Origin of the sequence: Polaribacter haliotis (genome assembly GCF_014784055.1) — a bacterium.
Taxonomy (GTDB): Bacteria; Bacteroidota; Bacteroidia; order Flavobacteriales; family Flavobacteriaceae; genus Polaribacter; species Polaribacter haliotis.
In genome coordinates, this window is record NZ_CP061813.1 from 606,545 (window position 1) to 1,067,917 (window position 461,373).

At 29.1% G+C, this 461,373-nt stretch carries 428 protein-coding genes, 4 tRNA genes, 1 other RNA gene and 2 pseudogenes (2 of these 435 only partly in view); 202 read left to right on the top strand and 233 right to left on the bottom strand.

The features are described 5' to 3' along the window. The 6 genes from H9I45_RS02355 to H9I45_RS02380 all read left to right on the top strand — a co-directional run. Positions 1 to 645: the 3' portion of an asparagine synthetase B gene (locus H9I45_RS02355; protein WP_228455020.1), read on the top strand. 615 nt of this gene lie to the left of the window's left edge; only the last 645 of its 1,260 coding nucleotides appear in the window; its start codon lies beyond the left edge, outside the window; it ends in the stop codon at positions 643 to 645. A 225-nt stretch (positions 646 to 870) separates the two neighbouring features. After that, positions 871 to 1,716, top strand: a complete 846-nt coding sequence (locus H9I45_RS02360; protein WP_088353542.1) for a transketolase — start codon at positions 871 to 873, stop codon at positions 1,714 to 1,716. A gap of 153 nt (positions 1,717 to 1,869) precedes the next feature. Further along, positions 1,870 to 3,000, top strand: a complete 1,131-nt coding sequence (gene bshA, locus H9I45_RS02365) for an N-acetyl-alpha-D-glucosaminyl L-malate synthase BshA (RefSeq protein ID WP_088353541.1) — start codon at positions 1,870 to 1,872, stop codon at positions 2,998 to 3,000. Between the two features lie 86 nt (positions 3,001 to 3,086). After that, on the top strand, positions 3,087 to 5,993 hold the full coding sequence (locus H9I45_RS02370) for a sensor histidine kinase (protein WP_088353540.1): 2,907 nt from the start codon (positions 3,087 to 3,089) through the stop codon (positions 5,991 to 5,993). Between the two features lie 2 nt (positions 5,994 to 5,995). After that, positions 5,996 to 6,751 (top strand): LytR/AlgR family response regulator transcription factor, encoded by a 756-nt coding sequence (locus H9I45_RS02375; protein WP_088353539.1) that lies wholly within the window; start codon positions 5,996 to 5,998, stop codon positions 6,749 to 6,751. A gap of 98 nt (positions 6,752 to 6,849) precedes the next feature. Next, positions 6,850 to 9,411: a T9SS type A sorting domain-containing protein gene (locus H9I45_RS02380; RefSeq protein ID WP_088353538.1), complete on the top strand. Its 2,562-nt coding sequence runs from the start codon at positions 6,850 to 6,852 to the stop codon at positions 9,409 to 9,411. Between the two features lie 103 nt (positions 9,412 to 9,514). Here the strand turns inward: H9I45_RS02380 and H9I45_RS02385 are convergent, their stop codons facing one another. Next, the gene (locus tag H9I45_RS02385) at positions 9,515 to 10,153 is read right to left on the bottom strand and encodes a DUF937 domain-containing protein (protein ID WP_088353537.1); all 639 of its coding nucleotides are present in this window, start codon (positions 10,151 to 10,153) and stop codon (positions 9,515 to 9,517) included. A gap of 124 nt (positions 10,154 to 10,277) precedes the next feature. Here H9I45_RS02385 and H9I45_RS02390 point away from each other — a divergent pair, with 124 nt between their 5' ends. The 3 genes from H9I45_RS02390 to H9I45_RS02400 all read left to right on the top strand — a co-directional run bounded on the left by H9I45_RS02390 (position 10,278) and on the right by H9I45_RS02400 (position 12,965). Further along, positions 10,278 to 11,606: a dicarboxylate/amino acid:cation symporter gene (locus tag H9I45_RS02390; RefSeq protein ID WP_088353536.1), complete on the top strand. Its 1,329-nt coding sequence runs from the start codon at positions 10,278 to 10,280 to the stop codon at positions 11,604 to 11,606. Between the two features lie 189 nt (positions 11,607 to 11,795). Then, positions 11,796 to 12,635: a sulfurtransferase gene (locus H9I45_RS02395; protein ID WP_088353535.1), complete on the top strand. Its 840-nt coding sequence runs from the start codon at positions 11,796 to 11,798 to the stop codon at positions 12,633 to 12,635. Positions 12,636 to 12,638: 3 nt separating this feature from the next. Then, on the top strand, positions 12,639 to 12,965 hold the full coding sequence (locus H9I45_RS02400; protein WP_088353534.1) for a hypothetical protein: 327 nt from the start codon (positions 12,639 to 12,641) through the stop codon (positions 12,963 to 12,965). Between the two features lie 165 nt (positions 12,966 to 13,130). Here H9I45_RS02400 and H9I45_RS02405 read toward each other — a convergent pair whose 3' ends face one another. Both H9I45_RS02405 and fahA read right to left on the bottom strand, forming a co-directional pair. Continuing rightward, a complete protein-coding gene (locus H9I45_RS02405; RefSeq protein WP_088353533.1) occupies positions 13,131 to 13,784 on the bottom strand; it encodes a DNA alkylation repair protein in 654 nt (217 codons plus the stop codon). Between the two features lie 117 nt (positions 13,785 to 13,901). Beyond that, positions 13,902 to 15,179 (bottom strand): fumarylacetoacetase, encoded by a 1,278-nt coding sequence (fahA, locus tag H9I45_RS02410; RefSeq protein ID WP_088353532.1) that lies wholly within the window; start codon positions 15,177 to 15,179, stop codon positions 13,902 to 13,904. A gap of 196 nt (positions 15,180 to 15,375) precedes the next feature. Between fahA and glyA the strand changes: the two genes are divergently transcribed. Continuing rightward, complete coding sequence (glyA, locus tag H9I45_RS02415; protein WP_088353531.1) at positions 15,376 to 16,650, top strand: serine hydroxymethyltransferase; 1,275 nt, start codon at positions 15,376 to 15,378, stop codon at positions 16,648 to 16,650. A 210-nt stretch (positions 16,651 to 16,860) separates the two neighbouring features. Here glyA and H9I45_RS02420 read toward each other — a convergent pair whose 3' ends face one another. The 3 genes from H9I45_RS02420 to H9I45_RS02430 all read right to left on the bottom strand — a co-directional run bounded on the left by H9I45_RS02420 (position 16,861) and on the right by H9I45_RS02430 (position 18,833). Next, complete coding sequence (locus H9I45_RS02420) at positions 16,861 to 17,046, bottom strand: CsbD family protein (RefSeq protein ID WP_088353743.1); 186 nt, start codon at positions 17,044 to 17,046, stop codon at positions 16,861 to 16,863. A 116-nt stretch (positions 17,047 to 17,162) separates the two neighbouring features. Further along, positions 17,163 to 17,402: a hypothetical protein gene (locus H9I45_RS02425; RefSeq protein ID WP_088353530.1), complete on the bottom strand. Its 240-nt coding sequence runs from the start codon at positions 17,400 to 17,402 to the stop codon at positions 17,163 to 17,165. Between the two features lie 87 nt (positions 17,403 to 17,489). After that, positions 17,490 to 18,833 carry a DNA recombination protein RmuC gene (locus H9I45_RS02430; protein WP_088353529.1) on the bottom strand — a complete coding sequence of 448 codons (1,344 nt, stop codon included), beginning with the start codon at positions 18,831 to 18,833 and terminating at the stop codon, positions 17,490 to 17,492. 92 nt (positions 18,834 to 18,925) lie between these two features. Between H9I45_RS02430 and H9I45_RS02435 the strand changes: the two genes are divergently transcribed. Continuing rightward, on the top strand, positions 18,926 to 19,465 hold the full coding sequence (locus H9I45_RS02435; RefSeq protein WP_088353528.1) for a 1-acyl-sn-glycerol-3-phosphate acyltransferase: 540 nt from the start codon (positions 18,926 to 18,928) through the stop codon (positions 19,463 to 19,465). A gap of 144 nt (positions 19,466 to 19,609) precedes the next feature. Here the strand turns inward: H9I45_RS02435 and pepT are convergent, their stop codons facing one another. Genes pepT through H9I45_RS02450 form a run of 3 tightly spaced genes read right to left on the bottom strand, consistent with a single transcriptional unit; the run spans position 19,610 to position 22,456 of the window. After that, a complete protein-coding gene (pepT, locus tag H9I45_RS02440; RefSeq protein WP_088353527.1) occupies positions 19,610 to 20,851 on the bottom strand; it encodes a peptidase T in 1,242 nt (413 codons plus the stop codon). 2 nt (positions 20,852 to 20,853) lie between these two features. After that, a complete protein-coding gene (locus H9I45_RS02445; protein WP_088353526.1) occupies positions 20,854 to 21,408 on the bottom strand; it encodes a hypothetical protein in 555 nt (184 codons plus the stop codon). 4 nt (positions 21,409 to 21,412) lie between these two features. Then, positions 21,413 to 22,456, bottom strand: a complete 1,044-nt coding sequence (locus H9I45_RS02450; RefSeq protein ID WP_088353525.1) for a WD40/YVTN/BNR-like repeat-containing protein — start codon at positions 22,454 to 22,456, stop codon at positions 21,413 to 21,415. Between the two features lie 205 nt (positions 22,457 to 22,661). Between H9I45_RS02450 and H9I45_RS02455 the strand changes: the two genes are divergently transcribed. Next, positions 22,662 to 23,630 (top strand): patatin-like phospholipase family protein, encoded by a 969-nt coding sequence (locus tag H9I45_RS02455; RefSeq protein ID WP_088353524.1) that lies wholly within the window; start codon positions 22,662 to 22,664, stop codon positions 23,628 to 23,630. A gap of 157 nt (positions 23,631 to 23,787) precedes the next feature. On the opposite strand, the gene H9I45_RS02460 is transcribed toward H9I45_RS02455, so the two are convergent. Beyond that, entirely contained in the window at positions 23,788 to 25,272 is a 1,485-nt protein-coding gene (locus H9I45_RS02460) for a GFO_1087 family putative carboxy terminal peptidase (RefSeq protein ID WP_088353523.1), read from the bottom strand. A gap of 6 nt (positions 25,273 to 25,278) precedes the next feature. Beyond that, positions 25,279 to 26,736 carry a S41 family peptidase gene (locus tag H9I45_RS02465; protein ID WP_088353522.1) on the bottom strand — a complete coding sequence of 486 codons (1,458 nt, stop codon included), beginning with the start codon at positions 26,734 to 26,736 and terminating at the stop codon, positions 25,279 to 25,281. Between the two features lie 166 nt (positions 26,737 to 26,902). On the opposite strand from H9I45_RS02465, the gene H9I45_RS02470 reads away from it, so the two are divergent. The 5 genes from H9I45_RS02470 to H9I45_RS02490 all read left to right on the top strand — a co-directional run bounded on the left by H9I45_RS02470 (position 26,903) and on the right by H9I45_RS02490 (position 31,745). Beyond that, positions 26,903 to 27,412, top strand: coding sequence for a GFO_1088 family ECF-type sigma factor (locus H9I45_RS02470; RefSeq protein ID WP_088353521.1), 510 nt, complete (start codon positions 26,903 to 26,905; stop codon positions 27,410 to 27,412). Further along, positions 27,399 to 27,833: a PG0215 family putative anti-sigma factor gene (locus tag H9I45_RS02475; RefSeq protein ID WP_088353520.1), complete on the top strand. Its 435-nt coding sequence runs from the start codon at positions 27,399 to 27,401 to the stop codon at positions 27,831 to 27,833. Before H9I45_RS02470 ends, H9I45_RS02475 begins: the two co-directional genes overlap by 14 nt. Before the next feature lie 41 nt (positions 27,834 to 27,874). Next, entirely contained in the window at positions 27,875 to 28,393 is a 519-nt protein-coding gene (locus tag H9I45_RS02480) for a GFO_1090 family protein (RefSeq protein WP_088353519.1), read from the top strand. Between the two features lie 78 nt (positions 28,394 to 28,471). Further along, complete coding sequence (locus tag H9I45_RS02485; RefSeq protein WP_088353518.1) at positions 28,472 to 29,014, top strand: GFO_1091 family lipoprotein; 543 nt, start codon at positions 28,472 to 28,474, stop codon at positions 29,012 to 29,014. Between the two features lie 286 nt (positions 29,015 to 29,300). Beyond that, entirely contained in the window at positions 29,301 to 31,745 is a 2,445-nt protein-coding gene (locus H9I45_RS02490; protein WP_088353517.1) for a M1 family aminopeptidase, read from the top strand. A gap of 93 nt (positions 31,746 to 31,838) precedes the next feature. Here the strand turns inward: H9I45_RS02490 and H9I45_RS02495 are convergent, their stop codons facing one another. Next, positions 31,839 to 32,189, bottom strand: a complete 351-nt coding sequence (locus H9I45_RS02495) for a helix-turn-helix domain-containing protein (RefSeq protein ID WP_088353516.1) — start codon at positions 32,187 to 32,189, stop codon at positions 31,839 to 31,841. 349 nt (positions 32,190 to 32,538) lie between these two features. Here H9I45_RS02495 and H9I45_RS02500 point away from each other — a divergent pair, with 349 nt between their 5' ends. From H9I45_RS02500 to H9I45_RS02520, 5 genes are all read left to right on the top strand, one after another. After that, a complete protein-coding gene (locus H9I45_RS02500) occupies positions 32,539 to 33,597 on the top strand; it encodes a M14 family zinc carboxypeptidase (RefSeq protein WP_088353515.1) in 1,059 nt (352 codons plus the stop codon). 76 nt (positions 33,598 to 33,673) lie between these two features. Beyond that, positions 33,674 to 34,153, top strand: a complete 480-nt coding sequence (locus H9I45_RS02505) for an Lrp/AsnC family transcriptional regulator (protein WP_088353514.1) — start codon at positions 33,674 to 33,676, stop codon at positions 34,151 to 34,153. A gap of 116 nt (positions 34,154 to 34,269) precedes the next feature. After that, positions 34,270 to 36,255, top strand: coding sequence for an alpha-ketoacid dehydrogenase subunit alpha/beta (locus tag H9I45_RS02510; RefSeq protein ID WP_088353513.1), 1,986 nt, complete (start codon positions 34,270 to 34,272; stop codon positions 36,253 to 36,255). Positions 36,256 to 36,419: 164 nt separating this feature from the next. After that, positions 36,420 to 37,424: an NADP-dependent oxidoreductase gene (locus H9I45_RS02515; protein ID WP_088353512.1), complete on the top strand. Its 1,005-nt coding sequence runs from the start codon at positions 36,420 to 36,422 to the stop codon at positions 37,422 to 37,424. After that, a complete protein-coding gene (locus H9I45_RS02520; protein WP_228455023.1) occupies positions 37,424 to 37,609 on the top strand; it encodes a CPXCG motif-containing cysteine-rich protein in 186 nt (61 codons plus the stop codon). Before H9I45_RS02515 ends, H9I45_RS02520 begins: the two co-directional genes overlap by 1 nt. Before the next feature lie 118 nt (positions 37,610 to 37,727). Here H9I45_RS02520 and H9I45_RS02525 read toward each other — a convergent pair whose 3' ends face one another. Beyond that, on the bottom strand, positions 37,728 to 38,435 hold the full coding sequence (locus H9I45_RS02525; RefSeq protein WP_088353510.1) for a pseudouridine synthase: 708 nt from the start codon (positions 38,433 to 38,435) through the stop codon (positions 37,728 to 37,730). 108 nt (positions 38,436 to 38,543) lie between these two features. Between H9I45_RS02525 and H9I45_RS02530 the strand changes: the two genes are divergently transcribed. Further along, on the top strand, positions 38,544 to 39,086 hold the full coding sequence (locus tag H9I45_RS02530; RefSeq protein ID WP_088353509.1) for a DUF4251 domain-containing protein: 543 nt from the start codon (positions 38,544 to 38,546) through the stop codon (positions 39,084 to 39,086). A gap of 235 nt (positions 39,087 to 39,321) precedes the next feature. On the opposite strand, the gene H9I45_RS02535 is transcribed toward H9I45_RS02530, so the two are convergent. The 5 genes from H9I45_RS02535 to H9I45_RS02555 all read right to left on the bottom strand — a co-directional run bounded on the left by H9I45_RS02535 (position 39,322) and on the right by H9I45_RS02555 (position 44,773). Beyond that, positions 39,322 to 40,656, bottom strand: coding sequence for a DUF58 domain-containing protein (locus tag H9I45_RS02535; protein WP_088353508.1), 1,335 nt, complete (start codon positions 40,654 to 40,656; stop codon positions 39,322 to 39,324). 186 nt (positions 40,657 to 40,842) lie between these two features. Further along, positions 40,843 to 41,847 (bottom strand): AAA family ATPase, encoded by a 1,005-nt coding sequence (locus H9I45_RS02540; protein WP_088353507.1) that lies wholly within the window; start codon positions 41,845 to 41,847, stop codon positions 40,843 to 40,845. Between the two features lie 3 nt (positions 41,848 to 41,850). Continuing rightward, positions 41,851 to 43,062 (bottom strand): DUF4350 domain-containing protein, encoded by a 1,212-nt coding sequence (locus tag H9I45_RS02545; RefSeq protein WP_088353506.1) that lies wholly within the window; start codon positions 43,060 to 43,062, stop codon positions 41,851 to 41,853. Next, complete coding sequence (locus tag H9I45_RS02550; RefSeq protein WP_088353505.1) at positions 43,059 to 43,808, bottom strand: DUF4129 domain-containing protein; 750 nt, start codon at positions 43,806 to 43,808, stop codon at positions 43,059 to 43,061. The genes H9I45_RS02545 and H9I45_RS02550 overlap by 4 nt, the downstream gene beginning before the upstream one ends. After that, positions 43,808 to 44,773 (bottom strand): stage II sporulation protein M, encoded by a 966-nt coding sequence (locus H9I45_RS02555; RefSeq protein ID WP_088353742.1) that lies wholly within the window; start codon positions 44,771 to 44,773, stop codon positions 43,808 to 43,810. Before H9I45_RS02555 ends, H9I45_RS02550 begins: the two co-directional genes overlap by 1 nt. Positions 44,774 to 44,795: 22 nt before the next feature. On the opposite strand from H9I45_RS02555, the gene H9I45_RS02560 reads away from it, so the two are divergent. Then, positions 44,796 to 45,608, top strand: a complete 813-nt coding sequence (locus H9I45_RS02560) for an RDD family protein (RefSeq protein ID WP_088353504.1) — start codon at positions 44,796 to 44,798, stop codon at positions 45,606 to 45,608. 408 nt (positions 45,609 to 46,016) lie between these two features. Here the strand turns inward: H9I45_RS02560 and H9I45_RS02565 are convergent, their stop codons facing one another. The 8 genes from H9I45_RS02565 to H9I45_RS02600 form a co-directional block, all read right to left on the bottom strand. Beyond that, the gene (locus H9I45_RS02565; protein WP_088353503.1) at positions 46,017 to 47,162 is read right to left on the bottom strand and encodes an MFS transporter; all 1,146 of its coding nucleotides are present in this window, start codon (positions 47,160 to 47,162) and stop codon (positions 46,017 to 46,019) included. A gap of 203 nt (positions 47,163 to 47,365) precedes the next feature. After that, positions 47,366 to 50,239, bottom strand: a complete 2,874-nt coding sequence (locus H9I45_RS02570; protein WP_088353502.1) for a type I restriction endonuclease subunit R — start codon at positions 50,237 to 50,239, stop codon at positions 47,366 to 47,368. Positions 50,240 to 50,508: 269 nt separating this feature from the next. Further along, positions 50,509 to 50,796, bottom strand: a complete 288-nt coding sequence (locus tag H9I45_RS02575) for a GIY-YIG nuclease family protein (RefSeq protein ID WP_088353501.1) — start codon at positions 50,794 to 50,796, stop codon at positions 50,509 to 50,511. Between the two features lie 134 nt (positions 50,797 to 50,930). Continuing rightward, on the bottom strand, positions 50,931 to 52,271 hold the full coding sequence (locus H9I45_RS02580; RefSeq protein ID WP_088353500.1) for a restriction endonuclease subunit S: 1,341 nt from the start codon (positions 52,269 to 52,271) through the stop codon (positions 50,931 to 50,933). Further along, positions 52,271 to 53,830: a type I restriction-modification system subunit M gene (locus H9I45_RS02585; protein ID WP_088353499.1), complete on the bottom strand. Its 1,560-nt coding sequence runs from the start codon at positions 53,828 to 53,830 to the stop codon at positions 52,271 to 52,273. Before H9I45_RS02585 ends, H9I45_RS02580 begins: the two co-directional genes overlap by 1 nt. 319 nt (positions 53,831 to 54,149) lie before the next feature. Then, positions 54,150 to 54,359, bottom strand: a complete 210-nt coding sequence (locus H9I45_RS02590) for a hypothetical protein (protein ID WP_088353498.1) — start codon at positions 54,357 to 54,359, stop codon at positions 54,150 to 54,152. Between the two features lie 3 nt (positions 54,360 to 54,362). After that, positions 54,363 to 55,118 carry a hypothetical protein gene (locus tag H9I45_RS02595; RefSeq protein ID WP_140422741.1) on the bottom strand — a complete coding sequence of 252 codons (756 nt, stop codon included), beginning with the start codon at positions 55,116 to 55,118 and terminating at the stop codon, positions 54,363 to 54,365. A 1-nt stretch (position 55,119) separates the two neighbouring features. Then, positions 55,120 to 56,940 carry a hypothetical protein gene (locus tag H9I45_RS02600; protein WP_140422740.1) on the bottom strand — a complete coding sequence of 607 codons (1,821 nt, stop codon included), beginning with the start codon at positions 56,938 to 56,940 and terminating at the stop codon, positions 55,120 to 55,122. Between the two features lie 599 nt (positions 56,941 to 57,539). Here H9I45_RS02600 and H9I45_RS02605 point away from each other — a divergent pair. Continuing rightward, the gene (locus tag H9I45_RS02605; protein ID WP_088353495.1) at positions 57,540 to 58,181 is read left to right on the top strand and encodes a DUF6266 family protein; all 642 of its coding nucleotides are present in this window, start codon (positions 57,540 to 57,542) and stop codon (positions 58,179 to 58,181) included. Positions 58,182 to 58,256: 75 nt separating this feature from the next. On the opposite strand, the gene H9I45_RS02610 is transcribed toward H9I45_RS02605, so the two are convergent. Together H9I45_RS02610 and H9I45_RS02615 are read right to left on the bottom strand one after the other, a co-directional pair. After that, on the bottom strand, positions 58,257 to 58,565 hold the full coding sequence (locus H9I45_RS02610; protein ID WP_088353494.1) for a helix-turn-helix domain-containing protein: 309 nt from the start codon (positions 58,563 to 58,565) through the stop codon (positions 58,257 to 58,259). Between the two features lie 233 nt (positions 58,566 to 58,798). Beyond that, positions 58,799 to 58,880 (bottom strand) — tRNA-Tyr (locus H9I45_RS02615). A 266-nt stretch (positions 58,881 to 59,146) separates the two neighbouring features. Here H9I45_RS02615 and H9I45_RS02620 point away from each other — a divergent pair. The 12 genes from H9I45_RS02620 to H9I45_RS02675 all read left to right on the top strand — a co-directional run bounded on the left by H9I45_RS02620 (position 59,147) and on the right by H9I45_RS02675 (position 71,731). Continuing rightward, on the top strand, positions 59,147 to 61,411 hold the full coding sequence (locus H9I45_RS02620; protein WP_088353493.1) for an acyl-CoA dehydrogenase family protein: 2,265 nt from the start codon (positions 59,147 to 59,149) through the stop codon (positions 61,409 to 61,411). Positions 61,412 to 61,491: 80 nt separating this feature from the next. Continuing rightward, a complete protein-coding gene (locus H9I45_RS02625; RefSeq protein ID WP_088353492.1) occupies positions 61,492 to 63,816 on the top strand; it encodes a patatin-like phospholipase family protein in 2,325 nt (774 codons plus the stop codon). A 158-nt stretch (positions 63,817 to 63,974) separates the two neighbouring features. After that, positions 63,975 to 64,586, top strand: coding sequence for a DEAD/DEAH box helicase (locus H9I45_RS02630; protein ID WP_088353491.1), 612 nt, complete (start codon positions 63,975 to 63,977; stop codon positions 64,584 to 64,586). 26 nt (positions 64,587 to 64,612) lie between these two features. Beyond that, positions 64,613 to 65,254 (top strand): thiamine phosphate synthase, encoded by a 642-nt coding sequence (locus H9I45_RS02635; RefSeq protein ID WP_088353490.1) that lies wholly within the window; start codon positions 64,613 to 64,615, stop codon positions 65,252 to 65,254. A gap of 24 nt (positions 65,255 to 65,278) precedes the next feature. Beyond that, complete coding sequence (locus H9I45_RS02640) at positions 65,279 to 66,232, top strand: hypothetical protein (RefSeq protein ID WP_140422739.1); 954 nt, start codon at positions 65,279 to 65,281, stop codon at positions 66,230 to 66,232. Further along, complete coding sequence (locus H9I45_RS02645; RefSeq protein ID WP_176397535.1) at positions 66,225 to 67,160, top strand: leucine-rich repeat domain-containing protein; 936 nt, start codon at positions 66,225 to 66,227, stop codon at positions 67,158 to 67,160. The genes H9I45_RS02640 and H9I45_RS02645 overlap by 8 nt, the downstream gene beginning before the upstream one ends. Positions 67,161 to 67,202: 42 nt before the next feature. Continuing rightward, positions 67,203 to 68,102, top strand: a complete 900-nt coding sequence (locus tag H9I45_RS02650) for an EamA family transporter (RefSeq protein WP_088353487.1) — start codon at positions 67,203 to 67,205, stop codon at positions 68,100 to 68,102. Between the two features lie 148 nt (positions 68,103 to 68,250). Beyond that, a complete protein-coding gene (locus tag H9I45_RS02655; RefSeq protein ID WP_088353486.1) occupies positions 68,251 to 68,823 on the top strand; it encodes a Crp/Fnr family transcriptional regulator in 573 nt (190 codons plus the stop codon). Positions 68,824 to 68,899: 76 nt separating this feature from the next. Then, entirely contained in the window at positions 68,900 to 69,634 is a 735-nt protein-coding gene (locus H9I45_RS02660) for an acyl-CoA desaturase (protein ID WP_088353485.1), read from the top strand. 152 nt (positions 69,635 to 69,786) lie between these two features. Next, complete coding sequence (locus tag H9I45_RS02665; protein ID WP_088353484.1) at positions 69,787 to 70,371, top strand: TetR/AcrR family transcriptional regulator; 585 nt, start codon at positions 69,787 to 69,789, stop codon at positions 70,369 to 70,371. A 12-nt stretch (positions 70,372 to 70,383) separates the two neighbouring features. Then, entirely contained in the window at positions 70,384 to 71,016 is a 633-nt protein-coding gene (locus tag H9I45_RS02670; RefSeq protein WP_088353483.1) for an NAD(P)H-dependent oxidoreductase, read from the top strand. Between the two features lie 34 nt (positions 71,017 to 71,050). Further along, positions 71,051 to 71,731: a type 1 glutamine amidotransferase domain-containing protein gene (locus H9I45_RS02675; RefSeq protein ID WP_088353482.1), complete on the top strand. Its 681-nt coding sequence runs from the start codon at positions 71,051 to 71,053 to the stop codon at positions 71,729 to 71,731. A gap of 71 nt (positions 71,732 to 71,802) precedes the next feature. Here H9I45_RS02675 and H9I45_RS02680 read toward each other — a convergent pair whose 3' ends face one another. The 3 genes from H9I45_RS02680 to H9I45_RS02690 all read right to left on the bottom strand — a co-directional run bounded on the left by H9I45_RS02680 (position 71,803) and on the right by H9I45_RS02690 (position 76,546). Further along, positions 71,803 to 73,116 (bottom strand): DEAD/DEAH box helicase, encoded by a 1,314-nt coding sequence (locus tag H9I45_RS02680; RefSeq protein WP_088353481.1) that lies wholly within the window; start codon positions 73,114 to 73,116, stop codon positions 71,803 to 71,805. Positions 73,117 to 73,313: 197 nt separating this feature from the next. Next, complete coding sequence (locus H9I45_RS02685) at positions 73,314 to 75,809, bottom strand: ABC transporter permease (protein ID WP_088353480.1); 2,496 nt, start codon at positions 75,807 to 75,809, stop codon at positions 73,314 to 73,316. A gap of 47 nt (positions 75,810 to 75,856) precedes the next feature. After that, the gene (locus H9I45_RS02690) at positions 75,857 to 76,546 is read right to left on the bottom strand and encodes an ABC transporter ATP-binding protein (RefSeq protein WP_088353479.1); all 690 of its coding nucleotides are present in this window, start codon (positions 76,544 to 76,546) and stop codon (positions 75,857 to 75,859) included. A gap of 29 nt (positions 76,547 to 76,575) precedes the next feature. Here H9I45_RS02690 and H9I45_RS02695 point away from each other — a divergent pair, with 29 nt between their 5' ends. After that, complete coding sequence (locus H9I45_RS02695; protein ID WP_088353478.1) at positions 76,576 to 77,325, top strand: arylesterase; 750 nt, start codon at positions 76,576 to 76,578, stop codon at positions 77,323 to 77,325. Between the two features lie 235 nt (positions 77,326 to 77,560). On the opposite strand, the gene H9I45_RS02700 is transcribed toward H9I45_RS02695, so the two are convergent. The 6 genes from H9I45_RS02700 to H9I45_RS02725 form a co-directional block, all read right to left on the bottom strand. Next, complete coding sequence (locus tag H9I45_RS02700; RefSeq protein WP_088353477.1) at positions 77,561 to 79,096, bottom strand: SDR family NAD(P)-dependent oxidoreductase; 1,536 nt, start codon at positions 79,094 to 79,096, stop codon at positions 77,561 to 77,563. A gap of 173 nt (positions 79,097 to 79,269) precedes the next feature. Further along, positions 79,270 to 80,610 (bottom strand): DEAD/DEAH box helicase, encoded by a 1,341-nt coding sequence (locus H9I45_RS02705; RefSeq protein WP_088353476.1) that lies wholly within the window; start codon positions 80,608 to 80,610, stop codon positions 79,270 to 79,272. 139 nt (positions 80,611 to 80,749) lie between these two features. Beyond that, complete coding sequence (locus H9I45_RS02710; protein WP_088353475.1) at positions 80,750 to 80,941, bottom strand: cold-shock protein; 192 nt, start codon at positions 80,939 to 80,941, stop codon at positions 80,750 to 80,752. Between the two features lie 223 nt (positions 80,942 to 81,164). Further along, on the bottom strand, positions 81,165 to 81,467 hold the full coding sequence (gene hpf / locus H9I45_RS02715; RefSeq protein WP_088353474.1) for a ribosome hibernation-promoting factor, HPF/YfiA family: 303 nt from the start codon (positions 81,465 to 81,467) through the stop codon (positions 81,165 to 81,167). Between the two features lie 25 nt (positions 81,468 to 81,492). Continuing rightward, complete coding sequence (locus H9I45_RS02720) at positions 81,493 to 81,999, bottom strand: peroxiredoxin-like family protein (protein WP_088353473.1); 507 nt, start codon at positions 81,997 to 81,999, stop codon at positions 81,493 to 81,495. Between the two features lie 37 nt (positions 82,000 to 82,036). After that, positions 82,037 to 83,092, bottom strand: coding sequence for an NAD(P)-dependent alcohol dehydrogenase (locus H9I45_RS02725; protein WP_088353472.1), 1,056 nt, complete (start codon positions 83,090 to 83,092; stop codon positions 82,037 to 82,039). 225 nt (positions 83,093 to 83,317) lie between these two features. On the opposite strand from H9I45_RS02725, the gene H9I45_RS02730 reads away from it, so the two are divergent. After that, a complete protein-coding gene (locus H9I45_RS02730; protein WP_088353471.1) occupies positions 83,318 to 84,967 on the top strand; it encodes an acetolactate synthase large subunit in 1,650 nt (549 codons plus the stop codon). Positions 84,968 to 84,971: 4 nt separating this feature from the next. Beyond that, positions 84,972 to 86,339, top strand: coding sequence for an NAD-dependent succinate-semialdehyde dehydrogenase (locus H9I45_RS02735; protein ID WP_088353470.1), 1,368 nt, complete (start codon positions 84,972 to 84,974; stop codon positions 86,337 to 86,339). Positions 86,340 to 86,498: 159 nt separating this feature from the next. Here H9I45_RS02735 and H9I45_RS02740 read toward each other — a convergent pair whose 3' ends face one another. The 3 genes from H9I45_RS02740 to H9I45_RS02750 all read right to left on the bottom strand — a co-directional run bounded on the left by H9I45_RS02740 (position 86,499) and on the right by H9I45_RS02750 (position 89,900). Continuing rightward, positions 86,499 to 87,383, bottom strand: coding sequence for a YihY/virulence factor BrkB family protein (locus tag H9I45_RS02740; RefSeq protein WP_088353469.1), 885 nt, complete (start codon positions 87,381 to 87,383; stop codon positions 86,499 to 86,501). Between the two features lie 131 nt (positions 87,384 to 87,514). Continuing rightward, positions 87,515 to 88,438 carry an EamA family transporter gene (locus H9I45_RS02745; RefSeq protein WP_088353468.1) on the bottom strand — a complete coding sequence of 308 codons (924 nt, stop codon included), beginning with the start codon at positions 88,436 to 88,438 and terminating at the stop codon, positions 87,515 to 87,517. Between the two features lie 157 nt (positions 88,439 to 88,595). Continuing rightward, the gene (locus H9I45_RS02750; RefSeq protein WP_088353467.1) at positions 88,596 to 89,900 is read right to left on the bottom strand and encodes an autotransporter outer membrane beta-barrel domain-containing protein; all 1,305 of its coding nucleotides are present in this window, start codon (positions 89,898 to 89,900) and stop codon (positions 88,596 to 88,598) included. A 257-nt stretch (positions 89,901 to 90,157) separates the two neighbouring features. Here H9I45_RS02750 and H9I45_RS02755 point away from each other — a divergent pair, with 257 nt between their 5' ends. Continuing rightward, complete coding sequence (locus tag H9I45_RS02755; protein ID WP_088353466.1) at positions 90,158 to 91,696, top strand: T9SS type A sorting domain-containing protein; 1,539 nt, start codon at positions 90,158 to 90,160, stop codon at positions 91,694 to 91,696. Between the two features lie 11 nt (positions 91,697 to 91,707). Here the strand turns inward: H9I45_RS02755 and hisIE are convergent, their stop codons facing one another. The 9 genes from hisIE to H9I45_RS02800 all read right to left on the bottom strand — a co-directional run bounded on the left by hisIE (position 91,708) and on the right by H9I45_RS02800 (position 100,466). Then, on the bottom strand, positions 91,708 to 92,307 hold the full coding sequence (hisIE, locus tag H9I45_RS02760; RefSeq protein ID WP_088353465.1) for a bifunctional phosphoribosyl-AMP cyclohydrolase/phosphoribosyl-ATP diphosphatase HisIE: 600 nt from the start codon (positions 92,305 to 92,307) through the stop codon (positions 91,708 to 91,710). 2 nt (positions 92,308 to 92,309) lie between these two features. Then, positions 92,310 to 93,065, bottom strand: coding sequence for an imidazole glycerol phosphate synthase subunit HisF (hisF, locus tag H9I45_RS02765; RefSeq protein ID WP_088353464.1), 756 nt, complete (start codon positions 93,063 to 93,065; stop codon positions 92,310 to 92,312). Between the two features lies 1 nt (position 93,066). Further along, the gene (gene hisA, locus H9I45_RS02770; RefSeq protein WP_088353463.1) at positions 93,067 to 93,804 is read right to left on the bottom strand and encodes a 1-(5-phosphoribosyl)-5-[(5-phosphoribosylamino)methylideneamino]imidazole-4-carboxamide isomerase; all 738 of its coding nucleotides are present in this window, start codon (positions 93,802 to 93,804) and stop codon (positions 93,067 to 93,069) included. 130 nt (positions 93,805 to 93,934) lie between these two features. Next, positions 93,935 to 94,516 (bottom strand): imidazole glycerol phosphate synthase subunit HisH, encoded by a 582-nt coding sequence (hisH, locus tag H9I45_RS02775; RefSeq protein ID WP_088353462.1) that lies wholly within the window; start codon positions 94,514 to 94,516, stop codon positions 93,935 to 93,937. Positions 94,517 to 94,590: 74 nt separating this feature from the next. Beyond that, complete coding sequence (gene hisB, locus H9I45_RS02780) at positions 94,591 to 95,727, bottom strand: bifunctional histidinol-phosphatase/imidazoleglycerol-phosphate dehydratase HisB (RefSeq protein WP_088353461.1); 1,137 nt, start codon at positions 95,725 to 95,727, stop codon at positions 94,591 to 94,593. Between the two features lie 50 nt (positions 95,728 to 95,777). Further along, entirely contained in the window at positions 95,778 to 96,833 is a 1,056-nt protein-coding gene (gene hisC, locus H9I45_RS02785) for a histidinol-phosphate transaminase (protein WP_088353460.1), read from the bottom strand. A gap of 34 nt (positions 96,834 to 96,867) precedes the next feature. Beyond that, complete coding sequence (gene hisD, locus H9I45_RS02790; protein ID WP_088353459.1) at positions 96,868 to 98,154, bottom strand: histidinol dehydrogenase; 1,287 nt, start codon at positions 98,152 to 98,154, stop codon at positions 96,868 to 96,870. 137 nt (positions 98,155 to 98,291) lie between these two features. Continuing rightward, positions 98,292 to 99,149, bottom strand: coding sequence for an ATP phosphoribosyltransferase (hisG, locus tag H9I45_RS02795; RefSeq protein ID WP_088353458.1), 858 nt, complete (start codon positions 99,147 to 99,149; stop codon positions 98,292 to 98,294). Between the two features lie 282 nt (positions 99,150 to 99,431). Next, positions 99,432 to 100,466, bottom strand: coding sequence for an endonuclease/exonuclease/phosphatase family protein (locus H9I45_RS02800; RefSeq protein ID WP_088353457.1), 1,035 nt, complete (start codon positions 100,464 to 100,466; stop codon positions 99,432 to 99,434). Positions 100,467 to 100,604: 138 nt separating this feature from the next. On the opposite strand from H9I45_RS02800, the gene H9I45_RS02805 reads away from it, so the two are divergent. Beyond that, complete coding sequence (locus H9I45_RS02805; RefSeq protein ID WP_088353456.1) at positions 100,605 to 101,129, top strand: thioredoxin family protein; 525 nt, start codon at positions 100,605 to 100,607, stop codon at positions 101,127 to 101,129. Between the two features lie 2 nt (positions 101,130 to 101,131). On the opposite strand, the gene H9I45_RS02810 is transcribed toward H9I45_RS02805, so the two are convergent. The 4 genes from H9I45_RS02810 to H9I45_RS02825 all read right to left on the bottom strand — a co-directional run bounded on the left by H9I45_RS02810 (position 101,132) and on the right by H9I45_RS02825 (position 105,073). Next, entirely contained in the window at positions 101,132 to 101,512 is a 381-nt protein-coding gene (locus tag H9I45_RS02810) for a hypothetical protein (protein ID WP_088353455.1), read from the bottom strand. Between the two features lie 68 nt (positions 101,513 to 101,580). After that, positions 101,581 to 103,350 carry a translational GTPase TypA gene (gene typA, locus H9I45_RS02815; protein WP_088353454.1) on the bottom strand — a complete coding sequence of 590 codons (1,770 nt, stop codon included), beginning with the start codon at positions 103,348 to 103,350 and terminating at the stop codon, positions 101,581 to 101,583. Between the two features lie 269 nt (positions 103,351 to 103,619). Then, a complete protein-coding gene (locus tag H9I45_RS02820) occupies positions 103,620 to 103,910 on the bottom strand; it encodes an LETM1 domain-containing protein (RefSeq protein WP_088353453.1) in 291 nt (96 codons plus the stop codon). Next, complete coding sequence (locus tag H9I45_RS02825) at positions 103,910 to 105,073, bottom strand: proline dehydrogenase family protein (RefSeq protein ID WP_088353452.1); 1,164 nt, start codon at positions 105,071 to 105,073, stop codon at positions 103,910 to 103,912. The genes H9I45_RS02820 and H9I45_RS02825 overlap by 1 nt, the downstream gene beginning before the upstream one ends. Positions 105,074 to 105,163: 90 nt before the next feature. Between H9I45_RS02825 and aroB the strand changes: the two genes are divergently transcribed. Further along, on the top strand, positions 105,164 to 106,222 hold the full coding sequence (gene aroB / locus H9I45_RS02830; RefSeq protein ID WP_088353451.1) for a 3-dehydroquinate synthase: 1,059 nt from the start codon (positions 105,164 to 105,166) through the stop codon (positions 106,220 to 106,222). Positions 106,223 to 106,441: 219 nt separating this feature from the next. Here aroB and H9I45_RS02835 read toward each other — a convergent pair whose 3' ends face one another. Both H9I45_RS02835 and H9I45_RS02840 read right to left on the bottom strand, forming a co-directional pair. Continuing rightward, on the bottom strand, positions 106,442 to 108,958 hold the full coding sequence (locus H9I45_RS02835; RefSeq protein WP_088353450.1) for a TonB-dependent receptor: 2,517 nt from the start codon (positions 108,956 to 108,958) through the stop codon (positions 106,442 to 106,444). A 191-nt stretch (positions 108,959 to 109,149) separates the two neighbouring features. Continuing rightward, positions 109,150 to 109,602 carry a cold-shock protein gene (locus H9I45_RS02840; RefSeq protein ID WP_088353449.1) on the bottom strand — a complete coding sequence of 151 codons (453 nt, stop codon included), beginning with the start codon at positions 109,600 to 109,602 and terminating at the stop codon, positions 109,150 to 109,152. A 262-nt stretch (positions 109,603 to 109,864) separates the two neighbouring features. Between H9I45_RS02840 and H9I45_RS02845 the strand changes: the two genes are divergently transcribed. The 5 genes from H9I45_RS02845 (at position 109,865) to H9I45_RS02865 (ending at position 116,156) form a co-directional block, all read left to right on the top strand. Next, positions 109,865 to 110,887 carry a hypothetical protein gene (locus H9I45_RS02845; protein ID WP_088353448.1) on the top strand — a complete coding sequence of 341 codons (1,023 nt, stop codon included), beginning with the start codon at positions 109,865 to 109,867 and terminating at the stop codon, positions 110,885 to 110,887. Between the two features lie 163 nt (positions 110,888 to 111,050). Beyond that, positions 111,051 to 111,722, top strand: coding sequence for a TetR/AcrR family transcriptional regulator (locus H9I45_RS02850; protein WP_088353447.1), 672 nt, complete (start codon positions 111,051 to 111,053; stop codon positions 111,720 to 111,722). Positions 111,723 to 111,724: 2 nt separating this feature from the next. Next, on the top strand, positions 111,725 to 113,392 hold the full coding sequence (locus tag H9I45_RS02855) for a peptidase domain-containing ABC transporter (RefSeq protein ID WP_088353446.1): 1,668 nt from the start codon (positions 111,725 to 111,727) through the stop codon (positions 113,390 to 113,392). 2 nt (positions 113,393 to 113,394) lie between these two features. Next, positions 113,395 to 114,753 carry an HlyD family secretion protein gene (locus tag H9I45_RS02860; RefSeq protein ID WP_088353445.1) on the top strand — a complete coding sequence of 453 codons (1,359 nt, stop codon included), beginning with the start codon at positions 113,395 to 113,397 and terminating at the stop codon, positions 114,751 to 114,753. 5 nt (positions 114,754 to 114,758) lie between these two features. Continuing rightward, positions 114,759 to 116,156, top strand: coding sequence for a TolC family protein (locus tag H9I45_RS02865; RefSeq protein WP_088353444.1), 1,398 nt, complete (start codon positions 114,759 to 114,761; stop codon positions 116,154 to 116,156). A gap of 248 nt (positions 116,157 to 116,404) precedes the next feature. On the opposite strand, the gene H9I45_RS02870 is transcribed toward H9I45_RS02865, so the two are convergent. Both H9I45_RS02870 and H9I45_RS02875 read right to left on the bottom strand, forming a co-directional pair. After that, positions 116,405 to 116,605 carry a helix-turn-helix transcriptional regulator gene (locus H9I45_RS02870; RefSeq protein WP_088353443.1) on the bottom strand — a complete coding sequence of 67 codons (201 nt, stop codon included), beginning with the start codon at positions 116,603 to 116,605 and terminating at the stop codon, positions 116,405 to 116,407. 1 nt (position 116,606) lies between these two features. Beyond that, on the bottom strand, positions 116,607 to 117,050 hold the full coding sequence (locus tag H9I45_RS02875; RefSeq protein ID WP_088353442.1) for a hypothetical protein: 444 nt from the start codon (positions 117,048 to 117,050) through the stop codon (positions 116,607 to 116,609). A gap of 120 nt (positions 117,051 to 117,170) precedes the next feature. On the opposite strand from H9I45_RS02875, the gene H9I45_RS02880 reads away from it, so the two are divergent. Beyond that, entirely contained in the window at positions 117,171 to 117,590 is a 420-nt protein-coding gene (locus tag H9I45_RS02880) for a hypothetical protein (RefSeq protein WP_088353441.1), read from the top strand. Positions 117,591 to 117,673: 83 nt separating this feature from the next. On the opposite strand, the gene H9I45_RS02885 is transcribed toward H9I45_RS02880, so the two are convergent. From H9I45_RS02885 to H9I45_RS02900, 4 genes are all read right to left on the bottom strand, one after another. Beyond that, the gene (locus H9I45_RS02885; protein WP_088353440.1) at positions 117,674 to 118,138 is read right to left on the bottom strand and encodes a MaoC family dehydratase; all 465 of its coding nucleotides are present in this window, start codon (positions 118,136 to 118,138) and stop codon (positions 117,674 to 117,676) included. A 3-nt stretch (positions 118,139 to 118,141) separates the two neighbouring features. Next, on the bottom strand, positions 118,142 to 118,765 hold the full coding sequence (locus tag H9I45_RS02890) for a trimeric intracellular cation channel family protein (RefSeq protein ID WP_088353439.1): 624 nt from the start codon (positions 118,763 to 118,765) through the stop codon (positions 118,142 to 118,144). A 1-nt stretch (position 118,766) separates the two neighbouring features. Continuing rightward, complete coding sequence (locus H9I45_RS02895) at positions 118,767 to 119,885, bottom strand: DEAD/DEAH box helicase (RefSeq protein ID WP_088353438.1); 1,119 nt, start codon at positions 119,883 to 119,885, stop codon at positions 118,767 to 118,769. A gap of 199 nt (positions 119,886 to 120,084) precedes the next feature. Beyond that, entirely contained in the window at positions 120,085 to 120,480 is a 396-nt protein-coding gene (locus tag H9I45_RS02900) for an acyl-CoA thioesterase (protein ID WP_088353437.1), read from the bottom strand. A gap of 103 nt (positions 120,481 to 120,583) precedes the next feature. Between H9I45_RS02900 and H9I45_RS02905 the strand changes: the two genes are divergently transcribed. Together H9I45_RS02905 and H9I45_RS02910 are read left to right on the top strand one after the other, a co-directional pair. Next, a complete protein-coding gene (locus H9I45_RS02905) occupies positions 120,584 to 121,921 on the top strand; it encodes an MATE family efflux transporter (RefSeq protein WP_088353436.1) in 1,338 nt (445 codons plus the stop codon). A 122-nt stretch (positions 121,922 to 122,043) separates the two neighbouring features. Continuing rightward, positions 122,044 to 122,610 carry a TetR/AcrR family transcriptional regulator gene (locus H9I45_RS02910; RefSeq protein ID WP_088353435.1) on the top strand — a complete coding sequence of 189 codons (567 nt, stop codon included), beginning with the start codon at positions 122,044 to 122,046 and terminating at the stop codon, positions 122,608 to 122,610. A gap of 49 nt (positions 122,611 to 122,659) precedes the next feature. Here the strand turns inward: H9I45_RS02910 and H9I45_RS02915 are convergent, their stop codons facing one another. Continuing rightward, on the bottom strand, positions 122,660 to 123,334 hold the full coding sequence (locus tag H9I45_RS02915; RefSeq protein ID WP_088353434.1) for a DUF2461 domain-containing protein: 675 nt from the start codon (positions 123,332 to 123,334) through the stop codon (positions 122,660 to 122,662). 57 nt (positions 123,335 to 123,391) lie between these two features. Here H9I45_RS02915 and H9I45_RS02920 point away from each other — a divergent pair, with 57 nt between their 5' ends. Next, entirely contained in the window at positions 123,392 to 124,216 is an 825-nt protein-coding gene (locus tag H9I45_RS02920) for a DUF1853 family protein (protein WP_088353433.1), read from the top strand. Positions 124,217 to 124,303: 87 nt separating this feature from the next. Here the strand turns inward: H9I45_RS02920 and H9I45_RS02925 are convergent, their stop codons facing one another. Genes H9I45_RS02925 through H9I45_RS02940 form a run of 4 tightly spaced genes read right to left on the bottom strand, consistent with a single transcriptional unit; the run spans position 124,304 to position 128,609 of the window. After that, on the bottom strand, positions 124,304 to 125,416 hold the full coding sequence (locus H9I45_RS02925; protein WP_088353432.1) for an efflux RND transporter periplasmic adaptor subunit: 1,113 nt from the start codon (positions 125,414 to 125,416) through the stop codon (positions 124,304 to 124,306). A 19-nt stretch (positions 125,417 to 125,435) separates the two neighbouring features. Next, positions 125,436 to 126,680 carry an ABC transporter permease gene (locus tag H9I45_RS02930; RefSeq protein ID WP_088353431.1) on the bottom strand — a complete coding sequence of 415 codons (1,245 nt, stop codon included), beginning with the start codon at positions 126,678 to 126,680 and terminating at the stop codon, positions 125,436 to 125,438. A 2-nt stretch (positions 126,681 to 126,682) separates the two neighbouring features. Continuing rightward, positions 126,683 to 127,915: an ABC transporter permease gene (locus tag H9I45_RS02935; protein WP_088353430.1), complete on the bottom strand. Its 1,233-nt coding sequence runs from the start codon at positions 127,913 to 127,915 to the stop codon at positions 126,683 to 126,685. 1 nt (position 127,916) lies between these two features. Then, positions 127,917 to 128,609 carry an ABC transporter ATP-binding protein gene (locus H9I45_RS02940; protein WP_088353429.1) on the bottom strand — a complete coding sequence of 231 codons (693 nt, stop codon included), beginning with the start codon at positions 128,607 to 128,609 and terminating at the stop codon, positions 127,917 to 127,919. 181 nt (positions 128,610 to 128,790) lie between these two features. Here H9I45_RS02940 and H9I45_RS02945 point away from each other — a divergent pair, with 181 nt between their 5' ends. From H9I45_RS02945 to H9I45_RS02955, 3 genes are all read left to right on the top strand, one after another. Then, positions 128,791 to 129,207, top strand: coding sequence for a thiol-disulfide oxidoreductase DCC family protein (locus H9I45_RS02945; RefSeq protein WP_088353428.1), 417 nt, complete (start codon positions 128,791 to 128,793; stop codon positions 129,205 to 129,207). Positions 129,208 to 129,254: 47 nt separating this feature from the next. Beyond that, complete coding sequence (locus H9I45_RS02950) at positions 129,255 to 129,914, top strand: HAD family hydrolase (protein WP_088353427.1); 660 nt, start codon at positions 129,255 to 129,257, stop codon at positions 129,912 to 129,914. 76 nt (positions 129,915 to 129,990) lie between these two features. Continuing rightward, the gene (locus H9I45_RS02955) at positions 129,991 to 130,512 is read left to right on the top strand and encodes a hypothetical protein (protein WP_140422738.1); all 522 of its coding nucleotides are present in this window, start codon (positions 129,991 to 129,993) and stop codon (positions 130,510 to 130,512) included. Positions 130,513 to 130,677: 165 nt separating this feature from the next. On the opposite strand, the gene H9I45_RS02960 is transcribed toward H9I45_RS02955, so the two are convergent. The 8 genes from H9I45_RS02960 to H9I45_RS02995 all read right to left on the bottom strand — a co-directional run bounded on the left by H9I45_RS02960 (position 130,678) and on the right by H9I45_RS02995 (position 140,279). Beyond that, positions 130,678 to 130,956 carry a hypothetical protein gene (locus H9I45_RS02960; RefSeq protein ID WP_088353425.1) on the bottom strand — a complete coding sequence of 93 codons (279 nt, stop codon included), beginning with the start codon at positions 130,954 to 130,956 and terminating at the stop codon, positions 130,678 to 130,680. Between the two features lie 86 nt (positions 130,957 to 131,042). Further along, positions 131,043 to 132,011, bottom strand: coding sequence for a deoxyhypusine synthase family protein (locus H9I45_RS02965; RefSeq protein ID WP_088353424.1), 969 nt, complete (start codon positions 132,009 to 132,011; stop codon positions 131,043 to 131,045). Positions 132,012 to 132,140: 129 nt separating this feature from the next. Beyond that, a complete protein-coding gene (locus H9I45_RS02970; RefSeq protein WP_088353423.1) occupies positions 132,141 to 133,676 on the bottom strand; it encodes a carbon-nitrogen hydrolase family protein in 1,536 nt (511 codons plus the stop codon). Between the two features lie 6 nt (positions 133,677 to 133,682). Further along, on the bottom strand, positions 133,683 to 134,627 hold the full coding sequence (gene speB, locus H9I45_RS02975) for an agmatinase (protein ID WP_088353422.1): 945 nt from the start codon (positions 134,625 to 134,627) through the stop codon (positions 133,683 to 133,685). Positions 134,628 to 134,672: 45 nt separating this feature from the next. Then, positions 134,673 to 136,064, bottom strand: coding sequence for a type III PLP-dependent enzyme domain-containing protein (locus H9I45_RS02980; RefSeq protein ID WP_088353421.1), 1,392 nt, complete (start codon positions 136,062 to 136,064; stop codon positions 134,673 to 134,675). Positions 136,065 to 136,617: 553 nt separating this feature from the next. After that, positions 136,618 to 138,168 carry a DEAD/DEAH box helicase gene (locus H9I45_RS02985; RefSeq protein ID WP_088353420.1) on the bottom strand — a complete coding sequence of 517 codons (1,551 nt, stop codon included), beginning with the start codon at positions 138,166 to 138,168 and terminating at the stop codon, positions 136,618 to 136,620. A 60-nt stretch (positions 138,169 to 138,228) separates the two neighbouring features. Then, positions 138,229 to 138,630, bottom strand: a complete 402-nt coding sequence (gene ytxJ, locus H9I45_RS02990) for a bacillithiol system redox-active protein YtxJ (RefSeq protein WP_088353419.1) — start codon at positions 138,628 to 138,630, stop codon at positions 138,229 to 138,231. Positions 138,631 to 138,683: 53 nt separating this feature from the next. Continuing rightward, a complete protein-coding gene (locus tag H9I45_RS02995) occupies positions 138,684 to 140,279 on the bottom strand; it encodes a family 16 glycosylhydrolase (RefSeq protein WP_088353418.1) in 1,596 nt (531 codons plus the stop codon). Positions 140,280 to 140,545: 266 nt separating this feature from the next. Between H9I45_RS02995 and clpB the strand changes: the two genes are divergently transcribed. Next, positions 140,546 to 143,155 carry an ATP-dependent chaperone ClpB gene (gene clpB / locus H9I45_RS03000; protein WP_088353417.1) on the top strand — a complete coding sequence of 870 codons (2,610 nt, stop codon included), beginning with the start codon at positions 140,546 to 140,548 and terminating at the stop codon, positions 143,153 to 143,155. Between the two features lie 89 nt (positions 143,156 to 143,244). Then, entirely contained in the window at positions 143,245 to 143,742 is a 498-nt protein-coding gene (locus H9I45_RS03005; protein ID WP_088353416.1) for a SixA phosphatase family protein, read from the top strand. Positions 143,743 to 143,744: 2 nt separating this feature from the next. On the opposite strand, the gene H9I45_RS03010 is transcribed toward H9I45_RS03005, so the two are convergent. Together H9I45_RS03010 and H9I45_RS03015 are read right to left on the bottom strand one after the other, a co-directional pair. Beyond that, positions 143,745 to 144,566 (bottom strand): class I SAM-dependent methyltransferase, encoded by an 822-nt coding sequence (locus tag H9I45_RS03010; RefSeq protein WP_088353415.1) that lies wholly within the window; start codon positions 144,564 to 144,566, stop codon positions 143,745 to 143,747. A gap of 130 nt (positions 144,567 to 144,696) precedes the next feature. Beyond that, entirely contained in the window at positions 144,697 to 145,437 is a 741-nt protein-coding gene (locus tag H9I45_RS03015; RefSeq protein WP_088353414.1) for a DUF6503 family protein, read from the bottom strand. A gap of 97 nt (positions 145,438 to 145,534) precedes the next feature. Between H9I45_RS03015 and smpB the strand changes: the two genes are divergently transcribed. The 5 genes from smpB (at position 145,535) to H9I45_RS03040 (ending at position 149,265) form a co-directional block, all read left to right on the top strand. Then, positions 145,535 to 145,999 (top strand): SsrA-binding protein SmpB, encoded by a 465-nt coding sequence (smpB, locus tag H9I45_RS03020; RefSeq protein ID WP_088353413.1) that lies wholly within the window; start codon positions 145,535 to 145,537, stop codon positions 145,997 to 145,999. Positions 146,000 to 146,008: 9 nt separating this feature from the next. Continuing rightward, on the top strand, positions 146,009 to 146,920 hold the full coding sequence (locus H9I45_RS03025; protein WP_088353412.1) for a geranylgeranylglycerol-phosphate geranylgeranyltransferase: 912 nt from the start codon (positions 146,009 to 146,011) through the stop codon (positions 146,918 to 146,920). After that, positions 146,921 to 147,499: a Maf family nucleotide pyrophosphatase gene (locus H9I45_RS03030; protein ID WP_088353411.1), complete on the top strand. Its 579-nt coding sequence runs from the start codon at positions 146,921 to 146,923 to the stop codon at positions 147,497 to 147,499. It begins immediately after the preceding gene. A gap of 158 nt (positions 147,500 to 147,657) precedes the next feature. Next, positions 147,658 to 148,611, top strand: a complete 954-nt coding sequence (locus tag H9I45_RS03035; RefSeq protein ID WP_088353410.1) for a transketolase family protein — start codon at positions 147,658 to 147,660, stop codon at positions 148,609 to 148,611. A 45-nt stretch (positions 148,612 to 148,656) separates the two neighbouring features. Beyond that, positions 148,657 to 149,265 carry a porin family protein gene (locus H9I45_RS03040; protein WP_088353409.1) on the top strand — a complete coding sequence of 203 codons (609 nt, stop codon included), beginning with the start codon at positions 148,657 to 148,659 and terminating at the stop codon, positions 149,263 to 149,265. Positions 149,266 to 149,590: 325 nt separating this feature from the next. Here H9I45_RS03040 and H9I45_RS03045 read toward each other — a convergent pair whose 3' ends face one another. Next, a complete protein-coding gene (locus H9I45_RS03045) occupies positions 149,591 to 150,403 on the bottom strand; it encodes an FKBP-type peptidyl-prolyl cis-trans isomerase (protein ID WP_088353408.1) in 813 nt (270 codons plus the stop codon). A gap of 81 nt (positions 150,404 to 150,484) precedes the next feature. Between H9I45_RS03045 and H9I45_RS03050 the strand changes: the two genes are divergently transcribed. After that, positions 150,485 to 150,865, top strand: a complete 381-nt coding sequence (locus tag H9I45_RS03050; RefSeq protein WP_088353407.1) for an RNA-binding S4 domain-containing protein — start codon at positions 150,485 to 150,487, stop codon at positions 150,863 to 150,865. Further along, positions 150,862 to 151,365 (top strand): phosphoribosyltransferase family protein, encoded by a 504-nt coding sequence (locus tag H9I45_RS03055; RefSeq protein WP_088353406.1) that lies wholly within the window; start codon positions 150,862 to 150,864, stop codon positions 151,363 to 151,365. The genes H9I45_RS03050 and H9I45_RS03055 overlap by 4 nt, the downstream gene beginning before the upstream one ends. On the opposite strand, the gene H9I45_RS03060 is transcribed toward H9I45_RS03055, so the two are convergent. Beyond that, positions 151,357 to 151,872, bottom strand: coding sequence for a shikimate kinase (locus tag H9I45_RS03060; RefSeq protein WP_088353405.1), 516 nt, complete (start codon positions 151,870 to 151,872; stop codon positions 151,357 to 151,359). The genes H9I45_RS03055 and H9I45_RS03060 overlap by 9 nt on opposite strands. Positions 151,873 to 151,968: 96 nt before the next feature. Between H9I45_RS03060 and H9I45_RS03065 the strand changes: the two genes are divergently transcribed. The 3 genes from H9I45_RS03065 to H9I45_RS03075 all read left to right on the top strand — a co-directional run bounded on the left by H9I45_RS03065 (position 151,969) and on the right by H9I45_RS03075 (position 153,064). Continuing rightward, positions 151,969 to 152,041 (top strand) — tRNA-Lys (locus H9I45_RS03065). A gap of 47 nt (positions 152,042 to 152,088) precedes the next feature. Continuing rightward, positions 152,089 to 152,172, top strand: a tRNA-Leu gene (locus H9I45_RS03070). Positions 152,173 to 152,260: 88 nt separating this feature from the next. After that, positions 152,261 to 153,064, top strand: coding sequence for a carboxypeptidase-like regulatory domain-containing protein (locus tag H9I45_RS03075; RefSeq protein WP_088353404.1), 804 nt, complete (start codon positions 152,261 to 152,263; stop codon positions 153,062 to 153,064). Between the two features lie 141 nt (positions 153,065 to 153,205). Here the strand turns inward: H9I45_RS03075 and H9I45_RS16410 are convergent, their stop codons facing one another. The 14 genes from H9I45_RS16410 to H9I45_RS03140 form a co-directional block, all read right to left on the bottom strand. Beyond that, positions 153,206 to 153,334 (bottom strand): hypothetical protein, encoded by a 129-nt coding sequence (locus H9I45_RS16410; protein ID WP_254917173.1) that lies wholly within the window; start codon positions 153,332 to 153,334, stop codon positions 153,206 to 153,208. A 180-nt stretch (positions 153,335 to 153,514) separates the two neighbouring features. After that, complete coding sequence (locus H9I45_RS03080) at positions 153,515 to 154,345, bottom strand: prohibitin family protein (RefSeq protein WP_088353403.1); 831 nt, start codon at positions 154,343 to 154,345, stop codon at positions 153,515 to 153,517. 48 nt (positions 154,346 to 154,393) lie between these two features. Beyond that, positions 154,394 to 155,281 (bottom strand): cation diffusion facilitator family transporter, encoded by an 888-nt coding sequence (locus H9I45_RS03085; RefSeq protein ID WP_088353402.1) that lies wholly within the window; start codon positions 155,279 to 155,281, stop codon positions 154,394 to 154,396. A gap of 59 nt (positions 155,282 to 155,340) precedes the next feature. Beyond that, positions 155,341 to 157,497, bottom strand: a complete 2,157-nt coding sequence (locus H9I45_RS03090; RefSeq protein ID WP_088353401.1) for a TonB-dependent receptor — start codon at positions 157,495 to 157,497, stop codon at positions 155,341 to 155,343. 71 nt (positions 157,498 to 157,568) lie between these two features. Continuing rightward, positions 157,569 to 157,913 carry a hypothetical protein gene (locus H9I45_RS03095; protein ID WP_140422737.1) on the bottom strand — a complete coding sequence of 115 codons (345 nt, stop codon included), beginning with the start codon at positions 157,911 to 157,913 and terminating at the stop codon, positions 157,569 to 157,571. Between the two features lie 93 nt (positions 157,914 to 158,006). Next, positions 158,007 to 159,905 (bottom strand): VWA domain-containing protein, encoded by a 1,899-nt coding sequence (locus H9I45_RS03100; RefSeq protein ID WP_228455027.1) that lies wholly within the window; start codon positions 159,903 to 159,905, stop codon positions 158,007 to 158,009. Between the two features lie 242 nt (positions 159,906 to 160,147). Then, entirely contained in the window at positions 160,148 to 160,888 is a 741-nt protein-coding gene (gene fabG, locus H9I45_RS03105; protein WP_088353399.1) for a 3-oxoacyl-[acyl-carrier-protein] reductase, read from the bottom strand. A gap of 107 nt (positions 160,889 to 160,995) precedes the next feature. Next, the gene (gene sucD / locus H9I45_RS03110; RefSeq protein WP_088353398.1) at positions 160,996 to 161,868 is read right to left on the bottom strand and encodes a succinate--CoA ligase subunit alpha; all 873 of its coding nucleotides are present in this window, start codon (positions 161,866 to 161,868) and stop codon (positions 160,996 to 160,998) included. Between the two features lie 63 nt (positions 161,869 to 161,931). Further along, entirely contained in the window at positions 161,932 to 162,858 is a 927-nt protein-coding gene (locus H9I45_RS03115; protein ID WP_088353397.1) for a UDP-3-O-(3-hydroxymyristoyl)glucosamine N-acyltransferase, read from the bottom strand. Positions 162,859 to 162,949: 91 nt separating this feature from the next. Continuing rightward, positions 162,950 to 163,516: an elongation factor P gene (gene efp / locus H9I45_RS03120; protein WP_088353396.1), complete on the bottom strand. Its 567-nt coding sequence runs from the start codon at positions 163,514 to 163,516 to the stop codon at positions 162,950 to 162,952. Between the two features lie 74 nt (positions 163,517 to 163,590). Next, positions 163,591 to 164,376, bottom strand: a complete 786-nt coding sequence (gene lpxA / locus H9I45_RS03125; RefSeq protein ID WP_088353395.1) for an acyl-ACP--UDP-N-acetylglucosamine O-acyltransferase — start codon at positions 164,374 to 164,376, stop codon at positions 163,591 to 163,593. A gap of 3 nt (positions 164,377 to 164,379) precedes the next feature. Continuing rightward, positions 164,380 to 165,771, bottom strand: a complete 1,392-nt coding sequence (locus H9I45_RS03130; RefSeq protein WP_088353394.1) for a bifunctional UDP-3-O-[3-hydroxymyristoyl] N-acetylglucosamine deacetylase/3-hydroxyacyl-ACP dehydratase — start codon at positions 165,769 to 165,771, stop codon at positions 164,380 to 164,382. Further along, positions 165,771 to 166,808 (bottom strand): UDP-3-O-(3-hydroxymyristoyl)glucosamine N-acyltransferase, encoded by a 1,038-nt coding sequence (gene lpxD / locus H9I45_RS03135; protein ID WP_088353393.1) that lies wholly within the window; start codon positions 166,806 to 166,808, stop codon positions 165,771 to 165,773. Before lpxD ends, H9I45_RS03130 begins: the two co-directional genes overlap by 1 nt. A 45-nt stretch (positions 166,809 to 166,853) precedes the next feature. Continuing rightward, positions 166,854 to 168,077, bottom strand: coding sequence for an HD domain-containing protein (locus H9I45_RS03140; protein WP_088353392.1), 1,224 nt, complete (start codon positions 168,075 to 168,077; stop codon positions 166,854 to 166,856). Between the two features lie 167 nt (positions 168,078 to 168,244). Between H9I45_RS03140 and porX the strand changes: the two genes are divergently transcribed. Further along, positions 168,245 to 169,792 (top strand): T9SS response regulator signal transducer PorX, encoded by a 1,548-nt coding sequence (gene porX / locus H9I45_RS03145; RefSeq protein ID WP_088353391.1) that lies wholly within the window; start codon positions 168,245 to 168,247, stop codon positions 169,790 to 169,792. Positions 169,793 to 170,055: 263 nt separating this feature from the next. Here porX and H9I45_RS03150 read toward each other — a convergent pair whose 3' ends face one another. Both H9I45_RS03150 and H9I45_RS03155 read right to left on the bottom strand, forming a co-directional pair. Beyond that, entirely contained in the window at positions 170,056 to 170,748 is a 693-nt protein-coding gene (locus H9I45_RS03150) for a LuxR C-terminal-related transcriptional regulator (RefSeq protein ID WP_088353390.1), read from the bottom strand. Continuing rightward, positions 170,745 to 171,521: an alpha/beta fold hydrolase gene (locus H9I45_RS03155; RefSeq protein ID WP_088353389.1), complete on the bottom strand. Its 777-nt coding sequence runs from the start codon at positions 171,519 to 171,521 to the stop codon at positions 170,745 to 170,747. The genes H9I45_RS03150 and H9I45_RS03155 overlap by 4 nt, the downstream gene beginning before the upstream one ends. A 124-nt stretch (positions 171,522 to 171,645) precedes the next feature. Here H9I45_RS03155 and tsaE point away from each other — a divergent pair, with 124 nt between their 5' ends. From tsaE to H9I45_RS03170, 3 genes are read left to right on the top strand one after another with little or no spacing between them, the layout of a single operon-like run. Next, positions 171,646 to 172,053 carry a tRNA (adenosine(37)-N6)-threonylcarbamoyltransferase complex ATPase subunit type 1 TsaE gene (tsaE, locus tag H9I45_RS03160; RefSeq protein ID WP_088353388.1) on the top strand — a complete coding sequence of 136 codons (408 nt, stop codon included), beginning with the start codon at positions 171,646 to 171,648 and terminating at the stop codon, positions 172,051 to 172,053. Positions 172,054 to 172,060: 7 nt separating this feature from the next. Then, entirely contained in the window at positions 172,061 to 173,257 is a 1,197-nt protein-coding gene (locus tag H9I45_RS03165) for an alanine dehydrogenase (RefSeq protein WP_088353387.1), read from the top strand. A gap of 48 nt (positions 173,258 to 173,305) precedes the next feature. Further along, the gene (locus H9I45_RS03170) at positions 173,306 to 173,674 is read left to right on the top strand and encodes a DUF4258 domain-containing protein (RefSeq protein WP_088353386.1); all 369 of its coding nucleotides are present in this window, start codon (positions 173,306 to 173,308) and stop codon (positions 173,672 to 173,674) included. A 218-nt stretch (positions 173,675 to 173,892) separates the two neighbouring features. Here H9I45_RS03170 and H9I45_RS03175 read toward each other — a convergent pair whose 3' ends face one another. From H9I45_RS03175 to H9I45_RS03185, 3 genes are read right to left on the bottom strand one after another with little or no spacing between them, the layout of a single operon-like run. Further along, positions 173,893 to 174,486, bottom strand: a complete 594-nt coding sequence (locus tag H9I45_RS03175; protein ID WP_088353385.1) for a YdeI/OmpD-associated family protein — start codon at positions 174,484 to 174,486, stop codon at positions 173,893 to 173,895. Positions 174,487 to 174,489: 3 nt separating this feature from the next. Then, entirely contained in the window at positions 174,490 to 174,903 is a 414-nt protein-coding gene (locus H9I45_RS03180; RefSeq protein WP_088353384.1) for a VOC family protein, read from the bottom strand. 36 nt (positions 174,904 to 174,939) lie between these two features. After that, positions 174,940 to 175,605 carry a TrmH family RNA methyltransferase gene (locus tag H9I45_RS03185; protein WP_088353383.1) on the bottom strand — a complete coding sequence of 222 codons (666 nt, stop codon included), beginning with the start codon at positions 175,603 to 175,605 and terminating at the stop codon, positions 174,940 to 174,942. 60 nt (positions 175,606 to 175,665) lie between these two features. On the opposite strand from H9I45_RS03185, the gene H9I45_RS03190 reads away from it, so the two are divergent. Continuing rightward, on the top strand, positions 175,666 to 176,352 hold the full coding sequence (locus tag H9I45_RS03190) for an SIR2 family NAD-dependent protein deacylase (RefSeq protein WP_088353382.1): 687 nt from the start codon (positions 175,666 to 175,668) through the stop codon (positions 176,350 to 176,352). A 172-nt stretch (positions 176,353 to 176,524) separates the two neighbouring features. Here the strand turns inward: H9I45_RS03190 and H9I45_RS03195 are convergent, their stop codons facing one another. From H9I45_RS03195 to mqo, 8 genes are all read right to left on the bottom strand, one after another. Continuing rightward, positions 176,525 to 176,992, bottom strand: a complete 468-nt coding sequence (locus H9I45_RS03195; protein WP_088353381.1) for a DUF6495 family protein — start codon at positions 176,990 to 176,992, stop codon at positions 176,525 to 176,527. A 117-nt stretch (positions 176,993 to 177,109) separates the two neighbouring features. Further along, entirely contained in the window at positions 177,110 to 177,556 is a 447-nt protein-coding gene (gene rplI / locus H9I45_RS03200) for a 50S ribosomal protein L9 (RefSeq protein WP_088353380.1), read from the bottom strand. 14 nt (positions 177,557 to 177,570) lie between these two features. Next, positions 177,571 to 177,867, bottom strand: a complete 297-nt coding sequence (gene rpsR, locus H9I45_RS03205) for a 30S ribosomal protein S18 (RefSeq protein ID WP_088353379.1) — start codon at positions 177,865 to 177,867, stop codon at positions 177,571 to 177,573. Positions 177,868 to 177,870: 3 nt separating this feature from the next. Beyond that, positions 177,871 to 178,212, bottom strand: coding sequence for a 30S ribosomal protein S6 (rpsF, locus tag H9I45_RS03210; protein WP_088353378.1), 342 nt, complete (start codon positions 178,210 to 178,212; stop codon positions 177,871 to 177,873). A gap of 171 nt (positions 178,213 to 178,383) precedes the next feature. Beyond that, a complete protein-coding gene (locus tag H9I45_RS03215; RefSeq protein ID WP_088353377.1) occupies positions 178,384 to 179,481 on the bottom strand; it encodes a hypothetical protein in 1,098 nt (365 codons plus the stop codon). 21 nt (positions 179,482 to 179,502) lie between these two features. Next, complete coding sequence (locus H9I45_RS03220) at positions 179,503 to 180,354, bottom strand: hypothetical protein (RefSeq protein WP_088353376.1); 852 nt, start codon at positions 180,352 to 180,354, stop codon at positions 179,503 to 179,505. Beyond that, positions 180,341 to 180,898 carry an RNA polymerase sigma factor gene (locus H9I45_RS03225; RefSeq protein ID WP_088353375.1) on the bottom strand — a complete coding sequence of 186 codons (558 nt, stop codon included), beginning with the start codon at positions 180,896 to 180,898 and terminating at the stop codon, positions 180,341 to 180,343. The genes H9I45_RS03220 and H9I45_RS03225 overlap by 14 nt, the downstream gene beginning before the upstream one ends. Positions 180,899 to 181,117: 219 nt before the next feature. After that, positions 181,118 to 182,590: a malate dehydrogenase (quinone) gene (gene mqo / locus H9I45_RS03230; protein WP_088353374.1), complete on the bottom strand. Its 1,473-nt coding sequence runs from the start codon at positions 182,588 to 182,590 to the stop codon at positions 181,118 to 181,120. A gap of 102 nt (positions 182,591 to 182,692) precedes the next feature. On the opposite strand from mqo, the gene H9I45_RS03235 reads away from it, so the two are divergent. After that, a complete protein-coding gene (locus H9I45_RS03235) occupies positions 182,693 to 184,327 on the top strand; it encodes a DUF2135 domain-containing protein (protein ID WP_088353373.1) in 1,635 nt (544 codons plus the stop codon). Positions 184,328 to 184,375: 48 nt separating this feature from the next. Here the strand turns inward: H9I45_RS03235 and priA are convergent, their stop codons facing one another. Then, positions 184,376 to 186,820 (bottom strand): replication restart helicase PriA, encoded by a 2,445-nt coding sequence (gene priA / locus H9I45_RS03240; protein ID WP_176397546.1) that lies wholly within the window; start codon positions 186,818 to 186,820, stop codon positions 184,376 to 184,378. Positions 186,821 to 187,052: 232 nt separating this feature from the next. Between priA and H9I45_RS03245 the strand changes: the two genes are divergently transcribed. Then, a complete protein-coding gene (locus H9I45_RS03245) occupies positions 187,053 to 187,826 on the top strand; it encodes a cupin domain-containing protein (RefSeq protein ID WP_217896855.1) in 774 nt (257 codons plus the stop codon). Positions 187,827 to 188,076: 250 nt separating this feature from the next. Here H9I45_RS03245 and H9I45_RS03250 read toward each other — a convergent pair whose 3' ends face one another. Next, a complete protein-coding gene (locus tag H9I45_RS03250) occupies positions 188,077 to 189,252 on the bottom strand; it encodes a THUMP domain-containing class I SAM-dependent RNA methyltransferase (protein WP_088353371.1) in 1,176 nt (391 codons plus the stop codon). Between the two features lie 236 nt (positions 189,253 to 189,488). Here H9I45_RS03250 and H9I45_RS03255 point away from each other — a divergent pair, with 236 nt between their 5' ends. The 9 genes from H9I45_RS03255 (at position 189,489) to H9I45_RS03295 (ending at position 198,212) form a co-directional block, all read left to right on the top strand. Next, positions 189,489 to 190,214, top strand: a complete 726-nt coding sequence (locus H9I45_RS03255) for a class I SAM-dependent DNA methyltransferase (protein ID WP_088353370.1) — start codon at positions 189,489 to 189,491, stop codon at positions 190,212 to 190,214. Further along, positions 190,214 to 190,891 (top strand): ZIP family metal transporter, encoded by a 678-nt coding sequence (locus tag H9I45_RS03260; protein ID WP_088353369.1) that lies wholly within the window; start codon positions 190,214 to 190,216, stop codon positions 190,889 to 190,891. The genes H9I45_RS03255 and H9I45_RS03260 overlap by 1 nt, the downstream gene beginning before the upstream one ends. A 103-nt stretch (positions 190,892 to 190,994) precedes the next feature. Further along, positions 190,995 to 191,591, top strand: a complete 597-nt coding sequence (locus H9I45_RS03265) for a hypothetical protein (protein ID WP_088353368.1) — start codon at positions 190,995 to 190,997, stop codon at positions 191,589 to 191,591. Beyond that, positions 191,584 to 193,500: an ATP-binding protein gene (locus tag H9I45_RS03270; RefSeq protein WP_088353367.1), complete on the top strand. Its 1,917-nt coding sequence runs from the start codon at positions 191,584 to 191,586 to the stop codon at positions 193,498 to 193,500. The genes H9I45_RS03265 and H9I45_RS03270 overlap by 8 nt, the downstream gene beginning before the upstream one ends. A gap of 91 nt (positions 193,501 to 193,591) precedes the next feature. Then, a complete protein-coding gene (locus H9I45_RS03275; protein ID WP_088353366.1) occupies positions 193,592 to 193,930 on the top strand; it encodes a hypothetical protein in 339 nt (112 codons plus the stop codon). Between the two features lie 178 nt (positions 193,931 to 194,108). After that, the gene (locus tag H9I45_RS03280) at positions 194,109 to 195,059 is read left to right on the top strand and encodes a C39 family peptidase (protein WP_088353365.1); all 951 of its coding nucleotides are present in this window, start codon (positions 194,109 to 194,111) and stop codon (positions 195,057 to 195,059) included. Positions 195,060 to 195,062: 3 nt separating this feature from the next. Further along, positions 195,063 to 195,662 (top strand): hypothetical protein, encoded by a 600-nt coding sequence (locus tag H9I45_RS03285; RefSeq protein WP_088353364.1) that lies wholly within the window; start codon positions 195,063 to 195,065, stop codon positions 195,660 to 195,662. Between the two features lie 2 nt (positions 195,663 to 195,664). Next, a complete protein-coding gene (locus tag H9I45_RS03290) occupies positions 195,665 to 197,506 on the top strand; it encodes a sensor histidine kinase (protein ID WP_088353363.1) in 1,842 nt (613 codons plus the stop codon). A gap of 64 nt (positions 197,507 to 197,570) precedes the next feature. Continuing rightward, the gene (locus H9I45_RS03295; RefSeq protein WP_176397534.1) at positions 197,571 to 198,212 is read left to right on the top strand and encodes a response regulator; all 642 of its coding nucleotides are present in this window, start codon (positions 197,571 to 197,573) and stop codon (positions 198,210 to 198,212) included. Here H9I45_RS03295 and H9I45_RS03300 read toward each other — a convergent pair. Next, the gene (locus H9I45_RS03300; protein WP_088353361.1) at positions 198,209 to 200,392 is read right to left on the bottom strand and encodes an ATP-dependent DNA helicase RecQ; all 2,184 of its coding nucleotides are present in this window, start codon (positions 200,390 to 200,392) and stop codon (positions 198,209 to 198,211) included. The two genes, H9I45_RS03295 and H9I45_RS03300, sit on opposite strands and share 4 nt — an antisense overlap. 149 nt (positions 200,393 to 200,541) lie before the next feature. On the opposite strand from H9I45_RS03300, the gene H9I45_RS03305 reads away from it, so the two are divergent. The 3 genes from H9I45_RS03305 to lptB all read left to right on the top strand — a co-directional run bounded on the left by H9I45_RS03305 (position 200,542) and on the right by lptB (position 203,653). Next, positions 200,542 to 201,510, top strand: coding sequence for a KpsF/GutQ family sugar-phosphate isomerase (locus H9I45_RS03305; protein WP_088353360.1), 969 nt, complete (start codon positions 200,542 to 200,544; stop codon positions 201,508 to 201,510). Continuing rightward, positions 201,510 to 202,652: a twin-arginine translocase subunit TatC gene (gene tatC, locus H9I45_RS03310; RefSeq protein ID WP_191141245.1), complete on the top strand. Its 1,143-nt coding sequence runs from the start codon at positions 201,510 to 201,512 to the stop codon at positions 202,650 to 202,652. The genes H9I45_RS03305 and tatC overlap by 1 nt, the downstream gene beginning before the upstream one ends. A gap of 257 nt (positions 202,653 to 202,909) precedes the next feature. Beyond that, complete coding sequence (gene lptB / locus H9I45_RS03315) at positions 202,910 to 203,653, top strand: LPS export ABC transporter ATP-binding protein (protein WP_088353357.1); 744 nt, start codon at positions 202,910 to 202,912, stop codon at positions 203,651 to 203,653. Between the two features lie 233 nt (positions 203,654 to 203,886). Here the strand turns inward: lptB and H9I45_RS03320 are convergent, their stop codons facing one another. Both H9I45_RS03320 and H9I45_RS03325 read right to left on the bottom strand, forming a co-directional pair. Beyond that, positions 203,887 to 204,258: a VOC family protein gene (locus H9I45_RS03320; protein ID WP_088353356.1), complete on the bottom strand. Its 372-nt coding sequence runs from the start codon at positions 204,256 to 204,258 to the stop codon at positions 203,887 to 203,889. Next, positions 204,236 to 204,964: a CDP-alcohol phosphatidyltransferase family protein gene (locus tag H9I45_RS03325; RefSeq protein ID WP_088353355.1), complete on the bottom strand. Its 729-nt coding sequence runs from the start codon at positions 204,962 to 204,964 to the stop codon at positions 204,236 to 204,238. The genes H9I45_RS03320 and H9I45_RS03325 overlap by 23 nt, the downstream gene beginning before the upstream one ends. Positions 204,965 to 205,068: 104 nt before the next feature. Here H9I45_RS03325 and H9I45_RS03330 point away from each other — a divergent pair, with 104 nt between their 5' ends. The 3 genes from H9I45_RS03330 to H9I45_RS03340 all read left to right on the top strand — a co-directional run bounded on the left by H9I45_RS03330 (position 205,069) and on the right by H9I45_RS03340 (position 208,380). Further along, entirely contained in the window at positions 205,069 to 206,052 is a 984-nt protein-coding gene (locus H9I45_RS03330; RefSeq protein ID WP_088353354.1) for a YheT family hydrolase, read from the top strand. 69 nt (positions 206,053 to 206,121) lie between these two features. Further along, positions 206,122 to 207,192, top strand: coding sequence for a putative type IX sorting system protein PorV2 (locus tag H9I45_RS03335; RefSeq protein WP_176397533.1), 1,071 nt, complete (start codon positions 206,122 to 206,124; stop codon positions 207,190 to 207,192). Positions 207,193 to 207,198: 6 nt separating this feature from the next. Then, positions 207,199 to 208,380 carry a lipoprotein N-acyltransferase Lnb domain-containing protein gene (locus H9I45_RS03340; protein WP_088353352.1) on the top strand — a complete coding sequence of 394 codons (1,182 nt, stop codon included), beginning with the start codon at positions 207,199 to 207,201 and terminating at the stop codon, positions 208,378 to 208,380. Here H9I45_RS03340 and H9I45_RS03345 read toward each other — a convergent pair. The 35 genes from H9I45_RS03345 to H9I45_RS03515 form a co-directional block, all read right to left on the bottom strand. Next, entirely contained in the window at positions 208,360 to 209,742 is a 1,383-nt protein-coding gene (locus tag H9I45_RS03345) for an exopolysaccharide biosynthesis polyprenyl glycosylphosphotransferase (protein WP_088353351.1), read from the bottom strand. The two genes, H9I45_RS03340 and H9I45_RS03345, sit on opposite strands and share 21 nt — an antisense overlap. 127 nt (positions 209,743 to 209,869) lie before the next feature. Next, positions 209,870 to 210,559 (bottom strand): class I SAM-dependent methyltransferase, encoded by a 690-nt coding sequence (locus H9I45_RS03350; RefSeq protein WP_228455031.1) that lies wholly within the window; start codon positions 210,557 to 210,559, stop codon positions 209,870 to 209,872. Between the two features lie 4 nt (positions 210,560 to 210,563). Then, positions 210,564 to 211,517, bottom strand: a complete 954-nt coding sequence (locus H9I45_RS03355; protein WP_140422736.1) for a glycosyltransferase family 2 protein — start codon at positions 211,515 to 211,517, stop codon at positions 210,564 to 210,566. Further along, positions 211,514 to 212,851, bottom strand: a complete 1,338-nt coding sequence (locus H9I45_RS03360) for a glycosyltransferase family 39 protein (protein WP_088353350.1) — start codon at positions 212,849 to 212,851, stop codon at positions 211,514 to 211,516. Before H9I45_RS03360 ends, H9I45_RS03355 begins: the two co-directional genes overlap by 4 nt. Next, positions 212,841 to 214,025, bottom strand: coding sequence for a glycosyltransferase family 4 protein (locus tag H9I45_RS03365; protein ID WP_088353349.1), 1,185 nt, complete (start codon positions 214,023 to 214,025; stop codon positions 212,841 to 212,843). The genes H9I45_RS03360 and H9I45_RS03365 overlap by 11 nt, the downstream gene beginning before the upstream one ends. Positions 214,026 to 214,030: 5 nt before the next feature. Beyond that, positions 214,031 to 215,116 (bottom strand): non-hydrolyzing UDP-N-acetylglucosamine 2-epimerase, encoded by a 1,086-nt coding sequence (wecB, locus tag H9I45_RS03370; protein WP_088353348.1) that lies wholly within the window; start codon positions 215,114 to 215,116, stop codon positions 214,031 to 214,033. 4 nt (positions 215,117 to 215,120) lie between these two features. Further along, positions 215,121 to 216,443 carry an acyl-CoA synthetase family protein gene (locus tag H9I45_RS03375; RefSeq protein WP_088353347.1) on the bottom strand — a complete coding sequence of 441 codons (1,323 nt, stop codon included), beginning with the start codon at positions 216,441 to 216,443 and terminating at the stop codon, positions 215,121 to 215,123. Further along, on the bottom strand, positions 216,444 to 217,454 hold the full coding sequence (locus tag H9I45_RS03380) for a glycosyltransferase family 4 protein (RefSeq protein ID WP_088353346.1): 1,011 nt from the start codon (positions 217,452 to 217,454) through the stop codon (positions 216,444 to 216,446). After that, entirely contained in the window at positions 217,447 to 218,787 is a 1,341-nt protein-coding gene (locus tag H9I45_RS03385) for an O-antigen ligase family protein (RefSeq protein ID WP_088353345.1), read from the bottom strand. Before H9I45_RS03385 ends, H9I45_RS03380 begins: the two co-directional genes overlap by 8 nt. Before the next feature lie 11 nt (positions 218,788 to 218,798). After that, on the bottom strand, positions 218,799 to 219,947 hold the full coding sequence (locus H9I45_RS03390) for a glycosyltransferase (RefSeq protein ID WP_088353344.1): 1,149 nt from the start codon (positions 219,945 to 219,947) through the stop codon (positions 218,799 to 218,801). Beyond that, complete coding sequence (locus tag H9I45_RS03395) at positions 219,911 to 220,933, bottom strand: glycosyltransferase (protein ID WP_088353343.1); 1,023 nt, start codon at positions 220,931 to 220,933, stop codon at positions 219,911 to 219,913. Before H9I45_RS03395 ends, H9I45_RS03390 begins: the two co-directional genes overlap by 37 nt. A 5-nt stretch (positions 220,934 to 220,938) precedes the next feature. Continuing rightward, positions 220,939 to 222,537 carry a glycosyltransferase family 2 protein gene (locus H9I45_RS03400; protein ID WP_088353342.1) on the bottom strand — a complete coding sequence of 533 codons (1,599 nt, stop codon included), beginning with the start codon at positions 222,535 to 222,537 and terminating at the stop codon, positions 220,939 to 220,941. Positions 222,538 to 222,545: 8 nt separating this feature from the next. Further along, positions 222,546 to 223,928, bottom strand: coding sequence for a CDP-glycerol glycerophosphotransferase family protein (locus H9I45_RS03405; protein ID WP_088353341.1), 1,383 nt, complete (start codon positions 223,926 to 223,928; stop codon positions 222,546 to 222,548). Continuing rightward, positions 223,928 to 225,637, bottom strand: a complete 1,710-nt coding sequence (asnB, locus tag H9I45_RS03410) for an asparagine synthase (glutamine-hydrolyzing) (RefSeq protein ID WP_088353340.1) — start codon at positions 225,635 to 225,637, stop codon at positions 223,928 to 223,930. The genes H9I45_RS03405 and asnB overlap by 1 nt, the downstream gene beginning before the upstream one ends. 1 nt (position 225,638) lies before the next feature. Next, positions 225,639 to 226,568 carry a hypothetical protein gene (locus H9I45_RS03415; RefSeq protein ID WP_088353339.1) on the bottom strand — a complete coding sequence of 310 codons (930 nt, stop codon included), beginning with the start codon at positions 226,566 to 226,568 and terminating at the stop codon, positions 225,639 to 225,641. After that, complete coding sequence (locus H9I45_RS03420) at positions 226,561 to 227,478, bottom strand: hypothetical protein (RefSeq protein ID WP_088353338.1); 918 nt, start codon at positions 227,476 to 227,478, stop codon at positions 226,561 to 226,563. The genes H9I45_RS03415 and H9I45_RS03420 overlap by 8 nt, the downstream gene beginning before the upstream one ends. Next, the gene (locus H9I45_RS03425) at positions 227,475 to 228,239 is read right to left on the bottom strand and encodes a hypothetical protein (RefSeq protein ID WP_140422735.1); all 765 of its coding nucleotides are present in this window, start codon (positions 228,237 to 228,239) and stop codon (positions 227,475 to 227,477) included. The genes H9I45_RS03420 and H9I45_RS03425 overlap by 4 nt, the downstream gene beginning before the upstream one ends. Positions 228,240 to 228,362: 123 nt before the next feature. Next, positions 228,363 to 229,787 carry an MBOAT family O-acyltransferase gene (locus tag H9I45_RS03430; RefSeq protein ID WP_088353336.1) on the bottom strand — a complete coding sequence of 475 codons (1,425 nt, stop codon included), beginning with the start codon at positions 229,785 to 229,787 and terminating at the stop codon, positions 228,363 to 228,365. Then, positions 229,777 to 230,697, bottom strand: a complete 921-nt coding sequence (locus H9I45_RS03435) for a hypothetical protein (RefSeq protein ID WP_088353335.1) — start codon at positions 230,695 to 230,697, stop codon at positions 229,777 to 229,779. The genes H9I45_RS03430 and H9I45_RS03435 overlap by 11 nt, the downstream gene beginning before the upstream one ends. Then, positions 230,698 to 231,390 carry an acylneuraminate cytidylyltransferase family protein gene (locus H9I45_RS03440; protein ID WP_088353334.1) on the bottom strand — a complete coding sequence of 231 codons (693 nt, stop codon included), beginning with the start codon at positions 231,388 to 231,390 and terminating at the stop codon, positions 230,698 to 230,700. It abuts the gene before it with no gap. Continuing rightward, positions 231,390 to 232,550 carry a UDP-N-acetylglucosamine 2-epimerase gene (neuC, locus tag H9I45_RS03445; RefSeq protein ID WP_088353333.1) on the bottom strand — a complete coding sequence of 387 codons (1,161 nt, stop codon included), beginning with the start codon at positions 232,548 to 232,550 and terminating at the stop codon, positions 231,390 to 231,392. Before neuC ends, H9I45_RS03440 begins: the two co-directional genes overlap by 1 nt. A 1-nt stretch (position 232,551) precedes the next feature. Next, on the bottom strand, positions 232,552 to 233,553 hold the full coding sequence (locus H9I45_RS03450; RefSeq protein ID WP_088353332.1) for an N-acetylneuraminate synthase family protein: 1,002 nt from the start codon (positions 233,551 to 233,553) through the stop codon (positions 232,552 to 232,554). Continuing rightward, positions 233,550 to 234,740 carry a glycosyltransferase gene (locus H9I45_RS03455; protein ID WP_088353331.1) on the bottom strand — a complete coding sequence of 397 codons (1,191 nt, stop codon included), beginning with the start codon at positions 234,738 to 234,740 and terminating at the stop codon, positions 233,550 to 233,552. The genes H9I45_RS03450 and H9I45_RS03455 overlap by 4 nt, the downstream gene beginning before the upstream one ends. After that, positions 234,737 to 235,891 carry a glycosyltransferase gene (locus tag H9I45_RS03460; protein ID WP_088353330.1) on the bottom strand — a complete coding sequence of 385 codons (1,155 nt, stop codon included), beginning with the start codon at positions 235,889 to 235,891 and terminating at the stop codon, positions 234,737 to 234,739. The genes H9I45_RS03455 and H9I45_RS03460 overlap by 4 nt, the downstream gene beginning before the upstream one ends. Then, entirely contained in the window at positions 235,888 to 236,913 is a 1,026-nt protein-coding gene (locus tag H9I45_RS03465; RefSeq protein ID WP_088353329.1) for a glucosamine inositolphosphorylceramide transferase family protein, read from the bottom strand. Before H9I45_RS03465 ends, H9I45_RS03460 begins: the two co-directional genes overlap by 4 nt. 3 nt (positions 236,914 to 236,916) lie before the next feature. Beyond that, the gene (locus tag H9I45_RS03470; protein ID WP_088353328.1) at positions 236,917 to 237,876 is read right to left on the bottom strand and encodes a hypothetical protein; all 960 of its coding nucleotides are present in this window, start codon (positions 237,874 to 237,876) and stop codon (positions 236,917 to 236,919) included. Positions 237,877 to 237,902: 26 nt separating this feature from the next. After that, positions 237,903 to 239,051 (bottom strand): glycosyltransferase family 4 protein, encoded by a 1,149-nt coding sequence (locus tag H9I45_RS03475; RefSeq protein ID WP_088353327.1) that lies wholly within the window; start codon positions 239,049 to 239,051, stop codon positions 237,903 to 237,905. 12 nt (positions 239,052 to 239,063) lie between these two features. Beyond that, on the bottom strand, positions 239,064 to 239,978 hold the full coding sequence (locus H9I45_RS03480; RefSeq protein WP_088353326.1) for a glycosyltransferase family A protein: 915 nt from the start codon (positions 239,976 to 239,978) through the stop codon (positions 239,064 to 239,066). Further along, complete coding sequence (locus H9I45_RS03485) at positions 239,978 to 241,486, bottom strand: hypothetical protein (protein ID WP_088353325.1); 1,509 nt, start codon at positions 241,484 to 241,486, stop codon at positions 239,978 to 239,980. The genes H9I45_RS03480 and H9I45_RS03485 overlap by 1 nt, the downstream gene beginning before the upstream one ends. Then, the gene (locus tag H9I45_RS03490; protein WP_088353324.1) at positions 241,479 to 242,579 is read right to left on the bottom strand and encodes a DegT/DnrJ/EryC1/StrS family aminotransferase; all 1,101 of its coding nucleotides are present in this window, start codon (positions 242,577 to 242,579) and stop codon (positions 241,479 to 241,481) included. The genes H9I45_RS03485 and H9I45_RS03490 overlap by 8 nt, the downstream gene beginning before the upstream one ends. Beyond that, positions 242,576 to 242,986 carry a MaoC family dehydratase gene (locus H9I45_RS03495; protein WP_088353323.1) on the bottom strand — a complete coding sequence of 137 codons (411 nt, stop codon included), beginning with the start codon at positions 242,984 to 242,986 and terminating at the stop codon, positions 242,576 to 242,578. Before H9I45_RS03495 ends, H9I45_RS03490 begins: the two co-directional genes overlap by 4 nt. A gap of 3 nt (positions 242,987 to 242,989) precedes the next feature. Next, complete coding sequence (locus tag H9I45_RS03500; RefSeq protein WP_088353322.1) at positions 242,990 to 243,667, bottom strand: LbetaH domain-containing protein; 678 nt, start codon at positions 243,665 to 243,667, stop codon at positions 242,990 to 242,992. Then, positions 243,668 to 244,069: a sugar 3,4-ketoisomerase gene (locus tag H9I45_RS03505; RefSeq protein ID WP_088353321.1), complete on the bottom strand. Its 402-nt coding sequence runs from the start codon at positions 244,067 to 244,069 to the stop codon at positions 243,668 to 243,670. Further along, positions 244,059 to 245,318: an ABC transporter ATP-binding protein gene (locus H9I45_RS16295; protein WP_217896854.1), complete on the bottom strand. Its 1,260-nt coding sequence runs from the start codon at positions 245,316 to 245,318 to the stop codon at positions 244,059 to 244,061. Before H9I45_RS16295 ends, H9I45_RS03505 begins: the two co-directional genes overlap by 11 nt. A 2-nt stretch (positions 245,319 to 245,320) precedes the next feature. Then, on the bottom strand, positions 245,321 to 246,193 hold the full coding sequence (locus H9I45_RS03515; RefSeq protein WP_088353320.1) for an ABC transporter permease: 873 nt from the start codon (positions 246,191 to 246,193) through the stop codon (positions 245,321 to 245,323). 239 nt (positions 246,194 to 246,432) lie between these two features. Between H9I45_RS03515 and H9I45_RS03520 the strand changes: the two genes are divergently transcribed. Further along, positions 246,433 to 246,900: a GNAT family N-acetyltransferase gene (locus tag H9I45_RS03520; protein WP_088353319.1), complete on the top strand. Its 468-nt coding sequence runs from the start codon at positions 246,433 to 246,435 to the stop codon at positions 246,898 to 246,900. A 107-nt stretch (positions 246,901 to 247,007) separates the two neighbouring features. On the opposite strand, the gene aroQ is transcribed toward H9I45_RS03520, so the two are convergent. The 4 genes from aroQ to H9I45_RS03540 form a co-directional block, all read right to left on the bottom strand. Next, entirely contained in the window at positions 247,008 to 247,421 is a 414-nt protein-coding gene (gene aroQ, locus H9I45_RS03525) for a type II 3-dehydroquinate dehydratase (RefSeq protein ID WP_088353318.1), read from the bottom strand. A gap of 80 nt (positions 247,422 to 247,501) precedes the next feature. After that, the gene (locus H9I45_RS03530; protein ID WP_088353317.1) at positions 247,502 to 248,005 is read right to left on the bottom strand and encodes a transporter; all 504 of its coding nucleotides are present in this window, start codon (positions 248,003 to 248,005) and stop codon (positions 247,502 to 247,504) included. A gap of 123 nt (positions 248,006 to 248,128) precedes the next feature. Next, complete coding sequence (locus H9I45_RS03535) at positions 248,129 to 248,626, bottom strand: outer membrane beta-barrel protein (RefSeq protein WP_088353316.1); 498 nt, start codon at positions 248,624 to 248,626, stop codon at positions 248,129 to 248,131. A gap of 116 nt (positions 248,627 to 248,742) precedes the next feature. Further along, complete coding sequence (locus tag H9I45_RS03540) at positions 248,743 to 249,654, bottom strand: hypothetical protein (RefSeq protein WP_088353315.1); 912 nt, start codon at positions 249,652 to 249,654, stop codon at positions 248,743 to 248,745. Between the two features lie 49 nt (positions 249,655 to 249,703). Between H9I45_RS03540 and H9I45_RS03545 the strand changes: the two genes are divergently transcribed. Continuing rightward, the gene (locus H9I45_RS03545) at positions 249,704 to 250,072 is read left to right on the top strand and encodes a TM2 domain-containing protein (RefSeq protein WP_088353314.1); all 369 of its coding nucleotides are present in this window, start codon (positions 249,704 to 249,706) and stop codon (positions 250,070 to 250,072) included. Between the two features lie 66 nt (positions 250,073 to 250,138). After that, positions 250,139 to 251,035, top strand: coding sequence for a site-specific tyrosine recombinase XerD (xerD, locus tag H9I45_RS03550; RefSeq protein ID WP_088353313.1), 897 nt, complete (start codon positions 250,139 to 250,141; stop codon positions 251,033 to 251,035). Positions 251,036 to 251,088: 53 nt separating this feature from the next. On the opposite strand, the gene rny is transcribed toward xerD, so the two are convergent. The 4 genes from rny to H9I45_RS03570 all read right to left on the bottom strand — a co-directional run bounded on the left by rny (position 251,089) and on the right by H9I45_RS03570 (position 253,478). Beyond that, on the bottom strand, positions 251,089 to 252,654 hold the full coding sequence (gene rny, locus H9I45_RS03555) for a ribonuclease Y (protein WP_088353312.1): 1,566 nt from the start codon (positions 252,652 to 252,654) through the stop codon (positions 251,089 to 251,091). Between the two features lie 47 nt (positions 252,655 to 252,701). Then, positions 252,702 to 252,830: non-coding RNA, 6S RNA (gene ssrS, locus H9I45_RS03560), on the bottom strand. A gap of 54 nt (positions 252,831 to 252,884) precedes the next feature. Beyond that, positions 252,885 to 253,175, bottom strand: a complete 291-nt coding sequence (locus tag H9I45_RS03565) for a cell division protein ZapA (protein ID WP_088353311.1) — start codon at positions 253,173 to 253,175, stop codon at positions 252,885 to 252,887. A gap of 12 nt (positions 253,176 to 253,187) precedes the next feature. After that, positions 253,188 to 253,478, bottom strand: coding sequence for a coiled-coil domain-containing protein (locus H9I45_RS03570; protein ID WP_088353310.1), 291 nt, complete (start codon positions 253,476 to 253,478; stop codon positions 253,188 to 253,190). A 146-nt stretch (positions 253,479 to 253,624) separates the two neighbouring features. On the opposite strand from H9I45_RS03570, the gene H9I45_RS03575 reads away from it, so the two are divergent. Both H9I45_RS03575 and H9I45_RS03580 read left to right on the top strand, forming a co-directional pair. Beyond that, positions 253,625 to 255,328 (top strand): M23 family metallopeptidase, encoded by a 1,704-nt coding sequence (locus H9I45_RS03575; protein ID WP_088353309.1) that lies wholly within the window; start codon positions 253,625 to 253,627, stop codon positions 255,326 to 255,328. Between the two features lie 6 nt (positions 255,329 to 255,334). Further along, complete coding sequence (locus H9I45_RS03580; protein ID WP_088353308.1) at positions 255,335 to 257,782, top strand: TonB-dependent receptor; 2,448 nt, start codon at positions 255,335 to 255,337, stop codon at positions 257,780 to 257,782. Positions 257,783 to 257,856: 74 nt separating this feature from the next. On the opposite strand, the gene H9I45_RS03585 is transcribed toward H9I45_RS03580, so the two are convergent. Together H9I45_RS03585 and H9I45_RS03590 are read right to left on the bottom strand one after the other, a co-directional pair. After that, complete coding sequence (locus H9I45_RS03585) at positions 257,857 to 265,200, bottom strand: T9SS type A sorting domain-containing protein (protein ID WP_088353307.1); 7,344 nt, start codon at positions 265,198 to 265,200, stop codon at positions 257,857 to 257,859. A gap of 95 nt (positions 265,201 to 265,295) precedes the next feature. Next, positions 265,296 to 265,700 carry a helix-turn-helix domain-containing protein gene (locus H9I45_RS03590; protein WP_088353306.1) on the bottom strand — a complete coding sequence of 135 codons (405 nt, stop codon included), beginning with the start codon at positions 265,698 to 265,700 and terminating at the stop codon, positions 265,296 to 265,298. Positions 265,701 to 265,782: 82 nt separating this feature from the next. On the opposite strand from H9I45_RS03590, the gene H9I45_RS03595 reads away from it, so the two are divergent. After that, positions 265,783 to 268,206, top strand: coding sequence for a helix-turn-helix transcriptional regulator (locus H9I45_RS03595; RefSeq protein ID WP_191141246.1), 2,424 nt, complete (start codon positions 265,783 to 265,785; stop codon positions 268,204 to 268,206). Here H9I45_RS03595 and bcp read toward each other — a convergent pair. Continuing rightward, the gene (gene bcp / locus H9I45_RS03600; protein ID WP_088353303.1) at positions 268,203 to 268,655 is read right to left on the bottom strand and encodes a thioredoxin-dependent thiol peroxidase; all 453 of its coding nucleotides are present in this window, start codon (positions 268,653 to 268,655) and stop codon (positions 268,203 to 268,205) included. The genes H9I45_RS03595 and bcp overlap by 4 nt on opposite strands. A gap of 135 nt (positions 268,656 to 268,790) precedes the next feature. Here bcp and H9I45_RS03605 point away from each other — a divergent pair, with 135 nt between their 5' ends. Next, positions 268,791 to 269,453 carry an endonuclease III domain-containing protein gene (locus H9I45_RS03605; protein WP_088353302.1) on the top strand — a complete coding sequence of 221 codons (663 nt, stop codon included), beginning with the start codon at positions 268,791 to 268,793 and terminating at the stop codon, positions 269,451 to 269,453. A gap of 36 nt (positions 269,454 to 269,489) precedes the next feature. Here the strand turns inward: H9I45_RS03605 and H9I45_RS03610 are convergent, their stop codons facing one another. Both H9I45_RS03610 and H9I45_RS03615 read right to left on the bottom strand, forming a co-directional pair. Further along, complete coding sequence (locus H9I45_RS03610; protein WP_088353301.1) at positions 269,490 to 270,116, bottom strand: SDR family oxidoreductase; 627 nt, start codon at positions 270,114 to 270,116, stop codon at positions 269,490 to 269,492. A 391-nt stretch (positions 270,117 to 270,507) separates the two neighbouring features. Further along, complete coding sequence (locus tag H9I45_RS03615) at positions 270,508 to 271,095, bottom strand: RNA polymerase sigma factor (RefSeq protein WP_088353300.1); 588 nt, start codon at positions 271,093 to 271,095, stop codon at positions 270,508 to 270,510. Positions 271,096 to 271,310: 215 nt separating this feature from the next. Here H9I45_RS03615 and uvrA point away from each other — a divergent pair, with 215 nt between their 5' ends. The 8 genes from uvrA to H9I45_RS03655 all read left to right on the top strand — a co-directional run bounded on the left by uvrA (position 271,311) and on the right by H9I45_RS03655 (position 281,797). Continuing rightward, positions 271,311 to 274,103, top strand: a complete 2,793-nt coding sequence (uvrA, locus tag H9I45_RS03620; protein ID WP_088353299.1) for an excinuclease ABC subunit UvrA — start codon at positions 271,311 to 271,313, stop codon at positions 274,101 to 274,103. Further along, complete coding sequence (locus H9I45_RS03625) at positions 274,103 to 274,627, top strand: hypothetical protein (RefSeq protein WP_088353298.1); 525 nt, start codon at positions 274,103 to 274,105, stop codon at positions 274,625 to 274,627. The genes uvrA and H9I45_RS03625 overlap by 1 nt, the downstream gene beginning before the upstream one ends. A gap of 2 nt (positions 274,628 to 274,629) precedes the next feature. Beyond that, positions 274,630 to 275,772, top strand: a complete 1,143-nt coding sequence (locus H9I45_RS03630) for a hypothetical protein (protein WP_088353297.1) — start codon at positions 274,630 to 274,632, stop codon at positions 275,770 to 275,772. A gap of 297 nt (positions 275,773 to 276,069) precedes the next feature. Next, positions 276,070 to 277,173, top strand: coding sequence for a type 1 periplasmic-binding domain-containing protein (locus H9I45_RS03635; protein ID WP_088353296.1), 1,104 nt, complete (start codon positions 276,070 to 276,072; stop codon positions 277,171 to 277,173). 89 nt (positions 277,174 to 277,262) lie between these two features. Beyond that, entirely contained in the window at positions 277,263 to 279,290 is a 2,028-nt protein-coding gene (locus tag H9I45_RS03640) for a sensor histidine kinase (RefSeq protein WP_088353295.1), read from the top strand. Positions 279,291 to 279,296: 6 nt separating this feature from the next. Beyond that, positions 279,297 to 280,139 carry a metallophosphoesterase gene (locus H9I45_RS03645; RefSeq protein ID WP_088353294.1) on the top strand — a complete coding sequence of 281 codons (843 nt, stop codon included), beginning with the start codon at positions 279,297 to 279,299 and terminating at the stop codon, positions 280,137 to 280,139. Between the two features lie 2 nt (positions 280,140 to 280,141). Beyond that, on the top strand, positions 280,142 to 280,888 hold the full coding sequence (locus H9I45_RS03650) for a LytR/AlgR family response regulator transcription factor (protein WP_088353293.1): 747 nt from the start codon (positions 280,142 to 280,144) through the stop codon (positions 280,886 to 280,888). A 543-nt stretch (positions 280,889 to 281,431) separates the two neighbouring features. Beyond that, positions 281,432 to 281,797: a helix-turn-helix domain-containing protein gene (locus H9I45_RS03655; protein ID WP_088353292.1), complete on the top strand. Its 366-nt coding sequence runs from the start codon at positions 281,432 to 281,434 to the stop codon at positions 281,795 to 281,797. A gap of 213 nt (positions 281,798 to 282,010) precedes the next feature. Here the strand turns inward: H9I45_RS03655 and H9I45_RS03660 are convergent. From H9I45_RS03660 to H9I45_RS03670, 3 genes are all read right to left on the bottom strand, one after another. Next, a tRNA-His gene (locus H9I45_RS03660) sits at positions 282,011 to 282,086 on the bottom strand. Between the two features lie 155 nt (positions 282,087 to 282,241). Continuing rightward, positions 282,242 to 282,958: a bacillithiol biosynthesis deacetylase BshB1 gene (gene bshB1 / locus H9I45_RS03665; RefSeq protein WP_088353291.1), complete on the bottom strand. Its 717-nt coding sequence runs from the start codon at positions 282,956 to 282,958 to the stop codon at positions 282,242 to 282,244. Positions 282,959 to 283,046: 88 nt separating this feature from the next. Continuing rightward, positions 283,047 to 284,201: a trans-sulfuration enzyme family protein gene (locus tag H9I45_RS03670; protein WP_088353290.1), complete on the bottom strand. Its 1,155-nt coding sequence runs from the start codon at positions 284,199 to 284,201 to the stop codon at positions 283,047 to 283,049. A 74-nt stretch (positions 284,202 to 284,275) separates the two neighbouring features. Here H9I45_RS03670 and H9I45_RS03675 point away from each other — a divergent pair, with 74 nt between their 5' ends. From H9I45_RS03675 to H9I45_RS03690, 4 genes are read left to right on the top strand one after another with little or no spacing between them, the layout of a single operon-like run. Continuing rightward, positions 284,276 to 284,971 carry a Rossmann-like and DUF2520 domain-containing protein gene (locus tag H9I45_RS03675; RefSeq protein ID WP_088353289.1) on the top strand — a complete coding sequence of 232 codons (696 nt, stop codon included), beginning with the start codon at positions 284,276 to 284,278 and terminating at the stop codon, positions 284,969 to 284,971. Continuing rightward, a complete protein-coding gene (locus H9I45_RS03680; RefSeq protein WP_088353288.1) occupies positions 284,961 to 285,488 on the top strand; it encodes a KdsC family phosphatase in 528 nt (175 codons plus the stop codon). Before H9I45_RS03675 ends, H9I45_RS03680 begins: the two co-directional genes overlap by 11 nt. Positions 285,489 to 285,536: 48 nt before the next feature. Continuing rightward, positions 285,537 to 285,959, top strand: a complete 423-nt coding sequence (locus H9I45_RS03685; protein WP_088353287.1) for a DUF2147 domain-containing protein — start codon at positions 285,537 to 285,539, stop codon at positions 285,957 to 285,959. 38 nt (positions 285,960 to 285,997) lie between these two features. After that, the gene (locus tag H9I45_RS03690; RefSeq protein ID WP_088353286.1) at positions 285,998 to 287,233 is read left to right on the top strand and encodes an ATP-binding cassette domain-containing protein; all 1,236 of its coding nucleotides are present in this window, start codon (positions 285,998 to 286,000) and stop codon (positions 287,231 to 287,233) included. On the opposite strand, the gene H9I45_RS03695 is transcribed toward H9I45_RS03690, so the two are convergent. After that, on the bottom strand, positions 287,230 to 287,871 hold the full coding sequence (locus tag H9I45_RS03695) for a protein-L-isoaspartate(D-aspartate) O-methyltransferase (RefSeq protein ID WP_088353285.1): 642 nt from the start codon (positions 287,869 to 287,871) through the stop codon (positions 287,230 to 287,232). The two genes, H9I45_RS03690 and H9I45_RS03695, sit on opposite strands and share 4 nt — an antisense overlap. Positions 287,872 to 288,066: 195 nt before the next feature. Between H9I45_RS03695 and H9I45_RS03700 the strand changes: the two genes are divergently transcribed. From H9I45_RS03700 to H9I45_RS16300, 3 genes are all read left to right on the top strand, one after another. Continuing rightward, complete coding sequence (locus H9I45_RS03700) at positions 288,067 to 289,026, top strand: Gfo/Idh/MocA family protein (RefSeq protein ID WP_088353284.1); 960 nt, start codon at positions 288,067 to 288,069, stop codon at positions 289,024 to 289,026. A 178-nt stretch (positions 289,027 to 289,204) separates the two neighbouring features. Next, the gene (locus tag H9I45_RS03705; RefSeq protein ID WP_088353283.1) at positions 289,205 to 290,092 is read left to right on the top strand and encodes a 3-hydroxybutyryl-CoA dehydrogenase; all 888 of its coding nucleotides are present in this window, start codon (positions 289,205 to 289,207) and stop codon (positions 290,090 to 290,092) included. An 8-nt stretch (positions 290,093 to 290,100) separates the two neighbouring features. Beyond that, on the top strand, positions 290,101 to 290,745 hold the full coding sequence (locus H9I45_RS16300) for an acyloxyacyl hydrolase (protein ID WP_088353282.1): 645 nt from the start codon (positions 290,101 to 290,103) through the stop codon (positions 290,743 to 290,745). A 134-nt stretch (positions 290,746 to 290,879) separates the two neighbouring features. On the opposite strand, the gene H9I45_RS03715 is transcribed toward H9I45_RS16300, so the two are convergent. Next, positions 290,880 to 291,353: a Dps family protein gene (locus H9I45_RS03715; RefSeq protein WP_088353739.1), complete on the bottom strand. Its 474-nt coding sequence runs from the start codon at positions 291,351 to 291,353 to the stop codon at positions 290,880 to 290,882. A gap of 127 nt (positions 291,354 to 291,480) precedes the next feature. Between H9I45_RS03715 and H9I45_RS03720 the strand changes: the two genes are divergently transcribed. Beyond that, complete coding sequence (locus tag H9I45_RS03720; protein ID WP_088353281.1) at positions 291,481 to 292,422, top strand: hydrogen peroxide-inducible genes activator; 942 nt, start codon at positions 291,481 to 291,483, stop codon at positions 292,420 to 292,422. Between the two features lie 75 nt (positions 292,423 to 292,497). Here the strand turns inward: H9I45_RS03720 and H9I45_RS03725 are convergent, their stop codons facing one another. Then, positions 292,498 to 300,612: a choice-of-anchor D domain-containing protein gene (locus H9I45_RS03725; RefSeq protein ID WP_191141247.1), complete on the bottom strand. Its 8,115-nt coding sequence runs from the start codon at positions 300,610 to 300,612 to the stop codon at positions 292,498 to 292,500. Positions 300,613 to 300,782: 170 nt separating this feature from the next. On the opposite strand from H9I45_RS03725, the gene H9I45_RS03730 reads away from it, so the two are divergent. Beyond that, a complete protein-coding gene (locus H9I45_RS03730; RefSeq protein ID WP_088355098.1) occupies positions 300,783 to 302,879 on the top strand; it encodes a hybrid sensor histidine kinase/response regulator transcription factor in 2,097 nt (698 codons plus the stop codon). 146 nt (positions 302,880 to 303,025) lie between these two features. Continuing rightward, positions 303,026 to 303,892, top strand: a complete 867-nt coding sequence (locus tag H9I45_RS03735) for a YkgJ family cysteine cluster protein (protein WP_228455034.1) — start codon at positions 303,026 to 303,028, stop codon at positions 303,890 to 303,892. An 88-nt stretch (positions 303,893 to 303,980) separates the two neighbouring features. On the opposite strand, the gene leuB is transcribed toward H9I45_RS03735, so the two are convergent. The 5 genes from leuB to H9I45_RS03760 form a co-directional block, all read right to left on the bottom strand. Next, positions 303,981 to 305,036 carry a 3-isopropylmalate dehydrogenase gene (leuB, locus tag H9I45_RS03740; protein WP_088355099.1) on the bottom strand — a complete coding sequence of 352 codons (1,056 nt, stop codon included), beginning with the start codon at positions 305,034 to 305,036 and terminating at the stop codon, positions 303,981 to 303,983. 147 nt (positions 305,037 to 305,183) lie between these two features. Beyond that, positions 305,184 to 306,704: a hydroxymethylglutaryl-CoA lyase-like TIM-barrel protein gene (locus H9I45_RS03745; protein WP_088355100.1), complete on the bottom strand. Its 1,521-nt coding sequence runs from the start codon at positions 306,702 to 306,704 to the stop codon at positions 305,184 to 305,186. Positions 306,705 to 306,895: 191 nt separating this feature from the next. Beyond that, a complete protein-coding gene (gene leuD, locus H9I45_RS03750; protein ID WP_088355101.1) occupies positions 306,896 to 307,495 on the bottom strand; it encodes a 3-isopropylmalate dehydratase small subunit in 600 nt (199 codons plus the stop codon). 129 nt (positions 307,496 to 307,624) lie between these two features. After that, the gene (leuC, locus tag H9I45_RS03755) at positions 307,625 to 309,025 is read right to left on the bottom strand and encodes a 3-isopropylmalate dehydratase large subunit (protein ID WP_088355102.1); all 1,401 of its coding nucleotides are present in this window, start codon (positions 309,023 to 309,025) and stop codon (positions 307,625 to 307,627) included. A 201-nt stretch (positions 309,026 to 309,226) separates the two neighbouring features. Next, a complete protein-coding gene (locus tag H9I45_RS03760) occupies positions 309,227 to 310,534 on the bottom strand; it encodes a sulfatase-like hydrolase/transferase (RefSeq protein ID WP_088355103.1) in 1,308 nt (435 codons plus the stop codon). 117 nt (positions 310,535 to 310,651) lie between these two features. Between H9I45_RS03760 and H9I45_RS03765 the strand changes: the two genes are divergently transcribed. The 5 genes from H9I45_RS03765 to H9I45_RS03785 are packed head-to-tail and all read left to right on the top strand — an operon-like array spanning position 310,652 to position 314,321. Continuing rightward, the gene (locus H9I45_RS03765; protein ID WP_088355104.1) at positions 310,652 to 311,335 is read left to right on the top strand and encodes a tetratricopeptide repeat protein; all 684 of its coding nucleotides are present in this window, start codon (positions 310,652 to 310,654) and stop codon (positions 311,333 to 311,335) included. Then, positions 311,335 to 311,871, top strand: coding sequence for a YfiT family bacillithiol transferase (locus H9I45_RS03770; RefSeq protein ID WP_088355105.1), 537 nt, complete (start codon positions 311,335 to 311,337; stop codon positions 311,869 to 311,871). Before H9I45_RS03765 ends, H9I45_RS03770 begins: the two co-directional genes overlap by 1 nt. Before the next feature lie 30 nt (positions 311,872 to 311,901). Then, positions 311,902 to 313,509, top strand: coding sequence for a S8 family peptidase (locus H9I45_RS03775; protein WP_088355106.1), 1,608 nt, complete (start codon positions 311,902 to 311,904; stop codon positions 313,507 to 313,509). A 3-nt stretch (positions 313,510 to 313,512) separates the two neighbouring features. Continuing rightward, on the top strand, positions 313,513 to 313,977 hold the full coding sequence (locus tag H9I45_RS03780) for an Mpo1 family 2-hydroxy fatty acid dioxygenase (RefSeq protein ID WP_088355107.1): 465 nt from the start codon (positions 313,513 to 313,515) through the stop codon (positions 313,975 to 313,977). Positions 313,978 to 313,982: 5 nt separating this feature from the next. After that, entirely contained in the window at positions 313,983 to 314,321 is a 339-nt protein-coding gene (locus H9I45_RS03785) for a tRNA-binding protein (RefSeq protein ID WP_088355108.1), read from the top strand. Here the strand turns inward: H9I45_RS03785 and H9I45_RS03790 are convergent. The 3 genes from H9I45_RS03790 to H9I45_RS03800 form a co-directional block, all read right to left on the bottom strand. Then, a complete protein-coding gene (locus H9I45_RS03790; RefSeq protein WP_088355109.1) occupies positions 314,318 to 314,476 on the bottom strand; it encodes a YqaE/Pmp3 family membrane protein in 159 nt (52 codons plus the stop codon). The two genes, H9I45_RS03785 and H9I45_RS03790, sit on opposite strands and share 4 nt — an antisense overlap. A gap of 68 nt (positions 314,477 to 314,544) precedes the next feature. Beyond that, complete coding sequence (locus H9I45_RS03795) at positions 314,545 to 316,200, bottom strand: arylsulfatase (protein ID WP_088355110.1); 1,656 nt, start codon at positions 316,198 to 316,200, stop codon at positions 314,545 to 314,547. 162 nt (positions 316,201 to 316,362) lie between these two features. After that, positions 316,363 to 318,858: a M14 family metallopeptidase gene (locus tag H9I45_RS03800; protein WP_176397599.1), complete on the bottom strand. Its 2,496-nt coding sequence runs from the start codon at positions 318,856 to 318,858 to the stop codon at positions 316,363 to 316,365. Between the two features lie 338 nt (positions 318,859 to 319,196). Between H9I45_RS03800 and H9I45_RS03805 the strand changes: the two genes are divergently transcribed. The 4 genes from H9I45_RS03805 (at position 319,197) to H9I45_RS03820 (ending at position 324,673) form a co-directional block, all read left to right on the top strand. After that, positions 319,197 to 319,727 (top strand): RNA polymerase sigma factor, encoded by a 531-nt coding sequence (locus tag H9I45_RS03805; RefSeq protein ID WP_317043394.1) that lies wholly within the window; start codon positions 319,197 to 319,199, stop codon positions 319,725 to 319,727. Positions 319,728 to 319,892: 165 nt separating this feature from the next. After that, positions 319,893 to 322,790: an FAD-binding and (Fe-S)-binding domain-containing protein gene (locus H9I45_RS03810; protein WP_088355111.1), complete on the top strand. Its 2,898-nt coding sequence runs from the start codon at positions 319,893 to 319,895 to the stop codon at positions 322,788 to 322,790. A gap of 246 nt (positions 322,791 to 323,036) precedes the next feature. Next, positions 323,037 to 324,035, top strand: coding sequence for an aldo/keto reductase (locus H9I45_RS03815; RefSeq protein WP_088355112.1), 999 nt, complete (start codon positions 323,037 to 323,039; stop codon positions 324,033 to 324,035). A 137-nt stretch (positions 324,036 to 324,172) separates the two neighbouring features. Beyond that, positions 324,173 to 324,673 (top strand): hypothetical protein, encoded by a 501-nt coding sequence (locus tag H9I45_RS03820; protein WP_088355113.1) that lies wholly within the window; start codon positions 324,173 to 324,175, stop codon positions 324,671 to 324,673. Here the strand turns inward: H9I45_RS03820 and H9I45_RS03825 are convergent. Next, on the bottom strand, positions 324,670 to 325,488 hold the full coding sequence (locus H9I45_RS03825) for a lysophospholipid acyltransferase family protein (RefSeq protein WP_088355114.1): 819 nt from the start codon (positions 325,486 to 325,488) through the stop codon (positions 324,670 to 324,672). The genes H9I45_RS03820 and H9I45_RS03825 overlap by 4 nt on opposite strands. Before the next feature lie 56 nt (positions 325,489 to 325,544). Beyond that, entirely contained in the window at positions 325,545 to 326,174 is a 630-nt protein-coding gene (locus H9I45_RS03830; protein WP_088355115.1) for an NUDIX hydrolase, read from the bottom strand. Positions 326,175 to 326,256: 82 nt separating this feature from the next. On the opposite strand from H9I45_RS03830, the gene H9I45_RS03835 reads away from it, so the two are divergent. Next, positions 326,257 to 326,523, top strand: coding sequence for a hypothetical protein (locus H9I45_RS03835; protein WP_088355116.1), 267 nt, complete (start codon positions 326,257 to 326,259; stop codon positions 326,521 to 326,523). 116 nt (positions 326,524 to 326,639) lie between these two features. On the opposite strand, the gene H9I45_RS03840 is transcribed toward H9I45_RS03835, so the two are convergent. The 7 genes from H9I45_RS03840 to H9I45_RS03870 all read right to left on the bottom strand — a co-directional run bounded on the left by H9I45_RS03840 (position 326,640) and on the right by H9I45_RS03870 (position 332,094). Next, complete coding sequence (locus H9I45_RS03840; protein ID WP_088355117.1) at positions 326,640 to 326,951, bottom strand: DUF6787 family protein; 312 nt, start codon at positions 326,949 to 326,951, stop codon at positions 326,640 to 326,642. A gap of 3 nt (positions 326,952 to 326,954) precedes the next feature. Then, positions 326,955 to 327,791, bottom strand: coding sequence for a prolipoprotein diacylglyceryl transferase (gene lgt, locus H9I45_RS03845; RefSeq protein ID WP_088355118.1), 837 nt, complete (start codon positions 327,789 to 327,791; stop codon positions 326,955 to 326,957). A gap of 51 nt (positions 327,792 to 327,842) precedes the next feature. Beyond that, positions 327,843 to 328,085 carry a membrane protein insertion efficiency factor YidD gene (gene yidD / locus H9I45_RS03850; RefSeq protein WP_088355119.1) on the bottom strand — a complete coding sequence of 81 codons (243 nt, stop codon included), beginning with the start codon at positions 328,083 to 328,085 and terminating at the stop codon, positions 327,843 to 327,845. 4 nt (positions 328,086 to 328,089) lie between these two features. Further along, positions 328,090 to 329,568 (bottom strand): cysteine--tRNA ligase, encoded by a 1,479-nt coding sequence (gene cysS / locus H9I45_RS03855; RefSeq protein ID WP_088355120.1) that lies wholly within the window; start codon positions 329,566 to 329,568, stop codon positions 328,090 to 328,092. Between the two features lie 97 nt (positions 329,569 to 329,665). Continuing rightward, positions 329,666 to 331,012 carry a hypothetical protein gene (locus H9I45_RS03860; protein ID WP_088355121.1) on the bottom strand — a complete coding sequence of 449 codons (1,347 nt, stop codon included), beginning with the start codon at positions 331,010 to 331,012 and terminating at the stop codon, positions 329,666 to 329,668. Next, on the bottom strand, positions 330,993 to 331,553 hold the full coding sequence (locus H9I45_RS03865) for a hypothetical protein (protein ID WP_088355122.1): 561 nt from the start codon (positions 331,551 to 331,553) through the stop codon (positions 330,993 to 330,995). Before H9I45_RS03865 ends, H9I45_RS03860 begins: the two co-directional genes overlap by 20 nt. Then, the gene (locus tag H9I45_RS03870) at positions 331,537 to 332,094 is read right to left on the bottom strand and encodes an RNA polymerase sigma factor (protein ID WP_088355123.1); all 558 of its coding nucleotides are present in this window, start codon (positions 332,092 to 332,094) and stop codon (positions 331,537 to 331,539) included. Before H9I45_RS03870 ends, H9I45_RS03865 begins: the two co-directional genes overlap by 17 nt. Positions 332,095 to 332,175: 81 nt before the next feature. Here H9I45_RS03870 and meaB point away from each other — a divergent pair, with 81 nt between their 5' ends. Beyond that, a complete protein-coding gene (gene meaB, locus H9I45_RS03875; protein WP_088355124.1) occupies positions 332,176 to 333,243 on the top strand; it encodes a methylmalonyl Co-A mutase-associated GTPase MeaB in 1,068 nt (355 codons plus the stop codon). 40 nt (positions 333,244 to 333,283) lie between these two features. Here the strand turns inward: meaB and H9I45_RS03880 are convergent, their stop codons facing one another. After that, on the bottom strand, positions 333,284 to 333,613 hold the full coding sequence (locus H9I45_RS03880) for a winged helix-turn-helix transcriptional regulator (protein WP_088355125.1): 330 nt from the start codon (positions 333,611 to 333,613) through the stop codon (positions 333,284 to 333,286). Positions 333,614 to 333,730: 117 nt separating this feature from the next. Here H9I45_RS03880 and H9I45_RS03885 point away from each other — a divergent pair, with 117 nt between their 5' ends. Continuing rightward, positions 333,731 to 334,330, top strand: coding sequence for a nitroreductase family protein (locus tag H9I45_RS03885; RefSeq protein WP_088355126.1), 600 nt, complete (start codon positions 333,731 to 333,733; stop codon positions 334,328 to 334,330). Between the two features lie 52 nt (positions 334,331 to 334,382). On the opposite strand, the gene H9I45_RS03890 is transcribed toward H9I45_RS03885, so the two are convergent. The 5 genes from H9I45_RS03890 to H9I45_RS03910 form a co-directional block, all read right to left on the bottom strand. Next, positions 334,383 to 334,835 (bottom strand): DUF1569 domain-containing protein, encoded by a 453-nt coding sequence (locus tag H9I45_RS03890; protein ID WP_088355127.1) that lies wholly within the window; start codon positions 334,833 to 334,835, stop codon positions 334,383 to 334,385. Continuing rightward, the gene (locus tag H9I45_RS03895) at positions 334,832 to 335,506 is read right to left on the bottom strand and encodes a hypothetical protein (protein WP_088355128.1); all 675 of its coding nucleotides are present in this window, start codon (positions 335,504 to 335,506) and stop codon (positions 334,832 to 334,834) included. Before H9I45_RS03895 ends, H9I45_RS03890 begins: the two co-directional genes overlap by 4 nt. A 66-nt stretch (positions 335,507 to 335,572) precedes the next feature. Further along, positions 335,573 to 336,154 (bottom strand): Crp/Fnr family transcriptional regulator, encoded by a 582-nt coding sequence (locus tag H9I45_RS03900; RefSeq protein WP_088355129.1) that lies wholly within the window; start codon positions 336,152 to 336,154, stop codon positions 335,573 to 335,575. After that, positions 336,154 to 337,155, bottom strand: a complete 1,002-nt coding sequence (holA, locus tag H9I45_RS03905) for a DNA polymerase III subunit delta (RefSeq protein ID WP_088355130.1) — start codon at positions 337,153 to 337,155, stop codon at positions 336,154 to 336,156. The genes H9I45_RS03900 and holA overlap by 1 nt, the downstream gene beginning before the upstream one ends. Next, positions 337,156 to 337,644: a P-loop nucleotide/nucleoside kinase family protein gene (locus tag H9I45_RS03910; RefSeq protein WP_088355131.1), complete on the bottom strand. Its 489-nt coding sequence runs from the start codon at positions 337,642 to 337,644 to the stop codon at positions 337,156 to 337,158. A gap of 26 nt (positions 337,645 to 337,670) precedes the next feature. On the opposite strand from H9I45_RS03910, the gene H9I45_RS03915 reads away from it, so the two are divergent. Then, a complete protein-coding gene (locus tag H9I45_RS03915; protein WP_088355132.1) occupies positions 337,671 to 338,114 on the top strand; it encodes a type I restriction enzyme HsdR N-terminal domain-containing protein in 444 nt (147 codons plus the stop codon). 132 nt (positions 338,115 to 338,246) lie between these two features. Beyond that, a complete protein-coding gene (locus H9I45_RS03920) occupies positions 338,247 to 339,245 on the top strand; it encodes a glycosyltransferase family 2 protein (protein WP_088355133.1) in 999 nt (332 codons plus the stop codon). A gap of 57 nt (positions 339,246 to 339,302) precedes the next feature. Here H9I45_RS03920 and H9I45_RS03925 read toward each other — a convergent pair whose 3' ends face one another. The 8 genes from H9I45_RS03925 to nusB all read right to left on the bottom strand — a co-directional run bounded on the left by H9I45_RS03925 (position 339,303) and on the right by nusB (position 345,794). Further along, positions 339,303 to 339,923 carry an L-threonylcarbamoyladenylate synthase gene (locus H9I45_RS03925; RefSeq protein WP_088355134.1) on the bottom strand — a complete coding sequence of 207 codons (621 nt, stop codon included), beginning with the start codon at positions 339,921 to 339,923 and terminating at the stop codon, positions 339,303 to 339,305. A gap of 72 nt (positions 339,924 to 339,995) precedes the next feature. After that, positions 339,996 to 340,697 carry a response regulator transcription factor gene (locus tag H9I45_RS03930; protein ID WP_088355135.1) on the bottom strand — a complete coding sequence of 234 codons (702 nt, stop codon included), beginning with the start codon at positions 340,695 to 340,697 and terminating at the stop codon, positions 339,996 to 339,998. 11 nt (positions 340,698 to 340,708) lie between these two features. Continuing rightward, the gene (locus tag H9I45_RS03935) at positions 340,709 to 342,277 is read right to left on the bottom strand and encodes a sensor histidine kinase (protein ID WP_088355136.1); all 1,569 of its coding nucleotides are present in this window, start codon (positions 342,275 to 342,277) and stop codon (positions 340,709 to 340,711) included. 102 nt (positions 342,278 to 342,379) lie between these two features. Then, positions 342,380 to 342,976 (bottom strand): dephospho-CoA kinase, encoded by a 597-nt coding sequence (gene coaE / locus H9I45_RS03940; protein WP_088355137.1) that lies wholly within the window; start codon positions 342,974 to 342,976, stop codon positions 342,380 to 342,382. Between the two features lies 1 nt (position 342,977). Next, complete coding sequence (locus H9I45_RS03945; protein WP_088355138.1) at positions 342,978 to 343,916, bottom strand: CdaR family protein; 939 nt, start codon at positions 343,914 to 343,916, stop codon at positions 342,978 to 342,980. 101 nt (positions 343,917 to 344,017) lie between these two features. Further along, the gene (gene yajC / locus H9I45_RS03950) at positions 344,018 to 344,338 is read right to left on the bottom strand and encodes a preprotein translocase subunit YajC (RefSeq protein WP_088355139.1); all 321 of its coding nucleotides are present in this window, start codon (positions 344,336 to 344,338) and stop codon (positions 344,018 to 344,020) included. Between the two features lie 5 nt (positions 344,339 to 344,343). Next, positions 344,344 to 344,805: a DUF1573 domain-containing protein gene (locus H9I45_RS03955; RefSeq protein WP_088355140.1), complete on the bottom strand. Its 462-nt coding sequence runs from the start codon at positions 344,803 to 344,805 to the stop codon at positions 344,344 to 344,346. Positions 344,806 to 344,855: 50 nt separating this feature from the next. Next, positions 344,856 to 345,794 (bottom strand): transcription antitermination factor NusB, encoded by a 939-nt coding sequence (gene nusB, locus H9I45_RS03960; protein ID WP_088355141.1) that lies wholly within the window; start codon positions 345,792 to 345,794, stop codon positions 344,856 to 344,858. Between the two features lie 265 nt (positions 345,795 to 346,059). Here nusB and H9I45_RS03965 point away from each other — a divergent pair, with 265 nt between their 5' ends. Both H9I45_RS03965 and H9I45_RS03970 read left to right on the top strand, forming a co-directional pair. Beyond that, complete coding sequence (locus H9I45_RS03965) at positions 346,060 to 347,841, top strand: ABC transporter ATP-binding protein (protein ID WP_088355142.1); 1,782 nt, start codon at positions 346,060 to 346,062, stop codon at positions 347,839 to 347,841. Positions 347,842 to 347,919: 78 nt separating this feature from the next. Next, positions 347,920 to 348,282 carry a PUR family DNA/RNA-binding protein gene (locus H9I45_RS03970; RefSeq protein WP_088355143.1) on the top strand — a complete coding sequence of 121 codons (363 nt, stop codon included), beginning with the start codon at positions 347,920 to 347,922 and terminating at the stop codon, positions 348,280 to 348,282. Positions 348,283 to 348,561: 279 nt separating this feature from the next. Here the strand turns inward: H9I45_RS03970 and H9I45_RS03975 are convergent, their stop codons facing one another. Together H9I45_RS03975 and H9I45_RS03980 are read right to left on the bottom strand one after the other, a co-directional pair. Further along, the gene (locus H9I45_RS03975) at positions 348,562 to 349,623 is read right to left on the bottom strand and encodes an isochorismate synthase (protein ID WP_228455037.1); all 1,062 of its coding nucleotides are present in this window, start codon (positions 349,621 to 349,623) and stop codon (positions 348,562 to 348,564) included. A gap of 31 nt (positions 349,624 to 349,654) precedes the next feature. After that, complete coding sequence (locus H9I45_RS03980; RefSeq protein WP_088355144.1) at positions 349,655 to 350,074, bottom strand: PaaI family thioesterase; 420 nt, start codon at positions 350,072 to 350,074, stop codon at positions 349,655 to 349,657. Positions 350,075 to 350,145: 71 nt separating this feature from the next. Here H9I45_RS03980 and H9I45_RS03985 point away from each other — a divergent pair, with 71 nt between their 5' ends. The 6 genes from H9I45_RS03985 (at position 350,146) to uvrB (ending at position 360,263) form a co-directional block, all read left to right on the top strand. Next, on the top strand, positions 350,146 to 350,637 hold the full coding sequence (locus H9I45_RS03985; protein ID WP_088355145.1) for an IS1096 element passenger TnpR family protein: 492 nt from the start codon (positions 350,146 to 350,148) through the stop codon (positions 350,635 to 350,637). Positions 350,638 to 350,777: 140 nt separating this feature from the next. Further along, complete coding sequence (locus H9I45_RS03990; protein WP_088355146.1) at positions 350,778 to 351,677, top strand: ABC transporter ATP-binding protein; 900 nt, start codon at positions 350,778 to 350,780, stop codon at positions 351,675 to 351,677. A 56-nt stretch (positions 351,678 to 351,733) separates the two neighbouring features. Then, positions 351,734 to 352,579 carry an ABC transporter permease gene (locus H9I45_RS03995; RefSeq protein WP_088355147.1) on the top strand — a complete coding sequence of 282 codons (846 nt, stop codon included), beginning with the start codon at positions 351,734 to 351,736 and terminating at the stop codon, positions 352,577 to 352,579. Positions 352,580 to 352,623: 44 nt separating this feature from the next. Continuing rightward, a complete protein-coding gene (locus tag H9I45_RS04000; RefSeq protein WP_088355148.1) occupies positions 352,624 to 355,479 on the top strand; it encodes a T9SS type B sorting domain-containing protein in 2,856 nt (951 codons plus the stop codon). Between the two features lie 47 nt (positions 355,480 to 355,526). Continuing rightward, positions 355,527 to 358,244 (top strand): T9SS type B sorting domain-containing protein, encoded by a 2,718-nt coding sequence (locus H9I45_RS04005; protein ID WP_088355149.1) that lies wholly within the window; start codon positions 355,527 to 355,529, stop codon positions 358,242 to 358,244. 30 nt (positions 358,245 to 358,274) lie between these two features. Next, complete coding sequence (gene uvrB / locus H9I45_RS04010) at positions 358,275 to 360,263, top strand: excinuclease ABC subunit UvrB (protein ID WP_088355150.1); 1,989 nt, start codon at positions 358,275 to 358,277, stop codon at positions 360,261 to 360,263. Positions 360,264 to 360,270: 7 nt separating this feature from the next. Here uvrB and H9I45_RS04015 read toward each other — a convergent pair whose 3' ends face one another. Continuing rightward, positions 360,271 to 360,756 carry a hypothetical protein gene (locus H9I45_RS04015; RefSeq protein ID WP_088355151.1) on the bottom strand — a complete coding sequence of 162 codons (486 nt, stop codon included), beginning with the start codon at positions 360,754 to 360,756 and terminating at the stop codon, positions 360,271 to 360,273. A 68-nt stretch (positions 360,757 to 360,824) separates the two neighbouring features. Beyond that, positions 360,825 to 362,024 (bottom strand): ADP-forming succinate--CoA ligase subunit beta, encoded by a 1,200-nt coding sequence (gene sucC, locus H9I45_RS04020; protein WP_088355152.1) that lies wholly within the window; start codon positions 362,022 to 362,024, stop codon positions 360,825 to 360,827. 240 nt (positions 362,025 to 362,264) lie between these two features. Between sucC and H9I45_RS16385 the strand changes: the two genes are divergently transcribed. The 5 genes and pseudogenes from H9I45_RS16385 to H9I45_RS04040 all read left to right on the top strand — a co-directional run bounded on the left by H9I45_RS16385 (position 362,265) and on the right by H9I45_RS04040 (position 367,251). Further along, complete coding sequence (locus H9I45_RS16385; RefSeq protein ID WP_254712587.1) at positions 362,265 to 363,209, top strand: carbohydrate binding family 9 domain-containing protein; 945 nt, start codon at positions 362,265 to 362,267, stop codon at positions 363,207 to 363,209. 16 nt (positions 363,210 to 363,225) lie between these two features. Then, a pseudogene (locus tag H9I45_RS16390) lies at positions 363,226 to 364,752 on the top strand (DUF5916 domain-containing protein); the annotation flags it as partial. 260 nt (positions 364,753 to 365,012) lie between these two features. Then, on the top strand, positions 365,013 to 365,672 hold the full coding sequence (locus H9I45_RS04030; protein ID WP_088355153.1) for an ABC transporter ATP-binding protein: 660 nt from the start codon (positions 365,013 to 365,015) through the stop codon (positions 365,670 to 365,672). Positions 365,673 to 365,677: 5 nt separating this feature from the next. Next, on the top strand, positions 365,678 to 366,697 hold the full coding sequence (locus H9I45_RS04035; protein WP_088355154.1) for a hypothetical protein: 1,020 nt from the start codon (positions 365,678 to 365,680) through the stop codon (positions 366,695 to 366,697). Positions 366,698 to 366,705: 8 nt separating this feature from the next. After that, positions 366,706 to 367,251 (top strand): CPBP family intramembrane glutamic endopeptidase, encoded by a 546-nt coding sequence (locus tag H9I45_RS04040; protein ID WP_088355155.1) that lies wholly within the window; start codon positions 366,706 to 366,708, stop codon positions 367,249 to 367,251. Positions 367,252 to 367,351: 100 nt separating this feature from the next. Here H9I45_RS04040 and H9I45_RS04045 read toward each other — a convergent pair whose 3' ends face one another. Beyond that, positions 367,352 to 368,971: an ABC-F family ATP-binding cassette domain-containing protein gene (locus H9I45_RS04045; RefSeq protein WP_088355156.1), complete on the bottom strand. Its 1,620-nt coding sequence runs from the start codon at positions 368,969 to 368,971 to the stop codon at positions 367,352 to 367,354. A 185-nt stretch (positions 368,972 to 369,156) separates the two neighbouring features. On the opposite strand from H9I45_RS04045, the gene H9I45_RS04050 reads away from it, so the two are divergent. Both H9I45_RS04050 and H9I45_RS04055 read left to right on the top strand, forming a co-directional pair. Beyond that, positions 369,157 to 370,542, top strand: coding sequence for a TlpA family protein disulfide reductase (locus H9I45_RS04050; RefSeq protein WP_088355157.1), 1,386 nt, complete (start codon positions 369,157 to 369,159; stop codon positions 370,540 to 370,542). A gap of 143 nt (positions 370,543 to 370,685) precedes the next feature. Next, positions 370,686 to 372,500 carry a DEAD/DEAH box helicase gene (locus tag H9I45_RS04055; protein WP_088355158.1) on the top strand — a complete coding sequence of 605 codons (1,815 nt, stop codon included), beginning with the start codon at positions 370,686 to 370,688 and terminating at the stop codon, positions 372,498 to 372,500. 283 nt (positions 372,501 to 372,783) lie between these two features. On the opposite strand, the gene H9I45_RS04060 is transcribed toward H9I45_RS04055, so the two are convergent. Then, positions 372,784 to 373,008 (bottom strand): DUF8828 family protein, encoded by a 225-nt coding sequence (locus H9I45_RS04060; protein WP_088355159.1) that lies wholly within the window; start codon positions 373,006 to 373,008, stop codon positions 372,784 to 372,786. 38 nt (positions 373,009 to 373,046) lie between these two features. Next, positions 373,047 to 374,444: an MATE family efflux transporter gene (locus tag H9I45_RS04065; RefSeq protein WP_176397600.1), complete on the bottom strand. Its 1,398-nt coding sequence runs from the start codon at positions 374,442 to 374,444 to the stop codon at positions 373,047 to 373,049. 128 nt (positions 374,445 to 374,572) lie between these two features. Between H9I45_RS04065 and tpx the strand changes: the two genes are divergently transcribed. The 6 genes from tpx to ribB are packed head-to-tail and all read left to right on the top strand — an operon-like array spanning position 374,573 to position 381,307. After that, positions 374,573 to 375,070, top strand: a complete 498-nt coding sequence (gene tpx, locus H9I45_RS04070; RefSeq protein WP_088355160.1) for a thiol peroxidase — start codon at positions 374,573 to 374,575, stop codon at positions 375,068 to 375,070. A 4-nt stretch (positions 375,071 to 375,074) separates the two neighbouring features. Next, a complete protein-coding gene (locus H9I45_RS04075) occupies positions 375,075 to 375,455 on the top strand; it encodes a diacylglycerol kinase family protein (RefSeq protein ID WP_088355161.1) in 381 nt (126 codons plus the stop codon). Between the two features lie 39 nt (positions 375,456 to 375,494). Further along, on the top strand, positions 375,495 to 377,963 hold the full coding sequence (locus tag H9I45_RS04080) for an FtsK/SpoIIIE family DNA translocase (RefSeq protein ID WP_088355162.1): 2,469 nt from the start codon (positions 375,495 to 375,497) through the stop codon (positions 377,961 to 377,963). 30 nt (positions 377,964 to 377,993) lie between these two features. Next, positions 377,994 to 378,650, top strand: coding sequence for an outer membrane lipoprotein periplasmic chaperone LolA1 (lolA1, locus tag H9I45_RS04085; protein WP_088355163.1), 657 nt, complete (start codon positions 377,994 to 377,996; stop codon positions 378,648 to 378,650). A 60-nt stretch (positions 378,651 to 378,710) separates the two neighbouring features. Further along, a complete protein-coding gene (locus tag H9I45_RS04090; RefSeq protein ID WP_088355164.1) occupies positions 378,711 to 380,165 on the top strand; it encodes an LptF/LptG family permease in 1,455 nt (484 codons plus the stop codon). Continuing rightward, positions 380,162 to 381,307 carry a 3,4-dihydroxy-2-butanone-4-phosphate synthase gene (ribB, locus tag H9I45_RS04095; RefSeq protein ID WP_088355165.1) on the top strand — a complete coding sequence of 382 codons (1,146 nt, stop codon included), beginning with the start codon at positions 380,162 to 380,164 and terminating at the stop codon, positions 381,305 to 381,307. Before H9I45_RS04090 ends, ribB begins: the two co-directional genes overlap by 4 nt. Before the next feature lie 105 nt (positions 381,308 to 381,412). On the opposite strand, the gene pepE is transcribed toward ribB, so the two are convergent. Beyond that, on the bottom strand, positions 381,413 to 382,114 hold the full coding sequence (gene pepE, locus H9I45_RS04100) for a dipeptidase PepE (RefSeq protein WP_088355166.1): 702 nt from the start codon (positions 382,112 to 382,114) through the stop codon (positions 381,413 to 381,415). 110 nt (positions 382,115 to 382,224) lie between these two features. Between pepE and H9I45_RS04105 the strand changes: the two genes are divergently transcribed. The 6 genes from H9I45_RS04105 to H9I45_RS04130 all read left to right on the top strand — a co-directional run bounded on the left by H9I45_RS04105 (position 382,225) and on the right by H9I45_RS04130 (position 389,788). Then, positions 382,225 to 383,004: a BamP family beta-assembly machinery protein gene (locus H9I45_RS04105; protein ID WP_088355167.1), complete on the top strand. Its 780-nt coding sequence runs from the start codon at positions 382,225 to 382,227 to the stop codon at positions 383,002 to 383,004. A 38-nt stretch (positions 383,005 to 383,042) separates the two neighbouring features. After that, positions 383,043 to 383,840, top strand: coding sequence for a carboxypeptidase-like regulatory domain-containing protein (locus tag H9I45_RS04110; RefSeq protein ID WP_088355168.1), 798 nt, complete (start codon positions 383,043 to 383,045; stop codon positions 383,838 to 383,840). A gap of 92 nt (positions 383,841 to 383,932) precedes the next feature. Then, complete coding sequence (locus tag H9I45_RS04115) at positions 383,933 to 384,739, top strand: peptidase associated/transthyretin-like domain-containing protein (protein WP_088355169.1); 807 nt, start codon at positions 383,933 to 383,935, stop codon at positions 384,737 to 384,739. Between the two features lie 30 nt (positions 384,740 to 384,769). Next, complete coding sequence (locus H9I45_RS04120; RefSeq protein WP_088355170.1) at positions 384,770 to 385,267, top strand: DUF6702 family protein; 498 nt, start codon at positions 384,770 to 384,772, stop codon at positions 385,265 to 385,267. A 32-nt stretch (positions 385,268 to 385,299) separates the two neighbouring features. Beyond that, complete coding sequence (locus H9I45_RS04125) at positions 385,300 to 387,432, top strand: M1 family metallopeptidase (RefSeq protein WP_088355171.1); 2,133 nt, start codon at positions 385,300 to 385,302, stop codon at positions 387,430 to 387,432. A gap of 142 nt (positions 387,433 to 387,574) precedes the next feature. Beyond that, entirely contained in the window at positions 387,575 to 389,788 is a 2,214-nt protein-coding gene (locus tag H9I45_RS04130; RefSeq protein WP_088355172.1) for a M1 family metallopeptidase, read from the top strand. Between the two features lie 76 nt (positions 389,789 to 389,864). Here H9I45_RS04130 and H9I45_RS04135 read toward each other — a convergent pair whose 3' ends face one another. Together H9I45_RS04135 and idi are read right to left on the bottom strand one after the other, a co-directional pair. Continuing rightward, positions 389,865 to 390,275 (bottom strand): 6-pyruvoyl trahydropterin synthase family protein, encoded by a 411-nt coding sequence (locus H9I45_RS04135; protein WP_088355173.1) that lies wholly within the window; start codon positions 390,273 to 390,275, stop codon positions 389,865 to 389,867. Beyond that, on the bottom strand, positions 390,268 to 390,786 hold the full coding sequence (idi, locus tag H9I45_RS04140; protein ID WP_088355174.1) for an isopentenyl-diphosphate Delta-isomerase: 519 nt from the start codon (positions 390,784 to 390,786) through the stop codon (positions 390,268 to 390,270). Before idi ends, H9I45_RS04135 begins: the two co-directional genes overlap by 8 nt. A gap of 119 nt (positions 390,787 to 390,905) precedes the next feature. On the opposite strand from idi, the gene H9I45_RS04145 reads away from it, so the two are divergent. From H9I45_RS04145 to H9I45_RS04200, 12 genes are all read left to right on the top strand, one after another. After that, positions 390,906 to 391,607, top strand: coding sequence for a peptidylprolyl isomerase (locus H9I45_RS04145; protein WP_088355175.1), 702 nt, complete (start codon positions 390,906 to 390,908; stop codon positions 391,605 to 391,607). 432 nt (positions 391,608 to 392,039) lie between these two features. Continuing rightward, positions 392,040 to 393,632 carry a peptide chain release factor 3 gene (locus H9I45_RS04150; RefSeq protein ID WP_088355176.1) on the top strand — a complete coding sequence of 531 codons (1,593 nt, stop codon included), beginning with the start codon at positions 392,040 to 392,042 and terminating at the stop codon, positions 393,630 to 393,632. Positions 393,633 to 393,637: 5 nt separating this feature from the next. Then, entirely contained in the window at positions 393,638 to 395,191 is a 1,554-nt protein-coding gene (locus H9I45_RS04155; protein ID WP_088355177.1) for a hypothetical protein, read from the top strand. A gap of 117 nt (positions 395,192 to 395,308) precedes the next feature. Further along, positions 395,309 to 396,241, top strand: a complete 933-nt coding sequence (locus tag H9I45_RS04160; protein ID WP_088355178.1) for a peptidylprolyl isomerase — start codon at positions 395,309 to 395,311, stop codon at positions 396,239 to 396,241. Positions 396,242 to 396,315: 74 nt separating this feature from the next. Beyond that, positions 396,316 to 397,080 (top strand): TIGR02757 family protein, encoded by a 765-nt coding sequence (locus H9I45_RS04165; protein ID WP_088355179.1) that lies wholly within the window; start codon positions 396,316 to 396,318, stop codon positions 397,078 to 397,080. Positions 397,081 to 397,148: 68 nt separating this feature from the next. Further along, the gene (locus H9I45_RS04170; protein ID WP_088355180.1) at positions 397,149 to 398,633 is read left to right on the top strand and encodes a S10 family peptidase; all 1,485 of its coding nucleotides are present in this window, start codon (positions 397,149 to 397,151) and stop codon (positions 398,631 to 398,633) included. A 4-nt stretch (positions 398,634 to 398,637) separates the two neighbouring features. Next, positions 398,638 to 400,578 (top strand): BatA domain-containing protein, encoded by a 1,941-nt coding sequence (locus tag H9I45_RS04175; RefSeq protein ID WP_088355181.1) that lies wholly within the window; start codon positions 398,638 to 398,640, stop codon positions 400,576 to 400,578. Continuing rightward, positions 400,575 to 401,834, top strand: coding sequence for a dihydroorotase (locus tag H9I45_RS04180; protein ID WP_088355182.1), 1,260 nt, complete (start codon positions 400,575 to 400,577; stop codon positions 401,832 to 401,834). The genes H9I45_RS04175 and H9I45_RS04180 overlap by 4 nt, the downstream gene beginning before the upstream one ends. Positions 401,835 to 401,838: 4 nt before the next feature. Continuing rightward, positions 401,839 to 402,165 carry a magnetosome magnetite crystal formation protein family gene (locus H9I45_RS04185; protein WP_088355183.1) on the top strand — a complete coding sequence of 109 codons (327 nt, stop codon included), beginning with the start codon at positions 401,839 to 401,841 and terminating at the stop codon, positions 402,163 to 402,165. Positions 402,166 to 402,181: 16 nt separating this feature from the next. Beyond that, positions 402,182 to 402,823, top strand: coding sequence for an alpha/beta hydrolase (locus tag H9I45_RS04190; RefSeq protein WP_088355184.1), 642 nt, complete (start codon positions 402,182 to 402,184; stop codon positions 402,821 to 402,823). Between the two features lie 174 nt (positions 402,824 to 402,997). Beyond that, the gene (locus H9I45_RS04195) at positions 402,998 to 404,233 is read left to right on the top strand and encodes a DEAD/DEAH box helicase (RefSeq protein ID WP_088355185.1); all 1,236 of its coding nucleotides are present in this window, start codon (positions 402,998 to 403,000) and stop codon (positions 404,231 to 404,233) included. A gap of 106 nt (positions 404,234 to 404,339) precedes the next feature. Further along, on the top strand, positions 404,340 to 405,479 hold the full coding sequence (locus H9I45_RS04200) for a serine hydrolase domain-containing protein (RefSeq protein WP_088355186.1): 1,140 nt from the start codon (positions 404,340 to 404,342) through the stop codon (positions 405,477 to 405,479). 45 nt (positions 405,480 to 405,524) lie between these two features. Here the strand turns inward: H9I45_RS04200 and H9I45_RS04205 are convergent, their stop codons facing one another. The 5 genes from H9I45_RS04205 to H9I45_RS04225 all read right to left on the bottom strand — a co-directional run bounded on the left by H9I45_RS04205 (position 405,525) and on the right by H9I45_RS04225 (position 409,587). Further along, the gene (locus H9I45_RS04205; protein WP_088355187.1) at positions 405,525 to 407,048 is read right to left on the bottom strand and encodes an ATP-binding response regulator; all 1,524 of its coding nucleotides are present in this window, start codon (positions 407,046 to 407,048) and stop codon (positions 405,525 to 405,527) included. 6 nt (positions 407,049 to 407,054) lie between these two features. Then, positions 407,055 to 407,540 (bottom strand): Rab family GTPase, encoded by a 486-nt coding sequence (locus tag H9I45_RS04210; RefSeq protein WP_088355188.1) that lies wholly within the window; start codon positions 407,538 to 407,540, stop codon positions 407,055 to 407,057. Positions 407,541 to 407,554: 14 nt separating this feature from the next. Continuing rightward, positions 407,555 to 408,361, bottom strand: coding sequence for a cell envelope biogenesis protein OmpA (locus tag H9I45_RS04215; RefSeq protein ID WP_088355189.1), 807 nt, complete (start codon positions 408,359 to 408,361; stop codon positions 407,555 to 407,557). Next, complete coding sequence (locus H9I45_RS04220) at positions 408,362 to 408,715, bottom strand: hypothetical protein (protein WP_088355190.1); 354 nt, start codon at positions 408,713 to 408,715, stop codon at positions 408,362 to 408,364. Positions 408,716 to 408,825: 110 nt separating this feature from the next. After that, positions 408,826 to 409,587: an MBL fold metallo-hydrolase gene (locus H9I45_RS04225; RefSeq protein WP_176397602.1), complete on the bottom strand. Its 762-nt coding sequence runs from the start codon at positions 409,585 to 409,587 to the stop codon at positions 408,826 to 408,828. Between the two features lie 100 nt (positions 409,588 to 409,687). On the opposite strand from H9I45_RS04225, the gene H9I45_RS04230 reads away from it, so the two are divergent. Genes H9I45_RS04230 through H9I45_RS04245 form a run of 4 tightly spaced genes read left to right on the top strand, consistent with a single transcriptional unit; the run spans position 409,688 to position 412,786 of the window. Further along, positions 409,688 to 411,136 carry a nicotinate-nucleotide adenylyltransferase gene (locus tag H9I45_RS04230; protein WP_088355192.1) on the top strand — a complete coding sequence of 483 codons (1,449 nt, stop codon included), beginning with the start codon at positions 409,688 to 409,690 and terminating at the stop codon, positions 411,134 to 411,136. Between the two features lie 58 nt (positions 411,137 to 411,194). Next, positions 411,195 to 411,743 (top strand): RNA polymerase sigma factor, encoded by a 549-nt coding sequence (locus H9I45_RS04235; RefSeq protein ID WP_088355193.1) that lies wholly within the window; start codon positions 411,195 to 411,197, stop codon positions 411,741 to 411,743. A 32-nt stretch (positions 411,744 to 411,775) separates the two neighbouring features. Beyond that, positions 411,776 to 412,324 carry a hypothetical protein gene (locus H9I45_RS04240; RefSeq protein ID WP_088355194.1) on the top strand — a complete coding sequence of 183 codons (549 nt, stop codon included), beginning with the start codon at positions 411,776 to 411,778 and terminating at the stop codon, positions 412,322 to 412,324. A gap of 3 nt (positions 412,325 to 412,327) precedes the next feature. Continuing rightward, positions 412,328 to 412,786, top strand: coding sequence for a sensor of ECF-type sigma factor (locus H9I45_RS04245; protein ID WP_088355195.1), 459 nt, complete (start codon positions 412,328 to 412,330; stop codon positions 412,784 to 412,786). A gap of 43 nt (positions 412,787 to 412,829) precedes the next feature. Here the strand turns inward: H9I45_RS04245 and H9I45_RS04250 are convergent, their stop codons facing one another. The 4 genes from H9I45_RS04250 to kdsB all read right to left on the bottom strand — a co-directional run bounded on the left by H9I45_RS04250 (position 412,830) and on the right by kdsB (position 414,883). Further along, positions 412,830 to 413,024, bottom strand: coding sequence for a hypothetical protein (locus tag H9I45_RS04250; RefSeq protein ID WP_088355211.1), 195 nt, complete (start codon positions 413,022 to 413,024; stop codon positions 412,830 to 412,832). 123 nt (positions 413,025 to 413,147) lie between these two features. After that, the gene (locus tag H9I45_RS04255; RefSeq protein ID WP_088355196.1) at positions 413,148 to 413,408 is read right to left on the bottom strand and encodes a hypothetical protein; all 261 of its coding nucleotides are present in this window, start codon (positions 413,406 to 413,408) and stop codon (positions 413,148 to 413,150) included. Between the two features lie 39 nt (positions 413,409 to 413,447). Further along, complete coding sequence (locus tag H9I45_RS04260; protein WP_088355212.1) at positions 413,448 to 414,140, bottom strand: HAD family hydrolase; 693 nt, start codon at positions 414,138 to 414,140, stop codon at positions 413,448 to 413,450. An 11-nt stretch (positions 414,141 to 414,151) separates the two neighbouring features. Beyond that, a complete protein-coding gene (gene kdsB, locus H9I45_RS04265) occupies positions 414,152 to 414,883 on the bottom strand; it encodes a 3-deoxy-manno-octulosonate cytidylyltransferase (RefSeq protein ID WP_088355197.1) in 732 nt (243 codons plus the stop codon). Positions 414,884 to 414,984: 101 nt separating this feature from the next. On the opposite strand from kdsB, the gene H9I45_RS04270 reads away from it, so the two are divergent. Next, entirely contained in the window at positions 414,985 to 415,152 is a 168-nt protein-coding gene (locus tag H9I45_RS04270) for a lmo0937 family membrane protein (protein ID WP_140422778.1), read from the top strand. 167 nt (positions 415,153 to 415,319) lie between these two features. Then, a complete protein-coding gene (locus H9I45_RS04275) occupies positions 415,320 to 415,769 on the top strand; it encodes a hypothetical protein (protein WP_088355198.1) in 450 nt (149 codons plus the stop codon). Between the two features lie 68 nt (positions 415,770 to 415,837). Here the strand turns inward: H9I45_RS04275 and H9I45_RS04280 are convergent, their stop codons facing one another. Together H9I45_RS04280 and H9I45_RS04285 are read right to left on the bottom strand one after the other, a co-directional pair. After that, the gene (locus H9I45_RS04280) at positions 415,838 to 416,710 is read right to left on the bottom strand and encodes an OmpA/MotB family protein (protein ID WP_088355199.1); all 873 of its coding nucleotides are present in this window, start codon (positions 416,708 to 416,710) and stop codon (positions 415,838 to 415,840) included. A gap of 176 nt (positions 416,711 to 416,886) precedes the next feature. Then, on the bottom strand, positions 416,887 to 419,523 hold the full coding sequence (locus tag H9I45_RS04285) for a valine--tRNA ligase (protein ID WP_088355200.1): 2,637 nt from the start codon (positions 419,521 to 419,523) through the stop codon (positions 416,887 to 416,889). A gap of 123 nt (positions 419,524 to 419,646) precedes the next feature. On the opposite strand from H9I45_RS04285, the gene H9I45_RS04290 reads away from it, so the two are divergent. Then, entirely contained in the window at positions 419,647 to 420,054 is a 408-nt protein-coding gene (locus H9I45_RS04290) for a DUF1573 domain-containing protein (protein ID WP_088355201.1), read from the top strand. On the opposite strand, the gene H9I45_RS04295 is transcribed toward H9I45_RS04290, so the two are convergent. After that, on the bottom strand, positions 420,051 to 421,379 hold the full coding sequence (locus H9I45_RS04295) for an aspartyl protease family protein (protein WP_088355202.1): 1,329 nt from the start codon (positions 421,377 to 421,379) through the stop codon (positions 420,051 to 420,053). The two genes, H9I45_RS04290 and H9I45_RS04295, sit on opposite strands and share 4 nt — an antisense overlap. A 155-nt stretch (positions 421,380 to 421,534) precedes the next feature. On the opposite strand from H9I45_RS04295, the gene H9I45_RS04300 reads away from it, so the two are divergent. From H9I45_RS04300 to murB, 11 genes are all read left to right on the top strand, one after another. Further along, on the top strand, positions 421,535 to 422,725 hold the full coding sequence (locus tag H9I45_RS04300; RefSeq protein ID WP_088355203.1) for a pyridoxal phosphate-dependent aminotransferase: 1,191 nt from the start codon (positions 421,535 to 421,537) through the stop codon (positions 422,723 to 422,725). A gap of 203 nt (positions 422,726 to 422,928) precedes the next feature. Beyond that, positions 422,929 to 423,528, top strand: a complete 600-nt coding sequence (locus tag H9I45_RS04305; RefSeq protein ID WP_176397601.1) for a hypothetical protein — start codon at positions 422,929 to 422,931, stop codon at positions 423,526 to 423,528. A 187-nt stretch (positions 423,529 to 423,715) separates the two neighbouring features. Beyond that, positions 423,716 to 424,570, top strand: a complete 855-nt coding sequence (locus H9I45_RS04310; RefSeq protein WP_088355205.1) for a CPBP family intramembrane glutamic endopeptidase — start codon at positions 423,716 to 423,718, stop codon at positions 424,568 to 424,570. A 191-nt stretch (positions 424,571 to 424,761) separates the two neighbouring features. Continuing rightward, on the top strand, positions 424,762 to 425,133 hold the full coding sequence (locus H9I45_RS04315) for a transposase (protein WP_088355218.1): 372 nt from the start codon (positions 424,762 to 424,764) through the stop codon (positions 425,131 to 425,133). After that, positions 425,133 to 425,984: an IS3 family transposase gene (locus tag H9I45_RS04320; RefSeq protein ID WP_191141254.1), complete on the top strand. Its 852-nt coding sequence runs from the start codon at positions 425,133 to 425,135 to the stop codon at positions 425,982 to 425,984. Before H9I45_RS04315 ends, H9I45_RS04320 begins: the two co-directional genes overlap by 1 nt. A 52-nt stretch (positions 425,985 to 426,036) precedes the next feature. Continuing rightward, positions 426,037 to 426,747, top strand: a complete 711-nt coding sequence (locus H9I45_RS04325) for a DMP19 family protein (protein ID WP_176397520.1) — start codon at positions 426,037 to 426,039, stop codon at positions 426,745 to 426,747. A 164-nt stretch (positions 426,748 to 426,911) separates the two neighbouring features. Further along, the gene (locus H9I45_RS04330; RefSeq protein ID WP_088352845.1) at positions 426,912 to 427,625 is read left to right on the top strand and encodes a hypothetical protein; all 714 of its coding nucleotides are present in this window, start codon (positions 426,912 to 426,914) and stop codon (positions 427,623 to 427,625) included. Between the two features lie 148 nt (positions 427,626 to 427,773). Continuing rightward, positions 427,774 to 428,484, top strand: a complete 711-nt coding sequence (locus H9I45_RS04335; RefSeq protein WP_088352846.1) for a hypothetical protein — start codon at positions 427,774 to 427,776, stop codon at positions 428,482 to 428,484. A gap of 162 nt (positions 428,485 to 428,646) precedes the next feature. Continuing rightward, on the top strand, positions 428,647 to 429,087 hold the full coding sequence (locus H9I45_RS04340; RefSeq protein ID WP_088352847.1) for an SMI1/KNR4 family protein: 441 nt from the start codon (positions 428,647 to 428,649) through the stop codon (positions 429,085 to 429,087). A 144-nt stretch (positions 429,088 to 429,231) separates the two neighbouring features. After that, the gene (locus tag H9I45_RS04345) at positions 429,232 to 429,750 is read left to right on the top strand and encodes a hypothetical protein (protein ID WP_088352848.1); all 519 of its coding nucleotides are present in this window, start codon (positions 429,232 to 429,234) and stop codon (positions 429,748 to 429,750) included. Between the two features lie 156 nt (positions 429,751 to 429,906). Beyond that, positions 429,907 to 430,917, top strand: a complete 1,011-nt coding sequence (murB, locus tag H9I45_RS04350; protein ID WP_088352849.1) for a UDP-N-acetylmuramate dehydrogenase — start codon at positions 429,907 to 429,909, stop codon at positions 430,915 to 430,917. 62 nt (positions 430,918 to 430,979) lie between these two features. Here murB and H9I45_RS04355 read toward each other — a convergent pair whose 3' ends face one another. The 9 genes from H9I45_RS04355 to H9I45_RS04395 all read right to left on the bottom strand — a co-directional run bounded on the left by H9I45_RS04355 (position 430,980) and on the right by H9I45_RS04395 (position 437,628). Then, positions 430,980 to 432,041 (bottom strand): YHYH protein, encoded by a 1,062-nt coding sequence (locus H9I45_RS04355; RefSeq protein WP_088352850.1) that lies wholly within the window; start codon positions 432,039 to 432,041, stop codon positions 430,980 to 430,982. 6 nt (positions 432,042 to 432,047) lie between these two features. Next, positions 432,048 to 432,740 (bottom strand): SCO family protein, encoded by a 693-nt coding sequence (locus tag H9I45_RS04360; RefSeq protein ID WP_088352851.1) that lies wholly within the window; start codon positions 432,738 to 432,740, stop codon positions 432,048 to 432,050. Then, the gene (locus H9I45_RS04365) at positions 432,709 to 433,332 is read right to left on the bottom strand and encodes a toxin-antitoxin system YwqK family antitoxin (RefSeq protein WP_088352852.1); all 624 of its coding nucleotides are present in this window, start codon (positions 433,330 to 433,332) and stop codon (positions 432,709 to 432,711) included. Before H9I45_RS04365 ends, H9I45_RS04360 begins: the two co-directional genes overlap by 32 nt. Before the next feature lie 19 nt (positions 433,333 to 433,351). Next, complete coding sequence (locus H9I45_RS04370) at positions 433,352 to 434,131, bottom strand: YHYH protein (protein WP_088352853.1); 780 nt, start codon at positions 434,129 to 434,131, stop codon at positions 433,352 to 433,354. Between the two features lie 135 nt (positions 434,132 to 434,266). Beyond that, a complete protein-coding gene (locus tag H9I45_RS04375; RefSeq protein ID WP_088352854.1) occupies positions 434,267 to 435,673 on the bottom strand; it encodes a CotH kinase family protein in 1,407 nt (468 codons plus the stop codon). A gap of 30 nt (positions 435,674 to 435,703) precedes the next feature. After that, positions 435,704 to 435,997 carry an EF-hand domain-containing protein gene (locus H9I45_RS04380; protein ID WP_088352855.1) on the bottom strand — a complete coding sequence of 98 codons (294 nt, stop codon included), beginning with the start codon at positions 435,995 to 435,997 and terminating at the stop codon, positions 435,704 to 435,706. Positions 435,998 to 436,159: 162 nt separating this feature from the next. Continuing rightward, entirely contained in the window at positions 436,160 to 436,645 is a 486-nt protein-coding gene (locus H9I45_RS04385; protein WP_088352856.1) for a periplasmic heavy metal sensor, read from the bottom strand. A 5-nt stretch (positions 436,646 to 436,650) separates the two neighbouring features. Next, positions 436,651 to 436,965 (bottom strand): hypothetical protein, encoded by a 315-nt coding sequence (locus H9I45_RS04390; protein WP_088352857.1) that lies wholly within the window; start codon positions 436,963 to 436,965, stop codon positions 436,651 to 436,653. A 60-nt stretch (positions 436,966 to 437,025) separates the two neighbouring features. Next, positions 437,026 to 437,628 carry an RNA polymerase sigma factor gene (locus H9I45_RS04395; RefSeq protein WP_228455040.1) on the bottom strand — a complete coding sequence of 201 codons (603 nt, stop codon included), beginning with the start codon at positions 437,626 to 437,628 and terminating at the stop codon, positions 437,026 to 437,028. A gap of 66 nt (positions 437,629 to 437,694) precedes the next feature. Here H9I45_RS04395 and H9I45_RS04400 point away from each other — a divergent pair, with 66 nt between their 5' ends. The 7 genes from H9I45_RS04400 to lipA are packed head-to-tail and all read left to right on the top strand — an operon-like array spanning position 437,695 to position 442,091. Then, positions 437,695 to 437,898: a membrane or secreted protein gene (locus H9I45_RS04400; RefSeq protein WP_088352858.1), complete on the top strand. Its 204-nt coding sequence runs from the start codon at positions 437,695 to 437,697 to the stop codon at positions 437,896 to 437,898. Between the two features lie 15 nt (positions 437,899 to 437,913). Beyond that, a complete protein-coding gene (locus tag H9I45_RS04405) occupies positions 437,914 to 439,020 on the top strand; it encodes a glycosyltransferase (RefSeq protein ID WP_176397521.1) in 1,107 nt (368 codons plus the stop codon). Then, complete coding sequence (locus tag H9I45_RS04410) at positions 439,011 to 439,574, top strand: RNA polymerase sigma factor (protein WP_088352859.1); 564 nt, start codon at positions 439,011 to 439,013, stop codon at positions 439,572 to 439,574. The genes H9I45_RS04405 and H9I45_RS04410 overlap by 10 nt, the downstream gene beginning before the upstream one ends. A gap of 2 nt (positions 439,575 to 439,576) precedes the next feature. Continuing rightward, positions 439,577 to 440,797, top strand: a complete 1,221-nt coding sequence (locus tag H9I45_RS04415) for an Nramp family divalent metal transporter (RefSeq protein ID WP_088352860.1) — start codon at positions 439,577 to 439,579, stop codon at positions 440,795 to 440,797. Between the two features lie 24 nt (positions 440,798 to 440,821). Further along, the gene (locus tag H9I45_RS04420) at positions 440,822 to 440,974 is read left to right on the top strand and encodes a hypothetical protein (RefSeq protein WP_176397522.1); all 153 of its coding nucleotides are present in this window, start codon (positions 440,822 to 440,824) and stop codon (positions 440,972 to 440,974) included. 2 nt (positions 440,975 to 440,976) lie between these two features. Continuing rightward, positions 440,977 to 441,168: a hypothetical protein gene (locus tag H9I45_RS04425; RefSeq protein WP_088352861.1), complete on the top strand. Its 192-nt coding sequence runs from the start codon at positions 440,977 to 440,979 to the stop codon at positions 441,166 to 441,168. Between the two features lie 53 nt (positions 441,169 to 441,221). Continuing rightward, the gene (lipA, locus tag H9I45_RS04430; protein WP_088352862.1) at positions 441,222 to 442,091 is read left to right on the top strand and encodes a lipoyl synthase; all 870 of its coding nucleotides are present in this window, start codon (positions 441,222 to 441,224) and stop codon (positions 442,089 to 442,091) included. A 181-nt stretch (positions 442,092 to 442,272) separates the two neighbouring features. Here lipA and H9I45_RS04435 read toward each other — a convergent pair whose 3' ends face one another. From H9I45_RS04435 to H9I45_RS04445, 3 genes are all read right to left on the bottom strand, one after another. Then, a complete protein-coding gene (locus tag H9I45_RS04435; RefSeq protein WP_088352863.1) occupies positions 442,273 to 443,553 on the bottom strand; it encodes a dipeptidase in 1,281 nt (426 codons plus the stop codon). A 180-nt stretch (positions 443,554 to 443,733) separates the two neighbouring features. Next, a complete protein-coding gene (locus tag H9I45_RS04440) occupies positions 443,734 to 445,092 on the bottom strand; it encodes a pyridoxal-phosphate dependent enzyme (protein ID WP_088352864.1) in 1,359 nt (452 codons plus the stop codon). A gap of 285 nt (positions 445,093 to 445,377) precedes the next feature. Further along, on the bottom strand, positions 445,378 to 446,613 hold the full coding sequence (locus tag H9I45_RS04445; protein WP_088352865.1) for an ABC transporter permease: 1,236 nt from the start codon (positions 446,611 to 446,613) through the stop codon (positions 445,378 to 445,380). 4 nt (positions 446,614 to 446,617) lie between these two features. Between H9I45_RS04445 and H9I45_RS04450 the strand changes: the two genes are divergently transcribed. After that, positions 446,618 to 447,889 (top strand): exo-beta-N-acetylmuramidase NamZ family protein, encoded by a 1,272-nt coding sequence (locus tag H9I45_RS04450; RefSeq protein WP_088352866.1) that lies wholly within the window; start codon positions 446,618 to 446,620, stop codon positions 447,887 to 447,889. Positions 447,890 to 448,034: 145 nt separating this feature from the next. Next, positions 448,035 to 448,343 carry a GIY-YIG nuclease family protein gene (locus H9I45_RS04455; protein ID WP_088352867.1) on the top strand — a complete coding sequence of 103 codons (309 nt, stop codon included), beginning with the start codon at positions 448,035 to 448,037 and terminating at the stop codon, positions 448,341 to 448,343. A 409-nt stretch (positions 448,344 to 448,752) separates the two neighbouring features. On the opposite strand, the gene H9I45_RS04460 is transcribed toward H9I45_RS04455, so the two are convergent. Both H9I45_RS04460 and H9I45_RS04465 read right to left on the bottom strand, forming a co-directional pair. After that, entirely contained in the window at positions 448,753 to 449,589 is an 837-nt protein-coding gene (locus H9I45_RS04460) for a sterol desaturase family protein (protein ID WP_088352868.1), read from the bottom strand. A gap of 240 nt (positions 449,590 to 449,829) precedes the next feature. Next, positions 449,830 to 450,354 (bottom strand): YkgJ family cysteine cluster protein, encoded by a 525-nt coding sequence (locus tag H9I45_RS04465; protein ID WP_088352869.1) that lies wholly within the window; start codon positions 450,352 to 450,354, stop codon positions 449,830 to 449,832. A gap of 280 nt (positions 450,355 to 450,634) precedes the next feature. Between H9I45_RS04465 and argS (H9I45_RS16465) the strand changes: the two are divergent. The 7 genes and pseudogenes from argS (H9I45_RS16465) to H9I45_RS04495 all read left to right on the top strand — a co-directional run. Beyond that, positions 450,635 to 451,258 (top strand): annotated as a pseudogene (argS, locus tag H9I45_RS16465) (arginine--tRNA ligase domain-containing protein); the annotation flags it as partial. Between the two features lie 360 nt (positions 451,259 to 451,618). Continuing rightward, complete coding sequence (argS, locus tag H9I45_RS16470) at positions 451,619 to 452,734, top strand: arginine--tRNA ligase (RefSeq protein WP_437440139.1); 1,116 nt, start codon at positions 451,619 to 451,621, stop codon at positions 452,732 to 452,734. A gap of 288 nt (positions 452,735 to 453,022) precedes the next feature. After that, entirely contained in the window at positions 453,023 to 454,411 is a 1,389-nt protein-coding gene (gene lpdA / locus H9I45_RS04475; protein ID WP_088352871.1) for a dihydrolipoyl dehydrogenase, read from the top strand. Positions 454,412 to 454,552: 141 nt separating this feature from the next. Continuing rightward, a complete protein-coding gene (locus tag H9I45_RS04480) occupies positions 454,553 to 454,927 on the top strand; it encodes a LysM peptidoglycan-binding domain-containing protein (RefSeq protein ID WP_176397523.1) in 375 nt (124 codons plus the stop codon). Positions 454,928 to 454,991: 64 nt separating this feature from the next. After that, the gene (locus H9I45_RS04485; RefSeq protein WP_088352873.1) at positions 454,992 to 455,315 is read left to right on the top strand and encodes a hypothetical protein; all 324 of its coding nucleotides are present in this window, start codon (positions 454,992 to 454,994) and stop codon (positions 455,313 to 455,315) included. Between the two features lie 67 nt (positions 455,316 to 455,382). After that, the gene (locus tag H9I45_RS04490; protein ID WP_088352874.1) at positions 455,383 to 455,862 is read left to right on the top strand and encodes a hypothetical protein; all 480 of its coding nucleotides are present in this window, start codon (positions 455,383 to 455,385) and stop codon (positions 455,860 to 455,862) included. 581 nt (positions 455,863 to 456,443) lie between these two features. After that, positions 456,444 to 458,687 (top strand): glycosyl hydrolase family 95 catalytic domain-containing protein, encoded by a 2,244-nt coding sequence (locus H9I45_RS04495; RefSeq protein WP_088352875.1) that lies wholly within the window; start codon positions 456,444 to 456,446, stop codon positions 458,685 to 458,687. 67 nt (positions 458,688 to 458,754) lie between these two features. Here H9I45_RS04495 and H9I45_RS04500 read toward each other — a convergent pair whose 3' ends face one another. Continuing rightward, positions 458,755 to 460,263: a hypothetical protein gene (locus tag H9I45_RS04500; protein WP_088352876.1), complete on the bottom strand. Its 1,509-nt coding sequence runs from the start codon at positions 460,261 to 460,263 to the stop codon at positions 458,755 to 458,757. A gap of 127 nt (positions 460,264 to 460,390) precedes the next feature. Between H9I45_RS04500 and H9I45_RS04505 the strand changes: the two genes are divergently transcribed. Next, positions 460,391 to 460,993 carry a hypothetical protein gene (locus tag H9I45_RS04505; protein WP_088352877.1) on the top strand — a complete coding sequence of 201 codons (603 nt, stop codon included), beginning with the start codon at positions 460,391 to 460,393 and terminating at the stop codon, positions 460,991 to 460,993. On the opposite strand, the gene H9I45_RS04510 is transcribed toward H9I45_RS04505, so the two are convergent. Then, positions 460,990 to 461,373 carry the 3' end of a T9SS type A sorting domain-containing protein gene (locus H9I45_RS04510; RefSeq protein WP_088352878.1) on the bottom strand. Its footprint extends 969 nt past the window's final position, so the window shows 384 of its 1,353 coding nt (coding positions 970-1,353); its start codon lies beyond the right edge, outside the window — the gene reads right to left on this strand; its stop codon occupies positions 460,990 to 460,992. The two genes, H9I45_RS04505 and H9I45_RS04510, sit on opposite strands and share 4 nt — an antisense overlap.

Consider the following 461,373-nt stretch of genomic DNA (forward strand, 5'->3'; position numbering starts at 1 on the left):
AAATTATCAGTTGCTAAAAAGATTAGAGATTATGTTGTTGGAGGTGGCTTTATGTTTGCTATGTGTTCTGCAACCGATAGTTTCGATATTGCATTGTCTGCAGAAGGCGTAGATATTGCAGAAGCAATGTTCGATGGAGATGCATCAGAACCAAATTATCAGTCGAAAATCAATTTTAATAAAACATTTGCTTTTAAAAATTTCGATTTGATTCGTAATCCAACAACCTATGAGTTTTCTACAATAGATATGACTCGTAAACGTAAAATTCCAAAAACTTCAGATTATTTTTCTTTGGTAGAATTCTCTGCAAAATGGGATCCAGTTCCAACTATGTTAACTCAAAATCATACAGTTTTAGTAAAAGGTTTTATGGGGCAAACCACTTCTTTCGATAGAAATACAGTTAAAAGTAACGTCTTGGTTTTGGGTGAAAACAAAGTAAATAGAGAAGCGCGATATATCCATGGAACCAAAGGAAAAGGGATGTTTACTTTTTACGGAGGTCATGATCCAGAGGATTATACACACAGAGTTGGCGACCCAAAAACAGAATTGGATTTACACCCAACTTCGCCAGGTTATCGTTTAATTCTTAATAATGTTTTGTTTCCAGCAGCAAAAAAGAAGAAGCAGAAAACCTAATTATTTTTGGGCGTTCGAGCGGGCTTTCCAATACAATCTTTTGCCTTAAAAAAGGCCAAAGGATTTCCATTTCAATCCCTAACGCACATACTCAATCCCAAAAAAAAATTAATCATTTATGAAAGAAATAATAAACTGTTAATAAAACTTCAATAAATATTCTATAAAAACCATACAAATTCATTCACTTTTGTATTTTTGTCAGGATAAAAATAAAATCACAAAATGTCAACAACACAACAATTACAAGATTTTACACAACAAGTTCGTAGAGATATATTAAGAATGGTACACAAAGTTAATTCTGGGCATCCAGGAGGTTCTTTAGGTTGTGCAGAATTTATTACTTGTTTATATCAAGAAGTAATGGATTATTCTACAGACTTTAAAATGGATGGTAAAAACGAAGATTTATTCTTTTTATCAAACGGACATATTTCACCAGTTTTTTATAGTGTTTTAGCACATAGTGGTTTTTTTCCAGTAGAAGAATTAAACACTTTTAGATTGTTAGATTCTCGTTTACAGGGACATCCAACAACTCATGAAGGTTTACCAGGAGTAAGAATTGCATCTGGTTCTTTAGGACAAGGAATGTCTGTTGCTTTAGGAGCTGCACAAGCTAAAAAGTTAAATGGAGATGATAAAATTATCTATACTTTACATGGAGATGGAGAATTGCAAGAAGGGCAAAACTGGGAAGCAATTATGTATGCATCAGCAAAAAAAGTAGATAATATTATTTGTACAATCGATTTAAACGAAAAACAAATTGATGGAACTACAGATGAAGTTTTAGCAATGGGAAGTTTAAAAGCGAAGTTCGAAGCTTTTGATTGGTTGGTTTTAGATGTAGAAAAAGGAAATGATATTGATACTATTTTAGCAGCATTAGCAGAAGCAAAATCATTAACAGGAAAAGGAAAGCCAGTTTGTATTTTATTACATACAGAAATGGGTAATGGTGTAGATTTTATGATGCATACACATGCTTGGCATGGTAAAGCACCAAGTGACGAGCAGTTAGAAAATGCTTTGGCTCAAAATCCTGCAACTTTAGGAGATTACTAAAAATTGAATTATTAAGATTCAAATAAATAAAAATATTAAAAGAGCTTTTCAGTAAATTGAAAAGCTCTTTTTTTATGCTTTTATTTTGATTTCAACTGTAAGATTAGCTTTATATTTACAACTAATAAATTTTTTAATCTTTCAATATTACATATGAAAATAGGGATTGTTTGTTACCCAACATTTGGTGGAAGTGGAGTAGTAGCTACAGAATTAGGAAAAGCTTTGGCGAATAAAGGACATGAGGTTCATTTTATTACTTATAATCAGCCAGTTCGTTTAGATTTTCTTTCTCATAAATTGCATTTTCATCAAGTTGTAATTGAAGAATATCCACTATTCGAATACCAACCTTACGAATTAGCTTTATCGAGTAAAATGGTAGAAGTTGTTAGAAAATACGAATTGGAAGTTTTACATGTACATTATGCAATTCCTCATGCGTATGCTGCTTTTATGGCAAAACAAATGTTGAAAGAAAAAGGATTGGATGTTAGAGTTGTAACTACACTTCATGGAACAGATATTACTTTAGTTGGAAGTCACCCAACATATAAAACAGCTGTAGAATTTAGCATTAATAACTCGGATGTGGTTACTGCAGTTTCTAATAATTTAAAAGAAACCACCAATAAATTATTCAATATTACTAAAAATATTCAAGTTGTTTATAATTTTATCGATACAGAAAAATACGACAATGCACATCAAGAAGAATGTAAAAGAAGTGCACTTGCAAAACCGAATGAACGAATTCTAACACATATAAGTAACTTTAGACCTGTTAAAAGGGTAGAAGATGTAATTAGAATTTTTGCTGAAGTTAAAAAAGAAATTCCGGCTAAATTATTAATGATTGGCGAAGGTCCAGAAAAAATAAAAGCAAAAAAGTTGGCAAAAGAATTAAAAATTGCAGATGATGTTTTCTTTTTAGGGAACAGTACAGAAGTAGCTAAGATTTTATGTTATACAGATGTTTTCTTATTACCATCACAAACAGAGAGTTTTGGTTTAGCAGCTTTAGAAGCTATGGCTGCAGGAACAGCTGTTATTTCTACAAATACTGGCGGTTTGCCAGAAGTTAATATTCAAGGCAAAACTGGTTATTTAAGTGATTTAGGAGATGTAGAAGATATGGCTAAAAATGCCATTTCAATTTTAAAAGACGATGCTATTTTAGAGAAATTTAAGCAAAATGCGAAAGAGCATACCAAACAATTTTCATTAGAAAGTATTCTTCCAGTTTATGAAGATATTTATAAGTCTTGTTATAAGGTAAAATAACAACGCTCACTAATAGAAAAGCACCACTCACTAACTTTTTTTACTTTTTTTTCTAAATAATTGTATTTTTGATACAAACCAACTTTGTGAAAAAAAATACAGCATTCTTTTTAATTCTATTTTTTTCTTTTTTCTTTTTGAATGCTCAAGAACCTCTTTCCATTCATTTAACTGAAAAAGATGGTTTGCCAGATATCGAATTTTACGATTTATTGGCAGATAAAGATGGCTTCATTTGGTTGGCGGCAGATAAAGGTTTATTTAAATACAATGGAAGAGAATACCAACTTTTAGACAATCCATTAAAACGAGGCCGATCTTTATTTGGACTAAAAACCGATTTAAAAGGAAGAGTTTGGTGTAATAATTTAGCAGGCCAATTTTTTTACGTAGAAAACAATAAACTTCATTTATTTAAAGATTTCGAAGATATAAATACCCTTGTAGATTACTATTTTTTTGAGAATTATTTGGTAACTATTAATAATAAGTACATTTCTTTTACAAATCTTAATACTAAAAAAAACGAAAGAGTTTTAAAAAAAACAGATGGTATTCCTTCAGAGGAATTAAATGATAATTTTAAAGATTTTCATTTTTCTTCCAATTATAATTTATTTAAAATTACAGATATTAATAAAGAAAAAGTATTTGTAAGTAGCTTAGGTTCAAAAGACGAATATGTTAGAGGTCGTAAAATTGGTTTTAAATTGTATGATAAAAAATACATATTAGCACAAAGTGAAAAAGAACTTAGTTTAAAAATAAGTGAGATAAATACAAGTAGAAATATACAAATTAACGTTCCTGAATATTTGAATGGAATTTTAATTCATAAAGTTACTATCATTAAAAACACACTATTTTTATTATCCAATAAGGGTGTTTTTTCAACATCAATAAAAAATAATCGGTTAATAATTAACGATTGCTATTTTAAGGACAATTATGTTACAGAAGTAGTCTTAGATAAAAATGAAAATTACTGGTTTTCGACCTTAAGAAATGGTGTTTTTATTATTTCTAATAAAGAAATTAAAGTGTACAATCAATTATTTGATAATATTACTACACTTAGAAAAAAAAATGATAAAACACTTTTTTTAGCCAGTAGTAATGGGACTGTAGAAGAATATCATATTTCAACAAAAGCCATAAAAAAACTAAACTTTATCTCAAATACTGCTGTAAAAACGTTTTATTACATTCCTAAAAACAATTCACTTTTAATAGGAACTTCGAATTATGCTGTAAACTATAATCTTAGTAATAATTCTTTCAAATCAATTAATGAAAGTGCGGCTTGGAAATCTGTAGATTTTATAAATAATGATAATTATTTAGTAAGTACACCCAATAGTTTGTCTGAAATAAATATTACAACGAAACAATACAAACATTTAATTTATAAAAGAACCTATGCCGCTTTATATGCAAAAAAAGAGAATAGCTATTATGCTACAATGATAGATGGTTTTTTAAAATACAACATCAATAAAAAAAAAGGAACGTATCTAAAATATAAAAACAAGCGAGTTTATGGTTCTAAATTGGCAGAATTAGAAGATGGAACCATTTGGGTAGCAACACATAATAAAGGGTTGTTTGCTTTTAAAAACAATACTTTTGTAGATAGTTTAGTTGTTAAAAATGGATTGACTTCTAATGTAATAAATCAAATTGAGGCATATAAAAATGAATTGTGGATTTCTACAGAAAATGGTTTACAGAAATACGATAAAACCAACAAAACACTAAACACACTTGCGAAAATCGATGGTTTAAATTCTTATGCAATTGATAATATTGCAGTTTTAGATTCTTTAGTATTTATAACAACAAATAAGGGTTTATTAAGTTTTAACAAGCATAAAGTGTTTAAAAAAAGAAAAATTCCTGAATTGTATTTTACGCAATTGATTGTTAATGATTCTGTAAAAGAATTTCCGAAAGAATTAAAATTAAAAGAGTTAGAAAGTAATTTTAAAGTAGAATTTAATAGTAACGGTTTTCAATCTAAAGAAAATGTAGGTTATGATTACTTATTAGAGGGGTTTTCTAATAATTGGAATGCAATCGAAAACGGAATTAACTTTATTACATTTAACACACTTCCATCAGGAAAATTTCTTTTAAAAGTTAGAGCAAAAAATAAATTTCAAACAGCGTATTCTAACGTTTTGTTATTGCCAATTACTGTAACAAAACCTTTCTACAAAACATTCTGGTTTTTATTGTTTGTACTTTCTTTAGTGGTGTTTTTAATTTTTATATACTTCAAAAATCAGAATAAACGTTTAAGAAAAGAGCAGAAAATTGCACTAGAAAAAGAAAAAATAACGAAAGAATTGGTGTATTCTCAGTTAGAGAATTTACGTTCTCAAATGAACCCTCATTTTATCTTTAATGCGTTAAATTCTATACAGGATTTTATTATTTTAAATGAAAAAAAATTAGCACGACAATATTTAGTAAAATTCTCTAAATTAATCCGAATTTATTTAGAACATAGCCAGAATGATACTGTAACACTAGCAGAAGAAATTAAAGCATTAAGATTGTATTTAGAACTAGAAAAAGATCGATTTAACGACGATTTCATCTTTAACATTCATGTTGATAAAAACTTACATTTAGAGCAAATTTTCATTCCTTCCTTATTATTGCAACCTTATGTAGAGAATGCTTTAAAACATGGTTTATTACATAAAATTGATAATAAAAAATTAGATATTTTATTTGAAAAAGATAACAATTCTTCCACATTAATTTGTACCATTTTAGACAATGGAATTGGAAGAGAAGCAGCTGCAGAAATCAACAAAAAAAGAGTTGGAAACCATAAATCTTTTGCCACTTCTGCAAATCAAAAAAGAATTAACTTATTAAACCTTGCAAATAATTCTAATTTAGAAATCGTGATAGAAGATTTATCTGAAAATGAAATTGCAACCGGAACAAAAATTATCATTAAAATCCCCATAAATCAATAACCATGAAAATATTAATTATTGATGATGAAAGCAGAGCCAGAAACGTTTTAGCAAATCTCTTACAAGAAGAATGTACTGGAATTACCACTATTTTAGAGGCTTCTAATTTGGTAGAAGGTGTAGAGCTAATAAAAAGTACAGCACCTCAAATTGTATTTTTAGACATAGAAATGCCTCAAAATTCGGGTTTAGAAATATTAGATTTCTTTAAAAATGAAAAAATAAATTTTCAAATTATTTTCACAACAGCTTATAGCCAATATGCTATTGAAGCTTTTCGTTTATCTGCCATCGATTATTTAATGAAACCAATTGATATAGAGGAGTTAAAGTTAGCTTTACAAAATGCTAAAAAGGTAATTGAAGAAGAGAATATTAACCATAAATTACAAAATTTAGAAAAAGCTTTTCAGCAATTATCTTTAAATAAAATTGCGTTGGAAATCCCAAAAGGAATCATTTTTGCTTCACATGAAGATATTTTATATTTCGAAGCAGATGGTGTGTACACCAAAGTACATCTAATGAATGGAAAATCGGAATTAATCTGCAAAACTCTTAAACATTTTGCAAACCAATTAAAAGACAAACCTCTGTTTTATAAACCCCATCGTTCTTATTTGATCAATTTAAAGTTTATGAATGAGGTTGTAAAAAAAGATGGTTTACATGTGGTAATGCAAAATAATAAAACCATTCCAATCGCCAGAGATCGTAAAGATGCTTTTCTAAAAATGATAAATACCATCTTTAATTAATTTACGGTTCACAAAAAAAAACAAACCATTCACTAAATTAAACAACAAAAACTTCTATTTAAGAGCATTTTTGTATTCATAATTATAAAATATAAATTATGAAACTAAGATTACTTAAAAACCTATTATTATTTTTTATGATTGCTGTTTGTTCTACTTATGGACAAACTTGGCAATTAGAAGGAAATGCAGAATTTACAACTGCTGCAGCAAGAGTTTCTATTGCAATAGATAATAATGAAACACCCTTTGTTGCTTATTCAGATAAAAGTTCTGACGGAAAATTACACATTAAAAAGTTTGATGGCACAAATTGGATAGAGGTTGGCGATGTCGCTTCAACAGCTGGTATGATCCCAGAAATGATAGTTTTAAGAATTAACCCAGTAACCAACCAACCTTGGGTGGTTTACAAAAATACATCTACGAACAAAATAGATTTAATTTCTTACGATGGCTCTAATTGGGTAGATGAAGGAACAAGTATTGGTAATTTTCAACCTTACAGTAAAATAGTTTTTAATATTGATGCAAATGGAAACCCTGTTTTAGCTGCTCAAGCAACTACAAGTCCTTCTTATCAAATAAAACTAAGACTTTATGCAAAAAGAAGTGCTAACTGGGTTAAAGAAAAAGAATACACAATTTTCAGTAATGCTTATGATTTAGGAAATGCAAATACATTGGTAATAAGTGAATATTATACTTTTGCCAATAGAACAAGAAACCTTCTTAAAACCTTAGAATATGATGGTACAACATGGAACCAAACTCATGGTAGTGTAAAACTTAATTCAGGTGGAGATAATGGTTATTGTGATGGTATGGCTGCTGCAGAAAGTGGACCAACCAACAAATTTTTATATGATTATAGAAGAGGAAACAATGCAGAAAGACAGTTAAGATTTGAAAACGAAAGTGCAATTACAGGAAACAATCAAATACCAAGCAGTAATATTTACGGCTTAGAGTATGTAAGTGTTGGTGGTAAATATTATGTAATGCATTACAATCCTTCAAGCGATTTAAAAATATATGAATACAGTGAAGCTGCTAATACTAAAACAGACTTAAATATAAACTTAAATTTTGCGGGTATTACTCCTTCATCTCAAATAAAATTAAACAAAGCTAAAGATAAATTATATTTAGCTTATTTAGATTTAACAAGCCAAAAAGTTACTGTAAAATATTATACAATTCTACCACCAAGAAGTGTAATTTATGTTAATGAATCTGCAAAAGGTGCAAATTCTGGTAATTCTTGGACAGATGCTTACACCAGTTTAAATGATGCATTAGATAATGCTGATGCTAATTTTAGTGAAATTTGGGTTGCTAAAGGAACTTATAAACCACATGCGTCAGATAGATCAAAAGCTTTTGGTTTATCAGGTTTAAAACTGTTTGGAGGTTTTTTAGGAAATGAAACTTTAAAAAAAGAAAGAGATGTTAAAACAAATATAACCATACTTTCTGGTGATTTGAATTCTGATGATACTGGTGTTGAATTTACAACAACTACAAGAAACGAAAATTCTTATAATGTTGTAAAAGTTTTAGGTAGTAATTCCGAAATAGATGGATTTACCATTCAAGATGGGCAAGCAGATGGAAGTAATGCAGATTTGCAAGAAGGTAGTGCTATTTTTATAAATAGTAGTTTAGAAAATGTTACTATTAGCAACTGTATTTTAAAAAATAATTTAGTTAAAAGAGGAGGTACAATTAGAGCTGTTGATATGAGTGGCAGTTTGAAGATAGAAAATACATCAATTCATAATAATTTAGGACTGTTTGGTACAGTACTTTACTCACGAGCAAATGCTGGTAAAATTTTAGATATTGACATTATAAATTGTTTAATTTATGATAATAAATTAAATAATGCTGGTGATGCAACCTCTCCAGGAGTAGTGGCATGGTTTCGTCAGGACTCAAATGCTACACAAAATATTAAAGTTATCAACTCAACTTTTACAGCTAACACATACATTTCAGCAGGAAATTCTGAATCTACGGTTTTAAACGCTTCAACAGGATCAGGAGGAATGGTAAATTTGGAAACTTCTAATTCTATATATTATGGTAATTTTTCTAATTCCAATTCATTTTTAAAGTCTTTAGGAAATAGTACGTCACAATCTAACGCAAATTTAAAGGCTTATAATTGTATTGCCCAAGATTTTATGAATAAAGTTGCAGGAACAAATAAGGCAAATATAATTGCCAACAATCCTGAGTTTACAGATATTTCTTTAAAAGATTTTACATTATCATCTACATCACCTGCAATTGATTCTGGAGATAATACCAAGTTACCAGCAAGTATTACCAAAGATATTTTAGGAAATGAAAGAATTTTTAATACCACTATAGATATGGGGGCTTTTGAGTTTGGTTCTTCTCCATTAAGTCTAAATAATGTGGATTTATTAGAAAATAAAATTACCATTTTCCCAAACCCAGCAAACAATTTTATCAATATAAAAACGGATAGCAATACTATTTTGGTAAGAATGTTTAATTTATTGGGGAAACAAGTATTAAAAACTGATGCAAAAAATATTGATATTTCTAACTTAAGGAAAGGAATTTATCTATTAAAAATTACAACTGAAAACGGAAAACAAATCATAAGAAAAATGCTAAAAAACTAACTACTATTTATTTTTGAAAAAGAAAAAGCAATTAAAAAGCTCAAAATCTTACGATTTTGAGCTTTTCTATTTTAAATACTTAGTATTTAATTCTCTATACTATTTATTTCCCAAAAAGACCACCTAATAAACCACCAAGTCCACCAGATTTTTTATTGCTTCCACCTAAAACCATTCCTGCAACATCATCTACAATACTTCCATCTCCATCTGCATCTAATATTTTCTCCAAAAAGCTTTGTTCGTTTTTAGTATCATTTCCACCTAACATTCCACCTAATAAACCTCCTAAACCAGAAGAATCACTAACATTTTGTTCTTTCTTTTGTTTTCCTAAAACTCCCATTAAAATTGGAGCCGCAACTTTTAAAATATTTGCAACAGAACCAGCATCTAAACCAGATTTCTGACTAATAACTTTTTCTACACCTTGTTGCTTTCCACCTAAAATATGACCTAAAATTCCAGCCCCATCTTGTTTTACACTTTCATCAACTCCACCACCAAATAAACTCCCTAAATTGTCTAGGATACTTCCATCATGTTTCGTTTCTAAAGCTCTTTGTAAGCCTTGTGCACCTTCAGGAGAAGAAGCATTTCTCTCCATAGCTTTCATTAAAACTGGCAAAGCCATTGTTAAAACACTATTTGTTTTGTTAGAATCGTTTCCTGTAGAACCTGCTACACCAGAAACTATTTGTTTTCCTAAATCACTGTTTAATAAGTCTAAAATACCTGCCATTTTTATGTTTTTAATAATTAATATGAAAGTTCTTCAAAAATTTTGACACAATATACAAATAAAGTCACACTGATTTTTAATTATTTTTTCTACCTTTCAAATTCTTAATAATTTAAACAATTTAATGAAAAATTTAGCATTACACTGGAAAATTTTAATAGGAATGGTACTTGGTATCGTTTTTGGTTTTATTATGAATACTGTAGATGGAGGTAAAGGCTTTGTTACAGATTGGATAAAACCTTTCGGAACTATATTTATAAATTTATTAAAACTAATTGCAGTTCCACTGATTTTAGCATCATTAATTAAAGGAATATCTGATTTAAAAGATATTTCTAAAATTAAAAAAATGGGGTTAAGAACAATTTCTATATATATAGGAACAACCTTAATAGCCATTATTATTGGTTTAGGAATTGTAAATATTGTTAAACCTGGAGTTGGAATGTCTCCAGATACTATAGCAAAAATTAAAGCCAAATACGAAACAGATTTAGGAGTAACAGATAAGTTAGTAAAAGCGTCTGCCCAAAAAGATGCAGGGCCATTACAAGCATTGGTAGATATTTTTCCAAGCAATATTTTTCAATCTTTCGTAGATGCAAGTATGTTGCAGATTATCTTTTTTGCAATGTTTGTAGGAATATCTTTGTTATTAATTCCAGAGAAAAAAGCAAAACCATTAATGGATTTCTTTGATTCTCTAAATGAAATGGTTATGAAAATGGTCGATTTAATTATGCTTTTCGCTCCTTATGCAGTTTTTGCATTGTTAGCAAATGTAATTATTGCATTTGATGACACCGAAATTCTCTTAAAATTATTAGCATATGCATTATGTGTTGTTGGTGGACTAATTTTAATGATTGGTTTCTATTTAATTTTAGTAGCTGTGTATACTAAAAAATCGCCAATGTGGTTTTTAAAACAAATAAGTCCAGCACAATTATTAGCATTTTCTACAAGCTCGAGTGCAGCAACTTTACCTGTAACAATGGAAAGAGTAGAAGAACATTTAGGTGTAGATAAAGAAGTTTCTGGTTTTGTTTTACCAGTTGGAGCAACCATAAATATGGATGGAACAAGTCTATATCAAGGAATTGCAGCCGTTTTTATTATGCAAGTAATATGGCCAGAAGGCTTAACCTTTTCGAATCAATTAGTTATAGTTTTTACAGCTTTATTGGCTTCTATTGGTTCAGCAGCTGTGCCAAGTGCAGGAATGGTAATGTTGGTAATTGTTTTAGAATCTATTGGTTTTCCAGAAGAATTATTACCAATTGGTTTGGCTCTTATTTTTGCTGTAGACAGACCTTTAGATATGTGTAGAACTACAGTAAATGTTACTGGAGATGCAACAGTATCTATGTTGGTTGCAAAATCTTTAGGAAAATTACATGATAACCCGAAAGCGAAAGATTGGGACGATAATTATGATAAGGTTAAATAGTAGGCAGTCATCAGTAGGCAGTCGCAGTTTTCAGTGGCAATAAAAGTATAGAAATATAAGAATTTGCATCTTTGTGACTTTGTGAAAAAAAACAGAGTATTCAGTTGCAATCGTAGTTTTATTCTGTCACTTCGAGTGATTTCGCTTTTGGGCGGAATTGTATCGAGAAGTCTTAATATTTTAAATTAAATGAGTTTGCAAATAACGAAACCTTTAGTTTCTGTAGATTGGTTGTACAGTAATTTAGAGAATGAACAGCTAATTATTTTAGATTGTACCATTCCTAAAGTAACTGATACATTACAAGTTTCTTCGGATAAAAAACGAATTAGAGGCGCTGTATTTATTGATATTAAGAATATATTTTCTGATAAAAAAGCACCTTTTCCAAACACAGTTTTGTCTCCTGAAGAATTTCAAGAAAAAGCACAAGAATTAGGAATCAATAAAGATGCTATATTAATTTGTTATGACGATTTAGGAATGTATTCTTCACCAAGAGTTTGGTGGATGTTTCAACTAATGGGTTTTACAAATATTGCAGTTTTAGATGGTGGTTTTCCAGAATGGACATCAAAAAAATATCCAATTGAAAACCCTAAATATCATCAACGTACAAAAGGAAATTTTAATGTTGATTATAAACCTGCCAAATTAAAGTTTACAGAAGATGTTCTTAATTCCATAGAAAATAAAGAAACTTTAATTGTTGATGCACGTTCTAATGGACGTTTTTATGGAACAGCACCAGAACCAAGAGACGATATAAAAAGTGGACATATACCTAATTCTGTGAGTTTGCCTTTTGGTGAAATTCAGAATAATGGAAAAATGAAATCAAAACAAGAATTAGAAGAAATATTTAATACTTTTAAAGATAAAGAACAAATTATTTTTACTTGTGGATCAGGAATTACAGCATCAATTTTAGCATTAGGAGCAGAAATTGCAGGAGTTAAAAATACTGCAGTTTATGATGGTTCTTGGACAGAATGGGGTAGTAGTAACAATTTACCAATAGCATTATAAATTATGAATTTAGATTGGACAAAAAAAGAATTTGAAGCGTATGTGCTTTTATACGCTGCACATTGCAATCATATAGAAGATATTGAAGAACAGAAATTCATTCGTACAAAAGTAGATGAAGAAACATTTCATAAAATTCATACAGAAGTTGTAGTAGATTCAGATGCAATAAATTTGAATAAAATTCAGCAATATGTTTCTGAAAATGATTTTACTCAATTAGAAAAAGAGGAATTGTTAAGAGATATTAAAAAGGTCTTTTTTGCTGATGGTTCTGTAGATATTTTAGAAAAGAAAGTTTTTACAATTTTAAAGAAAATTATTGGGTGATTTTGAGATTCGCTAACGTTAACACTGATATGATGTCGTTTCAATGACTTATATTAGTGGTTAGCGAAGTTATATTTTTTTGAGCAGAAAATCAAGAGGGAAAACACCCGTTTTTTAAATCTTTAAAAAGTTTAATGATATTTAGTTCAATAAAATTAAAATGAATTATTTATTATTTTTCAAGCCTAAATAATAATCTTTAGTTTCTCTATCTAATTTTTCAATTGCATATCTCAAAGTAACTCTTGGCATTGAAACTGCATATGTATCAAGAAATTCTTTCAATTTGTTTTCATCTCTTTTTCCAGCTTCTCTAATCCAACTTCCTATTGCTTTTTGGACGTATTCATCATTGTCATTAATTAGAATTTCAGCAATTTTAAAAGTATCTTCTATTTCGTCTTTACGAATAAAATAATAGGTTGCTACAATTGCTGTGCGTCTTTCCATTGGGTTTTTAGAATGTGCCAATCTGTATAAAGGAGTTCTATCTTTATCGAATAAATAACCTCCAACAACATAAGGTGCAGCTCTATCTACCAAACCCCAATTATCTATTAAATGATGATTATTTATATATGCTTTGTAAACTTCCTTTTTTTCTTCTGTAGACGTTTTTCTATGTCTTGCTTTCCAATCTAAAACTGAAATTGCGCCCAATTTATGGTCTTCATTTTTAGATTTTAATAATTCAACAACCTCTTTTACGGGCATTCGTATAAATTCTTTCGCTAAAGAAAATAATTCTCTTTTTGGAATACTTTTGGTATAATCTTGAGCTATAATTTCTAATGAGTCTTTAAATTTTTTTGCTGTCATAATTTATAAATAATACAAATATTATCTTCAATTTTAAATATATAGAATTCTTATTAAATTAAAAACCTCACAACTAAAAATAGGAGTGAGGTTTATAATATTTTGTTTGTATGTAGTTTATTTCGCTGGTAACACTTTTCCAATACATTCACCAAAACCAATTCTAACATCATCATTTTTACAATGTGCACGCATAATAACAGTATCGTTATCATTAATAAATTTACGCGTTGTTCCGTCTTTTAAAGTAATAGGATTTTGCCCTTTCCAAGTCAATTCTAACATAGAACCATAACTATTTTTTGTTGGGCCAGAAATGGTTCCAGAACCCATCATATCTCCAGCTTCAACAGGGCAACCATTTACTGTATGGTGTGCTAATTGTTGTGCCATTGTCCAATACATATATTTAAAATTCGAATTTGCTACAACAGTTTCTTCTCCATTTTCTGGTTGAATACCTACTTGTAAATGAATATCGTAACTTCCTTTTCCTTCTTGTTTTAAATAAGGTAAAGGTTCGTAAACTTGTTTCGGATTTTCTGTTCTAAAAGGTTCTAAAGCATCTAAAGTTACAATCCAAGGAGAAATAGTAGAAGCAAAGCTTTTTCCTAAAAACGGGCCTAAAGGCACATATTCCCAACCTTGAATATCTCTTGCAGACCAATCGTTAAATTGTACCAAACCAAAAATATATTCTTCTGCTTCTTCAATTGGAATTCTTTCTCCTAAAACATTAGCATCTGTAGTAATAAAAGCCATTTCAAGCTCAAAATCTAATAATTTTGAAGGACCGAAATTTGGTGTATTACTACCTTCATCTGGTTTTGTTTGTCCATAAGGTCTTCTAATTGGTACACCAGAAGGAATTATAGAAGAACTTCTACCATGATAACCAATTGGTATGTGTAACCAGTTTGGCAATAATGCATTTTCTGGATCTCTAAATAAAGAACCTACATTTGTTGCATGTTCTTTACTTGCATAAAAATCTGTATAATCTCCAACAGAAACAGGTAATAACATTTCTACTTCATCCATTCTAAAGATAATTTTATCTTTATGATCTGCATTATCTCTTAATATTCCATTAGTAACATCAAAAACTTCTGCAATTCTATTTCTTACCAAACGCCAAGTTTTACGTCCATCAGCAATAAAATCATTTAAATTATCCTGTAAAAAAATATCGTCTGTTAAAGGAATTCCTTCAAAATAGCCTAATTGATGAAATGCGCCTAGATCTATAGCGAAATCGCCAATTCTACTTCCAATAGTTATAATATCATCTCTTGTTATAAAAACTCCAAAAGGAATATTTTGAATTGGAAAGTCTGACTCTTCATCTACTTTTAACCAAGATTTTCTATTCGGATTATTTGCTGTTATGATCATTCTGTAAATTCTTTAATTTGTTCAAATCTATGCAATTTTTTCTCATTTCTAAAAAGAAATTTCACGAATAACTTATTTTTAACACACCTTTATTTAGAAATAGATAAATCTTAATAAGTTGTTGAAAATATACGATAAACTTATTTATTAACACTTTGTTTTTTGTTACTTTTGATTCTTATTCAAAACAATAACAATGCAATTAGATAATCAAATTTTTGACCTTATTCAGGAGGAAAAAGAAAGACAATTAAACGGTTTGGAATTAATCGCTTCAGAAAACTTTGTAAGCGACCAAGTTATGCAAGCTCAAGGTTCTATTTTAACTAATAAATATGCTGAAGGATATCCTGGTAAAAGATATTATGGAGGTTGTGAAGTTGTAGATGTTATAGAACAAATAGCAATTGATAGAGCTAAAGAATTATTTGGTGCAGCATATGTAAATGTACAACCACATTCTGGTTCTCAGGCAAATACAGCTGTTTTTGCAGCGTGTTTAAAACCTGGAGATACTATTTTAGGTTTCGATTTATCTCATGGTGGACATTTAACACATGGTTCTCCAGTAAATTTTTCTGGTAAATTATACAATCCTGTATTTTACGGAGTAGATAAAGAAACTGGTACTATTGACTATAATCACCTAGAGCAACAAGCAAAAGAACATAAACCAAAATTGATTATTGCTGGTGCATCTGCATATTCTAGAGATATCGATTTTGAAAAGTTTAGAGAAATTGCAGATAGTGTTGGAGCTATTTTAATGGCAGATATTTCGCATCCTGCAGGTTTAATTGCCAAAGGAATTTTAAATGATCCAATTCCTCATTGTCATATTGTTACTACTACAACTCACAAAACGTTGCGTGGGCCAAGAGGAGGAATGATTATGATTGGGAAAGATTTCGAAAATCCGTTTGGAGAAACTTTAAAAAGTGGAAAACCAAAAATGATGTCGATGTTATTAAATTCTGCTGTTTTTCCTGGAAACCAAGGTGGACCTTTAGAGCATGTTATTGCCGCTAAAGCAGTTGCTTTTGGTGAAGCTTTAACAGACGAGTTTTTAGAGTACCAAATTCAAGTAAAAGAAAATGCAGCTGCAATGGCTAAAGAGTTTGTTGCAAGAGGTTATAATATTATTTCTGGAGGAACAGATAACCATTGTATGTTAATTGATTTAAGAAATAAAGATATTTCTGGTAAAGATGCTGAAATCGCATTAGGAAAAGCAGATATTACCGTAAATAAAAATATGGTTCCTTTTGATGATAAATCGCCATTTGTAACTTCTGGAATTCGTGTTGGAACTGCTGCAATTACAACTCGTGGTTTAAAGGAAGAAGATATGGTTGCTGTAGTAAATTTTATTGATGAAGCAATTAAAAATGCAGAAAATGACGAAGCTCTTCACGAAATTGCAGAACGTGTAAACGATATGATGAGCGCAAGAAGATTATTCGTAATGTAGAAGGCAATGCCTTAAGAAAAGGTATAAAAGATATAATTTAAAAAACTGATTTCCTTTGATGGTTATCAGTTTTTTTTTGGATAAGATTTTAACTAGCTTAATTATATTTAATTTAAGTATTTCACTTTTATTTGATATAAACATAAAAAAAGCATCATGTTTAAAACTTGATGCTTTTTTATCTTTCTATAGTCAATTTTTATAAGTTGATTACCAACTTCTTACTTCTTTTTGGATAGCTTCTTTAGATTCTCCATATTTTTCTTGAATTTCTCCAACTAATTTATCAAAAGAACCTTGAGCTTCTGTTTTCTCATTATCAGTTAACTGACCGAATTTCTCCTTAAACTCTCCTTTGATTTGTTTCCACTTTCCTTCGTTTGTATCTGAATTCATAATTCTTTTTTTTTGTACTAAAAACATAGTACTAGTTAATAATACCACAAATTTAAAAGAATATTATGTGTTGGTTTAACTTAATTAATGGAAACCTTAACTCAAAAGATAAAATATTAGTTATTATCTGAATTCTGAATTTTATCTGCTACTGCATTAGAATCTTCAGTTGCACTATGTACTTGGCCTTTAAGCTTGTCTTTATCTTCGCCTTTTAAGCGTTCCTTACTACTATCTTTATCTTTATATTCATCTTTTATAACAGTTCCTTTTAAAGGGTGTAAACCTCTTTCATGAACATCTCCTGAATTTCCTTTAGTAACATTTTCTGCACTTGCTCTTTCTTTATTTGACATAATTTTTGGTATTTAATTTTAGTAAAATTAAAATTAATACTTCTTTTATGTTAACGATATCAAAATAAAAAAGGACTCAAAAGAAGTTTAATCATTAGAACTCGCACGATCTATAATATTTTCTGGAAGCGCTTTTTTAGCTTTTGCACCCATTTTTTTCAGCTTTTCTACACTTGTAATTAAGTTTCCTCTTCCTTCAAACAATTTATTCATTGCAGCATTATAATCTGTTTTAGATGCATCTATCTTTTTACCAACACCAACTAAATCACTTAAAAGACCATGAAATTTATCGTATAAAGCCCCAGCTTGTTTTGCTATTTCTAAAGCATTTCTTTGTTGTTTTTCATTATTCCACATGGTATCAATTGTACGTAAAGTCGCCAATAGAGTAGAAGGTGTAACAATTACAATGTTTCTTTCGAATGCTTTATTGTATAAATTGGTATCTGTATTTAACGCAACTGCGAAAGCAGGTTCAATAGGAATAAAAAGTAACACAAAATCTGGAGATTCTATACCATAAATATCTTCGTATTTTTTATCACTCAATTGTTCTACATGTCTTTTTAAAGATGCTACATGTTGTTTTAAAAAAATCTCTTTCTGTAGTTCGTCTTCTTCATTTATATATTGTTCATAAGCAACTAAAGAAACTTTAGAATCTACAATCATTTTCTTATTATCTGGTAAATGAATTACAACATCTGGTAACACTCTTTTACCATCTTCATTCGTAAAGCTTTGCTGTACATAATACTCTCTATCTTTCTCTAAACCAGACTTTTCTAAAACACGTTCTAAAACTAACTCTCCCCAATTTCCTTGCATTTTATTATCTCCTTTTAATGCTTTGGTTAGGTTTAAGGTTTCTTTACTCATTTGCTGATTCAGTTCTTTTAAACCTAAAATTTGCTGACGTAAAGCCGCGTGATAATCGATACTTTCTTTATGAGTTTTATCTACTTTATCTTCGAAAACTTTAATTTTTTCTTGCAAAGGATTTAAAATAATTTTTAAATTTTCTTTATTCTGAAGTGTAAATTTTGTCGCTTTTTCATCTAGAATCTTATTGGCTAAATTTTCAAACTCTTTGGTAAATTTTTCATTTAGTTTTTCAACTTCGCCTTTATTTTCGACTAATTTTAATCGTAAATTATCTACTTCCGATTCTTGTCTTGTGTTTGCAGTAATTAAATTTTCTTTTTCTTGTTGAATAGTTTTAAAATCTTTTTGCAATTCGATATAATTATTTTCTACCATATCTTTAGATTGTTGAAGTAACGCAACACGTTCTTCTAATGCAGATTTTTCTTTTTCTAAAGAAGTTTTATCTTTTTCGAAATTCAATTTTGAAAGTAATTTCCCTATAAATAAGCCAATTACAGCAAATAAAATTGCAATTAGTAAGTAAATAATTATTTCGTTCATTATGTAAATTTAAGTCCTTAAATTTATCACTTTAAAACACAACATAAAACCATTATAAAATGTTTTTGTAAACAAATGTTTTAATAATTATGATGAAAAGAATTGCCAAGTTTATTTTATATACAATTTTAGGTTGGAAAATTGAAAATGAGTTTCCAAAACATCCTAAAAAATATATTGTTATTGCTGCTCCACATACAAGTTGGGTAGATTTTCCTATAGCAATTTTAACTAGAATGAGCTTAGGAACCATGGTGCATTTTGTGGGAAAAAACTCTCTTTTTAAATGGCCTTTTGGGTATTTTTTTAGAGCTTTAGGTGGTACTCCAGTAGATAGAACTAAAAATAACAATTTGGTTGATGCAATTATCGATATTTTTAATAATAAAGAAGAATTTCGATTAGGTTTATCTCCAGAAGGAACCAGAAAAAAAGTAGAAACTTGGAAAACTGGGTTCTATTATATCGCAAAAGGTGCAAACGTACCAATTGTTATGGCAACTTTAGATTTTGAAAATAAAAAGGTAAAAATCTCTGTACCTTACTATACAACAGACGATAAAGAAGCCGATTTTAGGCATTTCAAGGACTTTTATAAAAATATAAAGGGGAAAAACCCTGAATTATCATAATTTCTTGTATTTAATACATAAAAAATGACTAGATTTGTACAATGTAATTGACTTTTTTAATAGAGATTAGGGGCTTTATTATTAAACGTTTACATTTAATAGCATACGCTATGATACGAGTCTCCAGTTTACTGGAGACTTTTTTTATGCATATTTTTCGGAAACTTTAGTTGCTATTCCTACAATTACTTCTGTTGCTTTTACCATAGATTCTACAGGTATATACTCAAAACGTCCATGAAAATTATGGCCACCAGCAAAAATATTTGGACAAGGCAATCCTTTATAAGAAAGTTGAGAACCATCTGTTCCACCACGAATTGGCTTTATTAAGGGTTTAATACCAATTTCTTTCATTACTTCTTCTACAATATCTACAATATGCATTACAGGAACAATTTTTTCTTTCATATTAAAATATTGATTATTAATATCTACTTCAACCAAATCTTCATTTAAACGTTCATTAAAATCGAAAGCAATTCTTTGCATTAAATATTTCCTTTTTTCAAACAAGTCTAAATCATGGTCTCGAATTATATATTCTAAAACCGTTTTTTCCACATTTCCATTCATATCATGTAAATGGAAAAAACCTTCGTAGTTACTCGTTTTTTCTGGAACTTCTTCTGGTGGAAGTGAAGCAATATATTCGTTTGCAATTTGCATAGAATTTATCATTTTACCTTTTGCATAACCTGGATGTACAATTTTCCCTGTAATTGTTATTTTGGCACTTGCAGCATTAAAATTTTCGTATTCCAATTCACCAATTTGACTTCCATCCATTGTATACGCCCATTCTGCATCAAATTTATTGACATCGAATTTATGGGCTCCTTTTCCAACTTCTTCATCTGGAGTAAAACAAATTCGAATTTTTCCGTGTTTAATTTCTGGATGTTTTATTAAATATTCCATTGCAGTTACAATTTCTGTAACACCAGCTTTATCATCTGCACCTAAAAGCGTGGTTCCATCTGTAGTAATAATCGTTTGTCCCTTATACTGTAATAAATCTTCGAAATAATCTGGTGAAAGAATAATATTTTTTTCTTCGTTTAAAATAATATCATTTCCTTGATAATTCTCTACAATTTGTGGTTTTACGTTTTTCCCTGTAAAATCTGGACTTGTGTCCATGTGAGCCACAAAACCAATGGTTGGCACTCTATATTCGATATTACTTGGCAAAGTAGCCATGATGTAACAATTTTCATCCAAAGTAATGTCTTGCATTCCAATATCGGTTAAATCTTTTACAAGAACTTTTGCCAAATCCCACTGGTTTTCTGTACTCGGAAAAGCAGGGTTGTTTGGGTCGGATTCTGTATCTATAGTAACATATTTTATAAACCTGTCTGTAATGTGTTTTTTCTCAATCATTTTTATGGGATTTTTATTTTCTCTAACAAACTAATTGCCTTACAAATTCTTTTGTTTACTAAGGAATCTCCATATATTTCAGCAGTTGCCAATAATGAATTTCCAGCATCTAATTTCGTGAATATTTGCAAAACATTGTAGTTAAATTCGCCTTTTTTACCAATAGAAATGGTGTAATAACTTGGTTTGTTTAAAAAGTTTATTTCTTTCGCTTTTCTTTGAATCAGTTTTTTTGATAAATTTTCTTGCTCGATTTTCAATTTAAAAATATCGCTAAAATCAACTGAATTATTTATATAATTTATGTCTAAAAGTAACGATTCTGTAAGATCTTTAATGGTATCTGCAGAATAAATAGAAGATTGGCGAGCATCTGTATATAAATTTGTTTTCCAATTTTTTGGAATTTCCAAAGAAAAAAGGTTTTTAGCGTCTTTTACTTCTTCAAGATTTTCTACAAAAACATCTTTGCAATTACATTCTTTTTGAAGTACTGTTTTAGTATTACATGAAAAAAATAGGAGTGTAGTTGCAATTACTAGAATAAAATGCTTCATAAAATTACTTCAATATTAATTTACCTATTTTATGATGACCACTTAACCAAGCATTGTTTTCGTCTACAAAATGAATGCTGTAATAGCTGTCTTTCGAAACATCTTTCCATGTTTTTCCACCATCATTAGAAAAAGAAACGCCAGTTTTACCTACAGCAAAAACTTCTTTTCCATTTGTATTTGGTACATATTGCACACAACTTTTATAATTAGGGCTTTTTCCATCTGAGACGATTGTCCAAGTTTTCCCTCCATCTATTGTAATTGCTTTGTTTGCAACGTTTTCTTCTGGTTTAGAATAATCTCCACCAACTGCAATTCCGTTATTCTCGTCATAAAAATCAATTGAATAGATTCCTTGAGGTCCATTTCCTTGCACAAAAGGAGTTTCGAAAATTTGCCAAGATTTCCCATAATTGGTAGATTTTAAAATACGTGCTTTGCCACCTCCAGAGGCAATCCAAACAGAGCTTCCAATAGTAGCTATATTTGTGTTACTTGCTGCGAAAAAAGCTTCGTCTTTTGCAATTTCTGGTAAATTATCGCACGGAATTTTATTCCAATTTTCTCCACCATCTTCAGTTATAATAATAGAAGCACAGCTTTCTGTGGGGTCTCCAACTGCAATTCCATGTAAATTATCATCAAAAAATGTAAGTGCATCATAAAATACTTTTTCATCTTCTTCTTTATAAACTAAAGTAGCATCTCCTTCAGAAATTTTATACATTAAAGCAGGATTTCCAATTGATAACGCAAAATAATCGTTTCCATTAAAAGCTAAACTTCTAAAATGTGGAACGATAGAATCTTGGTGTCTAATATTTAAAGCATTCCATAAAGTACCACTATCTGTTGTAAAGCCAACATCTCCATTAGAACCAGCATAAAAAACACTTGTACTGTCCACAACTTGAATTGCACGAATACTAGAGTCTTCCATTTTAAACTCTTTTATAGTAATTGTTTCTATGTTTCTTGGCTGATATTCTTGCTTGCAAGACATTAAAAAAAGGAAAGCAAAAATAAATCCGATTATTCTTTTCATTTTTAATATTTTTATGCGACTAAAATAAAGGTTTTTTTACGACCAATTAAACTTTAAATACATTCATAATTATATTCTTGAATAAAAGTGGTCATAAAAAACTTTATTTTTAAATTCCCTTTTTCTAGGGAATAACAATTTTAATAGGAAATTTTTAAGCAAAAAAACTTAAAGAAATTCTTGAGTAAACAAATCAATATAGATAATGAAAAAAGCATTGGTTATTTCTGGAGGTGGAAGCAAAGGTGCATTTGCTGGTGGAGTTGCACAGTACCTAATGAAAAATGAAGGCAAAGAGTACGATTTGTTTTTAGGAACTTCTACAGGAAGTTTAATGGTTTCTCACTTGGCTTTGGGCATGTTAGATGAATTGAAAGAGTTATACACAAATGTTAGTCAGGAAACTATTTTTAGTAACAACCCATTTAAAATAAGGAAAGTAGCTGGTGAAAAAGTAATTTCAATAAACCATTTAAACACTCTATGGAATATTATAAATGGTAGAAAAACGTTTGGAGAAAGCAAGAATTTACGCGCTCTTATCAAAAGAAAAATCACCAAAGAAATGTACGTTAAAATTAGAGCTGCCAACAAAGAAGTTGTGGTTACAGTTTCTAATTTAACTGCAAACCAAATTGAATATAAATCTATAAACGACTGTACTTACGAAGACTTTTGTGACTGGATTTGGGGTTCTTGTAATTACGTTCCTTTTATGAGTTTGTTGGAAAAAGATTATTGCCAATATGCAGATGGAGGTTTTGGTTCTTTAGTACCAATTAGAGAGGCAATTTTACGAGGTGCAACAGAAATAGATGCAATTATTTTAGAAACAGAAGTTACTCAATTTAATAGATTGCATTCTAAAAACCCTTTTTCTTTATTGTTCGATGTTTTCGATTTTATGTTAACACACGTAGAAAGACATAATATTACTATTGGAAAATTAGCTGCTTCTAATAAAAATGTAAAACTAAATTTATATTATACACCCACTGTTTTAACAACTAATTCGTTAGTTTTCGACGAAGTACTAATGCGAAAATGGTGGAAATCTGGTTTTAAATACGCTAAATCTAAACGAGAAGAGTTAATGAGTGAGTTTAGACCAGATGTACTTACAGACCAAGAAATTGAAGAAGGAATTGATGATGTAGAAAATTTAAATATTTAATTTTTTAAAACTTTAGAATTAAGGAAATAAGAAATTGTAACAAATTTCAAAAGCTTTCTATAGAAATGTATTTAGACAAATACTATAATAAAACAACTGTAATAAAATAAAAAATCCAGCTATTTAGCTGGATTTTTTATTAATATTAGAATTATTTTTACTTTAATTCTGTAAACATATTATTACTTGCAGGTGTTGCTAATTTCGAATTAAAAATTTCTTCAGTAGCAATAAAAGAGGCTCTTTTCTTGCCAAAAGGCTTATTACCTGTTGTAATATAAGTTAAAGTTCTATCTAAAAGAGGATCTGAACGTTCTCCTAAAACTCCTAAGTCTCCAATATTTTCTTCTAAATTTATTCCTGTAAAATTTGTTTCTGGTATAATTCCATTTGGATAATTTTCTCCGTCTTTATTTGTTATTTCTAATACAATTGGTTGCATTGCATAAGTATGCTTCGCATTCAAATTTTCGCCATTTCTAGATAAATCATCAGAATCGTATAATGTTATAGAACCTACTTGTTTTCCAACTGTTGTTGTTCCAACTACTTTCACATCTATATAAGAACTTAGTGAATTAATAACCAGTTCAGATGCAGATGCAGTGCTTCCAGAAACAATAAAATACACTCTAGATAAACCTAAACTATTTATGCTTTCATCTAAAACAACATTTCCATTACTATCTGTATTTCTAATTTGTGTTGGAAAATTATTAACAAAAAGTTCTGCAGGATTTCCATTTGTTACAGCTTCATTCCAAACTTCTTTCGAAAAAACTTGTCCTCCAAACTGTCCTGTTACCATACTTCCCAAATAAGAAGCAGTTGTAATAGAACCACCACCATTATATCTTAAATCTATAATTAAATCGTCTACATTTTCACTTTTAAACTTATTAAAAGCAGCATTTAATTCTCCATCGTAATTTCGAGCAAATTGATTATATAATAAGTAACCAATTTTTTTATTTCCATCTGAAATAACTTCTGCAATAGGAACTGGATTTTCTTGAACTTCGGTTTTTGTTAAGGAAATTGTGGTTCCATTTGCAGTTGGACTTCCATTGTTAAAATTAGCCAAACCTATTGAAAAAGTACTATTATCTCCAAACAATAACGAATTAAAATTACTATCTGTAAGTTGTGTTCCATTTACAGAATTAAAAATCATACCTCTTTCTACTTCTTCTGAAGCGGCACTAGAATTTGGAATTACATACCTAACATATCCGTAAACATTAGTACTACTATTTTCATACCTTCTTAAACCGAATTCCATTCCTGTAGTTGTATTTATTCCTTGAAAAGAATTTTCTAAAGCAATATAATCGTCTACAATCCAAGAAAAACGGTCTACAGTTCCTGGTTGAAATAATAAACTATTAAATGTGTCCTCAGAAGAATTATATTTTCTAAAATAGGTATATAATTCTTGGAAATTACTAAATCTATCATTTGCTAGATCTGGAACATCTTTCTTCCATAAATAATAGTTTTTTAAACCATTCCATATAAAAAAATTAATTTCATCATCTACTGTTACAACGAATTCTGGATCTGTAACATCGTTATCTTCTTTTTTACTACAACTAGTTATAAATAGTATCGATAAAAAACTTGCAAAAAATATTTTCTTCATATTTTATTAATTTGTATTTGGTAAATTTTGTTTTATAAAAATACCTTTATCTATTTCTCTTTGGGCATTAATAGAATTATAAAGGTACTCGTAATTATTAGGATTACAAACAACATTAGTGCCAGTATTTCCAGAAGTAACATAAGTTAATACACGATCTAATATAGGATCTGATCTTTCTCCAAGAACTCCAAGGTTTAAAATATCTTCATTTGGGCACAAATTTATGTTGGGTATAAATCCATTTTCATAAGTTTGGTCGTTTTTATTATAGAAACTTAACACAATTGGTTGTAAAGCTACTGTGTGAGACATGTTTCTGTTTCCAAAATCGTAGTCATCAGAATTATATAAAGTTATAGAACCTGTGTTATTTCCAGCAGTTTGTGCACCAATTAAATGTACATTTATATAAGGTTTTAGACTATTTACTAATAATTCAATTGTAGAAGAACCAGAAAAATTATCTCCATTTAATATAATATAAACATCTGTTAAATTAAGACTATTAAAATCTGTATTCACATTTAATTTTGAAGGAAATTTCGTAACCAAAGAATCTGGCTGATTTTGTTCAAACCAAGGTTGTGCTTTCGAATTCCATTTTTCTTTTATAAAAGTTTCATCCGGAAACTGACCTGCTATTAGACTTGCCAATTTAGCCATATCTCTTACAAAACTTCCTGTACCTATATTATAACGTAAATCTAAAACAAGTTCGTTTACATTATTATTTTTAAAATCTAAAAAAGTAGTATTTAATTGGTCTATGTAATTTTTAGAAAAATTGTTGTTATACATTAAATAACCAACGTTATCTGCTCCAATTGAAATTGTTTTTTCTTTAAAAGTTGTAGAATATGTATAATCTTCTCTGGTTAACGAAACTGTTTTTGCATTTGGAGTAACAGTATTTCCATCGAAATCTACCATATTTAAAATAAATGTATCTGCACCACCCAATAATAAATTGTTGAAGTTTGTTCTTGTTAATTGCAAACCGTTAACAGCATTAAAAAATTCTCCACGCTCAATACTTTTTGTTGAGGCATTAGAACTTGGTAAAATGTGTGTTACATATCCTATAACATTTTCTGGGCTTCCTTCTTCAGCAATTATTCCAAACTCCATTCCATTTGTAATAGCCGTTCTTGGAGGAACATCTTCTAATAGAACATTATAATCTTCTATTAATGTAGATTTTGTATCATTTACAATTAATAAAGACGAAAACAATTCATTATAATCTAAAAAAGAACTTAAATAATTATTTAATTGAATGTCCGAATTAAAACGTCTATCAGATAAATCTTCAATTTCGTCTTGATGTAAATAATACGCATTCAATCCTTTCCATACAAAATCTTGTACAATCAAATCATTTGGAACCTTATATTCTTTAGAACATTGTGCAAAAGAAATTGCTAATAGGAAAATATAAAAAGCTTTTATATAGTTTTTCATTAATAATAGATATAGTTTCTGTACTAAATTTAACGCAATTTAAACATAAATAGTATTATTTTTAAAATATCGTGTAACAAAATAAATTGTGACTCGTCGTAATAATGTAGATCCAAAAATAAGAAAGGAGTAAAGAGAAGGATTTGCACAATAAATCAACCAATAAATGAACCAGTCAGACTTTTTAAAAGTTGTTTTGCCATTTAAAGACAAGGTCTTTCGTTTAGCAAAAAGATTGTTAGTTTCTACAGAAGAAGCTGAGGATGCTACACAAGAACTGTTTTTTAAATTGTGGAAAAGCAAAGAAAAAATCGCCGACTATAAAAATGTTGAAGCATTTGCAATGACAATGACCAAGAATTATTGTTACGATCGTTTAAAATCGAAACAAGCAAGTAATTTAACATTGGTACACAGTAATTATAAAGAAAAAGATACGTCTTTAGATAAAAAATTGGAACATCAAGACAGTGTAAACCAAGTACACAAATTGATTGAAAATTTACCAGAACAACAAAAAATTATTATTCAACTTAGAGATATAGAAGAATACGATTTTGAAGAGATTTGTAAAATGGTAGATATGAAGCCAACAGCAGTAAGAGTTGCATTATCTAGAGCGAGAAAAACAATAAGAGAAGAATTAATAAAAAAACACAACTATGGAGTTAGCTAACATAGAAAAATTAGTAGAAAAATATTTAAATGCAGAAACTACTTTGCAGGAAGAAACAACCTTAAAAAACTATTTTAAAGAAGGAATTGTGGCACCTCATTTGCAAGAGTATGCTTATATGTTTAATTATTTTGCATCCGCTAAAGATGAGAAATACACGAAAACCATAAAGTTAGAACCTAAGAAATCGAATAAGAAAAACTTTAAATGGTTGTCTGTTGCAGCATCTGTATTATTATTGTTTAGTGTATTTGTTGGGAAACACAAATATGACGAACATCAACAAAGAAAAGAAGCAGAAAAAATTTATGCACAAGTAAGTAAAGGACTAGAACTACTTTCTACAAACCTAAAAAAAGGAGAAAACGCAGTCGCAACTTTATATACTTATGAAAATACTGTAAAAAAAATATTAAAATAAACCAAGTAACAATTAGTAAAACCAAGTAAACAAGAGAAATTATGAAAAAATTAATAATATTATTAGCGTTCGTAGTTGCACCAATAGCAACAAGCGCACAGTCGTTTTTTGACTCGTTAGAAGATATGAATGGAGTAGACATGGTCGTTGTTTCCAAAGATGCTTTCGAACTTTTAAACAAGTTTCAACCGAAAGATTCTAAAAGCAACGAAGTTATGCAAGTCTTTGAAATGATTAAAGATTTAAAAGAATTTAGAATGTTTTCTTCCGACGATAAAACAATTGCCAATAAAATGGAAACAATGGTAAATAGTTCTATTAAAAAACAGAACTTAACAGAATTAATGCGTATTAAAGAAGACGATTCTCGTATTAAAATCTACGTTAAAACCACAAAAAACAAAGATTACGTTAGTGAGGTTTTAATGTTTATTAAAGGAGTTGACAAAAAAACAAATGGTATGTCTGAAGCGATGATTGTTTCTTTAACAGGAAATATAGACATTAATAAAATGTCTGACTTAGCAGATACATTTACAAACGGAAAGAATAAAAAGTAATTTTTATTTTCCCAATTACAAAACTAAAACTTGTAGTATTTATTAGATAAGTGCTACAAGTTCATAAAAAAATACACAATGAGAAAATTAACCACAATATGTACTTTGTTGTTTTTGGTTGTTTTTGCAAGTTCTTGTAAAAATGAAAAATCACTTCAACAATATTTAGTAGACGTTCCAGAAAAAGAAGGTTTTATTTCAGGAGATTTACCAATAAGCTCTTTATTAACTGCAAAAACAGATGTTTCTGACGATGTAAAAGAAACCATAAAAAGCATTAAAAAAATTAATGTTGCTTATTTAATTAAAACTGCTGATAATGAAGCAACTTATCAAAAAGAAAAAGCGACTTTAAAAAATATTTTTTCTAGCGAAGATTATAAAAATCTTATGACTATGAAAATGAAGGGAATGAATATGAAGGTATATTATACTGGAGATACAGACTCTTTAGACGAAGTAATTGTTTTCGGTTATGGAGACAAAAATGGAGTAGGAGTTGCACGTTTGTTAGGAGATGATATGAATCCAGCCAAAGTAATTGAAATGCTAAACAGCGTTAAATTAGATGAAGATAATGCTTCTTTAGAACAATTTGCAAACATTTTTAAAGGAAGATAAACTTTTTAAAATTTTATTATAAACCTCAGTTTCATTAGAAATTGAGGTTTTTTCGTTTCAAAAAGATATCATTTTTTTTAGGAGCTATTTCCAGCTTTCAGCACTCGCTTTTTTTCTGAAAAAAGAAAAAAGAGCTCAAACAAATGCTTCAATCTGGGCTAAAATTACTTGCCAACTTATCTTAAGTTTTTAAAATTTATAAGTTAATATCGAATTTAACGACGCATTAACAACAAAACTACCTTTATTTACTATTTTTGATTTCTTACAGAAGTAAATTATTTTTATGAAGATTCAAAAATCCCTTTTATATATTTTTCTATTTATTGTTAGTTTTAGTTTTGCTCAGAATTCAACTGATTACAAAGCAGAGAGAGAGAAAATTCACGATTTAGTACACACAAAATTAAAAGTAGACCTTAATTTCAATAAAAAAGAATTAAATGGAGAAGCTTGGATCACACTAAAACCACATTTTTATAGCACAAACAAACTTGTTTTAGACGCAAAAGCGATGGTTATTAAACAAGTAACTCTTAATAATCAAAAATTAAACTTTACAAACGACGATTTTTATTTAAATATAGATTTACCAAAAACCTACACAAAAGACGAAGAGTTTACAGTTTATATAGCATATACAGCGCGTCCAGAAAAGGTGAAAGATAAAGTGACTAATATTATTTCTGCTTCTAAAGGTTTGTATTATATCAATGCAAATGGAGTAGACAGGAACAAACCAACCCAAGTTTGGACCCAAGGTGAAACCGAAGGCAGTAGCTGTTGGTTTCCAACAATAGATGCTCCAAACCAAAAAACATCACAAGAAATTTACATAACAGTCCCTAATAAATACAAAACACTTTCCAATGGTTTGTTAATCAACCAAACAAAAAACGGAAACAACAGAACCGATTATTGGAAATTCGACAAAAAACACGCTCCATATTTATTCTTTCTTGGAGTTGGTGAGTTTGAAATAATCGAAGACACCTATAAAAACATTCCTGTTAATTATTATGTAGAAAAAGAATACGCACCTTTTGCAAAAGAAATTTTTGGAAACACACCAGAAATGATACAGTTTTTCTCAGATAAATTAGGCGTAGAATTTCCTTGGAGTAAATACAGCCAAATTGTGGTGAGAGATTACGTTTCTGGAGCCATGGAAAATACAACAGCAGTAGTTCATGGAGAACAAGCATACCAAACTGCAGGACAATTAATAGACGAAAACAAACAAGAAAATACAATTGCTCACGAATTGTTTCATCATTGGTTTGGCGATTTAGTTACTTCCGAAAGCTGGAGTAATTTGGCTTTAAACGAATCTTTTGCCAATTATAGCGAATATCTTTGGAGAGCTCATAAATATGGAAAAGAAGATGTAGAAATGTATCAATTCGAAAATGCGAACTTGTATTTCGAAGGCCAGAATAGTGACAAAAGTTTAATTCGTTATAATTATGACGATAAAGAAGATATGTTCGATTTAGTAAGCTATAATAAAGGTGGTGCTATTTTACACATGTTACGAAATTATGTTGGAGACGAAGCTTTCTTTGCAAGTTTAAAAGCATATTTAACGAGATATAAATACCAAACTGCAGAAGCGCATCAATTGAGATTAGTTTTTGAAGAAATTACAGGAAAAGATTTAAACTGGTTTTTTAATCAGTGGTTTTTTGGAAAAGGGCATCCAGATATCGAAATTTCTTACGATTATAATTTAATAAGAAAAACAGTAACTGTAAACATTCTTCAACAACAAGCAGAAACATTTCAATTCCCTTTTGCTATTGATGTTTTCGAAGGAACCAAAAGAACAAGACATAACGTTTTTGTAGATGGAAATGATGCTTCTTTTACATTTCCTTTTAATAAGCAACCTACTTTAATACAAGTAAATGCAGATGGTGTTTTGTTGTGTGAAATCAACGAAAATAAAGTGCTGAGTGATTATATTTTTCAATTGAAAAACGCACAATTATTTGCACATAGGAGAGAAGCTTTATTGGAAGTTGCCAAAAAGCAAGAAGAAAAAAATGCTTTTAATGCTGTTGTAGAGGCAATGGACGATCCTGCTTATAAAATTAGAATTTTAGCATTAGAAAATGTAGATTTAATTAACAAATCTTCAAAGAAAAATGCAATTGAAAAAATTAAACAATTAGCAACTTCAGATCCAAAAACATTAGTGCAAGCAAGTGCAATAGAAACCTTAGGGAAACTAATAGATCCTGAAATGAAACCTATTTTATTAAATGCGTTGGAAAGTAAATCGTATGCAGTTTTAGGAAAAGCTTTGGTGGCACTATATTATGTGGATAAACCTCTGGCATTTAAAAAGTCTAAAGAATTACCAGATGAAGTTCGTAAAATTCTAGCAACACCATTAACACAAATATTTATTGAATCTAATGACGATACAGAGTTGCCATTTATCGCTAAAAGTGTAGTTTCTGGTATGTTTTTATTTGGAGATGATACTACAAAAGCACTATATCAAAGAGCTTTTAAGAAGATTTCTAAGAGTAATGATACTGAAGCCATACAGAATTTGGTTTTAGATATGGTTGTAAAAGGAAATCAGTACAAAAGCTTTAATTTTGATAAGGTTGTGATCAATTTAATGCGAACAATGGTGCAAGACCAAGAGAAATCTACAAACTCTAATAAAGTTAAAAACGTCGCTATTATTAAAGAATCAATGGCGAAACTTATTCAATAACAAACTTAACACTCAGTTTTTAAGCAGGAATTAGAATTCCATATAATATTTTGTTGTTGAAAATATTTTAAATCTACAAAATCAAAATATTTCTTATTTCTTGTATTCAGCAAAGGTACCATCATCATAAAATACAACAATTCTTTGAATTCTTTTTCCTAAAACAGGTTTAGAATCTTCAAATAAAGAAGGAGATGGAGTAGAAGTCGTGTCTACTATTTTAGGATAATTTCCTTTTCCATTTAACAACCAATGAATATCTACATCTAAAAATTCGGAAGTTACTTTTAAAATAAAATCTAGACTCGGTTTATTTCTTCCAGACAAAATATGTGAAATACTGGAACGTTGCACACCTATTTTATCTGCAAAAGTAGAAGCAGATAATTGGTGGTATTCCATCACTTTTTTTAATCTTTCAGTAAATTCAACACTGTTTATCATTGTAACTTTTTTACGTATTACAAATGTAAAACAACTATATTTAATTACAATGTTAAAGTTTAGTTTCTTAATATAAGTTGAAAAAAATACTTTAATTAATTGCTTTAAATAACTTACATAATATACTAAAATTCAATAATTTAATTCTTATAAATAGATAATATTTATTTCATCAATTAAGCTGATTGTATTTTGTAACGAATGGAAAAACATAAGTTTACATAAGTAACAAATTGTTGTAAATTTGTAATTTACATTTGTAACATGTTTACAATTTACAATTGTAACATTTTAGTTTGATTACAATTGTGAATACAGTACTTTTACGTTATAATTTTGTTCGTATATAATGAAGATATTAGCCACCGAATTTTTAGCATCTATTTATCAAACAGAAAAAGAAAGTACTCTTTCTGGAAAATGGATTACGTATAAAGACATCGAAAATCTTTTTAAAAAATACCAAGCAATTTTCGAAGTAAAACAAATTGGAACTTCCGAAGAAGAAAGACCAATTCTGCAATTAAAAATCGGAACAGGCTCTAAGAAAATTTTGCTGTGGTCGCAAATGCATGGAAACGAAAGCACAGGAACCAAAGCATTATTCGATGTATTCAATTGTTTTTTAAATAGTAATAAAGACGAACTTTCAATAATTTTAAAAGAATGTACATTGATTTTTATTCCGATGTTAAATCCAGATGGAGCACAAGCCTACACAAGAATAAATGCAAATAATATCGATTTAAACAGAGATGCAGTCGATAGAAAAGCAAAAGAAAGCAAGTTATTACGTAAGATTTTAGAGGAATTCAATCCGCAATTTTGTTTCAACTTGCACGATCAAAGAACTATTTTTAATGTGGAAGGCACTAAAAATCCTGCAACCATTTCCTTTTTAGCACCTTCAGAAGAAGAAACCAGAGCTTTAACAAAAGGCAGAACAGAAACTATGAATGTAATTGTAGCCATGAATAAAATGCTACAAAACATAATACCTAATTATGTAGGCAGATATACAGACGAATTTTATCCTACAGCAACTGGCGACAACTTCCAGAAATTAGGTTTTAATACCATTTTAATTGAATCTGGGCATTTTCCAAACGATTATATAAGAGAAGAGAGCAGAAAATATACGTTCTTTTCAATTTTACAAGGAATTTATCATATTGCAACTGCCATTAATTTTAATACTTATAAGGAGTACTTTTCAATACCTAATAACGATAAAATTTTCTACGATGTAATTCATAGATATCCAGATTCTAAAGATGATGTCGCATATCAATATCAAGATTTAATTGTGAATGATAAATTAGTTTCAAAATTGGTAAAAGTAGAAGAAAAAGTGTTGAAATCTAATATAGGACACTCCGAAATCGTTTTCGAAAGCAAAAAAGTTTAGACATTTCTCATTAATTTTATTGTTCAATTAAATTTTATTCATAAATTTGCACTATTAATTGAATAATACATAATATATGAAGAAGTTTATTTTAGACGAAATCGACCACCAGATTTTAGATATCTTAATTGAAAATGCAAGAACACCTTTTACGGACATTGCAAAACAGTTATTAGTTTCTGCAGGAACCATTCACGTTCGTGTTAAAAAAATGGAAGACGAAGGTATTATTCAAGGTTCTACATTAACATTAAACTACGAAAAAATGGGCTATTCTTTTATTGCTCATGTTGGTGTTTATTTAGAAAAAACCTCTATGACACAGAGTGTTATCGAAAATTTAAGAGCAATACCAAACGTAACTGTAGCTTATGTAACTGCTGGTAAATACAATATTTTCTGTAAAGTAAGAGCAAAAGGAACAAACGATGCAAAAGACATTATTTATCAAATAGATGATGTTCCTGGAGTAAATAGAACAGAAACAATGATTGCTTTAGAGGAAAGTATCAACGATAAGAAAAGAATGATGCATGCTATTTTTAAAGAATTATAGGCGTATTTCAACAAATAAAATTTAGTAAAAATCTCTATCAATAAAATGATAGAGATTTTTTTATGGATTACACTTCTTTATCTGTAAGTTTGTTTTGATTACGAAATATCTATTTTATGAGTGATAAAATTATCTATAATATAAATTCTATCGATAAAAGCAAATTATTAGAATTGTATAAAAACATGCTAAAACCTCGTTTAATTGAGGAAAAAATGTTAATTCTATTACGTCAAGGTAAAATTTCTAAATGGTTTTCTGGAATAGGGCAAGAAGCAATTTCTGTGGGAGTTACTTCTGCTTTGTATGGGGATGAGTATATTTTACCAATGCACAGAAATTTAGGAGTTTTTACTACAAGAGAAATTCCTTTACATCGTTTATTTGCACAATGGCAAGGAAAAAAAAGTGGTTTTACCAAAGGCAGAGATCGTAGTTTTCATTTTGGAACACAAGAATACAATATCGTTGGAATGATTTCGCATTTAGGGCCTCAATTGGGTATCGCAGACGGAATTGCACTTGCGAACAAACTAAAAAATAATAACAAACTTTGCGCAGTTTTTACAGGTGAAGGTGGTACAAGTGAAGGTGATTTTCATGAAGCTTTAAATGTTGCTTCAGTATGGAGCTTGCCAGTTTTATTTTGTGTAGAAAACAATGGTTATGGTTTATCTACACCAACTTCCGAGCAATTTAATTGCGAGAATATTGCAGATAAAGGAATTGGATATGGAATGGAAAGTTATATAATTGATGGCAATAATATTCTGGAAGTATTTTCGAAAGTAACCGAAATTGCAAAAAGTGTTCGCGAGAAACCACGTCCTATTTTATTGGAATTTAAAACATTTCGAATGCGAGGTCATGAGGAAGCAAGTGGAACAAAATACGTTCCTCAAAATTTGCTAGACTTGTGGAGAGCAAAAGATCCTTTAGAAAATTTCCAATTATTTTTGAAAGAAGAAAATATTCTAACAGAAGAAATCGAAAGTTCTTATAAACAAGAAATTATTAAGGAAATTAACGATGGTTTAGATACTGCATATGCAGAAGAAGATATTGTTTCTAATGCAGAAATTGAACTTAATGATGTTTATAAAAACTACGATTATAAAGCAATTTCTCCATCAATAGAAAAGAAAAACATTCGTTTAATAGATGCTGTTTCTGAAGGTTTGTATCAATCTATGGAAAAATACGAAAATTTGGTAATTATGGGACAAGATGTTGCAGAATATGGAGGTGTTTTTAAAATTACAGATGGTTTTGTAGAAAAATTTGGAAAAGAGCGTGTTAGAAATACACCAATATGCGAATCTGCCATTGTTTCTGCAGCTTATGGTTTGTCTGTAAATGGAATGAAAGCTGTTGTAGAAATGCAGTTTGCAGACTTTGTTTCTTCAGGTTTTAACCCGATTGTAAATTTATTAGCAAAATCTCATTATAGATGGAACGAAAAAGCAGATGTTGTTGTTAGAATGCCTTGTGGAGCAGGTGTAGGAGCTGGGCCATTTCATAGTCAAACAAACGAGGCTTGGTTTACAAAAACACCGGGTTTAAAAGTTGTTTATCCTGCATTTCCTCTAGATGCAAAAGGCTTATTAATTGAAGCGATAAACGATCCAAATCCTGTTTTATTTTTCGAACACAAAGCTTTGTATAGATCTGTTTATCAAGAAGTTTCTGAAAATTATTTTACAACAGAAATAGGTAAAGCAGCACTTTTAAAAGAAGGAAAGCAAATTACAATTATTAGTTATGGAGCTGGAATTCATTGGGTTTTAGATCATTTAGAAAATAAAAATGTTTCTGCAGACGTAATCGATTTAAGAACATTACAACCTTTAGATGTAGAAACGATTTACAAATCTGTAAAAAAAACAGGAAAAGCTCTAATTGTACAAGAAGACTCACTTTTTGGAGGAATTGCAAGCGATATTTCTGCATTAATCAACGAAAATTGTTTTGAGTTTTTAGACGCGCCTGTTAAAAGAGTCGCAAGTTTAGAAACACCAATACCATTTCAACCAGGTTTAGAAAAAGAATATTTAGGCAAAAATCGATTAGAAAAGGCAATTGATAAACTTTTAAATTATTAATTTTTGCTTATAAACTTTATAATTTCTCTTGTCGAATTCAGTCGAGACCATACTTAAAATTTCAACTTTCTAAAAACACACATTCATAAATTAAATATAAAATTCTGATTTTCACTTTTTTCAATAAAGTAAAAACATTATTTTTATAAATATTAATACTATTTATGAAGAACAAACAAATCACCCTAAAAAATAGACCTAAAGGTTTTCCAGACGAAAACACATGGGAATTAGAAGAAAACACAATCCCTACTTTAGAGGAAGGAGAAATTTTAATTCAGCATCATTATATCTCATTAGATCCAGCAATGCGTGGTTGGATGAATGACACAAAATCTTACATTCCTCCTGTAGAATTAGGCCATGTAATGCGTTCTGGAGCTATTGGAAAAGTAATTAAGAATAACAACAACCCTAAGTTTGAAATTGGAGATTGTGTTACAAGTTGGGGAGGAGTACAACAATATTCCGTTTCGAATGGAGATGGATGGTACAAAGTGGACGAAAAATTAGCTTCTATGCCAATGTATTTAGGAACCTTAGGTATGCCAGGAATGACTGCTTATTTCGGAATTTTAGAAGTAGGAAAAATAAAAGAAGGCGATATTGTTTTAGTTTCTGGGGCAGCAGGAGCAGTTGGGTCTATAGTTGGACAAATTGCAAAAATTAAAGGCTGTACAGTAATTGGAATTGCTGGTGGTAAAGAAAAGTGCAATTATATTAAAAACGAATTGGGTTTCGACGAAGCAATCGATTATAAAAACGAAAATATATACTCAGCCTTAAAAAAGAAATGTCCAAAAGGTATAGATGTATTTTTCGATAATGTTGGTGGTGTAATTTTAGATGCAGCATTAAGCAAGCTAAGAATGCATGCAAAGGTGGTTATTTGTGGTGCCATTTCGCAATATAATAACAAACACAAAATCGACGGACCAAGTAATTACTTGTCTTTATTGGTTACACGTTCTACAATGCAAGGAATGGTTGTAATGGATTATACCAAAGATTTTGGAGAAGCTGCAAAACAAATGGGCACTTGGTTACAAGAAGGTAAATTAAAATCGAGAGAAGATATTTACGAGGGTATCGAAAATTTCCAAGAAACTTATAATAGATTATTTTCCGGCGAAAAAAATGGAAAATTAGTATTAAAAGTTATAGAGTAGTGGAGCAGGAACATTTTTTTCAATGTCCCTATTGTTGGGAAGAGATTTCTATGATTTTAGATGCGAGTGTTCAAAATCAAACCTATATCGAAGATTGCGAAGTTTGTTGCAATCCCATAGAAATATCACCAACATTTGAAGCTGGAGAATTAATTGGTTTTCGATCTGAATCTATTGAGCAGTAAAATTAGTTTTATTTTTTGGAGCTATTTCCAGCTTTTCGCACTCGCTTTTTTTCTGAAATAGAAAAAAGAGCTCAAACAAATGCTACAATCTGGGCTAGACTTGTTTGGAAACTCTTTGTTATAATTCTAATGGATTCACCCAAGAAAATTTTTCAAATAAAGAAATCCAATCTTTTGGAAAGCTCGCTTTTAAAACCAATTTTTCTAATGAAAAAGGATGTGTAAATTCTAGTCTACCAGCATGTAAAAACATGTTGGCGCAATTAAAATTTTCTTCAAACATAATATTATGGTTTTTATCGCCATATTTTGGGTCGCCAATTAAAGGGTTGCTAATTTTATTTGCATGTACTCTCAACTGGTGCATTCTACCTGTTTTGGGTTTTAATTCTACCAAACTATATCGTGAAGAATCGTAAGGTTTTACAGGGATTTCTAAAGTAACTTTTTCTATTGTTTTTAAATACGTTAAAGCTTCTTTATGTACGTTTGCATCTCTTCCTTTTACTGGGGAATCTATTGTTTTTTCGTCTGGAGCAAAACCACGAACAATTCCATAATATGTTTTTTCAATTTCGTTATTGGTAAATAATTCTTGAAACTTAGAGACAAATCCTTTTTCCTTGGCCAATAATATGATACCAGATGTTTTTCTGTCTAATCTATGAATCGGATATACTTTCAATCCTTTTTCATCCATTATATATTGTAGCAAAGAAGTTTCTTCGGAAACATTTCTAGAATGGTGTGCATGATGCACCAACATATTATTTGGTTTACTCACGCATAAGATGTGTTCATCTTCAAAAATGATTGTTATATTCATTGGTTGTTTTTGGTTTTCAAAAATAAGACTTAATTTGTGATATCTTTAAATGTTTTTTAAAGTGAATTTTGTAAATTAGAACAATAACTGTAAGTAAATTATAAAATTATGAGAATAGCAATTTTAAGTTTTTTAGTCATTTTTATGAGCTGTGCAGGTACTAAAAATACAGCAACACCATCAGAAATAAACGATTTAAAAGAAATCGTAAACAATAAAAAAATTGAAGTAAACTTTAATTGGGCAAGACCAACAGGAGGAATTAATAATATAAGAGGAATTGAAAATTTATTGCCTAGAGGAAGTAATATGAGCAATATAGATTTAATGGGAAATCCTAATTTTTTTAGAATTAACGGAGATAGTATCCATATGGATTTGCCTTATTATGGGCAGAGACAAATTTCTGGTGGTTACAATTCAGATAGTGGAGTTAAGTTTGAAGGGAAACCTAAAGAATTTTCTAAAACTTATAATAGCAAAAAAAATGCCTATATTTTAAAATATTCTTTAAATGAGAATACCGAAAATTACAATGTAACACTTACATTATTTTCCAATAAAAGAAGTTCTTTAAATATAAATAGCACCCACAGATCTACAATTTCTTATGATGGTAAATGGAAAGAATATGTATTTAAAAAGAAATAGTTTATAAAGGTTTTAGATTACTCTTTACCTATTGATGTAATTTCGAAACCAGATTTTTCAAATTCAAGACCTAAACCTCCAAATTTTTTTAAAATAAAATTGAGTATTAAACATCCTATCCAGCCAAAAATAAAACCAAATTTAAAGTATAAAATAGGGCCTAATACACTACCCACAATAATTCCATATTTAGTGGCATCTACTTTTTTTAAGTTATTTATAGTTGTTATTTAAATTAAAAAAGCCCTCTCGCTTTTAATTCCAAGTATTTATTAATGGTATCTCCTGTTAGATTTTCTGGGGAAGTTAGCACAGATTGTATTCCGTATTTCTTTAATTCGTTTACAATACTAATTTTTTCGTACATAAATTTTTCTGCAATAATACTATCATAAACATCTTGGATGTTATTTGCTTTCGTATTAATTAAAGTCTGTAATTCTGTATTTTTAAAGAAAACAACCAAAACTAAATGGTTTTTTGCCAACGCACGTAAATAGGTAAGTTGCCTATTTAAACCATCCATAGTTTCGAAGTTTGTGTAGATAATAAGTAAACTTCTATGAGTTATTTTTCTTTTAATAACGGAATATAATGTACTAAAATCGGATTCTGAAAAGTCGGTTTTTATGTTGTGGAGCGTTTCTGAAATTAAAGACATTTGTGAGCTGCGTTTTTCAGCAACAATCCAATCTTCTAATTTCTTAGAAAACGTTAACATACCAGCCTTGTCTTGCTTTTTTAAAATTACATTACTTATGGCCAAGGTTGCATTTATAGCGTAATCTAACAAACTTAATTCGTTAAATTGCATTTGCATTGCACGTCCTTTGTCTATAATCGAATACACAGGTTGCGATTTTTCTTCTACATATTGGTTTACCATTAATTGGTTACTTTTCGCAGTTGCTTTCCAATTTAGCGTTCTAATATCATCTCCAGAAACATACTCTTTAATTTGCTCAAACTCTAAAGAATGTCCAATTCTTCTTATTTTCTTCGTTCCATAAGAAATGGATTGATTCGTAAAAGAAGTAATATCAAAATCTCTTAGCTTTAAGAAAGAAGGGTAGCATTTTAATACTTTTTCTTCGCCTAAAATATATTTTTTAGTAACTAATTGCAAAGGTGAATTCACATAAGCATTAATATTACCAAAATTATAAACACCTCTTTCTGTTGGCTTTAAATTGTAGTGAAGGTTTTTTTCTTCTTTTGAAGTTAAAGTCAATGGAAAAATAAAATCTCTTTTTTGGAACTGAAAAGGCAATTCTTCAATAATTGAAATATGTGTTTTAAAAGAATAATGATTGTCAATCTTTAATGTAATTTTATTTTCATCTCCATTAGACAATCTTTCTGGTAAAAAACGAGTGATTGCAACTCCTTTTTTAGTTTTATATAGAAGAAACAAATCAACAAAAACTAAAAAACAAAGCACAAACAGTAACACTTTAGAAACTTCAAAAAAGATAGGCACAAAAAAACCGAATACAAATAGTACTGCAATTCCTCCTAAATAATAGAAGAATTTATTGTGAAGAAATAAAGTTTTGTAAAAATGCTTCAATTTGTTGTATAAATGTTTAATTGTTTAATCGTGTAATTGTTAATTGCGATTGCAACTCTTTTTCCTCTCGCAAAATAGCAAAGACGTAAAGTTTTTTGTTTTTTACTGCTACTGCTACTGCTACTGCAAACTGCGACTGCCAACTGCAGACTGAATACTGCAGACTGAATACTGCCTACTTAAAAACTAACGTGGAATCTCTACTGCTTCAATAATTTGTTCTATAATTTGTTTGCTAGTTAAACCTTCCATTTCTCTTTCTGGTGTTACAATTACTCTGTGTTGTAAAACAGGAATTGCTGCTCTTTTAATATCTTCTGGCGTTACAAAATCTCTTCCTTCAATTGCTGCAAAAGCTTTGGAAGCCCCTAAAATAGCAATACTAGCTCTTGGAGAAGCTCCTAAATATAAAAATGAATTAGAACGCGTGTTCACCACAATATTTGCGATGTATTTTAATAGATTTTCTTCAATGGTAATCTGATTCACCAAACCTCTAAATTCCATAATTTTTGAAGCTGAAATAACAGTTTCTATCTTACTTATTTTGGTTGTATTTAATAGCGCTTGTTCTTTTAAAATGATTTCAAATTCTTCTGCAGCATTTGGGTATTCAACATTAATTTTGAATAAAAAACGATCTAATTGCGCTTCTGGCAAACGATATGTTCCTTCTTGTTCGATTGGATTTTGGGTAGCCAATACAATAAAAGGTTCGTCCATTTTATAGGTGGAACCATCGATTGTTACTTGTTTTTCTTCCATTACCTCAAACAAAGCTGCTTGTGTTTTTGCTGGAGCACGATTAATTTCATCAATTAAAATCATATTCGAGAAAATTGGCCCTTTTTTAAACTCAAACTCTGTGGTTTGTAAGTTGTAAACAGAAGTACCCAAAATATCCGATGGCATTAAATCTGGTGTAAACTGTATTCTACTAAAATCGACAGCAATCGTCTTAGAAAGTAGTTTTGCTGTAATGGTTTTTGCAACTCCTGGAACTCCTTCAATTAAAACATGCCCGTCTGAAAGCAGTGCCACCAAAAGGAGATCTAACATATCTTTCTGACCCACAATTACTTTTTTCAATTGTTGTTTTATCAGAAAAACATTCTCTTGTAATTCCTTTAAATCGATTCTGTTTTCAAACTCAATTTTATCGGGAGTTTGTTCGTTGTTTTGTGTTTCCATATATTATTTATTAAAGAAATTTTCTATCATTTTATGCAACCCAATTAACTCTTCCTCAGAACATTCTGCTCTTTTATTTAAAGTGATAATAGTATTGATTAAGTATTTTGTTCTCTGAAGTTCGTTGCCAGATTTTGTTGCTAATTTATTAATAAAATCTTCATTTAAATTATTGGTATTTATCAAGTATTTAGAACGGACTTTCTCCAAAAAATATGCAATTTTCTTGTCGATTAAATTTTTATGATCTTTTTCATTCAAATACAAATTGGCAATCGTTTGTGTAAATTCTACAGTGGTATTTTTTAAGGGTGCAATTTCTGGGATTGCACGTTGTTTTCTTCTAGCATTAAAGAGCATAAACAACAATAACCCAACTAAAGAAACAACTAAAAACCAGGTAAGAGTTGGATGCTGTAAAAAGAATTTAAAAACCGAAGGTTGCTTTCTATTATTATTAGAATATTTGCTCGATTTTATGTGAGTATCCCATAAAACTTCATTATTTGGTAAATAGGAGAGAAGGTTTGCTGTATATGCATCTTTATTACTCAACATATAGTAATTTGTAAAAACAATTGGGTTTGTATGCAAGTAAAAAGCGCCTTTTCCATGATATACTTTTATAAAATTTGGTACTTGTTCTCCACCTACAACTGTGGTTCCTAAAACTTTCGTTTTTGTATCACTATATTGTAGAAAATAATTTCTACGGATATTTCTATCAAATTTGAAAGCTTCTGTACCAAAATCAGTATTTTTTAGATAGAATTCACCTTCCAATTTCTTTAAGGCATGTATACTCCAAACATTTTCATCTAAATTATTGGTGGTAAATTCTAACGCTTCTTTAAATCTTTCGCTAAAAAAGTTTAAGGCTATAAATGCCGAATTTCCTTGCGATACAAAGTCTAACAACTCGTCTGTACCTTCTTTTGTTTGATGGTAAGCACTGTGCTTTATCAATATATAATTTCGAGTTGTTGTAGAATCCTCAGGATTATCAAACAATAAAAAATCGTAAATATTTTCGTCTAAAAAGGTTATTTTTTCTTTTGGAAATAGATTGGTGGCTTCTTTTGAAATAATGTAATTTCCAAACGGACTTTTCTCTTTCTCTCGAAAGTTTTCTCGCCAATTCGTTTTTTTACAGCTTGCAAATAAGACAAAAAATACTAAAAAGGAGCTATATTTTATGTACGTGAATTTTATCATTTGCCAACCTTGTTTTTAAACGATTCGTATTTCTGCTGTACATTTTCGAAATTTGCTTTGTCTATTGCAAATTCTCCATACCAAACATAGGTATAAACATAAGAAAGGTAAGAAAATTGTTCCCTTAACTCTTTGTTTTCTAGCTCAAAAGTATATTCTGAATTTGTTTTTTCTTTGTGATAATCAATGAGTTTTTTATTTGATAATACTTTTAAAACAGATAAGTAATAATAGCGAATGGCAAGCCTATAATTAACATTTGCAATTGCTTGTTTTAATAGAACTTCTAAATCTATTTCATGGATATCTTCATCTTCATAAATAAGTTTCTCTGTAGTTTTCTTTTTTCCTTTTTTTATGTTCCAAAAACCAATTTCTGACCCTAAAGCAATTTTAAGAATAACAAAAATGATAAAACCTCCCAATAAAAATGGAAATACTACTTTTAGAAAAGAAACAAACGCTCTTAAAAAACCTAAATTCATAGGAGGGGAGTCGTTTTTTTCTTTTTCAGGTTCTTCTGTGTAAATAAAATCTTTATCAGAATATTTGGTCTTTAAATTGTCTGTAAATTCCCTTTTTTCTGAATACTCAATCGATTTTATATAAATTGTGGAATCTTTTACAACTGGCTTCGAATCTTTTATAGAATCTTGTACAACTTCTATGGAATCTTTTTCAGTTTCCTGAGAAATTGTTATTCCAGAAAACAGCACACAAAAAAGGAGTAAAACAATGTTTTTCATTAGCGCAATTGGTGTTTTTTGGCCACTTTAAAAGGCAGTATTAAATAATAATAACCAATGGTTCCTAGACTAAAGAAAATAATTGCAAAACAAAAAATCGTAGGCATTGTATTGGAATACCTGGTTACATACCCTTCTAAAAATGCCGCTGCTAACGTAAACGGAATGGTACTTATAAATATATAAAATGCATCTCTAACTCCTTTTTTAAAAGACTCGAAACGTTTTAAAGTACCTGGAAATAAAATACTTGCACCAATAATATAACCAGTGGCTGCTTCAATAATAATTCCGAATATTTCGTAGGTTCCATGAATCCATATTCCCTTTAAACTGTCAAACAAACTATTATATTGATAGAAAAAAGCTTGAAAAACAGCCACCATAATCGCATTTACCACAATATAATATCCTGTTCCCAATCCTAAAAACAAGCCAGATAAGAACATATTTAAACCAATTCTTTGGTTGTGGTTGTAAATTCCAATAAATGTACCCCAGTTGCTTCCTCCTTTATAAATAGCCATAGCATCTCCACTTTCTATATTTTCGATGGTTTGGTCTACATATTCGTTTCCTAATATTTGTCTTGCAAAACTTTCATCATTAAAAGTAGAGAGCAATCCAATAAAAAAACAGATAAAAAAGAAGGCAAAAGACAAATAAATGTATTTTCTGTATTGGTAGGCGAGTAGTGGTACTTTATCAAAAAAGAAATATAAAAACACATTCTGGTCTCTTCTTTTAGCATGATAAACTTTATCGAAACTACTCTTAGCCAATTTATTAAGATAAGAAGTAACTTTGCTTTTAGGATAATAGGTTTGCGCATATACCAAATCGTTCATGATTTTTATATGCAGGTTGGCTATGTCGTCTGGACTTTTTTTCTTTTTATTTGAAATTACTTGTTCAAATTCGAGCCATTTTTCTTTATTTTGCTTTATAAAAGCGACCTCTCTCATTAAGAGCGAATTTAACCATTGCATGAAAACACTCCAAATAAAAACAGCACAAAATGTAAACATCAAATTTAGGGTTGCCAATGTTGGTATGCGCTTGTTGGCATTTACTGCAGACAATGTTTTTAAGTTTGCTTACTTGTACATTGTGTACACCGTTTTTGATTTTGCTGCGCTCGAAAAAGTCTTTAATGGCGATAATTGGACTGTGCAAGCAATTAGTGTCTTGGTTTTAATTCCTGTAACATTTTATTCTTTATACACCGAAATTTTATTAGACGGACAAACCATTGGAAAAAAGTTGCTTAAAATTAAAGTAATTAACGAAGACGGATTTAAGCCCAGCATTTCCGACTATATAATGCGTTGGTTTCTTAGAATCGTAGATTTTAATTTGTTTATTCTAATTGCGGTTTATATTTATTCTGTAGATGTGCCTAATGAAGATCTTATTATAGGATTGCTCTTTATTTTCGGAAAATTAGTAGGCTTATTACTCATTATTTTTACAAAGAAGAATCAGCGTTTTGGAGATATTATTGCAAATACAGTCGTAATTTATTTAAAAGACGAAGTAAAATTTTCTGATACCATTTTAATGAATCTAGAAAATGAATATATACCAACTTACCCAAATGTTATTCAATTATCGGATAACGACGTTCGTATTATAAAAGACACCTTTAAAAGTGCAAAGAAATTTAACGACTATAAGACCCAAATAAAACTCCGTTCTAAAATACAAGAAGTTACAGGAATTGTTTCTAAGCATAAAAGTGATGCTGCATTTATAGAAACCGTATTAAAAGATTATAATTTTTATACACAAAAAATGTAATTTGTTTACCACGTAGAAGACGCTATTCGAATTCGTACTAGAACTCGTGGCATAGAAGTAATTAAATAAGATGTTTATAATATAAAAAGAGAGGGTATTTAATACTCTCTTTAAAAAACCTACTTAACATAATGTAAATTATAGTCCATTTATCTTATGATTTCTGTATAGCCGTTTTTCAGGCTATTTATACATAATATCAGATGTAACACCTTTAGGTTTATATCGATAGATATTATGTTAAAAGAAATTACGGCTTAATTAAGTGCTAGATTTATTTGATAGCTATAATTCTCTAATATGTAAAATATCCCACAAAATCTCATAAAGACAATAAACATTGTTACTGGGGTGTTTTAAAATTCGTTAACAAGTGTTAATTACAATTTTGTAGAATCCAGTATTTGATTATTCTAAATGTTTTTTTAAATGATTGAATACACTTAGGGTTAATGGAATAAAAAGAAATCCACCAATTATAAATACGATAAACGCTTTTTGCAAACCAAAATACGCTGCTAAATACCCAATTAAAGGTGGCCCTAAAAACATGCCCACTGTAGAATAGGTTCCTATGATGGAAATAACGATTCCTGTGGAATATTTTTTTGCTTTACCTGCCAATATAAAGGTCATAGGAAACAGCCCAGAAACTCCTATTCCTACCAAACAAAACCCTATTAATGCAGGCCAGAATTCAGGAATTAATATCGCAATTGAAACTCCAGTCATTATTAAAAAGGAACTTAAAAAATATAATTTTTTCATTCCAAAATAATCAATTAGGCTGTCTATTGTTAATCGATATATAGACATGCAAACCATAAAAAGTAAATATCCGTAGGTAAAAACTTCTTCTTTTACCACATCTTTAAAGTAAACGCCATTCCAATCGTACATTCCCCCTTCACAAATGGCCGCAAGAAATACCATAAAGCCTAATAGCATAATGTATTTGTTTGGCTTTTCTAACTTAAATTTATTGCCTCCTTTGGCCTTGTCGTTTTTTATTAAATATGGGTATGCAACAAAAATAGTAAGCAATGTAAATACAGCAACTATTAAAAAATGGACTTGAATAGAAATGTTTAGTTGTAACATTAAGGTGGTAAATAAAACACCTACTACTCCACCAATACTCCACAAACCATGAAAAGCACCAACAATCCGTTTTTCAAATTTTTCCTGTAAAGAAATAGATTGTGTATTTATAGAGATGTTTAAGATTCTTAAACTTACCGCAAATAGAAACAATGCAAAAATAAGTAAGGGCAAACTTGTTGCAAAACCAATTAATAAAAGCGATATCGCAAAAAACACATAGGCAAATTGTTGTGGTATTCTACTATCGTATTTTGAGACCAACCAACCAGAAAGCGGAATACCAATAACAGCACTTGCTGGCAGTATCATTAGCATATTTCCTAATTGCTCTTCACTAAAGTTGAAATTGTCTTTTATAGTTGGAATTCTTGATGCCCAAGAAGAAAAACAAATACCAGACAGTAAAAAATAGGTTGAAAGTGAAATTCGTTGTAAACTTCTTTCTTGCATTCGTAATAATATTTGAATGCAAAAATAATTCTTTTGTTGTTTTAGAAGGTCTTTTAGTTGAATTATTACAACAAAAAACTTCTTTTAAATCATGGGTGTATTGTTGGTTGTTTATGCTTGATAACACATTGCGAGTTAGTCATTGCGAGGCACGAAGCAAACTCAAGCAATCTCAAGCAAGAGTAATAACACGTTTCAAAAAACTACCCAGTCATTCCTGTTATAAATACATCAATAAACTTTTTCATTTTTAATAAGATTCTTTCGCCAATTTCACGTGCTTTTAAAATACTTGGTCTGTTATCTAAGCATTTAAAAACATCTTGTCTAATGGGTTCTTGACCATTGTACACATAACTTTCTATTAAAGAATTGAATTGTTGTTGGTCTAAATTTTCTTCTTTACAAATTTTAGACAATGCAATTACTTTTTGTTGTTGCCAATATTTATCAAATTCATCTGGTATGGCATCTACATCACTAATATTAGGTAAGTTTTCTTCAATAAACTTTTCTATGAGTTCTCGTTTGCTTCTTAATGTAATTTCGCCTCCTAATAAATCTATAATTGCCTTTTTCTGTTTGGCAGCTTCAGATTTGTCTGTAGTTTTTAATCTTGCCAATAGTTGTAAAATATAAATTACATTTATTTGGTCTCTATGAATCAACTCTAACTCAAAATCAATATCATTTAAAATAGATGTTTTTTGAGCAGGATTGTTAATTTTTATAGTCTCGTATAAATCTAAATATTTACTCTTGTAATCTTCAAAAGTTTGTTCATCTATCCCTAAATCTTCCCAATTAAAATCTACATAAGACTCTAATACGTTTTTAGTTCTTAAAACTCTTCTAAAAGCTTGTACAAAAGCCAACTTTTGCTCCTCTCCTAGCAAATCATCTACACTTTTATACGTTGGTGTTACTTGTAATAAATGTGCTAAAGCTTCATCAAATTTAGTAGCAATATCCTCATAAGGTGGCGTTATAATGGTTTCGTTTGCCTCTTTGTTAGAAAATAACGTAATGGCTTCATCTGTAGCCTTTTTTAAGTTTCTAAAGCATAAAATATTCCCTTGCGATTTCTTTTCTCCTAAAATTCTATTGGTTCTAGAGAAAGCCTGAATTAAACCATGATGCTTTAAATTCTTATCTACGTACAACGTATTTACTTTCTTCGCATCAAAACCAGTGAGCATCATATTTACTACAATAACAATGTCTAATCGGTCTTTGGCATCATTAAAATTCGCTTTTTCTCTATCTTTTAAACGTTTACTAATGTCTTTAAAGTAGTTTTCGAATTGCACACCATCTTTTGTAGAAAAACTAGTATTGTACATTTTATTGTAATCAGTAATATAACTATCTAATTTATCTCTAGAATGACTTGTTACATAGTTGCTTTCAGATTCAGCTGCTTGTGAGGTTTCAGTATCTGGAATGTAATCTTGTGCGTCATCATCTGCTTCATTGGCTCCGTAAGAAAATATGGTTGCGATTCTTAAATTGTGTTCGCCTTTTAATTTTTTCTCCTGAAAAATATCATAATATTTAATGAGCGTTTTAATATCACTCACTGCAAATAAGGCAGAAAACAGCTTATTAGAAGTCTTGGTACCATGATGCGCAATAATGTAATCGACAATTTTTGTTAACCTTCTTTCGTCTGTAAACACTTCTGCTTTATCAATATCTTCTACTTCAATATCCAATAAAGTTCTACTTTTTTGTTTGTATCTACCAATATATTCGATTCCGAATTTTAAAACATTATCATCTGCAATGGCATCTGTAATTACGTATTTGTGCAAACATTCGCCAAACAAATCTTTGGTGGTTCTTTTTCCTAAATCGTTTTTAGAGGCATTGTCTGCAAAAATGGGAGTTCCTGTAAAACCAAATAACTGACTATTGGTAAAATAATCGGTTATCTTTTGGTGGGTATCTCCAAACTGACTTCTATGGCACTCATCAAAAATAAGCACCACTCGCCTATTCTTTAATCCTGCTAATTTTTTATCATACTTGTTATTTGTAATCGCATTATTTAGTTTCTGAATGGTGGTTAACACCAATTTAGAATCGTCTGCCAATTGTTTTACCAAACTGTTGGTATTGTTGGTAACATCTACACTATCCTTTTTAAAAGAATTAAATTCTTTCATGGTTTGGTAGTCTAAATCTTTTCTATCTACCACAAACAACACTTTATCTACAGTGGGCAAATCCATAATAATCTGACTTGCTTTAAAAGATGTTAAGGTTTTACCAGAACCTGTGGTGTGCCAAATATATGCGTTGTCTGTATTGTTTTGTACTTGTGCAACCAACTTTTCTACTGCATAAAATTGATAGGGTCTTAACACCATTAAAATTTTATGTGTTTCGCTTCTCACAATATACTTGGCAATCATTAACCCCAAATGATCTGGCTTTAAAAAAGCAGTTGTAAAATCTGTGAGTTCTTTTATGTTTTTATTGTGTACATCCGACCAGAAAAACGTTTGTTTTACAGATTGCAAAGCATTGTTTGCTAAATACTTTGTGTTTACTCCGTTACTAATTACAAACAATTGTACGTATTGAAACAACCCATGATTAGACCAAAATGAATGTCTTTGATAACGATTAATTTGATTAAATGCTTCTTTAATTTCTAAACCTCTACGTTTTAATTCTATTTGTACCAAAGGCAAACCATTGACTAACAACGTAACATCGTATCTGTTTTTATAAGTACCTTCTTGTGCTATTTGGTTAGTGACTTGAAACAAATTGGCATTCCAATCTTCACTATTAAAAAAACGAATGTAAGTAGCATCTCCGTTATCATTTACAAACTGAAAACGACCTCTTAACGTTTTAGACTTTTCAAACACATTGCCTTTTGCTAAATGGTTTAAAATAGTTTCAAACTCTTTATCTGAAAACGTAAGTTTATTTAGCTTTTCTAATTGACTTTTTAAATTAGCAACCAATGCAGTACCCTCTAAAACAGTAACTTTATGGTAGCCTAAACCAACTAATTGTTTAATTAGATTGTTTTCTAGTTGAAGTTCTGATTGTTTGCTCATAATTTCTTTATCGTCATTGCATTCAATCTCGTCATTGCGAGGCACGAAGCAATCTGTTCGTTGGGTTTCCTATTCTTTTTTAAAACTCGTTTTCGCCTTCTTTATGTTTTTACTCTTTTTGTTTTCACTCTTATGCTCTCACTCTTGCGTGGGATTGCTTGAGTTTGCTTCGTACCTCGCAATGACTAACTCGCAATGACACTCACACCCTAACACTCTTTCGATTTCATACTTTTTTGGGTTTACTTTGTCGTTCCTCCTCGCAATGACTAAAGTGGATAAAACAATTCTTCCCATTCAGGATTCATACTTTCTATTAATGCAATTTTTTTTGCTCTATTCCCACTTTTTAATTGCTTTTCTCTTGCAATTGCATCTCCAATCATTTGAAACGCTTCATAATAAACTAATTTACTTAAATTATATCTCGCAGTAAAAGATTTCTTATTAATTTTTGATTTATGTTGTTTTATTCTCTGCTCTAAATCGGCTGTTACACCAATGTATAAAGTAGTGTTGTTTTTATTTGTTAGTATGTATACAAATCCTGGTTTCATAATAATTTGTCATTGCGAGGAACGAAGCAATCTGTTCGTTGGGTTTCCAGTACTTTCTTAAAACTCGTCTACGCCCTCATTCCGTTCTCACTCTAGCATGGGATTGTTTCATACTTCGTAATGACACTCATACTCTAAACAAACATCTGCTGTAACAACCCTTTTTTAAACGCTTGTGTTTTTTCTATTTGTGTTTGTACGTTTTCTATTTTTATATCTATAGCACTTAAATAATTGGCTATTTTTTGTTGTTCTTTTAGAGATGGAATTTTAATATTCAATTTCTTTACTTCAGAAAAATTAACATAAATCTGTGTTCCTCCTTGAGAAACTGAAAAAACTGTGTTCCTAAATTCTTTATAATTCAATTGAAACCAAGCATAAATTGGATATATAATACTTCTTATACAAATTAATCTTTCACTTCTTTGATTATAAATGTATAAATTATTTTCTGGTATCAATATCGTTGAACCAATGATATCTCCTGTACTTGTTTTATCATTTAAAACCATTACTAAATCTCCTTTGTCTAATAATTTAGTTTTAGTTTTTTCGTTTAAAATAATCCTTTGTCCATTTTCATTATATTTCCCTTCAGTTGAATAATTACCAATGGAAACAACTTTGTGTGTTCCTGACTTACTAAAATGTTTTTCTAAAGCAGTTCCTCCAATATTATTAAAAACTTCTCCAAACTTCTTCTCTTCCCAATCAGGAAAATCTAAACCATCATCATTTTTAAAACGCAATTGCTGACTAAACAATTGTTGCATGACTCCTTTTTTGTAGTTTTCTAATAACTGCTTTTTAGTGGTTAGTTGTTGTATTTTGGTATCTACAGATGTTAAAAAAGAAGCTATTTTTTGTTGTTCTGGGAGGGTTGGAAAAGCTACTTTTGTTTTACGTAATTCTTTACCAGAAATACCTTGAACAGTAGTTCCAATAGCTTTTCTATGTATTAATTTTTGATAAATTGGTGATAACATATAATGTAGTAAATATAAGTTTTCAATTTTATCTTTACCTCTTAACTTTATAACTCTTTGAGCTAAAGCTATTTTTTGTTTATCAACTTGAGCAATATTTCCAAGTGGTGCTTCAGTAGTAAATAAAATATCACCAAGTTCAGGTAAGCCTTTACTCATTACTAAATTATAGTTTTCTAATGGAACATATTCTTTAGATTTATCGTAATCAATATATCCTTTCTTTATGTTTTTTGCAGTAACTAAAAACACCCCTTCATTTGATTTTTCAGGAGCTCTACCTCTATAATCAACATAAGAAGTTATATTATCCATTTTATCAAAAGACCAACCATCCACAAACTCATTAAAACGAAGTTTAGGTACACGCACATCATTGCGAAGCTTTTTTGCTGAAGCAATCTCTTTTTTATTGGCAGATTGCTTCACTCCGTTTGCAATGACGGTTTGTTTAGCAATTACGTTATTTTTATTTTCTGCAGCCATTAAAAAGGAGTTTCAATATTTAACTGTTTGCAAAAATCTGCAATAGTTGCATCTGTTGCTGCCATGTCTTTTTCTAATGCTTTTAAATCCGCAGAAATACTTATAAGGTCTATAGCTTCTTCTTCTTCAAAAGTATCTACATAACGTGGTATGTTTAAATTGTAATCGTTTTCTTGTACTTCCTCTAAACTAGCAACATAACTATATTTGTCTTTGGTTTGTCTTGTTCTGTAGGTGTCTATAATTTCTTGCAAATGTGCATCTGTTAATACATTTTGCGTTTTTACTTTATCAAAATGATTGCTAGCATCAATAAATAAAATGTCTTTGGTTGGTCTGTTTTTCTTCAATACTAAAATACACGTAGGAATACTTGTACCATAAAAAATATTAGAAGGCAAACCAATTACGGCATCTAATTGGTTTTTATCTTCAATTAAATACTTTCTAATATGTCCTTCTGCTGCACCTCTAAACAAAACACCATGCGGTAAAACACACGCCATGGTTCCGTTTTCATCTAATTGATGAATCATGTGTTGTACAAAGGCAAAATCTGCTTTACTTTTTGGTGCCATTTTACCATACGGAGAAAAACGCTCGTCACTAATAATACTATCTGGATTCCAATTGGCAGAAAAAGGCGGATTTGCTACAATGGCTTCAAAACGTTGGTCTATGTGTTTTGGTGATGGATTTACTAAGGTATCTTCATTATAAATATCGAACTTTTTATAATGTACATCATGCATAATCATGTTCATTCTACACAAGTTATACGTAGTTGGGTTGCTTTCTTGTCCGTAAAAACCACCAACCTCTTTTACTTCTTTAGAAACTCTTAACAGTAAAGAACCAGAACCACACGTTGGGTCGTACACAGATTTTAAACGCTCTTTATCTGTAGTTACAATTTGTGCTAATATTTTAGAAACTTGTTGTGGTGTGTAAAATTCTCCCGCTTTTTTTCCTGCTCCAGAAGCAAACTGACCAATTAAATATTCATAAGCATCACCTAATAAATCATTTTCATTGTTTTCTAAATCGAAATCAATGCCTTCTAAATGCATCAATACTTTTACAATCAGTTCGTTTTTAGCTTCTTCTGTTTTTCCTAATTTACTACTTGTTAAATCTAAATCTTCAAAAAGGTTTCCAAAATCGTCTTCACTTTCACTTCCCATAGTGCTTTGCTCTATGTTGGTTAACACTTTTTGTAAATCTTCTAAAATGAATTTATTGGTTCCGCCAGAGTTTCCTCTTTTGGCGATTTCGCTAAATAATTCTGTTGGTTTTAAGAAATAACCTAACGCATCTAAAGCATCTAGTTTTATTTCTTGTAATAAGATTTCTTCTGCTTCGTGTCCTATCACTTCATGATATTCTAAACCATCTGGTTTTAAAATAACATTAGCGTGTAAAGACATTTTTTTACTTAAATACTTGTAAAATATAAAGCCTAGTATATAATCTCTAAAATCATCTGCATCCATATTACCTCTTAAATCGTTGGCAATATTCCATAATGTTTGATGCAATTGTAATTGGTTTTCTGACATGTAAATTTGTATATATGTTTATGAAATGAACTCCATAAACAAGCAATTTAATTTTTTGTTTAAAATTAGCAAATTTGATAGAACTACAAAGAGAATACTACATAGTTTTTAAAAAAAAAGATTGAAAACCCAACAAACTGATTGCTTAGTACCTCTCAATGACACTCGAATCCGTCATTGCGAAGCATGAAGCAATCTCAAGCAATCTTATAATAATTAAGACCAAACTGCCAAATCAATTAATATAAAAAAGAGACGATATATTTTATACCGCCTCTTAATTAATTTAGAATTTTATTTTAAATTACCAATACAAATATTATCCGCATTCACACCAACATTCGTTGCCAACACAAACTCTGTAACATCCAGGAGAGCAATTTCTTAAACTTTTATTGGTTTCTGTTTTTATTGTAATAGATGGTATTGAATTATTACCCTCTTTTAATAGATGTACAATTTCTTTAACTAGTTGTTTGATTTTTTTAGATGATTGATCATCTAAATTTTTTCCTTCATTGTTTTCCATAATTTAATTTGTTTCTTGTTTAATATTTAATTTAATAGGATTTGAAATAATATCTGTTCCAATAATTTTTCCAATTATTTTTAAGTCGCCTACAAACTTTTGATTACCGAGAGTTAAATTTCCTGCAGTAAATTTTGTGGTTGCTATACCTGTGGCATTTACACTATTTTGATGCTCTCTTAACCTGAGATCTGTAAAAGGTGAATTATCAGCTGCATTATATACTAGAAATTCAACTTCAAGTCCTGAAGAAGGTGATCCTGTATCTGATTTTACAGTTGCCGTTAATAAAGCTTCTGACAAAAAAGAATTATCCATACCAAATACGTTAGACGAAATGCTAATACTTTTTGGTGGAGAATTAGTAAATTCTAAATTTAAATTGACAGGATATTCATAAATTTTAGCAGTAACTTTTACTTCAGTAGTAACTTTTGTAGAAGATTTTAATTTTACAACAGCACCCAAATAAATATTTCTATTAATTACAATTGTATCTTTCGCAACTAGTTTTATTTTTTTTTCTTTACTATCTATAAAAACACCTTCATTAGTCTCAAATTCTATTTCTCTTTTATCACTGTCTGAGTTTAAAGCAATATAGGCAGTAATAGATATGGTTGAAGTATTATCAGCTGGCATACTAAAAATATTATCAGTTGAAATAATATTAATTACATCATTTGCTTTAACTTCTTCTTCTTCATTACAACCAAACATCATTATTGTAATAAAACTATATAATAGTATCTTTTTCATTTTAAAATATTTTATTAAAAGTTGAACCACTAGCCTTTTTAAACTCAATGTCAAAGGAGGCAGAAAAATACCCAAGACTTGAAAATTTACTTTCTGATATAATTGGGTTGGGATCAATTTTATTATACCACAATCTACCGTAAGATAATCTTACGCTTCTATTAACTCTATAAGAGATTCCTGTGATTAAATTAAAATTTGTAAACAAATCTTTTCTTCGATTATCTTCTGCTATAGTTCCTAAACTTAATCCTATCATCAAAGAGAAATGATTTCTTAAATATCTACCTATTATGTTTGAACCCGGAGGAGTATAATCATCCATATACTTGCTTCTAAGGTCTTTATTAACGGGACCAAAAATATTTATATTAGCCCCTAAAAAAGGTCTTAATCCAGGTTTATTACCATCAAAAAAATATAAAACACCAAAATCTGGTATTACAAGTTTTTTTGATTCAGAACTTACTGTGCTTAGTAATGTATTTGGTAATAAAAATGTTTCAGTAATATTGTTATCATAAGATGTAATGATTGAAACTATTTTTTTTAATAGTTTTTGTGTTGCATTAGAAAATTGAACAAGTTCATAAATTCGTTTACTATCGTTTTGATAAATAGAATTATATGAGGAATTTAATAAGCTGATGTATTTTAAATCTTCAACATAAGTATTTAAAATAGTAATGTTTTTGTCTATATTTTTTATCCTTTCTGTAAAATTACTCAGCGATGTTAATTCAGTAATTTTTTTGTCTATGATAGAACCTCTACCATTTAAAAACTGATTTAAGATATTAGATTCTAAAGATTTTAAATTCGCCAATAATTTTAATGATGTTTTAAAACTCTTATCATCAGTAGCTTTAAAAAAATTTGCAATCTCTGTAAATTTTTTTTCAAGTTGTATGTCTTTAATAGAAGCTAAACTTTGTTTTGCAATTGAATCTAAACTTTCGAATTTATTTTTTAAAATTGTATCATAAATACTGTTGTAAGTAGATAAATTATAAGGTAAAACTCCTGTACATTTTCTCAAGCTAGCACTATCACATTTTAAAGAGATTATTTTATAGTATTGCTTTATAATATTTATAGTATAACTGTCTGATTTTATTTTTTCTAAGATTAATGTATCACAATTTTTTTCATTGTTTTTTATAGTTTCTTTTTTTTCTTTTAAAGTTTTTGAGATATGTTTATATAAGTATTTATAATATTGTTTAATCTTTGTATTAAAAATAGTAGAATCTAAGTTTTTAGCTTTTTTTTCTCCAAAACGTTTTTCGAAAGTAGTAAAACTATCTTTTTTCATAACATTCTCAGCAGCAATAAGAAGATTAAAAATACTATCTTTTTTATAATATAGTGAATCGTTAGTATGAAAAAATGCTGAACTTATATCGTAATTTTCTGTTTTCTTTTTAAGCTCTTTTAAACAATCAGAGAAACTATTTTCCTTATTATTATTATTATTATTATTATTATTATCTGTATTCTTATAATTTTCTTTTTTTTCTTTAAAAAGATAATTTAATTGTATTAATTCTTCTAAAATTTTACCAGAGAATTTTTTTCTTATGGATATATCATATAGTTTATTTGGGGCTAAAGCTGGCATTCTTAAGACTAAGAATTTAAATTTATCATCAATTGGTTCTAAAAAGTAATCTATTTTCGAAAGTTTATTAATACCTGGCTCTGGAAATAGTCTTTCTTTACCAACAGTATTAATGTAGAGGATTCTTTCTATTTCATCGGTTTTAGGAATTTTAACCTTTAAGTAAAATCGAACGTCAAAAGGCAACTCTTTATTTAACAAACCTGTTAATGGGTCTACTTCTATAACTTGTTTTTCTGGAGCATTTTGCCCATAAACAACAGTTAATGTAAAATAAAGTAGAATAAATAATATATTTTTAATTGTAAAACCCTTAATTGAATCCATAGTTATAGAATATATGACACATTAGTTTTTAAAAATCAGAATCGACTAATAAATAAGTACTAAATTATAATTTTATTATTTATAATTAATACCTACAAATAGTTAATTATTTAAAAAAGGGATAAACCTCTAAAAAGTTACCAAAATTATAAAAACTTTTATCCCACTACCCTTCCCACCACTCTCCCTCGCCTTTCCTCCCAAAAAAGTCCATTTTTAAAAAATAGGCTCTACCCGCACCCGAACAAACCCCGAACCAAACCCCAACAAAACCTTATAAAAATTAGGTTTGTGGGTCAGCATGTGTCAGAAGAGGTCAGCATGTGTCACAAGAGGTCAGGATGTGTCATAACAGGTCAGCATGTGTCAGAACCGTTCACTTTGTGTCAATACGTGTCAGTACGTGTCAACTGTTTGTTTTTATGGTTTTTAGCTTCTATGTTTGGGGTCTATTAATCATAAAAAATAAAATTATGGCAACATTTGAAAAAGGTATTCTTGGCGGATTTTCTGGCAAGGTAGGAAACGTAGTAGGCTCTCGATGGAGAGGGAAAAACGTAATGCGTAGTTTACCACAGCGTGGTAATTATACGGCTACAGAAAAACAGGAAGAACAACGACAAAAATTTAAGGTCGTTATTGGGTTTTTAAGTCCTATTGTAGACGTGTTAAGCAACTATTTTGGTGCTCCACAGGGCGATAAATCGCGTTCTAACTTGGCAACTTCTTACCATTTGAAAAACGCAGTGGTTAGTACCCCACAAGGCATGGTAATGGATTACCCAAAAGTATTAATTAGCAAAGGCGATTTAAGAGGTATCGATGGTGGTACTGTGGCTGCAGCTGCAGGACAAACCCTAAATTTTGGTTGGCAAGACAATAGTGGCCAAGGAAAAGCCACAGCAACAGACACACTAATGGTAGTGGTGTATGCACCCGACTTAAATTTGTTTTACACCAATTTAACGGTTGCTACACGAGATGCCACAACAGCAGCAGTAACCTTACCAAATTTTATGGCAAGTTTCGAAGTAGAAATTTGGGCTTCTTTTAGCAAACCAGGAACCAATTTTGCTGCAATAAGTACCTATATGGGTGCTGTTACAGTATTGTAAAAAAACTGTTAACTTATTTATAAAGTGTTTACGTATAACATTTGTATGTTATACGTAAACACTTTATTTTAATGCTTATTTATCTAAACGCTTTTTAAATAAAGCTGTTAGCAATAAACCATTTACTTCCGACTTACTAATATTGCTAAGTGCCTTATGCATAAACACCTTGTTTAATAAGTGTCTAGGATAGATAGGAATTCGACCTAATTTAAAATTGGGGATGTTGTGTTTTTTGCGCAATCGGTATAAGGTACTGCGGCTCACGTTTAAATGTTTCATGACTTCTTCTGTTGTAAGCCATTCTTCTTTTTTTAATAACTGGGTATCAAAATCTAAATGCGTGTTTTGTAATGCTGGTTGGTTTTTTTTTTCATTTTTCATAATCGCTTTTTCTTAACAACATACTCGGTTGACATAGAGCATATTACCCCTAAATATAATAAATTTTTATAAAGTATTGTTTTTCAGATGTAAAAAAGTAGTGTAATTCAGGTATAAATACGGGGTTTTATTATTTAAAAACTTAAAGAAAAAAAGAGAATTTTTAATAGCGTTTAGAAAAATGACTAACAGATTGCTTTGTAACTCGCAAAGACAAATAAATAGGTAAATTGTGGGGAGAGCAGGATTCGAACCTGCGAAGACGTAGTCAACGGAGTTACAGTCCGTCCTCGTTGGCCGCTTGAGTATCTCCCCTTTCTTTTACTAGGTTAATGAACTTAAAATAACAACAATTTTTAAGTAAATAAATTCGCTGTTATCTTAAAAAGGTTGCAAATATAAAAAGTTTTATAACATGTAATTAAAATATTATATTCTTTTTTTTGCTTTATTTTTATGGTAGCATCTGTAATACTATTTTAAAGTAGAATAGCAATCTCAACTACTTAAAAATCAATTACTTTATATTTCTCCTAATCAATTTTCTTACTTTTTCTACATTTTTTTTGTAAATTCATTTTATGGAAATACAAAAATATACTGCTGGCGTTTTACAATACATTCCTTTCTTTTATGTGATTTGGTCGGACGATTTATTATCATATTCAGAGGTTTCTGTTGTAAAAAAAGCCATTGAACAAGATAAAACGCTAACCAAAAAAGACTACAGCTATCTTTTAAAATATTTAGATAAAAAAGCACCACCAACGTATGCTGCATTAAAGCATTGGAAAAAAACAATTTCTAATGCGAACATTAAGTTAGTGGAAAGCGATACTTATCCCCTAGCTACTTTTAGTCAGAAAATGATTTGTCATCATTTTGCAGAATGTCCATTCAATCCGAATTTAAAAGATATTGAAATCAATTTAGGGATTCAACCAAACCATTACAATCATTTATTTGAAATTGAAATTGTTAAAGAAGCGACTTCTAATTATTACAATCCTGCTGAAATAGATACTATTTTAAAAGGAGACCAAACCATTGTTATTGATGCCTTTAGAGATTTTTTAAAAGATCCCATTTTTAAATGGGATATTAAAAGAGACAAAGAAGCATTTAGAAACCATGTTTTAGAACAAGTAAAAGTTTTGGCAAAAGAAGGTTATGGAGCCATGTCTTACGATACGCCTTATGGAGGTAGCAATAATATGGTTGGTTATGCTGGAATTTTCGAAAACTTAATGTACGTTGATGGAAGTTTGGCCATAAAATTCGGAGTCCAATTTGGCCTTTTCGGAGGAAGTATTCAAAAATTAGGCACCAAAAAACATCATGATACATATCTAACTGAAACTGGAAAAGCCAACATTTTAGGATGTTTTGCCATGACAGAAACTGGGCATGGATCGAATGTTAGAGGCGTTAAAACAACTGCAACTTACGACAAAGAAAAAGACAGTATTATTATTCACACACCAGGAGAAAACGATAATAAGGAATATATTGGAAATGCCTTGCATTCGACAATGGCTTCCGTTTTTGCACAGTTAATTGTCGATGGAAAAAACCATGGTGTGCATGCTATTTTAGTGACCATTCGTGATGAAAATCATACCCTAACACCTGGAGTTACCATCGAAGACAATGGCTATAAATTAGGATTAAATGGTGTTGATAATGGTAAAATTTGGTTCCATCAAGTTCGAGTTCCAAGAGAAAATTTATTAAATAAATATGGAGACATTTCTCCAGAGGGAACCTATTATTCTGAAATAAAAAACCCCAACAAACGCTTTTTTACGATGTTGGGTACTTTGGTGGGTGGTAGAATTTGTGTGGCAAGAGCTGGACTTGGAGGTGCAAAAAAGTCATTGGCGATTGCTGTAAAACACGCTTTAAAAAGAAGACAATTTAACGACAGCATAAAAATTCAAGAAGACTTGTTAATGGATTATCCCAGCCACCAATTGCGTTTAACGCCTGCAGTTGTTAGCTGTTATGTGTATGATGTTACATTAACACATATTATGAAAGTGTATAGTGATCCAAAAATTAAAGACAAACGAAAAATAGAAACCCAAGTAGCAGGATTAAAGTCTATTATTACCTGGTTTGCAAACGACACCATACAAGAATGTAGAGAAGCTTGTGGTGGAAAAGGATATTTGTTAGAAAACCAAATTGCAGATTTAAAGGGAGATGTAGATATTTTTACCACGTTCGAAGGAGACAATCATGTATTGTTACAATTGGCAGCAAAAGGAGTTTTGTCTGATTTTAAATCGGAATTTAACAGTGCTGGTTTTACAGCAGTTCTAAAATTATTAGGAGAAAGAATTGGCGATAAACTAAATACCATTAACCCTGTTTACACGAATAATGTCGATACAGAACATTTGTATAGTGCTAAATTTCATAGACATGCGTTCGATTATCGTACAAGAAGGTTCACCTACACAGTTGCCATGCGAATTCGAGATTATGTAAAGAAAGGAGTTCCTTCCTACCAAGCCTTTTTAAAAGTACAAACGCATTTATTGGCTTTAGGAAAAGCATATAGTGTAGAACTGGCTTATAACACTTTTGTTGACTTTACAGAAACTATTATCGATGAAAAAAACAGGTTACTGTTCAGAAAAATAGGGACTTTATATGCTTTACATGAATTGCGAAAAGACGCTTCTTGGTATTTGGAACAAGGCTATATTAGTGGCACAAAATCGAAAGCAATTCGCCAACGAGTAGAAAGGTTATCTACAGAATTAAGACCTCATATTGGAGTTTTAGTAGATGGTTTTGGAATACCAGACCATTGCTTGGAAGCACCTATTGCGAATTAAAAGTAAAAATATAAGGTAATAAATACATATTTAGGATTCTTTAAAGCAATCATAAATATTGCAATTCTCTATATTTGTATATGTTTAAAAATTACACAATACTACTTACTTTTTTAATTTCCTTTTCTGCTTTGTTGGCGCAAGAAAAAAAACCAAAAGTAGCTTTGGTTTTAAGTGGTGGTGGCGCAAAAGGAGTTGCACACATTCCATTATTACAAAAAATGGATTCACTTGGCATTGTACCCGATTTAATTGTGGGGAATAGTATGGGAAGTATTGTTGGTGGTTTGTATGCTATGGGGTATTCTGGAAATGAAATCGCCAATTTGGCTAAAAATATAGACTGGAACAACTTAATAGGTGGAAGTCTCTCTTTAGATAATGTAAGTAACGAAGAAAAAAGTGAGTTCAATCAATATTTAATAAGTGCTGCAATTGTAAAAGGGAAAGTTAAAATTAGTCCGTTTATTTTAAGCGACCAAAACTTAAGAAATTTTCTAACTTCTATTACGTATCCTGTGTATAATATTTCTAATTTCGATAAGCTACCCATTCCTTTTCGAGCATTGGCAACTGATATTGTTGCTGGAAAAGAAGTGGTTCTAGACAGTGGCTCTTTGGCTTTGGCCATGCGTTCTAGTATGTCTATTCCTGGAGTGTTTTCTGCAGTTCCTTATAAAAACACCTTATTAATTGATGGTGGAGTTCTAAATAATTTTCCTGTAGATGTAGCAAAAAGATTGGGTGCCGATTTTATTATTGGAAGCGATGTTGGTAATGGAATGTTACCTAAAGAACGACTAGATAATTTGCAGTCTTTATTATTTCAATCGGGTATGATTGCTAGTAATATTAAAAATCCAGCAAATAGAAAATTGTGCGATATTTTATTAAGTCATGGTCCTAATATTACTTATGGTACACCCGATTTCGGACAAGCCTCAAATATTTACAAGCAAGGAAAAATCGCTTTAACAAAAGAACTTTCTCAGCTGGTAAAAATTTCTAAAGAACTTAAGAAATTTAAACAAAGAACAAGAAGTTTACCCATAGAAAGAGATTCTATCTCCCTAGATGCTATTGAATATAAAGGAATTTCAGAAGAACATTTAAATTTAATTAAAGCGCGTGCAAACCTTAATAAAGGCGAAAAATACACAAAAGTAGACATTGCAAAAGGGATAAATACAGCCATGGGTACAGCTTTATTTGAGCAGATTGCATATGGTTTTTTTGACAAAGAAAATAAAACAACACTTTTTTTAAATGCATCTGAAATTGCAAACCATCAAATTAAAGGGGCTGTGCATTATAATAATGAATTGGGTGCTGGATTAATTTTGAATTATACAGGGCGAAATTTAATAGGAAAATCTTCTAGAAGTCTTATTACTATTGATTTAGCAAAGAATCCGAAAATTAGATTGCAACATCAAAATATATTAGGGGAAAATAAAAATTGGTGGATGCGAAGTGAATTGTATGTAAATAATTACAGTCAAGGTTTGTTTACAGCTGGTTTTAGAACAGAGGATTATAAATATAGGTTTCAGCAAGTAAAAAGTAAGATAAACCGAAATTTAAGCTCTCTAAAAAGTTACGTTGGTATAGGATTCGAATATGAAAACACCGTTTTAAAACCACAGGTTCCCATAGATGTAACGTCAGATGAAGGAGACCAAATTAGTAGATATCGATATCAAGATTATTTAGGAACTTTAAGCTTTCATTACAATACCATAAACAAACAATATTTTGCAACCCAAGGTACATCTGTTGCTGTAAACTATAAAAGATCGTTGAATAATTTATTGAATATAGATATTTTTTCGTTTGATACACCAGAAGATATTGAATTAGAATCGTCTCTTGCTAACTATCATAAATTATCCATAGCAGCATCGAAAAGAATACCTATATCACCAAAATCTACACTAATTACAGGAATTACAAGTGGTTTTATTTTTGAAGATTCCGTAAAAGAAAATGAGCTTTCTTTTACAGATTATTCAGTTGGGCCTTCTTATTATTTGGGTGGAAATGCATCTATTGCACGAGGTGGAAGTTTTATAGTTCCTGGACTAAAAGATGGCGAAGTTTTAGCGAGTCAGTTTATAAAGGCAGACGTTTCTTTTCAATATGCGCTACAAAAGAAACTATTTTTAACGCCACATCTAGATTTGGTTATTTTTGGAGACCATTCATTCTCTAATTATGTAAACAACTTTACAAAACCAACTTCAAATTGGAACAATATAGAACAAACAGGCCTTATTATTTCTACAGGACTTACTGCTTCTTACAATTCTATTTTAGGACCCATTAGTATAGACGCATCTTTTGTAAATGACATTAATCAAATGCGTTTTTTCGTGGGTGTAGGTTATAGTTTTGTAGGGTTTTAAATTTAATGAGTTTGTATTTTCTTATTAAGATTTAATCGATAATTTTATAAAATATTTGTGAAATAATAATTCACAAAACCTAGAGTAGAAAAAATAAGTACTTCAATTTAATTGTATCTTTGCCTCAATATTTTATGTAAATAATTATCTTATTTTATATGCCTTTTAGAAAATTACATCCTCATTTGAAAGAAAAGTTAGCCGAATTTGAGATAACAACTCCTACTCCATTTCAAAAAGCAAGTATCTCTACCATTAAAAGTGGCGCCAATGTTTTTTGTAATGCTCCAGAAAATAGTGGAAAAACAACTACTTTAATACTAACTTCTTTAAATAAATTAAAGTGCGAAGAAGTTGGTACAGCACCAAGAGCCATTGTTTTGGTAGAAAATAATGACAAAGCTTTAGAATTATATGATGTTTTTTTAAAATACACAAGATCTTCTTCTCTACGAGTTTACGTTGCAAATGAAAGAGAACATATCGATTTATTAAAGTCGGAGATTTTTGAAGGTGTAGATGTTCTAATTGCGACTCCAAAAACAATGCACAAACTGTTGTTATTAGAAGGTGTAAATACAACACAAGTAAAGATTTTTAGCATCGATAATGCCGATTTTCTAGCACAAAAAAACTATTCTGCTGAAGTTTTATCAATAACACAAAGTATTACGAAATGTCAGTTTGTAATGTATTCAGAAAAAATGAATCCTACTTTAAAACGTTTTGAAGATTATTTTATGCAATTTGCCAAAACAGTTGCTGTTTAAGATTCTATTTTATTAAAAATAAATTTATGATTATTCCTAAATTACATTATATCGCTGAAGGAAAAAATTCCAAAGAAATTCTAAAGAAGATTCAAAAAGCGTGTACTTCTGGTGCAGAATTGATACAGTTGAATTTAGACACGATTTCTAAAAAAAAGTTTTTAGATGTTGCGAAAGAAGCTAGAGAAATTACGGCTTATTTTCAAACAAGATTAATTGTAAAAGACCACTATAAAATTGCGAAAGAAGTAAAAGCAGATGGTGTACATTTCGAAAATACAGACTCCTACTCTTTTTCTGTAAGAATCCATTTATACACATGGCAAATTGTTGGAGGAACTGCGAACAATTTACAAGAATGTGAAGCCTTATTAGCAAACGAGTTCGATTATATTACTCTGAGTCCTTTTAAAAATTCATCTTCAAGAGATAAACAAACCAAAGTTTTAGGTTTGGCTGGTTTCTCTACCATTATAGATGTTCTAAAAACAGAAACTCCCATTCTTGGTTTTGGCGGAATTACTACAAACGATGTTACTTCTATTTTAGAAACGGGTATTTCTGGTGTTGTTGTTTCTGAAGCTATTTCTACTAATTTCGATGCTGTAAAAGAATTTAATCAGTTATTAAAAGCTTCTGTTGTAGATGAGAAGCGTTATACTTTCTAAAATTTATATTTAAATTCAACTTATTTGAAAGCTTTCTTTAATTTATTTCTGATTCTTTTTTTGATTAAAGCTTCGGTTTTAAAAGCTCAAGAACTAAATATTAATGGAGGTTTCCTAATTAAAGGAACACTTGTTTTGGGAAACCAAAACAAATCGTTGCAAATTGGTGCTTTTGGTTTTGGTGCTTTAAACTATGGCAAAATGTCTTTAGAAAGTGGTTTGTCTTTTGTTTCTTATCAATTTATAAAAAGACATACAAAAAAAATAAACGGGCTCGCCTTTTCCTATGAAGGTTTTACCTTGGTTGGCATTGGAAATAACACCAATTTATTAGGTTCTTCTGTGTCTAAATTAAATAACGAAGTAATTTATAATCCGAATGGTAAAGGTGGTTTTATTGGCTTAGGCTTTGGGTTTAGTAAAGATTATTTACCCAAAGAATTAAAAAGTTATGGCATAAAAAATGGTCAGTTTATTATGCGATTTAGTAAAGGAAATAAAAGTATGCATACCATTTTTACAAACGATTTTAAAATCGGTAAATTATTTAATGGAGAAAGAACAGATTATGCAACTACAGGTTCTTTTTATGCTGGGTATACTTCAATAAATAAACAACATAGAGTATTTCAAACAGGAATTGGAATAGCACTATTTACAGCACAACCCAATTATTCCAAATCACCTAGAAACCCTTTAAATTCTGATGATGGTCGTAAAAATGTTTGGTTTACCTTACCACCTTTTAAAGATTTATTTTACTCAAATTTATATGGTTTTGTAGCTTACCAAGATGCCAATTATTCTGTAAGTTCTAAAATTGGCATAAATAGCGAACGTTTGGGAGCTTATGTACAAAATAAATTACATGACGGTTTTGGATTAAACCCACGTTTTCCTTGGAATGTTGCTAAAAAAGATAAATTATATTATGAATTTATTGGAAGTATTAATTATACAAATAATACAGATGATTAATTCTAAAAACATATATATACTTGTTTTATTCTTGATTATTTCTAGTTGTAAAACCTACCAAACATTTTATGGTGAAACAGCGACTTTAGAAACTTTTAATGCACAGACAAAAAGATTAAATTTTAGTTACAATAATCTTAAAGAAGTTCCTGAAAATATTAAAACTTTAAAGGATTTAAGAATGATAAACCTTTCTGGAAATATACTTTTAGATATCGATAAAACATTAGATGCTTTACCAAATCCAGAAAAATTAGAAGTACTTATTTTAGATAGTCTTCACCTTAAAACAATACCTAAAAATATCACAAAGTTTATCAATTTAAAACAACTCTCAATTGCCTATAATAGTAACTTAAACTTAAAAAACACGTTTAATAAATTATCTAATATTCCATTAGAATTTTTGAATTTAAGTGGGAATAATATCAATAAATTACCAAAAAACATACAAGAGTTAAAAACAATTAAAGATCTAAATTTATCTTACAATAATTTACAAGATGTAGAAAGTTATGGTTATTTGGCCAAATTACCATTGCTTTACTCTTTATGGTTAGATCATAATAAATTGAGTGAACTTCCTAAAGAAATTGGTCATTTAAACCAAGTTTCTTATTTCTATATAAATAACAATTATTTAAAAAACATTCCAAACGAAATTTCAGGGATGAAAAATTTACGTGTTTTACATGCAGGTTATAATTATATTACAGAATTTCCTAAAGAATTTATTGGTGCACAAAAATTAACATTAGTACATATAAACAATAACAAAATTACTTCTTTCCCAAGAGTATACAAAACTGCAAAATATAGTTTGGCAGCACTTCTTTTAAACAATAACCCAATTTCTAAAACAGAACAAAAATGGGCAGAAAAAACCTTTAAAAACTTCTTTTTACTTTCTTTTAAACAGTCTTATTAAAACGTATTTATAAGTAACAAAAAAACTATCTTCGCGCGCATTATGTGGATGTATTTAGGTTTATTAGCCGCACTTTTTCTGGGATTACACAATTTATGTAAAAAACATGCAGTACAAGGAAACGAAGTGTTTCCTGTACTTTTAGGAACCTTACTTTCTGGGTTTTTATTATTTATTCCTTTTTTTATTGGCTCTAAATACAATCCTGAATATTTTAAAGAAATTGGTTTTTATATTACAGAACTTCCCTGGCAAACACATGGTTTTATTTTTATAAAATCGATGATAATGGCTGCTTCGTGGATTTTAGCCTATGCAGCTTTAAAACACTTACCACTAACAATTGTTACTCCAATTCGTTCTGCAGGTCCGTTTTTCACGTTTATTGGAGCTATTTTAATTTACAACGAACAACCAAACTCTTTTCAATGGATTGGTTTCTTCCTTATTATTTTTTCAGTTCTACTCTACTCTAGAATCGGAAAAAAAGAAGGAATTATTTTCAAGAAAAACAAATGGATATTCGCCATTATTGGAGCTACTTTTTTAGGAGCTTCTAGTGGTTTGTATGATAAATTTTTAATTCAGAATTTAACTTTGAATCCGCAAACATTACAATTCTGGTTTTGTTTTTACACGATTTTGATTTTACTCGTTATTCTTTCTATAACTTGGTTTCCTTACGCTGAAAAACGAAAATCGTTCAAATTTCGGTGGACAATTATTGCTGTTGGTATTTTACTACAAACTGCAGATTACTTCTATTTTAAAGCCTTACAAGATCCTGATGCGTTAATTATGTTATTGTCCGCGATTAAAAGAAGTCAGATTTTAATAGCAGTTGTTGTTGGAGGTTTAATTTTTAAAGAGAAGAATAAACGTAAAAAGTTGGTTCCTTTATTTGGAATTATGCTAGGTGTATTTTTGATTTTGTATTCGTAATTGTCATTGTGAGTCAGGAAGCAATCTGTTAGTTAAATTTCCCATCTTATTAAAATTGACTTACCTCCTACATTATTTTCTACAAGGTTTAAACTTAAAACACTTAAGCTTCCTTATCTTTGGTTATCAATATCAAGACAACAAATAATTGGAACAAATAAAAGCCTATTTAAAACAAATTGCAGAAATCTCTAATGAGGATTGGGACTTTTTTAATTCCAAATTAGAAAGACGAATAATTCCTAAAAAAAATGTTTTTCTAAAACTAAACGAATTAGAAAATCATATTTCCTTTATAGAAACTGGTGTTGTTCGTCTGTATATTCCTAAAGAAGATCCAGACAAAGAAATAACTTTTGGGTTTAGTTTTAAGAATCAATTTATTAGTGCTTATGATTCTTTTCTAACGCAACAACCTTCTGTTTATGAGCTTCAAGCATTAACAGAAACTACACTTTTAAGCATTAATTATAACGATTTGCAAGAGGTTTACAACAAAACACAAATAGGAAATTTAATAGGAAGATTAACTGCAGAACGTCTTTTTCTGTTGAAATCTAAAAGAGAACAATATTTACTAAATCTTACTGCGAAAGAACGTTATTTAAAGCTTTTTAAAGAACGACCAGAATTAATAAAGGTAATTCCATTAAAATACATTAGCTCTTACATTGGAGTTACAGCGCAAGCTTTAAGCAGAATCAGAAAACGATTATTATAATTTTTAACATTTATTTTATTGATTTAGGTTCATTGTTTCAATGGAAATAGCAATTTAACTTTGCGCAAAAAAATAGATGACAATAATCATTTTTGTTTTAGTGCTTTGGTATGGAGGTTTGTTTTTTCAATCTTTCTTTTTACACAGATATGCTGCTCACCAAGTTTTTACAATGTCTAAAACTATGGAGCGAATTACATTTATATTAACATGGTTTTTTCAAGGAGCAAGTTATTTAAGTGCTTATGGGTATGGAATTATGCACAGAATGCATCATGCCTATACAGACACAGAAAAAGACCCTCACTCGCCTTCTCATGATGACAATTTGTTTGCTATGATGTGGAAAACAAAAACCATTTATCAGGATATTAATGAACAAAAAATAGCTGTAGATGCGCGTTTTACTAAAAATGTTCCTCAATGGAAAAGTTTTGATGCTTTTGCAAGTTCTCGTTTTTCAAGAATTCTTTGGATTACTTTTTACATCTTATTCTTTGTAGCTTTTGCAACTTCTTGGTGGCAATGGTTATTGTTGCCAATTACTTTTTTAATGGCGCCAATTCATGGTGTAATTATCAATTGGTTTGGTCATATTTATGGTTATGTAAACTTCAAAATGAAAAATACAAGTAAAAACCTTTTCCATTTCGATTTTTTAATGATGGGTGAAGGGTATCATAACAATCATCATAAATATGCAAGTAGTCCAAATTTTGGGGTGAAATGGCATGAAATTGATATGACTTATGTAATCATGAAATTGTTGAATTTCTTTGGGGTTATTAAGTTAAAAGTAATTTCAAAGTAGGTGTATCTTCTCATCAAATTTTTATTTTAAAACTTATTCCTAAATTAAAAAATAGGTTCTCTTTTTACAGATATTTTAAGTAGCTAAAAATTTGTTAAAAAAAGAATGAACGTTCATTTTTAACTTACCTTTGTACTAGAAATAAGATTAAAATGGCAAAACTTCAAAAAAGTATCGATAAAAAAAATGCTTTAGTAAATGCAACTATAGAGTTGGTAAATAATAATGGGTTTCATGCTACACCAATGAGTAAGATTGCTAAAATGGCAAATGTTTCACCTGCAACAATCTATTTATATTTTGAAAATAAACAAGATTTAGTAAATCAGACTTATGTAGAAGTTAAAGCCACATACACAAAATTTGTGTTTGATACCTATGATGAAAACATGCCAATTGAAGAAGGCTTTAAAATGATATGGCAACGCATTGCAGATTATAAATTTAATGATTGTAAGAATGCCATGTTTTTGGCACAATGTGATAATACCCCAATGATTGACGAAGTAAGTAGACAAGAAGGCATTAAACATTTACAGCCATTATTAGATCTTTGGGAACGTGGAAAAAAAGAAGGAATTATTAAACCTATTTCTAACTACATCCTTTATGCATACGCTATTAACCCATTATCATTTTTAATGATATCACAAAAACGTGGAGCAATACAAATAGAAAATAAAGAATTAGAAGAAGCATATATAGCTGCTTGGAATAGTATTAAAGTGAATAAATAAAAATAAAACAATATGGAATTATTAGATAAATTAAATTGGAGATACGCTGCAAAAGCCATGAATGGTAAAAAAGTAGCAGAAGATAAAATTGAACGCATATTAGAAGCTGCACGTTTGGCGCCAACTTCAAGTGGTTTACAACCTTTTGAAATTTTTGTTATAAAGAATCAAGAAATTAAAGAAAAAATTAAACCAGTAGCTTGGAATCAATCTGTAATTACAGACTGTTCTCACCTTTTAGTGTTTGCTGCTTGGGATAATTATACAGAAGACCGAATTAATTATATGTTCGATTTAACAAATGAAATTCGTGGTTTTAAAAATGAAGGTTGGGAAAACTATCGTCAAATGTTATTAAATGCTTATCCACAGAAAGAGGCAGAAGAAAACTTTAATCATGCTGCAAAACAAGCATATATCGCTTTTTCTCATGCCATTATTGCGGCAGCTTACGAAGGTGTAGATGCAACTCCATTAGAGGGTTTTGATCCAGTTGCTGTTGATGAAATTTTAGGATTACGTGAAAAAGGATTAAGAAGTGCTGTTCTTTTACCAATAGGTTACAGAGAGGAAGACGAAGATTGGTTGGTTAATTTAGTAAAAGTTAGAAAACCTATGGAAGATCTAGTAACCGAAATACAATAAGTAAACAATTACAATAAATTAAAAAAAAATAAACATGAAAATATTATTCGTTTTAACATCACATGATACATTAGGAGATACTGGAAAAAAAACAGGATTTTGGATTGAAGAATTTGCTGCTCCTTATTATACATTATTAGATAAAGGTGTAGAAATTACTTTAGCGACTCCAAAAGGTGGAAAAGCACCAGTTGACCCAAGTAGCGATACTGAAGACACTGCTACAGAAGACACAAAACGTTTTATAAGTGATACAAAAGCACAAGAATTAATTAACAATACCAACAAAATTGCAGATATGAATCCTGCAGATTTCGATGCTGTTTTTTATCCTGGTGGTCATGGTCCTTTATGGGATTTAGCAAATGACGAACATTCAATTACTTTAATTGAAACTTTTAATAAATTAGAAAAACCAATTTCTTTTGTTTGTCATGCTCCTGCTGCTTTAAAATCCGTAAAAGGAAAAGATGGAGAACCAATTGTAAAAGGAAAAAAAGTAACTGGTTTTACAAATTCTGAAGAAAAAGGTGTTGATTTGGTTGATGTTGTTCCATTTTTAGTGGAAGATATGCTAAAAGCAAATGGAGGAAATTATTCTAAAGGTGATGATTGGGCTGAACATGTAGTAACTGACGGACTTTTAATTACCGGTCAAAATCCTGCTTCTTCTAAATTGGTTGCAGAAACGTTATTAAATGTCTTAAATAAATAAGATATCTAATTATAAATTTAAAAAGCCTGTAAGAAATTACAGGCTTTTTTTATAATAATATTTTGTAAAGTTTAAACAGTATACATTCTAACTTTCTTCTTTTTTAAACGAGAATTGTTCAATTTTTCAACCAAACCTTCAGCTAAAGTCAAAGGAACTGCTACAAAAGCACAATCTTGTTTTAAATCGATGTCTCCTAATTGATCTCTTGTTAATTTCCCTTGTTTAATGAATAAACCTGCAATATCTCCTTTAGAAATTTTATCTTTTCTTCCACCAGAAATAAATACGGTTTCCCAATAAGGCGCTTTTCTTTCTGCTTGTTTCGAAATATCTACAACATCAGCATCTTTTATAAATTCTGGTAAAAGTTGATCTTTCCACTTAATTACATACGCAGTTCCTTCTGCAGAAACTCTTGCTGTACGTCCATTTCTATGTGTAAATTCTTCTAATGCTTGTGGTAATTCATAATGAATAATGTAATTCATTTCTGGAACATCAATTCCTCTTGCAGCCAAATCTGTCGCAATTAAAATTTGGTTGGTTCCATTACTGAATTTTATCAAAGAACGTTCTCTGTCTTTTTGTTCCATTCCACCACTAAAACAACCATGTCTAATGTTTTTACTTTCTAAAAAAGTACTCACATTATTTATGCTATCTTTTAAATTACAAAAGATAATTCCTTGCTGATTTCCTAAATGATTCAACAAGTGCAAAAGTGTATTTAGTTTGTTTTTAGCAGGAGAAATAACGGTTTTAATTTCTAATTTAGAAACCTTTTTTCCTTTTAAATAATTAATAGTTCTTGGTTCTTCCAAGCCAACAAAATCTGGAATCGTAACTCCTTGTGTTGCAGAAGTTAAAATACGTTTACTTAAAGCAGGTAAATCTCTTATGATTTGTCTCATTTCATACTCAAAACCGACTTCTAAAGACTTATCAAACTCATCTAAAACCAATGTTTTAATACTATCTCTTGAAAAACGTTCGTTCGCAAAATGATCGGAAATTCTACCTGGAGTTCCAATTAAAATGGCAGGTACATGTTTCAGTTCTATTTTATCTTTAGACATGGGTCTTCCACCATAAACCGCATTTACTTTGTACCCAGAACCCATTCCACGAACCACTTGTTCAATTTGGATGGCTAATTCTCTTGAAGGCACTAAAATAAGTACTTGAATATCCGGATTTTCTGGATCTAAATTCTTGATAACTGGTAATAAAAAAGCCAATGTTTTTCCTGTTCCTGTTGGGGAAAGCAAAATGGTATTATCTGTCTTTTGAATAACAGCAGTCGCCTCTATTTGCATAGGGTTCAGCTCTTTGATATTCAATTTATCTAAAATATCTTGTTGGTCTTTTTTATTATTTGCCATTTTATGTTTTTTATAGTCCTAAAATCACTTCAAAAAATGATAAGAATTTATCAATTTCTATAGCATTCTTAAGTTTTGCAAATCTAATACTTATTATTTTTGAAAACCCTTGAATCCAAAATTACATCAAACAAAAATAACACAAGATTTAAAGATATGAGTTTCAACTAAAAACTTAAAACTCAACACTAAAAACTCTATGCTTCTCTTCGTAAAACTTCCAAAGGAGAACTCTTTAAAACAGATTGAATATTACTCAAACCAATTAATAAAACCAACAATGTAATTCCTGGTAAAAACACCACAAAAGGAATTATAGATGGAAAAAAGGGCTCTTTAAAGACGAAAATAGCTAAAGCAAAACTACTTATCAATGCCAAAAGGATTCCTACTAAACTGCCTAATAAACCTAAAAAAACATATTCGAAAGCAGTAATTTGTAGAATCTGTTTATTTTTTGCGCCCAATGTTCTCAATAAAACACTTTCCTTAATTCTTTGATATTTACTGGTTCTTACAGACCCAATCAAAACAATAATTCCTGTAAGAATGCTAAAAAAAGCCATAAAATTGATAATCCAAGAAACTTTATCTAAAATATCTTCTACGACTGTAAATATTTGTCTTAAATCAATTACAGTAACATTTGGGAATTTGTCCACTAAATCTCGTTGAAATAAAGCAGATGTTTTTTCATCTGGTACTTTTGTTGAAAAAACACTAAACTGTGGTGCTTCTTCCAAAACTCCAGCAGGAAAAAGAATCATAAAATTAGGCTCGATTTGAGACCAATCTACTTCACGAATGCTACCAACAGTTGTTTTCATTAAAACACCTTGTACGTTAAAAACGATATCATCTCCAACTGAAACATTTGCGTCTTTAGACAACCTTTTATCAATAGAAATCTTTACACCATCTCCTTGTTTAATAGTTGGAATCCACTCACCTTCTATAATTTCTTCGGAAGTTGTTAAAGAATCTCGATACGTAGTTCTGAATTCACGATTTAAAATCCAACGTCGAATTTTTCGAGTGCTATCTTTACGAATATCATTTACCAACCTTCCTTTAATACTGTGCATTCGCATCGTTACTAAAGGAATATTCGATAAAACAGGTAAATTTTTACTCGTTATATTTTCTGATAATTTCTTTCTCTGACTACTTTGAACATCTAAAATAATAATATTAGCATCTTTAGAACTCTGTTCTATGGTTGTTTTTGACAGTAAAATATCTTTTGTAAAATATAAAGTACTTATTAAAAAAGTTCCCAAACCAATGGCAACTACTAAAACCACGGTTTGATTGTTAGGTCTGAATAAATTCAATAAACTTTGGCGCGCTGTAAAATTCCAATTCTTTGGAAAAAAACGTTTGATTAATTTTATAAAACCCAAGGCTACACTTGCCAATAACAGAAATGTAATTAACGTCGCAATTACAAATGCAAAAGCATATAAAGCATTTTGAATCAACCAAAAAGAGAATAAAAACAGGAATAATAAAATAATTCCAAATACAATAAAGCGTATTTTTTTGGGTTCTTGTGATGCTTTTTCATCAACTCTTAAAACATCTAAAGGTGATACATACCAAGTTCGAAGCAATGGTAATAATGCAAACAAAACCGACATAAATAATCCTAATAAAATACCAATTAAAATTGGTTGAAAAGAAATACTAATTTCTAATGTAAAAGGTAAAAATTCATTCAATAAATAAGGAAATAAAAGCTGTAATAAAACACCAATTAAAGATCCTATAAAACCACCAATAATTCCAATTCCAGCAATTTGAAACAAGAAAATTAAGAAACTTTGCAATCTTGATGCGCCCATACATTTTAAAACAGCAATGGCCTTTAATTTTTCTTTGATGTAAATATGTACAGAACTTGCAATACCAATACAACCTAATAATAAAGCTATAAAAGCGGCCAAATTCAGGAATTTGCCGACATTATCATAACGCCTTCCTAAACGTTCTGTGGTACTTGTGTGTGTGTCTAAATCTGCATTTTCTGCATCTAAAACTTTGCCTATTTTGTTTTCTAATCTTGTTAAATTCAGGGTATCAGAAACTTTGTAGAAATATTGATATTCTTTTCTACTTCCAAATTGTAGTAATTTTGTTGCTTCAATAAAACGATAAGGAATTATTACAGTGGGTGCAATAGAACTTGAAATTGCAGAACTACCTGGAATAGATTTTAATGCTCCAGCAATCGGAATTTTTACTTCACCTACTTTTATAGAATCACCAACTTTTGCATTAAATTGAAGTAACAAAGTAGCGTCAACTAAAGCTCCTCCATTTTTTTGATATTCTGATGAAGCATTTTCTGGAGCGGTTTTTATTTCTCCATAAAAAGGAAAAGCGCCTTCTAAACCACGAACTTTTACCAATTTTGTGTTTCCGCTTTTTAGAAACGCAATCATCGATACAAAATTGACTTCAGATGCATTTGGTTTTAAAGAATCTATAATAGCTTTGGCACGTTCTGTAGGTTCTTGTCTAGAATCGATAATAAAATCTGCTCCCATTAACGTTTTAGACTGACTTTTAATATTGTCCTTTAAATTGGTACTGAATAATTGAATAGAAACTACAGCCGAAATTCCTAAAATAATAGACGCCATAAATAATAACAAGCGTACTTTACTGGCTTTGGCATCTCTCCAAGCCATTTTTAAAAGCCAAGATATCTGTAAATTTTTGTTGGTTAAATCGTTTTTCACAATGTAGCAGTCAATTCGTTCGATATTATTTTTCCTCCCTTTAAGCGTAATATTTGTTGTGTACGATTTGCCAATTCTAAATCGTGAGAAATAATTACCAAAGTAGTTCCGTTTTCTTTGTTTAAATCGAATAATAATTTAATTACTTTTTCACCTGTTTCTTCGTCTAAATTTCCTGTAGGTTCATCTGCAAATAAAATAGATGGCGAGTTCGAAAACGCTCTTGCCAAAGCAACTCTTTGTTGTTCTCCACCAGAAAGTTGAGACGGATAATGATGCACACGATCTCCCAAACCTACTTTTCCTAACAAGATTCTACTTTTTGCAGTTGCATCTTTTGCGCCTTGTAATTCCAAGGGAACACTCACATTTTCTAATGCTGTAAGTGTTGGTAATAATTGAAAATTCTGAAAAATAAAACCAACTTCTTTATTTCTTAATTGTGCACGTTCGTCTTCATTTAAACTACTTAAATCTTGTCCACATAATTCTACATTTCCAGCATTTGGCTGATCTAAACCTGCACAAATACCTAATAAAGTTGTTTTTCCACTTCCAGAAGGCCCAACAATCGAGAAAGTTTGCCCTGCTTCTACTTCAAAAGAAATATCTCGTAAAACCGTTAATTCTTTGTTACCACTGGTATATGTTTTTTCTAAACCAGTTATCTTTAATATCTTTGACATCTAAATAATTATAATTTATGAAGCGACTAATGTTCAAGGTTAAAAATAAGGAAATTCAAGCATCTAAACCAATATTTAGTTCTTCTAAACTCATAAAGTTATGTTATTTTATAATTGTATTCTTGCTGATTTCTTGTGGAAATGAGAAAGAAAAAAAGTCAACCGAAAATAATACTTCAACAAAAGAAGTAACAAATACTAAAACTGAAGAAAATTCATCAACTAATAAAACGATTCTTTGTTTTGGTGATAGTATTACTGCTGGTTATGGTTTAGACGATACAAATGATGCTTTTCCAGCAATTTTAGAGCAAAAAATAGATTCTTTAGGACTGAATTATACTGTTGTAAACTCTGGAGTAAGTGGAGAAACAACTGCTGGTGGAAAAAGTAGAATTGATTGGGTCATAAAAAATAAACCTGAAGTATTTCTTTTAGAATTAGGAGCAAATGATGGATTAAGAGGCGTACAATTAACTGAAACAAAATCTAATTTACAAGCTATTATTGATGTTGTCAGAGAAAAAAGCCCAAAAACAAAAATAATATTAGCTGGAATGCAATTGCCACCAAATATGGGTTTGGACTATACAACCGAATTCAAACAACTATTTATTGATATTGCCAAAGAAAACAAAATCGCTTTTATTCCTTTTCTTTTAAAAGATGTTGGTGGAATTTCTTCATTGAATCAGAATGATGGAATTCACCCAAATGTAAAAGGACATAAAATTATGGCAAATACAGTTTGGGAGGTTTTAGCTCCTATAATTAAGTAGTTATTTCACAGAGATTAACAGAGTTTTTTCACAGAGGTTCACAGAGAAAAAAACACGAATTTTACAGATTACACAGATGTTTACGGATAATATTTTTAATAAAATAGATAACCAAATTATTTTTTTCTTTTGGAAAATTAAGAAAAAGAGAGTGTTTCACAAATATTTACAGACATATCGCCCCATAAAACAAGAACATAAGAGTGTTTTCCCCTTTGGGGAATTAAAGGGGCTTTTACCAGTCAATAGGAAAATAATCTTTCAAAAACTTTCCAGACCAATGTTTTCCGGTATTTATTCCGTCAATTAAAGGATCCATCACTCTTGCTGCACCATCTACAATATCTAAAGGAGGTTGAAAATCGTGCACTTCTTCTTTCTTTTTAGATAATTCAGCAGGATCTTCATCTGTAACCCAACCTGTATCCACAGCATTCATGTAAATTCCTTTCTTTGCAAAAGTTGCTGATGAAGTATGTGTTAACATATTTAAAGCCGCTTTAGCCATATTTGTATGAGGATGTCTATCCACTTTTTTGAATCTATGAAACTTCCCTTCCATCGCAGAAACGTTGATAATGTGTTTCTTTCCTGTGTTTTCTTTCATCATTAAATTAGACAAACGATTACACAAAACAAAAGGTGCAACAGCATTTACCAACTGAACTTCCACCATTTCTGTGGTTTCGATTTCGCCTAAACGCAAACGCCAACTGTTTGTTTTTCTTAAATCTACTTGTTGTAAATCTGCATCTAATTTTCCTTCAGGAAAAACTTCTGCTGTTTGTAAAGAATTGTCGAAACTATAAGGAATTTGAGACAATTCAGCTGAATTTCTTAAGCCTATTCCTGGTTCTGGTCCATGCCAAGTTACTGGCAACACATTATTTTTAGCTGTTTTTGTTGATGAAATACTTAAATCTGATATTTCTTTCAAACATTCAGCATGATTTTCTAACAAAGTCTGTGCTAATATTGGAAGTTGATCAATTGGTTTCTTTTCATTTTCCATCATATGAGCGTAAAAACCTGATGGTCTTCTTACAGTTTGTGCTGCATTGTTTATGAGAATATCTAATCTATCGTATTTCTGTTCTATATAATTACAGAAAATTTCTACACTTGGAATGTGTCTTAAATCCAAACCATGAATGTGTAAACGATCGCTCCAATCTTTATAATCTTCTTCTTTTGCAAAACGAATGGCAGAATCTGCAGGAAAACGAGTCGTAGCAATTACTGTTGCTCCAGAACGTAAAGCCATTAAAGTAATATGATAGCCAATTTTTAAACGAGATCCTGTAATTACAGCAACTTGTCCTGTTAAATCTGTCGTTTGAAAACGTTTCGCATAATTCAAGTCACCACAATCTGTACACATGGTATCATAAAAATGATGCAATTTTGTAAAAACTGCTTTACATACGTAGCAATTTCTTGGAGATTCTAATTCTGGTGTGTCTTCTGGAATTGCAGCTGCACCTAATAATTTTGGTGCCACAAACAAGGCTGCTTCTCTTGCAGAACGAATTCCGGTTGATTTTCTTGCATGTTTATCGCTTTCAATTCTCTTTCTTTTTGCTGCTTTTTTAGCGTCTTTTCTTCTTCGCTGAAATTCATCTCTATTTGGACGAGATAATTCGCCAGCAACTTTAAAAAGTGCGACTCTTTGTGCTTCTGGAATCTCAAAAAGCTGATTTGTATCCGCCAATAAATCTTGTATTGTTTTTATACAAGCATCTATTTCTGGATTATTTTTTTGTTCGCTCATATAATTTAAGCTATAATTTTATATTTAAAAATGTTCTCGATACAATTCCACAAAAAAGTGGAATCACTCGAACTAACATTCGGTAAACTACTTTCCTCACTATTATACTTATCTATAAAAACAATAAGTATCACAAGAGTGTTCCTTCCCTTTGGGAAGGCTAGGATGGGCTTTTATCTCTTCTTCTTCTTTTTAACTTCTTCTGTTTTTGGAGTATTTGAAGCAGTTTGTGCCAAATAATTTGCCAAAATCTTATCTACCAATTCTTCTTTTGTTAAATGATGAAATATGGTTTTTATTTGAGATTTAAAATCTTCCGATATTGTTTTATTCGGTTTTGTTTTAAATATTTTTTTTGCCCACAACAAGCCATTATTTTCTTCTATAGATTGGGCATCTGCTTTTTCATATCTCGAAAATGAAATTCCTAATTCCTTTTCAAAATCTGCAATATCCACCACTTCTTCTTGCTGTAAAATAGTTAAAGAAAGTCCCTTTGCTCCTGCTCTGGCTGTTCTTCCACTTCTGTGCACATACGCATCATACGTATCTGGCAAATGATAATTAACCACATAAGAAATCTCTTTTACATCAATTCCTCTTGCGGCTAAATCTGTTGCCACTAAAATATCTATGTGTCCTTCTCTAAATTGTCCCATAATTCTATCTCGAATTCCTTGGGTTAAACTTCCATGAATTGCTCCTGATGAAAATTTATTAATAGCTAAATTCTTTGCTAATTTATTAACTGCAGCTTTTGTTTTACAGAAAATAATTCCTCTTTGGCCTTCTTTAGAATTTAAGAAATGTAATAAAACTTCTAATTTTTCAATGGGTTCTACAACTACATATTGATGGTCAATTCCTTGATGACCAACAGTTTTCATATCAGCTTCAATGGTAACCACTTCTTTAGACATGTAGTTATTTACCAATTGTCTAATAGCACCAGGCATTGTTGCTGTAAATAAGAAAGTTCTTCTTTTTTTCGGAATTTCAGCAATAATGGCATCCAAACCTTCTTTTAAAGCACTTACCATTTCATCTGCTTCATCTAAAATAAAGTAAGAAATATTTTTTATGTTGATGGCTTCACGTTTTACCAAATCTGCCAAACGTCCTGGAGTTGCCACTACAATATGTGTTTTCTCTTTTAAGCGATCTATTTGTGGTTTGATAGGAATTCCTCCACAAACAACAGCAATAGAAATATCTGGACTGTGTTTTGCAAAAGATTCTAAATTACTATGAATTTGTTGCCCCAATTCTCTTGTTGGCGCTAAAATAATCGCCTGAATATCTTCTTTTTTTGTGTCAATTAATTGCAATAAAGGCAAGCCAAAAGAAGCAGTTTTACCTGTTCCAGTTTTTGCCATTGCAACTACATCTTCATGCTGATTTAAGATTACAGGAATTACTTTCTGCTGAATATCTGTAGGCACAGAAATCTGTAAATCTGTTAAACTTTGTTGTAATTGTTGATGGATTCCTAAATCGGAAAAATGTTTTGACATGTAAAATTATTTTGTGCAAAGATAACTACACTTTTTGTTGATATGGTTTTTTCTTTACTGCATTTTTAATTCAAAAAAAAGCATAAAAAAAGCTCATCAAAATTGATGAGCTTTCTTTTAAACTTGAAAGTATATGTTATTAGATAACTTTTACGTTTACTGCGTTTAAACCTTTGTTACCTTCTTGTAAATCAAATTCTACTTTATCTCCTTCACGAATCTCGTCTACTAAACCAGAAATGTGTACGAAATGATCTTTTTCAACTCCTTCTTCAGTGATAAATCCAAAACCTTTAGTTTCGTTGAAAAATTTTACTGTACCTGTATTCATAATATTGTTATTAATTTATTAAGTTGCAAAGATGCCACCATATTTTAGACTTACAATTTATTAATTCATTTATTTTCAAATTATTACGTGATTCTCAGTGGTTTTTAGGTATTAACCTTTAAATCAACTTAATATCAAGAAAAAAACTATTGAATCCATATTTTTAATCGTAAAAAAACCTTCCAAATTGGAAGGTTTTTCGCTTTATAACTCGAAAACTTGTTTAATAAGCCTTCATTTTATCTTTTTTCTTTCTTAATTGTACGTCTAATTCACGAATTGCTTCACTAACAGACGACTCAAAATTATCGTTACTTGATTCTGCAAATAATCTTGGTCCAGGTAAACTTACTCTAATTCCGCAAATTTTTCCTGTTTCTTCTGAAGATGTATTTTCTTGTTTAAAAAACACATCTGCTCTTATTAGAAAATCATATTTCTTATACATATGATTCAGTTTTTCTGTTGTAAAAGCTTCTAAACGTTCGCTTGCTGTAATATCATGGTATTCAAATTTAATGTCCATATTTTTTCTTATTTAAGTTAATAATTTACGCTTCTCCTCTTGCAGGATATCCTTCTTTTAAAATATAATCGATTCCGCCTAAAACTTCTCTCAAAGGAGATCTTCCAAAAGGCATCGATTGTATAGATTCCCAATAGACAGTTCCGTCTTTATGGATTAAAAACAAACCTGGTTCTGTAAAATGTTTAGGTTCTTTTTTAATTCCTTCAGAAATAAATAAACCCCATTTTCTGGCTTCTTCAATTGGAAAATCATATCCAACAGGAATATCGTCAATATCCCATTCTTTATACGTTTCTTTGGCTACTTCTTCAGTATCTGAACTTATTGCAATTAGATTTACACCTCTTTCTGTAAACTCGTCTTTTTTCTTTTGAAGTTCTTCTAATTGTTTTTTACAAACAGGACAGTGTTTTCCTCTATAAAAAACAAGCATTGTAAAGTTTTCTGGTGTTTGTTCTTGTAAACTCCATTTAGTACCGTTCACTAAATTAATTTCTAAATTTGGTGCTTTTTCTCTTGGTTTTATCATCTTTTTCTGTTTTTTAATTAATATTTATTTTCTCTTTCTATGCTTCTTTTAATGTTTTCATATCAATTACAAAACGGTATTTTACATCGTTATTTGTAACTCTTTCAAAAGCTTTGTTGATATCTTGCATGTCAATCATTTCAATTTCTGATGTGATATTATGCTCTCCACAGAAATCTAACATTTCTTGTGTTTCTTTAATTCCGCCAATTAATGAACCTGCAACTCTTTTTCTTCCCATAATTAAATTCCCACCATTCATTGGCTCTAAAGGCTCAATTGCGCCAACCATAACCATTGTGGAATCTCTTTTTAAGATTTGTAAATACGGATTGATATCGTGTTTTACAGGAACAGTATTCAACAGAAAATCGAAACTTCCTGCATGTTTTTTCATTTCATCTTTATTTTTTGAAATAATTACATCATCTGCTCCTAATTTTTTAGCGTCTTCTGCTTTTCCTTCGGAAGTTGTAATCATATACGTTTCTGCACCCATTGCACTTGCGAATTTAATTCCCATATGTCCAAGTCCACCTAAACCAATAATACCAACTTTGTCTCCTTTTTTAATTTTCCAATGATTTAAAGGTGAAAACGTAGTAATTCCTGCACATAATAATGGTGCAACTGCTTTTGTATCTAAATTCGTTGGTACTTTCAACACAAATTCTTCTCTTACAACAATCGAGGTTGAATATCCTCCGAAAGTTCTATCTCCAGAATGTTTGTCTTTTCCATTATAGGTCCCAACCATTCCTTTTTCACAGAATTGTTCTAAATCGTCTTCACAAGCACCACATTCTTTACAAGAATCGACCATACATCCTACTCCAACTAAATCTCCTTCTTTATAATTTTTAACATCAGTACCAACTTCAATTACTTTTCCAACAATTTCATGACCAGGAACTAATGGATAGTTTGCATTTCCCCAATCGTTTTTTGCTGCGTGAATATCGCTATGACAAACTCCACAATATAAAATATCGATTTTTACATCATTTTCTAAAATTGCTCTTCTTTCGATTTCCATTTGTTGCAAATCTTTATCTGCAGCTTCTGTTCCATATGCTTTTATTTTCTCTGACATCTATTTTATTTTTTATGAATTTCCACGAAATTAGGAATTAAAAAAGGTGATTATTGGCTCTTTTGAAATCTATTTGGACTCATTCCAAAAATTAACACTTTATAAGACAATCCCTTTAAAATTAACAGATTTTTAAGGTTGATGATGAATATTAACAACTATTTTATTCTTAAATTCGAAGAAATGATGATCGAATTTCATCTAAAAAAAAAGCTATAGAAAAACATGAAAACTTCCGATATAATTATACAAGCATTAGAAAATGAAGGTGTAGAATATATTTTTGGATTGCCAGGTGAAGAAAATTTAGACGTTTTAGAATCCATCCGAAAATCCAATAAAATTGAGATTATAATAACAAGACATGAACAAGGTGCTGGTTTTATGGCAGCAACTTATGGACGACTCACAGGAAAACCTGGAGTTTGCATGTCCACTTTAGGTCCAGGAGCCACAAATTTAGTTACACCAACTGCGTATGCACAATTAGGTGCAATGCCAATGGTTATACTTACAGGTCAGAAACCTATTAAAGAGAGTAAACAAGGAAAGTTTCAAATTTTAGATGTGGTAGAAATGATGCAACCGCTTACAAAATTCACCAAACAAATTACGTATGGTAAAAATTCTGGAGCCATTATTAGAGAAGCGTTTAGACGTTCTCAAGAAGAAAGACCTGGAGCTGTTCATCTAGAAATTCCAGAAGATGTTGCCAAAGAAGAAGTAGAAAAACCTCACTTTTTTAATGTTGAAAACATAAAAATTCCATCTGCAAATAAAGATTCGGTTTTAGATGCTTGTAAAATGATATGTTCAGCAAAAAAACCACTCTTATTAATTGGTGCTGGTGCAAATAGAAAAAGAGCTTCTGTGGCACTTACTGATTTTGTAAAAACATTAGAAATCCCATTTTTTAATACACAAATGGGAAAAGGAATTATTGATGAAAGAAATCCTTTATATATTGGTACAGCTGCACTTTCTTCGAGTGATTTTATTCATGAAGCCATTGAAAATGCCGATTTAATTATTAATGTTGGTCATGATTCTATTGAAAAACCACCATTTATAATGAATGCTGATGACAAACGAAAAGTAATCCATGTCAACTTTTTTGCAGCTGAAATTAATGAAGTTTATTTCCCACAATTGAATGTTATTGGAGATATTGCTTCGACTATTAAAGAATTAACAAGTCAGTTAAAAGACAATTCTAAAAAATGGAATAATGATTTTTATTTAAAAGTGAAGGAAAATGTGTCTAATCATTTAGCAAAATATGAAGAAAACAATCGCTTCCCTATTTTGCCTCAAAGATTGGTTAAAATTACCAGAGATATTTTACCTGAAGATGGAATTGTAACTTTAGACAACGGAATTTATAAAATTTGGTTTGCGCGTAATTTTCCTGCTTATGCTCAAAATACTTTAATTTTAGACAATGCTTTGGCAACAATGGGCGCAGGTTTTCCTTCTGCAATGATGGCTAAAAAACTAAATCCAGATAAAAAAGTAATTTCTGTAAATGGAGATGGTGGTTTTATGATGAATTCGCAAGAATTGGAAACCGCAATTCGTATGGAATTAGATATGGTAATTATTATTTTAAATGATAATGCCTATGGAATGATTGAGTGGAAACAAGAAGGAGAAGGATTCCCTAAATTTGGTTTGGAATATAAAAATCCTGATTTTGTAAAATATGCAGAAAGTTTTGGTGCTTTTGGTTACAGACCAACATCCATTAAAGATTTTGAAGAAATATTAGCAAAAACATTAGATTTAAAAGGAATTCATGTAATAGATTTAGCTGTAGATTATTCGCTAAATCATAAAATATTGAATGTATTATTGAAAGAAAATTCAAAAAAATAAAAAAATGAAAAAGACAACAACTATAAATCCTGCAACAGAAGAAGAAATAAAAAGTTATGAAAGAATTTCTTCAAAAGAAGCGAAAGGAAAAGTAGCTAAAGCGAATGAAACTTACCAAACATGGAAAAAAACAAGTTTTGAAGAACGTTCTAAATTAATGAATAAATTAGCGACAATTTTTGAAGAAAACGTAGAAGAATATGCGCAATTAGCAACCCAGGAAATGGGTAAAATAATTAAACAATCTCGTGCAGAAATAGAAAAATGTGCAAAAATCTGTAGATATTATGCTGTTAATATTGAAGAATTAATAGCAGATGAAGTTATAAAAACTGAAGCTCAAAAAAGTTATGTTACTTTTCAACCTTTAGGAGTTACTTTAGCTGTAATGCCTTGGAATTTTCCATTTTATCAGGTAATTCGTTTTGCTGCACCAGCAGTTATGACTGGTAATACTGGTGTTCTAAAACATGCATCTAATGTACAAGGTTGTGCTTTTGCTTTGGAAGATGCATTTAAAAAAGCAGGTTTTCCTGATGGAGTTTTTACCAACTTAAATTTAGAATCTAAAGACATTAAAGCAGTTATTGAAGATAAAAATATTGTAGCAGTTACATTGACAGGAAGTGAACCTGCAGGACGTTCTGTTGCAAAAATTGCTGGAGAAAATTTAAAGAAAACCGTTTTAGAATTAGGAGGAAGTGATGCATATATCATTTTGGAAGATGCAGATTTAGAAAAAGCGACGGATTTAGCTACTTATGGACGTTTGCAAAATAACGGACAAACTTGCATCGCCGCAAAACGTTTTATAGTTTTAGAAGAAATTTATGATGATTTTCTAAAACTCTTCACCAAAAAAATGAAAGATGCAAAAATGGGAGAACCTACGAACGAAGAAGTTTATTATGGACCAATGGCAAGAGTAGATTTACGGGATGAATTGCACGAACAAGTAGAAAAAACAGTTAAACAAGGTGGTAAATTGGTTTTAGGTGGTAAAATTCCAGATAGAAAAGGTGCGTATTATCCTGCTACAATTTTAGCGGATTTAAAAGCTGGAATGACTGGTTTTGATGAAGAACTTTTTGGTCCAGTTGCTTCTGTAATTAAAGCAAAAACAGAAGAAGAAGCGATTGAATTAGCAAATAATTCCACTTTTGGTTTGGGTTCTGGTGTAATTACAGGCGATTCTAAAAGAGGAGAAAAAGTGGCTTTACAATTAGAAGCAGGGAATAGTTTTGTAAATAAATTGGTGGCTTCAGATCCAAGATTACCTTTTGGTGGTATTAAAAATTCTGGTTATGGTAGAGAATTATCAAGTTATGGAATTCGTGAATTTGTGAATACAAAATCAATTTGGATTGATTAAGATATAACTAACAAGACATTAAACCTTAAAGAAAAAGATATTGTAAATAATTATATAGAAATTACTTCTAATTTTATTTGTGTTATTTGATATATTAATATTTAGGATTCATAGCTCTTTTATAGGTTATAAATTACCAAATGTAGAAGCTGAATAATTTTATTCTTTAATAATTATTTCATCTTTATTATTCAAATATGTATCTGCATACACTTTTGTAAAATGCGCTCCAAAAAAGAGAATTAAACTTGAGTATGAAACCCATAACATAATCAAAATTACAGAACCTGCGGCTCCATAAGTAGAACCTGGATCCATTTCACTAAAATACCAAGCCAATAAATACTTACCAATTACAAATAAAATAGCTGTTAAAGCTGCTCCTACTTTTACAGCTCTCCAACGCACTTTTTTACTTGGTAAATATTTAAACATTGCAGCAAATAAAACGTAGATAAATAAAATGGACATTAAAAAATCTATAACATAGATATATTCAAACAAATTATCTGGCACAAATACTTCTATTCTCCTGCTAAATGCACTAATTAATGCTGTTAAAATGAAACTAATCAGTAATAAAAAACCAATAATTAAAATAAAACCAAAGCTTTTTAGGCGATCTACAATCATCTTTATAAATCCGTTTGTGTTTGTGTTTTCTTTTAATTTCCAAATTTTATCAAACGCTGCTTGTAACTGATAAAAAACTCCTGTTGCACCATAAATAAGTGTTCCAACTCCAATAAATGTTGTAAAAATAGAGACAGATTCATCACCTCTATCCAACATCATCACTCGAATAGATTCTGCTGTTTGAATTCCTACAGCTTTCGTGATTTCATCCAATAATTCGCCTTCTACAATTTCTCTTCCCCAAATATTTCCAACCAAATTTAAGATGATAACAATTAAGGCAGGTAAAGATAAAATGGCATAATAGGCAACAATTGCACTTAATTCAAAAGGGCCACTATCTAACCAATTACTTCCTGTTTTCTTTAATAATTTTGGAAAGTCTTTTATGATTTTTTTTGCTTGCACAGGTTAATTTTATAAATGTAAAATTAAGGATATTCTTTTTTTATAATTTGCGTGAATGATAGTATATTGAACTCATTTCGAAAATTATAATTCAATTTTAAAAATTAACATCAATAAAAAAAAACAGGAATTTAAGTTTTAGAAGTACCATTTACATTTTTCACTTTCCTTTTTCTTGAAGTTATAAAATAAACACCTGTTAATAAAATGGCAGAAGCAATCATAGATTGCGTAGAGATTTTTTCCTCTAGAAAATACCAGCCCATAAATAAAGCGATAACAGGGTTTACATATGCAGAAGTTGCTACTTTTTCTGTAGAAACTACTTTTAATAAGTAGTTAAATGCTGTAAAAGCGACAATACCTCCCAAAATAACTAATAAAAACATTGAGATTTGAACATTAGAGCTCCATGTTAATGGAGAAGTCCAATTTTCTTTAAAAGAAAGACTTAAAATAGCCAAAACAACTCCAGCAATTACCATTTGTATTCCTGTGCTTACAAAGAAATTTTTTGGTAAATCTGCTTTGGAAACAAAAACACCTCCATAACTCCAACCTAAAACACAACCTAACATTACTACAATTCCTAAAATGGTTTCATCTGATGTGACTAACTCTTGCTGACTTACTAATAAAACCATCCCTAAAACACCCAAACAAACTCCTACAATAGATTTTTTTTGCATTGGTTTTCGGTCTAAAAAACGTAAAATTAACAATACAAATAAAGGTTGAGTAGAAGCTATTAAAGCTGCAAAACCACTATCTACATATTGCAATGCCCAAACAAAAACACTATTTCCTAAAATCAAAAAAAATAATGATGCTATGGCTGAATTGAGGAATTGCTTTTTAGTAATTTTAAGACTAAAACCAAAAATTTTGGCAATTAATAACATTAAAACTCCAGCTGTAGAAAAACGAATACAAGCCAAGAAAAATGGTGGTAATTCTGTTACTGCAACTTTGTTGAATAAGTAGGTAGAACCCCAAATTACATAAATGGATATAAATGCTACAATAATTAAAATTTGAGATTTATTCGTTTTCATAACCTACTTTAATAGAAGTTGCAAAATTACTATTAAAATAATTACAAGATTGACTTAAATGAAGAAAACATTTAAGTTAAACAAGCAAAACCGACCAAAAAAAATATTTATTTGGTTACTTTAGGTTTTATGAAAACTTTGTTTGAAGTATAAAATATTACTTTTTTTCTTTAACCATTTTTTCCTCCAATGCCTTAATTCTTTTGTCTTGGTTAATAATGTACAATGTCAACTCCTCCACTTTCTGCAATAATTTAGCATTCATTTTTGCCAAGTAAAAACCGTCTTCTTTTACTTTTTCTGCACTTGGAATGTTTTCTAAATGTCCGTTTTTTTGGATGTATTCTTCAACTTGTTTTAAGCTAGGCAACTGATACAATTTTCCAAAAACAAAATCTGGCCAATTTGCATAAGTATCTATTTTAACATCTAAAGCTGCAACATTTCCATTTACACCAAGCTTAAAACCCTGTGTATCATTAGTTCCTATACCTACATTTCCATTTAAATAATTTATATCTGTGCTGTTTTGATTCGCATTTGTAGTATTTGTATTGTTCCAAGGAGATTGGTTTTTACCAAGCGTAAATTCATTTTTTACAAATTCTTTGGTTACTAAAACCTTATCTGTTGCATTTTCTAAATCAACTATAGATTTATTAACATTTATAACACCATTAAAATCAGATTTTAAATTTCCTTTGTAGTAAATAAACCTTTTTTCTCCTCCTGTAGTTAAGCTTGTTAAACTAACATCTTCTCCAGCTTCAATATAAGAAACATCTCCAGTAATATTAATTGTATTGGCTACATCATAATCTAAGTAAAGAACAGATGCTGCATTGTTTATAGTTCCGTTTTGTAAACTTAATGTTCTGTGCATTCCTTGTGCATAATTAACAGTAATATTTGAGTCATCTACCTTTAATGTAGATGAAGTTAATCTGGCATAATCAACAGTACCACTTCCAAGAGCATTAACTTGAATTACAGCACCCACTAAAAAATCTGTTGTTCCAGCACCAGAATTTTTTGCTCCTAAAAGATTTGCATACACACTTTGTGCGGCTCCACTTCCATCTTTTAAGGCAACATTATAGCCACCAACTACACCCGTAATATCTGTATTTCCTGTAAAATCAGATAAATTAATGTTTCCAAAAGTCCAATCTGTACTATTTGAAGTACTTCGTAAGTTTTCTGTAAAACTAGAAGCCGAATTTCCTGTTAAAAAATTATTCTGCCCCATAATAACTGCAGGTTCTATGTTTGTGACAGTTCCTACAGTTCTTGTTGTAGACGAAGATGTTGCCTTGCTTTTGTGTTGTTTATTTAACACAATACTATCTAAATTTTTTTCTTTTTTTTCAAGTAGATTTTCCTTTGTTGTTTTTTGTGCGAACGATGCATTAGCAATTAAAACGAATGGAATAAAAACAAGAATATACTTAAACTTTTTCATATTAAAACAATTGATACTTTGAGATGATACAAATTTAATAAAAATACAATATTTGTAATTTTACCTACTTTATATTCTAATAATGAATACAATATAGTTTATTTAGTTTTATCAAGTACTTATAAATTTACAAAACTAAATCTACAGAGTTGAAAAAAGCTCAATTTAATAAATAATCATTATTTTTAGATTTATTTAAAAATAATATGAAAGTGTTAAATATGTTTTTTTAAACGTTTTGAAACACACAATTAATTATGATAAAAACTTTTAAAGCTATTCTTTGTTTTATCTTTTTTACGAATATTGCAAATGCGCAGTATTTGGAAGTTGCTTCTAATGGAAGTATACAACTTACAAAAAACAGCTTTTTATCTATAAACAACATAACAGTAAATTCTGGTGGTTCTGTAATATTAAATTCTGATGCAAGCCATAGTTCTTCTTTATTAGTAGCAGGAACTTCAATAGGGAAAATTACTTATAATCGGTTTTTAAATAGTGCAAATTGGTATTTAATAAGTGCACCAATAACTTCGCAATCTGTTGCAGACTTCGTTACAACTAACACTCCTGCACTAAATACAAATGGAACTAAATCTGCATTAGGTGTTTATATTTCAGAAAATGCAGAAACTACAAAATGGAGTTATTATGACACGAGTGATATGCCAACAGAACTTACAAGCGATTTAACTAGCGGAAAAGGATATACTGTAAGCAGAAAAACTGCAGGTTCTTTAACTTTTACAGGTAATATCGCTACTAATAATGTTTCTGTACCATTAATCACAGCAAGTGGATCACATTTATGGCATAGTGTAGGAAATCCTTTCCCTTCCTTTTTACCTGGAAATACTGCTGCAGGAGCTACAAATATTCTAGGTCAAAATAATGCAAGTTTAAACCCTCTTTTTTCGTTTTTATATGTTTTTAATGGTACAAGTTACCAGCCAATAGCAATAGATGATGCTGCATTTCATATTGCACCAGGACAAGCTTTTATGGTAAACCCTAAAAGTGCGAACGAAAGTTTTACTTTCTCAGAGGCTTTAACTAGTCATCAATCTAAAGCTACTACATTTTATAAAACTACTAATAATAATGAAGTTCGTGTAAAAATTATAATGAATGATGGGGAAACAGAAAAAAATACAACAATTCGTTATTTAACAAACGGAACCAAAGGTTTAGATGTTGGTTATGATGCAGGTGCGTATCAAACAAGTACACCAAAATATGCATTAAATACAAGATTAGTTGATAATAGTTATGAAGTAGATTTTACAATACAAGTATTACCAAATAAAAATTATGAAAGTAATATAATTCCTTTATCTGTATATGCAGAAACTGGTAAAGAATTAACTTTTAATGCTACAATAGAAAATTTACCTCCAGATATTAATGTATTTATAGAAGACAAAGAATTAGCAATTATAAAAAATATAACTACAAATAGCTATCAAATTAAAGTAGATAAAAATCTAAAAGGAAATGGACGCTTTTATTTACATACGAGTACAAAATCTGTGTTATCTTTAGAAGATTTTATTACAACAAATATTTCAATTTATGCTAATCAGCAAAGAGAATTAGTTATAAATGGACTTATTTTGGGTAGTAAAGTACAAAGTAAATTATATTCTTTACTGGGTAAAAAAGTGCATAACAGTTATTTTACTGCGAATGGGGTTCAGTATATAAAATTGCCTAAGAAAATTGCCAAAGGTGTTTATATAGCCAAAATTTTAGTAGATGGTAAAACAGTTTCTAAAAAAATATTAATTAATTAAACTTTCTAATTTCACTTCTGTCTTTTCATTAATTCTGCTTCGATATCTTTTAAAGTAAAGCCTTTTGCTTGTAATAACATTAAATAGTGAAACATTAAATCTGCAGATTCATATAAAAACAATTCGTCGTTATTGTCCATTGCTTCAATAACAGTTTCTACAGCTTCCTCTCCTACTTTTTGCGCTACTTTATTAATTCCTTTAGCAAACAAACTTGCTACGTAAGATTTTTGAGTATCTTTATTAGAAACTCTTTCTGTAATTACGTTTTCTAAAGTAGAAAAGAAACCATAATTCGAATTGTTCTCTTCATTCCAACAAGTATCTGAACCTTTATGGCACGTTGGTCCATTTGGATTCACTTGAATTAATAAAGTATCGTTATCACAATCTAATTTAATATCGACTAAATTCAACACATTTCCACTTTCTTCACCTTTTGTCCAGAGTCTATTTTTAGTTCTGCTAAAAAATGTTACTAATTTTGTTTCTTGAGTTTTAGCAAAAGCTTCTTCATTCATATACCCCAACATTAACACATTTTTTGTAGTTGCATCTTGAATGATCGCTGGAACTAATCCATCGTTATTTTTATTGAAATCTATGTTCATTATTATAGTCTTACTGGAATATTATTCTTGTTTAATTCTTGTTTTAATTCTAAAATCGGAATTTCACCAAAATGAAAAACGCTTGCTGCCAAAGCTGCATCAGATTTTCCTTCTACAAATGTATCAATAAAATGTTGCACAGTTCCTGCTCCACCAGAAGCAATAATAGGTATATTTAATTCTGTTGATAATTTTGCTAAAGCTTCATTGGCAAAACCTGCTTTAGTACCATCATTATTCATAGAAGTAAATAAAATTTCTCCAGCTCCACGTTTTTCTACTTCTTTTGCCCATTCAAATAAATTGAGTTCTGTAGGAATGGTTCCGCCAGCCAAATGCACAATCCATTCTCCATCAACTTGTTTTGCATCAATTGCAACAACAACACATTGGCTTCCAAATTTATCAGCTAATTCGTTAACTAACTCTGGTCTTTTAATTGCTGATGAATTTATAGAAACCTTATCTGCTCCACATTGTAATAACAAATCTACATCTTCAACTGAAGAAATTCCACCACCAACTGTAAATGGAATATTTACTTGTTCAGCAACTTTTAAAACCATTTCTCTCATGGTTTTTCTACCTTCTAAAGTGGCAGAAATATCAAGAAAAACCAATTCATCTGCACCTAATTCAGCATATTGTTTTGCTAAAACTACAGGATCTCCAGCATCTATTAAATTAACGAAATTTACACCTTTTACAGTTCTTCCATTTTTAATATCTAAACAAGGTATTATTCTTTTTGTGAGCATTTTATTTATTTAAAATGAAGTTTTCTAATTGTTTTAAGCTTATTTTATTTTCATAAATAGCTTTTCCAATAATTACACCTTCGCAACCATTTTCTGCTAATTTTGGCAATTCATCAAATGTTGAAATTCCACCAGAAGCTATCAATTTTAAATCCTTTACTTCGGATAAAACTTCCTTATAAATATCAAAACTTGGTCCTTGCAACATTCCATCTTTAGAAATATCTGTACAAATTACATACTGAATTCCCTTTTTATGATAATCTGCAATAAAAGGAATCAATTCTAAAGAACTTTCTTCTTGCCAACCATTTGTTGCTATTTTTCCTCCTGAATTATCTGGATAAAAATCTGCTCCTAAAATAATTTTTTGAGCTCCAAATTTTTCAATCCAACTTTCAAAAATCGTAGAGTTTTTCACAGCAATACTACCTCCAGTAATTTGATTAGCTCCTGAATTAAAAGCAATTTCCAAATCTTTATCAGACTTTAAACCACCTCCAAAATCAATTTTTAAGTTTGTTTTTGATGCAATTTGCTCTAAAACTTTATAATTGATAATCTCACTCGCTTTTGCGCCATCTAAATCTACAACGTGTAAATATTCGATTCCCGCAGCTTCAAATTCTTTGGCAACTTCTAACGGACTTTCATTATATATTTTCTTGGTATTGTAATCGCCTTTTGTTAAACGAACACACTTTCCGTCAATAATATCTATTGCTGGTATTATTCTCATTGATTAACTTGTTAATCAACCCTAAACTTGTTTCAGGGTCTTATTATTACGTTTTTGTCATTCCTGCGAAGGCAGGAACCCATACTAGGTTATTTATAGATTCCTGCCTTCGCAGGAATGACAGACTAAATTATAAATTCAAAAAGTTTTGTAAAATCTTACTTCCTTCTATTCCACTTTTCTCTGGATGAAACTGAACTCCATAAAAGTTATCCTTTTTTAAAGCAGAAGCATATTCAATTTCATAATCTGTTGTTGCAATTGCTTCAGCACAACTTTCTGCATAAAAACTATGCACTAAATACATAAATTCTTTGTTTTTAATTCCTGTAAATAAATCTGATTTTAAATCAGAAATAACATTCCAACCCATTTGTGGAACTTTTACAGCATTTGAAAACTTTTTTACATCAACATCAAAAATACCCAGTCCTTTTGTGTTTCCTTCTTCAGAAGAATTACACATTAATTGCATTCCTAAACAAATTCCTAAAACAGGTTGTTTTAAATTCGGAATTATTTTATCTAAACCACTTTCTTGCAGCATTTTCATTGCAGAACTTGCTTCACCAACGCCAGGGAAAATCACTTTATCGGCAGCTTTAATTTCATCAATATTATTAGACAAAATAGCATCTACACCTAATCTTTTAAAAGCAAATTGAATGCTTTTTATGTTTCCTGCTCCGTAATTTATAATTATGAGTTTCATAATTAGTTTTTAATTTTTAGTGTTTAGTTTTAAGTTAAATTACTCAAAACTAAAAATTGATAACTCAACACTTTTTAAAGCATTCCTTTTGTAGATGGTAAAAACATCTTATTTGAATCTCTTTTTACTGCCATTTTCATTGCTTTCGCAAATGCTTTAAAAATTCCTTCAATTTTATGATGTTCGTTAACGCCTTCTGCTTTAATGTTTAAGTTACATTTTGCGCCATCTGTAAACGATTTAAATAAGTGAAAAAACATTTCTGCTGGCATATCCCCAATTTTTTCACGCTTAAAATCTGCGTCCCATTCTAGCCAATTTCTTCCTCCAAAATCAACAGCAACTTGCGCTAAACAATCGTCCATTGGTAAGCAAAAACCATATCTTTCAATTCCTAATTTATTTCCTAATGCTTTGTTGAATAATTCACCAAAAGCAATCATAGTATCTTCTATTGTGTGGTGTTCATCTACTTCTAAATCGCCATCCACTTTAATCGTTAAATCCATAGCACCATGTCTCCCAATTTGATCTAACATATGATCGAAAAAGTGTAAACCTGTAGAAATATCATTCTTACCAGAACCGTCTAAATTTAGTTTGATATATATCTTCGTTTCATTTGTATTTCTTGTAATTTCTGCAACTCTATCTTCTAATTTTAAAAACTCGTAAATCGCTAACCAATTTGTACTTGTTAATGCAATACAGTCTAAAATTTCTTGTTTAGAAGTTTCAATTTCATCTGCTCCTAATTCTGGGTTTTCCGATAAATAAATACCTTTTGCACCTAAATTCTTCGCCAATTCCATGTCTGTAATTCTGTCTCCTAAAACAAACGAATTTTCTAAATCATACTCATCAGAAAAATACTTTGTTAGTAAACCAGTTCTTGGTTTACGAGTTTCTGCATTTTCGTGTGGAAACGTTTTATCAATCAAAATTTCAGAAAAAACAACACCTTCTTTTTCGAAAGCAGCAATAATTTTATTTTGAGCAGGCCAAAAAGTATCTTCTGGAAAAGAATCTGTTCCTAAACCATCTTGGTTGGTAACCATCACCAATTCATAGTCCAATTCTTTGGCAATTTTTGCCATATATTGGAACACTTTCGGATAATACTCTAACTTTTCTAAACTATCTAATTGATAATCTACTGGCGGTTCTAACACCAAAGTTCCATCTCTGTCTATAAATAATACTTTCTTCATGATTAACTTGTTCATCAATCCCAAACTTCGTTTCAGGATCTTTTTATATTTTACTGAATCGCCTTTAAAGCACGAATCAATTTTAAATTTTCTTCTAAAATACCAACACTAATTCTCAAACAATTTTCACACAGAGGTTGTGTCGTTCTATTTCTAACGACAACACCATATTCTAATAACTGGTTATAGCGTTTATTGGCATCATCTACCTTAATTAATAAAAAATTACCATCAGAAGGATACACTTTTTCAATATAACTAACACAACATTCTAATTCGTCTTTTAATCGTTTTCTTTCGCTAATTAATTGTGAAATTTCGTTTTTAACATCCTCATAATTTCGTAAACGCTCCACCGCTTTTTGCTGAGTAAGCTCATTTACATTATATGGAGGTTTTATATTATTTAAAATTTTAATAATTTCTTCTGAAGCATAACAAACGCCCAATCTAATTCCAGCCAATCCATAGGCTTTTGACAATGTTTGAGTGATTATTAAATTCGGAAACTTTTTAATCTTTTTTAACCAACCTTCATGTTCAGAAAAATCGATATATGCTTCGTCTATAACTACTAAACCATTAAATTTCTTTAACAATTCAATTACTTTATCTTCCGAAAAACTATTTCCTGTAGGATTGTTTGGCGAACATAAAAATAAAATTTTTGTCTGATTATCAATCGTACTTAGAATTTTTTCAACTTTAGGTTGAAAATCTTTATCTAATAAAATTTTTCGATTCTCTATATTATTGATATTCGCTAAAACAGAATACATTCCGTAAGTTGGTGGTAATGTAATTACATTGTCTTCTTTTGGCTCACAAAAAGCTCTAAAAATTAAGTCTAAAACTTCGTCACTTCCATTTCCTAAAAGAATATTTTTCTCATCTATTTTTTTACATTTTGATAAAATTCTTTTGACACCAATTTGTTGAGGATCTGGATATCTATTTACACCATTTTCAAAAGGGTTTTCATTGGCATCTAAAAAGATCATTTCGTCAGATGAAATATCTTTATATTCATCTCTTGCTGAAGAATAAGGCGTAATATTCTTAATATTTGGCCTTACTAAATTGTTTATATCGAAGGTTGATTTCATACTTAAAAGACTTGTTTTTACGAATAATGTTACATTAATTTTTCAAATCTTTTAAACGAATTGAAACAGCATTTTTATGAGCTTGTAAACCTTCTGCTTCTGCCATTAACTCAATTGAACTTCCAATATTTAAAATACCTTCTTTAGATATTTTTTGAAAAGTAATACTTTTTGTAAAACTATCTAAATTTACGCCTGAATATGCTTTCGAAAATCCGTTTGTTGGTAAAGTATGGTTTGTTCCTGAAGCATAATCTCCTGCACTTTCTGGTGTATAATTTCCAATAAAAACCGAACCTGCATTTTCTATATTATCGATGTAAAAATCGTTGTTATTTGTACAAATAATAAAGTGTTCTGGTCCATATTCGTTGATTAAATCCAACGCAATTTCATCAGATTCTACAAAAATAGATTTCGAATTATCAATTGCTTTTTGAGCAGTTTCTTTTCTTGGCAGGTCTAAAATTTGTTTTTGAATTTCTTTATCAACTTTACTGATTAAGTCTTTTGAAGTAGAAACCAAAATAACTTGACTGTCAGCTCCATGTTCTGCTTGACTCAATAAATCTGAAGCGACATAACTTGCATTAGCAGAATCATCTGCAACTACTAATAATTCACTTGGTCCTGCAGGCATATCAATTGCAACTCCGTATTTTGTTGCTAATTGTTTTGCAACCGTTACAAATTGATTTCCAGGACCAAATATTTTATAAACTTGCGGAATTGCTTCTGTTCCGAATGTTAAACCTGCAACAGCTTGAATTCCGCCAACTTTAATAATTTTAGTAACACCACATAAATTTGCCGTAAATAAAATCGCTGGGTGAATTTTACCTTCTTTATTTGGAGGAGAACACAAAACTATTTCTTTACAACCAGCAATTTGTGCAGGAATTGCCAGCATTAATACTGTTGAAAAAAGTGGTGCAGTTCCTCCAGGAATATACAAACCAACTTTTTGAATGGGTCTTTTTTCTTGCCAACAAGAAACTCCATTTGTAGTTTCTACAGAAACTTTTTCGGTTTTTTGAGCTTTATGAAAAACCGTAATATTTTTATGAGCAACTTTAATTGCTTCTTTTAATTCATCTGAAACTAGAGAAATTGCTTCTGTAATTTCATTTTCTGAAACTAAATTGTCTTTTACAGAAACACCATCGAACTTTTGAGTGTATTTTTCAATTGCTTTGTCTCCATCTTTTTGTACTTCAAGAAAAACTTCATTTACAGTTCCTTCAATATCGTCGACTGTTTTTGTAGGTCTTTCTAGAATTCTATTCCAATCTTTTTTAGATGGATTATTAATTATTTTCATAATTCTATTCACTTTTAAACTTGCGTGAGCGTTAGGGATTGAATGGTTTGTTTGAGCTCTTTTATCTCTTGAAAAGAGATAGAAAGCGAGTAATGAAAACCCGTTAAAACGCCCAAAAAATCATTCAACTTTTTAAATTAAAGCACCATTTTTTCAATTGGGCAAACTAAAATACCTTCTGCTCCATTTGCTTTTAAATCTTCGATAATATCCCAGAATTTATTCTTTGTAACAACTGTGTGTACAGAGCTCCAACCTTTTTCTGCCAAAGGCAAAACTGTGGGACTTCTCATTCCTGGCAACAAAGATAAAATCTTATCTAACTTGTCATTTGGCGCATTTAATAACACATATTTAGAATCTCTACCTTTTAAAACAGACTGAATTCTAAACTGAATTTTATCTAAAATTGCTTTTCTTTCTGTTGAAATTTGAGGTGAAACCGCTAAAACCGCTTCCGACTTAAATAAAACTTCAATTTCTTTTAATCCGTTTTTAAATAAGGTACTTCCACTTGAAACGATATCGCAAATTCCGTCTGCCAAACCAATATTTGGCGCAATTTCTACAGAACCATTAATGTTGTGTAATTGTGCATTTATATTTTGTTCTTTTAAGAACTTTTTTACGGTTTCTGGATACGAAGTTGCAATTCTCTTTCCTGATAAATCTTTTAAAGAGTTCGCTTTCGATTCTTTAGGAACTGCAATTGAAACTTTACATTTAGAAAATCCTAAGCGTTCTACAAATTCTAAATCACTTCCTTTTTCTATTAAAACATTTTCTCCAATAATGGCTGCATCTACTACTCCATCTCGTAAATATTGTGGAATATCTCCATTTCTTAAGTAGAAAACTTCTACAGGAAAATTTCTTGCAGCTGCTTTTAATTGATCTTTTCCATTGTCGATAGAAATTCCGATATCTTTTAAGATACTCATAGAATCTTCATTTAATCTACCTGACTTTTGTACTGCAATTCTTAAATTACTCATTATTTTTTGTTTTATGCCTGAGCAAATACGGTTTAAATAAAAACCCGTTTGATTTGCTCAAACGGGTTTTTAAAATATCTTGATTTTATTCAATACACTTTTAAATCGCTTGATTGCAATTGTAAAAATGATGATGATGAAATTGAATAAAGTTCATGTCTTTTATTGTTGTGCAAATATCTTAAATTTATTTTTTAAAATGCAAAGGATATGTGTAAAATTTAAGTTAAGATGCTAATATTTATCAATATTAATAAATATGTTTAATTTTTATGAAATATATTAATTTTTAAAGATTAAAGTTGCGAATACTGCTTTATGATCTGATGGCCAAGACAAATCGCTTGCTAAAAACACATCGTTTTCTACATTTTCTGATGATTTTTTATTTCTTACAAAATAATTCTTGGAACCAACAACTGCGATATTTTCAACAGAAATATCTTCACCTAAATAATAAACAAAGTCTATTCTATCTCTTTCATCTGCTTTAGGAGTCCAACTTGTACTCACATCTTTACTCATTTCAGATGGCCATGTAAAGCCAGGGTTTTTAAGTGCGTTTGGATATTTTTCTCTGTAAACATCTACAAAACCTTTATCTTTTAGAAATAAACTGTTCTGCCAATTTACTACCAAACCATTATGATCATATAAATTTTTAGTCTCTTCTTGCCAATCTAAATGAGAAGGTTCATTAAAATCGCCCAATAATATTAATGGTTTTTCTGAATCTTTTAAATTTGAAACAAAATCTTTTAATTGTTCATCTCTTTTTGAAGACAAATTATAGCTTAGAATACTATCTACAGATTTTACGGGTGTTAATTCTCCTTTATTATTGGTGATTTCTCCCCAATTTGGTGTGCCTCCATAATATCCTCTTGGTAAATAACATGCATATTTTGTATAATCTAAATGTGCAACTGCTACATAAATATCTTTCTCATTTACTTCTAATTTAAACTTACTGATGCTATTTTTTCCTGTTAAATTAGAATTTTTTATTGGATATTTACTTAAGATTGAAGTATCTCCACCTGCATAACCTCTATAATATTTTACACCATTTTCTTCTAATGCTTTTTGCATTTTAGAAGTCCAATCTCCAGAGTAATTTCTAACCTCTGTAAAACCAACAACATCTGGTTTTACATTTAAAAGTACATTTTTAATATGTGTAAATCCATCGTCCACTTTTGTGCCTTCTTGATAAATATTAAAAGCCATAAAGCTCACGTTCTGTTCATTATCTGATTCTGGTTGACAATTAAATAATAAAAAAGCGAGTAAAATTATTCCTATTTTCGTTTTCATTAGTTACGTATATTAGTTTTATTATAAAAAATATGATTTAACATAATTATCTTTAGTACAAATATTCTAAATTATTTTATAAATATGGAGAAAAAATTGCATTTAATTTGATTACTTTTAAAATCTAAAATAGATCTCATGTTTCTAAAAAAAATACTACTTAGTACAATTTTCATTGCATTTATTACATCAAATTCATTTTCTCAAAAATCTACAGATGAAATTTTAAAGGAAGCTAAAATACAGGCAAATAATGAGGATAAAGCTATTTTTATAAAATTTGAAGCTTCTTGGTGTGGTTGGTGTCATAAAATGACAAAAGACATGAAAGCTAAAGAAACTAAGATTTTTTTTGAAGATAACTATGTAATTGTACCTATCGTTGTAAAAGAATCTGCAAAAAATAAAAAATTAGAAAACCCTGGTTCCACAGAATTACTAAAAAAATATAATGGAGATAAAGCTGGTTTACCTTTCTGGGTAATTTTAGATGCTAATATGAATGTAATTACGAATTCTTATAATGATAAGAATCAGAATTTAGGTGGACCTGCAAGCCCTGAAGAAGTTAATACTTTTATTAAAAAATTAAAAAAATCTGCTAAAAATATTTCTGAAAATGATATTGAAAATATTAAAAAACAATTCACTTTAAAAAACTAATATTATAATTCTTGAGGCGAAATTTCTGGCAATTTATTTTTAAAGCTTGGGTAATTCTCTCTGTAAGAAACTAGTTTCTTTTTTGAAACCAACACTATTAAATCTTCATTTAAGGTAAATAAAGTACCTGTTCTAAATGACTCCATTAATAATCTTTCTATTTCTATAACTGCGTCTTCCAAAGAAAATTGCTTGTATTTTTCTTCACTTTCATGACGATATTTAAATTCAAAAACTTGCTTCCCCTCAATAATATGTAAACGCATATATACATTTAATAAACCTTCACTTTTTCTAAGAGGTTTACTTAAGGTTAATTTCACAAAAACATCGTTTTTAAGACTTTGTTGTAATGTTTCGAAAAGTTGTTTAAAATCACTCATAATGCAAAGATAAAAAAAGCTCAAGTTTTAAAACTTGAGCTTTTTAAATATAATTTAAAATGTATTTATTATCCTTTAAAATTGATTTTACGCATACGTAAACTCTCTGGAGTAACTTCTAAATACTCATCATCTTTAATATATTCCATATTTTCCTCTAAAGAGAAATCTACTTTTGGTGCAATTTTCATTGCGTCATCTGTACCAGATTTACGCATGTTTGTTAATTGCTTTCCTTTAATTAAATTCACAGCCATTTCATCTGATTTAGAGTTTTCTCCAATCACCTGACCAATGTAAATTTCTTGGTTAATATCAATAAAGAAACGTCCTCTATCTTGTAAACGGTTTAACGCATATGCAGTTGCTTTACCTGCAGCAGAAGAAACAATTGCTCCTTTTATCTCCTCAGTAAAATCTCCTTTGTAAGGCCCATATTCAGAAAAACGGTGATTTATAATTGCTGCACCAGCTGTTGCAGTTAAAATTTTATTTCTTAAACCAATTAAACCTCTAGAAGGTATAGAAAACTCTAAATGTTGTAAATCTCCTTTTGGCTCCATAACTAACATGTCTCCTTTTCTAAGTGACACCAAGTTAATTGCTTTAGAAGCTACATCTTCAGGAACATCTATAGATAGAGTTTCGTAAGGTTCGCACTTTACACCATCTATTTCTTTAAGGATTACTTGTGGTCTACCCACTTGTAATTCATACCCTTCTCTACGCATTGTTTCTATTAAAACAGATAAGTGTAAAACTCCACGTCCGAAAACGTTAAATTTATCTTCAGAATCTGTAGTTTCTACTTTTAATGCAAGATTTTTTTCTAATTCTTTAAACAATCTGTCTCTTAAGTGACGAGATGTTACATATTTACCTTCTTTACCAAAGAAAGGAGAATTGTTAATTGTAAACAACATACTCATTGTAGGTTGGTCAATTTCTGTTCTTGGCAATGCTTCTGGATTATCTAAATCTGCGACTGTATCTCCAATTTCAAAACCATCTAAACCAGTAATTGCACAAATATCTCCACAAGGAACTTTATCTACTTGTGCTTTACCCATTCCTTCGAATACGTGTAATTCTTTAATTCTTACTTTTTTAGTAGAACCGTCTGCTTTACAAAGCATATAATCTTTACCTACTTCTAAATCACCTCTAAAAACACGTCCAATTGCTATTCTACCTGTAAAAGAAGAAAAGTCTAAAGAAGTAATTTGCATTTGAGCAGTACCCTCGTTATATTTTGTTGCTGGAATAGATTCTATTACTGCATCTAATAAAGGTATAATATTGTCTGTTTCGTTTTTCCAATCTGTAGACATCCAATTGTTTTTTGCAGACCCATAAATAGTTGCAAAATCTAATTGTTCTTCTGTTGCTTCTAATGCAAACATTAAATCGAATACTTTTTCGTGTACAATATCTGGTGTACAGTTTTCTTTGTCTACCTTGTTTACTACAACAATTGGAGTTAACCCTAATTCTAAAGCTTTACCTAATACAAAACGAGTTTGTGGCATTGGCCCTTCGAATGCATCTACTAATAATAAAACTCCATCTGCCATCTTTAATACACGCTCTACTTCTCCACCAAAATCGGCGTGACCAGGAGTATCAATTACATTAATTTTTGTTCCTTTATATTGTACAGAAACGTTTTTTGAAAGAATTGTAATTCCTCTTTCACGTTCTAAATCGTTATTATCTAACAATAAGTCTGTACGTTCTTTACGATCGTCTAAAACTTTTGCTTGATCTATAATTTTATCTACTAATGTTGTTTTTCCGTGATCAACGTGAGCTATAATAGCGATGTTTCTAATTTGCATGCTTAATTTCTTAAATTTCGTGCAAAAGTAGTTGTTTCTAAGTAATTTAAACGACTTCTCTCTATTTATTTTTTGATTTTGATGATTGATTTTTAAAAACATTCGTTTTTAATACAGATTTGAAAGGTTTTCTAAAAAAAACGTAGGTAATTAAATTATTAAAAAAGTTAACAGAAATGTGCGTTAGCGATTGTAGTGGAAAGCCCACAGTGAGGTACGAACGAGGACTTGAAACGGAAAGCGCGACCTGAAAGGGAACGCCCAAATTATTATTTGCTATCTGGTGTGTCTCTAAATGCGGATGGTAAAATATCGGGAATTAATTTTATTAGAAGTGGTAATAAAAGTGCGCCACCTGGAAGCATAAACACAGTTAAAGCTGGTATTGCCTTACAAATATCTAACATTTGAATTCGAATTTTTAACTTCTCTTCTACTGTTAAATTTGTATGTGTTGCTTTTTTTATTAAAGCCATAGCTTCTTTACTTTGAAGTAACTCTTGGTGTAACCTCAATTTATTTTTGTGTAGTAAAATTTTAATTTCCTCTACGGTTTTCATTATAATTTTCTACGTTTTTTTTCTGTTTTTATTAAATTTAGCTCTCTACTTGTTTGACCTGAAACTGATGTGTTTTCTTCTGCTCGTCTTATTAAATATGGCATAACATCTCTTACTGGACCAAATGGAAGGTATTTTGCTACATTATATCCTTGGTCTGCTAAATTGTAACTAATGTGATCGCTCATACCAAATAATTGACCAAACCAAAGTCTATTATCGTCTTTTTTAATACCATATTTATTAGCCAAATCCATTACTAAATAGGAACTTTCTTCGTTATGAGTTCCTGCGAAAAGTGCCATTTTTGGATGCTCCATCATATATTCAATCGCTTTGTCGTAATTTATATCTGTAGCTGCTTTATTTTCGCAAATTGGAGATGGATATCCATTTTCTTCTGCTCTTTCTCTTTCTTTTTCCATGTAAGCTCCTCTAACAACTTTCATACCTATATGAAACCCTTTTTGATGTGCTTTTTGATGTAAATCTTTTAAATACTCCAAACGATCGTGTCTATACATTTGAAGTGTATTAAATACAATGGCTTTTTCTTTGTTGTAAGTTTCCATAAGATCTTCAATAAGCTCGTCTGCCGCTTTTTGCATCCAACTTTCTTCTGCATCTATTAATAATGGAACGTCCTTTTTAAGTGCTGCCTTACAAACTGTATGAAAACGAACTAAAACTCTATTCCATTCTGCTTGCTCGTCTTTTGTTAATTCTTTTCCTTCTGATATTTTTTGATATAAACCAAATCTCCCAAACCCAGATGGTTTAAATACTGCAAAAGGAATGGACTTTTTTTCTTCACAAAAGTCTACAATCTTTAAAATAATTTTTAAAGCTCCATCGAAACTTACTTCTTTATCTTTACCTTCTACAGAATAGTCTAAAACACTATGCACACTCCCATTTTTATGCATATTATCGATAATTGGTAGACAATCTTCTTCTGTTACTCCACCACAAAAATGGTCGAAAACAGTCGAACGTATTAAACCTTCGATTGGCAAATGCGCTTTTAACGCAAAATTGGTTACTGCACTACCAATTCTTACCATTGGTTGACTTTGAATCATTTTAAATAGAAAATAAGCACGTTCTAGTTGAGAATCTGTTTTTAAAGCAAAAGCTACTTCAGTATTATCGAAAAGTTTCATCGAATGTAATTTTTATACAGAACAAATATAGTTTAAGACTGCAAATAATTCAATATTTTCTACTTAATTTGCATCTTTAATTTTTATAAAATGAAAACTATTCAAGCAGTAAGCTATCCTGTTCATTTTCAGGATAAAGCATATAAAGAACTCTCTAGTTTAATTACAAAAAATGGTTATTCTACTATTTTTATTTTAGTTGATGAGAATACTTTTGAGCATTGTTATCCAAAATTTATTCCAAATTTAGATTCAGAAAAAAGAATTGAAGTGATAGAAATTGAATCTGGAGAGATTAATAAAAACATAGAAACTTGTATAGGTGTTTGGAACGCAATTACAGAACTTGGTGGTGATAGAAAAAGTTTACTAATTACTTTGGGTGGTGGTGTAATAACAGATTTAGGTGGTTTTGTGGCTTCTTGTTTTAAACGTGGAATCGACTTTGTAAATATTCCTACAACTTTACTTTCTATGGTTGATGCTTCTGTTGGTGGAAAAACGGGTGTTGATTTAGGTGTTTTAAAAAACCAAATTGGTTTGTTTTCGAACCCAGAAATGGTAATTGTAGATGTAGATTTTTTAACTACAGTAACTGAGAGAGAAATAAAATCTGGAATGGCAGAAATTATTAAATATGGAGTTACATACGACATTAAACTATTCAAAGAGATAAAGAAAAATAAAGGATTACATATCAACGATTTAATATTCAGGTCTATTGAGATTAAAAATGAAGTAGTTTTACAAGATCCAAAAGAAAAAAATTTACGTAAAATATTAAATTTCGGTCATACAATTGGGCACGCAATTGAATCTTTTTATCTTGAATCTGAGGACAAAAAAAACCTAACTCATGGTGAAGCAATTGCTATTGGAATGGTTTGTGAAAGTTACATTTCTAACAAACTTTTAAATTTTCCAGAAACCAAATTAAACGAAATAAAAGAGGTTGTATTGTCTATTTATGATAGAATAAATCTTTTAAAAGAAGATTTCGCTGGAATTATGGAATTATTAAAACACGATAAGAAAAACGTAAACGGACAAGTAAATTTCGTGCTGTTAAATGATTATGAAAACCATAAATTAGATTGTAAAGTTACTGAAGATTTAATTGTGGATAGTATGGAGTTTTATAATTTTTAATATTTTTTTTAATACAAGAATCAAGACTTAATTGAAACAAGATTAAAAAAAAGACCAAAATGATTTTAAACTCATTTTGGTCTTTTTTTTTTACAAGTCTGGTCGAGCGCAGTCGAGACCTTAATTGACCTCTCAATTTACTTCGTAAGCTACTTTCAATAAAAATATTTTTTTTATTTCAGTAATGCTCGAGGAAATAGCGTTTGGTTTTTTTAAAAATTAAAACTCACGTTTTCCAAATTCACTATCAATAAATTTAGATTTATTTTTAGCTGCATTAAATGTGTAAGAAAGGTTTAAAGAAACCATATCTACTTCATATCTATAATTTGTAGTCGTATAAAACTGATTTGCTCTTGATGTTGTAATTCGCTGTTCGTTTGTGTTTAACAAGCCCATATCCATATTTTGCCATTGCAAAGTCGCTGTTAAACGATTGTCCATAAATTTTTTACGGAATGTTAAGTTTGGCGAATAAAAACGAGAATCTTCACCCATAGCTGTATTTCTGTCAGATAAATAATTAAAAGTGAATTGCAAAGAAGCGTTTTCCCAGAAATTATAAGTAGAATTTAAATTGAAAGAATATACTGTTGCTTTTGTATCAATATCATAATTTCTTTCTACACCATCTCTATGTCTAAAATTTAAAACGCCATTAATTGCGTAATTATAAACATTTGCTCCAATAAAATTCGTCCAATTTTTAGCTGGTTTTATAGTTGCTCCTATTTCTAAACCAATTGAATTGCTTTTACCAACATTTGAATACACTCGATTAATAATACTATCTAAAACTGCACCATTACTCTCGTAAGCTAAAGTGTTTACACGATTAATTACATTATTTACATGTCTGTAATAAACTGTTCCATAAATGGAATTTCCTCCTTTTAGTTTTTTAGTAATTCCTAATTCAACCAAATCTATAAATTCTGGTAATAAAGTATTATCTCCTTGCTCAAAAACTTCTGAATGTTCGCGTTCTGCAAAACTATTCATCTTAAAAGTTGTTGTTCTTTCTACCCTTTTACTATATGCAGTTTTTATGTTTGTTTTATCATCAATTTTGTATTGTAAAGATGCTGAAGGGAATAACTTTACAAAATCATAATCATATATATTTTCTGCAGTTTCACTCTGTAAAGCTTCTTTATACTCTCTATCCATAGATTCTAAACGAGCACCAACAGCATAATCCCATTTATTTTTTTTTCCAGTAATTTGTGCGTAACCAGAATGAATTACTCTTTTTAAACTAACATCACTAGAAAATTCAGGTACTAAAACACCATCTCTTTCATAAACAAATTTTCCTGTGTGATCTAAATCACGATACTGATAACCAGTTTCTAAAGTACCGAATGAAAAAGGTTTCCATTGATAATCCAAGTTGAAACGTGTTCCATATAAAGGATTATCGTTTGTATTAAATTCTTTTTGATACACAATAGTATTATCTGGAAAACCTAAGTTATCATTTTCTGTTGGTCCTCCTAAAAAAGTGTATTCATATAATATAGAAGTAGAAATTTTAGATTTATTATCAAATTTATGCGAATAATCGAAACTTCCTAAAGCAAAATCTCCTTTTCTAATTCTTAAGTTATGATTGTAATATGCAAATGTATATTCACGATTGTTACTCCTAATTGGAGAAATTGCATGATTATCGAAGTAAACAATATCTGCCAAACGCTCTTTTGTTCTTTTTCCTGCGAAAAATCCTAAAGAGAAATTATCTTTTTCATTTGGAGTATAATCCACATTAAAACGACCATTATATGTAATTTCATCGAAACTACGTTCGCCATCAGAAGGTAAAAAAGTTGTTTTATTTTCTGGAGTATTCACAATAAACATATCTCCTTCTCTTCTCCCTGTTTTATCGTTTTTTTGATAACTGGCACCTACAGAAATATTCCAATTATCTGTTCTTTTATTGATAGTTGCATCAATTCCATATCTTTTTGCTGCAACTTTCGTATCATAACCTTCAATGGAAGGAAATCCACCTCGAACATTTATTTGTGCAAATATTCCGTTAATTGCTCCTTTTTTAGTTAAGATATTTATAATTCCTCCTTTTCCTTCAGGATCGTATTTTGCAGAAGGTGCCGTAATTAATTCGATAGATTGCATTGCATTTGCTGGTAATTGAGCTAAAATAGTTGTTGGATCTCCTTGTGTTGGTTTTCCATTAATTAAAACTGTAAAACCTTTACTTCCACGAACACTTATTTCCCCTAAACCATCTATGGTTACAGAAGGTAAATTTTTTACAACATCAACTGCATTTCCACCAACTGTACTTTGGTATTTTTTTGTGTCAAAAACTTGTCTATCAATTTTATGAGAAACCGTTTGCTTTTCAGTTTTAATAACTACTTCATTTAATTGATTTCCAGAACCCAGAAGAATTTTTATAGTTCCTATATCTTTTTTCTCTCCTTTACTATTTATAACAATTGAAGAAATTGTTTTTACTTGATAACCAATAAAAGAAGCTTCTAAATAATATGTTCCTGGTTTTATATTCGAAATTGAAAAAACACCATTATTATTGGTAACAACCCCTGCAACTAACTTCTTATCAACCTGATTATATAAAGCTGCTGTTGCGTATTCAAGTGGATAATTATCTTCATTATCAACAACTTTACCTATTATTTGAGAAAAAGAAACTTTACTACCCATAAAAATTAGAAGTAGAAAAATCCATTTGTTTAAATTCATAATTTTGCTTTAATAGATTTAAAAGTCCGCAAATTTACGCTAAAAATAAAAGAGGGAACTATAAATTATATACCAAATTATTAAGAATTAATAGTATTTTTTTTTATCTCGAACAAAAAAAATCCTTCAAAAGAAGGATTTTATATTTTATTTTAAAACGAGTTTAAATTCAAAAAAAAATCTTGTTTAAGTTAGATTCTTTTCACTTTAACAGCATTCATACCACGCATACCTTTCTCTAATTCGAAAGAAACTTTGTCGTTTTCTCCAATCTCATCAATTAAACCACTAACGTGAGTAAAATATTTTTCATTATTTTCTGTATCGATAATAAAACCAAAACCTTTAGAAGTATCGAAGAAAGAAACTTTTCCTTTTCTTACTGGATCTTCCTCTGGTAAATCTTCTTTTTTAGTTACAGAAATCTCTATATCTTCTAATTCGATTTCTACTTTTAATTCTGGATCTGGTGGAGTGTCTGTTAAATTTCCATTATGATCTACATATGCAAACTGGATTCCTGTTGATCCGTTTTCTTCCTTTTCCGCCTTTCGAGCGTCCATCTTCTTCTGTTTATCTAAACGTTTCTTTAAACGTTTCTTTTCTTTTTCACTTTTACTAAATGTTTGTTGCGACTTTGCCATTAAATTTTTAAATAGATTTTTATTAAGAGTTTGTGTAAGTTGAAAAATGAATTCAAAAAAAAATCAACTTTAAATAACAAAGTATTATTAATTAGAAGATATTCTCTACACATTGCAAAGATAGTACAAATTTAATTTTTTTCAAAATAAAGCTTTGTTAGATATTTTAATTTTTGTAGTTGTTTTTAAAAAAAATGAAAAATAAAAAACCGAATTTATTTTTTTCTCGTAAGTATATTAAATAACTAAAATTAAAACAATTATGAAAACGATTAAAACACTAGCATTAATATTTGCTACAGCTATGACATTAGTATCTTGTTCTAGTAACGATAATGATGCAGAAATTAAATTAGACTCTAAAATTTTATTTACCTCCAATAACACAGATGGAAATGTAAATATGTATAATGTAACAAGTTTAAATAATGTTACCAAAGCAACTTTAACTACCACTGCAACAGCTGCAGATGGTATTTATTACGATGGAAACCAAGACTTAGTAGTACAAGCTTCTAGAAGTTCTTTTGGTGTAGAAGGATATGCAAATATTACAAATTTTGCAACATCTACAACAGTTTCTGCAAATGTTACAGGAACTTTAGATATGACGAGTCCACGTGAAATTGCAGTAAAAGATAATATTTATGTAGTTGCAGACAATGCAGATGTAGATGGAGATCCAGATACAAAAGATGGTAAGCTTTTCGTTTACACAAACAATGGAGGAAACTTTACTTTAAGAAATACAATTACTACCGATTTTAAATTATGGGGAATAATTTTTATTGGAAATGATTTATATGCAATTGTAGATACCACAAATAAATTGGCTGTATTTACAAATTTTTTAAATAATTCTTCAAACGCTACTTTATCTGCCAGTAAAACAATTGCTATAGAAGGAATTGTTAGAACACATGGTTTAACTTACGACACAGCTACAGATGTTATGGTTCTAACAGATATTGGAGAAGCATCTAATGGACAAGATGATGGTGGTTTTCATGTAATTAATAATTTTGCAGCCAATTTTAATGGAACTGCTAATAATGAAACTTTAGCTATTTCTAACCAAACAAGAGTTGCTGGAACAAGCACTTTATTAGGAAACCCAGTAGATGTTGCTTATGATGGTGATTCTAAAACAGTTTTTATTGCAGAAGCTGGAAATGGTGGAGGAAGAATTTTAGCCTTCAATAATATAGGAAATGGTGGAAATCTAACACCTGCATACAATGCAACGCTTTCTAAAGCTTCTGCAGTGTATTTGCATAAAGAATAACATTTTTTATGTTATAGTTTGATATTTGATTGATTTGCCTTTCGTGAAAACGAAAGGCTTTTTTTATGGTAAAATTTTATTATTGTTAATAATATATTAATAAATTAGTAATATTTTCTTTTTTAATAGTATTACTATTATATTTGCAAATAAATATTTTAATATGAAAGATTTGTTATCTGTTTTAAAAATTTCTGTTCCAGATAAAATTTTTATTAAAGACCCAGAAACATCCGATTTAGGTAGAAGAATTATAGAAAATAGTATTTTTTTAATTGATGAAATTGGTTTCGAAAGCTTTACATTTAAAAAATTAGGCACAAAAATTAGTTCAAATGAGAGTTCTATTTATAGGTATTTTGAAAGTAAACATATGCTACTACTCTACCTATCTTCATGGTATTGGGCTTGGTTAGAATATAAATTAGTTTTAGAAACATTTAGTATTTCCAATGCTTACGAGAAATTAGAAAAAGCAATTATTACAGTTACAAATAAAATAATAGAAGACAGTAAATACTCTCATATTAACGAAACTATTTTATATAAAATTATTGTAAATGAAAGCTCTAAATCTTTTTTAACAAAAGAAGTCGATTCAAAAAATAAAGAAGGATATTTCGAAATTTACAAAAGGCTTATTTCTAGATTAAATGAAATGATTTTAGGCGTAAAACCAAATTATAAATATAGTTTTAGTTTGGCAAGTACTATTTTAGAAGGTGGTTTACACCAGCACTTTTTACAAGAACATTTCCCATCTTTAACAAATATCGAGAAAAACAATACACCCACTCAGTTTTTTATTCAATTAGCTAAAACCGCTTTACAATAGATATGGAAAATAATCAATTAACACCTTGGAAACGTTTTTTAGGCCTTTTAAAATTAGAAAAAAAAGATATTTTTCAAATTTTCTATTATGCAATTTTTGGAGGACTTGTAGCTCTTTCATTACCCTTAGGAATTCAAGCAATTATAAACTTACTACAAGGTGCACAAATTTCCACATCGTGGGTTGTGCTGGTTATTTTAGTTACGATTGGTGTTATTTTCTCTGGATCTTTGCAATTAATGCAATTAAGAATTATAGAAACCATTCAACAGCGAATATTTACAAGAGCATCTTTTGAGTTAAGTTATCGTTTTCCAAAGATTAAAATGAATGAATTACATAAATATTATCCACCAGAATTGGCAAATCGTTTTTTTGATACATTAACAATTCAGAAAGGATTATCTAAAATTTTAATTGATGTTCCAACAGCATTATTACAAATTATTTTTGCATTAATATTGTTATCATTCTATCATCCATTTTTTATCATTTTTGGAATTTTATTATTGCTTTTAATATACATCGTTTTTAAGTTTACTGCACAAAGAGGTTTAGAAACAAGTCTTATAGAATCTAAAAATAAGTATAAAGTTGCACATTGGATTCAGGAAGTTGCAAGAACCGTTGTTAGTTTTAAACTTTCTGGAACCACCAATTTAGCCATGGAAAAAAACGATATTTTAGTTGATGAGTATTTAAAATCTAGAGAAAATCACTTTAAAATTTTAATGATTCAATTCATACAAATGATTAGTTTTAAAGTAATTGTAACTGCTAGTTTACTTTTAATTGGTGGAGCTTTAGTATTAAATCAAGAAATGAATATAGGCCAATTTGTCGCAGCAGAAATTATTATTTTATTAGTAATTGCTTCTGTAGAAAAACTAATTATCGGTTTAGAATCTTTTTACGATGTTTTAACTTCCATTGAAAAAATAGGACAAGTTGTAGATATGAATTTAGAGCCTCAAGAAGGTGAAAAACCTATGTTTAAAGATGGCTTAACTGTTGAGTTAGATGATGTTTTTTACAATGTAGAAGAAAGGGAAAAACATATTATTAAAAACATTTCTTTAACCATTAACCCATCTAGTAAAATATTAGTTATGGGAGAAAGTGGTGCAGGAAAATCTAGTTTATTACGTTTAATTGCTGGTGTAATTCAACCTACTGCAGGAAATGTTTACATTAATAATTTATCTTTAAAGAGCCTACATTTAAACCATTATCGTTCTCAATTAGGTTTATCTCTTTCTGGAGAAACACCTTTTGAAGGAACCATTAGAGAAAATTTAGTTTTTGGAAATAAATCCATTGATGATAACATAATTTATAACGTTTTAGATGTTGTTGGTTTAAATCAATTTTTAAAAGAACAACCTAATGGTTTAGACACTATTATTCATCCAGAAGGTAAACAGATGTCTTATACAAAAGCGAAAAAATTAATTTTGGCAAGAGCCATTATTAAGCAACCAAAAGTAATGATTTTAGAAGATCCTTTAGACCAGTTTAATCTAGACGAAACTTTAAGAATTATCGAATATTTAACAAACCCTAAACAACCTTGGGCCTTAATTGTAGTAAGTAGTAAAAAAAGTTGGAGAACCCAATGTAACCAAATTATTACATTAAAAAATGGGAAAATTAAATCTATAAAAAACTAATTATGTTAAACATTTCTAACAATCAGTTAAATAAAAAAATAGATTTAAATCAATTTAAATCTGGCAAAGAAATCTTTTCTAAAAAATATTATAAAGCATTTAACAAGTTCTTGTTGGCTTTTGCTATCATAGGTTTTATATTCATATTTTTACCATGGACACAGAATATTACAAGTCAAGGTACTGTAACTACTCTAACACCAGACCAAAGACCACAAACCATACAATCTCAAATTCCTGGTAGAATTGAGCAATGGTTTGTTCGCGAAGGAGATTATGTTAAAAAAGGAGACACCATTCTAAGAATTTCTGAAGTAAAAAGCGAATATTTTGATAATCGTTTAATTGAAAGAACAAACGACCAAATTAATGCAAAAACATCTTCAGTAAATGCATATCAAGGTAAAGTGGAAGCGTTGCAAAGACAAGTGCAAGCTTTAAAACAAGAAAGAGGTTTAAAGATTGAACAAACAAAAAATAAATTATTACAAGCTCGTTTAAAAGTACAAAGTGATAGCATTTCTTTTGAAGCTGCTAAAACAAATTTAAACATTGCCAAAAAGCAGTTTACACGAACAGAAACGTTACAAAAAGAAGGTTTAAAAGCTGTTGTGGATGTAGAACAAAAACGTTTAAAATTACAGGAAACTCAGGCTAAATTAATTGCACAAGAAAATAAATTATTAGCCACTAAAAACGAAGTTTTAAATGCAAAATTAGAATTATCGAGAATAGGCGCGACCTACACAGATAAAATTTCTAAAGCACAAAGCGATATGTATACTGCACAATCCAGTGGTTTTGATGCAAAAGCACAAGTTTCTAAATTAGAAAACAGCAATAGTAATTATAGAGTTCGAAATAGTCTATTATACATTACTGCTCCACAAAATGGGTATATAAATAAAGCCATAAAAGGTGGTATTGGAGGTACATTTAAAGAAGGAGAATCTCTGGTTGGAATTATGCCAGAAAAATACGATTTAGCAGTAGAAACTTATGTAAGGCCAATAGATTTACCATTATTGCATGTTGGAGAAAAAGTACGAGTTCAGTTTGATGGTTGGCCAGCAATTGTTTTTTCTGGTTGGCCTAATGTATCTTATGGAACTTATGGTGCTAAAGTAGTTGCTATAGAGAATTTTATAAGTAGTAATGGAAAATACAGAGTTTTATTAGCTTCTGATAAAAAAGATTTTGCGTGGCCAGAAGCTATTAGAGTTGGTTCTGGTGCAAGAACCATTGCATTGTTAGAAGATGTACCTATTTGGTTCGAATTATGGAGGCAACTAAACAGCTTCCCTCCCAACTATTATCAGCCAGAAAATTCTGGAAAAGAAGAAGCGAATTCTAAAAAATAATTTAGATGAGAAAACTAATTATATTCTTATTTGTCATTTCATTTTCATCTTTAAAAGCACAGGAAGAAGCTGTTTCTAAAATGACGCTTTCTGAGTATTTGGGGTATGTAAAAATGTATCACCCAATTGTGAAACAGGCGAATTTAATTATTAATAATAGTGAAGCTAATTTACTAAAAGCAAGAGGTTCTTTCGACCCTAAAATTGAAGTAGATTATACCAAAAAGCAATTCAAAGAAAAGGAATATTACAACAAGTTGAATGGTGCTTTTAAAATACCAACTTGGTATGGTGTTGAGTTTAAAGCCAATTTCGAACAAAATGATGGTGTATTTTTAAATCCTGAAAATAGTGTTCCTTTAGATGGTTTATATAGTGCAGGAGTTTCTGTTTCTTTGGCAAGAGGTTTACTTACCAACCAAAGAATGGCTTCTCTAAAACAAGCAAAATATTTTTTAGAACAAGCAAAAGAAGACCAGCAAATAACTGTAAATACTATTTTGTATGATGCTTCTCTCTCTTACTTCAATTGGTTAAAAACGTATAATGAAAAAAGAGTTTATGACGATTTTCTAAACAATGCGAAAATTCGTTTTGAAGGAACAAAAAGGGCTTTCCAAGAAGGAGAAAAACCTGCAATTGATACTTTAGAAGCAAGAATTACTTTAAATACAAGAAAACTAAATTTAGAAAAGGCACGTATTAAATTGATAAAAGCGTCTTTAGAATTGTCTAATTTTTTATGGCTCAATGAAAACACGCCAGTTGAATTGAAAGAAAGTATAATCCCGGATTTAAATACTTATAATGCAATTGATAAGACGTTTAATATCGCACTTTTTAATAATGAAAATTTTGAAATTGAAAATCATCCAAAAATAAGATCTTTAGAGTATAAAATTAAAAGTTTAGATGTTGAAAAGCGTTTAAAAATGAATAATTTATTACCAAAAATAGATTTACAGTACAATTTTATTTCTCCAAATGGAGACCAAATAAATTCGTTTAACACCAATAACTACAAAGCAGGAATCAATTTTAGCATGCCTTTATTTATTAGAAAAGAAAGAGGAGATTTAAAGTTGGCTAAAATAAAATTGCAAGACAAACAATTAGAAAGTGAAACTGTAAAAGTTGTGATTAAAAATAAAATTGATGCCATTCAGCAAGAATTAAGCTCATTTATAATTCAGAGTGATTTTACTGCTAATATTGTAAGAGATTACGATGTTTTACTAAAAGCAGAAGAACGCAAGTTCTTCTTAGGAGAAAGCTCTCTTTTCTTAGTAAATTACAGAGAAGAAAAATATATTGATTCCAAATTAAAAGCAATTAGTTTAGAAAATTCTTTCTTTAAATCGAAAGCAACTTTGTTTAAAGAAGCTGTGTTAAAGCCCCTTTAATTCCCCAAAGGGGAAAACACTCTTCTCTAAACAACTCTGTGCCTTTGCGCAATAATATGTTCAAAGTTTAAAATTCAATATTTAAAGTTCTGGATGGAAGTTTTGCTTAAAATACTTGTGTCACTTAAACATAAATACTTTGCGACTCTGCGTCTTTGCGAGGTAAAAAACTCAAAATTCTGATTGGAAACTTTACAAAAAAACTTTGCGAACTTTGCGAAAAAACTTTGCGCCTTTGCATTTAAAAATTAATCATCCTGCTCTAATATAAAAAACTCATTCACTGAAATTTTAAAAATATTCGATAGTTTCAAAGCCAAAACAGTGGATGGAACATATCTATTCTTCTCAATAGAATTAATTGTTTGACGAGAAACACCTATCTTTTTAGCTAAATCGTCTTGTGTAATATCTAATATTGCACGCTGTACTTTAAGTGTATTTTTCATCTTATTTATTCATTCTTTTTAATTGCCAGAAAAACATCAATTGAACAATTAACATAAAAAATAATACTTGAAAGTAACTAAACCCCTGTAATTCATCATTTTGATTTAAGATTGCTCCTACACCATAATTAATTAAAGGTTGTACTAAAGAATATACAATTGCCATAATAAAAGCCAATCTGTAAGATTGCGAACGCAAACTATCTACAAATTCATCTTCTATTTTTTCTTTTGATAAGGACATTATTAACAAACCAATTAATAATACTCCATGCAAAATGGGTCTTATCCACTCAGAATTTTCAATATATTTTCTTCCTATCATTAAAATAAAAGTTCCAATTGCAACAATGAGACCTATTTTTTTAAACTGATTTCCAAGTTGAAATTTATTCATTCTTTCTAAATGACTTCTTTCTCTTTCACAAATTGATTGTTTCGACATCTTATTTATTTTACAATTAGACAAATTAACTTTATATAATGACAAATATACTTTACATTTTATAATTCTACAAATTTTATTTACTGTATTTAAAAATCAATTAACCAAACACTTTTATTTATGACAACAAATTCAAACAAACCAAGTACAGCTTTTTGGATTATTGGTGTACTCGCACTTTTATGGAATCTTATGGGTGTAAGTGCGTATTTATTTCAGGCTTTAGCAACAGAAGAAATGATTTCAGAAATGACTCCTGAACAACAAATAGAAATGATGGTAGAATATCCTGCTTGGATTACTGCATTATTTGCACTCGCTGTTTTTGGAGGTGTTTTAGCTTGTATTCTATTACTTGCAAGAAAGAAATTAGCGTATTATTTATTTCTACTTTCTGGGGTTTGTGCAACTATTCAACAAGTTTATATTATGATGAATGCAGAATTAAACATGATAATTATGCCAATAATGATAATTGTTATTTGTATTTTCTTAATTTGGTATTCCAAGAAATGTATTGCAGATGGTCTTTTAAAGTAATTTTATTAAGCTTTTAAAAATAAAAACCTTATCGATTTTATTCGATAAGGTTTTTATTTAGTTTTTAGTATAAATTTTTAAACTCACTCATATAAAGCACACAAAAACTCTGCAACACAGGCTGGTTTTTTATGACCTTTAATTTCTATTAAACAAGAGAAAGTTATTTTAATTCCATTATTGTCTAAATCTTCAATTTCTTTCACTTCCGCAAGCATTCTTAATTGACTATTTACAGGAACAGGATTTGGAAAACGGACTTTATTCAAACCATAATTCAAGCCCATTTTTATGCTTTTTATCACAAATAAATCTTCCAATAATTTAGAAATCATAGAAACAGACATAAATCCGTGTGCAATTGTACTTTTAAAAGGAGACTCCTTCTCTGCTCTGTTTTCATCGATATGAATCCATTGTTTGTCTAAAGTTGCGTTTGCAAAATCGTTAATCATTTCTTGAGTAACTGTGTACCAATTTCCAGTTGGTAATTTTTTACCAATCATAGATTTAAACTCTTTAAAACTTTCGAATTCTAACGGTTTCATACATTACTTTTTTGTGAATAGATCGTCTTTTATTTTTGGTAACTCCAATTCAAATTTTACGGCTATAACTCTTATAATTATAATGATAGAAGCAGAAATAATAAAAATTATATTTTCTGGAATATGAAAATGATTCAAAATTAAATAAGTAATTCCACCAGCTAAACATGCAGAAGCATATATTTCTTTCTGAAAAATTAATGGAATTTTATTCGTTAAAACATCACGTAAAACACCACCAAAAACAGCAGAAATCATTCCCATAATTAACGCAATAATTGGATGTAAATCGTAAGAAAGACCTTTTTCTAAACCCAATAAAGTAAACACGCTAATACCAACAGTATCAAATAAAAACATGGTTTTGCTTAAATGCGCAATCTTACTTTTAAATAGAAATGTAAAAACTACTGCAGTAAAGATTACAAACAAATAATTTAAGTCTCCAATCCAATTTATGGGATGTGCATTTATTAAAACATCTCGCAACATTCCACCTCCTACTGCTGTAACAAAAGCAATGATTAAGACACCAAATAGATCGAACTTTTTATCAGAAGCAACCAAAGCTCCACTTATTGCAAATGCAAAAGTTCCTAAGATATCTAAAACGTAAATAAGACTCATTTTAAACTTTAAGTTCTGTAAATTTTATATTTAATTCTTTCTGAATTTCGTGAATTCTTTCCAATTCACTAGGTAGAATAAAAGCGATAGAATTTCCAGTTTTTCCAGCTCTTGCAGTTCTTCCACTTCTGTGTGTATAGTATTCTAACTGTTCTGGTAATTGATGATGAATGATAAATTCCAAACCTCTCACATCAATACCTCTTGCAGAAACATCTGTAGAAATTAAATATTGCACACTTTCATTTTTAAAAGCTCTCATCGCTTTTTCACGATCTCTTTGTTGCATATCTCCTTCTAAAGCACCCACTGAAAAACCTTCATCTTTCAACTGATTATACAAATTCTGAACTCCTAATTTTGTTCTACAGAAAATAATTCCTCTTTCAGTTCCTCTTTTTTCGATATAAGAAATAATATCGTTTGTTTTTTGTTTTATTGAGGTCCTAACATATTGGTGTCTAATATTTTCATTTACTAAAGAATTTCTATTAATCTCAACTCTTGGAGCATTAGAGTCCATATATGTTTTAATAATTCGCTGAATCTCATCTGGCATTGTTGCAGAAAATAACCATGTATTTCTTTCTCCAGTTGTAAATTTTAAGATTCGGTTTAAATCTTGTTTAAAACCCATAGAAAGCATCTCATCAGCTTCATCTAAAACCAATGTTTTAATATTGCTAATATCTATTTCTCCACGTTCAATTAAATCTACCAATCTTCCTGGGGTTGCAATTACTACATGTGTTTTTCTTTTTAATTTACCTATTTGAATATCAATCTTTTCGCCACCAAAAACGGCTTCTAAAAAGATTTTTTCAGTACAGTATTTCGTATATTTAAAAAGTTGCTTTTTAATTTGTTGCACCAATTCTCTTGTTGGCGATAAAATTAACGCCTGTATTTCATCTTTATCAGCATCAATAGCATGTAAAATTGGCAAACCAAAAGCAGCTGTTTTACCAGTTCCTGTTTGTGCTAAACCAACAAAATCGGTTTTTGAATTTAATAAAACAGGAATTGCTTTTTCTTGAATTTCTGAAGGGATTTTAATTCCCAATTCTTTTAATCCCTGAAGGTATTCTTTTTTAATTCCTAATTCTGAAAATGTAGACATAATAAATCTTTCTTATATATTTTGCAAAGATACTTTTATTGAAGAGAATAATAAGGAAAGTGATTGAATAGATTTTATTTTAAGAAAGATAAGTGCGGTTTTTTGAGACACGATTTAAGAGACAAAAGCAAAATTTAAAGACTCTTATAATAAATTAAGAACAAAACAGTCGAACAAGAAAAATTTGTACAATTTATGTCTATTCTTTAGAATATAAAACATCCAAAACATCTTCTCTAATTCTTGCTGGTTTGTATGTCTTTTCATCTAACATTCCCCAAACTGTTTTTGCTTTTACTAACAATTCTTCATTTTTATAAAACTCCATTAAACGTTCAGATTTAAAACCTCTAGTTTCTCCTACCCAAGTTTTAACTGTAATTTTATCACCTAAAACCGCTTGTTTTAAATAGTCTATCTCATGTTTTAAAACCACCCAAATAAATTGTTTCATAGGATTTTCTTTCGTTAGAAATGCCCAATGTTCAAAAGCCACAATATCCATCCATTTTACATAAACCACATTATTTACATGGTTTAAATCGTCTAAATCTTCTGATTTTACTTTTAGTTTATATTCAAAAACGGACTTCATAATTCAATTTTTTACAAACTTAAAAATTTTAATAGTTCTATAACAATTATTAATGTTTCATTTTAGATAAAACAGTTAATAATTCCGTTCTTTGTATTTCTTTATGAACAAACTCGCAGGCAATTTAGGTACCGAAAAAATAAGTAAATTATTGATAAAACAAGCAGTTCCTGCAACTATAGGAATTCTTGTAATGTCTTTAAATATGATTGTAGACACCATTTTTGTTGGACAATGGATTGGTGTTTTAGCAATTGCTGCAATTACTGTGGTTTTACCAATTGCCTTTTTAATTTCTTCCATTGGAATGGGAATTGGAATTGGAGGAAGTTCTATCATATCAAGAGCTTTAGGTGCTAATAATTCTGAAAAAGCTTTTCTAACGTTTGGGAATCAAATTTGTTTAACGGTAATTTTAGCTATTCTTTTTGTAATTCTTGGAAATGTATTTAGTGTTCCTATCTTAAATTTATTTGGCGCAAAAGGAGATATTTTACCAATTGCATCCGAATATTTTGGTGTAATTATTTATGGAGTTCCTTTTTTGGCATTTGCGATGATGGGTAACCCAACCATAAGAGCCGAAGGAAAACCAAAATTTGCAATGTATGCAATGATGGTTCCTGCAGTTTTAAATGTTCTTTTAGATATTTTATTTATTAAAGTTTTCGATTGGGGAATGTATGGAGCTGGTTTAGCAACTTCAATTTCTTACGCTAGTTGTGGTTTGTACATCTTATATTTCTTCTTGTCTTCTAAAAGTGAATTAAAAATAATTCCGAAAAACTTTAAATTAGATTTTAAAATTGTTCGAGAAATTGTTGAGCTTGGTGGAGTTTCTATCGTTAGACAAGGTGCAATTAGTATTTTAATGATTGTTTTAAATTACTCTCTTTTTACTTATGGAGGAGAAATTTCTATTGCAGTATTTGGAATTATCAATAGAGTTATGATGTTTGCTTTATCGCCAGTTTTAGGAGTTTCTCAAGGATTTTTACCAGTAGCAGGATTTAATATTGGTGCAGAAAAAAATGAACGCGTAAAAGAAACCATTAAAAAGTCGATTTATTTCGGCTCTATTGTAGGAACTATTATTTTTATTGGAATTGTAATTTTTAAGGAACAAATAATTTGGGTTTTTACCAACGATGCAACTTTGTTAGATAAAACACCAAATGCAATGTTAATTGTCTTTTTAGTAACCCCAATTGTAACGATGCAATTAATTGGATCTGCCTATTTCCAAGCTGCAGGAAAAGCGATGCCTGCATTATTTTTAACACTTTTAAAACAAGGTATATTCTTAATTCCTTTAGCTTATTTTTTACCCATGTATTATGGAGTAAATGGAGTTTGGTGGTCTTTCCCAATTGCAGATACACTTTCTACAATTATTACAATTATCGTTTTAAAAAGAGAAGTAAATAAAAACCTTCAATAGTTTTTCTCATATTGTTAATATCCTTTTAATAAAATAGTTTCATTTTTGTTTTTTCAATTAAATTAATGACTAATTTAGTAAATTAGACTTATTATTAATATTGAAATGATTGTTTCATATCTATGTCAAAAAAAACATCCTTTAGTAAAACAACTATTTTAAATAAAGTAACACACCTTTTTCATTCTAAGGGATATTGTGCTACTTCTATGCAAGATATTGTTGAAGTTAGTAACTTAAACAGATCTAGTCTTTACAATACTTTTGGAAGTAAATTGGAATTGTTTATCACTTGTTTTGATACTTGTGAAACAAAATACAGAAGAGATGTTCAGAAAATAATAATGGCTTCAACTAATCCATTAAAAACAGTTCGTCAAATTCTAGAACTATCTATAAATGAAACCATTAACGGATATTTAATTCCAAATTATATTTCTGAAATTAAAAATAAGGAAACACAAATTAATAGATTAGTTAAAAACCAACAAGCTTATTTTTTAGATTTGTTTGAAGACATTGTAAAAAGAGGACAAGGTTTAGGCTCTATAAATAACAGTAAATCTAGCAAGCAATATGCAAATTACTTGTTAACTTCTTACCAAGGTTTACAAATAATGAAAAGCTTTCCTGAAGACGATTATAAATTGCAAAATGTAATTTATGATGTAATTTCTGTGATAGAATAAGTTGCTTTAAACTGAAACAATCGTTCTTGGTTGTATTTACTTTTAAATTTTAAATAATTCGTTCACCATTTAAATTTGTCGTTAAAATATCGCTAAATAAATTAAAAAACGGACGTAAAGCTTTAAAACTTTTGTCTACTTCTTGCACAAAATTAGGAGACAAAACTTCCTCATCCGTAAAATTTTTGGTTGCTATAAAACCTTTTTTACGTAATAAATCTACATCTGGATGTTCTTTATCAAAACCTCTAGGTGCTGTTTTTAATTCGCTAAAACTTTCGAATTTTCCACCAAAATGTTTCTTGTAATTTTTCTCTTCTAAAATATCTTTTATCTCTGATGCATCTAACTCAATTTCTTTACGAATTCGGAACAAGTCTTCTTTACTTGGTTCCCAAAACCCGCCAGCTAAAAAAGATTCTCCTGGTCTAATTCTTAAAAAATAACCACCTCTTAATTCTTTTCCTAATCTGGAATATGAATTTGCAAAATGAGCTTTATATGGTGTTTTATCTTTAGAAAAACGAACATCTCTATAAATACGCATCATTTTAGATTTCTCTATTTCATCATGTTTTTGCAAGTTTAAATGAATCTCTGCAAATACATCTTTCGCATTTTGTTGCGCTTTTAAATAGGTTTCTTTGTGGTCTGCAAACCAATCTCTATTGTTATTTTTTTGTAAATCTTGTAAGTATTTAAAAGTAGATTTTTCGAATTGCATTTTAGATGTGTTTTAAAAGTTCAATTTACAAAATAGAATTGTAACTTCGAATTTGAAATGCATCAAAAAACAAAAGACATTCAGAAAAGATATGATGGTTTTCTACAAACAAATTGTTTGTGGAAAGATAATGCTGTATATGATATACAGCAATTTAAAATCGAATCGAAATCAATGAAAATTGATACTGAAATAAATGAAAAACTACGTTTAGGAAAATACATAGAAAAGTTTGTTTCCTTTGAACTGGAACAAGAAACTACTATTGAAATTTTATGCGAAAACATCCAAATTCAGAAAGGGAAAATTACTTTAGGGGAATTAGACTGTATTTTATCAAAAAATAAAAAACCTATTCATTTAGAAATAATTTATAAATTCTATTTGTATGATAACACTATTGGTACAAATGAAATTGAGCATTTTATTGGTCCGAATAAAAAAGATTCTTTGGTTGAAAAGTTATACAAACTAAAACATAAACAGTTGCCACTTCTCTACTCTAAAGAATGTACAGAATATTTACTAACACTGAATTTAGAAAATAACAAAATTGAACAACAAGTCTATTTTAAAGCACAATTATTTGTTCCGTTTTCAAATAGAAATATCAAATTAAAACAATTAAATTCTGATTGTGTTATTGGTTTTTACATCAATAAAGATGAATTAAGTCAATTTACAGAGTGTAAATTTTACATTCCTAATAAAAAAGATTGGTTGGTAATTCCGCACCAAAATGTAGAATGGCAATCTTTTTATCAATTTAAAGAAAATTCTTTAGAATATTTAGAGAGACAATTTTCTCCACTTTGTTGGTTGAAAAAACCAAATGGAGAAATTGAAAAATTCTTTTTTGTTTGGTGGAAATCTTTAAATTAATTGACTGATAATGATTGTTTAAAACAAAAAAAAGAGGGATTTCATATATGAAATCCCTCTTTTTTAAAATCAACTAATTGCTAAAAATTAGTCTTCTTTTTTCTTATCGTCTTTAGAAGCTTTGTTCCAAATTTTAATTTCGTCGTCTTTTGTAACTCCTTCTAAAATTTCCACATTTACACCATCAGAAGTTCCTAATTTTAAAGTTTTCTTTTCGTAGTTACCATCTGCTTGTTTTACTTCTACATAAGGTTCTTCAGTCTTTTTATCAAATCTTAACAATGCTTCTTTTATAGATAAAACACTATCTTTTTTTACTAAAACAATATCTGCATTTGCACTATAACCTGCTCTAATAAAGAATTTATCATCTAAAGAAACATCTGCTTTAATTTTAAATTGTACTGCACCACCTTCTTCAGTTCCTTTAGGTGCAATAAAGTTTAATTTTGCTGGAAATTTTGTTCCTTCAATGGCTCCAATTGAAACTTCAATTTCTGTTCCTTTTACTAATTTACCAACTTCAGATTCGTCTACTTTTCCTTCGAAAATCATTTTGGCCATATCTGCAATCGATGCAATTGTAGTTCCTGCATTAAAATTGTTAGACTGAATTACTTGATCTCCTTCTTTAACAGGAATCTCTAAGATTGTCCCAGACATTTGTGCAATAATATTTGTATTTGCACTTCCACCAGAACCTGCAGAACCTCTTTTTATAATTTGATAATCGTTTTGAGCATTCTTTAAATCTTGTTTAGCTTGATTATATGTTAATTCTACACTTTCGAATTCTGTTCTTGCAATAACACCTTTATCGAATAAATTCTTCGTTCTTTTATAAGAAACAGCAGAATTATTAACTCTTAACTTTGCGTTATCTACTCTACCTTTAGCGCTAATTAAAGATTGCTCATTAGGTACAACTCTTACTGTTGCAATTAAATCTCCTTTTTTAACTTTAGAACCTTCTAACAACAAAACTTTGTCTATAATACCTGTTATTTGAGGTTTAATTTCAATTTCTTCCAATGGAATTACTTTACCAGTAGCTACTGTTTTTTTAACAATTGTTGTTCTAAATGGAGTTTCAGTTTCGTATTCTACAATACTTTTTGCGTTCTTTTTACCGAACCAAATAAGTGCTGCAATAAAAAATACTGCAATAACTATTAAAATAATTTTTGATCTCTTGCTCATGATTTGTTGTTAATTGATTTTATTCTTCTCTTAATGCTTCTATTGGTTTAACTACTGTTGCTATATGTGCAGGGATTAATCCTATTAAGGTTCCTAACACAATTAATGTTACAAATGCTACTAATATAATTGGTATATTAACTGTTGGGTTTATTAAAGCGGCATCTTCTCCTTGGCCAAAAGCCAAGTCTATTAAAAATAGAACAAATGCACCAAAGACAATACCTAACATACCAGCGATTGTTGTTAAGAAAACAGATTCTAAAATAATTTGCTGTCTAATACTTTTTGGTGTAGCACCTAAAGCTCTTCTAATTCCTATTTCTTTTGTTCTTTCTTTTACCGTAATTAATAAAATATTACCAATTGCAAAAACTCCTGCAACTAAAGTAGCAATACCAACAAACCAGGTTAAGAACTGCATTCCTGTTAAAAAGCCAGTAATTTTACCTATTTCTTTTCCTAAATTAACACTACCAAAAGCACGTTCATCTTCTGGGTGTACTTTATGAAGTCCTTTTAAAGTAAGCAAAACGTCTTTTTCCATTTGCTCGATATTAGTGCCTTCATTTGCAGTAATCATCATCCAATCTACTTTATTGGCTGTATTGTAAACCTTTTTAAAAGTAGTAAATGGTATGTATGCACAATCTCCATCAAAATCAATTGTATTAGAAGGTTTATAAACACCAATAACTTGGTAACCAATCGCGTTTATTTTTATATACTGACCAATTGGAAATTCATCTTTATCGAACAATTGCTTATACATATCTTCTGATATAACAGCTACTTTTGCAGTAGTTAAAATATCATTTCCATTTAAAAAACGTCCGTATAATAATTGTTTTTTCTGAATTTGATCTAAAATTGGATAATCTCCACTCACTTGAAAATTACCAGATTTAAAATCTTTTATAATTAAATTGTTTGTTTGATTTCTTGGAGCTAATAATTTAATTTCATCAGAATATTCAGATTTTAAAACATCTATATCATTCATTGTTAAACTAAACCTTCTACCTTCTTGAAAACCTTTAAAAGGTGTGTCTGTAGATTGTGTCCAAACAAAAACACTATTGGTCGCAAAATTACCAAACAGTTTGTTAAAACCATTTTCCATTCCTCTTGCTGCACCTAATAAAACAACTAACAAGAAAATTCCCCAAAGAACACCAACAATAGTAATTGCGGTTCTCATTTTGTTTTTACGAATGCTTCCGTAAATTTCTTGCCAAGTATCTGAATCGAATAAAAATTTCATAATTAATCTGCTCTTAATGCTTCAATAGGTTTAATATTTGCAGCTCTTTTTGCTGGTACATAACCTGCAATTAATCCTGATAAGATTAATACAACTGTAGCTCCAATTACAATTTCTGGACTTACACTTGGGTCTTTAATAAAATAATCTTCTTCTAAACTATTACCAATTAAACTTAAAATATAAGTTCCTAAAGAAAGCCCTAAATAACCTGCAATTGTAGTAATTAAAACAGATTCTTGCACAACCATTCCAACAATTGAAGATGGCACTGCACCTAATGCTTTTCTAATTCCGAATTCTTTAGTTCTTTCTTTTATAACGAATATCATAATATTAGAAATACCAATAATTCCTGCGATTAAAGTTCCAGAACCAACAAAAATTACAATTAAATACAAAACAAACATAAACATACCAACTCCTTTGTTTGCTTCTGCCATGTTTCTAACAGAAAGCGCACTTTGGTCATCTGGATGAATGTTTAATTTTTTACGTAAATCTCGCTCCATTTTATTACCAAATGCAATTGCAGCATCTAAACTTAAATCTGGGTTGTATCCTAAATTAATCTGACTGATATAATCGTTGTTACCATACATCATTTGTGCAGTAGAAACAGGTATATAAGCCATTCTTTCTTCGTTATCTCCACCTTCATCAGAAAAAATACCAATAATTAAAAAAGAACTTCCATTTACGTTTACTCTTTTTCCTAATGCAATTTTTTCTCCAAATAAATCCTTTTTAATCAAACGACCAATTACAATAACTTTCGATTTATCTTTAAGATCTCTTTCATTTAGATATCTACCTTCATCAATAATTGTTTTTTCTAAAAATTGATGATCGGGATTTACAGCTCGAATACTATAAGTACTTGCTTCACTTTTATATTTTATACTAAAGTTTTTATAGATTCTTGCAGATTGATATTGAATTTTATCTTCATATTCTTCAGCTACAAAATTATAATCGTCGTTTCTTAATTGAATTCTTCTTCCAGTTTGTAATCCTTTAAAAGGTTTAGAAGTCTTCCAAACACGCACAAACATAGAGTTTTGCGCATCATCGTTAAAAGCACTTGTAAAGGAGTTACTTAAACCACTTACAACACCAAAAAGTAATGTGAATAATAAAATTGCAAATGCAACAGTAAAACCAGACATTACAGAACGTAACCTGTTTTTATTGATACTCTGAAAAATTTCTCTCCAACGATCTAAATCAAACATATTAAACTGCTTTTGAGGCTTTTGTTAATTCGTCACTAATAATTCTTCCATCTTTTAAACGAACAATTCTTTTTGTTTGCTCTGCAACTTCTTCTTCGTGTGTAATAACGAAAACCGTCATTCCTTTGTCGTTAATATCTTTTAACAAATCCATTACAGAATCTGTAGTTGTAGAATCTAATGCTCCAGTAGGTTCATCCGCCAAAACAACTTTTGGTTTTGTAACCAAAGCTCTAGCAATTGCAACACGTTGTTTTTGCCCTCCAGAAAGTTCGTTTGGTAAGTGTCCTGCCCAATCTTTTAAACCCACTTGATCTAAATATTCCAAAGCAATTTCTAAACGTTCTTTTCTGCTTACTCCTTTATAATACAAAGGTAAAGCAACATTCTCTAAAGCTGTTTTGTAAGAAATAAGATTAAATGATTGAAAGATAAAACCTAAGAATTTGTTACGCAATTGCGCAGCTTTTTTCTCATTCATATCTTTAATTAGTTGTCCATTTAAGTAATAATTACCTTCGTCATGAACATCTAATAAACCAACAATATTTAATAATGTAGATTTTCCAGATCCAGAAGACCCCATAATAGATACGAATTCACCTTCTTTTATGTGTAAATCTATTCCTTTTAATACATGTAGAGAATCTTTTCCAATTGGATAAGACTTGTGCAGTTCTTCAATTTTAATCATCAGTTGGTTATTTTATCACGAAAGTACCTAAAGCTATTCACTGCAATTATTAATATTTTGTTAAAAGCCATTGCAATATAAAATCAAATACAACTATAAGACGTCTTAATTTAAATATTGTTACAAGATTTTTAAAAAAAGTTGAAGTATCTTTGTTTTCGACTTAATTTAATTTGGTTAAATGATTGATATTCCTAAAAATAAGAAGGTAATTTTGTTTGATGGTGTTTGTAATTTATGCAATAATTCTGTAATAAAAGCGATTAAATACGATAAAAAAGAAACTTTTTTATTCGCATCCTTACAATCGGATTCTGGAAAAGAAATTACCAATTACTTAGGAATAAATACTGCAAAAATTGATTCTATAATTTTATACGAACCAAATGTTTCTTACGATGTAAAATCGACTGCAGCTTTAAAAGTGATGAATGATTTTGGTGGCATTTGGAACTTAACAAAACTCTTATGGGTTTTTCCTGAAGGTTTTAGAAATTTTGTTTACGATTATATCGCCAAAAACCGTTATGTATGGTTTGGCAAGAAAGAAAGTTGCATGATTCCTACACCTGAATTAAAAGCGAAATTTTTGGATTAAAAATTGCCACGAATTCACTAATTATAAAATTATTATTTTAAAAAAGAATGAAAAAAATCCCAAAAGAAATAAAATGCGTTATTTTTGATATGGATGGCGTTATTATAGATTCCGAAGAAATTCACAAAAAAGCATATTACGAAACCTTTGTTTCTTTAGGACTAAATGTTTCTGATGAATTGTACAAATCTTTTACAGGTTCTTCTACCATTAATGCTTTTCAAAGATTGGTGGCTCATTTTAATTTAGATAAAAAACCTGAAGAACTCGTTTTAGACAAAAGAAGGCGTTATGTAAATTTCTTTGAAAATGACCCAAATTTACATTTAGTTGAAAATGTTGAAGAAATTATAAAGTATTTCAACAAAAAAGGAATCGTTTTAATATTGGCTTCTTCTTCTGCAATGATTAATATAGACAGGGTTTTTAATCGTTTTAACTTGAATGGTTATTTTTCTGCGAAAATATCGGGTGCAGATTTAAAAGAATCGAAACCACATCCAGAAATTTTCAATAAAGCATCTATTTTAGCCAACATACCAAAAGAAAATTGTGTTGTTATTGAAGATTCCGATAATGGAATAAAAGCGGCAAACGATGCTAATATTTTCGTTTTTGGCTATGCTAATAAACTTTCGGAAGGACAAACTTTAAAAAATGCTGATGCTGTTATTCACGATTTTTTGGAGTTGAAAGACCTTATTTAAAAAAAAAGAAGTTTTTAACTGCTTGATTTTATATTTTAAAAAATATAACTCAGTTAACAAATACAAAACTAAAACAATGAAAAAAATAATAAGTCTATTTACAATAATACTAATTTTCAATTGCAATAGTGATGAATCAAATTCTATTGTTGAAACAGAGTTAAGTTTACTTACTGGAATAAATCTAATTGATAATAGTGGAAATCCAAATGGCAAGTTTGGAAATCCGAATATATTGATAAATAATAAAATTACTGTTTATCCTATTCCTGCGAAAAACGTTTTATTTATTAATTCAAATGAAAACTTAAGCAAAATTTGGATTATACCAGCTATTGCCGAAAAAATTTTTCAACAAACTGATTTTAATACTATATTAAATACACATACTTACGATGAAAACCAAATCAAATCTAATGCTGAATTAGAATCTTTAGACATCAATAAAAACTCATTTAGTTTAAAATTGAATACATTAAAATCTGGATACTACAGAATATTTATGAAAATTGACAATTCACTATATTGGGAAAACATATATATTCCAAATGGAGATGAAGGATTTGGACTTGAGAATTTAAAAAATTTTTGGAATTAATTATAAATTTGTCTAAACTTTTGGGTGCACATCATTTTCTATTCGGTTTTTATTTGCTGAATTTAGTACTTAAACCATATACAAACATATTAACGAAACATAAAAAAAATCTCTTTTCCTGTCAAGAAAAGAGATTTTTATATTTTTAGAAATCAATTAGTTTACCTAATCTTCATCCTCCAAATCATTGGCTTCAAAATCGTCATTATCATCAAAAAATTCTTCATCTTCTGCATATTCTTCCATGGCATTTTCTAAACGATCACTTATTTTAACTAAATAAACAGTGTCTTCCGTTTTTACTTCAACTGCTTTTACAGTATCTCCTTTGGCGTTTTTAAAGGAAATTACATCACTATAATCATAACCATCAGGATATTTATCAATTAACATATCTAAGATGTCTTTTGTCAGTTTTGCGTATTCTACTATTACTCTTTTCATTATAATACCTTTTATATTTCTGGTCCGTTTTTTAATCAAGTTTAAAATAAAAATAATAAACTTTTTTAAAAAAAACGTTAGTGATGTTACATTTCTAATAAATAAGCGAAAATAAGAGGTGCAACAATGGTTGCATCACTTTCTATAATAAATTTTGGAGTGTCTATATCTAATTTTCCCCAAGTAATTTTCTCGTTAGGAACTGCTCCTGAATAAGAACCATAACTTGTGGTAGAATCTGAAATCTGACAGAAATAACTCCAAAATGGTGTTTCTGGTTTTTCCATATCTTGGTACAACATTGGCACCACACAAATAGGAAAATCTCCAGCAATTCCTCCTCCTATTTGGAAAAATCCTATTCCGTTTTCAGAATTATCTGTGTACCAATCTGCTAAAAAAGTCATGTATTCTATACCAGATTTTACTGTACTTGCTTTTAATTCTCCTTTTAATACATAAGAAGCAAAAATATTACCCATGGTAGAATCTTCCCAACCAGGACAGATAATTGGTAAGTTTTTTTCTGCTGCTGCATACATCCAAGAATCTTTAATATCTATCTCATAATACTGCTCTAAAACTCCTGAAAGTAATAATTTGTACATGTATTCATGTGGTAAATAACGTTCTCCTTTTGCTTCTGCATCTTTCCATATTTTTACAATATGTTCTTGAATTCTTCTAAAAGCTTCTTCTTCAGGAATACAAGTATCTGTAACTCTGTTTAAGCCTTTTTCTAACAAATCCCACTCGTCTTGTGGAGTTAAATCTCTATAATTTGGTACTCTTTTATAATGAGAATGTGCTACTAAATTCATAACATCTTCTTCTAAATTTGCACCTGTACAAGAAACAATTTGCACTTTATCTTGGCGAATCATTTCTGCAAAAATCTTTCCTAGTTCTGCTGTACTCATTGCTCCTGCCAAAGAAACTAACATTTTAGATCCTTTGTTTAATTGCGCTTCATAACCTTTTGCTGCATCTACTAAAGCTGCTGCATTAAAGTGTAAAAAGTATTTTTCTATAAAATTTGTAATTGGTTTGCTCATTTTTATATTTTTTATGATATCCTTTAAAATGTTCTCGATACGATTTTTCAAAAAAGGAAAAATCACATGAACTGACACTAAAAGTTATCAATAATGATTTTATTTAATTTCTAAAATTTTAATTTTTAATTATTTTTTATGAAGTTTTTTCACTTCGTAAATATCTGTTCTTCTATCTTTTAAATTTCGAACACTTCCAAATTGATTCAAATCTTTTAACAAATCTAAATCTACATCTGCAATTAAAATCATTTCTGTATTTGTAGTTGCTTCTGCTTTAATTCCGTTTGCTGGAAATGAAAAATCGCAAGGTGTAAAAACCATCGATTGTGCAAACTGAATGTCCATGTTATTTACTTTAGGTAAATTTCCAACACTTCCTGCAATTGCCACATAACACTCGTTTTCTATGGCTCTTGCTTGTGCACAATGTCTCACTCTAGAATATCCATTTTGTGTATCTGTTAAAAACGGAATAAACAAAATATCCATACCTTCTTCAGCCAAAATTCTACTCAATTCTGGAAACTCGGAATCGTAACAAATTAACACTCCAACTTTACCACAATCTGTATCGAATGTTTTTAGCTCATTTCCTCCTTGCATTCCCCAAACTTTTGCTTCATCTGGAGTTACATGTAATTTCTCATACCTTTCTGTAGAACCATCTCTTTTGCACAAATAACCAACATTGTATAACATTCCATCTTTTAATTCTGGGAAACTTCCAGTAATTATATTGATGTTGTACGAAATAGCCAATTCAGAAAACTTCTGAACTATTTCTGGTGTATATTTTGCCAATTCTCTAATGGCTTGCGATTCTGGCAAATGATTATTATCTGCCATTAAAGGCGCATTAAAAAACTCTGGAAACAATGCAAAGTCAGCTCTGTATGCAGAAACTGCATCTACAAAATATTCTGCTTGTTGCATTAATTCTTCCAAATCTTTGTACAAACGCATTTGCCACTGAATTAATCCTAAACGAACTACTTTCTTTTTAATGGCCGCTTTTGCAGTTTCTTTTTTGTAATACACATTATCCCACTCCAATAAAACTGCAAAATCGTTTGAATCTGCATCTCCTTCTAAATAACCTTTCATCACTTTTGATGGATGAAAATCATTGGATATTTGAAAGTTTAAAACTGGATCGTGAATTTCTTTACGTTTTACCTTTTCTATATATTCTTTTGGTGAAATTTGCACTGCATATTTATGATAATTAGGAATTCTTCCACCAAATGCAATACCTCTTAAATTCAGTTTTTCGCACAATTCTTTTCGGTAATCATACAATCTTCTTCCTAGCCTTAAACCTCTATATTCTGGTTTTATAAAAACATCAATTCCATATAAAACATCACCAATATCACTATGAGTGCTAAAAGTGTAGTTCCCAGTAATCTCTTTGTATGTATGATGATCATCAAACTTATCATAATCAACTCTTAAAGACAAAGCACAACCTGCCAGCTGTCCATTAATTTTAATAACTACTTGTCCTTCAGGAAATTTATCTATTAAAGATTGTATTTGAGGTTCTTCCCAATGCGTACTTTGCATATTAGAATAAATCTCAATCATTGCTTGTTTTAACGCTTGATAATCTTCAATCGTTAAATATTGCAACTCTATATTTTCTATGTTTTCGATTTTCATAATGATTTAAAAATCGTCGTCATCATTTTTAAATTTCGATAATTTACTGAAAGGATTGTTATCAGTAGTATCATCTCCATTGTCATAAGAATCGTCATTAGAAGCAAATTTATAGCTCAACATTTTATAGAATAATTTAGCCGCTAAAAAGTCAGATGATTTTTCATTTTCATTCGGACATAATTCAACCATATCAAAACCTACAACATTCTTTTGCTCGAAAACTTGTTTTAAGAATGCTAAAGTTTCATAGTAAAATAATCCTCCTGGTTCTGGAGTTCCTGTACTTGGCATAATTGAAGGATCTAACGCGTCTAAATCAAAAGTAATAAACACATTTGTACTTAATTGATCAATTACATCATCCATCCAATCTTCGTTTACAGCCATGTCATGTGCAAAGAAAACTTTGTCTAAATTCATGCTTCTTTTTTCAGAAATATCCATACTTCTAATTCCAACCTGGACTAAGTTTGTATTCTGATTCGCTTCGTAAACTGCACAAGCGTGATTGCAAGAAGAACCTTCATATTCTTTACGTAAATCTGCATGTGCATCTATATGTAAAACCGTTAAATCGCTAAAACATTCGTTAAAAGCTCTAATAGTTCCAATAGAAACTGAATGTTCTCCACCAAAAACAGTCACAAATTTATTTCTGTTGATATACTTCTTCGTTTCTTGGTGAACAGCTTCTACCATTGCTTCTGGAGAAGAATTTTCTGTAATTGGTTCTGTTAAGAAAACACCTTCTTTATAAACTTCAGAATCTGTTTCTATGTCATACAATTCCATGTTTTCTGAAGCTTCTAAAAAAGCTTTAGGACCTTTGTCTGCCCCTTTTTGCCAAGTGCTAGTTCCATCATAAGGAACTGGGATAATTACTATTTTTGATGTTGACAAGTTTCCAAACTCGTTTGGAATTCCTGCATATGTATTTTTTGTGTTCATTTTATTTTTTGTTGCAATGGGTTTAAACCCTTGTTGTGTTGTTTGTTAATATCCTAATATTGATAATAATTCGCTACTTTTTTGTTGTTCTTTAAAGACCTTTATATCCAAATTACCTTCTTTATCTCTGTCGATAATTAAATGCTTTGGAGTTGGAATTAAACAGTGTTGCAATCCACCAAAACCACCAATGGTTTCTTGATATGCTCCAGTGTTAAAGAACCCAATGTATAGTGGTTTTTCTTTCTCGTAAACTGGTAAATAAATTCCATTTACATGTTGTTCTGAATTGTAATAATCGTCACTATCGCAAGTTAAACCACCTAATAAAACACGTTCGTATTTTGTATTCCATTTATTAATTGGCAGCATGATAAAACGTTTGTTAATTGCCCAAGAATCTGGTAAAGTGGTTATAAATGAAGAGTTTATCATATTCCAACGCTCTCTATCATTTTGTTTTTTCTGATATAAAACTTTGTACATAGCTGCTCCAGATTCACCAACTGTAAAACTTCCAAACTCTGTAAAAATATTTGGTACGTCTACTCCTGCTTCATCACAGGCTTGTTTTATTTGATTTGTAATTTCATCAATCATATATTGATAATCATAATCAAAAGCCAAGGAGTTTTTTATAGGAAAACCACCACCAATATTTAAACTGTCTAAAGTAGGACACACCTTTTTTAAGTTGATGTACACATTTAAACATTTCATTAATTCGTTCCAGTAATACGCATTGTCTTTAATACCAGTATTGATAAAAAAGTGTAGCATTTTTAAATCAACTTGGGTATTATCAGCAATTTCACGCTCATAAAAAGAAACGATGTTTTTATATCCAATTCCTAATCTTGACGTATAAAACTCAAATTTTGGTTCTTCTTCAGAAGCAATTCTAATACCAACTTTAAACTTCTTTTTTGTTTCTTTTTTTATTAACGGTAATTCTTCATAATTATCGATAATAGGAATACAGTTTTTATGTCCAGATTCTATTAACTCGCCAATATTCTTTACATATTGGTCTCTTTTAAATCCGTTACAAATAACAAAAGTATCGTCTTTTATTTTGCCTTCTTTCTTTAAGCTTTTAACAATATCTATATCAAAAGCAGATGATGTTTCAATATGAATATCATTTTTTAAAGCCTCGTTTAAAATGTGCTTAAAATGAGAACTTTTTGTACAATAGCTATAAAAGTATTTTCCTTTATAATCATGTTTTTCGAAGCTATTTTTAAACCAGTCTTTTGCTCTGTTTATGTTTTCTGATATTTTTGGTAGGTATGTAAATTTTAATGGAGAACCATATTCTTCAATAAGTTCCATTAAATTAATGCCATGCCAAAATAATTTATGGTTTTCTGTTTTAAATTCTTCTTGTGGAAAATCGAACGTTTGCTCGACTAAATCTATATATTTTGTATTCACTTTGGTTTTTAAATTATAGGTATGATAAATTTGTCTAAATCAGAACATTTTAAAAATGTTGAAATAGAAATAAGTACTTTTAAAAAAGTAAGATTATCACTGTATAATTTGTAAGTAAACTACGTGCAACTTTGAGAAAAGTTGCAATTCTTGAAGAATTGAAAATGGAGAAACCTTAATTTTTCGGTTGCATTTCCAAAATGCATTGTAATACGTATTCTCCAATTGAGTATTACATCCGAAATAAGAAAAACTAAACATTTTACTTAAATAAGTACAACAAATGTATATTATTTTTTAATATAAATTACAAAAGCAAAAAAAAAGTAACTTTTTTTTGAAATATATTTTTTATCAGTAAATACAGGTGTTTCGAATGATAATTGAATGCGATTTTAATACTGAAGTGAAATTTTATTCTAAAATTTGATTATAATTTCTGCCTAAAAACGTCAATTATCAACAAAAACTATAAAAAACATTCTTCCTTATAAAAACGCAATTATAAAGCATAAAAAAAGCTCTGAATTTTCAGAGCTTTTAATTTACATTTTTATTCATCTATTGGTGGATGACCATGAATTTCTTCAAAATCTTCATCGAAGTTTTCTCTTAAATAAGCGTTTAGTTTCTTTCTGTAATCGTCTTTTAACCAAGTTACAAAATTGTGCGTACTTTTAGAAATACATTTTGCATATCTGTTAATTCTATCATCTATCTCCTCACCTAACATTTTAGCCAAAATTAAAGCATCAAAAACATCTTCACTGTTTTCAATACACATTTTTGCATGATGTACAATTGATTTTTCTAATACTCTTTTAGAAGATTCTCCAGCTTTTATTGTTTCGATATATACATTTTTCATATCGAAATAAGTATCTGTAGAATTTGCAAACTCTACTTTTACATTTGCTGGTAATTCATATCTAAAGGTACTTTCAATTTCTTCATCAGAAAGAATTGCATCTAAATAATAATCTGGTGCTCTAAACATTTTTTGCCAGTCTAAATCTGCACCCCAAGGACCAAATCTGTGGAAATTGTTTCCTAAATCAATTACATCAAACGTGTTTTTATCTCCAAAAATACGAGAACCACGTCCAATCATTTGATAATATAAAGTCAACGATTTTGTTGCTCTGTTTAAGATAATTGCTTCAATACTTGGTTCATCAAAACCAGTTGTTAAAATACTTACAGAGGTAATAATTGCATTTGGAGTTTTGTGAAACCATCTTAAAATAAGCTCACGTTCCTTTTTTGTATTTGTATTGTCTAAATGCGCAATTGGGTATCCTGCTTTCTTAAACGCATGAAAAACCTGAATAGAAGTATTTATACCGTTGTTAAAAATCAACGTTTTTTTACCTTTTGCAGTTTCTTCATAAGCACTTACCAATTTGGTAAGCATGTCTGTATTCATGTATAAATCTTCGGAAGATTTTACAGTATAATCTCCATTTGCCCCAACTTCCAAAGAAGTTAAACCAACATTGTAAGAATACATATTTGCTTGTGCTAAATAACCACTTTCAATTAAATGATGAATTGGCTCACCAACATATAATTCCTGATAATTCTCATACATTGGTAATTTAATGTTAGAACTTAAAGGAGTTGCTGTTACACCAAGAATGAAAGATTGATCGAAAAACTTAAAGATTTTAGTAAAAGAGTTGTAATGTGCCTCATCTACAATAACCAAACCGATATCAGAAATATCTAACTTATCGTCATTTAATCTATTTTTTAAAGTTTCAACCATCGCCACAAAACACATAAATTCGTCTTGATCGTCTAATTTTGCAGTACTATTTATTATTTTATTTTCTACACCAAACTCAATAAGCATTTTAGAAGTTTGCTTACTTAATTCAATTCTGTGCGTTAGTACTAAAACTTTCTTTTTAAAAGTTTCTATATAACGTCTTACAATTTCAGAAAAAATTACTGTTTTTCCACCTCCTGTTGGTAATTGATATAATAAATGATAATCTTGAGGCGCTGTTTCAAATCGATTAAAAATCTCTTGAAGTGCATCTTTTTGATAACCGTATAATTCTTTACCTATAATTGTTTGCGAAGTGTTTGTTTCTGCCAAAAGTTTAAAAATTTAGAAAGACAAAAATAAGACTTATTATAGGTTTTACCCAAATTTTAACTACATAAATCTCGATAAGTCTGTTTGTGTGATTTCGTAGTGAGAAGCATCATAGACAGAAACTCCATTTCTAACAACAATTAATTGCGGAGATTGGTGCATTACTTGGAACTTATACCCTACTTCATCTGAAACATCTCTATAATTTAGTAAATCTAAATAATACACTTTTAAATTTTCATGTTCTTCCGAAAACAACTTTTCGAACTGTTTTATAACCATACTACTAATACCACATCTTGTAGAATGCTTAAAAATAAGTACAGCTTCTGTTTCAGATTCCTTTTTAATCGTTTCTAATTGCTCCAAAGTAGTTAGTGGAATCCAGTTTAAAAATGATTTTTTTTCTGGTTTTGTTTCCTTTTCACTTTTATCGCCAAATATGTTGTTAAATATGCCCATTTATGTTTTTTTGATCGGTCGTAAATTTAAGAAAAAGCTTTCAGCAATAAAAACTACTGTTTTATAAACTTCTTATTGATTACTGCTCCTGAAGTGGTTCTAATTTTCAACAAATAAATTCCCTTTGAAAACTCTTTTAAAGAAAATTTTGGTGTTTTAGTATTCAATATTTTCTTTCCTGTAATATCAAAAACTTGAATATTTTCAATTTCAGAATTATCAGATAATTTAATTGAAACATAATCTTTAACTGGATTGGGATATATTAAAATGGTTTCTTTTTTTACTTCAGATTTAACGGAAAGACTACTTTCTTGAAATACTCTAACATAATCGATTTCTAAAGTATCTTCAGAAAAATTAGATGCAATATTTCCTCCTAAACTTCCACCCATTGCAAGGTTTAGTAAAATGAAAAAGTCTTCTTTAAAAGGATTTATGGTTTCCAATTCATTTATCAATCGATTATCTAAATAAATTTTCATCGAAGTTTCTGTCCATTCTAAACTATAAATATGAAAATTAGTGGAAGTATCTGCATTACTAGTTGCAACAGCTTTGCTGGAAATTTTATATCCTTGCCCATTATCCCAATGCCAAGTTCCTAAAATTTCTGTTTTTGCAACATTTGGCTCCATAATATCTATTTCACCACAAAATGGCCAACGTTTTGTTCCAAAACCTTCATTATCCCAATAGGTTCCATCTTCGTTAATATTTTTTCCTAACAACCAAATTGCAGGCCAAGTTCCAGCTACAGAAGGTAATTTTGCACGCACTTCTACTCTACCATATTTAAATGAAAACTTTGAATTTAATCTTGCTGAAGTATATTGTTTTTGATGACCTTGATCTGAATATACCTCTTTAAAAGCTTTAATTTTTAAAGTTCCATTACTTACAAAAGCGTTTTTTTGACGATTTGTATAGTGTTGTTGCTCGTTATTTGCCCAACTATTTCCAGCAATTAATTTTGTTTGTTGATACCATTTGTTAGTATCTATTTCTCCATTTCCGTCAAATTCGTCTGCCCACACCAATTTATTAAAAGTAGTATTTGCATTTTCTGAGGGTTTACCATCATAATAGAAATCATCTACGTAAGCAACTACAAAGTCTGAATTATTTTCTCCATTCATCTGAATTAAAACTCGATTAAAATCAGTTCTTTCAGTTGGTGGTTTTGAACCAGAATCTAAATTTCTAAATGCATCATTTTTAAAATCGAAGGTTACTTCTTGCCATTTATTTAATTCCAAGGTTTTAATAATTTCACTTTGGGTAGACCAAGGTGCAGATAAATTTCCATCTTGTAATTTTAAGGAGATTTGGTTCGTTTGCGAACCAGTTATACCACTTGAAGGAATATATACTTTTAAAGTGAAAACATAGTTTGTCGATAAATCGAAATTTGTGGAATTATTATACCCAACATTTGCATATTGTCCACCAACATCACTATATTTTAAAACAGTATTAGATGTATTAATACTTTCTTTATGAGGATTAGTAAAATTGATGTCTAAATTACAATTGTCTTCATACCAAGTGGAAATATTTCCATTTCCTTCGAAATCGTCTTTAATTTCTTGTGAAAAAGTTGAAGTTGTTGCAATTAGAATAAAAAATAATAGGTAAAAATTTCGCATAGCTGTTTTATATAGAATAATGCTCAAATCTACTTACTTAAAGTGCTAATCTCTAAAAAATGACCAATACAAAAACAATACAGAAAGCTTTTAAAGACTTTTTTACTAGTAAATTGTCAAAAAGTCAGTAAAAACAAGGATTAACAAGACAAAATGACTTATTCTTGATTCGCTATATATTTGGTATTAAAATTGCTTTTAATCGATTGTAAATGAAAAATTAAATAACAACAAGGGCTTTAAAACCTTTGCTGAAAAAAATAAATATGAATTTTAATAATTATACAACAAAATCGCAGGAGACCATACAAATGGCGCAGCAGATTGCGCAAGGTTTTGGTCATAATCAAATAGAAAATGAGCATATTTTTAAAGCTTTAACACAAGTAGATGAAAATGTGTTGCCTTTTTTATTGAAGAAATTAAACATTAACTTAAATGTTGTAAACCAAATTTTAGACAAACAATTAGAGAGTTTACCTAAAGTTTCTGGAGCAGAATTAATGATTTCGAGAGAAGCAAGTAAAACGCTTACAGAAGCGTCTGTAATTGCTAAAAACATGAAAGATGACTATGTTTCTATCGAACATTTAATTTTGGCAATATTTAAATCGAAAAGTAACATTGCACAGGTTTTAAAAGACCAAGGTGTTACAGAAAAGCATTTAAAGGCAGCAATTGAAGAATTAAGAAAAGGAGAAAGAGTAACTTCTAAATCCCAAGAAGAAACCTACAATTCGTTGAACAAATTCGCTAAAAACTTAAATAAATTAGCGCAAGATGGAAAATTAGATCCAGTAATTGGTAGAGATGAAGAAATTAGAAGATTGTTACAAATTTTATCAAGAAGAACAAAGAACAATCCAATTTTAGTTGGAGAACCAGGAACTGGTAAAACCGCTATTGCAGAAGGTTTAGCACATAGAATTGTAGATGGAGATGTACCAGAAAATCTAAAAGATAAATTAATTTTCTCTTTAGATATGGGCGCATTAATTGCAGGTGCAAAATACAAAGGAGAATTCGAAGAACGTTTAAAAGCAGTTATAAAAGAAGTTACAAATGCAAATGGAGATATTGTACTTTTTATTGATGAAATTCATACTTTAGTAGGTGCTGGAGGTGGACAAGGTGCAATGGATGCTGCAAACATTTTAAAACCTGCATTGGCTCGTGGAGAATTGCGTGCAATTGGTGCAACTACTTTAGATGAATATCAGAAATATTTCGAGAAAGATAAAGCTTTAGAAAGACGTTTTCAGAAAGTAATTGTAAACGAACCTGATACAGAAAGTGCCATTTCTATTTTAAGAGGAATTAAAGAGAAATATGAAGCGCACCATAAAGTTCGTATTAAAGACGAAGCAATTATTGGTGCTGTAGAATTGTCTCAACGTTATATTACCAACCGTTTTTTACCAGATAAAGCTATTGATTTAATGGATGAAGCTGCGTCTAAATTACGTATGGAAATTAATTCTAAACCAGAAGAATTAGATGTTTTAGACCGTAAAGTAATGCAGTTAGAGATTGAAATTGAAGCAATTAAACGTGAAAAAGACGAAACGAAGTTAAAATCTTTACGATCTGATTTAGCAAATTTAAAGGAAGAACGAAACGAAATTAATGCAAAATGGAAATCTGAAAAAGAGGTTGTAGATAATATTCAGAATGCAAAATCTGATATCGAAAACTTTAAGCTTGAAGCAGAAAAGGCAGAAAGAGATGGAGATTATGGTAAAGTTGCGGAAATTAGATATGGAAAAATTAAAGAAGCTGAAGGCAAATTAGAAGAATTTCAGAAAATATTAAGCGAAAACCAGAATGAGAAATCTTTAATAAAAGAAGAAGTTACTCTAGATGATATTGCTGAAGTTGTTGCAAAATGGACTGGGATTCCTGTCACAAAAATGATACAATCTGAACGTGAGAAATTACTAAAATTAGAAGACCAATTACACAAACGTGTTGTTGGCCAAGAAGAAGCAATTGTTGCAGTTTCAGATGCTGTTAGAAGATCGAGAGCTGGTTTGCAAAACCCGAATAAACCAATTGGTAGTTTCTTGTTTTTAGGAACAACTGGTGTTGGAAAAACAGAATTGGCAAAAGCATTGGCAGAATATCTTTTTGATGATGAAAATGCAATGACAAGGATTGATATGAGTGAATATCAAGAACGACACTCTGTAAGTAGATTAATGGGAGCTCCTCCAGGATATGTAGGTTATGATGAAGGTGGACAATTAACGGAAGCTGTTAGAAGAAGACCTTATTCTGTAGTGCTTTTAGATGAAATTGAAAAAGCGCATCCAGATACTTTTAATATCCTTTTACAGGTTTTAGATGAAGGAAGATTAACGGATAATAAAGGACGTGTTGCAGATTTTAAAAACACCATAATTATTATGACTTCAAACATGGGAAGTCATATAATTCAGGAGAAATTTGCAGACCCAAAAGCAGATTTAGAAGCAGTTACAGAAGTTGCGAAAATTGAAGTTTTAGGGTTGTTAAAACAATCTGTAAGACCAGAATTTTTAAATAGAATTGATGATGTAATTATGTTTACACCATTAACACAAGGGAATATTTTCGAAATTGTAAAATTACAGATAGAGCATTTAAAGAAAGTAATTGGCAAACAAGAAATTACATTAGATGCTACAGATGAAGCAATTAAATACTTGGCAAAGAAAGGGTATCAGCCAGAATTTGGAGCAAGGCCTGTAAAAAGAGTTATTCAGAAAGAAGTTTTAAACGAGCTTTCGAAAGAAATTTTATCAGGAAAAATAACAACAGATAGTATTATTTTATTAGATTCTTTTGATGATAAATTAGTTTTTAGAAATCAGTCGGATTTGGTAGAGAATATATAAGTTAAGTTTGGTTAGATTGGAAAAAGCGATGTTGTAAAAGGCATCGCTTTTTCTTTTTTGATTATATTCGTTGTTCAAATTTAACTATCATGAAAAAAATCTTATTTTTATTTGTATTCGCTTTTGGTTTATTTACTTCTTGTACTTCTCAAGAAACTACGACCTATTATTTAATTCGACATTCAGAAAAAGACAGATCTGATAAAACAAATAGAAATCCAGATTTGAGCGAAGATGGACAAGAAAGAGCTACAAATTGGGCAGATTATTTCGAAGATATCGATTTAGATGCTGTGTATTCTACTAACTACAATAGAACCATGCAAACTGCGACTCCAACTGCAGAAAGTAAAGATTTGGAGATTCTAAACTACGACCCAAGAAACATGTTTGATGCTGAATTTGAAAAAGCAACAAAAGGAAAAACGGTTTTAGTTGTTGGTCATAGCAATACCACTCCTGCTTTTGTAAATAAAATTTTAGGCGAGAAAAAACATGAAGATTTAGATGATAATGACAATGCAAGTTTATTTATTGTTACGATTTCTGGAGATAAAAAAGAAAGCATTGTAAAGAAAATAGAGTAATTTTATTTTCTAGCAACTAACATCATATGTGGACTAAAAGCCAAAACAGATTCGTCTAATTCTGTGGTTTTTAAAAGTTCTAATAATGTTTCTTTTTTCTTTGGATTTAGCATGTTCGCGAAATATTCGTTGTCTAACCAAATCATTCCTTCAACTGCAAAAAGGTTGATTATTTCTAAATTTTGAGAGGTAAATTCCTTTTTTAATTGTTTTGGTTTGTGATAAAACCCATCTGCTAATAACCAAGGAAACTCCTTTGGCGGATTATGAATTCCTGAAGTTAATTCGGTTTTACACATTTCTAAAAAAGGCTTTTTGTGTACCAAACCTTGCATTAAACCTGCAACTGTAGATGCTGAAGAATTAATGGCGAAACCTAAAATATGTCCACCTTTTTTTAAAACTCTTTTTGCTTCGTTTATCGTTTGTAAACGATCTTCTTTTTGTTGAAGATGATACAAAGGTCCATGTAAAATAACCAAATCTGCGACTTCGTTTTTAACGTCTAAATTGCGAGATTCTCCTAAAGTTACAGAGAATTTATTTTTTGATTTATTGGCCCGTTTTTGCGCTAATTTTATGTGTTTTTCAACAGGCTCTATCAAATGAACATTGTGTCCTTTTTCTGCCAACCATTCACTATATTTTCCTGTGCCTCCACCAACATCTATAATTGTTGCTTTTGGTTTAGAAATATGTCTTTCAATTAGAGATTTTATTCTTTCAAATTCAAAAAAACCCATACCAGAATCTAAACGTGTTTCTTCGGAAGCTTTGTTGTAAAAATCTTCTAATTCATTTGTTATGAGTTGTTTTTTAGACATTTTTTAAATTTAGCAAATATTTATTAATTCTCTTTTTGTTGGCAGACAAGTCTAGCCCAGATTGAAATGACATCCTTTTTGTTTTTCACAAAAAGATATAATGGAAAGCTGGAAATAGCTCCAAAAAAAATTACTCTAAAATGGTAACTTCGATATTTTTTAAAACGATTTCAGATACTTTTTCTAGCTTATTTTCTTCGAATGCTTTATCGATATTTATTAGTTTAATCTCCTTATTTAAAGGTTTGTAATTATGGTAATCTACAAAACGAATTCCGTTTTTTACACATTGCTCCTTTAAAACTCTAAAACGTTTTCCACCTCCATTTGTGTGGTAAGAGTAAGCCAAATAATCTATTAAAAAATCTTCTTTACCTATCCAATAAATAAAGACATCTTCGAAATCTTCTCCTCCTCCATCTTCTGCAAAAGTAACTTCTACTTTATAATATTCTTTTCCATTAATTGTTGATGATTTTAGTAGTTTTTTATGAACTGCTTTGTCATTTAAACCAAATGGTAAAACCGAAAAATAATGCACTGAGTTTACAGAATTTGTATATTTTGAAGCAATTTTTGTTTCTAAATCTACAATTTTGTTATCTACTAATCTTTCAAAATCTGTATTCGTTAAAATGTCTTTAATTAGTGAAGAATCTTTTTTAAAAGTTCTTGTTAGTTTAAAAGTTCCATTATTTCTAACTGCCAAATAATTTACATTTCTAAAATTAAATGAAATCTCTGAATTTGCAACTTTATCTGCTCCAGCATATAAAATTGTTTTGTCTATAATTTGTTGTGCAGTTAATTTTTCTTCGGATGTTTTGCAGGAAATAAAAAGGATTAGCAAAAAGAAAGATAAATATCTCATGGAGTTTTGTTTGATTTGATCGAAAATAGAATTCAAAATTACGTTTCTTTCCCGAATCTAAAAATGTATCTTTGTTAAAAATAAAAATTGATTATTGATGGTTCAAAAAAACATCAACATAAAAAATAAAAAAGCACGTTTCGAATTTGAAATTTTAGACAAATATGTTGCTGGAATTCAATTAACTGGAACAGAAATAAAATCGATAAGATTAAGCCAAGCAAGAATTACAGAGAGTTTCTGTGAGTTTAATGAGCGTGGAGAATTGTTTATCGTAAATATGTACATTCAAGAATATATGTTTGGGCATCACTTTAACCACAAACCAAAAAGCGAGCGTAGATTATTAATGCATAAACGTGAATTGCGTAGTTTAAAAAAGGATGTGGAAGCAAAAGGAAATACAATTGTGCCACTTCGTTTGTTTATAAATGATAGAGGTTTTGCAAAACTTGAAATCGCACTCGCGAAAGGAAAACAAACGCACGATAAACGTGAAGTTTTAAAAGATCGTGACAATAAACGTGATTTAGCACGTATTAAAAAGAGCTTTAATTCATAATTTTTTTTGATGATTTCTTTCTTAAAACTAATTCGTTACAAAAACCTATTGATGGTTTTATTAACGATGGTTTTGACTAAATATGCTTTAATTAACTCATTTTTAGAAAATACATATTTAACTAATTTTGATTTTCTTCTTCTAATTTTATCTGTACTTTTAATAACTGCTGGAGGTTATATAGTTAACGATATTTTTGATATTGAAACAGATAAAATTAATAAGCCCAATAAAGTTTTTATTAATGTTTTAATACCTAAAAAAATAGCTTGGTATAATTATTTTCTATTTACTTTATCTGGCCTATTCATTGGATTTTATTTGTCTATAAAAAATTTTACTGAAATTACTCTATGCCTTTATTTTGCTTCAATAATTATACTTTTTTTATATTCTAAATTTTTAAAAAAGTTACCTCTTTTTGGAAATTTGGCAATTTCCATATTAATAACATTTCCAATATTTTTAGTTAGTTCTATTAGTTTATCTCTTTTTAATAATATTAATGATCAAGTTCTAATTAACTATTATAATTTAGAAAATACTGTAAATATTTATTGCTTTTTCGCTTTTATAACAACACTAATAAGAGAAATCATAAAAGATATCGAAGATGTAGATGGAGATTTAAAAATAAAAGCGAAAACTTTACCTATTTTATTTGGTAGAAAAAGAGCTTCTAAAGTTGCTTTTTTATGTAGTTGCATTTTATTATTTTTACTACTAATTCTCTCACAATTTATAATAAATAAAGCTTTTCTTCTATTCTATGGTATTGTTTTAATTCTCTTACCACTACTCTATTTTATGTTTTTATTATGGAAAGCCGAAAAGAAAAAAGACTTTTCTAAATTGAGTAGTTTAATGAAACTTATTATGCTCTTCGGAATTTTATCAATGTTATTATTTACAATTCAATAAATGTTAAGAGAAAAACTAAAAAACTATAATGTAATTTTAGCTTCTAAATCGCCAAGAAGACAGCAATTTTTTAAAGATTTAGATATCGATTTTACGATTCAATTAAAAGAAGTCGAAGAAATTTATCCGAAGGAATTAAAAGGAAAAGAAATTACGAAGTTTTTGGCGGATTTAAAATCGAAACCTTTTACAGACTTATCAAAAAATGATATTTTAATAACTTCCGACACTATTGTTTGGTTAGATAACAAAATGTTGGGAAAACCGAAAGACGAAGCAGAAGCATTTGAGATGTTACGAAGTTTATCAGGAAAAAGTCATGAGGTAATTACTTCTATCAGCATAAAAAATAAGAGTTTTCAAGAAATAATTACAGACGTTACTACAGTTACTTTTAAAAAATTAACCGACGAAGAAATTAATTATTACATTAAAAACTACAAACCTTTTGATAAAGCTGGTGCTTATGGAATTCAAGAATGGATAGGTTTTATCGCCATTGAAAACCTACAAGGAAGTTATTTTAACGTAGTTGGTTTGCCTGTACATAAACTCTACAAAGTACTAATGAGTCTATAAATAGTAAGCGTTTTTTAATATTAAAGTATATTATTTTAAGACTTCCTCACAGTATGTTAAAAAGTCTTTTTTCTAAAACATCTTTTCTCTTCTTTAAAGTGAAATAAAAGTTTATTTTTACGTCGAATTTTACAACACAACATTTTTATAAATTTATAATGAAAAAATACACATTCACAGAAAAAAAAGACACACGTTCTGGTTTTGGAGACGGTTTAACTGAATTAGGTAGAACAAACCCTAACGTAGTTGCTTTATGTGCAGATTTAATTGGTTCTTTAAAAATGGATCAATTTATTAAAGAAAACCCGGAAAGATTTTTCCAAATTGGTATAGCAGAAGCAAACATGATTGGTATTGCTGCTGGTTTAACAGTTGGTGGTAAAATTCCTTTTACAGGAACTTTTGCAAACTTTTCTACTGGACGTGTTTACGATCAAATTCGTCAATCTGTTGCTTATTCTGGAAAAAATGTAAAAATTTGTGCATCTCATGCAGGAGTTACTTTGGGTGAAGATGGTGCAACACACCAAATATTAGAAGATATTGGTTTAATGAAAATGTTACCTGGAATGACAGTTATAAATCCTTGTGATTATAACCAAACTAAAGCTGCAACAATTGCTATTGCAGATTTTGATGGACCAGTTTATTTACGTTTTGGTCGTCCGAAAGTACCAGTATTTATGCCAGAAGATGCTAAATTCGAAATAGGAAAAGGAATACAATTAACTGAAGGAACAGATGTAACTATTGTTGCTACAGGTCATTTAGTTTGGGAGTCTTTACAAGCTGCAGAAAAATTAGAAGCAGAAGGAATTTCTGTGGAAGTAATAAACATACACACCATTAAACCTTTAGACGAAGAAATTATCTTAAAGTCTGTTGCAAAAACAGGTTGTATTGTAACTGCAGAAGAGCATAATAAATATGGTGGTTTAGGTGAAAGTGTTGCAAGATGTTTAGCAACTAACACTCCTACTCCACAAGAATTTGTGGCAACTAACGATACTTTTGGTGAATCTGGAACTCCAGATCAATTAATGGCAAAATATGGTTTAGATGCAAACGCTGTTGTAAAAGCTGTAAAGAAAGTAATTTCTAGAAAATAAATTGGTTTATATAAAAACTATTAAATTAATTTAAAAATGAAAATCATGAAAAAAGTAATTTTATTAGTCTGTTTGACTTTTGCCTTCGCATTTAGCCAAACTTCTAACGCTCAAGTAGACTTTGGTCTAAAAGGAGGTCTTAACTACAATAATAATGGTAAAGGTTCTTTTAAGAATGCAACTAACGACATTGCAGAGGGTGCAGATTCCAAAACAGGTTATCATGCAGGAATTTGGACTCGTTTTAAAATTCCAGTTATTGGATTATATTTAAGGCCAGAACTTGTTTATACTCAAGTAAAAACGGAGTTTGAAGAACAAAGTGCTACAAATGAATATTCTTTTAAGAAATTAGACGTACCTGTACTTTTAGGTAAAAAGTTTTTAGGTTTTGCAAATGCTTTTATTGGTCCTTCTTTCCAATATATTATAGACGACAATATTAGTTTTAAAGATTTATCTTCAGATGAATTTGATAAATTCTCTGTAGGTTTACAAATGGGAGTTGGTGTAGAATTAGGTAGATTAGGTGTAGATGTTCGTTGGGAAAGAGGGTTGTCTTCAAACGAAGCAAAATTTGCGGCCAATAATGGTAATTTTTCAGTAGATAATAGAACTAATCAAATAATTTTTGGCCTTTCTTTAAAGCTATAATTATTTAGGAATTTTATATTATAAAAATGCTCTTGAGAAATCAAGAGCATTTTTTTTTGCTTTAATCTTTGTTTAACTAATTTAAATAGGGATTTAAATTAGTTTTTAGCCTATTTTTATTCTTAAAATAGAAAGATCTACTTATTACCCAATTACTAATTAATTTTATCTTCCTATACTTAATTAAATAGAAAACGATTAACTTCTAAAAATCAATCTTATAAAACGATAAAATTTATTAATTGTATTATATATATATATAAAACAAAAATGCTCTTGATTTCTCAAGAGCATTTTCTAATGTTGTATTTAAGTTTTGTTTTATCTATTTTATGTTAGGGTTTAAATAATCTGGAAAACTTGGATTATCAGTGTCGCTAAAATCATTTGTAACATCTCCATCTCCATTAGCATCTTCTTGTATAGAAGGTGTTCCATCATTATCGTGATCTGTATCTTTTACAATATCTAATAATTCTATGTAAAAAAGTAAATTTGTATTTACTAATGGACTACTATAATTTTGTGTATTACTAGATGGATATGCTAAACCAGAAGGAATTAATAAAACTCCTTTACCTCCATTCAAATAAGTAATTGGTCCATTAAAAGGATCTCCATTTGCTTCTTTCTTTAATTCTCCTCCTTTAAATTCTCCAAATCCTTTTGTCCAACCTTCAATAACACCAACCAAAGTAAACCAAGATCCAGAATCATTTTTATCGAAATTAGTTGTAGATAGTTCTGTACCTAGTATAGCTAAACCAGAATATTTTACCAAAACAGAGTCTACCACAGTTGGATTACCTTTATCTGGATCTGCACCATAATCTCCTTCATTTGCAACATAAACATATAATTTATGATCAATATCATTAGAATTAACGGTAATCTCTTTTAAATTATCTTTATCATCAAATAAAGAAGTTTTTCCAGAAACCAAAGTTTTTACAGAGTCTACAGAATAATCGTAATAATTATTCTTTAAAAATTTTACAATAGAATCGTTGTCTACTAAGGCCTGTGCTTCATAATCGAAATCTGCAAACGGATCTATAAAACCATTTTCATCATCACAAGAATTTAATATAACTACAGCTATAATTAACAGTGCAAAAATATTTTTAATTTTATTCATTTTTAATCTTTAATTTTAAGCGTGCAATTTACCATTTTTATACCTTTGTAAAAAGGCAAACAGTATATTTTAACTTTTTTTATGAGGATAGATAAATATTTATGGTGCATACGAGTTTTTAAAACGAGAACTATTGCAACAACAGCTTGTAAAAAAGGCCAAGTTAAAATTGATGGCAACAACCTAAAACCTTCCAAAGAAGTCTTTGGAGGAGAATTAATTGTGGTTAGAAAAAACCAAATTAATTATCAAATTAAAGTCTTAGGCTTACCTGAAAGTAGAGTTGGCGCAAAATTAGTAGAACAATACAGAAAAGATGTTACTCCTAAAGAAGAATTTGAAAAAACAGAATTATTAAAATTTGCCAAAGATTATTACCGTAAAAAAGGTGTTGGAAGACCTACTAAGAAAGACAGAAGAGATATAGATAATTATCAAGAAGATACAACTGAAGAAATATGACAACAGCTAGTAATATAATTTTAGACACAACTCAAATTCAGCAAAAAATTAGAAGAATTGCTTATCAAATATATGAAAGTAATAGTTCTGAAAAAGAGGTTATAATAGCCGGAATTATTGGGAATGGCTATATTTTTGCTGAAAAAATTGTCGCTGTTCTAAAAGAAATATCATCATTAAAAGTAACCATTTGCGAAGTACAAATAAACAAGAAAAAACCATTAGAAAAAGTTACAACTTCTATAGAAGTAACAGATTACAAAAACAAATCTTTGGTTTTGGTGGATGATGTTTTAAATTCGGGCACTACTTTAATTTACGGAATAAAGCATTTCTTAGATGTTCCATTAAAAAGATTTAAAACAGCTGTGTTAGTTAATAGAAATCATAAAAAATATCCTGTTAAAGCAGATTTTAAAGGAATTTCTCTATCAACTTCTATAAAAGAACACATTCATGTTGAGTTTACCAAAAAAGAAGCAAAAGCTTATTTAGTGTAATAAAATTCTTAACTCTGTAACAATTTCCGAAATCTCTTTTCCATCTGTCGTAATTGAGTAATTAGCTTGTTCATAGAAGAACCTGCGTTCAAATAAATGTTTTGCAACAAATTCAGTTATTTTCTCATTTTCGAGATTCGCAACCAAAGGTCTCTCGTTTTTCTCTTTAACTAATCTTTCCACTAAAGAATTTATAGAGGCTTTTATGTAAACAGATTTTGCAACAGTATTTAAAATAGCACCCATATTATTTGCATAACATGGTGTTCCACCACCTAAAGAAAGCACAAATTTCTTGTCAGAATTTAGAATTTCTTTCAAATATTTGTGTTCAATTGTTCTAAAATAAATTTCTCCTTTAGTTCCAAAAATTTCAGAAATACTCATTTTTTCTTTCTCAGAAATATAATCATCTAAGTCTATAAAATTAAGATACAGCTTCTTAGCTAACTTTTTTCCAATGGTAGATTTCCCAGAAGCCATATACCCTAAAAGTACAATTTTCATTTATTTTAATTTTTAGCAAATATCGTTAAAAATTTTTCAAAATAATGTTTCTAATTCCAATGATTGATAGTATATTTGCAACCGATTTAAGAAAAAGACCTGGTAGCTCAGTTGGTAGAGCATCTCCCTTTTAAGGAGAGGGTCCTGGGTTCGAGCCCCAGCCCGGTCACAAAAAAAAAGTTAAGCTAACGCTTAGCTTTTTTGCTTTAAAGTAATGCGCACGTGGCGAAATTGGTAGACGCGCAGCCTTGAGGGGGCTGTGTTCGCAAGAACGTGGAAGTTCGAATCTTCTCGTGCGCACTTTTAAACTTTAAATTCTTTTTCATAAATTCTACTTCTTTCACAAATAATTAACCAAACTATAATGGATTATTATTAATATTGCAATATGCAAAGAATACTATTTATTTTGTGCTTACTTGTTTCTTTAAGCACATTTTCTCAGAAAGACAGCCTACAAATTAAGGTTTTAAAAGGACAAGTTGTCCATGCAGAAACTAAAAAAGCTTTAAGTGCTGCACATATTTTAAATTTGAACACAGTAAATGGAACCATAACCAACGAAAAAGGTTTTTTCGAACTTCCAACAAGAGTTAATGATACTATCTTAGTGTCTTTTGTGGGACATTCTTCTATAAAATTAAAAATTACAAATGATTTATTAAGAGGTAATGAACTTGAAATTGCGCTATTTGAAAAACCAGAAGAAGTTAGAGAAGTAGTTATAAAATCCACCAAATTAATTGGTGTTTTAGAAATTGATGTAAAACAAGTTCCAAAAGATCGTTTTACAAGAATTCATATAAATGGGTTACCACAAACATATGAAGTTGGAAAACCACAAGCTAAAGACTTCTCCTCTCCTATTGCAGCCTTATTTCAGCCTGTAGATTTTCTCTATAATCTCTTTGGGGATAAACCTAAGCAGTTAAAAAAACTCCAAAAATTAAAAAAAGAAGACGATTTACGGAAAATGCTTGCAGGAAAATTCGACAGAGAAGTAATGATGGAATACTTAGAAATGGATAGACAAGAGCTTTCAGACCTGTTAACTGATTGTAACTATTCTGCTTATTTTATAAAAAAAGCGTCCGATTTACAATTGATTGAAGCTATTTTAGATTGCTACGAAAACTACAAAGCACATAAAAAAGGTAAAATTGAAAGAAATAAAATTCCAGTTAAGAATTAGACTATTTTAAAAATTATTTTTTTTTCAGAAAAAAATATAACAAGATTATATCTAAATTAAAAAAACTAAATACTTTTAAATTGAAAAAGGTCAGAAGCATAACTCCTGACCTTGATCAACTATTAAAAACTAACTAAATAACTAAAATACAGTAGTAATGTATTTGTAGTTATACTTTCTCCTTGTATTCCAAGTGGCTCTTTTAGAATGAACTATTTCTAATGGGTTTGATTTTTTATTTTCTGTCTCGATTGTTGGTGTTGATTTCATAATTATATATTTAATCTTTTTATTTCTAATTTTGTTACATCAATAAGACGCCACTAAAACAGATTCGTTACACTATATTTTTTGTTTAACACAACTTTGGGAAATCCCCTTAAAATCTTGTTAAACAAAAAAAATCTAGCCGAAGCTAGATTTTTAAATATCAAAGAGTTTTAATAATTTTTATTGATTTCCTAAGATAATTGGTAAACCGTCCTTTCCAGAACCAATTACAATAACTTTACTATTAGGAGATTTAGATAGCTCTAAAGTAGCATCAATTCCTTTTTCTTGTAAAATCTTATCGGTTAAAGAAGCACTTAAAATCTTGTTTGCAATCGCTTTACCTTCTGCATCAATTTTTTGTCTTTCTGCTTCTTTCTTTGCTTTAGAAATTCTAAATTCATATTCTAAAGACTCCTGTTCTTGCTTTAGCTTTGTCTCAATCGCAATTCTAATCGTACTTGGTAACTTTACGTCTTCTACTAAAACACGTGTTACAGATAAGTATTGATCTTTTAAAACAGTTTGTACTTCTTCTAAAATTTCTTGCTCAATAACATCTCTTTTACTAGAATACAATTGTTCTGGTGTGTAACGTCCTACAACACTTCTTGCAGCTGCATTAATTGCAGGATCTAACAATTCACGTTCGTAATCTTGTCCTTTTGTTTTAATTAACTTTCCTAGATTTGCGAATTCTGGTTCATACCAAATCGTTCCATTTACTTTTACTTCTAATCCGTTTACGGAAAGTACATTCATTTCATCGGAAATAGATTGCTGGCGCACTTTTCTAACAATCATTTTATTCCAAGGTAACATTAAATGAAAACCTTCTCCATATGTTTTTTCTGTATCTATACCATCTCCTAAAGATTCGAAAATAACGCCTCCTTCTCCAGGACCAATTGTTACAGTAGATTTTGTAAATAAAATTACTAATATTACTGCTATAATAATAAAAAGAACTCCACCTTTTGGAAAGCTAAGTTCTGGTTGTCTTGTTGCCATGTTTATTTGTTTTTATTTTAATTTTATCAAATTTACGATTAAAACTCATCAAACACAATCTATATAGCTACAATCTTCATTCAATAATTCTAATTCTAGAGTAATGTGTTCTAAGTGAAAATCGTCATGTAAAATTTTTCTAACTTCTCTTTTTAGCCTTATTTTTTCTTCATTTTTTAAAGATTCTTCAATAATTAAATGAGCTGTAAATACGTTATATTCTCCATCCATAGACCATAAATGGCAATCGTGAATGCTTTTTATTACATTATTTTGAAGAATTTTCGATTTAATATCATCTACAGAAATTTCCATTGGTGCTCCTTGCAAAATTATACGAATACTTTCTTTTCCATTTTTGAAGACATTGTACAAAATAAACAAAGCGATTAATATTGATAAAATTGGGTCTAAAATTGGAACATTCCAAAATTGCATTACAATACTTGCTATTAAAACAGCAACCCAGCCCAAAACATCTTCTAACATATGTAGAGAAACAACTCTTTCGTTTATTGATGTTCCTCCTTTTAACTTTAAAACAGCGACTCCATTTACAATAATTCCTAAAATCGCAAACCACATCATTCCTTTTGCATCTGATGCTTCTGGTTTGATAATTCTTGGAATTGCTTCGGAAATTATAAAAACTGAGCCTATTAGTAAAATAACTGAATTAATAATTGCTCCTAAAAGCGAAAAGCGTTTAAAACCATATGAATAGGTTTGGGTTGGTTTTTTCTTAGATATTTTTTGAAAATACCAAGCCATTCCCAAACTTATACTATCTCCTAAATCGTGAATGGCATCAGACGTGATTGCCAAACTATTGGTGTAAAAACCACCAATAAATTCGATAATTGTAAAAAACAGGTTCAAGAAAAAGGCTGTTCCTATGTTTTTTGATGAAGAATCGTGATGATGATTATGTCCCATATTGTTTTTAAAATAGACCAATAATTACTTCAAAAGATGCAATTATTAGTCTATTTATTTTAAAGTTTGATTAAAATTCCTGTATTAAATATAAAACCATCTGTTGGTGCCCAAATATCTGTAAAAGTCGGGTTGTTATGTGGTGCTTCAATCATAGATTGATAATTTTGCTGTTTTGTATCAGTAAAATTCTCGAAATTAGCATACAAACTAATGTTTTTAAACGTTTTCATAACCATAAAACCCATGGTCCAATAATTGGGTGTTTCTGTTCTATTATTTCTGAATTGAGAACTTTTATAATAGGCTTCGTAACCAATTCTCCAAGCATCATGAACTTCATACATTAAAACACCACCAAAACTGTGTTTTGGAGTCAATGCTTTTTGGTTTTTCTCCATTTTAACATCGTTAAAAGCATAATTTGTAAATAATACAAAGTCTTTATATTTCAACTTTAAATTTGTTTCAAAACCGACGCTATTCAATGGTTTATTTGCATTTATAAATTCGTACTCTGCTCCTTTTTCTTCTAAAATTAATGAATTTTCTAATTTTGTATAGAAAAACAACTGATTAAACGAAAGTGAAACATTATCATTAAAAATTTTCTTTTTGTAATTTACATCAGCATTTAAACCTATGGAAGTTTCAGCTTTAAAATTATTAGTGTTTATTGGTAAAACATTTTCATACGAACGTAATTCTGCATCTTCAGTAAAAATTGTTGGAATTTTATAACCCAATCCTCCACCTATTCTTGAAGAAATTTCATTATTAAATTCAATAAATAAAGAAGTTCTTGGTAAAATAAAAGTTCCGTAATTGTTGTTATAATCTATTCTAAGACCACTTTCTAAGGTCATAATGTCCTTAAATTTCCAAGTATTTTGTGCAAAACCTCCAACTGTAAACTGACTGTAACTTCTATCTATTGTTGTAGTTTCATCTTCTTTAAAATTTTCTGAAATAATATTTCCTCCAAAAACCCAATCCGAATTTTCATTGTATAAATTATAAGTAGCTTCTGTAAAAGTTGCGAATTGTGCTCCTAAAAACTGAAAGTCTGGCAATAACAAATCTCTTTTAAAATAACTTAAACTGTTTTTAAAATTGAAACTTTTATTTTCAGAAATATCGTTGTTATAGGTTAACTGCGTTGCATAACGTTCCGATTTATTTTCTTCGAAAAAACGATGATTTACACTTGGTTTTCCATTAATCACGTCTACATCTCCACCAATTCTGTTTTCTATTGATGTATTTAAGCTCAGTCTCCAAGTTTCATTTTCATTCGGATAATAGAAAAAAGATGGATTGATACTAAAACTTCTCACTTTTGGAATGTCAGAAAAATGATCGTCATTTACATCTGCTATTTTTTGAAAATTTGCAGAAGAATACAATGTCAAACCAAATTTGATGAATTTATTACTATAAAACACATTCCCAGTTTTTCCATTTCTGGACGTATAATCTAACATAATATCTAATTCTTGTTCTTCTTTTGGTCTTTTTGAAATCAAATTCACCAAACCTGCAATTGCGCCTCCACCATATAAAGTGGAAGAACTTCCTTTAATAATTTCTACTTGTTGCAAATCTAAAGGCGGAATTTGCATAATACTTAAACCACTAGAAAAACCACCAAACAAAGGAAAACCATCTTTTAAAAGTTGTGTAAATCTTCCATCCAAACCTTGAATTCGAATACTTTGATTGGCAGAATTTGCAGATGTCTGTTGCATTTGAATTCCTGTACTTTCTCTTAAAACCATCGCAATATTTGCAGAATTCATAATTGCTTTTTCACCTAGTTCTTCAGCTCCAACAACTTCAATTCTTGTGGGAATTTTAGCAATACTTCTTTTACTTCTTGTGGATTGTATTACAATTGCATCTAAAGACTCTTTATCTTCATGTAATTGTATGATTAATAATGAATTTGTTCTAGGAAATATAATTTTCTTAGAAACTATTTCGAAACCAACGTAAGAAATTACTATAGTTTGCATTCCATCTTTTATATTTTTAATGGTTGCCAATCCATCAAAATCTGTTGTACTTCCTATAGTTGTGTTTTTTACTAGAATGTTTACTCCGAAAATGGTTTCTTTAGATTCTTCTGAAATTACTTTTACTTGTAGCGTGTTTTGTGCCAATGTTGTATTGACAAATAATCCTATAAATAGGATTATAATTAAATTTTTTATCATTTTAATTGATATTTTAAATTATAAAATTGTGTAATAAGTAGACATCTTTTATAGTAAAAAGATGCGTTCAATTATAATTTAAAATTTCTTGGAGGCTGAAAAATAGTTTCTAAGTAAGAAGAGTAATCAGCATTTTTATAAAAGGTAACAATTTTATTATTTTCTGAAAATTCAGAAAAAACAACTTGATTTTCTACAGGTAAAAAGATATTTACTAGACTAATAGAATTGCAATGATGATGGTGCTCTTTGTTCTTTTCTTGGTCTGAATCGTTTTGATGATGTTCCTCTTCATGATTCGATTCGAAATCTGAATTGTGCTCTGTAACTTCATTAAAAACAACAATATCTGTATGTGCTTGCATTGGAGGTGCAAGTAGCAAGAAAGTAAATAATATGATGAATAGTTGTTTCAAAAACAGAAATTATTATACAAAAATATAGTAAAAAAAGGTAAAAACTATATCTTTAACCACACTTTAACATATGTTAATAATATAACTTTTAAATTAAATTTTTCCGTAATATTTTCTAATAAACCATTCTGCAGTAAACAAACCAATCACGAAAAATAAAATCCATTTCCAGTCAATTAAATTTTCTTCTTTTGTAATAGATTTTTGTGTTGTAAAATAAGCTTTGTTATCAATTAAATCTTTAAAAAGAATATTGGTTTGATTTTTATAAAACATCTTCCCTCCTGCTTTTTGAGCTAACTTTTGTAGTTTTTCTGAATCTGCGTGTGTGAACTGTTCCTCAATTTCGTAATCTGTAATTTTGAAATGACCATATTTAGAAATATTCTGACCAACAACTGAAACTTTATAACTATAATCTCCTGAAGAAAGATTCTCTACAGTGGCTTGATATGATTTGTTTATCAAAGAAAAAGGAAGCTTTGTAACCTCTTTCGTTTCCTTATTCGTAATTGTTATTTCTACTGAAGCTCTATCATCAAAATTATAATTTTTATCAACATAAAAAGCAGATATATTTATGGTAGAGTTTGCAGGATATAAATTTTCTGCGTTAATTTCTAAACGATTTCTCTTCTTTTTAGACGCTAAATATTGTACCAAATTCCCAATAAATTGGTCGAAATCTAGAAAAGAATTTGAATCCATAAAACTCGAAGAACGCCATTTCCAAATTCCTTCTCCGAATAAAACCGCAGTTTTTTGATTGTTCTGTTCTAAAACCGATAGTAATGGTTGTTGCGTTTGAACTCCATTGATATTCTGTAATAACAAATCTTGATGATCTCTGCTAAAAGTAATCTCTCCAAACTTATCTTTTAAAGGAGAAAACTCATTAAAACCAATATCTTTTTGAAAAAAAGTTAAAAAAGACTCGTTGTAAGTTGCTCCGTAATTCTCGGTTTGATTAATTGCTTTTTTAGAAAAGCCTACTTGTTTTTTATTGATAAAATTCCAATCTGTATTTGCTCCAGATACTAATAAGAAGTTAGATTTTCTCTCAACAATCTGACTTAATATACTATTAAATCGGTTGTCTGGCTGAAATAAAATGACTAATTGATAATCATTGATTTGATTGTTAAATTTATGTATCAATTGAACATCCACAGAACGTTGTTTATTACTTTCAATCGCTTTTTTAAAAGCACCCAAATCTGGATGCAAAATAGAAGATAAAATTAACACTTTTGTTTGCTCGTCAATTACTTCAATTGGAAAACTTTTGGTGTTATTTCTTGTATTTTTTTCTCCTTCAATTTTTCGAATACTTGCTGTGTAATAATTTACACCTTCTTTATTTGAAGTTAAATTTGCAGTAATTGTTTTTGAATTTTCAATTTTTGAAAAGGTAACGTTTTCAGAAAATACCGTTTTTCCTCCACTAAAAATTGAGAATCTACTTTTTGCAGTTTCTTCTCCTTCATAATTCAGAATTACTTCAACAGGGAATTTATTTTTTATATAACTGTATTTATTTACGTTTAACTGACTTATTTTTAAATCTTTATATTTTGTTGTATCTCCAATTACAATTGGATAAATGTGCTGTTTAGAGTTTATGTATTCGTAATCGTTTCCAATGGTTTGGTTTCCATCAGAAATAATTAAAACTGGCGCGTTTTTGTCTTTATTCAGTTCATTTACAGAAGAAATTGCATCGTAAATGTTGGTATCATTATTATTAAATGAAAGTGAATCTAAAACTTGTAATTGATTTCCAAAAGAAAATGTTTCAATATTAAATTTTGAGTTTAATTCTTTGTTATCTGAAATATTATTTAATAATTCTTTTATATTTTCATTTTCCTTAAAAAAGGAAACAGATTTAGAATTATCAACCAAAACTGCTAAAGTCGGTTTTGTATTTATAAGAGACTCTTTTTTTATAGTTGGATTTATAAAAAGCAGTAAAATCAAAAAAATACTCAATGTCTTTAGTGTAAAAAGTAAAATCGTAACTTTTGCTGTATTCTTTGCTTTGTAGTAATATTGGAAAAAAGCTATGGAAATAGCCAGCAATAAAGCAATAATGATATAGAAAATAGTTGTTGTTTGCAATGATTTTTATTTATTTGGAAAGATATAAAGAACTATCTAAAAAAAGAAAACCTGCAACGTTAAATTGTTGCAGGTTTTTATAATTAATTTAAAGAACTAAATGTATTTATATATTACATTCCTCCATCTACAGATAAAGTTTGTCCTGTAATGTAAGCACTCATATCAGATGCTAAAAATACACAAGCATTTGCAACATCAATAGGCTGTCCTCCTCTTTTTAAAGGAATTCCATCTCGCCAACTTTGCACAACTTTTTCATCTAATTTATCTGTCATTTCTGTTTCAATAAAACCAGGAGCAATTACATTACTTCTAATATTTCTAGAACCTAATTCTAAGGCAACAGATTTAGAAAAACCAATGATACCTGCTTTAGAAGCTGCATAATTAGCTTGACCAGCATTTCCATTTAAACCAACAATAGAACTCATGTTAATAATAGAACCATTTCTCTGTTTCATCATTGGGCGAATAACTGCTTTTGTTAGGTTGAAAACAGATTTTAAGTTTACTTCAATTACTTTGTCAAAATCGTCTTCAGAAATACGCATTAACAAATTGTCTTTTGTAATACCTGCATTATTTACCAAAATATCTATCGAACCAAATTCTTGTAGTACTTCTTTTGCTAATTCTTGGGCAGCATCAAAATTTGCTGCGTTCGATTGGTATCCTTTTGCTGCAACCCCAAATGCTTTTAACTCTTCTTCTAGTGCATTTGCAGCATCTACAGAAGAACTGTAAGTAAAAGCAACATTTGCGCCTTGTTTTGCAAATTCAATAGCAATACTTCTTCCAATACCTCTTGTTGCACCAGTAATTATTGCTAATTTATTTTCTAATAATTTCATACTATATTGTTTAGTTGATGTTCAAATATAAAAAAGAAATTCCTGAAATATTGAAGTGATCTCAATATAAACAGGAATTCATATATTTTAATGTTTAAAATAAATACTTATTTTAAAACACTTGCTACCATTTCTCCAATTTTAGCTGGTGAACTCACAACGTGAACTCCATTTTCTGCTAAAATTTTCATTTTTGCTTGTGCAGTATCATCTGCTCCACCTACAATTGCTCCAGCATGTCCCATTGTTCTTCCTGCTGGTGCAGTTTGTCCTGCAATAAAACCAACCACTGGTTTTCTATTTCCATCTGCCTTAATCCATTGTGCAGCTTCTGCTTCTAAATTTCCACCAATTTCACCAATCATAACAATTGCTTCAGTTTCTGGGTCGTTCATTAACAATTCTACAGCTTCTTTAGTTGTTGTTCCAATAATTGGATCTCCACCAATACCAATTGCAGTTGTAATTCCAAAACCTTGTTTTACAACTTGGTCTGCAGCTTCGTATGTTAAAGTTCCAGATTTAGAAACAATACCAACTCTACCTTTTTTAAAGATAAATCCTGGCATAATACCAACTTTAGCTTCATCTGGTGTAATTACACCAGGGCAGTTAGGACCAACTAATCTACAATCTTTATTATCGATATAAGCTTTTACTTTTACCATATCTGCAGTAGGAATTCCTTCTGTAATACAAATAATTACTTTAATTCCTGCATCTGCAGATTCCATAATTGCATCTGCAGCAAAAGCTGGTGGTACAAATATAATTGAAGTGTCTGCTCCTACTTTTTCTACAGATTCTGCAACTGTATTAAAAACTGGTTTACCTAAATGTTCTTGACCTCCTTTTCCTGGGGTTACACCACCAACAACGTTAGTTCCATAATCAATCATTTGACCAGCATGAAAAGTACCTTCACTACCTGTAAAACCTTGAACAATAATTTTTGAATTTTTATTTACTAAAACACTCATTCGTTTCTAATTTTATTTTGTTATGCAAAAATAGCTCTTTGTTCGCTTTCTAAAAAAGAATTTTTATATATTCTTTCTATCTTTTAAAAAACGCTTTATTTCTGCCATTTCTTTTAATTTTTCTCTTGATTCTGAAATTGGAGTTCCAAAATAACTTTTTCCTCCAGGAACAGATTTGGTAACGCCTGTTTGACCGAGAATTACAGCTCCTTTTCCTATTGTAATTCCGCTGTTTGTACCAACTTGACCCCAAATTGTTACATCATCTTCTATAATAACACAACCTGCAATTCCTGTTTGTGAAGCTATTAAACATTTTTTACCAATTACAGTATCATGTCCAACATGTACTTGATTGTCTATTTTAGTACCTTCTTTAATTGTTGTATCTCCAGTAACTCCTTTATCTATTGTACAAGATGCTCCCAAATCCACGTTATCTTCTAAGATAACTCTTCCTCCAGATATTAATTTATCGAATCCTGTTGGTCTATTTTTATAATAGAAAGCATCTGCCCCTAAAACTGTGTTTGCATGAATGGTTACATTATTTCCAATTACTGAATTATCGTAAATTGTAACATTCGGGTGAATTACACAGTTTTTACCAATAGAAACATTGTTTCCAATAAATACATTTGGCTGAATTACTGTGTCTTGTCCAATAATAGCACTTTCAGAAATACTTACTTTTGATGCTATAAAAGGATTAAAATGCTTGGTTATTTTATTAAAATCTCGAAAAGGATCATCAGAAATTAATAGAGATTTTCCTTCTGGACAAGCTACTTTTTTATTGATTAAAACTGTTGTTGCTGCAGAACTTAAAGCTTTATCATAATATTTTGGATGATCTACAAAAACGATGTCTCCTTTTTCTACGACGTGAATTTCGTTAATTCCAAGAATTTCAAAATTTTTATCACCAACAAAATCAATATTTAAAATTGATGCTATTTGTTGAAGCGTTTGAGGTTTTTTGAATTTCATTTTTGTTTAGTCTACAGTCAGCAGTTTGTAATCTTCAGTCATAGCTTTTGAGTAAGCACTACAAACTGAGACTAAAAACTATAAACTTATTTTACTCTTTAATACGTTCTTGATAGTTCCCTTTTGCAGTATCTATTTTAATTTTATCACCTTCATTAATAAATAAAGGCACATTTACAGTCGCACCAGTTTCTACTGTTGCTGGTTTTGTAGCGTTTGTAGCTGTATTTCCTTTAACACCAGGTTCTGTTGCAGTAACTTCTAAAATTACACTTGCTGGCATTTCCACAGAAAGTGGCATATTATCTTCAGAATTTATAATAATTGTTACGATTTCTCCTTCTTTCATTAATCCTGGTGTGTCTAAAGCTGCTTCTAACAATCGAATTTGTGTATAATCTGCTTCATTCATAAAATGATAGAATTCTCCATCGTGATATAAAAACTGAAATTTATGAGTTTCTACACGTACATCTTCAATTTTTCTTCCAGCAGGAAATGTATTATCAATAACTTTTCCGTTTGTAACACTTTTTAACTTAGTTCTTACAAATGCAGGGCCTTTTCCTGGTTTTACGTGTAAAAATTCTATGATTTTATAAATATCGTTATTGTATCTAATACACAATCCGTTTCTAATATCTGATGTTGTAGCCATTTATAATGTTCTGTTTTTTTGTTTCAATAAAATTAATGTAGGTCTATTATTTTGGTATTTTTTATGCTAATAATTTAGCTAGCATTAAAATATCCTTTCATAATTCCTCTGTGTGAATCTTTTATAAATTGAATAATTTCGTCTCTTTCTGGAGTTGCTTCCATTTCAGCCTCAATTATATCAATTGCTTGAGTGTAATTATAATTTTTTTGGAATAAAATTCTATAAATATTCTGAATTTCTCTAATTTTTTCGGTTGTATAACCACGTCTTCTTAATCCTACTGAATTAATACCAACATAAGATAAAGGTTCTCTTGCTGCTTTTACATATGGAGGAACATCTTTTCTAACCAAAGATCCTCCAGTTACAAAAGCATGTTTACCTACTGAAGCAAATTGATGAACTGCAACCATACCTGCTAAAACTACATTGTCTCCAATTGTTACGTGACCTGCCAAAGTAGAATTATTCGAAAAAATACAATTTTCTCCTACAAAACAATCGTGTGCAATATGACAGTATGCCATAATTAAACAATTGTCTCCAATTACTGTTTTCATTCTATCGGAAGTTCCTCTATTGATAGTAACACATTCGCGAATAGTTACATTGTCTCCAATTTCTACAGTGGTTTCTTCGTCGTCGAATTTTAAATCTTGTGGAATTGCAGAAATTACAGCTCCAGGAAAAATTCTACAATTTTTACCAATTCTAGCACCTTCCATAATGGTTACATTTGAACCAATCCATGTTCCAGAACCAATTGTTACATTGTTATGTATTGTTGTAAAAGGTTCTATTACAGCATTTCTTGCAATTTTTGCTTGCGGATGAACGTATGCTAAAGGTTGATTCATAATTTATTTTTTTCTTGCAATTTGTGCCATTAATTCTGCTTCTGCAACTAACTTACCATTTGCATAAGCGTATGCTTGCATGTGACAAATTCCTCTTCTAATTGGCGTAATTAATTCACACTTAAATATTAATGTATCTCCAGGCAACACTTTTTGTTTGAATTTTACATTGTCCATTTTCATGAAATATGTTAAATAATTTTCTGGGTCTGGTACTGTACTTAAAACTAAAATCCCTCCACATTGTGCCATTGCCTCTACTTGTAAAACTCCAGGCATTACTGGTGCTCCTGGAAAATGTCCAACGAAGAAATTTTCGTTCATTGTTACATTTTTCATTCCTACAACATGCTTGTCTGAAAGTTCGATAATTCTATCGACCAATAAAAACGGAGGTCTGTGTGGTAAAATATCCATTATTTGATGAATATCTAATAATGGAGGTTGATGTAAATCGTATCTTGGAATATTGTTTCTTTTTTCCGCTTTAATAATTTTCGCTAATTTCTTAGCAAAATTTGTATTTACCAAATGCCCTGGTTTGTTCGCGATAACTTTTCCTCTAATTCGAGTTCCTGTTAATGCTAAATCTCCAATTACATCTAATAATTTATGCCTTGCAGCTTCGTTTGCCCAATGTAAGGTTAAATTATCTAAAATTCCATTAGGTTTTATTGAAATGTCTTTCTTATTAAAAGCTTTTTTTAATTTTTCCATTGTACTTTCAGATAATTCTTTATCTACATATACAATAGCGTTATTTAAATCTCCCCCCTTTATTAAGTCGTTTTCTAACAACATTTCGATTTCATGCAAAAAACTGAAGGTTCTTGCATCTGCAATTTCTTTCTTAAAATCAGAAATTTTATCTAGAGTCGCATTTTGTGTGCCTAATATTTTTGTGCCAAAATCTACCATTGTTGTAACCTGATATTCGTCTGATGGCATTAAAATAATCTCACTTCCGGAAACTTCATCTTTGTAAGAAATAATTTCTTTTACGATATATTCTTCAACTTCTGCATCTTGTTCTTCGATTCCTGCCTTTTCTAAAGCTTCAATAAAAAACTTAGAAGAACCATCCATAATTGGTGGTTCAGAAGCATCTATTTCTATTAGTAAATTATCTATATCTAAACCAACTGCTGCTGCTAAAACGTGTTCTGAAGTCTGTATTTGAACTCCGTTTTTCTCTAAATTTGTTCCTCTTTGTGTATTTACGACGTATTCTGCTCTTGCCTCAATTGTTGGTGCACCTTCTAAATCTACTCTACTAAAAGCAAAACCATGATTTATTGGAGCAGGTTTCAAAATCATATTAACAGTATTACCTGTATGAAGTCCTACACCAGATAAACTAACTTCTTTTTGAATCGTTTTTTGTTTCTTACTCATTATAATTCCTCTTTTTGAGACTTAAATTCTTTTTCTATATTGTTTATTCTGTTTACTATAGATGGTAATTTTTTAAAATATACAGAACTTCTATTATAATCTAAAGCTTTAAAAGCTGGCGAACCGTTTAAAATTTCGCCATCTTTTACATTTTTAGAAATTCCTGCTTGAGCTAGAATTTTAACGTTATTCCCTATTTTTAGATGTCCAGCCACACCAACTTGCCCACCAATCATACAATTATTTCCAATTTTTGTGGAACCAGCAATTCCAGTTTGCGATGCAATAACAGTATTTTTACCAACTTCTACATTGTGTGCAATTTGTATTTGATTGTCTAACTTAACTCCTTTTCTTATTATTGTAGAACCTAAAGTTGCTCTATCAATAGTAGATGCAGAACCAATATCTACATTATCTTCTATAATAACATTTCCAATTTGTGGAATTGCTTTGTATTCTCCATCTTCATTAGGTGCAAAACCAAAACCATCTGCTCCAATAACGCATCCTGAATGAATTTTACAATTACTCCCAATTACGGTTTCCGAATAAATTTTTACTCCTGCAAAAATCGTAGTATTATTACCTATAATTGAATTATCTCCAATATACGAGTTCGGAAAAATCTTTACATTATTTCCTATTTTAACGTTTTCGCCTATGTACGCAAATGCTCCAATATATTCGCTTTCTCCAATTGTAGCGGTTTCAGCAATAAAATGTGGTTGTTCTCTACCCTGTTTATTATTTTTTACTTCGTTGTAAAACTCTAATAATTTAGAGAAAGATTTGTACGCATTTTCAACTTGAATTAAAGTCGTATTAATTTCTTTTTCTGGAACAAAACTCTTATTTACAATCGCAACAGAAGCATTTGTAGTGTATAAATACGAATTATATTTAGGGTTCGATAAAAAAGTTAAAGAACCTTTTTTTCCTTCTTCAATTTTAGATAAAGTAGATACTTCTTCATTGGGATTCCCCAAAATATCGCCTTCTAAAATATCTGCTATTTGTTGTGCTGTAAATTTCATTAATCGCAAAAATATAAAAATAATACGGTTTTGGCTAATCTGATATTATTTTGGATAACAAATAAAGTGTTTTACTACTGGCTTTGTTAATGCTTGTAAATTTAATTGGTCAGATGCTTTGGCTATATCTTTTAGTTTGCCTTTTTTATTCAATATTAATACTGGTTTCTCTAAATTATAAGCTTGATTTCTAATTTGCTGTGTAAAAACAAAGTAACGCGTTTCTTCTTTTGAAATGTTTAGTTTTTCGACTGCTTTTTGTTTCTTTTTGTCAATGTATGAATCCTCAAAAGCCTCTTTTTGCATTTCTATTCGTAATAAATTTCTATCGACAATCATTTTTGCTAAAAGTGATAATATTTTATCATCGTGGTTTACCCATTCTTTTATAGCTGATAAAATATCATAATCATCTAATTTAGAAAACATTTCTAACGTTTCTTCTGTGAAATTATTAGCATTAATTTGATTGTATAAAAAATAATGAAGTGCAGAACTCGAATACAACTCCACTCCTTTTTCTGCCAATTCTTTTGCTCTTTTTAAAACATTGACTAAAATATTTTCTGCAACCAAACCTGTTTTATGCAAATACACTTGCCAATACATAAGTCTTCTGGCAATTAAGAATTTTTCAACGGAATAAATTCCTTTTTTCTCGATAACTAATTCGTCGTTTTTAACATTCATCATTGCAATTAAACGATCTGATGAAATATTACCTTCTGTTACACCTGTGTAAAAACTATCTCGTTTTAAATAATCTAATCTATCGATATCTAACTGACTAGAAATTAATTGACCTAAAAATTTACGTGGATTTTTGCCTTCGAAAATTTCAATGGCTAGTGTGAGCTCTCCACTGAATTCTTCGTTTAATTTCTTCATAAATTTTAACGAAATTTCTTCATGAGAAATTCCACTCACAATACTATGTTCCAAAGCGTGCGAAAATGCGCCATGACCAATATCATGTAACAAAATTGCCAAATACAAACCACATTCTTCTTTATCAGAAATTTCGACTTGTTTAAAACGTAAAACACGTATCGCCTTCTGCATTAAATGCATACAACCAATGGCATGATGAAAACGTGTGTGATTCGCTCCTGGATATACTAAATTAGAAAAACCCATTTGTGTTATTCTTCGTAAACGCTGAAAATATGGGTGTTCTATAACATCAAAAATTAAAGAGTTTGGTATTTGTATAAATCCATAAATTGGATCGTTTAATATTTTAAGTTTATTGGGTGTTGTTTTCTTCAAGTTGATAAAAATTTATCTATGTTATGCAAAGTACAACATATTGCTACAAATGCACAAATTTTAATTTAAATCTAATTCAATTTTTTGGCAATATTTTATCATTTTAAAACCAATAGAATTATAACAAATGGGTATTTTTAACGTTCAGAATAAAACGAAAAGATACGATGAGCAACATACAAATTTTATGGGTTGATGATGAAATTGAATTATTAAAACCACATATTCTCTTTTTAGAACGAAAAGATTATAAAGTTACAACCTGTACAAATGGTGCTGATGCTATAGATTTAGTTGCCGAAACTAATTTTGATATTGTTTTTTTGGATGAAAATATGCCAGGTTTAACTGGTTTGGAAACGCTTTCTGAAATCAAACAAAAACAAGCTAACTTGCCTGTGGTAATGATTACCAAAAGTGAAGAGGAATATATTATGGAGGAAGCAATTGGTTCTAAAATTGCAGATTATTTGATAAAACCCGTAAATCCGAGTCAGATTTTGTTGAGTCTGAAGAAAAATTTAGATCACTCACGTTTAATTTCTGAAAAAACGACTTCCAATTATCAGCAAGAATTTAGAAAAATTTCGATGGATTTAGCGATGGTAAATTCGTATGAAGATTGGATTGACCTCTATAAAAAACTAATTCACTGGGAATTAGAGCTAGAAAATATTAGCGACCCTGGTATGTTGGGTATTTTAGAAAGCCAGAAACAAGAAGCAAATTCGCAATTTTTTAAATTCATTAAAAAAAATTATGAAGATTTTTTAACTGCTCACGATAAACCTACATTTTCGCATACTTTATTTAAAGATTATATAGTCCCAGAAATTAAAAAAGACCAAAGTATTTTATGGGTTGTTATTGATAATTTACGTTACGACCAATACAGAATTTTAGAGCCATTAATTAACAATCATTATAAAAAAGACGAAGAGTATACGTATTTTTCTATTCTGCCAACTGCAACTCAATATGCTAGAAATGCCATTTTTTCTGGTTTAATGCCTTCAGAAATGGAGAAAAGACATCCTAATTATTGGAAAAATGATACAGATGAAGGTGGAATGAATTTGTTTGAAAATGAATTTCTAACGGCTCAAATAAAACGTTTAGGATTAGATATTAAACACGAATATTATAAAATTTCTTCGCTAAAAAGTGGAAAAGAATTGGCAGATAATTACAATGGAACGAAAGAAAACGATTTAACAGCCGTTGTTTATAATTTTGTTGATATTCTTTCGCATTCTAAAACAGAAATGGAAGTAATTAAAGAATTAGCTGGAGATGACAAGGCTTACAGAAGTTTAACCTTGAGTTGGTTTAAGAATTCTCCATTGTTTGAAATCATCCAAAAAGCGCAAAATTTAGGTCAGAAATTAATTATTACAACAGATCATGGAACCATTAATTGTAAGCATCCAACTAAAGTGATTGGCGATAAAAATATTAGTTCTAATTTACGATACAAAACTGGTAGAAGTTTGTCTTATGAAGAGAAAGATGTGTATGCTGTAAGAAACCCGAAAGACATTTTCTTACCAACTGTAGCTATGAATAGTCCGTTTATTTTTGCCAAAGAGGATATGTTTTTTGCGTATCCAAACAACTTTAATCACTTTGTAAAGTATTTTAAAAATACGTATCAACATGGTGGTGTTTCTTTGGAAGAAGTGATTATTCCTTGTGCTGTTTATAGTCCGAAGTAGATTTAGTTGGCAGTTATTAGTTGCAGTAGCAGTAAAACTTTGTTTAATATGTACCTATTCCTCGAGATATTGTTTGCTAGAATTTAGATTAGGCAATTATACACATTGGAATTAGTAGTAAACAAAATTCTAAAGACCAAAAATGTTTTATGTTTTTACATAATATAGTTGAAGGACAAGTTTTAGAAAATTGTTTATTCGATTTTAATCTTAAAGTACGTTTTAAGATTATAAAATTAAGGTAATCTTATCTAAAAACATTTTTATAACAATTCTAAAACCATAGAAAACCTTATTAAATCTGCCAATGAAGAAGCATCTAATTTATTGCTGATATTTTTTCTATGTGTTGCAACAGTATGTATAGAAATACATAACTGTTCTCCAATAACTTTGCTATTATTCCCATTTGCAATTAAATGTAAAATTAGTTTTTCTTGTTTTGTTAAACTTTGGAAACGTTGCCAGTATCTTAAAGTATAATTTGACTCTGGCAAAATCATTCTAAATAATTTAGCTAATGTATTTTGTTGATTTAGAAAAACAGTCGTATTTAATGTAAGTTCATCATCAATTAAACATTTATTCGTATAATAATGAGTCATTTTTTTATTCAAAGAAACGCACTGTAAATAAGAACAAATGGAATCGTAATCATTTAATAAGCTAAATTTTCTTGCTTTATTAATGGCATTTTTTAAAAGAAAAGGTTCGGAAATGGTAGGCAAGTATTTTCCTCCTTCTAAATATAGATTTTCAATTTCTTGTCCATAACTAAAAAAAGAATCACTAAAAAACTGATAATCAAATGTTTTTCTACAATTTACATACATAGGAAAAGGTAAATAATCTACTATCTCATAAAAGAGATTTCTATTCTCTTTATATAAGTTTTTTAAACGAAATGTGCTATGCTCGTTTTGAATTAAATATTCCTTTTCTGTATATAGCATCATATAAAAACATTTTTAGAAATGGTATTTATAGCATCTAAAAATTCGTTTGGCTTTTCTAAACTTGCATAATGCCCACAATTTTCAAATGGAATTATTTCACAATAATGTTCACAATCTTTTTGAACTTGGCTTAAGTATGTTGAGTTTACTGATGGGTCTTTATCACCCACAATTATAAATTTAGGAACTTGCAATTTTGTAAAAATCTCATGTTCGTTGGCTAAATTATTTCCTAAAATATCTTCTGCAACCTTCTTTCTAACATTTGAATTTGTATTCTTAAAGTCCGAAATAATAGTATAAACACATTTTTCATTTACAACAGCAACATTAGCTGCAGCTTCTATTTCTGAATTAGAAGGGTTTTCTGTAAGAAAGGTTTGCAATGCAGCAACTGGCAAGAAAGCTTCTTCAAAATTAATTGGTTTTTTTAAAGGTGGAGTTCCAAAAATTAATAAACCTTTTAAATTATGAATTTTATTTGCGATTTCAATTGCTAAATGTCCACCTAAAGAATTACCAACCAATAAAATAGAATCCTCAATTGAATTTATATACTCTATTAGTTTTTCAGTAAAAAAATCGACCGTAAAATCTTCATGATTTTTATATTCTTCAATACTATTACCATGTCCTGGTAAATCTATTGCAATTTTTGTCTGCTGAACCTCATCTGAATTTAAAATATGATTGAAAACTGAACTTGATGATGAGCTTGCATGTAGAAAAATAATTGCACCTTCTTTCTTTCCTTTTTTGATTATTTTTTTCATAGCTATTATAAAAAAACGATTTTTTTTTGTTTTTTCAAAAGAATATGTTCTGAAACTCTATTTTAAAGACACAAACAATACTTTTTTTAAACATTAAATTCATTTTCTTCATTATTTTTGCAATATGAACAAAAACTATTCTTTAGAAGATTTATCTTCAATTGTTTCAGAACTTATTACATCAGTAAAAAACAAGACTTTGTTATTTTATGGTGAAATGGGCGTTGGAAAAACAACACTTATCAAAGAAATTTGTAAACAATTGGGTGTTTTAGACAATATCTCCTCTCCTACTTTTTCTTTGGTTAACGAATATCAAACTTCAGAAAATAATAAAGTTTTTCATTTTGATTTTTATAGAATTGAAGACGAAAATGAAGCCTTAGACATGGGAATTGAAGATTATTTATATAATAACGATTGGTGCTTAATTGAATGGCCAGAAAATGTCGAAAATTTATTACCTTTAGAATCTGTTGCAATTCATTTATCTACTTTAGAAAACGGACAACGTAACATTCAACTTAAATAACCAAAATATGAGTTCATTTTCTCCATTTAGTAAAGAAGAGCTAATTCCTCAGGAAGAGATGTTAGAGATCAAAAAACAAAAAGGAGAATTATTTATTGGCTTACCAAAAGAAACACAATTAAGCGAAAAAAGAGTTTGTTTAACGCCTGATGCTGTTGGTGCTTTAACTGCAAATGGACATAGAATTGTTATTGAAACTGGTGCTGGTGATGGCGCAAATTTTACTGATAAAGAATATTCTGAAGCTGGTGCAAAAATATCTTACAATGTAGAAGAAGCTTTTAAATGCAATATTGTCTTAAAAGTGGCTCCACCAACAGAAGAAGAAATTGAGTTTATAAATCCTAAGGCGATATTAATTTCTTCTTTGCAACTAAAAACACAGTCAAAAAAATATTTCGAATGTTTATCTAAGAAAAAAATTACTGCAATTGCATTCGATTATATAAAAGACGACCATGATTCGTACCCAATTGTAAAATCGCTAAGTGAAATTGCTGGAACTGCTTCTATTTTAATTGCTGGTGAATTAATGAGCGGCGTTAATAAAGGAAATGGACTATTATTTGGTAATATTGGTGGAGTTCCACCAACAAGCGTTGTTATTTTTGGTGCAGGAACTGTGGGAGAATATGCTGCAAGAACTGCTATTGGTTTAGGTGCAAGAGTAAAAGTTTTCGATAATTCTATTAGTAAATTAAGAAAATTACAAGATTGTTTGCATGCACCAATTTACACATCTACGATTCAGCCAAAATCCGTTTTAAAAGCATTAATGCGTTGTGACGTTGCAATTGGAGCCATTAGAGGAAAAAATAGATCTCCAATTTGTGCCACAGAAGAAATGATTGAAAAAATGAAAGAAGGCGCTGTTGTTGTAGATGTTAGTATCGATAGAGGTGGTTGCTTTGAATCTTCAAATGTAACAACACATAAGACACCGACTTTTGTTAAACATGGAGTAATTCACTATTGTGTGCCAAATATTCCTGCAAGATATGCAAGAACGGCTTCAGTTTCTATCAGTAATATTTTTACACCTTATTTACTAAATATTGCTGAAGAAGGTGGTTTCGAAAATACTGCCAGATTCGATAAAAGTTTAAGAAACGGAATGTATTTTTATCATGGAATTCTTACCAATAAAACAGTTGCAGATTGGTTCGATTTACCTTTTAGAGATATTAATTTGTTGATTTTATAAGTGGTTATTTATCATTAAAAAACTAACTTTGCAGTTCAAAATTCAACAATGCTCGTAAAAAGAATTTTTTATTATTTAATTGGTTTAACCCTAGGTTCTATTGGTGTTTATTTTTTCTGGCAAAAGAAAAATGCAACTTTCGATTATGGAATGGATGCAAGAACATTAAAAACCATTCGTATTAAAGAACGTTTATTTTCTGATGATGCAAAAAATGCAATGCATAAATTTAATATTGATACTTTAAAGATTTCTACAATTCTTACGAATGGAGATGTTGATTTTGGTAAAAGTGAACCAAGACAAAAACCTTGCGCAGAATATTATATTACTGGAAAAGATAGTTTGAAAAATGTGCATTTGTATGTTAAACGTTGCGATTCTACTTCAACTATAGAGAAAGTTATTGTTGATTAAGTTAATGTCATTCCTGCGAAGGCAGGAATCCATAATAAGCTTTTAGAAAATTAACGAACCAAATAAAGATCCCTACCGAAGTTTATCTTGAGAGAAGTCGAAAGGTAGAAATGACAAACCGAAACTTATTTTTTTAAAACTCTATTATTTTAAAGCCATTTCTAGACTGCAGTTTACTTTAATCGAAGTCGAAAGGCAGAAAATACAAATAGAAAAACTTAACAATTCTTGTATTTATCATGTAATCCTGCTCCATTTAAAATCATAGGAATAATTTTTTCCAATCTTCTTAAACGCGTTTCTTCTCTTTTCGCTTCAGAAATATAATTTGCATATTCTCTTTTACAGCTATTAGAAAATGCTTTAAATTTCTCTTTAAAATCTTTATTCGAATTTAATTCTTGCTGTAATTCTTCTGGAATTATAAGTTCTTTTTTAGCTCTGTCTGGTTTTATTTCTTTGCCTAACCTTACGTTTTCAATTGCTTCTAAAACATATTCTTTTATTAAATCTTTATCGATTTCTTCTAATGAAGAAAAACGCCATTGCAACATCGCTTTCGTTTTTCCTTCTTGCGCGTTTACGAATACTTTCTGTTTATCTTTAAGTAATGCTCCTTGAAAAAACCACAAACCACAGTAGCTTTTAAACGCAGCCAAACCAACTATATTTTTTCCTTCAAAAACATATGTTGGTGCACCCCATTTTATAGTTTCTACAACAGGTAAATTAGAAAATACAGAACGTAATAATTCCAATTCTTTTCGCCATTTTTCTTTTTTACTGATGTATTCTTTTATTTTTTTATCCATAAATTATACATTTTCAGCATTTGAACTTATCATCCATTGAACTCCAAATTTATCAACACAACTTCCAAATTTTCCACCCCAAAAAACATCATTATAAGGCATTGTGATTTTTCCTTCTTCAGCTAAACCAGAAAAATAAGAATATGCACTTTCATTATCATCTGCTAAAATTGAAACGTGAAAGTTGTTCCCTTTATTTAAAGGTTCATGAAAACTATCAGATGCTTTAATTTCACAATTATTACCAAATACCATTGTTGCATGCATTATTTTATTTGCAATTTCTGGTGTACTAAATTCTGGTGGACCTTCTGAATAACGCATAGTAATTGTAATTTCTCCATCAAAAATATCTTGATAATGTAGCATTGCTTTTTCGCAATTTCCATTAAAAGTTAAATAAATTCCGCAAGTCATAATTTTAGTTTTAAGTTGGCTCTTTAAAATTACTAATTATTTTTGATAATATCGTTCTTCAATTTTATCAACATTCTTAATGGTCTTTTTTACCCAATCAAAATATAAAAACTCTTTTTCTTTTTCTGAAAGTTGCCAATTCACATCAGAATTTCGAAGTTTTGTGGTTACATCTTGTAAAATAATTGCTGCTGCTACAGAAATATTTAAGCTTTCTGTAAAACCAACCATAGGAATTTTTAAAAAACCATCTGCTTGTTCTTTTACATAATTAGAAACGCCTTCTTTTTCTACTCCAAATACAAAAGCTGATTTTTTAGAAACATCAAAATCTTGTAACATACAAGAATTATTATGAGGAGTTGTTGCTATAATTTGATAACCTTCTGATTTTAATTTATTTAAACAATCTTTAGTATTATCTCCATCTTCTCTATAATTAAACTGACTTAACCATTTTTGAGAACCTTTTGCAACATGTCTTGACACTTTATTTGTGTATTTATTCTCTATTGCATGTACATCTTGCACTCCAAAAATATCGCAAGTTCTAACTACTGCACTTGCATTATGTGCTTGATAAATATCTTCTAAAACAACTGTAAAATGTCTTGTTCTATCCTCTAAAATTCTTTTGAAGAGCGATTTTCTTTTATCTGTTAAAAAACCTTCGAAATAGGTTAATAATTTTTCATCCATCATAAAAACAAACTTAAAACTATTATTTTTACTCTTAATACATTTTACAAAACATTTTAATTGATGAAAAAAATAGTTGTTTTAACTGGTGCAGGAATTTCTGCAGAAAGTGGCATTAATACTTTTAGAGATGCTGATGGTTTGTGGGAAGGACATGATGTTATGGAAGTTGCAACTCCAGAAGGTTTTGCCAAAAATCCTGAATTGGTTTTAGAATTTTACAACCAGCGTAGAAAACAATTATTGGAAGTTTCTCCAAATAGAGCACATTCTAACTTGGTTGAATTAGAAAACAATTTTCATGTTGAAATAATTACACAAAATGTAGATGATTTACACGAAAGAGCTGGAAGTAAAAATGTTACGCATTTGCATGGGGAATTATTAAAAGTAAGAAGTTCTATAAATGAAAATGCTATTTTAGAATGGAAAAAGGATTTAGTTTTGGGTGATTTATGTGGAAATAAAAGTCAATTAAGACCACATATTGTTTGGTTTGGAGAAATGGTACCCATGTTAGATAAAGCTGTAGAAATTACCCAAACTGCAGATATTTTAATAATTATTGGTACTTCTATGCAAGTGTATCCTGCAGCAAGTTTAGTGAACTATGTAAAACCCTATACTCCAATTTATTTTATAGATCCTAAACCTTCTGTTTCTAAAAACGCTTTTAATAATCTAACTATTATTAAAGATGTTGCTAGTTCTGGAACAGATGAATTGTTGAAAATTTTAATTACAAAGTAACTAAATAATAACAGCCATTTAAATTTGATTAAAAGCCAGTAAACAGGTTTAGCCCTGATTGAAACGACATCCTTTTTGTTTTTTAACAAAAAGATATAGTGGAAAGCAGGAAATAGCTACTAAAAATAATTAATGATAATAATAACAGATTGCTTCGTACCTAGCAATGACGTTACGAAATCAACTGATTAATATACTCGAAAATTTCTCCTTGAGAGATAGAGCTTCCTTTTTCTATTAAATCGAAAATCTCTGAATTTCTCTCGTTATTATAAGGTTTTGATCCTTTAAATATCTCCACAGAATTATCCATAGGGTTTTGCATTAACCACTCAAATCCCTTTTGTTCTAATAAATTGATATCCCAATTTATTTTGATAGCAATTCTATGAATTTCTTCGTCTTCGCATTTAAAAAGATTCGCAGAAGTTTCTGAGAAATGTTCTACATATTTTACTTTGGTTAAAACGTCGTCCCAAACAACATCAGAAAAAACATTCATTTCTTCTTCTGCAACTTCTGGCTTTTCTGCCTTAATCTGGTTCCATTCTTTTACATCGATACTTTGTGATGCTAAAAAACGTGCAAATTCTTCGTGTAAATTTTCGAATTGTTCTTTGGTGAGTTGTCTGTATTTCATTTGAAGGTTGAAGTTGGAAGTTTGTAGTTGGAAGTTTGTAGTTGGAAGTTTGTAGTTGGAAGTAAAAAAAAGCTCGTTATTTCTAACGAGCTTTTTATAAAATAAATTTAAAGTAAATTATTCAGAAACAACTTCAAAAGTAATGTCTGCTACAACTGCTCTGTGTAATCTTACAGAAGCTTCGTATTTACCTAATCTTTTAACAGAACCACCAACAACTTTAATAAATTTCTTGTCAATTTCTGTTCCTGCTTTTTCTATTGCTGCTGCTAAATCTATATTGTTTACAGAACCAAATAATTTGTCTCCTGAACCAGTTTTAGATGCAATTTTAATTTCGTATCCTTTAATTTCTTCTGCTATTTTATTAGCATCTTCAATTATTTTTGCTTCTTTATAAGCTCTTTGTTTTAAATTCTCTGCTAAAACTTTTTTTGCAGATGAAGTAGCTAAAACAGCTTGCCCTGTTGGGATTAAAAAGTTTCTACCATATCCGTTTTTAACGTCTACAACATCGTCTTTAAATCCTAAGTTTTCTACGTCTTGTCTTAATATCAATTCCATGTCTTACGTCTTTATTATTTTAGTAAATCTCCAACATAAGGCATTAACGCTAAATGACGACATCTTTTGATTGCCTGCGCTACTTTACGTTGATATTTTAATGATGTTCCTGTTAAACGTCTTGGTAAAATTTTACCTTGTTCGTTTACTAAATACATTAAGAAATCTGCATCTTTATAATCGATATACTTGATACCTTTTTTCTTAAATCTACAGTATTTTGCTTCTTTTTTAGTGTCTATATCTAAAGGCGTTAAATATCTAACGTCAGCAGATTTACCACCTTTTGCTTGTTGTTCTATTGTAGCCATTTCTTATTTTTTTGTAGATTTAACACGTTCTCTTCTTTTTTCTGCCCAAGCTTCTGCATGTTTGTCTAGTCTTACAGTTAAATAACGCATAACGCTATCGTCTCTTCTAAACTCTAATTCAAACGCAGTAATTTCTTCTCCAGAAATTTTAAAGTCAATTAAGTGATAAAAACCACTTTTTTTCTTTTGAATTGGATAAGCTAATTTCTTTAAGCCCCAATCTTCTTTTGCGATTATTTCAGCTCCTTTAGAAACTAAATAATCTTCGAACTTTTGTACTGTCTCCTTTATCTGAGTATCAGATAAAACGGGATTCAAAATGAAAACAGTTTCGTAATGATTCATAAATTAATTATTTAATGTTTATTTTTAAGGGTGCAAATATAGTAACTTTTTTGATATTTAAACCATCTTATTTACAATATTTTAAAAGCTTTTTCTAAAGTAAAACCAGTCTTACTAAAAATCAAAATAGACTTTAATAACACTGGTTAATTTTATTAAAAATTAAAACTCTTAATTTAAATCTAAACGAATTCCTAAAGAGATATTTCTTGTTTCTGTATCTTTAAACAAAGGATTTAAATCGTATTTTACATAAAAACTAGTAGATCTATAGCCTAAATAAGCACTTAAACCATAATTAACGGTGTTCATATTAAAATTGTCATATTCTACTTGTCTTGTTTCTACGCCATTGGCATCATTAAACTCTAAATATTGTCTTGTTCCTAATTTAAAACCAACAAACCCTCCAACTCCTAATCTTATAGATCTGTTTGTATTATCGTAAACAGAACCATTTTTATAAGTTCTATTTTTTGATAAATCCCACTCAATGTGTATTGGAAAATTTACTTGAACATGACGCAATCTACTTTCCTTTAAGTTTTCTGAAAAAGTTTGAATCTCTGTCATATCTCTATTTTTAACATGATACTGATTGTTATCTAATCGCAAGTTATTCCATAAAAAAGAAACTCCATATTTAAAATATAACTGAGAAGGTTCCTTAGAGAATCTTGTTTTCCAAGTAAAACCTAATTCATAAAAATGTGATTGCCATAATTTGTATTGAGAATCGCTTAAAGTTGAAAGTTTGTTATTTTGAAGTACATTATTAACTCCCATTGCGAATACAAACTGACTTGTAGACCTATTATTATAACTTCTTTTTCTCTTCTTTGTTGTTCTTTTTTTCTCTTTAGTTTCGTCTTCATCTACCGTAAAACGAAATACCTTACTTCCAATTGTAAATGTGTTTACTTCGTCTTTTGAAAGATCGCTTTCTGTAGCACTTACAATTTTTCCGTTCGTTTTGTCTTGCACCAATAATTGTAATAATCTTTCTTGTTCGCCAACTTTTTCTTCAATTTGTTTAGCATGATAGCTTGCAATTTCCTTTTTTAAGGTATCTGCTGTAGACTTTGTAATCTCTCCTCTTTCTAATTTTTTATCAATTTCTATTACCTTCATTTTTAAAGAATCTTTCTGAGTCTTTGTAATTAGATCTATTCTTTTAGAAATTTTTCGAACTTCTTTCTCGAATGTTTTTGTTTGTGCTGTGGTAATTGTTGTTACAAACAACACCATTATTAGTACTATTTTTTTCATGATATTTTATGTATTATTTTTTTAATTATTTCTATTTGCAATTGCAGTTGCGATATTTGTAATTTTATTCTTTAAGGTATTTAAAAAGTTATTTTGAAAAGCATCGTCGCCAATATTTCGTTCTACTTCTGCTAAAATGGTTTCTGGATTCACTTTTAAATTCGATTTTTTGAGCTCATCTTTAATCGTTTTTAAAACATCGTCTTGAGTTACATTATGTTTAGCATAGTATCTTTTTACTTCACTTTCTGAATGTGTGACTGCATATAATAAATCTTCGCTACTTACTTTTATTCTATTATTTGTGGTTTTTGAATTTGTTTTTGATGAATTCACTTTTATTTCAGGAACATTAGAATCAGAATTTACGTTCGTACTATTTTCTTCAACCTTTGCAATTATTGATGAATTATTCTGACGTTTTTTTGATGATGGTTTTCTATTATCTAAAATATTTTTTTCTTTTTTATTTTCAGATTGCTTCACATTATTTGCAATAGCATTATTTTTAGTAACCTCTTTTTTTTCAGCCTTCTCCTCTACTTTATTATTTTTAACAATTGTTTTTTCTAAGGGAACTTCATTAAACATTTCATCAATTTTATTTTTTATTAAAATTGTATCTATGTTTTTTTCTACAATAATTTGGTTTGGAATCACCATTTCATCATCATTAGAAAATAAATAAATTCCTATAGAAATTACCGCCAAAATACTTGCTGCATAACCGATATAAAAAAACCAACCTTTCTTTTTTTGCTTTGGTTGCTCATCTAATTGTGTCGATAAACGTTCCCAAGCAGAAACTGATGGTTCTAAAGTTCTGTTTTCGAACTTCTTTTTTATGTTGTTGTCTAACTTATTTGTTTTCATGAATTGTTTTATTCATTATCTTATAATTTTGTTGCAATAATTTACGTGCTTTAAACAATTGCGATTTCGATGTACTTTCAGAAATACCTAATTTGGTGGCAATTTCCTGATGTTTATAACCTTCTATGGCGTATAAATTAAATACCATTTTGTAACCTTCTGGCAATTTATCTATCAGTTTTTGAATATCATCTACAGAAGTATTTTCTAAACTTTCTGTAGCTGCATCGTTAAATACATACTCTTCGTCAGATAAATCGACTACATTTTTTTTTCGGAGGTAAGAAATACAAGTATTCACCATTATTCTTCGAATCCAACCTTCAAAACTACCTTCGTGTTTAAACTTATGTAAGTTGGTAAAAACCTTTAAGAAACCTTGTAACATTAAATCTTCTGCATGATGTAAATCTTTTACATATTGCCTACAAACTCCCAACATTTTAGGTGAATGCTGCTCAAACAATTGTTTTTGCGCTTCTCTGTTGTTGTCTGTCGCTTTTTTAATGAGCGACTTTTCGTTATGCAGTTTAATAATTTTCAAGCCTCTTGGTTGCGTTTTTATTGCCTTACAAATATATAGACTACCAAAGTTTAAAAAAGGTTGCTTGGTGGAAAAAAGTTTTTTTTGGAGATGCTTTCAGCAAGACAAACTAGGTGAATAAAAAATAATCCACAGAGTTAAACAAAGGAAACTCAAAGTTTCACAAAGATAAACGCAAGAGTGTTTCTTCCCTTTGGGAAGATTAAGATGGACTTTTTTTTATAACTTCAAACTCCTCCTACTCTTCTCCAACTCTTCTTCAAATAATTCTTTAGTAACTTTTGTTTTATAAAAAGGAACAATTTCTTTTAACTTCTCTTTTCCTTTTTTAGAATTCACCAATTCTGGAAAAGCTTTTTCAATAACGTTTAACATTATTGAAGTTGCAGTGGAAGCTCCAGGAGAAGCGCCTAACAAACAAGTAATACTGCCATCTTTGCTAGAAATTACTTCTGTTCCGAATTGTAATTTTCCACCTTCAAATTCGTCTTTTTTAATAATTTGAACTCTTTGTCCTGCCAACATTACTTCCCAATCTTCACTTTTTGCATTTTTTACGAATTTTCGAAGAGAATTCATTCTGTCTTCTTTATCCATCATTACTTGTTCTACTAAATATTTTGTGAGCGGTAAATTGTGCCAAAAAGCGCCTAACATCGAAGGAATATTATCATATTTAATAGATTTAAACAAATCTAAATTAGAACCTTCTTTTAAGAATTTCGGGCTAAAACCTGCAAAAGGACCGAACATTAATTGTCTTTTTCCATCTATATAACGAGTATCTAAATGTGGTGTAGACATTGGTGGATCTCCAATTCCTGCTTTCGAATACACTTTTGCATTGTGTTGTTTTATAATTTTTTCATTTGTGCAAACCAACCATTCTCCACTTACAGGAAAACCTCCATAACCTTCTTTTTCGTTAATTTCTACTTTCTGTAACAACAACAAACTTCCTCCTCCTGCTCCAATAAAAACATGTTCTGCTTCTAATTGATGTTTCTCTTTCGTTTTTAAATTGGTTACTTCAACAGTCCAATCTAAATCTGTATCAGGATCTATATCTTCCACTTCCATGTTGCAATGAACTGGAGTATCGAATTCTGTTTTTAAAATATGGAATAATTTCTCTGTTAAGATACCATAATTCATTTCTGTTCCACGATTAATTCTAGAAGCTGCCATAATTTCATTTTCTGTTCTATCGTTTGCAATTAAAGGAAACCATTCTTTCATTTTACTGATTTCTCTTGTAAACTCAATAGAATCGAACATAAAATGGTCTTTCATTTCTTTGAATCGATTTTCTAAATAATTAGCATTTTCTTTACCTAACACCCAACTATGATGTTTTACAGAAGCTATAAATTCATCTGGATTTTCAATCAAACCTTTGTCCGTTAAATAACTCCAAAATTGTTTTGAAATTTCATATTGTGTACAAATATCCACTGCTTTTTTAATAGAAATTTCTCCATCTTTTTCTGGACAATAATTCAATTCACACAAAGCTGAATGCCCTGTTCCTGCATTATTCCAAGCAGCAGAACTTTCCTGAGCAACTTTATCTAATCTTTCTAAAATTAAAATATTGGTTTTTGGCTCTAATAATTTAGTAATTAAGGCCAAAGTTGCACTCATTATACCACCACCCACACATATTAAATCGTATTCTTTTTTGAATTCCATAAAATGAATTTATATTTGATAAATATAGCCATAACAATTAATTTTAAGGTCTATTTTTGGCATAGAATTTGAGGATTAATCATAATTCTCTCAACCAAAACTATGAAAAATAAATTACTCCTAATTATTTTATTTATTCCTTTTGTTTTATTCTCTCAATCGGAAATTTCAAACAATTTAAAGACTATTTCTGGCTTTATAAATTACAAAAACAAAACCCTTCCAGGAGCTCAAGTAAAAGTAAAAAACACGAATAGAAATACCAAAACCAACTTTAAAGGTTTTTATAAAATAAAAGCAAAAGCAGGAGAAACTTTAATTTTTAATTATATAGGTTTAGAGGAAAAAACAATTTTAATTGAAGACGTTACATCTACTCTTAATATAGATTTAAAAATTAAAAATGATATTCCAAAATTAAATATAAATAAAGATTTAAAATTAAGTGGTAGCACAATTGGTGGTTTACAAAGAGAATTCGAAGTAATTACTTTCGATGTAAAATATATAAATAAATACGCTCCTACAATTACAGAAGCTATTCTAGAAAAAGTTCCTTTTTTTTTTACCAAACAAAATAAGTTTGGTGAAAACCTAATTTACCTAAAAGGAAAAGAATTACAAGGTCCAGTTCTTTGGGAAATAGATGGTATTGGTTATGATATTCCTTTTCCAATATTTATGTATGAAATAAAAACTATTTTAATTCTAAACCCTAAAGGAAGTTCATGTGTTATTAAAGTAGGTACAAATATTAATTATAATAAGGTTAAAGATTTAGACTATAATAATTATTACTTTTCTAATGAAGATTATTATAATTATGATGCCATTCCATATGAAAATCAAAAAATATACGAACCAGAATATTTGGATGGTTTTAAAAATATTTCTAACCCAAATGAAGCATTAAAAACATATATAAATCAATATTCAGAAAATAAAAACAAAATTAATTATCATTTTAATGTTCTAAATTACTTTCAAAAAAATTATAAAGACAAGAATATTTTATTAAAAGTACTTTCTGATTATGAGAAAATTGTAACCCATAATCCTGAAGATTTAAAAGGTATCGCTTATAAATATCAAGAACTAAACGAAAATAAAAAAGCGTTAGCACTATATAGAAAAATTGCAAATATTAGACCTAATTACGCACAATCTTACAGAGATTTAGCGAATTCGTTTTATGATTTAAAGAATTACAAAAACTTTTGGTTTATTTATAATAATTATTTTAACAAAGGATTTAAAATCGAAGATAACGATATAGGAGATATTATAACCTCGGAAATAATTTCTAATTATAAGAATGATGAAAAAAATAATCATAAGTATCAAAGAATTAAAATAAATAATCCAACAAAAATTACAGAAGCGGATGTAAGATTGGTTTTTGAATGGAATACTTCTGAAGCAGAATTTCTTCTCGATTTTGTAAATCCGTATTTGTTAACTTACAAAGCTGAAAACTCAATAGAAGAATATAACCAACTAATTTTAGATCAAAAAAAGAAAGGATACACTTCTAAAGAAGTAATTATTGAAAATTTAATGAAAGGAGATTGGTTTGTAAATTTTACTTATTTAGGAAATAAACACTATAAACCAACGATTTTAAAAGTAACAAGCTATTACAATTGGGGAAAACCGAACCAAACTAAAAAAATAAATGTTTTTGAATTTACTGTTGAAAATGTAAAAACACAATTATTAAAATTGGAAGGGAAATAGAGTAATTTTGCTTACTGCAAACTTATCTATTAAAAGTTGCAAACTATATTAATAAGCATCCACATCTACAATAAAACGAATTGGCCTGAAATCTTTAACCGCTTCAAACGTATTTCTAATCTTGGTTACTTGCGCTTTTGTGTTTGTTAAATTTTGTTTTGGCGGAATTTTAATTACTAAATTCTTAATATATTGATTCCTAATTCTTGAAACTGCAGGCGCAGTTGGCCCTAAAACATGTTCGCCAAAAGAATTATATAATGCTTTAAAAAGCCAATTGATTCCACTATCAACTTTGTTGTAATCTTTATGCTTTAAAGTGATTTTTATCAATCTGTAAAAAGGTGGATATTTATATTGCCAGCGTTCTTGCAACTGCTCTTTATACATTTCTGTATAATTTGTTGTAGAGACTTGTTGCAATATTTGATGATAAGGATTGTAGGTCTGAATTGCTACATTTCCTTGTTTTTTACTTCTTCCTGCTCTTCCAGAAACTTGCACCATTAATTGATATGCTCTTTCATGTGCTCTAAAATCTGGGAAATTCAACATAGAATCTGCGTTTAAAATTCCCACCAAAGTAACATTATCGAAATCTAAACCTTTAGACAACATTTGTGTTCCCACCAAAATATCTATTTCTCTTGCTTCAAAAGCGCCAATTATTTTTTGATAACCGAATTTTCCACGAGTTGTGTCTAAATCCATTCTACCGATTTTAAAATCGGGGAATAATTCTTTTAATTCTAACTCTATTTGTTCGGTTCCAAAACCTTTGGTATCTAAAGTATTGCTTCCACAAGATCCGCAAGAATTTGGCATTGCACGTTGGTAATTGCAATAATGACAACGCAATTCGTTTCTGTATTTATGATACGTTAGAGAAACATCGCAATTTGGGCATTGAGGTGAAATTCCACATGTTTTACATTCTACAACAGGCGAAAATCCTCTTCTATTTTGAAATAAAATTACTTGTTCTTTTTCGTCTAAAGCTTCTTGAATTAATTTGAGCATTCTGTCCGAAAAATGACCTTTCATTTCCTTTTTCTTGTGCTTATCTTTAACGTCAATTAATTCTATTTTTGGTAATTGCACATTTCCATGACGTCTGTTTAACTGGACAAAACCATACTTTTTTTGTTCTGCATTAAAATAGCTTTCCAAAGACGGAGTTGCAGAACTTAATAAAATTTTTGCTTTGTGAATGTTAGATAAAACAATGGCAGAATCTCTTGCATTGTATCTTGGTGAAGGCTCGAATTGTTTGTAGGAAGTTTCGTGTTCTTCATCTACAACTATTAAACCTAAATTAGAAAAAGGCAAAAATATAGATGAACGAGCTCCTAAAATTATTTGTGCTTTCGATTTATTTTCCAACACATTATTCCACACTTCTACTCTTTCGTTCATAGAATATTTGGAATGAAATACAGAAATCTGATTTCCAAAATAAACCTGTAAACGAGTAATTATTTGTGTGGTTAATGCAATTTCTGGCAATAAGAATAAGACTTGTTTTCCTTCGTCTAAAACTTCTTGCATCAATTTTGTGTAAACTTCTGTTTTCCCAGAACTTGTAATTCCGTGTAAAAGTGTTACGTCTTTTTCTTTAAAAGTTTCTTTGATTTCTTTTAGCGCAATTTCTTGAAATTCGTTTAGCTTTTTTAAATCGTTTGTATCTCCTTTAAAACTAATTCTATCGGTTTTAATGTGATAAAATTCGAAGATGTTTTTATCAACCAAAGATTTTAATATTGAAGAAGAAACATTTGCTTTCTCTTCTAAATCTTTGGCTTTTATCGGCTTTTTAGTTGTTGATAATTGAAAGAAAGTTAAAACAGCATCTCGTTGTTTTTTTGCTCTTGATAATTCTTCTAAAAGTGAATTTAAAGATGCATCTGAACTATAATCTGAATGCAAACGAACATATTTTACCAATTTTGGTTTGTACTGTTCGTAAATTTCTTCTTTAATGTAAATGGCTGATTTTTTAATCAGTTCATTTACAATGGGCATTACTTTTTTCTTGCCTAAAATATCTGCAACCTGGTGTATTGTTAATTGCGATTGATGTTGTAATGCTTCAAAAATGAGAAACTCGTCATCTTCTAAAATAGTTTCGTCTGTAAAAGCTTCGTTTTTATAAACAATAGTTTCACTTTCTAATAAAAAGGCTGATGGCAAAGATGCTCTATAAACATCGCCTAAAGAACACATATAATACTTAGCAATCCAGCTCCAATGTTTTAATTGTTGCTCATTTACCAAAGGTTTTTCATCTAAAATTTGGTTGATTTCCTTTGCCTCGTATAAAGTTGGTGCAGTTGTATGAATTTCATAAACCAATGCTGTGTACATTTTCGTTTTACCAAAGGAAACAGCCACACGCATTCCTTTCTGCAAGAAATTTGCTTCTTCTTCGGTTACAGAATACGTAAAAGTTTTCTGTAATGGAATTGGTAATATGACGTTTATAAAGTGGATAATTACTGTTTTTGTATGAAACCAAAATTACGCAAAAATTAAAGTTTATGGTTAAAAAGTAAAAAGAATACTTTACCAAATGTTTAAATATTTTTTTTTTATTTTCTTATCTTTAGAAAATTTATTAAATCATTTTCTAATGAATAAGTATCAAATTATTTTAATTCTCTGTCTTTCTACTATTTTTTTGTCTTGTAAAAAAAATAATACACAAAAAGTTCAAAAACAAAAAGTTATGGCTAATCTTAATAGAGAAATACCTTTAGAAAATTTAAAAACTTATATACAAACAAACGACAATTATTATTCTAAGAAAATTTTAGAAAATGAAATTAAAGGAATACATGTTGTACATAAAGCAATTACTAAAAATTTTGAGGATACTAGAAAAGATGGTTTTAAAGTTATATATCTATTTATAAAGGGAAATGGAACAGTAATAGCCAATAATAAAGCATTTGAAATTGTTCCTGAAACTATTTTATTGCCTAATAAATTTCAACGAATTTCTATAAATGTTAGTAAAAAAGATACACTTCATTTTTTAAAAATATCTAGTAAATTAACAAAACAAGATGTATTAGATTTAAAAGAGTTTCCAAAAGAACATACAGAAAATGTGTATTATGCAAAATTTACAGACTGTGAATCTTATACAGAGCCAATTAAAAGTCCAAATACAGTAAGTAGAACTATTTTACCCAATAAATACATACCAAGAATTGCTATGGGAACTGTTCAAACAAAGGGACCAGATAGAGTTGGTTTTCATGAACACCCAATGTTAGAACAGTTGTTTTTAGGTCTTTCTAAAAATAATTCTGTTGTATATGCAGATAAAACACAAATAAATTTTTCAGAATTTTCTGTGCTACACATTCCTCTTGGCTCTAGTCATTCTGTTTCTGTTGAAAAGGATGAAATAATGTACTATGTTTGGATGGACTTTTTTAGAGATAAAAAAGGTGAAGAATGGTTAAAAACTCATAAAACAAAAAAGGAAGACTAAAAATTTAAATTTTTATTATTTGTTTCAAAGTCTATCAAATTATTTCAATTTGATAAAATAAAACAAACTTAGGCGTGATAAAAAATTATATTGGAAAGCGCGAAATAGCTCCAAATAAAAAAGATTTCTCCACAAGGTCGAAATGACAGCGAGGTTTTATTTTGGCATTTTGAGAGAAGAGAAACGAAGTCGAAAAATCTGACTTTTCAATTGTGAGATTTCTCCACAAGGTCGAAATGACAGGTGAATTCTATTCTTCTTCGTCAGTTTTACGCTCTTTAAATTTACGAGTTCCTTCATACAATTCGTACTTCACGAATTTACAGTTTAAATCACCATTTTTAAGTGCAATTCTTTTGGAAGTTCGCAAACCTACAGCCTTTAAAGCATCTGTATCTGAAGTGATTAACCAAGCCATAGAACCTGGGTAGTTGTGTTTTAAAGTATCGCCAATTTTCTTATAAAATTCTTCTGTATCGATATTTAAACGCTCGCCATAAGGTGGATTAAATATAATAGTCGTGTTTCCAAAAACTTCTTTTTTAGAGTTGAAAAAGTTTACATGATGTACACCAATAAACTCATCTAAATTTGCATTTTCGACATTCGCCTGCGCTTTTTGAACTGCAGATGGTGCTTTATCAAAACCCATTATTTTAAAGTGAGAAGAACGAATTTTCTTCAATAAAGAATCTTGAATTATGAAATACAATTCCTCGTCATAATCTTTCCAATTCTCGAAAGCAAAGAGTTTTCTGTTAATATTTGCTGGAATATTATTGGCAATCATAGCTGCTTCAATTAAAATAGTTCCAGAACCACACATTGGGTCTATAAAATTTTCTTCGCCTGTATAACCAGACAATAAAACCATACCTGCTGCCAAAACTTCGTTAATTGGTGCAATATTTGTTGCAGTTCTATACCCTCTTTTATGTAAAGAATCTCCAGAGGAATCTAAAGAAACTGTTAACCATTCTTTGTGGATATGAATGTGAATTTTTAAATCTGGGTAATCTAAATCTACATTGGGTCTTTTGCTATATTTATGACGAAAATAATCGGCAATTGCATCTTTCGATTTTAAAGAAATATAATGCGAGTTAGAAGTAAAGTTCTTAGAATTTACTACAGCTCCAATTGCAAAAGTACCTTCAGTTTCTAAATAATTTTCCCATTTAATTTTTTGAATTGCTTCGTATAAATCTTCTTCATCGTAAATTTTACAGGTTTTTATGGGTTTTAAAACACGAACAGCCGTTCTTAAAGCAATATTTGCTTTGTACATAAAACCTTTGTCGCCACGAAAAGTAACGCTTCTAATACCTTCTTTTATGTCTTGTGCTCCTAAATCTTTTAGTTCTTTTGCTAATACACCTTCTAAACCGAAAAGTGTGGTGGCCGTCATTTTAAAATCCTTGTCCATACTTGTAAAAATTGACTGCAAAAATACATTTTATAAATAGGAAAAATTAGTATTTGAAAAATTCATTTTTTCAGAAGTAAGATTTAATTACTTTTACCGTCTCAAAAATAAATTCTTTAGAAAAAAATTAGAGAATTTATTTTTAGATTCCTGTTGGAATTTATCTTGAGCGAAGTCGAAAGGCAGGAATGACATTTTAAAGATTTTTTTTTCAAAAAAAATCATTTTTCAAACTTATGAAAACAAAAGATTGGTTTACAGAGTGGTTTAATACCTCTTATTATCACATATTATATAAAGATAGAAACGATTCTGATGCTCAGTTATTTATGAAAAATATAACTGAATTTTTAGCGTTGCCAAAATCGACACATATTTTAGATTTACCATGTGGAAAAGGACGTCATTCTGTGTTTTTAAATTCTTTAGGTTATAAAGTTACTGGAGGAGATTTGTCTAAAAACAGTATAGAATTTGCGAAACAATTCGAAAATGATACTTTAAATTTTGAGGTTCATGATATGCGTAAACCTTTCAATAATAATTACGATTCTGTTTTTAATTTATTTACAAGTTTTGGATATTTTGAAGATGATGCTGAAGATATTTTAATTCTAAAAAATATAAAAAACGGATTAAGCAAAGATGGTTATTTTGTCTTCGATTTTTTAAATGCTAATAAAGTGAAAGCAAATTTAGTTACAGAAGAAACTAAAATTGTAGACGACATTACCTTCAACATAAAAAGAGAAATAACAAATGGGTTTATTCTTAAGCAAATTTCTTTTTTTGCAGATGGAAAAAAACATTCTTATACTGAGCGAGTAAAGTTTTTAGATTTAGAAAAAATGACTTCTTATTTAAACAAAGTTGGTTTTACAATAAAAAATGTTTTTGGAGATTATAGTTTGAATGATTTCGATCCTAAAACTTCCAATCGATTAATTTTAACGGCAAAATAATGAGTTATATTCTTTTGGTTTTATCTGTTCTACTAGGTTCTACTTTGGTTTTCGTTATAAAACCGAGTAAAAAAATTGTTCGGTTATTATTAGCTTTTAGTGGTTCTTACCTCCTATCTGTTACCATTTTACATTTATTACCAGATGTTTACACGATTAATTCTGATGCTACAATTGTAGGTGTTTTCATCTTGGTAGGAATTATTTTACAATCTGTTTTAGAATCGTTTTCTAAAGGTGCAGAACATGGCCATATTCACATTCATTCAGATGGAAAAAAATTTCCAACTTTACTTTTTGTAAGTTTATGCTTGCATGCTTTTTCGGAAGGTTTGCCAATACATCATGCAGATGATAATTTATTATGGGCAATTGTGGTGCATAAAATTCCAATTGCAATTGTGTTGACTACTTTTTTATTACACACGAATTATCCTAAGAAAACAGTTTTCCTATTTTTATCATTCTTTGCACTAATGAGTCCTTTAGGAATACTTTTAGGAGATAAAATTCCATTTTTTACTACTTATGCAACTGAAATAACGGCTTTAATTATTGGAGTTTTCTTACATATTTCTACCATTATTCTTTTTGAAAGCACTGAGAATCATAAATTTAACTTGCAGAAGTTTATTGCGATTCTTTTGGGAGTTTTACTTACTATTTTTACTTTATAGATTTTTACCTATTTTTAAGGAACGAATTATACCTAATTGTAGGTATGTTTATATTTTGAATATTTATGATATTTGGAGTATTACTAACTAAAACTATAAAACAATGGTTGAAAAAAAAAATTTAACTACTTATGTAAACATTAACGATAATGAAAATTACCAACTCTTATACGCAACACAATCTTATTTCAGTTTTTTTTGTGTTTATGGTAAATTTAAAACTGAAATGGGTATTGACGAAAATAATAATGAAATTAAATTATTAAAGTCTATTGATTTTCATATTAAAAACTATAAAGGTTTTACTTATGAATTTAAAGATGTTAACCCTGACATATTAGAATATAAAGATAACACATTAAGAATTGGATATAAGTTTACCATGCATGGTGGAATTAGAAGAGATAACACAGTAGATACATTCAAAGATATTACTGGAATAAAAAATATTTTCTTTTCAAGTGATCCTGATAATTTTAGTGAAATGGATACATTAGGTTTAAAAGAATTAAAGGAAAGGTTTATTGATATCGAATATTATTCTAACATAAAAGAAGATAATAATTTTTCAGCAAGTTTTTTAAAGGTAATTGAAGAATTAGAAGGCAGGGTTAAGGATGCAAACTACATGAAAACATTTTCTCCCTTAGCTGTCGGAGATAATTGTAGAAATTCGCTTATGATGGTTATAGATGGTTAAGATTTATAAAATCTTAATTGTTTTTTTTGTTTCTCATCATTTTTACTCACAAGAAAATGATGGGGTTTTCTTATTTTTTGATGAAATACAAAAACTTAATTTCGCAAAATCTATTGAAATAGCTAATAAATTAGAAGATCCTGTAAAAACTAAGCTTATATTGTTATCAAAAATAATTGAAGATGATAGACAAACTAAACTTGATCGTTTAGATATAAGTTACAAGTTTTTAAAATATAATTCAAAAGATAATTTAGATACTTACTTTTATCATATAATAAAAGGATTTCAGTTTTTGAATTATACTAAAAACAGGTTAAAATCTTATAATAATTTTTTAAAAGCTTACGAAGTATCTTTAAATATTGATTCAAAACAACTTTCAAAATTCGCTTTACAATCTACACTTATCTTCTACAGAAAAGGTATTTTACAAGGCACTAAAGATTACACAATATTTTTAAAGCAATATAAAAAATTATGTACATCTAATTTTGACTGGTTATATTATTATAGTTTTAAGTTTAATCTTTTGAGCCAAACTATTACATACAATGAAAAGAAATCAAAAAATCAGATTCTATATAATAAAATTTTTGAAAAATATGATTCATTAATTGTTAATAGTAATAATTTAGGAAAATTAAAGTTTTTGTATTTTATAGACAAAGGAAATCATATTATAAGAGAAAATCCCAAGCTAGCAAAACAATTTTTTATGAAGTCTTGGGCTTATTATGAGAATAGTAAATTTTTTAGATTTCAAAAATTTTATGGATTAATAAGTCTTTCTAGAGTCACAAGTTTATTAAATGAGCATAAAAAAGGGATAGAATATCTTAATCAAGCAAAGCAATATATAAGTTTTAATGATAGTTTATGGGATAAATATGATATAAGTGCTCACAAGGCAAATCATTTCTATCATTTAAAACAATATGATTCAGCTTACTATTATGAAAAAGATGTACGGTTTTTAGGTTTTAAAATTAATTTTCAAAAAGAAAACCAACAAGTTTCAGAGCTAAAAGTAGAATTAGATACAGAAAAAAAAGAAAAAGAAAACCTCCAATTAAAACAAAAAAACCTAGAAACAGAAGCAGAGAGTAAGCAAAGAAGAAACATGCTAATTGCTTCTCTTCTATTTATTTTATCTGCAGGAACAATTGCTATTCTATTATTAAAAAACTCCAAAAGAAAAAGAAAACTTGCAGAACAACAAAAAGCTTTAGAAACTCAAAAAAACCTAACGTTACTTAAGGAACAAGAATTAACTACCATAAATGCTATGGTAGATGGGCAAGAAAAAGAACGTAAACGAATTGCAGAAGATTTACATGATAATTTAGGCTCTGTTTTAGCAACTTTAAAACTACATTTCGAGAATCTTCAAATTAATAAAGAAAAAAAGAAAATTAACCAAGAAGAACTATTTAACAAAACCGAGAGCTTAATAGATGAAGCTTATTTAAAAGTAAGAAGTATTGCGCATGCCAAAAATGCTGGTGTAATTGCAAACCAAGGTTTGTTAACAGCTGTGCAAATGATGGCAGAAAAAATATCTTCCGCAGATAAAATTAATATAGAAGTTATTCATTTTGGTCTTGATAAACGTCTAGATAATAGTTTAGAAATTACTGTTTTTCGAATTATTCAAGAGTTAATTACCAATATTATAAAACATGCTGAAGCTAAAAATGCAACTATAAATATTTCCTTATATGATAAAAATCTAAATATTATTATAGAAGATAATGGTAAAGGATTTAATGTGAAGAAGGTAAATCTAAAAGATGGAATGGGAATAAGCTCCATAAAAACAAGAGTAGAACATTTAAAAGGAACTTTTGAAATAGATGCTACTATTGGCAAAGGAAGCTCTGTAATTATTGATATTCCTTTAGAGTAAAGTCACTACTAATAGGTATTTTAAATAGTTTTAAAATGCTATTTTTGATTTTAAGTAAACCAAATAAACTAATTTTAATTAAAATTTTATTATGAAAAAATCTACTATATTTTTATTTCTATTTGGTGTTACTGTAATACTTGCAATAATAATTGTTATTAATTTAAAAGATACTTTAGATTTAAAGAGTGCAGAGTTTTGGGTTTATAGAGTTGTTGTTTCTTTAGGTGCTGCTGCAATTAGTATTTCAATTCCAGGAATGTTAACCATTAATTATACTCCAAAAAGTAATGACTACAATACTGAAGTATCTAAAAATAGTAACAGAATCTTTGAAACGTTAGCAGAAAAAGAATCTGCTATTGTTGCTTCTGGTGGAATTGCTGTTTTTGTTTTAGTATATTTATTTAATCCTATAAGTATTTCCTAAATTTTATTTATAGAGATTTATTGTTATTGTTTTAGGGATTTTATTGTCCTTTTTACTTTATAGTTTTTTACTTATATTTAAAAAAGAAAATATACCTATTTGTAGATAGTTAAATCTTTCAAAAAAAGCTTTCTCTTTTTGAATAGATTTTAATCCTTAATTATTTATCATAAAATATATGAAAGTGTTTTATTATTTTGAAGATTTAGTTTATCAACCTCAGGTAAAATCAAAATGGTGCTGGGCAGCTTGTGGTTCAATGATTTCTAATTTTTACAAAAATCAAATTAATGATAATCAAAGTCATTTTGTTATTTCCAAATACAATAGTTTAAAAAATAGATATATAAAAATTTCTGAAATAAACAATCTTTACAATAAATTTAATATAAAATGTATTCAAAAAGAGAAAGCTTTTATTCAAAATTTTGAGTTAGTAAAAAACACTTTAATAGAAACCAGAAGTCCAATAATTCTTGGTGTGGAGATACGAAATAAGTTAAAACATTTAGTTTTAGTTGTTGGTTATGGAGAGTGTGATAGCAAAAATTACTTACTCATATATGACCCGAATTCTAATCAAATTTATAATCATTATGATAATAATAATTTCGAATATGATGGTAATAAAATAAGCCATGTTTGGGTTACAGGAAAAAATAACAACTCAATAGGAAATCAGCTAAAAAAGTTAAGGAAAACAAATTCGATTAGTAATATTATACCTCAATTTAAAAGATATAGTCAAGTCCGTAAAATAAGTTTAACAACAAAATCTTTTTTAGGTAATAGTTTTATAGAAAATACTAAAGAGATGGCTTTTTTAGTGGGGAATAATCATTTTTTAACATATGACTTTAATGAAGGAATTGTATGTGAAGATAATATTACTTTAACACTAGCAAGTCAGGGAGATTTAAATAATATTTTAGGAAGTATTATCAAAGATAATCTATTAGAGTTCACAAAATTTACGTTTTATTCTAATACCGGTGTTTTTATAATAGAATCCGAAATAAATAATAAATTATACGAAAGAGTAATTAATATACCTCAATACGAATTAAATAATTTAGGCAAGCTTTCACAAATCAAATACGAAAAAAAATTTTTAACCAATAAAAACTAAACTATGGCACATCATTTATTAAAATTTAACTTACAACCTAAAGTAATTGGAGAATGGCAACCAATTGTAGCATCTCAAGCTTTTGATACTTTCTATGGCGTTTTTGTTAAATTTGTAAAACACGAACTACCAACAGAAGATTTTAAACTACATACTTACTATTGTATGTATAAAATTCAAAATTTTAAAGGAGCAATAAGTATGGGGTTTCATTCTGAACCAGACTTTCGAACTACTCCTGGTTTTGGAGAAGATGGTGAACCTTATGATTTTTCTTTTAGAATAAAATTATCTCCATTTAACAGAGACTGGGAAACTAAAATAATAAAACATCATTCTGAAAATGATTTATCCATACCAAACAAAATTTTTGAATCTTTAGTTGATATTAAAAACCCTCCTAGTTTTATGTATAATAGCAATGAGCCAGATCAATCTCTTTATCTTCATCCAGACCAATATAAAAGAGATGGTGATTCTTATTTGAAAATTGAATATAAATCGACATCAGAGGAATGTAATAATAATTTAAATATTGAAAATGAAGATTTGGTAGGAAGACATCCTTTTATTTGCGACATGACTAGATCTATAACAAGATAGCCTTGAAATTTATATTTATATTATTTTTTAGTATTCAATCACAAATAAATACTGTAATAAATTATTTAAAAGTTAATAATTTTAAAGGTGCTAATGAGTTTATTTTAACAAATGATCTCTCTTATGAATTAAAAAACGACTTAAATACTTTAATGCTTTTAAATAAAAATATTGGTACTATATCTATTCCTAAATTGTTATTAAAAGGAGATAATAAAAAATTAGAGTACAGATACTTATATTATTTGAACAAGGGATTAATTGAATATCATAATAATGATAATCCTCTTGAAGCTTATAATAATTTAATAAAAAGTTTAGAAATAGGTAAATCCATAAAGAATAGGGTTTTTATTTTAGAAAGCATTAGGAATATTTTGATCATTTATTGTAATCAAGGCCATTTATTAAACGATAAATATTATAAGGATTTTCTCTTAGAGTATAAATTGAATATAATTAATAGTATTGATTTTGCGTTTTATAAATATTTCAGTTTTAAACTTAATTTAATAGAAAAACAATACAAAGATATTTCATATTCTAAATACTTAGATACTAAAACTTATATAAGTAATATAGGTTTTAATTATTTAAGTTCATTACAAAATATATCAAATGCAAGTTTTCAATTTCACATAAAAAAAAATATTGATAGTGCATTTCATTTTTTAACTATACCAAACTATTTAAATAAAAAATTTCCAATAGAAAAATTAGTAATTGATAAAATCAATTTAAATAAGGCAAAATATTATTTAGAAATTGATTCAACTAAAGAGTCAAAAAGAATCTTAAATTTAGTACAGCTTCCTAAAAAAGGATATTTAAACAAAAATGCGCACATTTATTTTTTAGACAGAAAATGGAAACTTTTTGAAAAACTTGGAGATAGAGATAGTTCGTTAATTTACTCTAATAAGTACCTAAATAGTAGTTTTTTAGCTAAACACTATGAAACTCAACATTTAATTTCAGACTCTAAAACCAAAGAAAATACAGCCAAAAAAGAAAAAGAAATCTCAGAGGAGAAACAAAAAAACAAGCAAAAAGAAAATCTTTTAATTGCATCAATTATATCATTAATTTTAGGAACCATAATAGCTCTACAATTTCTAAAAAACTCCAAAAGAAAAAGAAAACTTGCAGAACAAGAAAAAGAATTAGAAACCCAGAAAAACCTAACCCTGTTAAAAGAGCAAGAAATTACAACTATAAATGCTATGGTAGATGGACAAGAAAAAGAACGCAAACGAATTGCAGAAGATTTGCATGATAATTTAGGTTCTGTTTTAGCAACTTTAAAATTGCATTTCGAGAATCTTCAAATGAATAAAGAGAAGAAAAAAATAAACCAAGAAGAATTATTTAATAAAACCGAGAGCTTAATAGATGAAGCTTATTTAAAAGTAAGAAGTATTGCGCATGCCAAAAATGCTGGTGTAATTGCAAACCAAGGTTTGTTAACAGCTGTGCAAATGATGGCAGAAAAAATATCTTCCGCAGATAAAATTAATATAGAAGTTATCCATTTTGGCTTAGACAAGCGTTTAGAAAATAGTTTAGAAATTACTGTTTTTCGAATTATTCAAGAGTTAATTACCAATATTATAAAACATGCTGAAGCTAAAAATGCAACTATTAATATTTCCTTATATGATAAAAATCTAAATATTATTATAGAAGATAATGGTAAAGGATTTAATGTGAAGAAGGTAAATCTAAAAGATGGAATGGGAATAAGCTCCATAAAAACAAGAGTAGAACATTTAAAAGGAGCTTTTGAAATAGATGCTACTATTGGTAAAGGTAGTTCTATTATTATAGATATTCCTATTGAATAAAAAATCCCTATTTATAGGTATTTGAAATCTAATTTAAACACCTATTTTTACTTAAAATATTCCTATGATAACAATAATAATGGCAGAAGATCACCAAATGTTAATTGATGGTGTAAAATCTTTCTTTGAATATGACGATAATATCAATATTATTGGTACTGTTAATAATGGAGAAGATTTAGTAAAGCTAGTTTCTTTAAAAAAACCAAAAATGGTAATTACAGATATTAGAATGCCAAGAATGGATGGTATTGAAGCTACTAGTATTATAAAAAAACAGTTTCCGAATATTAACGTTTTAGCCATGACAATGTTCGACCAACCAGATGCCATTAAACAAATGTTAGATGCTGGTGCAACAGGTTATATTTTAAAAAATTCTGGAATAAAAATGTTGTCTAAAGCTATTGTAGCAGTTTCTAGTGGAGAAACATTTTTCGACCCAAATGTTGCCTTCAATTTTATGAATAGTTATATAGATGATAATATAACAATCGGAAAGACAGATAAAGTTGTTTTATCTAATAGAGAAAAAGAGATTTTACATTTAATTGCAAATGGAAAAACTTCTAAAGAAATCGCATCAGATTTATTCCTAGCAAAAACAACTATAGATACCCATCGTAAAAACATGATACGTAAACTAAACTTATCTTCTGGTAGTGAATTAGTTAAATATGCTATTGATAAAAAATATCAGTTTTAATTCCCAACTTCGTTAATAAATTTAATACGCATTAAACGCAATTCCTCTTCGTCATAATCGCCATCAAATTCGTCTAAAGCATCTTGAATACTGTCGGATTCTGCCTCCATGAAATACTCGTGAATTTCCTCTTGTTGGTCTTCATCCAATAAATCGTCCAAAGCATAATCGATATTTAATTTGGTTCCAGAATAAATAATTGCCTCCATTTCCTTAATCAAATCATTCATTTCCTTTCCTTTCGATTTTGCAATGTCTTCTAAAGGTAATTTTCTATCAGTATTCTGAATAATGTAAAGCTTCATCCCTGAATTTACACCTGTACTTTTTACAATTAAATCATCTGGTCTTAAAACATCGTTTTCGTTTACATAAGTTTCAATTAATTTAACGAATTCTTTACCGAATTTTCTTGCTTTTCCTTCTCCAACTCCATGAACTTTAGATAACTCTTCTAAGTTTATAGGGTATTTTAAAGCCATATCTTCCAAAGATGGATCTTGAAAAATTGCAAAAGGTGGCACTCCTGTTTTAGAAGCCACTTTTTTCCTTAAATCTTTTAATATTTTTATTAATTTTTCGTCTGCAGCCGCTCCAGAAGATTTTGCATTTGAAACAATTGCATTGTCATTTTCAGCAGAATAGGAATGGTCTTCTGTCATCATAAAAGAAGTAGGTTTTTTTAAAAACTCCTCTCCTGCTTTTTCTAATTTTACAACTCCATATTGTTCTATTTCTTTTCGAATAAAATTCACGACCAAAATCTGACGAATTAATGCCATCCAATAAGCAGCAGATTTATCTTTTCCAATTCCAAAAAATGGCTGTAAATGTGTTTTATGAGAAGTTAATAAAGCATTTTCTTTCCCAATAATTGTATTTACAACTTCCTTTGCTTTATATTTTTGGAGTGTATTTTTTACTACAGATAATATTTTTACAACATCGTCTTTGGCTTCGTGTTTTTTCTTTGGACTTCTAGAATTATCATCCATATCTGCTCCATCGCCATTAACTTCGTCGAATTCTTCTCCAAAATAATGTAGCAAGTATTTACGCCTGTTCATAGAAGTTTCTGCATAACCCACTACTTCTTGTAATAAAGCATGCCCAATTTCCTGTTCTGCAACAGGTTTACTCGCCATAAATTTTTCTAACTTTTCTATATCTTTATAAGCATAAAAAGCCAAACAATAGCCTTCTCCATCATCTCTTCCTGCTCTTCCAGTTTCTTGGTAATAACTTTCTAAACTTTTAGGAATATCATGATGTATTACATAACGTACATCTGGCTTATCTATTCCCATACCAAATGCAATGGTTGCAACTACAACATCGCAATCTTCCATTAAAAACATGTCTTGATGTTTTACTCTCGTTTTTGCATCTAAACCTGCATGATAAGGGACTGCATTTATTCCATTAACTTGTAATATTTGTGCAACTTCTTCTACTTTTTTTCTACTTAAACAATAGATAATACCAGATTTACCCATTCTTTGTTTTACAAAACGGATAATATCTTTTTCTACATCTGTAGTTTTTGGACGTACTTCGTAAAATAAATTCGCTCTATTAAAAGACGCTTTAAATCTATTAGCATCTGTAATACCTAAAGTTTTTAAAATATCTTCTTGAACTTTTTCTGTGGCAGTTGCTGTTAAACAAATTACAGGAACATTGTCTATTGCTTTAATAATATGACGCAAATTTCTGTATTCTGGTCTAAAATCATGACCCCATTCAGAAATACAATGTGCTTCATCAATCGCAACAAAAGAGATTTTTTGAGTACGTAAAAAAGTTACATATTCTTCTTTTATTAAAGATTCTGGTGCAACATATAGCAATTTTGTAATGCCATTTGCAATGTCTTCTTTTACCTGAGCAACTTCACTTTTATTTAAAGAAGAGTTTAAAACGTGCGCAACACCATCATTTTCGGAAATTCCTCTTATGGCATCTACCTGATTTTTCATCAATGCAATTAAAGGAGAAACCACAATGGCTGTACCTTCTTTCATTAATGCTGGCAACTGATAACATAAAGATTTACCACCACCAGTAGGCATGATAACAAATGTGTTTTGATTGTTTGCAATACTAGTTATAACTTGTTCTTGTAAACCTTTAAATTTACTAAAACCAAAAAACTTTTTTAAAGGACCATGTAAATCCATTCGATATAAAAATCAATTATTTGTTAAACATTTAAAAACAAAATACAAATGAATATTCTATTTGATGTGACTAAATTTTATAGTAAATTTGCCTTGTTTTCTTTACCTAAAGATATAACTTTTTTTTATTCTGATAAAATACATCGCACTTGAAAAATTCGAAATCTATAATTTCTATTGCAAAAGAGACTATTCTAACTGAAAGTAAAGCTATTGCCAATTTAGCAAACCTATTGGATACTAATTTCGAAGACGCTGTTAATTTTATATTAAATTCAAACGGAAGAGTAATTGTAACCGGAATTGGAAAAAGCGCTAACATTGCAACTAAAATTGTGGCAACCTTTAATTCTACTGGAACTCCTGCAATTTTTATGCATGCAGCAGACGCTATTCATGGAGATTTAGGAAATGTGCAAGAAAACGATGTGGTTATTTGTATTTCTAAAAGCGGAAATACACCAGAAATTAAAGTTTTAGTTCCGTTAATTAAAAATTATGGAAATAAAATAATCGCAATTACAGGAAATGTAGATTCTTTCTTAGGTAAAAATGCAGATTTTCCTTTAAATACTTTTGTAGAAAAAGAAGCCTGCCCTAATAATTTAGCACCAACTACAAGTACAACAGCCCAATTAGTTATGGGTGATGCATTAGCTGTTTGTTTACAAGATTTAAGAGGGTTTTCGAGTAAAGATTTTGCAAAATACCATCCAGGAGGTGCTCTAGGAAAACGTTTATATTTAAGAGTTGCAGACTTAATTAAAAATAACGAAACTCCTAAAGTTTCTATAAATGATTCTGTAGTAAATGTAATTGTAGAAATTTCCGAAAAACGTTTAGGAGTTACTGCTGTTTTAGACACGAATAAATTAGTAGGAATTATTACTGATGGAGATATTCGAAGAATGCTAACAAAAACGACAGATTTTAGCGATTTTACAGCTAAAGATATTATGGGTTCTAACCCAAAAACAATTCATAAAGATGCAATGGCGATTGAAGCTTTAGACAAATTAGAAAGCAATAGTATTACTCAAATTTTAGTGGTTGACGATAAAAACAACTATGTAGGTGTAGTTCATTTACATGATTTAATTAAAGAAGGAATTTTCTAATGGCAGAAAAACAAAAAGAAATGTCTTTCCTAGGACATCTAGAAGAATTAAGATGGCATTTGGTAAGAAGTGCAGGCGCAATATTTATTATTGCAATATTATTATTTGTATTTCAAAAACAAGTATATGAATATTTTTTGTTAGCACATAGAAAACCAGATTTTGTAACATATCAATTCTTCTGTGATTTCTTTAATATGCTTGGGATGGACAGTACTTTTTGTAATGTTACATTCAAAGATAATTTAATTAGTTTAAAGCCAACTCAACAGTTAATGAATGCCATTTGGTCTTCATTAATATTAGGTATAATTATCTCTTTCCCTTATTTATTATGGGAAATTTGGCGATTTGTATCTCCTGGTTTAACAAAGAAAGAAGTTAGTAGGTCTAGAGGATTTATTTTTATAGCTTCATTATTGTTTTTTCTAGGAATCGCTTTCAGCTTTTATGTAATTGCTCCGATTTCTATTCACTTTTTGTACAATTATCAAATTACAGATTTAATTCAGAATAACTTTACGATGGATTCTCATATTGGACTTGTTACCAATATGTTATTAGGAGTATCAATTTTATTTGAATTACCTGTTTTAATTTATTTTTTAACCAAAATAGGTTTGGTTACTCCAGAATTTTTAAAGAAATATAGAAAACATGCTTTGGTTGTGGTGCTAATTTTAGCTGCAATTATAACGCCTCCAGATATTGCTAGTCAAGTTATTGTAGCAATTCCAATACTTATTTTATATGAAATAAGTATTAAAGTTTCGAAAATGGTGATTAAAAAACAAAAAAAGATGCACAAAAAAGTCCAAGAGTTTAATGATTATCGTCAAAAAATGAACGATAAGATTTTAGCGAGTGATAATAAAGTTATAAAAAGAATATTTAATTTAGATACAAATGCTTTTGCAGAAGGGCATTTGCCAGTAAAAACCAAAGAGCTTTTAGGTTTAGTTGCTTCTGCTGTTTTAAGATGTGATGATTGTGTACAATACCATTTAGAGGCAGCAAAAAAGAACGGCGTTTCTACTGAAGAAATGATGGAAACCATGTCTATCGCCAATTTAATTGGTGGTACAATTGTAATTCCTCATTTACGAAAAGCAGTTGAGTATTGGGAAGCTCTTGATGAGTAATTTTTTTAGTTTTCAGTAACAAAGAGTTTCAGAATTCAAATGAAAAGTCTTAAGCCATAGGTTAATTAGCGAAGCAATCATTTGTAATATTAATTGAGGTAAACCAATATCTTTGTTATAATACTTTTAAATAGCAAGTATAATCGTGTAATTGTGAGCAAGTTTATGAGGAAATTAAGAAGTAACCTAATTTAATTTTTTACTTTTACTCTATTAGAATGATTACAATTACACTTTTTAACAATTACACGTAAAAAATGATTTTAAGAGCAGATAACATTCAAAAAATTTACGGAAGTAGAAAAGTAGTTAAAGGAATTTCCTTGGAAGTTCAGCAAGGTGAAATTATTGGACTTTTAGGTCCAAATGGCGCTGGAAAAACGACTTCTTTCTACATGATTGTTGGAATGGTAAAGCCAAATGCTGGTCATATTTATTTGAATGACGAAGAAATAACTGAAGATGCCATGTACAAACGTGCGCAAAAAGGAATTGGTTATTTGGCACAAGAAGCTTCTGTTTTTAGAAAGTTATCTGTGGAAGACAACATTATGTCTGTCTTACAATTTACTGGGTTATCTAAAAAAGAACAGAAAATAAAACTAGAGTCCTTAATAGAAGAGTTTAATATTGGTCACGTTCGCAAAAACAGAGGAGATTTATTATCTGGAGGAGAAAGACGTAGAACAGAAATTGCTCGTTGTTTAGCTTCTGACCCAAATTTTATTTTGTTAGATGAACCTTTTGCAGGTGTAGATCCTATTGCTGTAGAAGATATACAAAGTATTGTGGCGCAATTAAAAAATAAAAATATTGGTATTTTAATAACCGACCACGATGTACAAGCAACTTTGGCAATTACAGATAAAACCTATTTAATGTATAATGGAGGAATTTTAAAAGAAGGAACTCCAGAAGAATTGGCTGCAGACGAAATGGTTCGTAAAGTTTATTTAGGAAAAGATTTCGAATTGAAAAAGAGTCGTTTTTTTAATAATTAAATAATCTAAAAAATCTCTAAGATTTCTCCACAAGGTCGAAATGACAATCCAATGTCATTTCGAGTGAAACGCAGTGGAATCGAGAAATCTTGCCATTTCAAATCGCATTTGAGATTTCTCCACAAGGTCGAAAATGACAATCGTATGTCATTTCGAGTGAAACGCAGTGAAATTGAGAAATCTTAACAATCAAAATCGTACTTGAGATTTCTCCACAAGGTTAGAAGTGACAATTAGTTGAAATTTCCAATATGCCACAAGATACCTGAAGGATCGTGCAGAAAAAACTCATTTCCCCAATCGTTTACTACAATTTCGGAAAGCCTAACATTCGAATACTTTTCAGTTAGTTTTTTTGATTTTAATTCTGATAAATATTCTTTTAAATTTTCAATTTCTAGGAATAACATAGAATTATCTACCCAATCTTTTACGTACGCTTTTTGAAGGTAAAAACCCAGTTTCTCATCAATCTTAAAATAAGACATGTTTTCTGATAAAACGAGTTCTGTAAAACCTAAATCTTTATAAAAATTTTGAGATTCATCGAAATTTTTTGCGCCAATAAAACTTCGAACCGATTTAAACTGTTGCTTTATTTCCATAATTACTAATTACTGATAAAATTACGTAAAGAATTATTATTAAAGGTATTGACAAATATTGAAGGGTAATTATCATCATTAAAGAAATCAATAAAAACAAATACTTTATCACGTTGTTTTTAAAAGAATATTCTTTAAATTTTAATGAAAACAAAGGAATTTCAGCATTCATTAAATAAGTAAGAATAATTGTAATTGCAATTAAAAAATAATTGTTAGAAATTAAACTTTTAACAAACTCAAAATCTGTCGTTGTTTGAATTATTGGTAAAGAAATTACAAATAAACTCATAGCTGGCGTTGGCAAACCTATAAAAGATTCCGATTGTCTTGTATCTATATTGAATTTTGCTAATCTATAACAAGCTCCTAAGGTTAATATTAATCCAATTAATGAAAACCCTAAAATTGAATCATCGAAAAAAGAATGAGGTGTATTAAAAATATTAATTTGAAATAATTTCAACATAATAATTCCGGGCACAACACCACTTGTAACCATATCTGCTAAAGAATCTAACTGTTTTCCTAATTCTCCTGAAACATTTAGTAAACGTGCAGCAAATCCATCAAAAAAATCAAAAAAGATACCTATTACAACTAATAATCCAGCCAAACCAAAATTACCCTCTACTGCAAAGATTGTTGCAAGAACTCCACAAAAAAGATTACTTAGGGTTAATAAGTTAGGAATGTGTTTTTTCATTTTTTATATTGATTAGAGAGCTAAAATAAGAAATCATAATTTGGTAGTTTTCTAAAATCATATTTTTTTATGTATTTTTAAACAATCAACCAAATACCAACTAAATGCCAATATTTAATTCGGACTTCTCTCCTACTTTACCATTTAAAAATGGCCATTTTAATACTATGTACAGACCACTTTTTATGAAAGATGTTTGTACCTATAAAAGAAAAAGAATTACAACTTGGGATAACGATTTTATAGATTTAGATTTTTCTATTGTGGGTTCTAAAACCTTGGTTTTATTAATACATGGTTTAGAAGGAAGTTCAGAATCTAAATATATAGCATCAAACTCCAACTATTTAAATTCTAAAGGAATAGATACAGTTTGTTTTAACTTAAGAGGTTGCAGTGGAGAAGACAATTTGTTATTAGCCACCTATCACAGTGGAAAAACAGAAGATGTAGAATTCGTAGTTAATTATCTTTTGGAAAATTATAATTATAAAAATATCGTGTTAGTTGGTTTTAGTTTGGGTGGAAATTTAACTTTAAAATATTTAGGCGAAAACAATAAAAATTTACCTTCGGAAATTAAAGGAGGAATTGCAACATCTGTTCCAGTTGATATTGCTTCTGCAGAAATAGAAATGGAAAAGTTAAAGAATAAATTATATATGGAAGTGTTCTTTAAAACAATGAAAAACAAACTTTTAGAAAAAGCACATAAATTTCCAGAATATCAATTAGATAAAGACAAACTTTTTAAAGCTACAAAATTTAAACATTTAGAACATTTATATACAGTGCCTGTATTTGGTTTTAAAAACCCTCGAGATTATTGGGAAAAAGCAAGTTCAAAGCCCTATTTATCTAAAATAGATAGACCTACATTATTAATTAATGCAAAAGACGATACTTTTTTATCATTAGATTGTTATCCAAGAAAAGAGGCTTTAAAATCTGAAAAATTCTTTTTAGAAATTCCAAAATATGGAGGTCATGTTGGTTTTATGTCTTCTTTTAATGCTACTGAAAACAATTGGTTAGAAAAACGAATTGGTAGATTTATAGAAGAAAACATTCATATTGAACTCACGTAAACAATATCTTTACAAAACAACTGTTATTTTAATAGTATTTCAGATATTTGTGGAACAAAAATAGCACTTTTGAAAAATAGAATTTTACTTTTTTTCTTATTAATTACATCACTTTTAAATGCACAAGCATTTAGAAATTATTCTAATGAATTTTTAAATATTGGTGTAGATGCTGGTGCATTAGGTATGAGCAAATCTGTAGTTGCAACTACAAACAATGTAAATGCAATTTACTGGAACCCAGCAGGTTTAGTTGGCATACAAGATTACCAAGGTTCTTTAATGCATGCTTCTTATTTTGCAGGTATTGCAAATTACAATCATGCCGCTTTTGCAATGCCAATTGATAAAGAAAGCGCGATTGGAATTTCTTTAATTCGCTTTGGAGTAGATGATATTTTAAACACAACCGAATTAATTGATAGCCAAGGTAATATCGATTATAATAGAATTAGTCTTTTTTCTGCTGCAGATTATGCGTTTAACATTGCCTATGCTCGAAATTTAATTTTTAAAGATGTTAAATTTGGTGTAAATGCTAAAATTGTACGCAGAATTATTGGTGAATTTGCAAGTTCTTGGGGGTTTGGTTTTGATGCTGGAATTCAGTTTGAGAGAAATGATTGGCATTTTGGAGTAATGGTTAGAGATATTACTACAACTTTTAATAGTTGGGCTATTAACGAGGAAGAGTACAATAAAATTAAAGATGCAATTCCTGGAGAAAACCAAGAATTACCCCAATCTACAGAAATTACAAAACCAAAATTACAAGTTGGAGTTGCTAGAGAATGGAGAATTGGACGTTTTTTTAATTTATTATCGGAAGTAGATTTAAATGTTCGTTTTGCAAAAACAAACGATATTTTTTCTTCTAAATATGCAAGTATAGATCCTGCAGCTGGTTTTCAACTAGATTACGATAAAATTGTTTATTTACGAGCTGGAATTGGAAACTTCCAATATATAACTGAGTTTGATAATTCTAAATCTATGTCTTTGCAGCCAAATTTTGGTGTTGGTTTTAACTATCGAGGAATTCAAGTAGATTACGCACTTACAAATATTGGGAGTGTTGGAAATGCACTGTATTCCAATATTTTTTCAATTACTTTCGATTACAACTTTTTAAGACCTTAATTTTTTATGCAAAAAAGATTACTTCTTCTACTTATTTTATTTTCTTTCTCTAAAGTTTTTCAATCTCAAGTAAAACTTTCTGTTTATTCGGAAGTTTCAATAGTAACAGCTGGACCTGGTAGTGAATTATATGAAGCTTTTGGTCATTCTGCAATTCGAGTAAAAGATCCTGTTTTAAAATTAGATAAGATTTATAATTACGGAATATTCGATTTTAATGCTCCTAATTTCTATAGCAATTTTGCACAAGGAAAAATGTACTATAAACTGGAAGGATATGATTTTAAATATTTTCTAAGAAGCTATCAAATTGAAAAACGTTGGGTAAAACAACAAGTTTTAAATTTGAATCAGGCTGAAAAACAAGCTTTTTTTATCTATTTAGAAAACAATGCACTTCCTGCAAATGCAACTTATTTATACGATCCTTTTTTTGATAATTGTGCGACTATATTAAGAGATATTACAACATCAATATTAAAAGAAAAAGTCGATTTTAAATCTACTTCTCTCGAACCTGGAAAATCATTAAGAGAATTAATGAATATTGAAATACCACACAACACCTGGGGGAATTTCGGAATTAATTTAATAGCAGGAACTATTTTAGATAAAAAAAGAAAGATTACTGAATATATGTATTTACCAGATTATGTATTCGAAAATTTTAAAAATGCAAAGATAAAAACAGCAGGAGAAATAAAACCATTAGTCGCAAAAGAAGAAACACTCTTAAACTTTAAAGAAATTGAGAGTAAAACCTCATTTTTGAATCCGATTTTGGTATTTAGTCTTTTAGCTATTTTGGTGTTTTTTATAACTTATAAAGACATTTTAAATAAAAAAAGAACCCGAGGTTTAGATTTTATTATTTTCTTTATAACTGGTTTAATAGGAATTATTTTGGTTTATTTATGGGTGTTTTCTTCTCATAAAACCGCACCTAATAATTTTAATATTTTGTGGGCTTTTGCTCCAAATATAATTGTTGCTTTCTATGTTTTAAAGAAAATTACAAAAATTTGGCTTCAGAAATATGTATTAATTTTAATAGGTTTTAACTTATTGATTCCTATTCTTTGGATTACTGGAGTTCAATCTTTCCCTATTGCAGTAATTCCTTTATTGGTATTGTTTCTGGGAAGATATCTATTTCTCTATAAATTCTTATTGACCTCTAAAAAATAAAATAGTAGTTACTGTCTTAATTAGAATTTTAAAGTCTAGAAAAGCATTTCTTTCTTTAATATAATACAAATCGTATCTCAGTTTTGTTTCTTGCTCTTCCATAGTATTTGCGTAAGGATAGTTAACTTGTGCCCAACCTGTTAAACCAGGTCTAATTACATGACGAATTGCATAAAAAGGAATTTGACTTTCTAAATCTTTTACAAATTCTGGCCTTTCTGGTCTTGGGCCAATAATACTCATATCTCCTTTTAAAATATTATAAAACTGAGGAACTTCGTCTAATCTAGTATTTCTTAAAAATTTACCAAAAGTGGTTATTCTTGTATCGTTTTTCTCGGCCCAAATTGCTTTCCCAGTTTCTGCATTTTTTACCATAGATCGCAGTTTAAAAATTTTAAAATGCTTTCCATTTTTACCTACTCTAGTTTGAGAATAAAACATAGATCCTCGATTTCCAAAAAGGTTGCTAATAAATACAAATGGTATTAGGAGTACAAATATTATAATACCAAAAATCGAAACCAGAATATCAATAGCTCTTAACCCAAAAAGATAAAACCTATTTGTGTTATTTTTACTAAAATTAATATGATCATAAAAATTAGAACTTAAATACTCTCTTGGAACTCTTACGGTTACATCTTCGTAAAACTTACCAAAACTTACAATATTTACTCCTTTTTGGAATAAAGTTATTAAACCTAAGTTTAAAGATTTACTAATATTAGCAGACAAACCTTCTTTAGAAACAATTACTTCATTTATATTTTCGCCTATCTCTAAATCGTTTAAATTAGTTTTAGAAATATCGTGGAAACCTTTAACTCCTTCTATTTCTTTGTCTGAAAAGTATGCTTTTATATTATGAAAATTATCGTTATTAATTTGTTTTAACATCTTAGATATCTTATCTGAATGCCCAACAAAAACAACTGTTTTAAAATATTTTGGGGAAAAAATTGTTAGTATATAAATAAATCTCCATAGTATAACAGGAACTGTAAGAACTAAGAAAAAGTAAACTATTTGAAGCCTATTTGCAGGTAATGAAGGTGAGAAAAAAGGTGTGAAAATGTAAAAAACTGTTGTTGTAAAAGCAGTTAATACAATACTTCGAACGACTGTGTATCTATTATTAGAAACATTAATATTATAGAGTTGGAAAATTTCGCCAAATAAAATAAAATAAAGACTTAGTACAGATAACCAAAGGTAAATACTTTCTTTTGCAATATTTATATAACTGAAATCGAAATAAATAGATACAAAATAAATACTACAGATAATTATTACTAAGTCTATAATTCTTAGTAATATTTTTCTTTCGGAAATATCTATATAACCTGATTTTCTTTTCATTATTAAACTAAAATAAAATTTAACATCTCAAAAATAGGAAGATTAAGTGGAGAAAACCTTAAAAATAAAAAAGTTTAATTATTTTTCTTTTTTGGCTATACAAAACGTACTAATACCAAAAGGATAACTAATGTATTTTAAAAAATCTATTTTCTAAAGTTAATAAACTCAAAAGAGACGTATTTATAACTGGATTTATTTTTGATATATCTCCTGTGCTTTCTTTCTTACTTCCAATGTTATTACTTAAAAACCTATATATTGCTACTGCTGGTAATAAAGTAAAATTCCAATAACTTTTTTTAATAATTTTTAGATTGTTATTTTCTAAGAGATTTTTTAAATCTTTATTTATATAACGTCTATAATGCATATTCACCTCATCGTGGTTACTCCATAACCAATTGTATGCTGGTACAAAAACGATTAATTTACCATTATCTTTTAACAAAGAATTCCAATTTTTAATCGCTTTTTCATCATCTTTTAAATGTTCCAAGCAATCTGAAGCAATAATAATATCGAATTTATTATTTAAACTAATATCTTGTGCATCCATAACAAAAGAATTATTTAAATTTCTTTTTTTACAGTTCTCTATTGCTTTTTCACTTATATCTACTCCATAGAGATTTTCTTTTTTAAAACCTATTTCTTCTAAATCGAAAAGTAGATTACCAGAAGAACAACCAACATCTAAAATTGTTGCATCTTTAGATTCGTTTCTTAATAATGAAATAATATAATTTCTTCTCGATTTAAACCACCAGTGTTTCGACTCTAAATCGTGATATTTACTCTCAAATTCAGCCTTCATAAAATTATATTTTTTCTTCGATTATAAATCTTGGTCTATGTTTTACTTCTGAATAAATTTTACCGACATACTCCCCTATAATTCCAAAACAAAATAATTGAATTCCTCCAAGAAAATACATTGGCAAAACAGTTGACAACCAACCTGGTACAGTACTACCAATAACTAATGCATATAAAGCATAAAAAAGCATTATTATACAAAAAATAAAAATTAAGAAACCTAAAGTAGAAACTAATTTTAAAGGAAAAGAACTAAAAGATGTAATACCATCCCAAGCAAAAGACAGCATTTTACCTAACGTATATTTTGTTTCACCTGCACTTCTATCTAGCCTGTTATATGTAACTGTGTCGCTTTTAAAACCTATCGATGGGATTATTCCTCTTAAAAATAAATTAGTTTCATTATAACCTTCTAAAGATTGTATAACTCTTTTACTACACAATCTAAAATCTGCGTGATTATATAGTAAGTTCACTTTCATTAACAGCATTAGTTTGTAAAATAACTGGGCAGTTGTTCTTTTAAAAAAAGTATCCGTTTTTCTTTCGTTTCTAATTCCGTAAACAGTATCTGCTCCATTTTTAAACTTTACAATCATTTCTTCAATTACTTGAATATCGTCTTGTAAATCTGCATCAATTGATATTAAAGCATCTACATCATTATTAAAATTAAACAATCCTGCTAATAATGCATTTTGATGCCCAAAATTTTTTGATAATTTTAAACCTTTGATTTTACTATTTTTATGAGCTTGTTCGTTTATTAAATTCCATGTATTATCTACACTTCCATCGTCAACTAAAATTAATATACTTTTCTCTGAAATAATATTTCTTTGAATTAAATCTGATAATAAGTTGGTTAATTTAGAAGCTGTAGATTTCACATTTTCTTCCTCATTAAAACAAGGAGAAACGATTCCTATAATGGGTTGCTTAATTAAACTCATAATACCTTTTTTGATAATGATGTTATTCCCTTTCGTATAAAACCTATTTTGTATAGACCGGCTGCACTAATTAAATAAATAGCGACTCTAGAGGGAAATAAATATCTTGGCTCCATATAAGTAATTCCATGAAATATTAGTAATGCTACAATTATGGAAAAATAAAGCCAGTATTTTATTTTATTTTTCTCTCTAAATAAAAATATAAAAACTCCTAAAAGAATTATAATATTAACAATATTTATCAGAAATAGAAAGATAGTATATCCTATTCTACCTTTAAAAAATAGTAAATTAAACTTTTCTGGTTTAATACTGTTTATTATATAAATTTGACCGTAAAAACATTTTACGAAAAATTGTCTTGTAAATAGAAATGGATGTTCTAGAAAATCGTTAATTAAGAAATCTCTATAAACTTCTTTGTAAGTTCTTGGTGTATTGGCTACAATAGCATTTAATTCTTTAGTACTTTTTATCCAATTTTGATAATCTTTACTATCTGGTCTAATATCACTTTCCCAAAACCTAAAATCTAAAGGTTCTTCTCTAAACTCGAACCTACCTTGGTGTGCAACATAATACAATAATTCTTCTTGTTTTTTTTCTGATTTAGAGCCTGTAACAGATTTAGACACTTGTAAAACAGTAAAACTTAGACCACCAATCGCAATTAAAGAAAGAATAATTTTAAGTCCGAATTTGCGATAGAATTCTTTGTTTTTAAAATAGGTGTAAAAAACAACAAAAGCACTTATAGGAATAAATAAAATCGTGTTTGGTCTATTTAAAATTAGAAACATGCTTCCAACTATAAATAGAGTCCATCCTTTTTTGGTTTGTTTACTATTCGATATAAGTGTCCAACCAAACAACAAAATAGTCATAGAAAAAAATGCTGGAACCTCTGCTAAAATTCCCAAGGAATAATAAAAATGTATGGGAAATAGAAAAAACAAAATGATACTTAGCAGTCCTATTTCTTTAGAAAAGAAAGAACTACCTATTCTAAATATTAAAAGCATACATAAAATAACTATCAAAAATGTAAATACAACAGCAAATTTCCAATATAAATTGTCTGTAGCATTTTTTGGAACTAATAAATAAACAGGTGTATAAAAAAATATAGGACCTGGTGCTTTTGTAATTGTAACTTCTTTATAATCTATTTCTCCTTTTATAAATAATGCTAAATTTTTAGATTCTTTATGAAAAGTAATATCTCCAAAAGGCTTTGCTTTAAAAGGCAAATTCAAGACAATTAGCATTACTAATAAAGAAATGCTTATTATTATTACATCTATTTTTATGAATTTTGATTTATTTTTCATTTTCTATAAAAGTAATAACTTTTTTTAATTGATAATCTAATCTGTATTCTTTTGCATGTAAATCTAAACAATTCTTACTCATTTGAGTATATTCATCTTCTTTAAGGTTTTTAAACTTTAAAATGGTGTTTTTTAAAGATTCTGAAGTATTATTATAACTAACAAAACCAATATTATTACTTAAAATAATATCTGAAGCTTCTCCCTCACAAGTATATAAAATTGGGACTCCAAGTTGCATCAACTCAAATATTTTTGAAGGAACTGCACCTTGTATTCTATTTTTTAATGGAACAATAGCAACTTCATTCTCTCTTATTTTTTCTTTAACTTCTATTGCATCTACACTACCATGAAAGAAAATATTATTATTAGCATTTTTTGCATAGTTACAAATACTTTTACTCTCCATTCCATCTCCATAAATATGAAATTCGACTTGTAGATTCTTAAAATCTACCGATTTACAAATGTTTAATATTCCCTGAGCATATCCTAAAAGACCAGCATAAACTATTTTAAGTTTTCCTTCTTTTTTGGTTTTTTGAGAATATTCTTTATAATTGGGTACATTTCTATACACCAAATTCTCTTTTTTAACAATTTTAGAAATATGCTTATTTATTTCTTTAGATTGACCAACTATTTTATTTGCCAATTTATAATTTGTATGCTCTAATTTTGTAAATATTTTATAGAAAAAACCTTTGTTGATTACACCTAATTCCAAAGCAGATAAAGGCCATAAATCCGATACGTTTAAAACATTTTTTCTACCAATTACTTTACTTAACAATAAGCCAGATAAAGCTACAAAAAGTGGTGGTGATTGAATTATAAATAATTTTGGCTTATTTCTTAATAAAGAAAAAATAGATGCCCAAATACTAATTGCTAAGGAAAACATGCTAAAAATACGAACAAAGCTATTTTTAGAATTGGAAGGAAACATCCAATATCTTTTAACTAATATTCCATTTTTATTTTCTACTACTTTAAATTTGCCTTTGTATTTAGGGAAAATTTCTCCTTTTGGGTAATTTGGTAATGGACAAATTACTGTAACTTCTTTACCAGATAATAATAAACCTTCTGCAAGACTTTTAATTCTATTTGCAGCAGCTCCCATTTCTGGTGGATAATAATTAGATATAATAACTATTTTCTCTTTCATAAAAGTTAAATACCAATTATGTGATTTATAATTCTCTGAGAAGTTTTACCATCCCAAAATGCTGGAATTTCACCTTTTTTCCATTTTCCGTCAAAAATTTGCTCTAAAGAATCTTTTATTAGTTTAGGATTTGTTCCTACCAATTTATTTGTTCCAATGCTTATGGTTTCTGGTCTTTCTGTATTATCTCTTAAAGTTAAACAAGGAACTTTTAAATACGTTGTTTCTTCAGTTATACCTCCAGAATCTGTAATTACACAAAAGCAATTTTTCACTAAATAATTAAACTCTAAATACCCTAAAGGTTCGATCATAAATAAATTATCATATACAAGATTTAGTTTTTTAATTATTTCTTTTGTTCTTGGGTGAACAGGAAATATAATTGGTAAACCTCTAGAAGAATTTACAATTTCTTCTAAAAATAACTTCAACTTTAATTCTTCATCAACATTGGCAGGTCTGTGCATTGTAAGTACGATATACTTTTTTTCTTCTAATGAAAATTCATTATAAATTTGTGGGGCTTTTAATCTTTTTATGTTGGCTATTAAGGTATCTATCATAGTGTTTCCTACTAAAATTATTCTTTCGTTAGAAAAACCAAGATTTTTTAAGTTTTCTATTGCAAAATTAGAAGTCACGTAAAAATAGTCTGTTATAGCATCTGTAACCATTCTATTAATTTCTTCTGGCATAAATAAATCGAAAGATCTAATTCCTCCTTCTACATGAACCACTTTAATTTGCATTTTTTTAGCGACAATTGCACACGCCATTGTAGAAGTTACATCTCCAACAACCAAAACAACATCACTTCTATTTTTTTGTAAATATTTCTCAAAAGCAACCATAATACCAGCAGTTTGCTCTGCTTGAGAACCAGAACCTATTTCTAAATTAACATTTGGATCTGGTATATTTAATTCTTCAAAAAAAGTACCACTTAGTTTTTTATCATAATGCTGACCAGTATGTACCAATTGAAAATTAACATCTATACCTTTTTCTTGTTGACGTTTAATCTCATGAATTATGGGAGCAATTTTTACAAAATTTGGTCTTGCTCCTGCTATTATAGTTATCAGCATTTATTTATTTTTTTATATTATTTTCTATCATTTGAGGTTTCCCTGATTTGGAAGGAGCTATAAATTCTACTTCTTGGTAAATTATAGAAAAATTTGAATCTTTAATATACTTCTGTAGTTCTTTAGTTACTTTTTCTAAAATTTCTTCTGTGAAGATATTCGATTTTATATATTTAATTGTTATAGAATCTAAATCATTTTGAACTACTTGAAATTGTTTTACCTCTGGAATGTATTCAAAAATTCCTGTAAAAGAATGAACAACCATATTTTTTCCATTAGGCAAATAGATAATATCTGTCTCTCTACCCACTATTTTTTGAAGTAATGGGTAATTGAATTCTCTGTTTTCAGGATATTCGTTTCTTGGTAACTTAATGGCTAAATCACCTATTTTATAACGAATTAAAGGCATGGAAAAACAATCTAATCTTGTTACTACAACATTTCCTATTTCTCCGTCTTTTACGGGTTTATTGTTATCATCTAAAATTTCTAAATAAACATGAGGAGACATAATGTATTTATATTCCAAATCTTTTTGGCTGGCAATTAAAAAACCTTCATTACATCCATAAGTATCCATAACATTGCAGTTAAATGCTTTGTTGATATTTTTTTTGTAATGATTAAAAAGTTTATCTCCAAAACTAATTACTGACTTTAATTGAATATCTATCTCATTTTTTAAAACATATTCCGCAATTATATTTAAGGAGGAAGCATAACCAGCTAAGTAAAATTTATTTTTCTTCTTTTTTAATTTATTACATAAGACTTTTAGTTGTTCCTGAGAATGGCTAAACGCATTTATGTAAATTGTATTAAATAAAATGTCTTTTATCGTTTTTAAAAAACCTCTTTGGGGCGTAATTCCAGTTTGAGCAATTGGAGAACCGATTTTATAACCACTCCACTCCCACCAATGACTTAAAATTGCTCTTATGTTAGATTGTTCTTTTTTGTTCATATAAACTGATGCCTGTACACCAGAAGAACCACTGCTACTATATTTTACTAAGCCTTTTTTATTTGTATATAGATATTTTTCTGAATTCGTTTTTAAATCTTCTTTGGAAAGAATTGGGAATTGATGAATCCAATCGAAAGGATTTTCTCCTGTTAAAGAAATATTGTTATAAGCCGTTATATTTTTTGTTGAGAATTGTAAGATTTTCTCTAAATTTTCTTTCTGTAATGTTTCTAATTGATCTTCAGAAAACGAATCTAACTTTCTCCAATATTTTAATTGTTCTAAATAGGTCGATTTATTAAAAAAATCGCCCAGAGGTAAAATTATATTTTCTAAAAAAACATTATAGCTCATTTATTTTAGAATTTCAATCCATTGTTTTTTTACAACTTCCCAGTCGAATTGTTCCACTTTCTTTCTGGCGCTCTTGTTTAATTCTGGATGTTTTCCCTCAATAATTTCTATAATGGCATTCGACATTTCAACAGCATTGTTTTTATTTACTAAAACTCCATCAATTTTATGATCTATTAAATAAGGCATTCCTCCAGCATTTGTGCTTACAATTGGCAACCCAAGAGCCATTGCTTCAATAACACTTACTGGAGTATTATCGAAATTGGTTGTGTTAATAAAAACGTCATATTCTTCAGATTTTTTATGCCATTCTTCCTTGGTTAAAACTCCTGTGAATTCTAAATTATCTATTATTTTTAAATCCTCTGCCAATTTTTTACATTCTAAATAAGTTTTATCATTATTAGGACCAATCATACAAAGTTTAGCATTTTTGTATTTTTCTAAAACTAAATTTAGAACTAATATCGCTAATTTCGGGTTATAAATTTCTTTAAAAGACCTTACCCAAAGTAGTTTAGGTTGTATTAAATTTCTTTCTTTAAACTTATATTTTTTTAAAGGAATTGTATTAGGAATAAAAGTAGTATTGAACTTGTACTTTTTAAATTCTTCCTTAAGAAAATTAGATGGAGCTATATTCTTATAAGAATTTTTAAATATTAAATTTGAATAAAAAATATTATTTTTTAATCTAAATGATAAATTTCCTCCCCTTAATATTGGAATATAATTAATTTTAAAAACTCTTGCTAATTGAGATGTTATAAGTACAAAATAAAAATTAGTTGTGCTAAAGGTATCTATTAATATAAAATCGATTTGCTTTCCTAAAATAAGAATGCTTTTTATCATATCAAACAACCGTAAAACTTTGTTTTGTTTATCCGAAACTACTTTAATATTAAAGTTTTCTGACTTCAATAAATTAGACAAAATGGTTATAGAAATACTATATTTTGTTTTTTTTGTAAGATTGTTACCTATGTATAAAATTTTTTTAGACATACTCTCTACCTTCTATTTTTATTAAACTCATACCATATATAAAGGCTGGAAAAGCAATTCTCATGGCAGAATGATTAATGGTTAAAAACCAAAATATAAAAAATGAAAATAAAAATGCTCTTTGATAAACATCTCCATTAAATATTGTATTTGTTAAAGGGGTAAAAAACAAAATTAATAAAGAAAAAACCCCTATAATTCCATGTTCTTCTATTAACCTTGTAAGCTCGTTGTGTGAAGCTGCTGTAATTTTTTTTGCACTCATCTCTCTTTTATATTTACCATTACCTACTCCAATACCTAATATTGGTGAATCTAAAAAATTATTTAATTGATTTTCAAATAAAGCAATTCTTCCAGATGTTATATCTTCTTTTTTTACACCAATGGCATTTTTACCTGCATATCTATTATCTAGCATCCCTCCTGTAACTCCAGAAGTATAAAGCCAAGCACCAAAGACAAAAAAGCCAATCATGACAATATATTTCGCAAAACTTCTTATTCCTTTTTCACTATAAATAGTTATTATTAAAAATAAAACTGCTAAGCAAATACCTGCAGTAATAATACCTCCCCTAGAAAATGTAAGAAGTCCCCTATAAATAAAATAGATTAAAAACAATGAATCTACGATTCTAGAACCTGTTAGCCTAATTTTAAAAAAAATAAAAACACCTAAAATAAAAATCCCATACCCTAAGACAGTAGCTACCTGATTTGGTCCAAAACCGCCAGAAGTATAATAATTTGCAGATCCAGTAAAAACAATCTCACTAAGATCTGGTGTTCTGTAGTACATAAACATGACCATTGAGAATATTGGAAGTAAAGAATAAAATAATATTTTTTTTAAAAGATTGTTAGTAATGACTCTCTTATAACAATGTATAGCAACAATTCCTAAAGAAATAGGACCACTCAAGTTAAAACTAATAGCACCAGATAGAGATTCACCTTCTGGTATTCTAGTAAAAACAATTCCTAATAATAATAATAATAAATAAAAAACATAAGAAACATTTATAACGTTCTTAAATTTTTCAATTAAATAGCCTAATATTAAAAGTAATGATATATAAATCTTTCCTGTTTCGTAAAAAACAAGTGCGCCTGTCATTCTAATAAAAACCTCTGCTCCAACAAAATATGCTGACCACAAGAGTGCTTCATTGTTTGAGTTTTTTTTAGTAAACACATCAAAAAAAGCATAAAAAAGTATTGTAAGAAATATTAGCTTAGAGATTATTGGAATCGTACCCAAAAAACCAATTACTATATGTATACCAATCAATAATAATCTTTTGTTAATATTTTTTTTACTATTCAACATGTTAAATAACTTTAGTTGATTTTAAAAATTTCATTTTTAACTCTATAATTGTAATATGAATATGTAAATTTTTCTGCAATCTTATAATTTGAATCTACCCAATCTAAATAAATTTTCTCATCTAAACTTAAACATTCTTTAATAACATTTATCAAATTTTCTGAAATTGGCTTTTCTATTAAATAACCATTTTTATTCGTATTTATATATTCATTTATACATGAAATATTTGATACTATTGGTATAGCACCAAAATTCATGCCTTCTCCGATAACCTTAGGAAAACCTTCACTTTTAGAAGGCAAAAGTATAAAGTTTGATATTTTATAGATTTTTTTTATTTCATCTTTTGCCAAAAAACCATGAAAAACAGTTTTATATGAAATTTCTTCAGATAATTTCATATAGTAATCCTTTAACTCACTATTTCCAACAAAATGAATTTCACCAATTTTTTTTGAACTTATATTTTTAAATGCATTTAAAATATCATCTACACCTTTTTTAGAATTTAATCCTCCAACAAAACAAAAATTAACCTTATCTCTTAATTTTTTACTTTTTAATATTAACTTTCCTAATTTCCTGTCTTTTTCATCCAAACATGGGTTTTCAAAAGATATAATATTTTTTTTATTTGAAAATTTACCATTTATGCTTACTACACTGTTTGATCTTAATTTTGATAATATAAATCTTTGCAATTTATAGAAAAAAGAAGCATGATCTATCCAACTGCCTGCATATTTATGCCAGAAAACTTTATCTAAATATAATAAAGATAAAAACATAACTATTATGCTTGGGTTTGAAGGTGCTCTAGAATGTATATATTTATGTTTTATGATCAGTTTATTAATTATTGAAAACATCTTTGGGTATGAAATAATTATTTTTATTTTATCAAAAATAGTATTACCTCCTACTTCCTCTAGCAAAACAACTTTTATTCTATTATCAGAAATTTTTACGTAGGATTTGTTATTAATTTGTTTTTTTCTATTAAAACCAATCCAAGTAATTTCATCAAATACATCTAATAAATTTTTTAACTCTTTAACAACAGGTCCAAAAGCTTTATAATTTCCATCTTTATCTAATACAATCCCTGTATCAGATACAACTAAGAGTTTAATATTTCTTTGTATATATTCAGACATTTTTGTAAATATAAATTTGGAGCAAAGTTTTTATCATAAATTGATTTTAAATCAATATTATTTTCTTTTAAATTATTAATTTTTTCAATCCATTTTTGTTGTTCAAAATTATTTATAAAAAAGTTAGGCAAATCTTTATTCAAAATAAGACTTATCTCGCCAGTATTAAAAGCAATAAAAGGTAAAGATTGTGCTACAAATTCAATTAAAACAAGCGGGCCACTTTCTCTAATTGAAGTACTTAATGCAAATTGAAAGTTATTTAATCTTTTTTGAACATTAAATTCATTATGAATAAAAGTTACTTTATTTTGCAAACTTAATTTCTCTATTTCTCTTATTAAACTATTAAAGTAATCTATATCTTGTATTTGTCCTATAATAGTTAAACTAGTATTTAATTGTGGTAATAATTGTATTGCAAATAACTGATTTTTATCGGGTTTAATATTTCCAACTACAACAGCTCCCTCCTTTTTTTTAACTTCATCACAATTATCAATACTTACAACAACATTATGTAATAAAAAGCAAAATTTTTTTTGGATATTTAGAGTTGAAATAGCCCATTCTTTTAAATTATTAGAAACACCAATGTAATATTTAGGGCTTAAAAAAGAATTTAATAAAAAAGGGATTTTTTTTGTATTACTAGAATGATCATGAAGAATTATTTTAGTTTTAACATTAAATACTAAAGATACAACTTTTACATACCGAAAAACATGCCGCATATGAGTATGTATTATATCATAATTTTTTAATATTAACGAAAGCTGTTTTGCATTTTTAAAACTAAACTTAGATTGTCTTTGAAAATCGATAATATTTATTTTATTGTTTAAATCTTGTTGTAATTTCCCATTATTTATAAAAATCAAAACATCAACGTTTATATTTTTTTGAAATAATAGATTCGATAGGGTTACAAAAATACGCTCTGCACCACCAACATTTAATTTGTCTATTACTTGTAATACTCTCAATATAATTAAAGGTTTTTTAGTGTATTAGATTTTTCTCTATAAATATTCTTAGCGACTCTACTTCTTTTCAGTAGTATAAAAATTGTATTAGGTAAGATTAAAATCCCAATAAAAATTTTGACAATTTTTCTAAAAGAACTACCTCTCACTATAAATGTACCTCTAATATTTAATAACAACTTCTTTTTAACTTGTTTTTTTGTAAAATGTTTAAAGTGAGAATAAATTTCCGAATAATGCAAAAAACGTCTCTGAAACAAACTATTTCTAGAGGATGCAAAAGTTGTTTTACGAACATTATGGTTTCTTAAACCTCCTCTACTTGCTCTTAAATGTACAATTCTTAACTGATTATTTTTAACGTTTAATGCACCACTTTTTACACAACGCAAACCCAATTCTTCGTCTTCACTTTGGAGTTGATCCATTTTTTCGTCAAAGCCACCGACTTTAATTAATAAATCTCTTTTAACCAAAACGTCGTTCGTTGGAAATCCGCTTGATAATTCTATTTTTGCAATATCTCTGTTGATATAATTTGTACCAATCTCATCTGGAATTCCACAAGATATACCTGCATTTAAATTATAAATTGTTTCTAAATGCTTTTGTAGATAATTTATAGGAATTTCTTCCATATCGTCATCTAAAAACCAAATAAACTTACTTTTTGCTGTTTGTATTCCTAGATTTCTTGCAGAACACTGCCCTATTTTTTCTATCTCTAAATAAATAATTGGTAAATCTGAAAACCCTTTTAAAAAAGTAGCATCTCTCTTTTCTTTTGGAGTTTGATCTACAATAATAATTTCATTTGGGGCAGGATTTAACTGCTGCAATTCCTTTAGTTCATTTTTTAAAACTTCGTAACGTTCTAAAGTTGCAATAACTATTGAAGTAGAAATGTCTTTATTTACTAAAATATCTTCTTCCTTAGAATGGTTGAAAACTATTAGTTCTTTCTTTTCATTTTTTGAAAATGCTTTGTAAAATGAAATTGGCGAAATTTTAAATAAGTTTGTAATGTATGTCCAAATAAAAGCTTTTGTATCAAAATTATTTCTGATAAATAATAACTCTTCTTTTAATTTTAGTGACGCTTTTTTCTCAACAATATCTTCTGATAAAATTACTGAATATCTTGTAATTACTCCAGATTTCATTGCTTTGTAACCAAAATCTAAACCTATAATATCTAAAGAATCTGAATATTTAGATAAATCGATAAAATCGAAGACACGTTTTTCTAGCAAACATCCTCTAAAAGTATTTTTCCAAGAACTGTGGTTTATTTTATGATTGATAGTTAAATGCAACATACTTGTAGGCTGAATAGCATCTAATAAATATGGTTTCTCACTTAAACCAATTTTAGACCCAATATGCCATAAATTGCCTTTTGAGTTTATCGTTTTTTCTAATTGGTTTTTGGTCGGCAAATTTCCAATAAATAAATCCCAAAATAAAATATGTGTAGCTTCTAATTTTAAAATGCTTTCTCTTGCATCCAATAAAGATTTGGTTGCATAAGAAATGGCTATTTTATGGCCAAATTCCCAATCAATATTATCTATATCATTAAAAACTACTAAAGTAATTTGCAAACTTCTATTTATTTTAAAAGTGAATTAAATATGCTAACAAATGTAAGTTTTTTATCTTTTTTTAACTCGTTTCCAAAAAATGAGTTTACCAAATCTTTTCTTTCCTTTTCCAAGTAACTGGAATCGTTTAAGTAATTTATAATTTGCTTTTCTAACTCTTCTGTATTCCTCACCAAACTTATGGCTCCACTTTTTACGATTGGTTTGTAATGATCGAATTCGTAAATCTTCTCATAATCATTAGGATAAATGTTTTCATTTGGCGGATTAAATGCAATATTTATAACTGGTTTGTTTAAAACTGCCAAATCTAAAGACACTGTAGATGCCACATTAATACCAATAGAACAATGATTCAATAAACTATTAAACAAAGAAATATCTTTTAAAGTTGGTGTTAAATGATTCAATTCCCAAAAATGGTCTGGAACACAAATATTTAGGTTCGAATCTCTTAATTTATAATAAGCTGTATTATCGTCTTTCGCGTAAATTCTTACTACTAATTGAAGATTATCATCTATTTTTCTTAATACTTTTTCTATTTCTTCAACAATTATATGCTCTTTTGGTGTGTAAAAAGCCATTCCTGTGGAATACAAAATGATTTTCTTTTCTAAAGGAATTTTCAAAAAACGATATAATTCTTCTTTAGAATCTATAAATTTTTCATTAAAGTGAAAATCGAATTGTGGTGTTCCTGTAACAAACACATTTTCTTCTTTTACGGTTGGATAAATTTTTAGTAAATCTCTTTTAATCTTATCATTCCACGTAAAATAAACATCGTAAGTCGGAATAATTCTACCTTGAGAAGTTAAATTATCCCAAGAAAATAGAAAAGTTGCCGTTTTTATTTTTAGCTTTTTAACAGCATACATTAAATTTAAAGAAATTAAATTATGAATATGAGACGTATTAAATACCAAATCTGGTTCTATCTCTAATAAAACATTCTCCAATTCTAAAACTTTTGGGTTTTTAAAATTGGCACGTTCAAACCTTTCCGTTAATTTTACTAAAGAACTTTCAGATTTATAAAAAGAGGCAATTAATTTCCTTAATTTTCTTACAATATTAGCGTTTATTGACTTTTTACTTAGTAAATCGTCTTTTACAATTTTTAAATTTCCTGTTACCGAGTTTAATTTATTCAAATGCGCAATTTGAAGAATTTTCAACAACTCATTTGCATATTTATTTTGTTGATGCTCTTCTTCTAATTCATAAAATTCATCACATTTAGCAACTAAATATTTTTTAATTTCTTCATTAGGAACCACAGAGAAAAATATGATTTTATATTCTTCTCTTAATGCATCTGTAATGCCAGAATACACAAAGTTTTTTATGGATTCTCCTCTTGGTAATATGATGATTAGTTTTTTCATTAATTAGTATTATTGTCTAAAATTAATGCTAAACTTAACCATTGCCAAATATGAAAACTAGAATCGTTATCTCCTTCTAAATAGTTTTCCCATTCTTTTTTTAATTTATCAAAATCAAACCAATTAGAAAAACTACTTTTTTCAATTTCTTTTAATTTTCCAGAAACAAAATCTTTTAAATCATTCCCCAACCACTCTCTTTGTGGAGTTTGCAAGGGTCTTTTTGGTGCGTATGTAATTGAATCACTTAAAAATTCGGAAACAATATCTCTTAATACTTTTTTCTGAATTCCGTTTTTAATTTTATATTCTAAAGGTTGTGCAAACGCAAATTCAACCAAATTATAATCTAAAAAAGGTTCTCTTAATTCTGTGCTACTTGCCATTGAAACTCTATCGTTAAAACGCAAAGCTCTTGGTATTTTTGTATAAAATAAATCTCTGTATTGTTTATTTAACAAATCGTCTTTAAATGGTTTTGGGTACTTTGGTTTTTCTGCCAATGCCAAAAATTCTTTCGATAAAACTTCTTTTTTAAAAGGCGATTTATTTACCCCTTGAATAATGTTTGCATCCTCTTTTTTAAGATAGTAATCGTAACCTGCCCATTGTTCGTCCATTCCTTGCCCATCTAACAAAACCAAAACATCCTCCTTTCTAGCTTGCTCGAAAATTTTAGCGTATGCCAAAGTTGGTATTCCCCCAAAAGGCTCATCTTGATGGAATGTTATTTTTTTGCTTAATTCTTCAACTTCATCAGACTTCAGAAGTACTTTAACTAAAGGATTTTTTGTAATCGAAATCATTTCTTCTACCCAAGTAAGTTCGTCATACCTTTTATCATCCGTATAAAACGTAAATGCTTTTATGTTTTCGCTGTATTCTTGTTCGTTTACGAATGCCAATAATGCAGAACTATCTAAGCCTCCACTCAAATTAAAACCTACAGCAACGTCTGCTCTAAAACGCAATCGAATACTTTGTTTTAAAAGATTAGAATATTTAGTTTTTACTTCTTCGTAAGAGTATTTTTCTTGGTGTTTTTTAATCTCTTGTTCAAAGAAATACCATTTTTCAATTTTTAAATTCTTGTTTGAATATTCTAAATAATGTCCTCCTGATAATTGAGAGATATCTTGCCAAAAAGTTTCATTTGGCAATCCATAACTACCAAATGCAAAATAATTTGCCCAAACTTTTCTATTAGGAGTTTTTTGAATTCCAAAAGCGTGAATTGCCTTTATTTCTGATGAAAAAATTAATTTATTGTCAATTTGAGTATAAAAGAAAGGTTTTACTCCAAAACGATCTCTGGCTGCAAATAATTTTTCTTTTTTAGCATCCCAAATCGCGAACGAGAACATTCCGTTTAATTTATGCAAACAATCTTTTCCCCATTCTAAATAAGCAGCTAATAAAACTTCTGTATCGGAATTTGTTTTAAAATTATAATTAAGTTCTTTTCTTAATTCTAAATAATTATAAATTTCTCCATTAAAAACTAATTGATATCTGTTTGAATTATCTGTAAAAGGTTGGTTTGATGTTGCTGTTAAATCGATAATTGCCAATCTATTATGTCCTAAAGCTACATTTTCTCCTTCCCAAACACCTGTATAATCTGGTCCACGATGTGTTTGAGAAAGCAGCATTTTATGAATACTATCTTTCTCTATATTTTCTCCAACAACACCAGCAATTCCACACATTTTACAACTTATTTTTAAGTGTTTCTATTAATTTTTTTGTTCTTATTTTTCTTCCCTTTCCATTCAAGTGATAACTACTGTCGTAAAACAAATCTGCATCATATAAATAGTCTGTTGGGTTTCCAACAAATGTAAGATTGGTTTCCTTTCTTAACATATTTATATCTAGTAGAAAGCGATTATCAAATTGAGATTTTTCTAAAGGCGGAAAAGTTATAATTAATTGAACGCCTTTCTGCTTACAAATAAGATTCATTTTTTGTAAAAAAGTCACAAATTTGCTACTAATTTCTTTACTTTTTAATTTTTGATATCTATTAATTTCTTCAGCTTTTATTTTTGAATCATTTATAGAGACCAAACTAATATTATCTCCTAAATAATTATAAGATTCTCTTTTATATTGTGTTGGAGCTGCTTCTTTTTTCTTTAATAAACTTATATAAAATTTTGTTGACAATCGAATTGCTTTCTTAAAAAAAGATTTCTTTTGAAATCTTGTAAAATCTTTAAAAATAGCTGGGGAATAAAAAAGCGTAGTATAAAGAAAATCGTCTCCATTTTCTTTTCCATAATAATATTCATATTCAGGAATATAAAGTATAACATCTCCTTTTGTTAGATAGTTTTTCGTTAAGTTTAAATGATATTTACTTCCTAAACTCATTGCCAAACTTGTGTTTATTACTGGCTTTAAAAACGTTTCTCCTAAAAGTTTACTATTTATACTATAAGAAGAACTGGATCCACCAGCAATAATAATTTTAGATGTATTTTTTAAAGAGTCTAGTCTATTATATTTATTTATAATTGCTGCAGGATAATCAGTTTTATCATTATAATTGGCAAAGAATGCTCCTCCAACATACACAGTAATAAGTAGTAACAAAACACTTATTTTAATAGCAATATATTTCAAAAATTTATTCATTAAAAGATAAATTATTTATGTCGTTTGCTAATTTTTTAGAAAAAAATTTTCCAGATGCTTTGTATAAATGATTGCCGTCTATAAAGGTGTAATTATTTGAATCTTCTTTATAATTTAAATACAATAAATTATTAAATCTAGTGTTAATAATTGAATCGAAATTTTCACATAATTCATTTTCAACTGCCAAAATTTCTTTATTAACTGGTATACGAACTAAAATTACTCGACCATGTTTTTTTAATAATTGTATAGTTTTATCTAACCAAAATATTCTTTTATCTGAAATTTCATATATTTTTCCATTTTCTTTATATACTTCTATCTTAGATAATGTTCGTTTTCTTAAATCGTTTTTCTCCATATTTATATTTACTTCTAACCAGCCATTTTTATGAAGCAGTAAAGTCGAATCTCTATTAAACTTATTAATTAATAGGTTAAACATAGAGTTTTTATAAGAATTAACTAAATAGTCGTAATTAGGATTCATATTAAAAAAAGTAAGCTTAGAAAGTTCTTTTTTACTTTCGATATCGTAATTTAAATTTGTTCTTTGGGAAATTGACCAAGGATCTACAGATAAAATAAATAGCCCATTAAAACTATTCTCATCTAATTTAGATTTTATGGCTTTATAATATGTTTCGCCATAAGGACTATGAAGAATTGTAAAGGCAAAATTATAAATCGAATGATTTAATATATTTTTATCTATTACTGAATTTAAAATTTGCGGTCTTATCCCTTGAGCGGCTCTTGAAGTTCCTAAAATCAAGGATTTTTGTTTTGGACTCGTAAATCTTAAATAAAAAGGGTCTGTTGTACCATCTGCTAAAAAACCTAATAAAATATAAGTTATAAGAATAGTAGTTACAAGAAATGTTATTTTAATTATAAAGTTTTTCATTCAATAATTAAATTAATAATTGAATCTACTTTTTTCGAAAAAACAGTAGATCCATTTTCATTCAAATGATCTACATTCTTAAAGTATTTATCTTCAGTAATTTTAAACATCATCCCATCTATGATTTTACTTTTTTTTAGATCTATTTTTTTTAATGTTGATTTTATAAATTTATCATATATTTCATTGGAAAATTTATAGAAATCTGGATGATATGGGGGTAATAATATAAACAATTTAATATTTTTTTCTGAACATATTTTAATTATTTCTTCTAAAAAAATTATGTTTTTTTCAATAATAGACTTTCTGGATATTTTATTCATAGGGTTACCAATTCTTTTACCTATAATATTTAAGTCGTATTTATAACTTTCTTTACTTGCTCTCCAGCCAAATAGAGAAACATTTACTTTCCTTACAATTGCATTTTCTACAAGTTCTTTAAATGAATCATTCAACAATAAAGAATTTGCAAGTATTCCTTGACTATAATTATCTAATTCATAAAAATGATAATACAATCTTTTTTCGTCGTTTGTAATTTCTTCTGTAAAAAGAGTATAGCTAGAAATGGGCAAAATTATTGCTTTTATATTATTAAAATTAGAGATATTCTTCTTCAATATAAAATAATCTGTTTCTAATTTTCTACTTTTATTAGCCACATTTATAGCCTTTTTCTTAAAATAAAAAGGGTTTAGTCCAAAAAACGTATGAGAATTTCCTAATATTAAAACTTCAACATTTTTTTCTTTCAACAAGTTATTTTTAAACGACATTACATTTATATTCTTTGGGAACACAAAGAGAACTAAAATTCCAAAAAATATTGAAATTATAGCTACGTAATAAAATAACTTTATTAAAAATAGCTTCATAAATTAAAACTGAAAATAGATAAATGAAGATTTTTCGTCTACAGAAGCATAATATAAAATCATAAATGCAAACAACATATAAAATACTATTCTGTATTTTTTGTCTAAAACAATGGCATATTCTTGCCTTCTTGAAAACCATTCCATAATTACAAATAGCAATAAAAATGGTAGCACTTTTTTATGTCGAATTATATCTGGAATAAAATTATTAAAATTAAATATATTCTGAATGTACTCAACAGCTTGTGTTAATGAAGTTGCTCTAAAAAATATCCACGCAAAAGTGGTAATTGTAAAAGTTCCTAAAATTTGAAGAATTTCTTTAAAACTCGGTAAAATAGAAGTTTCAGCAACTTCATCTAAATTTGTTCTATTTTTACCTCCTATTAATAATGGTAAGAAAAATAATGCGTTTAAACCTCCCCAAATAATAAATGTCCAATTGGCTCCATGCCAAAAACCACTCACTAAAAAGATAATAAAAACGTTTCTTATTTTAATTTTTAAACTTCCTCTAGAACCTCCTAATGGAATGTATAAATAATCTCTAAACCAAGTACTTAAAGAAATATGCCATCTTCTCCAAAACTCTGCAATGTCTCTAGAAAAATACGGATAATTAAAGTTTCTCATTAATTTGAAACCAAACAATCGCGATGTTCCAATAGCAATATCTGAATATCCAGAAAAATCGCAATAAATTTGAAATGCAAAATAAATGGCTCCCATACAAAGTGCTAAGCCAGATTCATCTTGGTAATTTTCGAAAATTCTGTTGACTAAAACTGCACAGGAATCTGCAATCACCACTTTTTTTACCAATCCCCATAAAATTAATTTCATTCCAGAAACAGCAAAATCATAATTGAATTCTCTATTTTTATAAAATTGAGGTAATAAATTGGTAGCTCTTTCAATTGGTCCTGCCACTAATTGAGGGAAAAATGCTACGAAAGAAGCAAATGCGATGAAGTTTTTAGTAGGTTCTAATTTTTCTCTATATACATCTATGGTGTAACTTAAAGTTTGAAATGTATAAAACGAGATTCCAACTGGTAAAATAATATTTAACGAGCTTGCATGCATAGTTACTCCAATAGATTCCCAAGCCTGAATCCAATTATCTATAAAAAAATTATAATATTTAAAAAAACCTAATAAGCCCAAATTAAAAACGAGACTCACAATTAGTAATCGTTTTCTTTGCTTCTTTTCAGTTGTGTTTTTTAGTTGTAAACCTAATGAATAATCTACAACTGTACTTAGTATTATGAGTGATAAAAAACGCCAATCCCACCAACCATAAAAAACATAACTAGCAATTAAAATTAAAACATTTTGTATGCTTAACTTCTTAAAAACAAACCAATACAATAGAAATACTATTGGTAGAAAGATTAAAAATTCTATGGAATTAAATAACATTTTTTAAAGTTTTTATTAAATTTCTTGTATAAATTTCTCTTGTTTTTTTCAAGGCATGATATGGGCTATCAAAAAACATTGTGTCTTCGAAAATATTTTCTTTTATATGACCAATAAATTTCGAATTAGTATTCGTTAAACTATCCAAAGTAGAAATTGCATTTTTTGTGATAAATTTTTTAGAATACACTGGAAAAGTAATGTAAAAACGAATCTCTTTTTTTTTCAAAATTAAGTCTAATGAATTAATATTATCTATGAAAGCAGTCGAAATTTTAACTTTTTCGATAATAGGATATGATCTTACTTTTTCCAGTTTATTTTTTTTATCTAAATGATATGTTAAATCTCCATATTTATTAAAATCTCTTCTCTTTATTTCTGATGGAATAGATTCGTCTTTTATAAAGCTAAAAACAGGATTAAGCATCGATTTAAATCCGCTTCTAAAAAAATTTAGTGTATTTACAGAACCCAAACTCGATATTAATTTCGGTTCTGTTAAAAATGCATTGTTTATAAAATTCGCTCCAAATTGGCCTTTTCCAGAATAATAATTAAATTCTGGTATATAAATTATAAAATCTCCTTTTCTTGCATGATTTTTTAAAAAATTTAATTGGAATTGGTATCCTGTATTGAAAACAAAACCACTATTTATAACTTTTATTTTCAACTCTTTTTCTAATAATTGAGAATCGATTGAGAAAATAGTGTTGGATCCTCCCATTATAATTAATCTATTCTCGATATTTTTATCAGTAATATTTTTGTATTTATCAATTACAAAACCAGAAAAAATATTTGAATATTTTGTTTTTAAAAGATAGTTGGAAACTTTAAATAATAGAGCGTAAATTGTAATTACAACTAATAAATATTTAGAAAACTTAATAATAAAATATTTCATTTATTTATTATTTACTAATTCTTCTGCTTTTTCCCAATCTTTTAAAGTATCTATATTTACATACCATTTTTTTGGAGATTCTATATAAGAAATGCTATTCCCGAACAAAGATTGTTGTTCTAATAAAACACTTGTTTTGGTAATATAAATACTTCCATCTCTATGAAATGCTTTGGGTAAATCTTGTCTTCGAGTAATAATATCGTTTTCGCCAGTCGCTATTTGTAAAGTTTTATCTTCTTTTTCTTCAAAAACCCAATGAGGATTGTATTCATGAGGAACTTCTTGTACAGAAAATAAAGAATCTGTATCTTTTTCTATAAATGTTTGTATTGCTTTATCTAAAAACGCAACAGTTCTAAAAGGACTTGTTGTTTGCAATAAACAAACTGCATCGAAATACATATTTTGTTTTTTATAAAACTCTAAAGCATGTAAAATAACTGGCAAAGTTGGTGAAGCGTCCAGCGCTAAATCAGCTGGTCTTTTAAAGGGAACTTCAATTCCTAAAGATTCTGCTATAGCTATTATTTCTTCGTCTTCTGAGCTTAAAATTAACGTATTTATAAATTCACTTTTTAAAGCAACTTCAGCTGTGTATGCTATTAATGGCTTTCCTCCTAATAATTTAATATTTTTACGCGGAACTCCTTTAGAGCCTCCTCTTGCAGGTATAATTCCTAATATTTTCATTAATACGTAATTGTTTTGTGAAAACTTAAAGGCGTTTTTGCTAAAATATCTGCAATTCTATCTCCAGATTTTCCATCTCCATAAATAGTTGAAGAAGTGATATTTTTGGATGAAATTCTGTTTTCTATAGCTTTTATAATTTCATTTTTATCGTAACTAGAGTTTAGTACGTTATTTCCTCTTTGCCTTCTATTTTGACGACTTCCTATATTTACAACTGGAACTCCTAAATAAGAACATTCTCGAATACCAGCACTAGAGTTACCAATTAAACATTTACTATTTATTAATAATTTTAAAAAATCCTTTGGTTCCATATTCTTGAAAAAATGGATATTTTCTGGCTTTTTAATTTCTCTAAAAGTTCTAATTCCGTTTGATGTTCCATCTGAACCAGCATCTACATTTGGCCAAAACCAAAAAGTAGGAATGCCTAATTCGTGAACCGCTTGCAATGTTTGTTCAACATCTTTTCTTGCAGATGCATATTCTGTAGTTACTGGATGTTGCATCACCACAATATAACCTTCTTCTTTCCAATTAACATCTGCTCCAACTCCACCATATTTTTCAATAGGATCGAAATCTAAATTCGGATTTTGCTTAATTTCTGAAGCTAAATCTATAGATGGACAACCCGTATTAAAAACCGTTGCTGGATTTTCGCCCATTTTTAAAACCCTTTCTTTTGCATCTTGGGAAGCTACCAAATGTAAGTCTGCTAATTTCGTATTTGCATGACGCACTTTCTCGTCGATATTTCCTGTAACTTCTCCTCCTTGAATGTGTATTAACGGAATATTTTGATAAGAAGCAGCAATACTCGTTGCAATTGTTTCAAAACGATCTGCAATGGTTACCACTGCATCTGGTTGCAATCTGTAAAAAACATTCGCTAATTCCATAACGCCTAAACCTGTCGTTTTTGCCATAGAAGTTGGGTTTTCTCCCTCTAAAACCATAAACACTTTTTCGTCGATTTTAAAACCGTCGTTTTCTATAAAATCAACCGCATTTCCATATCTACCTAACAAAGCAGAACCTGCAATTACCAATTGTAACTCTAATTCTGGGTGATTTTTTATGGCTGTTAAAGCTGTTTTTATCCTACTGTAAGATGGTCTTGCAGTTACAACTACACATATTTTTTTTATCGACATTTTATTCAGTTATATCTTCATAATTCAAAAAATCCCATTGGTTTAAATCTTTATTCAATTTTTTACCAATAATATTTTCGTATTCACTTGCCAAGATACCAAAACCTTTAGGTTTTTTAGTTTCTAAGTCAGAAAAAGTAATTACACTTCCACTTTTTAAATCTTTATTTACTGCTAACGATTTTTCGAAAATGGATTTTAATTCCTTAAAGTTTGAGTTGTCTTTTTTATCAATCGGGTTTTGTAAAGCGACTTCAATATTTCTTACAGCAGCAACTAAATTTGTGGTTTCTTCCATTGTTAAAGATGCTTTCGCATCTGGACCAAACATTTCTTTATTAAAAACGACATGAAATTCTAAAATTTCGGCACCTAAAGTTGTGGCTGCAATACAAGCTTCTATGGAAGAAGAATGGTCTGAAAAACCAACTGAAACATTATATCTTTTTTTTAATTCTTGAATTACATTTAACCCAAACTGTACTGGTTTTGTAGGATATGCAGTTGTACATTGTAATATTGAATACTCTACATTTCTCGATTTTAAAAAGGCAATTGTTTTATCTAATTCATCAAAAGAACTCATTCCAGATGATATAATTACAGGTTTTCCAGTCTGTGCAATTTTTTCTAATAACACAAAATTATTCACTTCTCCAGAACCAACTTTGTAACGTTTCACATCTACTTTTTCTAACAAATCTACTGCAGCATTACTAAATGGTGAACTCATAAATTCCAAACCAACATCATCACAATGTTTTTTTAATCCTTTCCATTGTTCTAAAGTGAATTCCATTCGTTTCCAATAGTACATTCTTGTGGCATCTTGTTTGGAAAATTTCACACGAAAAGGTTCGTGAATACTGCTTTCTGCTTCAGCAATATGTGTTTGAAATTTAATAGCATTACACCCTGTTTTCGCAACAGCATCTATATACGCATGTGCCATTCCTAAACTTCCATCATGTGCTTGTGCAATTTCTGCAATTATAAATGTCATACTAAATTGTGTATAAAAGTTTTTAGTTTTTGGAATTGATTATCGGCTGTAAAAGTGTCTAAAAAAACCTCTTTTCCTTTGCTACTTAACAAATGTAGTCTTTCTTTGTTAGAATACAAATTCACAATTTCTTCTGTCATTTCTTCTAAATCATTACACAAAACACTATTTTCCTGTGTAATTTCTTTGTAACAACTCACAGATGGTTTGGTTGCCACTAAAACTTGTTCGTAATTTAAAATTACTGGAATTCTCGTTCTTGTTCCTGTGTTGTATTCCCAAGGAACAATGTGTATGTCTTTCGGAATCATCACTTTATCTAAATTTTCTACAAATCCGAAACATGTAATTTGTGGGTCTTCTAATTTTTTTAATAAAGTGGGTGTTGCTTGTTTTAAACTTCCAATAACTTTTAAATTTACCTTTGGAATTCTTTGCTTTAAATCGGCCCAACTTACGTCTAAAAAACGTTCTAAGCCCAATCTGTTTGCTGTTGTATTCATTCCTCCAAGATGTATTATTGAAGGCGCTTTTTCTAAATTATTTTCCTCTAAAATAATTTCTTTATAAGTTGTTGGTAAATACAAGGCTTTTTTTGAAGCTATTTTTTCTATTTCTTCCTTTTCTGTAATTGAACCTGAAATACAGGCAGTGGCTTTTTTTACAATAGCTATTTCCACTCGTTTTTTTTGAAACGTATGGAACTTTTGTAAGAAATTTCTTCTCTTTCTAAGTTTTGCTAATTTGTATTCCCAATCGTGATGTGCATAAATTACTGGAACTTTTAAAGCTGAATTTGTTGCTAAAATCGCACTCCATCTCCACTCACACCAAACTAAATCGATATTATTTTCTTGGATTTTATTCTTTAAAAAATCGGAATTTTCTTTATTTATAAAATTATATTCAAATTTTGAAGGATTTGTGATTGCTTCTACAATTCTGTTTAATCCTTTGTTATGTTTTTTTGAAATAACTTTATAACTACTAATTTCTGATACAAATTTTGCAACTTCTTTATAATCTTCTTCAATATAAATTTGCTGATTCTCCCATTCTAAAACTACGATTTCTATATGAAATTCAGCTTTAAACAAGAGCTCTAAATGACTGTAATAAACAGATGCTCCACCATTTTCATTTGAAGTTATTTTACCTGCGTTTACTAAGAATAAGATTTTTTTCATAAAATATCTTTTTCAATATTTTTATACGCTTCCAAAACTTCTTTTTTAATCTTAGAATACTCTAATTTCTCTGAAATACTTTTATTTATGTTGAAGGCATTTTCTAATAAAACATTATTATTCAATGCTTTTTTAATTTTTGAAGCAATTTCCTCAACGTCTTCTGGATTTTCAATTAAAAATCCATTTACGGCATTATTTATATATTCTTCAGTTACACCTCCAGGATTCGATTGAATTGGAAATGCACCACAAATTATAGCTTCTAATAAAGTATTTGGAATTCCATCTGAAATGTTATTTCCAATGGCAATTTTAGCTTTTCCAAATTTCTCTAACAATTCGTTATGTGATATTTGTTTGTATCTCGAAGAATATTCAATGTTAATGTTATGTTTTTTATTGATTTCTTTAATTTTATCAACCACTTTATTATGGGCAGAATATACATAAATATCGAAGTTTCGAATATCCTCAACAATTATTTCTAATCCATTTAAAACAGATAATGCTCTCCCTGCCCAATGATCGTAACCTTTTATCAAAATTAATTTTCTCTCTTTTATTGTTAAAGAAAATTTTTGATATTCTTTAATTTTATAACCTCCTCCTCCAGGAAAAATTGGCATTTCATTTCCTTTAAAGTCTAGTTCTTTTGCAAGGTTAACATCTCTTTTATTATCTGTAAATAAATAGTTTACGTCCTTTAAAACATTTTTTATTTTATATTGATGGTCTTTATTATGCAGATATAAATACAAATCGCTTCCCCAAGAAAAATACGCCCAATTGAATTTAATTTTCTTTCGAACTTTTAAAAGTGGATAAGTTTCCGATTGCATTTCTAAAGAATGTACCAAATCTGGCTGAATTTCCTTGATTAAAACTTCTAACCTTTCTGATGCTGTAACACACAAATAAGGTTCTAAGAAAGCATAAAATTTAGGCAATTTTGTTTTTAAAAAATATTCTCCTTTAAATTTTGGTAATTTCCTTTTATTCCAATTTGTAGTGTAATTTGTCCACAATAAATCTTTATGTATTGGCGCATCTAAACAATCGAAAAGATAAATTTCGTGCCCAGAATCTTTCAATTGATTGATCCATCTTGTTGCATGGATATATTGCTGACAAACAAAAAGAATTTTCATAACTTAAGTTTACTTTTTATTCCATTTATGGCAAAATTAGCACCATCTACAGCAATTAACTTTTTGTCTTCTAAATTTAAAATAGATATATGATGAATCGCATCTTTTGTAATTCCCTTAGATTTATAAAAAAGGGGTTCTTTCACTGATTCCTCAATATAAGAATTTTTATTAATTGTTAAAATTTCATAAATATTTATACCAGAACCATACCCTGCTCTTCCATCTTGTGCAACTCTATAATATTTTCCGTTTTCAGCGATAATTGCTCCTGCATTTCTATTGTTCTTATTGTTTGAAGTTATTGGCGAACTTGGGTGTATAATCCATTTTTCTTTTAAACCATTACTATAAAACAGCAATAAATTAGACGTTTCTAAATCTGTTGTTATCCAATAAAACAAACTTTCTTTCTTTAAGAAAACTGTATCTACAAATTGCTTTCCTTGGAATAAAATGGTATTTAAATTCCATTTATTAGGAAATTCTGTAGCTTTGTATAAACGAACTTCATTGGCTTGATAGGTTTCAGGAATCATATAATAATCGCCATCTTCTTTAAAAATATTTGGAAAAGATTGGTGAAAAGGTTCTTCGATTATTTTTTTTTGAAAAGACCAATCTAAACCATTATTGCTTGTTGCGTAGGCTAAATCTGCATTTTTATTGAGATGTTTTTCGTTTTCATATTCAAAAAAAAGATAAAAAAGATTTTTTTCTTTTATTAAAAAAGGGTCTGCAATACTTAATTCTTTATTACTGTTTTTAAATTTTATCCAGTTTAGCTGTTCAATATAATGTGCATCTAATTCTAAAAATTCTTTTTTACTTTGAAAAACTCCAACTCGCCAATTTTGTTGATTTTCCCTGAAGAAAAAATTGAGTTTTGTCTTTTTTAAAATTTTAGGAATAAACTTATTGGAATGAGATATAGCTCTTTGTTTTAATATTCTATTTAGAATGTAATAACATAGTATAAATACGATTATCAGAATAAAAAAATAGATCAGAAAATTCTCCATAAATTATTTTTTTTCTATGACTAAATATGCATTACCAACCATAAGATCTTCAATAGGCAAGTTTTTATATTTCTTATTGAAATTAGATTTTTGTGACTCTACAAGCGTCTTATATGATTTTTTTATATTTTCTGGAAAGTTTGGATACTCAATTGGAGCTTCTAATTTTTCTTTATCTAAAAAACATGTGGAAACTATAAATTTATAATCGATATTCTTATTTTTATTTAAATAATCTATATATTCTGTAATTCTTTTCCTGTTTCCCATGCCGCGTTTATTTACCATCCACTTATATTCTATTTCTGTAAATGTTAAATAATCATACTCTTTTTTTAAATGGTGTCGAAAATAATTATAGGGTTCAAAATCTATATGATGCACCATTTTTCCTCCACTTTTAAGCAATTTTATCATTTTATGAAAGGCAGGAAAGGGATTGTAAATTTCTTGTATGACTTGATTTGAAAAAATATAATTATAAGATTCTTTTTCAAAAAAATTATTGTCAAATTTTATTTTTTCGATTCCTTTTCCAAAAAAATAATGTATTTTATTTTGTGGCAATAAATCTTCATTAAAAATATCTTTAAAAGAATATGTATTTTTATTCTTAAACATTTTTAAATAGGCTTCCTTTAACAAATTACCATTTCTTTTGGCATAAAATTTATCGAAACAAACTATTTCTTTCGCATTAGAAAACAATAATTTTATAGCAATACCAAAACTATCTCCTGGGCCAATTTCTAAGATTTTTTTATCTTTAAAATCTTCGTCTTCGATATTCCCAAAAACTTTATAATTGCTGTAAACTTTCTCTATAATCTCAACAACTTGATTAGAATTCGAATCTATAAACCTATTACCAGCAACGTGCTCTTTAGATTTTAATTTGAATTTCAACCAAACCTTAAGGTTCTTTTTTATGGAATTGTAGATAAATATTTGAGGTTTGTACATCCTTATTTTTTTTTAGAAAACAAATATTAATTAGACATGGATAAAAGAATTTCTTTCATTTTCTTTCCCCAAGAATCCCAATTTAATTCTGCTTCAAATTTATGCATAGAATTAATAACCATATTATTAATTAAAGATAAGTTATTTAATAAAATTTGAATTTTATTTGCATAATCTTCTGCATTTGAATCTAAAGGGAGAGTAAAACCATTATAATTATTTTCCACAACAGCAGAAACACCACCTGTATCTGTAGTTATTACAGGAATACCAAAAGCGCTTGCTTCACAAAAAGCAATCCCATAGCAATCTGCTCTTGTTGGTACAAACATTAAATGTGTTTGATATAATAACTCTTTAAAAGACTTTTCTTGAGTTACTATATTTTTATTTAAAAAAGGAATTATATTTACCTTTGGATGGTTAATAGCTGGTGTACAACCACAAACAGTTAAAGTTACATCATAACCTTTTTCTAATAGAATTTTCAAAGCCTCAAAAACTAATGGCCCTCCTTTTGTTTCCCAATGCCTTGCTAGAAATAAAATTTTAATAGTTGAATTATAATCTCTACTTAAAATATTTCTTTTCTGTGGTTTGTAATCTACATTAGCTCCATATTTAGTAATAAAGACATCTTTCTTCTTTAATTTATATTTTTTTATGGCATCTTTAGATGCCCATTCAGATGAAAATGTAAAATAAGTTACTTTTGATGCTGCTTTTCTTTCTATATATTTAGATTCTATTAAAGAAAATTTAAAAAAATTGAAATAACCAGGGTGATAATCTATTAATAAGTCCACAGTAGCATCATCTGACGTGCAAATTGGTATTTTAGTATTTAAAAAGGCTAAAGCTGTTGAACTTGCTGGTGCAAATAATAAATCTATTTTTTTATTTTTTAATCTTTTATTGATATACTTACTATGATACCAACTCTTTAGTATGTTTTGTTCTTTATTGTATTTTTTATTTAAAAAAAAACGAGCTAATACGTCAATTTTATTTACTATTCCACTAATAACTCTACTATTTGGAATTGGCCCTAAAACAACAACTGTTTCAAATTCTTTCTCGAGTGCTTTTAACATCCTATAATGAGTTCCTGACCAAGATGTTTTATCTCGAGGATCTAAAACAGTTATGAAGCCAATTATATTTTTATTTTTCATATATATATAAAATTATTTTAAAATATGAAGCCTAAATCTATTTTTTATAAATCTTCTTAAAAGTTTTAAAAAAGGGATTAATTTAAAATTTTTAAAATACAGTTTAAATATAAAGTTCCAATTATTATTTCTAATTTCAGATTTACTCCTTAGTAATGTCTCATGTATTAGCAAAAATTCTAATTTTTGAGATTTATTTAATAAATAAAATTTTTCTGAAATAAAATTTTTCTGAAACATTAAAGTAGCTTCTTTTTTTAAATCTAAATTATCATTCTTTCCAGAAATACTTAAGTTAGAAATTCTTATATAACATGAAGCATTGTTAATAGAAAATATTGGTTTTCCGTCTGAAAAATCTAACCAAGCTTGATCATCACTATGCCATGCTAGAGGGTAATCTATAAATTTAAATTTCTCATATGATTTTCTTGAAAAAATATGTTCAGATAAAGAACTACCAGTTAAACCTTTTATTCTTCTAAAAAAAGAGTCTATTGAATTTTCCCAAATTGGTTGGCAACTTTTATTCTCTATTAAATTTGATTGTTCCAATACATCTTTGGTTGAAAATCTAATAACATTAGTTTTATCTTTAAACTCCTTAAAAGAATTATACCAACACTCTACTACATTAGATTCTAAATAATCATCGTCTCCAAGAATCATAATCCATTCTTCATCTCCGATTAACTCTATACATCTATTCCACTGTTTTACTAAAGAAATTCCACCTAAGTTTTCATCAAATCTCTTGTATGAATAATTAAGTTTATATTTATACTCGGCTAATAATGTTTGTGGGTTTTCTAAACTAGCATCATCACCAATATAAACTTTAAATTGTTTATTTGTTTGGTTTGCTAAAGATTTTATTGTTTGTTCAAAAAAAGTTAGCTTATAATAAGGAATTACAATTGCCAACATTACATATTTGAGTTTTTAAGTTTATTCATTTTGGTTTGTACTTTTAGTATAAAAATATGTGAAATAACATTCCAAAATAAAAAATAATTAAAAAAAGATGTATTTTTTAATAATAATTTAAATGAAAAAATATTTTTATTATGCATATAATTCATCATAAATATTTCATTTTTGGTTTTATACGATAAGTCTTCTTTAAACTTACTATTAACATAATTGGTATTGTAAATATTTTGTAATTTCAAATTCCAAGCATCAATTAAATTATTGTTTTTTAAATATTTATTTTGAAAAAATATTATTTTTTCTCTATATTTATTTTCATTTTTAATTAAAGTTAGTAATTTTTTTTTCCACTCAATAAAATCTTTTGGATATTTAAATTCATCATTACTATCTGAAAAAAATCTAATACAATCTTCAGGACTATACATTAAATGAACTGGAGTTTGTTTTTTCATAGCTTCTAAAGTAGATGTAAAAGAACCTAAAGGATAGCTTTCTAAATAAATGTCTGCTATTAATTCATATTCTTTAATATTTGTAAGTACTCCTAAATATATTATCTGAGGATGTTTTATAACAAAGACATCATCTTCAGTAACTCCAATTATAAAAATTATAATTTTTTTATCACTATTTAATATATCAACAATATCTAAAAAAAAATTCTTATGATTGTTTGGTTTAAATTTATATGCGGATGCTATAGTAAGTAAAATTATAGAATCATCTGAAAGTCCTAAACTTTTTTTAACACTCTCCTTTTTTTGTCTATTTTTTTCTTCTAATTTAGAGATAGGAATAGGAAGATAAAATTGTTTTATATCAATTCCCCTTCTTACTGCGTCTAACTCTATGTTACTATTTCTAATTTGTGCAATAACGTTTGCTACTGAAACACCAACCCAAAATGTATGATCTGCATGGTTTAATAAAATAACCTTGCTTTTATAGTTTGAAAAAGCTAAATTAGGTATTATATCATATTGATGAATATGTAAAACTATTCTATCATAATTTACGCTTAAACTTCTTAGCTGAACTGCTTTTTCTACTATATTTCCATTTAAATAATAATTAGAGTTGCTTTCTAGGTTATAATGTATTAGAACTTCTTTAAAACTTTTATAATTCATTGAAGTTGATACTATGGAATGTGAATTTTCTTTATCATTTAAAATCCAATTTTTCATTAATTTTGTATGCCCTCCAGTTAAGTAAATTTCTGAGACTACATGTAAAACATTAAATTGACCTTCATTACTTTCTAATTTAAAATTATTGAATTTATTAGTAATATTAAAATTTAGTTTTGAAGAAACCTTACTTAAAAGTTGCTCCAACTTCCAGGAAGCGTAGTAACCTGTTTGATTAAAAGTAGCAAAATAGGCAATTTGTCTAATAAATTTTAAAGCAAAATTATATTGTCCTTTTTCAAAAAAAATATTTGCTAAATTTAAACAATTGTCAAAAAAAAAAGAATTTCTCTTAATTAAATCAAGCATAATCGTTCAAAATTTTAATAATTTCTTCTATCTCTTTTTGAGTCTGTACAGCACTAATTGGTAAGCTTAAAACTTCATTATGAATTTTCTCTGTAATTGGTAATTGTAAATGTGAAAATTCCTTGTAGGCTAATTGTTTATGGGGTGGAATAGGGTAATGTATTAGTGTTTGAATATTTTTATCTAATAAATACTTCTGCAATTTATCTCTTTGTTTTGTTCTTATCACAAATAAATGAAATACGTGATTCTCAATTTTATTGAATTTAGGAAGTATTAATTTATTGTTGTCAATTTTTTCTAAATAAAGTTTAGCTAATTTTTGTCTTTTTTTTATTTCTTGATTAATATATTTTAACTTCACTCTTAATACAGCCGCTTGCATCTCATCTAACCTACTATTAAAAGATTTATATTTATGAATATATTTTTCTGTTGAACCATAATTTCTTAAATAAGTGATGCATTTTGCTAACTCCTGATTATTAGTTGTAATAGCTCCTGCATCACCAAGAGCTCCAAGGTTTTTACCTGGATAAAAACTAAATCCTGCAGCATCTCCTAAATTTCCAGCTTTTTTACCTTTGTAAGAAGCGCCATGTGATTGTGCTGCATCTTCTATTACAAGTAAATTATATTTTTTAGCAACTTCTATTATAGAATCCATATCACAAACCTGTCCATATAAATGTACAGGAAGTATTGCCTTTGTTATATTTGTTATTTTTTCTTTAATTTTAACTACATCTATATTATAAGAATCTAAAGTAGGCTCGACAAAAACTGGTTTCAACCTATTTTCTGTAATCGCTAATATAGTTGCAATATATGTGTTTGCTGGGACTAATATTTCATCTCCATCTTCTAACAGACCTAATTCTTTATAAGCTCTCAATATTAATATTAATGCATCTAAACCATTTCCTACTCCAATGCAATATTCAACACCTGAAAACTTTGCAAACTCCTTCTCAAACAACTTTAATTCATTACCTAAAATATACCAACCAGAATCCAAAACTCTTTTAATTGCGAGTTCAATCTCAGGTTTATATTTTTCATTAAGCCTTTTTAAATCTAAAAATGGAATCAAAATAATATAGTTTTATCTACTTTCATATACGCCTCTCCTTCAAGTACCAATTCATTATTTTGATTAAAACAATTTGTAATTAAAATAATTCTTGCTTTTTTTATATCAACTTCCTTCACAGTCACCTTAGCAGTAATTGTTTCATCGTAATACACTGGCTTTATAAAGCTCATTGTTTGTTTTAAATAAATGCTTCCATATCCAGGAAGTTTAGTGCCCAAAACAGCACTAATGTAGGAGCCAACAAGAAACCCATGCACTATCCTTTTTTTAAATCTTGATGAAGAAGCATATTCTTTATCTAAATGAATAGGATTGATATCCAAACTAATTTCACTAAACAATTGTATATCCTTTTCAGTTATAGTTTTCGATATTGAAGCTGTATCTCCGATGGTTATTTTCATAATTTAATAAAGAGTTTTTTTAGATTTAATATGATAATTATTAAATCTATCTACTATGTCTTTAATTATTTTTTCCTTAGGTTCAATATCATTTAATACATAATCCTTAATCGTATCTAAATATTCTAAAAAACCAAATTTTTTTATTGCGTATACATTTACACTAATAGGATTTCTTGGAATATGCCTAGAAAAGGGTTTTACATTTTTCATAACAAAAGCACTTGCTGAAACCATTGAATACTGACCAATTACATTATATTGATTTATACCTGCTCCAATGCCTATATTAGCTCCTTTCATAATTCTTGTTATACCCGCAAGAACACTCATTGGTGTTATAACCACATCATCTTCTAAAATAGCGTCATGAGGTATATGCACACTTTGCATTAAATAAATATTATTACCAAGCTCTGTAATATCTGTATAACAAGGTTTTTGTATTGCTGAAAATTCTCTTATAATATTATTATCTCCAATTTTTATAAGTGCATTAGAAGAATCATATCTTGGGTTTTTAGTATCTTGTCCTGGAGAACCAATTACAACATGAGAGCCAATTATATTATTATTACCAATTAAAGTTGGGCCATCTATAACTGTATATGCTCCGATTTTATTATTATCACCTAATGTTACATTAGTCGCAATAATAGCTGTAGGATGAATATGATTCATTTAATGATTTTTGAATTTTTGAAAATTTCTTATGTAATCGCTTTTAATATAAAATTCTGAGGCCAAACATAAAAGAACCGCATTATGTGAAAAAGAGATTTCTCTCCAATATAATTCTGGAATATATAAACCTTTAGAGGGGGTATTTAAAATATAAACTTGCTCAAACCCTAACTTGTCAGTTAGTTTGAACTCTATAACACCTGAAACAGCAACAATTATTTGCTGCAAATTTTTATGAGCATGATGTCCCCTTTGTACATTATTTGGTGTAAAATACGTCCAATAAACACGTTTAATATCAAATGGCACTTGTTTCTGTGCTTCTGCAACAGAAATATAACCCAATTCACTTGAACCAATAGAATCAAACTCTATGATATATGGTTTTTTATTTTTCATAAAAATGTGATTTCCATTCAAAACCCTCGTACAAAATCCCTGGTTTTTTATTTGTATTCTTGCTCCCTAAGTTGTCTACTTCGAAAGACACAACTTCTAATGCTTCTAAAAGCACGTATTTTTGATCCTTACCAAAAATTAAATTAATTGTAAAAAAACCAGAATTTAATAAATATGCTGGTATTTGAGTATTTAATTGATAAGTCCCAACTTTTGAATCATTATTAATTAAAACTAAAGCTCCATTATGATAAATAATAACTTCGTCTTGATTTACAATTTCAACTGTACAATCTAAATTTATATTTCCTGAAAAATTTTTAAATTTTATTAAAATATCAATTCCAGAATTAATTGACAATATACTACCTTCTATTGGAGTTACAGTAATATTTTCTAATGCAATATGTTTATTCTTAATTTTTTTTATGCTCTTTTCATAACTTAATTTTTTAGATAATTCTTTATAAAAATTTAAAGAATTGTCAACAGATCCTTCAAATTTTAATTGACCATTATCCAAAACAATCGCTTTATTGCAAAGACTTCTTACAGCTGCCATATTATGACTCACAAACAAAACAGTTCTACCATCTGTTTTAGAAATATCTTGCATTTTACCAATTGCTTTCTTTTGAAACTCAATATCTCCAACAGCCAAAACTTCATCTACCACCAAAATATCTGGTTCTAAATGTGCGGCTACTGCAAAAGCCAAACGAACTTTCATTCCGCTAGAATACCTTTTTACTGGGGTATCTATATAACGTTCGCAACCAGAAAAAGACACAATTTCATCTAATTTAGAATTTATTTCTTTTTTGGTCATTCCAAGAATAGCTCCATTTAAAAAAATGTTTTCTTTCCCTGTCATTTCTGGGTGAAAACCTGTACCAACTTCTAATAAAGAGGCGATTCTTCCTTTCGATTTTATAAAACCCTCTGTAGGACCTGTAACTTTAGAAAGTATTTTTAATAATGTCGATTTTCCTGCACCATTTTTTCCTATAATTCCTAAAACCTCTCCTCTTTTTACTTCAAAATTAATGTCTTTTAAAGCCCAAACATATTCCGATTTTCCTTTTGATGACCTATCATTAGATTCTCCAATTTTTAAATACGGATCTTCTTTACCTCTAATTTTTGCTAAAAAACGATTAAAATCGTGACTAATAGTACCTGTACCAATAGTTCCTAAACGATATTGTTTGGATAGGTTTTCGACCTTTAAAATAATATCTTCTTTCATATCTAAATCGTATCTATAAAAGTTTTTTCGGTTTTATTAAAAATCAATAATCCTAAGAAAAATATTACAATGGTAAATATAGCTGTGTATGTAATTCCAAAAACAGAATAATTTCCATCATTTAAAAGCATATATCTACCAAGTTCTATAAGATGAGCTATTGGGTTAAAATCTACCACCCAAGAATAATCTGTACCTTCTTCAACATTTATTAACTTTTCTCGCATTAAATCTAAAGGGTACATTACTGCAGATAAATACATTAGCAATTGTACTCCAAAAGCAACTAAAAAAGTTAAATCTCTATATTTTGTTACCATAGAAGAAATAATCATTCCCAAACCTAAACCCATCATTCCCATTGCAATAATTAATAATGGAAAAAATAAAATATACATATTTGGCATAATTTCATATCCTGTTAAAGCATAATAAATATAAAAACAAATAAATATAAAAATCTGAATTCCAAATTTTAACAAATTGGAAACTACAATAGACATTGGCATTATTACTCTTGGAAAATATACTTTACCGAAAATGGCTTCATTTTTTTTAAAAGTGTCTGAAGTTGCTGTTAAGCATTCTTTAAAATAATTCCAAATGGTAACTCCTGCTAAATTGAATAAGAAAGGTGGAACATCTCCTGTGGAAATTCCAGCAATATTATTAAAAACTAACGTAAATATTACAGAAGTAAATAAAGGCTGAATTAGATACCACAAAGGTCCTAAAATTGTTTGTTTGTATAGAGTAACCACATCTCTTTTTACAAAAAGAATTAGTAAATCTCTATATTGCCAAACTTCTTTAAGATTTAAGTCGAATAAATTGTTTTTGGGGGATATTTCAAAAAGCCATTTATCTCGCTCCATTAATTTGTGTTAAAATTTTTAACAAATATAGTTCATTTTATTAATTTTAGAGACTTCTTTTTCAATCTTTCCAACGAAATTAATAATCATTATATGAAGAAATTAATTTAAATTTGGACGTTCCATTTCTTTTTAAAACAAAAAAGTTTTAGAAAGAAATGTCGGGCTTTTCGCTGTATCTTTTTTTGATAAAAACAAAAAAAGGATGTCGCTACAATCCCTAACGCAACTTACGAACTATGGATAATAAAAAAATAGAAATTATAACTTATCAACCAATATTCGCAAAAGACTTTTACGAATTAAATGTAGCTTGGTTAGAAAAATATTTTTATGTAGAACCTTATGACGAAAAAGTATTAAGCAAACCAAAGGAAAATATTATTAATAGTGGTGGTTTTATTTTTTTTGCAAAATATAATGGTAAAATTGCTGGAACAGTAGCATTAAAGAATCAGAATACATTTTTTGAGCTCACAAAAATGGCTGTTTCACCAGAATTTCAAGGTTTAGGAATTGGTAAGAAATTATTAGAGTTTTGTATCGACTTTGCTATTAAAAAAAACTGGACAAGTATTACACTTTATTCTCATAGATCTTTAAAAAGTGCTATTCATATTTATAAAATATATGGTTTTAAAGAAATTCCTTTAGAAAAAGATGTGCATTACGAACGTGCAGACATTAAAATGATTATGGAATTATAAACTTTTTTTGTTCTCAGTCTCAGTCTCAGTCTCAGTCTCAGTCTCAGTAAAGTATTAGTTGAGAATTCTTTTAAATTCTTTAAAAAAGCACTTTTTTTTAATAAAAACTATATAAAACTTTCAATCGCCAAATCATATCCTTTTAAACCAAATCCAAAAATTACTCCTTTTGCATTTGGAGCAATAAAACTTTTGTGTCTAAAATCTTCACGAGCATGAATATTAGAGATATGAATCTCTACAACAGGAGTTTCTATACCTTTTACAGCATCTCCAATACCAACTGAAGTATGGGTATAAGCAGCTGCATTTAAGACAATGCCATTATAATCGAAACCTACTTCGTGTATTTTATCTATTATTTCTCCTTCTACATTAGATTGAAAATAAGACAATTCTATTGTTTTATATTTTAGTTGTAAATCTCTAAAATAATCTTCAAAAGATGCAGAACCATAAATTTCTGGTTCTCTTTTCCCTAATAAATTTAAGTTCGGTCCGTTTATAATTATAATTTTCATTTTGCTAAAATACTATTATAAAACAAAAAACGGAAGCTAAATTTAGCTTCCGTTTTTTATAAAATATTTTATTCGGTTTTTTAAATTCCAAACATAACTCCTAAACTTACATTAGAAGCAGTTATACCATCATTAGATATACCTGAATAAGATAAGTTTAATTGTGTAGTTTCTCCAACTTTGTAACCTATAATTGGTCTGTAATAGAAACCTCCTTCATTGCCTTCATTAATACCAACTGCATAACCAATGTTAGCTCCGACTACGAATTTATCTGACACATTAAATCTTGCTGCACCAGAAATTGGTAAAAAAGAAGTGTCTGGTGTGTCAAAAGTTCCTCCACCAACTAAATCAATATCTTTACCAAAAAAATGAGAATATTGGATTGAAGGCCCTAAAGTAAAACCTTCTGCTACTGGAAACATATAATTTAATTCAGCTCCTAAAGTAAAGCTATTTGAATTATTAAAGTCTCCTGTTGGTAAACCAATATTAAATCCTCCATTTAAGACTCCTTCTTGAGCATTCATTTTTCCTAATCCTGCAATTGCTAAAAATGCAATAAATAGTACTTTTTTCATAATTTTTAATTTAAGTTTTAATTATGATACAAAACTAAATATGACGTAAAACTTAAATGAACTCTATTGTAAAAAAAAATAACTCAAATGAAATTAATGTTCGGTTTTGTATTTAAAAACCTCTTAAAGTCTAAACATTACTCCTATATTAACGTTCGAAAAATCGATTCCATTTGTAGCAATATTAGAGTATGATATATTAAATTGTAAATCTTCATTGGTTTGATAACCTATAATTGGCTTATAGTAAAAACCTCCATCAAGCCCATCTGAAAAAGCAACAGCATAACCTAAATTGGCACCCAATACGAATTTTGGTAAAACCCTAAATCTTAAGGCAGCTGATAATGGTAAAAAAGATTCATCTGGAATAGAAGTTTTATTAACTCCTGCAGTTTCTCTTCCAAAAAAATGGTTGTATTCCACAGAAGGTCCTAAACCTATCTTTTCTGAAACTGGTAACATATAATTTAACTCTGCTCCTAAAGTAACTCCATAAAAATTATCTGCGACACTATTTGGTAAACCAAAATTTACACCTCCGTTTAAAACTCCTTGTTGTGCATTAATTTTTCCTAAACTTGCAATTACTAAAAATGCAATAAATAAAACTTTTTTCATAATTATAATTTTTAAATTTAATTAGATTACAAAACTAGTAATGTCTTTTATTTATTGGTTGCTCTTTATCTTTAGATATTAACTCAGATGAATTATATTAAAAAAATTTTAAATTATTATTTCTTCTTAACTTTTAGTTTTACAACATTTATACTTGCAGATTTACCTTCCTCTAAATCTGCAACTACTTCGTATTCTCTTCTAAAGTCGTATAATTTAAGCTTAGTTGTATTTGTTTTTATTTTACCTGCGTCTACAGTAATAATTTTAATTATATTTTTATCTTTTTTTAAATTTAAAATAATGCTTTTCCTTTTTTTGGCTACTGAAAAGTTCTCTAACACAGGAATGTTATTAAGTAAAATTGTTATTTTATCGCCATCTTCTTTTCCATAATCCCAAATTTCCATTTTCATTTTACTAGTGTAAACAAAAACAGAAACATTTTCCCCTGAACCAATTTTAGTTTCACTAAATTTCTTTAAATAATTTACTGGTTTCAATTCTTCTTTTACAACACTATCAATCTTTTTAATTTTATCAATTTTTTCTACTTTTTTATAAAATTTCTTAACTTTTTTCTCTAAGAATTTTGTGCTAACTAATTTTATTTTTCCTGTTGCGCAAGTATCTTTATCGTCGTAAATTCCAATAAAATCTCCGTTTAAAGACTTTTTCTTTGTTTCTCCTTTAAAAACACCATCAAACTTTATAAAACAAAATTCTTCTGGTAAGTACTTGGATTTGGTGTATAAAATATCGCTTTCTTTAAATTGAATTGTTTTAGATTTAGGATTGTAATATCCTCTTATATATGATTTTGTTTCATTTTCCCCACCAAGATCTGTGTAAGAGTAACCTTCAATAAAACTAGTTTCACTGGAATTAAATTCAATCTTATAGGAAAACAATTGTTTGGAGTCTAAAACCAAAGCACCAACTAGCTCATAATCAAACTCTTTATTTTCTTGGGAATTTAAAAATGAAATGAATAAAAAACTAATTAAAAATAAAATATTTTTTTTCATGTATATTTTTCTATATTGTGGCTAAATAACTAAAAAAAACTTGAATACCATGAAAAAATCATTATCTATTTGTGCATTTTTATTTGCTTTCTTAGCATTTTCTTTCAACACACACGCTTCTTTTCCAGTAAAAAAGAAAACCGAAAAAGTTGAAGTTATTAAAGACAATAAAGTTGAAAAGAAAGAAGTTACTTCTTATGCAGCTCCTTATTCAGGAAAAAGCCAAACAACTGCTTTGTTATTATCTATCTTTTTAGGAGGTTTAGGAGTCGATAGATTTTATTTAGGCTACACTTTATTAGGTGTACTTAAATTAATAACTTTAGGTGGTTTTGGAATTTGGTATATTATTGATCTTGTTTTAATAATTACTGGAGATTTACAACCAAAAAATGGAAGTTACTCTAAGACTTTATAAGAATATTACATCTTAAAATTTATAAAAAACCATCCATTAGGATGGTTTTTTTTGTAGTTTAGTTTTATGAATTGGCAACACGCAATTAAAGATTATCAGTTATTTTTAAAAATTGAACGTGGACTTTCTAAAAACACTATAGAGAGTTACACTCGAGATTTACAAAAGTTGAATTTATTTTTAAATAAAAATGAAATAAAAGTTTCTCCCACAGAAATTGATTCGTCAATTATAAAACAGTTTGTCTATGAAATTGCAAAAAGCGTAAATCCAAGAAGTCAGGCAAGAATAATCTCTGGTTTGCGCAGTTTTTTTGACTTTATGGTTTTTGAAGATTACAGAAAAACAAATCCCACAGATTTAATAGAAACTCCAAAAACTGGAAGGAAATTACCAGATACGCTTTCAGAAGAACAAATAGACGAATTAATTTCAGCAGTCGATTTAAGTCATTCTCAAGGAGAAAGAAACAGAACTATTTTAGAAACGATGTATAGTTGTGGTTTACGAGTTGGAGAATTAGTAACCCTAAAAATTTCCGACTTATTTTTTGAAGAAGGCTTTATTCGTGTTTTAGGAAAAGGAAATAAAGAAAGATACATTCCCATTCATAATACCGCTAAAAAGTATATTACAATTTATATCAATCAGATTAGAAACCACATTAAACCTAAAAAGAGTTTTGAAGATACCTTATTTTTAAACAGAAGAGGAAGTGGCTTATCGCGACAAATGGTTTTTATGATTATTAAAGATTTAGCAGTTAAAATCGATTTGAAGAAAAAAATTAGTCCACATACTTTGCGACATTCCTTTGCTACACATTTATTAAAAGGAGGTGCAGATTTAAGAGCAATTCAACAAATGCTAGGTCATGAAAGTATTACAACCACAGAAGTTTATGTTCATGTAGATAAAAGTTTTTTAAAAGATGTATTAGAAAAATACCATCCTAGAAAATAAAAAATCCTGCAAAAGCAGGATTTTTTAAATATTTATAAAACAGTTTACAATTACTATCTAGCAACATTTACTGCTCTTGTTTCACGAATTACTGTAACTTTTACTTGTCCAGGATATGTCATATCATTTTGTATTTTCTGAGAAATACTAAATGATAATTCAGATGCTTTGGTATCGTTTACTTTTGTACTTTCTACCATTACTCTTAATTCACGACCAGCTTGTATAGCATACGCTTTTTGTACACCTGTAAAACCAAATGCAATATCTTCTAAATCTTTTAAACGTTGTATGTAAGAATCTAAAACTTGACGTCTTGCTCCAGGTCTTGCTCCAGAAATAGCATCACAAACTTGTACGATTGGAGAGATTAAACTCTTCATTTCAATTTCGTCATGGTGCGCTCCAATTGCATTACAAACATCTGGCTTTTCACCATATTTCTCTGCCCATTGCATTCCTAATAATGCATGTGGAAGTTCACTTTCTTCATTTGGTACCTTACCAATATCATGTAATAAACCAGCACGTTTTGCAACTTTAGAATTTAAACCCATTTCTGCTGCCATAATTCCACATAAGTTGGCAACTTCACGCGAGTGCTGTAATAAATTTTGTCCGTAAGAAGATCTGTATTTCATTCTACCTACAGCTTTTACTAATTCTGGATGCAGTCCATGTATTCCTAAATCAATAACTGTTCTTTTACCAACTTCTATAATTTCTTGGGTAATTTGCTTTTCTGTTTTTCCAACAACTTCTTCGATTCTCGCTGGATGAATTCTACCATCTGTAACTAACTTGTGCAAAGATAAACGCGCAATTTCTCTACGAATTGGATCGAAACAAGAAAGTATAATTGCATCTGGAGTGTCATCAACAATAATTTCTACACCAGTTGCAGCCTCAATCGCTCTAATATTTCTACCTTCTCTACCAATAATTCTTCCTTTTACATCATCCGATTCTAAGTTAAAAACAGAAACACAGTTTTCTACAGCTTGTTCTACTCCTACTCTTTGTATGGTTCCTAAAACAATTTTCCTTGCTTCCTGTTCTGCTGTTAATTTAGCTTCTTCTATGGATGTTTGTACAAAAGCCATTGCTTCTGTTTTTGCTTCATCTTTTAAAGAAGAAACCAATTCTTTTTTAGCTTCATCTGCAGATAATCCGGAAATTTGCTCCAACATGTCTACATGACGTTTGTGCATTTTATCTAAATCGTCTTCTTTTTTTTCTAGAAAATCTAGTTTAAAATCGTAGTCTTTTTCTTTTTCTTCTAAAGAGCGATTTAATTTTTTATTCTTATCAACTTCAGATGCTACTTGTGATTCTCTATCTCTAATTCTTTTTTCAACATCAGAAATCTTCTTTTCTCTAGATAATATTACTTTTTCGTGCTCGGATTTAAGTTCTATAAATTTTTCTTTCGCTTGTAAAATCTTTTCTTTTTTTATTGATTCTGCGTCGACTTTGGCTTCTTTAAGAATAGAATTTGCTTCTTTTCTTGTAGAGTTTAATAACTTTTTCCCTTTAGATTTTTCTATTGATTTTGCAACGATAAAACCAATTGCAATTCCTATGATTCCCACAATAATGGGAAGTAACATTCCGTCCATAATTTAAGTTTAGTATATAAAAAAAGCCTACATTAGTTGGGTTTTTTAAACTCCATTATGGTATGTATAGGACTAACTAACTGATCAAGGATCCACCTAAGAACTGAAACAAGTTCAGCAATAGTGGCATGCTTTTGCAGTTAAGACTCATCCTTCATAATTGAATCGTGTTGAGTTTAATAAACAATTTACTAACGTAGGCAGTGTGTTGTTAATGTATTTTAAAGAACTTATGTTAAATGAGTATCCACTAATTGTGTTAACTCTTTAATTTTATCAATTGCTTCAGCACTATTTTGGTCTTTATCTAAGGAAGAAATTTCTAATTTAGATGCAAATTGTAATGCACACATGGCTAAAACATCTTGTTTGTCGCTAACTGCATAATTTTGTTCGTATTTAGAAATTAAATTATTAATTGCACTGGCCGCTTTACGCATACCTTCTTCTTCTTTGGTATTATTTACACTTAAAGGGTAAGACCTACCTGCAATAACAATATTAATTTTTAATTTCCCCACATTTAAAGAACTTTATTCTTGTAACTGAATGATGCATTTATCGATCTCTCTAATTAATGCATTTATTTTGAGTTTTGTATCTCTTGTTTCTCCACTACTGCCATCTATAGTTTTCGCAATTTTTAACAAATCGTATTGTTTTTTTTGATTTGCTAACTCCTGCTGTTTATCTAATAAATCTTGTTGTAATTTTGTACTACTTTGAAGCAAAATTTCGTTTTCTTTTTTCAAAAATTCATAATTAGAAAGCAAGCTTTGTAACTTATCTTCCAGTAAATGAATTGCTTCTAAGGTATTACTCATACAAATTATTAGAATAAAACTATACTTACAAAGTTAGCATTCTGTTTTAAATTTTCCAACATTTAATTGATATATTAATAACGGCCTGATATTTAGCACTTTAATCACATACAAAATTTTACTATTTTTACAGAAAAATTCGTCTTTTGAAGCAACTTATTACATTATTTTTATTAACCTTTACTATTACCTGTTTTTCACAAAAAAAATATCCCAAAGATTACTTTAGAAACCCTTTAGGAATACCGAATATTTTATCGGGAACTTTTGGTGAATTACGAAGCAATCACTTCCATTCTGGTGTAGATATTAAAACACAAGGCAAGGAAGGATTAAAAGTTTATGCAACCGCAGATGGCTATATTTCGCGTATTAAAATTGCTCAATTTGGTTTTGGAAAAGCACTTTATATTACACATCCAAATGGATACACAACTGTATATGCACATCTAAGTAAATATGCTGGTAAAATCGAAGAATACGTAAAATCCATTCAATATAAAAAAGAAAATTACCAAACTGGAAATATTTTTTTAAAAGAAGGTAAATTCTCTTTAAAAAAAGGAGATTTGATTGCTTTTTCTGGAGATACAGGTGGTTCTGGTGGCCCACATTTACATTTTGAAATTCGAAACACAAAAACCGAACATATTATAAATCCAATGTTTTTCGGAATTACTTCTGCAGACACAAAACCACCAACAATACAATCTCTTTTAGTGTATCCTTTAAGTTTCGATGCTAGAATTAACCAACAACACAATCGTTATAAAGTGTCCGTTAAGAATATTGGAAAAGGAAAATATTTGGGGAGCAGAATTTTTGCTAGTGGAACTATTGGTTTTGGAATTAATGTTTTTGATAGATTGAACAAAGCAAACAATAAAAACGGGATTTATAGTTTAGAAATGTTGGTAAATGGTAAACGTTTTTATTATCATGATGTGGAAACATTTTCGTTTGCAGAAAGTAAATACATTAATTTATTGATAGATTATGAGTATTATAAGAAATACAAAAGCAGAGTTCAAAAAACACATAAAGTAGATGCAAATAGCTTATCTATTTACGAAGGTTTACAAAATAATGGTAAAATTAAAATTGAAAAAGGACTTAATTATACTATTGAAATAATAGCGAAAGATTTTAATGGAAATAAAAGTTCTATAAAAATTCCTGTTGTTGGAAAAGAAAGTAATTCCATCTTTAAACAACAGAAAGACACCACTGCTTATAAAATTATTGCGAAGAATTTTCAAAAGTTCACTCAAGAAAATGTAACTATAGCTTTCCCTAAAAACACCTTTTACGAAAATGTTTATTTAGATTTTAAGGTTGATAAAGGTATTGCAAACATCCATAACCCAACAATTCCTTTAGACAAAAGCTTTACTTTAACTTTCGACGTTTCTAAGTATTCAAAAGAAGAGAAAAAACATTTATACATTGCAAATGTACAATATGCAAAATACCCAAGATACCAATACACCAGAAAAAAGGACAGTACTTTTTACACTACTACAAAAACTCTAGGAAAATATAAATTACTTTCCGATACAAAAAAACCTACAATTAATTTGTTATATTTTAAAGACAAAGAATGGATTTCGAGTCACAAAACACTAAAAGTAAAAATTGCTGATATTGGTTCTGGTATTAAAAATTTTAGTGCCACAATCGATGGAAAATGGATTTTAATGGAATACAATCATAAAAAAGGTATATTGACCTATAATTTTAATGATAAAAAATTGGTTGGTAGCAAACATATCTTTAAAATTGTAGTCTCGGACAATGTTGGAAATACCAAAGAGCTTTCTGCTACGTTCTTTAAAAAACAAGTAAACTAATTTTACGTGAAAAAACTCTTTCTACTCTTTCTTTGTATTCCTTATTTTGCGTTTGCGCAAAAAACAACCATTTTAAAAGGAACTGTAAAAAACAAGGAAAAACAACCTATTGAAAATGTTTCCGTAAAATTTGGCAATACTGGAACAACTACAGACGAGAATGGAAATTACAGTGTTAGAATTCCTTTTAAAGAAGAAATTACCATAATTTTTAGACATGTTTCTTATAAAACTTTTACTAAAAAACTTACAGCTACAAGCAGAAACTCAATTAGGTTCTCTCCTATTTTATCTTTAAAAACAGAAAAATTAAAAGAAGTTGTTGTAAAAGATCGTAGAAAAGAAGCACAAGGAATTACAAAGATAGATGTAAACAAAGCAAAAAATATTGTGGGACCAAATGCTGGTGTAGAAAATGTTTTAATGACTTTACCTGGCGTAAATAATAACAACGAATTAAGTACACAATACAATGTTCGTGGTGGAAATTTCGACGAAAACCTAGTGTATGTAAATGGAATTGAAGTTTACAGACCTTTTTTAATACGTTCTGGACAGCAAGAAGGTTTGAGTTTTATCAACTCGAATATGGTACAAAATATTAATTTTTCTGCTGGTGGATTTCAAGCTAAATATGGAGATAAATTATCATCAGTATTAGATATTACCTATCGAAAACCAACTGAAATTGCAACTACTGTAGATGCAAGTTTGTTAGGCGCAAGCGCCACTTTCGAAGGTGGTTTTTTAGATAATAAATTAAGTGTGCTTACAGGAATTAGATACAGAGACAACAGTCTTTTTGTAAATAGCAAACAAATTGAAACCAATTTTAGACCACGTTTTACAGATTTGCAGTCTTATATTTCTTATGATTTTTCTAATCAATTAACACTAAGTTATTTGAGTAATTTTTCATTGAATAATTACGATTATCAACCAATTTCTAGAAGAACTCGTTTTGGAACCATTGCAGATCCTTTAGAATTAATTGTTTTTTACCAAGGTAAAGAAGAGAATAATTATTTTACCTTATTTAATGCCTTGTCTGCGGATTATAAAGTGAACGATAATTTGTCTTTTAGAACCACAGTTTCTAGTTATAACACGCAAGAAGAAGAATATTACGATGTTTTGGCTTCCTATAATTTAGGTGAAGTAGATGCTAATATTGGTTCGCAAGATTTTGGGGAAGTCGATTTTTCTGAAGGAATTGGCTCTCAATTAAACCATGCAAGAAACGATTTAGACGCACTAATTAATAATGTGCAAATAAGAGGGACTTATAAAAAAGATAGAATTCAGTGGGATTTTGGTGTTAAATATCAAAATGAAGATATACGTGAACGTATTCGTGAATGGGAAGTTATAGATTCTTTAGGTTTTTCTGTACGTCCTCCAAACCATGCTGGAAACAACCAACCTTATGAGCCTTTTGAAGGCCCAATTACTCCTTTTCAGAATATTAGAGAAGATAATAAAGTACAAATTAATCGTATTTCTGGGTTTGTTCAAATTAACGAACGCCTATTTTGGAACGATAACGAAGTTTGGTACAATTTCGGGATTAGAGCACAAAATTGGACAGTTTCTTCAAATGGAAATAACTCTAAAAGTCAGCTTATAATTAGTCCAAGAGCACAATTTGCAATTAAACCAAATTGGGCTAGAGATATGTTATTCCGTTTTTCTGGTGGCTGGTATTCGCAACCACCTTCTTACAGAGAATTAAAAGATTTTAACGGAAAAATTAATGTAGATGTTAAGGCTCAAAAATCGATTCATTTAGTAACTGGAATGGATTATAGTTTTAATTTATGGGAAAGACCTTTTAAACTAACAACTGAATTGTATTTTAAAGATTTATCGAATGTAAATGCATATTCTGTGGATAATGTAAGAATTCGTTACAGAGCAGATAATATTACTACTGCTTATGCACATGGTTTAGATGTTCGTTTAAATGGTGAATTTGTTCCAGGAAGTGAAAGTTGGGTGAGTTTAGGATATTTAAAAACGGAAGAAAACATCAACAACAGAGGGAATATTGCAAGACCTTCTGACCAACGTATAAAATTCGGAATTTTATTCCAAGATTATGTCCCAAATTTACCAAATTTAAAAGCGTATTTAAACTTGGTTTACAATACTGGAGTTCCTGGTGGAGCACCTGCATATTCGGATGTTTATCAATTTCAAGAACGTTTGCGAGATTATAAAAGAGCCGATTTAGGTGTTTCTTATGTTTTTACGGATGCAAACAAACAATACCAAACTGGATTTTTATCAAAATTTAAAGAATTAACAGCTGGTTTAGAGCTCTTTAATATGTTTGATATCCAAAATGCAATTACCAATACTTGGGTAAGAGATGTATATTCTAAAACCCAGTTTGGTATTCCTAATTTTATGACAGGTAGAGTTTTAAATTTTAAAGTTAGCATGAAGTTTTAAGTAAAAAAAAATCTCGCTATTATTATAATAACGAGATATTTAATCTTAAATAAAAATTATGCTATTTCTCTTTCTTATCTTTTTATTAGTTTTTTAGTGATGTTTCCTTTATTTGAAATTATTTTTACAAAGTAAATACCATTTGCTAAATTACTAATATCTAATTGTTCTTTGGTAGCTTTTAAAACTCTTTTGCCAACTAAATTATATAATTCTACAGATTTTAATTCCAATCCGTTAGACAATGATATCTGTACATTAGAAATTGCAGGGTTAGGATATATAGAAATGTTATTTCTTAAAAACGCTTCGTCTATAGATAATGTTTTTGCACAAAATGTATTGTAATTTGCAGTTGCATCTTTTTTCCAATTTGTATTCGCAATTGCATTGGCTACATTATCTACTTGAATACAACCTAATTTAGAATTTCCAGTAGCATCGAACTTTGTTAGGGTTCCGTTAGAAGAGTTATTAATATTCAAATAAGTAAGATTGTTATTACTTACATTTAATTCTGTAATATCAGAAAGTATAGAAATATCTATTTCTTCAATTAAGTTATTTGCAACGTTTAATACTTTTAAATTATTTGTATTTCTCTGTAAAGTTCTCTTTTTACCTGTTAATCTCGAAGAAAGAACAACTGTGTTTGCATTTATTAAACTACTAATATCTGTAATTGAGTTTCCAGAAATATTTATACTTGTTGCATTTGTAAAAGCTTCTAAACCTGCAACAGATGTTATGTTTTTTCCACTTAAATCTAAATCTCCAGTAAATGCTTGCGCTTCTTCGTAAGTAATTATTCCATCTCCATCTCCATCTAAGCCTGCAACTGCATTTAAAGTTGTTTTTAAATTTGCATCTGTTGTATACACTTCCCATTCTCCACTACAATCTAAATTGTAAGACGCTGTTGCATCTTTGCTGGTCCAATTGGTGTTTGCAAAATCTACATCATCTACAGCAATACATTTTAAATCTTCATTGTTTATAATATTAAAATTTGTAATTGAAGTATTTGCACCATTCTTTAAAAATGCTCTCTCGATTTTATTATTATTTAATAACAAAGTATTTAATTTTTTATTCTGATTAATATCAACATTAATAATATTATTATTATTCAATATTAATTCTTCTAGCAATATATTTTCAGTTGTGTTAACACCTGTTAAACTATTTTCACTTGCCCAAAGTCTCTTTAGTTTCGTGTTCTTTGTAATATCTAATTCAAACACATTCGTTTTTACAATATCTATTCTTTCTAGATCTAAATTTTTAGAAAAATCAAAAGAACTTATATTGTTTTCGCCTGCTCTAATATCATAAAGTTTTGTGTTTTTTGATAAATCTATAGAAGTTAAGTTCGTTTCTGTTACATATAATCTCTCTAAGTTTAAAAGATTGGTAACATCTAGAGTAGAAATTGCTGTTTTCCATAAATGGATTCTATTTAAGTTTAAATTCTTCGAAAAATCGATATTTGATAAGCCAAAATTCCAATCTAGTTGAAGTTCTTCTAAAAGCGCATTGTTAGAAATATCTAAAGAGGTAATTTCGTTAGTGTTTAACCATAATTTCTTTAATTTTGTATTATTAGAAACATCTATATTCGTTATTTTATTTTCTCCTGCATACACTACTTCTAAATTAGCTAAAGCACTAATATCTAAATCTGTAAGTTGATTTTTATCTATACTTAACCAAGTTAATTTTGTGTTTTTAGACAAATCTACCGTTGTTAAATTGTTATTTCGAATATTTAAACCTGTAATATTAATAAAAGCCTCAATACCAGTTAAATCGGCTATTTCTAAACCTTCTCCTTTATCTATATCTTTATCAATTGCCTCTGCTTCCGAAACTTGAATTTCATTATCTCCATTCGTATTTATAAATGGATCTGCCAATAAAGCAGCTTTCATATTTGCATCTGGAATATTTACAATTGGAGCAGGATTGTAACAATTTATACTAAAAAATGAAGCATCATCTATATTTGTGAAATTTGCTGTTGCATAGGTAACATCATCTACTTGTACACAATTTAATTTTGCGTTTCTTGAAACATCTATGTAAGTGATATTTGTATTTGAGTTATTGTTTAAATTTATTTTCTCTATAAGTTTATTAAAATAAATTTGAACTTTTTTAAGATTAGTAAACTCACTTAAATCTATCGAAATTAGGTCTGTATTAACAATTGTAAGATCATCTAAATTAATTTGATTACTAAGGTCTAAGCTATTTATTTTTGTATCAGCAATAAAAACTCTAGTTATATTTACATTCTTTGAAATATCTACATTTGTAATATTTGTATTAGAAACCGCAAATTCTTCTAAAAGAATATTTTGAGATACATCTATAGCACTTAAATTACTATTATATGAAAAGTAGATCTTTTTAAGTTTTGTTAATTTGGTAACATTAATTTCTGATAATTTATTAAACTCTACCCATAAAAATTCTAAATCTGTATTTTTAGACACATCTATTGATGTTAATTGATTATTACCTAAATGAAGAAATGTTAGTTTAGTGTTTTTAGAAACATCTATTGTGCTAATTGCATTTTTACTTGCCCCCAGATAAGTTAAGTTTATCATAGATTCAATACCTGTTAAATCTGAAATTTTAGCATTTACATTTGGTAAATTCGTATTCACCTCTGGATTTCCTATTTCAATTGAAGTTATTGTTTCTGCATCACTTTGTAAAATATTTCCGTTTAAACCATTTGTATCTAAACCTAAATCTATTAACGCTTGTTCGAAATTTGCATCTGGAATATTAACAATTGGTGGATTGTAACAATCTAAACTTAAGGCAGATAAATTATCTATTTGATTCCAATTTGCTGTGGAATATGTTACATCATCTACTTCTACACAAGAAATATTTGGGTTGTTCGATAAATTTAAATCATTAATATTGATGTTATTTCCGTTCTTTAAATTTACTTTTAGAAGTTTATTATTAGAAGCATAAACATCTTTTAAATTCGTTTGTTTCGATAAATCTAATTCTTCAATAAGGTTATTCTCAAAACCAATTTTTTCAATTAGTAAATTGTTTGAAACATCTATACTTGCTACTTTATTATTTAAGAAAAATAGTTGTTTTAACTTCGTGTTTTTAGAAACATCTAGAGAAGTTAATTGGTTGTCTCTTATACTAAAAGTTATTAATTCTGTATTTTTTGAAACATCTATACTTGTTAATTTGTTTTCAAAAACCCCTAAGTACGTTAGCAAATTGTTTTTTGAAACATCTATGCTTGCTAAATTATTATTGTAAGCTCCTAAAAAAGTTAACAAAGTATTATTTGTAACGTCTAAAGTATTTAAACCACATTCATTAATAAATAAATAAGATAATTTTGTGTTTACAGAAAAATCTATGTTGGTAAAAGGGTTTTTACCAATATTTACTGAAGCAATCTCTAAATTATTCGAAAAATCTATAGTTGATAATTGATTTTCACTCGCAACTAAATTTTCTAATTGTGTAAGTAAAGAAATATCTAAATTAGTTAATTGATTATTAGCAACGTTTAAAGAAACTAATTTTGTGTTCTTTGATAGATTTAAATTGGTTAAATTGTTATTACTAATATTTAAACCAGTAATATTTACAAACGCTTCTACTCCTGTTAAATCTAAAATTCCTAAGCCTACCCCATCTAAAGGTTGTGTTATTGCTTCTGCTTCTGAAACTTGTATTTCTGCATCTCCATTAGAATTTATAACTGTGTCTGCCAATAATGCTGCTTTCATTTTTGCATCTGGAATATAAACAACTGGTCCACCACAATCTTTACTAAAATTAATATTTTCATCAACAAAAGTCCAATTATTAGTAGCATTTGTAACATCATCAACTTGTACACATGTTAAGTTAGAGTTGTGTTTAATTTCAATTCTTGTAATTGCTACATTATTACCATTATTCAAATTTAAACTTGCTAATAATGTATTGTTTACAACAACATCTTCTAAAAGAGTGTGTTGTGATAAATCTAAATAACCTGTTTTTTTTATTTGATTAATATCTAATTTTTTTAATAATACATTTTGTGATAAATCAATATCCGTCATATTATTATCGTAAAGAGACAACCTTTCTAATTTGGTGTTTTTAGTGACATCAATAGTTGATAAACCTGTGTTACCCAATTCCAAAATTTTGAGATCTACATTGGCAGTAACATCCATTGTAGCAGTTTTTGTATTATTAGCCGCAAACTCTTCTAAAACTAACAAATTAGCTACTGACAAACCAGTTAAATTTGGATTATCATTTAACCATAATCTTGTTAATTTTGCGTTATTGCTTAAATTTATACTTCCAATATTATTATTGGTTGCATAGATTTCTTCTAAATTTGGTGCGTTTGTAAAATTTGCTATTGAAGTACCAATATTATCTATACCAATCTTTTTTAAATTCGGATAAATTGAACTATCAAAATCGCCAATATTTGGATTGTTTCCAATAAAAATAAACTCTAACAAAGTGTTTTTTGATAAATCTAAATTTGTTAGGCCATTTCCATCCATTTCAAAACTTTTCAAATTTACATTTGCTGTTGCATCTATTGTTGAAATCTTATTATTACTAATTCGTAGAGATTCCAAAGCAGTTAAATTAGAAATTACCAGTGAAGTTATTTGATTGTCCCAAGCCCAAACAGAAGTTAATTTAGAATTGTTACTAAAATCTACAGAAGTAACTTGATTTCCAAAAATAGTGTACCATTCTAAATTTGGAGAATTGCTAACATCCATAGACGTTAATTTATTGTTTTCTGCTAAAGCTCTTTTTAAATTTGTCATAGAACTTAAATCTAGAGAAACCAATTGATTATTACCTATATATAATCTTTCTAAAACTGTATTGTTGCCAAAAGTAACCTCTGTAAGCACATTATTATATGCATATAATTGCTTTAGGTTTTCATTTTTAGAAACATCTAAAGTTGCTATTTGGTTTCTATCAATACTTATAATTTCTAATAATGTATTTTTACTTACATCTATTGTAGTTAATTCATTCTCAGCTGCGTCTAAATAAACTAAGTTTGGCATTTTTTCAATACCAGTTAAATCTTTAATTTTTGTGTTTACGTTTGGTAATAGTATATTGTTTATTGGGGTAGATATTTTTAAAGTATCTATAACTTTTGCTTCAGAAGTTAAAATATTTCCATTTAAACCATTCGTATCAAAACCTAAATCTATTAAGGCTTGCTCGAAGTTTGTGTCTGGGATTACTACAACTGCTTTGCTGTAACAATCTGTACTGTAAACTGATGAATCATTTATATTTCTCCAATTAGTATTAGAATATGCTACATCATCAACTTGAACACAGCTTAAATTAGTATTAGCATTCAATTGAAAAAATTTAGCTAAAGTGTTTGCTCCATTTTTTAAATTTACTTGAGTTAAATTATTGTAACTTAAATTAAGGTTTGTTAGATTTATATTATTTGACAAATCTATATCTTCCAAAATATTTCGATCTGCAGTAATACTAATAATTTTAATATTATTGTCTGTTTTTAAAGTTGAGATAGAATTATTAGAAATTGCTAAATACTCAAGTTTCAAATTATTATTAATATCTATTTCTGTTAAATCATTATTATCAAGTACGATCGTTTGTAAATCTAAATTATTAGAAAGATTTATTGATTTTAAATTATTTGATGCTAAATATAGGTCTCTTAATTGATTATGATTAAGTAAGTCTATTTCAGTTAAATTTTGGTGTTGAATTTTTAATGTTTTGAGATTTAAATTATTCGTAAAATCTATTGAAGATATTGCAGTATACTCAATTTCAAGACTAACTAACAAAGGATTATTTTTAATATTTAAAGATGTAATTGGTACAATATCAGTAGAAGTACCACCAATTGAAAGTTGCAATAAATTAGGCAACATAGAAACGTTTAAAGAAGATAGTGGGTTATTATCTATTCTTAACACATTAATTTTTAAATTATTAGAAAGATCTACTTCTGTAATATTATTAAAAGAAACAGAAAGACTTTCTAAGTTAGGCATTTTATCAATTCCAGATAAATTAGAAATATTTTTCGCTGGCATAACAAGAACTTTAATTTCTTCGGCCTCTTTCTGTAATATATTTCCATTTAATCCATTTGTATCATATCCCAAATCTATTAAAGCTTGCTCGAAATTTGTATCTGGAATATTTACAACTGTCTCAGTTTCCTTACTAAATAATTTTGCAATATACCTTTTACTTTCACCATTAAAATTGGTAAAATTACCTCCAATTAAAATTTTATTATCAGATTGTATCGAAATATCATATATATATCTATACTGCTCACTAGCTGCAGTACCAGGGTTAAATGAAAAATCTAAACTTCCATCACTATTTAATCGAGCTATCTTATTACGTGTTATACCACCAACTTTTGTAAATCTTCCTCCAATCAAAATTTTATCATTAGAATCTATACCAATGCTTTCTATTCTATCATTTATTGAAGTTAAATTTGTATCAACTGTTCCATCTGTATTTATTCTATAAACTTTTGAAATATCTCCTATCAATATTTTCCCCCCAGCTTCTATTGCAATTGAAGTTACAAATGTATCTGGGGTATTCAAATTAAAAGCATTATCTAAAGAACCATTAGAATTTAAACGTATTAATCCCCTGGTATCACTATTAGTATTTATGGTTGCTCTACCACCAACCAAAACTTTTCCATCAGATTGAATTTTAACTTTATTAACAGATGAAAAATAAATACCTGATAATGAAAAAGGATAAAAATTAAAAGAAGATAAGAGACTTCCACTGGAATTTATGCTTGCAACATTTGTCCTGTTTTGATCATTTACCTTAACAAAATCTCCTCCAAATATAATATTACTATTAGGCAAAATCCCAATTGACCTTACACTACAAGAGTTACTGTTATTTAAACCCGTAAATGTTACTTTGTTAAATGAAGAGTCTAAAGTACCATTTGTATTTAATCTATATACATAACTATATGCTTTTAACGAATTTGTTAATACGCTAAACCCAATAAGTATTTTCCCATCTGATTGTATTTTTATTGCTTCAATACTTACACTTGAAAAATCATCTCCTGTTACTTCAGTAGTATATTGAAATGTGGTATCTAAACTTCCATCAGAATTTAATCTTGCAATTTTATATCTTGGAATACCATCATAAGTGGTAAAATGCCCACCAATAAGTATTTTCCCATCTGATTGGGTAACAATAGCCGTTACACTAGCATTAAAACCGGTTCCAAATGTAGTAAAGGAGTTATCCACACTTCCTGCTGGAAGTTTTTGTGCACTAAAATGTATGCTGATAAATAAAATTCCAAGTAGTAGTAGTTTTGTTTTCATGATAGTTTGGTTTAAGTTTCAAATTTGAGACTTTATACAACACACAACAATACCTACATTTAGGTATTTTATTTGAAAACAATTTATTGGTATATTTAAAATTCAATTAAATCGAAAGCTCTGGCATATCTATACCAATCGAAAGTAGATTTTAACTGAAGTTTTTGTTTAATTTTTTTTCTGTGTGTAGATATTGTAGTAGATTCTACACATAAGATGTTAGCGATTTCAGCTGTAGATTTTCCATTTACAACAAGTTTAAAAATCTCATTTTCTCTATCTGTTAAAGAATTAAATTGTTTTTTATTTCTTGCTACAAAAGACTTGTTTTTTTCTATGGTCTTAGAAAAATCTGTAAGTTTAGAAATGTCTTCTAAAGAAATGTCAAAGAAGAAAAGAAAATCTTTTACAATTTGAATAGGTAATTTTTTTTGACCATCTATTCTTAATGTTGTATATTCTTTATCATCTAAATCATTATATAATTTAACAACCCCCATAATTAATTTTTTTTTAGTTGTTCAAAATTAATTTTATCATTCCAAAAAAAACCATACTTTAGTACAGTCTTTTAGCCCTAAAATGAGAATATTACTCCTATTTTTACTGCCTTTTACGTTGTTTTCTCAAAAAACTGCCCCCTCTATTTACAATAAAATAAGTTCTCTTCAACTTGAACAAAACAACAATTACAGCATTAATAAAATCGTTAAGAATTTTGAAAAAGGAGCATTTAAAAAAGAAGATAAACCACAGATTTATAAGAAATTAGGCTCGAATACACTCTGGATTCATTTTGCAATAAACCCGTCTAAAAAAGAACAATTTCAATATTTTACAAACTCCAATTCTTATTTAGCTTACGGAAAAATTTATTTAAGAAAAGGAGACAAAATAGATTCACTGCAACAGGTATCTAACAATGTAAACTTTCCTCATAAATTTGTTTTTTATAGAGATCCTGTGTGGAAAATACCCACAGATTCCCTCTTAAAAACAGATATTTTTTTAAAAATTAAAAATAAAAATGGAAGAACACGCTTATTATTTTATTTAGAAAACGAGAACGAGTTTTTAAAACGAGTAGAAACCGAATATACTTTCTTTGGTTTGTATTTGGCTTTTTTAATTTCTATGACACTTGTTTTAACCTTTTTTGCAGTGCTAAAAAAAGAATATGCTGTACTATTTTATGCCCTTTACATTGTTACAGCCATCATAGAATTTCTTGCAGGAAAAGGCTTGGGTGTACAATATTTCTGGTCCGATAGTTCTTTTTTAATTAATAATTTTAGGAGTTTAAGTCAAACTCTTGGCACCATGTTATTAGGTTTCTTTTATCTAAAATTTTACAATTTTGGGAAGAAAGAAAAAATCTCTAAATCGGTTTTTAAATGGGGAACACATTTAACAATTCCTCTTTTATGTGTTTACGTTTATAAGTTTTTTTATGGAGGTTTAGAAAGCTATTTTTTAACTGTTTGGATTATTTTACAACTTATAATATTTACTTGGATTCTGAATCATTTTTACTTAACCTATAGAAAACAGTTGCCTTTATATTTAGTAATTGCCTTTGTTTTACCAATTGTAGCAGTCATATTCGGACAAATGTTCAACCCTAGTGTAACCAATAGTTTGGGTGTGTTTTTTAGTGGACCAAACACGTATTATTTGGCGCTTTCTATCGAAATTTTGCTGTTTACACGTTTTATTTTCGACTCTGTAATCAACACTCAAAAAAAATATTTTAAATTGAAGAAAGTAAGTGACGAACTAAAATATAATTTCCAGAATAAGACTTTAGAAATTCAGCATCAAGAGCAAAATAAATTAGTGAGTAATGTGCATGACACTTTTGGAGGGTATTTAGAAGCATTAAAACTAAGATTGCTTCAAAAAGCAGAGAATACACCAGAAAAAATTCAAGAAATATTAGATGCTTTTTACAAAGATTACAGGTATTTATTAAACAGTTTATATGCTCCAAAAATTAATTCAGAAAATTTTGTAGAAAGTTTGGTAGAATTCTGTGAAAAACTAAACTCCATAACAGAACAAGAAATTAAATGCGATTTTAACATCTCTAATATTGATTTACATCAAGAAAAATGTGTGCATCTTTACAGAATCATATCAGAATTGACTACAAATGCCATAAAATATTCCAAATCTTCGGAAATTAAAATAGTATTATATCAAAAAAACAATAAAATTCTTATTTTAGAGGTCTTAGATAACGGAATTGGTTTCGATAAAAACACAAAATCAACCAAAGGTTTTGGTCTAAAAAATGTGCAAGAAAGAGTCCAACAAATGAGAGGTGTTTTAGAAATTGAAGCAAATGAAATTGGTACAAAAATTAAAGTTGAAGTTCCCATAAATGAATACCCCCCTATTAGAATAGTTATTGCAGACGATAATCGGTTTTTCTGTGATGCTTTAAAAGATAGTTTAAACACTCACAAAGAGCTAGAAGTAATTAACACATTTACCACTTTAAATGCGCTAATTAACTTTACAAATTTGCACAATTTAGATGTTTTAGTTTTAGATGTAAATTTTAACGGAGAAAGTTCTTTAGATTTTATTGCTGATATAAAGAAAAACAACGACTTTAAAATTATTGCGCTTACAACCCTAAACAATAATTTTATAAAAGAAAAAGCAATGGCAAATGGCGTGAATGAATTTGCTGGAAAAGATGGTAATTTATCGAATTTTAAAAACGTAATTTTAAATTGTTTTTATAATAATAGTAAGGAAAAACAAAAGAAAAAATCAAAAATTAAAATTGGAAACCACGTTTTTACCAAAAGAAAATTAGAAATTTTACAAGCCTTGTATATTCATTCAGATAAAAAAGAAAAAGAGCTTTCTATAAAATTAAATATTACAGAAAGCTCCTTAAAATCTCATAAAAGAGAATTATTTGAAATAACCAATACTAAAAGTACTCCTGAATTGATAAAATTCGGAATTCAGCAAGGTTTAATTGTTGCTTAGCCTAAAATCTGTTCAGCATGAGCCTTGGTTTTTACTTTTGATATAATATCTTCAATTACTCCATTTTCGTCGATAACAAAGGTAGTTCTGTGAATTCCATCATATTCTTTTCCCATAAATTTTTTCGGACCCCAAACTCCAAAAGCTTCAATTACAGCTTTGTCTTCGTCTGCTAAAAGCGGAAAAGGTAAATCGTGTTTATTAATCCAATTTTGTTGTCTTTTTGCAGAGTCTGCACTTGCTCCTAAAACGTCATATCCTTTTGCCAAAAAAGATTGATAATTGTCTCGTAAATCACAAGCTTCGTTTGTACAACCTGGTGTGCTTGCTTTAGGGTAAAAGAATAAAACTAACTTTTTACCTGAATAATCATCAAGTTTAATTGTATTTCCTGCATTATCTTTTGCTTCAAATTGTGGAGCCTTATCTCCTATTTTTAGAGTTGTCATAATTTATTATTTAATTTAATCAAAAATACGAAGTTTAAAAAGAGTTCATTTAAAACAATTCTTAAATTTTACTGAAATTTATTTTTGTTGCTGTAACTTTGAATTCCAAATATTAAATCTTGAATTCTTAAAAGAATGAACAAACAAGAAAAAGTACAATTTGTAATCGATACATTAGAAGAGTTTTATCCAGAAATTCCTATTCCTTTAGATCATAAAGATCCTTATACTTTGTTAATTGCAGTTTTACTTTCTGCACAATGTACAGATGTTCGTGTAAATAAAATTACGCCTTTGTTATTCGCAAAAGCAGACAATCCTTTTGATATGGTAAAAATGACTGTCGAAGAAATAAAGGAAATTATTCGTCCTTGTGGCTTATCGCCTATGAAATCGAAAGGAATTTATGGTTTGTCTAAAATATTAATCGAAAAATATAATGGAGAAGTTCCAAAATCTTTTGAAGGTTTAGAAGAACTACCAGCAGTTGGTCATAAAACAGCAAGCGTTGTTATGAGTCAGGCTTTTGGAATTCCTGCTTTTCCTGTAGATACACATATTTTGCGTTTAATGTATCGTTGGAACTTATCGAACGGAAAAAGTGTTGCACAAACAGAAAAAGATGCAAAACGATTATTCCCAAGAGAGTTATGGAACGATTTACACTTGCAAATTATTTGGTATGGACGTGAATATTCTCCAGCTCGTGGTTGGAATTTAGAGAAAGATATTATTACGAAAACGATTGGTAGACAGACAGTTTTAGACGCTTACAATAAAACAAAAAAAACACCTTAAAAGGTGTTTTTTTTTTAATAAAATTAAATACGTTTTTTATTCATTTGGTATTGCTTTTCCAATTAAGGTTTCTCCTTTTATAATTTCAAAAGTTTCATTTAAAGTTGCAGAATCATGTAAAACTCTTACCAAAGTTTGTGCAACATCCTCTCTACTAATTTCCCCAGATTTATTTAATTCTTTACTTAACTCTATTTTTCCATATCCTTTTTCGTTTGTTAATGCTCCTGGTCTTACTATAGAATAAGGCAAATTACTTTCTCTTAAATAAACATCTGCATTCTGTTTAGCTTTTAAATAATCTTTTAAATCTTCTGCTTCTTCTGGGCTATCTACTCCCATAGAACTTAACATTACAAATTTTCTAACGTTAGTTTTTTTACCAGCATCAATTAGTTTTTTTGCTCCATTTTCATCAACTTCTTTAACTTTTTTTCCTCCTGAGCCAGCAGCAAAAATAATTTTGTCTATATTTTTTGTTGTATTAGAAACATCATTCTCTAAATCTGCTAAAACAGTTTCTATGTTTCTATCTTCAAATTGCCTTTGTTGTTCTTTTTTTCGAACCATAGCAACTGGATTAAAATATTGTGATGACTCTAATAATTCTACTATCTTTTTTCCTGTGGTACCATTTGCACCTGCTACTAATATATTTTCCATGTTCGCAAGCTAGTATTAATATAAGATTAGTGTTAACTTGAATAAAATTTAGATTAACTGAATTGAATTAGTAAAAATGAGTAAGCTTTATAAGTTAGCAAAATAGTTATGTTGAGAATTGTAACAAAAATTTGACTTTTAAATATTGAAATAAAAAAAGCCTCAACATTCGTTGAAGCTTTTTCCACTCTTAATTCAAATTCAATTCAATGAAATCTTTTGATTTGGTTTTTACAAAAGTTAGCGATTTGGAAAAATTAATCAAAAATTGAACTGTTTCTTTTTTTGGTTGCATCTCTAAATGAGAAGACTTTTCTGAGTAAAGTTGCATCGTATAAGCTATTTAATTTATTGGTTATAAACAGTTAACGAAACAATTTTACTTTTATTATTAGTTCACCAAAATAATTTTATGTTTTTCTATTAATTTACGCATATTTATTAAAGCATAACGCATTCTACCCAAAGCTGTATTGATGCTAACACCAGTGTTTTCACTTATTTCCTTAAAACTCATGTCTTTGTACATGCGCATTACTAAAACTTCTTTTTGTTCATCTGGAAGTTCATTAATTAGCTCACGAACATCATTATAAATCTGTTCTTGGATAATTTTCTTTTCTGCATTTAAGCTTCCATCACCTAAAACAGAAAAAATATCGAACTCATCTGTATTTTTAAAATTTGGCATTCTATTATTTTTTCTAAAATAATCAATCACCAAATTATGAGCAATTCTCATTACCCATGGTAAAAACTTTCCTTCTTCGTTATATTTTCCTTTTTTTAAAGTTCTAATTACTTTAATAAAAGTATCTTGAAAAATATCTTCAGTAACATCTTTACTTTGCACTTTACTGTAAATAAAACTAAATAAACGTTGCTGATGCCTATTGATTAATATAGATAAAGAAGCCTCTTTACCACTAATATAATCACTTACTAAAATACTGTCTGAAATTTTGTTTGCACGTATCATAATTACCTTGTAGAAAAGCGAAAAGGCTTTTCCTATTATTATTTTGTTAATAATTTTTGAAGTAATTTTATGCTATATACGTCTAATTTTGTGTGGTTTATGAATAACAAATATGCTTCTTATTTTTCAATCAAGCAAACTTTTCTTAAAAAAAGTGTATAGATTCCATAAAAAAGGCAATTTTTTGGTAAATTTATCGTTCATATTTCTGCTAAATGATAAAAGATATTTCCAAAGTAAATCCGAAAGAAAACATCATAATTAAAGGAGCTAGACTCCATAATTTAAAAAATATTGATGTTGTAATTCCTAGAAATAAATTAGTTGTAATTACTGGTTTATCTGGTTCTGGAAAATCTTCTTTAGCTTTTGATACCTTGTATGCAGAAGGTCAAAGACGTTATGTAGAAAGTTTAAGTTCTTATGCACGTCAGTTTTTAGGAAAATTACACAAACCAAAAGTAGATTATATCAAAGGAATTGCGCCTGCAATTGCGATTGAGCAGAAAGTAAACTCAACAAATCCTCGTTCTACAGTTGGAACATCAACAGAAATTTACGATTACATTAAATTATTATATGCAAGAATTGGAAAAACCATCTCTCCTATTTCTGGGCAAGAAGTAAAAAAAGACACAGTTTCCGATGTTGTAAACTTTATAAAAAAGTTTGAGCAGAAAACGAAATTATTATTATTAGCTCCTGTTACAATTAATGAAGATCGCGATTTAAAAACGGTTCTACAAGTTCTAGAACAACAAGGTTATGCGCGTTTAAAATGGAATGATAAAGTTTACAGAATTGGGGATTTCCCTCAAAAAGATTTCAAAAACGAACCTTTATTTTTAGTGGTTGATAGAATTGTTACGAAAGATGATGAAGATTTTTACAACAGATTGGCAGATGCAATTCAGACTGCTTTTTTCGAAGGAAAAGGAATTTGTTTTATCGAAAATTTAGCAGATAATAAAGTGTCTGAATTTAGCAATCAGTTCGATTTAGATGGAATGTCTTTTCTCGAACCAAACACGCATTTGTTTAGTTTTAACAATCCTTATGGAGCTTGCCCAACTTGTGAAGGTTATGGAAATGTCATTGGAATTGATGAAGATTTGGTAATTCCTAACACTGGTTTATCAATTATGGAAGATGCTATTTTTCCTTTTAAAACGCCTTCTTACATTCATTATAAAGAAGATTTAATTGATGTTGCATATAAGTTTGATATTCCAATTCACAAACCTTGGTTTCAGTTAACAGAAAAACAACAGGAATTAGTTTGGTCTGGAAATAAGAGTTTTAACGGAATTCAGCATTTTTTTACGGTTTTAGAAGAAAAAAGTTATAAAATTCAGAATCGTGTAATGTTGTCTCGTTATCGAGGAAAAACGAAATGTACTACTTGTAATGGCAAGCGTTTGCGAAAAGAAACCGATTATGTAAAAATAAATAAAAAGACAATTTCTGACTTGGTAACGCTTCCTTTAGATGAATTATCTGTCTTTTTCAAAAATTTAAAATTAGATAAATACGAAGAGAAAATAGGTAAACGTTTGTTGACGGAAATTAATAATCGACTACAATTTTTAACGAATGTTGGTTTGAATTATTTAACTATCAACAGAACTTCTAACACACTTTCAGGTGGGGAAAGTCAGCGTATAAATTTAGCAACTTCGTTAGGAAGTTCACTTGTAGGTTCTATGTATATTCTAGATGAACCGAGTATTGGTTTGCATCCAAAAGATACAGAAAGATTAATTGGCGTTTTAAAAGATTTGCGTGATTTAGGTAACACAGTTGTGGTTGTGGAGCATGATGAAGATATTATGAAAGAGGCTGATTATATTATAGATATTGGCCCAGAAGCAGGAACTTTTGGTGGACATGTTGTTGCAGAAGGAACTTTTAAAGAAATTCTAAAATCCGATTCTTTAACTGCACAATACTTAAATGACGATTTACGAATTGAAGTTCCAACAAAACGTAGAACATCAAAAAATAATATTCAGATAATTGGCGCTAGAGAACACAATTTAAAAAATATCGATGTTACTTTTCCACTAAATTGTTTATCCGTAATTACTGGAGTTTCTGGTTCTGGAAAAAGTACTTTGGTAAAGAATATTTTATATCCATCAATGCAAAAAAAGTTGAATGGTTATGGAGATAAAATTGGGCAACATACAGATATTAAAGGAAGTTTTGAAACGATAAAACATGTAGAATTTATAGATCAAAACCCAATTGGGCGTTCTTCTCGTTCCAATCCTGTAACTTATATAAAGGCTTATGATGATATTAGAGCATTATTCTCAAATCAGAAATTATCAAAAATAAGAAACTACAAACCCAAACATTTTTCTTTTAATGTTGAAGGTGGACGTTGCGAAGTTTGTAAAGGTGAAGGAGAGGTTACAATTGAAATGCAATTTATGGCAGACGTCCATTTAGAATGTGATGTTTGTAATGGAAAACGTTTCAAAAAAGAAGTTTTAGAAGTTAAATTTGATGGAAAATCTATTGACGATATTTTAAATTTAACTATTGATGATGCTGTGGAATTTTTCTCTGAAAACTTAGTAACTAAAATCGCGCAAAAACTAAAACCTTTGCAAGATGTTGGTTTAGGATATGTGCAATTAGGGCAATCTTCTTCTACGCTTTCTGGAGGAGAAGCACAAAGAATAAAATTGGCTTCGTTTTTAGTAAAAGGGAACACTAAAGATAAAGCACTATTTATTTTTGATGAACCTACAACAGGTTTACATTTTCACGATATTCAAAAATTATTAGCTTCTTTTAATGCTTTAATCGATAAAGGCCATTCCATCATCGTTATTGAGCACAATATAGAACTAATAAAATGTGCAGATTATATAATTGATTTAGGTTTAGAAGGAGGAAAAAATGGAGGTAAATTGATTTTCCAAGGAACTCCAGAAGAATTAGCTAGAAATAAAGAATCTTATACTGCTAAATATTTAGCAGAGAAATTGGTGTTTTAGTGGCTGGAATATTTTTCATATTTATTTTATTACCAATTAGTCTAATCTTGCTCATAACTGCTGGTATCACAAATAAAAAAATATTTGCACAAGTTGTTTTATATTTTTGGTTGTTTGTTATTATTATATCAATTTTAGGAGAAATTTCACGACCTTTATTTGAAAAGAAAGTTTTAGAAAAATCAGATTTTTATGGAGAATATATAATTGATAGAAATTATTTTTCTCCAAAACAAGCAGATTGGCAGTACAATAATTTTCGATTTGAGATTAAAGAAAATGATTCAATCTATTTTTATGTCACAGATGGAAAAGTCATAAATGAAACTTACAAAGGAAAATTTTCTACAAGAAAAACTTTCACATCAGAAAGACCTAAACTTGAAATGTTATTTCCAAACCATCATATTTTAACAACCAATCCAACAGTTTACAGAGAAATTTGGGATTTTATTCTTGTATTTAATTCTCCTAAATTTAATAATATGTATTTTCGAAAAGGAGAATGGAAAGAAATTAACTAATTATGCTAAAAAACTTAACCAACGAACAAAAAGTAAACTCTGTAAGAATTTTAGCAATTCTACCTGTTTTGGTTATGATGTTGTATGCACCAAAATTATGGCTTACAACTAAAATATTTCCTGTAATTCCTTTGTTTGATTGGTTGCCAATACCTACTGCTCCTTTTGATTATATTTTAGCAGGTTTCTTTTTTGTGATTCAAGTTGTATATATTTTTCAGAATAAAAGATGGCAAGGTTGGTTAGTTGTTTTACTCTACGTTTTATTAGCTTTAATTGACCAAAACAGACTCCAACCCTACTTCTACCAAAGTTTTTTAACCATTTTTGCAATTGTTTTATTTCCTAAAAACGCCGATGCAAAAAAAGTTTTATATGCAGTTATTCTCGTTTTCTTTGCAACTTATTTTTGGAGCGGAATTCAGAAAGTTAACGAAGCATTTTATGTGCAATGGTTAAGTGCTTTAAACAAACATTTTAGTTGTGTAGAAACTGTAAATACAGCTTTAATTTGTTTACCTCAATGGTTTTTAGAATTGTTTACGTATGCTGTTCCTTGGTTGGAAGCATCAATGGGTGTTTTATTATTGTTTAATAAAACGAGAAAATTCGGAGTGATTTTCATTATAGGAATGCATGGGATTATCACTTTTTTGCTTTTCTATTTAGGCTATGGTTACAATGTTGTGCCTTGGAATATTCAGAATATGATTAGCGTATTTATTATTTTTTGGACGCTAAAAACCACAAATGCTTTAGAGTTTTTCTTAAAGTTCTTCAACAAACAAAAATTAGTTATTTTGGTGTTTACGATGGTTTTACCTTTAGCGAATAACCTAACTGGTTTTTATGATAATTTACTTTCTTTTCATTTTTTTACGGCAGATTTAAACTATTACAATGTTTTTATCAATAATGAATTAGAGGAAGCACTTCCAGAACATATTCAAAATTTTTACAGATATGAAAATGGAAAGACTTACATTCAAATGAATGAATGGGCACAATATGACAATAAAGTGCTGTTTTATCCTGAAGAACGCATCATAAAATATATGGATGCTTATTTACGTTCGTTTGCCAAAAATCCAGATGAAAAAGGGTTAACAGAATTGGTTAATTATAATGAGGTTATTATTGAGTAATCTTTTTTTAATTTCCTTACGTAATTTGTCACTCTGCAATGCTAGAGGCTAAAAATTATTAATTTACTCTTATGTAAGACGCTTTAACGTGACAAACTTCTAGGTCTGTTCGTGGAATTTTTGAAAATAATATCTTATTTCTTACTTTCTGTGATTGAGTAAATCTCACAATTCGTGGCAAATTTCATAATTAATAAACGAATTCTAATTCATCCTTCACGAATTCTAATACAGCCAAAATTTAAGTAAAGTTCTCTACTACTTTTACAGTGTATTAACACTTAAAAATTAGAAACCATGAGAACATTATCAAAAAAATTAATTATTGTATTTTCATTTATATTAACATTAACGCTTTGTTTAAGATGTGATAATCCAGAAGTTAAAAAAGAAAATCAGAAAAAAGTTGTTGCTGAAAACAACACACCAATTTCAACAGAATTAAAAACTAAAGAAAAAAAAATAACCTATAAAAAACCAATCGTATTTATTGCAGGTTTCGACAAAGGAAATGAAACATTTTATTCTACTGCAAGAAATTATTTTAAAGAAAAAGGATTAAAAGTTATCGATGGTCAATATTCCTTAGAAGAAATTATTACTTGGTTAAATGATAATGGAAATAAGAATCCTTATAGCGAAATTCATATAGTAAATAAAAGCAATCCTTACAAAGGAATGAATTTAGAAACCATTGTAAGAGGAGATAAAATTACATCAGAAACATTAAGAAAAACGATTACTCAAGGAACATTACCAAAATTGAAAAATGTGGTAAATAAAAATTCTAAAATTATATTTCATGCTTCTGGTTTAATCGAAAATGCCGATTTAATTAAAACGCTAAAAGATGCATTTCATACAAGTGAAAACGCAAAAGTAATTGCATCTCCTTATCACACAATTTTCGGAGGAAAATTCTCAAATCATTATTTGGCAAAACCTTTCTATGTTTTTTATCCGACAGCGAATTCACCTGGAAAAATGGATTTATCGAAAGAAATGGCTAAGAAATACCCAGAAGAAACAGAAATCGATTGGTATGATGCCTTAAATAATGAAGAAGAAAGATATGTAGGTGAAGCTTATACAACTCAATTTAGTATTCCTGTTCAATGGAAATTCGATTTCCATAATACAGATGAAGAAATGCCAAAATTTACCATGCAAGAAGAAGTAATGGATTGGATTGAATTACACAACGAATTAACTGCAGAATTGAATAAGCTAAACATTCCAATTGAAAAATTTAGATGGAATTGGTCTGTAAAAAATAACATGTTAGTAATTAGAGGAAGAACAACTGGTTTGTGTGTTTTAAAACCATTAATTAAGCCTTATGGAGATCTAAAACATATAGAGCCAGATACAAGCAACAAGCGTTTGTACGCAATGAAATAGTAAATGAATTGTAAATTATAGATGGAGAAAACGTCATTGCACAAAATTAAAAATGGTGTAATGACGTTTTAATTAGTAAGTTTGTTAAAATGAATTTTTCTTTAAAAAATATCGTAAACTCTTGTTCTTTTCAATTTATATTGAAGAGAAATTTACTATTTCTCATCTTTTCGTTTTTCTGTTTAAATGCTGGTTTTTCTCAAGAAAATGATTTCCAAAAAATAGAAGCTTTTAGAGATTATAAATCGTATAAAATTTCGGATATCCATCAAGATAATAACATTTATATCTGGTTTTCTTCAAATAAAGGCATTTTACAATTCGATGGAGAAAAAATTACGAAATTTAATTCAGAAAATTCAACCACACTTTTATCTAAAAACGATAGTCTTTTTATAGGTACAGAAAACGGATTAACCATAAAAACTAAAAAAGGATTCTCTAATTTTGAAGGCAAAGAAATCCACAAAATAATTGAACATAATAATCAAGTTTATGTGGGTTCTAACCAAGGAATTCTTCAATTTAAAACAAACTATTTACAACCTTTAAAAACCACGTATAATTTAGATTTTTCAGTTGTAAATGATATTATTTTCTACAAAAATTTCTTTTACATTGCTACCAATAATGGATTATGGAAATTAGACAAACTCTACAAACCAACAATAATAAAAGAGCTTAAAAGTGGAACTTTCAATTCGTTTTTAAAAGTAAATTCTTCTCTTTTGGTTGTAGAAAACAACCATGCAATTATTCGTATTTTAAATGAAGAAAATTTCGTTAAGAAATACACAAAAAACGACATTTCTAACATTTCTAATATTAATGATGAAATTTATGTAAATACTAAAAATAACGGAATTACAATTTTAGATGTTACTTCTTTCAACTTTAAAAAAAGCATGAATAAATACAACAGTAATTTAAAAACAAACACTATTTATAAAGTTTTTAAAGATGCTGAAAACAATGTTTTTATTGCAACAGATAAAGGTGTTTTTATAAAGAAAAATTCAAATTACATTAAAGCTCCTACTCTAATTATTAAAAATGTTTTAATTAATTTTATCTCTATAGATTCAATAAATAATGAGTATTCAAATAAAACATTATTGTTAGAATCAAACCAGAATAACATTTCTTTTTTATTTAAAAGTATCGCTATTCAGCAAACTAAAAATATAGAATATCGTTTTAAAATAAATAAAACATTTTCTCCTTGGAACTCAACAAACAGGGTTGATTTTGCAAACTTAAAATATGGGAATTACGAATTTATTGTAGAATCGAGATTTAAAAATTCAGATGAAATAAGTCGTAAAACATTCACTTTTAATATTGATAAACCTTTTTACTTGAAAGTTTGGTTTATCATACTTTCCATTGCTGTTTTCTGTTTTTTATTAGCATTGATTATTGATATTTATATTCGAAAAATCAACAAGAAAAACAAGCAAAAAGTACAGCAATTAAAACTCGAAAACCATTTATTAAGTTTAGAGCATAAAGCGTTACAATTACAAATGAATCCGCATTTTATTTTTAATGTTTTAAATGGAATAAAAGCGTTAGGAAATGCTGGAAACACGAAGGAATTGAATAAAACAATATCACAATTTTCTATACTTTTAAGAAGTGTTTTAAACAATTCTCGTTTGGAAGAAATCAGCCTAAAAGATGAAGTGGAATCGCTTACCAATTACTTAGATCTAGAGCAAAAAATGAGTACTAACACATTTCAATATTATATAGAAACGAAGTTAAATAATATAGATATTGAAGAAATTCTAATTCCGCCAATGTTGGTGCAACCTTTTGCTGAAAACGCTATTAAACATGGATTTTCAGCAAATAAAGATGGGGTTATAACCATTTGTTTTGATGTAAAACAACATAATTTAGAGTGTACAATTACCGATAATGGAGTTGGGTTTCATCAATCTAAAAAAATAAATATAGACACTTCTCATAAATCTGTCGCATTAAAAATAACGAAAGAAAGAATCGAAAATTTATCTAAAAAAGGTGCTTTTTCAATTAAAGAAATAAAAGAAGAAACCCATATTATAGGAACCAAAGTTTGGTTTAAAATTCCATTAAAAACGGATTATTAAAACGCTATGAAAAGAAGAAAATTTATTAAAAACACATTTATATCTTCCATTGGAATTGGTGTTGTTGGTGGTTTGTATTCTTGGCAAATAGAACCTTTTTGGTTAGAATTTGTAAAAGTTAAAATGCCAATTAAAAATTTACCCGAAAATTTAGTTGGTAAAACATTGATGCAAATCAGCGATATTCACGTTGGAAATGGTTTTGATTATCAATATATAGTTGAATCTTTTCAAAAAGCACAAGAATTAAAACCCGATTTTGTTGTGTACACTGGAGATTATGTTTCTTATGAAAATGAAGAGCAATTCACACAGTTAGAAACCGTTTTAAGAAGCGTTGTAAAAGGAAAATTAGGAACTGTTGGAATTTTAGGTAATCATGATTATGGGTATAATTGGACTGAACAAAACGTGGCTGATAAAATTACAAATCTTTTAGAGAATGCAGGAGTTTCAGTTTTAAGTAATCAGCAAAAAGAAATAAATGGATTGAATATTATTGGTTTAGATGATTTTTGGGGATTGAATTTTGATCCAAAAAAAGTTCTGAATCAAGTTCATAAAAATAGGGCAAATGTTGTTTTATGTCATAATCCTGATGTTTGCGACTTAGACGTTTGGAACAATTATAAAGGTTGGATTTTAGCTGGACACACACATGGAGGGCAAGTAAAACCGCCTTTTATAAATCCGCCAGTTTTACCAGTTAAAAATAAAAAATATACAGCAGGAGAAATCGATTTAAACGATGGGAGAACATTATATATTAACAGAGCTTTAGGAAATATTTTACAAGTTCGGTTTAATGTAAGACCAGAAATAACCATTTTTGAATTAGAGAAAAAATAAATATGAAATCGTACACTGCAATCATAGTCGAAGACAACCCATTAGCATTAAAAATGCTAACAAGCGATATTTCTAACAATCATTCAGAAATTGAAATCATTGGAACTGCAACTTCAGTAGTAGAAGCTTCCAAACTAATTCGAAAAAATACACCAGACATTTTGTTCTTAGATATTATGTTAGGTGATGGCACTGGGTTCGATGTTTTGGAGATTTTACCAGATTTACATTCGAAAATTATATTCGTTACTGCAAGTGATGCTCATGCCATCAAAGCCTTTAAGTTTTCTGCGATTGATTATATTTTAAAACCATATTCAGATTCCGATTTAGAAACAGCTATCAAGAAAGCCAAAGTTCAAATACTACCAGAAAAAGCACAATTAGAAGTGTTACAACAAACTGTAACTTCACCAAACAACAAACCAGAAAAGATTTCCTTACACACTTCCGATAAAATTATTGTTGTTAATATTAGTGCTATTATTCGTTGTAAATCCGAAAATAACTACACAACTTTTCATTTTAATGATGGTTCTAAAATTTTAGTTTCTAAAACATTAAAATATTATGCAGATATGTTGAAGGAAGTCGGTTTTTTAAGAGTGCACCAAAGTCATTTAATAAATTCAAAATATATTAAAGAGTTTATAAAGTCAGATGGAGGTTACCTTTTATTAACCGATAAATCGAATGTACCTGTTTCAATTAGAAAAAGAGCAGAGGTTTTAGAATATTTTAAACAATAAAAACCTTCATATTACACTCAATTTTACACTTCGTATTATATCTAAACATTTTTAAAAGTTAATATTTTTTCTCTATAGAAAACTTTTTTTAATATTATTTTGGTGTAATTAATTATTTTTTTAAACGATAATAATTACCCAAAATTGATATAAAACAATTCAATTAAAGTAATTTTTAAGTTTTTATTGTCCTTCTTTTTTGTGAAATTTTCGAATAAATATTTGAAATAAATTTAACAATCATGAATGATTTATCACATATATTTAAATTAATTTTAGTTAAAAAAACAAATAAAATCATTAATTGTAGATTTTTAATCCTTATTTGTAGTATGAAATTATAAAGAATTTAAAAAATATATTATTTTTAAATTAAAACACTTTAATTCAAATAATTAAAAACTATTACATAAACTTTAACTTTAATTATTTTATTTTAAAAAACGGAATTATTCTTACTTAAAATCATAAAAAATATTAAAATATATCATTATATGTGGTTTTTTTAATTTACATTTGGAATCCCCCTAGCAAAAAAAAAAAGTGAAAAGTGAAGATAAAAAAAGGACAGAAAGAATCGTTAAGGTTTTTAAAGATACTGGATTAAACCAAAAACAGTTTTCAGAACTCATAGGAGTTTCTCAACAGTTGGTAAGTGCGGTTTTAAATCATTCAAAAAAACCTAATGAAACAATCTTGCTTGGAATTATCGATAACATAAATAAAATAGATCCAATTTGGTTATTTAAAGGAATTGGAAAGAATAAAAAAAACTATATGTCTTTGGATGAAAATCGATCCCCTATAGATTATCATGTTAAAAATATAGTTAGAAATCAATTTAAAGAAATATCAATTGATATTTTGGAAAAATTGTCAAGTATTGAAGAGTATGTGAAAAAAAATTAATTAACTATCCCTATAAGGTTAATTGTACTTAAAAAGGTTTATTGTTCCCTAGCAATAAACCTTTTAAAAAGTTAACTCAACGCTTAATTACTTGCTCTAACCCTAATTAGAGTGTTAAAAAAAAGCCTTCATTTATTGAAGGCTTTTTTTTTGTAAATTTCTTAAGAAGAATAACAAAAAAATCCTTCTCAAAATTGAGAAGGATTTCATTTTGGGTGGAAGACGGGACTCGAACCCGCGACACTCGGTACCACAAACCGATACTCTAACCAACTGAGCTACAACCACCATATAATTGCGGGTGCAAATATAAATATTTTTTCTATTCTAAAACAATAAAAAATAATGTTTTTTTTATGAAAAAACATTATTTTTTGGATTCCTTCTTTTACGGGAAAGACAGTTTATCTGAAACCTCGATTAACATCGAGAAGCGTATTCTTATTAAATTAATTTATCTAAATTTTCTACAGCTACGTAACGTTCTGTGGTAAAACCTTCTGCGAACTCCACTCCTATTAATCTTCCTAAATCTCTTGCGCGATAATTAATACTATCAATAAAATTTTTACTGGTAATTGGTGTTTCTGGTTCGTTACTATTTGGATCGTAAAATTGTGTTTTATATGCTAAGACAGAGGCTGTTTTTTTATCAATAAAACCAGTTACATCAATTACAAAATCAGGTTCTAGGTTTTTCCATTGGATATAATGATACACTTGTTTTGGTCGCCATTTTTCTTGTGGTTTCTCTTCTACTTCCGTTTCGATTTTCATTAATCCGCTTAAAAAACAAGCGTCAGAAACTAATTTACTTCCTTTTGAGTGATCTATGTGCCTGTCGTCAATTGCATTACACAACACAATTTCTGGCTGATATTTACGAATCATTTTTATGATTTCTAATTGATGTTCTTTATCATTTGTGAAAAAACCGTCTGCAAAAGCTAAATTTTCACGCACTGAAACACCTAATATTTTTGCCGAATCTTGTGCCTCCACATCACGAATTTCAGCAGAACCACGAGTTCCTAATTCTCCCCTTGTTAAATCTACAATTCCCACTTTTTTCCCTAAGGAAATTTCTTTGGCAATTGTTGCTCCACAACCTAATTCTACATCATCTGGATGAGCACCAAAAGCTAATATATCTAATTTCATATTTTAATGTGTAATCGTGTAATTGTTTAAATGTGTAATTGTATTACTGTAACTTTCAGCTGCTACTGCTACTGAAAACTGCGACTGCCTACTGAAGACTAATCAAAGCCTGTTCAATATCATTTATTAAATCTTCCACTTCTTCAATTCCGACAGAAAAACGGATTAAACCGTCTTTAATTCCTCTTTCTAAGCGCTCTTCTTCGCTTAATAAAGCGTGTGTAGTTTGTGCTGGACTAACTGTTGTACTTTCCAAACCTGCCAAACTCATAGACGGTTTTATCAGCTGTAAATTACGCTGAAATTCCATGGCATCAATATTTTCTTTTAATTCGAAAGATAACATGGCTCCAAAACCCTTCATTTGTTTTTTCGCTAATTCGTGTTGTGGATGACTTTTTAAACCTGGATAATAAACTCGGTCCATATTTGGGTTCCCTTCCAAATACTCAGCCATTTTTTGTGCGTTTTTAGTTTGTTCTTTTACACGAAGATTCAATGTTTTTAAACTTCTTTCTAACAACCAAACTGTTTGATCACTTAAATTTCCACCAAAATTAATAGCCGTTTTCCAAATTTGCGCAATATGTTCTTTCGAACCTGCAATTGCACCTGCAGAAATATCTGAATGACCTCCCATGTATTTTGTGGCAGAATGCAACATGATATCAATACCAAAATCTACAGGATTCTGATTTATGGGAGAAGCAAACGTATTATCAATCATTGTTAGGCAATTATTTGCTTTTGCTAATTTAGCAATAGCCCCTAAATCTGTAATTCCTAAAAGTGGATTCGAAGGTGTTTCAATATATAAAATCTTTGTATTTTCTTTTAAAAGTGATTTAAAATCTTCAGCTTTATCAGATTCTGTGAATGAATATTCGATTCCGTATTTATCGAACTCAGAAACAATTAAATTAAATGTTCCTCCATAAATTACTTGTTGAATAATTACATGATCGCCCGTTTTTAAAAAGGCAAACATTGCTGCAGAAATTGCTGCCATTCCAGAACTAAAGATCAAACCATCTTCTGTTTTTTCTAAAGCGGCTATCTTTTTACACAACATTTCTTGGTTTGGTGTATTAAAATAACGTGGATATCTTTTTACATCAACACCATCAAAAGCATACGAAGTTGACATATAAATTGGCGAAACTGCGCCTTTATGTTCGTTATCTTTTACTTCACCAACGTGAACGCAAGTTGTGTTTATTCCTAGTTGTTTATCATTTCTCATTTAAAAAATTTTACTTCTGCTAAAATACCAAATCCAATTCTAAATTTCTATAATTTTTGAATATCTTCGCTTATATGATTTCAGTCGTAATTGTTGGTAATGGAAATGTCGCAACGCATTTAGTAAACGCTTTTTCTAAAGTGGATGCAATAAAAGCGACTCAAATAAATTCTAGAGATTTATCAAATATTCCAAAAGCGGACCTTACTATTATTGCAGTTTCTGATGATGCAATTGCTGAAGTTTCTTCAAAAATTGAAAACTCTTTTGTGGTGCATACTTCTGGAAGTTTTTCTATAGAGAATTTAAAAAACACATCTAATAAGGGAGTTTTTTACATGTTACAGACTTTTTCAAAAGATAAAAAAGTCAATTTTGCTGAAATTCCATTTTGTTTGGAAACTGAAAATGGGAGTGATTATAAATTGCTTGAAACCGTAGCAAAATCAATTGGAAAAAAAATATATAACGTAAATTCCGAACAAAGAAAAGCCTTGCATGTTGCAGCTGTTTTTGTAAATAATTTTACAAACCAAATGTATAAAATCGGGAATGATATTTGTGATGAACACAAAGTTCCTTTTGAAATCTTACAACCTTTAATTCAGGAAACAGCACTAAAAATTGAGACTTTATCTCCTAAAAAAGCACAAACAGGCCCTGCAATTAGAAACGATAAAAAGACAATAAAAAATCACTTAGAATTGCTACATAAAGAACAACAAAAAATATATAAATTGATAACAAAATCAATCCAAAATGGAAATTAGCTATAAACAATTATTACCTAAAATAAACACTTTAATTTTTGATGTTGATGGTGTTTTAACAAACGGAATGGTAACCATTATGCCAGATGGAGAATTGGTAAGACATATGAATATTAAAGATGGCTATGCTTTAAAAACAGCTGTTGATAAAGGTTTTAACGTGTGTATTATTTCTGGCGGAAGAAATGAAGGCGTAAGAACTCGCTTGGCAAACTTAGGAATTAAAGATATTTTTTTAGGTGCTCATGATAAAATTAAACAATACAATCAACTGGTAGAAAAGTATAATTTACAACCAGAAAATGTACTATATATGGGAGATGATATTCCAGATTTTCCAGTAATGAAATTAGTAGGAATGCCTTGTTGCCCAAATGATGCTGCACCAGAAATTCAGCAAGTTTCTAAATATATTTCTTACAAAAAAGGTGGTGAAGGTTGTGTTAGAGATGTTATCGAACAAATTCTTAGAGTACAAGGAAAATGGGAGAATAATTTTAACGCAAAATACGATTAAAGTTTTTTCCTTATTTTTGATACTTTTGGAAATAAAAATACGATAACTATGAAAAAGATATTATTAACAACTTTACTTTTAATTTTAACAATTACCATAAATGCACAAACAATTTTTGGAAAATGGAATTCTAGAACTGATGAAGGTGTTGTAGATTCTGTTTTAGAAATTTATGAGAAAGAAGGAAAGGCATTTGCAAAAGTTGTAGAAATTATGAATCCTGACAGAAAAGATGCACGTTGTGTAGATTGTGAAGGAGAATTTAAAAACAAACCTATTTTAGGTTTAGATATTTTGTCTGGTTTAGAAAAAGACGATGATGAATGGTCTGGAGGAACAATTATAGATCCAAGAAATGGAAAAACATACAAATGTTATATTGAACTTGTAAAACCAAATAAACTAAAACTTCGTGGTTATATTGGTGTTTCACTTTTTGGAAAAACAGCTTATTGGGAAAGAGCTGAGTAATTTTATTCTTAAAAATTAAGCAATAATTCAAAAAAAATATGGAGAACATCCATTTTGCCATTAATAATTCCGCTCTTTTACCCAAAAGTAAATTATTAAATAACATCTTAAATGGTAAACATTCTTTAGAACCTTTAAAAAATAAAAAAGGATTCTTATTTTCTTATTCAGTTTTAGAAAAACTGATGGATAATGAAGCAAAACACCATACAAAAACACTTACAAATAAAGAAAACAGGAATATTCGCTCTTTGTCTAGTGGCGAACAAAAAAAAGCATTACTAAATTATGTAATGTTGCAAAATCCAGATTTTTTAATTTTAGATAGTCCTTTCGATAGTTTAGATGCAACTTCAGTAATAGCTTTAAAAAAAAGACTTGTCCAGTTATCTTCAAAGATAAATATTATTCAAATTTTTAACAGAGAAGAAGAAGTTCTACCTATAATTACTCATGTATTAGAAATAGAAAATGATAAAATTATTAAGGAAATTCTAATTGAAAATTATAATTTTAAAATTGAAAATTTCGTTTTTAATGGCGAAATCCCAAAATCGTCAACAGCTTATAAAACGATAGAAAGCCCACTAATATCTTTTAAAAATGTAAACGTTATTTATGATGAAAATCAAATTTTAAACAACATAAATTGGACAATTCATCAAAACGAATTTTGGCAATTAATTGGTCCAAATGGTTCTGGTAAATCGACTATTTTATCGATGATTTATGGAAATAATGTAAAAGCTTACAGACAAGATGTTTATTTATTTGGAAAGAAAAAAGGAACTGGAGAAAGTGTTTGGGACATTAAACGTAAAATCGGTTATTTTAGCCCAAATATATTAGAGTTATTTCATAGAAAACAAACTGTAAAACAAATGGTTATATCTGGTTTTTATGACAGTGTTGGTTTATATAAAGTTCCATCTACATTGCAAAATGCGACTGCAGAAAACTGGATAAAATTATTAAATTTAGAAATTGATAAAGATATTGCTATCCAAAATATATCTATTCCAAAACAGCGTTTGGTTTTAATTGCCAGGGCAATGATAAAAAACCCTCCATTGTTAATTTTAGATGAACCATTAATAAATTTAGACGAAAAAGGAACAGCAATTGTTGTTGCTTTAATTAATAAAATTGCAAAAGAAAGTAACACAACTGTACTTTTTGTTTCCCATAGAATTGTAAAAGATATCCAGCCAGATTTTACGTACGAACTTACACCAACAAAAAATGGTTCTTTAGGAAACGTAAAAAAAGATTAATTCTTCTCTTCTAACATTGGCACAAAAGCAAAATCTCCTAATTCGTGTTTTTCGAATTCTTTGGCAGATTTTCTGATAAATAATGTCATAATTTGCGTTTTATCGCCAACAGGAATTAACAACATCCCTCCTATTTTTAGTTGCGATAATAACGGATTTGGTACAAAAGGTGCTCCAGCAGTTACTATAATTTTATCGAAAGGTGCTTTTTCTTTTAATCCTTTATAACCATCTCCAAATATGAATTTCTTAGGCTTGTAACCTAATTTGGGCAAGAATAAAGAAGTTCTTTTAAATAGCTCTTTTTGCCTTTCTATGGAATATACTTCTGCTTTTAACTCTAGAAGAACAGCTGTTTGATAACCAGAACCAGTTCCTATTTCCAGTACTTTATCCTCTGGCTTTATCTCTAAAGTTTGCGATTGAAAAGCAACAGTATAGGGCATAGAAATGGTTTGATCTGCTGCAATAGGGAATGCTTTATCTTGATAAGCATGATCTTCGAAACTTGAATCTATAAATAAATGACGAGGAATTTTACGCACTGCATTCAACACATTTTCATCTGTTATACCTTTTGCTTTTAAAACAGCAGCTAACTGATTTCTACGTCCTTGATGTTTTGATGTATCTTTCACTTATAAGAGTTTTCTAAAGTCTAAAAATAACAATAAATCTAAATACATTCCTATAAAATCGTATCTTTGTTTTTGTCGAAATCTTTTGATAATATATAACTAAATTAATGTCGTTAACAGCAATAATAACGATGTAATCTTTTTAATAAACAGATTGCTTCACTAACGTTCGCAATGACTAAAATATAAGAATTTATGCTAAAAGCTGGAGTTTTAGGTGCTGGACATCTGGGAAAAATTCATTTACGTTTATTACAACAATCAGAAAAATACGAATTGGTTGGTTTTTACGATCCGTTTACAGAAAATGCACAAAAAGTTGCCAAAGAATTTGGTTACAAATTGTTCGATTCTATGGAAAGTTTAATGGATGCTGTGGAAGTTGTAGATATTGTAACTCCAACTTTATCTCATTTCGAGTGTGCAAAAATGGCGATTGAAAAAGGCTGTCATATTTTTGTTGAAAAGCCAATTACTAAAACTGTTTTAGAAGCGGAAGCTATTAAAACGTTGGCAAGTCAGAATCATGTGCAAGGTCAAGTTGGTCATGTAGAGCGTTTCAACCCTGCTTTTACTGCTGTAAGTGATAAAATAAACAACCCAATGTTTATTGAAACACACAGATTGGCAGAATTTAATCCAAGAGGAACAGATGTTCCTGTAGTTTTAGATTTAATGATTCATGATATTGATATTATTCTTTCTGTGGTAGATTCTAAAGTGAAGAATGTGCACGCAAGTGGAATTTCTGTAATTTCTGAAACGCCTGATATTGCAAATGCAAGAATTGAATTTGAAAATGGCTGTGTTGCGAACTTAACTGCCAGCAGAATTTCGATGAAGAACATGCGTAAATCAAGATTTTTTCAAAAAGATGCCTATATTTCTGTTGATTTTTTAGAGAAAGTTTCTGAAGTTGTTAGAATGAAAGATGTTCCTGAAAATCCGGATGAATTTGCTATGATTCTACAAAACGCAGAAGGTGTAAAAAAACAAATTTATTTTGACAATCCTGACGTTGAACCTAATAATGCCATTTTAGATGAATTAGAATCTTTTGCAGATGCTATTGAAAACGGAACAAAACCTGTAGTTTCTTTACATGCAGGAACTGAAGCTTTACGTATTGCTCAAATGGTGATTGACTGTTTTTAGAAAGCCCATCCTTAATCCTTCCCAAAGGGAAGGAAACACTCTTGAGGATTGACTTACTCAAAATAAACTTAAATAATATCATTTTATGATATTTAAAAATACTTTTTTAATAATAAAATTTTTATTCGCCCGAGTAAGAATTCCTTCCCTTTGGGAAGGTTAGGATGGGCTTTTTTATATGAAAAACATAGCAGTAATTGGTGCTGGAACCATGGGAAATGGAATCGCACATACATTCGCACAATTCAATTATAATGTTCATTTAATCGATGTTTCGCAAGGTGCTTTAGACAAAGGAATGGCAACAATCTCTAAAAATTTAGACAGAATGGTTGCGAAAGAAAAAATTTCTGAAGCCGATAAAACACAAACATTAGCAAACATTACCACTTTTACAACGATAAAAGATGGTGCTAAAAATGTAGATTTAGTTGTGGAAGCTGCCACAGAAAACGTTTCTTTAAAATCGAAAATTTTTAAAGAATTGGATGAAGTTTGCAACGAAAACACAATTTTGGCAACAAATACTTCCTCAATTTCTATTACTCAAATCGCAGCTGTTACTAATAGACCCGAAAAAGTTATTGGAATGCACTTTATGAATCCAGTGCCAATTATGAAATTGGTTGAGATTATTAGAGGTTACAATACGACTGATAATGTGATGAATACGATTGTAGATTTGTCTAAAAAAGTGAATAAAATTCCGGTTGAAGTGAATGATTATCCTGGTTTTGTTGCAAACAGAATTTTAATGCCAATGATTAATGAATCCATTGAAACGTTATATAATGGTGTTGCTGGCGTTAAAGAAATTGACACAGTTATGATGTTGGGAATGGCACATCCAATGGGACCTTTGCAATTGGCAGATTTTATTGGTTTAGATGTTTGTTTGTCTATTTTAAATGTAATGCATGATGGTTTTAAAAACCCTAAATATGCTCCTTGCCCTCTATTGGTAAATATGGTAATGGCTGGAAAATTAGGAATAAAATCTGGCGAAGGTTTTTATGATTATTCAGAAAGTAGAAAAGCGGAAAGAGTTGCTAAAATGTTTTCATAATTATTTTTATGAAATATAAATATATCCTTTTTTTACTTCTTTTCTTATCTACTTTTAAAATGATGAGTCAAGATGTGAAAAAAAAAATTTCTAATGTAAAAAAAGTAGGTTTTTTATATAATAATGCAAATGATAAAAATTTTCTTTTTAATGATAAAGATTACTCCTACTCCACTAATACCTATAAATTTCAATTATTTTATAATTTAGGAAAATGGAAATCTTTAGATTTTGAATTGATTGTGCAACCACAATATCAAGTTTTAAAACACCAATTACAAAACAAGTTTTTTATATTACCAACAGAAGAAAATTTTGAATCTAAAGTAGCAGAATTTACTTCACCAAAAACAATGCATTTGTATGCTTTTGAATTAGGTTTTGCAATTAAAAAGAAAATATTTAAAAAAGTAGACTTTCAATTAACAGTTGGTTTGGGAGTTGGAACAATTGATACCAGAACAGAGCGTTTGGCAAAAGGTTTTACTTTTATTGAAAATGGTTCTCTTGGTTTTTCTTACAAAACCTCAACAAACACATATTTATATTTGGGTAGCAATATTGGTCACATTTCTAATTTTAATACACAAAAACCAAACAATGGTTACAATATTGTAGGTTTTGAAATTGGGTTTTCTTATCGTTTGCAATAGAAATATTATAATTTTTTAAACTTTTTTAAATGACTATAAATCAAAAAAAATCCTGTAAAAATTAAAGTTTTACAGGAATTTTTTAATTTGAAATTATACCTACAAGATTTTAAAAATCTTCCAGTAAAAAATTACTATTTACCTAACCAAGAATTTAACATCCAAATAGTTTTTTCTTGTTCTGCGATAAAATCACTCATCATAGAATTTGTTCCTTCGTCATTTGCTTCGTCAGATAAATCTAAAATTTCTCTTTCGATTTTTAATAATTCTGATAAAGAATTTACCACCAGATTTACAGCTTCCACATCTTCAGAAATATCTTTTCCAACGGGTACAGAAGAATTATCTATATAATCTGTAAAAGTGTGTAATGGTTTCCCTTGTAAGGTTAAAATACGTTCTGCGATGTCGTCGATTTTTACTTGAGAATCTGTATAAAACTCTTCGAACTTCACATGTAATTCAAAGAAATTTTTTCCTTTAATATTCCAATGTAATCCTCTTAGATTCTGATAATATATTTGAAAGTTTGATAATAATCCGTTTAAATTATCTACTAAATTTGCGCTTTCTTTTTTGTCTAATCCTAATATTGATTTGCTCATTTTATTTATTTTTTTATATTCATTTATATTCATTTATATTAATACTACAAATTTATGAGAAATTAAATGGGTATAACTATAATTATTATTGATAGTTTTAATATCTTTATCAAAATTTACTATAACAATGACAATTACCCAATTAAAATACGTTTTATCGGTTGCAGAATATCAAAATTTTACGGTTGCAGCAGAACATAGTTTTGTTACCCAGCCTACTTTAAGCATGCAAATTCAAAAATTAGAAGAAGAACTTGGTGTAAAAATATTTAATAGATCTAAAAAACCAATTGAATTAACAGAAGTTGGAAAAAAGATTGTAGAACAAGCAAAAGTTATTGTAGATGAAAGCAATAGAATTTTAGATATTGTACATCAACAAAAAGGATTTATTGGAGGAGAATTTAAATTAGGAATTATCCCAACCATAATGCCTACTTTATTACCAATGTTTTTAAACAGTTTTACGAAGAAATACCCAAAAGTAAAATTAATTATCGAAGAATTAACTACAGAAGAAATCATTAGAAAATTAGCAGATGGACATATAGATGCTGCAATTGCTGCAACTCCGTTAGAAAATGAAGCCATAAAAGAAAGACCTTTATATTATGAACCTTTTGTTGGTTTAATTCCACAAAATCATCGTCTTTTTAATGAAAAAGTAATCGCTCCTGACGAATTAGAAATGGACGATATTTTGCTTTTAGAAGATGGACATTGCTTTAAAGAAAGTGTAATTAATTTATGTAGAACTTTTAAAACCGATAACAAAAAATCGTTTCAATTAGCTAGTGGAAGTTTCGATACTTTAATAAAGTTAACTAAAGAAGGTTTGGGAATGACCTTATTACCTTATTTACATACTTTAGATTTAAATGATGTGGATAAATCTCATTTACGTGAATTTACAAATCCTCCACCAGCAAGAGAAGTAAGTTTAATTTACCATAAATCTCAATTAAAAATGCAGCTAATTGAAGCATTAAAAAAGACTATTGATGGTGTTGTAAGAGGTGCAATTTCATTTTCTGATGTGAAAATTATTAGCCCTTTGAATAAAAAATAATAATTACCTTTTTCTAAATAAAAAAACCAAATGTTCTTTAACTTTTGGTTTTTTATTTTAGTAAACTTTTCTTCTTTAATTTTTTATAATTCTCTTGTAAACAGATTTAGAATTTTCAGAAATAACTTTCACAAAATATATTCCTTCTGGATAATTCTCTATATTTATTTTCTCTATTAAACTATTTACATCTTTCGACAAAATTTCTTTGCCATTTACATCATATAAAACCACTTTTAAAAGTTTTACAAAATTAGATTTAATCGTAATATTTGCTGATGTTGGATTTGGATACAAAGAAATTGTTTTTTCTAAAGTTTTATCATCTTCGATATTTAAAGCTGCACCTTTTACTTTAACTATGGCATTTTTAGAACTAACATTGTTGTTTGTATCTGTAACTGTTAAGGTTACAATATTATCACCAACATCTGTCGCTGTAAAATCTGTTTTAGATAAAACTATCGATTTTATTCCACAATTATCTGTAGAACCATTATCTATATCTCCAGTTGTAATAAAAGCTTTTCCATCATTATCTAACTCAATTTCAAAATCTTTAGTCAAAACAACTGGTTTTGTAACATCGTTAATTACTACTTTTTGAGTTGTTGTAGCGATGTTTCCATTTCCATCATCGAATTTCCAAGTAATTGTATGTTCTCCTTGCGAATTATAAGTCAATGCATCTGTGGTAGTTCCTGTAATTACTCCTTTACAAGCGTCATTTGCTGTAGGAATGTTTGTAATTGTAACTGCACATTCTGAATTTGTATCTGCAATTGTTGGAGCAACTGGTTTTGTAACATCGTTAATTACTACTTTTTGAGTTGTTGTTGAAATGTTTCCATTTCCATCATCGAATTTCCAAGTAATTACGTGTTCTCCTTGTGAATTGTAGGTCAATGAATCTGTGGTAGTTCCTGTAATTACTCCTTTACATGCGTCATTTGCTGTAGGAATATCAGTAATTGTAACTGCACATTCTGAATTTGTATCTGCAATTGTTGGTGCAACTGGTTTTGTTACATCAGAAATGTTTACTTTTTGAGTTGATGTTGAAATGTTTCTATTTCCATCGTCAAATTTCCAAGTAATTACGTGTTCTCCTTGTGAATTATAGGTTAATGCATCTGTGGTTGTTCCTGTAATTACTCCATTACAGGCATCATTTGCTGTTGGGATTTCTGTAATTGTAACTGCACATTCTGAATTTGTATCTGCAATTGTTGGTGCAACTGGTTTTGTTACATCAGAAATGTTTACTTTTTGAGTTGATGTTGAAATGTTTCCATTTCCATCGTCAAATTTCCAAGTAATTACGTGTTCTCCTTGTGAATTATAGGTTAATGCATCTGTGGTTGTTCCTGTAATTACTCCATTACAGGCATCATTTGCTGTTGGAATATCTGTAATTGTAACTGCACATTCTGAATTTGTATCTGCAATTGTTGGTGCAACTGGTTTTGTTACATCAGAAATGTTTACTTTTTGAGTTGATGTTGAAATGTTTCCATTTCCATCGTCAAATTTCCAAGTAATTACGTGTTCTCCTTGTGAATTATAGGTCAATGCATCAGTTGTTGTTCCTGTAATTACTCCTTTACAAGCATCGTTTGCTGTTGGAATTTCTGTAATTGTAACTGCACATTCTGAATTTGTATCTGCAATTGTTGGTACAACTGGTTTTGTAACATCGTTAATTACCACTTTTTGAGTTGTTGTGGCAATGTTTCCATTTCCATCATCGAATTTCCAAGTAATTGTATGTTCTCCTTGTGAATTATAGGTTAATTCATCTGTGGTTGTTCCTGTAATTACTCCATTACAGGCATCATTTGCTGTTGGGATTTCTGTAATTGTAACTGCACATTCTGAATTTGTATCTGCAATTGTTGGTGTAACTGGTTTTGTTACATCAGAAATGTTTACTTTTTGAGTTGATGTTGAAATGTTTCCATTTCCATCGTCAAATTTCCAAGTAATTACGTGTTCTCCTTGTGAATTATAGGTTAACGCATCAGTTGTTGTTCCTGTAATTACTCCTTTACAAGCATCATTTGCTGTTGGGATTTCTGTAATTGTAACTGTACATTCTGAATTTGTATTTGCAATTGTTGGTGTAACTGGTTTTGTAACATCATTAATTACCACTTTTTGAGTAGTTGTGGCAATGTTTCCATTTCCATCATCGAATTTCCAAGTAATTACGTGTTCTCCTTGTGAATTATAGGTTAATGCATCTGTGGTTGTTCCTGTAATTACTCCTTTACAAGCATCGTTTGCTGTTGGAATGTCTGTAATTGTAACTGCACATTCTGAATTGGTGTCTGCAATTGTTGGGGCAACTGGAGCTAATTCATCAACATTAAAAACTGTAATTGTATATGATTTTTCATCCTCTCCTCCATTTGAATCAATTACTTTAACGGTTACTTTATTTTTACCAAATTGTGTATTATTTGGAATCCAAGAAATATTTCCTGTGGAAGAAATTGTCATACCTGCTGGCGCCTCCTCTAAACTATAAATTAATACATCTGAATCTGGATCTGTAGCATTGATAACTGCACTATATGTAGAACAAGCATCATTTTTAATTGGCAAATTTGTAGTTGTAATTTCTGGAATGTTATTTTTATAGGTACTAACATAATTGATAGTTTCTACATTAGAAAGATTAGATTCTTCGCTTATTGCGTTTGTTGCTGTTACAGAAAAATTATAAGTTCTACCTGGTTTTATGTCTGAAAAATCGAAAGAAGTTGTTTTTCCAGTACCTTGACTTGGACTTAATTTAGATATTGGTTCTTCATCGATATAAACTGTGTAATCTTCTGCTTCATCAATTTTTGTCCATGATAATTTTACCACATCGTTTTGTAGCTCTGCAACCAATGTTGGAATAGCAACCATGGTTTCATTTTGCACTGTAAATGTTTGAGTAGCGTATTTTATTACAGGTTGATTCACTCCATCATTTATGCTACCATACACATAATAAGTACCATTTTCTAAATTACTTGTATCAAACGTTAATTCGTCTGTTGCATCGTCTTCAGAAATATCGGTTTGTATCGCATTTCCATCGAAATCTTTATTGTCTGTATCATAATAAAAAGAAACTTTAGCATCAGAATCTACATCAGAATCTGTCCAATTTATTTTTAATTCATTTGTTGGTTGACTATGATTTACATTCGTAATATCTATATTTCCAGTAAATTCAGCTCCAAAAACATCTACTTGATACGTATCTGTACCAGTAATATTAATACTATAAGTTCCAATTGGTGTATTTTGTAACACATAATAACTTGCTTTTTCTATGGTTAACTCTGCATTTTCTTGCAAGTAACCTAAACTTTTAGCGTTTACTGGTGTTAAAACTGTTCCACTAGGTAAAGTTATAGTATAATTTGGTATTTCTGTGGTACCTTCAACTTTAACAATGATGTTTTCGTAAGATTGGCTTAAAGCAAAATCTGTACTTGTTATAGATTTCCCTTTACGTTGTTTTCCATTCGATTTTAATATTAAACTTTGTCCATCTAAATGGTCTCTTCTTTGACTTTCAGGTAAATTTTCGAATTCTAAAGGCTTTACATAAATGCCTTTTGCCATTTTTAATTTAGCAGCTTCTTTAAAGCTAAAACTAAATGGCCCTAAATTTCCTCCAAATTTTAATTTGTTTTGCTGTGCTTCTACCATTAATTTTAAGATGTCTAAAATAGTTAGAGATGCTCTCATAGAAGTATTGTTCATAAATACATCTATGTCTGCTACTTTTCTAGGTAAACCTTTATTTACAAGCCCACATACTGTACAATTAGGAATTTTAGGAACCGTTAACGCCATTTTTGCAGAAGATTCAAAATATAAATAATACTCTTCGATTGCAGCTTTTTTTCTTCTTTCTACCAACAATTTAACATCACCTTTAAACACATTAAAAACGTCTGCAAAAACTCCAATATCTACTCCTTTATTACTTATTTTAACACTTCCTTTTCCAATATCATCTCCAAATAATTGTACTGTTCCTGAGGCTTCAAAAGAAGTACCAAATGTGTAGGCCAAAGTCATATTATCTAAACGAACTGTTTCTATAGGTGTAATTGGTCTAATATCTACACCTAAACCAATTGAAATTGGTGGTTCTTGGATATTTTTTATAAAACCATTTCCTCCAGAAAGCTCCCAACCTGTATTGGCAATTGGAATTCCTGGATCTACTTCTATTTCTAGCTCAACACTATTTAAACCTCCATTTTTTATAGCAATTCCTGCTGCCATGGTTATTTCTTTCTTCATTAATTTGAAGCCTACTTCTCCTCCTCCAGTAAAAGAATTGGTAAATGTGTCGAAAGTGATATACGCATTATTAAGTGTTAAAAAATTAAGAACTTTCATTTCTGGATTTATTTCTGCACTACCAATTACATTAACTCCTTTTGTGGGAGAAACTTCTAAAGTTGCTATTGTGATATGTGCATCTGCTCCAAAAATTTCTTCGGGTAATGTTAATTTTCCCCCCAATTGAATTCCATCTTCAATAATTGTAAATTTTGTAATTTCGAATGGCAACTCCATTAATTCAAAAGCCTTATTAAAAGGAACTGCACCAGGACTTAAATCGAACGTTGGTGTTGCAGGACCCGCTGTTAATTTAATTTCATCTCCTTGAGATATAACTACTTTATCTCCTCCTAAATCGCCGACTTTAAGAATGTTTTCCATATACATTTCTCCACTAGTTTCAATTTCTCTAGTAACTACATTTACATTTACATCCTCTGAAAATAATAGTTTTCCAGCTCTAACATTTCCTTGTAACAAACGCCAATCTCCACTTTCAGTAATTCTATCTGCTTCAAAAATCATTCCTCCTGCTACTACTTCTAAAGGCTCTACAGCTACACCAGAAACTGAAAACTCTTTGATTGTTTGGGTAGCTCCACCAACTGTTACAATATTAGTTTTCATTCTAATTAACCCAGTTTTTTCACCTAAATCTCCTGTGGGTCTAAATTGTACTTTAATCGACTTTGTTTCTAATGGAGCAATACTTATAGTTGCAACTGCATTTGTTCTTCCATCTACGTGAAAATTATCACCTTGATAAATAACTTCAAATAATTTTAATTCTGCAGTTCCAGAATTTTTAATCATAATTGTTTTTTCGCTTTCTCTTCCTAAACTTGTATCATCAAAACTGGTAGGAGAAACAACTTCAAAATTTGGTCCTTCAGATTCTGAAACTGCAACAAATTGATTTACATGACTGTTTACATTTTGCCCTAAAACAAAACCAGATTGATAAAAACCAGATATCGTTTTGTTCGTTTTTAAACCTATACCTCTACTATCTTCGCCTAATTGTGAACCAAAACTGGTAATTATTAAATCTTTTTGTTTACCAGGTTGAACTATAAAAGGAAATTGATCTTCGTTTAAATTCATTCCATTTTTATTTTTACCAATGTCATAAATATAATAACCAGAAATAACCAAATCTGCAGTACCAGTATTTGTTATCGTTAAAGGCGTGTTTTTTCCTTGACCAATTTCTACAGGGTTTAACTCTAAAATATTAGAAGCAATACTAAAATTTGGCAAACTAACAATAGTTGCTGTTACATCTTTATTAATTACCTCATTTTCAGAATCGTTCGTAGCAAATGAAATTGTTGCATTTTTTATACCTGTTTCTGAAGTTGATGTAGGAACTATTAAAGTAAGTTCTATATTTTTAGATGCACCTTTGGCTACTGTAATGGGTAAAGTAACAGCACCTAAATCAAATAAATTTGTATCTAACCCTGTTTTTTCTATTGAAGAAATAATTAGATCACTGGAACCATTATTTGTAATTGTAATTGTTTTTGTAGGATTTTCTGCAGTAATTGCAACTTCACCAAAAGAAGATATATTACTTATTGAAGCTATTGGAGCAACTCCATTTCCTAATAAGGGAACAAAAACATCGTCTAAAGTTTCTGAATCTATTAATAAATTAGCAACTCTATTTCCACTTCCTTGTGGTTCAAAAATTACTTTAATTGTTTTATTTTCATTCTTGTTGATAATCAAAGGAAACGTTAATGCTTCTGTTTGATAATCAGCATTATTTGCTCCTGAAAAAGACATTGAATTGATTGTTAAATCTGCATCGCCATCATTACTTATTATTAATAATTTTGTTCTTGTTTCATTTTTTGCTATTGTTTTATCAAAAGATAGCATTGGTTCAGAAAGTCTTATTATTGGTGCAATTGCTTTACCAGAAAGCGTAATATTTTGGGATGATTTTTCATCATTACTAATAATATTTACAGTCGCAGATTTATTACCTGAATCTAAAGGATTAAAAAGTATTTTAAATGTAGTTTCATCTCCTGCGTTTATGGTTGCTGGTAAAGTAATATCTGAAACTGTAAAACTTGAAACATCTGTTCCTGTACTATTTATTGCAGAAATAGTAACTGCATCTGTACCTGTTGCATTTGATAATGTTATAACTTTTTCTTCACTTTTAGTAATTACAGTATCATCAAAAACAACATTCGTTTCGCTAACAATTAAATCGGAATTTATAATTGCACCTGTTAGATTTACAGTTTGTGGACTGTTTTCTGCATCTGAGGTAATTACCAAACTGGCAGATTTTGCTCCCAAAGAAGTTTCTACAAAATCTACTTCTATATTTGCAACTGTTCCTGGAGTTACTGTTGCAGTTAAATTACTTTTTAATTGAAAAGATGAAGCATCTGTTCCAATAATTTCTATATTAGAAATAGTTACATCTGCACCATTTATTGCATTTACAGAAAATGTTTTTGATGCTGTTGTACCTTTACGAATTTTCCCAAAACTATAATCTTCTGCCAAGGTTGATAGTGTTCGTTTTACACCATTTCCTGTAACATCTACAAACTCTAATCTCCAAAATAAAGGTCTATGATCTTCACTTTGCACAGAAAATCTATTTGTTTTAACTCCCAAGTCATTTGGAGAGAAAGTAATTTGTAGTTGTTTAGATTCTCCTGGTTTTATTTCTAAAGGAAATGTAGTTGTTGCAGAAACTTGATAAAGTCCATTTGGGTCTGCAGTAATTTTACCTGGTTTTGGTAAAATTAAGGTTCCTAAACCTGGGTTAGAAACTAGGATGTTTTTTACAGACGATTCTCCTACCAAAACATCTCCAAAATCTAAAGTGCTTACATTTACGGCCAATTCTGGTAAGTGAATATTTCCATTTAAACCTACAGTCGTTTCTGTTGTAACACCAGTTTCACTATTAGTGTCACTCGTAATTTTTATGATTCCATTTCTTTTGTCATAGCTATCTGCAAAAGAATTTATTGGAGAAAAAGTAACTGTTATTTCTTTGCTTTCTCCTTGTAAAATTTCAATAGGAAAAGTAAGTCCACTTTCTAACGAAAACTGTGTGAAATCAAAAACGTTTTCTAAAGAAATTGCGCTTATTGTTAATTTTGTGTTTCCTGTATTACTTAATGTAAATGTTTTATTAGTGGTGGTATTAATATCTTTTGTACCAAAATCTACATCTAATATTGGTTCTTCTAAAACTGGAATTAATGGAACTTCACTTGAACCATTTAATGCGATTTCTAAAGGACTGTTTGGTCCATCGTGATTTATTTGCATTACAGTACTTTTATTTCCAGCAGTTGTAGGCACAAAACTTACTTCTAAAGGAATTGGAAAGTTTTGCTCATAACCAGAAGGGTCTAAATTACTTGCCGAATAAAATTGGTCTGCATCTACTCCAGTAAAAGTAATACTATTTATAATTAACATTTTACCTGGGTCAGATGAGTCTGAAAAAACCAATTCGAAAAACTCATCTTTAGATTCCCCTGTATCTACAGAACCAAAATTTATTGTTGATACATTTGCTGTTACACCATCAGCTAAAGTATTAGTTGAAGGTATTTCTATTGAATTATTTGAATCTTCATTATTTATAATTAGATTAGAATCATCAGAATTTAAATAAAGTTTTTCTGATAAACTCATCTTATTTTCTGAATAAACTGCATTAGCAAATCTATTATCTTGCAAAGAATTATTTTGTGAAAAAAGTGTTTTGGTAAATAAAACAATACAAAATACCAACACTATATGTAAGTATCTATTTGCTGACTTTGTGTAAAATTGTTTCATAATAATTTTCTTTAAATGTTATGTATCAGTTGATTGTTCTACAAATTAAATAAAAACTCAAATCACAAATCGTTCAATCGACATCACAAATCAGTCAATTTTAGAAAAATTAGTAAATACTTTAAAAAAAATTATATTTTTATTCCATATTAATAATTAAAGGACTTAATATGTTTAAGTGGTATAACAATATTCTTGAAATTGGTTTAGATGAAAGTCTAAATAGAACAGAAGTAAAACGAGTTCGTCTTTTAAACTTATTTTGGAGTCAATGGATTATCATACAAATAGTTCTAATTACAGAAGACGCTTTTAGAAATCCAGAACCTTTTTTACCCATCTTAATTCATACTATAACTTTAACTGGAGTTATTTCAATCTATTTTTTTCAAAAAAATAAAAGATTTAATACAGCAAGAACCTTGTTTTTTATATTAATGCTTTACAGCAATGTTGCTTTTGCAAATTTTATAGAACCTGGTAAAAATATTGAGTATTTTTATATTATAATCCCCCCATTTTTATTGCTTTTTACAAACAATAGTAAATTAATATATACTACATTTATTGTTTGTTACTTACTTTTTACTGTTCCTAAAAATCTTTTAAACATCTATCCAGAAAACACACAAAACTCCAGTGTTTTAGGTTTGGTTCTTTTTGTAATTATATTTTTATTAGTCAATTATTTTAAAAATACCAATGTAAAAAGTGAAATTGCTTTGGAAAAACAAAGAAATCAATTAGAAAATTTAAACAGACAACAATCGCAATTTTTTATAAACGTTTCTCATGAAATTAGAACACCATTAACACTTTTAAAAGGACAATTAGATAAACTAAAAATCTATAAAAATGATGAGCATTTAGGAAATATTCAAGAACAAGCGAACTATCAAATTCATAAAATTAAAAAGATTATAGATGATGTTATAGATCTTGCAAAAATGGAAACTTCTAATTTCTCTTTAAAGTTAAAAGAAAATAATATTGTAAATCTTGTAAATAAAATAAAAATCTCTTTCGAACCATTATTTGAAAGAAAAAAAATTCGTTTTACTTTTAAAAGCTCATCAGACACGATAAATTGTTCTTTGGATACTTCTTTTTTTGAAAGAGCCATAAACAACATCATTTTAAATGCCTTAAAATTTACACCTGAAAATGGTGAAGTTTCCATAGAAATAGCAACTAAAGACAACAATGTTGTTTTAAAGATTATTGATACTGGAATTGGAATTGAAACAACAGATTTACAAAAAATATTCAAACGCTTTTATCAAGTAGAAAATGATATCAACAAATCTGGTGGAAGTGGTGTTGGCTTGTCTTTTAGTAAAGAAATCATAAAAAAACACACAGGTACTTTAAAAGTGAAAAGTAAATTAAACGAAGGGAGTACATTTATAATTACTATGCCTTTAGTAAATTTAAAACAAGAAGTAATTACTACTATTAATAAAGTTGAAGATGAAAACGAAAATAGTATTGATGATTCCCAATTTAATAAAAATGAAAAAATAGGCAAAAACATATTAATTGTTGATGATTCTTATGAGATGAGAGATTACTTAAAAGATATTTTAAGTAATTATAATTGTTTTGAAGCAGAAAACGGTTTAGAAGCCCTTAAAATGGTAGAAGAACAAAAAATTGACTGTATAATTACAGATTATATGATGCCAAAAATGGATGGTTTAGAGTTGATTAAAAATTTAAACAACATAAATTATAAGAATCCTATTTTAATGCTAACTGCAAGAACAGATTATTCCAGCAAATTAGAAGTTTTACGATTAGGAATAGATGATTATTTACACAAACCTTTTGAAGCTGAAGAACTTTTAGTAAGATTACATAATAGAATTTCTAACGCAAATAAAAGAGATCTTTATATTGAAAAAGAAAAAATATCTGACGTAAACACCATCAATAAAGAACAAGAGTTACTTTTAAAAATAAAAGAATATATCCACACAAACTGTGGTAAACAAAAGTTAAATCAAGAAGATCTTTCTATACATTTTAATATGTCTAAAAGTTCTTTTTATAGAAAAATTAAAACTTTAACAGGATTAACACCAAACGAATTTATTACTGAAATAAAATTACAAAAAGCAAAATTATTAATAGAAAAAAGAGAAGTTTATTCAATAAAACAATTAACTCTAGAAGTTGGTTTTAGCCATGGTTCTTACTTTTCTAATAGGTATTTTAAACGATTTGGAATATTTCCAAAAACTGAAATGGATAAAAATTTACTATAACCATTTGAATTAAAAATTATGCTTCATTTATTTAATTACCTTAGATTTCCTGTTGATTTTATAATATAAAAAGGATAACTTCGCTAAGTATATCGAAATTATTATAGAATCGATTATCATTAGAAATATCGCAAGTAAATCTAACAATGCAAACAACTAAATTAAATATTGATAGCATATTACCACTCACCTGCTCCAGAGCTGGAACTTGTTGTTTTGGAAAAGCTGTAATGTTAAATCCTTGGGAGTTGTTATGTTTTAGTAAAGAAAAGAAAATTTCCACAAGAGAATTTCGTGATTTATATTGCGAATTTGATGGAATTAAATTACGTTTTGATGGAAAACCCGATAAAAAAGGTCAGAATGCATGTAGCCAATATGTAGCTGGTTTTGGTTGCAGTGTGCATTTAGGGCGTCCTTTGGCTTGTAGGTTGTATCCTTTAGGTCGTCAAATTCAATTTGATAAAGCACAATATATTTTTGAAGGAGAAAAATTCCCATGTTTAACAGATTGTGCTGAAGTTTTACAACTTCCAAAAATGAGTGTTGGAGAATACTTAAAAGGACAAGAAGCAGAGAAATTCGAAAAAGCGCAAGACGAATATTTAATAGTAATGCAAAACATCGCTGATATTGGTTTTGAATTATTGCTAGACTCTGGTTTGTCTGAATCTGGAGATATAGAAACATTGGCTTTATGGCGAATTATGGGAAATGAAGCTCCAGAAGTATTAGCAGAAAGAATTGGTAAAGAATGGATCGATTATTTAATGTTACCAGAAATTGATGATTCTAATGAAAACCCAACCATTTTCGCCCAAAAACACAATGAATTGCTATTATTAAAAGCTCAAGAAAAATTTGGAACAATTAAAACAAATGAAGAACTCCATAAAGCATCTGTTTTAATGATTGGTTTGGCCTTGCATTTAGCAAGAGGTTTAGGAGCAGATCCAAAAGCAATTTCTGAACATTGGGTTGAAATTGCAAAAAGTCATGGTGCAAAAGAATAGTATTGATATAGCCAAAATTTAGTCTAAAAAATAGAAAGCTCTTGATTTCTCAAGAGCTTTTTAAATATATTCAATCAAAAATAAAATTTTAGATATTTTCTGCTAACCAGTCTCCTACTTCTTTTGTTCCGTAAGATTTTCCTCCATCAGCTAAATCTTCTGTTACAATTCCTTTGTTTAAGGCATTGTTTACAGCATCTCTTATTGCTTTTCCTTCTTCTTGTAAACCAAAGTTTTCGAACATCATTGCTGCAGATAATACTGTCGCCATTGGATTTGCAATATTTAAACCTGTTGCTTGTGGATAAGAACCATGAATTGGCTCAAATAAACCAATATCAGAACCTAAAGATGCACTTGGCATTAATCCCATAGAACCAGAAATTACAGAGGCTTCATCCGTTAAAATATCTCCAAATAAGTTTTCAGTAATTAAAACATCGTAACTATTTGGCCACTGAACTAAACGCATTGCAACTGCATCTACAAATTCGTAAGAAACTTCCACTTCTGGATAATCTTTTTCCATTGCTTGCACAGTTTCTCTCCATAATCTTGAAGTTTCTAAAACGTTTGCTTTATCAACACAACATAGTTTTTTACCACGAGTCATTGCTAATTCGAAACCTTTTTTAGCCAATCTTTGCACCTCTGCTCTTGTGTAAACACAATTATCGAAGGCTGTTTCTCCATCATCTCTTCTCCCTTTTTCTCCAAAGTAAATTCCACCTGTTAATTCACGTAAAAAAACCAAATCTGTTCCTTCGATTCTTTCTCTTTTTAAAGGAGACTTATCTAATAAAGAAGGAAATGTAAATGTTGGTCTTACATTTGCAAACAACCCTAATTTCTTACGCATTTTAAGCAAACCTTGTTCTGGTCTTACTTTTGCAGAAGGATCATTATCAAAACGTGGATGCCCAATTGCACCAAATAAAACAGCATCTGAAGACGCACAAATTTCATGCGTTTCATCTGGATAAGGTTCTCCAACTGCATCAATTGCTGCTGCTCCTGTTAATGCTGGTTTCCAATTAATTTCGTGATTGAACTTTTTAGCAATTGCATCCGAAACTTTTACAGCTTGGTCTATTACTTCTGGTCCAATTCCATCTCCTGCTAATAATGCGATATTTAATTTCATTGTTTTTATTATTTTTTGTTTGAAGTTGGGAGTATGAAGTTTGAAGATTTTTGAGCTAGAATTGAAACTTAATTATTAAAATAACATCGTTTTCATACTTCTTACTCTTGAACTCAAGCTTCCTGCTTCATACTTCCTTATATTCTATTATATTATATTCAACATTTTCTCTGTAGCTTTAATTGCAGATACTGTTTGATCTGAATCCAAGCCACGTGTTATAAATTCGTTTTTTTCTCTTTTCCAAGTAATAATTGTTTCACATAATGCATCTGAATGACTTCCTGGTGGAATTCTAACTGCGTAATCAATCAAACTTGGTAATTCTTTTTTACTATGTGTTTTATACAATTTCTTTAACGCATTCATAAATGCATCAAATTGTCCATCTCCTTGTGCATGTGCTTCGTAACGAACTCCTTCCACAATTAGTTGTAAAGTTGTAGATGGTTTCATGCCTTTTGCGTGTCCCAAAACATAATTTTCTACAACAACACGTTTTTCAATAGTATCAGAATCTAAAACATCAGAAATAATATAAGGTAAATCGTCTTGAGAAACGACTTCTTTTTTATCTCCTAATTCTATAATTCTTTGCGTAACTTTCTTTAGTTCATCGTCATTTAAGCTGATACCTAAATCTTGTAAATTCTTTTGAATATTTGCTTTTCCAGATGTTTTTCCTAATGCATATTTACGTTTTCTTCCAAAACGTTCTGGCATTAAATCGTTGAAATATAAATTATTTTTATTATCTCCATCTGCATGAATTCCAGCAGTTTGCGTAAAAACATTTGCACCAACAACTGGTTTATTTACAGGAATTCGAAAGCCTGAAAATGTCTCAACTAACTTACTTACTTTATTTAAAGCAGTTTCATTTACAGTCACCTCAACTTCTTTTAAAAAGTCGTTAATTACTGCAATTACACTTGCTAAAGGTGCATTTCCTGCACGTTCTCCCATTCCATTTATGGTTAAATGCAATCCGTTTGAACCTGCTTTTACAGCTTCCATTACATTTGCAACACCTAAATCGTAATCGTTATGACCATGAAAATCGAAATGTGTATTTGGGTATTTATTACGAACTTCCGTAATAAATTTAAACGTTTCATCTGGAGTTAAAATCCCTAAAGTGTCTGGTAATAAAACGCGTTCAATATTTTGAGCAGTTAAAAAATCTAAATATTCAAAAACATAGTCTTTGGAATTTCGCATTCCATTAGACCAATCTTCTAAATAAACATTGGTTTTAATACCATTTTTTGCAGCTAATTTAATCGTAGATTTTATATCAGCAAAATGTTGTGCTGGCGTTTTTTTTAGTTGATGTGTTAAATGATTTAAAGAACCTTTGGTTAATAAATTCTGAACTTTCGCACCAGAAGAAATCATCCAATCAATAGATTTTCCACCATCAACAAAAGTTAAAACCTCTATTTTTTCTAATTGATTGTTTTCTGAAGCCCAAGAAGTAATTTTTTGAACGGCCTCTAATTCTCCTTTAGAAACTCTTGCAGATGCAATTTCTATACGATCTACTTTCAGTTCTTCTAACAATAATTTTGCAATGGTTAGTTTTTCTGAAACCGAAAACGACACTCCTGATGTTTGTTCGCCATCACGCAATGTCGTGTCCATTATTTCTATTTTTCTTTGGGTCATTTTATCAACTTGAAAAATATTTCTTTTTATTTGTTTTATAGATTCCTCTATTTCGCTATCGCTTCAATCGGAATGACAACAAAATGTCATTTCGACCTTGTGGAGAAATCTCACAATGTAAAGATTCCTCGATTTCGTTATCACTTCACTCGGAATGACAACAAAATGTCATTTCGACCTTATGGAGAAATCTAAAACGGTCTTGTTTCAGCAAATGCAGAAATTTCGTTTTCGATGTTTTTTAAGTAATCAATATCATCGAAACCGTTTAACATATTGTCTTTTTTATAGGAATTAATGTCGAAAGATTCACTTTCTCCAGTAGCAACCAGCGTTACTTTTTGGTTTGGTAAATCTACTTTGATTTCTGTTTTTGGATCTGCCATAATTGCATCAAATAATTTGTCTGCGAATTCTGGAGAAACTTGAACTGGTAACACACCAACATTCAAGCAATTTCCTTTAAAAATATCTGCAAATGCAGAAGAAATTACACAACGTAAACCAAAATCGTATACAGACCAAGCTGCGTGCTCTCTTGAAGAACCAGAACCGAAATTTCTACCTCCAACTAATATTTTAGAACCAGCATAAATCTCTTTGTTTAAAGGGAAATCTGCTTTTGGTGTTCCATCTTGATTGTATCTCCAATCACGGAAAAAGTTCTTATCAAAATCTACACGCTCTGTTGCTTTTAAGAAACGAGCAGGTATTATTTGATCTGTATCTACATTTTCGATTGGTAATGGATATGCTGTACTTGTTAATACTTCAAATTTATCGTAAGCCATTGTTTTAAGTATTCAGTCTGCCAGTATTCAGTTGGCAGTAATTAATTGATTCTTTTTTAAAATATTTTCTTTAGATAATCTTTTATGACTGTCAACTGCCTACAGAAGACTGCTGACTAATTTATAAATCTAACTAACTAAAAGCGTTCTTGGATCTGTAACTACTCCTTCTACTGCAGATGCTGCAGCTACTAAAGGACTTGCTAATAAAGTTCTAGATCCTGGTCCTTGTCTTCCTTCGAAGTTTCTGTTTGATGTAGAAACTGATAATTTTCCTGCTGGAATTTTATCATCATTCATTGCCAAACAAGCAGAACAACCTGGTTCTCTTAAAACGAAACCTGCATCTGTAATTATTTTACCTAATCCTTCTGCGTTAATTTGATCTACTACTTTATGTGAACCTGGAACCAACCAAGCAGTAACATTGTCTGCTTTTTTTCGTCCTTCAACAATAGAACAAAATGCTCTAAAATCTTCTATTCTTCCATTTGTACAAGAACCTAAAAAGACAAAATCAATTGGCTTACCAATCATAGAATCGCCTTCGCTAAAAGACATATATCCTAACGATTTTTTGTAGGTTTCTGCTCCTCCTTCAACATTTGCAGCTGTTGGAATCGATTTTGTTACGCCCATTCCCATTCCTGGGTTTGTTCCATAAGTAATCATTGGTTCAATATCTGAAGCATCGTAATTGAATTCCTCGTCAAATTGTGCGTCGTCTTCTGTATATAAAGTTTCCCAATATTTCATGGCTTTGTCCCAATCTGCTCCTTTTGGAGTTAAAGAACGTCCTTTAATATATTCAAACGTTTTTTCATCTGGAGCAATCATTCCTCCTCTTGCGCCCATTTCTATAGACAAATTACAAACTGTCATTCTTCCTTCCATAGACATGTCTCTAAAAACATCTCCTGCATATTCTACGAAATAACCAGTTGCACCAGAAGTTGTTTGTTTGCTAATAATGTACAAAGCAACATCTTTTGGAGTAACTCCTAAACCTAATTTTCCATTTACGTTGATACGCATTTTTTTAGGTTTCGGTTGCATAATACATTGTGTAGACAATACCATTTCTACTTCCGAAGTTCCAATACCAAATGCAATTGCACCAAATGCACCATGAGTAGATGTGTGAGAATCTCCACAAACAATTGTTGCTCCTGGTAATGTAATTCCGTTTTCTGGTCCTACAACATGTACAATTCCGTTATTTTTATCTCCTAAACCCCAGTGAGAAATCCCATGCTTTTTAGCATTGTTTTCTAACGCATCTAATTGATTCGCAGATAATGGATCTTCTACTGGTAAATGTTGGTTTATAGTTGGTGTGTTATGATCTGCAGTCGCAAAAGTACGCTCTGGATACACAACACTATTTCCTCTACTTTCTAATCCTAAAAACGCAACAGGACTGGTAACTTCATGGATAAAATGACGATCGATAAAAAACACATCTGGTCCGTCTTTTACACTACGAACTACATGTGAGTCCCATACTTTGTCAAATAATGTTTTTGCCATTTTAATTTTATATTTAGTAACTATTTTTTGTATCAGCTACCAAATATAGAGGTTTAAAGAGTATTTAAGTTTTTGTATGTGTTTCTTACATTATATTCAACTGTTAAAGTTATCTTTATTTATCTGATTTTTAGATTTTTAACTTGTTTTAAAATACGATGTCTATTTATTTTGTAGAGTTTGTTTTTTGTCTTGATAAGTTTAATTTCTAATTATATTTCCTTCAGCTATTAAAGCGTTTTTTGCTTCTGTTGCTTCAATAGATAAAGTTGTTCCTATTAAATTAGTACCTTCATAAGCATCTGTAGAAAGTTTGTATAATTCTTCTGTTCCGTTTGTGAATTTTATGTATTTGTAAGTCGCATTTCTAACAGTATAAGCATCTTCTTTTTCTGAATATGCAAAATTTCTTTGAGTTGTATTTTCATCCATAAATAATTTAGAAAAACTGATAGAATTGTAAATTTCTGTAGTGGAAACTCCAGCTATATTTCCAATAGTTGTATATAAATCCGTAGATGTAATTAATGCATCTTCTCTTACACTCATTCTGCTCACGCCTTTTCCAGAAACAACCATTGGCACGTTAATTCCTCCTTGATATAAACTTCCTTTTACAGTTCTTCTATTGTAAGGAGATTGTGCAACTTTTGCTGGAGTTCCATTATCGCCAATAAAAATGATAATGGTATTTGCTTTTTCTGCATTAGATAAACTGTTTATAAATCTTCCCATTTCAGCATCCATGGCTTCTAAAGCCGATACATAATAAGGCAAAGGATTTGCATCAATTGAAGCAGTATCTGTAGGCAAATTTCCTTGAGAATGTAAATTTGTCGGCGCTAAATGAAAAGGTGTGTGAGGTGCATTATATGACATCCATAAAAACCAAGGTTTTGTTTGGTTTTGTGTCCAATTAATGGCTAAATCTGTTAGTTTTGTAGTTGCGTATTCTGTATTTTTTGAAGAAGTTCCGTTTTCAATTAAATCCCAATTGTAATAATCTTTTACGCCTCCACTTAAAATTCCTGCAAAATAATCTACACCCATTGTTAAAGCGTCGTTTGAATCGTCAGATAAATGCCATTTGCCAATAATTGCAGTTGAATAGGCATTATTTGTATTGTCACTTATATATTTTTGAAGCGAAGTTTCAGAAGTATTTATTTGATCTCCAACTTCTATTACTCCAGATTTTATTCCGTATTTTCCTGTAATTATGGATGCTCTTGTTGGCGAACAAACGGAATATGCCCAAACATTGTCAAACGTAATTCCTGTATTCATTAACCCTTGCAAAATTGGCATGTTTGCTTTCGAATTTCCTTCAGCATAATTCGGAATTGCATCTTTGCTAACATCATCTGCAATGACAAATAAAATGTTTGGTTTTGTAGGTGTTGTTGGTTCTTCTATTTCTTCTTCGGTTTCTGTTTCGATACTTGGCGATTTACTACAATTAAAAAGTAATATTAGAATGCACAGAACTACAAAAGAAGAAATTTTCATGTGAAGTGATTTTTATTTGGACTTATAAATTGAAGAATAGTTTAATTTCATGTTAAAAATTGTAACAAAATAGATAAATTAGTCGTCTTAATAGAGAATCAATTTACGAAACCACCCATGAAAAACTATATTTATCCTTTATTTCTTTTTATTATATGTATTGGTTGTACTTCACAAAAAAATTCTGATGAATTTGTAACTGCAACTGAAGGTCGCTATCTATTTAACGAAAATGAAGTGATTGAAATCTATTTTAAAGACCAAATTTTAAAAGCAAAATGGCGTGGAAATGACGATATTGATTTGTTAAAAGTAAACGATAGTGCTTTTTACATGAAAGAGTTGAACGAAAAAATGGTTTTTGTAAGCACTCCAAAAATGCATATAGAATTGGCTCCAAAAAAAGAACATGATGGTGTTATATATCATTTTAAAAAATTGAATAAAAACGAAAAAACACCTAACGAATATTTTGAAGCAGAAGAATATGACAAAGCTTTAACAGCTTTTTTATTGATTAAAGAACAAGATTCTTTAAATCCAGTAATTAGAGAACGTAGACTTAACTCTATTGGTTATAATTTTTTAAGAGACGGAAAGGTTAAAAAAGCAATAGAAATTTTTAAAATAAATATCGCATTACATCCTGAAAGTTCGAATGTTTACGATAGCACTGCAGATGCATATGTAACTCTAAAGAATAATGAGAAAGCAATTGAATATTACAAAAAAGCATTGGCTATAAATCCTGAAAACCACAATGCAAAAAGAGCTTATAAAAAATTAACAGAGGAAAAATAATGGACATAGAACAGTTAAAATACCCTATTGGAAAAGTAAAAACACCTAAAAATATAAATCTAAAAGATATTGATGGATGGATTTCTATTTTAGAAAAATTTCCACAAGAATTAGAGTTTTTAACGAAAGATTTGTCCGAAAATCAATTAGATACTCCTTACAGAGAAAATGGTTGGACAATTAGACAAGTTGTGCATCATTGTTATGACAGTCATCATAATTCTTACACACGTTTTAAATGGACATTAACTGAAGATTCTCCAGTAATTAAAGCCTATTTCGAAGAAAGATGGGCAGAATTACACGATTCTATATCTGCTCCTATTTTCTTATCAATCGATGCTTTAAAAGCGCTACATTCTAAATGGGTATATCTATTAAAAGGATTATCTGAAGCAGATTTAGAGAAAGAATTTATACATCCTTCAGGAAATGAAAAAGTATCTTTAAAAGAGAATATTGGTATTTATGCTTGGCATTGCAACCATCATTTTGCACATATAGAGCAATTAATGCTCAGAAACAAATGGAAATAATTTGTATATTTGGTTGAAAAACACCTAACTATGAAAAAATTATTACTTTTAACCACGGTTCTTTTTGCATTCTCTTTTGTTAATGCCCAAGATTTTTCGAAAACACGCCTTATTGTAAAATATAAGGAAACTACAAATGCAAAATCTAAAAGTTCTATTCAGAAAATACTAACAAATAAGAATTTTAAAAATTCTAGATCTTTATCCTTCAGCAATAACAAAAAGAAATCAAAACAAAATAACGAAATTTTATTATTTACTTTTAAGGATGAAATTGATGTTCTAAAAACTGCAAACGAATTAAAAAACACCAATCTTTTCGAATTTGTAGAGCCAGATTATATTGGTACTGGTGCTGGAAAAAAAGGAACAGAGAATTTTACAACTACACCAGATGACGCTTTATTTTCTAGGCAATGGAGCCTGCATAACGATGGTTCCTTTACTGCATCTCCTTCTACAAACGATGCAGATGTAGATATGAATTTGGCTTGGGATATTACAACTGGAAACCCAGATATTACGATTGCAGTTTTAGATTCTGGACTAAGAATGACACATCCAGAAATGTCTGGTAGAGTTTGGGTAAATACCACAGAAACTTCCAATGGTTTAGATTCTGATACAAATACGTATATAGACGATATTAATGGTTGGGATTTTGTAAATAACGATAACGATCCTACAGACGATAATGGTCATGGTACCAATATTGCTGGAATTATTGCTGCCACAGGAAACAATTCTATTGGTTATGCAGGTGTAGATTGGGAATGTAAAATAATGCCTTTAAAAATTTTAGACCAAAACAACAATGGATTTTATTCTAATTGGATTGAAGCTATAAATTATGCTGTTAATAAAGGAGCAAAAATTATAAATATGTCTGTTGGTGGTAGTTCTTATTCTGCTGCTATGGAAACTGCTGTAAATAGTGCACATGCAAATGGAATTGTAATAACAGTTTCTATGATGAATTTTAATAATAGCGCACTTTATTATCCTGCAGCGTATGCAAATACAATTGCTGTTGGTTCTTCAGATTCGGATGATAAAAGATCTAATCCGTTTTTTTGGAGTGCTACAAGTGGAAGTAATTTTGGAAACCATATAGATGTAATTGCTCCTGGAAATATTATATTTGGTTTGGCAAGCAATTCAGATACCAATTATAATGGTTACTGGGGAGGAACTTCTCAAGCAGCGCCTTTGGTTGCTGGTATTTGCTCTTTAATTTTAAATAAAAAACCTAATTTAACTGTAGAACAAATAAGAACTATTATAAGAGAATCTGCAGAAGATATGGTTGGAACTGCTACAGAAGATACTGCTGGTTGGGATCAATATTATGGAGCAGGAAGAGTAAATGCTTTTAATGCGTTACAAAAAGTATTATCTACAGAAAGTTTTAGTACAAAAAACTATCGATTTTATCCAAACCCTACTTCAGATTATCTATTAATGTCCACAGAATTAAATGATGTAAACTACAATTTATATAACATTTTAGGTAAGAATGTTTTACAAGGAAAAATTTCTGAAGGAAAAATAGATTTAAAAACAATTAGTAAAGGAATTTACTCCTTAAAACTTCAAAATGGCTTAGAATCTATTACAAAAAAAATTATTAAAAATTAATTAATGAAAACTGCCCAACAATGGTTTGATGAATATGCAATAAGTCATCAAAATGAAACCAACCAAATAGTACATTATATTTGTGTTCCTTTAATTTTCTTTAGTGTAATTGGGCTTTTAATGAGTATACCAACTTCGTTTTTAGAAAATAGTTTTGGTTTGTATAATCCTCTTTTAGAAAATTGGGCAGCAGTAATTGGTGTTGTAATTTCTTTCTTTTACTTACGTTTAGGGTTTTGGTATTTCTTAAATATGTTATTTGTAATGTTATTATGTATTGTAGGTAATTTCTGGTTAGGAAATAATACAAATCTTTTATATGCTTCTATAATTATCTTTGTTTTGGCTTGGATTGGTCAGTTTTGGGGACATAAAGTGGAAGGTAAAAAACCATCTTTTGCAAAAGATTTACAATTTTTATTGATTGGTCCACTTTGGGTGATTCAGAAATTAGGAGGAAAGAAATAATAATTATGAAACCAGAAATTACATTCGAAGACTTTTTAAAAGTTGATATTAGAATAGGAACCATTATAGAAGTCAACGATTTTCCGAAAGCAAGAAAGCCAGCCTATCAATTAACAGTAGATTTTGGCGATTTAGGAATTAAAAAATCAAGTGCTCAAATAACAGATTTGTATTCTAAAGAAGAATTACTACACAAACAAGTATCTGCAATTGTAAACTTTGCGCCAAGACAAATCGCTAATTTTATGAGTGAAATTTTGGTTATTGGTGTTTACAATACAGATGGAAATGTGGTTTTATTGCAAGCTTCTAAGAATATTAAAAACGGGGAGCAGGTTTCTTAATTCTTCGGATTATTCAAAATAACCAACGCTCCTATTACACCAGGAATCCAGCCACAAAGCGTTAGTAGAAAAATAATAACAAAAGAACCACAACCTTTATCTATAACAGAAAGTGGTGGAAAAAATATAGCAAAAAACACTCTAAAAATACTCATAATATAACTTTGATTGATATATTATTAAGACGATTAAACCCTACTTTTGTTACAATAAAATCTTTTGATCATTTACTTTCTGGTGTTTTTACTCCCTTTGGAAAATTTATTTTTTGATACCAACCACGTCCGTCAATTGGCAATACGTTTGTTCTTTCTGCCCAAGCATACCATTTCTTACTTAATTGCTCGATTCTTTCTGGAAATTCAGAAGCTAAATTTGTAGTTTCAGATCTATCGTCTTTTAAATTATACAATTCCCAATCTTTAAAATACGGGTATTCTTGCGTGTTTAAAGAGACCAATTTCCAATCTCCATCTCTCATTCCTCTGGCTCCTGTATGTTCGAAATAAATAGCTCTATTGTGAACATTATCCCCATTAAAAGTAGCTACTAAACTCTCTCCTTCTAAAGGTGTGATTTTGTTTTCTTTGTATGTTTTAGGATATTCAACTTCAGCCAACTCTAAAATCGTTGGCATAAAATCGATTACATGTCCCATTTGGCTTTTTAAGGTTCCTTTTTCTTTGATTCCTTTTGGCCAATGTGCAATTAATGGAGTTGAAACGCCTCCTTCATGTTCCCATTTTTTATAATTTCTAAAAGGTGTATTACTTACATTTGCCCATGCTTTTCTGTAGCTTTCAAAAGATTTTTCGGTTCCTAAATCTGCTAATTCTTTGCTTTCTCCTCTTGAAATTGGTTGTAAGCAACCACCATTATCAGAAAGGAAAAGAATTAAAGTATTATCTAATTGATTGTGTTTTTTTAAGGTTGAAATAATACGTCCAATTCCTTGATCCATACAATCGATTTGCGCTGCATAAATGGCCATTCGCTTATCCATATCTATCTTTTCATCTTCGGAAAGTGAATCCCAATCTGCAATATCCTTGTCTTTTTCAGAAAGTTTTACGTTTTCGTCAATTACGCCCAATTCTTTCATTTTATCAAAACGTTTTTTTCGTAAGACATCCCAACCTTCCATATATTTTCCTTGGTATTTTTTAATGTCTTCTGGTTTTGCTTGAATTGGCCAATGAGGAGCAATATGAGCAACATACATAAAAAACGGATTGACCTTTTCCTCCATATGTTTTTCAATAAAATTAGAAGAAGCATCGTTTACAGCATCTGTAAAATAAAAATTTTCATCTGGCTCAATGTGCGTATTTCCATCGTATAAATTATCAGGATTAAAATAATCTGAAGCACCTTTTAGAATTCCAAAAAAACCATCAAAACCTCTTTGTAAAGGCCAATTGTGGTTTGGACTATCTTGGGCACTTTCATCATCTTTATTTACGTGCCATTTTCCAGAAACATAGGTAGAATAACCAGAATTTTTCAACGCTTCTCCAATAGTAACACAATTATTATTCAATTCTGCTGTGTAACCTGGGTTCCCTAAATCTACTTTTGTCATCCAACCCAAACCAGTTTGGTGTGGATATAAACCTGTTAACAAAGACGCTCTTGTTGGGCAACATCTAGATGTATTGTAAAACTGTGTGTAACGAATTCCGTTATTTGCCAAAGCATCTAAATTCGGTGTTTCTATTTCTCCTCCATAACTTCCAATATCAGAAAAACCCATATCGTCAGCCAAAATGACAATAATATTTGGTTTTGATTTTTCAACTGTTTTTTCTTTATGCTGACAAGAATTAAAATTGATAAAAATTCCTGCGAATAAAATGAATGAGAGTTGGTTGAATTTCATAAAATAGTTGATTGATTTGAAAGCATTTCTTCAACCAAAGATAAAGAGTTAAACAACTAAAAAAGTTTAATTATTATTATTTGAAGGTATATAAATTGTCAAAAACAAAAAAAATCCCACAAAAGTGGGATTTTAAGTTTTATATGAAATAATGTTTTTTATCTACATTTTATCTCCAAAGAAAATAGCATTCAATAACAACTTATTAGTTCCGTACCAAAAAGCTCTAAAGTTTGTATTGTCAGTAAAAACTAATACTCTTCCTCTTCCCATTCTTTGTACTTTAAAAGGAACTGTATTCTTAATTACTTTTGCGTTTTCTTTCGAAATATAACCACTTAATAATGGATTTGAAGTATATTGAATTGGATTGTTATAACTCTTTTTGTCTGCTTTTATAAAGATTGTTGAATTTCTAAATAACGCAATTTCATCGTTTTTATAACCAAAATTAATAGGATGAGATCTGTCTGTTTTAGCTTCAAATATTGCACCTCCAATAACCTGTGCACCAGACTTTAACCCTCTATTTTCAAAAGAAATATCTTTAATAGTGTCTATCTTGGTTTTATCAAATTCTAAATTGATAAATTTCTTACTAAACAACCATCTTGCGGTATTTTTATAACCAATTAAAATTCCGCCATTTTGTACCCAAGTTCTTAATTTTTCTTCAGCAGATTTTCCTAAATTATAACTACTTGGAACCACAATTGCAGTATATTTACTAATATCTACTCTCGAGAAATAGCTCATATCTAAACGTGTTAAAGCCATATCGAAACGTTGGTCTAATAGGTGCCAAATTTCTCCAGAATCGTTTCCTGCAATTCCATCTCCAACCAACATTGCCACTTTTGGTTTGTCAATTGAGCTAAAATTATTAGAACCTAAATCAATTCCATCATTTAAACCAGTTGAAACTCCATTAATTGAAACGTGACTTTCCTCTGCCGTTTTTTGTAAAAATTGATACATTTCTAAAGCATTCAATTTTTGATTCTGAACAGGAATAAAAATCGTTCCATAATCGTAAGAATTGCCACCATTATTAAAGTTTTTCATTGAAACTTTTGCACGCAAACCTTTTTGTAAAATAGCGTTTAAAGCTTTTGGAGCATAATATTCGTTCCAAGGCATTAAATAACCATAATCACTTTTAAACGAAACAGTTCCTGTTTTCATTTTTAAATCTTCAATTTCATTTCCTGCTTTCGAAAGTGAAATATTTTCGGCATAATCAACCCCAAAAGAATGGTTAAAAGTCCATGCAGAAACATCATAAAACAAACTATCTTTAAAAGTTTTACGAACATCGAACATCGCTTTTACCAAACGTTGGTTCTTCTGATTCATAGGAACTACATAGCTGTATCCTTTTTTAAATGTTTTTCCATTTTGAGTAAAATCTGACTTTACATCGTGAATTTTCACTTGATGACGTTTTAAAACTTCTGCTAAATGATAACTTTTCGCAGCATCTTTTTCATCACCAAAAACTATTGCTTTATTTGAGAACCCGCTTCTAGATTCTTTGTAAAAATCTTGCTGATATTGTAAAATTTTTACTCTCATTTTTCTGGCAGCTTCCAAAGTAGATAATGCTGCTGTAAACTGATTTCTAATTGTAAAAGGGAACGTTAAAATACCATTAGAAGTTTCTTGAGCATGACCTCTTGAACTTGCTTGCTCAAACAAAATTCCAATACTTCCATTAATATCTGGGAAGGTAGAACCTTTTCCATAATAGAAATCGTCGAAACTTTCTTCTGAATAATATAAAGAACCTATTTTATCCAATGCTTTTGCATGATATGTTGCAATTTCTTTCGTTAAATCTTGATTCATTTGTGGCGTCAAAGGATTTGTTCTACTTGGTATTCCAGGTTGAAAAAAGAAACTCGAATTGCTTCCCATTTCATGATGATCCGTTAAAATATTTGGCATCCATTTATGAAAACTTGCAATTCTTGCACGACTTTCTGGCAATTGAACTGGCAACCAATCTCTGTTCATATCAAACTGATAATGGTTGGTTCTTCCTCTTGGCCAAATCTCTGAATATTCACGATCATTAGGATCGGGATTTATGTTTTTACTTCGGTTCGTATTTGCCCAATATGCAAAACGTTGCAAACCATCAGGATTAAAAGAAGGATCAAATAAAATAACCGTATTTTCTAATAAATCATCGATTTCGCCTCCTTCTGCAGCAGCTAAATAATAAGCTACAGCCAAGGCTGCATTCGATCCACTTGGCTCATTTCCATGAATGGAAAAACCTTGATACACCACAATTTTATTGTTTGAAACATCTGCTGAATTATTTGTTGCATCTACATGATTTTTTCGGATGTTTTCTAAACTTTGATGATTTTTTGGAGAAGTAATCGTCAATAATAACAAAGGTCTATCTTCAAACGTTTTTCCTCTATTTTCAATCGTAATTCTGTTAGATGAAGCTGCTAAAGCCTTCATATATTCCACCAATTTATCGTGTGTAATATGCCACTCTCCTACTTCATGACCAATTACAGATTTTGGTGTAGGAATGTTTTTATTATACGTTACATCTTTAGGTAAATAATAAGATAAATCTACTTTTTGTGCAGAAATTGAAATGGATATAAATAAAAAAAGAAATAAGAGTTTTTTCATCTGAATTAGAGTTTGGTTAGTACACAAATATATGAATTCAAAAATGTTCTTTTTAAAATTTAACATTCATTTAAGTTTTGTAATTAAAACGGATATTTCTTTTCAAACCAATAGAAAAAATAATCATAAATTAATAATTATAGAATTAGAACAATGGAAATTGAATTTAAAATTTTTCAACTAATAGAGAGTACTATCTAACCTTACATTCAAAAAAAATGATATTGAGATGCAACTATTTATTAAAGTATTGCTTAATAGGGTTAAAATATAATTTATATGAGACACTGATTCTTTTTGTTTAAGAGTAATTTCGTCTTAAGTAATAAATTGACTTGATGATAGAATTAGATATTTTAGTAAAGAATTTTAAAAACAAAGACCATCTTGCTTTTGAAGAATTATATAACATGTACCATAAGAGTATATTTGGTGTTATTTTTAATATGATAAAAGATACTGAAATTGCAAATGATTTAACTCAAGATGTATTTGTAAAAGCTTGGAACAATTCTGAAAAATACTCAATTAAAAAAGGGAGATTTTTTACTTGGCTACTTAACATTGCTAAAAACACAACTATTGATAAAATTAGATCTAAATCTTATAAAAACAACAAAAAAAATGTTAGTTCAGAAGATTTTCTAAACAGTTTCATGTGTAATATAAATTCAGATTCTATTACTAATGCTATCGGTTTAAAAAATATGGTATCTAATTTAGAACCGAAAATAAAGAACATATTAAACTTAATCTATTTTGAAGGCTTTACTCAAAAAGAAGTTTCAGAAGAGTTAAACATTCCTCTGGGAACAGTTAAAACAAGAAAAAGAAATGGTTTAAATTTATTAAAAACATTATTTGTTTAAATGTTTCTTTGAATTTTTTCTTAAATAATAGCTTTATTTACTGATAATCAAAAATTACTCTTTTATAATTTAACAAATCCATAAAAATTTAGAAACTCTAGCGCTATTCAGTATTAATGGAAATATTATTCAGATATTTGTAATTAGATACTTTTTCAATTACAAATGATTCAGAATACTACTTTAGAAGCTTTACACAACTCACTTTCTGGTGATGTTTTATTCGATAATTTACACAAAACATTATATGCAACAGATGCTTCTGTGTATAGAAAAATTCCTTTGGCAGTTGCGTTTCCAAAAGATGTAAAAGACCTTAAAACATTAATTGCTTTTGCAACCGAAAATAAAATCACTTTAATACCAAGAACTGCAGGAACTTCTTTGGCAGGACAATGTGTTGGAGATGGAATTGTGGTAGATGTTTCTAAACATTTTACGAAAACGCTTCATTTTGACGAAAAAGTGAAAACCATAAAATTAGAACCAGGAATTGTAAGAGATTCTTTAAATGTGTATTTAAAACCTTTTGGCTTATTCTTTGGCCCAAATACATCCACTTCTAACAGATGTATGATTGGTGGAATGGTGGGTAACAATTCTTCTGGAAGTACTTCTATAAAATATGGAGTAACTCGTGATAAAGTATTGGAAATTGAAGCTATTTTGAGTGATGGCTCTTCAGCAATATTTAAAGAAATAAGTTCGAATGAGTTTCTTGAAAAAACAAAATTAGAAACTTTAGAAGGACAAATTTATAAAAGTATTTATTCGGAATTAATTTACGATTCTGCACAAGATGAAATTAAAAAGGAGTTTCCAAAACCAGAAATTCATAGAAGAAATACAGGTTATGCTGTTGATGAGTTTTTAAAATCAGATTTGTTTGGCGGTACAGAACCAACCATAAATGTTGCAAAATTCTTATCAGGAAGTGAAGGAACATTGGCTTTTTCTACTTCCATAACTTTACAATTAGACAACTTACCTCCTACTGAAAGTATTATGGTTTGTTCTCATTTTACAAGTATTAACGAGAGTTTAATTGCGACGTTAACTGCCATGAATCATAATTTATACAATTGTGAATTGATGGACAAAGCCATTTTAGATTGTACAAAAAACAATAGAGAATTGGCTAAAAATAGGTTCTTTTTACAAGGAGACCCAGAAGCAGTTTTAATGTTAGAAGTTTCTGCAAATACATTGCCAGAAGCAGAATTGTTGGCAGATAAATTGATTGTAGATTTAGAAAAAAACAATTTCGGATATCATCATCCTAAAGTATATGGAAAAGATATTGCAAAAGTCCATTATTTAAGAAAAGCAGGTTTAGGAGCTTTAGGAAATATGGTTGGCGACATGAAAGCTGTTGCTTGTATTGAAGATACAGCTGTGGCTTTAGAAGATTTGCCAAATTATATTAAAGAGTTTACCAAAATTATGGATAAGTATCAGCAAGACGCAATTTATTATGCGCATGCTGGAGCTGGAGAATTGCATTTACGCCCCATTTTGAATTTGAAGAAGAAAGCAGATGTTGTTTTGTTCAGAAAAATAACCACAGAAACTGCGGAATTAGTAAAAAAATACAAAGGTTCTTTTTCTGGAGAACATGGAGATGGAATTGTACGTGCAGAATTTATTCCATTAATGATTGGTGAAGAAAATTATCAATTATTAAGAAGAATTAAAAAGGCTTTTGATCCCAATAATGTTTTCAACAAAGGGAAAATTACAGATGCTTTTGCCATGGATGAAAATCTACGTTATGAAGTGGATAGAATTGAACCCCAAATAAAAACGATTCAAGATTTTTCTGATAGCGAAGGAATTTTAAAACTCGCTGAAAAATGTAACGGTTCTGGAGATTGTAGAAAACCAGTAGAAGCTGGAGGAACTATGTGCCCAAGTTACAGAGCTACAAAAGATGAAAAAGACACCACAAGAGCAAGAGCAAATACATTGCGTGAGTTTTTAACAAATTCCGACGAAGCAAATAAATTTAATCATAAAGAATTAAAAGAAGTTTTCGATTTGTGTTTAAGCTGTAAAGCGTGTGCTTCTGAATGCCCAAGTAATGTTGATATTGCTACTATGAAAGCCGAGTTTTTATATCAATATCAAGAAACAAACGGCTATTCTTTTAGAAGTAAATTATTTGCTAATAATGTAAAATACAACAAATTAGGAAGCATTGTTCCTGCTTTAACAAACGCTATTTTAAGTACACCATTTGCAAAAGCAGCAATGGGAGTTGCACAGAAAAGAAGTGTTCCTAAATTGGCTCCAAAAACATTTAAAAAATGGTTTCAAAAACAACCTTCTTCAAAAAACAATAAAACTATTTATTTATTTTGTGATGAATTTACAAACTTTTACGATGTCGAAATTGGAAAAGATGCTTTCTACTTGTTAGAAAAATTAGGCTATAATTTACAACTTATAAATCACGAAGAATCTGGAAGAAGTTTTATTTCTAAAGGGTTTTTAAAAGAAGCAAAAGCAGTTTGTAATTTAAATGTAGAAATATTTAAAGATATTATTACAGAAGAAACTCCGTTAATTGGAATAGAACCTTCAGCAATTTTAACTTTTAGAGATGAATATATTCGTTTAGCAGATGATAAAAAAGCCGCAGAAAAAATTGCTAAAAATGTCTTTACTTTTGAAGAGTTTTTAGCCAAAGAATTAGAAAAAGGTAATTTAGATACTTCTCTTTTTACTTCAGCAACTAAAACTTTAAAAATTCATGGACATTGTCATCAAAAAGCATTGTCTGGAACACATGCAAGTTTTCAAATTTTAAATCTTCCAAAAAACTACTCTGTAACAATTATAAATTCTGGATGTTGTGGAATGGCAGGTTCATTTGGTTACGAAAAGGAACATTACAATGTTTCTATGCAAGTTGGTGAAGATACATTGTTTCCAAAAGTAAGAAACACACCAAAAGAAACAGAGATTGTTGCTGCTGGAACAAGTTGCAGACATCAAATTTTTGATGGGACAAAACGTATTGCAAAACACCCAATTACTATTTTAAAAGAAGCGCTTTTATAGTTTACAGTATTTAGTCGCGGTTTTCAGTTAAAGCCTCACAAAATACTTTAATTGAAAACTAATCATTTTTCGTACATTTAGTTTTAAATGGTTCTACGAAATATCTTTAGATATTCATATTTTCAGGTTATTTACTAGGTAAAAACCAGCAATAATGGAATATCAACATTTATTTATAACGTTTACAATAATCTCAATTGGTAGCTAATTTGCTACTTTGGGTTTTAAAAAAAGTATATTAAAATTATGACAAAAAAAAGTAATTATGTAGCAGATGAAAATCGCTATGAAAAAATGAAATACAGAAGAACTGGAAATAGTGGTTTATTATTACCAGAAATTTCTTTGGGTTTATGGCACAACTTTGGTGATGATGACAATTTTAAAAATTCTAGAAACCTTCTAAAATGTGCTTTTGATAACGGAATTACACATTTCGATTTGGCAAATAATTATGGACCTCCTCCTGGTTCTGCTGAAAAGAATTTTGGAAAAATATTAAAAAAAGATTTTAGTGCATACAGAGATGAATTGATAATTTCATCTAAAGCAGGTTATAAAATGTGGGAAGGACCTTATGGCGAATGGGGTTCCAAAAAATATTTGGTTTCTAGTTTAGACCAAAGTTTAAAAAGGATGAATTTAGATTATGTAGATATTTTTTATCATCATAGACCAGATTATGATACACCTTTAGAAGAAACTATGAGTACTTTAGATCTAATGGTTAGACAAGGAAAAGCATTGTATGTTGGTTTGTCTAATTATCAGCCAGAAGAAGCAGAAAAAGCATTTAAAATTTTAAAAGGTTTAGGGACTCCTTGTTTAATACATCAACCAAGATATAGTTTGTTCGATAAATGGATTGAAAATGGTTTGTTAGATTTATTAGGTAATTCTGGAGTTGGCGCAATTTGTTTTTCGCCTTTAGCACAAGGAATGTTAACCAATAAATACATAAAAGGTTTACCAAAAGATTCTAGAGCCGTAAAAGATAGTCCTTTTTTAAATACAGAACAGGTAGTGGAAATGTTACCTAAAATTAATGCATTAAATGAAATTGCAAAAAACAGGAATCAAAATTTGGCACAAATGGCAATATCTTGGATTTTAAAAGACAATAGAATTACTTCTGTTTTAATTGGAGCAAGTAAAACAGAACAAATTTTAGATAGTGTAAAAGCCATTGAAAACACAACATTTACTAACAGCGAAATATTAGAAATTAATAAAATTACAGATTAACAAAGCATAACAGATTATTAAACAACATTTTAAATATTTATTGATTTATCTAATAAACACTATCTTTAAATGAATTAATAGATTTTATTTTGCTTTTTAGAAAGATATTTTTCTTACAAATTTTCTTCCTATTCATTTTGAATAGCTTTTTTTTTTATGGGCAAAATGCATTAAACTTTTCTATTCATCAAGATTTAAAATTATTTGCTTTTGGAGATAATTTAGGTAACAATGCTGGAACTGTTAATTTTGTTGCACGTTTAAAATACGAAAGTAACGATAAAAAGTTAGGTTATTTTATATATGGTTTGGAATACGAAAAAGCGTTTTTAACTTCGAGTTATACAAGATATGGTGCTTTTTTGGGATATACTTTTATTGATGTTTTTGGAGATTATAATTTTCAATTAACACCTAATTTAGGTATTGGAAACATTCACAGAGAAGGTACTAATTTATGTAGTTGGTCTACTTCTTTACAAGTCGAATACTTTTTAAATGATACTTTAAAACTAAGTTTTTTGAATCAAATTACAGAGCGAACAGATTTAGGTTTTTTATACGGTAAAGTAAAATATAGGTACAGTTTTTTCTTTGGAATTGAAATACGCCTTTTTAAATTTAAATCGAAATATTAAGAACTCCAGAACTCACGTTTTTTATTTAATTCTTCTTCTTCTTTAATAAATTCTTCTGCTTCTTTTGGAGACAATACTTTTAAAAATGATGGATGTTGCTCAATTGCAAATTCAATTTTTGTAACAATATCTGCCACACTTTCATTATCATAATCAATTTCTAACGGCTCTTTAATTACCATAGATTGTAAAACATTTCGCTTTTTAATTCTTAGCCCTTTTTTATCAAAAGAACGTCTAAAGCCATCTATAACAATAGGAACTACAACTGGTTTGCAAGTTTTTATAATATGTGCAGTACCTCTTCTAATGGGTTTAAAAGGTGTTGTTGTACCTTGAGGAAAAGTAATAACCCAACCATCTTTAATAGCTTTGGAAATATTAGAAATATCAGAATTTTTTACTTGTCTATTTACATCTTGCCCTTTACTTCTCCAAGTTCTATCGATAGAAACAGAACCTGCATATGCAAATATTTTTGGTAAAATACCAGATTTCATAGTTTCGCCAGCAGCAACAAAATAAATATTCAATTTTGGATTCCAGATGTACCCTATGTTTTTTATGGTATCATCTCTACCACTTAAAGAAGCGTTAAATACATGAAACATGGCTGCAACATCTGCAAAATAAGTTTGGTGATTAGAAATAAACAACACATTTCTTTCTGGTAATTTTCTTAAAATTTCCGATCCTTCAATATGCAAACTATTAAATTTACGATATCTTCCATGTGAAACCAATCCAAAAATTCTAATAATCATTTTTTTTAAAAATAAAATATGACCAAAAGGATTTCTTTTAAATATAGGCATTGTTAGTTTTGTTTAATACTTGGTTAGAAACAAATTTACAAAACAAATAACAAAATTTAAGAATTAAATAGTTCTTTAATTTCGGAAAGCATCATTGCTGTTGCACCCCAAACTATATAATCGTTTAATTTAAAACAAGGTACGTCTATATTTTTCATGTAAGAAGTAGATAAATTTACAGTTGTTAGAGAGGCTTCGTTTAACAAATCTTCTACTAAAACTTCAATTGTTTTTTCGACTTCGTAATTTGTGCTAAAGGTTGGTCTTTTATTTATATAACCAACAAATGGTGTTGCTAAAAAATTACTTGGTGGAATAAATACATCTGTTAATTCTCTTACGAATTCTATGGTTTTCGGGAAAACACCAACCTCTTCAAAAGCTTCTCTTAAAGCTGTTTCTTTTAAATTTTTATCTGTCTTATTTACCTTACCTCCTGGAAAACTTATTTGTGCAGAATGTGTGCCTTTATAAGTTGCTCTTTTGGTTAGTAAAAAAGTAGTCTCATTGTTTTTATTTGGGTAAAACAATGCTAAAACAGCCGCTTTTCTTGGTTTGTTGGCTTTTATCTTATCTGCATCGTATCTCAAGCGAAGTTCTGGTGCTAATTTAAATTGTGCGTCTAAACCTCCTAGTTCCAAGGTTTTTAACGATTCTATTTTACTTTTAAATTGATTAAATTTCACTTAAATTGTTTATTTTTAGCTAAATTATTGAATTTGATAGAAATCTAATATTTTTTGGCAAGAAATTTGAATATAATAAAGTATGAATAATAAATACAAAAAATTAGCTGCCAGTCTTGTTTTAGATGCGATTGGTTTTATACCATTTCTGCCTTTCGATCTTATATGGGCACCACTTTCTGGGTATTTTATGACCAAAATGTATAAAGGAAAAGAAGGTAAAATTGCAGGTATTGTAAGTTTTATTGAAGAAATTCTTCCGTTTGATTTTATACCTACCTTTACATTAATGTGGATTTATAGTTATGTAATTAACAAAAGAAAAAACGAAGAGTTAATTGAAAATTAATTGGTTTCTTCTTACAGCTTTTTGTAATTAAACAAGTGCGTTAGGGATTGAAACGACATCCTTTTTGCTTTTTTGCAAAAAGATATAGTGGAAAGCCTGTTAAAACGCCAAAAAAATTAATCTTCCGTTTTAAATAAAAAACCCAAACCTAATCTACTTAAAAACTTTTTCTCGAATTCCCAAAAAAAGTTAAATTGACCAAATAACCAGCCAACTATTGGTAAGGTTAATTGATAGATAGGAAAAATTAATAAAATTCTAAGTGGCCAGTAAATAAAACCTGAAATTGTTTCTGGATTTAAACCAATAAAACTGGTTACTGGTTTTGCAACCCATGCAGCAAATGAACCGTTAATTGCAAAAACTATAAATATTGCTAATAGAGACCAATTGCTTTTAATTCCCCAACGTTCTTTTAATTTATCCATAAATTATTGAACTTCTTTTTTAGATTTTCTAAGCATTAACCAAATTCCAATTAAAACTAATGGAATGCTTAAAACTTGACCTGTATTTAAAGGACTAAATAACCATTCTTCTCCTCTTTGTTGCACTTGTGGTTCTTTTAAAAACTCGATTACAAATCTTAAAGACCATAAAACTGCCATAAATAAACCAAATAAAAAGCCAATGTGTTGTTTTTTATCGGTCTTCCAATATAAATACCACATAACAAAAAAGAGTATTAAATAACTAAATGCTTCATACAATTGGGTTGGGTGCCTTGCTGTGGTTTCTCCTGCGGCTTTAAAAATTACCCCGAAATTAGAACCTGTTTCTTTTCCATAAATTTCTGAATTGAAAAAGTTCCCAAAACGAATGAAAAATCCAGCTAAAGCAACCATAATTGCCAATCTATCTAATATAAATAACCAAGGTTTCTGTAAATGTTTTTTTGCATAAAAATACAAAGCAATTGGAATTGCAATTGCAGCCCCATGACTTGCAAAACCAGTATAACCTGTAAATTTCCAACCTTCTGCTGTGTTTTTAAATGGTAATATAATTTCCAATAAATGGTCTTGATAATAATCCCAACTATAGAAAAACACATCTCCTAAACGCATTCCTACTAACATAGAAATAAATACATACATAAATAATGTATCTAACTTTTCTACAGGAATTTTATCTTCTATAAAGATTTTTTTCATTAGGCGTAAACCCAATAAAAAAGCTCCAACAAACATTAAACTGTACCAACGAATGGTAAAGAAACCTAAATCTATTCCAATGGATGGATTCCACTCAATTGCTAAAAAACTCATACTTTTTTATTCAAAGTTTAAAATTTATAATTCAAAGTTAAAATATAACTTCTATTTTTTTTCTTCTAATTTTTCTGGAACAGGATCGTAACCACTTCCTCCCCAAGGATGACAACTAAATATTCTTTTTAACGCCAACCAACCTCCAGAAAATAAACCGTGTTTTTGCAAAGCTTCTATTGTGTAGTGTGAACACGTTGGAGAATATCTACAAGTTGCGGGTGTAAATGGCGATATTGCTGTTTGATAAAAACGAACAATTAATATAAATGGATATGAAAGTATTTTTTTCAAACGTTTAATTTACTGAAAACGTTGTGCCTTCTTTTCCATCTTTTAATTGAATTCCTAATGCAATTAATTCGTCTCTAATTTGGTCTGACAATGCCCAATCTTTATTTTCTCTTGCTTCTTTTCTCAATTTAATTAACAACTCCACTACTCCATTTATCTTTTCTGAATTGTCTTGAGAATTTTCATTCATTAAACCTAAAACATCAAAAACAAAACTGTTTAAAGTCGTTTTTAATTCTTCTACATCTTCTGAAGTTAAACTTGCGTTTTTCTCTTTAATTTGATTGATTAACTTAACTGCTTCAAACAAATGTGAAATTAAAATTGGTGTATTAAAATCATCATTCATTGCTGAATAACAGTCTTTTTTCCAATTTTTAACATCGAATGTTGATGTTTTTCCAGCTTCAATTTTATCTACAAAATTAACTGCTTCCATCAATTTAGCATGTCCTTTTTCTGATGCTTCTAAAGCGTCACCAGAAAAATCTAAAATACTTCTGTAATTGGCTTGCATATTAAAGAAACGAACTACAGATGCTGAAAATGCTTTTGGTAAAATATCGTTTTCCCCTGATAAAATTTCGTTTGGTAAAATAAAATTTCCTGTCGATTTTGCCATTTTCTGGCTATTTAACAACAACATATTTGTGTGCATCCAATAATTTACTGGAGTTACGCCAGAACATGTTTGCGATTGTGCAATTTCACACTCGTGATGTGGAAATTTTAAATCCATTCCACCTCCATGAATATCGAAACTTTCGCCTAAATATTTTGTACTCATTACAGAACATTCTAAATGCCAACCAGGAAAACCATCGCTCCAAGGAGATGGCCAACGCATAATATGACGCTCCTCTGCTTTTTTCCAAAGTGCAAAATCTTGTGGATTCTTCTTGTCTGATTGCCCATCCAATGCTCTTGTATTATGGATTAAATCTTCCACTTTTCTTCCTGAAAGAATTCCATAATGATTTGTTTTATTATATTCTAAAACATCAAAATAAACAGAACCATTTACTTCATACGCCAAACCTTTTTCAATGATTTCTTTAATCATTTCTATTTGTTCAACAATATGTCCAGTTGCAGTTGGCTCTATACTTGGTGGTAAAAAATTGTAGTTTTTAAGCACGTTATGAAAGTCTACTGTGTAACGTTGTACAACTTCCATTGGTTCAATTTTTTCTATACGTGCTTTTTTGGCAATTTTATCTTCGCTTTCGTCATCATCGTTTTCTAAATGCCCAGCATCTGTAATATTACGCACATAACGTACTTTGTAACCTAAATGCAATAAATATCTATAAACAACATCAAAAAACATAAAAGTTCTTACGTTTCCTAAATGTGCATTGCTATAAACTGTTGGCCCACAGACATACATGCCTACGTAACCTTCTGTTATGGATTTAAAATCCTCTTTCTTTTTAGAGAGAGAATTGTATATTTTCAATTGATTTTCTTTGTAGCGTTCCATTAAAAAAGTGACTATTTACAGTGGATAAAGATAGGCACTTTATAGAGAATAGAGAAATGGAATTTAAGTGAAGTTTAATAAAAAGTGAAGAGGCTTTTTACTTAATAACAATACTACTATATTCACCAATAACTTTCAGTAAATTAGCTGTTTTGTTATTATTCTTGAAATATTTTACACGTTCGTTATTTAATTTTACTTTATTTACTTGGTATTTAAAATTCGAATGAACTTCTCCAAAATTAAGAATTGCTTCAGAATTACTTAAATTTAAAACAAATTCTCCAAAATTTGGATTGAAACTCTCAACTGTAACTTTTCCGAATTTATCAGAAAAATTTACGCCATTATTTATTTTTATAATTTTAATTTCCGAAGAATTATTACGCATCGTAGAATTTGTAACTGATGCTATTTTAGCATCAGTTACATTGTTTAAAAATAAAGTACAAGCGTTTAAACTGTTTATGTTTACTGGAGAAAAATCTACAGTTAAATTCCCGCCAATTAGATTATTAGCATTAAAAGCACCATATTTTACGTTTCCAGAAGCAACTGTGTTTGGCAACTTAACTTTACAATGTTTCGTATTCAAATCGAAAGTTGCACCTTTTGGAACTTTAATTTCTAATCTTTTTTTAATCTTAACTTTCTTTCCATTAATGATTACATCATCTTCATTAAAACCAAAATTAAATTTCATGTTTTTTAAAACCTCTCTAGCTTTATCCAGCCCTTTTTTAATTTCTTCTTTATTGATGTTCTTCATTTGAAGTTTGGCCTTTTCTAAAGATTCTTTCAATTTTTCTTTATCAATAACTTTTATGTCACGTCTCGTTTTTCTGAAAGATTTTTTTAATTCTTCGTACTTTTTACTTTTCTTAAATTTCTCCCATTCTTCTTTTGTTTTAATAACAATATGTTCGTCATCATTATGATATTCAAAAGAATATCTCCCTTTTCTTTCCATATTATCCTCTAAATCTTCCATTGTATCGAAATCGAAGTCAAAGTCGAAATCGAAATCCATATCAGGAATTACAATAGCATCCATATCTGGCATTTGTATGTCTATATCTGGCATAACAAAATCGAAATTCATGTCATTAAAAAAGACAAAATCTTTGCCATTAGAAATGTTTCCTCTAGATTTAATTTTTACTTTTTTACTGTTTCCTAAAGCTTCAAAATTCCAGTTTTTAAAATACTTTTCTGCTTCTTCTTTAGAGATTCCTTCCACTTCTATAAATGCCTCTACTTGTACTTCATTTTTAGACCATGTTGTTACATTAATATCTGTGTTTGTAGCATTAATTGCTACTTCTACGTCTTTATTTACTTTAAAATTTTCAGTAAACTTTTTATCAAACTTTTGTGCAGAAACTGTTCCTAAAAAACAGATTGCTAAAAGCGAGAAAATTGGTTTATATAATTTGTGTATCATTTTGTGTATTGTTTAAATTTTTGAGTTCTTTTAATTGTTTTTTCAAACGTTTTAACAGCTGTAAGCGCAATTGTAAATTACTAATTAGTGCATCTATTGTAGAATCGTTAACTCCTTTTGTATTGAGCTCTTTGGTTAACGATTTGTATTCTTTTGTTAATTCTGCAATTTTTGATAAATAACCATCAATAATTTCTTTGTTTTCGTCTGTTAATTCTAACTGACTAATTTCTAAATTGATGCTGTTTATATAATACTTTTCTATCGTTTCGAATTCTGGAGAAATACTTCCTAAACTTATCTCCTTCGCAACATTTTCTATTGGTTGTTCTATATTTTTAGTTGGATAAAATTTAATTCCTAAACTAGTTAACAATACTATAGATGCAGCAATAGACAACCATTTAAAGTTTTTCTTTTTTGGTTTTTGTTGATGCATTTCTGCCTTCAATAATTTTTCGAATTTATTCGCATGATTTGCAGATAATTCTATATTCGGTTCTTTAAAACCTTTTATTTCTTCTCTAATATCTTGCTGCATAACTCGTGTTTTTTAACTGTTCTTTCAATAATTTTTTTCCTCTTAACAAATGTGTTCTTGACGTATTTTCTGTGATGTTTAATACTTCAGCTATTTCTTGATGATCATACCCTTCTAACAAATACATGGTTAAAACCAATCTGTATTTTTCTTTTAAATTGTTAATTGTTTCTACAATTCCATCAACAGAAATATCACTTTCTATAGTCCAATTTTCTTCATTTTCTACTTTGTAAACTTCATCATTAATTGAAATCAATTCTAATTTATTTTTCTTTAAATAATCGATACTTTGATTGATAACAATTCTCTTTAACCATGCTCCAAAAGCGACTTCGTTTTTATAACTTTCTATGTATTTAAACGCTTTTATAAAAGCATCTTGCATAACATCTTCTGCAATAAATCTATCTTTTACATACCTGTGAGCCACTACCAACATTGCTTTACAATACAAATTGTACAGTTGCATTTGCGACTTTGCACAATTGTTTTTACATAAGTCAATAATTGGTTGATGTAATTGTTTGGTTGGTTTCATTAAAACTTTCTTACTCTATAGACGACAGATTTTTTGGAGTGTTGCAAAAAATATGATTAAATTTACATTAATAACTTTACAATGAATAAAAATTCTTCTGCTTTACACGAAAAAGACGGCGTTTCTAAACCAGAAACAACGAGTAAAACCAGTGCAGAAAAGATAAAGTTAAGCAGAGCAAAACAAAACTCTGTTAAAGAATATGTTGCTAAAATTCTCGAAGGAAATATTACTTTTTTAAGTAAAGCCATTACATTGGTAGAAAGTACGAATGTAAAACATCAACAAAAAGCCAACGAAATTTTAGAACTATGTTTGCCTTTTGCAAATAAATCTATAAGAATAGGAATTACTGGAGTTCCTGGTGTTGGAAAAAGCACATTTATTGAATCTTTTGGAAAACACTTAACTTCTCAAGGAAAAAAAGTCGCTGTTTTGGCTGTAGATCCAAGTAGTTCTGTAAATAAAGGTTCTATTTTAGGTGATAAAACTAGAATGGAAGAATTAGTAACCGACAAAAATGCATTTATTAGACCTTCGCCTTCTGGAACATCTTTAGGTGGTGTTGCTCAAAAAACTCGAGAAAGTATTATTTTGTGTGAAGCTGCAGGTTTTGATACTATTATTATTGAAACTGTTGGTGTTGGACAATCGGAAACCGTAGTTCATTCTATGGTAGATTTCTTTTTATTATTGAAGTTAGCAGGCGCTGGAGATGAATTGCAAGGAATAAAACGTGGAATTATAGAAATGGCAGATGCAATAGTTATTAATAAAGCGGATGGAGAAAATGAGAAGAATACAAAAATCGCCAAAGTTGAATTTAATAGAGCGTTGCATTTATATCCTTTAAAAGAAAGCAAATGGCAACCAAAAGTTTTAACAGCAAGTGCGTTGCATAATTCTGGCATTGCTGAAATAGATAAAATGATTACTGATTATATTTTCTTAACTAAAGAGAATAATTATTTCAGTACAAAAAGAAATGAGCAAAATAAGTTTTGGTTATTATCTACTATTAATCAGCAATTAAAAAATAATTTTTATAATAAAAAAGCCGTAAAGACAGCTTTACAAGAAGAAATAAAAAAGTTAGAAAACGGAAAAACAACACCTTTTTCAGCAGCAAAAAAATTGTTAGAATTATAGTTTATTTTGTTGTTAGAATTAAAACTTACTAATTTTAGTATTAAGTGTTTTCAACTACGTATTCACCCCATTCTGCAATCGATTTTAATAATGGAATTGCGGTTTTACCAATATCTGTTAAAGAATATACAACTTTTAAAGGTGGTTTTGTAGTATAAACTTTACGCTTTATAATACCATCTTCTTCCAACTTTTTTAGTTGCAGGCTTAAAGTGCGTTCTGTAACACTTTTCATTTTTTTGCGTAGTTCGTTGTAACGCAAAGGAGTTTCAATTAAATGAAATAAAATAACTGTTTTCCATTTTCCACCAATCATTCCCATGGTTACACTTGCACAACAGGGATATTCTTTACCATTTACAATATGCATAATCGTTTATTTATTTAAAAAAATACTACTATCCTTTTTGACAGTTCTTGTGAGTTTACAAAACTATACATATTTTTGTAACTATAAAAATGATAGTATAAAATTAAAATAATAAAAATGAGTTTTTTAACAGCAATGCAAGAACGTTATACCACAAAAAAGTATGACAATTCAAAAAAAATAAGTTCAGAAAAAATAGCAGAATTAAAAGAAATTCTACGTTTAAGCCCTTCTTCTATAAATAGCCAACCTTGGAAATTTACTTTTGTTTCGGATATAGAAACAAAGAAAAAGTTTGCAGAAGCGTCTTTTTTTAATGCTCCTAAAATTGAGGATTGTGATACTTTAGTTGTCTTTAGCAGAATAGATAATATTAACGCTTTCGAGAAGCAAATAAATGATAATTTACCTGAAGGTGCAGTTGGCTATTACAACAACTTTTTAAAGGAAAAACCAGCTAGCGAAATTAAATCTTGGTTTAGCGACCAAACGTATTTAGCATTGGGTGTATTTTTAAGCGCTTGTGGAGTCATGGAAATTGATGCAACACCAATGGAAGGAATCGAACCAGAGAAATACAACAACTTGTTGGGTGATAAAAATTATACAGCTTTGGTGGGTGTTTGTATTGGTTACAGAGATGAAGATGATGGAAACATGCCATCTAAAAACCCGAAATCGAGACTTACACTAGAAGAAGTTATAAAAAATATTTAGCATTAAATTTTCCTAGTGATTTATAAAATAATTATAAATCACTAGGATTTTTTTACACACCAAACTGCGTTAAATGATGGTCTAAATGTTTGTAAAACATATTATTCCATTCGTCTTTTGTTAGTTTTCCAAAAGAATGAGATTCTTTACCATCAAATTCCTTTTCTCCTAATTGTTGGGTTTTATTGATAAAATCTATCAATCTTTGTTTTTCACTTTCAAAAACTTTTTCGTCAGTAATTAAAAATTGAGAAGCAGTTCTACCATTTTTACTATATGGTTTTTCTGAAGTTACTATTTTTTTCACAATCATTTTCAGCATAAATTTTGCAAATGCGTTTGGCTTTGGGTGCTTATCTGTATATACCATTTCATAAGTAACACAACAATGTGCCAACATTTGTGCAACAGACATTTTCCCCCAATTTGGTTGCGATTCTGCTGTTAGTTTTTCTATTCTACCAATTACTTCGTTTGTAACTTCTTTTGTAAATATGTTTTTCATTTTGATTGTTTTTTTGATAATAATATAATATCAGAAATATGTGTATAAATTACTATAGGAACAATTATACCAGCTAATAAAATCATTGGAAAATATGCTATTCCTCTGTTTGGAACTGAATAATTAAAATTTTTATATATCAATTCTTGTGATAAAAATCCATTTGTTAAAATAAAAAGAATGAATATCAGCCCTAAAACATTCCATCCTAAAAGTAGTTTTTTATTCACAGTTCCATATTGCATCCAAATTACTAAAATTATTGAAGTTACACCTGGAATTATATCGAAATTCCATCCTTTATAAGTCATTTCCATTGGTAACCATTCTCTAATTGCTAATTGAAACAACAATAATTCTATTGGTAAACGAACAAAGTGTACAGCTGTACTCCAGCGAAAATCTCTATTTTGGTAAAAAGTTTTATTTCTTATTAAATAAGTGATAAAAATTGCTGCTGGTAATAAAACAAAAATAAATGTAGAAATTTTATCTCCAGCTTTATAATGATAGAAACCAAAAAATGCTAAAACTGAAATAAACAGAGACCAAATTATTAAAATTGGTAATGTCGTTTTTTTTAAATGATTCGATTTTATGAATGCGAAAATAGTATATATAGTTGCTAAAATAAACGAAATTGAAATGTAAATTGGTAAATTTGGTATCATAACTAATTAAATTTACATCAAAAATACTTCTTAGAAAACTATATAAACTTGCCAAATGACAAGTAATTATTTTTTTACAATTTCTTTTCTTATTCTGCTCAAAGAAGTATCTGTAATTCCTAAATAAGAAGAGATATGTTTTAGTGAAGCTTTTTGAAAAATTTCTGGTCTATTGTTAATTAATTCGATATATCTATCGGAAGCTTTGTCTGTTATCATACTTAACGTTCTTTCTTTTAAAGCAAAAAAATTACGCACTAAATAAGAACGTCCCCATTCTCTGTAGGCTTCGTACAAACTAAAATGTTCGTTAAATGTTTCTAAATCCTTTATCCATAAAACACAATCTTCAGTTGCTTCAATGTATTCTTTTGTTGGCATTTGCATAAAAAAAGAATTTTCTTCAAGAATTAAATCTCCAGTATCATAAAAGTTTGTGGTTACTTCATTTCCTTCAAAATCAATAACAAAAGACCGTAAAAAACCACTTATCAGAAAGTAATATGCTTTTACAATTGTGCCACTTTTTATTAAAAAATCTCCTTTTTTAAGTTCAATTTTTTTATAACCTTTTATTAAGTTTTCAAACTCATTTTTAGTTAAACCAATTGTACCTAATTCTTCTTGCAAGATTTTAAAATCGTCCATTAATGTAAAATTTTAAATAATAATTCTTTTAGAATATCCTCATTAGTTTGTTTTGCACCAACACCTTTGCTTTTAACATCTGCATCTCTTAAAAATGCAATTACTTGTGCAACTTTTCTCATCGGATAATTTCTACCAGCTACAAAATATTCATCTACAAAATAAGGATTTACACCCAATGTTTTTGCAACAGAACTTTTCGATTTATCTTTTAGTCCATGAAACATTAATAGTTGTGTGAAAAAACTATTCAATAAAGAAATCGTCATTACCAAAGGATTATTTTTAGGATTTTCCGCAAAATAATTAATAATTCTATTCGCTTTTACAATGTTCTTCTCTCCTACTGCTTTTCGTAATTCAAAATTATTAAAGTCTTTAGAAATTCCGATATTTTCTTCTATATGCTTATCACTAATTATAGTTTCTTTCGGAAGAATTAGCATTAACTTATCTAATTCGTTGGATATTTTATTTAAATCTGTTCCTAAAAACTCCACTAACATTAAAGAAGCTTTTGGCTCGATTTGATATTTTTTCCCACTTAAAACTCTACGAATCCAGTCTGAAACTTGGTTTTCGTACATTTTTTTACTTTCGAAAACCAAACCTGATTTTGCAATTACTTTGTGTAATTTCTTACGTTTATCGAGTTTTTTATATTTATAATTGATGACTAAAACCGTTGTTGGTTGTGGATTTTCTGCATAAGAAACCAATTTTTCTATAGTTCTACTTAAATCTTGTGCTTCTTTAACAATTAGAACTTGTCTTTCTGCCATCATTGGGTAACGTTTGGCTGAAGAAACAATATCTTCTATACTTGCATCTCTACCATACATTACTTGCTGATTGAAGCCTTTTTCAGCTTCATCCAACACAGTATCTTCAATAAAATCGGAAATTTTATCTATATAATAAGGTTCATCACCCATTAAAAAATAGATGGGTTTTATGTTTCCTTTCTTTATATCTGAAACAATTGCGTTGATCTCGTTCATTTATTCTTTTATAATTACTGCTTTTTGTAACTCTTCTTTTGAAGGTGTTTCAAACCAATCCTCCATAAATTCGAAATTATCTTCAGTTACTTCAAATTCAAAAGTTTCACCTTTTTCTGTATTCCTTTTTAAAATTCTCTCTTTTCTAATTTCTTTTGAAATATCTAAAAAATGAGTTTTAACTTTTAGATTATTTTCTTCTGCAAATTTCCTAAACTTTTCTCTGTGTGAAAATTTAGAAAGTCCAACATCTAAAATACTATCTACTTTTAATTTTTCTAATTGTAAAATAGCATCTTGCATTACTAATTCTGCTCTATCAATTCGTTCTAAAAACCAATCTAAACCGTCTTTTTCTGTTTTATCAGGAAAAAATAATATTTTATTCCATTTATCTAACGTAAAAACGAATCCATTTACTTCTAATTTTAATTTATTAGCATATGTAGATTTACCTGCACCAGTATTACCAACTAATAAATGTATCATAACTGATTTTTAATTACTTTTGATTGATGCAAAAATTGAATCTACCAAACTATAAATTCAGACTCAAAAGTAACGAAAATAAGACGCTTATTTTTGATAATTTGAGAAAAAAATATATGGTTTTAACTCCAGAAGAATGGGTTCGTCAGCATTTTGTGCAGTTTTTAATTGATGAAAAAAAATATCCTGTTTCCTTAATTGCATTAGAAAAACAGTTGATTATCAACAATCGAAAAAAAAGAACGGATATTTTGGTCTTCAATAAAGAAGGAAATCATGATATTATTGTAGAATGTAAAGCACCACAAATAAAAATAACTCAAGATACTTTCGACCAAATTGCACGTTATAATTTAAAACTAAAAGCCAATTACTTAGTTGTTACCAATGGTTTGGAGCATTTTTATTGCAAAATGGATTTCGAAAATGAAACCTATATTTTTTTGAAGGAAATTCCTGATTATCAATAAAACTTGTCATTTTTTTGTAGACAAGAATCCATACCTTTTCTTTTAAATTAGATTATTGCTTTTAAAAGAGCATTCGATTAATTAAGATAATTTTAAATCTCAAGTTCATCTTAAAAACGTAAATTCGCAACCTTGAAAACAGCCATAGTCATATTAAATTGGAATGGACAAAAACTACTAGAACAGTTTTTGCCTTCTGTAGTGAGTTTTAGTACAGAACTTGCAGATATTTATGTGGCTGATAATGCTTCTACAGACAGTTCTATTTCCTATGTAAAAGAGTTTTTTCCTTCTGTAAAAATAATAGAAAATGCAGTAAATGGTGGTTATGCAAAAGGTTATAATGATGCTTTACAATCTGTAGATGCAGATATTTATTGTTTATTAAATTCCGATATTGAAGTAACCGAAAATTGGTTACCTCCTATTTTAGATGTTTTTAAAAATAAAGAAAACACTGCTATTGTTCAACCTAAATTATTAGATTTTAAAGACAAAACAAAGTTCGAATATGCTGGTGCTGGAGGTGGGTTTATCGATTTATATGGATATCCATATTGTAGAGGACGCGTTTTTAATAATTTAGAAGTTGATAATGGTCAATTTAACGATACAAAAGATATTTTTTGGGCTTCTGGAGCGTGTTTATTTATTCGCTCTAAAGTGTACCATAAAATTGAAGGTTTAGACGAAGATTATTTTGCACATCAAGAAGAAATAGATTTATGCTGGAGAGCACAAAATATTGGCTATAAAGTAAAATATGTAGGAAATTCAACAGTTTATCATGTTGGAGGAGCAACTTTACAAGAAACAAATCCTCATAAAACATATCTAAATTTTAGAAATAGTTTATTGAATGTCATTAAAAACGTGCCTAAAAAATGGTTTTTATTCGTCGTTTTTTCTCGTTTAATTTTAGACGGAATTGCAGGACTTAAATTTATTTTTGAATTGAGACCAATTCATACTTTGGCAATTTTAAAAGCGCATTTAAGTTTTTACAAAAACTTTTTTAAATTTTTAGGAAAGCGAAGAAAACTCCAGAAAAAGCAAGACTATAACTTACATACAAGTATTGTTTGGCAGTATTTTGTTTTAGGTAGAAAGAAATTCGAGGAGCTTGAATAGGTTCAAAATTCTACATTTAAAGTTCAAAGTTGAACTTTAAATATTAAATATTGAACTTTAAATTACGTCCAAACTTCCTTTTCCTTCTCGAATTACCTCAGGTTCATCAGAAGTTAAATCGATTACTGTAGAAGCGTGATTATCTCCATAACCACCATCAATAACAACATCTACTAATTTATTCCATTTTTCGAAAATAAGTTCTGGATCTGTTGTGTATTCTAAAACGTCATCATCATCTCTAATAGAAGTAGATACTATTGGGTTTCCTAAAGCTTCTACCAAACATCTAACAATATTGTTATCAGGAATACGAATTCCCACTGTTTTTTTCTTTTTAAATACTTTTGGAAGATTATTACTTCCTGGTAAAATAAAAGTATAAGGTCCAGGTAATGCTCTTTTTAAAATTTTAAAGGTTGGCGAATCTATTTGTTTCACATAATCTGAAAGATGGCTTAAATCGTTGCAAATAAAAGAAAAGTTAGCTTTATCTAGCTTAACTCCTTTTATCTGAGCAATTTTTTCCAACGCTTTTGTATTGGTAATATCGCAACCTAAACCATAAACAGTATCTGTTGGATATATAATTAATCCTCCAGAACGCAAAATCTTTACAACTTTTGCAATTTCTTTCGGATTTGGATTCTCGTTATAAATTCTAATAAACTCTGCCATATTATAAAAATACAAAAAACTCAGCTTATTTTACAAACTGAGTTTATTTTTTTAAAGGGAAGTTTTTTAAGTTTAAGTTTTATCTACCAACCTAAATCCTTCTCCATGAATATTTAAAATTTCGACATTTTCGTCTTCTTTTAAATACTTTCTTAATTTTGCGATATAAACATCCATACTTCTAGATGTAAAATAATTATCGTCTCTCCAAATTTTTGTTAATGCTAATTCTCTTGGCATTAAATCGTTTTTATGAATTGCCAACATACGTAACAATTTTGCTTCTTTTGGAGATAACTTAGATGCTTCACCATCTTTTCCAACAGATAAATGTCTTAATTTAGAATTGAAGAAGAAACCTCCAATATTAAACTCAAACTGCTCACTTTCTGCAGTAGTATCTGATTCTTTACGTTGTAAAATTGCTTTAATCTTGTGCAATAATACTTCCGAGTCGAAAGGTTTATTTAAATAATCGTCTGCACCAACTGCATATCCTTTTAAAACATCTTCTTTTAGAGTTTTTGCTGTTAAAAAGATAATTGGTACTTCTTTATTTGTACTTCTAATATCTTGTGCTAACGAAAAACCATCTTTTCTTGGCATCATTACATCTAAAATACATAGATCGTAATCGCTATTTTTAAACATAATTAAACCTTCTATACCATCTTTAGCATGCGTTACATTATAATCGTTTAATGCTAAATAATCTTTTAGAACCGTTCCAAAATTTGGATCGTCTTCTACTAATAAAATCTTCTTACTTCCCATTGTTTTATTTATTAAATTAAAGGTAATTTTACTGTGAATATACTTCCTTGCCCTTTCTCACTTTCTACAAAAACTGTTCCATGGTGTTTTTCTACGATTTCCTTTACGTATGCCAAACCTAAACCATGCCCTTTTACATCGTGAACATTTCCTTTTTGTTCTCTATAGAATTTGTTAAAAACTTGTTTTTGGACTGTTTTACTCATTCCTATTCCTTTATCTTGTATTTTAAAGATAAAAAACTTGTTTGTGCTTTCTGTGTAAACGTCTATTTGAGGAACCCCATCTGAATATTTTATTGCATTTTCTAACATATTAACAACCACATTTGTTAAATGAAACTGGTTTCCTGGTAATTCGGATACTACTGCCTTAAAATATGTTTTTATGCGACCTTTTCTATCATCTACTAACAAACTTACATGCGTAATTGCATCTTCGATTGTGTCGTGAAAGTCTATGGTTTCCTTACTTAAATCTATCTGATTCTTTTCTAATCGAGAAATACGTAATACATTTTCTACTTGCGAATGCATTCTTTTATTCTCGTCTCTAATCATTTGTACATAACGTAAAACCTTATCATTATCGCCTAAAATTTTTGGGTTCTTAATAGAATCTAATGCCAAATTTATAGTTGCAATTGGGGTTTTAAACTCATGTGTCATATTATTTATAAAGTCAGTTTTAATTTCTGATATCTTTTTCTGTCGAATTAGTTGATATAAAGAACTTGAAAAAGCAATAATGATAATAAATATAAAGAACAAAGAAAGTAGTAATATTCCTGAAATTCCTGACAGAATATGCTTGTTTTTATTTGGAAATGTTACATACAAATCATACTCAACATCTCCATTTATGTCATTAAATAGTGGATATTGATAACTGTCTTTTCTATTAATTGTGTAATAACCAGATTTTAATTTAGTAGCTAAACCATCTTTTGTATACACACCATATTTAAAATCTAAATTGATATTTCTTTTCGCTAATTCTTCTTTAATAGCATTATTTAATTCTTTGTTACTTATTCTTTGATGAATTGGTTTTCTTGCATTGTAATCTTTGTATAGTTTATCGATTTGCAAATCTTCTAATTCCGGAAATTTCTTTGTGTAAGTAAAACTAATTTCATCTTTTGTTGAAAAAAAATCGTCTACACCAGATATTATTTTAGTCTCAAAAAAATCTTTTTTTCCTTTAAATCTTTTAAAAATAATAGAATCGTTGTTTAAAAAATCTGTTGGAAGCTTAAAATTTTCTTCTAAAATTGTACTTCCATAAGTAAATTTTTGTTTGGTAGTAGTATCTATTTCTTGAATTAATAGGCTCTGTAGTTTTGCATTGTCTGCAGTACCTTTTTCGCTAACAAAATTTTGTATTTTCTTTCTAAAAAGACTTGTTTCTCGATCGTTAATTCTTTCTGTAGCACTTCCTAAAGAACGCTGTACATCGTTCTTAAATTGGCCTTTTCTACTCTCTAATGCATTGTTTATCCAATACAATTGTACTGTAATAATTCCTATCAAGGAAATACTCATAAGTACCACAATAACGATAAACATTTTTTTACGCATTATCAAATTTAACACTTTCAAAAATTGAAATTGCAGTTTTTAACTTTAATTAACTAGTTTGATAAAATTTTAAGTGTTTTTTAACAGTATTACTGACGAATATTAAATCAGTTTACTTTTTTCTGTTAAAATTTTATGAATATTATTTACTTGATTTTCAGTAATATCAAGTAACAAATTCTTAATAATGTAGTTAGATTGAAGTAGTTTTTTATCCTCTTTCCATTGATTGTTTATACGTTCTAAAATTTGAGATTTTGAAGAAGCATCTCTTTGCATAACTCTCTCTATTCTAATATTTATTGGAACAAATACTGAAATTATAAAATCGCATACTTTATCTGCTTTGCTCTCAAATAAAATTGCATTTTCATAAATAATATAAGTTTTATCTTTATGCTCTTTTATAAAACTCTGAAAATGATTTCGAACTTCTGGATGTACTATACTATTTAATGTAGCCAATTTACTCTTATTCTTAAAAACGATATCTGCAATGAAAGGCCTGTTTAATTGATTGTTTTTGTAAGCTTGTGAACCAAACTCAGCAATAAGTTTCGTTTTTATTTTATCAGAAGAACTCATTAGTTTCTTTGCTTCTAAATCTGCAATGTAAATAGCAACATGCTCTTTGTTTGCAAAAATTTTTGCTACAGTAGTTTTACCACTTCCAATGCCTCCTGTTAAACCAACAATCATGTTATTTTTGAATTAAAAAATCTATCTTTTTTGGAGCTATTTTAAAGCTTCTCACAAATTCTGTGGTACTTACTGCTTTCGGAATTAAATAGTTTAAACCATTCTCTTTTACTTCATTAAAATCGCATTCTATTTGGAAAGAAGTTGTATTAATTTTATTAAAATTGGTTAGAGAAGCAACGAAGGTAACTTCTACTTTTTTAGGCAAAGTAGTTATTTTTATATCAGATGGTAGGTTTGTAATTCTATAAGGAATTTCGATAGTACCTTCTGTAAATTGCTCCACTTTTCCTTCAACAAAAACCTTTGTTTTATCGAACTTTAAATTCTTATTATTAGTTGGTTTTAAAATTGCTACTTCCTTTTTAAAATCGGCTTTTGCATCTTCTATTTCAATTGGAGATAATTCTAATTCAAATAAACTATCTATTTCTTTTTTAGGGCCTGAAACAATAATACTATCTGGAGTAATTTTGGTTTTACTTGCTAAATCGTAACCAACATGATACTTAATTTTTAAATTCGCTTTTAGTGGAATTTTCTTACTTATTAATGTACCTAAATCTAATAATAAAGAATCTTGAATAATTTCCTGTACAACAATACCAGATGGCATTTGTTTTTGAATACTACTCAATTGATTTTTAGTTAAAATATAATAGATATCTCTTTTCTTTTTCTTTAAATTATTTGCTCTAATTTTAATTGATTTTCCACTGAAACCGGTTTTCAAAATTTTAAAACCACTTGCTTTAATAGTAACATCTATTTCTTTTACAGGTGAAGATTGTAATAATTTATTTTGAGCAATTCCACTATATTCTATAGGAAAGTTTAATGTAGTTACATACTCTTTCGAAAGTGTAATTAGAAACCAAATAAGTACAGAGGTTAATAAAAAGCCAACAAATGTTTTAGGAATTTTACTTTTCGATTTCAAGTCTTATTGTTTTAATTGCAATCTACATAAAAGCTATCAAAAAAAAAAGTGAGTATTGTCTAAAAGACCCTACTCACTTTTTGTTATATATAATTTATAAATTATTTCTTTACTGCTGGAGCTAAATATTTTTTACTTAATTCCATAGAAATTGCAGAACGTTCGAATTTCATTTTTCCTGCACCAGTTTCTATTGTAACTGTATTATCTGTATTATTTACTTCCGTAATTTTTCCATGAATTCCACTAGAAGTAATTACTTTAGAACCAGTTTTAATTTCTGCCTGAAAAGCTTTTTCTTTTTTTTGTCGATTCATTTGTGGTCTTATCATAAAAAAGTATAAGACTAAAATCATCGCAGCAAAAGGTAACATACTCATTAAACCTCCTGATTCTGCTTGTAAAATTATTGTTTGAAACATCTTAATTATTTTCCTTTTGGAATTACAGAACCTTTTATTGTAAGAACTTCTCTACCAGACTCTGTATTGGTAGTTAAAGTAATGTCTTTTTGTTGTCTATTTGGTTTTCCAGATGTATTAAATTTCACTTGAATCTCTCCAGTTTCTCCTGGTTTAATAGGCGCTTTTGGCCAAACTGGAACTGTACAACCACAAGTAGATTGAGCATTAGTAATTACTAAATCTGTTTTACCAGAGTTTGTAAGTGTAAATACTTTTTCTACAATATCTCCTTCGTTTACAGTACCAAAATTGTATACTTTTTCTTCAAAAGAAATAGATGCAGTACCTTTTTTAATCTCTGCGTCTCTATATTTAGCCTTTTCGACATTGTTCTTATTAATTTTTGAAGTTGCATTCTCATTTCCACAAGAAACCAATATTGTAGAAGCAACTATAAACGCGAATAAAAATTTTATTTTTTTCATTTTGATTATATTTTTTGTAAAAATAACAAATTTATTATTGTTAACAAGGCTTAAAGTAATCCTCTTCCTATTTTAACAATTTTTTTAGTTTCAATAAATTCTCTAGAAATTTTATCTAAGACACCATTTATAAAGTAACTACTTTTAGTTGTGGAATAATCTTTAGAAACTTCGATATATTCGTTAATTGTTACTCTTGTTGGTATAGATGGAAAGTTAATAAACTCAGTAATTGCCATTTTTATTAGAATCATGTCTATTTCTGCGATTCTATCAGACTCCCAGTTTGGTGTTTTTTCTTCAATAATTTGCTCGTATTCTTGTTGTTTTAAAACCGTTTTACGGAATAAATTCGATACGAAATCCTCATCATCTTTGTCTTTATATAAAGAACCTAGCTGAAAAGTAGCATTCTCTTTTTGTTTACTTAAAGATTTTACAACCCATGTATTTACAAAAGGAATATCATCTACCCAAGAAATCATTGTATCCTCGAAATAATCGGCTAACTTTTCGTTTGGTGCAATAATTTCTTTGAAAAAATCAATTACAAAAGACTTGTCTACTTTATAAGAATCTTCCTCAGTTTCTAAATATTTTTTGTATAGATCGCTTTTTAGTAATTCTTCATAAATAATTTTTACATATTCGGAATCTAATTCCCAATTATCTATTTTATTTACTTCCAAATAACCCTCAATACTAATGCTTTCAGCAATTTTATTGATTAAACGATTCTCTAAAAGTTTAGTATTTGGTTTTAAATCTGCAGAAGTTGCTAAGATTTTCTTTTTAGAAAGTGCTATTTTTTTTGCGGCCAATTTTTGTACTTCCACCAACAAACGAAGGTTTAAAACGTACAAATCGAACATTTTTAAAATGCTATGTTTCAAGAATTTTTCTTCTTTTAAAACATCATCATTTTTAGATTGAAGCATTGCATATACAGACTGCATTACTTTTACTCGAATATGTCTTCTGTTAATCATTTTCTTAAAGAACTTAATATATAAATTGATCGGTTTTTTTCTAACACACTGCAAAAATAGTACTATTTTACTTTTAAACGACACACATTTTAAAATCTTTTACGTAAATTTAATATTGAAATTCAACATTGATTTAACATAATTCTTTATTGATAAAATACTATCTTCGTGCTTTAAAATAATGTGTTTTTTCTTTTTATTTCAACATAAATAATTAGCATTAAAACGTTATTACTGCTTATATTTTTAAAAACAAACATCTATATTGAAGGCTTTAAAATACATTAATAAATATTTTATTAAATATAAATGGCGATTATTAATAGGAATATTAATTACCATACTTTCTAAAGTTTTAGCTTTAAAAGTACCCCAAATTGTGGGAGATTCTTTAAATATTGTTGAAGATTATCAAATTGCGAAAAGCAATAATTTGCCAGCAGAAGAATTGGCAGTTTTATTGAAAGAAGTTGAGCATCAATTATTAATAAATGTTTTAATAATTGTTGGGGTTGCCATTTTAGCAGGATTTTTCACTTTTTTAATGCGACAAACTATTATTGTTACTTCACGTTTGGTAGAATTCGATTTAAAGAATGAAATCTATCAACAATATCAAAAATTATCACTTAATTTTTATAAAAAAAATAGAACTGGAGATTTAATGAACCGAATTTCCGAAGACGTTTCCAAAGTTAGAATGTATGTTGGACCTGCTGTAATGTACAGTATGAACATGATTGTGTTAATCGCAGTCGGTTTTACACAAATGATTAGTATTGATGTAAAATTAACGATGTATACCTTAATTCCTTTTCCTCTTTTATCGGTTTCAATATTTATTTTAAGTAAAGTAATTCATAAAAGAAGTACGATTGTTCAGCAATACTTATCTAAATTAACCACTTTTAATCAAGAGTTTTTCTCAGGAATTGGTGTAGTAAAATCTTACGGAATTGAGCGTCAAATTATCGCAGATTTTGATACAATTGCAGATGAAAGCAAAGAAAAAAATATTCATTTACATAAAGCAAATGCACTTTTTTTTCCATTAATGATTCTATTAATTGGGTTAAGTAACCTAATCGTAATTTACATTGGTGGAAAACAATATATAAATGACGAAATTCAAATTGGAACCATTATCGAATTTCTATTATATGTAAATATTCTTACATGGCCAGTTGCTGTTGTAGGTTGGGTAACTTCAATGATACAACAAGCTGAAGCTTCGCAAGCTCGAATAAATGAGTTTTTAGAAGAAGTTCCAGAAATTAAGAATAATAATACTTTACCAACTGAATTACAAGGAGAAGTTACATTTAAAAATGTAACTTTTACTTATGATGATACGAATATTACTGCTTTAAAAAACATCAACTTTACTATAAAAAAGGGAGAAACTGTCGCTATTTTAGGAAAAACTGGTTCTGGAAAATCTACAATTATTGAATTAATTGCGCGTTTATACGACACCAAAAAAGGAGAAATTCTTTTGGACGGACAAAATATTTTAAATGCCAATTTAAATGATGTTAGAAATCAGATTGGTTTTGTGCCACAAGATCCTTTCTTATTTTCTGAAACAATCGAAAACAATATTAAATTCGGAAAAGAAGATGCGACTGAGGCAGAAATAATTCAGGCTTCGAAAGATGCTGTTGTTTATGAAAATATTATCGATTTTCCACGTGGTTACAAAACCATTTTAGGCGAAAGAGGTGTAACTTTGTCTGGCGGACAAAAACAGCGTGTTTCCATTGCTAGAGCGATTATTAAGAACCCGAAAATATTAATTTTCGATGATTGTTTATCTGCAGTTGACACAGAAACCGAAGAAAGAATTTTAGAGAATTTAAAGAAAGTTTCCCAAAATAAAACTACTTTTATTATTAGTCATCGTGTTTCGTCTGCAAAAAATGCGGATAAAATTTTGGTGTTAGATAATGGAAAAATCACACAACAAGGAACTCACAATCAATTAATAACGCAAGAAGGTTATTACAAAGATTTGTACGAACAACAACTTTTAGAAAAAGAAAATTAATCTTTAACATTGCTACATTAAATATTTTGTTAGATTTGTTGAGTAAAATAAAAATTATAAATATTATTTTTTAAGATTATGGCAGAGAGAGTTGAACAGGAAGAAATTTTTTCACAGGTATTAAGAGCAGGAAGAAGAACGTATTTTTTTGATGTTAGAGCCACAAAAGCAGACGATTACTACTTAACTGTTACAGAAAGTAAAAAATTTACGCACGATGATGGAACTTTCCATTACCAGAAACACAAAATTTATTTATATAAAGAAGATTTTTCTGATTTTCACGAAATGCTAAAGAAAGCAACAGATTATATCGTTACTGAAAAAGGAGACGAAGTAATTAGCGAACGTCACCAAAAAGATTTCAAAAAAGAAGAACCAAAAGAAGACGAAGTAAAAGCTCCAGAAAGCTTTACAGATGTTTCTTTCGACGACATATAAACGCAGTCTTAGACTGTTTGATTATTAGCCTATTTATGGAATAATTATTCTTGAATAAGTTAATCGAACCGATTTCAATTCAAATTCAATTTACTTACTAAGAGAACCGCAAATTTATTTTTGCGGTTTTTTTTGTTGAAAAATGCTACGAATTCATGTATTATCAAAGATTTTTTTTTGAAACAACATACTCAATTTTTGTAGAAAAATTTTGTGACTTTGCGCATTTGCGAGAAATATTTTACGAGAAAAACCTATAAAATCTGTATCAGAAAAAAATTACAAAACACGTTTCATCGTCTTCGACTTAGAAAAAGTCTCCTCCCACTCTTTATTAGCGATACTATCTTTTGTAATTCCACCACCAATATAAATAGAAGCAGTATTCTTATCAATTTTCATACAACGTAAGTTCACAAATAAATGGGTTTCTTTTTTATCTTTTTGGGAAGGATTAAAATTTATTTCTCCTAAAAAACCTGTATAAAAACTTCGTTTATAATTTTCGTTTTCTAAAATAAATTCTTTTGCTGTATTTCTTGGTAAACCACAAACTGCAGGTGTTGGATGTAATGCAGAAATCAGTTCTTTTAATGATGAATTTTTATTCAAATTTCCAGAAACCTTTGTTCTTAAATGTAGTAATGTACCTGCTTTTATAGTTTCTGTTTTGTTTATTTGTAATGAATTTGCAATATTTTCTAATTGGTGTTCAATAAAATCGGTTACCAATTGTTGCTCTTCCAATTCTTTCGATTTCCAAACAATATTTTCATTCGAGTTTGCGACTTGCGTTCCTGCCAAAGACATGGTTTTAAAAACCTCCTCTTCAACTTCTAATAATGTTTCTGGAGTTGCACCCAACCACAAACCTACTTTTGGGTGATACCAAACATATACAAACGCATTTTTATAAGTTGATAAAAGCTTTTTGTAAACTGCAACCAAATCGAAATTTTCTAAAAAAACTAATTCCTCTCTTGAAATAACTACTTTTTGCATGGCTCCCATTTTTATGGAATCAATTGCTTTTTCAATAATTTTAATATGATTCTCTTTGGAAGAATTATCAGAAATAAAAATTTCATTTAGAGAATTATTAAATTTAAAATCGATTTTTTCTTGGAAAAATTCTGCTTTTTCATCTGGAAATAAAATGGCTTTTTCTTCAGAATTAAAAGGCGCAAATACAAAACCACTTTCACTATAATTTTTAGAATAATGCAAGGCATCATCATTCATAAAAAAACCAGAAATTTCTGTAGCATTTGGTTTTCTGTAAGCTACAAAAGGTTTTTCTGCAGCATAAAAAGTGTGTATTTTATCAAAAATAAGATTCAATATTTTTGTTTTTAAAATTTAATTATTGAATTTATTTTCTAATATCTAAAACGATGTTCGTCATTTTAGCAACGGAAATTAAATTTTCTTCTTCATCTACAATCGTAACTTCCCATAAATGAGTAGTTCTACCTTTATGAATATTTTTAGCTGTAGCAAACACAACACCTTCACGTTTGCTTTTTATATGATTTATCGAGAGCTGAATTCCGTTTATAAATTGAGATTTATTATCAATAAAAAAATTAGAAGCAGCACTTCCAACACTTTCTGCAAGCGCTGCTGTTGCACCTCCATGCAATTGCCCATAAGGCTGGTGTACTCTCGAATTTACAGGCATTTTCGCAGTTAAAAAATCTTCGCCAATAGCAACATATTCAATATCAAGTGTTTCCATAAGCGTGTTTTTAGAACGCTTGTTAAATGCTTTTAAAATTTCAGAATTATCCATAACCTCTACTTTATAATGTAAAAGTACGTATAAAAAATTGTATTTTTGCAGTTGAAAAGCTTACTCATTTTATGTACAAGATACGCGTAATTTTAGATACAAAAGAAGATGTTATTAGAACCATACTCGTTAGTGATTCCTTTAATTTAGAGGATTTGCATTTTACGATTGCCAAATCTTTTGGTTTTAATGGACAAGAAATGGCTTCTTTTTACAGAACAGACTCAGAATGGAATCAAGGAGAAGAAATTCCATTATTTAATATGGCAGAAGCTGGCGAAGAAGTTTCTATGAAAACTTGTGCTTTGGTAGAAACTTTACCAGAGGAAAATGATAAACTAATTTATGTCTACGATTTCTTAAAAATGTGGACATTTTACGTAGATGTTATTGAAATCACTTCAGAAATTAAAGAAAACTTACCTGCAATTGTGCTTACTGTCGGAGAAATTCCTGATGAAGCTCCAGAAAAAGAGTTTGTTGCAGATAAGTTAGATAGTCCTTTTGAAGATGAGGATGATGACTTCGATCCTTTCGACGATTTCGATTTCAACGAATACTAATATTTGTCTAACTTATATAAATTATTTAACTATAACTTTTTAAGATTCAACAATTAAACATTTTCATAATTATACATTTTTCAAGTAACAAATTTGTAATTTAGTCGTCTTACAACTATAATCGACTAAACACAATTTCTTTGGAAACTATTCTATCACTCAAAAATCTCGACAAAAAATACGGAGCTGTACATGCAGTAAACAATCTTTCTTTTGATATTCAAAAAGGAAATGTTTACGGAATTCTTGGCCCAAATGGAAGTGGAAAATCTACCACATTAGGTATAATCTTAAATGTTGTAAACAGAACTTCTGGAGAGTTTTCTTGGTTTAATGGTAACCTCTCTACACACGAAGCTTTAAAAAAAGTAGGTGCAATTATAGAACGCCCAAACTTTTATCCATACATGACTGCAAGTCAAAACCTGAATTTAATTTGTACGATTAAAGGAGTTTCCCCAGAAAAAATTGACGAGAAACTAAAAACTGTAAATCTTTACGAACGAAGAAATAGTAAGTTTAAAACTTTTTCTTTAGGGATGAAACAACGTTTGGCAATTGCATCTGCATTGTTAAATGATCCTGAAATTTTAATTTTAGACGAACCAACAAATGGATTAGATCCACAAGGAATTCATGAAATTCGTCAAATAATTCAGCATATCGCAAGTACTGGAACCACTATTTTATTGGCCTCTCACTTATTGGACGAAGTAGAAAAAGTATGTTCTCATGTAGTTGTTATAAGAAAAGGAATAAAATTATACAGTGGAAGAGTTGATGAAATGACTGCTTCAAATGGTTTATTCGAATTAAAAGTGGATTCTGGTGAGCCAAAATTATTAGAAGTTCTCGAAAAACATCCTGCAATTGGAAAAGTTATAAAAGAACATGAAACAATTATTGCTACTTTAAGTACGAATATTTCTTCAACAGAAATAAATTCATTCTTATTCGAAAACGGAATTACATTATCTCATTTAGTGAAACGTAAACCAAGTTTAGAACAGCAATTCTTAGATTTAACAAACAATAACTAACCCAAAAAGTCGGTTCAAGCCCAACCATAACTTAGACATCCAAAATACAAAATATCATGTTAAGATTATTAACAATAGAATTTCATAAACTAAAATACAATAGTGCCAGTAAGGTTCTATCACTTATATACTTTGGCTTATTGGCTGCAATCGCATTAATTGCTGCGATTAAATTCGACATTGGTCCTATAAAATTTCATTTAGCAGAAATTGGAATTTTTAATTTTCCATATATCTGGCATTTTAATACTTATATGGCAGCTATTTTAAAGTTTTTTCTTCTCTTAGTTATTGTTTCTATGATGGCGAATGAGTACAGCTATAAAACTTTAAAACAAAATTTAATTGACGGATTAAGCAAAAAAGAGTTTATACTTTCTAAGTTTTATACTGTAATCGTTTTTGCATTAATTTCTACACTTTTTGTTTTTGTAGTTTCTTTAATCTTAGGTTTTTTCTATTCAGATTATACTGAGTTTGCAATTATAACTTCTGGTTTAGAGTATTTAGTTGCTTTTTTTATTAAGCTAGTTGGTTTCTTTTCTATGGGACTATTCTTTGGTATTTTAGTAAAAAGATCCGCATTTGCTGTTGGAGCAATGGTTGTGTGGTTTATTGCAGAAAGTATTTTTAAAGGCTATCTATTCTGGACATTCAAAAACGCAGAAAACACTAGCGAAAAAGTAGATGGTGTAATGCAGTTTCTTCCATTTGAAGCAATGTCTAACCTAATTAAGGAACCATTTTCTAGATTAGGAGCAGTAAGATCTGTTGCGAGCCAAATTGGAGAGACTTTTACAAAAAGCTATTCTGTAGATTTCTCTACCATTGTAATTGTTTCTGTTTGGACTTTTATATTTATTTATTTGTCTTTTGTACTGTTAAAAAAGAGAGATTTGTAGTACTTTTTAGATATATTTGACGTTTACAATAGAAATATAGTCAAATGAAGAAATTTTTTCCACTATTTTTAATATTTATTGCATTAAACACATTTTCACAAAAAGAAGCTAACTTTTGGTATTTTGGTTTTAATGCTGGTCTAGATTTTACGGATTGCGATCCTAAAGCTATTGATAATGGTAAATTAAATACATTTGAAGGGTGTTCGACTATTTCAAATTCAAGTGGAGAATTACTTTTTTACTCAGATGGAATAACTGTTTGGGATAAAAATCACGACATCATGCCAGGTGGAACTGGACTTAGAGGAAATCCTTCAAGTGCGCAATCTGCATTATTTGTTCCTCATCCAACTGATAAAGATTTATATTACCTTTTTGTAGTTGGTGGTCAAGGAGATGCTGGTTTTTTTTATTACACAATCGATATAACTCAAAATGGAGGTTTGGGTAGTGTTATTACAGGGCCAGTAGATTTAAGTGATGGAAATAGTAGTGATTGGACAGAAAGAGTTACTGCTATTCAATCTTCAAAAAGTAATGAAATTTGGGTGATTTCTGCAAGTAAAAGAAATTTATATTCATATTTAGTTAACAATAGTGGTGTTGAAAGAACACCAATAATTACCAATATCGATAATACAGATATTGGAACTAGAGGTAGTTTAAAAGTCTCTCCTGACGGAACTAAATTAGTTATTACAAGCCAAGGTACAGATTGCTTATTGTTTAATTTTAATGCAGATAATGGTAGAATTACAAATAAAAGCATATTAAATGCTGGTGACGTAAGTTATGGAGCGGAATTTTCTCAGACAGGAAATAGGCTATATATTTCTACAGGTAGCCATAACCAAACTGCTGGTGCATTCCCACAAGATGCTTTTATTTATCAATTTGATTTAACTAAAAGATCCATTACAGATATAAACAATTCTAGAAATATTATAAATAATTGGTTGGGTTATAGAGGTGCCTTACAACTTGGCCCAGATGCAAGAATTTATTACGCAACAAGTGGAGAAACAAGTCTAGGTGTTATTAATAAACCAGAAGAATTAGGAAGCGATGTTATTTATGAGCAAGAAGGAATCTCTTTAGGGTCAAAAGTTTCTTCTGAAGGTTTACCTCCTTTTATTCAGTCTTTCTTTAAAGTTGCTTTAACTGATGTAGATACAGGTAGAAAAATTATTGGTGAATTTTTAGTTTGTATAGGAGATACAAAAAATTTAGGTATTAGTAGTATTTTAGATTTTGATGACACTGCAGATACAGCAGAACCAATAACTTACGAATGGTATAGAGATGGAGCTCCTTTATCAGTTGGTAACACTAGTCAGATTGTTGTTGGTAATCCAGGAAGGGATACAGATGGAATTTATTCTTTAAAAGCAATATACTTTAATAAATGTGGTAGAGAAAGATCGTTAGAAGCTGTTGCACAAGTAAGATTTGAACCAAAGCCTACAGTAAATTCTATAGATATCTATGATCAATGTGATTATGATTCTAATTCTATTGATGGTTTTACAACATTTAATTTAGAATCTAAAGAACCCCAACTAACTGGAGGAGCAACTGATGTAATTGTCGAGTTTTTTGAAGATGATGATACTCCAATTATCGATAAAGTAGGTTATATAAATAGAGATGTAGCGAATATAACAAATCACGTTATTAAAGTTAAAATTACAAATACAAATACTGGATGTTTTCAATTTGGTAGTATGGAATTAAAAGTAACACCAACATCTGGTAGTTTCAATTCTTTTGATTCCATTTACGAACAAGAAATAAATATATCTTCTACTCCAGAAATAAACAGTGAAGGTTCTAACGATGCTATTTTTAATTTTGAAGCTAAAATAGATGATATTATTTTAGCTTCTGGAGGTGCTTTTAACAGAACAGACAATCAATTTTCTTTTTACCAGACAAGAGAAGATGCAGAAAAAGAAACGGATGTAATTAAACCTCCATACGATACGTATCATTTTACAAATGAAACAGATATATATGTAAGAATTTCTAAAAATAATACCTGTGAAGGAATTGGTCTTTTTAAGTTATTTGTATTAGAAATTCCAGAACCAATGGGCAACACAAGTATAGTTCCATTATGCATAAATTTCCCAGAAAATGTTCCTGTTTTAGAGACAAAACCTCTAAATGGAAGTTCCAATGATCCTTCTGACACTTATAAATGGTACTTAAATAATAGTTTAATTAGTGGCGAAACAGATCGAATATTAAATGCTAGTAAAGAAGGAACTTATAAGGTAGAAGCAAGTAGATTCTATGGAAATGATTCAGGTACAGAAGACGATATAACTATAATAGGTTACAATACATTTACAGTGGAAGAATCTAGCACTGCAATCATAGAATCTTTGGATTTAGTAGACGACCAAGATCTTTTAGAAGAAAACACATTAACTATAAAAGTTAACGGAAAAGGAAATTACGAATATGCTTTAAATAGTAATGCCATTACTGCCTTTAGAAAAGGAGAAGAAAACCTATCTTATACATTTACAAATGTAGAACCAGGTTTAAATACTGTTTATATAAGAGATATTAAAGATTGTGGAATAGTATCTACTAAAGAAATATCTTTTGTATATTTTCAAAGACATTTTTCTCCAAATGAAGATGGAGAGTTTGATACATGGAAAGTACAAGGAATAGATAATACTTTCTACACAGTAGTTGATATGCAAATTTTCGATAGATATGGTAAGCTATTAAAGGTAATAAATTTAAAAACAGAAAGTGGTTGGAATGGTACTATAAATGGAAAAATGATGCCTTCGAATGATTATTGGTACAATGCTACATTAATTGATAAAAATGGAAAAGTCCGTAAAAAAACTGGAAATTTTGCTCTAATTAGAAAGTGATTTTTAAAACTACACCACATTGTTTAAATTATAAATTATTTTTTTAGATGAAAAATTATTTAATTCTATTTATATTATTTTTTACACTAAATATATTTTCTCAAAATGAAACAAATCATTGGTTATTTGGGAACAATGCTCATGTAGTATTTTCTAATGAGGATGATAATTTAACAGTTTTAAATGATAGTAAAACATCAAGTTCTAAAGGATCTGCTTCAATCTCCGATAAAAACGGAGATTTACTTTTTTATACAAATGGAATTAATGTTTGGAATAAAAAGCATCAAAGAATGCTTGGTTCTTCAGGAATATCATTAATTGCAAATGATATTGAAGCTCAAAATTCAATTATAATTCCAAAGCCTAATTCTAACAATATATACTACATTTTTACAATAAAAACTGTAGATCCTGAAAACGATATAAATTCTGCAAACGCTGGTTTATATTATTCTATTGTAGATATTTCAAAAAATAATAATCTAGGTTTACTTATAGAAACAAATATTTTAATTAAAAAAAATGTAGTTGGAAAAATAAGTGCTGTTCATCATAAAAATGGAAAAGATATTTGGGTTTTAACAAATGGAAAAAAAACTGAAACCGAAGACTATTATGATGTTTTTTATTCTTTCTTAATAGATTCTTCTGGTGTAATTAAAGATCCTGTAGTTTCAGAAAATGGAGACATATTTATATTCGATTCACTTGGTGAATTAAAACTCTCTCCTAATGGAGAAAAAGTTGTCTATGCTGCAAACGATTCAGGAGCTTTTGTTTTCGATTTTAACTCTAACAATGGAATTGTTTCTAATCCAAAAAGATTGTCGCTTGCAACATCTCCTGGAGACAACTCTTTTCCATATGGTGCAACATTTTCTATAGATTCCAACATTATATATTTAGAGGCATTAGATAATAGTGATAATTCTAGATTATATCAATTTGATTTAGAAAATTCAGGTTCATCAAATTTTATTAACTTTTCATTCATAATAAATCTTAATAAAAATAGAGGTGCATTACAATTAGCTAGAAATGGAAAAATTTACTATGCCACAAATTCTGGAGAAGGTTTTTTTGAAGGTCTAGAATTCTTAAATGTAATTAACAATCCATTAGGTAAAGATAGGAATGAAATTAATTTCCAACAAAATTCTGTAAATCTTTTGGAAGGTAAAAGCAGATTTGGACTACCAAATTTTATCCAATCTTATTTTCGAACAAGAATATTAAACGAAAAAGGTTGCGAAAATAGTGCTGTTAACTTTATTGTAGATACATATACAGATATACAAGATGCAGATTGGGATTTTGGAGATGGAAATACATCAACACTAATTAATCCAAACCACACTTATAACTCTCCAGGTAAATACATAGTTAAAACAACTGTAAGAATTAACAATTCACTGATAAAATTAAAAAAAGAAATCGAAATTTTTGCTCAACCAGAAGTTCAATCTGGTAAAAGCTTAAAACAATGTGATACAGATAATGATGGTATAAGTTTGTTTGATTTAACAGATATAAAAACTGAAATAACCGATATAGATAATAAACTTATTTTTTATAAAGATAACGCCGATTTAATTAGCGACAAACCAATAATTAATCCAGAAGGTTACGAAAATGAAAGTAATCCACAGAATATTATTGTAAAAGTAATTAATAAAAATGGATGTTCTAATATAACTAACTTTACCATAGAAACTTTATTTGTTCAATTAAATAATATTGATCCTATTTTCACTTGTGAAGATTCTGATGGTATTTCAGGTAATAATATGGGAGTATTTTCTTTAGCAGAAAAAAGAAAATCGATAAAGACAAATTTAAATTTATCAAATGATACAACTCTAAAATTTTATTCAAACCCTAAAGATGCTCAATTAACCAAAGATGAACTACCAGATGATTATCAAAGTATAACAACAACTATTTGGGTTAGAGCAGACAATGCTTCAGGTTGTGGAGGAATTCAATCTTTTAATGCTACTGTTAATTCACAACCAATTATAAACTTAATAGACTCTTACACTATTTGTTTTAACCCAAGTTTAAAACCTCCAATTATATTATCTGCAGATGTTAGTTCGGAAAAAAACGAATGGAGAAATAGTTTAGGAACTATAATAAGTACAGCAAAAGACTTTACCCTTACTAATACAGGAATTTATTCTTTAACCTCTTACAATACAGAAAATGGTATAGAATGTTCCTATACAAAAGAATTTGAAGTTATAAATCCGGAAAGTGCTGTTTTTTCTGATGTATTAGTAAATACAGAAGATGAAACAAATAATACTTTAGAAATATTTATAGATGGGAATAGTACTTATGAATTTTCTTTAGATAATAATATATTTTTTGGAAATTCGAATAACTATACCTTTACAAAAGTAACCCCAGGTTTAAGAACCGTTTATGTAAGAGATATTAATAATTGTGAAACACCTATCCAACAAAAAGTATCTGTTTTAGGAACTAAAAAATTTTTCACTCCAAATGGAGATGGAAAAAATGATTATTGGAATATTAGAGGCCTAGATCCCAATTTTTTTAAATCTATAAATATTGTAATTTTTAATAGATATGGAAGAATTGTAGCATCCATAAACGATTTTAACTCTCCAGGTTGGGATGGAACTTTTAACGGAAAAATGTTAATCTCTAATAATTATTGGTTTACTGTTGAAATTATTGATATGGATGATAATGTTATTAAAAAAACAGGAAATTTCGCTCTAATTAGAAAATAATAAATAAAAAAGTATCCGTATTTTTACAGTATGGATTTTAAATTGGTATCAGAATTTTCTCCAACAGGAGATCAACCACAAGCAATTAAAGAACTTTCTAACGGAATTTTATCTGGAGAAAAGTACCAAACCTTATTAGGTGTTACTGGTTCTGGAAAAACTTTTACAGTTGCGAATGTTGTAAAACAGGTTAAAAAACCGACTTTAGTTTTAGCACACAATAAAACTTTGGCTGCACAATTATATTCTGAGTTCAAACAATTTTTCCCCGAAAATGCAGTAGAGTATTTCGTTTCTTATTACGATTATTATCAGCCAGAAGCGTATATTCCTGTAACTGGAACGTTTATAGAAAAAGACTTATCTATCAATGAAGATATAGAGAGATTACGTTTAAGCACCACTTCTTCCCTACTTTCAGGGCGAAGAGATGTTTTAGTTGTAGCATCTGTTTCTTGTTTATATGGTATTGGAAATCCAACAGAGTTTAAGAAAAACGTAATTCCTATTCAAGTTGGTCAACAAATTTCCAGAACCAAATTTTTACACCAATTAGTACAGAGTTTGTATTCTCGAACAGAAGTAGAAATAAAAAGTGGAACTTTTAAAGTAAAAGGCGATGTCGTTACAATTTATCCTTCTTATGGAGATAATGGTTACAGAGTTCATTTTTTTGGAGATGAAATCGAAGAAATAGAATTGTTCGATTTAGAAAGCAATACAATCATTAATACTTTTGAAGAATTAAGCATTTATCCCGCAAATTTATTTGTGACTTCACCTGATATTTTACAAAATGCCATTCATCAAATTCAAGATGATATGATGAAACAAGTCGACTTTTTCAATGAAGTAGGCAAACATTTAGAAGCAAAACGTATTAAAGAAAGAACTGAATTCGATTTAGAAATGATTCGAGAATTAGGATATTGTTCTGGAATTGAAAATTATTCTCGTTATTTAGATGGAAGATTGCCAGGAACAAGACCTTTTTGTTTGTTAGATTATTTTCCTAATGATTATTTATTGATTATTGATGAAAGTCACGTTACTGTTCCACAAACGCATGCAATGTATGGTGGAGACAGAAGTAGAAAAGAAAATCTGGTAGAATATGGTTTTCGTTTGCCAGCAGCAATGGATAACAGACCTTTAAAATTTGAGGAGTTTGAAGCCATTCAAAATCAAACAGTTTTTGTTTCTGCAACTCCTGCAGATTACGAATTACAAAAGACAGAAGGTGTTTTTGTAGAACAAATTATTAGACCAACAGGATTATTAGATCCTATTATAGAAGTAAGACCAAGTTTAAATCAGATTGATGATTTGATTGAAGAGATTCAAACCAGAGTCGAAAAAGATGAAAGAACTTTAGTAACAACTTTAACCAAAAGAATGGCAGAAGAGTTGACTAAATATTTAACAAGAGTAGATATTCGTTGTAGATATATACATTCTGATGTAGACACTTTAGAACGCGTAGAAATTATGCAAGATTTGCGTAAAGGGTTATTTGATGTTTTAATTGGAGTAAATTTATTGCGTGAAGGTTTAGATTTACCAGAAGTTTCTTTGGTTGCTATTTTAGATGCAGATAAAGAAGGTTTTTTAAGAAATACTAAATCTTTAACTCAAACCATTGGTAGAGCAGCAAGAAATGTAAATGGTTTGGCAATTTTATATGCCGATAAAGTAACTGCAAGTATGCAAAAAACGATTGACGAAACGGATCGTAGAAGAGAAAAACAGATTGCCTATAATACAAAAAACAACATCACTCCTACTCAAATTAACAAAAAAATTGATAATACATTAACGAAATCTGCTGTTTCTAGTTATCATTACGACAATGCAAAACAAGTTGCTGCAGAACAAGATTTACAATATTTACCAAAAGAAGAAATTGAAAAGCGAATTCGCTCAAAACGTAAACAAATGGAAGCTGCTGCAAAAGGTTTAGACTTTATTGTTGCTGCCCAACTACGTGATGAAATTGCTGTTTTAAAGGAAAGTATTTAAAAAAAAATCACTCCTTTATCATCCTCAATTTAATAATACTATCTATTAATTTACTTGCTTTTTTCTCGTAAATAGAGTCGTCTTTTTTAGTCCAACCATCCTTTGCGTTCTTATTAACTCTGCTATTATTTATGTACTTTAATTGTTTTTGGAGTTTTTTAATTTTTTGCTGAACAGTTAATTCTTTTTCTTCATTATAACCGAGTCTTTTTAGGTTTTCTTCTAATGTTTTAACTTGCTTTAAGTAGTTTTTTTCCTTGGCTGGAGACCATTTTTTAGCTGTTTCAAACTTTTCTTTCTGCTTATTTAGAAAATCTATTTTAGCCTTTATTTTTTTAATTAAAACTGTATAATCTTGTTCTAAAACAACAATGGTTGCTTTATTTTCTATCATAGAAATAGCTCCAAACGAAAAGTTAGTTGCAAAAATAAAGAGTAAAAAAAATGTAATTTTAAAAGAGAGTTTCATAAAATATAAATATACTATTTTCATTTCAAAAATTAAGCCAAAAAAAAGCCTTTACAAAAATGCAAAGGCTTTTATTTATAATATTAAGCTTTTTAAGAAGCTTCCAAAACTTCTTGTACTTTGTCTGCAGCTTCTTGGAATTCTGTTGCAGAAATAATTTCCATACCAGAATTGTCTATTAATTCTTTCGCTTCTTTTGCATTAGTACCTTGTAAACGACAAATAATAGGAACATTTATTCTATCTCCCATACTTTTATATGCATCTACAACACCTTGTGCAACTCTGTCACAACGAACAATACCTCCAAAAATATTTACTAAAATTGCTTTTACGTTTGTATCTTTTAAAATAATACCAAAAGCAGTTTCAACTCTTTGTGCATCTGCTGTTCCACCAACATCTAAAAAGTTAGCAGGTTCTCCTCCAGATTCTTTAATTAAATCCATAGTTCCCATTGCTAAACCAGCTCCGTTAACCATACAACCAACATTTCCATCTAAATCTACATAGTTTAAACCAGCAGCTTTTGCTTCTACTTCAATTGGGTTTTCCTCTCTTAAATCACGCATTGCCGCATAATCTCTATGTCTATATAATGCATTTTCATCTAAAGATACTTTAGCATCTACAGCCATAATTTTATCGTCAGATGTTTTTAACACTGGGTTAATCTCAAACATTGCAGAATCTGAACCAATATATGCTTTGTATAAATTCGTAACAAATTTTGTCATTTCTTTTAAAGCAACTCCAGATAAACCTAAGTTAAAAGCAATTTTACGTGCTTGAAAAGGCATAATTCCTAATAAAGGATCTATTTCTTCTGTAAAAATTAAATGAGGAGTTTCTTCTGCAACTGTTTCAATATCCATTCCACCTTCTGTAGAATACATAATCATGTTTCTACCAGTAGCTCTGTTTAATAAAACTGACATATAATATTCTTCTGGCTCAGAATCTCCAGGATAATAAACATCTTCGCAAATTAAAACTTGATTTACTTTTTTACCTTCTGCAGATGTTTGTGGCGTAACTAACATCATTCCAATAATTTCATTAGAAATGCTTTCTACTTCAGCTAAATTTTTAGCTAATTTTACCCCTCCACCTTTTCCACGACCACCTGCGTGAACTTGTGCTTTTATAACATGCCAACCAGTTCCGGTTTCTGCAGTTAACTGTTTTGCTGCATCTACAGCTTCTTTATGACTACTTGCAACAATTCCGCGTTGTATTCTAACACCAAAACTGTTTAAAATTTCTTTTCCTTGATATTCGTGTAAGTTCATTCTTGTAAATGTTTAAAACGTTCACAAAAATACAAATTCAGATGTGAATCTGCACAAACTTTCAAATAAAAATAACAAAAGTTATAATCTTTAAATTTCTTTAAGAAATCTTTAACGTTTCTAAAGTGTAACGGTTCTAAATTAAAGGAGTCTTTCTATTAATTAACACAATTTTGTAAAATTTTATAAGTACGTTAAATAATTTTGCAATTGCTATTACTTACTATCAACCTAAGCAACATGTTCAAAAAAATCTACTTACCATTATTATTAATGTGTATTTCTTTTCAATTGAGTGCACAAATTAATAAGGATCGAAAAAAAGTTACAACTACAAGAATTAAAAAAGCTCCAAAAATTGATGGAATTTTAGATGATGAAGCATGGAAAAATGCGGAAGAGTTAACAAATTTTATCATTTTTAGACCCGATAATGGTGTTGCAGTTAAAGATCAATATCAAACTACAGTAAAAGTTGTTTATGATGATGATGCTGTGTATATTTCTGCAATAATGTTAGATCTAGACCCAGAAAATATTCCTCGAGAATTTGCAGTTAGAGATAATTTTGGACTAGCAGATTTCTTTTTGGTAACTATAAACCCAAATGACGATGGCCAAAATCCGTTTGAATTTATTATACAAGCAGCAGGAAACAGAATAGATGCCAAAGTTTCTAATGGAGACGAAGATATAAATTGGAGTGCTGTTTGGGAAGGCGAAACTAAAATAACTGACAAAGGTTGGAATGCTGAAATGAAAATTCCATATAGAGCCATTCGTTTTGCTAACAGACCTATACAATCTTGGGGATTCAACTTTCACAGAAGATTAGAAAAATTAAACGAACAACATACTTGGACACATATAGATAATGCTGTTGGAAGATGGACGCAATATGATGGTTTAATTGAAGGTTTTAATAATTTAAAACCGCCAACAAGGTTAAATTTATATCCTTATGCGTCTGCAACTTCTGTTTCTTTTGACGGAGAAACAACGTACGATTATAGTGTTGGTATGGATTTAAAATATGGTATAACAGATAATTTTACATTGGACGCAACTTTAATTCCAGATTTTAGTCAAGTTGGTTTCGATAATGTAGAATTGAATTTAGGTCCTTTCGAGCAACAATTTACAGAACAACGTCAGTTTTTTTACAGAAGGTACAGAACTTTTTAATAAAGGAAATCTATTTTATTCTAGAAGAATTGGAGGTGCTCCAATAGACCAATTCAATGTTTCTTCAACATTAATTAAACAAGATAATTTCGATTCTAATGGTCAAAGAATAAACGAAGAAATTATAGATTATCCTGGAAAAGTAACCATGCTAAATGCTGTAAAAATATCTGGTAGAACAAAAAGTGGTTTAGGAATTGGCTTTTTTAATGCTATTACACAAACAACACAAGCAACCATTAGAACAACTACAGAGCAGATGAATGGTGCTACAACTTCAGAAACAATTACAAACAGAAAAGAAGTTATAAACCCATTCTCTAACTATAATATTATGGTTTTAGACCAACAATTTAACCAGAATTCTACAATAACATTAATTAATACAAATGTAACTAGAGATGGTCGTTTTAGAGATGCTAATGTTACTGCTTTAGATTGGCATATAGAAACAAAAGACAGTAAGTACAATGTAGATGGTTCTGTTAGAATGAGTAATATTTTTGACGATGTTAATAACCCCAATACTGGTTATACTTTCGATAATAGTTTTGGATACAATTCTGGGCATTGGAATTGGGAACTGGGTTACAATTTCGAAAACAAAGATTTTAACCCTAACGATTTAGGAATTTTGTTTAGCAACAACGAACAAACAATTTACGGAAGTGCTGGTTGGCGAACTTTACAGCCCACAAAAAAATACAATAGAGTAAATATAAATTTTTACAACCAAGCTAATTTTCAGCATTTTTCTGGAGTTTTTACTGGCTACAATGCTGGTTTAAATGCTTCTGCACAAACTAAAAAACGTTTAACTTTTGGTGGAAACTTAAACTATGGTTCCGAAAATAGAGATTATTTCGAGCCAAGACAAGGAAACACAAGTGGTATTTACTTTTTAAGACCAGAAAGAATGAATATAAATACTTGGATTTCTACCAATTCTCAGAAAAAATTAGAACTAAATGCAGATATTTATTTTACTAATTATACAAACCATCCACAACAAAATTATGGTTTTAGCTTGAGTCCTCGTTATCGATTTACGAATCAATTTTCTTTGCAATATCAGTTAAATTATAACAAAAAAGAAAACGATCAAGGTTATGTAGATGAAGATGTTAATAATATTATTTTCGGGCAAAGAGATAGAAAAAGTTATACAAATACAATATCTGGAAAATACAATTTTAGCACAAAGTCTTCCCTTTCTTTAAGTTTTAGACATTATTGGAGTGATGTAGCTTATAAAGATTACTACAATTTAAATTCGGATGGTTCTCTTTCTAACAACAATAATTACATAGGTGAAGATGTTAATTTTAATAGTTGGAACTTAGATTTAAACTATTTCTGGCAATTTGCTCCAGGAAGTCAATTAATTGTTTTTTATAGAAATTCTATTTTCGATGCGAATAGTAATTCTGGTTTAGATTTCTATGAAAATTTAGAAAATTTATTCGATCAACCAAATCAGCATACTTTTTCTGTAAGGTTTGTATATTTTATAGACTACAATGCTATAAAGAATTTATTTTAAGTTCTTTTGGGTTGATTGATTTAATAAAGTTTGATACGAAATCAGAAATGCATTATGCGTTTCTGATTTCTTTTTTATACTTCATCTTAAAAAAAACTTTTTCTCTGTAAGGTTTGTATATTTTATAGACTACAGTACTATAAAGAATTTATTTTAAGTTCTTTTGGGTTGATTGATTTAATAAGATTTGATATGAAATCAGAGATGCGTTATGTGTTTCTGATTTCTTTTTTATACTTTCGTTTGAAATTCAACAAAAGATGATTGTTAGCAAAAATATTCATAAATATTATGGTGATGTAGAAGTACTCAAAGGAGTAGATTTGCACATAAAAAAAGGTGAAATTGTTGCAATTGTTGGTCCATCTGGAGCTGGAAAAACTACACTTTTACAAATTTTAGGCACTTTAGATAAACCTTTAAAAGAAAAAAACTTTGAACTTTCTATAAACGATATTTCTCTCAAAAATTTATCGGATAAAAAATTATCATCATTTAGAAATAAACATATTGGGTTTATTTTTCAATTTCATCAATTATTACCAGAATTTACAGCATTAGAAAATGTGTGTATTCCTGCATTTATAGGAAAAAAAGGAAAAAAAGAAACTGAAAAAAGAGCCCAAGAAATTTTAAACTTCTTAGGTTTATCTCATAGAATCGACCATAAACCAAACGAACTTTCTGGTGGAGAGCAACAACGTGTTGCAGTAGCAAGAGCTTTAATTAACAATCCATCTGTAATTTTAGCAGATGAACCAAGTGGAAATTTAGACAGCGAATCTGCTAAAAATTTACACGAATTATTTTTTAAACTTCGAGATGAATTTGGCCAAACTTTCGTTTTAGTTACTCATAATAAAGAACTTGCAGAAATGGCAGATAGAACACTTACCATGAAAGATGGTAAAATTATGTAGCCAAAATGAAAAATATTGGATTTATAATCGTACTAATTTTAACGTTAAACTCTTGTGCTTCAATCTTAAATAGTAGTACAACCAAAGTTAAAATTTCTGCAGATAAGAAAAGTAAAATCATATTTAAAAATGATACAATTTCTATCTATAAGAAACAAACAGCAATTAAAGCAGAACGATCTAAAAAACCTCTTAAAATTACTGTTATAAAAGATAGTTTACAAAAAGATTTTTATATTAAAAGTAAACTATCTAGCACCTTATTGCTAAATGTTTATAATTATGGTGCTGGTTTAATTGTAGATTTATTTAGTAGTAAACGTTTTAGATATCCATCTAATTTACATTTTGTAACAGACAGTTTGTCCAATAATATTGTTTTGAGCAATAAAAAAATTACAGTTCTAACAAAAAATACATTTTTTATATACACTTATCCAATACAACTATTCGATTTTTTCTCCATTCCTATGACTACATTAGGTACAGAATATTTTGTAAAAAACAACTTTAGTTTAAGTGCAGAGTATGGTATTAATTATCCAAAAACAAAATTAAGAAGACATAATATTACCTATTTAGACGAAAAAGCTTTTACCTATAGGTTTGAAACAAAATGGTATAATAGCATTAACTTAACAAGAAATGTTCATTTAAATGAATATTTAGGGTTTGAGTTTCGCGAAATAAGAAGTCAGTATAACGATTATATAGATTATACAGATAAAAATACAAACCAAAATAATTTTATAAGAGACGATTTTGCAACCAAAAAAAGAGTTACTATATTTAATTTAAAATACGGAATACTTATACCTATTGGAAAACAATTTTATTTTGACTTTTACACTGGTTTAGGTATAAGAATTAAAAAATTTAATCATTTGAATTTAGAGTTTGATAAAACCATTCATAATTTATATGATGATGATTTTCCAACTTTTTATTTTAGAGAATTTAAAAATTATAATAAAAAAGCATTTTTAAATTTGTCTTTAGGTTGTAAGTTTGGTATAAATTTTTAAAACAAAAAATGAAAGAAACCTTATTAAATCTGCTTGTATATTTAAAAAAACCTGTATTAGAACAAGACAGTAACACAGCCCTAAATTATCGATTTAATCTGTTTTTTAAACTTTTTGCTCTTTGTGTTTTAACAGGAATTATAATTACACCAATTTTTGTTTTATTAGAAGAGCTAAATTGGGTAAATATGGATTCCCATGAAGTAGAAAAAATGTTTAAGGGAATGGCAAAATGGAAAATTTTATTAGTAGGAGCTGTTGTAATTCCTGTGATAGAAGAACTTATTTTTAGAGCACCAATTACAGCTTTTAAAAAACCGAAACATTTTAAGTTCTCATTTTACTTTTTCGCTTTAGTGTTTGGTTTTGTGCATATTAGTAATTTTGAAACAACCACAAGTGTCTTATTATTATCACCAATTTTAGTTTTACCACAAATTCTAGTCGGTTTTTATTTGGGTTACATAAGAGTGCGTTTAGGTTTGCAATGGTCTATGTTATTGCATGGTAGTTACAATGGCTTTTTTTTAGCACTTTCTTTTTTAGAAAAATAGAAACAAGTTTTATAAATAAAAAAAACTGATAATAAAAAACCTCTAAATCTTTAAATTTAGAGGTTTTTCTATTTATGATATTTTTGTCTCGATTTAAAACTTAAGAATACATTTTATCACGCAATTCTTTAATTTTCGGATCCGATAAATAATCGTCGAAAGTTGCATATCTATCAATCGCTCCTTTTGGGGTTAATTCTATAATTCTATTGGCAACAGTTTGTGCAAACTCATGATCGTGCGTAGAAAATAAAATGGTTCCTTTAAAATTAATTAAAGCGTTGTTTAAAGACTGGATAGATTCTAAATCTAAGTGATTTGTAGGTTCGTCTAACATTAAAACATTTCCTCTTTTCATCATCATTCTAGATAACATACAACGCACCTTTTCTCCTCCAGAAAGTACATCACTTTTCTTTAAAGCTTCTTCTCCAGAAAAAATCATTTTTCCTAAAAACCCACGTAAATGAACTTCTTCTCTCTCTTCTTCTGTTTGTGCATATTGTCTTAGCCAATCCACTAAATCTAATTCTCCATCTTTAAAAAAGCTTGAATTATCTAAAGGTAAATAAGATTGTGTTGTTGTTACTCCCCAAGAAAACTCTCCAGAATCTGCTTTTTCGTTTCCAGAAATAATTTGATAAAAAGCAGTAATTGCTCTAGAGTTTCTAGAAATTACAGCAACTTTATCTCCTTTATTTAAGTTGATGTGAACATCGTTAAATAAAGTTTCATCTTCGAAAGTTTTCGATAATCCTTCTACATTTAAAATTTGATCTCCAGCTTCTCTGTCTCTATCGAAAATTATGGCTGGGTAACGTCTACTAGATGGTTTAATATCTTCAACGTTTAACTTATCAATCATTTTTTTACGAGAAGTAGCCTGTTTTGACTTAGCCATATTCGCAGAAAAACGACGAATAAATTCTTCTAATTCTTTCTTTTTGTCTTCTGCCTTCTTGTTTTGTTGTGCTCTTTGTTTTGCCGCTAATTGGCTAGATTCATACCAAAAGGTATAATTTCCAGAATAATGATTTATTTTACCAAAATCAATATCAGAAATATGTGTACAAACTGCATCTAAAAAGTGTCTATCGTGCGAAACTACAATTACAGTATTATCGAAATTTGCTAAGAAGTTTTCTAACCATTGGATGGTTTCAAAATCTAAATCATTGGTAGGCTCATCCATTATTAAAACATCTGGGTTTCCAAAAAGTGCCTGTGCAATTAGAACACGAACCTTTTGTTTTCCATCTAAATCTTTCATTAACGTATAATGCAAATCTTCTTTTATACCCAAATTAGAAAGCATTGCTGCTGCGTTAGAATCTGCATTCCAACCATCCATTTCTTCAAACTTAATTTGCAACTCTCCTATTTTCTCTGCATTTTCGTCTGTATAATCTGCATATAATTCGTCGATTTGTTTTTTAATTTTAAACAAATCTTTGTTTCCCATTACTACAGTTTCTAAAACAGGGAATTCATCAAAAGCATAGTGGTCTTGTGTTAAGACAGACATACGCTTTCCTGTTTCCAAGTGTACATTTCCAGAAGTTGGTTCTTGTTTTCCAGAGATTATTTTTAGAAATGTGGATTTTCCTGCTCCATTTGCGCCAATAATTCCGTAACAATTTCCTTGTAAAAACTGCGTATTTACTTCATCGAATAAAATACGCTTACCAAATTGAACTGATAGGTTAGATACTGATAACATAGTACTATTTTTAAAATTTGTGCAAAAGTACAAATTCCATTTTTCTTTTTAGTCCTAATATTCATTAGATTTTAGATTGAAAAAGACGCCGATAAAAAATAAAAAACAACTTTTTTTTTAACAGTGAATTAACAAAGGTAACTACTTGAAATTTTTACATTTGTGGATAGTCCGAATATTATTTTATGATAAAAAAAATACTCTACATATTATTAATTTCTGTAACTTTTATTGGTTGTACAGATAGCAATAAAAATGAGCAAACGTTTTTTGGTGGTAAGATTATTAACCCAAAATCGAGACAGGTTATTTTGTATGCTATGGATAAAGTTATTGATACTTTATATTTAGATTCTAGAAATAAATTTATAAAAGATTATAAAAATTTGAATGAAGGTTTGTATTATTTTGTTCATGGTATCGAAAACCAGTACATATACTTAGAACCTAATGATAGCTTAATGCTACGTTTAAATACCTGGGATTTTGACGAATCCTTAGTTTTTACTGGTAAGGGTGCAGAAAGAAACAATATTTTAATTGACTGTTTTTTAGAAGATGAAAATGATAATCGCTTCTTTTACAGCTTAAATAAATTACAACCCACAGATTATAAGAGGAAAATTGATTCTGTTTTAAATCAGAAATTAATAACTTACCAAACTTATGTAGAGGAGCATCCAAATGAAACTGATGGATTTTTAAAAGTATTAAAAACAGCATTAACCTTTCCAATATACTCGCGTTTAGAAAGATATCCTACAGAACATTTAAAACACAAAGGTTTAAAAGATTTCCCAAAAGTAGATGCAACTTTTTACGATTATAGAACTAAAATTGATTTGAATAACGACTCCTTAATGTACTATACCCCTTATGCATCTTATATTAGAAATTATTTATATAACTACACGTTTTCTCTAGGTCACAAGCCTATGAAACATAATTATTCTTCTAAATTTACAGTAGATTTATTAAAGACCATAAATAGTAAAATTAATTCTAAGGAATCTAAAAACGCATTTTTAAAAAGAACTGTTTTAGACCATTTTTATAACAAATCTAGCTGCGATATTAATAAAGAAGCATTTGCTGTATTCGCTAAATTCTCTACAAATAAAAAAGACAAAGAGATTATAGAAAAACTTTTGGAAGATAGTAATAAATTTAGTGGAGGAGATAAATTAGAAGGGTTTACAATTTTCGATTTTACAAAGCACCCAATTAAAATTGAAGAAATTGTAAAAAATAAAAGCAGTGTTTTATTCTTTTGGAATCCAGAACATGCTTCAGAAGACTATATAGCATCAAGAATTAAACATTTTAAAAATAATTTTCCTAAACTACAGTTTCTAATTGTAAAAATCGATGGAAATGATAAAGACAGAATTGAAAAACTAGATATAAAAGAACAATACTATATAAACGAATCTAGCACTGCAAATTCTTTCTTAACTAGTAAAATGCCAAGAACAATTCTTATCAATAAACAAGGGATAATTAAAAATGGATTTGCTTCAATTTCTTCACCAAAAATCTACAATCAATTGAAGGAATTGAATAAAAATTAATAAAACAACTAAAAAATTGCCATTAATTTAATTTGGTGTACCTTTGCACGTTTTTAATTTTGAAATTTTTCAATAAAAAAACAAGTCGAAAATTATAATTTGATTTGCAGGTGGGCGTTCTGTGAATCTACAAAAATCACAGTATGTCAACATTTTTAGAATTAGGCCTAAAAGAGCCTATCAACAAAGCATTAACAGATTTAGGTTATGAAAAACCAACTGTTATTCAAGAAAAAGCAATTCCACAAATTATTTCATCTACAACCGATTTAAAAGCATTTGCACAAACAGGTACAGGTAAAACTGCTGCTTTTAGTTTACCAATATTAGAGCTTTTAGATGAGAGTAACAGCAATGTTCAAGCAATTATTTTATCTCCAACTAGAGAACTTGCAGTTCAAATTGGTAATAATATTAAAGACTTCTGTAAATACTTACCAAAAGTTAAAGTAACAACTGTTTATGGTGGTTCTAGTATGGAAGAGCAAATTAGATCTTTAAAAAGAGGTTCTCAAATTGTGGTTGGAACTCCAGGTAGAACCGTAGATTTAATTAATAGAAGAGCTTTAAAATTAGGAAACGTTCAATGGTTAGTCTTAGACGAAGCAGATGAAATGTTAAATATGGGGTTTAAAGACGAACTAGATAAAGTCTTAGAGGCAACTCCAGAAACAAAACAAACTTTATTATTTTCTGCAACATTCCCAAAAGAAGTGGAATCTATTGCAAGAAATTATATGACAAAACCAGTTGAAATTACTTCTGGTGAAAAAAACCAAGGTTCAGACAATGTAAGTCACGAATATTATTCGGTTACAGAAAGAACACGTTACCCAGCTTTAAAAAGAATTGCGGATTTAAATCCAGATATTTATGCAATTATATTTTGTAGAACTCGTAGAGAAACACAAGAAGTTGCAGACAATTTAATAAAAGATGGTTACAGTGCAGATTCTTTGCATGGAGATTTATCTCAAGGACAAAGAGATTCTGTAATGGGTAAATTCAGAAAGAAAACCATACAAATCTTAGTTGCTACAGATGTTGCAGCTCGTGGATTAGATGTTACTGAATTAACACACGTTTTAAACCACAAATTACCAGATCAAATAGAAAATTACACACATAGAAGTGGTAGAACTGGTAGAGCAGGAAATAAAGGTATTTCTATTGTTTTGGTGAATGGAAAAGAAAAAGGAAAATTACGCCAAATCGAAAGAATTATAAAAAAGAAATTTGTAGAAACGAAAGTTCCTACAGGGAAAGAGATTGTTAAAAATCAATTAATGAACTTGATTGATAAGGTTCACGAAACAGAAGTTAACGAATCTGAAATTAGCGAATTTTTACCAAGCATTTACGAGAAATTAGAAAGCTTAAATAGAGAAGAATTAATTCAAAAATTTGTTTCTTTAGAGTTTAATACGATGTTAAAGTATTACGAAAACGCTAAAGATTTAAACGATTTATCTTCAAGAGACAATTCTAGAGCGAGAGCTACAGACGACAACATGACTCGTTTCTTCATAAATATCGGTAGAAAAGATAGTTTGAATCCTGCAAAATTAATTGGTTTAATTAACGACCAAAATATTGGAGACAAAATAGAAATTGGAGCAATTGATATTTTAGATACTTTTTCTTTCTTTGAAATTGATAAAAATTTCGAAGACAAAACATTGGAAGCTTTCTCATCAAATCAACCAGATTTTGATGGACGATCTGTAAACGTAGAAATTACGAAAAAAGAACGTTCTGGTGGTGGAAGAAGAGGTGGTAAAAAACCTTTTGGAAAAAAAGATGGAGGTTTTGGAAGACGTAGAAGTTCAGACGGACCTTCTTCTAGAAGAAGCAGTGATAATGGTGGTGGAAGAGGAAGATCTTCAGACAGACCTGACAGAAGTTCTGGTGGAGATAGAAAATCTGGCGGTTTTGGAAGAAAGCGTAAAGAAAGATAGAGAATTTTAATTCTTTAAAATATACAAACCTCACTCCTATTTATAGGAAGTGAGGTTTTTTATTTTTTATAACTTATTGAAAGATAATTTTTGAAGAAATTTTCGCCACAAATTCACGAATGAAAAAGTTGAGAGCAGGAAATTGGAAGTTGGAAGTTGGAAGTTAGAAGTTAGAAGTTAGAAGTTAGAAGTAAAATTCGTGAATTCGTGAATTCGTGAAATTGATATCTAAACCTCAAACTTTCTAAAGTCTTAATTCTTACAACTTAAAACACAAACTACTTTATTCGTATTGTTTCATTTCTTCATCATAAAAAGCACCAGCTTTATCCATTAAATCGGCTAATTCTGTAGCAATATCTTCTTCATTTTCTCCTGTTAAATCTTCGAACCACTCGATTTCATCATCTTTTAAATTGATTACAAAACGAGGAAACTCTGTGTGTAAAACAAAAATATCTTCAGGAAAATTACTGTTATCTGCTAATAAAAATTTTGGTAAATTCATTTTATATATTTTTTAGCAAGGGCTTAAACCCCTTGTTGTTAAGTTTGTATTTTTTGTTGGAGCTCTTTTTCTTTTATCAACTTTAAAGTTAAGGAATTAAATCTGATAAATAATAAAATCGAAGCTGTTGTTAAACCCGCTAATAAACCCAACCAGATTCCAAAACTTCCATACATTTCTTCTTTTCCTAAAAAATAAGAAACTGGAAACCCCACAATCCAATAAGATATAAAAGTTAAAATGGTTGGTATTTTAACGTCTTGCAAACCACGTAATGCCCCTAAAACTACTACTTGAATACTATCAGATATTTGAAAAAATGCGGCTGCTAATAACAATTTAGAGGCGATTGATAAAACATCCATATTATCCACATAGTTTTCAGCATCACTTAAATCTACATAAATATTAGGTAAACTTTTATGGAAAATAAAGAATATTAAAGCAAAGAAAATAGCCAATAAAGTCCCAAGGAAAAAAAGTGAAAATGCAATTCTGCGTAATTCTTTAAAATTCTGTAATCCTTTTTGGTTTCCAACGCGAATCATAGAAGCAACACTTAAACCCATTGCCACCATAAAAGTCATAGAAGATAAATTTAATGCGATTTGATTTGCAGCTTGCGGATTCTTTCCCAGTAAACCACTCAACCAAATTGCAGCTGTAAAAATAGCAACTTCAAAAAACATTTGCATCGCACTTAAAGAACCTAAATTTATAATTCTTTTAATCATTAAAGTATCTAAAACAAAGAATTTAATATCCTTAACAATACGTCCAGAACGTTCTTTAAAACGTAAAACCAACCACAAATAAATAACCATAATTATTCTAGAAACTAAGGTTCCATAAGCAGCTCCAACAATACCCATTTCAGGGAAACCAAACTTTCCAAAAATTAAAACATAGTTTAAAATTACGTTTATAATATTTGCTAAAAGCGTTGCATACATTGGATATTTAGTCATAGACATTCCATCACTAAACTGTTTAATTGCTTGAAAAATTATTAATGGAATCAACGAAAAAGCAACTAAATCTAAATACGGAATTGCCAAAGCAACCACTTCCTCTGGTTGCTGCATTAAATACATTAAAGGTTTTGAAAAGAAAACAACTAAAAACATTAAAACACCTAAAACAGTACATAAAAAAAGTCCGTGTTTGTAGGTAGATCTTGCTTGTTGTAAGTTATTAGACGAATCTGCTTCTGCAATTAATGGTGTAATTGCTGTGGAAAATCCAATTCCGATAGACATTGCAATAAACATAAAACTATTTCCAAGAGAAACTGCTGCCAATTCTGCAGTTCCTATTTGGCCGACCATAATATTATCTATAAAACTGACAAATGTGTGCCCCAACATACCTAACATTACAGGTGCTGCAAGTTTCCAATTGTATTTAAACTCAGATGTATATTGAGAAATATTCAATTTTCGATAATTTTTTGGACTGCGAAGATACGTATTACACAAAGATTTTCTATATAACAACTTCCGTAATTTTGATTGAATAATTACAATAAAAATGGTTATTTTTGAAAAAAATAAAAATTATAAAAATGGCAGATATCACATTAAAAGGAAACGCAATAAATACAATCGGAAATTTACCTAAAGTTGGAGAAACAGCTCCAGATTTTAGTTTAACTACTGTTGAATTAGGACATAAAAAATTATCAGATTTTGCAGGAAAGAATATTATATTAAACATTTTTCCATCTGTAGACACTGGAACTTGTGCAACTTCTGTTCGTGAATTTAATAAAAAAGCTGCGAATTTAGAGAATACTGTGGTTTTATGTATTTCTAAAGATTTACCATTTGCACAAGCCCGTTTTTGTGGTGCAGAAGGAATTGATAATGTAGAAATGTTATCTGATTTTGCAACTGGAGATTTTGGAAAAAAATACCAATTAGAAATCGAAAACGGACCATTAGCTCATTTACATTCTAGAGCTGTTGTTATTGTTGATAAAAACGGAAAAGTAGCATACACAGAACAAGTTTCTGAAATTGTAGACGAACCAAATTATAAGGCTGCATTAAAGGCTATTTAATTTTATGAAGAATCCGAATGATGGTTTTCTTAGAGGTAGACTGCGAAGTTTAAAATTTGCTTTTAGAGGTGTTTGGCGACTTATTACTAAAGAAGACAGTATAAAAGCACAACTTTGTGTTGCTGTTTTTGCGACTGTTTTAGGCGTCTATTTTAATATTTCTAATACAGAATGGATGTTGCAATTTATTGTAATAGGACTCGTTTTAGTTGCTGAAGCTGTTAATACAGCCATTGAAGAAGTTGCGGATTTTATTCATCCAGATTTTCATGTAAAAATTGGTTTAATTAAAGACATTGCTGCAGGTGCACCAACATTTGCTGCTATTATTTCTTTAATAATAGCGGGTTTTATCTACATACCAAAAATCAATTTATTATTTTAGCAACACCCCGTAAAAATACTTTAAATTATTAAATACTTAATGGCAAAAAGAAAACCAAGCACAAAAAAAATAATGCCTACTACTGAGAAAAAATCATCAGTTTTTGCATTTTTAAAAACAAAACAAACTCAAACTATTCTTGGGTTTTTCTTGTTATTCTTTGCGCTATTTTTGTCTATTGCTTTTATTTCTTTTTTCTTTAATTGGCAAGAAGACCAAAGTACACTTGCTAAACTAGGAGATAAAACTGTAAAAAGCAGTAATTTATTAGGTAAAATTGGCGCTAATTTAAGTCACTTTTTTATTTATAAGGGTTTTGGTATTGGGGCATTTGTAATCGCTTTTCAAATTTTTATTACTGGGTTGTATGTTTTATTCCAAAGAAAACTCTCTAAAATTGTTATTTCTTGGAACTGGGCTTTAATTGCAATGTTATGGCTTTCTGTAACTTTAGGCTTTGTTGGAGATCGATTTGCTTTATTATCTGGAACTATTGGTTTTGAAATAAACGGATTCTTACAAGCATTTCTAGGAAAAACAGGACTTATTATCATCTTAGCATTCGCATTTGTAATTTATTTAGTTTTAAAATATAAATTAACTTTCGATTTATTTCTTGAAAGATTAAAACAAAAAAGAGCAGAAAGAGAACAAAAAGAATTAGAAGAAATTGAGTATGATGCCATGGATAAGGCTTTTAATGAATCTAGTGATGAAGATTCAAAAAATAATCAATCAACTTCAGATAAAAAAGAAAAATCGGAATTTGAACTTTCTGTAGAAAACTTAAAACCAACAATTTCTAAACATTCGGATGTTGGTACAAAAAAAGAAGGACTTTCTTTACAAGTAACAAAAAACGAAGAAATATTAGAGCCGGTTTTAAAAACAACTATTTCAAATATTGAAGAGGAAAAAGAAGTAGAAATTGATGTTGAAACTGTTGAAGAAGAAGAACACGAAACAGAAAATTTATCAGACAAATTAGTAAAAGATTTTGGTGAATTCGACCCAACTTTAGAATTATCGAACTTTAAGTTTCCTACTTTTAATCTTTTAAAACAATACAACGAAACTATTTCTATTGATCCTGAAGAACTAGAGGCAAATAAAGATAGAATTGTAGAAACTTTAAAAAACTACAAAATTGGTATAGCAGAAATTAAAGCAACTGTTGGGCCCACAATTACTTTATACGAAATTGTACCTGATGCAGGAATTAGAATTTCGAAAATTAAAAATTTAGAAGACGATATTGCTTTGTCTTTATCTGCGTTAGGAATTCGAATTATCGCACCAATTCCCGGAAAAGGAACTATAGGTATAGAAGTTCCAAATAAAAAATCGACAATAGTTTCCATGCATTCTGTAATTTCTTCTAAGAAATTTCAAGATTCGCCAATGGAATTGCCAATTGCTTTGGGTAAAACCATTTCTAACGAAACTTTTGTTGTGGATTTGGCAAAAATGCCTCACCTTTTAATGGCTGGAGCAACAGGACAAGGGAAATCTGTTGGTTTAAATGCAGTGTTAACTTCACTTTTATATAAAAAACACCCTGCTGAAGTAAAGTTTATTTTAGTAGATCCTAAAAAGGTAGAATTAACGTTATTCAACAAAATTGAGCGACATTATTTGGCAAAATTACCAGATGTAGAAGAAGCGATTATTACAGATACTACCAAAGTTGTGCACACATTAAATTCTTTGTGCATAGAAATGGACAATCGTTACGATTTGCTAAAAGCGGCAATGGTTCGTAATATTAAAGAATACAATACCAAGTTCAAATCAAGAAAATTAAATCCTAATGATGGTCATCAATTTTTACCTTATATTGTTTTGGTTATTGATGAATTTGCAGATTTAATAATGACTGCTGGAAAAGAAGTAGAGACTCCAATTGCAAGGTTGGCACAGCTTGCAAGAGCTATTGGAATTCATTTAATTGTAGCCACACAAAGACCTTCTGTAAATGTTATTACAGGTATTATTAAAGCGAATTTCCCTGCAAGAATTGCGTTTAGAGTAACTTCTAAAATAGATTCTAGAACCATTTTAGATGCTGGTGGAGCAGACCAATTAATTGGTAGAGGAGATTTATTATACACAGCTGGAAACGATATTAACAGAATACAATGTGCTTTTGTAGATACTCCAGAAGTTGAAAAAATAACTGATTTTATAGGTTCTCAAAAAGCATATCCAGAAGCGTACTTACTTCCAGAATATGTTGGAGAAGAAAGTGGCACAAGTATTGATATTGATATCTCTGAAAGAGACAAACTCTTTAAAGATGCAGCAGAAATTATTGTTACAGCACAACAAGGTTCTGCATCACTTTTACAAAGGAAATTAAAATTAGGTTATAATAGAGCTGGAAGATTAATAGATCAACTAGAAGCAGCTGGTATTGTTGGAGGCTTTGAAGGAAGCAAAGCAAGACAAGTTTTAGTTACAGATTTAGTTGCTTTAGATGAACTTTTAGCAAACGAAAAAAACGTATAAATACTTTCAAAAAGTATATAAAATTAAATTATGAAAAAAATAACAATTTTATTTTTAAGTATATTTTTAACTACGATTACTTTCTCTCAAAATGGAGAAAAAGCAAAATCTTTATTAGATGAAGTTTCTAACAAAATGGGAGCTTATAAAAACATGCAAATTGGTTTCAGCCAAACTTTAAGCAACGAAGATGCAGGAATTAAAGAAGGAGACGAACCACCAATTAGAGGTGAAATTAATTTAGAAGGCGAAAAGTATATTCTAAATTATTTAGGCAATCAATTTATTTATGATGGCAAAAAATTATATGTAATAAATCACGATGAGAAAGAAATTTCTATTACTGATGGAGATTTAGATGGAGATGATGGTTTTATTTACCCATCTAAATTACTAACTTTTTATAAAGAAGGTTACAATTACAAAATGGGAAAACTAGAAAATACGAAAGGAAGACAAATTCAATTTGTAACTTTAAATCCAATTGATAGTAACTCCGATATTGTAAAAGTAGAATTGGGTATAGATGCAAAATCTAAACACATTTATAAACTTATTCAAACTGGCTCTAATGGTTCTAAAACAACATTTACCATTAACAAGTTTAAAAAGAATGAAGATTTATCTAAAAACTTTTTCAAATTTAATAAAGCGAAATTTTTAAGTCAAAATTATACGATTGACTAATTTTTTCAATTAACAGAAAATTAGTAGCATATTTATATTTAAGAAACTACTTTTGCTACAATGAAAATTTTAGATAAATACATCTTAAAAACATTTCTAGTTCCTTTTGTAGCTACATTTCTTATTGTTTTATTTGTCTTAGTAATGCAAGTTCTATGGCAAGTTTTCGAAAATATAGCTGGTAAAGGAATTAGTTTACCTTTTATTTTAAAGTTTTTATACTATACCACTTTAGGTATTGTGCCACAAGCTCTACCCATTGGAGTTTTATTATCCTCTATAATGGCTTTGGGTAGTTTAGGAGAAAATTACGAGTTTGCTGCTGCAAAATCCGCAGGAATTTCTTTACAAAGATTGGTTAGACCATTAATTATTTTAACCATAATTTTAAGTGGTATAAATTTCTTATTTCTTAACAATATTTTTCCTTACGCAACTCTAAAACAGCGTAACTTATATTATAATATAAAGAAGAAAAAACCGGCTTTAGCATTAGTTCCAGGAAGTTTTAATAGCGATTTACCTGGCTATCAAATTAAATTTGACGAAAAATATGGTGAAGAACAAAATTTACTGAAAAAAGTTCTTATTTACCAATTAAGTAATACGTATGGAAATCAAAAAGTAATTACTGCAGAAAGAGGTAAAATTATCTCGGAAGAAGGCAGTCGTTACATGACATTTATTTTATATGATGGTAATTATTACGAAGACTATACAAAATCTGCAAGAACTCCCAGTAAAAGATTAAGTATGCCAGCATCGCAAGCTACTTTTAAAGAATACGAGTTTAATATAGATATTTCTTCTGTTGTTGGAGATGGACAATTAGATGAAGAAAAATTTAAAACAAGCTATAATATGAGAACGTTAAATCAATTAAATGATACGATTCCTGTATTAAAAACAACCTATGATGATATGCTTTTATCAAGAGCAAAAACCATTTTTAATATTTCAACAGCAAAAGAACTATACTCTTATAACGACTCCTTAAAACCCAAAATAGAAAATCAAGAAGATATCTTAGAAAATTTCGATTTAAAAAACAAAATTACAATTCTAAACACTTCCATTTCTAAAATGAATAGTGCATTTACAAATGTTAAAAATAATTCAGATTCCATAAAATACAAACGTAAAAGTCTAAATTTTTACGACTCGGAATTTTATGGTAGAATCGCACTCTCTTTTTCTTGTTTAATCTTATTTTTTATTGGAGCACCATTAGGATCTATCATTAGAAAAGGTGGTTTTGGATTGCCAATGATTTTAGCAATCGCTATTTATGTAATTTACTTTTTTGGAAATACCTTGGGTAAAAACTTAGCAGAAGAAAGTTCTGTTTCCTCTCTTCTAGGTTCTTGGATTTCCACAACTGTAATGTTACCACTAGGTATTTTCCTAACAAGAAGAGCAACAAAAGATAAAGGAATTTTTAATGTTGATGCAATTCTTACACCGATTAAAAATTTCTTTAAAAAATTCAAGTCTAAAAAAGACATTAATATATGACCACTCAAACCACCTCAAAAAACACACAATTAAATACTATTTCTGAAGCTATTGAAGATATTAGAAATGGAAAAGTTATAATCGTTGTAGATGATGAAAACAGAGAAAATGAAGGAGATTTTCTTGCAGCTGCAGAAAAAGTAACACCAGAGATGATTAATTTTATGGCAACTCATGGTCGTGGATTAATTTGTGCTCCATTAACAGAAAAACGCTGTAAAGAATTAGATTTAGGGATGATGGTTTACAACAACACAGACCCAATGGAAACTGCATTTACAGTTTCTGTAGATTTACGTGGAAAAGGAGTTACCACAGGAATTTCTGCTTCAGACAGAGCTTTAACTATAAAAGCATTGATAGAAAAAGACACAAAACCTTTCGATTTAGCAAGACCTGGACATATTTTCCCTTTAAGAGCAAAAGATGGTGGTGTTTTAAGAAGAACAGGGCATACAGAAGCTGCGATTGACTTTGCACGTTTGGCTGGATTCCAACCTGCTGGAGTTATTGTAGAAATTATGAACGAAGATGGAACAATGGCACGTTTGCCTGAGCTTTTAAAAGTCGCTAAAAAGTTCGATATTAAAATAGTTTCTATCGAAGATTTGGTTGCATATAGAATGGAGCACGATTCTTTAATTGAGAAAAAAGAAGATTTCGATATTAAAACTCGTTTTGGAGAATTTAGATTAAGAGCATACCAACAAACAACGAACAACCAAGTTCATATTGCACTTACAAAAGGTTCTTGGTCTAAAGACGAAGGAATTTTAACGAGAGTAAATTCAACATTGGTTAACAACGATATTTTAGGAACTCTTACTAACGATGCAGATAAGAAATTAGACCAAATGTTTCAGGTTATTAATCAGGAAGGAAAAGGTGCTATTATATTTGTAAATCAGCAAAATCAATCGCAAAACTTATTAAGCAGATTACAAATTCTAAAAGAAAACCAAGCGAATAACGAGTTAAAAGCACCAGCCATTAAAATGGATAATAAAGATTTTGGTATTGGAGCTCAAATTTTACACGACATACATATTAGCAAGCTAAAATTAATTACCAATTCTCAACAAACAAAAAGAGTAGGAATGATTGGTTATGGTTTGGAAATTGTAGATTATGTTGAGTATTAATATTTTTCAGTACTCTGTTGGCAGTATTCAGTCAGCAGTAAAAAATTATAAAAAACTTTGCGTCTTTGCGACTTTGCGTTAAATAAGATTTTGTGAGAAGAAAATCTAAACAACAACTTCTACTCCACTTTCTAACTCAACAGGTTTTTTATTTTGAATAAATAATCTTGCTGTGTATTTTCCTTGAAGTGTAATTTTCTCATTTTCTACAGAAAGCCAGCTTCCTTCACGCAAACCTAAAACAGGAGTTTCATTAAAAACATGAAACTCTTTTATTCTGGTTTCACGTGTTTCTCCCATGTGTTTTAATCCTTCAATTGGGTCTAAATAATGCGCATTTATGTTAAAAGGAATGCATTCCAAAGTTTTAAAACTTGGTGGATATACGATTGGCATATCATTCGTATTCATCATTGTAATTCCACAAATATTACTTCCTGCACTTGTACCCAAATAGAGCGTTCCATTATTTATAACTTGTTTTAAATCATTTAAAACATCATTTTTATAAATCTTATTTACGAGTTCAAATGTATTTCCTCCACCAGTAAAAATTGCTTCCGCATTTAAAATAGCTTTACTCGCATTTTCGTATTCGTGAATTCCTTTTACATTAATATTTATTTTATTGAAAGCTTTTTGGGCGATTGTTGTGTAAGCATCATAAGAAATTCCTCCTGGTCTTGCATAAGGAATAAAAAGTAATGTTTTTACTTCTTTAAAAAAAGTTGATAAGGTTGGTAATAAATACTCTAAATATCCACTTCCATGAATCGTAGATGTGCTAGCAATAATCATTTTCTTCATGCATCAAAAATAAGGAAAATACTTTTCAAATTTATTTCAGTTTTTTTTTAACACAAGTTTACAAGTCTGTTAGGACATTTTTAAGAACAATCGCACTTTTCTTTGTAATCATGCAAAAACAACTGTTGTTCTTTTTATTAATCATAATTTCTAAGACCATTCTTAGTCAAAATAAAGACTTATTAATTATTGGTAAAGTAGTTTTAGATAGTGTGCCAATTTCTGATGTTCATGTAATAAACCTAAAAAGTTCTAATGGAACCATTACAAATGAAATTGGTTTATTTGAAATTCCTGTAAAAGTTGGAGATAGCTTGTCTTTTTCTCATTTGAACTTTAATAAAAGGTATTTATTAATTACAGAAAAGAATATTTCTGAAGAGAATTTAGTAATAAAACTAACAGAAAAAACTGTAGAATTAAAGGAGATAACTCTACAAAAGGCAAGAAGTATTTTTTATGTAGATAAAGACATTATGCAATACAGTGTTCATGTAGACGCAAAATCTTTAAACCTTCCTTATGCAAATACAAAAAAACAGAAAGACAATAGCATTGTTTCCTTTAAATCTGGTGGAGTTCTTAGTGTAGATAATTTAATTAATAGTTTAAATGGTAATAATAAAAGAGCCAAACTTTTAAAAAAAATGACAGCTGAAGACGAACAACTTTCTAAAATTAGAAAGTCTTTAACTGACGATTTTTTTGTTACAGATTTAAAAATACGAAAAGAAAACATCAATCTTTTTCTAAATTATTGTCTAGAAAAAAATATATTATTCATTTATAAAAAGAGAAATAAAATTCAATTTATTCAATTTTTAATCAACCAAAGTAAAATTTATCCCCAAAAATTAAAACCAGAAGAAAATATTCTATCGAAAAATTAATTTTTTTATTATGTGTAAAATATTTCGAAAAACAAAATATGAAAAGAACTTTACCCATCCTTTTTATAATCATTTCTTTTAACTGTTTTTCTCAACAAAATAAAACGTTATTCTATGGGAAAATTTTAGATTCTTCGAATGTTGTAAAAAACGCACATATTATCAACTTAAAAACTAAAAGAGGTACTTTTTCTAATGAAACTGGTACTTTTAAAATTTTAACATCAGAAAATGATAGCTTACAAATTTCTTCGATAGGTTTTAAAACCAAAATAATAAAAGTGGAAAAGTTCCATTTTCGAGAAAAAATAAACTTTATTTCTCTTGAAAAAGAAATCTATAGTTTAAAAGAATTCACTTTAAAACGTCATAATTTATCAGGATTTTTATCTACAGACTTAAAAAATGTTCCAAAAGATAAAAAAGCAGCTTTGGTGCAAAAACTAGTTTCTGAAATTAAAAAAATCGATTATAATGCTATTTCTAAAATGCCGTTAAAATTAGACGAAATCCATTTATCTAAACCTACAGTCGTAAGATTACCCAATTATTTTGAAGGTTTTGGTCCACGTTTTGGAGGTGGAAGTATAAAAAAAGATCCTCTGAAAAAAGAATTAGAAGAAAATAAAAAAATACCAGATAAAATTTTAAAAGAATTTGGCGACTATTTTTTCTTTGAAGAATTAAAAATACCAAAAGATTCTTATTATCATTTTATAACCTATTGCTCTTATAAAAACATTTTCGAACTATATAAAGAGAAAGAAATCATAAAAATTATTGCAATTTTAAAAGAAGAAAGTGTGCCTTATTTAAAATTGCTAAAAAAAGAATGAAATTAAAAATTATTTTAACAGCAATTTATCAGGGAAATTTATAAATTTAATAATTCAAATACCGAAATTTGTAATATACCAAACTATAATAAATGCTTAAAAAATTACTTTTTACATCGCTATTTTGTTTTTTCACTATTATTTCTTTTTCTCAACAAAGAAGATTTATTGTTAATGGTAAAGTTACGGACTCTTTAAGTACAGTAAGAAATGCCAATGTTATAAATTTAAAAACGAACCAAGGTACTTTTACTTCAGATGATGGTGAGTTCAGAATTTTTGTAAAGGAAGGTGATTCTCTAAGAGTTTCTTCTGTACAACACATCACAAAAGTTGTAATTGTAAATGAGGAAAATATCGATCAAAAAAAAATTAACATCCGAGTAAAATTTAATACGGTTGTTTTAGATGAATTCGAATTGAAAAGACACAATTTATCTGGTAGGTTAGGTATCGATTCTAAGAGTGTTCCAACAAATAAAAGAGATTCTCTTTTAAGAGAAACCATGGATTTTTCTAAGGTAGATATGCGAGTTGTAGAAGATTCAGATCATATAGATAAAAATGTAAAACCACCTTTAAATGACACAGACCCAACCATGAAATTTGCGGGAGTTGGTGCTAAAGCTGTTATTCCATTTAAATATTCGGAAAGACTTTGGGCTTTAAGAAAAGAATTGGCTATTAAAAAAGAATTTCCATATAAAATCATGTCGGAATTAGGTGAAAAATTCTTTTTCGATAAATTAAAAATTCCTGTTGAAAACTATTTTCATTTTTTAGAATATTGCAATCCTTTAGGTGTGGAAAAACTATATAAAAATGGAAAAACATTAGATGTTATTAAAATTTTTCAAAGAGAAAGTAAATCGTATTTAAAAATAATAAATAAAGAATAATTTGGCTCGATAGTTGTCTTTAATAGAATTATGAAATTTAAAAAAACACTACTACTTTTAGTATTTATTCCACTTCTCTCCTTCTCTGCTCACAAATATTACTTGAGTTTAACTCAAATAAAATATAAAAGTGAAGCAAAGTCACTACAAATTATTATCAATGTTTTTATGGATGATATAGAAACTGCTTTAAATAAAGATTATAAAATCGATTTACAACTTACTACCAAAAAAGAGCTTAAAAATAACGATGTTTATTTCGAAAAATATTTAAAAGATAAACTTGAATTTAAAGTTGATAATAAAATTCAAAAATTTAATTATATTGGAAAAGAATACGAAGGCGATTTGGTTTTCTTTTACTTAGAAATCGAAAATATTACAGAGGTTTCTAAAATTGAAGTTTCCAATAAAATATTAATCAATCATTTTCCAGAACAACAAAACTTGGTAAAATCTAAAGTTGGTAATAAAAACAAAAGTGTTTTATTATCAAAAGAAGAAACATTAGCAATTTTAAACTATTAATCTATTTACTAACTATAATTAAAACACTTTTTATGAAAAAATTAGGTCTTCTAATACTTTCGTGTCTTTTTATTTCAAGTATTTCTTTCGCACAAGAAAGTCCTACCAAACAAGGGCACAATAACCAGAATAAATTTCGACAATTACAAGAATTATTGCCCACTCCAAATTTACAAAGAACAGCTTCTGGTGCACCTGGTATTAAATATACCCAGCAAAAAGTAGATTATGATATGGATATTGTGTTAGATGACGAAAACACTAGAATTTACGGAAATGAAACTATAACTTATCACAATAATTCAGATGACAGCTTAGAATATTTATGGGTACAATTAGACCAGAATATGAGAGCCTCTGATTCTAAAACTCCAGATATTCAGTCTAGTAAAATTCCAGGTAAAACGTCCAAAACAAGATTCAATAAAGCTTATTTAGATGATCCTTTCGATGGTGGTTTTAAACTAGAAAGTGTTACAAATATGAATGGTAGTAATTTATCGCACACAATAAACCAAACAATGATGCGTATAAATTTAAATGAGCCACTAGCTTCTGGTGAAAAATTTCAATTTAAAATAAAATGGTGGTATAACATTAACAACCACAGAACACAAGGTGGAAGATCTGGTTATGAACACTTTACAGAAAATGGAAATAACAACTATGTAATCGCACAATTTTACCCAAGAATGTGTGTGTATGATAATGTAGAAGGTTGGCAAAATGACCAATTTTGGGGAAGAAGTGAGTTTGCTTTAGAGTTTGGCGATTTTAACGTAAATATTACAACTCCAGAAGACCATATGTTAGGTGCAACAGGTGTATTACAAAATCCAAAAGAGGTGTTTTCTAAAACAGAATTAAAAAGAATAGAAGAAGCTAGAAAATCTTTTGATAATCCTGTAATTATTAGAACTCAAGAAGAAGCAGAAAAAATTGAAAAAAGTCGTTCAAAAAAGACGAAAACTTGGAAATTTTATGCAGAAAACGTAAGAGATTATGCATTTGCAAGTTCTAGAAAATTCATTTTTGATGCAATGGCTGTAGATATTAATGGTAAAACTGTAATGGCTGAATCTTTATACTCTAAGGAAGCAAATCCTTTATATGGAGATCATTCTACAAGAGCAGTTGCACAAACTCTAAAAACATATTCTAACTTTACTTTTGATTATCCTTATCACAAAGCAATTTCTGTAGATGGACAAATGGGTATGGAATATCCACAAATTTGTTTCAATCCTGGAAGACCAGATTTACCTGATGGAGGTTATTCAGACAGAGTAAAATATAGAATGATAAAAGTTACTATCCACGAAGTTGGACACAACTTTTTCCCAATGATTGTAAATTCAGACGAGAGACAATGGACTTGGATGGACGAAGGTTTAAACTCTTTTATGGAAATGTTAGCAGAAAAAGATTACGACGAAAACTTTCCAATAGTAAGAGGTTACCCAAAAAACATTGTAGGTTATATGAGTGGAGATCAATCTAGAATTGCGCCAATTATGTCTAAAGGAGATAATGTATATAGTTTTGGTAACAATGCTTATGGTAAACCAGCAACAGGTTTATGGATGTTACGTGAAACAATTATGGGTAAAGAATTATTCGACCATGCTTTTAAAACATATTCGAAACGTTGGAAATTTAAACACCCAACTCCAGCAGACTTCTTTAGAACAATGGAAGATGCTTCTGGTGTAGACTTAGATTGGTTTTGGAGAGGTTGGTTTTACACAACAGATGTAACAGATATTGGTATCGCTGAAGTAAGAAAATTTTATGCAGAAGATGAAAATAATGAAACCATTAATTTTGTAGAAGATAAAAGCAAAGGTTTAAAGATTAGCAAACCAAAAAATGCAAAATCTAAATATTTTTATGAAGTTACATTTAATAAACCAGGAGGTTTAGTTATGCCAATTATTGTAGAATATACTTATGAAGATGGCTCAACTGAGAAAAAAATGTATCCAGCAGAAATTTGGAGATATAATGATGAAATGGTTACAAAAGCAATCCATTCAAATAAACAGTTAACTAAAATTGTAGTAGACCCAGATTTAGAAACTGCAGATGTAGATTTATCTAATAACAGTTTCCCAAAACAACAAAAAGATAAGTTTGAAAAATTTAAAAGTAAGCTTAAAAATTAAGTTTCTTTCAAAATAAATTTAAAAGCAATGCAATTTAGCATTGCTTTTTTATTGATAAAGATTTGTTAAATTTTTAACATTTACCAATAAATTGTTGATATATCCTTAATTTAGACCCCATTTAAAAAACAAACTTACCAATATGAAAAAACTATCATTATTAGTATTTTCTCTTTTCTTTATTAGTTTTACTGCGATTGCACAAGAAACTAAAAAGGACGAGAAGAAGACTCAACAAGGGCACACAGACCAAAACAAATTCAGACAGATGAAAGATGTTATGGCAACCCCAAATGACCAACATGCTGCGTCTGGAGCTCCAGGACACCAATACACACAGCAGAAAGTAGATTATAAAATGGACATTCGTTTAGACGAAAGTGCAAATAAAATCTATGGAGATGAGAACATTACTTATCACAATAACTCTAAAGATGCTTTAGAATATTTATGGGTTCAATTAGACCAAAATATGAGAGCAGACGATTCTAAAACTCCATTAGCTAAATCTACAGGAGCTTCTGCATTTATTACTCCAGACAATTTCAAGAATACATATATGGATTCTAAGAAAGGTTTTGGTTATAATATAGAACTTGTAGAATCGGATGGAAGACCATTATCTCATACCATTAACAGAACAATGATGAGAATTAACTTGTCTACACCATTACAATCTGGAGAAAAATTCAAATTCAGAATTAAATGGAATTATAAAATTAACGACATCAATAAAGATGGTGGACGTTCTGGATTAGAAACTTTTCCTGATGGAAATAACAACTACACAATTGCACAGTTTTTCCCAAGATTAGCTGTTTATAATAATGTAGAAGGATGGCAAAATATGCAATTCTGGGGACGAAGTGAATTCGCTTTAGAATTTGGAGATTACGAAGTAAATTTAACTGTTCCTGCAGATCATATTGTAGAAGCTACAGGTTCTTTACAAAACGAAAAAGAAGTTTTATCTAGAGAGCAAAGAAAACGTTTCGAAAGAGCAAGAAAATCATTCGACAATCCTGTAATAATCGTTACACAAGCTGAAGCTGAAAAAAACGAAAAAGGAAGAGCTACCAAAACAAAAACATGGAAATTTAAAGCTAATAATGTTAGGGATTATGCTTTTGCAACTTCAAGAAAATATATTTGGGATGCAATGGCTGTAAATATTAATGGAAAAACTGTTATGGCTACTTCTTTATATCCTAAAGAAGGAAATCCTTTATGGGAAGAGCATTCTACAAGAGCAATTGCAACCACATTAATCGAATATTCTAAATTAACTTTCGATTATCCTTATCCAAAAGCAGTTTCTGTACATTCAGAAAGACAAGGAATGGAATATCCAATGATTTGTTTCAACTTTGGAAGACCAAATCCAGATGGAACATATTCAGATAGAACTAAAAAAGGAATGATTGGTGTAATTGTGCACGAGGTTGGACATAACTTCTTTCCAATGATTGTAAATTCTGATGAAAGACAATGGACTTGGATGGACGAAGGTTTAAACTCTTTCGTAGAAATTTTAGCAGAAGATGTATATGATGCAGAATTATTTGCTTCAAACCCAGCTAAAGATATTACACGATATATGGGTGGAGATCAATCTAACATCTCTCCTATTATGTCTCAAGGAGATTACGTTAAACAATTCGGACCAAATGCATACTCTAAACCAGCAGCTGGTTTATATATGTTAAGAAAAACAATTATGGGACCAGAATTATTTGATTATGCATTTAGAACATATTCTCAAAGATGGATGTTTAAACACCCAACTCCAGAAGATTTCTTTAGAACAATGCAAGATGCTTCTGGTATGGATTTAGATTGGTTCTTTAGAGGATGGTTCTATACTACAGATGTTACTGACATTGGAATTAGTAAAGTAAAACCTTTGTATTTAACTGATAAACCAGGAGAAAGAATTAAAAATATTATTGCTTCAAATCCAAGAGCAAAAGCATATTTCGATGGATTAGGAGATTTAGTATATATTACTGATAAAAAAGAAGATGCAAAACCAGATGCAATGAATAAATATGTAGATGGTAAAGCTGTACCTTCTTATATATATTCAGTAGAATTCGAAAAGCCAGGAGGTTTAGTAATGCCAATTATTGTTGAATTAACGTATGCAGATGGTAGTACAAAAAGAGAAACTTTCCCAGCTCAAATATGGATGAGAGATGACACGAAAGTAACAAGAGTCTTTGCTTCTACACAAGAAATTACAAGTATTGTTGTAGATCCAGATTTCGAAACTGCAGATGTAGATACTTCAAACAACAACTGGCCTAAAAAAGAAGGTGATAAGTTTGATAAAGTAAAAGAAAAAATGAAGAATTAAAATTTCTCATTAAAATAGTAAAAGCCTCCTTTTGAAATATCAAAAGGAGGCTTTTTTATGTAAACTTGAAAATAAATTAACCTGAATAAGTAACAAAATTACGTGGCGTTTCATACAACGTAATTTCTAACTCTAAATCTTTTGGTATTAACCTTCTTAGTTTATTATAAATAACAACAGAGATATTCTCTGCAGTTGGGTTTAAATCTTTAAACTCAGGTACTTCTACATTTAAATTTTTATGATCAAAAGCATCTTCAATTTCCGACTTTATATAATCTTTTAAAATACCCAAATCAAAAACATAACCCGTTTTTTTATCAATTTCTCCAGTTAAAGAAACGATTAATTCGTAGTTATGGCCGTGAAAATTAGGGTTGCTACATTTATTAAAGATTTTAAAGTTTTTCTCATCACTCCAATCTTTTCTATACAATCTATGTGCAGCATTAAAATGTGCTTTTCTATGAACAGTAACTCTAGGCATTTGTAAGTTTTTCGTAAGATTTATCAAAAATTATTTTAAACCACTCTGTGTAAATTTCAGGATTATCTTCCATATCTTTTTTTACAGCATCTAAGGTCATCCATTTATAATCTTCAACTTCCTCTTTATTAATATTTGGAGCATCTTCAAACTTACCAACCATTACATGGTCTAATTCGTGTTCTGTTAATCCATTATCGAAAGGAGCTTTATAAATAAAAGAAAACACTTCTTTTAAACCTGTTGTAAAACCCATTTCTTCTTGCAATCTTCTTCTACCTGCTTCTAAATTACTTTCTCCATCTCTTTGGTGCGAACAACAAGTATTTGTCCACAACAAAGGCGAATGATATTTAGTTGCTGCTCTTTGTTGCAACATTAACTCCCCTTTTTCATTAAAAACAAATACAGAAAACGCTCTATGCAATAATGCTTTTTCATGCGCTTCAATTTTCTCCATCAAACCAATTGGTTGATCGTTTGTATCTACTAAAATTACTTGTTCTTTCATATCTTACAAAAATAAGGAATGATGTTTCAATAATCCACAAAAATTAAATAAAACCAATCAAATTTTTCTATTCTTTTATTTTGATGATTTATCTTTGAAAGCTCAAAAGCGATATTTTTATGAAAATTTTTATCAAACTTTTTTTAGTCATTTTTTTGCTTTCCTTTTATCAATGTAAAAGCGAAAAAAAAATAGACGAAAAAACGGATGAAACTTCAATAACTAAGAAAAAAATAAAAAAAGTTTTAGAAAAAAAAGTCGAAAAACGTTGGGACAGCCTAAACAAAGATAATGTAGAAGCTTTTTTTACAGAATATGGGAAATTAAACAAAGAAAACAAAGTAATTATAAAAACCAAATTCGGCAATATTAAACTAAGGTTGTATAACGATGTTCCAATCCATAGAGCCAATTTTATTTTTCTAACTAAATTAAAATATTTTAATACAACCGAAATTTACAGAGTCGCAAAAAACTTTGTTATTCAAGGAGGAAATTCCGATGAAACATATACACTAAAACAAAGACGGTTATATGGAAACTATCGTATAAAACCAGAATTTAAAAATCATAGAAAACATAAATACGGTGCATTAGCAGCTGCAAGAGATTGGGAAGACAATCCGAATAAATTATCCAATCCTTTCGAGTTTTATATGGTACATAATAGAAATGGAGCACATCATTTAAATAAGGAACATACCGTTTTTGGTGAAGTAATTTCTGGTTTCGATACTATGGATAAAATTTCTAAAGTTAAAGTTGGGGTTGATGAGTGGCCAGAAGAAGATATTAAAATGACGATTGAGATTTTGGAGTGATTATTTTTTGAAGCAGATTTCACAGATTTTCACAAATTAGTTTGAGGAATTTGTGAAATTTATTTCTTTTTCTAAATACATGACAAAAATTAGTTGTTACGAAATAAAAAGTTCAATATCAGTACATTACCTTTAAATATTTTGGTAGACCTCACAGGTTTTTAAAACCTGTGAGGTCTTTACAGAGAGATTATAACGTGTTTTTATTTGATAAAAAGTATTTTTTGTCATGTACTAAAATATTTTTTTATTTAAAATTTGAATAAAAACTCTGTGAAACTCGGTCTTTACTCTGCGAATCTCTGCGTAATAATCTGTGAAATCCTTGAAATCTGTGTCTTAATCTTTTCTATAAAATCGTCCTTCTTATCCTACCAATTTCATTATAAAAATTATAGAATAAAGCCTATCTTTGCACCTCAAAATTTGTAGATGAGTTTTTTAAAAGAAATAGCACGTAGAAGAACATTTGGTATCATTTCGCATCCAGATGCAGGGAAAACTACACTAACAGAAAAATTATTACTTTTTGGAGGCGCAATTCAAGAAGCTGGAGCAGTAAAAAACAATAAAATAAAAAAAGGAGCCACTTCCGATTTTATGGAAATTGAGCGTCAGCGTGGAATTTCTGTAGCAACTTCTGTATTAGCTTTCATTTACAAAGACAAGAAAATAAACATTTTAGATACTCCTGGGCATAAAGATTTTGCAGAAGATACTTTTAGAACTCTAACAGCTGTAGATAGCGTTATTGTGGTTATTGATGTTGCAAAAGGTGTGGAGCCACAAACCGAAAAGTTAGTAGAAGTTTGTAGAATGCGAAGCATACCAATGTTGGTTTTTATCAATAAATTAGATAGAGAAGGTAAAGATGCCTTCGATTTATTAGATGAAGTTGAACAAAAACTAGGTTTGCGAGTAACCCCTATGAGTTTTCCTATTGGAATGGGTTATGATTTTAAAGGAATCTATAATATTTGGGAGAAAAAATTAAACTTATTTGCTGGAGATAAAAAGCAAACCGTTTCAGAAGGTGTTGAATTCGATGATCTTTCAAATCCAGAATTGGATAAAGCAGTTGGCAAAAAAGCAGCAGATACTTTACGAGAAGAAGTAGAATTGATAGATGAAGTATATCCTCCATTCAATCAAGAAGAATATTTAAAAGGAGAATTACAACCTGTATTTTTTGGATCTGCATTAAATAATTTCGGGGTTAAAGAATTATTGGACGCATTTATACAAATTGCTCCTTCTCCACAACCAAAGAAAGCAGAAGAGCGTTTGGTAGATTCTAAAGAGCAAAAAATGACTGGTTTCGTGTTTAAAATCCATGCAAATATGGACCCTAAACATAGAGACAGATTGGCATTTATAAAAGTAGTTTCTGGAGTTTTTAAAAGAAACTCTCCATATTTACATGTTAGAAATGGTAAAAAAGTAAAATTTTCGAGTCCGAATGCGTTTTTTGCTGAGAAAAAAGAAATTGTAGATGAGTCTTTTCCTGGAGATATTGTAGGAATTCACGATACAGGAAATTTTAAAATCGGAGATACTTTAACAGAAGGCGAAGAGTTGAATTTTAGAGGAATTCCAAGTTTTTCTCCAGAACATTTTCGTTATGTGAACAATGCAGATCCAATGAAATCTAAACAATTGTACAAAGGTTTAGATCAATTAATGGATGAAGGTGTTGCACAATTGTTCATTTTAGAAATGAATGGACGAAGAGTCGTTGGTACTGTTGGAGCACTTCAATTTGAGGTAATTCAATATCGATTAGAACACGAATATGGTGCAAAATGTACGTATGAAAATTTAAGCGTACACAAAGCTTGTTGGGTAGAACCAACAGACCCAAAAAACGAAGAATTTAAAGATTTTAAGCGAGTAAAACAACGTTATTTAGCCAAAGATAAAGAAGGACAATTAGTCTTTTTAGCAGATTCTGCTTTTACGATGCAAATGACGCAAAGTAAATACCCAAGTGTAAAGTTGCATACTACAAGTGAATTCAAAAAATAAACCCGATGAAAAAAGTAATTCTATTAATTATAACAATCATTAGTTTTCAAGCTTTTTCTCAAACTAATGGGTCTTTTTCTTCACTAAAAGTAAAAGAACTAAATAATAAAATAAGACTAAACTATATTTTAATAGAACAGCCAACTGACCAAGTAAGTTATGGTCTAGAACCCAAAATGGGTTTTTTCGGTTTAAACTATTTAATTCCCTTAAACGATTGGTTGTATACAGGAGCCGGATTTCATGGAGCGTTAACAGGAGATCAGGGAGGTTTATTTACTCTAGGTGTAACTTTAGGAGTAAACACACCAATTTATAAAAACTTATATTTTGATGCAAATGTCCATTTTGGAGGAGGAGGAGGATATCGTTCTTTAGTTAATGGTGGTGGAATCATTTACCCAAACATAGGATTACAATACAAAAAAAACGATTTTTCTTTTGGTGTACAATATGGTTATATGAATTTCTTTACAGGAATACAGAAAGACAGTAATATTTCTTTCTTTGTAGAAATTCCAACAACCTTAAGAGTTGCTTCTTACGAAGATGCTAATAAATCCTTTACTGTTAGCAATAATAGTAAACCCGCTGTAAAAAGTGTACAACAAATTACATTCGATTACTTTTTTCCTAGAGGAAACTCCAGAACAGATGCAAGCACTACACCAATATACAAGCCAATTGACCATACTTTATCTGTTTTAGGTTTTGAATATCAACGATACTTAACTCCCACAACTTTTATTTATGCACATGTAGATGCAATGTATAGTGGTTTAACTGCAGGTTTTATGGATGTGTTTTTTGGAGCAGGAAAAAACCTAAAATTAACAAATAGAATTAATCTTTTTGGGAAACTCGGTATTGGAGCTGCAGGTGGAAGAATTTTTCCAGAAGGTGGTTTAACTGTGTATCCTAATGTTGGTGCAGATATAAGAATTACAGATAGATTTGGTTTAAGTGGACATGCAGGATATCATAAATCTATTAAAGGAATTGCTAGTTTTGAAGCATATACTGCAGGTTTTAGTATAAAATATTATGGATTAAGTGGTGGAACAAAAGATCCTTTTACAGGCGAGGCTGTTACAGAAATTAACACACAAGGTTTACGAATAAATGTAGAGAATCAAACGTATTTCGATGTTGCCAAATTCGGAATTCCTGCGAGCGATTTACAGTTAATTGCTTTAAAAGTACAATATGATTTAAATAAAAGATTTTACATAGCTGGTGAAGCTTCTTTCGCCTATGAAGGAAAATCTGGTGGTTATGCTCATGGAATCTTTGGATTGGGTATTAAAAGTAATAAATTTTTAAATGATAAAGTTTCTTTATTTGCTGAAGCAGCAGCAGGTGTTGCTGGTGGAGGAAGAGTAGATTCTGGTGAAGGAGTTCTTATTAGACCAACTGCAGGAATTAATTATCATGTAAATAATGATCTATCTTTTCATGCTTCAGGCGGACAAATGTGGTCTCCTTTTGGAAATGTAAACTCATCAAACATAAACATTGGATTAACATATGGTTTCTCAATTTTAAATGCAAAAAAATAAATATTTCTGAATTTATTTCAGAATATAAATAAATGTCAGTTCGAGCGCAGTCGAGAACTATTATAAATGACCTCTCGACTGCGCTCGAGAAAACAAAAACGATTAAAATTAAGTATTATGAATAACGGAATTTACGCAAAATTCACTACATCAAAAGGTGATATTTTAGTACAATTAGAACACGAAAAAACTCCGGGAACAGTTGGTAACTTTGTTGCTTTAAGTGAAGGGAATTTAGAAAATGAAGTAAAAGATCAAGGAACTCCTTACTATAATGGATTAAAATTCCATAGAGTAATTCCAGATTTCATGATTCAAGGTGGTTGCCCACAAGGAACTGGAACAGGAAATCCAGGTTATAAATTCGATGATGAATTTCATCCAGATTTAAAACACGATGCTCCAGGAAAATTAGCAATGGCAAATTCTGGACCTGCAACAAATGGTTCTCAGTTTTACATTACCCACGTTCCTACTCCATGGTTAGATAACAAACATACTGTTTTTGGTTCTGTTATTGAAGGCCAAGATGTTGTAGATGCAGTTGCACAAGGAGATGAATTATCTGCAGTAGAAATCATTAGAGTTGGTGCAGATGCAGAAGCATTTAATGCTGTAGAAGCTTTTAGAACTTTTGAAGGTTCAAGAGAAAAAAGAGAGGCAGAAGCAAAAGCAAAACAAAAAGAATTGTTAGATTCTGTGGCTGCTGGTTACGATGAAACTAAAAGCGGATTGCGTTACCAAATTTTACAAAAAGGAACAGGAAAACAAGCAACCAAAGGCGCTGGAGTTTCTGTACATTATAAAGGTCAATTATTAGACGGAACTGTTTTCGATTCTTCATATAAGAGAAAACAACCAATCGATTTTAATGTTGGTGTTGGTCAAGTAATTTCTGGTTGGGACGAAGGAATTCAGTTATTACAAGTGGGAGACAAAGCTCGTTTTGTAATTCCATCTCATTTGGCTTACGGTTCTGCTGGAGCTGGAGGAGTAATTCCACCAGACGCAACACTTATTTTTGATGTTGAATTAATGGACGTAAAGTAAAATAACTTCAAATTGTAAAACAACCTCATAGTTTCCATAAATTATGAGGTTTTTTTATTCTTAAAAAATTAAAGATGAAAAAATCGGAATTAAAAGAATTTTTAGACGAAAAAGTTATTTTATATAACAATCCTAAGTTTATTGAATCAGACCCAATTCAAATTCCACATCGTTTTTCTTTAAAAGAAGACATTGAAATTGCTGGTTTTTTAACCGCAATTATTTCTTGGGGAAATAGAACCATGATTATTAGAAATGCTTCTAAAATGATGGAATTATTAGACAATTCTCCTCACGATTTTATCATCAATCATCAAAAAAAGGATTTAGAAAATTTGAATGATTTTGTGCACAGAACTTTTAATTATATAGATTTTAAGCAATTTATAATATCATTAAAACATATTTATTCAAATTATGGTGGCTTAGAAGAAGTACTTTCTATAAAAGACAATTCGAAAACTTACCAAACTGCTATTCATAATTTTAAACAACTTTTTTTTGAAGTTGAACATCAACAAAGAACTCAAAAACACATTTCAGATCCTCTTAAAAATTCTGCAGCAAAACGAATTAACATGTTTTTACGATGGATGGTTAGAAATGATAAAGCAGGTGTAGATTTCGGAATTTGGAAAACCCACAATTCTGCAAGTTTATCTTGCCCTTTAGACGTACATTCTGGAAACGTAGCTCGAAAGTTAAAATTACTTCCAAGAAAACAAAACGATTGGAAAGCAGTTGCAGAATTAGATAAAAACTTAAGAAAATTAGACGCTAAAGATCCTGTAAAATATGATTTTGCCCTTTTTGGATTGGGAGTTTTCGAAAAGTTTTAATTAGAAGTTAACAACTGTTTTCAAATTCCTTTTTTTGTAATAAATTAGACTTTCCAAATTTCTAGATTATGAAAAAAGCACTTACAATTGTCATTCTTTTTATAAGCCTATCTTTCTGGGCACAAGATTCTAGAATCCCTCTAGATACTATGGTTGTAACTACCAATTCTGTTGTAATTAAAGGAAAAACGATTCCATATAAAGCAACCACTGGAATGCAACCAGTTTGGAACGATAATGGAGAAATAATTGCCTCTCTTTATTATACATATTACAAAAGAACAGACATAAAAAACACAGCGAAAAGACCCATTGTAATGTCTTTTAATGGTGGACCTGGCTCTGCTTCTGTTTGGATGCACATTGCATACACTGGCCCAAAAGTTTTAAATATAGACAATGAAGGTTTTCCAGTACAACCTTATGGAGTTAAAGACAACCCAAATTCTATTTTAGATGTTGCAGATATTGTGTATGTAAATCCAGTAAACACTGGATATTCCAGACCAGTTGTTGCAAAAGATAAAAAATTAGACAAATCTTTATTTTTTGGAATAAATGCAGATGTTACATATTTAGCAGGTTGGTTAAATACATTTATAACAAGAAATAATCGTTGGGAATCTCCAAAATATATCATTGGAGAAAGCTATGGAGGAACTCGTGTAATGGGTTTAGCAGACGAATTACAAAACAAACAATGGATGTATTTGAATGGTGTTATAATGGTTTCTCCAGCAGATTACAAGGTGTTAAGAACACAAAGCTCTGTTGATTATGCACTAAACTTACCTTATTTTACAGCCGCTGCTTGGTATCATAAAATGTTACCACCAGAACTACAGCAAAAAGATTTATTAGAAATACTGCCAGAATCAGAAAATTTTGCGATTAATTCTTTGCTTCCTGCCCTCGCAAAAGGTGGTTTTATTTCCAAAAATGAAAAAAACAGCATCGCAAAAGAGTTTTCTAAATATTCTGGTTTAAGTGAAAAAGTAATATTACAAAACAATTTAGAAGTATCTCCAAGTTTTTTTTGGAAAGATTTATTAAGAAACAAAACAGGACAAACCATTGGACGATTAGATTCTAGATATTTAGGCTTAGATAGGCGTGAAAGTGGAATTAAACCAGATTTTAACTCGGAACTTACTTCTTGGCTACATTCTTTTACACCCGCTATTAATTATTACATTCGAGAAGAATTAAATTTTAAAACAGATATTAAATACAATGTTTTTGGCCCTGTTTCTCCTTGGGATAATAGAAACAATAATGTTAGAGAAGGTTTGCGAAAAGCGATGGCACAAAATCCGTATTTAAAAGTTTTAATACAATCTGGTTATTATGATGGTGCAACCACTTATTTTAGCGCAAAATATACCATGTGGAAAACAGATCCTAGTGGAAAAATGAAAGATCGTTTCTTTTTTAAAGGATACAGAAGTGGACATATGATGTATTTAAGAAGCGAAGATTTACAAAAAGCAAATGACGATTTAAGAGATTTTATTAGTAATAGTTTGTCTAATGGAAAATCTGCAAAATATTAAATAAATGCAATTTAAAAACCCTGAAATTTTATACTTTTTTGCACTACTAATTATCCCGATTTTAGTACATCTTTTTCAACTGCAAAAGTTTGTAAAGATCCCTTTTACCAATGTTGCTTTTTTACAAAAACTACAACAACAAACACGTAAGAGTTCTCGTATAAAAAAATGGTTAATTTTAGCAACTAGACTATTATTATTTTCTGCGATACTTTTAGCTTTTTCTCAACCTTATTTTAGTGATAAAAATATAGATAAAAAACAACACACTTTTATTTATTTAGATAATTCTTTAAGTACAAACACAAAAGGAGAAAAAGGAAATTTATTAAAAATTGCTTCACAAGAAATTATAGAGAGTTCTAACGAAAAAGATGTATATTCGTTGCAGACAAATACCAATTTCTATAAAGACATTTCTAAAAATGAATTGAAAAATTTATTACTAAAAGTAGAAAACACATCAAAAAAAATAGATTTATCGACAGTTTTTCTAAAAATAGACCAGCAAAACAAAAGTAACACCAACACTTTACATAAAAACATTTTAATTTCTGATTTTCAAGATACTTATAAAAATAAGTTTACAAATGTAACACCCTCTTTTTCGGCTATAAAATTAGAATCTTCACTAAAAAGCAACCTTTCTATTGATAGTGTTTTTGTTGGCAATGCAAACACAACCAATTTTACAGTAAATGCAATTATAAAAAATCAAGGAGAAGAAAAAAACAACACTCCTATTTCCATTTTCAATAACGAGAATTTAGTAAGCAAGCAATCTTTTTCAATTGATAAAGATGCTTCGAAGACGATTCAGTTTACGATACAGAATCAAGATACATTTTTAGGAAAAATACAATTAATTTTTAGCGATACTTTTCAATTTGATAACACGTATTTTTTCAGTATAAATAAACGTAAAAAAGCGAGTGTTCTGGCGATTGGAAATGAAGCAGATTTCTTGTCTAAAATTTATACAGAAGATGAGTTTAATTTCTCGAACTCTACCATCCAAAATGTAAATTATAATGCCATCCCAAAACAGCAATTAATCATCTTAAATAGTTTAGAAAATATTCCGGAAATTTTAGCACAAAGTCTATTTGATTTTTCTAAAAACGGAGGAAGTTTGGTAATTATTCCAAATGAAAAATCGGAGGTAAATTCTTACAATTCATTTTTTAATAAAATGCAGATTGGGCAATTTCAAAATAAAATAATCGATACTTTAAAAATTACTTCTATAAATTACAACCACCCTTTGTTTAAAAATGTTTTTTCTAAAAAGGTAAATAATTTTCAATATCCATCTGTTTATAGCCTCTACCCTATTTCTTCAAAAAATAACAATACTATTATTTCGTTCGAAAATAATACTCCTTTTATAAGCGAATTAAAAAATAACATTTATTATGTTTCTAGTTCATTAGCAAAAACGAATAGTAACTTTTTAAATTCACCTTTAATTGTACCTGTATTTTATAATTTCGGACAATTAAGTTTTCAATTCCCACAATTATCTTACAGAGTTGATACAGAAAATAAAATAGGAATTGAAACCCAATTAGGAAAAGACGAAATTTTAACGATTGCAAACAACCAAAATTCGTTTATTCCATTACAACAGACTTTTCAGAATAATGTAGTAATAACAACGAAAGAGCAACCTTTAGAAGCTGGAATTCATGCAATCTTAAAACAAAAAGACACCTTACAAAACATTGCTTTTAATTTCCCTAAAGAAGAAAGTTCTTTACAATATTTAGACTTAAATACACTTGCAGAAAACAATAAAAACATAGAGATATCTTCTTCTATTCCAGCAACTTTTGATGCTTTGAACAAAAAAAATGAAGTTCAATGGCTTTGGAAATGGTTTTTAGCGTTGGCAATTGTATCTTTGTTATTAGAAATTTTGATTTTAAAATTCTATAAACCATGATTACGCTTCTAAAATCGGCTAAAATTATAGATGCCTCTAGCCCATTTCATCAACAAACTAAAGATATTTTAATTAGTGATGGAATTATTAAAAAAATAGCTAATTCCATTCCAAACAAAAAAGAGTATCAACTTGTAAAAAAAGAAAACTTACATGTTTCTTGTGGTTGGTTCGATACAAGTGTTTCTTTTGGAGAACCGGGTTACGAAGAAAGAGAAACAATTAAAAAAGGATTGCAAGTTGCTGCAAAAAGTGGTTTTACTGCAGTTGCTGTGAATGCAAATTCCAATCCTGTAATAGACAATAAATCTGCAGTAGAATTTTTAATAAACAAAGCAAACGGATTTGCCACAAAATTATACCCAATTCCTTCTTTAACACAAGGTAGCAAAGGAATTGAAATGGCAGAATTATACGATATGCAACAATCTGGAGCGATTGCTTTTGGAGATTACAAAAAACCAATTGAGAACGATAATTTAATGAAAGTTTCACTTTTATACGCTCAGAATTTTGATGGTTTAATTCTTAGTTTCCCAAAAAATAATGCAATTGCTGGTGCAGGAATCGCACACGAAGGTATTAATAGCACCAAATTAGGCTTAAAAGGAAGTCCTGCTTTAGCAGAACACATTCAAATTGCCAGAGATTTATTTTTATTAGAATATACTGGAGGAAAATTACACATACCAACAATTTCTTCAGCAAAGTCAGTAGAATTAATCAAGGACGCAAAAAAGAAAGGTTTGCAAGTTACTTGTAGTGTTACTTCTCATCATTTGGTTTTAACAGATAATGAGTTGCATGAATTTGATAGTAATTTTAAAACAAACCCGCCTTTAAGAACAAATTCCGATACAAAAGCATTGCAGAAAGGTGTGAATTCTGGCGTAATCGACATAATTACTTCTGATCATAATCCTATGGATATCGAACATAAAAAAGTGGAGTTTAGCGAAGCAAAAGACGGAGTAATAGGTTTAGAAACAGCATTTGGAGCTGTTAATTCAGTTTTAGAATTGGAAAAATTTATTGAAAAAATCACTTCAAATCCAAGAAGAATTTTTGGTATAGAAACTACTTCAATCTCCGAAGGAAAAACAGCAGATATTTCTCTTTTTAATCCGGATGAAAAATACACATTCACGAAAGGATATATTTTATCGACTTCTAAAAACAGCCCTTTTATTAATAAAAAACTAATTGGAAAAGTTTATGGAGTTTTCGCAAACAATCAATTGATTTTAAATTCTTAAAAATATGGAAAATACAACTGCAAAAGACGGAAAAGTAATTGCAATTATAAGTTACATTACTATTATTGGAACATTAATCGCTTATATATTAAATAAAGATAAAAAGAATTATTTTGCCAGTTTTCATATTCGTCAAGCTTTAGGAATTGGTATTTTATATTTGATTAATCAATGGATAATTTACGCATATATGGGTAGAACTGCAGGTTGGGCTGTAGGAATTTTTATTTTTGTCTTGTGGGTTATTGCTTTAATTGGTGTTATTCAAGACGAAGAAAAAAAAGTTCCTGTTTTGGGTGATCATTTTCAAGAATGGTTTAAAAATATATAAATAGATTTTATTTAGAATGAGCGATTTACATTATTTAGTAAGAGAACCTAAAAAAGCATCTGAAAACCCGCCTTTGTTAATTCTACTACATGGCTATGGAAGTAACGAACAAGATTTATTTTCTTTTGCAGAAGAATTACCAGAAGATTTATTAATTATAAGCGCTCAAGCACCACTTTCTATGGGATTTGGAGGCTATGCTTGGTACACTATTAATTTTGATGATGTGAATGGAAAATTCTCGGATTTAAAAGAGGCAAAAGAATCTATCGATAAAATTGCTATTTTTATTGATGAAATAAAAACAAAGTACAACACGAATCCTAATAAAACGTTTCTTTTAGGTTTTAGTCAAGGCGCTATTTTAAGCTATTCTTTAAGCTTTTTCTACCCAAACAAGGTAAATTATGTAATTGCTTTAAGTGGTTACGTAAATACAAAATTATTACCCCAAAATATGCCAACCAATTTAAAAACGGAATATTACAGTTCTCATGGTTCTGTAGACCAAGTTTTACCAGTAGATTGGGCAAGAAACACCAAACCTTTTTTAGATAAATTAGGTGTTGAAAATGTATATTCGGAATATAATGTTGGTCATGGAGTTGCTCCACAAAACTTTTATAGTTTTAAGAGTTGGGTTGAGAAACAATTATAGGTTTTTGATTTTTGACAATATTTACAATTATTTTTTAATAATCGATTAAACATTCATTAGACTTCTCTTCAGTTTTAAAGATAGTTAAACTAACCAAAAAAACTTATTTTCTAAGTTAATTTTCAGCTTAACTCCTACTTTCTTTTAAACTATCTTTGCATAAAAATATTTTACATGCAGTTTTCTGAAATTCCACTTGATAAATCCATCTTAAAAGCAGTTGCTGAAGAGCGTTTTCAAACACCAACTTTAGTACAACAACAAACCATTCCTTTAGTTTTAAACAAAAAGAATGTTATTGTTTCTGCAAATACAGGAACAGGAAAAACTGCGGCTTTTGCGTTGCCAATTATTCATTTATTGTTGAATAATGAAAAAGATGATAAAAAGAAGAAGAAAATAAAATCTTTAATTGTTACTCCAACTCGAGAATTGGCGATTCAGATTTTCGAGAATTTTAATAGTTTTAGTAAATATACAGATCTTAAAACTACTGCAGTTTATGGAGGTGTTTCTTTAGAACCTCAAAAAGAGATTTTAGGGGAAGGTGTAGATATTTTAATTGCAACGCCTGGAAGGTTAATTGACTTGCAAATGCAAGGAAATATTGATTTAAGTGCTATTGAAATTTTCGTTTTAGATGAAGCCGATTTAATGTTAGACATGGGTTTCATTAAAGACATCAAGAAAATAGAAGCTTTATGTCCAAGAAACAAACAAACGTTACTTTTCTCTGCTACAATTCCAGATTCAATAACACAATTAGCCAATAAAGTTCTTAAAAACCCAGTAAAAGTTGAAATAAATCCAGAGGAAACAACTGCCAAAAATATTGGCCAGCTTTTGTATTATCTTCCTAAAAAGAACAAGACAGATTTGTGTTTGCTTTTATTAAGAACTACCATAAATGGAAGAATCATAATATTTAGACGCACAAAAAATGGAGTTGATAAATTAGAGCAAACTTTACTTAAAAACGGTTATAAAGCTGCAAGTATTCATGGGGATAAAACGCAAGCAATTAGAAACAAAGCCATTGAAGATTTCAAAGATAAAAAAGCCCATATTTTAATTGCGACAGATGTTGCTGCACGTGGAATTGACATTACAAATGTAGATGCCATTATTAATTTTGATATTCCTAATGTTCCAGAAACCTATATTCACAGAATTGGTAGAACTGGTAGAGCAGGAAAATCTGGAATTGCATTTTCTTTCTGTTCTCCAGACGAAAATGGATATATTAAGTTAATTGAAACTTTAATTGAAAAGCCTATTAAAATAATTACAGAACATCCTTATGTAATTAATAAGCCAAAACATACCAAAAAACAACCTAATACCATTAGCAAAAATAAAAAAGGCAGAAAATCTGAAGCTTCTAAAAAGAAGAAAAAACGTTGGTATTAAGTTCTTTATGTAATTTGATTTATTTCTAACAGTTTTAAAAATATAACTTAGCTATATTATAATTCATTAAAACGACATTAAAATTGTTTTATGTTAGCATTAATTTATGAAAAAATATTTACCAATAATTATAGTTTTATTTTTTTTGACCATAAAATCTTGTACAAGTCAAAAATTTAAACAGAATATAGAAATTGATAAATCGTTAAATTCATTTAATAGGAAAGTAGATTCTATTGTTGCTAACAAAATGAATACTTATAACATTCCTGGTCTTTCTATTGGCATTATAGTAAATGATTCGATAGTATATACTAAAGGTTATGGAATAAAAAATATAAACACCAAACACATAGTTAATAGTAATTCAAATTTTCATACAGCATCTATTAGCAAATTATTTACAGCTCAAGCAATAATAATACTCGTTCAGAAAAACAAGATAAGTCTTAACAATAAGCTGGTAGAAATTATTCCAGAATTAAAATATAAAGATGAAAGAGTAAAAAATATAACTATAAAATCTCTGCTTAACCATACTTCTGGTTTGACAGACGTGAATAACTATCATTGGAAAAACAATAATAAATCTGATAATAGTTTGAGTGATTATATTTTAGGACTTAATTTAAAATTACGATCTGAGCCACATAAAGAATACAACTACAGTAATTTAGGGTATAATATTTTGGGTTACGTTATCGAAAAGTTATCAGAAACAAACTTTGACGAATTTATTAAAGAAAATATTCTAATCCCTAGTCAAATGTCAAGTAGTGATTTCAGATATTTTAAAATAGCTGATTCATTAAAAACATCACCACATTCTAAAAGATTTATTACAAAAAGAATTTATAAAAGCAAAACGTATCCTTATACAAGAGAACAAGCGCCAAGTAGTACATTAAACTCATCATCAAATGACTTGAGTAAATGGATGATTTCATTTTTAAAACCGATAGATAGTCTGAATTTAAAAAATAGTTTTCAGCAAATGCTAGAACCAAGTTTCAGTTCATACCCTTATATTGGTTTAGGTTTTCAATTAAATAATTTATTTAATAAACAAACAATTGGTCATTTTGGAGGAGACAAAGGCTATAAAAGTTATTTAATAATGGTTCCAAAAGAAAAAATTGGATTGGTACTTTTAGCAAATTGTGATTATGATGAAGATTTTAGACAAGAAATTTTACATCCAATATTAAAAATAATGCTAAAAAATAAAAAACTACAAATTAATTAATAACTAAAACTACTGTTATAGACTCATTTACGAAGCTGTTAATCACTAAACATTCAACAAAACCTTCTCCACAAACTCAACTGCAGTGTAAGGTTTAGAAATAACATCTACAAAACCAATTTTTTTATATCGTTCAATATCTTCTATGGTGGTATTTGCAGTTAAAGATAAAAATGGAATTTCTTTATTCGATTTATGGAAATCGTTTTTCTGTTGTACCAATTGTTCACCAGTAATATTTGGCATATGAATATCTAATAAAACTAAGTCGAAAATACTTTTTTTCAAGACATTTAAAGCTTCTAAACCATCTTTAACTTGTGTTAACACTACTTTCTCTTTTTTAAGAATATGTGCAACAATCGTCTGGTTTAAAGCATCATCGTCTGCAACTAAAATTCTTTTTCCTTCTAACGTTTTATTTGTTGATTTTTCCTCAACTTTAAGTTCTTTAATTTCTGAAGTTTTTACTTTCGAAAAAGGAATTTCTGTAATAAAAACGGTTCCTATATTCAATTTGCTTTCAACAGTAATTTTACCATTCATAGCATTTAAGAGATGCTTTACAATAGATAAACCCAATCCTGCTCCACCAAAAACTCTGTTGTCGCTTTTTTTGTTTTGTTGGTATTCATCAAAAATTTTAGAGGCTTGCAAGTTGGTCATTCCTCTTCCAGAATCCGAAACTAAAAAGGCAATTTTCACAGCATTCTCATCTTCTGAAACCTTTTTTACATCAACAGATATTTTTCCTTTTTGAGTGAATTTTATAGCGTTCGATAATAAGTTCGATAATATTTGGTTGATTCTTACGTGATCACCTAAAACTAAATCTGGAATATTATTTTCGGCATTAAAAAATAACTCTACTGCTTCATTTTTATTTTGATAAGAATAATTTTCAACGCAATTTTCTGCTATTTCTTTAATATTTATTGGCGTATTTACCAATTCTAACTTTCCTGCTTCAATTCTCGATAAATCTAAAATATCGTTTACAATCACTTTTAAATTATTTCCTGATATGGATAATAATTTAGAATATTTACGAACATTTTCGTTAATTTCTTCTTCGGAAATCATTTCAGAATACCCCAAAATTACATTTAACGGATTTCGAATTTCGTGGCTCATCATTGCTAAAAAACGAGACTTTTCTTCATTTGCTTTATCGGCAATTTCTCGTAATTTTTTTAATTCTTCATTCTTCTCTGCCAATTCTCTTTTGATAAAGAAAATATCGTTTCTATTTTGGTTTAACTGATCTACTATTTTATAAACATTGGTTCTATTGTGAATAAGCACCGAAATTTCATCAGTATACTTAAACAATTCAATATCTACATTGTATTCTTTAGCATCAGAAATAATAACCATTCCTTCTAAAGTAAAAGGTTCAGAAATTGTTAAAGCCTCCAATGTTCCTTCTAAAAAAGGGCAATTTATGTAAATTGAATCTTGAAGTTGAAAAGTAGTATTTGCAAATTTACCAGCAACTATGTTTTTAATAACTCCAGAAAAACTGGTAGTTAATTGTAGGAAAACATCTTCTATTTTTGCAGGTATCAAATGCTATTATTTTAGGGTTTGCGAGGTTAATTGTAAAAATGCGTCTTCTACATTATCGTCTTCTTTTGCACTGGTAATCAAGTCAATTTTCACAGAAACCGTATCTATAACTGTTTCTAATTCTTCTTTAGAAAGCAAGTCTTTTTTGTTACCAACAATGGTAATATTTTGCAAACCAGAAAGTTCTTTAATACTCGCCAAATGTTTATCTATGGACGAGTATGTTTCTTCTCTACTTACATCGAAAACAAACATGGCAGCGCTTGCGCCTAAAAAATAAGCTTTGGGTATTTTCTCATCTCCACTAGTTCCTGCTACATCCCAAATTAGTAATTTTATTTCTTGGTTTTCGTAGGCCACAACTTTAGAACTTACACGAACACCAATAGTACTTATATAGTCTTCCGAAAATTGATTGAGTACAAATCTTCGGATTAAGGAAGTTTTTCCAACTCCAAAATTACCAACTAATAACACTTTTTTCGCAATCATTCTTAAAAGTTAAATTAGTCTATTAAATGCCTGTCTATTAAAACATTTAGTTTTACTTCGTCCGATAAATATTCTCGATTTCTAAGGATAACTTCTGCCAAATTATTTACTTTATCTGCTATTTTATCTTTAAACTCTGCATTTGCCACACCAGAAGTTGCAATGGCAATGTAAATGGATTTAAAGTTTTTTATAGTCAATTGAAAATTATCGAATTTAATATCTTCTAAATTTTGGTCTTCTTTAGAAAAAGCATCTTCAGCAAAAGCTTTAATGGCTGTTAACATGCCAGAAATCATATCTTTATCTGCGACATTTCCTCTTGTATAACTTCCTGCTAAAAGTCCAGAATCTTTTTCTATAACAAAAACCTCTTCTATGAAAGGTTCAAATACCTGTTCTAAAACTACGCCTGCATCGTAATTTTTTCCTTTAAAAAAACGGGCTATTACTTGTTGTACAGAAAATTTTTCTTTAATAGTTCTATTAATACTGTCAGATAATTTCGTGATTTCACTCACAATAGCCTTCTTAACCAATTTACCCATAATTGGGTACAAGGCTTCTACAACTTCGTCTTGCGAATCTCTTATTTGAACTTTTATGGTTTCTGTAATCGTTCCTCCAAAATATTTTGGGAAATTCTCACGAAGATCTTCAATTTTTTCATCAACTAAAGGTTCTACACGTTTAGAGAATTTTTCTTTTTGAATTATCTCTTTACTAAGAGTTTCAAATTTTTCTCTATCATCTTCTAATAAAAGCTCTCTGAGTAACTCAAAACGATTGTCTTTTTTGTTATCTGCAGTTGTTTCTTTCATCTATTCTTGCAACATTTGTGCAATTTTCTCTAAGGCTTTTCCTAACTTTCTTCTATCTGCTTTTTCATCGTCTAAATCTGCCAATCTTTTGTCTAAATCGTCATTTAAATCTTGGAACTTGTGCTCCATTAAACTTTCTAAATCTGCTAATTTATTTTCTAAATCGGTTACAGAATCTCCTAAGTTTTTTTGTGTTTGGTTTTGTAAAGCTTTACTTCTATCGTAAACATCTGCAAATTCTGTATTGTATTGCTGAATATTTTCTCCAAAAATAAGATCTCTTACAGCTGCAATTCTACTATCTACTTCTTGCACTGTCTCTGGAGCTTTGCTTTTTTCTGACTTTTTTTCCATGTATTTTTAGTTGAATTATTTATTGGAATGTTGGGGAACATTTTACAGCCTGTAATTAAATTACAAAAGCTGTAAAAACAAATATACATTAAAATATAATTACTATAAATCTAAGTTTCAATTTTTAAGCCATCGAAAGCCAGAAATACGTTTTTTGGTAATTTTTTAGAAACTTCGTTATGGAAACCTAATTTATGACTAATATGTGTAAAATAAGTTCTTTTTGGCTGTAATTCTTCTACCAATTCCAAAGCTTCTTCTAAATTAAAATGGGTTGGATGTGCTTCAAGCCTTAATGCATTTACAATTAAAACATCTAAATTTTTAAGCTTTTCTTTTTCGGTTTCTGAAATGTATTTTACATCTGTTAAATAGGCTAATTGCTGAAAACGATATCCTAAAATGGGTAATTTTCCATGTAAAATTTGAATGGGTTGCACTTCTAAATTATTCAAAATAAAAAATTTTTTATCCACAATAAAAGGCGAAACACTTGGTGCTCCTGGATACCTGTTTTCTATCGAAAAAATATATTGAAAACGTTGTTCTAAGCTATCTAAAGTTAGTTGATTCAAATAAATAGGCATCTCTCCTATTTGATAACAAAAAGGACGTAAATCGTCTAACCCAGCTGTATGATCTGCATGTTCGTGAGTAAATAAAACACCTTTGATGCATTGTATATTTTCACGTAACATTTGTTGGCGAAAATCAGGTCCACAATCAATTACGTAAGAAACATCGTCCCAAGAAATTAATATGGAAGAACGTAAACGTTTATCTTTAAGATTGTTAGACAAACAAACTGGATCTTTACTGGCAATCATTGGAATACCTTGTGAAGTTCCTGTGCCTAAAAAAGTAACCTTTATTTGCTTTTTAATACTTTCCATTTGAACAAAAATAAGATAAAAATTGACTGATAACACACTAATTCACTACATTTGTTAACACGAAATTAAAAATAAATTTATGGCAATTTCTTTAAAAGGAGATCAGGAAATAAGTAGTGTTCCAACTACAAAAAGCAAGGCACTAAGAATAAACTTAAATAGCGATATTTATGGAACGTTTGCAGAAATTGGAGCTGGGCAAGAAACTGCTCGTAATTTCTTTAGATCTGGTGCAGCAAGTGGAACTATTGCAAAAGCAATGAGTGCTTACGACAAAGATTTTTCTGATGCCATTTATGGAATGGAAGAAGATAAGCGTTATGTTACACAGCCACGTTTAAAGAAAATGCTTCGCCATGAAATTGATTTAATTGAAGATCGATTAAGTAGAGAAAAACATCCTGATAAATTATTTTTTAGTTATGCAAATACAGTAACAACTATTGATTTTGCAAGAAAATTTAAAGGTCATGGTTGGGTTGGAATTCGTTTTCAGCTAGATCCTTTAGAAGGCTACAACGAAATTATTTTACACTTACGTTTTAAAGAAACAGATGCTCGTTTGCAACAAGAAACTTTAGGTATTTTAGGTGTAAACCTATTATATGGTGCGTTTTATTTAAACGACAATCCAAAAGAATTGGTAAAATCTTTTTATCATAATTTAACGAGCGACCAATTAGAAATTGACATGATTAATTTCTCTGGCCCACGTTTTATGTATGTAGACAATCGTTTAATGAGTTTGCAATTGCTTAAAAATGGTATGACAAACGCAGTAATGTTTGGCCCAGATGGAAATAATTTATTACCAGCACAAGTACTTTATAAAAAAAACATATTAGCTTTAAGAGGTAGTTTTAGACCTGTTACAAAAGTAAATATGGATATGTACGAAAATGCTAAAAAATTATTTTTAGAAGAAAATAAAGTTGAAGAATCTCGTACACAAGTTATTTTTGAAATTACCTTAAGTAATTTAACTGCAGAAGGTAAAATTAACGAACGAGATTTCTTAGATAGAGCAGAATTATTGTGTTCTCTTGGGCAAAATGTAATGATTACCAGTTTCCAACAATATTTTAAATTAGTGGAATACTTTAGTGAATTCACAAAAGAAAGAATGGCTTTGGCAATGGGTGTTCACAACCTAATTCAAATTTTTGATGAAAAATACTATCGAAATTTAAGTGGTGGAATTTTAGAAGCTTTCGGAAAACTTTTCTACAGAGATTTAAAAGTATATATGTACCCATATAAAGACAAAGCTTCTGGAGAATATATAAATAGCGATAATTTAAAAGTGCATCCAAGAATGAAAGAATTGTATAAATTCTTTAAAAACAATGGAAAGCTGCTAGATATAAAAGATTTCGATCCAGAAATTTTGGAGATTTTCTCTAGAACCGTTTTAAAAATGATTATGGATGGAGAAAAAGGATGGGAAGAAATGTTACCAGAAGGAATTGACGAATTAATTAAACAAAAAAGATTATTTGGATATTCTCGTTCTAGAGTAAAAAAATAAATACCCTATTTATATTAAACCTTTTCAAATATAAATTGTCCTATAAAAAAACCCAAGCTTGACAGACGAAATTGTTTTAGTAGAACAACTTAAAAATTCTCAAACGCGAGAAAAAGCGTTTAGAGAATTAATTTCGCTTTACAAAGAACGTTTGTATTGGCATATACGTAAAATTGTAATTTCGCACGACGATGCTGATGATGTATTGCAAAACACCTTCATAAAAGTTTACAAAAATATCGATAAATTTAACCAAGAAAGTAAACTTTTTTCTTGGATGTATAGAATTGCCACAAACGAATCTATTACTTTCATAAACAAAAGAGCTAAAGAAAGAAACGTAGATATTTCTGAAATGCATGAGCAATTAGCTTCTACTTTAGAAAGCGATGTTTTCTTTTCTGGTGACGAAATACAACTTATTTTACAAAAAGCTATTGCAACACTTCCACAAAAACAGCAGTTGGTTTTTAATATGAAATATTTCGAGGAAATTAAATACGAAGAGATGTCTCGTATTTTAGAAACTTCTGTTGGAGCGTTAAAAGCATCTTATTTTCATGCAGTTAAAAAAATAGAAAGTTATATAAAAAATAAAACCGATTAAACCTTTTAATAAAATTAAGGTCTAAGAGATATATGAAAGAAAACATTAAAAATAGCGAAGATTTTTTAAAATCGATTACTGGTAAAAATACTGGTTTTTCTGCTCCTTCAAATTATTTTGAGAACGCAGAAGATCGTTTTTCTTCATTTATTTTTGAAGAATCTCTATCTAAAGAAAATGCATTTAAAATACCCGATAATTATTTTAATAAATTAGAAGATAGCATTTTAAATACAGTAATTTTAGACAAAAAAGAACCAAAAGTAATTTCTTTAAAATCTAGAATATTAAAACTAATTCCTGTTGCAACTGCAGCATCTATTGCACTATTTATAGGACTTACTTATTTTAATAATTTAGACAATACAACAGAAATAAATTTTGATTCTGTTGCAGAAACTGACATTGAAAATTGGATGATTGATAATTTTAACGAATTATCGAACGAAGATTTTGCTAGTGTATTAAATAGCAAAATAATAAATGAAAATGATTTTGCTTTTTCTAATATTAAAGACGACGCTATTGAAGATTACATTATATCTACAGAAAATACATCTATTTTAAACGAAATTGATTAAAAAATGAAAAACAATATTTTAACTTTTACCCTTTTGTTTCTAACAATCTTCCAAGTATTTGGACAAGAAAAAAAAGAAAGCAGAGAAAAAATTAAGGCTTTAAAAGTATCTTATTTTACAGAAGAGTTACAACTTTCGAGTACTGAGGCTCAAAAGTTTTGGCCTGTTTATAATGCGCACGAAGAAAAAATGGATAACTTAAGAAACCAATGGAGAGTAGATATTAGAAATAAGATTAAAGATGCTGGAAATCTAGAAGGCCTAACTGAAATTGAAGCTAAAAAACTAGTTTTAATGAATGAAGATCTTGGTAAAAAAATGATTTCAGAGAAAGAAGATTTTCTTAAAAAAGTATCGCAATTTCTTCCTTACAAAAAAATATTAAAATTGCATATTTCTGAAAGAGAATTTGGTAGAAAGTTAATGCGAAAGTATGGAAAAGACAAAAAGAAAAAAGAATAAATTTTCTTAACTATAAAAAAAGAGGCTTAAAGCCTCTTTTTTTTTATCTCATTAATGTCATACAAACATATAGTTCTGGTTTGTTTGCTGTAAATTGTTTTACCCAAATTGTTAATTCTTCAATTTCATATGGTAATAATCTGTTTAGGGCTTTTTCTAACTCTTTACAAAATAAGTCTGAATTGAAACTTACTTTTTTTAAAACAGTTTTAGTGTACTCAAACATTGCTCTTGCCATAGTTGTAATTTTAATTATAACGTAATTAGTAATCCATTTCGTATAACTCTTTCCAAATTTAAGCAAAAAAACCATCAATTCAAAAATTGATGGCTGTTAAATAATGTTTACAAAATGTTAATGTTACAATTTGTTTGCTTTTTCAATTAAAGCAGTTGCCTTAGTTTCTAACTCAGCATTTACTTCTTTTAAGTGTGCTTTTTTATTCTCTATACCTTTTGCATTAATCTTTCCAATTAATACATCAAAAGCTTCAATTGTTTCGTCGATAATTGCTTCCGCTTTCTTTTTATCTGCATTTGCATGCATTTTTTCTGAAACGTATCCTATAATATCTCCTAATGTATAGTTAATATCTTTTTTTAAGTTTTTTATACTTGCCATGTCATTTTATTTTTATTGCTACAAATTTAGGGTATTTATTTAAATGAGCGATAAAACTTCGTTGATATTTGTTAAAGTAGCATATTCTACATTATCTTGTTCTTTTTGGGAAACTTCTTCGTGAACCCAAGTTGTATGAAATGGAATATGAATTGCAGAAGCACCAATCGCTATTAATGGTAAAACGTCGGACTTTAAAGAGTTTCCAATCATTAAAAAATCTTCTGGTTTTATGTCTAAATGCCCAATTAGTTTTTTATAATCTTTTTCCTTTTTATCGCTCATCACTTCTATATGATGGAAGTATTTTAACAAGTTCGATTTCTCTAACTTTCTTTCTTGATCTAACAAATCGCCTTTTGTAGCAACAATTAATTTATATTTACCTTGCAGAGATTCTAAAACGTTTTCAATTCCTGGTAGGAGTTCGATAGGTTTTTCGAGCATTTCTTTTCCGATGTTTAAAATTTTCTCGATAGTTTGTTGTGGAATTTTATAGTTAGAAAGCTCTAAAGCGCATTCTACCATAGAAAGTACAAACCCTTTTACTCCATAACCATAATGGATTAAATTTTTAATTTCGGTCTTAAAAAGCTCTTGATCTATCTTATTTTTAGTTTCGTATTTAGAAAGTAATTGGGCAAACTCCTCTTCTGCTTCTCTAAAGTAGGTTTCGTTTACCCACAAAGTGTCATCTGCATCAAAAGCAATTACTTTTATATTTTCAGGAATTTTGTCCAAATTTATAAGTTTAAATATTTTTTCGCTTTTTCTAAATCTTCTGGAGTATCAATACCAACAGCTTCCACAGAAGTTTCTACCATTTTAATTTTTTTACCAATTTCTTGATAACGAATTGCTTCAATCTTTTCTGCAGCTTCTAAAGGCGTCATTGGTGTTTTATAGAAATCTAACAAAGCTTGTTTCCTAAAAGCGTAAACTCCTTTATGTTTGTAATATTTTACATCTATTTCTGTGTCTCTATGATAAGGAATTACACTTCGTGAAAAGTAAATCGCCAGATTATTTACATCTGTAATTACTTTTACATTATTTGGGTTTTCGATATCTACTTTATTAGTAATTTGCACTTTTAAGGATGCTAAATCGACTTCATTTTTAACATCTTCTTTAAATACGTCTATCAACTTAGAAAGTGAAACCTCATCTATAAAAGGTTCATCTCCTTGAACGTTAATAACAATATCTGCCTCTATATTTTCTACAGCTTCTGCAATTCTATCAGAACCACATTCGTGTTCTTTCTGGCTCATAATTACATTTCCACCAGCATTAGAAATATTTTCTCTTATAATTTCTGAATCTGTAACCACATAAACTTCGCTAAACAAGTTTGTATTTAATGCTGCTTCGTAAGTTCTTAAAATTACAGATTTACCTCCTAAATCTTTCATTAATTTACCTGGAAAACGAGATGCACTGTAACGTGCAGGAATCATTGCAATTATTTTCATGACTATCTTTTAGATGCATCAAAGATAATATTTAAATGAATAGAGTTAATATTCGCCTTGGTATTTTTATAATTTTGAGATGAACAAAAAAATTTATTATTATGAGAAGTTTATTATGGCTTGTAGCCGTCGTTTGTATTATAATTTGGGCTTTAGGATTCTTAGGAGTTGTTCCAGGAATCGCAACTGGTAGTTTAATTCATATTTTATTAGTAATTGCAATTGTTGTAATCTTATACAACATTATATCTGGTAGAAAGCCACTATAGTTTGTAAGTGAAAAATATTGAAAAACCGAGTATAGCATTCGGTTTTTCATCTTTAATTAAAATAAATAATCATAAATAGTTGATACACTTTATCAATTAATTATAATAAAATCTCATATCCGTTTTTTTTTGTTTTAATTAAATATTAACTCTAAAAAATAAACATTATGTCATCAGGTAAAATTACTACAAAATACGCATTATTAATAACCATATTAATTGGAGGATTCTTCTTTATAAGTAAACTATTAGGTTTGGAAGAAAATCCATATTTACGATTTTTTAATTTATTGTTTGTACTTATTGGTATTAGACAAGCCATTAAAACAAATATTTTTGAAAACAAGGAAACCAATTATCCATCAAATTTAGGAATAGGAATACAAACTGCTGCAGCTGCAGTTATTCTTTCTATAATTGGTATTGTAATTTATGTAAAGTATATAAACCCAGAATTTTTAACTGTTATGAACAATTCTTTTCTAATTGGTGGAGATTTATCGCTAGCTGAAATTGTACTTACTTTACTTATCGAGGGAATGGCTTCCTCTGTTATTGGCGCTTTTATTATTATGCAATTTTATAAAAATCACGATAAAGAAGAATTACAGAAATAAAAAAATAAAATAGATAAAAATAGCTCCCAATTGGGAGCTATTTTTATTGTTGAATATGTTATAAAAATTTAGTTTTTCTCAATTACACCATCATCTGCCAACAAAGCGAAAAACTTATCTAAATTAGGTAGAATTACAATTCTTGTTCTTCTATTTTTAGCTCTATTTTCATTACTTGTATTTTCAACCAAAGGCATCGTATCTCCTCTACCAGAAGCTATTAATCTACTACCATCTATTTTAAATTTGTTTTGTAAAAGTCTTACAATTGAAGTTGCTCTTTTTACACTTAAATCCCAATTGTCTTCTACAACAGCATTATTTATAGTTCTAGAATCTGTATGACCTTCAATCATCACATCCATACTTGGTTCAGATTCAATAATATCTGCCAATTGTGTAATTAATTTGTAAGCACTTTTTTTAACTCTGTAACTTGCTGTATTAAATAATAATTTATCTGAAACAGAAATCATTACCACAGTTTGGTCAATATCAATATCTACATCTTCGGAATTTCTAATATCGGAAAGACCAACAGAATTTAATAAATTATAAGAAACTGCTAAGTTTAAAGAATCTTTTAAAGTTTTTGCTTGAGCTAATTTAGTAGGATCTACTTTCGCCAAAGTTTTTCTCATTTGTTCTCTGGTTTTATTAGAAATTACTGCTGTGTTACCAACCATGTCTAGCTTAATATCGTTTTGATTTTTTAAGGTAACATTGTCGCTTTGTAGAGAATTTATTTTTGAGTTAAATCGATCTACACGTTTCTCTATTTTTGCAAATTTTGCTTCTAAAGCTTCTTTTTCTAAAGTTGTTTTTTGAAGATTACCTTTCGTATTAACATATTGACTCTCTAACTTAGTATATTTCTTTTTTGAAACACAAGAGGTTGCTAATATGGCAACCATTGTAATTGGAATAAATACTTTTTTCATCTTTTTAATTATTTTAATAGTTGAATATATAACGCTAAAAAAAGATTGATATTCTAATTCTCACTATTTATACTTCCAATTTTAGAGCTTTTTAACATATTTTGTTAAATTAAACAAAAAATCCTTTAGACTATGAAATCTAAAGGATTTTATATATCTAAATTTGAATTAAAAACTTATTTTAAAGAATTTAAACTCCCAATAATAGTTTCGATTTTCGCTAAAGTATCTGCTTCTTTTTTACGTTCTAATTCCAAAACTTTTTCTGGAGCATTAGACACAAAACGTTCGTTAGATAATTTCTTTTGAATACCTATTAAAAAGCCTTGTGCTCTTTTTAACTCTCCAGATAATTTTTCTATTTCTGCTTCTACATCTATATTTTCAATAGAAATTGGTACAAAATATTCGTTAGATTTTACTCTAAATGAAGCACCTTCTACTTTTTCTGCAACATAATTAATAGTTGAAGTGTTTGTTAATTTCTGAATAACAGCATCAAAATATTTAGACGATTTATCATTATCTATTACAAATAATTCAACTGCATCTTTAAAAGAAATATTTTTATCTTTTCTAATGGTTCTAATTCCAGAAACTACATCTGTTGCAAATTCAAATTCTGTAATAATATCCTCATTAAAATCTTTAATTATTGGATATTTTGCAATAATTAACGCTTCTTCTGCAGATCTATCTGCAATATATTGCCAAATTTCTTCTGTTAAAAATGGCATAAATGGGTGCAATACTTTCAAGTTATTTTCTAAAACTTCAATAATTGCATCAAACGTTGTTTTATCTATTGGTTGTTGATATGCTGGTTTTACAATTTCTAATAACCAAGAAGAAAAATCGTCATTTATCAATTTATAAATTGCCATTAAAGCGTCTGATAATCTATATTTAGAAAAATGATCTTCAATTTCTGCTAACGCTTTTTGAAACTTCGCTTCATACCATTGTAAACCTATTTTAGAAGTTTCTGGTTGTGGTAAACTAGCATCTACTTCCCAACCTTTTATCAAACGGAAAGCATTCCAAATTTTGTTAGCAAATCCTTTTCCTTGCTGACATAAATCTTCGTCGAACATTAAATCGTTTCCAGCTGCAGAACTTAACAACAACCCAACTCTTACTCCATCTGCTCCATAATCTTTAATTAAACCTAGTGCATCTGGCGAATTTCCTAAAGACTTAGACATTTTTCGTCTTTGTTTATCTCTAACTAAACCAGTTAAATACACATTGTTAAAAGGTTTTTCATCTTTATATTCATATCCTGCAACAATCATTCTTGCCACCCAGAAAAATAAAATATCTGGACCTGTAACTAAATCGTTTGTTGGATAATAATATTTAATTTCTTCGTTTTCTGGATTTCTAATTCCGTCGAAAACAGACATTGGCCATAACCAAGAAGAAAACCAAGTATCTAATGCATCTTCATCTTGAGTTAAGTCGGAAGTTTGAAGGTGGGAGTTTGAAGTTTTTTCTTTTGCAAGCAAAAGTGCTTCCTCAATATTTTCTGCAACAACAAAATCTTCTTTTCCATCTCCATAGAAATAAGCAGGAATTTGTTGTCCCCACCAAAGTTGACGAGAAATATTCCAATCACGCACATTTTCCATCCAATGACGATATGTGTTTTCGAACTTTTTTGGATATAAATTGATTTCAGCATCTTCACCCAAAACTGCATCAATTGCAGGTTGCGCAAGATCTTTCATCTTTAAAAACCATTGATCAGATAATCTTGGTTCTATAACTGCCTTTGTTCTTTCTGATGTTCCTACTTTATTAGTATGAACTTCAGTCTTCACTAAAAAGCCTTTTTCTTCTAATTCTTTTGATATTTCTTTTCTTACTACAAATCTATCTTTTCCTTGATAATGTAATCCGAATGAATTTAAAGAAGCATCATCATTAAAAATATCTATTACTTCTAATTTATGCTTATCTCCTAAATTTTTATCATTTTCATCATGTGCAGGCGTTACTTTTAAACAACCTGTACCAAACTCTACATCTACATATTCATCTTCAATTATTGGAATAATTCTACCACATAAGGGTACAATTGCTTTCTTTCCTTTTAAATGTGTAAAACGCTCGTCATTTGGGTTGATACAAATTGCAGTATCTCCAAAAATAGTTTCTGGTCTTGTTGTAGCAATTGTTAAAGTATCGTCTGAACCTTCAATTTTATATTCTAAATAGTACAAGTTTCCTTGTCTTTCTTCGTGAATTACTTCTTCATCTGAAAGTGTAGTTTTTGCTTCAGGATCCCAGTTTACCATTCTGTATCCTCTATAAATTAGGCCTTTGTTATATAAATCAACAAAAACTTTAATTACAGATTCAGACATTTCTGGATCCATTGTAAAAGCAGTTCTTTCCCAATCGCAAGAAGCACCTAACTTTTTTAATTGATCTAAAATGATTCCTCCATATTCATCTTTCCAATCGAAAGCATGTTGCAAAAACTCTTCTCTTGTTAAATCGCTTTTGCTAATTCCTTGCTCTTTTAATTTGGCAACTACTTTTGCTTCTGTTGCAATAGATGCATGATCTGTTCCAGGAACCCAACAAGCATTTTTACCTAATAAACGTGCACGTCTAATTAACACATCTTGTATGGTATTATTCAACATGTGTCCCATATGTAAAACTCCAGTTACGTTTGGTGGCGGAATTACAATGGTGTAAGGCTCTCTTTCATCTGGCGTTGAATGAAAATAATTATTTTTCATCCAGTAATCGTACCATTTGTCTTCTACTTGGCTTGCATCATATTTAGATGGAATTGTCATACTTTGGAATAATTTTTGATATATAGTTGGCAAAAATACAATTATCTATTATGAAGAGAAAATTAGTAGTTGATTTTTTAAAACAAATTATTAGTCTTAATTTTACACTATAAAATTTTAGTTATGAAAACATTCGGAACTTTAGTAATCGCACTTTTTATTACATTTTCAATTAATTCTCAAGAATTTAAATTCGAAAAAGAAACAATCGATTATGGAAAAATAGCTAAAGGCTCTAATGGCGAGCGTACTTTTGTTTTTACAAATATTGGTGATGCTCCTTTAATTATAAAAAACATTCAATCTTCTTGCGGTTGTACAGTTCCAAAAAAACCAGAACAACCAATTATGCCTGGAGAAAAAGGAGAAATAAAAGTTTCTTACGATACAAAAAGACCAGGAGGTTTTTCTAAACAAATTACTATTTTCTCAAATGCTAAAAAACCTACGAAACATGTAAAAATTAAAGGTTTTGTTGCAAAAGAAATTTCTTTAGAGAAAGAAAAAAGTTTATTGTCTAAAGACAGTTAAACTCTTTTTTCTAATCTGAATTCGAATTTTAAAAGTACGCCTTTTCTATCTACTGTAATTCTAATTATTTTATTTTCCCTTTCCTGAAACTCATTTATAATATTGTTTAAGGTGTAATTATGAGCCGGTTTTCCGTTAATTTTAACAAGAATATCTTCTGCATTTAAACCAGCCTTAAATGCAGGTGAACCTTTTACAACATTTCTAATTTTAAATGAAGGTTTAAACCTATAAGAATAACTAGACACAAAAGAAACTGTATTGTTTCCACTAATATTATTATTTTGATTCTCTTTAATTGAGTGTTCTTTAACTAATTGTTTTCCATTATATATAACTTCTAAACCACTCATGTTATAATTAAATCCATGCGTAAACGAACCATTTTTTTTAAACATTATTTGCTTGTTTGGATAATCTAACCAAACTTTAAATCGTTTTAGTACATAACCTCCAATACTTCCATTTCTTTGTTTGAATTTTCTTGCGTTCTTGGTTGAAACTGTATCTAAAAAAGAAACAGTTGGTTCTTGTAATTTAAAATTCCCAATTACTAATTTAGGTATCCTACTTCTATTACCATAGATAGAACCACTTAACCCCTCTCCTAAAATATCATTGAAATAACGTTTAGGAGTTATAATATTTTCTTTAGTATGTTCAAAAAGCCAAAGTGCATCACTTCCTCCAGAATCAATTAATAACTTTACATCAGTCAATTTTTCTCCAATAGTATCTAACTGAACTTTTACATTAACAAATGGTTTTTTTCGGTAAAACTCAAGAGGTAAAACTTCACATTTTCTACACTTCTTATAAGTATAATTTTCCACATTATAAAAATTTAATGTTTTTGTTCTATAATTAATTTTTATGATAAAATTCTTCAATAAATTGTACCCAATAATACCATGAATTGTTGTGCCCATTTTACTGGATAAATCAAAATAATCTTTTAGAATAACATATATAGTTTCATTAAAACCTACAATTCTTTTTAAGGATAGTTTGTTGTTTTTAGAAATTAAAGCATCTACAGGTTTGCCAGCACCTAAACCTCTTAAGGCTATTTTTTTGGGATTTAATAAGCCAATACTATCGTTTTCAGATAAATTAAAAATAATAGTTTTATTTACACCAGTATCTAAAATAAAAGAAAGTTCCTTCCCATTAATTTCGATAGGAATAATAATTAAATTATTAATTAACCTAAATTTTATTCTTTCTTTTTTATCGATTGCATTTAAAAAACGGAATCCATTTTGACCATAGTTTTTAGAAACTAAAATAGTTAGTATTAAAATAAAAAGGATTCTTTTTTTCAAGAAGTAATTGTTTTTCGACTTTCCTAAAAATACAAATTAACTTTTATTTATTTCCGTTTTTACCAAACTTTTAACCAATAAGTTTCTAGTAGAACGTTCTTTGTTGTAAAATATATTTCGCAAATTTGCATAGTTAAATTTAGAAAAAAAATAATATGCCATCAATATCTAAAAAAGGAATACAAATGCCAGAGTCACCAATTAGAAAATTGGTGCCATATGCAGAAAATGCTAAAAAAAGAGGAGTAAAAGTTTTTCATTTAAATATTGGTCAGCCAGATATTAAAACACCTCAAGTTGCTTTAGATGCTGTTAAAAACAACACCATAGAAACACTTTCCTATGCACGTTCTGAAGGTTCAGAAGAATACAGAACAAAATTAGCAAAGTATTATGTAAATAATAATATTCCTGTAACTGCAGATAATATTATTGTAACTACTGGTGGTTCTGAAGCATTACTTTTTACGATTGGAAGTATTACAGATCCAGGAGATGAAATTATTATTCCAGAACCATTTTATGCAAATTATAATGGTTTTTCTACAGCTTCTGGTGTAACAGTTGTACCTGTAATTTCTAAAATTGAAGATAATTTTGCTTTGCCAAAAATTGAAGATTTCGAGAAGTTAATTACTAATAAAACCAAAGCAATTTTAATTTGTAATCCAGGAAACCCAACAGGATATCTATATTCTGAAGAGGAAATCGAAAAATTAAAAAAGATTGTTTTAAAACACGACCTTTATTTAATTGCAGATGAAGTGTATAGAGAATTTGCTTACGATGGCTTAAAACATACTTCTGTTTTATCTTTAGAAGGTTTAGACCAACATGCAATTGTAATCGATTCTGTTTCGAAGCGTTACAGTATGTGTGGTGCAAGAATTGGTTGTATTGTTTCTAAAAATGAAACTTTTGTAAAAACGGCTATTAAATTTGCACAAGCAAGATTAAGTCCACCAACATATGCATTAATTGCAAGTGAAGCCGCTTTAGACACACCACAATCTTATTTCGACGATGTTATCGAGGAATATGTTTCTCGAAGAAATACATTAATTGCAGAATTGAAAAAAATCGACGGCGTAAAAGTTGCCAACCCAAAAGGTGCTTTTTACTGTGTAGCAGAATTACCTGTTAAAGATTCTGATGCTTTTGCACAATGGTTATTAGAAGATTTTAATTTGAATAACGAAACAGTTATGGTTGCTCCTGCAAGTGGATTTTATTCTACTCCAGGTGAAGGAAAAAACCAAATAAGAATGGCTTATGTTTTAAATGAAAATGATTTAAAACGTTCTGTTAAAATTTTGGCAGAAGCTTTAAAACAATATAAAAATTAGTTTTTTAAAATAACTACCTAATTAAAAATAGAAATAAAATAACATCTATTAAGTTTGGTGAAATATTGTAGCGTTAATCTGACTACATAAATATGAAATTAGAAAGCTAATTCCTATATTTACTGCACACAACTGCGAATATAAAAAATGCCCGAAAAAGGGCACTTTCCATATTCGCGGACGTTACCCAACATTTACCAAAAATGCTACGACAGATTAACATTCAACTCATTGACAAAATAAAAAAGCCGATAGAAGGCAACCGAATTTTGAGTGGAATAATGAATGTTTTAGTAATCATTCTTTTTCCAATAATTTTGATTGTTGGAATTATAATAATGGTGTTTGTTGGAATATTTGCTTTTTTTCAAAGACTATTTTCTAAATCAGAAACTGAATTAGAATTAGAAATTGAATCGTCTAATATCGAGCAATGGAATATTTTCACAAACTTTAACGGAATAAGTATTTATCAAAAATATGTTAGTGAAATCAGATTTGGACCAGCATATCTGAATTTGAAGAGCGAACCGAAAATTGAATTTTTAGAGAATAAGTTGTTTGGAGATTGGTTTTTTACTTATTCTAATGGAATTTTACTTCAACAATGGAATACGACTAAAAAACCAAATACAAATCTGATTTTTATCGGAATTGACAATCGTGAAGTGCAAGTTTTGGAAAAAAATATTCCTTCTGTAAATTGGGAAATAGTAGAAACGAAAGATAAAACCTTGGAATTGAATTGTGATACTGGAAAAGAGGTTTTGACTTATAAAATAGAAATAAAAAACGTTGGGTAACACCGTATAAAAAAAATTGCTACTTTAGGCTTGTATAAAGGTCGTTGCTTTGCTTGCTTGCTTCTGATTTTCCTTCGGAAAATCCTCGCACACAAACACGCAACTTTTCTTATACATAAACGTTAGGCGCAATGTAACAAAACTACGAACTCATCGTCTTCCATTAACAAACCAATCAGAAAACTAAATGCAAGAAAATTTAACGGAACGAAAAAAAACTTGGAATACAATCTTTCTTTTCCTCGCCATTGTTACAGTTATAAGTTCTCTATTCCATTATGCCATAGTTAATTTATACCCTTCACGAATATATATTGGAAGCTTAATGTGGTGTCCTGCAATAGCTGCCATAATTACGCTAAAACTAAAAAAACGCCCCATTTCTTCACTAAATTGGAATTGGGGAAATTGGAAATATATTCGACTTTCTTATTTTATTCCTGCTTTGTATGGCTTAATCACTTATATACTCATTTGGGTTTTTGGCTTTGGAAGTTTGACTAATGGAAATGCAATTACAGATTGGGGAAAAGAACTTGGTTTGATTGGAATTGGAACTTTAAATCCAACATCGATTGCAATCATAGCTATTATCTTATTAGGAACTATTGAAGTCATAAGAGCAGCTGCAACAACTTTAGGGGAAGAGATTGGATGGAGAGGTTTTTTCATTTATGAATTAAGAAAAGTTCTTTCCTTTACTGGTGTTTCCATTTTTAGTGGAATTATTTGGGCAACTTGGCATTGGCCATTAATTGTGTATTATGGTGAAAATGTAATCTTGGAATTGACAACATTTTATGTTGTTATTGTTTCAATGTCATTCATTATGACTTACTACACTTTTAAGTCTAAAAGCCTATGGCCAGCAGTAATTTTTCACGCAGTAAGCAATGTATATATTCAAAAAATATTACCTGAGTTAACCATTAAAAATGAAGGAACGGAACATTGGCTAGGTGAAAACGGAATTATGTTTGCAACTGTGACTTGCGTTTTTGGAATTTACTTTTGGAGAAAAGCAATTAAAGAAAAATTATAAATAAAAAACACAGCGCCTAACACCGTATATAATTTATTGCTAGTTCTAGCCTACTTACGAAAATCCTCGCGGATTTTCTATTCGGTTTTTATTTGCTAAATTACGTGCTAAACCACGCAACAAACCATATACAAACACGTTACCTCTAATTATGACCCGTCCTGAATAAAGGCTACATAATTTTAAACATTATGTATAGAAATGACAAAGTAATTAGACGTTACAGTGAACCTTTTAAATTAAAAATTTTAGCCGAACTTACAATCGGAAAACACACAAAGAGCGAACTTTGTAAACTCTACTCTATTGCTCCTACAACCGTTAATGAGTGGATTAGAAAGTACAATCGCAAAGACTTAATGAACACCAGAGTAAAAGTGGAAACTAAAGACGAAATATCTAGAATTAAAGCACTTCAAAAAGAAATAGAACAACTTAAAAAACTGTTACTTAAAAAGGATCTCGATGCTATGGTAGAAGAATCCTATCTAGAAGTAGCTGCAGAAGATCTCGGTTACAAATCTATTGCTGAACTAAAAAAAAAGTTAAGTATAAAGCCTTAATTAAAGCTAAAGAAAAATCTAAGGGATTTGTTTCTTTAACCACTATAACACACTGTTTTGGACTTAAACGTGATGCGTATTATAAATACAAATCTAGAGCTGATAACCGTTTAAAACTAGAACAACAAATTATAAATATAGTTCGAAAAAGACGCAAATCCCTTCCTAGAGAAGGCGTAAGAAAACTTGTAAAATCGTTAAATACAGATTTTATTAAAGCCAATATTAAAGTTGGTAGAGACACACTATTTAATGTTCTTAGAAAACACCAAATGCTAACACTTAGAAGAAAAACCAGTGCTATAACAACTAACTCTTATCATCGTTTTTATAAATATAAGAACATTATAAAAGACTTAGAAGTTACTAGAGCTAACCAGGTTTGGGTTAGTGATATAACTTATATTAGAACCGTAAAAGGGTTTTGTTACTTGGCTTTAATAACTAATATGCATTCTAGAAAAATAGTGGGTTATGACCTTAGTGATAGCTTGGAATTAAAAGGTTGTGTGAGAGCGCTTAATAAGGCGATTTATCAAGCTAAAAACATTAAACACCTTATTCATCATTCAGACAGAGGAATACAATATTGTAGCAATGTATACACACAAATACTTAAAAGAAAAAAGATAGATATTAGTATGACCGAAGAAAATCATTGTTACGAAAACGCTATGGCAGAACGTGTAAATGGAATTTTGAAAGATGAATTTTACTTAGACCAAACCTTTGATAATGTGGCTCACGCTAAGAGAGCCGCAAAAAATGCAATTAATTTATACAACGAAATAAGATTACACTTATCTTTAGATTATAAAACACCTAATATGGTATATAAATTATCAGCGTAAATTCAATTTTAACCTGTAGCCATATTTCAGGACAAGACATATGAAAAACCCAATGAAAACAGGAATCATAATTGTAGTCTTAATTTTAGTCGTCGGATTTTTCGTTTTGAAAAATAAATCGAATAAAGTTAACAATGAAATGACTGAATTTGTTCGACTTGAATCTCAAACTGAATCTACTGAACATCTTCCCTTATTACCCGAAAATTGGATTTCCGAAATTGAGCAAAAATGGAATGATAAAGAATGGGACATTTATGACAATGCACATTATGACATTTGCGAAAAAGTTTGCAACGAAGTATACTCTACAAACAAATATTGGGAAATGAATCAAACGCACGCTGATTTTCTGAATGAATTGACAAAAGAACAGCGAATTTATTTCACACTTATAAATTTTGAATCTCAAGTAAATAATGGTGGAGTTTACCAGTTTTTATTTAATAATCCAGATTTGCCAATAATTGCTTTACAAGGAATGAAAGAAATCGAAATGTCTAAATTGGCAAAAGATTACGAAATAGTCTTAAAAGAATATTTTGGGAATTTTAATACAATTCAGGAATTATATTCAAAGTTTCAAAACGATAAAAGTGATTGGTATAAAAGAGCGCAAGCATTTGCAGATGGTTATAAAGAACTTCCTTCAGCAGAAAAAATAGAAGATTACTTTTATGAGGAAAATTTTGTCAAGACATATCAGCAAAACTTGACTAATTACGTAAAAGAGAATCGGAATAAATTTTATAGAACTGAATAAAAACTACCCACAACAACGTGTATAATTAATTGCTTTGGTCGTTGCCTATTTGGAAAATTCCTTCGGAATTTTCTTGCGTTCGTTTTTGTTTACTAAATTAGTTGCTGAAAAACGCAACAAACCATATACAACAACGTTACCTGTAATTCTCTGAAAAAGACGAAATGAAAATTTTAATAAGCATTTTAGTAATTGGAATAGCAATTTATATTGCAAATAAAGAGAATGGAAATCCATTAAAAAATTTAAATACTTTAAGAAAGGAGAAAACTTCTGCTAAGGAATTTCTTAAGACCATAGAATCATTAGATTACTTTAAGTATGCTAATGAAAAAGACATTGAAAAATTAAAGAAAAATCATTTGGAAAGTTTTGACTCTGAAGGTTCTTGGGGTGGAGTTTGGGACGATGAGACAAATTTACCTCTTGATTACAGATACTATTTTTGCGATGGTGAAAACGTTTTTGAACAGGGTGGCTTTAAAGAAATGTTGAATGAGTTTAGTGGAACTTTTGAAAAAATTGGATTTAAATTAAAAATTGGAAATCACTTTGAGGAATGGGACAGCAAAAATGAATGGTTGAATCATAGAATAACTGTAAATGAGACTGAGTACATAATCTTTAAAAACTTTAAAGGTTATGGCTGGGGTGAAGCAGTTCAAAGACTTGCTGAAATATTGAATGAGGAATTAGAAAAACAAAATATAGAAGAGAGAATTTATCTAATTAGTGGAGGAAATGATGGCTCACTAATATTTTTAGATAATGAATTATATAAATATTTCTATAAAACTTTTACAGACCCTGAATGGAAACCACTTGAAGTGAAAGAATGGGTAAAAGTAATGGGAATTAAAAAAATGAAACTGGAATAAAAACTACAGGTAACAACGTGTATATTCAATTGCTAGCTTCTTGCCTACTTTCGAAAATCCTCGCGGATTTTCCTTTCAGTAATTATTTGCTAATTTTAGTACTTTAACCACGCAACTTTTCTTATACAACAACGTTACAAAACATTTGATGAAACTATTAATAACAACATTTCTATTAATTTCAACGTACTGCTTTTCGCAAAAACAATATGAATTTGATTACTTATTAGAATATGAAATAACTTTTTATAAAGATTCTATTAAAATTAAAAATCGGAAATTCAGAAAAGAAGATAAAACTATAAAAAAATATTATTTAACGAACTCAAAGAAAAACAATTATAGTGCTGTAATAACTGAACTGGATAGCTTAAACTACAAAATGATTTTTAAGGATGAGAATGGAATATATTCTAATGTTACATTTTTAAAATCGGATTTAAACAAAGCAGAATTTATAAATATTGACTGCAAAAATGTGTCTAGATATGAGAATCCATTCAAATATCAAACTAAAAATTATGACTTTTTCAAACTAAATGATACTGTGATTAGCGAAAAAACTTTCTGGATGTACAAATTGGAATCAATTAAACCCAAAAAGGTAAAAAGAAAAAAACTTGGAACTGAATATTACATTTTAGATAAAGGAACTTCATTTCATTTACCTATTTTAAATTTCTCAACAGCCTATGAGGAGTGGAAAAAAGAAGGTAATTTGCCTAACGGAATTTTTCAGCAAAAGTATTTTATAGATTATTATGGACAGTTAGATTCAAAAGAGGAATTGATAAACTATTGGAAAACTGATAAAAAAATTGTAATTAACAATGATTGTGATTATACTGAAAAGAAATAAAAAACGTTTTGTAACACCGTATAAAATTAATGGCTAGTACTCGCCTACTTACGAAAATCCTCCCGGATTTTCTTGGTTTGTGTTTTATTTACTAATTTTAGTACTTAAACCCGCAACTTTACTTACACAACAATGTTGTGCATAATTTAACCGAAACTCAAAATGCCATTTCCAATCTACAAAAAATATATCGAAGAAACTGAATCTGAATTGAATGTAAAATTCCCTACTGAATTTAAAAATCGAATGATAAAATTAAATGGCGGAGAATTATTAATTTCGAGAGAATTTGAATTTGAACTACATCCTTTTTTTGATAAATCAGACCGAAAGAGAATAAGTCGGACTTGTAATCATATCGGACTTGAAACAAAAAATGCTCGTGAATGGAATGGATTTCCTGAAAATGGAATAGCAATTGGTGCAGACGGTTTTGGGAATAAATTAATATTGACTCATAATGGAAATAGAAATCTTTCTGACGAACTGTATTTCTGGAATCACGAAACAAGAAAAACAGAAAAAATAGCTGAATCAATTAATAAACTTTACGTTGAAAAAAGCTCATTCTGGAATAAAATAAAATCGAAATTTATCGTATAAAAACTATGAACAACATCGTATAAAAATAATGCGTAGTTTAGTGCTTAATCAAGAGTTCGTGCGCTTTTGTTACATCTGATTTTCCTGCGAAAAATCCTCGCACACAAAACTGCACTATTCTTATACAAAACCATTGGCAAACATATGACAAAACACAATTACATATTATTAAGTCTAGTCTTTAGTTTAACTTATAGTTGTTATGCTCAAAAAGCAAAAACTGAATCTGAATTAAAACCTAATGAATCAAAAAAGACCAAATTAGCGATTGACACAGTTGCTGAAATTGAAAAGAAATTAGCATACGATTTTGCATATCAAACATTTACGAATTGTGACACTTATGAATTCCCTGAACTCACAACAGAAAATGCTACTCAAAGATTAGTGAAATTGTGGAAAACTGATAAAAGTAAGGTTATCGAAACTTGTGATAGTTACAATTCCGCTTATGGAAAATTATTAGAAATAAAAATATCGGAAATTCTAACTAACAAAACTGGAAATAAATTTTTTCGATATAAAGCAACCTTTTCAAAAACAGAAAATATTGCCGAAATTCGAGTCTACACAAACTCTGAAAATAAATTTGACGGAATAATTATTTTTGCGAAATGGATTGATAAATATTCAGAGTATAAAGAAAAAACTAAATCTGAATAAAAAATACGATTTGCCAACACACGTATATAACAAATTGATCTATTAAACAACTTCATAAATTCCAATTGAATTCTCTCGATTCATATTTTATTTAAAACTTTAGTTTTAAATAAAATTAAATCAATAAAAAATAGTTATATTTCAAGCATTTTTTAAATGACCATTCAACAAAACATATCGCTTAAAAATTACAACACGTTTGGTATTTCTACAAATGCCAAACGTTTTGTTTCTATTACTTCTTATTACGATTTACAACAATTGTTAAAAGTTGAAAAAAACCTATTTTTAATTTCTGGTGGAAGTAATATGTTATTGACAAAAGATATTGAAAAATTGGTTGTTCATGTTGATATGAAAGGAATTTCTATTGATAATGAAGATGAAAATTTTGTCTATATTACTGTAAATGCTGGTGAAAACTGGCACGATTTTGTCCTTTTTTGTATTGCTGAAAATTATGGCGGAATTGAGAATTTATCTTTAATTCCTGGTAATGTTGGTACATGCCCAATTCAGAATATTGGTGCTTATGGAGTTGAAGTAAAAGATACAATTACAAAAGTGGAAGCGATTGAAATTGAAACTGGTAAACGAGTTACTTATTCGAATGAGGATTGCGAGTTTGGGTATCGAAATTCAATTTTTAAAAATCAATTAAAAGGGAAAGTAATTTTAACTGCGGTTAGTTTTAAATTAACGAAAAAAAATCATCAATTAAATACTTCTTATGGAGCTATTGAAACTGAATTAGCTTCAAAAAATATTACAAAACCGACTTTAAAAGATGTTTCTGATGCTGTAATCACCATCAGAAAATCTAAACTTCCAGACCCAAAAGAAATTGGAAATAGTGGTAGTTTCTTTAAAAACCCTGTGATTTCTAAAAAACAATTTTTAGAGCTTCAGAAACAAAACCCAAATGTACCAAGTTACACAGTTTCTGAAACTGAAATTAAAGTTCCTGCTGGTTGGTTGGTAGAACAAAGTGGATTTAAAGGAAAACGTTTTGGTGATGCTGGTGTTCATGAAAAACAAGCCTTGGTTTTAGTAAATTATGGAAATGCTTCTGGAGAAGAAATTTATCAGCTTGCGAAAAAAATTCAAAAAACAGTTTTAGAGAAATTTAAAATTTCTTTGGAAATTGAAGTAAATGTAATCGCATAAAAAAAGCCTCATCAAAATATATTTAACGAGACTTTTACTTAATTTAAATCAAACTCAATTTATTATCTTCTATTTCCTCTATTTGTTCTTGGTACTTTTTGTAATTCTTCTTTCGAAATAAAACCATCTCCATTCAAATCAATTTTAGAAAATTGTTCTTTTAAAGGTCCTTTAATTTCACTTTTAGATAATTTCCCATCTTTATTTGTATCCATTTGTGTTATTAAATCTCCTCTTCTTTCTCCTCCACCTCTTCTTTTCTCTTGAGCAACTTGTCCCATTAAACAACGACTTACATAAGGAAATTCATTGGTAACAATGTACATGTATTTTCCATCGACTGTAATTCCATTACATTCATCTAAATCGCCAGAATTAGCAACATATTCAAAATCTGAACCATAAGAACCATCATGATGTCCACCTACAGAAATATCTAATGTTTGCTTCGGATTTGTATACGTGCAATCTTCACCTTCACGATTTCCGTCTAACAATTTATAACTCGGTTTATAAGCACTACTTTTAGAGTAATAAATAGGAAAACCATCGTTTGCAAAACCAATATGAACCAAATCTTTACCAGAATCGAACTTGGTAATAACTTCAGTTGGCGTTCCATGATAATGATACGCTCCTGTTGGTTGCACATGTGCATTGTTAAAATCTAAACCTAAATCTATAATATCTTGAAAAGCTTCTACTCTGTAGTTTTCGCCAGTTTCACAAACCACAACTTCTGCAGTGCCAGGTTCAAATTTCACGCCATTTAAAGCAACTCCTGGTTCTCTAACCCAAGTTGGTTTTCCTGTATATTTTGGATTTACTGGTAAGGAATACGTTCTTTTTTGTGCAGAAATTGTATTCGGATTTCCTTTTCTTGGAAAATCACCTGTTTTATGATTTGGTAAGGCGTTTGTAACTATTTTTCTTTCAGTATCTGTAACTGTTACAATTGTTTTTGTTCCAAAATTTTTATCTTCTAAATTGTAAGAACCAAAATAACTTTCTTCTTTATGTGCATGATTAGCAGTTCCATCTTTATGAGTGTGAGAATGACTGTTGCTTTTACAGCCCAAAAATAAAAATCCAACGATTGTAAATATTAAAAATCTATTTATCATTTTATTTTATTCCTTTTTTAGAGCTTCAATATCAGTAATTAACTGTCTTACTGAACTTTTTCTTAAACCATTGTAAATTCCTCTAATATGTTTATTCTTATCAATCAGTAAAAAGTTTTCTGTGTGTAAAAAATCGTCGATACTTTTTTCTTCTCCTAAATCATTTTCTACAAAATAATGGTTTCTACCTAAATTATAAATTTCTTGCTTGTCGCCAGTAACTAAATGCCATTTATTATCTATTATGCCATTATTTACAGCATAATTTTTAAGAACTGGAACATTATCTATACTTGGAGTTACAGAATGAGATAAAATTAAAACTTCTGAATCGTTCTTAAATGCTTCTTGAACATCGAACATGTTCTCTGTCATTTTTGGACAAATTCCTGGGCAAGTGGCAAAAAAGAAATCGGTTACATATATTTTACCTTCAAATATTTTTTGAGTTACTGTGTCTCCTAATTGATTAATTAACTTAAAATCTGGAATTTTATGAAACTCCTTTTCTTCCTTGCTACCAGGTTTTAACCATTGAGGAGTAAAAGATTCGTCTTTATAAAAAGGCAAATACTCGACCCTGCTAGTTTCAACAACTTTACTATTCTCTTTTTTTATCTGTTTCTTACAATTTATTGTAATTACCAGTAAAAACAGCAATAAAATTCTATAATTTTTTCCTTCTGATAATAGTTTCATCTTCTAATTTATAACATGAATTTGCTCTTCTCATACCAAAAATACGTCCATTTTTAGCTTCGTAATTAACATATAATTTTCCATTTTCTAACCAAGCTTTTTGAAAACCATTTTCTTTTCCGTCTACAAATTTTCTTAATTTAGACAGTTGTCCGTTAGAAAACCATTCTTTTTCAACGCCTTGTTTCAATCCGTTTTCGTAAAAAGATTCGCTTGATAAAACACCATTCTCCCACCAAGTTTTATAAGCACCAACTAAACGATTGTTTTTATAGTACGATTCAACTTGAAGTTTTTCGTTTCTAGTCCAGCGTTTTGCAATACCTTCTCTTTTGCCATTGTAAAAACCCCACTTTTCTTCTAAAACTCCATTTGGATAAAATTTTAAAGAATAACCGTTAAATGGTTTTCCTTTGTAATACCATTTTCCTTTATTTCCATTGAGAATCAATTCTTTTTTAAACACTTCAACAGTATCTATAACAATAGGCTGTTCTTTAGTAATTGATATATCTGCAGTTTTGTTTGATATATTTTTTTTACAACCAATAATTGAAAAAGAAAAAACGATAAAAAAAAGAATTGATTTCATACTTTCTAACTTCTAAATTTTAATATCCTTGAAATGGTCCAGCAAAAAGAACATATGCTGGTTCATAAGCATAATTAGCAGCAGGATAAACTTCATTAATAATATGATAATGATAAATAGGAGTAGTATCATATATTGTAGTGGTTGTATGACCTCCAGAAGCATCTAAATCTGCTGGATACGTTCCTGTTGTACTACACTTTCTTCCATAAATAAAAACACCATCTAGCAAAATACCTACTAACTTATCGTCATCGTTAGAAAATGGTCTAGGTTCTAAATGATAGTGATATACTCCTGGACCTTTATGAGCCCCAGCCCAATCTAAACTCGCTGCTGCACCATCTAAATCACCTGACCCTTCTTGATCGTTAAAAATGGCAGATCCACTTACTGCAATACCAATAGTACCTAATTCTGTTGCAACTGTGTTACCTGTTAAGTTTGGTGTTGCATCTACAGTAAAGCTTGATGCTTCTCCTCTTCCTCCACCTATATAAGTATCTTGAGTTGTTTTTTTAACATTTGGCTCATCTTCATAAAGCGCATTTGTTGTTTCCCAATAAATAGATTTATGGTTTGGAAAACCTGTTGTTTCGATATCTATTTCTGTTCCATCATCAGATAATGTAACTGTAACTGCATCTGAGTTAAATGCTTCAAAAGCACTACTTAATTCTGTTATTCCTATCTCTTCTTCATCTACGACTTCAGTTTCTGAATCTGAAGAACTACAAGAATATATAATTGGAACAAAAAATAATGCAAATACTATTTTTTTTAATAAATTGTTTTTCATGTTGTTATATTTTTTAATTATTAATATATGTATTTAGATGCTAAATTTTAAAATAACTTGCGCCAGTTATATTTTTTTTTAAAAAAGCTCCGCAATTTCTCACGAAGCTCTCAATCAACTAACCAAATTCAAACATTATTTTAAATAATTTTCTACAGACGTTTTTCTTGAACTAACATGAGACTTTAACTGATTTACAGCCGTTTGAAAGTCTGAACTATTTCTTAAAAATGTATAACCAGCAACTTCTGATGTTGCAGCAGATTCAATTAATACTGCATAAGAAGTATATAAAGATTGTATTGTAGTTTCATTAAATGCGCCTTCAATTGTTTCTTTTACGTAGGCATCATATTTTTCTTTGTAAACTTCATCTTGGTACAAATAACCAATCAATGGCCACTGACTTGCATTTAATCCAGAAAAATTTAAAGCATGCGAACCTCCTTGTTTACCTGTTTGTAAAGCTTCATTATTATCCCAAGGAATCCAAGTTAATTTACTGTTTTCTGGGTTATTATATAAAAAATAATTGTGCGTCATTCTTCCATAAGTATCCCAATTTTGTATGACTGTATTTACTGCTAAATATTTTAGAAAAACATCTGTATCTAAAACAGCCTCTAAACTTGTTCGCCAAGTTGCAGCGTCTGTAGTTCTTGTACCATCATGTAAAACAGATAACAAATTAGAAACATCCATAAAATCTGCTTCATCTTCATTTGTTTTCTTTTCATATTCACTTTCATTAAAAGTTCCTGCTGCAAAACTTGCTGCATCTCCATCTGGCTTGTATAAATTTCCATTATCATCAGAAAATTGTGTGTCTATAACAGTATCATCTACTTCTTCCACTAAAGTATATAATCCGAAATATTTTGGTCCATCTCCATGATCTACATAAACCTTATAAAATGCTGTATGAGAAGCGGCTAAACCTGCATTTCTAAATACATCAGTAGCCACTTTTTCTCTCAACATGGATTTATCTTCGTAATTGTTTTTTAAACTTAATTTCTTAAATCCGTAAAAACGTTGATTCTTAATCTGTGGATAATCATCTTCAAATTCATCAAAATCTAATTTAAAAGACAGTTTTAAAATACCGCTTTTCCAACTCGATTGTAAACTTGAGTTTCCTTTAAAACGCAAACCAACTCTGTACCATTCTTTACCTTCATAAAAAACTTCTCCTGGAACAAAAATTGGGTTTTCATCAGAATCTACTAATCCTCCTTGTCCTCCACCAGAACCAAAAGTTCCATAAGTTGCAGTCATATCATCCAACATACTTTGCCATCTAGCAGCTGTAATTACTAAATCTAATCTTTTTACTGCATTGTCTTCGAAAACTTCATCGAAATTAGGATCTGCATCTTTACTATGTGTTTCTGTTGTCCAATCTGTTGCTTCGAAATCTGTGTCGTCAATTACAATTTCTTCTTCCTCTTCTCCTATTTCGTCAATAATTTCATCTTTAGAACAAGAGAATATAATTAATATTATTAATGATGAAAATAATATGTTTTTTAAATTTTTCATTGTGTTTATTTTTAGTTGATACATCTATTTTTAGTTTCTAGGTCTTCTATTTCTTTCTGGTTTTGGTGCATTTTCTAATTCTTCTTTAGAAATGAAACCATCATTATTAGAGTCTATTTTAGTAAAATCTTTAGCTAAAGGTCCTTTTGCTTCATTTTTAGATAATTTTCCATCTTTATTTGCATCCATTTCAGAAAAGATTGCAGAGATACTTTTTCTTTCTCCTCCTCTTTTTCCTTTTGAAGTTTCTTCTGAAGATTTGCAAGAAATAATTATACTTGATACAGCTATTAATGCTCCTAAAATAATTGTGTTACGTTTCATAAATAATTTATTTTTTTAAAATTGTTTTTTAGTTTATAAGAGTTTAGATGCAAGCTTTTAAAAAAACTTGTTTCATAAAATCTCCTTTAACTTTACTTTAACAAAAAACCTTATTTCTTGTTAGAAATAAGGTTTTTTGTTAATGAGTTTTAAATATTAAAATTATCTTGGTGGATAACCTTTCCCATTTCTTGGTGGAGGCATTCTACCATCATTTGGTGGTCTTCTTTCTCCTCCTTTTAATGCTTCTTTGATAATATTATCGAATTTATCTACTTGATCTTCTTTGCATAATTCTCTAACAGCAGAGAAAAAACGATGTATTTCTGCTTCCTTTTTAGCTTCTAAAATTCCTATTTTAGTAATATTTTTTTCTGGATTTATATTTTTATTAGAATAAGAACTAAATAACTCCTCTTTTTCTTGCCTTATTTCTCTGTCTATTTCTTGCATAAAACCTCTATGTGTTTTATCTAAACTTCTAAATTCTTCTTTTTGATTTTCAGTGAACTGTAATTGTTCTGTTAAGAAACTTCTATTAGGATTTGGTCTTCTGTTTTCATGCGGTTTATTAATTAAAAGGAAGATTAAAATTCCATTCATAACTAATAAAACACCTAAAAGAATTGGTAGTAATTTTGTTTTCATTTCCTTTAATTTAAAAGTGAATTAGCAGTTTCTTGTAAAGAATATTCTTGGGCAAAACTATTAATATCGGAAGTTGTTGTTACTTCAGCACTATTAAAAGCATAATAAATTGCACTTGCATTCATAAGCAATACAATTACAAAAGCGGCCAATTGTAATTGTGGCGTAAACCAATTAATTACAACTTTCTTTTCTTCTACATTATTTAATTTTTGTAATATTTTATGTTTCAAAAAAGGGTTTATTGCTACCTTATTAATGTCTTCTAAAACATTAAAAGTATCTTCAACTTTCTTTTGTATGTGTTCTTTATTATCCATTTTACTTAATTTTACGAACTTACATATGTATTTAGATGCAAGTCTTTTAAAAAACTTGCGCTAATTTTCTGCTTTATAAAAATTTTCTAATTTTTCTTGTAATGCTTTCTTTGCTCTAAACATTATAGATTCTACAGACGATAAGCTTTTACCCGTAATTTCAACAATTTCTTGATAGCTTTTACCATCTATTTTTGCCAACGTAAAAACAACTCTTTGGTTTTCTGGCAACGTATTTATCGCTTTAAAAATAATATCAGATTTTTCTTTATTCTCTAAAATAATTCCTGGATGATTAATTTCTGTAAAATAGCTGGTTTTATCTACAGGAATTTCATTCCCTAAAATGGTTTGCATAAAAGCAAAACGTTTTTTAGAATTCTTCTTTCTGATAAATTCCAAACATTTATTGGTAGCAATTTTATAAATCCAAGTAGATAATTTAGAATCTCCTTTAAATTTAGAAATCGATTTAAAAACCTCTAAAAAAACTTCTTGTACAATATCTTCTGCATCTTCTTTATTGGGTACAAAAGAAATACAAGTGCCAAAAACTTTCTGCTGAAATTCGTCTATAAGTTGACTAAATGCAGTTTGATTGCCATTAATTAGTAGTTTTATAAAGTCTTGTTCTTCCAAATTAATTTCTAAAAAAGTAAACATACAAAAAATGCAAATAATTAAAAGTAAATAGTTAGTTTTTGTATCTTTGCAATAGAAACATTACTTATGAAACTATTACTTATTACTTTAGTATTATTAGGACTTGGTGTTGCAGGAATTGCAATTAAAATTTGGGCAAAAAAAGATGGTAAATTTGCAGGAACTTGTGCAAGCCAAAATCCAATGATAAATACAGAAGGTGAGAATTGTGGTTTTTGTGGAAAAACACCAGATCAGTTCGAAAATTGCTCTGAACCTCAGCATAACTAAATCTTTCTTTTATTTATGATTTTACCTGTACTTTTCTACGCCTTTGTAGTTTTTGCAGGCATACAAATTATTTATTATCTCGCATTTACTTCCTTTTTGTTTGCTGATAAAAAACAAGAAAAAAAATTAGCAAAAGAAATTCCTATTTCTGTAATTATTTGTGCTAAAAATGAAGCTAAAAACTTAAAAGAATTTCTTCCTTACATTATTGAACAAAATTATCCGGATTTTGAAATTGTTCTCATAAATGATGCTTCTTCTGATAAAACCCAAGAAGTTATGGAGGGTTTTAAAGATAAAAATTCGAATGTTAAAATTATTAGTGTAGAAAATATTGAAGCTTTCTGGGGAAATAAAAAATATGCATTAACATTAGGTATAAAAGCTGCAAAAAACGAGCATTTATTATTTACAGATGCCGATTGTAAACCCATTTCTAAAAATTGGATATCTGAAATGAGTAAAAATTTCTCTCAAGAAAAATCTATTATTTTGGGTTTTGGGAAATACCAAAAAGAGAAAAAATTAGTAAACCTATTTGTTCGTTTTGAAACGTTGTTAACTGCCATTCAATATTTTAGTTACGCAAAATTAGGTTCTCCTTATATGGCTGTTGGTAGAAATTTAGCGTACGAAAAAGCCGAGTTTTTTAATGTAAAAGGTTTTATAAACCATATGCACATTAAATCTGGTGATGACGACTTATTCATTAAAGATGCTGCCAATAAAGAGAATACAATTATTTGTACAACAGAAGATAGTTTTACGGTTTCCAAAGCTCCTAAATCATTTAAAGAATGGTTTCGCCAAAAAAGGAGACACATTTCTACAGCGAACCATTATAAGTTTAAACATCAATTTTCTTTAGGTTTGTTTTTTGTTTCTAAAGTGTTCTTTTTTGCTTTAGCAACTGCTCTATTTTTCTATTATCCTTGGAAAATTATATTGTCGATTGTGTTGGGTTATTATCTAATTCAGTTTTTAGTTGTTGGCTTTTCAGCTAAAAAATTAAAGGAACCACAAATAATCTTTTTACTACCTTTTTTAGAAATTGGGCTATTATTGTTTCATTTTAGTATATTTATAACTAATTTGATTTCAAAACCCAATCATTGGAAATAGACAATACAAAAATTGAACAAAATATTGCAAAAGCGAAAAATGGTAGTCAATCTGCATTTCGTTTTCTGTTAAATTCTTTTTGGGGAGATGTTTACAGTTACCAATTAAAGCGCACAAATAGCGAGAATGATGCAGAGGATATTGCAATACAGACTTTTTCTAAAGCGTTTGATAAAATAAATAGTTTTGACGAAAAATACGTTTTTAAAACATGGTTAATTACCATTTCTAAAAACGTACATATCGATTTATTGCGTAAGAAAAACAGTTCTATTTCTGTTGAAACAACCAAAGAACAAGAAGATAAAATTTATTTGGTTATTGATGAAAACCCCACTCCAGAAGATAAAATTATTCGAGAACAAAATTTAGCAAAATTGTTAAGAGATATTAAACAATTAAAACCTAAATACCAAGAAGTTATTCAGTTACGCTACTTTCAAGAATTGAGTTACAAAGAAATTTCTGAACATATTAACGAACCAATGAACAACGTAAAAGTAAAACTTTTGCGTGCAAAAAAGTTATTGGCGGAAATTATTAAGGAGTCTTAATAATGAAAAAATCCTTCTTACAATCTATAGGTCCAGGTTTGTTATTTGCAGGTGCAGCAATTGGGGTTTCTCATTTGGTACAATCTACAAAAGCAGGTGCAGAGTTTGGTTTTGGATTGTTATGGGCTTTGTTATTGGTGCATATTATTAAATATCCGTTTTTTCAATTTGGGCCACGTTATGCAACTGCAACAGGAGAAACTTTATTAGATGGTTACAGAAAGTTAGGAAAAGGTGTCTTAATCGCTTATTATATTATCAATTTTGCGACGATGTTTACCATTCAAGCTGCTGTAACTATTGTTACTGCTGGTTTGGCTTCACAATTATTTGGCTTTACAAACGATTTGGTTTTATGGTCTACAATTTTACTTTTTGTGAGTTTAATTTTTTTGGTTATTGGAAAATATAAACTGTTAGATAATTTAATGAAATATATTATTGTAATCTTAACAATTAGTACAATAATTGCAGTTTTAGTAGCGCTTTTTAGCACCAAAGAAGTTTTTGATGTTACACAGATTTTACCATCAGGAACTGTAGAAATTACTTTTTTAATTGCGTTTTTAGGTTGGATGCCAGCTCCTTTAGATGTTTCCATTTGGCACTCTATTTGGTCTGTAGAAAAAGACAAAACAACCGTTATAAAAACCAAGCCAAAAGACGCAATTTCCGATTTTAATATTGGTTATATTGGCACCTTATTTTTAGGAATATGCTTTGTACTTTTAGGAGCACTAGTAATGTACAAATCTGGAGAAACCTTCTCGAATAAAGGTGGTGTATTTGCTTCTCAATTGATAAACTTGTACACCAAAAATTTAGGCGATTTTTCTTATATTTTTATTGCAATTGCGGCGTTTACAACGATGTTTAGCACAACAATTACCACTTTAGATGCTTCTCCAAGAGCCATGAATAGAACCACAAAATTGTTATTTAATAAAGAATTAAAATATGGTTACTGGTTTTGGATCATCTTCCTTTTTGTTGGTACTTTTTTAATTTTGAAATACTTTATGGATAATATGGGTCTTTTAGTAAAAGTTGCTACTATTTTATCTTTTTTAACAGCACCATTTTATGCGATTCTAAACTATGTTTTAGTCACAGGAAAACATATGCCACAACAACATCAACCTAATATTTATTTAAAAGGTTTAAGTATTGTTGGGATTGTATTTTTAATCGGATTTAGTATTTGGTTTTTAATGAATATATAATTATTTTTAAAAAAACTCTTTGTAATGACTTCAATTTTAAAAAACACAAAAATTTCTAAAAAGGAAAAAAATATAAACCATTTAAAAGTTTGTGTTTTAATATTGTCTTTCTTTATTTTTAAGGTAATTATTTCTGATTGGGAATGCTTTAAAGCTGGTTTATTTGGAACATTTTAATTATGGAGTTAAATCAAATATATTCATCAGGAAAAGAAAATTATACTGTAGAATTGACTAAAAGATTCAATCAAAATAAAAAAGAAATTCTTGCTTCAAATAACTTATCGGAAGAAGAAAAAAATGCAAAAATTTTCTTAATAGAAAAAACGTATCGTTGGAAAAGAAAACTCTCTGAATACTGCAACTTTTAACTTTTCTATTCTGTGTTTTACTTCGTATCTTTGCATTCTAATAAAGAACGAAAATGGCTGTAGACTCTGTAATCCTTCCTGAAAGACCAAAAAAACCAAAATGGTTGCGTGTAAAATTACCTGTGGGTAAAAAATATACGGAATTAAGAGGTTTGGTAGATAAATACAAACTGAACACTATTTGTACAAGTGGAAGTTGTCCAAATATGGGCGAATGTTGGGGAGAAGGAACTGCAACATTTATGATTCTTGGAAACATTTGTACGCGTTCTTGTGGTTTTTGTGGTGTAAAAACTGGAAGACCAGAAACTGTAGAATGGGATGAGCCAGAAAAAGTGGCGCGTTCAATTAAAATTATGAGTATTAAACATGCAGTAATTACTTCTGTAGATAGAGACGATTTAAAAGATGGTGGTTCCATTATTTGGGCAGAAACTGTGGATGCGATTCGTAGAGCAAACCCAAATACAACTTTAGAAACTCTAATTCCAGATTTTCAAGGAAATACAAAACAAATAGACAGAATTATAGAAGTGCATCCAGAAGTGGTTTCTCATAATATGGAAACTGTTAGAAGATTGACTCGTGAAGTTAGAATTCAAGCAAAATACGATAGAAGTTTAGGTGTTTTAAAATACCTAAAAGAAAACGGAATGAGAACCAAAACTGGTTTAATGTTAGGTTTGGGAGAAACTGAAGAAGAAGTAATACAAACTATGAAAGACTTACGTGCAGTAAATTGCGATGTTATTACAATTGGACAATATTTACAACCAAGTAAAATGCATTTACCTGTAAAAGAATTTATAACTCCAGAGCAGTTTAAGAAATACGAAACTTTAGGTTTAGAAATGGGCTTTATGTATGTAGAAAGTGGTGCTTTGGTGCGTTCTTCTTACAAAGCACATAAACATGCCATTTAATAATGTTAAAAAAATCTAAAAATATATGTTCAAATAATTTTTGGCACGCAGATTGCAAAGTATAATTTGAAGAGACGTAGTAAACCTCTTTCATTGTGTAAATTATTTGAATTAGTTGATTAAAAAAAACCATCTCACTTGAGATGGTTTTTTGATTTTTATCATTTTTTATTTCTAAACACTAAGGTTTAGATTGAATTTCTTTTGCAATTTCCTGAACTTCATCTAAAACCCTTAATAGATTTCCATTCCATAATTTTTCTATTTCCTCTTCTGTGTAATCTCTTTTTACCAATTCTTTAGTAACATTAAATGTTTCAGAAGCGTCATTCCAGCCATCTACTCCTCCTCCACCATCGAAATCGGAACTAATTCCAACATGGTTTATTCCCATTTTCTTTACTAAATAATCGATGTGATCTACAAAATCGGAAACATTAACTGGAGAAACATCTGTATTTTTTATTTTTTCTTTTGCTTCTTTGGAAATACGTCTATATTTATCTATATAATTTTGTCTTTCAGCACCTTCTATTTTTCTAACATCTGCCCAAGATAAAATTTCTAAATTTTGTTCTTTCGCTAACTCTTTTATTAGAACATCTAGTTCACCTCTATATAATTTATCTTTTTCTGTATTTACATAAGAGCGAAAAGCAACTGTTTGCACAACTCCTCCATTTTCTTTTAACCAACCTAATTGTTCGTCATCTAAATTTCTACTGTGGTTACACAAAGCTCTTGCAGAAGAATGAGAAGCAATAATTGGCGCTTTAGAAAGTGCAATCATATCTTGCATTGCTTTTTTAGACGGATGAGAAACATCAATCATCATTCCCCATTTATTCATTTCTTTAATTACTTTTTTTCCTAAATCACTCACTCCATCATGCAACCAAACATTGTCACTTTCACCAGTATTGGAATCACAAAACTGACTATGTCCATTATGTGAAAGACTCATATATCTTGCGCCTAAATCGTAAAACTGTTTTACTCTAGAAATATCTGTACCAATTGGATAAGCGTTTTCTACACCAATCATGGCTACTTTTTTTCCAGAAGCGTAAACTTCTCTTGCTTCTTTGGAGTTTACAGCCAAACTTATTCTGTCTGGTGCAATATCTTTTGCTAATTTATGAATCGCCTCAAACTTGCTCATCGCATTTTTATAAGCTTTGTCATACCCTTCTTCAGTTAAATCTCCTTGACCTGTATACACTATAAAAAAGGCAACATCCAAACCACCTTCTTCCATGTTTGGTAAGTTTACTTGGTTGGTTAATTTTTGTGTGTAATTAATACTGTCTGTAAAGTTAGACACATTAATATCTACATGCGTATCTAACGTCATTACTTTATCGTGAATACGTTTTGCTTTGGTTTCTAAATCTTCCACTTCTTTGGTTTCTTTACAAGAGATTAGTACGAGTAAAACAGCAAGGGTTTTTAGGTATTTCATAATTTATGTTGATTAGATTTTTGGTTAAAGATAAGAATAATTGGAAAATCAAAAAAGCATCTCTTGTGAGATGCTTTTTAAAATTTATGTAAATAAAAATTATAATAATTCTTGAATTAAACAATAACATCCAATACAAATTATTGAAGTTATTTTAACTAGAAAAATTTATGAAATATACTACATCGCACTTATAATATCGTACTTCGTAATAATATGATAATTCCCATTCTCCAAATCCACCAAAACAGCTTGATTCTCTTTGGTAATTAACTTAGAAATAGCGTCTAATTTTGCAGATTTCTTAACAATAGGATATGGTTTTCCCATAATATCTTTAATTGGCTTATCAGCAATATTTTTGTCAGCAATAAAATTGTGTAACAAAACAGATTCGTCTATAGAACCCACAAAACCATTGATATCTTTTACAGGAATTTGGCTAATTTTAAAATCACGCATTCTTTCGATGGCGTGCGAAACCAATTCTTCTGTTTGTACAGTTACCAAGGTTCTTTTCTCGTCATTTTTTACCAAATCTGCAGCAGTTTTAATATCTTCTTCCAAGAAACCTCTCTCACGCATCCAATCGTCGTTAAACATTTTACCCACATATCTACTTCCATGATCGTGAAATAAAACCACTACAACATCGTCTTTAGTAAAATGATGTTTTAATTGTAATAATCCTTTGATGGCAGAACCTGCAGAATTACCAACAAAAATCCCTTCTTCTTTTGCAATTTTTCTTGTATAAACAGCAGCATCTTTATCCGTTACTTTCGTAAAACCGTCAATTAGCGAAAAATCGACATTTTTTGGCAAAATATCTTCTCCAATTCCTTCTGTAATGTATGGATAAATTTCATTCTCGTCAAAAATACCAGTTTCATGATATTTTTTAAAAACAGATCCATAAGTATCTACTCCCCAAATTTTAATATTTGGGTTTTTCTCTTTCAAATATTTTGCAACTCCAGAAACTGTTCCTCCAGTTCCAACACCCACTACAAAATGAGTGATTTTCCCTTCAGTTTGCTCCCAAATTTCTGGCCCAGTTTGCTCATAATGTGCAATTGCGTTACTTGGATTGTCATACTGATTCACATACCAAGAATTAGGCGTTTCTGCTCCCAAACGTTTAGAAACCGAGTAATAAGAACGAGGATCACTTGGTTCTACGTTTGTTGGACACACAATTACTTCTGCACCCACAGCACGTAAAATATCCATTTTTTCTTTCGACTGTTTGTCCGAAATTACAAAAATACATTTGTAACCTTTTACAATTGCTGCCAAAGCCAAACCCATTCCTGTGTTTCCAGAAGTTCCTTCTATAATAGTTCCTCCAGGTTGTAAACGTCCATCTGCTTCTGCATCTTCAATCATTTTTAATGCCATTCTATCTTTTACAGAATTCCCTGGGTTAAACGTTTCTACTTTCGCCAACACCAAAGCATCCACCTCTTTTGTTACCGAATTTAATTGTACCAAAGGCGTATTTCCAATGGTTTCTAATATATTTTTTGCGTATTTCATGTAGTATTTTTCGACTGTAAAGATAAATCATTTTTTGGGCGTTCCCTAAAGGTCGCGCTTTCATTACTCGCTTTTAACACTTTTTAAGAAGTGTTAAAGAGCTCAAACACGCCATTCAATCGCTAACGCAAACTGTCTATTAGCTAATTTCTATGCCAAAAGTTAGTAGATAATCTGCGTTAGCGATTGCAATGGCATCCTTTTTTGAGATACGAAAAAAAGATATAATGGAAAGCGCGACCTTTTTAGGGAACGCCCATAAATTAGATAAGCTAAATATAATTTTTAAGCAAACTTAATAGACTTCGAAGGATTTATTTTGGTAATTATGTAAGAAGGAATTATCAGCATTAAAAAACACATAAATAAGGTTCCTAAATTTAATAAAATAATTGCTTTTAAAGAGATAAAAACTGGCATTACATTTACGTAATAAGTTTCTGGATTTAAAGTAATTAATTCGAAAAAATACTGAATTCCAATAATGGATAAACCAATTACATTCCCCCAGAAAAGTCCTTTTAAAATAAGATAAGAAGCGTTGTATAAAAACACTTTTCGAATGCCAGTATTTGTGCTTCCCAATGCTTTTAAAATTCCAATCATTTGTACACGTTCTAAAATTAAAACGAGTAAAGCTGTAATCATATTTATACCAGCAACAAAAATCATAATTATAATAATTACCCAAACATTATTATCGAATAATTTAATCCAATCGAAAACAGTTTGGTTCATATCTATTATGGTCTTGCTGTTTAAAGTGGAACCAATTTTGCTATAAATTTCGTCTCCTTTTTCTTGAATTTTATCGAAATTATCGAGTAAAACTTCAAAACCACCAACTTGATTTTCGGTCCATTTATTTAGTTTTTGTACTTCTCTGATGTCGCCAATCATCATATTTTTATCAAACTGAGCAAAGCCAGTGTTGTAAATTCCAGTAATTACATATTTTTTATTGGAAGGTAATTTACTTGTAGATGTTTTTAAAAATGTAGCGTTAATTGTGTCATTCAGTTTTAATTGCAATCGATTTACAACCGTTTTCGACAATAAAACATCTCTTGTTCTTGACTGATTAAAATCGGGCAACTTCCCTTCTATAACATATTCTTCGAAAAAAGTCCAATCGTAATCAGATGAAACACCTTTAAAAATAATGCCTTCGAAATCTGTTTTTGTTCGAAGAATTCCTGCTTTATTTGCAAATATTTGCACATTTTTTATTCCTTCTATATCTTTAAATTCCGGATAAAAATCTTGATGGATATCAATAGGAGTTGTAGAAACGTCAGAATTATTATTATCGTAGTTTAAGATTTGAACATGACCTTTAAAACCGGCGATTTTATCGCGAATTTTACCCTGAAAACCAGATGCGATTGCTACAGCAATTAACATAACCGCAATTCCTAATGAAATTGCAGTGATTGCAATTTTTATTATTGGCGATGAAATGCTATTTTTATACTTTTTGCCAGCGATAATGCGTTTTGCAATAAATAACTCGTAATTCAAATTGATGATAAAATTAATTCACCTCAAAAGTACATATTTATTCTTATTTCTATTGTTGAATTTTCAGCTGATTTCTTGTGCACAGAAAAAGGTTAAAGATTCAAAACTGGAAATTCAAAGTTCAAAAAATGAGACATTAGAAATTAAAACAGGCGCAGAACAAACCAATTTATACCTCGATTTACTAAAAGATAAAAAAGTTGGTATTGTAGCCAACCAGACTTCAGTTTTATCTGTTTTACAAAGAGCGGAAGTTGCACCAAATGTTATGGGTTCTAAAAAAGTAACGCATCATTTAGTAGATTATTTACATAATTATGGCGGAATTACAGTAACTAAAGTTTTTTCTCCAGAACATGGTTTTCGTGGAAAAGCAGATGCTGCAGAATTGATTAAAGATGGTGTTGATACCAAAACAGGTTTACCAATTATCTCTATTTATGGAAAAAGTAAAAAACCGTCTGCAAAACAATTAGAAGGAATTAATGTAATGGTTTTTGATATTCAAGATGTGGGAGCTCGTTTTTACACTTATATTTCTTCTTTGCATTATGTAATGGAAGCTTGTGCAGAAAACGGAATTCCGCTTATTATTTTAGACAGACCCAATCCAAATGCACATTATATAGATGGTCCTGTTTTAGAAATGGAACACACTAGTTTTGTTGGTAAACATCCTGTTCCTGTAGTTTATGGAATGACCATTGGCGAATATGGACAAATGATTAATGGAGAAAAATGGCTCAAAAACGGAATACAATGTGATTTAAAAGTAATTCCGAATAAAAATTATACGCATAATTCGAGATATTCTTTATCCATAAAACCTTCACCAAATTTACCAAATGATAAAAGTATAAATCTATACCCAAGTTTAGGTTTTTTCGAAGGAACAACAATTAATGCTGGTCGTGGAACAGAATTTCAATTTCAAAGATATGGAGCGCCATTTTTTAAGAAAACTGATTTTTCATACACTCCAAAAGCAAATGAAGGTGCAAAATATCCAAAGCACAAAGGAAAATTGTGTTATGGAGTAGATTTAAGTAAAACGCCTCAATTATCAAAAATTGACTTGTCTTTTTTAATGGATGCATATAAACAAACTCCAAAAACAGAAAAGTTCTTTGGAGAAACTTTTACAATTCACGCAGGAACAAAAAAACTGCAACAACAATTAGAACAAGGTTTATCAGAAAAAGAAATTAGAGCAAGTTGGGTTGATGGTTTGGAGAAATTTAAAATTGTTCGTGAGAAATATTTGATTTATGAATAGTTTTTGTCATTCCTACGAAGGCAGGAATCCATACTAACTTTATTAAATACTCAAAAATACAACTCTAAAAAGAAGTAATAGTTTAATTGAATTATTTAGTACTAATTATAGATTCCTGCCTTCGCAGGAATGACAAATAAAATAAATGAAAACTATCCACCAATATTACGTGTATCTTTTAGCTAGTAAAATTAGAGGAACTTTATACATTGGTGTTACAAACGATTTACAAAGAAGAGTTTACGAACATAAAATGGGAATCAAAAAAGGTTTTACACAAAAATATGGTGTAAATAGATTGGTTTATTTTGAAACTTATCAAAATATTGAAGAAGCAATTACCAGAGAAAACAACATGAAAAAATGGAAACGTGATTGGAAAATTAAACTAATTGAAGAAGAAAATATACAATGGCTCGATTTAGCAAAAGATTGGTATGATGATATTTTATGAGATTGAAATATATTAGCTCTGTCATTCCTGCGAAGGCAGGAATCTAAACTAAACTTCTAAAATATAAAAAACAAAACTCAAAAAAGCAGTAATTGTCTAAACTAATTATTAAGAGCTGATTAAGTTACTAATTATGGATTCCTGCCTACGCAGGAATGACAAATGGAATAAATATATTTTCCAAAATAAAAATTCACACTCACTTTCTTTTGTCTGTTTATACTTTGAAAATTATAATAACTTTACAATATGAATTTGACTTGTCATTCCTACGAAGGCAGAAATCTAAACTAATTTTTATAAATACTCAAAAACCGCATTTTTAAAGGAGGTAATTATTTAATTGAATCCTTAAGTGCTGTTAAATTTACCAATCATGGATTCCTGCCTACGCAGGAATGACAAAATTCTAAACTTCCTCAACACCAGTAGGTTTTCGATATCCTTGAAAAGGTTGTTTTAACAACTCTTTTAAAGAAGAATTTTTAACTTCATCAGGGAAAGTATCTACTCCATAGATAATTTTTTCTCTGTCTAATTCTAAATAGGTTCCAAAAATTCTATCCCAAATAGAAAAAATATTTCCATAATTAGAATCTGTATAAGGCAACATATTATGATGATGAACCTTATGCATATCTGGAGAAACAATAAAGTAACTCAAGAATTTATCTACTTTTGGAGACATTTTAATATTTGCATGGGTGAATTGTGTAAAAATCAACGACATAGATTGATATATAAACACAATTGCAATGGGAGTTCCAACTACAAAAACACCCAACAATGTAAACGCAAAACGAATAACACTTTCTATAGGATGATGTCTGTTTGCAGTGGTTGTATCTACTTTATGATCTGAATGATGCACCAAATGAACCATCCACAAAGGTTTTATTTTGTGCTCTGTGTAATGTGCTAAATACGCACCAAAGAAATCTAAAAATAAAACGCCTAAAACAACATACAACAACAAAGGCATTTCTGGTAACCAATTGATAATTCCGAAATTATTTGCTTGCACCCAATCTGCCGTTTTTAATAATAAAAAAGCTAATGCAAAATTTATGATGATCGTCGTTAATGTAAAAAACAAATTGGGAACTGCGTGTTTCCACTTCTTATAATCGAATTTGAATAATGGAATTGCTCCTTCTAATAACCAAAAAAAAGTAATTCCACCAACTAAAATAAGACTTCTGTGGGCAGTTGGTATGGTTTCAAAATAATTAAAAATAGTCTCCAAATTGTTTTATATTTTCTACTAAAATAGTAAAAATTGTTTAACCTATCATCCCTGCCTTTCGACTTCGCTCAAGACAAACTCTAGCAGGAATCCAAACTAACGCTTTTAAACATCTTGATGTTAATATTTAAAAGAAGAAGTTGTTTAATTCAGATTTACAAGTCAATTATAGATTCCTGCCTGCGCAGGAATGACAAATCACAAAGATTGGAAAAGTCCCCTTTGGGGATTTAGGGGCTATTAAGACCTTCGAACTTTCTTGTTCCCTTCTAAAGGCAAAACTTCCTTTAATTTCTCTACTATATTATAAGCAGCAGGACAAACAGCTGTATTTGCAATGGTTAAATCCGTAATTCCGATAAACTTTTTACGATTTGTATGCGGATATTCTGCACATGCTTTTGGTCTTACATTATATATAAAACAAGTATTATCAGATTCATCAAAAAATGAACATGGAGCTGTTTTTAACACCATAAAATCATCTTCATCTCTTTCTAAATACTGATCTTGAAAAGCTGCAACCTTCATTTTTAAAGACTTGGAAATTCTTTCTACATCTGTATCTGTAAAAATCGGACTGGTAGTTTTACAACAATTTCCACACGTTAAACAGTCTGTTTTTTCAAACTCTTTGTCGTGCAATTCTTGCATTAAATAGTCCAATCTTTTTGGCGTTCGTTTCTTTAATCTTGCAAAATATTTTTCGCTTTCTTTCTTTGCTTCTTGCGCTAATTTTGGTAGTTCTTGTAAACGTTTTTCCATCTCGCAAAATTACGAATTAATGATGACAATGGTTTGCTTTTTATGATGTTTAAAATGAATCCTTATCATTAGTTATAAGTATAGGATAATCTAAACTGAATCAATTAATATTATTTCATTAAGTAAGCTGAACTCACAAATATAAATTTAATCAAAATGAAAATTAGTAATGAATTTACAACTAAAAATAACCACCTAAATTTCTCCAAACAATCTTGACATTTCAGCTCCCAAAAAACAAATAAAATCCTTAATTTTGCAATTCAATTTTCGAAAGTAAATGAATATTCAAAACATAATAGAAGCCAAAGTAAAAGAAGGTTTTTTAGCATTATTTAACGTAGAAATTCCAACTGTGGAATTTCAAGCAACCAGAAAAGAATTTGAAGGAGATATTACAGTTGTAGTTTTTCCAATGTTGCGTTACAAAAAAGGAAACCCTGTACAAATAGGAGAAGATTTAGGTAAATATGTTGTTGAAAACGTTCCAGAAATAACTAATTACAATGTTGTAAAAGGTTTTTTAAACTTGGTAATTGACGATGCTTTTTACACAAATTTCTTCAATTCTATTTACACTGATACAAATTTTGGTTTTGTTTCGCCAAAAGCGAATGAAAAAGCAATGATGGTAGAATATTCTTCGCCAAACACCAACAAACCTTTACATTTAGGTCACGTTCGTAATAATTTATTAGGGTATTCTGTTGCTGAAATTATAAAAGCTTCTGGAAAAAAAGTTTACAAAACTCAAATTATTAACGATAGAGGAATTCATATTTGTAAGTCGATGTTGGCTTGGCAGAAATATGGTGAAGGAGAAACTCCAGAATCTACAGGTTTAAAAGGAGATAAATTAGTTGGGAATTATTATGTTCTTTTTGAAAAGAAATTAAAACAACAAGCTAAACCAATTTTTACTGATTATTTAAATAATAATTTTAATAATTACCCAACAGTTAAGGCTTCAAATATTAAAGTCATAAACAATTTAATTTCTAATAGTAATCAATTAAAAAATGATGAAATAGAAAAGATAAAAATAAATGAAATAAAATCAATAGATCCTATTTTTGCTTTATATACTGATGAAGCGATTAAAAATAAATCTGGTTTTAGAGAGATTATTAAAAATATTTTATCCGAATTAAGCGAAGATGAAAAGAAAAGTTTTAATAAAAGAATCAAGAAATTTGAGGAAATAATAAAACCTATTTCTGATTTAGAAATAAAAATTGATGAAGCTACTGCTAAAATCAATAAAATTTCTAAAGATAGAACTGAATTATTTGGTCAAGCACAAGAAATGCTTCGTAAATGGGAAGCTGGAGATGAAAAAGTAGTTGCTCTTTGGAAAGAAATGAACTCTTGGGTTTACAAAGGTTTTGATGCAACTTACAAAAATATGGGTGTCGATTTTGATACTTTATATTATGAAAGTAATACGTATTTATTAGGAAAAGATGTAGTTGCACAAGGTTTAGAAAAAGGTGTTTTTTATAAAAAAGAAGATGGTTCTGTTTGGTGCGATTTAACGGATGATGGTTTAGATGAAAAAATTGTGTTGCGTTCAGACGGAACAGCAGTTTATATGACACAAGATATTGGAACTGCGATTCAGCGTGTAAAAGATTTCCCAGATGTTGGTGGAATGGTTTATACAGTTGGTAATGAGCAGGATTATCATTTTCAAGTATTGTTTTTAATTTTGAAGAAATTAGGATTCGATTGGGCAAAACAACTGCATCATTTAAGTTACGGAATGGTAGATTTACCTTCTGGAAAAATGAAATCGAGAGAAGGAACTGTTGTAGATGCAGATGATTTAATGGTAGAAATGACTGCTACAGCCAAAGAAATTTCTGAAGAATTAGGAAAATTAGATGGTTATTCAGATGAAGAAAAAGCCGAATTATACGAAATTATTGGTTTAGGTGCTTTAAAATATTTTGTTCTAAAAGTAGATCCGAAAAAGAGAATTTTATTTGACCCTAAAAGCTCTGTAGATTTTCAAGGAAATACTGGGCCTTTTATTCAATATACGTATGCTCGAATTCAGTCTATTATTAGAAAAGCAGATTTTGATTATTCGAAACCAGTTTCGATTGAATTACACGAAAAAGAGAAAGAATTATTGAAACAATTAGAGTTGTTTCCTGAAACGATTCAGCAAGCGGCTACCAATTATTCACCAGCAATTATTGCAAATTACACATACGACTTGGTAAAGGAGTTTAATTCATTTTACCAAAATGTGCATATTTTAGGTGAAGATAATTTAGATAAGAAAGTATTTAGAGTTCAGTTATCTAAAAAAGTAGCAGATACTATAAAACAAGCATTTTCTTTATTGGGAATTCAAGTTCCAGAGAGAATGTAGAGGCCCATCCTAACCTTCCCCAAGGGAAGGAACTGTTGTGGAAGTTGGATGGTTATTTTTTGGTTATTGGATTGTAAATGTTAAATAAAGTTTTAGTAAATAATAAAAGTTAGTAAATTAGCACGCGTTAGGGATTGAAATGGCATCCTTTTTTTTGATGAAAATATTCAAAATTTCTGTTAAAGAAGAAATTAGTTTGAATAGATAAGATACTGAAACAAGTTCAATATAAAAAAAAGATATAATGGAAAGCCTGTTAAAACGCCCAAATCATTAAAACAAAAAAGAATGAAATACGACATCATTATTATCGGAAGTGGACCTGGAGGTTACGTAACTGGAATTAGAGCAAGTCAATTAGGCTTTAAAGTTGCGATTGTAGAAAAGGAATCTTTAGGTGGAATTTGCTTAAACTGGGGTTGTATCCCAACAAAAGCTTTGTTAAAATCGGCGCAAGTTTATGACTATTTAAAACATGTGGATCAATATGGTTTAAAAGCAGAAGCAATTGACAAAGATTTTGATGCTGTAATTAAGAGAAGTCGTGGTGTTGCTGAAGGAATGAGTAAAGGTGTTTCTTTTTTAATGAAGAAAAACAAAATCGATATTATTAACGGTTTTGGAAAAATAAAAACAGGTAAAAAAGTAGATGTTACTGCTGAAGATGGAAAAGTAACTGAATATTCTGCTGATAATATTATTATTGCAACTGGTGCTCGTTCTCGTGAATTGCCAAACTTGCCACAAGATGGTAAAAAAGTGATTGGTTACAGACAAGCAATGAGCTTAAAAAGTCAGCCAAAATCTATGATTGTTGTAGGTTCTGGTGCAATTGGTGTTGAGTTTGCACATTTTTATAATTCAATGGGAACTGATGTTACTATTGTAGAATTTATGCCAAATGTGGTGCCTGTAGAAGATATTGATATTTCTAAACAATTTGAAAAATCAATTAAAAAAGCAGGTATTAAAGTTATGACAAATTCTTCTGTAGAATCTGTAGATACTTCTGGTGAAGGTGTTGTTGCAACTGTAAAAACGAAAAAAGGAGAGGAAACTTTAACGGCTGACATTTTATTATCGGCAGTTGGAATTAAATCGAATATCGAAAATATTGGTTTAGAAGATGTTGGAATTATTACTGACAGAGACAAAATCTTGGTAAATGATTTTTATCAAACAAATATCCCTGGTTATTATGCCATTGGAGATGTGGTTCCTGGACAAGCTTTAGCACACGTTGCTTCTGCTGAAGGAATTACTTGTGTAGAGAAATTGGCTGGTTTACATACAGAAGCAATCGATTATGGAAACGTTCCTGGTTGTACGTATGCAACTCCAGAAATAGCGTCTGTTGGTATGACAGAAGCAAAAGCAAAAGAAGCTGGTTACGATTTAAAAGTTGGTAAATTCCCATTTTCTGCATCTGGTAAAGCCACTGCAGCTGGTACAACTGAAGGTTTTGTAAAAGTAATTTTTGATGCAAAATATGGCGAATGGTTAGGTTGCCACATGATTGGTGCTGGTGTTACAGATATGATTGCTGAAGCAGTTTTAGGACGTAAATTAGAAACAACAGGTCATGAAGTGTTAAAAACAATTCATCCTCACCCAACCATGAGTGAAGCTGTAATGGAAGCTGTTGCAGATGCTTATGATGAAGTGATTCATTTGTAAAAATTATATTATTCTTGATTTCCTAATATGATAAAGGGATTTCAACGACTAAATAGATACATTTATCGAAAACCGAAGTAATTTACTTCGGTTTTTTTGTATCTTTAAATTATTAAAATAACAATTAAAAAAAGAATTAAAATGAGAGCAAAATATCAAAACGTTTTAGATTTAGGTGAAGAATTAGCTATTAAAAATGGTGATGTAAAGGAAGAAAACGGAAAATTACATATTAGTGGAACAGCTAAAAATCAATATGAGAAAAACTTACTTTGGGATGAAATTAAAAAGTCTGGTGGAGAAAATCCTGCTGATTTAGTTGCAGATATTAAAGTTGAAGATACTTCTGTATTTGCAAATCATACTGTAAAAAGTGGAGATACTTTAGGTAAAATTGCAAAACAATATTATGGAAATGCTTCTAAATATACAGAGATATTTAAAGCGAATGGAAACATCCTAAAAAACCCTGATGTTATTCATCCTGGTCAAGAATTAGTGATTCCTAATTTATAGGAATTTACTTTTTAGCATATTTAAACCGAAGCAAATTGCTTCGGTTTTTTTTCATCTTTAAGTTATGAGAGAAAATAGAGTTAGAAGAATGAGCCCAAGTGTTGGCTATATAGGATTTGGTAACAAAACTGATGCTTTTTCTAAAAGTTCTAAAACTCCATTTTCTAAAATAAAACAAATTTATGGTGATGAATTAGAAAAAATAAACTCTGTAAGGAAAATTGGGAATTTGTCTTTTAATGAAATATCTAAACTTGAAAAAGAGAACATTCGTAAAAAAATAAAATCTGAAATTAGAAAATCAAGAATTAGAAACTTATTTTTATTTGGCGTTTCAATATTAGTGGTCTTCTTAATAATTTTACTAGCATTATATTGGTTTAATTAATACTTAATCATAGTTATTTACATCAATTATTTTTTTTTACTTTGGTAATCAACCAACTAACCAAATTATGAAAAATATTGAAATTCTATACCAATCTGAAAACAATCAAATAATTTCATATTTGAAACTTCGAAAATTCATTGGAATTATTGGGATTTTCTTACCTATTATTCTCCCTTTAGTTTTAATCATTTTTAAAAATGAAGATTTTATACAAGATTCAATTAGTGATTATTATGGGACGGAAGCAAGAGATTATTTTGTAGGTTTTATGTTTGCTTTAGGTTTATTTTTATTAACCTATAAAGGTTATAAATTTGGAAATGATAATCTATTTGCTAATTTAGGAGCAGTTTTTGCTTTAGGAGTAGCCCTTTTTCCAACAACTAGTGAATATTTATCAATTCGAATTATACACCTTTCTTCTGCGGGATTATTATTTGCTGTTTTTGCCTATTTCTGTTTGGTTATTTTTAAAAGAACTAAACCTGGAGGAAAACCAACAGATATGAAAAAAACAAGAAACAAATTTTATACTATTTGTTGAATTACCATTATTGTATTTATTCTTATTGCTGGCTTAAGTTCTAAATTTATTAGTGAAGAAACCCTAAATGAAACTAATATTATTTTTTGGTGTGAATTAGTTGCACTTTGGGCTTTTGGATTTTCTTGGTTAATTAAAGGTGAAACATTTTTAACAGATAAGAAAAATTAAACTTATTAGTTTATTAGAATTAAAAATTAGGTTAAAACAATCAAGTTAAAGACCTCTGCAACGCTTATTTTTGACGTTGAATTAATGGACGTGAAGTAAAATAATTATTTTTTAAGTAGTTGTAAGTCCTAAAAAAATTCGTTTAGGATTTTTTTTCATTTATTTTAAAATATTCGTGAAAAGTTATTTATACTTCAACAATCAATATAAAATATTATTAAAAACTAGTACAAAACGAAACACCTATTAAACACTTACTCAATTAATACTAGCTTTTAATTTTTTAAAAAATAAGCACAACTATTAGTGGAATAAAAAATTGTTTTTAGTTTTTTAACAAAACCTATAACATTAATATATGTTAATTTAAAATTAGATTTGTAATTTTACTAGCTCATAAAAATCTTATCATGAAATCAGCCAGAAATAACAAATTAACATATCGTTTTTTGTTGTTATTTACAATCGTATTAAGTGTATTTTACTCTTTTAAAGGGGTCACTAAAAAGAAGCGTATCACTACCAAAGAAGTTAATAAAATTAGAGCTAAAAAACTTCAAAAATATGCATTTCAAAGAAATGAATTAAACAAGGAAGACATGACGCTAATGCTCGGAAATGCAGAAATGGGCGGTAGAGCAAGGTTAGATGGTTTAGGTTTTGATAGAATTTGGTTCTCGGATTTTTGGAGGTCTAACGCAGCTCGTATGCCAATTTTTGGTCCGAAATTAAGTTTTAAAGGTGTAGAGAAAGATTATAAAAATTACAGTCAAAAACTCGAAATTAAAAACGGGTTGCTTTCTACCAATGTAGCACACACAAATGTCTCTTATAAAAGTGAACTATTTTTCTCCGCAGCAAATCGCGATATTTTAGTTATTCGCTTGTCTGATATTAAAGGATCTGGAAAAGACAATTTAACTTTACAACTTCCCGTAAACGATGTCGATGGAAAAGAAGGTGGTAGATGGGATGTTAGAGAATCTAACAAAGAAAACGTTTTTACGGTAGCACAAAAATCAGACAACTTGGTTTTAGGTACTTCTATAGATAGTATTATGTCTAATACAAAACTAATGTTTGCAAGCCATGGAAAGCCTCATAAACTAAATAAAATGGTATATGGTTTATGGTCTTCTGCATCTTTAAAACCAAGCAATAAAAAAGGTGAATTTATAGTTGATACAAAAAACAACGATGAAGTTTTACTCATCTTTACAGAATCTACCAATTGGAGTGGCGGACTTTTAGAAACCAATGTTTTAAACAGCTTAAAAGCGAACCATAACTTTAATCATTTACTAAAAGCAAATACAAATATTTGGAAAAACGAGTGGGAAAAATATGGTGTTTTAGATATTCCAGATATAAAACACGACCAATTATGGTATCGAAGTGTTTTTTGGTTGCAATGTACCTCTTCTAGTGAAAAGTTTTTACCTGGCGAATGCCAATTTGGGCACGAAGGTTGGAATATGCTACCATTTACATATGGTACTGCAGGTTGGAGTGTGCACGATTTTACCATGTTAGGGTCTCCCGAAAAAGCTGCAAGAATGCTTAATTGGCACTTTAAACCCGCTTCTTTTAATAGAAATGCAACATACTGGTTAAATTATGCTCAAAAAGAACGTGTAGCTACTAATAAAACTCAAAAACCACCATATGCTCAAAACCCGAACTCAAAAGATGCTTGGATGTTTGGTCATGAGTTAAGAACCTCAGGAGATGGTACTTTAACAACTTGGGGAAATCAAGCACATTTAGCTGGTTTTGGTTTAGAACTTTTTAGACGTTACTATAATTATTACCCTTCTGAAGATTTCTTATATGGTAAATTGTATCCTGTAGCTAAAGGAGTTGCAGAGTTTTGGTCCAATTTTTTAATTTGGGACGCACAAAAAAAAGAATACTATACTCCTAAAACTTGGGGTTCTTCTGAAGGTGGAAAACAAAACAACCCATTAGATGCTGTAATGGCTGCAAAAAAATGTTTAAGAGCTGCTGCTACATATGCGAAACAATTAAATATAGATGACAAATTGGTTGAAAAATGGAATTTTATAGAAAAAAACATCCATTATCCTGAAAATAAGGAAACTTATTTAGCCTATAAAGGACATGATGGTAATGTTCCTGAAAAAAGTATTGGTTACAATGGAATTCGTTATATGAATGCAGCCAATTTTGTGAATCAGGAATTGGTACAGGAATTAGATCAGAAAAAAGTAACTACACTTTTGGGTAAAATTTCTGCTTCTAATAGGTTCGGTACAGGATTTGCTGTTTTTCATTCCGCACAAACGGCTACTGCAGAGTGCCTTTTTAAACGTGGAGATAGCGCTCTTGGTTATTTAAACGGAATGATTCGCGCACTGGATAAATCTGGTACAGCAATGAGAGAATGTGAAGACAGACACATGCCTTATTTTTCTACCAATACAAACGCTTATATTTTAGTGCCTATTTTTATGCTAATGCAATCTACTAATAATAAAATTGAAGCGTTTCCTGCAGTACCTAGCACTTGGAAAGATGTTGCTTTTTATAATTTACCAGCAGAAAATGGTGTAAAAGTTTCTGGTAAAATGAAAAACGGGAAAATTAAATGGGTTTCACATACAAAAAACGGAAAAGAAATCTACAGAAAATAACCTTTTAATTCTTACAAAAAATAAAAAAATCGTTTAAATTTCTATTTAGACGATTTTTTTTTTAAGATTAAATCAAAGATTTTTGCAATCCTTTTTCGATATTTTTCCAAAAATAATTCCAGAAAGATTTTGTTTTATCTCTTTCTAATTTTTCTACTTTGGTTTTTACCATTCCGTGTTTAGAAGTGTCTTTTACGAATAAATTTGCCAACCAACTTAAAAACTTCTTTTTCTTCTTTTGTTCGTCTAAAATTTTAATACTAAAGTTTTTAAAATCAAGGTTTAATTTTCCGTTTGAAACAGAATTATTTCCTTCAAAATCGAAGAACATTTCATTTATATAACCATCCATTTTTACATTAAAAGCTGGTAAAATAAAGGAACTCATGTTTTTAGAATTTACGTTAAAGAGACTTCCTGAAATTCTAAAATCGTCGTTTTTGTTGTTGATATTAAACGTCCATTTTATTTTTAGTGGAGAACTGTCCATAAACTTGGTTTTAATATCTACAACCGTAAGTTTTTCTTTTTTTGATTCATTATTATTAATGTTTTTGATTTGTGCATTCAACTCATCAAAAACTAAAATACCTGGCTTGTGGTTTTTCTTTGTTTGTTCTTCGTAAATTAATTTCGAATTTTTAATATCTAAACTTTTTACATCAATATTAAAAGGTAAGTCACGTAAATTTTTACTGTATAAATACTTGATTTTTTTTGAAGATTCTAAAACAGCACCATTCAAATATAAATCGAAAAAAACATTATCTACCAAAATATGATTTACTGTAAAAGATAGACTTGGCTCCTCCTCTATTTTAAAATCAGAAACTTTAATTTGTTTTACAACAAGATCTAATAATTCTTTTTCATAATCTACATGATAAATATAACTTTTCCTTGATTTTAAAGGTACAATTTGCAAGCTATCTATAACAATATCATCATTTTCTAATTTAAATGTCTTAAATTTTATGGCTTGAACTTCAGAAGTTTTTTTGTAGAAATTGTCTATTTCAACAAAAATATTATCATAAGAAAAAGGAAGTTTTTTATTACCATCTTTTGATAAATCGAAATCTTTAATTTCTAAATTTATATTAGATATTTTTATGGGATGTAAATCTTCATCAATAACTGAAACATTCAATTTATTTAACGCGATGGATTTTATAAAAATCTCTTCTTTTTTATGTTGAACTGTATCTTTTTTAGAAGTCTTTTTTGATGCTTTTTTAAGTAACTTTCCTTCTATTGAAGAAGAACTCACTTCAACTTCTCCGATTGAAATTTTATCGTTCACCAAAAATGAATAATAAGAAAAATCGTTTACAGAAATCTCATCTGATTTTAGTTTTAAACTATCTTTAGAAAGTTCAATATTTTTTATATCTACATTTCCAAACAACACATTTACAGAAATATCACCAGAATATTCAAAACCTTTTTCAGCAATTTTTTGTTGAATAACTTTATCAATTTTATTCTTTGCATAAAAATTTAAACCAAATAAAATAATCGCTATAATTGATATTACAACTAAAAATTTCTTGTAAAATGACTTTGTTACTTGCATAAAAACTACAATTATTCTGCTCTTTAATTTAGAAAATGAAGATACAGAAATTAATAAACAATCATAATTTTGGGGACAAAAAAATAGTACTTTTACAAAAGTTTTAAATAAACATCATACCAATATTTTGATTACTCACAAAAAACAATTTTCTTTAGAAATACTAAAAGCACTTATAAAACTAATAATTGCAGGTGTTTTAATTGGTTTATTAAAACAATATGATGCAATTATTGCTGGAATTTTAATTCTAAAAATCATTCATAATATCTATAAAGAGGTTATAAAGCCTGAATCTAATAAAAATTGGTTGTTAGTGGTAGGAATGTTATTAACTGGTTTTGGTGGGATTGTTGGCGAAACTTGGGGTGTAACAAATGGTTATTGGGAATATCATGAAGTTACAAGAGAATTACCTTTATGGTTGCCTTTTGCATGGATGTTGGCTTTCCATTATTTATATAAATTAGAGCGAAACTTAATTCCTTTATTGAAAAATCAAAGTCATAAAAATAAAATTATTTTAGCAATTTTACTCGCATTAATTCTACCTGCTTTTGGAGAAGTAATTACTATTTATTTAGGAGTTTGGACATATTATTGGCCATATCAGCTTTTTGGAGTTCCCTTATATGCGTTTATTTGTTTGGTATTTGTGCATATGTTGGTCTATACTATTTTACATTTTGTTTGTAAAAAGTATAAAATTAATGATGTTGTTTTTAATTAGTTTTTAATAAACTTCCTTATTTCTTTTTTTCCATTTGATGTAATTACTGAAAGAATATAAACTCCTGAATTTAATTCAGAAACATCTATTTTTCTGATCTTTTGTTTTATTTTTCGTTGACCAAGAGTATTATAAATACAAATTTCTTTAATGTTTGCTGATGTTTTAATTTCAATAAAATTTGATGAAGGATTTGGAAAAACCTCTAATTTATCGTCTTTAAATTTTGTTTCGTTTATAGATAATGTAGTTGTATCAAATTTCATTACAGACGCTCTAAAATCAACATTATTAGCCTCACTAAAACCTAAGAATAAATTACCAGAATCATCGAAATGTAAACTTAAAACATTCGCAGAACCATTAGAAAATCCTACTTT

Coding starts and splice junctions, on each gene's coding strand:
- H9I45_RS03915 (WP_088355132.1), top strand. CDS start 337,671: ATGCAAAAATTGAATCTACCAAACTATAAATTCAGACTCAAAAGTAAC.
- H9I45_RS02360 (WP_088353542.1), top strand. CDS start 871: ATGTCAACAACACAACAATTACAAGATTTTACACAACAAGTTCGTAGA.
- H9I45_RS03745 (WP_088355100.1), bottom strand. CDS start 306,704: ATGACCCAAAGAAAAATAGAAATAATGGACACGACATTGCGTGATGGC.
- H9I45_RS03635 (WP_088353296.1), top strand. CDS start 276,070: ATGAGAACATTATCAAAAAAATTAATTATTGTATTTTCATTTATATTA.
- H9I45_RS03390 (WP_088353344.1), bottom strand. CDS start 219,947: ATGTCTGAATATATACAAAGAAATATTAAACTCTTAGTTGTATCTGAT.
- H9I45_RS04230 (WP_088355192.1), top strand. CDS start 409,688: ATGGCAATTTCTTTAAAAGGAGATCAGGAAATAAGTAGTGTTCCAACT.
- H9I45_RS03005 (WP_088353416.1), top strand. CDS start 143,245: ATGAAAAAAATCTTATTTTTATTTGTATTCGCTTTTGGTTTATTTACT.
- H9I45_RS16300 (WP_088353282.1), top strand. CDS start 290,101: ATGAAATATAAATATATCCTTTTTTTACTTCTTTTCTTATCTACTTTT.
- H9I45_RS03250 (WP_088353371.1), bottom strand. CDS start 189,252: ATGGACAAGGATTTTAAAATGACGGCCACCACACTTTTCGGTTTAGAA.
- H9I45_RS04500 (WP_088352876.1), bottom strand. CDS start 460,263: ATGCAAGTAACAAAGTCATTTTACAAGAAATTTTTAGTTGTAATATCA.
- hisH (WP_088353462.1), bottom strand. CDS start 94,516: ATGAAACTCATAATTATAAATTACGGAGCAGGAAACATAAAAAGCATT.
- H9I45_RS03345 (WP_088353351.1), bottom strand. CDS start 209,742: ATGAAAAGAAAATCAGGTTATATAGATATTTCCGAAAGAAAAATATTA.
- H9I45_RS02675 (WP_088353482.1), top strand. CDS start 71,051: ATGAAAATATTATTCGTTTTAACATCACATGATACATTAGGAGATACT.
- ribB (WP_088355165.1), top strand. CDS start 380,162: ATGACCACTCAAACCACCTCAAAAAACACACAATTAAATACTATTTCT.
- H9I45_RS02375 (WP_088353539.1), top strand. CDS start 5,996: ATGAAAATATTAATTATTGATGATGAAAGCAGAGCCAGAAACGTTTTA.
- fahA (WP_088353532.1), bottom strand. CDS start 15,179: ATGATCATAACAGCAAATAATCCGAATAGAAAATCTTGGTTAAAAGTA.
- H9I45_RS03590 (WP_088353306.1), bottom strand. CDS start 265,700: ATGGGGGTTGTTAAATTATATAATGATTTAGATGATAAAGAATATACA.
- H9I45_RS03570 (WP_088353310.1), bottom strand. CDS start 253,478: ATGAGTAATACCTTAGAAGCAATTCATTTACTGGAAGATAAGTTACAA.
- H9I45_RS03540 (WP_088353315.1), bottom strand. CDS start 249,654: ATGAAAAAAAATATTTTATTTTTAATTAGTTTTTTATTCATTTCATTT.
- H9I45_RS02585 (WP_088353499.1), bottom strand. CDS start 53,830: ATGTCAGAAAACCAATTACAATTGCATCAAACATTATGGAATATTGCC.
- H9I45_RS03890 (WP_088355127.1), bottom strand. CDS start 334,835: ATGAAAAACATATTTACAAAAGAAGTTACAAACGAAGTAATTGGTAGA.
- H9I45_RS03360 (WP_088353350.1), bottom strand. CDS start 212,851: ATGAAAAATAAATCAAAATTCATAAAAATAGATGTAATAATAATAAGC.
- H9I45_RS03380 (WP_088353346.1), bottom strand. CDS start 217,454: ATGTCTAAAAAAATTTTATACATAGGTAACAATCTTACAAAAAAAACA.
- H9I45_RS04210 (WP_088355188.1), bottom strand. CDS start 407,540: ATGATTGCGAAAAAAGTGTTATTAGTTGGTAATTTTGGAGTTGGAAAA.
- H9I45_RS02435 (WP_088353528.1), top strand. CDS start 18,926: ATGAAAAGAATTGCCAAGTTTATTTTATATACAATTTTAGGTTGGAAA.
- H9I45_RS03955 (WP_088355140.1), bottom strand. CDS start 344,805: ATGAAAAAAATAAAATTTTTATTCGCGTTTATAGTTGCTTCTACAATA.
- H9I45_RS02505 (WP_088353514.1), top strand. CDS start 33,674: ATGAAGAAGTTTATTTTAGACGAAATCGACCACCAGATTTTAGATATC.
- coaE (WP_088355137.1), bottom strand. CDS start 342,976: ATGATTGTTGGTTTAACAGGAGGCATTGGAAGTGGTAAAACTACTGTA.
- mqo (WP_088353374.1), bottom strand. CDS start 182,590: ATGGAATTCAAAAAAGAATACGATTTAATATGTGTGGGTGGTGGTATA.
- H9I45_RS03355 (WP_140422736.1), bottom strand. CDS start 211,517: ATGAGTTTAATTAAGCAACCCATTATAGGAATCGTTTCTCCTTGTTTT.
- H9I45_RS03375 (WP_088353347.1), bottom strand. CDS start 216,443: ATGAGCTATAATGTTTTTTTAGAAAATATAATTTTACCTCTGGGCGAT.
- H9I45_RS04145 (WP_088355175.1), top strand. CDS start 390,906: ATGAAAATTTTTATCAAACTTTTTTTAGTCATTTTTTTGCTTTCCTTT.
- H9I45_RS03435 (WP_088353335.1), bottom strand. CDS start 230,697: ATGAAATATTTTATTATTAAGTTTTCTAAATATTTATTAGTTGTAATT.
- H9I45_RS03700 (WP_088353284.1), top strand. CDS start 288,067: ATGCTAAAAGCTGGAGTTTTAGGTGCTGGACATCTGGGAAAAATTCAT.
- H9I45_RS02555 (WP_088353742.1), bottom strand. CDS start 44,773: ATGAGAGAGGTCGCTTTTATAAAGCAAAATAAAGAAAAATGGCTCGAA.
- H9I45_RS02540 (WP_088353507.1), bottom strand. CDS start 41,847: ATGGAAACACAAAACAACGAACAAACTCCCGATAAAATTGAGTTTGAA.
- H9I45_RS04280 (WP_088355199.1), bottom strand. CDS start 416,710: ATGAAAAAAGTATTTATTCCAATTACAATGGTTGCCATATTAGCAACC.
- H9I45_RS02705 (WP_088353476.1), bottom strand. CDS start 80,610: ATGTCAAAACATTTTTCCGATTTAGGAATCCATCAACAATTACAACAA.
- H9I45_RS02825 (WP_088353452.1), bottom strand. CDS start 105,073: ATGAAACTTTTCGATAATACTGAAGTAGCTTTTGCTTTAAAAACAGAT.
- H9I45_RS02405 (WP_088353533.1), bottom strand. CDS start 13,784: ATGACAGCAAAAAAATTTAAAGACTCATTAGAAATTATAGCTCAAGAT.
- H9I45_RS04415 (WP_088352860.1), top strand. CDS start 439,577: ATGAAAAAATCCTTCTTACAATCTATAGGTCCAGGTTTGTTATTTGCA.
- H9I45_RS03770 (WP_088355105.1), top strand. CDS start 311,335: ATGGACATAGAACAGTTAAAATACCCTATTGGAAAAGTAAAAACACCT.
- H9I45_RS04120 (WP_088355170.1), top strand. CDS start 384,770: ATGAAATTTAAAAAAACACTACTACTTTTAGTATTTATTCCACTTCTC.
- H9I45_RS04375 (WP_088352854.1), bottom strand. CDS start 435,673: ATGAAAAATTTAAAAAACATATTATTTTCATCATTAATAATATTAATT.
- H9I45_RS03455 (WP_088353331.1), bottom strand. CDS start 234,740: ATGAAAAAAATCTTATTCTTAGTAAACGCAGGTAAAATAACTTCAAAT.
- H9I45_RS02380 (WP_088353538.1), top strand. CDS start 6,850: ATGAAACTAAGATTACTTAAAAACCTATTATTATTTTTTATGATTGCT.
- H9I45_RS02480 (WP_088353519.1), top strand. CDS start 27,875: ATGAAAAAATTAATAATATTATTAGCGTTCGTAGTTGCACCAATAGCA.
- H9I45_RS04420 (WP_176397522.1), top strand. CDS start 440,822: ATGACTTCAATTTTAAAAAACACAAAAATTTCTAAAAAGGAAAAAAAT.
- H9I45_RS03730 (WP_088355098.1), top strand. CDS start 300,783: ATGTTTAAGTGGTATAACAATATTCTTGAAATTGGTTTAGATGAAAGT.
- H9I45_RS02735 (WP_088353470.1), top strand. CDS start 84,972: ATGAAAAAGACAACAACTATAAATCCTGCAACAGAAGAAGAAATAAAA.
- H9I45_RS04495 (WP_088352875.1), top strand. CDS start 456,444: ATGAAATCAGCCAGAAATAACAAATTAACATATCGTTTTTTGTTGTTA.
- H9I45_RS04315 (WP_088355218.1), top strand. CDS start 424,762: ATGTATAGAAATGACAAAGTAATTAGACGTTACAGTGAACCTTTTAAA.
- H9I45_RS04345 (WP_088352848.1), top strand. CDS start 429,232: ATGACAAAACACAATTACATATTATTAAGTCTAGTCTTTAGTTTAACT.
- H9I45_RS03925 (WP_088355134.1), bottom strand. CDS start 339,923: ATGGCAGAGTTTATTAGAATTTATAACGAGAATCCAAATCCGAAAGAA.
- H9I45_RS03480 (WP_088353326.1), bottom strand. CDS start 239,978: ATGTTGGCAATTGTAATTCCTTATTATAAGCTAACTTTTTTTGAACAA.
- hisB (WP_088353461.1), bottom strand. CDS start 95,727: ATGAAGAAAGTATTATTTATAGACAGAGATGGAACTTTGGTGTTAGAA.
- H9I45_RS02465 (WP_088353522.1), bottom strand. CDS start 26,736: ATGAAAAACTATATAAAAGCTTTTTATATTTTCCTATTAGCAATTTCT.
- H9I45_RS04075 (WP_088355161.1), top strand. CDS start 375,075: ATGAAGAATCCGAATGATGGTTTTCTTAGAGGTAGACTGCGAAGTTTA.
- H9I45_RS02430 (WP_088353529.1), bottom strand. CDS start 18,833: ATGAACGAAATAATTATTTACTTACTAATTGCAATTTTATTTGCTGTA.
- H9I45_RS02935 (WP_088353430.1), bottom strand. CDS start 127,915: ATGTTTGATTTAGATCGTTGGAGAGAAATTTTTCAGAGTATCAATAAA.
- H9I45_RS03865 (WP_088355122.1), bottom strand. CDS start 331,553: ATGCAGCAAGATATTAGAGAAGAAATAAAAGGTTTTAAAGAACCGAAT.
- H9I45_RS03835 (WP_088355116.1), top strand. CDS start 326,257: ATGAATAATAAATACAAAAAATTAGCTGCCAGTCTTGTTTTAGATGCG.
- H9I45_RS04045 (WP_088355156.1), bottom strand. CDS start 368,971: ATGTTATCAGTATCTAACCTATCAGTTCAATTTGGTAAGCGTATTTTA.
- H9I45_RS02385 (WP_088353537.1), bottom strand. CDS start 10,153: ATGGCAGGTATTTTAGACTTATTAAACAGTGATTTAGGAAAACAAATA.
- H9I45_RS04195 (WP_088355185.1), top strand. CDS start 402,998: ATGCAGTTTTCTGAAATTCCACTTGATAAATCCATCTTAAAAGCAGTT.
- sucC (WP_088355152.1), bottom strand. CDS start 362,024: ATGAACTTACACGAATATCAAGGAAAAGAAATTTTAAACAGTTTTGGT.
- H9I45_RS03220 (WP_088353376.1), bottom strand. CDS start 180,354: ATGAAAACAAATAAGTTAGACAACAACATAAAAAAGAAGTTCGAAAAC.
- H9I45_RS02670 (WP_088353483.1), top strand. CDS start 70,384: ATGGAATTATTAGATAAATTAAATTGGAGATACGCTGCAAAAGCCATG.
- H9I45_RS16385 (WP_254712587.1), top strand. CDS start 362,265: ATGTTCAAAAAAATCTACTTACCATTATTATTAATGTGTATTTCTTTT.
- H9I45_RS04355 (WP_088352850.1), bottom strand. CDS start 432,041: ATGATAAATAGATTTTTAATATTTACAATCGTTGGATTTTTATTTTTG.
- H9I45_RS03585 (WP_088353307.1), bottom strand. CDS start 265,200: ATGAAAACAAAACTACTACTACTTGGAATTTTATTTATCAGCATACAT.
- H9I45_RS03075 (WP_088353404.1), top strand. CDS start 152,261: ATGCAAAGAATACTATTTATTTTGTGCTTACTTGTTTCTTTAAGCACA.
- H9I45_RS03265 (WP_088353368.1), top strand. CDS start 190,995: ATGGTTGAAAAAAAAAATTTAACTACTTATGTAAACATTAACGATAAT.
- H9I45_RS03970 (WP_088355143.1), top strand. CDS start 347,920: ATGGCAGAGAGAGTTGAACAGGAAGAAATTTTTTCACAGGTATTAAGA.
- H9I45_RS02530 (WP_088353509.1), top strand. CDS start 38,544: ATGAGAATAGCAATTTTAAGTTTTTTAGTCATTTTTATGAGCTGTGCA.
- H9I45_RS02400 (WP_088353534.1), top strand. CDS start 12,639: ATGAATTTAGATTGGACAAAAAAAGAATTTGAAGCGTATGTGCTTTTA.
- lptB (WP_088353357.1), top strand. CDS start 202,910: ATGATTTTAAGAGCAGATAACATTCAAAAAATTTACGGAAGTAGAAAA.
- H9I45_RS04200 (WP_088355186.1), top strand. CDS start 404,340: ATGAAAAAATATTTACCAATAATTATAGTTTTATTTTTTTTGACCATA.
- H9I45_RS03270 (WP_088353367.1), top strand. CDS start 191,584: ATGGTTAAGATTTATAAAATCTTAATTGTTTTTTTTGTTTCTCATCAT.
- H9I45_RS03295 (WP_176397534.1), top strand. CDS start 197,571: ATGATAACAATAATAATGGCAGAAGATCACCAAATGTTAATTGATGGT.
- H9I45_RS03185 (WP_088353383.1), bottom strand. CDS start 175,605: ATGATGGATGAAAAATTATTAACCTATTTCGAAGGTTTTTTAACAGAT.
- H9I45_RS03150 (WP_088353390.1), bottom strand. CDS start 170,748: ATGATGCTATATACAGAAAAGGAATATTTAATTCAAAACGAGCATAGC.
- leuB (WP_088355099.1), bottom strand. CDS start 305,036: ATGAAATTAAATATCGCATTATTAGCAGGAGATGGAATTGGACCAGAA.
- H9I45_RS02840 (WP_088353449.1), bottom strand. CDS start 109,602: ATGGCAAAGTCGCAACAAACATTTAGTAAAAGTGAAAAAGAAAAGAAA.
- H9I45_RS03275 (WP_088353366.1), top strand. CDS start 193,592: ATGAAAAAATCTACTATATTTTTATTTCTATTTGGTGTTACTGTAATA.
- H9I45_RS02820 (WP_088353453.1), bottom strand. CDS start 103,910: ATGAAAACCGTAGAGGAAATTAAAATTTTACTACACAAAAATAAATTG.
- H9I45_RS04455 (WP_088352867.1), top strand. CDS start 448,035: ATGAAAACTATCCACCAATATTACGTGTATCTTTTAGCTAGTAAAATT.
- H9I45_RS04185 (WP_088355183.1), top strand. CDS start 401,839: ATGGAAAATACAACTGCAAAAGACGGAAAAGTAATTGCAATTATAAGT.
- leuC (WP_088355102.1), bottom strand. CDS start 309,025: ATGGCAAAAACATTATTTGACAAAGTATGGGACTCACATGTAGTTCGT.
- H9I45_RS04250 (WP_088355211.1), bottom strand. CDS start 413,024: ATGGCAAGAGCAATGTTTGAGTACACTAAAACTGTTTTAAAAAAAGTA.
- meaB (WP_088355124.1), top strand. CDS start 332,176: ATGAATAAAAATTCTTCTGCTTTACACGAAAAAGACGGCGTTTCTAAA.
- uvrA (WP_088353299.1), top strand. CDS start 271,311: ATGATAAAAGATATTTCCAAAGTAAATCCGAAAGAAAACATCATAATT.
- H9I45_RS03860 (WP_088355121.1), bottom strand. CDS start 331,012: ATGATACACAAATTATATAAACCAATTTTCTCGCTTTTAGCAATCTGT.
- H9I45_RS02445 (WP_088353526.1), bottom strand. CDS start 21,408: ATGAAGCATTTTATTCTAGTAATTGCAACTACACTCCTATTTTTTTCA.
- H9I45_RS02595 (WP_140422741.1), bottom strand. CDS start 55,118: ATGAAAAAGATACTATTATATAGTTTTATTACAATAATGATGTTTGGT.
- H9I45_RS02570 (WP_088353502.1), bottom strand. CDS start 50,239: ATGAGCAAACAATCAGAACTTCAACTAGAAAACAATCTAATTAAACAA.
- sucD (WP_088353398.1), bottom strand. CDS start 161,868: ATGAGTGTTTTAGTAAATAAAAATTCAAAAATTATTGTTCAAGGTTTT.
- H9I45_RS03605 (WP_088353302.1), top strand. CDS start 268,791: ATGAACAAACAAGAAAAAGTACAATTTGTAATCGATACATTAGAAGAG.
- H9I45_RS03165 (WP_088353387.1), top strand. CDS start 172,061: ATGAGTTCATTTTCTCCATTTAGTAAAGAAGAGCTAATTCCTCAGGAA.
- H9I45_RS03495 (WP_088353323.1), bottom strand. CDS start 242,986: ATGAAAATAACCATCGGAGATACAGCTTCAATATCGAAAACTATAACT.
- H9I45_RS02635 (WP_088353490.1), top strand. CDS start 64,613: ATGATTATTCCTAAATTACATTATATCGCTGAAGGAAAAAATTCCAAA.
- H9I45_RS03725 (WP_191141247.1), bottom strand. CDS start 300,612: ATGAAACAATTTTACACAAAGTCAGCAAATAGATACTTACATATAGTG.
- H9I45_RS04130 (WP_088355172.1), top strand. CDS start 387,575: ATGAAAAAACTATCATTATTAGTATTTTCTCTTTTCTTTATTAGTTTT.
- H9I45_RS03190 (WP_088353382.1), top strand. CDS start 175,666: ATGAAAAAAATAGTTGTTTTAACTGGTGCAGGAATTTCTGCAGAAAGT.
- bcp (WP_088353303.1), bottom strand. CDS start 268,655: ATGACAACTCTAAAAATAGGAGATAAGGCTCCACAATTTGAAGCAAAA.
- H9I45_RS02685 (WP_088353480.1), bottom strand. CDS start 75,809: ATGGCTTGGAGAGATGCCAAAGCCAGTAAAGTACGCTTGTTATTATTT.
- H9I45_RS03640 (WP_088353295.1), top strand. CDS start 277,263: ATGAATTTTTCTTTAAAAAATATCGTAAACTCTTGTTCTTTTCAATTT.
- H9I45_RS02660 (WP_088353485.1), top strand. CDS start 68,900: ATGACAATAATCATTTTTGTTTTAGTGCTTTGGTATGGAGGTTTGTTT.
- H9I45_RS04165 (WP_088355179.1), top strand. CDS start 396,316: ATGAAAAAATCGGAATTAAAAGAATTTTTAGACGAAAAAGTTATTTTA.
- H9I45_RS04310 (WP_088355205.1), top strand. CDS start 423,716: ATGCAAGAAAATTTAACGGAACGAAAAAAAACTTGGAATACAATCTTT.
- H9I45_RS03675 (WP_088353289.1), top strand. CDS start 284,276: ATGATTTCAGTCGTAATTGTTGGTAATGGAAATGTCGCAACGCATTTA.
- H9I45_RS04245 (WP_088355195.1), top strand. CDS start 412,328: ATGAAAAACAATATTTTAACTTTTACCCTTTTGTTTCTAACAATCTTC.
- hisC (WP_088353460.1), bottom strand. CDS start 96,833: ATGAAATCAACCTTCGATATAAACAATTTAGTAAGGCCAAATATTAAG.
- H9I45_RS03680 (WP_088353288.1), top strand. CDS start 284,961: ATGGAAATTAGCTATAAACAATTATTACCTAAAATAAACACTTTAATT.
- H9I45_RS03535 (WP_088353316.1), bottom strand. CDS start 248,626: ATGAAAAAAGTTTTATTTATTGCATTTTTAGTAATTGCAAGTTTAGGA.
- H9I45_RS03385 (WP_088353345.1), bottom strand. CDS start 218,787: ATGTTGAATAGTAAAAAAAATATTAACAAAAGATTATTATTGATTGGT.
- H9I45_RS04150 (WP_088355176.1), top strand. CDS start 392,040: ATGAGTTTTTTAAAAGAAATAGCACGTAGAAGAACATTTGGTATCATT.
- H9I45_RS03840 (WP_088355117.1), bottom strand. CDS start 326,951: ATGGATAAATTAAAAGAACGTTGGGGAATTAAAAGCAATTGGTCTCTA.
- H9I45_RS03515 (WP_088353320.1), bottom strand. CDS start 246,193: ATGGAGCGAGATAAATGGCTTTTTGAAATATCCCCCAAAAACAATTTA.
- H9I45_RS03930 (WP_088355135.1), bottom strand. CDS start 340,697: ATGGGAAGTAAGAAGATTTTATTAGTAGAAGACGATCCAAATTTTGGA.
- H9I45_RS04490 (WP_088352874.1), top strand. CDS start 455,383: ATGAAAAATATTGAAATTCTATACCAATCTGAAAACAATCAAATAATT.
- H9I45_RS02460 (WP_088353523.1), bottom strand. CDS start 25,272: ATGAAGAAAATATTTTTTGCAAGTTTTTTATCGATACTATTTATAACT.
- H9I45_RS04370 (WP_088352853.1), bottom strand. CDS start 434,131: ATGAAAAACAATTTATTAAAAAAAATAGTATTTGCATTATTTTTTGTT.
- typA (WP_088353454.1), bottom strand. CDS start 103,350: ATGCAAATTAGAAACATCGCTATTATAGCTCACGTTGATCACGGAAAA.
- H9I45_RS02580 (WP_088353500.1), bottom strand. CDS start 52,271: ATGGCTGCAGAAAATAAAAATAACGTAATTGCTAAACAAACCGTCATT.
- H9I45_RS03670 (WP_088353290.1), bottom strand. CDS start 284,201: ATGAGAAATGATAAACAACTAGGAATAAACACAACTTGCGTTCACGTT.
- H9I45_RS02495 (WP_088353516.1), bottom strand. CDS start 32,189: ATGATAAACAGTGTTGAATTTACTGAAAGATTAAAAAAAGTGATGGAA.
- H9I45_RS03705 (WP_088353283.1), top strand. CDS start 289,205: ATGAAAAACATAGCAGTAATTGGTGCTGGAACCATGGGAAATGGAATC.
- H9I45_RS03880 (WP_088355125.1), bottom strand. CDS start 333,613: ATGCATATTGTAAATGGTAAAGAATATCCCTGTTGTGCAAGTGTAACC.
- H9I45_RS02625 (WP_088353492.1), top strand. CDS start 61,492: ATGTTTAAAAATTACACAATACTACTTACTTTTTTAATTTCCTTTTCT.
- H9I45_RS02610 (WP_088353494.1), bottom strand. CDS start 58,565: ATGAAAAATGAAAAAAAAAACCAACCAGCATTACAAAACACGCATTTA.
- H9I45_RS04000 (WP_088355148.1), top strand. CDS start 352,624: ATGAAGAAATTTTTTCCACTATTTTTAATATTTATTGCATTAAACACA.
- H9I45_RS03715 (WP_088353739.1), bottom strand. CDS start 291,353: ATGAGCAAATCAATATTAGGATTAGACAAAAAAGAAAGCGCAAATTTA.
- H9I45_RS04400 (WP_088352858.1), top strand. CDS start 437,695: ATGAAACTATTACTTATTACTTTAGTATTATTAGGACTTGGTGTTGCA.
- H9I45_RS03785 (WP_088355108.1), top strand. CDS start 313,983: ATGAAACCAGAAATTACATTCGAAGACTTTTTAAAAGTTGATATTAGA.
- H9I45_RS02805 (WP_088353456.1), top strand. CDS start 100,605: ATGTTTCTAAAAAAAATACTACTTAGTACAATTTTCATTGCATTTATT.
- H9I45_RS03055 (WP_088353406.1), top strand. CDS start 150,862: ATGACAACAGCTAGTAATATAATTTTAGACACAACTCAAATTCAGCAA.
- H9I45_RS03805 (WP_317043394.1), top strand. CDS start 319,197: ATGATAGAATTAGATATTTTAGTAAAGAATTTTAAAAACAAAGACCAT.
- H9I45_RS16410 (WP_254917173.1), bottom strand. CDS start 153,334: ATGAAATCAACACCAACAATCGAGACAGAAAATAAAAAATCAAACCCA.
- H9I45_RS03500 (WP_088353322.1), bottom strand. CDS start 243,667: ATGAATCATATTCATCCTACAGCTATTATTGCGACTAATGTAACATTA.
- H9I45_RS04425 (WP_088352861.1), top strand. CDS start 440,977: ATGGAGTTAAATCAAATATATTCATCAGGAAAAGAAAATTATACTGTA.
- aroQ (WP_088353318.1), bottom strand. CDS start 247,421: ATGAAAATTATAATTATAAACGGACCGAACTTAAATTTATTAGGGAAA.
- asnB (WP_088353340.1), bottom strand. CDS start 225,637: ATGTGTGGAATTGCTGGTGTTGTTGGAGAAAATATAGAGAAAGATAGT.
- H9I45_RS04305 (WP_176397601.1), top strand. CDS start 422,929: ATGCTACGACAGATTAACATTCAACTCATTGACAAAATAAAAAAGCCG.
- H9I45_RS02560 (WP_088353504.1), top strand. CDS start 44,796: ATGAAAACACTCCAAATAAAAACAGCACAAAATGTAAACATCAAATTT.
- H9I45_RS03810 (WP_088355111.1), top strand. CDS start 319,893: ATGATTCAGAATACTACTTTAGAAGCTTTACACAACTCACTTTCTGGT.
- H9I45_RS03910 (WP_088355131.1), bottom strand. CDS start 337,644: ATGATACATTTATTAGTTGGTAATACTGGTGCAGGTAAATCTACATAT.
- H9I45_RS02510 (WP_088353513.1), top strand. CDS start 34,270: ATGAGTGATAAAATTATCTATAATATAAATTCTATCGATAAAAGCAAA.
- H9I45_RS03015 (WP_088353414.1), bottom strand. CDS start 145,437: ATGAGATATTTATCTTTCTTTTTGCTAATCCTTTTTATTTCCTGCAAA.
- hisIE (WP_088353465.1), bottom strand. CDS start 92,307: ATGAACATAGATTTCAATAAAAATAACGATGGATTAGTTCCAGCGATC.
- H9I45_RS03470 (WP_088353328.1), bottom strand. CDS start 237,876: ATGTACAAACCTCAAATATTTATCTACAATTCCATAAAAAAGAACCTT.
- H9I45_RS03260 (WP_088353369.1), top strand. CDS start 190,214: ATGAGTTATATTCTTTTGGTTTTATCTGTTCTACTAGGTTCTACTTTG.
- tatC (WP_191141245.1), top strand. CDS start 201,510: ATGGCAGAAAAACAAAAAGAAATGTCTTTCCTAGGACATCTAGAAGAA.
- H9I45_RS03765 (WP_088355104.1), top strand. CDS start 310,652: ATGAAAAACTATATTTATCCTTTATTTCTTTTTATTATATGTATTGGT.
- H9I45_RS02525 (WP_088353510.1), bottom strand. CDS start 38,435: ATGAATATAACAATCATTTTTGAAGATGAACACATCTTATGCGTGAGT.
- H9I45_RS03505 (WP_088353321.1), bottom strand. CDS start 244,069: ATGAAAAATAAAAAACCATATATCATAGAGTTTGATTCTATTGGTTCA.
- H9I45_RS02455 (WP_088353524.1), top strand. CDS start 22,662: ATGAAAAAAGCATTGGTTATTTCTGGAGGTGGAAGCAAAGGTGCATTT.
- H9I45_RS04365 (WP_088352852.1), bottom strand. CDS start 433,332: ATGAAATCAATTCTTTTTTTTATCGTTTTTTCTTTTTCAATTATTGGT.
- H9I45_RS03170 (WP_088353386.1), top strand. CDS start 173,306: ATGCTCGTAAAAAGAATTTTTTATTATTTAATTGGTTTAACCCTAGGT.
- H9I45_RS03405 (WP_088353341.1), bottom strand. CDS start 223,928: ATGAAAAAACTAATCATCATATTACCAAGAGGAGAATCCATAAAAAAC.
- H9I45_RS02940 (WP_088353429.1), bottom strand. CDS start 128,609: ATGATTAAAATTGAAGAACTGCACAAGTCTTATCCAATTGGAAAAGAT.
- H9I45_RS03085 (WP_088353402.1), bottom strand. CDS start 155,281: ATGGGACATAATCATCATCACGATTCTTCATCAAAAAACATAGGAACA.
- H9I45_RS03080 (WP_088353403.1), bottom strand. CDS start 154,345: ATGGCAACAAGACAACCAGAACTTAGCTTTCCAAAAGGTGGAGTTCTT.
- H9I45_RS02945 (WP_088353428.1), top strand. CDS start 128,791: ATGATTGATATTCCTAAAAATAAGAAGGTAATTTTGTTTGATGGTGTT.
- hisA (WP_088353463.1), bottom strand. CDS start 93,804: ATGAGAATAATACCAGCAATAGATATTATTGACGGAAAGTGTGTTCGT.
- H9I45_RS02470 (WP_088353521.1), top strand. CDS start 26,903: ATGAACCAGTCAGACTTTTTAAAAGTTGTTTTGCCATTTAAAGACAAG.
- H9I45_RS03350 (WP_228455031.1), bottom strand. CDS start 210,559: ATGAAGGCTGAATTTGAGAGTAAATATCACGATTTAGAGTCGAAACAC.
- H9I45_RS04180 (WP_088355182.1), top strand. CDS start 400,575: ATGATTACGCTTCTAAAATCGGCTAAAATTATAGATGCCTCTAGCCCA.
- ytxJ (WP_088353419.1), bottom strand. CDS start 138,630: ATGGGCATATTTAACAACATATTTGGCGATAAAAGTGAAAAGGAAACA.
- H9I45_RS03320 (WP_088353356.1), bottom strand. CDS start 204,258: ATGGAAATAAAGCAACAGTTTAAATCGGTTCGAAGTTTTATTGGCGCA.
- rpsR (WP_088353379.1), bottom strand. CDS start 177,867: ATGGCTACAATAGAACAACAAGCAAAAGGTGGTAAATCTGCTGACGTT.
- H9I45_RS03235 (WP_088353373.1), top strand. CDS start 182,693: ATGAAAAATAAATTACTCCTAATTATTTTATTTATTCCTTTTGTTTTA.
- H9I45_RS02730 (WP_088353471.1), top strand. CDS start 83,318: ATGAAAACTTCCGATATAATTATACAAGCATTAGAAAATGAAGGTGTA.
- aroB (WP_088353451.1), top strand. CDS start 105,164: ATGAAAACTATTCAAGCAGTAAGCTATCCTGTTCATTTTCAGGATAAA.
- H9I45_RS04405 (WP_176397521.1), top strand. CDS start 437,914: ATGATTTTACCTGTACTTTTCTACGCCTTTGTAGTTTTTGCAGGCATA.
- H9I45_RS03030 (WP_088353411.1), top strand. CDS start 146,921: ATGTTAAGAGAAAAACTAAAAAACTATAATGTAATTTTAGCTTCTAAA.
- H9I45_RS02925 (WP_088353432.1), bottom strand. CDS start 125,416: ATGAGCAAGAGATCAAAAATTATTTTAATAGTTATTGCAGTATTTTTT.
- hpf (WP_088353474.1), bottom strand. CDS start 81,467: ATGGACATTAAATTTGAATACCATGATATTACAGCAAGCGAACGTTTA.
- H9I45_RS04055 (WP_088355158.1), top strand. CDS start 370,686: ATGTCAACATTTTTAGAATTAGGCCTAAAAGAGCCTATCAACAAAGCA.
- H9I45_RS03735 (WP_228455034.1), top strand. CDS start 303,026: ATGCAAACAACTAAATTAAATATTGATAGCATATTACCACTCACCTGC.
- H9I45_RS03180 (WP_088353384.1), bottom strand. CDS start 174,903: ATGACTTGCGGAATTTATTTAACTTTTAATGGAAATTGCGAAAAAGCA.
- H9I45_RS03815 (WP_088355112.1), top strand. CDS start 323,037: ATGACAAAAAAAAGTAATTATGTAGCAGATGAAAATCGCTATGAAAAA.
- H9I45_RS02865 (WP_088353444.1), top strand. CDS start 114,759: ATGAGAAAACTAATTATATTCTTATTTGTCATTTCATTTTCATCTTTA.
- H9I45_RS03485 (WP_088353325.1), bottom strand. CDS start 241,486: ATGCTTGATTTAATTAAGAGAAATTCTTTTTTTTTTGACAATTGTTTA.
- H9I45_RS02860 (WP_088353445.1), top strand. CDS start 113,395: ATGTTAAACATTTCTAACAATCAGTTAAATAAAAAAATAGATTTAAAT.
- H9I45_RS02800 (WP_088353457.1), bottom strand. CDS start 100,466: ATGAAAACGAAAATAGGAATAATTTTACTCGCTTTTTTATTATTTAAT.
- H9I45_RS04035 (WP_088355154.1), top strand. CDS start 365,678: ATGAAAAATATTGGATTTATAATCGTACTAATTTTAACGTTAAACTCT.
- leuD (WP_088355101.1), bottom strand. CDS start 307,495: ATGGCTTACGATAAATTTGAAGTATTAACAAGTACAGCATATCCATTA.
- nusB (WP_088355141.1), bottom strand. CDS start 345,794: ATGATTAACAGAAGACATATTCGAGTAAAAGTAATGCAGTCTGTATAT.
- H9I45_RS03895 (WP_088355128.1), bottom strand. CDS start 335,506: ATGATACCAAATTTACCAATTTACATTTCAATTTCGTTTATTTTAGCA.
- H9I45_RS02390 (WP_088353536.1), top strand. CDS start 10,278: ATGAAAAATTTAGCATTACACTGGAAAATTTTAATAGGAATGGTACTT.
- H9I45_RS04175 (WP_088355181.1), top strand. CDS start 398,638: ATGCAATTTAAAAACCCTGAAATTTTATACTTTTTTGCACTACTAATT.
- H9I45_RS04485 (WP_088352873.1), top strand. CDS start 454,992: ATGAGAGAAAATAGAGTTAGAAGAATGAGCCCAAGTGTTGGCTATATA.
- H9I45_RS04125 (WP_088355171.1), top strand. CDS start 385,300: ATGAAAAAATTAGGTCTTCTAATACTTTCGTGTCTTTTTATTTCAAGT.
- H9I45_RS03255 (WP_088353370.1), top strand. CDS start 189,489: ATGAAAACAAAAGATTGGTTTACAGAGTGGTTTAATACCTCTTATTAT.
- cysS (WP_088355120.1), bottom strand. CDS start 329,568: ATGGAACGCTACAAAGAAAATCAATTGAAAATATACAATTCTCTCTCT.
- H9I45_RS04160 (WP_088355178.1), top strand. CDS start 395,309: ATGAATAACGGAATTTACGCAAAATTCACTACATCAAAAGGTGATATT.
- H9I45_RS04050 (WP_088355157.1), top strand. CDS start 369,157: ATGATAAAAAAAATACTCTACATATTATTAATTTCTGTAACTTTTATT.
- H9I45_RS03280 (WP_088353365.1), top strand. CDS start 194,109: ATGAAAGTGTTTTATTATTTTGAAGATTTAGTTTATCAACCTCAGGTA.
- H9I45_RS03985 (WP_088355145.1), top strand. CDS start 350,146: ATGTACAAGATACGCGTAATTTTAGATACAAAAGAAGATGTTATTAGA.
- H9I45_RS02605 (WP_088353495.1), top strand. CDS start 57,540: ATGGCAACATTTGAAAAAGGTATTCTTGGCGGATTTTCTGGCAAGGTA.
- H9I45_RS04220 (WP_088355190.1), bottom strand. CDS start 408,715: ATGGAAAAAAAGTCAGAAAAAAGCAAAGCTCCAGAGACAGTGCAAGAA.
- H9I45_RS03450 (WP_088353332.1), bottom strand. CDS start 233,553: ATGACATTTATAATTGCAGAAATTGCACAAGCACATGATGGAAGTTTA.
- H9I45_RS02850 (WP_088353447.1), top strand. CDS start 111,051: ATGAAAGATTTGTTATCTGTTTTAAAAATTTCTGTTCCAGATAAAATT.
- H9I45_RS03595 (WP_191141246.1), top strand. CDS start 265,783: ATGAGAATATTACTCCTATTTTTACTGCCTTTTACGTTGTTTTCTCAA.
- bshA (WP_088353541.1), top strand. CDS start 1,870: ATGAAAATAGGGATTGTTTGTTACCCAACATTTGGTGGAAGTGGAGTA.
- H9I45_RS03025 (WP_088353412.1), top strand. CDS start 146,009: ATGATTTCTTTCTTAAAACTAATTCGTTACAAAAACCTATTGATGGTT.
- idi (WP_088355174.1), bottom strand. CDS start 390,786: ATGAAAGAACAAGTAATTTTAGTAGATACAAACGATCAACCAATTGGT.
- H9I45_RS03825 (WP_088355114.1), bottom strand. CDS start 325,488: ATGCCTATATTTAAAAGAAATCCTTTTGGTCATATTTTATTTTTAAAA.
- H9I45_RS02620 (WP_088353493.1), top strand. CDS start 59,147: ATGGAAATACAAAAATATACTGCTGGCGTTTTACAATACATTCCTTTC.
- H9I45_RS03685 (WP_088353287.1), top strand. CDS start 285,537: ATGAAAAAGATATTATTAACAACTTTACTTTTAATTTTAACAATTACC.
- H9I45_RS03115 (WP_088353397.1), bottom strand. CDS start 162,858: ATGAAATTCAAAAAACCTCAAACGCTTCAACAAATAGCATCAATTTTA.
- H9I45_RS02420 (WP_088353743.1), bottom strand. CDS start 17,046: ATGAATTCAGATACAAACGAAGGAAAGTGGAAACAAATCAAAGGAGAG.
- H9I45_RS04440 (WP_088352864.1), bottom strand. CDS start 445,092: ATGAAATACGCAAAAAATATATTAGAAACCATTGGAAATACGCCTTTG.
- H9I45_RS03175 (WP_088353385.1), bottom strand. CDS start 174,486: ATGGATAAAAAAATAAAAGAATACATCAGTAAAAAAGAAAAATGGCGA.
- fabG (WP_088353399.1), bottom strand. CDS start 160,888: ATGAAATTATTAGAAAATAAATTAGCAATAATTACTGGTGCAACAAGA.
- H9I45_RS04110 (WP_088355168.1), top strand. CDS start 383,043: ATGAAAAGAACTTTACCCATCCTTTTTATAATCATTTCTTTTAACTGT.
- H9I45_RS02885 (WP_088353440.1), bottom strand. CDS start 118,138: ATGAAACCGTTAGAATTCGAAAGTTTTAAAGAGTTTAAATCTATGATT.
- speB (WP_088353422.1), bottom strand. CDS start 134,627: ATGAACACAAAAAATACATATGCAGGAATTCCAAACGAGTTTGGAAAC.
- H9I45_RS03995 (WP_088355147.1), top strand. CDS start 351,734: ATGTTAAGATTATTAACAATAGAATTTCATAAACTAAAATACAATAGT.
- lgt (WP_088355118.1), bottom strand. CDS start 327,791: ATGAGTTTTTTAGCAATTGAGTGGAATCCATCCATTGGAATAGATTTA.
- H9I45_RS02680 (WP_088353481.1), bottom strand. CDS start 73,116: ATGGCAAATAATAAAAAAGACCAACAAGATATTTTAGATAAATTGAAT.
- H9I45_RS03780 (WP_088355107.1), top strand. CDS start 313,513: ATGAAAACTGCCCAACAATGGTTTGATGAATATGCAATAAGTCATCAA.
- H9I45_RS02590 (WP_088353498.1), bottom strand. CDS start 54,359: ATGGAAAACAATGAAGGAAAAAATTTAGATGATCAATCATCTAAAAAA.
- H9I45_RS03300 (WP_088353361.1), bottom strand. CDS start 200,392: ATGGATTTACATGGTCCTTTAAAAAAGTTTTTTGGTTTTAGTAAATTT.
- H9I45_RS02920 (WP_088353433.1), top strand. CDS start 123,392: ATGCATCAAAAAACAAAAGACATTCAGAAAAGATATGATGGTTTTCTA.
- H9I45_RS04300 (WP_088355203.1), top strand. CDS start 421,535: ATGCCATCAATATCTAAAAAAGGAATACAAATGCCAGAGTCACCAATT.
- H9I45_RS02720 (WP_088353473.1), bottom strand. CDS start 81,999: ATGATAAAACCAAGAGAAAAAGCACCAAATTTAGAAATTAATTTAGTG.
- H9I45_RS02515 (WP_088353512.1), top strand. CDS start 36,420: ATGAAGAACAAACAAATCACCCTAAAAAATAGACCTAAAGGTTTTCCA.
- H9I45_RS03195 (WP_088353381.1), bottom strand. CDS start 176,992: ATGAAATACAGACAACTCACCAAAGAACAATTCGAAAATTTACACGAA.
- H9I45_RS02700 (WP_088353477.1), bottom strand. CDS start 79,096: ATGAGCGAACAAAAAAATAATCCAGAAATAGATGCTTGTATAAAAACA.
- H9I45_RS03520 (WP_088353319.1), top strand. CDS start 246,433: ATGGATAATAAAAAAATAGAAATTATAACTTATCAACCAATATTCGCA.
- H9I45_RS02755 (WP_088353466.1), top strand. CDS start 90,158: ATGATAAAAACTTTTAAAGCTATTCTTTGTTTTATCTTTTTTACGAAT.
- H9I45_RS03775 (WP_088355106.1), top strand. CDS start 311,902: ATGAAAAAATTATTACTTTTAACCACGGTTCTTTTTGCATTCTCTTTT.
- xerD (WP_088353313.1), top strand. CDS start 250,139: ATGAATTGGCAACACGCAATTAAAGATTATCAGTTATTTTTAAAAATT.
- H9I45_RS03050 (WP_088353407.1), top strand. CDS start 150,485: ATGAGGATAGATAAATATTTATGGTGCATACGAGTTTTTAAAACGAGA.
- lpxA (WP_088353395.1), bottom strand. CDS start 164,376: ATGAATCAACCTTTAGCATACGTTCATCCGCAAGCAAAAATTGCAAGA.
- H9I45_RS04170 (WP_088355180.1), top strand. CDS start 397,149: ATGAAAAAAGCACTTACAATTGTCATTCTTTTTATAAGCCTATCTTTC.
- H9I45_RS02950 (WP_088353427.1), top strand. CDS start 129,255: ATGAAAAAAATCCCAAAAGAAATAAAATGCGTTATTTTTGATATGGAT.
- H9I45_RS03645 (WP_088353294.1), top strand. CDS start 279,297: ATGAAAAGAAGAAAATTTATTAAAAACACATTTATATCTTCCATTGGA.
- H9I45_RS04450 (WP_088352866.1), top strand. CDS start 446,618: ATGATAAAATTAATTCACCTCAAAAGTACATATTTATTCTTATTTCTA.
- lolA1 (WP_088355163.1), top strand. CDS start 377,994: ATGAAAAAAATAACAATTTTATTTTTAAGTATATTTTTAACTACGATT.
- H9I45_RS02930 (WP_088353431.1), bottom strand. CDS start 126,680: ATGAAATTTTTATTCGATTCAGATACTTGGCAAGAAATTTACGGAAGC.
- H9I45_RS02650 (WP_088353487.1), top strand. CDS start 67,203: ATGTGGATGTATTTAGGTTTATTAGCCGCACTTTTTCTGGGATTACAC.
- rplI (WP_088353380.1), bottom strand. CDS start 177,556: ATGGAATTGATATTAAGACAAGACGTAGAAAACTTAGGATTTAAAGAC.
- H9I45_RS02900 (WP_088353437.1), bottom strand. CDS start 120,480: ATGAAGTCCGTTTTTGAATATAAACTAAAAGTAAAATCAGAAGATTTA.
- H9I45_RS03340 (WP_088353352.1), top strand. CDS start 207,199: ATGCAAAAAAGATTACTTCTTCTACTTATTTTATTTTCTTTCTCTAAA.
- H9I45_RS04330 (WP_088352845.1), top strand. CDS start 426,912: ATGAAAATTTTAATAAGCATTTTAGTAATTGGAATAGCAATTTATATT.
- H9I45_RS02955 (WP_140422738.1), top strand. CDS start 129,991: ATGAAAAAAATAATAAGTCTATTTACAATAATACTAATTTTCAATTGC.
- H9I45_RS02835 (WP_088353450.1), bottom strand. CDS start 108,958: ATGAATTTAAACAAATGGATTTTTCTACTTCTAATTTTTATGGGTAGT.
- H9I45_RS03285 (WP_088353364.1), top strand. CDS start 195,063: ATGGCACATCATTTATTAAAATTTAACTTACAACCTAAAGTAATTGGA.
- pepT (WP_088353527.1), bottom strand. CDS start 20,851: ATGATTGAGAAAAAACACATTACAGACAGGTTTATAAAATATGTTACT.
- H9I45_RS04060 (WP_088355159.1), bottom strand. CDS start 373,008: ATGAATTTACCAAAATTTTTATTAGCAGATAACAGTAATTTTCCTGAA.
- H9I45_RS03010 (WP_088353415.1), bottom strand. CDS start 144,566: ATGTCTAAAAAACAACTCATAACAAATGAATTAGAAGATTTTTACAAC.
- H9I45_RS03885 (WP_088355126.1), top strand. CDS start 333,731: ATGAGTTTTTTAACAGCAATGCAAGAACGTTATACCACAAAAAAGTAT.
- H9I45_RS04385 (WP_088352856.1), bottom strand. CDS start 436,645: ATGAAAACAAAATTACTACCAATTCTTTTAGGTGTTTTATTAGTTATG.
- H9I45_RS03245 (WP_217896855.1), top strand. CDS start 187,053: ATGGCTAATCTTAATAGAGAAATACCTTTAGAAAATTTAAAAACTTAT.
- H9I45_RS03900 (WP_088355129.1), bottom strand. CDS start 336,154: ATGGACGATTTTAAAATCTTGCAAGAAGAATTAGGTACAATTGGTTTA.
- efp (WP_088353396.1), bottom strand. CDS start 163,516: ATGGCTACAACATCAGATATTAGAAACGGATTGTGTATTAGATACAAT.
- H9I45_RS02845 (WP_088353448.1), top strand. CDS start 109,865: ATGAAAACGATTAAAACACTAGCATTAATATTTGCTACAGCTATGACA.
- H9I45_RS03690 (WP_088353286.1), top strand. CDS start 285,998: ATGGAGAACATCCATTTTGCCATTAATAATTCCGCTCTTTTACCCAAA.
- H9I45_RS04275 (WP_088355198.1), top strand. CDS start 415,320: ATGTCATCAGGTAAAATTACTACAAAATACGCATTATTAATAACCATA.
- H9I45_RS02690 (WP_088353479.1), bottom strand. CDS start 76,546: ATGTCAAAGATATTAAAGATAACTGGTTTAGAAAAAACATATACCAGT.
- H9I45_RS02960 (WP_088353425.1), bottom strand. CDS start 130,956: ATGAAAAGAGTAATAGTAGAATACGCAAAACTGACAAAAGACATCTTA.
- porX (WP_088353391.1), top strand. CDS start 168,245: ATGAGCAACATACAAATTTTATGGGTTGATGATGAAATTGAATTATTA.
- H9I45_RS02875 (WP_088353442.1), bottom strand. CDS start 117,050: ATGTCGAAACAATCAATTTGTGAAAGAGAAAGAAGTCATTTAGAAAGA.
- lpdA (WP_088352871.1), top strand. CDS start 453,023: ATGAAATACGACATCATTATTATCGGAAGTGGACCTGGAGGTTACGTA.
- H9I45_RS04380 (WP_088352855.1), bottom strand. CDS start 435,997: ATGAAACGTAACACAATTATTTTAGGAGCATTAATAGCTGTATCAAGT.
- H9I45_RS03090 (WP_088353401.1), bottom strand. CDS start 157,497: ATGATAAAAAATTTAATTATAATCCTATTTATAGGATTATTTGTCAAT.
- H9I45_RS02995 (WP_088353418.1), bottom strand. CDS start 140,279: ATGCGAAATTTTTACCTATTATTTTTTATTCTAATTGCAACAACTTCA.
- H9I45_RS02750 (WP_088353467.1), bottom strand. CDS start 89,900: ATGAAAAAGTTTAAGTATATTCTTGTTTTTATTCCATTCGTTTTAATT.
- glyA (WP_088353531.1), top strand. CDS start 15,376: ATGCAATTAGATAATCAAATTTTTGACCTTATTCAGGAGGAAAAAGAA.
- H9I45_RS04040 (WP_088355155.1), top strand. CDS start 366,706: ATGAAAGAAACCTTATTAAATCTGCTTGTATATTTAAAAAAACCTGTA.
- lpxD (WP_088353393.1), bottom strand. CDS start 166,808: ATGAAATTTACAGCACAACAAATAGCAGATATTTTAGAAGGCGATATT.
- rny (WP_088353312.1), bottom strand. CDS start 252,654: ATGGACGGAATGTTACTTCCCATTATTGTGGGAATCATAGGAATTGCA.
- H9I45_RS04215 (WP_088355189.1), bottom strand. CDS start 408,361: ATGAAAGAAACAACTGCAGATAACAAAAAAGACAATCGTTTTGAGTTA.
- lipA (WP_088352862.1), top strand. CDS start 441,222: ATGGCTGTAGACTCTGTAATCCTTCCTGAAAGACCAAAAAAACCAAAA.
- H9I45_RS04270 (WP_140422778.1), top strand. CDS start 414,985: ATGAGAAGTTTATTATGGCTTGTAGCCGTCGTTTGTATTATAATTTGG.
- H9I45_RS02575 (WP_088353501.1), bottom strand. CDS start 50,796: ATGAAACCAGGATTTGTATACATACTAACAAATAAAAACAACACTACT.
- H9I45_RS03430 (WP_088353336.1), bottom strand. CDS start 229,787: ATGTTATTTAATTCCATAGAATTTTTAATCTTTCTACCAATAGTATTT.
- H9I45_RS02710 (WP_088353475.1), bottom strand. CDS start 80,941: ATGAATACAGGTACAGTAAAATTTTTCAACGAAACTAAAGGTTTTGGA.
- holA (WP_088355130.1), bottom strand. CDS start 337,155: ATGAACGAGATCAACGCAATTGTTTCAGATATAAAGAAAGGAAACATA.
- H9I45_RS02565 (WP_088353503.1), bottom strand. CDS start 47,162: ATGCAAGAAAGAAGTTTACAACGAATTTCACTTTCAACCTATTTTTTA.
- H9I45_RS04115 (WP_088355169.1), top strand. CDS start 383,933: ATGCTTAAAAAATTACTTTTTACATCGCTATTTTGTTTTTTCACTATT.
- H9I45_RS03790 (WP_088355109.1), bottom strand. CDS start 314,476: ATGAGTATTTTTAGAGTGTTTTTTGCTATATTTTTTCCACCACTTTCT.
- H9I45_RS03035 (WP_088353410.1), top strand. CDS start 147,658: ATGAAAAAATACACATTCACAGAAAAAAAAGACACACGTTCTGGTTTT.
- H9I45_RS04435 (WP_088352863.1), bottom strand. CDS start 443,553: ATGAAATACCTAAAAACCCTTGCTGTTTTACTCGTACTAATCTCTTGT.
- H9I45_RS03760 (WP_088355103.1), bottom strand. CDS start 310,534: ATGAAAATTTCTTCTTTTGTAGTTCTGTGCATTCTAATATTACTTTTT.
- H9I45_RS04255 (WP_088355196.1), bottom strand. CDS start 413,408: ATGGCAAGTATAAAAAACTTAAAAAAAGATATTAACTATACATTAGGA.
- H9I45_RS03460 (WP_088353330.1), bottom strand. CDS start 235,891: ATGAAAATTCTTTTTGTTTGTCAGCAATATATCCATGCAACAAGATGG.
- neuC (WP_088353333.1), bottom strand. CDS start 232,550: ATGTCGATAAAAAAAATATGTGTAGTTGTAACTGCAAGACCATCTTAC.
- H9I45_RS02880 (WP_088353441.1), top strand. CDS start 117,171: ATGACAACAAATTCAAACAAACCAAGTACAGCTTTTTGGATTATTGGT.
- H9I45_RS03475 (WP_088353327.1), bottom strand. CDS start 239,051: ATGAAAAATAAAAATATAATTGGCTTCATAACTGTTTTAGATCCTCGA.
- H9I45_RS02485 (WP_088353518.1), top strand. CDS start 28,472: ATGAGAAAATTAACCACAATATGTACTTTGTTGTTTTTGGTTGTTTTT.
- H9I45_RS16295 (WP_217896854.1), bottom strand. CDS start 245,318: ATGAAAGAAGATATTATTTTAAAGGTCGAAAACCTATCCAAACAATAT.
- H9I45_RS03870 (WP_088355123.1), bottom strand. CDS start 332,094: ATGAAACCAACCAAACAATTACATCAACCAATTATTGACTTATGTAAA.
- H9I45_RS03610 (WP_088353301.1), bottom strand. CDS start 270,116: ATGGAAAATATATTAGTAGCAGGTGCAAATGGTACCACAGGAAAAAAG.
- H9I45_RS03045 (WP_088353408.1), bottom strand. CDS start 150,403: ATGAATAAAATTAAAAATATTTTTGCACTGTTAATTATAGCTGTAGTT.
- H9I45_RS02725 (WP_088353472.1), bottom strand. CDS start 83,092: ATGTCAGAGAAAATAAAAGCATATGGAACAGAAGCTGCAGATAAAGAT.
- hisD (WP_088353459.1), bottom strand. CDS start 98,154: ATGAAAATAATTAATAATCCATCTAAAAAAGATTGGAATAGAATTCTA.
- hisF (WP_088353464.1), bottom strand. CDS start 93,065: ATGCTCACAAAAAGAATAATACCTTGTTTAGATATTAAAAATGGAAGA.
- H9I45_RS02915 (WP_088353434.1), bottom strand. CDS start 123,334: ATGCAATTCGAAAAATCTACTTTTAAATACTTACAAGATTTACAAAAA.
- H9I45_RS03465 (WP_088353329.1), bottom strand. CDS start 236,913: ATGGAGAATTTTCTGATCTATTTTTTTATTCTGATAATCGTATTTATA.
- rpsF (WP_088353378.1), bottom strand. CDS start 178,212: ATGAATCATTACGAAACTGTTTTCATTTTGAATCCCGTTTTATCTGAT.
- H9I45_RS04030 (WP_088355153.1), top strand. CDS start 365,013: ATGATTGTTAGCAAAAATATTCATAAATATTATGGTGATGTAGAAGTA.
- H9I45_RS04090 (WP_088355164.1), top strand. CDS start 378,711: ATGAAAATTTTAGATAAATACATCTTAAAAACATTTCTAGTTCCTTTT.
- H9I45_RS04015 (WP_088355151.1), bottom strand. CDS start 360,756: ATGAAAATAGTATATTTATATTTTATGAAACTCTCTTTTAAAATTACA.
- H9I45_RS02910 (WP_088353435.1), top strand. CDS start 122,044: ATGTCAAAAAAAACATCCTTTAGTAAAACAACTATTTTAAATAAAGTA.
- H9I45_RS03795 (WP_088355110.1), bottom strand. CDS start 316,200: ATGAAATTCAACCAACTCTCATTCATTTTATTCGCAGGAATTTTTATC.
- H9I45_RS03365 (WP_088353349.1), bottom strand. CDS start 214,025: ATGAAAGAGAAAATAGTTATTATATCTAATTATTATCCACCAGAAATG.
- H9I45_RS02745 (WP_088353468.1), bottom strand. CDS start 88,438: ATGAAAACGAATAAATCTCAAATTTTAATTATTGTAGCATTTATATCC.
- H9I45_RS03440 (WP_088353334.1), bottom strand. CDS start 231,390: ATGAAAATATTAGGAATTATACCTGCAAGAGGAGGCTCTAAAGGAGTT.
- wecB (WP_088353348.1), bottom strand. CDS start 215,116: ATGCTGATAACTATAATAGCAGGAGCAAGACCAAATTTTGTAAAAATT.
- H9I45_RS04360 (WP_088352851.1), bottom strand. CDS start 432,740: ATGAAACTATTATCAGAAGGAAAAAATTATAGAATTTTATTGCTGTTT.
- H9I45_RS02425 (WP_088353530.1), bottom strand. CDS start 17,402: ATGTCAAATAAAGAAAGAGCAAGTGCAGAAAATGTTACTAAAGGAAAT.
- tsaE (WP_088353388.1), top strand. CDS start 171,646: ATGAACAAAAACTATTCTTTAGAAGATTTATCTTCAATTGTTTCAGAA.
- pepE (WP_088355166.1), bottom strand. CDS start 382,114: ATGAAGAAAATGATTATTGCTAGCACATCTACGATTCATGGAAGTGGA.
- H9I45_RS03325 (WP_088353355.1), bottom strand. CDS start 204,964: ATGAAAAAACACATTCCTAACTTATTAACCCTAAGTAATCTTTTTTGT.
- H9I45_RS02450 (WP_088353525.1), bottom strand. CDS start 22,456: ATGAAAAGAATAATCGGATTTATTTTTGCTTTCCTTTTTTTAATGTCT.
- yajC (WP_088355139.1), bottom strand. CDS start 344,338: ATGTTTCAAACAATAATTTTACAAGCAGAATCAGGAGGTTTAATGAGT.
- H9I45_RS03130 (WP_088353394.1), bottom strand. CDS start 165,771: ATGAGTAAGAAACAAAAAACGATTCAAAAAGAAGTTAGTTTATCTGGT.
- H9I45_RS04465 (WP_088352869.1), bottom strand. CDS start 450,354: ATGGAAAAACGTTTACAAGAACTACCAAAATTAGCGCAAGAAGCAAAG.
- H9I45_RS04285 (WP_088355200.1), bottom strand. CDS start 419,523: ATGACAATTCCATCTAAATATGATGCAAGCCAAGTAGAAGACAAATGG.
- clpB (WP_088353417.1), top strand. CDS start 140,546: ATGAATTTTAATAATTATACAACAAAATCGCAGGAGACCATACAAATG.
- H9I45_RS03415 (WP_088353339.1), bottom strand. CDS start 226,568: ATGAATAAATTTTTGAAATATATTGCTATTAAAATAAGTGTTTTGTTA.
- H9I45_RS02645 (WP_176397535.1), top strand. CDS start 66,225: ATGATTAATTCTAAAAACATATATATACTTGTTTTATTCTTGATTATT.
- H9I45_RS03615 (WP_088353300.1), bottom strand. CDS start 271,095: ATGATACGTGCAAACAAAATTTCAGACAGTATTTTAGTAAGTGATTAT.
- H9I45_RS02870 (WP_088353443.1), bottom strand. CDS start 116,605: ATGAAAAATACACTTAAAGTACAGCGTGCAATATTAGATATTACACAA.
- H9I45_RS03215 (WP_088353377.1), bottom strand. CDS start 179,481: ATGAAAAAAATAGTACTAATAATGGTGTTGTTTGTAACAACAATTACC.
- H9I45_RS02905 (WP_088353436.1), top strand. CDS start 120,584: ATGAACAAACTCGCAGGCAATTTAGGTACCGAAAAAATAAGTAAATTA.
- H9I45_RS02890 (WP_088353439.1), bottom strand. CDS start 118,765: ATGAGTCTTATTTACGTTTTAGATATCTTAGGAACTTTTGCATTTGCA.
- H9I45_RS03650 (WP_088353293.1), top strand. CDS start 280,142: ATGAAATCGTACACTGCAATCATAGTCGAAGACAACCCATTAGCATTA.
- H9I45_RS02855 (WP_088353446.1), top strand. CDS start 111,725: ATGGAAAATAATCAATTAACACCTTGGAAACGTTTTTTAGGCCTTTTA.
- H9I45_RS03630 (WP_088353297.1), top strand. CDS start 274,630: ATGCTAAAAAACTTAACCAACGAACAAAAAGTAAACTCTGTAAGAATT.
- H9I45_RS02630 (WP_088353491.1), top strand. CDS start 63,975: ATGCCTTTTAGAAAATTACATCCTCATTTGAAAGAAAAGTTAGCCGAA.
- H9I45_RS04135 (WP_088355173.1), bottom strand. CDS start 390,275: ATGCCTAGAGTTACTGTTCATAGAAAAGCACATTTTAATGCTGCACAT.
- H9I45_RS04190 (WP_088355184.1), top strand. CDS start 402,182: ATGAGCGATTTACATTATTTAGTAAGAGAACCTAAAAAAGCATCTGAA.
- H9I45_RS03530 (WP_088353317.1), bottom strand. CDS start 248,005: ATGAAAAAAGTACTATTTATTGCATTTTTAGCAATTGCAGGATTAGGA.
- H9I45_RS02895 (WP_088353438.1), bottom strand. CDS start 119,885: ATGTCTACATTTTCAGAATTAGGAATTAAAAAAGAATACCTTCAGGGA.
- H9I45_RS04390 (WP_088352857.1), bottom strand. CDS start 436,965: ATGGATAATAAAGAACACATACAAAAGAAAGTTGAAGATACTTTTAAT.
- H9I45_RS03720 (WP_088353281.1), top strand. CDS start 291,481: ATGACAATTACCCAATTAAAATACGTTTTATCGGTTGCAGAATATCAA.
- H9I45_RS03800 (WP_176397599.1), bottom strand. CDS start 318,858: ATGAAAAAACTCTTATTTCTTTTTTTATTTATATCCATTTCAATTTCT.
- H9I45_RS03545 (WP_088353314.1), top strand. CDS start 249,704: ATGAAAAAATCATTATCTATTTGTGCATTTTTATTTGCTTTCTTAGCA.
- uvrB (WP_088355150.1), top strand. CDS start 358,275: ATGGATTTTAAATTGGTATCAGAATTTTCTCCAACAGGAGATCAACCA.
- H9I45_RS04240 (WP_088355194.1), top strand. CDS start 411,776: ATGAAAGAAAACATTAAAAATAGCGAAGATTTTTTAAAATCGATTACT.
- H9I45_RS04340 (WP_088352847.1), top strand. CDS start 428,647: ATGCCATTTCCAATCTACAAAAAATATATCGAAGAAACTGAATCTGAA.
- H9I45_RS03330 (WP_088353354.1), top strand. CDS start 205,069: ATGCCAATATTTAATTCGGACTTCTCTCCTACTTTACCATTTAAAAAT.
- H9I45_RS03420 (WP_088353338.1), bottom strand. CDS start 227,478: ATGAAAAACTTTATAATTAAAATAACATTTCTTGTAACTACTATTCTT.
- H9I45_RS02810 (WP_088353455.1), bottom strand. CDS start 101,512: ATGAGTGATTTTAAACAACTTTTCGAAACATTACAACAAAGTCTTAAA.
- H9I45_RS03935 (WP_088355136.1), bottom strand. CDS start 342,277: ATGCGTAAAAAAATGTTTATCGTTATTGTGGTACTTATGAGTATTTCC.
- H9I45_RS02665 (WP_088353484.1), top strand. CDS start 69,787: ATGGCAAAACTTCAAAAAAGTATCGATAAAAAAAATGCTTTAGTAAAT.
- H9I45_RS03060 (WP_088353405.1), bottom strand. CDS start 151,872: ATGAAAATTGTACTTTTAGGGTATATGGCTTCTGGGAAATCTACCATT.
- hisG (WP_088353458.1), bottom strand. CDS start 99,149: ATGAGTAATTTAAGAATTGCAGTACAAAAGTCAGGTAGATTAAATGAA.
- tpx (WP_088355160.1), top strand. CDS start 374,573: ATGGCAGATATCACATTAAAAGGAAACGCAATAAATACAATCGGAAAT.
- H9I45_RS04395 (WP_228455040.1), bottom strand. CDS start 437,628: ATGTTTACTTTTTTAGAAATTAATTTGGAAGAACAAGACTTTATAAAA.
- murB (WP_088352849.1), top strand. CDS start 429,907: ATGACCATTCAACAAAACATATCGCTTAAAAATTACAACACGTTTGGT.
- H9I45_RS04480 (WP_176397523.1), top strand. CDS start 454,553: ATGAGAGCAAAATATCAAAACGTTTTAGATTTAGGTGAAGAATTAGCT.
- H9I45_RS02395 (WP_088353535.1), top strand. CDS start 11,796: ATGAGTTTGCAAATAACGAAACCTTTAGTTTCTGTAGATTGGTTGTAC.
- H9I45_RS02550 (WP_088353505.1), bottom strand. CDS start 43,808: ATGAAAAACATTGTTTTACTCCTTTTTTGTGTGCTGTTTTCTGGAATA.
- H9I45_RS04155 (WP_088355177.1), top strand. CDS start 393,638: ATGAAAAAAGTAATTCTATTAATTATAACAATCATTAGTTTTCAAGCT.
- H9I45_RS02970 (WP_088353423.1), bottom strand. CDS start 133,676: ATGAAAATCGAAAACATAGAAAATATAGAGTTGCAATATTTAACGATT.
- H9I45_RS04325 (WP_176397520.1), top strand. CDS start 426,037: ATGAAAACAGGAATCATAATTGTAGTCTTAATTTTAGTCGTCGGATTT.
- H9I45_RS04105 (WP_088355167.1), top strand. CDS start 382,225: ATGCAAAAACAACTGTTGTTCTTTTTATTAATCATAATTTCTAAGACC.
- H9I45_RS03155 (WP_088353389.1), bottom strand. CDS start 171,521: ATGAAAAAAATAATCAAAAAAGGAAAGAAAGAAGGTGCAATTATTTTT.
- H9I45_RS02500 (WP_088353515.1), top strand. CDS start 32,539: ATGAAGATATTAGCCACCGAATTTTTAGCATCTATTTATCAAACAGAA.
- H9I45_RS02475 (WP_088353520.1), top strand. CDS start 27,399: ATGGAGTTAGCTAACATAGAAAAATTAGTAGAAAAATATTTAAATGCA.
- H9I45_RS04335 (WP_088352846.1), top strand. CDS start 427,774: ATGAAACTATTAATAACAACATTTCTATTAATTTCAACGTACTGCTTT.
- kdsB (WP_088355197.1), bottom strand. CDS start 414,883: ATGAAAATAATTGCAATGATTCCTGCACGTTACAGTGCATCTCGTTTT.
- H9I45_RS02695 (WP_088353478.1), top strand. CDS start 76,576: ATGTTCAAGGTTAAAAATAAGGAAATTCAAGCATCTAAACCAATATTT.
- H9I45_RS02490 (WP_088353517.1), top strand. CDS start 29,301: ATGAAGATTCAAAAATCCCTTTTATATATTTTTCTATTTATTGTTAGT.
- H9I45_RS04005 (WP_088355149.1), top strand. CDS start 355,527: ATGAAAAATTATTTAATTCTATTTATATTATTTTTTACACTAAATATA.
- smpB (WP_088353413.1), top strand. CDS start 145,535: ATGGTTCAAAAAAACATCAACATAAAAAATAAAAAAGCACGTTTCGAA.
- H9I45_RS02545 (WP_088353506.1), bottom strand. CDS start 43,062: ATGATAAAATTCACGTACATAAAATATAGCTCCTTTTTAGTATTTTTT.
- H9I45_RS04290 (WP_088355201.1), top strand. CDS start 419,647: ATGAAAACATTCGGAACTTTAGTAATCGCACTTTTTATTACATTTTCA.
- H9I45_RS04080 (WP_088355162.1), top strand. CDS start 375,495: ATGGCAAAAAGAAAACCAAGCACAAAAAAAATAATGCCTACTACTGAG.
- bshB1 (WP_088353291.1), bottom strand. CDS start 282,958: ATGAAATTAGATATATTAGCTTTTGGTGCTCATCCAGATGATGTAGAA.
- H9I45_RS03040 (WP_088353409.1), top strand. CDS start 148,657: ATGAAAAAAGTAATTTTATTAGTCTGTTTGACTTTTGCCTTCGCATTT.
- H9I45_RS02965 (WP_088353424.1), bottom strand. CDS start 132,011: ATGAGCAAACCAATTACAAATTTTATAGAAAAATACTTTTTACACTTT.
- H9I45_RS03980 (WP_088355144.1), bottom strand. CDS start 350,074: ATGGATAATTCTGAAATTTTAAAAGCATTTAACAAGCGTTCTAAAAAC.